This window comes from Nocardioides soli (assembly GCF_014191495.1).
Lineage (GTDB): Bacteria > Actinomycetota > Actinomycetes > Propionibacteriales > Nocardioidaceae > Nocardioides > Nocardioides soli.
The window spans coordinates 1,454,531-1,908,689 of sequence record NZ_JACHWR010000001.1; the positions used below are offsets into that span (position 1 = coordinate 1,454,531).

At 72.0% G+C, this 454,159-nt stretch carries 424 protein-coding genes, 2 tRNA genes and 2 pseudogenes (2 of these 428 cut by a window edge); 177 read left to right on the top strand and 251 right to left on the bottom strand.

What is annotated here, in order from left to right; translation table 11 throughout:
• The 5 genes from FHU40_RS07330 to FHU40_RS07350 all read right to left on the bottom strand — a co-directional run.
• Positions 1-785, bottom strand: the 5' portion of a protein-coding gene (locus FHU40_RS07330; RefSeq protein ID WP_183591568.1) for an aminotransferase-like domain-containing protein. Its footprint begins 433 nt before the window's first position; 785 of the gene's 1,218 nt are visible here — the first part of the coding sequence; its start codon is at positions 783-785; its stop codon lies beyond the left edge, outside the window.
• Between the two features lie 9 nt (positions 786-794).
• Positions 795-1,172 (bottom strand): RidA family protein, encoded by a 378-nt coding sequence (locus FHU40_RS07335; protein WP_183591569.1) that lies wholly within the window; start codon positions 1,170-1,172, stop codon positions 795-797.
• A gap of 61 nt (positions 1,173-1,233) precedes the next feature.
• A complete protein-coding gene (locus tag FHU40_RS07340; protein WP_183591570.1) occupies positions 1,234-2,067 on the bottom strand; it encodes a mycofactocin-coupled SDR family oxidoreductase in 834 nt (277 codons plus the stop codon).
• A 30-nt stretch (positions 2,068-2,097) separates the two neighbouring features.
• Positions 2,098-2,931, bottom strand: coding sequence for an SDR family NAD(P)-dependent oxidoreductase (locus tag FHU40_RS07345; RefSeq protein WP_183591571.1), 834 nt, complete (start codon positions 2,929-2,931; stop codon positions 2,098-2,100).
• 28 nt (positions 2,932-2,959) lie between these two features.
• Positions 2,960-3,841, bottom strand: a complete 882-nt coding sequence (locus FHU40_RS07350) for an SDR family oxidoreductase (RefSeq protein WP_183591572.1) — start codon at positions 3,839-3,841, stop codon at positions 2,960-2,962.
• Between the two features lie 165 nt (positions 3,842-4,006).
• On the opposite strand from FHU40_RS07350, the gene FHU40_RS07355 reads away from it, so the two are divergent.
• The 16 genes from FHU40_RS07355 (at position 4,007) to FHU40_RS07430 (ending at position 21,210) form a co-directional block, all read left to right on the top strand.
• The gene (locus FHU40_RS07355; RefSeq protein ID WP_183591573.1) at positions 4,007-4,714 is read left to right on the top strand and encodes a TetR/AcrR family transcriptional regulator; all 708 of its coding nucleotides are present in this window, start codon (positions 4,007-4,009) and stop codon (positions 4,712-4,714) included.
• Between the two features lie 47 nt (positions 4,715-4,761).
• Positions 4,762-5,799 (top strand): LLM class F420-dependent oxidoreductase, encoded by a 1,038-nt coding sequence (locus tag FHU40_RS07360; RefSeq protein WP_183591574.1) that lies wholly within the window; start codon positions 4,762-4,764, stop codon positions 5,797-5,799.
• On the top strand, positions 5,799-6,947 hold the full coding sequence (locus FHU40_RS07365; protein WP_183591575.1) for an acyl-CoA dehydrogenase family protein: 1,149 nt from the start codon (positions 5,799-5,801) through the stop codon (positions 6,945-6,947). The genes FHU40_RS07360 and FHU40_RS07365 overlap by 1 nt, the downstream gene beginning before the upstream one ends.
• A 78-nt stretch (positions 6,948-7,025) precedes the next feature.
• A complete protein-coding gene (locus FHU40_RS07370; protein ID WP_183591576.1) occupies positions 7,026-8,852 on the top strand; it encodes an AMP-dependent synthetase/ligase in 1,827 nt (608 codons plus the stop codon).
• A 30-nt stretch (positions 8,853-8,882) separates the two neighbouring features.
• Positions 8,883-10,385, top strand: a complete 1,503-nt coding sequence (locus tag FHU40_RS07375; RefSeq protein ID WP_183591577.1) for an AtzH-like domain-containing protein — start codon at positions 8,883-8,885, stop codon at positions 10,383-10,385.
• Positions 10,386-10,490: 105 nt separating this feature from the next.
• Entirely contained in the window at positions 10,491-10,985 is a 495-nt protein-coding gene (gene uraD / locus FHU40_RS07380) for a 2-oxo-4-hydroxy-4-carboxy-5-ureidoimidazoline decarboxylase (RefSeq protein ID WP_183591578.1), read from the top strand.
• Positions 10,982-11,302: a hydroxyisourate hydrolase gene (gene uraH / locus FHU40_RS07385; protein WP_183591579.1), complete on the top strand. Its 321-nt coding sequence runs from the start codon at positions 10,982-10,984 to the stop codon at positions 11,300-11,302. Before uraD ends, uraH begins: the two co-directional genes overlap by 4 nt.
• 1 nt (position 11,303) lies before the next feature.
• Positions 11,304-12,182: a factor-independent urate hydroxylase gene (gene pucL, locus FHU40_RS07390; protein WP_183591580.1), complete on the top strand. Its 879-nt coding sequence runs from the start codon at positions 11,304-11,306 to the stop codon at positions 12,180-12,182.
• A complete protein-coding gene (allB, locus tag FHU40_RS07395) occupies positions 12,182-13,519 on the top strand; it encodes an allantoinase AllB (protein WP_183591581.1) in 1,338 nt (445 codons plus the stop codon). The genes pucL and allB overlap by 1 nt, the downstream gene beginning before the upstream one ends.
• Positions 13,516-14,736, top strand: a complete 1,221-nt coding sequence (locus FHU40_RS07400) for a pyridoxal-phosphate-dependent aminotransferase family protein (RefSeq protein WP_343057771.1) — start codon at positions 13,516-13,518, stop codon at positions 14,734-14,736. The genes allB and FHU40_RS07400 overlap by 4 nt, the downstream gene beginning before the upstream one ends.
• Positions 14,733-15,971 carry an allantoate amidohydrolase gene (locus tag FHU40_RS07405; protein ID WP_183591582.1) on the top strand — a complete coding sequence of 413 codons (1,239 nt, stop codon included), beginning with the start codon at positions 14,733-14,735 and terminating at the stop codon, positions 15,969-15,971. Before FHU40_RS07400 ends, FHU40_RS07405 begins: the two co-directional genes overlap by 4 nt.
• Positions 15,968-16,780 carry a MurR/RpiR family transcriptional regulator gene (locus FHU40_RS07410; RefSeq protein WP_183591583.1) on the top strand — a complete coding sequence of 271 codons (813 nt, stop codon included), beginning with the start codon at positions 15,968-15,970 and terminating at the stop codon, positions 16,778-16,780. The genes FHU40_RS07405 and FHU40_RS07410 overlap by 4 nt, the downstream gene beginning before the upstream one ends.
• Positions 16,780-17,556 carry an FAD binding domain-containing protein gene (locus tag FHU40_RS07415; RefSeq protein ID WP_183591584.1) on the top strand — a complete coding sequence of 259 codons (777 nt, stop codon included), beginning with the start codon at positions 16,780-16,782 and terminating at the stop codon, positions 17,554-17,556. Before FHU40_RS07410 ends, FHU40_RS07415 begins: the two co-directional genes overlap by 1 nt.
• A 190-nt stretch (positions 17,557-17,746) precedes the next feature.
• Complete coding sequence (locus FHU40_RS07420; protein ID WP_183591585.1) at positions 17,747-20,380, top strand: molybdopterin-dependent oxidoreductase; 2,634 nt, start codon at positions 17,747-17,749, stop codon at positions 20,378-20,380.
• On the top strand, positions 20,377-20,847 hold the full coding sequence (locus FHU40_RS07425; RefSeq protein ID WP_183591586.1) for a nucleoside deaminase: 471 nt from the start codon (positions 20,377-20,379) through the stop codon (positions 20,845-20,847). Before FHU40_RS07420 ends, FHU40_RS07425 begins: the two co-directional genes overlap by 4 nt.
• Before the next feature lie 39 nt (positions 20,848-20,886).
• Complete coding sequence (locus FHU40_RS07430; protein ID WP_183591587.1) at positions 20,887-21,210, top strand: DMT family transporter; 324 nt, start codon at positions 20,887-20,889, stop codon at positions 21,208-21,210.
• Positions 21,211-21,220: 10 nt separating this feature from the next.
• Here the strand turns inward: FHU40_RS07430 and FHU40_RS07435 are convergent, their stop codons facing one another.
• Both FHU40_RS07435 and FHU40_RS07440 read right to left on the bottom strand, forming a co-directional pair.
• Positions 21,221-22,873 carry an FAD-binding dehydrogenase gene (locus FHU40_RS07435; protein WP_183591588.1) on the bottom strand — a complete coding sequence of 551 codons (1,653 nt, stop codon included), beginning with the start codon at positions 22,871-22,873 and terminating at the stop codon, positions 21,221-21,223.
• A 49-nt stretch (positions 22,874-22,922) separates the two neighbouring features.
• A complete protein-coding gene (locus tag FHU40_RS07440) occupies positions 22,923-23,903 on the bottom strand; it encodes an alpha/beta hydrolase fold domain-containing protein (protein WP_183591589.1) in 981 nt (326 codons plus the stop codon).
• Positions 23,904-24,020: 117 nt separating this feature from the next.
• On the opposite strand from FHU40_RS07440, the gene FHU40_RS07445 reads away from it, so the two are divergent.
• The gene (locus tag FHU40_RS07445; RefSeq protein WP_183591590.1) at positions 24,021-24,821 is read left to right on the top strand and encodes a thioesterase family protein; all 801 of its coding nucleotides are present in this window, start codon (positions 24,021-24,023) and stop codon (positions 24,819-24,821) included.
• A gap of 12 nt (positions 24,822-24,833) precedes the next feature.
• Entirely contained in the window at positions 24,834-25,571 is a 738-nt protein-coding gene (locus FHU40_RS07450; protein WP_183591591.1) for an LLM class flavin-dependent oxidoreductase, read from the top strand.
• A gap of 67 nt (positions 25,572-25,638) precedes the next feature.
• On the opposite strand, the gene FHU40_RS07455 is transcribed toward FHU40_RS07450, so the two are convergent.
• The 7 genes from FHU40_RS07455 to FHU40_RS07485 all read right to left on the bottom strand — a co-directional run bounded on the left by FHU40_RS07455 (position 25,639) and on the right by FHU40_RS07485 (position 31,779).
• Positions 25,639-26,052 carry a hypothetical protein gene (locus FHU40_RS07455; RefSeq protein WP_183591592.1) on the bottom strand — a complete coding sequence of 138 codons (414 nt, stop codon included), beginning with the start codon at positions 26,050-26,052 and terminating at the stop codon, positions 25,639-25,641.
• Complete coding sequence (locus FHU40_RS07460) at positions 26,052-27,047, bottom strand: LLM class flavin-dependent oxidoreductase (RefSeq protein WP_183591593.1); 996 nt, start codon at positions 27,045-27,047, stop codon at positions 26,052-26,054. Before FHU40_RS07460 ends, FHU40_RS07455 begins: the two co-directional genes overlap by 1 nt.
• Positions 27,044-27,814 (bottom strand): ABC transporter ATP-binding protein, encoded by a 771-nt coding sequence (locus FHU40_RS07465; protein WP_183591594.1) that lies wholly within the window; start codon positions 27,812-27,814, stop codon positions 27,044-27,046. The genes FHU40_RS07460 and FHU40_RS07465 overlap by 4 nt, the downstream gene beginning before the upstream one ends.
• A gap of 23 nt (positions 27,815-27,837) precedes the next feature.
• Positions 27,838-28,683, bottom strand: a complete 846-nt coding sequence (locus FHU40_RS07470; RefSeq protein ID WP_183591595.1) for an ABC transporter permease — start codon at positions 28,681-28,683, stop codon at positions 27,838-27,840.
• A gap of 41 nt (positions 28,684-28,724) precedes the next feature.
• A complete protein-coding gene (locus tag FHU40_RS07475) occupies positions 28,725-29,765 on the bottom strand; it encodes an ABC transporter substrate-binding protein (protein ID WP_183591596.1) in 1,041 nt (346 codons plus the stop codon).
• A 68-nt stretch (positions 29,766-29,833) separates the two neighbouring features.
• Positions 29,834-31,015 carry an amidohydrolase family protein gene (locus FHU40_RS07480; protein ID WP_183591597.1) on the bottom strand — a complete coding sequence of 394 codons (1,182 nt, stop codon included), beginning with the start codon at positions 31,013-31,015 and terminating at the stop codon, positions 29,834-29,836.
• Positions 31,012-31,779, bottom strand: a complete 768-nt coding sequence (locus FHU40_RS07485; protein WP_183591598.1) for an IclR family transcriptional regulator — start codon at positions 31,777-31,779, stop codon at positions 31,012-31,014. The genes FHU40_RS07480 and FHU40_RS07485 overlap by 4 nt, the downstream gene beginning before the upstream one ends.
• Positions 31,780-32,006: 227 nt before the next feature.
• Between FHU40_RS07485 and FHU40_RS07490 the strand changes: the two genes are divergently transcribed.
• Entirely contained in the window at positions 32,007-32,459 is a 453-nt protein-coding gene (locus FHU40_RS07490) for a cupin domain-containing protein (protein WP_183591599.1), read from the top strand.
• A gap of 85 nt (positions 32,460-32,544) precedes the next feature.
• On the opposite strand, the gene ychF is transcribed toward FHU40_RS07490, so the two are convergent.
• Both ychF and FHU40_RS07500 read right to left on the bottom strand, forming a co-directional pair.
• Positions 32,545-33,621 carry a redox-regulated ATPase YchF gene (gene ychF / locus FHU40_RS07495; RefSeq protein WP_183591600.1) on the bottom strand — a complete coding sequence of 359 codons (1,077 nt, stop codon included), beginning with the start codon at positions 33,619-33,621 and terminating at the stop codon, positions 32,545-32,547.
• 53 nt (positions 33,622-33,674) lie between these two features.
• Positions 33,675-34,529, bottom strand: a complete 855-nt coding sequence (locus FHU40_RS07500) for an MOSC N-terminal beta barrel domain-containing protein (RefSeq protein WP_183591601.1) — start codon at positions 34,527-34,529, stop codon at positions 33,675-33,677.
• Between the two features lie 54 nt (positions 34,530-34,583).
• On the opposite strand from FHU40_RS07500, the gene FHU40_RS07505 reads away from it, so the two are divergent.
• From FHU40_RS07505 to FHU40_RS07515, 3 genes are read left to right on the top strand one after another with little or no spacing between them, the layout of a single operon-like run.
• Complete coding sequence (locus tag FHU40_RS07505; RefSeq protein WP_183591602.1) at positions 34,584-35,360, top strand: exodeoxyribonuclease III; 777 nt, start codon at positions 34,584-34,586, stop codon at positions 35,358-35,360.
• 49 nt (positions 35,361-35,409) lie between these two features.
• Positions 35,410-36,471, top strand: a complete 1,062-nt coding sequence (locus tag FHU40_RS07510; protein ID WP_183591603.1) for a DNA recombination protein RmuC — start codon at positions 35,410-35,412, stop codon at positions 36,469-36,471.
• On the top strand, positions 36,468-36,923 hold the full coding sequence (locus FHU40_RS07515) for a DUF6542 domain-containing protein (protein ID WP_183591604.1): 456 nt from the start codon (positions 36,468-36,470) through the stop codon (positions 36,921-36,923). The genes FHU40_RS07510 and FHU40_RS07515 overlap by 4 nt, the downstream gene beginning before the upstream one ends.
• Here the strand turns inward: FHU40_RS07515 and FHU40_RS07520 are convergent.
• Both FHU40_RS07520 and FHU40_RS07525 read right to left on the bottom strand, forming a co-directional pair.
• On the bottom strand, positions 36,869-37,492 hold the full coding sequence (locus tag FHU40_RS07520; protein ID WP_183591605.1) for an L-threonylcarbamoyladenylate synthase: 624 nt from the start codon (positions 37,490-37,492) through the stop codon (positions 36,869-36,871). The two genes, FHU40_RS07515 and FHU40_RS07520, sit on opposite strands and share 55 nt — an antisense overlap.
• Before the next feature lie 10 nt (positions 37,493-37,502).
• Entirely contained in the window at positions 37,503-38,504 is a 1,002-nt protein-coding gene (locus FHU40_RS07525) for a 4-hydroxy-3-methylbut-2-enyl diphosphate reductase (protein ID WP_183591606.1), read from the bottom strand.
• Between the two features lie 46 nt (positions 38,505-38,550).
• Between FHU40_RS07525 and xseA the strand changes: the two genes are divergently transcribed.
• From xseA to FHU40_RS28865, 3 genes are read left to right on the top strand one after another with little or no spacing between them, the layout of a single operon-like run.
• Positions 38,551-39,798: an exodeoxyribonuclease VII large subunit gene (gene xseA / locus FHU40_RS07530; protein WP_183591607.1), complete on the top strand. Its 1,248-nt coding sequence runs from the start codon at positions 38,551-38,553 to the stop codon at positions 39,796-39,798.
• Positions 39,782-40,048 carry an exodeoxyribonuclease VII small subunit gene (locus tag FHU40_RS07535; protein WP_183591608.1) on the top strand — a complete coding sequence of 89 codons (267 nt, stop codon included), beginning with the start codon at positions 39,782-39,784 and terminating at the stop codon, positions 40,046-40,048. The genes xseA and FHU40_RS07535 overlap by 17 nt, the downstream gene beginning before the upstream one ends.
• Positions 40,049-40,103: 55 nt before the next feature.
• Positions 40,104-40,235: a hypothetical protein gene (locus FHU40_RS28865; RefSeq protein WP_281374568.1), complete on the top strand. Its 132-nt coding sequence runs from the start codon at positions 40,104-40,106 to the stop codon at positions 40,233-40,235.
• 119 nt (positions 40,236-40,354) lie between these two features.
• On the opposite strand, the gene FHU40_RS07540 is transcribed toward FHU40_RS28865, so the two are convergent.
• Positions 40,355-40,915 carry a DUF4245 family protein gene (locus FHU40_RS07540; RefSeq protein WP_183591609.1) on the bottom strand — a complete coding sequence of 187 codons (561 nt, stop codon included), beginning with the start codon at positions 40,913-40,915 and terminating at the stop codon, positions 40,355-40,357.
• A 66-nt stretch (positions 40,916-40,981) separates the two neighbouring features.
• Here FHU40_RS07540 and FHU40_RS07545 point away from each other — a divergent pair, with 66 nt between their 5' ends.
• From FHU40_RS07545 to glpX, 6 genes are read left to right on the top strand one after another with little or no spacing between them, the layout of a single operon-like run.
• Positions 40,982-42,217: an SLC13 family permease gene (locus tag FHU40_RS07545; RefSeq protein WP_183591610.1), complete on the top strand. Its 1,236-nt coding sequence runs from the start codon at positions 40,982-40,984 to the stop codon at positions 42,215-42,217.
• 54 nt (positions 42,218-42,271) lie between these two features.
• Positions 42,272-42,667 carry a TOBE domain-containing protein gene (locus FHU40_RS07550; RefSeq protein ID WP_183591611.1) on the top strand — a complete coding sequence of 132 codons (396 nt, stop codon included), beginning with the start codon at positions 42,272-42,274 and terminating at the stop codon, positions 42,665-42,667.
• A complete protein-coding gene (modA, locus tag FHU40_RS07555) occupies positions 42,664-43,446 on the top strand; it encodes a molybdate ABC transporter substrate-binding protein (protein WP_343057772.1) in 783 nt (260 codons plus the stop codon). The genes FHU40_RS07550 and modA overlap by 4 nt, the downstream gene beginning before the upstream one ends.
• A 3-nt stretch (positions 43,447-43,449) precedes the next feature.
• Positions 43,450-44,244, top strand: coding sequence for an ABC transporter permease (locus FHU40_RS07560; protein ID WP_343057773.1), 795 nt, complete (start codon positions 43,450-43,452; stop codon positions 44,242-44,244).
• On the top strand, positions 44,241-45,326 hold the full coding sequence (locus tag FHU40_RS07565) for a sulfate/molybdate ABC transporter ATP-binding protein (RefSeq protein WP_183591612.1): 1,086 nt from the start codon (positions 44,241-44,243) through the stop codon (positions 45,324-45,326). Before FHU40_RS07560 ends, FHU40_RS07565 begins: the two co-directional genes overlap by 4 nt.
• Positions 45,327-45,346: 20 nt before the next feature.
• Entirely contained in the window at positions 45,347-46,387 is a 1,041-nt protein-coding gene (gene glpX / locus FHU40_RS07570) for a class II fructose-bisphosphatase (RefSeq protein ID WP_183591613.1), read from the top strand.
• Here the strand turns inward: glpX and FHU40_RS07575 are convergent.
• Positions 46,352-47,188 carry an esterase/lipase family protein gene (locus FHU40_RS07575; RefSeq protein WP_183591614.1) on the bottom strand — a complete coding sequence of 279 codons (837 nt, stop codon included), beginning with the start codon at positions 47,186-47,188 and terminating at the stop codon, positions 46,352-46,354. The genes glpX and FHU40_RS07575 overlap by 36 nt on opposite strands.
• Before the next feature lie 88 nt (positions 47,189-47,276).
• On the opposite strand from FHU40_RS07575, the gene FHU40_RS07580 reads away from it, so the two are divergent.
• Entirely contained in the window at positions 47,277-48,209 is a 933-nt protein-coding gene (locus FHU40_RS07580) for an alpha/beta hydrolase family protein (protein ID WP_183591615.1), read from the top strand.
• Between the two features lie 191 nt (positions 48,210-48,400).
• Here the strand turns inward: FHU40_RS07580 and FHU40_RS07585 are convergent, their stop codons facing one another.
• The gene (locus tag FHU40_RS07585; RefSeq protein ID WP_183591616.1) at positions 48,401-49,483 is read right to left on the bottom strand and encodes an ABC transporter ATP-binding protein; all 1,083 of its coding nucleotides are present in this window, start codon (positions 49,481-49,483) and stop codon (positions 48,401-48,403) included.
• Positions 49,484-49,644: 161 nt separating this feature from the next.
• On the opposite strand from FHU40_RS07585, the gene FHU40_RS07590 reads away from it, so the two are divergent.
• From FHU40_RS07590 to FHU40_RS07605, 4 genes are read left to right on the top strand one after another with little or no spacing between them, the layout of a single operon-like run.
• Positions 49,645-50,919 carry an extracellular solute-binding protein gene (locus FHU40_RS07590; protein ID WP_183591617.1) on the top strand — a complete coding sequence of 425 codons (1,275 nt, stop codon included), beginning with the start codon at positions 49,645-49,647 and terminating at the stop codon, positions 50,917-50,919.
• A complete protein-coding gene (locus tag FHU40_RS07595; protein ID WP_215525108.1) occupies positions 50,916-51,866 on the top strand; it encodes a carbohydrate ABC transporter permease in 951 nt (316 codons plus the stop codon). Before FHU40_RS07590 ends, FHU40_RS07595 begins: the two co-directional genes overlap by 4 nt.
• Positions 51,866-52,744, top strand: a complete 879-nt coding sequence (locus FHU40_RS07600; protein WP_183591618.1) for a carbohydrate ABC transporter permease — start codon at positions 51,866-51,868, stop codon at positions 52,742-52,744. The genes FHU40_RS07595 and FHU40_RS07600 overlap by 1 nt, the downstream gene beginning before the upstream one ends.
• A gap of 4 nt (positions 52,745-52,748) precedes the next feature.
• Positions 52,749-53,972, top strand: a complete 1,224-nt coding sequence (locus tag FHU40_RS07605) for a sn-glycerol-3-phosphate ABC transporter ATP-binding protein UgpC (protein ID WP_183591619.1) — start codon at positions 52,749-52,751, stop codon at positions 53,970-53,972.
• Between the two features lie 12 nt (positions 53,973-53,984).
• On the opposite strand, the gene FHU40_RS07610 is transcribed toward FHU40_RS07605, so the two are convergent.
• Entirely contained in the window at positions 53,985-54,629 is a 645-nt protein-coding gene (locus FHU40_RS07610; protein ID WP_221199525.1) for a DUF1707 SHOCT-like domain-containing protein, read from the bottom strand.
• Between the two features lie 238 nt (positions 54,630-54,867).
• Here FHU40_RS07610 and FHU40_RS07615 point away from each other — a divergent pair, with 238 nt between their 5' ends.
• Positions 54,868-56,571, top strand: a complete 1,704-nt coding sequence (locus tag FHU40_RS07615; protein ID WP_343057774.1) for a fumarate hydratase — start codon at positions 54,868-54,870, stop codon at positions 56,569-56,571.
• 26 nt (positions 56,572-56,597) lie between these two features.
• Positions 56,598-57,317: an IclR family transcriptional regulator domain-containing protein gene (locus FHU40_RS07620; RefSeq protein ID WP_183591620.1), complete on the top strand. Its 720-nt coding sequence runs from the start codon at positions 56,598-56,600 to the stop codon at positions 57,315-57,317.
• A gap of 10 nt (positions 57,318-57,327) precedes the next feature.
• On the opposite strand, the gene FHU40_RS07625 is transcribed toward FHU40_RS07620, so the two are convergent.
• Positions 57,328-57,531: a DUF2783 domain-containing protein gene (locus tag FHU40_RS07625; protein WP_183591621.1), complete on the bottom strand. Its 204-nt coding sequence runs from the start codon at positions 57,529-57,531 to the stop codon at positions 57,328-57,330.
• Complete coding sequence (locus FHU40_RS07630) at positions 57,528-59,219, bottom strand: FAD-dependent monooxygenase (RefSeq protein ID WP_183591622.1); 1,692 nt, start codon at positions 59,217-59,219, stop codon at positions 57,528-57,530. The genes FHU40_RS07625 and FHU40_RS07630 overlap by 4 nt, the downstream gene beginning before the upstream one ends.
• 190 nt (positions 59,220-59,409) lie before the next feature.
• Here FHU40_RS07630 and FHU40_RS07635 point away from each other — a divergent pair, with 190 nt between their 5' ends.
• Genes FHU40_RS07635 through FHU40_RS07645 form a run of 3 tightly spaced genes read left to right on the top strand, consistent with a single transcriptional unit; the run spans position 59,410 to position 63,230 of the window.
• Entirely contained in the window at positions 59,410-60,597 is a 1,188-nt protein-coding gene (locus FHU40_RS07635) for a homogentisate 1,2-dioxygenase (RefSeq protein ID WP_183591623.1), read from the top strand.
• Between the two features lies 1 nt (position 60,598).
• The gene (locus FHU40_RS07640; RefSeq protein WP_221199526.1) at positions 60,599-61,735 is read left to right on the top strand and encodes a lysophospholipase; all 1,137 of its coding nucleotides are present in this window, start codon (positions 60,599-60,601) and stop codon (positions 61,733-61,735) included.
• 37 nt (positions 61,736-61,772) lie between these two features.
• Entirely contained in the window at positions 61,773-63,230 is a 1,458-nt protein-coding gene (locus tag FHU40_RS07645; RefSeq protein ID WP_183591624.1) for an NAD(P)/FAD-dependent oxidoreductase, read from the top strand.
• 566 nt (positions 63,231-63,796) lie between these two features.
• On the opposite strand, the gene FHU40_RS07650 is transcribed toward FHU40_RS07645, so the two are convergent.
• From FHU40_RS07650 to FHU40_RS07740, 19 genes are all read right to left on the bottom strand, one after another.
• Positions 63,797-64,582 (bottom strand): SDR family oxidoreductase, encoded by a 786-nt coding sequence (locus FHU40_RS07650; RefSeq protein ID WP_183591625.1) that lies wholly within the window; start codon positions 64,580-64,582, stop codon positions 63,797-63,799.
• Positions 64,579-65,463: an SDR family NAD(P)-dependent oxidoreductase gene (locus FHU40_RS07655; RefSeq protein WP_183591626.1), complete on the bottom strand. Its 885-nt coding sequence runs from the start codon at positions 65,461-65,463 to the stop codon at positions 64,579-64,581. Before FHU40_RS07655 ends, FHU40_RS07650 begins: the two co-directional genes overlap by 4 nt.
• Positions 65,463-66,824, bottom strand: coding sequence for a transaminase (locus FHU40_RS07660; protein ID WP_343057775.1), 1,362 nt, complete (start codon positions 66,822-66,824; stop codon positions 65,463-65,465). Before FHU40_RS07660 ends, FHU40_RS07655 begins: the two co-directional genes overlap by 1 nt.
• Positions 66,821-68,470 (bottom strand): amidohydrolase, encoded by a 1,650-nt coding sequence (locus FHU40_RS07665; protein WP_183591627.1) that lies wholly within the window; start codon positions 68,468-68,470, stop codon positions 66,821-66,823. Before FHU40_RS07665 ends, FHU40_RS07660 begins: the two co-directional genes overlap by 4 nt.
• On the bottom strand, positions 68,460-69,533 hold the full coding sequence (locus tag FHU40_RS07670) for an ABC transporter ATP-binding protein (RefSeq protein WP_183591628.1): 1,074 nt from the start codon (positions 69,531-69,533) through the stop codon (positions 68,460-68,462). Before FHU40_RS07670 ends, FHU40_RS07665 begins: the two co-directional genes overlap by 11 nt.
• A complete protein-coding gene (locus FHU40_RS07675) occupies positions 69,530-71,473 on the bottom strand; it encodes a dipeptide/oligopeptide/nickel ABC transporter permease/ATP-binding protein (protein ID WP_183591629.1) in 1,944 nt (647 codons plus the stop codon). Before FHU40_RS07675 ends, FHU40_RS07670 begins: the two co-directional genes overlap by 4 nt.
• Before the next feature lies 1 nt (position 71,474).
• The gene (locus tag FHU40_RS07680; RefSeq protein ID WP_183591630.1) at positions 71,475-72,416 is read right to left on the bottom strand and encodes an ABC transporter permease subunit; all 942 of its coding nucleotides are present in this window, start codon (positions 72,414-72,416) and stop codon (positions 71,475-71,477) included.
• A 73-nt stretch (positions 72,417-72,489) separates the two neighbouring features.
• A complete protein-coding gene (locus FHU40_RS07685; protein WP_183591631.1) occupies positions 72,490-74,019 on the bottom strand; it encodes an ABC transporter substrate-binding protein in 1,530 nt (509 codons plus the stop codon).
• 116 nt (positions 74,020-74,135) lie between these two features.
• Positions 74,136-75,620, bottom strand: a complete 1,485-nt coding sequence (locus FHU40_RS07690; protein WP_183591632.1) for an aldehyde dehydrogenase family protein — start codon at positions 75,618-75,620, stop codon at positions 74,136-74,138.
• Positions 75,617-76,492 (bottom strand): FAD binding domain-containing protein, encoded by an 876-nt coding sequence (locus tag FHU40_RS07695; protein WP_183591633.1) that lies wholly within the window; start codon positions 76,490-76,492, stop codon positions 75,617-75,619. The genes FHU40_RS07690 and FHU40_RS07695 overlap by 4 nt, the downstream gene beginning before the upstream one ends.
• A complete protein-coding gene (locus tag FHU40_RS07700) occupies positions 76,489-78,843 on the bottom strand; it encodes a xanthine dehydrogenase family protein molybdopterin-binding subunit (protein WP_183591634.1) in 2,355 nt (784 codons plus the stop codon). The genes FHU40_RS07695 and FHU40_RS07700 overlap by 4 nt, the downstream gene beginning before the upstream one ends.
• Positions 78,840-79,355, bottom strand: coding sequence for a (2Fe-2S)-binding protein (locus tag FHU40_RS29370; protein WP_252274709.1), 516 nt, complete (start codon positions 79,353-79,355; stop codon positions 78,840-78,842). Before FHU40_RS29370 ends, FHU40_RS07700 begins: the two co-directional genes overlap by 4 nt.
• Positions 79,356-79,385: 30 nt before the next feature.
• Complete coding sequence (locus FHU40_RS07710; protein ID WP_221199527.1) at positions 79,386-80,390, bottom strand: ABC transporter substrate-binding protein; 1,005 nt, start codon at positions 80,388-80,390, stop codon at positions 79,386-79,388.
• The gene (locus FHU40_RS07715) at positions 80,378-81,808 is read right to left on the bottom strand and encodes a UbiD family decarboxylase (protein ID WP_183591635.1); all 1,431 of its coding nucleotides are present in this window, start codon (positions 81,806-81,808) and stop codon (positions 80,378-80,380) included. Before FHU40_RS07715 ends, FHU40_RS07710 begins: the two co-directional genes overlap by 13 nt.
• A 60-nt stretch (positions 81,809-81,868) precedes the next feature.
• The gene (locus FHU40_RS07720; RefSeq protein ID WP_183591636.1) at positions 81,869-82,648 is read right to left on the bottom strand and encodes a GntR family transcriptional regulator; all 780 of its coding nucleotides are present in this window, start codon (positions 82,646-82,648) and stop codon (positions 81,869-81,871) included.
• Between the two features lie 23 nt (positions 82,649-82,671).
• On the bottom strand, positions 82,672-83,295 hold the full coding sequence (locus tag FHU40_RS07725) for a UbiX family flavin prenyltransferase (protein ID WP_183591637.1): 624 nt from the start codon (positions 83,293-83,295) through the stop codon (positions 82,672-82,674).
• A 17-nt stretch (positions 83,296-83,312) separates the two neighbouring features.
• Positions 83,313-83,609, bottom strand: a complete 297-nt coding sequence (locus tag FHU40_RS07730; RefSeq protein WP_183591638.1) for a 2Fe-2S iron-sulfur cluster-binding protein — start codon at positions 83,607-83,609, stop codon at positions 83,313-83,315.
• Positions 83,606-85,354, bottom strand: coding sequence for an FAD-binding protein (locus FHU40_RS07735; protein ID WP_183591639.1), 1,749 nt, complete (start codon positions 85,352-85,354; stop codon positions 83,606-83,608). The genes FHU40_RS07730 and FHU40_RS07735 overlap by 4 nt, the downstream gene beginning before the upstream one ends.
• The gene (locus FHU40_RS07740) at positions 85,351-86,172 is read right to left on the bottom strand and encodes a creatininase family protein (protein ID WP_183591640.1); all 822 of its coding nucleotides are present in this window, start codon (positions 86,170-86,172) and stop codon (positions 85,351-85,353) included. The genes FHU40_RS07735 and FHU40_RS07740 overlap by 4 nt, the downstream gene beginning before the upstream one ends.
• Before the next feature lie 201 nt (positions 86,173-86,373).
• Between FHU40_RS07740 and FHU40_RS07745 the strand changes: the two genes are divergently transcribed.
• The 9 genes and pseudogenes from FHU40_RS07745 to FHU40_RS07785 all read left to right on the top strand — a co-directional run bounded on the left by FHU40_RS07745 (position 86,374) and on the right by FHU40_RS07785 (position 94,652).
• Positions 86,374-86,529: a hypothetical protein gene (locus FHU40_RS07745; RefSeq protein ID WP_183592292.1), complete on the top strand. Its 156-nt coding sequence runs from the start codon at positions 86,374-86,376 to the stop codon at positions 86,527-86,529.
• Between the two features lie 92 nt (positions 86,530-86,621).
• Positions 86,622-87,869 (top strand): IS256 family transposase, encoded by a 1,248-nt coding sequence (locus FHU40_RS07750; RefSeq protein WP_183591284.1) that lies wholly within the window; start codon positions 86,622-86,624, stop codon positions 87,867-87,869.
• 47 nt (positions 87,870-87,916) lie between these two features.
• Positions 87,917-89,707 (top strand): annotated as a pseudogene (locus FHU40_RS07755) (2-oxoacid:acceptor oxidoreductase subunit alpha); the annotation flags it as partial.
• Positions 89,707-90,024 carry a ferredoxin gene (gene fdxA, locus FHU40_RS07760; RefSeq protein WP_183591642.1) on the top strand — a complete coding sequence of 106 codons (318 nt, stop codon included), beginning with the start codon at positions 89,707-89,709 and terminating at the stop codon, positions 90,022-90,024. The pseudogene FHU40_RS07755 and the gene fdxA, both read left to right, overlap by 1 nt.
• The gene (locus FHU40_RS07765; protein ID WP_183591643.1) at positions 90,021-91,022 is read left to right on the top strand and encodes a 2-oxoacid:ferredoxin oxidoreductase subunit beta; all 1,002 of its coding nucleotides are present in this window, start codon (positions 90,021-90,023) and stop codon (positions 91,020-91,022) included. The genes fdxA and FHU40_RS07765 overlap by 4 nt, the downstream gene beginning before the upstream one ends.
• A 53-nt stretch (positions 91,023-91,075) precedes the next feature.
• On the top strand, positions 91,076-92,173 hold the full coding sequence (locus FHU40_RS07770) for a PLP-dependent cysteine synthase family protein (RefSeq protein ID WP_252274711.1): 1,098 nt from the start codon (positions 91,076-91,078) through the stop codon (positions 92,171-92,173).
• Between the two features lie 68 nt (positions 92,174-92,241).
• Entirely contained in the window at positions 92,242-92,520 is a 279-nt protein-coding gene (locus tag FHU40_RS07775; RefSeq protein ID WP_183591644.1) for a TFIIB-type zinc ribbon-containing protein, read from the top strand.
• 48 nt (positions 92,521-92,568) lie between these two features.
• Entirely contained in the window at positions 92,569-93,252 is a 684-nt protein-coding gene (locus FHU40_RS07780; protein ID WP_183591645.1) for a spermine/spermidine synthase domain-containing protein, read from the top strand.
• Complete coding sequence (locus FHU40_RS07785; RefSeq protein ID WP_183591646.1) at positions 93,249-94,652, top strand: class II fumarate hydratase; 1,404 nt, start codon at positions 93,249-93,251, stop codon at positions 94,650-94,652. The genes FHU40_RS07780 and FHU40_RS07785 overlap by 4 nt, the downstream gene beginning before the upstream one ends.
• 90 nt (positions 94,653-94,742) lie before the next feature.
• Here FHU40_RS07785 and FHU40_RS07790 read toward each other — a convergent pair whose 3' ends face one another.
• The 3 genes from FHU40_RS07790 to FHU40_RS07800 form a co-directional block, all read right to left on the bottom strand.
• Positions 94,743-95,417: an aggregation-promoting factor C-terminal-like domain-containing protein gene (locus FHU40_RS07790; protein ID WP_183591647.1), complete on the bottom strand. Its 675-nt coding sequence runs from the start codon at positions 95,415-95,417 to the stop codon at positions 94,743-94,745.
• Positions 95,418-95,653: 236 nt separating this feature from the next.
• A complete protein-coding gene (phoH2, locus tag FHU40_RS07795) occupies positions 95,654-97,012 on the bottom strand; it encodes an RNA 5'-3' helicase PhoH2 (protein ID WP_183591648.1) in 1,359 nt (452 codons plus the stop codon).
• Between the two features lie 268 nt (positions 97,013-97,280).
• Complete coding sequence (locus FHU40_RS07800) at positions 97,281-98,051, bottom strand: isoprenyl transferase (RefSeq protein ID WP_183591649.1); 771 nt, start codon at positions 98,049-98,051, stop codon at positions 97,281-97,283.
• A gap of 105 nt (positions 98,052-98,156) precedes the next feature.
• On the opposite strand from FHU40_RS07800, the gene trhA reads away from it, so the two are divergent.
• Positions 98,157-98,900, top strand: coding sequence for a PAQR family membrane homeostasis protein TrhA (gene trhA, locus FHU40_RS07805; protein WP_183591650.1), 744 nt, complete (start codon positions 98,157-98,159; stop codon positions 98,898-98,900).
• A gap of 366 nt (positions 98,901-99,266) precedes the next feature.
• Here trhA and FHU40_RS07810 read toward each other — a convergent pair whose 3' ends face one another.
• The 3 genes from FHU40_RS07810 to FHU40_RS07820 are packed head-to-tail and all read right to left on the bottom strand — an operon-like array spanning position 99,267 to position 110,344.
• Entirely contained in the window at positions 99,267-105,368 is a 6,102-nt protein-coding gene (locus FHU40_RS07810; RefSeq protein ID WP_183591651.1) for a carboxypeptidase regulatory-like domain-containing protein, read from the bottom strand.
• Complete coding sequence (locus tag FHU40_RS07815; protein WP_183591652.1) at positions 105,365-107,995, bottom strand: carboxypeptidase regulatory-like domain-containing protein; 2,631 nt, start codon at positions 107,993-107,995, stop codon at positions 105,365-105,367. Before FHU40_RS07815 ends, FHU40_RS07810 begins: the two co-directional genes overlap by 4 nt.
• Before the next feature lie 3 nt (positions 107,996-107,998).
• A complete protein-coding gene (locus FHU40_RS07820; RefSeq protein ID WP_183591653.1) occupies positions 107,999-110,344 on the bottom strand; it encodes a carboxypeptidase-like regulatory domain-containing protein in 2,346 nt (781 codons plus the stop codon).
• A 179-nt stretch (positions 110,345-110,523) separates the two neighbouring features.
• On the opposite strand from FHU40_RS07820, the gene FHU40_RS07825 reads away from it, so the two are divergent.
• From FHU40_RS07825 to FHU40_RS07835, 3 genes are read left to right on the top strand one after another with little or no spacing between them, the layout of a single operon-like run.
• Positions 110,524-111,090: a Pvc16 family protein gene (locus tag FHU40_RS07825; RefSeq protein ID WP_183591654.1), complete on the top strand. Its 567-nt coding sequence runs from the start codon at positions 110,524-110,526 to the stop codon at positions 111,088-111,090.
• Positions 111,083-111,577 carry a septum formation family protein gene (locus tag FHU40_RS07830; protein ID WP_183591655.1) on the top strand — a complete coding sequence of 165 codons (495 nt, stop codon included), beginning with the start codon at positions 111,083-111,085 and terminating at the stop codon, positions 111,575-111,577. Before FHU40_RS07825 ends, FHU40_RS07830 begins: the two co-directional genes overlap by 8 nt.
• A gap of 36 nt (positions 111,578-111,613) precedes the next feature.
• Complete coding sequence (locus tag FHU40_RS07835; RefSeq protein ID WP_183591656.1) at positions 111,614-112,003, top strand: DUF4280 domain-containing protein; 390 nt, start codon at positions 111,614-111,616, stop codon at positions 112,001-112,003.
• A 36-nt stretch (positions 112,004-112,039) separates the two neighbouring features.
• Here the strand turns inward: FHU40_RS07835 and FHU40_RS07840 are convergent, their stop codons facing one another.
• Positions 112,040-113,038 (bottom strand): helix-turn-helix domain-containing protein, encoded by a 999-nt coding sequence (locus FHU40_RS07840; protein WP_183591657.1) that lies wholly within the window; start codon positions 113,036-113,038, stop codon positions 112,040-112,042.
• Positions 113,039-113,197: 159 nt separating this feature from the next.
• On the opposite strand from FHU40_RS07840, the gene FHU40_RS07845 reads away from it, so the two are divergent.
• The 5 genes from FHU40_RS07845 to FHU40_RS07865 are packed head-to-tail and all read left to right on the top strand — an operon-like array spanning position 113,198 to position 116,473.
• Positions 113,198-114,772 (top strand): phage tail sheath family protein, encoded by a 1,575-nt coding sequence (locus FHU40_RS07845; RefSeq protein WP_183591658.1) that lies wholly within the window; start codon positions 113,198-113,200, stop codon positions 114,770-114,772.
• Positions 114,773-114,825: 53 nt separating this feature from the next.
• Positions 114,826-115,299 (top strand): phage tail protein, encoded by a 474-nt coding sequence (locus FHU40_RS07850; RefSeq protein WP_183591659.1) that lies wholly within the window; start codon positions 114,826-114,828, stop codon positions 115,297-115,299.
• Complete coding sequence (locus tag FHU40_RS07855; RefSeq protein ID WP_183591660.1) at positions 115,296-115,793, top strand: hypothetical protein; 498 nt, start codon at positions 115,296-115,298, stop codon at positions 115,791-115,793. The genes FHU40_RS07850 and FHU40_RS07855 overlap by 4 nt, the downstream gene beginning before the upstream one ends.
• A 31-nt stretch (positions 115,794-115,824) precedes the next feature.
• Positions 115,825-116,004: a DUF6760 family protein gene (locus FHU40_RS07860; RefSeq protein ID WP_183591661.1), complete on the top strand. Its 180-nt coding sequence runs from the start codon at positions 115,825-115,827 to the stop codon at positions 116,002-116,004.
• Positions 115,991-116,473, top strand: coding sequence for a phage tail protein (locus FHU40_RS07865; protein ID WP_183591662.1), 483 nt, complete (start codon positions 115,991-115,993; stop codon positions 116,471-116,473). Before FHU40_RS07860 ends, FHU40_RS07865 begins: the two co-directional genes overlap by 14 nt.
• Here FHU40_RS07865 and FHU40_RS07870 read toward each other — a convergent pair.
• Positions 116,457-117,110, bottom strand: a complete 654-nt coding sequence (locus FHU40_RS07870; RefSeq protein ID WP_183591663.1) for a hypothetical protein — start codon at positions 117,108-117,110, stop codon at positions 116,457-116,459. The genes FHU40_RS07865 and FHU40_RS07870 overlap by 17 nt on opposite strands.
• Before the next feature lie 973 nt (positions 117,111-118,083).
• On the opposite strand from FHU40_RS07870, the gene FHU40_RS07875 reads away from it, so the two are divergent.
• The 7 genes from FHU40_RS07875 to FHU40_RS07905 are packed head-to-tail and all read left to right on the top strand — an operon-like array spanning position 118,084 to position 125,500.
• Complete coding sequence (locus FHU40_RS07875; RefSeq protein WP_183591664.1) at positions 118,084-119,526, top strand: hypothetical protein; 1,443 nt, start codon at positions 118,084-118,086, stop codon at positions 119,524-119,526.
• A complete protein-coding gene (locus FHU40_RS07880; protein ID WP_183591665.1) occupies positions 119,526-120,185 on the top strand; it encodes a CIS tube protein in 660 nt (219 codons plus the stop codon). Before FHU40_RS07875 ends, FHU40_RS07880 begins: the two co-directional genes overlap by 1 nt.
• Entirely contained in the window at positions 120,185-121,939 is a 1,755-nt protein-coding gene (locus FHU40_RS07885) for a phage baseplate assembly protein V (RefSeq protein WP_183591666.1), read from the top strand. The genes FHU40_RS07880 and FHU40_RS07885 overlap by 1 nt, the downstream gene beginning before the upstream one ends.
• Positions 121,939-122,382: a GPW/gp25 family protein gene (locus FHU40_RS07890; protein ID WP_183591667.1), complete on the top strand. Its 444-nt coding sequence runs from the start codon at positions 121,939-121,941 to the stop codon at positions 122,380-122,382. Before FHU40_RS07885 ends, FHU40_RS07890 begins: the two co-directional genes overlap by 1 nt.
• Before the next feature lie 18 nt (positions 122,383-122,400).
• Positions 122,401-124,350 (top strand): putative baseplate assembly protein, encoded by a 1,950-nt coding sequence (locus FHU40_RS07895; RefSeq protein WP_183591668.1) that lies wholly within the window; start codon positions 122,401-122,403, stop codon positions 124,348-124,350.
• Positions 124,347-124,934 carry a phage tail protein gene (locus FHU40_RS07900; RefSeq protein ID WP_343057778.1) on the top strand — a complete coding sequence of 196 codons (588 nt, stop codon included), beginning with the start codon at positions 124,347-124,349 and terminating at the stop codon, positions 124,932-124,934. Before FHU40_RS07895 ends, FHU40_RS07900 begins: the two co-directional genes overlap by 4 nt.
• Positions 124,931-125,500, top strand: a complete 570-nt coding sequence (locus FHU40_RS07905) for a hypothetical protein (protein ID WP_183591669.1) — start codon at positions 124,931-124,933, stop codon at positions 125,498-125,500. The genes FHU40_RS07900 and FHU40_RS07905 overlap by 4 nt, the downstream gene beginning before the upstream one ends.
• Positions 125,501-125,522: 22 nt before the next feature.
• Here the strand turns inward: FHU40_RS07905 and FHU40_RS07910 are convergent, their stop codons facing one another.
• Complete coding sequence (locus FHU40_RS07910) at positions 125,523-126,779, bottom strand: MFS transporter (protein WP_221199529.1); 1,257 nt, start codon at positions 126,777-126,779, stop codon at positions 125,523-125,525.
• A gap of 55 nt (positions 126,780-126,834) precedes the next feature.
• On the opposite strand from FHU40_RS07910, the gene FHU40_RS07915 reads away from it, so the two are divergent.
• Complete coding sequence (locus tag FHU40_RS07915) at positions 126,835-127,818, top strand: ArsR/SmtB family transcription factor (protein ID WP_183591670.1); 984 nt, start codon at positions 126,835-126,837, stop codon at positions 127,816-127,818.
• Here FHU40_RS07915 and FHU40_RS07920 read toward each other — a convergent pair.
• On the bottom strand, positions 127,796-129,787 hold the full coding sequence (locus tag FHU40_RS07920; protein ID WP_183591671.1) for a DUF255 domain-containing protein: 1,992 nt from the start codon (positions 129,785-129,787) through the stop codon (positions 127,796-127,798). The genes FHU40_RS07915 and FHU40_RS07920 overlap by 23 nt on opposite strands.
• Before the next feature lie 95 nt (positions 129,788-129,882).
• On the bottom strand, positions 129,883-131,163 hold the full coding sequence (locus tag FHU40_RS07925; RefSeq protein WP_183591672.1) for an IS30 family transposase: 1,281 nt from the start codon (positions 131,161-131,163) through the stop codon (positions 129,883-129,885).
• Between the two features lie 175 nt (positions 131,164-131,338).
• On the opposite strand from FHU40_RS07925, the gene FHU40_RS07930 reads away from it, so the two are divergent.
• On the top strand, positions 131,339-132,112 hold the full coding sequence (locus FHU40_RS07930; RefSeq protein WP_183591673.1) for an IclR family transcriptional regulator: 774 nt from the start codon (positions 131,339-131,341) through the stop codon (positions 132,110-132,112).
• Here the strand turns inward: FHU40_RS07930 and FHU40_RS07935 are convergent.
• Positions 132,105-133,472, bottom strand: a complete 1,368-nt coding sequence (locus tag FHU40_RS07935; protein WP_183591674.1) for an amidase — start codon at positions 133,470-133,472, stop codon at positions 132,105-132,107. The genes FHU40_RS07930 and FHU40_RS07935 overlap by 8 nt on opposite strands.
• Before the next feature lie 293 nt (positions 133,473-133,765).
• Between FHU40_RS07935 and FHU40_RS07940 the strand changes: the two genes are divergently transcribed.
• The 9 genes from FHU40_RS07940 to FHU40_RS07980 all read left to right on the top strand — a co-directional run bounded on the left by FHU40_RS07940 (position 133,766) and on the right by FHU40_RS07980 (position 143,490).
• Complete coding sequence (locus FHU40_RS07940; protein ID WP_183591675.1) at positions 133,766-134,650, top strand: branched-chain amino acid ABC transporter permease; 885 nt, start codon at positions 133,766-133,768, stop codon at positions 134,648-134,650.
• Positions 134,647-135,666: a branched-chain amino acid ABC transporter permease gene (locus FHU40_RS07945; RefSeq protein WP_183591676.1), complete on the top strand. Its 1,020-nt coding sequence runs from the start codon at positions 134,647-134,649 to the stop codon at positions 135,664-135,666. The genes FHU40_RS07940 and FHU40_RS07945 overlap by 4 nt, the downstream gene beginning before the upstream one ends.
• Complete coding sequence (locus tag FHU40_RS07950; protein ID WP_183591677.1) at positions 135,663-136,412, top strand: ABC transporter ATP-binding protein; 750 nt, start codon at positions 135,663-135,665, stop codon at positions 136,410-136,412. Before FHU40_RS07945 ends, FHU40_RS07950 begins: the two co-directional genes overlap by 4 nt.
• On the top strand, positions 136,409-137,131 hold the full coding sequence (locus tag FHU40_RS07955) for an ABC transporter ATP-binding protein (RefSeq protein WP_183591678.1): 723 nt from the start codon (positions 136,409-136,411) through the stop codon (positions 137,129-137,131). Before FHU40_RS07950 ends, FHU40_RS07955 begins: the two co-directional genes overlap by 4 nt.
• Positions 137,132-137,200: 69 nt before the next feature.
• Entirely contained in the window at positions 137,201-138,424 is a 1,224-nt protein-coding gene (locus tag FHU40_RS07960; RefSeq protein ID WP_183591679.1) for an ABC transporter substrate-binding protein, read from the top strand.
• 83 nt (positions 138,425-138,507) lie between these two features.
• Entirely contained in the window at positions 138,508-139,707 is a 1,200-nt protein-coding gene (locus FHU40_RS07965) for a CaiB/BaiF CoA transferase family protein (RefSeq protein WP_183591680.1), read from the top strand.
• Entirely contained in the window at positions 139,704-140,516 is an 813-nt protein-coding gene (locus FHU40_RS07970) for a cyclase family protein (protein ID WP_183591681.1), read from the top strand. Before FHU40_RS07965 ends, FHU40_RS07970 begins: the two co-directional genes overlap by 4 nt.
• A complete protein-coding gene (locus FHU40_RS07975) occupies positions 140,513-142,006 on the top strand; it encodes an MmgE/PrpD family protein (RefSeq protein WP_183591682.1) in 1,494 nt (497 codons plus the stop codon). Before FHU40_RS07970 ends, FHU40_RS07975 begins: the two co-directional genes overlap by 4 nt.
• 11 nt (positions 142,007-142,017) lie before the next feature.
• Positions 142,018-143,490 (top strand): dihydroorotase, encoded by a 1,473-nt coding sequence (locus tag FHU40_RS07980; protein WP_183591683.1) that lies wholly within the window; start codon positions 142,018-142,020, stop codon positions 143,488-143,490.
• A 157-nt stretch (positions 143,491-143,647) separates the two neighbouring features.
• Here FHU40_RS07980 and FHU40_RS07985 read toward each other — a convergent pair whose 3' ends face one another.
• Positions 143,648-144,493, bottom strand: a complete 846-nt coding sequence (locus FHU40_RS07985) for an HpcH/HpaI aldolase/citrate lyase family protein (protein WP_183591684.1) — start codon at positions 144,491-144,493, stop codon at positions 143,648-143,650.
• Between the two features lie 106 nt (positions 144,494-144,599).
• On the opposite strand from FHU40_RS07985, the gene FHU40_RS07990 reads away from it, so the two are divergent.
• Entirely contained in the window at positions 144,600-146,006 is a 1,407-nt protein-coding gene (locus tag FHU40_RS07990; protein ID WP_183591685.1) for an FAD-dependent oxidoreductase, read from the top strand.
• 10 nt (positions 146,007-146,016) lie between these two features.
• Here FHU40_RS07990 and FHU40_RS07995 read toward each other — a convergent pair whose 3' ends face one another.
• Entirely contained in the window at positions 146,017-146,484 is a 468-nt protein-coding gene (locus FHU40_RS07995; protein ID WP_183591686.1) for a deaminase, read from the bottom strand.
• Positions 146,485-146,753: 269 nt separating this feature from the next.
• On the opposite strand from FHU40_RS07995, the gene FHU40_RS08000 reads away from it, so the two are divergent.
• The 6 genes from FHU40_RS08000 (at position 146,754) to FHU40_RS29375 (ending at position 150,887) form a co-directional block, all read left to right on the top strand.
• A protein-coding gene (locus FHU40_RS08000) for an IS5 family transposase (RefSeq protein WP_425490146.1) occupies positions 146,754-147,666 on the top strand; the annotation gives its coding sequence in 2 pieces (ribosomal slippage) (positions 146,754-147,094 and positions 147,093-147,666; 915 coding nt in all).
• A gap of 386 nt (positions 147,667-148,052) precedes the next feature.
• Positions 148,053-149,399 carry an NADP-specific glutamate dehydrogenase gene (gene gdhA, locus FHU40_RS08005; RefSeq protein ID WP_183591687.1) on the top strand — a complete coding sequence of 449 codons (1,347 nt, stop codon included), beginning with the start codon at positions 148,053-148,055 and terminating at the stop codon, positions 149,397-149,399.
• Between the two features lie 103 nt (positions 149,400-149,502).
• The gene (locus tag FHU40_RS08010; protein WP_183591688.1) at positions 149,503-149,658 is read left to right on the top strand and encodes a hypothetical protein; all 156 of its coding nucleotides are present in this window, start codon (positions 149,503-149,505) and stop codon (positions 149,656-149,658) included.
• Between the two features lie 84 nt (positions 149,659-149,742).
• Positions 149,743-150,060, top strand: coding sequence for a TraR/DksA C4-type zinc finger protein (locus tag FHU40_RS08015; protein WP_183591689.1), 318 nt, complete (start codon positions 149,743-149,745; stop codon positions 150,058-150,060).
• Between the two features lie 65 nt (positions 150,061-150,125).
• Positions 150,126-150,551: a TraR/DksA C4-type zinc finger protein gene (locus tag FHU40_RS08020; RefSeq protein ID WP_183591690.1), complete on the top strand. Its 426-nt coding sequence runs from the start codon at positions 150,126-150,128 to the stop codon at positions 150,549-150,551.
• 21 nt (positions 150,552-150,572) lie between these two features.
• Positions 150,573-150,887: a TraR/DksA family transcriptional regulator gene (locus FHU40_RS29375; RefSeq protein ID WP_183591691.1), complete on the top strand. Its 315-nt coding sequence runs from the start codon at positions 150,573-150,575 to the stop codon at positions 150,885-150,887.
• Here FHU40_RS29375 and FHU40_RS29380 read toward each other — a convergent pair.
• Positions 150,825-151,367, bottom strand: coding sequence for a MarR family transcriptional regulator (locus FHU40_RS29380; protein WP_183591692.1), 543 nt, complete (start codon positions 151,365-151,367; stop codon positions 150,825-150,827). The genes FHU40_RS29375 and FHU40_RS29380 overlap by 63 nt on opposite strands.
• Positions 151,368-151,491: 124 nt before the next feature.
• Here FHU40_RS29380 and FHU40_RS08035 point away from each other — a divergent pair, with 124 nt between their 5' ends.
• From FHU40_RS08035 to FHU40_RS08055, 5 genes are read left to right on the top strand one after another with little or no spacing between them, the layout of a single operon-like run.
• Complete coding sequence (locus tag FHU40_RS08035) at positions 151,492-153,246, top strand: glycoside hydrolase family 15 protein (RefSeq protein ID WP_221199530.1); 1,755 nt, start codon at positions 151,492-151,494, stop codon at positions 153,244-153,246.
• Positions 153,243-154,256 carry an SDR family oxidoreductase gene (locus FHU40_RS08040; RefSeq protein WP_183591694.1) on the top strand — a complete coding sequence of 338 codons (1,014 nt, stop codon included), beginning with the start codon at positions 153,243-153,245 and terminating at the stop codon, positions 154,254-154,256. Before FHU40_RS08035 ends, FHU40_RS08040 begins: the two co-directional genes overlap by 4 nt.
• Positions 154,253-157,204, top strand: coding sequence for an FAD-binding and (Fe-S)-binding domain-containing protein (locus FHU40_RS08045; RefSeq protein ID WP_183591695.1), 2,952 nt, complete (start codon positions 154,253-154,255; stop codon positions 157,202-157,204). Before FHU40_RS08040 ends, FHU40_RS08045 begins: the two co-directional genes overlap by 4 nt.
• Positions 157,205-157,229: 25 nt before the next feature.
• Positions 157,230-159,008: a thiamine pyrophosphate-requiring protein gene (locus FHU40_RS08050; protein WP_183591696.1), complete on the top strand. Its 1,779-nt coding sequence runs from the start codon at positions 157,230-157,232 to the stop codon at positions 159,006-159,008.
• A complete protein-coding gene (locus tag FHU40_RS08055) occupies positions 159,005-160,105 on the top strand; it encodes an enolase C-terminal domain-like protein (protein ID WP_343057781.1) in 1,101 nt (366 codons plus the stop codon). The genes FHU40_RS08050 and FHU40_RS08055 overlap by 4 nt, the downstream gene beginning before the upstream one ends.
• A gap of 17 nt (positions 160,106-160,122) precedes the next feature.
• Here FHU40_RS08055 and FHU40_RS08060 read toward each other — a convergent pair whose 3' ends face one another.
• Genes FHU40_RS08060 through FHU40_RS08070 form a run of 3 tightly spaced genes read right to left on the bottom strand, consistent with a single transcriptional unit; the run spans position 160,123 to position 164,578 of the window.
• Positions 160,123-162,774: a multicopper oxidase domain-containing protein gene (locus FHU40_RS08060; protein ID WP_183591697.1), complete on the bottom strand. Its 2,652-nt coding sequence runs from the start codon at positions 162,772-162,774 to the stop codon at positions 160,123-160,125.
• The gene (locus FHU40_RS08065) at positions 162,771-163,877 is read right to left on the bottom strand and encodes a hypothetical protein (protein ID WP_183591698.1); all 1,107 of its coding nucleotides are present in this window, start codon (positions 163,875-163,877) and stop codon (positions 162,771-162,773) included. Before FHU40_RS08065 ends, FHU40_RS08060 begins: the two co-directional genes overlap by 4 nt.
• A complete protein-coding gene (locus FHU40_RS08070; protein WP_183591699.1) occupies positions 163,874-164,578 on the bottom strand; it encodes a helix-turn-helix transcriptional regulator in 705 nt (234 codons plus the stop codon). The genes FHU40_RS08065 and FHU40_RS08070 overlap by 4 nt, the downstream gene beginning before the upstream one ends.
• Before the next feature lie 65 nt (positions 164,579-164,643).
• Between FHU40_RS08070 and FHU40_RS08075 the strand changes: the two genes are divergently transcribed.
• Positions 164,644-164,937, top strand: coding sequence for a DUF2249 domain-containing protein (locus tag FHU40_RS08075; RefSeq protein WP_183591700.1), 294 nt, complete (start codon positions 164,644-164,646; stop codon positions 164,935-164,937).
• A gap of 48 nt (positions 164,938-164,985) precedes the next feature.
• Here FHU40_RS08075 and FHU40_RS29385 read toward each other — a convergent pair whose 3' ends face one another.
• The 4 genes from FHU40_RS29385 to mca all read right to left on the bottom strand — a co-directional run bounded on the left by FHU40_RS29385 (position 164,986) and on the right by mca (position 168,375).
• Positions 164,986-166,296 carry a PAS domain S-box protein gene (locus FHU40_RS29385; RefSeq protein ID WP_183591701.1) on the bottom strand — a complete coding sequence of 437 codons (1,311 nt, stop codon included), beginning with the start codon at positions 166,294-166,296 and terminating at the stop codon, positions 164,986-164,988.
• 52 nt (positions 166,297-166,348) lie between these two features.
• Positions 166,349-167,155, bottom strand: coding sequence for a sigma-70 family RNA polymerase sigma factor (locus tag FHU40_RS08085; protein WP_183591702.1), 807 nt, complete (start codon positions 167,153-167,155; stop codon positions 166,349-166,351).
• Positions 167,156-167,229: 74 nt separating this feature from the next.
• Positions 167,230-167,511 carry a hypothetical protein gene (locus FHU40_RS08090; RefSeq protein WP_183591703.1) on the bottom strand — a complete coding sequence of 94 codons (282 nt, stop codon included), beginning with the start codon at positions 167,509-167,511 and terminating at the stop codon, positions 167,230-167,232.
• Positions 167,512-167,523: 12 nt separating this feature from the next.
• On the bottom strand, positions 167,524-168,375 hold the full coding sequence (mca, locus tag FHU40_RS08095; protein WP_183592246.1) for a mycothiol conjugate amidase Mca: 852 nt from the start codon (positions 168,373-168,375) through the stop codon (positions 167,524-167,526).
• Between the two features lie 144 nt (positions 168,376-168,519).
• Here mca and FHU40_RS08100 point away from each other — a divergent pair, with 144 nt between their 5' ends.
• From FHU40_RS08100 to FHU40_RS08110, 3 genes are all read left to right on the top strand, one after another.
• Complete coding sequence (locus FHU40_RS08100) at positions 168,520-168,918, top strand: DUF4307 domain-containing protein (protein WP_183591704.1); 399 nt, start codon at positions 168,520-168,522, stop codon at positions 168,916-168,918.
• Between the two features lie 224 nt (positions 168,919-169,142).
• The gene (greA, locus tag FHU40_RS08105; RefSeq protein WP_183591705.1) at positions 169,143-169,652 is read left to right on the top strand and encodes a transcription elongation factor GreA; all 510 of its coding nucleotides are present in this window, start codon (positions 169,143-169,145) and stop codon (positions 169,650-169,652) included.
• 174 nt (positions 169,653-169,826) lie between these two features.
• On the top strand, positions 169,827-171,068 hold the full coding sequence (locus tag FHU40_RS08110; RefSeq protein WP_183591706.1) for a serine protease: 1,242 nt from the start codon (positions 169,827-169,829) through the stop codon (positions 171,066-171,068).
• Between the two features lie 57 nt (positions 171,069-171,125).
• Here FHU40_RS08110 and ilvA (FHU40_RS08115) read toward each other — a convergent pair whose 3' ends face one another.
• Genes ilvA (FHU40_RS08115) through FHU40_RS08135 form a run of 5 tightly spaced genes read right to left on the bottom strand, consistent with a single transcriptional unit; the run spans position 171,126 to position 175,507 of the window.
• Entirely contained in the window at positions 171,126-172,340 is a 1,215-nt protein-coding gene (gene ilvA / locus FHU40_RS08115) for a threonine ammonia-lyase (protein ID WP_183591707.1), read from the bottom strand.
• Positions 172,333-173,703 (bottom strand): AI-2E family transporter, encoded by a 1,371-nt coding sequence (locus FHU40_RS08120; RefSeq protein WP_183591708.1) that lies wholly within the window; start codon positions 173,701-173,703, stop codon positions 172,333-172,335. Before FHU40_RS08120 ends, ilvA (FHU40_RS08115) begins: the two co-directional genes overlap by 8 nt.
• Before the next feature lie 47 nt (positions 173,704-173,750).
• On the bottom strand, positions 173,751-174,914 hold the full coding sequence (locus FHU40_RS08125) for a cystathionine gamma-synthase (RefSeq protein ID WP_183591709.1): 1,164 nt from the start codon (positions 174,912-174,914) through the stop codon (positions 173,751-173,753).
• Between the two features lie 14 nt (positions 174,915-174,928).
• Positions 174,929-175,297: a type II toxin-antitoxin system death-on-curing family toxin gene (locus tag FHU40_RS08130; RefSeq protein WP_183591710.1), complete on the bottom strand. Its 369-nt coding sequence runs from the start codon at positions 175,295-175,297 to the stop codon at positions 174,929-174,931.
• A 3-nt stretch (positions 175,298-175,300) separates the two neighbouring features.
• A complete protein-coding gene (locus FHU40_RS08135) occupies positions 175,301-175,507 on the bottom strand; it encodes a ribbon-helix-helix domain-containing protein (RefSeq protein WP_183591711.1) in 207 nt (68 codons plus the stop codon).
• 109 nt (positions 175,508-175,616) lie between these two features.
• On the opposite strand from FHU40_RS08135, the gene msrA reads away from it, so the two are divergent.
• Entirely contained in the window at positions 175,617-176,291 is a 675-nt protein-coding gene (msrA, locus tag FHU40_RS08140; protein WP_183591712.1) for a peptide-methionine (S)-S-oxide reductase MsrA, read from the top strand.
• Positions 176,292-176,381: 90 nt separating this feature from the next.
• Here the strand turns inward: msrA and FHU40_RS08145 are convergent, their stop codons facing one another.
• Positions 176,382-177,554, bottom strand: a complete 1,173-nt coding sequence (locus FHU40_RS08145; RefSeq protein WP_183591713.1) for a cytochrome P450 — start codon at positions 177,552-177,554, stop codon at positions 176,382-176,384.
• Between the two features lie 81 nt (positions 177,555-177,635).
• Here FHU40_RS08145 and FHU40_RS08150 point away from each other — a divergent pair, with 81 nt between their 5' ends.
• Together FHU40_RS08150 and FHU40_RS08155 are read left to right on the top strand one after the other, a co-directional pair.
• Positions 177,636-178,286 carry a TetR/AcrR family transcriptional regulator gene (locus FHU40_RS08150; protein ID WP_183591714.1) on the top strand — a complete coding sequence of 217 codons (651 nt, stop codon included), beginning with the start codon at positions 177,636-177,638 and terminating at the stop codon, positions 178,284-178,286.
• A gap of 31 nt (positions 178,287-178,317) precedes the next feature.
• Positions 178,318-178,680, top strand: coding sequence for a VOC family protein (locus FHU40_RS08155; protein WP_183591715.1), 363 nt, complete (start codon positions 178,318-178,320; stop codon positions 178,678-178,680).
• 2 nt (positions 178,681-178,682) lie between these two features.
• Here the strand turns inward: FHU40_RS08155 and FHU40_RS08160 are convergent, their stop codons facing one another.
• Positions 178,683-180,053 carry a TolB-like translocation protein gene (locus FHU40_RS08160; RefSeq protein ID WP_183591716.1) on the bottom strand — a complete coding sequence of 457 codons (1,371 nt, stop codon included), beginning with the start codon at positions 180,051-180,053 and terminating at the stop codon, positions 178,683-178,685.
• A 138-nt stretch (positions 180,054-180,191) separates the two neighbouring features.
• Between FHU40_RS08160 and FHU40_RS08165 the strand changes: the two genes are divergently transcribed.
• On the top strand, positions 180,192-181,526 hold the full coding sequence (locus FHU40_RS08165) for an ABC1 kinase family protein (protein WP_183591717.1): 1,335 nt from the start codon (positions 180,192-180,194) through the stop codon (positions 181,524-181,526).
• Between the two features lie 65 nt (positions 181,527-181,591).
• On the top strand, positions 181,592-181,975 hold the full coding sequence (locus tag FHU40_RS08170; RefSeq protein ID WP_183591718.1) for a VOC family protein: 384 nt from the start codon (positions 181,592-181,594) through the stop codon (positions 181,973-181,975).
• Positions 181,976-182,065: 90 nt separating this feature from the next.
• Here the strand turns inward: FHU40_RS08170 and FHU40_RS08175 are convergent, their stop codons facing one another.
• From FHU40_RS08175 to FHU40_RS08190, 4 genes are read right to left on the bottom strand one after another with little or no spacing between them, the layout of a single operon-like run.
• A complete protein-coding gene (locus tag FHU40_RS08175; RefSeq protein ID WP_183591719.1) occupies positions 182,066-182,800 on the bottom strand; it encodes a VOC family protein in 735 nt (244 codons plus the stop codon).
• Positions 182,797-183,111: a pyridoxamine 5'-phosphate oxidase gene (locus FHU40_RS08180; protein ID WP_183591720.1), complete on the bottom strand. Its 315-nt coding sequence runs from the start codon at positions 183,109-183,111 to the stop codon at positions 182,797-182,799. Before FHU40_RS08180 ends, FHU40_RS08175 begins: the two co-directional genes overlap by 4 nt.
• A complete protein-coding gene (locus FHU40_RS08185; RefSeq protein WP_252274722.1) occupies positions 183,108-183,755 on the bottom strand; it encodes an IMPACT family protein in 648 nt (215 codons plus the stop codon). Before FHU40_RS08185 ends, FHU40_RS08180 begins: the two co-directional genes overlap by 4 nt.
• Before the next feature lie 29 nt (positions 183,756-183,784).
• The gene (locus FHU40_RS08190) at positions 183,785-184,564 is read right to left on the bottom strand and encodes a TSUP family transporter (protein ID WP_183591722.1); all 780 of its coding nucleotides are present in this window, start codon (positions 184,562-184,564) and stop codon (positions 183,785-183,787) included.
• A gap of 142 nt (positions 184,565-184,706) precedes the next feature.
• Here FHU40_RS08190 and FHU40_RS08195 point away from each other — a divergent pair, with 142 nt between their 5' ends.
• Positions 184,707-185,387, top strand: coding sequence for a hypothetical protein (locus FHU40_RS08195; protein ID WP_183591723.1), 681 nt, complete (start codon positions 184,707-184,709; stop codon positions 185,385-185,387).
• Positions 185,388-185,438: 51 nt separating this feature from the next.
• On the opposite strand, the gene FHU40_RS08200 is transcribed toward FHU40_RS08195, so the two are convergent.
• From FHU40_RS08200 to FHU40_RS08210, 3 genes are all read right to left on the bottom strand, one after another.
• Positions 185,439-185,717 carry a CBU_0592 family membrane protein gene (locus tag FHU40_RS08200; protein ID WP_215525178.1) on the bottom strand — a complete coding sequence of 93 codons (279 nt, stop codon included), beginning with the start codon at positions 185,715-185,717 and terminating at the stop codon, positions 185,439-185,441.
• 136 nt (positions 185,718-185,853) lie between these two features.
• The gene (locus FHU40_RS08205) at positions 185,854-187,905 is read right to left on the bottom strand and encodes a vWA domain-containing protein (RefSeq protein ID WP_183591724.1); all 2,052 of its coding nucleotides are present in this window, start codon (positions 187,903-187,905) and stop codon (positions 185,854-185,856) included.
• 4 nt (positions 187,906-187,909) lie between these two features.
• Positions 187,910-189,307, bottom strand: coding sequence for a MoxR family ATPase (locus tag FHU40_RS08210; protein WP_183591725.1), 1,398 nt, complete (start codon positions 189,305-189,307; stop codon positions 187,910-187,912).
• 85 nt (positions 189,308-189,392) lie between these two features.
• Between FHU40_RS08210 and FHU40_RS08215 the strand changes: the two genes are divergently transcribed.
• On the top strand, positions 189,393-189,758 hold the full coding sequence (locus FHU40_RS08215; RefSeq protein WP_343057784.1) for a YchJ family protein: 366 nt from the start codon (positions 189,393-189,395) through the stop codon (positions 189,756-189,758).
• A 13-nt stretch (positions 189,759-189,771) separates the two neighbouring features.
• Here the strand turns inward: FHU40_RS08215 and FHU40_RS08220 are convergent, their stop codons facing one another.
• Complete coding sequence (locus FHU40_RS08220) at positions 189,772-190,632, bottom strand: universal stress protein (RefSeq protein ID WP_183591727.1); 861 nt, start codon at positions 190,630-190,632, stop codon at positions 189,772-189,774.
• 162 nt (positions 190,633-190,794) lie between these two features.
• Between FHU40_RS08220 and FHU40_RS08225 the strand changes: the two genes are divergently transcribed.
• Positions 190,795-191,235, top strand: coding sequence for a pyridoxamine 5'-phosphate oxidase family protein (locus FHU40_RS08225; protein WP_183591728.1), 441 nt, complete (start codon positions 190,795-190,797; stop codon positions 191,233-191,235).
• Positions 191,236-191,266: 31 nt separating this feature from the next.
• The gene (locus FHU40_RS08230; protein ID WP_183591729.1) at positions 191,267-192,853 is read left to right on the top strand and encodes a GAF domain-containing sensor histidine kinase; all 1,587 of its coding nucleotides are present in this window, start codon (positions 191,267-191,269) and stop codon (positions 192,851-192,853) included.
• Positions 192,854-193,013: 160 nt separating this feature from the next.
• On the opposite strand, the gene FHU40_RS08235 is transcribed toward FHU40_RS08230, so the two are convergent.
• The 9 genes from FHU40_RS08235 to FHU40_RS08275 all read right to left on the bottom strand — a co-directional run bounded on the left by FHU40_RS08235 (position 193,014) and on the right by FHU40_RS08275 (position 204,216).
• Entirely contained in the window at positions 193,014-193,673 is a 660-nt protein-coding gene (locus tag FHU40_RS08235; protein WP_183591730.1) for a response regulator, read from the bottom strand.
• 92 nt (positions 193,674-193,765) lie between these two features.
• A complete protein-coding gene (gene cydD, locus FHU40_RS08240) occupies positions 193,766-196,960 on the bottom strand; it encodes a thiol reductant ABC exporter subunit CydD (RefSeq protein WP_183591731.1) in 3,195 nt (1,064 codons plus the stop codon).
• Entirely contained in the window at positions 196,957-197,973 is a 1,017-nt protein-coding gene (gene cydB, locus FHU40_RS08245) for a cytochrome d ubiquinol oxidase subunit II (protein ID WP_183591732.1), read from the bottom strand. Before cydB ends, cydD begins: the two co-directional genes overlap by 4 nt.
• A gap of 27 nt (positions 197,974-198,000) precedes the next feature.
• Positions 198,001-199,470, bottom strand: a complete 1,470-nt coding sequence (locus FHU40_RS08250) for a cytochrome ubiquinol oxidase subunit I (RefSeq protein WP_183591733.1) — start codon at positions 199,468-199,470, stop codon at positions 198,001-198,003.
• A 263-nt stretch (positions 199,471-199,733) separates the two neighbouring features.
• Positions 199,734-200,048: a GIY-YIG nuclease family protein gene (locus tag FHU40_RS08255; protein ID WP_183591734.1), complete on the bottom strand. Its 315-nt coding sequence runs from the start codon at positions 200,046-200,048 to the stop codon at positions 199,734-199,736.
• 216 nt (positions 200,049-200,264) lie between these two features.
• Entirely contained in the window at positions 200,265-201,071 is an 807-nt protein-coding gene (locus FHU40_RS08260) for an enoyl-CoA hydratase (RefSeq protein WP_183591735.1), read from the bottom strand.
• 5 nt (positions 201,072-201,076) lie between these two features.
• Positions 201,077-202,282, bottom strand: coding sequence for a lipid-transfer protein (locus FHU40_RS08265; RefSeq protein ID WP_183591736.1), 1,206 nt, complete (start codon positions 202,280-202,282; stop codon positions 201,077-201,079).
• A complete protein-coding gene (locus tag FHU40_RS08270) occupies positions 202,279-202,719 on the bottom strand; it encodes a Zn-ribbon domain-containing OB-fold protein (RefSeq protein ID WP_183591737.1) in 441 nt (146 codons plus the stop codon). Before FHU40_RS08270 ends, FHU40_RS08265 begins: the two co-directional genes overlap by 4 nt.
• Positions 202,720-202,815: 96 nt before the next feature.
• Positions 202,816-204,216 carry a cystathionine beta-synthase gene (locus tag FHU40_RS08275; protein WP_183591738.1) on the bottom strand — a complete coding sequence of 467 codons (1,401 nt, stop codon included), beginning with the start codon at positions 204,214-204,216 and terminating at the stop codon, positions 202,816-202,818.
• A gap of 77 nt (positions 204,217-204,293) precedes the next feature.
• On the opposite strand from FHU40_RS08275, the gene FHU40_RS08280 reads away from it, so the two are divergent.
• The 5 genes from FHU40_RS08280 to FHU40_RS08300 all read left to right on the top strand — a co-directional run bounded on the left by FHU40_RS08280 (position 204,294) and on the right by FHU40_RS08300 (position 209,382).
• Entirely contained in the window at positions 204,294-205,337 is a 1,044-nt protein-coding gene (locus FHU40_RS08280) for an SGNH/GDSL hydrolase family protein (RefSeq protein ID WP_183591739.1), read from the top strand.
• A gap of 70 nt (positions 205,338-205,407) precedes the next feature.
• A complete protein-coding gene (locus tag FHU40_RS08285; protein WP_183591740.1) occupies positions 205,408-206,166 on the top strand; it encodes an ABC transporter ATP-binding protein in 759 nt (252 codons plus the stop codon).
• Positions 206,163-207,509 (top strand): FtsX-like permease family protein, encoded by a 1,347-nt coding sequence (locus tag FHU40_RS08290; protein ID WP_183591741.1) that lies wholly within the window; start codon positions 206,163-206,165, stop codon positions 207,507-207,509. Before FHU40_RS08285 ends, FHU40_RS08290 begins: the two co-directional genes overlap by 4 nt.
• Positions 207,506-208,747 carry a sensor histidine kinase gene (locus FHU40_RS28075; protein ID WP_183591742.1) on the top strand — a complete coding sequence of 414 codons (1,242 nt, stop codon included), beginning with the start codon at positions 207,506-207,508 and terminating at the stop codon, positions 208,745-208,747. The genes FHU40_RS08290 and FHU40_RS28075 overlap by 4 nt, the downstream gene beginning before the upstream one ends.
• Positions 208,735-209,382 carry a response regulator gene (locus tag FHU40_RS08300; RefSeq protein WP_183591743.1) on the top strand — a complete coding sequence of 216 codons (648 nt, stop codon included), beginning with the start codon at positions 208,735-208,737 and terminating at the stop codon, positions 209,380-209,382. The genes FHU40_RS28075 and FHU40_RS08300 overlap by 13 nt, the downstream gene beginning before the upstream one ends.
• 185 nt (positions 209,383-209,567) lie before the next feature.
• Here FHU40_RS08300 and FHU40_RS08305 read toward each other — a convergent pair whose 3' ends face one another.
• Positions 209,568-210,455: a Bax inhibitor-1/YccA family protein gene (locus FHU40_RS08305; RefSeq protein WP_183591744.1), complete on the bottom strand. Its 888-nt coding sequence runs from the start codon at positions 210,453-210,455 to the stop codon at positions 209,568-209,570.
• 120 nt (positions 210,456-210,575) lie between these two features.
• A complete protein-coding gene (locus FHU40_RS08310; RefSeq protein WP_183591745.1) occupies positions 210,576-212,582 on the bottom strand; it encodes a glycosyl hydrolase family 18 protein in 2,007 nt (668 codons plus the stop codon).
• A 91-nt stretch (positions 212,583-212,673) separates the two neighbouring features.
• Between FHU40_RS08310 and FHU40_RS08315 the strand changes: the two genes are divergently transcribed.
• Entirely contained in the window at positions 212,674-213,756 is a 1,083-nt protein-coding gene (locus tag FHU40_RS08315; RefSeq protein ID WP_183591746.1) for a hypothetical protein, read from the top strand.
• A gap of 23 nt (positions 213,757-213,779) precedes the next feature.
• On the opposite strand, the gene FHU40_RS08320 is transcribed toward FHU40_RS08315, so the two are convergent.
• From FHU40_RS08320 to eno, 18 genes are all read right to left on the bottom strand, one after another.
• Entirely contained in the window at positions 213,780-214,412 is a 633-nt protein-coding gene (locus FHU40_RS08320) for an eCIS core domain-containing protein (protein WP_183591747.1), read from the bottom strand.
• Positions 214,413-214,438: 26 nt separating this feature from the next.
• Positions 214,439-216,379: an ATP-binding protein gene (locus tag FHU40_RS08325; RefSeq protein ID WP_183591748.1), complete on the bottom strand. Its 1,941-nt coding sequence runs from the start codon at positions 216,377-216,379 to the stop codon at positions 214,439-214,441.
• Positions 216,376-218,190 (bottom strand): hypothetical protein, encoded by a 1,815-nt coding sequence (locus tag FHU40_RS08330; protein WP_183591749.1) that lies wholly within the window; start codon positions 218,188-218,190, stop codon positions 216,376-216,378. Before FHU40_RS08330 ends, FHU40_RS08325 begins: the two co-directional genes overlap by 4 nt.
• Positions 218,191-218,344: 154 nt before the next feature.
• Positions 218,345-218,806: a type III secretion system chaperone family protein gene (locus FHU40_RS08335; RefSeq protein WP_183591750.1), complete on the bottom strand. Its 462-nt coding sequence runs from the start codon at positions 218,804-218,806 to the stop codon at positions 218,345-218,347.
• A gap of 5 nt (positions 218,807-218,811) precedes the next feature.
• Positions 218,812-219,567, bottom strand: a complete 756-nt coding sequence (locus FHU40_RS08340; RefSeq protein WP_183591751.1) for a phosphorylase family protein — start codon at positions 219,565-219,567, stop codon at positions 218,812-218,814.
• Between the two features lie 133 nt (positions 219,568-219,700).
• Positions 219,701-220,528 (bottom strand): AIR synthase related protein, encoded by an 828-nt coding sequence (locus FHU40_RS08345; protein ID WP_183591752.1) that lies wholly within the window; start codon positions 220,526-220,528, stop codon positions 219,701-219,703.
• A 14-nt stretch (positions 220,529-220,542) separates the two neighbouring features.
• Complete coding sequence (locus tag FHU40_RS08350) at positions 220,543-221,367, bottom strand: carbohydrate ABC transporter permease (RefSeq protein ID WP_183591753.1); 825 nt, start codon at positions 221,365-221,367, stop codon at positions 220,543-220,545.
• Positions 221,367-222,311 (bottom strand): carbohydrate ABC transporter permease, encoded by a 945-nt coding sequence (locus FHU40_RS08355; RefSeq protein ID WP_215525201.1) that lies wholly within the window; start codon positions 222,309-222,311, stop codon positions 221,367-221,369. Before FHU40_RS08355 ends, FHU40_RS08350 begins: the two co-directional genes overlap by 1 nt.
• A 1-nt stretch (position 222,312) precedes the next feature.
• Positions 222,313-223,710, bottom strand: a complete 1,398-nt coding sequence (locus FHU40_RS08360; RefSeq protein WP_183591754.1) for an extracellular solute-binding protein — start codon at positions 223,708-223,710, stop codon at positions 222,313-222,315.
• Between the two features lie 36 nt (positions 223,711-223,746).
• Positions 223,747-224,619, bottom strand: coding sequence for an eIF2B alpha/beta/delta subunit family protein (locus FHU40_RS08365; RefSeq protein WP_183591755.1), 873 nt, complete (start codon positions 224,617-224,619; stop codon positions 223,747-223,749).
• Complete coding sequence (locus tag FHU40_RS08370; RefSeq protein WP_183591756.1) at positions 224,619-225,386, bottom strand: GntR family transcriptional regulator; 768 nt, start codon at positions 225,384-225,386, stop codon at positions 224,619-224,621. Before FHU40_RS08370 ends, FHU40_RS08365 begins: the two co-directional genes overlap by 1 nt.
• Positions 225,387-225,506: 120 nt before the next feature.
• A tRNA-Leu gene (locus tag FHU40_RS08375) sits at positions 225,507-225,580 on the bottom strand.
• A 75-nt stretch (positions 225,581-225,655) separates the two neighbouring features.
• Entirely contained in the window at positions 225,656-226,462 is an 807-nt protein-coding gene (locus FHU40_RS08380; RefSeq protein ID WP_183591757.1) for a uracil-DNA glycosylase family protein, read from the bottom strand.
• Between the two features lie 19 nt (positions 226,463-226,481).
• Positions 226,482-226,697: a hypothetical protein gene (locus FHU40_RS08385; protein ID WP_183592293.1), complete on the bottom strand. Its 216-nt coding sequence runs from the start codon at positions 226,695-226,697 to the stop codon at positions 226,482-226,484.
• Positions 226,698-226,821: 124 nt separating this feature from the next.
• On the bottom strand, positions 226,822-227,730 hold the full coding sequence (locus FHU40_RS08390) for a Ppx/GppA phosphatase family protein (protein ID WP_343057786.1): 909 nt from the start codon (positions 227,728-227,730) through the stop codon (positions 226,822-226,824).
• Between the two features lie 31 nt (positions 227,731-227,761).
• A complete protein-coding gene (locus FHU40_RS08395; RefSeq protein ID WP_183592250.1) occupies positions 227,762-228,265 on the bottom strand; it encodes a DUF501 domain-containing protein in 504 nt (167 codons plus the stop codon).
• A gap of 141 nt (positions 228,266-228,406) precedes the next feature.
• On the bottom strand, positions 228,407-229,000 hold the full coding sequence (locus tag FHU40_RS08400) for an FtsB family cell division protein (RefSeq protein WP_183591758.1): 594 nt from the start codon (positions 228,998-229,000) through the stop codon (positions 228,407-228,409).
• A gap of 15 nt (positions 229,001-229,015) precedes the next feature.
• Entirely contained in the window at positions 229,016-230,293 is a 1,278-nt protein-coding gene (eno, locus tag FHU40_RS08405; RefSeq protein WP_183591759.1) for a phosphopyruvate hydratase, read from the bottom strand.
• Positions 230,294-230,468: 175 nt separating this feature from the next.
• Between eno and FHU40_RS08410 the strand changes: the two genes are divergently transcribed.
• Entirely contained in the window at positions 230,469-231,500 is a 1,032-nt protein-coding gene (locus FHU40_RS08410) for a collagen-like protein (RefSeq protein WP_221199531.1), read from the top strand.
• 842 nt (positions 231,501-232,342) lie between these two features.
• On the opposite strand, the gene FHU40_RS08415 is transcribed toward FHU40_RS08410, so the two are convergent.
• From FHU40_RS08415 to FHU40_RS08425, 3 genes are all read right to left on the bottom strand, one after another.
• Entirely contained in the window at positions 232,343-234,514 is a 2,172-nt protein-coding gene (locus FHU40_RS08415; RefSeq protein ID WP_183591760.1) for an ATP-binding protein, read from the bottom strand.
• Positions 234,511-234,891, bottom strand: coding sequence for a response regulator (locus FHU40_RS08420; RefSeq protein WP_183591761.1), 381 nt, complete (start codon positions 234,889-234,891; stop codon positions 234,511-234,513). The genes FHU40_RS08415 and FHU40_RS08420 overlap by 4 nt, the downstream gene beginning before the upstream one ends.
• Positions 234,892-235,065: 174 nt before the next feature.
• Positions 235,066-236,154 carry a glycosyltransferase gene (locus tag FHU40_RS08425; protein ID WP_183591762.1) on the bottom strand — a complete coding sequence of 363 codons (1,089 nt, stop codon included), beginning with the start codon at positions 236,152-236,154 and terminating at the stop codon, positions 235,066-235,068.
• A gap of 41 nt (positions 236,155-236,195) precedes the next feature.
• Here FHU40_RS08425 and FHU40_RS08430 point away from each other — a divergent pair, with 41 nt between their 5' ends.
• Positions 236,196-236,759, top strand: coding sequence for a tetratricopeptide repeat protein (locus tag FHU40_RS08430; RefSeq protein WP_183591763.1), 564 nt, complete (start codon positions 236,196-236,198; stop codon positions 236,757-236,759).
• Positions 236,760-236,769: 10 nt separating this feature from the next.
• Here FHU40_RS08430 and FHU40_RS08435 read toward each other — a convergent pair whose 3' ends face one another.
• Entirely contained in the window at positions 236,770-238,347 is a 1,578-nt protein-coding gene (locus FHU40_RS08435) for a hypothetical protein (protein WP_183591764.1), read from the bottom strand.
• An 88-nt stretch (positions 238,348-238,435) separates the two neighbouring features.
• Here FHU40_RS08435 and FHU40_RS08440 point away from each other — a divergent pair, with 88 nt between their 5' ends.
• Positions 238,436-239,533 carry a hypothetical protein gene (locus tag FHU40_RS08440; protein WP_183591765.1) on the top strand — a complete coding sequence of 366 codons (1,098 nt, stop codon included), beginning with the start codon at positions 238,436-238,438 and terminating at the stop codon, positions 239,531-239,533.
• A gap of 96 nt (positions 239,534-239,629) precedes the next feature.
• Here the strand turns inward: FHU40_RS08440 and FHU40_RS08445 are convergent, their stop codons facing one another.
• From FHU40_RS08445 to FHU40_RS08505, 13 genes are all read right to left on the bottom strand, one after another.
• Positions 239,630-240,241 (bottom strand): nucleoside triphosphate pyrophosphohydrolase, encoded by a 612-nt coding sequence (locus FHU40_RS08445; RefSeq protein ID WP_343057787.1) that lies wholly within the window; start codon positions 240,239-240,241, stop codon positions 239,630-239,632.
• Positions 240,242-240,253: 12 nt separating this feature from the next.
• Entirely contained in the window at positions 240,254-240,919 is a 666-nt protein-coding gene (locus tag FHU40_RS08450) for a hypothetical protein (protein WP_183591766.1), read from the bottom strand.
• The gene (gene mfd / locus FHU40_RS08455) at positions 240,916-244,437 is read right to left on the bottom strand and encodes a transcription-repair coupling factor (protein WP_221199769.1); all 3,522 of its coding nucleotides are present in this window, start codon (positions 244,435-244,437) and stop codon (positions 240,916-240,918) included. Before mfd ends, FHU40_RS08450 begins: the two co-directional genes overlap by 4 nt.
• Before the next feature lie 144 nt (positions 244,438-244,581).
• Positions 244,582-245,322, bottom strand: a complete 741-nt coding sequence (locus tag FHU40_RS08460; RefSeq protein ID WP_183591767.1) for a lytic transglycosylase domain-containing protein — start codon at positions 245,320-245,322, stop codon at positions 244,582-244,584.
• Between the two features lie 19 nt (positions 245,323-245,341).
• Entirely contained in the window at positions 245,342-246,205 is an 864-nt protein-coding gene (locus FHU40_RS08465; protein ID WP_183591768.1) for a phosphate ABC transporter ATP-binding protein, read from the bottom strand.
• Between the two features lie 99 nt (positions 246,206-246,304).
• Positions 246,305-247,891 (bottom strand): Ig-like domain repeat protein, encoded by a 1,587-nt coding sequence (locus tag FHU40_RS08470; protein ID WP_183591769.1) that lies wholly within the window; start codon positions 247,889-247,891, stop codon positions 246,305-246,307.
• Positions 247,892-247,962: 71 nt separating this feature from the next.
• Positions 247,963-248,946, bottom strand: a complete 984-nt coding sequence (locus tag FHU40_RS08475) for a sortase domain-containing protein (RefSeq protein ID WP_183591770.1) — start codon at positions 248,944-248,946, stop codon at positions 247,963-247,965.
• Positions 248,943-251,564 (bottom strand): hypothetical protein, encoded by a 2,622-nt coding sequence (locus FHU40_RS08480; protein ID WP_183591771.1) that lies wholly within the window; start codon positions 251,562-251,564, stop codon positions 248,943-248,945. Before FHU40_RS08480 ends, FHU40_RS08475 begins: the two co-directional genes overlap by 4 nt.
• Positions 251,561-253,216, bottom strand: coding sequence for a substrate-binding domain-containing protein (locus tag FHU40_RS08485; protein WP_183591772.1), 1,656 nt, complete (start codon positions 253,214-253,216; stop codon positions 251,561-251,563). The genes FHU40_RS08480 and FHU40_RS08485 overlap by 4 nt, the downstream gene beginning before the upstream one ends.
• Entirely contained in the window at positions 253,213-254,457 is a 1,245-nt protein-coding gene (pstA, locus tag FHU40_RS08490; RefSeq protein WP_183591773.1) for a phosphate ABC transporter permease PstA, read from the bottom strand. Before pstA ends, FHU40_RS08485 begins: the two co-directional genes overlap by 4 nt.
• A 3-nt stretch (positions 254,458-254,460) precedes the next feature.
• Positions 254,461-255,477, bottom strand: a complete 1,017-nt coding sequence (gene pstC, locus FHU40_RS08495) for a phosphate ABC transporter permease subunit PstC (protein WP_183591774.1) — start codon at positions 255,475-255,477, stop codon at positions 254,461-254,463.
• A 368-nt stretch (positions 255,478-255,845) separates the two neighbouring features.
• On the bottom strand, positions 255,846-257,090 hold the full coding sequence (locus FHU40_RS08500) for an HNH endonuclease signature motif containing protein (protein ID WP_183591775.1): 1,245 nt from the start codon (positions 257,088-257,090) through the stop codon (positions 255,846-255,848).
• A gap of 572 nt (positions 257,091-257,662) precedes the next feature.
• Positions 257,663-258,064: a VOC family protein gene (locus FHU40_RS08505; protein ID WP_183591776.1), complete on the bottom strand. Its 402-nt coding sequence runs from the start codon at positions 258,062-258,064 to the stop codon at positions 257,663-257,665.
• Positions 258,065-258,248: 184 nt separating this feature from the next.
• Between FHU40_RS08505 and FHU40_RS08510 the strand changes: the two genes are divergently transcribed.
• From FHU40_RS08510 to wecB, 7 genes are read left to right on the top strand one after another with little or no spacing between them, the layout of a single operon-like run.
• A complete protein-coding gene (locus tag FHU40_RS08510; RefSeq protein WP_183591777.1) occupies positions 258,249-258,980 on the top strand; it encodes a hypothetical protein in 732 nt (243 codons plus the stop codon).
• Positions 258,981-258,985: 5 nt separating this feature from the next.
• Positions 258,986-260,230, top strand: coding sequence for an MFS transporter (locus tag FHU40_RS08515; protein ID WP_183591778.1), 1,245 nt, complete (start codon positions 258,986-258,988; stop codon positions 260,228-260,230).
• Complete coding sequence (locus FHU40_RS08520; RefSeq protein WP_183591779.1) at positions 260,227-261,252, top strand: TolB-like translocation protein; 1,026 nt, start codon at positions 260,227-260,229, stop codon at positions 261,250-261,252. Before FHU40_RS08515 ends, FHU40_RS08520 begins: the two co-directional genes overlap by 4 nt.
• 20 nt (positions 261,253-261,272) lie before the next feature.
• Entirely contained in the window at positions 261,273-262,499 is a 1,227-nt protein-coding gene (locus FHU40_RS08525; RefSeq protein ID WP_183591780.1) for a hypothetical protein, read from the top strand.
• Positions 262,492-263,316 (top strand): WecB/TagA/CpsF family glycosyltransferase, encoded by an 825-nt coding sequence (locus FHU40_RS08530; protein WP_183591781.1) that lies wholly within the window; start codon positions 262,492-262,494, stop codon positions 263,314-263,316. Before FHU40_RS08525 ends, FHU40_RS08530 begins: the two co-directional genes overlap by 8 nt.
• The gene (gene wecC / locus FHU40_RS08535) at positions 263,313-264,569 is read left to right on the top strand and encodes a UDP-N-acetyl-D-mannosamine dehydrogenase (RefSeq protein WP_183591782.1); all 1,257 of its coding nucleotides are present in this window, start codon (positions 263,313-263,315) and stop codon (positions 264,567-264,569) included. The genes FHU40_RS08530 and wecC overlap by 4 nt, the downstream gene beginning before the upstream one ends.
• A 26-nt stretch (positions 264,570-264,595) precedes the next feature.
• Entirely contained in the window at positions 264,596-265,738 is a 1,143-nt protein-coding gene (gene wecB / locus FHU40_RS08540; RefSeq protein ID WP_183591783.1) for a non-hydrolyzing UDP-N-acetylglucosamine 2-epimerase, read from the top strand.
• Positions 265,739-265,822: 84 nt separating this feature from the next.
• Here the strand turns inward: wecB and FHU40_RS08545 are convergent, their stop codons facing one another.
• The 5 genes from FHU40_RS08545 to FHU40_RS08565 all read right to left on the bottom strand — a co-directional run bounded on the left by FHU40_RS08545 (position 265,823) and on the right by FHU40_RS08565 (position 271,811).
• Positions 265,823-267,514 (bottom strand): DUF4082 domain-containing protein, encoded by a 1,692-nt coding sequence (locus FHU40_RS08545; RefSeq protein WP_183591784.1) that lies wholly within the window; start codon positions 267,512-267,514, stop codon positions 265,823-265,825.
• 275 nt (positions 267,515-267,789) lie between these two features.
• Positions 267,790-268,443 (bottom strand): hypothetical protein, encoded by a 654-nt coding sequence (locus tag FHU40_RS08550; protein WP_183591785.1) that lies wholly within the window; start codon positions 268,441-268,443, stop codon positions 267,790-267,792.
• Complete coding sequence (locus FHU40_RS29390) at positions 268,443-269,765, bottom strand: O-antigen ligase family protein (RefSeq protein ID WP_183591786.1); 1,323 nt, start codon at positions 269,763-269,765, stop codon at positions 268,443-268,445. The genes FHU40_RS08550 and FHU40_RS29390 overlap by 1 nt, the downstream gene beginning before the upstream one ends.
• Position 269,766: 1 nt before the next feature.
• Positions 269,767-270,552 (bottom strand): hypothetical protein, encoded by a 786-nt coding sequence (locus FHU40_RS08560; protein ID WP_183591787.1) that lies wholly within the window; start codon positions 270,550-270,552, stop codon positions 269,767-269,769.
• Positions 270,543-271,811: a glycosyltransferase family 4 protein gene (locus FHU40_RS08565; RefSeq protein WP_183591788.1), complete on the bottom strand. Its 1,269-nt coding sequence runs from the start codon at positions 271,809-271,811 to the stop codon at positions 270,543-270,545. Before FHU40_RS08565 ends, FHU40_RS08560 begins: the two co-directional genes overlap by 10 nt.
• 59 nt (positions 271,812-271,870) lie before the next feature.
• Between FHU40_RS08565 and FHU40_RS08570 the strand changes: the two genes are divergently transcribed.
• A complete protein-coding gene (locus FHU40_RS08570) occupies positions 271,871-272,770 on the top strand; it encodes a glycosyltransferase family 2 protein (protein ID WP_183591789.1) in 900 nt (299 codons plus the stop codon).
• On the opposite strand, the gene FHU40_RS08575 is transcribed toward FHU40_RS08570, so the two are convergent.
• From FHU40_RS08575 to FHU40_RS08620, 10 genes are all read right to left on the bottom strand, one after another.
• On the bottom strand, positions 272,683-274,563 hold the full coding sequence (locus tag FHU40_RS08575) for a hypothetical protein (RefSeq protein ID WP_183591790.1): 1,881 nt from the start codon (positions 274,561-274,563) through the stop codon (positions 272,683-272,685). The genes FHU40_RS08570 and FHU40_RS08575 overlap by 88 nt on opposite strands.
• Positions 274,560-276,995, bottom strand: a complete 2,436-nt coding sequence (locus FHU40_RS08580) for a glycosyltransferase (protein WP_183591791.1) — start codon at positions 276,993-276,995, stop codon at positions 274,560-274,562. Before FHU40_RS08580 ends, FHU40_RS08575 begins: the two co-directional genes overlap by 4 nt.
• Positions 276,992-278,497 (bottom strand): lipopolysaccharide biosynthesis protein, encoded by a 1,506-nt coding sequence (locus tag FHU40_RS08585; protein ID WP_183591792.1) that lies wholly within the window; start codon positions 278,495-278,497, stop codon positions 276,992-276,994. The genes FHU40_RS08580 and FHU40_RS08585 overlap by 4 nt, the downstream gene beginning before the upstream one ends.
• A 1-nt stretch (position 278,498) precedes the next feature.
• Positions 278,499-279,608, bottom strand: a complete 1,110-nt coding sequence (locus FHU40_RS08590) for a DegT/DnrJ/EryC1/StrS family aminotransferase (protein WP_183591793.1) — start codon at positions 279,606-279,608, stop codon at positions 278,499-278,501.
• Positions 279,605-280,255 carry a NeuD/PglB/VioB family sugar acetyltransferase gene (locus FHU40_RS08595; protein ID WP_183591794.1) on the bottom strand — a complete coding sequence of 217 codons (651 nt, stop codon included), beginning with the start codon at positions 280,253-280,255 and terminating at the stop codon, positions 279,605-279,607. The genes FHU40_RS08590 and FHU40_RS08595 overlap by 4 nt, the downstream gene beginning before the upstream one ends.
• Positions 280,252-281,394 (bottom strand): DegT/DnrJ/EryC1/StrS family aminotransferase, encoded by a 1,143-nt coding sequence (locus tag FHU40_RS08600; protein WP_343057789.1) that lies wholly within the window; start codon positions 281,392-281,394, stop codon positions 280,252-280,254. The genes FHU40_RS08595 and FHU40_RS08600 overlap by 4 nt, the downstream gene beginning before the upstream one ends.
• Complete coding sequence (locus tag FHU40_RS08605; RefSeq protein ID WP_183591795.1) at positions 281,391-282,389, bottom strand: NAD-dependent epimerase/dehydratase family protein; 999 nt, start codon at positions 282,387-282,389, stop codon at positions 281,391-281,393. Before FHU40_RS08605 ends, FHU40_RS08600 begins: the two co-directional genes overlap by 4 nt.
• Positions 282,386-283,456, bottom strand: coding sequence for a Gfo/Idh/MocA family protein (locus FHU40_RS08610; RefSeq protein ID WP_215525233.1), 1,071 nt, complete (start codon positions 283,454-283,456; stop codon positions 282,386-282,388). Before FHU40_RS08610 ends, FHU40_RS08605 begins: the two co-directional genes overlap by 4 nt.
• A gap of 147 nt (positions 283,457-283,603) precedes the next feature.
• Complete coding sequence (locus FHU40_RS08615) at positions 283,604-288,367, bottom strand: DUF4082 domain-containing protein (protein ID WP_183591797.1); 4,764 nt, start codon at positions 288,365-288,367, stop codon at positions 283,604-283,606.
• A 38-nt stretch (positions 288,368-288,405) separates the two neighbouring features.
• Positions 288,406-289,281 (bottom strand): glycosyltransferase, encoded by an 876-nt coding sequence (locus FHU40_RS08620; protein WP_183591798.1) that lies wholly within the window; start codon positions 289,279-289,281, stop codon positions 288,406-288,408.
• 197 nt (positions 289,282-289,478) lie between these two features.
• Here FHU40_RS08620 and FHU40_RS08625 point away from each other — a divergent pair, with 197 nt between their 5' ends.
• Positions 289,479-290,555, top strand: coding sequence for an LCP family protein (locus tag FHU40_RS08625; RefSeq protein WP_183591799.1), 1,077 nt, complete (start codon positions 289,479-289,481; stop codon positions 290,553-290,555).
• Positions 290,556-291,101: 546 nt separating this feature from the next.
• On the opposite strand, the gene FHU40_RS29395 is transcribed toward FHU40_RS08625, so the two are convergent.
• From FHU40_RS29395 to FHU40_RS08645, 4 genes are all read right to left on the bottom strand, one after another.
• A complete protein-coding gene (locus tag FHU40_RS29395; RefSeq protein ID WP_183591800.1) occupies positions 291,102-291,707 on the bottom strand; it encodes an HAD family hydrolase in 606 nt (201 codons plus the stop codon).
• 10 nt (positions 291,708-291,717) lie between these two features.
• Entirely contained in the window at positions 291,718-292,506 is a 789-nt protein-coding gene (locus FHU40_RS08635; protein WP_183591801.1) for a 3'(2'),5'-bisphosphate nucleotidase CysQ, read from the bottom strand.
• A gap of 73 nt (positions 292,507-292,579) precedes the next feature.
• Complete coding sequence (gene pth, locus FHU40_RS08640) at positions 292,580-293,176, bottom strand: aminoacyl-tRNA hydrolase (RefSeq protein WP_183591802.1); 597 nt, start codon at positions 293,174-293,176, stop codon at positions 292,580-292,582.
• 50 nt (positions 293,177-293,226) lie between these two features.
• Positions 293,227-293,880 (bottom strand): 50S ribosomal protein L25/general stress protein Ctc, encoded by a 654-nt coding sequence (locus FHU40_RS08645; protein WP_183591803.1) that lies wholly within the window; start codon positions 293,878-293,880, stop codon positions 293,227-293,229.
• Positions 293,881-294,305: 425 nt separating this feature from the next.
• Between FHU40_RS08645 and FHU40_RS08650 the strand changes: the two genes are divergently transcribed.
• Positions 294,306-294,938: an acyltransferase gene (locus FHU40_RS08650; RefSeq protein WP_183591804.1), complete on the top strand. Its 633-nt coding sequence runs from the start codon at positions 294,306-294,308 to the stop codon at positions 294,936-294,938.
• A gap of 286 nt (positions 294,939-295,224) precedes the next feature.
• The gene (locus FHU40_RS08655; protein WP_252274733.1) at positions 295,225-295,995 is read left to right on the top strand and encodes a response regulator; all 771 of its coding nucleotides are present in this window, start codon (positions 295,225-295,227) and stop codon (positions 295,993-295,995) included.
• On the opposite strand, the gene FHU40_RS29400 is transcribed toward FHU40_RS08655, so the two are convergent.
• Positions 295,981-296,646 (bottom strand): LuxR C-terminal-related transcriptional regulator, encoded by a 666-nt coding sequence (locus FHU40_RS29400; protein WP_183591805.1) that lies wholly within the window; start codon positions 296,644-296,646, stop codon positions 295,981-295,983. The two genes, FHU40_RS08655 and FHU40_RS29400, sit on opposite strands and share 15 nt — an antisense overlap.
• 438 nt (positions 296,647-297,084) lie before the next feature.
• On the opposite strand from FHU40_RS29400, the gene FHU40_RS29405 reads away from it, so the two are divergent.
• From FHU40_RS29405 to FHU40_RS28885, 4 genes are all read left to right on the top strand, one after another.
• Positions 297,085-298,506 carry an ATP-binding protein gene (locus FHU40_RS29405; RefSeq protein ID WP_183591806.1) on the top strand — a complete coding sequence of 474 codons (1,422 nt, stop codon included), beginning with the start codon at positions 297,085-297,087 and terminating at the stop codon, positions 298,504-298,506.
• Entirely contained in the window at positions 298,503-299,189 is a 687-nt protein-coding gene (locus tag FHU40_RS29410) for a response regulator transcription factor (protein WP_183591807.1), read from the top strand. The genes FHU40_RS29405 and FHU40_RS29410 overlap by 4 nt, the downstream gene beginning before the upstream one ends.
• A gap of 380 nt (positions 299,190-299,569) precedes the next feature.
• The gene (locus tag FHU40_RS08675) at positions 299,570-300,904 is read left to right on the top strand and encodes an exopolysaccharide biosynthesis polyprenyl glycosylphosphotransferase (RefSeq protein WP_183591808.1); all 1,335 of its coding nucleotides are present in this window, start codon (positions 299,570-299,572) and stop codon (positions 300,902-300,904) included.
• Positions 300,905-301,146: 242 nt separating this feature from the next.
• Positions 301,147-301,770 (top strand): LuxR C-terminal-related transcriptional regulator, encoded by a 624-nt coding sequence (locus tag FHU40_RS28885; RefSeq protein WP_183591809.1) that lies wholly within the window; start codon positions 301,147-301,149, stop codon positions 301,768-301,770.
• Positions 301,771-301,788: 18 nt separating this feature from the next.
• On the opposite strand, the gene FHU40_RS08685 is transcribed toward FHU40_RS28885, so the two are convergent.
• The 4 genes from FHU40_RS08685 to istA form a co-directional block, all read right to left on the bottom strand.
• Positions 301,789-302,760 (bottom strand): ribose-phosphate diphosphokinase, encoded by a 972-nt coding sequence (locus FHU40_RS08685; protein WP_183591810.1) that lies wholly within the window; start codon positions 302,758-302,760, stop codon positions 301,789-301,791.
• 44 nt (positions 302,761-302,804) lie between these two features.
• Entirely contained in the window at positions 302,805-304,283 is a 1,479-nt protein-coding gene (gene glmU, locus FHU40_RS08690; RefSeq protein WP_343057790.1) for a bifunctional UDP-N-acetylglucosamine diphosphorylase/glucosamine-1-phosphate N-acetyltransferase GlmU, read from the bottom strand.
• A 660-nt stretch (positions 304,284-304,943) separates the two neighbouring features.
• Positions 304,944-305,738 carry an IS21-like element helper ATPase IstB gene (gene istB, locus FHU40_RS08695; RefSeq protein WP_183591811.1) on the bottom strand — a complete coding sequence of 265 codons (795 nt, stop codon included), beginning with the start codon at positions 305,736-305,738 and terminating at the stop codon, positions 304,944-304,946.
• Positions 305,735-307,279 carry an IS21 family transposase gene (gene istA, locus FHU40_RS08700; RefSeq protein ID WP_064075337.1) on the bottom strand — a complete coding sequence of 515 codons (1,545 nt, stop codon included), beginning with the start codon at positions 307,277-307,279 and terminating at the stop codon, positions 305,735-305,737. Before istA ends, istB begins: the two co-directional genes overlap by 4 nt.
• Positions 307,280-307,411: 132 nt before the next feature.
• On the opposite strand from istA, the gene FHU40_RS29840 reads away from it, so the two are divergent.
• Positions 307,412-307,897, top strand: a complete 486-nt coding sequence (locus tag FHU40_RS29840; protein WP_425490163.1) for a DUF4365 domain-containing protein — start codon at positions 307,412-307,414, stop codon at positions 307,895-307,897.
• Positions 307,894-308,973, top strand: coding sequence for a hypothetical protein (locus FHU40_RS08710; RefSeq protein WP_183591813.1), 1,080 nt, complete (start codon positions 307,894-307,896; stop codon positions 308,971-308,973). The genes FHU40_RS29840 and FHU40_RS08710 overlap by 4 nt, the downstream gene beginning before the upstream one ends.
• A gap of 287 nt (positions 308,974-309,260) precedes the next feature.
• Here FHU40_RS08710 and FHU40_RS28115 read toward each other — a convergent pair whose 3' ends face one another.
• The gene (locus tag FHU40_RS28115; protein WP_221199532.1) at positions 309,261-309,497 is read right to left on the bottom strand and encodes a helix-turn-helix domain-containing protein; all 237 of its coding nucleotides are present in this window, start codon (positions 309,495-309,497) and stop codon (positions 309,261-309,263) included.
• Between the two features lie 304 nt (positions 309,498-309,801).
• Between FHU40_RS28115 and FHU40_RS08720 the strand changes: the two are divergent.
• Positions 309,802-310,991 (top strand): annotated as a pseudogene (locus tag FHU40_RS08720) (IS3 family transposase).
• A 342-nt stretch (positions 310,992-311,333) separates the two neighbouring features.
• Positions 311,334-311,762: a hypothetical protein gene (locus FHU40_RS08725; RefSeq protein ID WP_183591814.1), complete on the top strand. Its 429-nt coding sequence runs from the start codon at positions 311,334-311,336 to the stop codon at positions 311,760-311,762.
• On the opposite strand, the gene FHU40_RS29415 is transcribed toward FHU40_RS08725, so the two are convergent.
• The 3 genes from FHU40_RS29415 to FHU40_RS08740 form a co-directional block, all read right to left on the bottom strand.
• The gene (locus FHU40_RS29415; RefSeq protein WP_183591815.1) at positions 311,756-313,798 is read right to left on the bottom strand and encodes a bifunctional DNA primase/polymerase; all 2,043 of its coding nucleotides are present in this window, start codon (positions 313,796-313,798) and stop codon (positions 311,756-311,758) included. The genes FHU40_RS08725 and FHU40_RS29415 overlap by 7 nt on opposite strands.
• Positions 313,795-314,130 (bottom strand): hypothetical protein, encoded by a 336-nt coding sequence (locus tag FHU40_RS08735; protein ID WP_183591816.1) that lies wholly within the window; start codon positions 314,128-314,130, stop codon positions 313,795-313,797. The genes FHU40_RS29415 and FHU40_RS08735 overlap by 4 nt, the downstream gene beginning before the upstream one ends.
• Positions 314,131-314,448: 318 nt before the next feature.
• Positions 314,449-314,637, bottom strand: coding sequence for a helix-turn-helix domain-containing protein (locus FHU40_RS08740; protein ID WP_183591817.1), 189 nt, complete (start codon positions 314,635-314,637; stop codon positions 314,449-314,451).
• 53 nt (positions 314,638-314,690) lie between these two features.
• On the opposite strand from FHU40_RS08740, the gene FHU40_RS08745 reads away from it, so the two are divergent.
• The gene (locus tag FHU40_RS08745; protein ID WP_183591818.1) at positions 314,691-315,284 is read left to right on the top strand and encodes a hypothetical protein; all 594 of its coding nucleotides are present in this window, start codon (positions 314,691-314,693) and stop codon (positions 315,282-315,284) included.
• Between the two features lie 68 nt (positions 315,285-315,352).
• Positions 315,353-316,468, top strand: a complete 1,116-nt coding sequence (locus FHU40_RS08750; RefSeq protein ID WP_183591819.1) for a tyrosine-type recombinase/integrase — start codon at positions 315,353-315,355, stop codon at positions 316,466-316,468.
• A 118-nt stretch (positions 316,469-316,586) separates the two neighbouring features.
• Here FHU40_RS08750 and FHU40_RS08755 read toward each other — a convergent pair.
• From FHU40_RS08755 to FHU40_RS08765, 3 genes are all read right to left on the bottom strand, one after another.
• Positions 316,587-316,665, bottom strand: a tRNA-Gln gene (locus FHU40_RS08755).
• Positions 316,666-316,891: 226 nt separating this feature from the next.
• The gene (locus FHU40_RS08760; protein WP_183591820.1) at positions 316,892-317,404 is read right to left on the bottom strand and encodes an N-acetyltransferase; all 513 of its coding nucleotides are present in this window, start codon (positions 317,402-317,404) and stop codon (positions 316,892-316,894) included.
• Positions 317,401-317,685: a type II toxin-antitoxin system TacA family antitoxin gene (locus FHU40_RS08765; protein ID WP_183591821.1), complete on the bottom strand. Its 285-nt coding sequence runs from the start codon at positions 317,683-317,685 to the stop codon at positions 317,401-317,403. Before FHU40_RS08765 ends, FHU40_RS08760 begins: the two co-directional genes overlap by 4 nt.
• Before the next feature lie 233 nt (positions 317,686-317,918).
• On the opposite strand from FHU40_RS08765, the gene FHU40_RS08770 reads away from it, so the two are divergent.
• Entirely contained in the window at positions 317,919-319,019 is a 1,101-nt protein-coding gene (locus tag FHU40_RS08770) for an ATP-dependent DNA ligase (protein ID WP_183591822.1), read from the top strand.
• A gap of 11 nt (positions 319,020-319,030) precedes the next feature.
• Positions 319,031-319,600, top strand: a complete 570-nt coding sequence (locus tag FHU40_RS08775; RefSeq protein WP_183591823.1) for a hypothetical protein — start codon at positions 319,031-319,033, stop codon at positions 319,598-319,600.
• Here the strand turns inward: FHU40_RS08775 and tsaE are convergent.
• The 6 genes from tsaE to glmS all read right to left on the bottom strand — a co-directional run bounded on the left by tsaE (position 319,597) and on the right by glmS (position 326,419).
• Entirely contained in the window at positions 319,597-320,517 is a 921-nt protein-coding gene (gene tsaE / locus FHU40_RS08780; RefSeq protein WP_183591824.1) for a tRNA (adenosine(37)-N6)-threonylcarbamoyltransferase complex ATPase subunit type 1 TsaE, read from the bottom strand. The genes FHU40_RS08775 and tsaE overlap by 4 nt on opposite strands.
• Complete coding sequence (locus FHU40_RS08785) at positions 320,514-321,581, bottom strand: alpha/beta fold hydrolase (RefSeq protein WP_183591825.1); 1,068 nt, start codon at positions 321,579-321,581, stop codon at positions 320,514-320,516. Before FHU40_RS08785 ends, tsaE begins: the two co-directional genes overlap by 4 nt.
• Positions 321,578-322,741 carry an alanine racemase gene (gene alr, locus FHU40_RS08790; RefSeq protein ID WP_183591826.1) on the bottom strand — a complete coding sequence of 388 codons (1,164 nt, stop codon included), beginning with the start codon at positions 322,739-322,741 and terminating at the stop codon, positions 321,578-321,580. Before alr ends, FHU40_RS08785 begins: the two co-directional genes overlap by 4 nt.
• 17 nt (positions 322,742-322,758) lie before the next feature.
• Positions 322,759-324,138, bottom strand: coding sequence for an NAD(P)H-hydrate dehydratase (locus tag FHU40_RS08795; protein WP_183591827.1), 1,380 nt, complete (start codon positions 324,136-324,138; stop codon positions 322,759-322,761).
• 78 nt (positions 324,139-324,216) lie between these two features.
• On the bottom strand, positions 324,217-324,567 hold the full coding sequence (locus FHU40_RS08800; RefSeq protein ID WP_183591828.1) for a holo-ACP synthase: 351 nt from the start codon (positions 324,565-324,567) through the stop codon (positions 324,217-324,219).
• A gap of 7 nt (positions 324,568-324,574) precedes the next feature.
• A complete protein-coding gene (gene glmS / locus FHU40_RS08805) occupies positions 324,575-326,419 on the bottom strand; it encodes a glutamine--fructose-6-phosphate transaminase (isomerizing) (protein ID WP_183591829.1) in 1,845 nt (614 codons plus the stop codon).
• Between the two features lie 66 nt (positions 326,420-326,485).
• Between glmS and coaA the strand changes: the two genes are divergently transcribed.
• Positions 326,486-327,469: a type I pantothenate kinase gene (coaA, locus tag FHU40_RS08810; protein ID WP_183591830.1), complete on the top strand. Its 984-nt coding sequence runs from the start codon at positions 326,486-326,488 to the stop codon at positions 327,467-327,469.
• On the opposite strand, the gene FHU40_RS08815 is transcribed toward coaA, so the two are convergent.
• The 6 genes from FHU40_RS08815 to rplM form a co-directional block, all read right to left on the bottom strand.
• A complete protein-coding gene (locus FHU40_RS08815; RefSeq protein WP_183591831.1) occupies positions 327,456-328,067 on the bottom strand; it encodes a DUF8017 domain-containing protein in 612 nt (203 codons plus the stop codon). The two genes, coaA and FHU40_RS08815, sit on opposite strands and share 14 nt — an antisense overlap.
• A gap of 10 nt (positions 328,068-328,077) precedes the next feature.
• A complete protein-coding gene (locus FHU40_RS08820) occupies positions 328,078-328,878 on the bottom strand; it encodes an ABC transporter permease (RefSeq protein ID WP_183591832.1) in 801 nt (266 codons plus the stop codon).
• On the bottom strand, positions 328,875-329,774 hold the full coding sequence (locus FHU40_RS08825) for an ABC transporter ATP-binding protein (RefSeq protein WP_183591833.1): 900 nt from the start codon (positions 329,772-329,774) through the stop codon (positions 328,875-328,877). The genes FHU40_RS08820 and FHU40_RS08825 overlap by 4 nt, the downstream gene beginning before the upstream one ends.
• Before the next feature lie 75 nt (positions 329,775-329,849).
• On the bottom strand, positions 329,850-331,211 hold the full coding sequence (glmM, locus tag FHU40_RS08830; RefSeq protein ID WP_183591834.1) for a phosphoglucosamine mutase: 1,362 nt from the start codon (positions 331,209-331,211) through the stop codon (positions 329,850-329,852).
• A gap of 23 nt (positions 331,212-331,234) precedes the next feature.
• A complete protein-coding gene (gene rpsI / locus FHU40_RS08835) occupies positions 331,235-331,732 on the bottom strand; it encodes a 30S ribosomal protein S9 (RefSeq protein ID WP_343057791.1) in 498 nt (165 codons plus the stop codon).
• 37 nt (positions 331,733-331,769) lie between these two features.
• Positions 331,770-332,213 carry a 50S ribosomal protein L13 gene (gene rplM / locus FHU40_RS08840; protein WP_183591835.1) on the bottom strand — a complete coding sequence of 148 codons (444 nt, stop codon included), beginning with the start codon at positions 332,211-332,213 and terminating at the stop codon, positions 331,770-331,772.
• A gap of 305 nt (positions 332,214-332,518) precedes the next feature.
• Between rplM and FHU40_RS08845 the strand changes: the two genes are divergently transcribed.
• Both FHU40_RS08845 and FHU40_RS08850 read left to right on the top strand, forming a co-directional pair.
• Positions 332,519-333,808 carry a citrate synthase gene (locus FHU40_RS08845; protein WP_183591836.1) on the top strand — a complete coding sequence of 430 codons (1,290 nt, stop codon included), beginning with the start codon at positions 332,519-332,521 and terminating at the stop codon, positions 333,806-333,808.
• A 136-nt stretch (positions 333,809-333,944) separates the two neighbouring features.
• Entirely contained in the window at positions 333,945-334,571 is a 627-nt protein-coding gene (locus tag FHU40_RS08850; RefSeq protein WP_183591837.1) for an HAD family hydrolase, read from the top strand.
• A gap of 9 nt (positions 334,572-334,580) precedes the next feature.
• Here FHU40_RS08850 and FHU40_RS08855 read toward each other — a convergent pair whose 3' ends face one another.
• Entirely contained in the window at positions 334,581-337,067 is a 2,487-nt protein-coding gene (locus tag FHU40_RS08855) for a choice-of-anchor A family protein (protein ID WP_183591838.1), read from the bottom strand.
• 37 nt (positions 337,068-337,104) lie between these two features.
• On the bottom strand, positions 337,105-338,367 hold the full coding sequence (locus FHU40_RS08860; RefSeq protein ID WP_343057792.1) for an MFS transporter: 1,263 nt from the start codon (positions 338,365-338,367) through the stop codon (positions 337,105-337,107).
• A gap of 58 nt (positions 338,368-338,425) precedes the next feature.
• Between FHU40_RS08860 and FHU40_RS28890 the strand changes: the two genes are divergently transcribed.
• A complete protein-coding gene (locus FHU40_RS28890; protein ID WP_183591839.1) occupies positions 338,426-338,956 on the top strand; it encodes a MarR family winged helix-turn-helix transcriptional regulator in 531 nt (176 codons plus the stop codon).
• 75 nt (positions 338,957-339,031) lie between these two features.
• Positions 339,032-340,363 (top strand): S1C family serine protease, encoded by a 1,332-nt coding sequence (locus FHU40_RS08870; RefSeq protein ID WP_183591840.1) that lies wholly within the window; start codon positions 339,032-339,034, stop codon positions 340,361-340,363.
• Between the two features lie 100 nt (positions 340,364-340,463).
• On the opposite strand, the gene FHU40_RS08875 is transcribed toward FHU40_RS08870, so the two are convergent.
• The gene (locus FHU40_RS08875) at positions 340,464-341,477 is read right to left on the bottom strand and encodes a GNAT family N-acetyltransferase (RefSeq protein ID WP_343057816.1); all 1,014 of its coding nucleotides are present in this window, start codon (positions 341,475-341,477) and stop codon (positions 340,464-340,466) included.
• A 5-nt stretch (positions 341,478-341,482) separates the two neighbouring features.
• Positions 341,483-343,168: an ATP-binding cassette domain-containing protein gene (locus FHU40_RS08880; RefSeq protein WP_183591842.1), complete on the bottom strand. Its 1,686-nt coding sequence runs from the start codon at positions 343,166-343,168 to the stop codon at positions 341,483-341,485.
• A 91-nt stretch (positions 343,169-343,259) separates the two neighbouring features.
• On the opposite strand from FHU40_RS08880, the gene FHU40_RS08885 reads away from it, so the two are divergent.
• Positions 343,260-344,249 carry a phosphatase PAP2 family protein gene (locus FHU40_RS08885; RefSeq protein ID WP_183591843.1) on the top strand — a complete coding sequence of 330 codons (990 nt, stop codon included), beginning with the start codon at positions 343,260-343,262 and terminating at the stop codon, positions 344,247-344,249.
• A 93-nt stretch (positions 344,250-344,342) separates the two neighbouring features.
• Positions 344,343-346,262, top strand: coding sequence for an FG-GAP-like repeat-containing protein (locus tag FHU40_RS08890; RefSeq protein ID WP_183591844.1), 1,920 nt, complete (start codon positions 344,343-344,345; stop codon positions 346,260-346,262).
• A gap of 18 nt (positions 346,263-346,280) precedes the next feature.
• Here FHU40_RS08890 and mgrA read toward each other — a convergent pair whose 3' ends face one another.
• The 4 genes from mgrA to FHU40_RS08910 form a co-directional block, all read right to left on the bottom strand.
• Positions 346,281-347,324 (bottom strand): L-glyceraldehyde 3-phosphate reductase, encoded by a 1,044-nt coding sequence (mgrA, locus tag FHU40_RS08895; RefSeq protein ID WP_183591845.1) that lies wholly within the window; start codon positions 347,322-347,324, stop codon positions 346,281-346,283.
• A gap of 137 nt (positions 347,325-347,461) precedes the next feature.
• Entirely contained in the window at positions 347,462-349,513 is a 2,052-nt protein-coding gene (locus FHU40_RS08900; protein ID WP_183591846.1) for an acyltransferase family protein, read from the bottom strand.
• A gap of 82 nt (positions 349,514-349,595) precedes the next feature.
• Positions 349,596-351,653, bottom strand: a complete 2,058-nt coding sequence (locus FHU40_RS08905; RefSeq protein WP_183591847.1) for an acyltransferase family protein — start codon at positions 351,651-351,653, stop codon at positions 349,596-349,598.
• A 77-nt stretch (positions 351,654-351,730) separates the two neighbouring features.
• Complete coding sequence (locus tag FHU40_RS08910; protein ID WP_183591848.1) at positions 351,731-352,345, bottom strand: TetR/AcrR family transcriptional regulator; 615 nt, start codon at positions 352,343-352,345, stop codon at positions 351,731-351,733.
• Between the two features lie 79 nt (positions 352,346-352,424).
• On the opposite strand from FHU40_RS08910, the gene FHU40_RS08915 reads away from it, so the two are divergent.
• Positions 352,425-353,219: an SDR family oxidoreductase gene (locus FHU40_RS08915; RefSeq protein WP_183591849.1), complete on the top strand. Its 795-nt coding sequence runs from the start codon at positions 352,425-352,427 to the stop codon at positions 353,217-353,219.
• On the opposite strand, the gene FHU40_RS08920 is transcribed toward FHU40_RS08915, so the two are convergent.
• On the bottom strand, positions 353,216-353,812 hold the full coding sequence (locus FHU40_RS08920; RefSeq protein ID WP_183591850.1) for a class I SAM-dependent methyltransferase: 597 nt from the start codon (positions 353,810-353,812) through the stop codon (positions 353,216-353,218). The two genes, FHU40_RS08915 and FHU40_RS08920, sit on opposite strands and share 4 nt — an antisense overlap.
• Positions 353,809-354,615: a tRNA pseudouridine(38-40) synthase TruA gene (gene truA / locus FHU40_RS08925; protein ID WP_183591851.1), complete on the bottom strand. Its 807-nt coding sequence runs from the start codon at positions 354,613-354,615 to the stop codon at positions 353,809-353,811. Before truA ends, FHU40_RS08920 begins: the two co-directional genes overlap by 4 nt.
• Positions 354,616-354,653: 38 nt before the next feature.
• On the opposite strand from truA, the gene FHU40_RS08930 reads away from it, so the two are divergent.
• A complete protein-coding gene (locus FHU40_RS08930; protein WP_343057793.1) occupies positions 354,654-356,315 on the top strand; it encodes an NAD(P)/FAD-dependent oxidoreductase in 1,662 nt (553 codons plus the stop codon).
• Here the strand turns inward: FHU40_RS08930 and FHU40_RS08935 are convergent.
• Positions 356,312-357,190 (bottom strand): carbohydrate kinase family protein, encoded by an 879-nt coding sequence (locus tag FHU40_RS08935; RefSeq protein ID WP_183591852.1) that lies wholly within the window; start codon positions 357,188-357,190, stop codon positions 356,312-356,314. The two genes, FHU40_RS08930 and FHU40_RS08935, sit on opposite strands and share 4 nt — an antisense overlap.
• Positions 357,191-357,212: 22 nt before the next feature.
• Between FHU40_RS08935 and FHU40_RS08940 the strand changes: the two genes are divergently transcribed.
• On the top strand, positions 357,213-357,575 hold the full coding sequence (locus FHU40_RS08940; protein ID WP_183591853.1) for a GntR family transcriptional regulator: 363 nt from the start codon (positions 357,213-357,215) through the stop codon (positions 357,573-357,575).
• A 6-nt stretch (positions 357,576-357,581) separates the two neighbouring features.
• Complete coding sequence (locus tag FHU40_RS08945; protein WP_183591854.1) at positions 357,582-358,472, top strand: ketopantoate reductase family protein; 891 nt, start codon at positions 357,582-357,584, stop codon at positions 358,470-358,472.
• 55 nt (positions 358,473-358,527) lie between these two features.
• On the opposite strand, the gene rplQ is transcribed toward FHU40_RS08945, so the two are convergent.
• From rplQ to infA, 7 genes are all read right to left on the bottom strand, one after another.
• Positions 358,528-359,127, bottom strand: a complete 600-nt coding sequence (gene rplQ, locus FHU40_RS08950) for a 50S ribosomal protein L17 (RefSeq protein ID WP_183591855.1) — start codon at positions 359,125-359,127, stop codon at positions 358,528-358,530.
• A 201-nt stretch (positions 359,128-359,328) separates the two neighbouring features.
• Entirely contained in the window at positions 359,329-360,345 is a 1,017-nt protein-coding gene (locus tag FHU40_RS08955) for a DNA-directed RNA polymerase subunit alpha (protein ID WP_183591856.1), read from the bottom strand.
• 113 nt (positions 360,346-360,458) lie between these two features.
• On the bottom strand, positions 360,459-361,067 hold the full coding sequence (rpsD, locus tag FHU40_RS08960; protein WP_183591857.1) for a 30S ribosomal protein S4: 609 nt from the start codon (positions 361,065-361,067) through the stop codon (positions 360,459-360,461).
• 64 nt (positions 361,068-361,131) lie between these two features.
• On the bottom strand, positions 361,132-361,539 hold the full coding sequence (gene rpsK / locus FHU40_RS08965) for a 30S ribosomal protein S11 (protein WP_028644819.1): 408 nt from the start codon (positions 361,537-361,539) through the stop codon (positions 361,132-361,134).
• 68 nt (positions 361,540-361,607) lie between these two features.
• Entirely contained in the window at positions 361,608-361,982 is a 375-nt protein-coding gene (gene rpsM / locus FHU40_RS08970) for a 30S ribosomal protein S13 (RefSeq protein WP_183591858.1), read from the bottom strand.
• Positions 361,983-362,255: 273 nt separating this feature from the next.
• Positions 362,256-362,369 carry a 50S ribosomal protein L36 gene (rpmJ, locus tag FHU40_RS08975; RefSeq protein WP_011757308.1) on the bottom strand — a complete coding sequence of 38 codons (114 nt, stop codon included), beginning with the start codon at positions 362,367-362,369 and terminating at the stop codon, positions 362,256-362,258.
• Positions 362,370-362,425: 56 nt separating this feature from the next.
• Positions 362,426-362,647, bottom strand: coding sequence for a translation initiation factor IF-1 (gene infA, locus FHU40_RS08980; protein WP_011757309.1), 222 nt, complete (start codon positions 362,645-362,647; stop codon positions 362,426-362,428).
• 417 nt (positions 362,648-363,064) lie between these two features.
• Between infA and FHU40_RS08985 the strand changes: the two genes are divergently transcribed.
• A complete protein-coding gene (locus FHU40_RS08985; protein WP_221199535.1) occupies positions 363,065-363,226 on the top strand; it encodes a sigma factor in 162 nt (53 codons plus the stop codon).
• Between the two features lie 74 nt (positions 363,227-363,300).
• On the opposite strand, the gene FHU40_RS08990 is transcribed toward FHU40_RS08985, so the two are convergent.
• The 26 genes from FHU40_RS08990 to rpsJ all read right to left on the bottom strand — a co-directional run bounded on the left by FHU40_RS08990 (position 363,301) and on the right by rpsJ (position 378,060).
• Positions 363,301-364,347: an LLM class flavin-dependent oxidoreductase gene (locus FHU40_RS08990; protein ID WP_343057795.1), complete on the bottom strand. Its 1,047-nt coding sequence runs from the start codon at positions 364,345-364,347 to the stop codon at positions 363,301-363,303.
• A gap of 28 nt (positions 364,348-364,375) precedes the next feature.
• On the bottom strand, positions 364,376-365,407 hold the full coding sequence (locus FHU40_RS08995) for a TerC family protein (protein WP_183591859.1): 1,032 nt from the start codon (positions 365,405-365,407) through the stop codon (positions 364,376-364,378).
• Between the two features lie 168 nt (positions 365,408-365,575).
• Positions 365,576-366,394, bottom strand: a complete 819-nt coding sequence (gene map, locus FHU40_RS09000; RefSeq protein ID WP_183591860.1) for a type I methionyl aminopeptidase — start codon at positions 366,392-366,394, stop codon at positions 365,576-365,578.
• A 14-nt stretch (positions 366,395-366,408) separates the two neighbouring features.
• A complete protein-coding gene (locus FHU40_RS09005) occupies positions 366,409-366,984 on the bottom strand; it encodes an adenylate kinase (protein WP_183591861.1) in 576 nt (191 codons plus the stop codon).
• Entirely contained in the window at positions 366,985-368,298 is a 1,314-nt protein-coding gene (gene secY / locus FHU40_RS09010; RefSeq protein WP_183592263.1) for a preprotein translocase subunit SecY, read from the bottom strand.
• 184 nt (positions 368,299-368,482) lie between these two features.
• The gene (rplO, locus tag FHU40_RS09015) at positions 368,483-368,923 is read right to left on the bottom strand and encodes a 50S ribosomal protein L15 (RefSeq protein WP_183591862.1); all 441 of its coding nucleotides are present in this window, start codon (positions 368,921-368,923) and stop codon (positions 368,483-368,485) included.
• Between the two features lies 1 nt (position 368,924).
• Entirely contained in the window at positions 368,925-369,107 is a 183-nt protein-coding gene (gene rpmD / locus FHU40_RS09020) for a 50S ribosomal protein L30 (RefSeq protein ID WP_165228353.1), read from the bottom strand.
• Positions 369,107-369,724 carry a 30S ribosomal protein S5 gene (rpsE, locus tag FHU40_RS09025; protein WP_183591863.1) on the bottom strand — a complete coding sequence of 206 codons (618 nt, stop codon included), beginning with the start codon at positions 369,722-369,724 and terminating at the stop codon, positions 369,107-369,109. The genes rpmD and rpsE overlap by 1 nt, the downstream gene beginning before the upstream one ends.
• A gap of 33 nt (positions 369,725-369,757) precedes the next feature.
• On the bottom strand, positions 369,758-370,141 hold the full coding sequence (gene rplR, locus FHU40_RS09030; protein ID WP_183591864.1) for a 50S ribosomal protein L18: 384 nt from the start codon (positions 370,139-370,141) through the stop codon (positions 369,758-369,760).
• Between the two features lie 2 nt (positions 370,142-370,143).
• Complete coding sequence (gene rplF / locus FHU40_RS09035) at positions 370,144-370,683, bottom strand: 50S ribosomal protein L6 (protein WP_183591865.1); 540 nt, start codon at positions 370,681-370,683, stop codon at positions 370,144-370,146.
• Between the two features lie 29 nt (positions 370,684-370,712).
• Positions 370,713-371,120 carry a 30S ribosomal protein S8 gene (rpsH, locus tag FHU40_RS09040; protein ID WP_183591866.1) on the bottom strand — a complete coding sequence of 136 codons (408 nt, stop codon included), beginning with the start codon at positions 371,118-371,120 and terminating at the stop codon, positions 370,713-370,715.
• Between the two features lie 82 nt (positions 371,121-371,202).
• Positions 371,203-371,388, bottom strand: coding sequence for a type Z 30S ribosomal protein S14 (locus FHU40_RS09045; protein ID WP_183591867.1), 186 nt, complete (start codon positions 371,386-371,388; stop codon positions 371,203-371,205).
• A gap of 1 nt (position 371,389) precedes the next feature.
• Positions 371,390-371,980 carry a 50S ribosomal protein L5 gene (gene rplE, locus FHU40_RS09050; RefSeq protein WP_183591868.1) on the bottom strand — a complete coding sequence of 197 codons (591 nt, stop codon included), beginning with the start codon at positions 371,978-371,980 and terminating at the stop codon, positions 371,390-371,392.
• Positions 371,980-372,345 (bottom strand): 50S ribosomal protein L24, encoded by a 366-nt coding sequence (rplX, locus tag FHU40_RS09055; RefSeq protein WP_215525270.1) that lies wholly within the window; start codon positions 372,343-372,345, stop codon positions 371,980-371,982. The genes rplE and rplX overlap by 1 nt, the downstream gene beginning before the upstream one ends.
• 3 nt (positions 372,346-372,348) lie before the next feature.
• Positions 372,349-372,717 (bottom strand): 50S ribosomal protein L14, encoded by a 369-nt coding sequence (gene rplN, locus FHU40_RS09060; RefSeq protein WP_157341741.1) that lies wholly within the window; start codon positions 372,715-372,717, stop codon positions 372,349-372,351.
• Positions 372,718-372,785: 68 nt separating this feature from the next.
• The gene (rpsQ, locus tag FHU40_RS09065) at positions 372,786-373,067 is read right to left on the bottom strand and encodes a 30S ribosomal protein S17 (RefSeq protein WP_183591869.1); all 282 of its coding nucleotides are present in this window, start codon (positions 373,065-373,067) and stop codon (positions 372,786-372,788) included.
• Complete coding sequence (gene rpmC / locus FHU40_RS09070) at positions 373,064-373,303, bottom strand: 50S ribosomal protein L29 (protein WP_183591870.1); 240 nt, start codon at positions 373,301-373,303, stop codon at positions 373,064-373,066. Before rpmC ends, rpsQ begins: the two co-directional genes overlap by 4 nt.
• Positions 373,303-373,722 (bottom strand): 50S ribosomal protein L16, encoded by a 420-nt coding sequence (gene rplP / locus FHU40_RS09075; protein WP_183591871.1) that lies wholly within the window; start codon positions 373,720-373,722, stop codon positions 373,303-373,305. Before rplP ends, rpmC begins: the two co-directional genes overlap by 1 nt.
• Before the next feature lie 3 nt (positions 373,723-373,725).
• Positions 373,726-374,562 carry a 30S ribosomal protein S3 gene (rpsC, locus tag FHU40_RS09080; RefSeq protein WP_183591872.1) on the bottom strand — a complete coding sequence of 279 codons (837 nt, stop codon included), beginning with the start codon at positions 374,560-374,562 and terminating at the stop codon, positions 373,726-373,728.
• Positions 374,562-374,999: a 50S ribosomal protein L22 gene (rplV, locus tag FHU40_RS09085; RefSeq protein WP_183591873.1), complete on the bottom strand. Its 438-nt coding sequence runs from the start codon at positions 374,997-374,999 to the stop codon at positions 374,562-374,564. Before rplV ends, rpsC begins: the two co-directional genes overlap by 1 nt.
• Positions 374,996-375,277 (bottom strand): 30S ribosomal protein S19, encoded by a 282-nt coding sequence (gene rpsS, locus FHU40_RS09090; protein ID WP_183591874.1) that lies wholly within the window; start codon positions 375,275-375,277, stop codon positions 374,996-374,998. Before rpsS ends, rplV begins: the two co-directional genes overlap by 4 nt.
• Before the next feature lie 5 nt (positions 375,278-375,282).
• Positions 375,283-376,119 carry a 50S ribosomal protein L2 gene (gene rplB, locus FHU40_RS09095; protein WP_183591875.1) on the bottom strand — a complete coding sequence of 279 codons (837 nt, stop codon included), beginning with the start codon at positions 376,117-376,119 and terminating at the stop codon, positions 375,283-375,285.
• A 28-nt stretch (positions 376,120-376,147) separates the two neighbouring features.
• Positions 376,148-376,453, bottom strand: a complete 306-nt coding sequence (gene rplW, locus FHU40_RS09100) for a 50S ribosomal protein L23 (RefSeq protein WP_183591876.1) — start codon at positions 376,451-376,453, stop codon at positions 376,148-376,150.
• Positions 376,450-377,064 carry a 50S ribosomal protein L4 gene (gene rplD, locus FHU40_RS09105; protein WP_183591877.1) on the bottom strand — a complete coding sequence of 205 codons (615 nt, stop codon included), beginning with the start codon at positions 377,062-377,064 and terminating at the stop codon, positions 376,450-376,452. The genes rplW and rplD overlap by 4 nt, the downstream gene beginning before the upstream one ends.
• A 2-nt stretch (positions 377,065-377,066) precedes the next feature.
• Positions 377,067-377,741, bottom strand: a complete 675-nt coding sequence (gene rplC, locus FHU40_RS09110; RefSeq protein ID WP_183591878.1) for a 50S ribosomal protein L3 — start codon at positions 377,739-377,741, stop codon at positions 377,067-377,069.
• A gap of 10 nt (positions 377,742-377,751) precedes the next feature.
• On the bottom strand, positions 377,752-378,060 hold the full coding sequence (gene rpsJ / locus FHU40_RS09115; protein WP_008360994.1) for a 30S ribosomal protein S10: 309 nt from the start codon (positions 378,058-378,060) through the stop codon (positions 377,752-377,754).
• 481 nt (positions 378,061-378,541) lie between these two features.
• Here rpsJ and FHU40_RS09120 point away from each other — a divergent pair, with 481 nt between their 5' ends.
• The 7 genes from FHU40_RS09120 to FHU40_RS09150 are packed head-to-tail and all read left to right on the top strand — an operon-like array spanning position 378,542 to position 385,294.
• Entirely contained in the window at positions 378,542-379,684 is a 1,143-nt protein-coding gene (locus tag FHU40_RS09120) for an NAD(P)H-dependent amine dehydrogenase family protein (RefSeq protein WP_183591879.1), read from the top strand.
• Positions 379,681-380,184, top strand: a complete 504-nt coding sequence (locus FHU40_RS09125; RefSeq protein WP_183591880.1) for a carboxymuconolactone decarboxylase family protein — start codon at positions 379,681-379,683, stop codon at positions 380,182-380,184. Before FHU40_RS09120 ends, FHU40_RS09125 begins: the two co-directional genes overlap by 4 nt.
• 12 nt (positions 380,185-380,196) lie before the next feature.
• A complete protein-coding gene (locus tag FHU40_RS09130; RefSeq protein ID WP_183591881.1) occupies positions 380,197-381,309 on the top strand; it encodes a hypothetical protein in 1,113 nt (370 codons plus the stop codon).
• Positions 381,306-381,929, top strand: a complete 624-nt coding sequence (locus tag FHU40_RS29420; protein WP_183591882.1) for a DUF4129 domain-containing protein — start codon at positions 381,306-381,308, stop codon at positions 381,927-381,929. The genes FHU40_RS09130 and FHU40_RS29420 overlap by 4 nt, the downstream gene beginning before the upstream one ends.
• Positions 381,926-383,023, top strand: coding sequence for a DUF4350 domain-containing protein (locus FHU40_RS09140; RefSeq protein ID WP_183591883.1), 1,098 nt, complete (start codon positions 381,926-381,928; stop codon positions 383,021-383,023). Before FHU40_RS29420 ends, FHU40_RS09140 begins: the two co-directional genes overlap by 4 nt.
• Positions 383,020-383,997 carry an AAA family ATPase gene (locus FHU40_RS09145; protein WP_183591884.1) on the top strand — a complete coding sequence of 326 codons (978 nt, stop codon included), beginning with the start codon at positions 383,020-383,022 and terminating at the stop codon, positions 383,995-383,997. Before FHU40_RS09140 ends, FHU40_RS09145 begins: the two co-directional genes overlap by 4 nt.
• A gap of 10 nt (positions 383,998-384,007) precedes the next feature.
• Positions 384,008-385,294, top strand: coding sequence for a DUF58 domain-containing protein (locus FHU40_RS09150; protein ID WP_183591885.1), 1,287 nt, complete (start codon positions 384,008-384,010; stop codon positions 385,292-385,294).
• Between the two features lie 9 nt (positions 385,295-385,303).
• Here the strand turns inward: FHU40_RS09150 and FHU40_RS09155 are convergent, their stop codons facing one another.
• Positions 385,304-386,299, bottom strand: a complete 996-nt coding sequence (locus FHU40_RS09155) for a stage II sporulation protein M (RefSeq protein ID WP_183591886.1) — start codon at positions 386,297-386,299, stop codon at positions 385,304-385,306.
• 24 nt (positions 386,300-386,323) lie between these two features.
• On the opposite strand from FHU40_RS09155, the gene FHU40_RS09160 reads away from it, so the two are divergent.
• The 4 genes from FHU40_RS09160 (at position 386,324) to FHU40_RS09175 (ending at position 390,775) form a co-directional block, all read left to right on the top strand.
• Positions 386,324-387,133 carry an RDD family protein gene (locus FHU40_RS09160; RefSeq protein ID WP_183591887.1) on the top strand — a complete coding sequence of 270 codons (810 nt, stop codon included), beginning with the start codon at positions 386,324-386,326 and terminating at the stop codon, positions 387,131-387,133.
• Positions 387,134-387,358: 225 nt separating this feature from the next.
• Complete coding sequence (locus FHU40_RS09165; RefSeq protein WP_183591888.1) at positions 387,359-388,747, top strand: ABC transporter substrate-binding protein; 1,389 nt, start codon at positions 387,359-387,361, stop codon at positions 388,745-388,747.
• Positions 388,748-388,853: 106 nt separating this feature from the next.
• On the top strand, positions 388,854-389,822 hold the full coding sequence (locus FHU40_RS09170) for a carbohydrate ABC transporter permease (RefSeq protein WP_215525278.1): 969 nt from the start codon (positions 388,854-388,856) through the stop codon (positions 389,820-389,822).
• Positions 389,819-390,775 (top strand): carbohydrate ABC transporter permease, encoded by a 957-nt coding sequence (locus tag FHU40_RS09175; RefSeq protein WP_183591889.1) that lies wholly within the window; start codon positions 389,819-389,821, stop codon positions 390,773-390,775. Before FHU40_RS09170 ends, FHU40_RS09175 begins: the two co-directional genes overlap by 4 nt.
• On the opposite strand, the gene FHU40_RS09180 is transcribed toward FHU40_RS09175, so the two are convergent.
• Entirely contained in the window at positions 390,765-392,168 is a 1,404-nt protein-coding gene (locus FHU40_RS09180; RefSeq protein ID WP_183591890.1) for a GH1 family beta-glucosidase, read from the bottom strand. The two genes, FHU40_RS09175 and FHU40_RS09180, sit on opposite strands and share 11 nt — an antisense overlap.
• 47 nt (positions 392,169-392,215) lie before the next feature.
• On the opposite strand from FHU40_RS09180, the gene FHU40_RS09185 reads away from it, so the two are divergent.
• Positions 392,216-393,232 (top strand): LacI family DNA-binding transcriptional regulator, encoded by a 1,017-nt coding sequence (locus FHU40_RS09185; RefSeq protein ID WP_183591891.1) that lies wholly within the window; start codon positions 392,216-392,218, stop codon positions 393,230-393,232.
• On the opposite strand, the gene trmB is transcribed toward FHU40_RS09185, so the two are convergent.
• The 9 genes from trmB to FHU40_RS09230 form a co-directional block, all read right to left on the bottom strand.
• A complete protein-coding gene (gene trmB, locus FHU40_RS09190; protein ID WP_183591892.1) occupies positions 393,217-393,951 on the bottom strand; it encodes a tRNA (guanosine(46)-N7)-methyltransferase TrmB in 735 nt (244 codons plus the stop codon). The two genes, FHU40_RS09185 and trmB, sit on opposite strands and share 16 nt — an antisense overlap.
• Positions 393,952-393,967: 16 nt before the next feature.
• Positions 393,968-395,224 carry a threonine ammonia-lyase IlvA gene (gene ilvA, locus FHU40_RS09195; RefSeq protein ID WP_183591893.1) on the bottom strand — a complete coding sequence of 419 codons (1,257 nt, stop codon included), beginning with the start codon at positions 395,222-395,224 and terminating at the stop codon, positions 393,968-393,970.
• A 191-nt stretch (positions 395,225-395,415) separates the two neighbouring features.
• The gene (gene tuf, locus FHU40_RS09200; protein WP_183591894.1) at positions 395,416-396,609 is read right to left on the bottom strand and encodes an elongation factor Tu; all 1,194 of its coding nucleotides are present in this window, start codon (positions 396,607-396,609) and stop codon (positions 395,416-395,418) included.
• A 72-nt stretch (positions 396,610-396,681) separates the two neighbouring features.
• A complete protein-coding gene (gene fusA / locus FHU40_RS09205; protein ID WP_183591895.1) occupies positions 396,682-398,793 on the bottom strand; it encodes an elongation factor G in 2,112 nt (703 codons plus the stop codon).
• Between the two features lie 84 nt (positions 398,794-398,877).
• Entirely contained in the window at positions 398,878-399,348 is a 471-nt protein-coding gene (rpsG, locus tag FHU40_RS09210) for a 30S ribosomal protein S7 (protein WP_183591896.1), read from the bottom strand.
• Position 399,349: 1 nt separating this feature from the next.
• Positions 399,350-399,724 (bottom strand): 30S ribosomal protein S12, encoded by a 375-nt coding sequence (gene rpsL / locus FHU40_RS09215; RefSeq protein WP_011757353.1) that lies wholly within the window; start codon positions 399,722-399,724, stop codon positions 399,350-399,352.
• Positions 399,725-400,057: 333 nt separating this feature from the next.
• Positions 400,058-401,380, bottom strand: a complete 1,323-nt coding sequence (locus FHU40_RS09220) for an MFS transporter (protein WP_183591897.1) — start codon at positions 401,378-401,380, stop codon at positions 400,058-400,060.
• 12 nt (positions 401,381-401,392) lie between these two features.
• Positions 401,393-401,842: a MarR family winged helix-turn-helix transcriptional regulator gene (locus FHU40_RS09225; protein WP_246389997.1), complete on the bottom strand. Its 450-nt coding sequence runs from the start codon at positions 401,840-401,842 to the stop codon at positions 401,393-401,395.
• Between the two features lie 268 nt (positions 401,843-402,110).
• Positions 402,111-403,568 carry a solute carrier family 23 protein gene (locus FHU40_RS09230; RefSeq protein WP_183591899.1) on the bottom strand — a complete coding sequence of 486 codons (1,458 nt, stop codon included), beginning with the start codon at positions 403,566-403,568 and terminating at the stop codon, positions 402,111-402,113.
• 49 nt (positions 403,569-403,617) lie between these two features.
• On the opposite strand from FHU40_RS09230, the gene FHU40_RS09235 reads away from it, so the two are divergent.
• Entirely contained in the window at positions 403,618-403,887 is a 270-nt protein-coding gene (locus FHU40_RS09235) for a DUF2530 domain-containing protein (RefSeq protein WP_252274749.1), read from the top strand.
• Between the two features lie 4 nt (positions 403,888-403,891).
• On the opposite strand, the gene FHU40_RS09240 is transcribed toward FHU40_RS09235, so the two are convergent.
• Positions 403,892-404,668 carry a DUF3027 domain-containing protein gene (locus tag FHU40_RS09240; protein WP_252274752.1) on the bottom strand — a complete coding sequence of 259 codons (777 nt, stop codon included), beginning with the start codon at positions 404,666-404,668 and terminating at the stop codon, positions 403,892-403,894.
• 69 nt (positions 404,669-404,737) lie between these two features.
• Between FHU40_RS09240 and FHU40_RS09245 the strand changes: the two genes are divergently transcribed.
• Positions 404,738-406,099 (top strand): MFS transporter, encoded by a 1,362-nt coding sequence (locus tag FHU40_RS09245; RefSeq protein ID WP_183591901.1) that lies wholly within the window; start codon positions 404,738-404,740, stop codon positions 406,097-406,099.
• An 8-nt stretch (positions 406,100-406,107) separates the two neighbouring features.
• Here the strand turns inward: FHU40_RS09245 and FHU40_RS09250 are convergent, their stop codons facing one another.
• From FHU40_RS09250 to FHU40_RS09275, 6 genes are all read right to left on the bottom strand, one after another.
• Positions 406,108-406,503, bottom strand: coding sequence for a cold-shock protein (locus FHU40_RS09250; protein WP_183591902.1), 396 nt, complete (start codon positions 406,501-406,503; stop codon positions 406,108-406,110).
• A gap of 55 nt (positions 406,504-406,558) precedes the next feature.
• A complete protein-coding gene (gene larE / locus FHU40_RS09255; RefSeq protein WP_221199538.1) occupies positions 406,559-407,974 on the bottom strand; it encodes an ATP-dependent sacrificial sulfur transferase LarE in 1,416 nt (471 codons plus the stop codon).
• A 154-nt stretch (positions 407,975-408,128) separates the two neighbouring features.
• Positions 408,129-409,745, bottom strand: a complete 1,617-nt coding sequence (locus FHU40_RS09260) for an AMP-binding protein (protein WP_183591903.1) — start codon at positions 409,743-409,745, stop codon at positions 408,129-408,131.
• 56 nt (positions 409,746-409,801) lie between these two features.
• Positions 409,802-410,215 carry an SRPBCC family protein gene (locus tag FHU40_RS09265; RefSeq protein ID WP_183591904.1) on the bottom strand — a complete coding sequence of 138 codons (414 nt, stop codon included), beginning with the start codon at positions 410,213-410,215 and terminating at the stop codon, positions 409,802-409,804.
• Positions 410,216-410,261: 46 nt separating this feature from the next.
• Entirely contained in the window at positions 410,262-411,167 is a 906-nt protein-coding gene (locus FHU40_RS09270; protein WP_183591905.1) for an RDD family protein, read from the bottom strand.
• Positions 411,164-412,126 carry an FHA domain-containing protein gene (locus FHU40_RS09275; protein WP_183591906.1) on the bottom strand — a complete coding sequence of 321 codons (963 nt, stop codon included), beginning with the start codon at positions 412,124-412,126 and terminating at the stop codon, positions 411,164-411,166. The genes FHU40_RS09270 and FHU40_RS09275 overlap by 4 nt, the downstream gene beginning before the upstream one ends.
• 39 nt (positions 412,127-412,165) lie before the next feature.
• Here FHU40_RS09275 and FHU40_RS09280 point away from each other — a divergent pair, with 39 nt between their 5' ends.
• From FHU40_RS09280 to cas6e, 9 genes are all read left to right on the top strand, one after another.
• The gene (locus FHU40_RS09280) at positions 412,166-414,439 is read left to right on the top strand and encodes a helicase C-terminal domain-containing protein (RefSeq protein ID WP_183591907.1); all 2,274 of its coding nucleotides are present in this window, start codon (positions 412,166-412,168) and stop codon (positions 414,437-414,439) included.
• A 7-nt stretch (positions 414,440-414,446) separates the two neighbouring features.
• Complete coding sequence (locus tag FHU40_RS29425; protein WP_183591908.1) at positions 414,447-414,971, top strand: CGNR zinc finger domain-containing protein; 525 nt, start codon at positions 414,447-414,449, stop codon at positions 414,969-414,971.
• Between the two features lie 22 nt (positions 414,972-414,993).
• Entirely contained in the window at positions 414,994-415,398 is a 405-nt protein-coding gene (locus FHU40_RS09290; RefSeq protein ID WP_183591909.1) for a VOC family protein, read from the top strand.
• 30 nt (positions 415,399-415,428) lie between these two features.
• Positions 415,429-417,069, top strand: a complete 1,641-nt coding sequence (locus tag FHU40_RS09295; protein ID WP_183591910.1) for a DNA repair helicase XPB — start codon at positions 415,429-415,431, stop codon at positions 417,067-417,069.
• A gap of 232 nt (positions 417,070-417,301) precedes the next feature.
• Entirely contained in the window at positions 417,302-418,912 is a 1,611-nt protein-coding gene (gene casA / locus FHU40_RS09300) for a type I-E CRISPR-associated protein Cse1/CasA (protein WP_183591911.1), read from the top strand.
• Positions 418,909-419,523, top strand: a complete 615-nt coding sequence (casB, locus tag FHU40_RS09305; protein ID WP_183591912.1) for a type I-E CRISPR-associated protein Cse2/CasB — start codon at positions 418,909-418,911, stop codon at positions 419,521-419,523. Before casA ends, casB begins: the two co-directional genes overlap by 4 nt.
• Positions 419,520-420,650 carry a type I-E CRISPR-associated protein Cas7/Cse4/CasC gene (gene cas7e / locus FHU40_RS09310; RefSeq protein WP_183591913.1) on the top strand — a complete coding sequence of 377 codons (1,131 nt, stop codon included), beginning with the start codon at positions 419,520-419,522 and terminating at the stop codon, positions 420,648-420,650. Before casB ends, cas7e begins: the two co-directional genes overlap by 4 nt.
• Positions 420,647-421,351, top strand: a complete 705-nt coding sequence (gene cas5e / locus FHU40_RS09315; protein ID WP_183591914.1) for a type I-E CRISPR-associated protein Cas5/CasD — start codon at positions 420,647-420,649, stop codon at positions 421,349-421,351. Before cas7e ends, cas5e begins: the two co-directional genes overlap by 4 nt.
• Entirely contained in the window at positions 421,351-422,001 is a 651-nt protein-coding gene (cas6e, locus tag FHU40_RS09320; protein ID WP_183591915.1) for a type I-E CRISPR-associated protein Cas6/Cse3/CasE, read from the top strand. Before cas5e ends, cas6e begins: the two co-directional genes overlap by 1 nt.
• A 388-nt stretch (positions 422,002-422,389) precedes the next feature.
• On the opposite strand, the gene FHU40_RS09325 is transcribed toward cas6e, so the two are convergent.
• The 3 genes from FHU40_RS09325 to FHU40_RS09335 form a co-directional block, all read right to left on the bottom strand.
• Positions 422,390-423,118, bottom strand: coding sequence for a hypothetical protein (locus tag FHU40_RS09325; protein ID WP_183591916.1), 729 nt, complete (start codon positions 423,116-423,118; stop codon positions 422,390-422,392).
• 9 nt (positions 423,119-423,127) lie between these two features.
• The gene (locus FHU40_RS09330) at positions 423,128-424,180 is read right to left on the bottom strand and encodes an HNH endonuclease (protein WP_183592268.1); all 1,053 of its coding nucleotides are present in this window, start codon (positions 424,178-424,180) and stop codon (positions 423,128-423,130) included.
• A gap of 321 nt (positions 424,181-424,501) precedes the next feature.
• On the bottom strand, positions 424,502-425,155 hold the full coding sequence (locus FHU40_RS09335) for an aspartate/glutamate racemase family protein (protein WP_183591917.1): 654 nt from the start codon (positions 425,153-425,155) through the stop codon (positions 424,502-424,504).
• 42 nt (positions 425,156-425,197) lie between these two features.
• On the opposite strand from FHU40_RS09335, the gene FHU40_RS09340 reads away from it, so the two are divergent.
• Positions 425,198-426,553 (top strand): TrpB-like pyridoxal phosphate-dependent enzyme, encoded by a 1,356-nt coding sequence (locus tag FHU40_RS09340; RefSeq protein WP_183591918.1) that lies wholly within the window; start codon positions 425,198-425,200, stop codon positions 426,551-426,553.
• A gap of 1 nt (position 426,554) precedes the next feature.
• On the opposite strand, the gene FHU40_RS09345 is transcribed toward FHU40_RS09340, so the two are convergent.
• Complete coding sequence (locus FHU40_RS09345; RefSeq protein WP_183591919.1) at positions 426,555-429,266, bottom strand: alpha/beta hydrolase; 2,712 nt, start codon at positions 429,264-429,266, stop codon at positions 426,555-426,557.
• A gap of 153 nt (positions 429,267-429,419) precedes the next feature.
• Here FHU40_RS09345 and serA point away from each other — a divergent pair, with 153 nt between their 5' ends.
• Positions 429,420-430,619 (top strand): phosphoglycerate dehydrogenase, encoded by a 1,200-nt coding sequence (serA, locus tag FHU40_RS09350; protein WP_183591920.1) that lies wholly within the window; start codon positions 429,420-429,422, stop codon positions 430,617-430,619.
• Positions 430,620-430,622: 3 nt separating this feature from the next.
• Here the strand turns inward: serA and FHU40_RS09355 are convergent, their stop codons facing one another.
• Positions 430,623-432,215, bottom strand: a complete 1,593-nt coding sequence (locus FHU40_RS09355) for an alpha/beta fold hydrolase (protein ID WP_183591921.1) — start codon at positions 432,213-432,215, stop codon at positions 430,623-430,625.
• A gap of 30 nt (positions 432,216-432,245) precedes the next feature.
• On the opposite strand from FHU40_RS09355, the gene FHU40_RS09360 reads away from it, so the two are divergent.
• Together FHU40_RS09360 and FHU40_RS09365 are read left to right on the top strand one after the other, a co-directional pair.
• On the top strand, positions 432,246-433,115 hold the full coding sequence (locus FHU40_RS09360) for an oxygenase MpaB family protein (RefSeq protein WP_183591922.1): 870 nt from the start codon (positions 432,246-432,248) through the stop codon (positions 433,113-433,115).
• A gap of 1 nt (position 433,116) precedes the next feature.
• Positions 433,117-434,373 (top strand): MSCRAMM family protein, encoded by a 1,257-nt coding sequence (locus FHU40_RS09365; RefSeq protein ID WP_183591923.1) that lies wholly within the window; start codon positions 433,117-433,119, stop codon positions 434,371-434,373.
• Between the two features lie 3 nt (positions 434,374-434,376).
• Here FHU40_RS09365 and FHU40_RS09370 read toward each other — a convergent pair whose 3' ends face one another.
• The gene (locus FHU40_RS09370) at positions 434,377-434,748 is read right to left on the bottom strand and encodes a nuclear transport factor 2 family protein (protein WP_183591924.1); all 372 of its coding nucleotides are present in this window, start codon (positions 434,746-434,748) and stop codon (positions 434,377-434,379) included.
• Between the two features lie 81 nt (positions 434,749-434,829).
• On the opposite strand from FHU40_RS09370, the gene FHU40_RS09375 reads away from it, so the two are divergent.
• Positions 434,830-435,438 (top strand): hypothetical protein, encoded by a 609-nt coding sequence (locus tag FHU40_RS09375; protein WP_183591925.1) that lies wholly within the window; start codon positions 434,830-434,832, stop codon positions 435,436-435,438.
• 46 nt (positions 435,439-435,484) lie between these two features.
• Here FHU40_RS09375 and FHU40_RS09380 read toward each other — a convergent pair whose 3' ends face one another.
• Positions 435,485-435,751, bottom strand: a complete 267-nt coding sequence (locus tag FHU40_RS09380) for a DUF4031 domain-containing protein (RefSeq protein ID WP_183591926.1) — start codon at positions 435,749-435,751, stop codon at positions 435,485-435,487.
• Entirely contained in the window at positions 435,748-436,467 is a 720-nt protein-coding gene (locus FHU40_RS09385; RefSeq protein ID WP_183591927.1) for a copper homeostasis protein CutC, read from the bottom strand. The genes FHU40_RS09380 and FHU40_RS09385 overlap by 4 nt, the downstream gene beginning before the upstream one ends.
• Positions 436,468-436,551: 84 nt before the next feature.
• Here FHU40_RS09385 and FHU40_RS09390 point away from each other — a divergent pair, with 84 nt between their 5' ends.
• The gene (locus FHU40_RS09390) at positions 436,552-436,896 is read left to right on the top strand and encodes a hypothetical protein (RefSeq protein ID WP_183591928.1); all 345 of its coding nucleotides are present in this window, start codon (positions 436,552-436,554) and stop codon (positions 436,894-436,896) included.
• Positions 436,897-436,906: 10 nt separating this feature from the next.
• On the opposite strand, the gene FHU40_RS09395 is transcribed toward FHU40_RS09390, so the two are convergent.
• The 3 genes from FHU40_RS09395 to FHU40_RS09405 form a co-directional block, all read right to left on the bottom strand.
• Positions 436,907-437,626, bottom strand: coding sequence for a GntR family transcriptional regulator (locus tag FHU40_RS09395; RefSeq protein WP_252274754.1), 720 nt, complete (start codon positions 437,624-437,626; stop codon positions 436,907-436,909).
• A gap of 77 nt (positions 437,627-437,703) precedes the next feature.
• A complete protein-coding gene (locus FHU40_RS09400; protein WP_183591929.1) occupies positions 437,704-440,268 on the bottom strand; it encodes an ABC transporter permease in 2,565 nt (854 codons plus the stop codon).
• Positions 440,265-441,038 (bottom strand): ABC transporter ATP-binding protein, encoded by a 774-nt coding sequence (locus FHU40_RS09405; protein ID WP_183591930.1) that lies wholly within the window; start codon positions 441,036-441,038, stop codon positions 440,265-440,267. The genes FHU40_RS09400 and FHU40_RS09405 overlap by 4 nt, the downstream gene beginning before the upstream one ends.
• 105 nt (positions 441,039-441,143) lie before the next feature.
• Here FHU40_RS09405 and FHU40_RS09410 point away from each other — a divergent pair, with 105 nt between their 5' ends.
• Positions 441,144-441,758, top strand: coding sequence for an alpha-ketoglutarate-dependent dioxygenase AlkB (locus FHU40_RS09410; RefSeq protein ID WP_183591931.1), 615 nt, complete (start codon positions 441,144-441,146; stop codon positions 441,756-441,758).
• A 65-nt stretch (positions 441,759-441,823) separates the two neighbouring features.
• Here FHU40_RS09410 and FHU40_RS09415 read toward each other — a convergent pair whose 3' ends face one another.
• Positions 441,824-442,384 (bottom strand): LemA family protein, encoded by a 561-nt coding sequence (locus FHU40_RS09415; protein WP_183591932.1) that lies wholly within the window; start codon positions 442,382-442,384, stop codon positions 441,824-441,826.
• Positions 442,385-442,422: 38 nt separating this feature from the next.
• Entirely contained in the window at positions 442,423-444,174 is a 1,752-nt protein-coding gene (locus FHU40_RS09420) for a DUF2207 domain-containing protein (protein ID WP_183591933.1), read from the bottom strand.
• A 78-nt stretch (positions 444,175-444,252) separates the two neighbouring features.
• On the opposite strand from FHU40_RS09420, the gene FHU40_RS09425 reads away from it, so the two are divergent.
• Entirely contained in the window at positions 444,253-445,593 is a 1,341-nt protein-coding gene (locus FHU40_RS09425; RefSeq protein WP_183591934.1) for an MFS transporter, read from the top strand.
• A 13-nt stretch (positions 445,594-445,606) separates the two neighbouring features.
• Here the strand turns inward: FHU40_RS09425 and FHU40_RS09430 are convergent, their stop codons facing one another.
• The 7 genes from FHU40_RS09430 to FHU40_RS09460 all read right to left on the bottom strand — a co-directional run.
• Positions 445,607-446,383, bottom strand: a complete 777-nt coding sequence (locus FHU40_RS09430; protein ID WP_183591935.1) for an SRPBCC family protein — start codon at positions 446,381-446,383, stop codon at positions 445,607-445,609.
• A gap of 7 nt (positions 446,384-446,390) precedes the next feature.
• Complete coding sequence (locus tag FHU40_RS09435; RefSeq protein ID WP_183591936.1) at positions 446,391-447,245, bottom strand: FAD binding domain-containing protein; 855 nt, start codon at positions 447,243-447,245, stop codon at positions 446,391-446,393.
• On the bottom strand, positions 447,242-449,698 hold the full coding sequence (locus tag FHU40_RS09440) for a molybdopterin cofactor-binding domain-containing protein (RefSeq protein WP_183591937.1): 2,457 nt from the start codon (positions 449,696-449,698) through the stop codon (positions 447,242-447,244). The genes FHU40_RS09435 and FHU40_RS09440 overlap by 4 nt, the downstream gene beginning before the upstream one ends.
• A complete protein-coding gene (locus tag FHU40_RS09445; protein WP_221199540.1) occupies positions 449,695-450,180 on the bottom strand; it encodes a (2Fe-2S)-binding protein in 486 nt (161 codons plus the stop codon). The genes FHU40_RS09440 and FHU40_RS09445 overlap by 4 nt, the downstream gene beginning before the upstream one ends.
• Positions 450,181-450,297: 117 nt before the next feature.
• Entirely contained in the window at positions 450,298-451,638 is a 1,341-nt protein-coding gene (locus FHU40_RS09450; protein ID WP_183591939.1) for an FAD/NAD(P)-binding protein, read from the bottom strand.
• 115 nt (positions 451,639-451,753) lie between these two features.
• The gene (locus tag FHU40_RS09455) at positions 451,754-452,980 is read right to left on the bottom strand and encodes a transcriptional regulator (protein WP_183591940.1); all 1,227 of its coding nucleotides are present in this window, start codon (positions 452,978-452,980) and stop codon (positions 451,754-451,756) included.
• A 235-nt stretch (positions 452,981-453,215) separates the two neighbouring features.
• Positions 453,216-454,159, bottom strand: partial view of an alpha/beta hydrolase family protein gene (locus tag FHU40_RS09460; RefSeq protein WP_183591941.1) — the 3' portion only. Its footprint extends 112 nt past the window's final position; only the last 944 of its 1,056 coding nucleotides appear in the window; its start codon lies off the right edge, out of view; its stop codon occupies positions 453,216-453,218.

A 454,159-nucleotide genomic window follows, 5' to 3' on the forward strand; every position in this document is an offset into this window, starting at 1 on the left:
CCCAGCACCCAGCCGAGCCGGAGCGCCGGGGCCACGGTCTTGCTGAAGCTGTCGGACTGGACGACCAGTCCCCCCTGGTCGAGGCTGAACAGGGTCGGCAGCGGATCCCCGTCGTAGCGCAGCTCCGCGTAGACGTTGTCCTCGTGCACCATGACGCGGTGGCGGTTCGCGATCTCGACCAGCCGGCGCCGGCGCTCGAGGCTCAGGCAGGTGCCGGTCGGCAGCTGGAAGGTCGGGATCGTGTAGATGAGCTTGGACCGGCGCCCGCTGCGCAGCAGCTCCTCGATCGTCGCGTCCAGCGCCTCGACGTCCATCCCGTCGGAGTCGACCGGGACGGGCACGATCTCGGCCCCCGCCGCCTCGAAGAAGCGCACGGCGTACGGGAACGTCGCCGCCTCGACCAGCACCACGTCACCCGGGTCGACGAACGCCTTGGCCACCAGGGCGATGCCCTGCACCGACCCCGAGGTGAGGATCAGGTTCATCGGGTCGAGCTGCCGGCCGTCGCGGGCCGCGAACCGGTCGGCGAGGACCCCTCGGAGGCCGCGCCAGCCGAGTACCAGCTCCTCGTAGCCGGTCGCGGCGTCGAAGTAGTCGTAGGACGGCCCGCCGACCTCGCGGCGTACGTCGTCCTCGAGAGCGGCCAGTGCCGCCAGCGGGAAGGTCTCCGTGGCCGGGTTGCCCTGGTCGAAGTTGTAGTGGATCTCCCCCTCGGGCTGGGGGAAGAACAGGGGCGGTCCGCCGGCGACGGCGGTGGAGACGAGATCGTCGATCTTGCTCGACATGGGCACCTCTCAGCCGATTCGGGTAGGGAGCGGGGGGAGGACGGCCGTCACGTCGACCTCCAGGAGGGCGTCCTCGTGCAGCAGTGCCTTCACGACGACGGCGGTCGACGCCGGGACGGTCGGGAGGAACCGGCGTCGTGCCTCGGCGTAGGCGGCCAGGTCGGCGGCGTCGGTCAGGTAGCAGACCACCTTCACGACATCGCTCATCCGGCCGCCGACCGCGGCGAGGATGCCCTCGATGTTGCGGAAGCACCGGGTCGCCTGGCGGCCGCAGTCCCCGGGGGCGTCGATGCGGCCGTCGGGGTCGAGGGCGAGCTGTCCGGACAGGTAGACGTGCTCGCCGACCCGCGTGACCTGGGCGAGTCCGGTGTCGATGACGCCGTCCACCTTCGAGACGGTGGTCCGGTCCGCCTCGACCAGGGGGAGCGCGACACGGCCGTCGCCTCCCTCAGGCGCTGTGGTAGGCATTCCACCCGCCCGCGATGTCGAGGGAGGCGCCCGTGACGTAGCGGCCGGACTCCGACGCGAGGTAGTGCAGACCGGCCGTCACGTCCTCCAGCTCCAGCCAGGGGACCCGCATCGGGTTGAGGCTGGCGAACGTGTCGCGCACGTCGTCCTCGGTGGGGTCGGCGAGGTCCGGCCGGAAGAGCCGGTAGGTCTTGTCGTTGTGGCACATGTCGGTCGAGACCGACATCGGCGCCAGGGCGTTGACCGTCACGCCGAGCGGTGCCAGCTCGATCGCCAGCGACTTCACGAAGCCGATCACGCCCCACTTGGACGCGGCGTAGTTGGCGTTGTTGGGCCCACCCTCGCGCGCGACCGACGAGGAGGTCGCGATGATCCGCCCCGAGCGCTGCTCCTTCATGACCGGCACCACCGCGCGGATCGACGTCGCGACCCCGGTGAGGTTGGCGCCGACGACGTCGTCCCACATGTCGTCGGTCATCTCCGCCACCGGGCCGAACGCCGCGACGCCGGCGTTGGCGACGAAGACGTCGACCGAGCCCCAGCGCTCCCGTGCGGTGTCGACGAACCGGCGCATGTCGCTCGAGCTCCGGGTGTCGCCGACCATCGCGAAGCACTCCGCGCCCCGCTCCTTCAGCATCGCCTCGGTGGTCCGCAGGTCCTCCTCGGTGCCCATCGGCGCGCAGCTGTCGAACTGCCGGCAGACGTCGACGATCCCGACGCGCGCGCCCGCCTCGGCCAGCGCCAGGGCATGGTTGCGCCCCTGGCCCTTGGCTCCTCCGGTCACCAGGGCGACCTTGCCGCTGAACTCACTCATCCTTGTCTCCTCCTCGCATCGGTCGCCTCGTCAGGCGGAGTTGAGGGCGCTCAGCCCCGCGGACACGTCGAGCACCGAGCCCGTGGCCGAGGTGCCGCTGGCGGCCAGGAACCTCGCCGCGCGCACCACGTCGGTCATCGACACCCAGGCGGCGCCGTTCGGGTGCCGCGCGCCCAGCGCGGCCAGGGCCTCCTCGCCCCGGAGCACCTCGCGCCGGTCGGCCGCGGCCGACCGGAACGCGTCCGACTCCGTCAGGGCGGTCTCGACCGGTCCGACGCACAGCACGTGGACGGCGACGCCGGCCCCGGCCGACTCGAGCGCGACCGACTTGGCGAACCCGATCGCGGCCCAGCCGGCGGCACTGACGTGCGACAGCCGCGCCGCGCCGCGGCGGGCCTCGTCGCCGACGACCTGGAGGATGGCGCCGCCACCTCGCTCGGTCATCGGGCCGATCACCGCGCGCACCAGGTTGTAGGCGCCGTGCAGGTTCGTGTCGACGACCTCCGCCCAGTGCTCGTCCGACATCTCGTCGGCGTCGACGACCGAGCACACCCCGGCGCAGTTGACGACGACGTCGGGGCACCCGACGTCGCGCACGATCTCGTCGACCGCGGCCGCGACGGCGCGACGGTCGCGCACGTCCACGGCATACGTCGTGCACCGGGCGCCGCTCGCGCGCACGGACTCCGCCGCGCGCGCCAGGTCGTCCGGTCCGGCCGCGTCGTACCCGAGGGTCGACATCGCCCCGGGTGCGTCCAGCAGGACCAGCACCGCACCGTCCGCGGCCATGGACCGGGCGACCTCGAGGCCGATGCCCCGTGCCCCGCCCGTGACCACGACCACCTTGTCCCTGAAGCTCTCCATCGAGCTCACTCCTCTCCCGGCGCCGCGATCAGTAGCCCGCGAAGCCGGCGCCGTCGGAGGACAGGACGACGTCCTCGAAGAACGGCCCGGTCTTGACGCTCTTCTCCCACGCGTCGTCGGAGGAGAGCGTGCGTGCCATCGCGAGCTTGTAGGCGTCGTCGCCGATCGGCAGCCGCACCGGCGGGGTCTGCTGGAGCTCGACCATGTCGGCCATCACGATGCCGACGGCCTCGGGCCCCGGTCGGGTCTCGGCCATCACGCGGAAGGCCTCCAGCGCCTTCTCCGCCGACTTCTGGTACGGGCTGCGACCCTCGCTGAGGGCGTCGCAGACCGCCAGCGACGTGGTCGCCCAGTCGCTGCGGTACATGCCCGGCTCGAGCATGGTCACCTTGATCCCGAACCGGTCGACCTCGTAGCGGAGTGCCTCGGTCATCGCCTCGATCGCCGCCTTGGTCGCCGAGTACATCCCGGTCAGCGGGGCGACCAGCTTCGCGCCGAGCGAGCTGACGTTGACGATCGTGCCGCCACCGGCCGCGCGCATGTGCGGGACGACGGCCTTGCAGACCCGCCACTCCCCCATGAAGTTGGTGTTGAACTGCCGGAAGAGCTCCTCCTCCGTGAGGTCCTCGACCGCGCCGTAGAGGCCGTACCCGGCGTTGTTGACGACCGCGTCGATGCGTCCGTGCCGGGCGACGATCCCCTCGACCACGGCGACCACCTGGTCGGACTCCGTCACGTCCAGCCGGACGGTCTCGATGAGCTCCTCGTAGCCCGCCCGCACCCGGTCGCCGTCGCGCTCCGGGCTCCGCATCGATGCCACGACGCGGTGGCCGCGGCGCGCCAGCTCGCGCGCCGCCACCTCCCCGAAGCCCCTCGACGCACCGGTGATGAGTACAACCCGCTGCTCCACCCCTGCTCCTTCCACCTTGTGACTGCCGTCACCTCGTTCGTGGCGCATAGTTGAGCACAGGTTCAGAAGTTGAGCAAGCATTCGGATGTTGAAGGTTCGTTCGGGTTAGGCTTGAATGGCGCAGCCCGCAGTGCCGACCTCCCGAGAAAGCGGTTCCACGACGACATGACAGATGGCCCCGGTCGATCGCGACCCGTCCCCGGCGACCCGTCGCCGCCGGCGACGGGTCCGAGCGCGTCGCTGCGCTCCACCATCGAGAAGGCGGCCGAGTCGGAGCGGACCCTGACCAGACAGGGGCGCCGCACCCGCAACCAGCTGATCGTCGGCGCCCGGAAGGTCTTCGAGGAGAAGGGCTACCACCACACCCGGATCGCCGACATCACCGCCGCCGCGGACACCGCGATCGGGTCGTTCTACACCTACTTCGAGTCGAAGGAGGAGATCTTCCGGATCCTCCTGATCGAACTCGAGAACGAGGTGTACGAGGAGCCGACCCGGCTGCCGCGCGACGCGGCACCGCAGGAGCGGCTGCGCGAGACGAACCGGCTCTACTTCCAGTCCTTCCGGCGCAACGCCGCGCTCTGGGCCGTCATCGAGGAGGCGGCCATGAACAACGACGAGGCCCGCGAGGTCCTGAGCGGCCGGCACCACCAGAGCCGGGCCCGCACCGAGGCGGCCCTGCGCGCCTGGCAGCAGGCGGACCTGATCCCGGCCGACATCGACGTCGCCTTCTTCGCCACGGCGCTGGGTGCGATGACCGAGCGCTGCGCGTTCCTGTGGTTCGTGCTCGGGGAGCCGATCGACTTCGACGAGGCGGTCGACCGGATCACCGAGATCTGGGTGCACGCACTGCGCCTGGGTCCGCGCACCTGACGCTCACCCCTTGCGGCAACCACGACCGTGACAGTTAGGCTGTCACGATGAAGCTCTCGACGCCGTTGATGTACGCCGGCAACCCCCGCGAGGCCGCCGACCAGGTGGCCGGACTCGAGAAGGCCGGACTGGACACGGTCTGGGTCGCCGAGGCCTACGGGTTCGACTCCCCCACGCTGATGGGCTACCTCGCCGCGAAGACCGAGACCATCGAGATCGGCGCCGGCATCCTCAACGTCTTCTCGCGTACGCCGGGCGCGCTGCTGCAGACCGCGGCCGGCCTCGACAACGTGTCCGGCGGCCGGGCGGTGATCGGCCTCGGCGCGTCCGGGCCCCAGGTGATCGAGGGGTTCCACGGGCTGCCGTACGACCGGCCGCTGGGCCGCACCCGCGAGGTCATCTCGATCATCCGCCGGGGCCTGCGCCGCGAGACGCTCGTCCACGACGGCCGGACCGTCACGCTGCCGCTGCCGGCCGACCAGGGCCTCGGCCTCGGCAAGCCGCTCAAGCTGCTCACCCGGCCCGAGCGCAGCGCCGTGCCGATCTGGGTCGCGGCCCTCGGCGACGCCAACGTCGCGATGACCGCCGAGGTCGCCGACGGGTGGCTGCCGTTCCTGTTCCTGCCCGAGAAGGCCCCGCAGGTGTGGGGCGAGGCGCTCGCGAAGGGCGCCGCGAAGCGCTCCCCCGACCTCGCGCCCCTGGAGATCTCCGCCGGCGGCATGCTCGCGATCGGCGAGGGCGAGGACACCAAGAAGCTGCTCGACCTGATGCGCCCGATGTACGCGCTCTACGTCGGCGGCATGGGCGCCCGCGGCAAGAACTTCTACCACGACCTCGCCTGCCAGTACGGCTACGAGAAGGAGGCCAACCAGATCCAGGACCTCTACCTCGGCGGCAACAAGCGCGACGCCGAGGCGATCGTGCCCACCGAGTGGCTCGAGGCCGGCAACCTGGTCGGCCCCGCGTCGTACGTCCGGGAGCGGATCGCCGCCTTCCGCGAGGCCGGAGTCACCAACCTGCAGATCTCGCCGGTCTCCGACGACCCGGCGGCCGCCGTCGCCCAGGTCAAGGAGTGGGTGTCCTGATGCCCGCCCGCCCCTCCATCTACGAGCAGGAGCACGAGGACTTCCGCGCGAGCGTGCGCGCCTTCGTCGAGAAGGAGGTCGTCCCCCACCACGACCAGTGGGAGGCCGACGGCCAGGTCAGCCGCGAGGTGTGGCGCCGGGCCGGCGCGGCGGGGCTGCTCTGCTTCGACGTCGAGGAGGAGTACGGCGGCGCCGGGGTCGACGACTTCCGCTACCACGCCATCGTCGCCGAGGAGCTGGCCCGGGTCGGCGCGAGCGGCCCCGGCCTCCCCGTGCACAGCGACATCATCGTCCCCTACATCTCCGCGCTGGGGACGCCGGAGCAGAAGCGGCGCTGGCTGCCCGGCCTGGTCAGCGGCGAGATCATCTCCGCGATCGCGATGACCGAGCCCGGCGCCGGCAGCGACCTCCAGGGGATCCGCACCTCGGCCGTCGACCGGGGCGACCACTACCTGCTCAACGGGTCCAAGACCTTCATCAGCAACGGCATCCTCTCCGACCTGGTGATCGTCGTGTGCCGCACCGACCCCGACGCGGGCCACCAGGGCATCAGCCTGCTGGTCGTCGAGCGGGGCATGACGGGCTTCGGCCGCGGCCGCAACCTCGACAAGGTCGGCATGAAGGCGCAGGACACCGCCGAGCTCTTCTTCGACGACGTCGAGGTGCCCAAGGCGAACCTGCTCGGCGAGGAGGGCTCGGGCTTCGTCTCGCTGATGACGAACCTCCCGCGGGAGCGCGTCTCGATCGCGGCGATGGCGGTCGCCGCGATCGAGCACGTCCTCGACCTGTCGCTGGCCTACGCCAAGGAGCGGCAGGCCTTCGGCAGGCCGATCGGCTCCTTCCAGCACAACCGCTTCGTGCTGGCCGAGATGGCCACCCACGCCCACGTCGCGCGGGTCTTCGTCAACGACTGCATCCTCAAGCTGAACGCCGGCGAGGTCGACACCGCGCTCGCGTCGATGGCGAAGTGGTGGACCACCGAGCTGCAGAAGCAGGTCGTCGACGCGGGCGTGCAGCTGCACGGCGGCTACGGCTACATGACGGAGTACCCGATCGCGAAGGCGTTCACCGACAGCCGGATCCAGACGATCTACGGCGGCACCACCGAGATCCAGAAGGAGATCATCGGCCGCAGCCTGGGTATCTGAGGGCGCCGCTCTGGCCCTGCGGCCCGCGATCGGCGAGGCTGTGATCCTCGTCACTGCGATGCCATCGAGGAGCAGCCGATGTCCGACGACGTTCTGACCGAGCGGGCCCGCGTCCAGTCCGGGATCGAGGGGCGCACCCTCGTCGACATCCTGGCCGACACCGTGCGCGAGCACGGCGACCGGCCGGCGTACTCCGACAAGCACCACGTGCCCGAGGGCGAGTCGTGGCGCACCCTCACCTGGGCCCAGACCCGCGAGCTCGCCCTCGACGTCGCCGCCGGCCTGGTCGAGCTCGGCGTCGCTCCGGGCGACACGGTCGCGATCATGGCCACGAACCGGATCGAGCACTACGTCGCCGACATCGCCGCCGTGCACGCCGGGGCCACGCCGATGTCGATCTACAACACGCTCGCCCCCGAGCAGGTGGCCTACGTCGCCGGGCACGCCCGACCGGCCGTCGTGTTCGTGGAGGACGCGGCCTACCGGGACCGCTGGGCCACCGCGCTCGACGAGGTCGACAGCGTCCGCAGGGTCGTCCGGCTCGACGCGGACTGGGACGAGCTCGTGGCTGCGGGGACGGCGTACCGCGCCGCGCACCCGGGCGAGGTCGAGGCCCGAGCCGCGGCGCTCGCGCCGGACTCGCCCGCCACGATCCTCTACACCTCGGGGACCACCGGGCACCCGAAGGGCGTGGTGATGACCCATCACAACGTCCTCTACGAGACGATGAGCACCCAGGAGGCCGCCGGACTCACCGGAGCCCAGACCGGGGTGAGCTACCTGCCCCTGGCCCACATCGCCGAGCGGGTGCTCGGCCTCTACGGGCCGCAGGCGCAGGGCAGCCACATGCACGCCATCGGCGACCCGACCCAGCTGCTGGCTGCGCTCGGCGAGGTGCACCCCACGGCGTTCTTCGGCGTCCCGCGGGTGTGGGAGAAGATCCGCACCGGCCTGACGGCCAAGCTCGCCGCCGACCCCGACCCGGCCAACCGCGCGATGGTCGAGGAGTCGATGGCGGCGGCGCTCGCGTGGGTCGAGGCCCAGGAGGTCGGCGGCACCATGACGCCGGAGATCGAGGCGGCCTACCGCGCGGCCGACGAGCGGATCCTCGGGTTCCTCAAGCTGCTGCTCGGCCTCGACCAGGTCACCTGGGCCGGCTCGGCGGCGGCGCCGATGCCCGTCGACGTCGCGAGGTTCATGGCCGGCCTCGGCCTCAAGGTCTACGACGTCTACGGCATGACCGAGACCTGCGGTGCCGTCACCGCCAACGGCCCGGGCGGCTTCCGGCTCGGCACCGTCGGCCGCGCCAACCCGGGCATGGAGGTGCGGCTCGGCGAGGACGGCGAGATCCTGGTCCGCGGCCCGGTGAACACCCCCGGCTACTACCGCCAGGACGACGCCACCCGCGCCCTGATCGACGACGACGGCTGGCTGCACACCGGCGACATCGGCACGCTCGACGACGACGGATTCTTCGCGGTCGTCGACCGCAAGAAGGAGCTGATCATCACCTCGGCCGGCAAGAACGTCGCGCCGTCCAACATCGAGAGCTACCTCAAGGAGTCGCCGCTCATCGGGCACGCGATGGCGATCGGCGACAACCGGCCGTACGTCGTCGCGATCCTCACCCTCGACGGCGAGATCGCGCCGCTGATGGCGCAGCAGCTCGGCATCGAGTTCACCGACCTCGCCGACCTGGCGGCCAAGCCGGAGATCCGGGCGATGGTGCAGCAGTCGGTCGACGCCGCCAACGCCCGCCTCTCCCGGCCCGAGCAGGTCAAGTCGTTCGAGCTGCTGCCCGTCGAGTGGACGGCCGAGTCCGAGGAGCTCACCCCCACGCTGAAGCTCAAGCGGCGGGTCGTGAACGCCAAGTACTCCGACGTCGTGGACCGCCTCTACGGGTGAGGCGAGCGCCGGTCCGTCAGACTGCCCTGCATGACCACACGGCAACGGCCCGTGCCCGACGGGCTCGTCGAGGCGTTCTGGGAGTACGAGCGCGCGCTGATGGCCGATGACGTCGCGACGCTGGACCGGCTCTTCGCACCCGGCCCGACGACACTGCGCGGCGACGCGGACGGGCTGCTCGTCGGCCACGACCAGATCAGCGCGTTCCGCAGCAGCCGCGGCGGCACGCCGCAGCGGCGCATCGTGCAGACCCACGTGCAGACCGTGGACGACGACCACGCCCTCGTCGTCGCGGTCACCGAACTCGCCCGTGGCGGCCGCGGGCAGCAGACCCAGCTGTGGGTGCGCACCGCCGACGGCTGGCGGGTCACCGCCGCCCACGTCTCGGCGCCCGGCCCGGCCCTCGACACCCGGATCTGGCGGCTGGTGGGCGATCCGCTGGTGCCCGCCATCGGGCCGGGACCGCTCGACGGGGAGACCGTGGCCGTCAAGGACGTGTACGCCGTGCGCGGCGAACGCATCGGGGCCGGCAACCCCGCCTGGCTGGCCGAGGCGCGTGAGGAGCCGGTCCACGCCCGCGCGGTCGAACTGCTGCTGGAGGCCGGCGCGAGCCTGCGCGGCATCGCCCGGACCGAGGAGTTCGCGTGGTCGCTCGCCGGGGTCAACGCCCACTACGGCGCGCCGCCCAACCCGCGGGCGCCCCGGCGGGCGGCCGGCGGCTCCTCCTCCGGCTCCGCGAGCGCCGTCTCCCTGGGACAGGCCAGCATCGGCCTCGGCACCGACACCGCCGGCTCGATCCGGGTGCCGGCGGCGTACCAGGGCCTCTACGGGATCCGGACCACCCATGGCGCGGCGTCGACGTACGCCGTGCTGCCGCTGGCGCGCTCCTTCGACGCGGTCGGCTGGCTGACCCGCGACGCCGGGCTGCTGCGGCGGGTCGGCGAGGTGCTGCTGCCGCCCGGCCCACGCAACCCGGCCAGCGACCTGGTCAGCGTGCCGGGCCTTACCGGGCTGGCCGAGCCCGAGGTCGCCGCCGTGGTCGACGCGTTCGCCGCGGAGCACGGTGCGATGCGCGAGTCGTGGGACCTCACCGAGCTGCCGGCGTGGCTGGCGGCGTTCCAGACGGTGCAGGCCTGGGAGGCGTGGCACGACCTCGGCGCCTGGGTGGCGCCGAGGCTCGACGAGATCGGGCCCGAGGTGCGCGCCCGGTTCGAGGCGGCGGCGCTGGTCGACGACGAGCAGGCCGCCGCCGCGCGGCAGGTGGTCGGGCGGGCGAGCGCGCGGATCCGGGAGCTGGTCGGCGAGCGCGTCGTCGTGCTGCCCTCCGCGCCCTCGGTCGCGCCGCTCCTCGGCGCCGACCGGTCGGCGGGCCGCCAGGCGACGCTGCTGCTCACCGGACTCGCCGCCCTGGCCGGGCTGCCGGCGGTCGGCCTGCCGGGCCGGACCCGGTCCGGACTGCCCACCGGCGTCTGCCTGCTCGCCGCTCCCGGCCGCGACCGCGACCTCCTCGAATTGGCTATTGACCTGACGTGACGGGCGGCGAGGCCGTACCGTCACTGAAACGACGGTTTCGGTCCCGCGACGCGCGGATCCTTGGTATCCAACCGGTTCGGGCCGGCGGCCTGGAGAGGAGGGTCGGTGCAGCTCGCCGACTTCAACGCGATGACCCCGGAGCAGGCGAGCGCCGCGGTGCGCCCCTGCGCCGACATCGACTCGTGGGTCGCGGCGCTCGTCGCCGGTCGCCCGTACGACGACGTCGACCGCCTGCTCGCGCTGGCCGACGTTCGGGCCCGGGCGTGGACGCCGGCCGAGGTCGAGGGGGCCCTGGCCGACCACCCGCGGATCGGCGAGCGCCACGGCGGCAGCGGGGCGAGCGCCACGCTGTCGACGCGCGAGCAGGCCGGTGTCGACCCCCACGACGCCGACGTGCAGCGGCGGCTGGCCGCGGGCAACGCGGCGTACGAGGAGAGGTTCGACCGGATCTACCTGGTGCGCGCCGCGGGGCGCAGTGCCGAGGAGATCCTCGCCCTGCTGGAGGAGCGGCTCACCCACGACCCCGAGACCGAGCTCGCGGTGACCGCCGGCCAGCTGCGCGAGATCGCGCTGCTCCGCCTGGAAGGACTCCTCCGATGAGCACGCTGTCCACGCACGTCCTCGACACCACCGCCGGGGTGCCGGCCGCCGGTGTCCGGGTGCACCTCGGCGACGCCACGGACCGGGTGATCGGGAGCGGCACCACCGACGACGACGGCCGCCTGCGCTTCGACGCCGACCTGGCCGGCGGCGTCTACGTGCTGACGTTCGAGACCGGCGCGTGGTTCGGCGACCAGGGCCGCGCGACGTTCTTCCCGGTCGTCGGCATCGCCGTCGAGATCGACCCCGACCGGCCGCACCACCACGTGCCGCTGCTGCTGAGCCCCTTCGCCTACTCCACCTACCGAGGGAGCTGACGTGACCTCCTCGAACCGGTCCCGGATCGTGCTCGGACCCAACCAGTACGGCAAGGCCGAGTGCCGCCTGGTGCGCATCGACCGCGCCACCGACCGCCACGAGATCACCGACCTCAACGTCACCACCCAGCTGCGCGGCGACTTCACCGCCTGCCACACCGAGGGCGACAACGGCCACGTGGTCGCGACCGACACCCAGAAGAACACCGTCTACGCCTTCGCCCGTGACGGCGTCGGCGCGCCCGAGGCCTTCCTGCTCCGGCTGGCCCGTCACTTCACCACCGCGCACGAGTGGGTCACCGCCGCCGACCTCGCGGCCGAGCAGTACGCCTGGGAGCGGATCGCCGTCGACGGCGCGGGCCACGACCACGCCTTCCGGCGCACCGGCCGCGGCACCCGCACCGCCCGCGTCGAGCACGACGGCGAGAGCACCGTCGTCACCGCGGGCCTGACCGACTGCACGGTGCTGAAGTCGACCGGCTCGGAGTTCCACGGCTTCCCGCGCGACCGCTACACGACGCTGGAGGACACCACCGACCGGATCCTGGCCACCGACCTCACCGCGACCTGGCGCTACGCCGCATCCGCCGTCGAGCGCGGCCTCGACTACGACGCAACGTACGCCGGCGTCTCGGACCTGCTGCTCGCGACCTTCGCCGGTCGGCACTCCCTCGCCCTCCAGCAGACGATCTTCGAGATGGGCAGGGCGGTGCTGGAGCGGTACGCCGAGATCGACGAGATCAGCCTCTCCTGCCCGAACAAGCACCACTTCCTGGTCGACCTCGAGCCCTTCGGGCTCGACAACCCCGGCGAGATCTTCTTCGCCGCCGACCGGCCCTACGGGCTGATCCAGGCGACCGTGCTGCGCGAGGAGGCCTGATGCCCCTGGCCGCGGTGCGCGGGCGGCACGTCCTGGCCGGCGACGGGTTCGTCCCTGCGACCGTCGTGATCGAGGACGGCCGGATCCGCGCTATTGAACGGTCGGCGCACCCCGTCGACGGCCAGGTGCTCGACGTGCCCGACTCGGCGTACGTCCTGCCCGGCGTGGTCGACAGCCACGTGCACGTCAACGAGCCCGGTCGCACCGCGTGGGAGGGCTTCGCGTCGGCCACCCTCGCCGCGGCGCTCGGCGGCGCCACCACGATCGTCGACATGCCGCTGAACTCCCTGCCGCCCACCACGACGGTCGACCACCTCGAGCGCAAACGGCGGGCCGCGGCCGGCCGGCTGGCCGTCGACGTGGGGTTCTGGGGCGGGGCGGTGCCGGACAACGAGCGCGAGCTCGAGCCGCTGTGGGAGGCGGGCGTCCTCGGCTTCAAGTGCTTCCTCTCGCCCAGCGGCGTCGAGGAGTTCCCGCCGCTCGACCCCGGCCAGCTCTACGCCGCGCTGGCGACGCTCGCGCGTCTCGGCGCGCCGATGCTGGTGCACGCCGAGGACCCCGCCGTCCTCGACGTGGCGCCCACGGTGCCGAGCCGGGCGTACGCCGACTTCCTGCACTCCCGGCCGGACGCCGCCGAGACGACCGCCGTGCACCGCGTACTCGACGGGGCCCGCGACACCGGGGCCCGCGTGCACGTCGTCCACCTCTCCAGCGCGCGGGCCCTCGACCTGATCGCCGACGCGAAGGCCGAGGGCCTGCCGGTGACCGTCGAGACCTGCCCCCACTACCTGTGCTTCGAGGCCGGGACCATCCCCGACGCCGCGCCGGAGTTCAAGTGCTGCCCACCGATCCGCGACGCGGGCAACCGCGACGAGCTGTGGCGCGGGCTCGGGGACGGCGTGATCGACCTGGTCGTCAGCGACCACTCCCCCACGACGGCCGAGGAGAAGGGCCGCGGCGACGGTGAGCTCCAGCAGGCGTGGGGCGGGATCTCCGGACTCCAGGTCGGCTTCACCGCGGTCGCCCACGAGGCGCGCCGACGCGGCGTCGGACTCGAGCAGGTCAGCCGCTGGATGTCGCGCGGCCCCGCCGACCTGGTCGGCCTCACCGCCAAGGGCCGGATCGCGGCCGGCGCCGACGCCGACCTCGTCGTCTACGACCCCACCGTGCCGCTCGAGGTCGATGCCGCCCGGCTCGCCCACCGCAACCCGATCACGGCGTACGACGGGCTGCGGTTCGACGGCAGCGTGACCCACACCGTCGTGCGCGGCCGCGCCGTCGATCCCGACCACCCCGACCACGCGTGGGGCCGGCAGCTGAGGAGGCCAGCATCGTGACCCAGGTGAACCCACCGCCCCGACTGCTGATGGGCCCCGGCCCGGTCACCGCCGACCCCCGGGTGCTGCGCGCGATGTCGGCGCAGCTGGTCGGGCAGTTCGACCCGTGGATGACCGACACCATGAACGAGACGATGGCGCTCTACCGCCAGGTCTTCCGCACGGCCAACCGGCAGACCTTCCTGGTCGACGGCACCTCGCGCGCCGGCATCGAGGCGGCGCTCGTCAGCCTGCTCGAGCCGGGTGACCGGGTGCTGGTGCCGGTCTTCGGACGGTTCGGTCACCTGCTCACCGAGATCGCGGAGCGGTGCCGGGCCGAGGTGCACACGATCGAGGTGCCGTGGGGTGCGGTCTTCGACCCCGAGGCGATCGAGGACGCCGTACGTCGGGTCCGGCCGAAGCTGGTCGCGGTGGTCCAGGGCGACACCAGCACCACCATGTGCCAGCCGCTGGCCGACCTCGGCGAGATCTGCCGTCGCCACGACGCGCTGCTCTACTGCGACGCGACCGCCTCGCTGGGCGGCAACGAGTTCGAGATGGACGCGTGGGGGCTCGACGTCGCGACCGCGGGACTGCAGAAGTGCCTCGGCGGCCCCTCCGGAAGCGCGCCGATCTCGATCTCCGACCGGGCGGTCGGCGTGATCGACGCCCGCAAGCACGTCGAGGCGGGGCTGCGCGTCGACGACGACGTCGACCGCGGCGAGCGGATCGCCAGCAACTACCTCGACCTCGCCCAGCTGATGGACTACTGGGGGCCGCGCCGGCTCAACCACCACACCGAGGCGACCACGATGCTCTACGGCGCGCGCGAGTGCGCCCGGCTGCTGGTCGAGGAGGGTGTCGACGCGGCCGTCGCCCGGCACGCCGGCCACGGTCGGGCGATGCTCGAGGGCGTGCGCGGGCTCGGCCTCGAGGTGTTCGGCGACGTCGCCCACAAGATGCACAACGTCGTGGCGGTGGAGATCCCGGCGGCGCTCGGCGCCTCGGGTGGCGACAAGGTCCGCGCGGCACTGCTCGACGACTTCGGCATCGAGATCGGCACGTCGTTCGGCCCGCTCCACGGCCGGGTCTGGAGGATCGGCACGATGGGCCACAACGCGCGCCGCGACGCCGTGCTGCTCACCCTGGCCGCGCTCGAACAGGTGCTGCGCGGGCACGGCGTCCCCGTGACCGCCGGAGGCGGCGTCGGCGCCGCCCGGGAGGTCTACGCCTCATGAGCACCGCCCGGCAGGTCCTCGAGCGCTGCGTCGAGCTCGACCGGCTCACCGCCACGCCGCCTGCCCTGCAGCGCGTCTACCTCTCCCCCGAGCACGCCGGCGCCAACGCGCTGGCCGGCCGGTGGATGGAGGCGGCCGGGATGCGCACCTGGCAGGACGCCGCCGGCAACCAGTGCGGCCGCCACGAGGGCCGCGAGCCCGGGCTGCCGGCGCTGCTGCTCGGCTCCCACCTCGACACCGTGCCCGACGCCGGCTCCTACGACGGCATGCTCGGCGTCGTGATGGCGATCGCCGTCGCCGAGCGGCTGCGCGAGACCGCGCTGCCCTTCGCGCTCGAGGTGATCGGCTTCAGCGACGAGGAGGGCACCCGCTTCGGCAAGGCGTTGCTGGGCAGCCAGGCGGTGGCCGGCACCTGGGACGAGGCCTGGTGGGACCTGCGCGACGCCGCCGGCATCACGCTGCGCCAGGCATACGCCGACTTCCACCTCGACCCGCAGCGCGTCGGCGAGGCGGCCCGCCGGCCCGAGGATCTCGTGGGCTATCTCGAGGCACACATCGAGCAGGGCCCGCACCTCGAGGCCGCGGACCGGTCGCTGGGCTACGTGACGAGCATCGCCGGCGCCCGGCGCTTCCGGCTCAACGTCATCGGCGAGGCCCGGCACGCCGGCGGCACGCCGTACGACCGGCGGCGCGACGCGCTGGTCGGCGCCAGCGAGGCGGTGCTGCTGGTCGAGCGGATGTCCAAGGAGGCGGGCTGCATCGCCACCGTGGGCCGGATCGAGGTGCAGCCGGGGGCGGTCAACGTGATCCCCGGCCGGGCCGACCTGAGCCTCGACCTGCGGGCGGCCACCGACGCCCAGCGCGACGGGCTCTGGACCGCACTGCGGGCCGAGATCGAGCGGGTCTGCACCGCACGCGGGCTGCGGCTGGAGGTGCACGAGACCCACACGGCGCCGGCCATGCCGTGCGCTCCCCGGTTGCAGGAGGCGGTCATCGCCGGCATCCGCAGCACCGGCGACGACGACCCGATCGGGCTGTGGAGCCCGGCCGGGCACGACGCGATGGCGATCGGGCTCACCACGGACGTCGGCATGCTCTTCGTCCGCTGCCACGACGGCATCAGCCATCACCCCGACGAGGACGTCCGCGAGCGCGACGTCGCCGCCGGCCTGGACGCGCTGGAGGCGGCGGTGCTGCATCTGGCCCGACGAGTGGAATCGGAGACGCACGCATGAGCCAGCGCATCGACGAGCGGATCGCGGATCGGTACGCCGACCTGTCGCCCCAGGAGCGCCGGGCGGCCGAGACGCTGCTCGAGCACCTCGACGACCTCGCGACGTACCGCTCGGCCGAGCTGGCCGGCCTCGCCGGGGTCTCGAAGGCCACGATGAGCCGGCTCTTCAAGCACCTCGGCTTCACCGACTTCGACGAGGTCCGCGACCACCTGCGCGGCCTGCGCTCGGCCGGCGAGCCGCGCCGTGTCGACGGGGAGCCGACGCTGGTCAAGCACCTGGCGCACGAGGAGGAGTCGCTCCGGCAGGCCCTGGAGAGCTGCGAGCTCGCCGAGGTCACCCGCGTGCTGGCCTCGGCCCGGCGGGTGCTCGTGCTCGGGTGGCGCAACAGCCACCCGGTTGCCCTGCACGTGCGCCAGCAGCTGGCCCACGCCCGCCCCGACGTCCGCCTCGCGCCGCTGCCCGGCCAGGTGCTCGGCGAGGAGCTCGCCGACCTCGGCGCCGGCGACGCGGTCGTGCTGGTCGGCTTCCGCCGCCGCCCGGCCGGCTTCGGCGCGATCCTCGACGAGGCCGTGCGCACCGGTGCCACCGTGGTGCTCCTCGCCGACCCGACCGCCCGCGCGCACGCCGCCCGCGCGACGTACTGGCTGGCCTGCCCGGTCTCCAGCACCCTCGCCTTCGACAGCTACGCCGCCGCGATGAGCCTGGTCAGCCTGCTGGCCGACGGCGTGCTCTCGGCCCGCGGCCGCAAGGGACGCGACCGGGTCAGCGAGATCACCGCCACCTACGGGCGGCTCGGCGAGGTGGAGTGATGGACCTGGCCACGGTGACCAGCCTGCGACCGGCGCGTGGCCGCGACGACCTCGCGCTCGCGCCCGGCGAGGCGCTGCTCGCCGGCGGCACCTGGCTCTTCTCCGAGCCGCAGCCCGCGGTGACCGGGCTCGTCGACCTGACCGCGCTCGGGTGGCCGGACTGGGAGGAGCTGCCGGGCGTGCTGCGCCTCGGCGCCACCTGCACGATCGAGCGGGCGCTGGCCGCTCCGTGGGGACCCGCCACCGAGCTGGTCCGCCAGTGTGCGGACGCGTTCCTGATGTCGTGGAAGGTGCAGCACGTCGCCACGATCGGCGGCAACCTGTGCCTCGCGCTGCCGGCCGGCGCGATGATCTCGCTGATGGCGACGCTGGGCGCCGTCGCCGTGATCTGGACCCCCGACGGCGGCGCGCGGCGCGTCCCGGTCGTCGACTTCGTGATCGGTGCCGGCCGGAGTGCGCTCGAGGCGGGAGAGGTGCTGCGCGCCGTCGACGTGCCGCTCGGCGGTGAGCAGGCAACCGACTACGCGTTCCGGAAGGTTGCCCTCACACCGCTGGGCAGGTCCTCCGCGCTGGTCACCGGACGGCGCGCCGGGGCGACGGTCACGATCACGGTGACGGCGAGCACCGCCCGCCCCGTCGTGCTCGACGGCCACGACCTCGACGCCGGGCTCGCGGCGATCGACTGCTGGTACGACGACCCGCACGGCGCCGCCGACTGGCGCGCCCACGTCACCGGCGTCCTGGCCCGCGAGGTGCGCGAGGAGCTGCTGGCATGAGGCCGGCAGCCGCGCCGATGCCGACGGCGACGCCGACGCCGACGGGCGGCGGTGCGTCAGCAACCGTTCCGTCACCCGATTCGGTTGCCTGCTCACCGCTCCCCCGCGCGCACGCCGGGCAGCGGTGCGTCAGCAACCGTTCCGTCACCCGATTCGGTTGCCTGCTCACCGCCGCACGGAGGCGAGCGCGATGAGGGTCAACGGCGCGCCCCCCGGGGCCGACCCGGACCCGGGCCAGTGCCTGCGCACGTTCCTGCGCGACACCGGACACCTCGAGGTGAAGAAGGGCTGCGACTCCGGTGACTGCGGTGCCTGCACGGTGCTCGTCGACGGCGCACCCGTGCACTCCTGCCTCTACCCGGCGGTCCGCGGCATCGACCGCGAGGTCACGACGGTGGCGGGCCTGGGCCGGCCGGGCGACCTGCATCCGGTGCAGCGGGCGTTCGCCGACGCCGCCGGCTTCCAGTGCGGCTTCTGCACCGCCGGCTTCATCGTGACCGCGACCGGCGTCGCCCCCGACGTCGAGGAGGCGGTCGTCGACAAGGCGTTCAAGGGCAACCTGTGCCGCTGCACCGGCTACCGCTCGATCCGCGACGCGCTGGCCGGTCGCACCAACGTCGGGCCGGGCACCGCCGACGGCGCGGCGTTCGGCGCGTCGCTGGGGGCGCCGGCGGCCGAGCGCATCGTGACCGGCACCGAGCCCTACACACTCGACCTGCCCACGACCGGCGTGCTGCACATGGCACTCGTGCAGAGCCCCCACGCCCACGCCCGCATCACGAGCATCGACACGACCCGAGCGGCCGCCGCGCCCGGCGTACGCCTGGTGCTCACCCACCACGACGTGCCCGACGTCCGCTACTCGACCGGGCGGCACGACGACCGGCGCGACGACCCCGACGACACCCGGATGCTCGACGACGTGGTGCGCTTCCGCGGCCAGCGGGTCGCGGCCGTCGTCGCGGAGTCGCCGATCCTGGCCGAGCGCGCGGCCGCGCTCGTCGAGGTCGAGTACGCCGTGCTGCCCGCCGTCCACGACCCCGAGGCCGCCCGCTCCCCCGGCGCGCCGCTGCTGCACGGCGACAAGTCCCCCGAGGTCGCGCGGATCGCCGAGCCCTCGCGCAACGTCGTCGCCCGGACGCACGGCGAGGTCGGCGACGTCGCCGCCGGACTGGCCGCCGCGACGGCGACCGTCAACGGCACCTGGACGACCGCCCGGGTCACCCACGCCTCGCTGGAGACCCACGGTGCCCGCGGCTGGATCGACGACGACGGCCGGCTGGTGATCCGCACCAGCACCCAGGTGCCGTTCCTGGTGCGCGCCGAGCTCGCGCACATCCTGGGCCTCGACCCCGACCGGGTCCGCGTGGTCGCCGCCCGGGTCGGCGGCGGGTTCGGCGGCAAGCAGGAGATGCTCGTCGAGGACCTGGTCGCGCTCGCGGTGCTGCGCACCGCCCGACAAGGTGAGCCGAGACCCGTGCAGCTCGAGCTGACCCGCGAGCAGCAGTTCACGCTGGCGCCCTGCCGGCACCCGATGCGGGTCTCGGTGACCGCCGGCGCGGACGCCGACGGGGTGCTGACCGCGCTGGCGGTCGACGTCCTGAGCGACACCGGCGCCTACGGCAACCACGCGCCGGGGGTGATGTTCCACGGCTGCCACGAGTCGGTCGCGCTCTACCGCTGCGCCAACAAGCGCGTCGACGCCGAGGCCGTCTACACCAACAACGTGCCCTCGGGCGCCTTCCGCGGCTACGGGCTCGGCCAGGTGATCTTCGGGATCGAGTGCGCGCTCGACGAGCTCGCCCGCGAGCTCGGGATGTCCCCGGTCGAGCTGCGCCGCCGCAACGTCGTCGCGCCGGGCGACGAGTTCGTCGTCAACGGCCCGCCCGACCCCGACCTGACCTTCGGCAGCTACGGCCTCGACCAGTGCCTCGACCTCGTCGAGACCGCACTCGCGGCCGGCGACGACGTACCGGCCCCCGACGGCGACCGCTGGGCCGTCGGCGAGGGCGTGGCCGCCGCGATGATCGCGACGATCCCGCCGCGCGGCCACCACAGCGAGGCGACCGTGGAGCTGGCCGCGGACGGTACGGCGACGGTCGGCGTCGGCACCGCCGAGTTCGGCAACGGCAGCGCGACCGTGCACGTCCAGCTGGTCGCCGAGGAGCTCGGCATCGACCCCGCGCTGGTGCGGCTGCGCTCGTCGGACACCGACGCGGCGGCGTACGACACCGGCGCCTACGGCTCGACCGGCTCCGTCGTCGCGGGCATGGCGGTGGCGCAGGCCGCGCGCCGGGTACGCGCGGCGCTCGACGCGGGCCAGGCGCCGCCGCTGCACGGCACCGGCCGGCACAGCGGCACCCCGCGGTCGGTCGCGTTCAACGTGCACGGCGCACGGGTCGCGGTCGATCGGGTCACCGGCGAACTGCGGGTGCTGCGGTCGGTGCAGGCCGTCGACGCGGGCCGCATCATCAACCCCGAGCAGCTGCGCGGCCAGGTCGAGGGCGGGGTCGCCCAGGCGCTCGGCAGCGCGCTGCAGGAGGAGCTGCTGCTGGCCGACGGCGAGGTCGTGACGCGGTCGTTCCGGCACTACCGGGTGCCGCAGATCGCCGACGTACCCGTGACCGAGGTGCTCTTCGCCGACACCTACGACACACTCGGGCCACGAGGCGCCAAGTCGATGAGCGAGGCGCCGTACAACCCGGTCGCGCCCGCGATCGCCAACGCCGTGCGCGACGCGCTCGGCGTCCGTCCCCACGAGCTGCCGATGAGCCGCGACCGCCTGTGGCGGCTCGCCTCCACCACGTCCGAGGAGTCCCCATGAACCCCGACCACCGCTGGCTCTCCCGGGCCGTCGACCTCGCGATCGAGAACGTCAAGGCCGGCGGCGGGCCGTTCGGCGCGGTCATCGTGCGCGACGACGTGCTGCTCTCGACGGGGCAGAACCGGGTCACCCGCGACCTCGACCCGACCGCCCACGCCGAGGTCGAGGCGATCCGGGCCGCGTGTGCCGAGATCGGTGACTTCTCGCTGGCCGGCTGCGTGCTCTACACGTCGTGCGAGCCGTGCCCGCTCTGCGTCGCCGCGTGCCTCTGGGCGCGCCTCGACCGCGTCGTGTACGCCGCCGACCGCCACGACGCGGCCCGCGGCGGCTTCGACGACCGGGAATTCTACGAGCTCTTCGCGCGCGACCGGTCGACCTGGCCGACGCTGGTGCAGCCCGGGTCCCACCCGGCCGCCTTCACGCCGTTCGAGGCCTGGCTCGGCAAGGACGACCGGGTCGACTACTGACGCCACCGCGGCGCCTGTAGCGATTGCTACACTCGACCCATGCTCGCCGGGATCCTGCTGGTGCTCGCGATCGCCGTGGAGGTCGGGGCGAGCGCCCTGCTCCCGAAGGCCGACGGCTTCACGAACATCCCGTGGACGATCGTCGTGATGTCCGGCTACGCCGTCGCGATCGGGCTGCTCGCGATCATCGTGAAGACCGTCCCGGTGTCGGTCGCCTACGCCATCTGGTCGGGCGCCGGCACCGCCCTGGTGGCGGTCGTCGGCTACCTCTTCCTCGGCGAGTCCATGGACTGGCTCAAGTTCGCGTCACTGGCGATGATCGTCGCCGGCGTCGTCGGCCTGAACCTCACCGGCGCCCACTGACGCCCGGCCCTCAGACCGCGCGGGCGGCGGCCCGGCCCGCCGTACGCCCCGAGAAGAGGCAGCCGCCGAGGAAGGTGCCCTCCAGGGCGTTGTAGCCCATCATCCCGCCGCCGCCGAAGCCGTTGACCTCGCCCGCGGCGTACAGGCCCGTGAGCGGCTCGCCCGCCGCCGTCAGGCAGCGACCGTCGAGATCGGTCTCCAACCCGCCCAGGGTCTTGCGGGTCAGGATGTTGAGCCGCACGGCGATCAGCGGGCCGGCCTTGGGGTCCAGCAGCTTGTGCGGCGCCGCGACCCGGATCAGCCGGTCGCCGCGGTACTGGCGGGCGCCGCGGATCGCCGTCACCTGCGCGTCCTTGGTGAACGCGTTGTCGATCTCGCGGTCGCGCTGCTCGATGAGCTCGCGCAGCTCGGCCTCCACGATCAGGGGTCGGTCGCCGACCTCGTTCATGCCTCGCACCAGGCCGGCGAGGTCGTCGGCGACGACGAAGTCCTCGCCGTGCTGCTTGAACGCCTCGATCGGGCCGGGCGCCCCCTTGCGCACCCGCGACAGCAGCAGCTTGAGGTCCTTGCCGGTGAGGTCGGGGTTCTGCTCCGAGCCGGAGAGCGCGAACTCCTTCTCGATGATCTTCTGGGTGAGCACGAACCACGAGTAGTCGTGGCCGGTCCGCCGCAGGTGCGCGAGCGTGCCGAGGGTGTCGAAGCCGGGGAAGTACGGCGCGGGCAGCCGCTTGCCGGTTGCGTCGAGCCACAGGGACGAGGGGCCGGGGAGGATCCGGATCCCGTGGTTCTCCCAGATCGGGTCCCAGTTGCGCAGGCCCTCGACGTAGTGCCACATCCGGTCGGGGTTGATCACGTTCGCGCCGGCGTCCTGGGTGATGGCGAGCATCCGCCCGTCGACGTGTGCCGGCACGCCCGCAACCATCGTCGCCGGCGGCGTGCCGAGCCGGGCGGGCCAGGTCCGGCGCACGAGGTCGTGGTTGCCCCCGATGCCCCCGCTGGTGACGATCACCGCCTGCGCGCGCAGCTCGAACTCGCCGACGCCGCGCCGGCTCGAGGCCTTGCCGCGCTCGACGTCGCTCGGCTCCAGCACGGTGCCGCGCACGCCGACGACGGCGCCGTCCTCGACGATCAGGTCGTCGACCTGGTGCCGGAAGGCGAAGCGCAGCCGCCCGGTGGCGGCGTGCTCGCGGCAGCGGCGCTCGAACGGCTCGACGATGCCCGGCCCGGTGCCCCAGGTGATGTGGAAGCGCGGCACCGAGTTGCCGTGCCCGTCGGCGCGTCCGTCGCCGCGCTCGGCCCAGCCCACGACCGGGAACACGCGATGCCCCATCGCGCGCAGCCACGCCCTCTTCTCGCCGGCCGCGAAGTCGACGTACGCCTGGGCCCACCGGCGCGGCCAGCGGTCCTCGTCGCGGTCGAACTGGGCGCTGCCGAGCCAGTCCTGCATCGCGAGGGCCCGCGAGTCCTTGATGCCCATCCGGCGCTGCTCGGGGCTGTCGACGAGGAAGAGTCCGCCGAGGCTCCAGAACGCCTGCCCGCCCAGCGACTGCTCCGGCTCCTGGTCGAGCAGCACGGCGCGCTTGCCCGCGTCGGCGACCTCGGCGGCCGCGGTCAGGCCGGCGAGGCCGGCGCCGACGACGATGACGTCAGCGATCTCCTTCACGGCCGTGATCCTCGCACGTCGGCACCCGCCGGCACGACGGATCAGCGTCTCAGCCGAGGGCGGCCCGCTGGGACTCGACGATCGCGGCCATGGCGGGCCGGGCGGCGTGCGCGAAGTACGGGAAGCTCAGGAATCCGTGCGGCATCTGGTGGAAGTCCTCGACGGTCACCGCGTTCCCGGCGTCCGCGAGCGCCTGCGCGTAGCGGACGCCGCTGTCGTGCAGCGGGTCGAGGCCGGCCACCACGACAACGGCCGGCGGCAGCCCGGACAGGTCGGTGGCCCGCACCGGCGACAGGCGGTGGTCGGTCCGGTCGGCGGTGGGGTCGAGGTAGTGGTCGCGGAAGATCTGGATGTCGTCGTTGCTGAGCACGATGCCGCGGGTGTTCGCGACGACCGACGCGTCCTCGAGCGCCGCGTCGGTCATGTCGGTCGCCGGGTAGATCAACGTCTGGTGGCCGATGGCCGGGCCCTGCTCGTCGCGGGCGACGATCGAGATGACGGCCGCCAGGTTGCCGCCCGCGCTGTCGCCCATCACCCCGATGCGGGCGGGGTCGCCGCCCAGGTCCGCCGCGTGCGCGGCGGTCCAGAGCAGGGCGTCGTAGCAGTCCTCGACCGCGGCGGGGTACTTGTGCGCCGGCGCGAGCCGGTAGTCGACCGAGACCACCACCGCGTCGAGGTCCGCGGCGACGGTGCTGCAGATCCAGTCGCCCTGACGGGCGCTGCCGAGCACGAACCCGCCGCCGTGGAAGTTCAGCACCAGCGGCCGCGACGTCCGCGACCACGCCTCCGGGGTGTAGATCCGCAGCGGCAGGTCGCCGTGTCGGCCCACGAAAGTGGTCGTGCGGATGTCCACGCCCTTGCGAGGACGGCCGAGGACGAGCGCGGCCGGGCCGCCGTCGGGGATGACCGACGCCTGCACCTTCGCGAGCTGGTTGGGCGTCATCCGGGCCACCGAGAGCGACGGCGCGGCCTTGAACAACCGGTCGAGGGCGCGGATGCCGGGCCGCAGCCTGGTCTCGGAGTGGGTCACGTCCATCGAGTCTAGGGTCGGATGAAAGCGTGGCGGCATGAGCGAGCGCAGCGAGCGAATCATCCAGGGCAGCGCGTCAGGTGCCTCGTGCGCGCACGGAGCGAAGCGAGTACGCGCATGAGCGCAGCGACGTCGTACTTCGTCCGCCTCGGCGAGGGGCGCTTCCGCGCCACCGACCTGACGAGCGGGGCCTGGTCGACGACCGAGCAGCACATCAGCCCGCTCCACGGCCTCGTCGCCCACGAGCTGGAGCGGTACGCCGCGGCGCGCGGCGACGACGGCCTCGTGCTGGGCCGCATCTCCTTCGACATCCTCGGCGTGGTCGGGGTCGAGGAGTTCGAGACGGACGTCGCCGTGGTGCGGGCGGGTCGCACCATCGAGCTGCTCGAGGCCACGGCGGCCTGGCGCGGCCGGACCGTGCTCCGCGCCCGCGCCTGGCGGCTCGCCGCGACCGACACCTCCGTGGTCGCCGGCGGGCTGCCCGAGCCGCTGGCGGGTCCAGACACCGCGGCACCCTGGGCGATGGCCGAGCTCTGGCCCGGCGGCTACATCGCCTCGCTCGACGTACGCACGCTGGCGCCGCCGCTGCCCGGCCGCACCACGGCCTGGGTGTCGACGCCCCACCCGTTGCTCCCCGACGAGGAGGTCAGCGAGCTGGCGGCGTACGTCGGGCTCGTCGACACCGCCAACGGGATCGCGGTCCGGCGCTCGCCCGAGGAGTGGCTCTTCCCCAACCTCGACCTGACGATCCACCTCTTCCGGTCACCGTCGGGGTCGTGGGTCGGGCTGGACACGACCGTGACGTGGGGGCCGAGCGGGCACGGACTCACCGCGACGGTGCTGCACGACGAGTCGGGTCCGGTCGGCCGGGCCGAGCAGCTGCTCACGCTGCGTCCGCGGACCGTCGGCGGTAGATGAGACCGTGACGACATGACCGCGACCGGCGTCGTCTTCCGTCCCCAGTCCCCGCCCGAGGAGCTGCGCGCCGTCGTCGAGGCGGTGGACGCCTCCGACGTCGACGAGCTGTGGCTCTGGGAGGACTGCTTCCTCGAGGGCGGCCTGACGACGGCCGCTGCGGCGCTGGCCTGGTCGTCGCGGGTGCGGGTCGGCATCGGGCTGCTGCCGGTCCCGCTGCGCAACCCCGCGCTCGCCGCGATGGAGATCGCGACGCTGGCTCGCCTCTTCCCCGGCCGACTCGTCGTGGCGCTCGGCCACGGCGTGCAGGCGTGGATGGGTCAGGTCGGCGCCCGCGCGGAATCGCCCGTGACGCTGTTGCACGAGCACACGCTGGCCGTCCGCGACCTGCTGCGGGGCGAGACGGTGTCGGTGTCCGGGCGCTACGTGCAGCTCGACGCCGTCGCCCTCGACTGGCCGCCCGCACCACCGCCGCGGCTGCTGGTCGGCGCTCGCGGCCCGCGCACCGTCTCGCTCGCCGGCGAGGTCTCCGACGGCGTACTGCTCGACAGCGTCACCGACCCCGACGTCGTCCGCCGCGCGCGGGCCGCGGTCGGCCCGCGCGCCCATGTCGCGGCGTACACCGAGGTGGCGCCGGACGCCGGCGACGTCCGCGGCTGGATCGGCGAGCTGGCCGCGGCCGGAGCCGACACGGTGGTGCTGCAGGCGCCCGGCGACGCGCCCGATCCACGGCCCCTGCTCACGCTGCTCTGACCGTCTTGGTGTCGGTGGCCCATCGGGGTCGGCTCAGACCGGGCAGGAGGCAGGACAGGCAGCGTTCCTAGTCGGCCCCGCCGGACAGTCGGAACAGCACGGTCCCATGGACGCCCTGCACGAGCGAGGTCATCGCTTGCGCGAGTCCGCTGGGTCGCGGCCGGACACCGCGGGCGGTCTCCACGAACGCCCTTCCCGAGATGCCCGAGCGGCTCACCGTCAGTTGAACAGAGACCACCCTTCCTCCGGCATCGTGGTCCTCGTCCGGAGCGGCTCGACTCACGACAGTGATGTCGAGATCGTGCCTCGACGGGTCGAAGGGGCACTGCAGACCGAGACGGTAGAGATCCGGTCCCAGGCGTTCCGCGCTGATCACCCGTTCGGTGTGGGAGTGCGCGACGAGGTCGTTGCCCCGGAAACAGGGCCACGGCAGCTGCCGGTGCGGACGACGCGGGTTCGGAGCCACCGGCGTGGTGGGCATCAGAGGCCCGAGAAGTCGCGGATCACCTGATCGATGGAGTCGTTCGACTCCCCGAAGGGGATGATCCCCACCTGGGTGACGCCGAGCCCCTCGAGGTGCTTCAACCGGTCCCCGACCTCCGCTCGGCTCCCTGCGAGAGCGAACCGGTCCACCAGCTCGTCGATGACCAGGCGGGAGTGGTCCGAGCCCGGCACCATGTGGTCGTAGTAGTCATAGTGCTTCCGGATGGCCTCGATGGCTGCCAGCTCGCGTTCCGACAGGTCCACCCGGATCGGCCGGAGGACGGTTCGGGAGACGTGCGCGCGCACGCGGTCGCGCGCCCGGTCCGGGTCGTCGTCGATGGCGGTCGGTGCCCACAGCACGATGTCGATGTCGGACAGGCTTCGTCCCGCCTCCGCCGCCGCCTCGCCGAGGACGGCCAGGGCCGAGCTCACGGCATCGGAGTCCGTGCCGACGAGCAGGATGACCCCGTCCGCGACACGACCGGCCAGCTCGAGGAGTCGCGGCCCCGAGGCGGCGATGTAGACGGGCACCTCGACCGGTTCGGGGAGGTACGCGAGCCGGTAGCCGCTCTCGCCGCCAGGCGCCCGCACCTCCCGTCCCTGCCAGAGCGTGCGCAGGTCGCCGACGAGGTGCTCCAGCTCGGCCACCTTCATGGGGGTCGCACCCATGGTGTGCAGGGCCGAGTCGCCCACTCCGAACCCGGCCGCGACCCGCCCTCCGGCCAGCTCGTGCAGGGTCGACCAGCTGGAGGCGACGACGGACCTGTGCCGAGTGACGCCGTTGGTGACAGCGGTGCCGATGGTGATGCGCGAGGTGTCGACGGCGCTCGCCGCCATGGAGGTGTAGGCCTCTCTCCAGATGTTCTGGGAGTCACCGAACCACAGGTGGCTGTAGCCCAGTTCTTCGGCGAGACAGGCGAGTCGCCGCGTCTCCTGGACCGGTCGGGACGGATACAGGGACAGGCCCTTCGCCAGCGGACGGGGCGAGCTCACGACGCCACCGACCGCGTGCAGTCGTTGATGACCTGCCGGATCTCCCTCTTGTACTCGTTGAACGGATGCGACGTGTCGTCCCGGGGCCGGTCGAGGTCGATCCGGAACTGAGTGACGATCCGGCCGGGATTGGGGGCCATGACCACGACCCGATCGGCGAGCGCGACCGCCTCGTCGATCGAGTGCGTGATGAGGACCATGGTCGTGCGCATGGTCTCCCAGATGCGGAGGAGCTCGCCGTGCATCTGCGCCTTGGTCTGGGCGTCGAGGGCCGCGAAGGGCTCGTCGAGCAGCAGCACGGTGGCGCCGTTGGCCAGCGAGCGGGCGAGTGCGACGCGCTGACGCATGCCACCCGAGAGCGCGGCGGGGAGCCGGTCCGCCGCTGCCTCGAGGCCCACGAGTCTCAGGTACTCGAGGGACGTGCTGTGACGCTCGGCCTTCGGCATCCGCTTCTCCACCAGGCCGAACTCCACGTTGCGGCGGGCCGACAGCCACGGGAAGAGGGCGGCCTCCTGGAACACCACCCCTCGGTCGGGACTGGGCCCTTGGATGGGTGCGCCCTTGAAGAGCGCCGCCCCGCTCGTGGCGTCCTCGAACCCGGCCAGGATGTTCAGCAGCGAGGTCTTGCCACATCCGGAGGGTCCGACGATGCAGACGATCTCGCCTTCCTCGACGGACAGCTCCACGCCGTCGAGTGCGAGCACCGGTCCGTGACCGGCGCGAGCGGGGTAGCGCTTGCTGAGCTGTCGGACATCGACGATCGACATCGCTCATGCCTTCTTTCTGTCGCTCAGGCGACGGTCCAGGCGCACAGGCGGCGCTCGATCATGACGACAAGCCGGTCGAACAGGTAGCCCATGAGACCGACGGAGAGCATGGCCGCGACGATGACGTCGAGCCGCACGAAGTAGTACGCGTCCCACATCACGTAGCCGAACCCCGACTTCACCGCCACCATCTCGGCGACGATCACCAGGACCCACGACAGCCCGATCCCGAGTCGCAGGCCGGTGAAGATCGCGGGCAACGCGGCCGGCAGTCCCACTCGCATCAGCAGGCGCAGCCGGCCGGTGCAGCCGAGCATCTGGGCGGCTCGGAGCTGCAGCGGCGCTACGTGGTGCAGACCATGGACGGTGTTGAGCATGACCGGGAAGAAGGCACCCACAGCGATGAGCCCGATCGCGGAGATGGCCTTGGTTCCGAAGAAGACCACCATGAAGGGCAGCCAGGCCGTGATCGGGATCGGACGGAGGATCTGGAAGAAGGGGTCGAGGAGCCTGCTCCCGATCCTCGACCAACCGATGATGCATCCGATCGCCGCGCCGCTGAGCCCCCCGAGCGCGAACCCGTAGATCACCCGCTGGCTGCTGGCGAGCGCATGCTCGAGCCAGGTGCCGTTGTAGAGCGGTTGCGCGTCGACCGAGCCGAACACCCAGCCCCAGGTGGCGTCGGCGACCTCCAACGGCGTGGGCAGGTACTCGGTGTCGACCAGGTCGAAGGACACGACCGCCTGCCAGACCAGGACGACGACGATCGGCGTGACGAAGGCCAGCGGGTCCACCCGCCGCACAGAGCCCGCGACGAGTCGCGTCAGCCTCGATCCCCGGGGCTCGGCACCGGCTTCGGAACTCGGCATCGGTGGTCCTGCCATGACCTCGGGCGACCTCGTCGCGGCACTCACTGGCCGACCTCGGTCTTCGACAGGCCGGTCGCGTTCATCAGGTAGGTGTAGTCGAGGCTGTCCTCGACGACGTCGGACATGTCGCGCTTGGAGACGCCGAGCTCGTTGTACGCGCGAGCGGTGGCCAGGGCCCGATCACGGTAGAGCTGCCACTCCAGGGTGATGGAGTTGAGCGACTCCTCGACGACCTCGGCGGGCGCTCCGGTCTCCTGCATCATCAGGGCGACCAGCTCGTCGGGATACTCGTTGAAGTAGTCCACGGCGTCGACGTAGGCACGGACCAGCAAGGTGGCGGCGTTCGGGTAGTCGGCCAGCCAGTCGTCGTTCGCCAGCGCCAGCGTGTTCGCGTTCTGGGTGTCGTTGGCGCCGATGTCGAGCGACGAGTAGACGGCGCTCCCGTTCTCGACGGCCTGCGCGCAGATGACCTCCCAGCACAGGATGCCGTCGATCTCCTCGTTGCGAAGACCGGTCAGCGTGGCCGGCCCGAGGGTGGTGAAGTTGACCCGCTCGATCGAGTTGGGGTCGAAGCCGGCTTCGCGTGCCGAGAGCTGGAACTGGATGTCCGGTCCGCTGTTCGGAGCCACCCCGATCTTGAGTCCGGCGAGATCGTTCCAGTCGTCGACCTCGGCGTCCGGCCTCAGCACGAGTGCCTGGGCACCGGAGTTGCCACCGGCGACGATCGACACCCCGGTCGGCGCGGTGTCGAGAGCGACGGTGTGATAGCCGGCAGCGGCCACGGCGACGTCACCCTTGGCGACCGCCAGCTGCGTGTCGGAGTATCGCTGGAAGGACTGCCACTCGACGTCCAGGCCGTACTTCTTCGCGAACTCGGGAAGGGCGATGAACTGAGCGTTGTGCGGGATGGGGAGCGAGGCGATCTTGATCGTGCCGACGCCGTCCTCTGCTTCGGGAAGGTCCGTGGCGGCCGGGGACTCGGCGGCCTCGTGCTTGAGCTCGAAGCCGACGCTGCCCTCCGAATCGCCTCCGCAGGCTGCTAGGAGTGCGGCCGCGGCGAGGACGGCGACGCTCAGCTGCAAGCGTCGGCGCACTGAGTGTCTCGGGTGATGGTTCCGGGTCATGGGTTCGTCCTTCTGGTCGTTGCTTCCTAGTACGCGGTGAGGACGCCGCTGCCGAGCTGGCTCGTCCTCTTGGGCGGTGCGGTGTTGCGACTCCTGGTGACGACGAGCTCGCCGCCGATGACGACCGCCGCCACCGCCGGGGTGTCGCCGGTCTCGAGGGCGGAGCTGAAGTCCGGTGCGTGCGACCCGTCGGGGGTGTCTGCGACGAGCAGGTCGGCCGGGGCGCCCACGGCGAGACGACCGGTGTCGAGGCGTCTGGCACGAGCGGTGTTGCCGGTCGCGCAGGCCACGGCGAGAGGTGCGGGCAGTCCGCCCATGGCGCACAGGAGGGACATCGTGCGCAAGATTCCGGCCGGGGCGATTCCGGCGCCTGCGGGCGAGTCGGTGCCGAGGACCAGCCGCTCGACCGCGTTGCGCGCGATCGCCAGACGCGTCACGTCGACGGCGGCGCGCGGGTTGCCGTTGAAGACGACCTCGATGCTCGCCTCGGTGGTGTCGAGGATGCGTTCGACATCCGCCAGCGCGGGTGCGGTCGGTCCACCGTTCACGTGGGCGGCGATGTCCGGCCGCACCGCGGCGCAGAAGGCGGCGTCGACGGTGCGGCTGGTCGGCACCGACTTGCCGCCGACGTGCACCATGACGGTCATGCCGACCGCTTGGGCCCACCTCGTCATCTGAGCCGCCTCCTCCGGGTCCTGTACTCCGGAGATGCCGATCTCACCGACGAGGTTGACGCCGGCGGCCGCGAGCTCCTCGAAGTCGGACTCCTGGAGGCCCGGCTCGAGCATCAGCGCTCCGCCATGAACGCGGAGCCCCGACGGACGGAAGTTGCGGAAGCTGCTCGACGCCAGGAGCGCCAGCGCCTTGGTCGAGGCGACGTCCTTGGGACGCCCGGGGAGATGCACCTCCCCGGCGGACACCGCCGAGGTCACGCCGCCGTGCACGAAGCCCTCGAGGTAGTTCGACTGCGACTGTCGTGGGGTGTAGTCGCCGAAGACCGGGTGCACGTGGTTGTCGATCAGGCCGGGTAGCACCGTCGCGCCCCCGCAGTCGAGCACCGGGACACCGAGCGGCGCTCGGAGGCCCGTGCCGACCGCGGCGATCCGACCGTCCTCGACGAGGATCGAGTCGGCAGGCTCGATGGGGCTCTCGATCGATCCGGTCAGCACCGTTCCGATCGAGGCGAGCAGGAGGTTCGAGGTCGTCATGCCGAGGCGCCCTCGTCATCGTCGGCGTCGAGCGCGGGATCGTTGACGAGTCGCCGGAGCTCGTTGGTCCACAGGTTCGCCCGGAACCTGGTGGTGGGACCGGCGATGCTGACCGCGGCTACGACTCGGCCACCGATGACGACCGGCGCCGCGGCGGCGGAGACGCCGTCGACGAACTCGTCGTGGCTGGTCGCGTAGCCCAGGCGGCGCGCTTCCCGGACCTCGGCGAGCAGGTCGGCACGGGTCGTCTCCGTTCCGCGGGCGTGATACGGGATCCGCTCGTCCGGGAAGAGCCGGACGATCTCGTCATCGGTCAGGCCGGTCAGCAGGGCCTTGCCGCAAGCGGAGGCGTGCAGGGGCATGCTGGTGCCCTCCCGGATACCGGTCCTCAGCACGTGTGCGGTCTCGACCCGCTTGACGAAGGTGACCTCTCCCCCGGTCCGGACGCCGAGCGAGACCGCCTCCGCCGACAAGGTCGCCAGGTCGTGCATCGGCCCGCTCAGCGCCTCGACGAGGCGCGAGCTGTCCGTGGCGGCGGCGCCGAGCTGCGCGGCCGCCAGGCCGAGGACGTAGTAGCCGCTCGCCGGGTCCTGCTCGACGAACTTCATGGCGCGCATCGTCTGGAGGCTCAGGTGCACGGTGCTCTTCGAGCATCCGGTGCGGCGCGCGAGCTCACTGATGCCGAGCGGACCTCCTTCCTGCGCCAGGGTGCGGAGGATGGTGAGTGCACGTTCGACCGAACGCGACGTCTTAACGTTCTCCATAGTTGAACACCGTTCTGTTGATGGACGAAACCGTGGCATGACGGTGTGACGCACGTCAAGCACGCAAGCTTGAAGTCGCCCCGAATCCCTCGCGAATCACCGGTTGACAAGGCGTGGGACGACGGGCTTCACTCGGGTCAACTTTATCGAACATCGTTCGACAGAGTTGAACAATAGTCAATCCGGACGCGAGCAGATGTCCGGTCACCCGCGAGAGGAAGACTCTGATGACGACTACGCAGGCACCGACGGTCGACGAGGCGCGCAAGACGCACAACGCCCCGATCATCCGTCGGCCCGATGACGTCGAACCGAAGATGGGGCGCTTCAAGAACACCACGCAGATGGTGTTCCACCCCAGCGACGAGGACCCGACCCAGCCCAACGCGGGCATCATCAACTACCTGCCGGGCTCCGGCTTCCCGCTCCACAAGCACGACTTCGCGCAGATGTGGTTCGTGGTCGAGGGCGAGTGCACCTACGGCGACACCGTCCTGCACCAGGGTGACCTCGTGTACATGCAGGACCCGCACTTCGAGTACGAGATGCACACGGAGAACGGCTGCCGGATCCTCTTCCTGCAGTACCAGGGCCCGACGACCGGCGAGGGCCCGATCTACGAGGGCCGCTTCAACGTCAAGCAGGTCGCCGAGGTCAAGCCCGGGGACCTCGAGCGCTGACGACACCCACCGTCAGAAGCCGCCGCGTGGCTGCCGCATCCCTGCCGCAGCCGCGCGGCGGCGGGACCCGCGCGACCGCGCCGGGTCACACGTTGAAGCGGAACTCCACGACGTCGCCGTCCTGCATGACGTAGTCCTTGCCCTCCATGCGGACCTTGCCGGCCTCCTTGGCCCTGGCCATCGAGCCGAGCCCGACCAGGTCGTCGAAGGAGACGATCTCAGCCTTGATGAAGCCGCGCTGGAAGTCGGTGTGGATGACGCCGGCGGCCTCGGGGGCGGTCGCGCCCTTCGGGATCGTCCAGGCGCGGGTCTCCTTGGGACCGGCGGTGAGGTAGGTCTGCAGGCCGAGGGTGTCGAAGCCGACCCGGGCGAGCACCTCGAGCCCGGGTTCGTCGACGCCCATCTCGGCGAGCATCTCGCGGGCCTCCTCGTCGTCGTCGAGCTCGACCAGCTCGGCCTCGAACTTCGCGTCGAGGAAGATCGCCTCGGCCGGGGCGACGATCTCCTGCATGCGCGCCTTGAGCGCCTCGTCGGCCAGCTCGTCGGCGTCGCAGTTGAAGACGTAGATGAAGGGCTTGGCCGTGAGCAGGGACAGCTCCCGGATCAGGGCGCGGTCGATGGACGTCGCGATGATGGGAGTGCCGGCCTCGAGCGCGGCCAGCGCCTCCCGGGCGGCGGCGAGGTTGGCGGCCAGCTCCTTCTTGCCGCGGGCCTCCTTCTCCAGCCGCGGGATCGCCTTCTCGACCGTCTGCAGGTCGGCGAGGATCAGCTCGGTCTGGATGGTGGAGATGTCGTTGGCGGGGTTCACCTCGCCGTCGACGTGGGTGACGTCCTCGTCGCGGAAGACCCGGGTCACCTGGCAGATCGCGGCCGACTCGCGGATGTGGGCGAGGAACTTGTTGCCCAGCCCCTCCCCCTCGGACGCGCCGCGGACGATGCCCGCGATGTCGACGAACTCGACGGTCGCGGGCAGCAGCCGGGAGGATCCGAAGATCTCGGCCAGCCTCGGCAGCCGGTCGTCCGGCACCCCGACGACGCCGACGTTCGGCTCGATCGTGGCGAACGGGTAGTTCGCCGCCAGGACGTCGTTCTTGGTCAGCGCGTTGAAGAGGGTGGACTTGCCCGCGTTGGGGAGCCCGACGATGCCGATGGTGAGTGCCACGGGCGGCGAGTCTACGGGCGGCGTACGACGGTGCCCCAATCCGCCGACGGCGCTCAGCGGGCCGGTCGGATCGGTCCCGCTCCCGGGGGCACCGCCTCGAGCACCTCGATCTCGTCGCCGACCCGGATCGTCGCTCCCGGCGTGTCCGGCACCAGGTTGATCGCGAACCAGGTCGCGCCGTCCCAGCGGCGGATCCGGGCCAGGGAGGCGATCGGCTCCTTCTCGCGCACGGCGGTGTCCGGGTCGACCGTCGTCATCACGCAGCGGGCACAGCCCTTGACCGCCCGGAAGGTCGCCTCGCCGATCCGGACCCGGCGCCAGTCGTCCTCCGCCCAGGCCGCAACCCCGGACACGACGACGCTGGGCCGGAACCGGGTCATCGGCAGCGGCGCGTGGCCGCCACCGGACGACTCGAGGACGACGTCGTTGAGCGCCGCCAGGGACTCCTCGGTGGCCAGCAGGAGCGGATAGCCGTCGGCGAACGACACGCGGTCGTCGGGTCCGCTGAAGCGCGGGTCGGTCGGGCGACGGGTCGGGTCGTCGAGGTGGACCAGCCGGGCCGGGCACCCCAACGCCTTGCTGAACCACGCGTCGGCCTCCGGCCCGGCCGGCGCGGCGGTCAGCCGCGAGGCCCAGATCTCGACCGCGACCTGGGCCGCGGGGTCGGGTGTCGGCACCGACAGCGGCGGCAGGTCCGGCGCGGTCACCAGCAGACCGTCGCCGGTGAGGACCGGGTCGATCAGCAGCATCCGGTTCACCTCGCGGGCGGTGATCACGGTGCCCGCCTCGTCGACGACCATCCAGCGCCGGTCACCCGACAGCCCCCACGGCTCGACCAGGGCCGAGTCGACCGACTCCCCGCGGCAGGACTTGACCGGGAAGCGGTGGATCGAGGTCAGCTGGGCCACGGCAGCAGGATACGGACGGACACCCGCTCCGGCCTGGTCACTAGGGTGGCGGCCGTGCGCATCGCCAGCTGGAACGTCAACTCCCTCCGCTCCCGCATCGACCGCGTCGAGGCGTTCCTCGACCGGCACCAGGTCGACGTGCTGGCCCTCCAGGAGACCAAGGCCCGCGAGGACCAGCTGCCGCTGATGGGCCTCGAGGCGCGGGGGTACGACGTGGCCGCGGCGGGGGTGGACCAGTGGAACGGCGTGGCGATCCTGAGCCGGGTCGGCCTCGATGACGTGATGACCGGCTTCCCGGGCCAACCGGGATGGGGCGAGGTCGCGGAGGTCGAGTCGCGGGCGATCGGCGCGACCTGCGCCGGCGTCCGCATCTGGTCGCTGTACGTGCCCAACGGTCGCAAGCCCGACGACCCGCACTACGTCTACAAGCTCGACTGGCTGGCCCGGCTGCGCGAGGCCGCGGTCGACTGGCGCGACCAGCCCACGGCGCTCGTCGGCGACTGGAACATCGCACCCACCGACGACGACGTCTTCGACATCAAGCAGTTCGCGAAGTCGACGCACGTGACGCCGCCCGAGCGCGCGGCGTTCCAGGCGTTCCTCGACGACGGGTACGTCGACGTCGTCCGGCCGCACGCCCCCGAGCCGGACACCTACACCTACTGGGACTACTACCGGCAGCGCTACGAGCGCAACCGCGGCATGCGCATCGACTTCGTGCTCGGCTCACCGTCACTGGCCGCGCGGGTGACCGGCGCGTTCGTCGACCGGGAGGAGCGGGCCGGCCAGGGCGCCTCCGACCACGCGCCCGTGGTCGTCGACCTCGATTGACCTCCGTCGTCGAGACACCACTGTCGGTGGCCAGGTCCATGCTGGCCCCATGGACATCCTGACGCTCTTCCTCACGCTGCTGGTCGGTCTGGCGATCGGCGCGGTCGTCGGGCTGCTGTGGGCGCGCTCGCGCCCCGTCGCCGTGCAGCGGTACGCCGCCGGCCTCGTCGACCAGGCCGAGGTGATGCAGGGCCTGGACCGGCTCAGCGACCAGATGCACCACCTCGACCGGGCGCGGGCGACCTGGCAGGGGCAGTTCGACACCCAGGTCGAGCAGCTCCAGCGGGAGACCAGGTCGCTGGCGACCGCGCTCCGCAAGCCGCAGGTGCGCGGCCGCTGGGGCGAGCTGCACCTACGCCGGGCGGTCGAGCTGGCCGGGCTCGTCGACCGGTGCGACTTCGCCGAGCAGGTCCGGCTCGACGACGGCGCCCGGCGGCCCGACCTGGTGGTCCGGCTGGTCGGCGGCCGGAGTGTGGTGGTCGACGCCAAGGTGCCGCTCGACGCCTACCTCGACGCGACGTCGACCGACGACCCCGACGAGCACCGCCACCACCTGCGCCGCCATGCCGGGCAGCTGCGTACCCACGTCGACGCGCTCGGCGGCAAGCAGTACTGGCGGTCGCTGCCCGAGAGCCCCGAGTTCGTGGTGCTGTTCGTGCCCGCCGAGTCGTTCCTCGCGGCCGCGCTCGACGCCGACCCGGCGCTGATCGAGTACGCCGCGACACGGCAGGTCGTGCTCGCCACGCCGACGACCCTGATCGCGCTGCTGCGCACCGTCGCGCACGGCTGGAGCCACGAGGCGCTGGCCGACCAGGCGCGGGAGATCCACCGGGTCGGACGCGAGCTCCACGAGCGGCTGACCAGCATGACCGGCCACCTCGACCAGCTCGGACGCTCCCTCAACGCGGCGGTCGGCCACTACAACCAGGCCGTGGGATCGCTGGAGTCGCGGGTGCTGGTCTCGGCCCGCCGCTTCGGCGACCTGCCCACGCCCCGTCAGGTGGAGGCCGCGGCCAGGTCCGCCGGTGGCGCCACCGCGGTCGGACTGCACGCGGTCGACCGGCGCGCCGCCGATGACGGCGACGCGAGGGACCCTAGCGTGGCCCTGTGAGCCAGCGGACCCTCTGGGAGGAGGGGCACGAGCCCGGCCGTCAGGTGGCCGTCCTGGGAGTGGCGGTCACGTTGACCGCCGCTGTCCTCGACCTGTTCGTGTTCGGCTCGGTGGGGGTGCTCTTCGACCTCTGCTTCGTGCTGCTCTGCGTGGCGCTGGCGCTGCTGGTCCGGCCCCGCGACTTCTTCACCGTCGGCGTGCTGCCCCCGCTGCTGATGGTCGGCACCTTCACGTTCCTGGGCGTGATCCGGCCCGATGCCGTCGCCGACGCGGGGGACGGCGTGGTGCAGTCGGTCGTCACCGGCCTCGGCCACCACGCGGGCGCGCTGATCGTCGGCTACGGGCTGAGCCTGGGCGTGCTCGCCGTACGCCACCGGGTGCTGCACCGGCACGGCACTCAGGCCGCGAACCGCTCCGGGTCACCGGCGCCGACCCGCACCACCTCGGGGTAGCCCTCCGACCAGTCGACGACGGTCGTCGGCTCGGCCAGCGTCTCGCCGGCCTCGATGACGAGGTCGACCTGGTGGTCGAGCTCCTCCTTGATCTCCCAGCCGAGGCTGCGCGGCTCGTCCTCGCCGGGGAGGATCAGCGTGCTCGTGAGCAACGGCTCGCCGAGCTCGCCGAGCAGCGCCTGCACGAAGACGTGATCGGGGATCCGGACGCCGACGGTGCGCTTCTTCGGGTGCATCAGCCGCCGCGGGACCTCCTGGGTGGCCGGGAGGATGAACGTGTACGGGCCGGGCGTGGCGGACTTGATCGCCCGGAACGCCGAGTTGTCGATCTGCACGAACTGGCCGAGCTGGGCGAAGTCCTTGCACATCAGCGTGAAGTGGTGCCGGTCGTCGAGGCCGCGGATGCGCAGGATCCGGTCGCGACCGTCACGGTTGCCGAGCTGGCAGCCGAGCGCGTAGCCCGAGTCGGTCGGGTAGGCGATCAGCTGGTCGCCGCGCAGCGCGTCGGCGATCTGGCCGAGCAGCCGCGGCTGAGGGTTGTCCGGGTGGACGTCGACGTACCGCGCCATCGTCAGCGACTCACGCTCGTCCCGCGGCCTTGAGGTCGCGACGCAGCTCCTTGGGCAGGGCGAAGATCAGCGACTCCTCGGCGCTGTGCACCGCCTGGGCGTCCGGATAGCCGCGCTCGGCCAGGAGCGCCAGCACACCCTGCACCAGCGCCTCGGGCACGCTCGCGCCGGAGGTGACGCTGACGGTGCTCACGCCGTCGAGCCACGACTCGTCGATCTCGGAGGCGTCGTCGACGCGGTGGGCCGCCTTCGCCCCGGCCTCGAGCGCGACCTCGACCAGGCGCACGGAGTTGGACGAGTTGCCCGAGCCCACCACGATCACCAGGTCGGACTCGCTGGCGATCTCCTTGACCGCGAGCTGGCGGTTCTGGGTGGCGTAGCAGATGTCGTCGCTGGGCGGGTCGAGCAGCTCGGGGAACCGGGCCCGGATCGCCGCCACCGTCTCGAGGGTCTCGTCGACCGACAGCGTGGTCTGCGAGAGCCAGGCGACCCGCTTCGGGTCGCGCACGACGATCCCGGGCACGTCGGCGGGGCTCTGCACGAGCTGGATGTGGTCCGGCGCCTCCCCGGCGGTGCCCTCGACCTCCTCGTGGCCGGCGTGGCCGATCAGCAGGATGTCGTAGTCCTCGCCGGCGAACCGCTTGGCCTCGTGGTGGACCTTGGTCACCAGCGGGCAGGTCGCGTCGATGGTCTTCAGCGACCGCTCCTCCGCCTGGCGGTGCACCTCGGGCGAGACGCCGTGGGCGGAGAAGACGACGGTCGCGCCGGTCGGCACCTCGTCGAGCTCCTCGACGAAGATCGCGCCGCGCGACTCGAGGTCGGAGACGACGTGCTTGTTGTGGACGATCTGCTTGCGCACGTAGACGGGGGCGCCGTACAGGTCCAGCGCCTTCTCCACCGTGATGACCGCGCGGTCGACGCCGGCGCAGTAGCCCCGTGGCGCCGCCAGCAGGACGGCCTTGTCGGCCGCCTCCGGTGACAGGATCGGCGGCATGCCCATGTCGGTCGTCATGGCGTCCAGTCTAGGGAGGTCGGTGCCATCCCCTAATCTCCCGGGCATGGCCCTCGACACCTCCCCCGAGTCGCCGGCACCGGTCCGCCAGATCGCGAACGCGATCGCGGGCTGGGTGGACCGGCTCGGCGCGGTGTGGGTCGAGGGCCAGGTGGCCCAGGTCAACCGCCGGCCCGGCATGAGCACCGTCTTCATGACCCTGCGCGACGCGGTCGCCGACATCTCGCTCACCGTCACCTGCTCGCGCACCCTCTTCGACGGAATGAACCCGCCGCTGGTCGAGGGCGCCAGCATCGTGGTGCACGCCAAGCCCTCCTACTACGCCAACCGCGGCACGATCTCGCTCTACGCCCGCGACATCCGGATGGTCGGCCTCGGCGAGCTGCTCGCCCGGCTCGAGCGCCGCCGCCAGCTGCTCGCCGCCGAGGGTCTCTTCGCCGTCGAGCTCAAGCGTCCGCTGCCGTTCCTGCCCGGCACGGTCGGCCTGGTCACCGCACCCAACAGCGCCGCCGAACGAGACGTGCTCGAGAACGCCCGGCGGCGCTGGCCGGCGGTCCGGTTCGAGGTGGCGTACGCCGCCATGCAGGGGCCGCGCTCGGCGGCGGAGGTGATCGAGGCGGTCGAGCGCCTCGACCGCAACGCCGCCGTCGAGGTCATCGTGGTCGCCCGGGGCGGCGGGTCCGTCGAGGACCTGCTGCCGTTCTCCGACGAGGGCCTGATCCGGGCCGTCGCGCGGGTGCGCACCCCGCTCGTGTCCGCGATCGGCCACGAGCCCGACCAGCCGCTGCTCGACCTGGTCGCCGACGTGCGCGCCTCCACTCCGACCGACGCCGCCAAGCTCGTGGTGCCCGACGTCGCCGACGAGGTCCGCAACGTCGTGCGGGCCCGCGAGCGGATCCGCGGCGCCCTGGCGGGCTGGATCTCCCGCGAGCAGGCCGGCCTCGACGCGCTGCGCTCCAGGCCGGCCCTCGCCGACCCGCGCACCCTGCTCGACGCACGGCTCGACGAGGTGCACCAGCTCCGCGACCGGGCACGCCGCTGCCTGCGCCACTCGCTCGAGCGGGCCGCCGACGACGTCGGCCACCAGCGCGCCCGGGCGCGGGCGCTCTCCCCGCTCGCGACGCTGCAGCGCGGGTACGCCGTGGTCCAGGACGCCGACGGACACGTGCTCACCTCGGTCGGCGACGTCGCCGCCAAGCAGCGGATCAGCGTCCGGGTCGCCGACGGCCGGATCCGCGCCACCACCACGAGCACCGAGAGGATCGACGGGGAGACCGATGGCCAAGAAGACTGACCGGGAGCGCGCCGAGACGCCCTCCTACGAGGAAGCGCGCCAGGAGCTGGTCGAGGTGGTCCGCGCCCTCGAGACCGGCGGCACCACGCTCGAGGAGTCCCTCGCCCTCTGGGAGCGCGGCGAGCAGCTCGCCACGATCTGCCAGGACTGGCTCGACGGCGCCCGGCAGCGCCTCGACGCCGCGATCGAGGCCGACGACGGCGACGGCGACGGCGACGGCGACGGCGCTGAGGACGCCGACCAGGACTGATCGCCGCCAGGCTGCAACAGTTCGGCCGCACGGCGGTGCGCATCGCGACCATCCGGTGCTCGACCTCGAGCAGGCCACGAAGATCGCCACCCTGCCGTGGTGGGGCCGCACCGACCTCCCGGTCGAGTACGTCGAGGCCGGGAAGCGACTCGAGGGCTACAGCGATGTCACCGGCGGCGCGGGCTGACGAGCCGCTTCGTTCGCGCTGGCCCAGCCCGGCGGTGAGCCAGCAACCATTGCCGGCTCCGGAAAGGTTGCCTGCTCACCGCTGACCGGCGCCGCCGACCGACCGAACGCCGACCAGGGCTACGGCTGCAACGGCTCCGTCGTCAGCGACTCGACGAACGCACGCAGCGCCTCGGGATCGCCCGAGCTGTAGACGAGCACGGTGTCGTCGCCGACCTCGGTGGTCCAGGCGTGGTCGGTGTCGGTGTCGTCCCAACCGGTCCAGGTGCCGACCGGGGTGGTGAGGGTGTCGCCGTTCTCACGGACGCCGTCGCCGACGTACGTGCCGAGCAGGGCGCGCTCGGACTCGTCCTCCTGGTGTACGCCGGCGGTGCGCTCGTCGTCGGTGGTGAACACCATGTCGACGGCCGGGCGGTTCCCGGAGTCGAACGACGCGTCCTTGACCGACCAGCCGTCGGGGAGCCGCGGCGGGTAGACCGGCTCGAGGCCGAGCTGCTGGATGCTGACGACCATCTCGCGGTAGTCGATGTCCGGCGGCTGGTACTCCGGGGTGTCACGGAAGGTCCCGCGGAAGGCGACGATGCCCAGGACGACCAGCACCAGCACGATCATCGACCCGATCAGGCCACCGAACGACCGCTGGTAGCGACCGGGCTTCCCGGTCTGCGTCTCCTCGCTCACGCAGGACCTCCTCTTCCGGAAACATCCTCACAGGTCGGCCCAGGGCCGGTGACCTAGGGTCGCTCCGTGCCGGTCGTCGACGTGATCCCCGTCGCGGCGCTCGTCGCCCTGCTGGTGACGGCATACGCCCATCCGTCGGGCCGGGTCGAGGCACTGGTCGGGCTGCTCGCGGCGGCCGCCACCCTCGCGACCGGCGTGCTGGCGTGGCCGGATATCGAGGACACGCTCCGCCACCTCGGCCCGGTCGTGCTCTTCCTGGTCACGATCCTGGTCGTCGCCGACGTCTGCGGACGCTCCGGACTGTTCACGGCGGCGGCGGGCCTGATCCGCGACGCCGGTCGCGGCCGGCCGCTGCCGATCTTCACCGGCGTCTTCCTGCTCGCCGCGGCGGTGACCGCCGTGCTGAGCCTCGATGCCACGGTCGTGCTGCTCACCCCGGTCGTCGTCACCGCCGCGGTCGGCGCGGGCACGTCGTACCGCCCCGGCGCACACGCCTGCCTGCGGATGGCCAACTCCGCCTCGCTGCTCCTGCCGGTCTCCAACCTCACCAACCTGCTGGCGATGCCGCACCTCGACCTCACCTTCGGGCAGTTCGCGGTCCGGATGGCTCCGGTGCTCGCGGTCGTGCTCGTCGTCGAGTACGCCGGGCTGCGGCTGCTCTTCCGCCGGGAGCTCGCCGAGTCGCCGGCGCCGGGCGGTCCGACCGGGACCACCGCGCTGCCGCTGGTGCCGCTGGTCGTGGTGGGCCTGATGCTGGTCGGCTTCGCGGTGGCCTCACCGTTCGGCATCGCGCCGTGCTGGGTGTCCGGGGTCGCCGCGGCGGCGCTGGTCTGGTGGGCGCGGCGCCGCGGCCTGCTGGCGGTCCGCGACGCCGTCGACGCCGCCCACCCCGCCTTCGCGCTGTTCGTGCTGTGCCTGGGCGTCGTGGTCGCCGGCATCGCGACCGGCGTCCTCGGCGACCGCGTCGCCGAGGTGCTGCCCTCCGGCTCCGGCTTCGGCGCCCTGCTGGCGATCGCGCTGCTCGCCACCCTGCTCGCCAACCTGTTCACGAACCTCTCGGCGACCCTGCTCCTCGTGCCGCTGCTGGCGCCCCGCGGCGACAGCGCCGTCCTCGCCGCGTTGCTCGGGCTGAACATCGGCTCGGGGCTCAGCTACACCGGCTCGCTGGCCAACCTGCTCTGGCGCCGCGGCCTGATCCGGCTCGGGCACCCGCCCTCGCTGCGGGCGTTCCACCGGGTCTCGCTGCTCCTCACGCCGGTCAGCCTGATCGTCGCGGTGCTCGCGCTGAGCCTGACGAGTTAGCGCATCTGCGGGCGAAATTGACACAAACGCCCGCATCTACGGCATGATCACCGCGTGACGACATACCGGATCGCGGAAGCGGCCGAGCTGCTCGGCGTCAGCGACGACACCATGCGACGTTGGGTCGAGGCCGGCCGCGTGGCCAGCACCAAGGAGGACGGCCGCACGGTCGTGCCCGGCGCCGACCTGGCGGCCTTCGCCGAGTCGCTGGCCGAGCATCCCGACCGGGAGGCCACCCGCGCGGCCGCGGTGAGCGCGCGCAACCGGCTGTCCGGCATCGTCACGAAGGTGGTCAAGGACCGGGTGATGGCCCAGGTCGAGCTGGTCTGCGGCCCCTACCGGATGGTCTCGCTGATGAGCACCGAGGCGGCCGAGGAGCTCGGCCTCGAGCCCGGTGTGCGAGCCATCGCGTCCGTCAAGTCCACCAACGTGATCGTGGAGCGCCCGTGAACAAGCCCCTGCGCAAGCTGGTCCTGCTGCCCGCCGTCCTCGCCCTGGTCCTCCCCCTGGCCGCCTGCGGGGGTGACGACGACGGGGAGGCCGGGAACGGCGGGACGACGACGCTGACGGTGTACGCCGCGGCGTCGCTCACCTCGACCTTCGAGCAGATCGGCGACGAGTTCGAGAAGGCGCACGACGGCGTCGAGGTCGAGTTCAGCTTCGGCGGCTCCTCCGACCTGGTCACCCAGATCCAGGAAGGCGCCGAGGCCGACGTGTTCGCCTCCGCCGACACCGCCAACATGGACAAGCTGGTGGACGCCGACCTGGCCGGCGAGGACCCCCGGGACTTCGCGACCAACACCCTCGAGATCGCCACGCCCCCGGACAACCCGGCCGAGGTCGCGAGCTTCCAGGACCTGGCCTCGAAGGGCCTCCAGCTGGTCGTCTGCGCACCCGAGGTGCCGTGCGGGGCCGCCACCCAGACGATGGCCGACAACCTCGGCGTCACCCTGAAGCCGGTGAGCGAGGAGCAGTCGGTCACCGACGTGCTCGCCAAGGTCACCTCCGGCGAGGCCGACGCGGGCGTCGTCTACCGGACCGACGTGACCGCCGCCGGCGACGCGGTCCACGGCGTGACGTTCCCGGAGTCCGGCGACGTCGTCAACACCTACCCGATCGCCCCCGTCGACGGCAGCGACGAGTCCGACCTGGCCGCGCAGTTCGTCGAGTTCGTGCTCGGCGACACGGGCCAGCAGATCCTCCAGGATGCCGGCTTCGGGCAGCCTTAGCCCGTGGCCCCAGGAAGACAACGGCACGTCGGACTCCCCGGCTGGATCTTCGTCCCCGCCGTCCTCGGCGCGGCGCTGGTCATGCTCCCGCTCGCCGGGATGGTCTCGCGCGTCGACTGGAACAGCTTCCTCTCGCTGGTCACCTCCGACTCGGCGCTGACCGCGCTCTGGCTCAGCCTGCGGACGTCGGTCGCCTCGACCCTGCTGTGCCTGGCGTTCGGGGTGCCGATGGCGCTGGTGCTGGCCCGCACCAGCTTCCGCGGGCAGGGCGTGATCCGGTCGCTCGTGCTGCTCCCGCTCGTGCTGCCACCGGTCGTGGGCGGCATCGCGCTGCTCTACACGTTCGGCCGCCGCGGACTGCTGGGCGAGCAGCTGGACGCGATCGGTGTCCAGATCGCGTTCTCGACGATCGCGGTGGTGCTCGCCCAGACGTTCGTGTCGCTCCCCTTCCTCGTGGTCAGCCTCGAGGGCTCGCTGCGCACGGCGGGTGAGCGGTACGAGGTGGTCGCCGCATCGCTCGGCGCCCGGCCGACGACGGTCTTCCGCCGGGTGACGCTGCCGCTGGTGCTGCCCGGGCTGGTGTCCGGCGCGGTGCTGTCCTTCGCCCGGGCGCTCGGGGAGTTCGGCGCCACGATCACCTTCGCCGGCAGCCTGGAGGGCACCACCCGCACGCTGCCGCTCTACATCTACAACCTGCGGGTGACCGACCCCGACGCCGCGGTCGCGATGTCGCTGGTGCTGGTGCTGGTCGCGGTGCTGGTGATCACCTTCGCCCGGCCCGGCCGGGGGGCGCTATGAACGCCCCGACGGTGAGCGACCTCCAGCTCACCGCCCGGGTCGACGACCGTGGCGTCGACGTCGCGCTGGACGCCGCCGCCGGCGAGACCGTCGCCGTGCTCGGCCCGAACGGCGCCGGCAAGTCGACGCTGCTGTCCGTGGCCGCCGGCCTGCTGCGCCCCGACGCGGGCCGGGTGGTCCTCGACGGCACCGAGCTGACCGGCCCGGACGCCTGGGTGCCGCCGCACGCGCGCCGGATCGCCCTGCTCGCCCAGGACGCGCTGCTCTTCCCGCACCTGAGCGCGCTCGAGAACGTCGCGTTCGGGCCGCGCAGCAGGGGCGTGTCGCGGCACGTCGCTCGCGAGCGCGCCCGCGCGTGGCTCGACGAGGTCGGCGTCGGCGAGCTGGCCGGCCGCCGGCCGGACCAGCTCTCCGGCGGCCAGGCCCAGCGGGTCGCGGTCGCCCGGGCGCTCGCCGCCGACCCCCGGCTGCTGCTGCTCGACGAGCCGATGGCCGCCCTCGACGTCGCCGTGCGCCCGGCCCTGCGGCAGACCCTGCGCCGGGTGCTGACCGACCGGACCGTCGTGCTGGTCACCCACGACGTGCTGGACGCGCTGCTGCTCGCCGACCGGGTCGTGGTCGTCGACGACGGCCGGGTCGTCGAGGAGGGGCCGACCCAGACGGTCCTCGCCCGGCCGCGGAGCGCGTTCGCCGCCCGGATCGCCGGCCTCAACGCCGTACGAGGGACCTGGCGCGACGGTGCCGTCGCCGGCCCGGACGGGATCGAGGTCAGGGGCCTGTCCGATGGCGAGCAGCCGACCGCCGGAGCCCCCGCCGTGGCGGTGTTCCGGCCCAGCGCGGTCTCGGTGTACGGCGACGGCGACCACGAGCCCCCGGCCGGCAGTCCGCGCAACGTGATCGCGGTGACGGTCACCGACCTGGAGCCGCTCGGCGACCGGGTGCGGGTGCACGCGGCCCCACCGAGCGGGCCGAGCCTCGCCGCCGACGTCACCCCGCTCGCCGCCGCCGAGCTCGACCTGGTGCCGGGGCTTCACGTGGTGTTCAGCGTCAAGGCCACGGAGGTCTCGGTCTACCCGGTCTGAGGACCGATAGAGTCGCGGCCATGAGCGAGCCCTCCTCCCCCCGTCAGGCGGATGCCCTCTCCGTCGCACCGCAGTCGCCCGATCGCAACCTCGCTCTGGAGCTGGTCCGGGTGACCGAGGCCGCGGCGATGGCCGCCGGCCGGTGGGTCGGGCGCGGGGACAAGAACGGCGCCGACGGCGTCGCGGTCAACGCGATGCGGGTGATGATCTCGACGATCGGCATGGACGGCATCGTCGTGATCGGCGAGGGCGAGAAGGACAACGCCCCGATGCTCTACAACGGCGAGCGGGTCGGCGACGGCTCCGGTCCCGAGTGCGACGTCGCGGTCGACCCGATCGACGGCACCACGCTGACCGCGAAGGGCATGACCAATGCGGTCTCGGTGCTCGCGGTGTCGCCGCGCGGCTCGATGTACGACCCCTCCGCCGTCTTCTACATGGAGAAGCTGGTCACCGGCCCCGAGGCGGCCGACGTCGTCGACATCCGCCTGCCCGTCGCGGAGAACATCCACCAGGTCGCCAAGGCCAAGGGCAAGACGCCGAGCGACGTGACCGTCGTACTGCTGGACCGGCCCCGGCACGCCGCCCTGGTCGACGAGATCCGGGCCACCGGCGCGATGATCAAGTTCATCACCGACGGCGACGTCGCCGGCGCGATCATGGCCGCCCGCGCCGAGACCGGCATCGACCTGCTGCTCGGCATCGGCGGCACCCCGGAGGGCATCATCACCGCCTGCGCGATGAAGGCCCTCGGCGGCACCATCCAGGGCCGGCTGTGGCCGCAGGACGACGACGAGCGCCAGAAGGCGATCGACGCCGGGCACGACCTCGACCCCGACCACGTGCTGACCACCGACCTGCTGGTCACCGGCGACGACTGCTTCTTCGTGGCGACCGGCATCACCGACGGCGAGCTGCTGCGCGGGGTGCGCTACGGCGCCGGCGGGGTGACCACCCACTCGCTGGTGATGCGCTCGCGCAGCGGCACGATCCGCTCGATCACCTCGGAGCACCAGCTCCAGAAGCTACGCGCTTTCGCCGCGATCGACTTCGACAGCTGAGCAGGGCGAGGTACGCCCGAGGCGGTCGACCACCAGGTCGATGACGCGGGGGTCGAAGGCCATGCCGAGGTGGGACGCGCTCACCTCGACCGCCTCGGCGAGCGGGTCGACGCAGGCGCGCCAGTCGACGATGCCGTCGCGCCGGGAGTAGATCGAGGTGTTGCCGGTCCCGCTCGGCAGCGGGAGCCGGCTCTCCTCGAAGCTCTGCCGAGCACACGCCCCCGCGACGCAGTCCTCGGCCATCAGCCCGGGTACGCCGGCCCGGCTGAGCCGCACCAGCAGCTCGACGCTCGCGCCCAGCGAGCGGTGGTGGGCGCCGGGCGCGAGCATCGGGCTGCCCATCGTGACCACGCCCGAGACCAGGTCGGGCCGGCGGGCCGCGATCCCGCGGGCCAGCATGCCGCCGAGGCTGTGCCCGACCAGCTGCACCCGCGCCTCGCGCCGCATCGCGATCGCCTCCAGCCGCGCCTCGAGCTGCGCGGCGGCGGCCCGCGTGCAGCCGACGTTGGCATGGATGTGCGAGCGGTAGGTGCGGAACCCGCGCGCCCGCAGGGCCCGGGCCATCAGCCCGAGCGTGCCGTCGCCGGCGAGGAAGCCGGGCACGAGCAGCACCGGATCGCCGTGGCGCACCCCGGCCCGCGCGGCGTACGGCGTGTCGCGCCGCGCCCGCCGGTCGCCGGCCGCGCGCAGCGCGAACCTGCCGATCTCGAGCACCGCGCTGCCCTCGCGGAGCACCGCCGCCGGCCCGGGGGCCGTGAAGCCCTCGGGCAGGAGGAAGTCCGCAAGCGCGGTGGGACGCATGTGAGCCACGTTACGTCCGGTGACCACCCCTCCGGGTGAGATTCCGGGGCGGCATGTCGGTTTCACCTTCAACTGGTTGACTGGGTCCATGCCGTCGTCTCCCGCCGAGGTCGTCGTGTCCGAGGAGCTCTTCGCTCCGGTCGGGCGGGGCATCGAGCTGTGCTACCAGACCTTCGGCGACCCCGACGGCGACCCGCTGGTGCTCGTGATGGGCCTCGGCGGACCGATGACCTGGTGGGACCCCGACCTGTGCGCGGGCCTGGCCCGGGCCGGCTTCTACGTCGTGCGCTTCGACAACCGCGACTCCGGGCGCTCCACCGTGCTCGAGACCCAGGTCTCCCGAGCCTCGGTGGTGCGCGCGTTCGCCGGGCGGAGGGTGCGCCCACCGTACGGCCTCGCGGACCTGTCCGACGACGTCTTCGGGCTGCTCGACCACCTCGGGCTCGACGGCGCCCACGTCGTGGGCGTGTCGATGGGCGGCATGGTCGCCCAGACGATGGCGATCGCCCGGCCCGACCGGGTCCGTTCGCTGACCAGCGTCATGTCGACCACCGGCAAGCGCAGCGTCGGCTGGCAGCACCCGGCCCTGCTCCCGCGGCTGATCGCGCCGCGCCGGGCCGGCCGCGAGGCGTACGTCGCGGGCGGAATGGCGTTCGCCCGGCTGACCGGCTCCCCGGCCTACCCGGAGCCGGAGGACGCGATGCGCCGGCGCTTCGAGGAGACCTTCGACCGCGGCGTGCACCCCGACGGGGTGGTGCGCCAGATGCTCGCCGTGCTCACCCAGCCGAACCGCAGCAGCCGGCTGCGCGGCGTACGCCTGCCCACGTTGGTGGTCCACGGGCTCGCCGACCGGATGGTCCACGTGTCGGGCGGCCGGGCCACGGCCGCCGCCGTCCCCGGCGCCGAGCTGCTGCTCATCGACGGCATGGGCCACGACCTCCCCGTGCCCCTCCACGAGACGTTCGTCAACGCGATCCGCGGCAATGCCGAGCGGACCGGTGGTTTCGAGGCTCGTCGCTAGCGCTCCTCGCACCTCAACCACCGTGACGGTGGTTGAGGTGCGAAGGCGCCCTGGCGCCTGAGCCTCGAAACCACCGGAATGTGCACAGGGCGGTGACCACACCACGGTCACCGCCCTGCATCAGTTCCGGGGTTTCGAGACGGTTGCTGGCGCAACCTCCTCAACCACCGGGGCGTCAGCCCTCCTCGCCGTCAGTCCGAGAGCCGCTCGCCGGACTCGGTGTCGAAGACGTGCACGTTCTGGGGGTCGGTCGTGACGTACATCGTCTCGCCCTTCTGCGGGTGACTGCGCCCGCTGACCCGGATGATGATGTTGTGCGGGGTGCCCTCGACGCCGCTGGTGCCGTAGACGAACGCGTCGGCGCCGAGGTCCTCGACCACGGTGACCTGGACCGGCATGCCGGCCTCGCTGTTGCCGACCACGCGCCACGCCTCGGGGCGGACGCCGACGGTGATGTTGCCCTGCATCTTCTGCGCGGCTGCCGGGTCGACCGGCACGAGGTAGTCGCCGATCTTCGCCTGGCCGTTGTCGGCCTTGGCCTCGATCAGGTTCATCTGCGGGGAGCCGATGAAGCCGGCCACGAAGAGGTTGACGGGCTTGTCGTAGAGCGCCAGCGGGGTGTCGACCTGCTGGAGGTAGCCGTCCTTCATCACCGCGACCCGGTCGCCCATCGTCATCGCCTCGACCTGGTCGTGAGTGACGTAGACGGTGGTGACGCCGAGGTCGGACTGGAGCTTGGCGATGTCGGTGCGGGTCTGCACGCGCATCTTGGCGTCGAGGTTCGACAGCGGCTCGTCCATGCAGAAGACCTGCGGCTGGCGCACGATCGCCCGGCCCATCGCGACCCGCTGCCGCTGGCCGCCGGAGAGCGCCTTGGGCTTGCGGTCGAGGTACTCGGTCAGGCCGAGGATCTTCGCGGCCTCCTCGACCCGCCGGGCGCGCTCCTCGTTGGGCACCTTCGCCATCTTGAGCGCGAACGCCATGTTGTCGGCGACGGACATGTGGGGGTAGAGCGCGTAGTTCTGGAACACCATCGCGATGTCCCGGTCCTTCGGCGGGGTGTGGGTGATCTCGCGGTCACCGATGAAGATCTTCCCCTGGTTGACCTCCTCGAGCCCGGCGAGCATCCGCAGGGTCGTCGACTTGCCGCAACCGGAGGGGCCGACGAGGACCATGAACTCCCCGTCGCCGATCTCGAGACTGATGCCCGGCACCGCGGGCCGGTCAGCGCCGGGATACCAGCGCTGCGCCTCCTCGAAACGCACAGTGGCCATGCTGGAACAACTCCTTCACCGGCAGGTACGTGCCGGACGATCCGTAGTAAAGGTGAGCGGGCTCACAGTAACCGGTTCTGGGGGCCGGAGGGCCGGGTGGGTTTACAACCGCGCCCCGGAGGGCTAGATGTGAACTAGGACACTCCGGAGGGGAGAGCCGTATGACTCGGGTACGCCGCGCGCTCGCCGCCGTCGCGGCCCTGACGACCGCGGCGGGGTTCCTCGCCGCGTGCTCGGCCAGCGCGAGCGGGAAGACCGAGCTGACCTGGTACATCAACCCGGACTCCGGGGGGCAGGCGAAGGTCGCCGCGAACTGCAGCACCGACAGCTACACGATCAGCACCCAGGTGCTGCCCCAGGACGCCAACGAGCAGCGGATCCAGCTGGCCCGCCGGCTGGCCGCCCACGACTCGGGCATCGACATCATGAGCATCGACCCGCCGTTCTCCGCGGAGTTCTCGAACGCCGGGTTCCTGGCGCCGCTGCCGCAGGACCTGCAGACCAAGCTGAAGGACCAGTCGTTCCAGGGCGCCACCGACGCGGCCACCTGGGACGGCCAGATGGTGGTCGCGCCGTTCTGGTCGAACACCCAGGTGCTCTGGTACCGCAAGTCGTTCGTCGAGAAGGCCGGCATCGACATGAGCCAGCCGGTGACGTGGGACCAGATCATCGACGTCGCGGCGAAGAACGGCGGCAAGGTCGCCGTCCAGGCGAACAAGTACGAGGGCTACGTCGTCTGGATCAACGCCCTGATCTCCGGCGCCGGCGGCGAGATCGCGACCGACACCGACAAGGGCCTCGACATGAAGCTCGAGATCGACTCCCCGGCCGGCGAGCAGGCCGCGGGGGTCATCGAGAAGCTGGCACACTCCCCCGCCGCGCCCGCGGACCTGTCGGTCGCCCAGGAGGGCCAGGCCGGCAGCACCTTCGGCGGGCCGCAGGGCGCGTTCATGGTCAACTGGACCTACATCTACAACAGCTACGAAGCGACCAACAAGGGCTTCAACAAGGACATCGGCTACACCCGCTACCCGCAGACGGTCCAGGGCGAGGCGTCGCGCCCGCCGTACGGCGGCATCGGGCTCGGCGTGAGCGCCTACTCCGACCACGTCGACGACGCGATGAAGGCCATCGAGTGCCTCACCAGCCCCGACAACCAGGAGGTCAACGCCGAGATCACCGGCAACATGCCGGCGAGCAAGGCGGGCTACGAGGCCAACGACAACGCGCTGGAGAAGACCTACCCCGCCGACCTGCTGGCACTCTTCCAGGAGAGCCTGGACGCCGCGGCACCCCGCACCGTGACGCCGTACTGGAGCGACATCTCCGGCGGCCTCCAGTCGACGTGGCACCCACCGTCGAGCGTCAACTCCTCGACGCCCGCGAAGTCGCAGACGTTCATCGACAACGTCCTCCACGGAAGGAGCCTGCTGTGAGCACCACGATCGCCACGGCGGCGGCCCCGGCGGGCAAGAAGCGGGCGAAGATGACCGACCGCTCGAGAGCCGAGAACCGTCTCGGTCAGCGGCTCGTGCTGCCCGCGGTCATCGTGATGCTGGTCGTCACGGCGTGGCCGATGATCCAGGCGCTCTACCTGTCGCTGTTCCGCTATCGGCTGACCACACCGGACGACAAGGAGTTCGTGGGACTGTCCAACTACGGGACCGTCCTGACCGACTCGCTCTTCTGGCAGGACACCCTCAACACCGTCATCATCATGGTGGTGACCGTGGCCGTCGAGCTCGTCATCGGGTTCGCGTTCGCGATGGTGATGCACCGGATCGTCTTCGCCCGCGGGGCGATCCGGACCTCGATCCTGATCCCGTACGGCATCATCACGGTGGTCTCGGCGTACGCCTGGCAGTTCGCGTTCAGCCTGAACAACGGGTGGGTGAACAGCTGGTTCGAGTGGCTGCCGTGGATCACCGCGGACACCAACTGGTTCGGCAGCCACTGGCCGGCGATGTTCGCGATCATGGTGTCGGAGATCTGGAAGACCACGCCCTTCATGGCGCTGCTCCTGCTCGCCGGCCTGTCGCAGGTCTCGGAGGACATGATCGAGGCCGCGAAGGTCGACGGCGCCACGTGGTGGCAGCGGCTGTGGAAGGTGATCATCCCCAACATGCGGGCGGCGATCATGGTCGCCGTGCTGTTCCGGGCGCTCGACGCCTTCCGCATCTTCGACAACATCTACGTGATGACCCGCGGCGCGCAGGACACCGAGTCCTCGTCGTTCCTGACCTATCGCCAGGTCATCCAGCAGTTCCAGCTGGGCCTCGGCTCCGCACTCTCGGTCCTGCTGTTCCTCACCGTGCTGCTGCTGGCGTGGCTGATCGTCAAGACGTTCCGGGTCGACCTGGCGCAGGCGAGGGGTGAGGCGTGATGGCCGCGACGGCAGGGGCGACCCGTACCAAGGTCGGCACCTGGATCGGCTTCATCGTCATCCTGGTCTGGTGCCTGCTCCCGGTGGTGTGGATCCTGTCGCTGTCCTTCAAGGGCCCCGGCGAGACCGCGGCCGGCAGCCCCCAGTTCCTGCCCAAGGACTGGACGCTCCAGAACTACCGCGACATCCTCGGCTTCGGCACCGTCACGCCGGGCCAGGAGAGCACCCACAAGGACTTCCTCGACGCCCTGCGCAACTCCTTCGGGATCGCGGCCATCGCCACGGTGCTGTCGGTGATCTTCGCGACCCTGGCGGCGTACGCCATCGCCCGCCTCGACTTCAAGGGCAAGCGGCTGGTGCTCTCCCTCGCGCTGGCGATCGCGATGTTCCCGGTGGTCGCGCTGGTCGGTCCGCTCTTCGACCTCTGGCGCACGCTCGGGCTGTTCAACACCTGGCCCGGGCTGATCATCCCCTACATGTCGTTCACCCTGCCGCTGGCGATCTGGACGCTCTCGGCGTTCTTCCGCGAGATCCCGTGGGAGATGGAGCAGGCGGCCCAGGTCGACGGCGCCACCTCGTGGCAGGCCTTCCGCAAGGTGATCGTGCCGCTGGCCGCGCCGGGGGTCTTCACCGCGGCGATCCTGACCTTCTTCTTCGCCTGGAACGAGTTCGTGCTCGCGATCTCGCTGACGTCGACGACGTCGTCACGCACGGTGCCGGCGCAGCTGTCCTTCTTCGTCGGACCCGATCCGTTCAACCCGCCGTACGGGCTGCTGGCCACCGCCTCCGTCGTGGTCACGGTCCCGATCATCATCATCGTCCTGCTGTTCCAGCGAAAGATCGTCGCCGGGCTGACGTCCGGCGCGGTGAAGGGGTGACCCCGTGGCTTCCATCGACATGGTGAACATCGTCAAGAGGTACGGCGACGGGTTCCCCGCCGTGAACGACGTGAGCATCGACGTCCAGGACGGCGAGTTCATGATCCTGGTCGGCCCGTCCGGCTGCGGGAAGTCCACGCTGCTGCGGATGATCGTCGGGCTCGAGGACATCACCTCCGGCGACATGGTGATCGGCGACCGGTTGGTCAACGACCTGGCGCCGCGGGACCGCAACCTCGCCATGGTGTTCCAGAACTACGCGCTCTATCCGCACTTGTCGGTCTACGAGAACATCGCCTTCCCCCTGCGGCTGGCCAAGGCGCCGGACGCCGAGGTCGACGAGAAGGTGCGGGCGGCCGCGAAGACGCTGGAGCTCGAGGAGCACCTCGAGCGCAAGCCCGGCAACCTCTCCGGCGGCCAACGGCAGCGGGTGGCGATGGGCCGCGCGATCGTCCGCGAGGCCGACGCCTTCCTCTTCGACGAGCCGCTCTCGAACCTGGACGCGAAGCTGCGCGGGCAGATGCGCACCGAGATCGCGCGGCTGCAGAAGCGGCTCGGCATCACCACCGTCTACGTCACCCACGACCAGACCGAGGCGATGACGCTCGGGCATCGCGTCGCCGTGCTCAAGCGCGGCGTGCTCCAGCAGCTCGCGACGCCCCGCGAGCTCTACGAGCAGCCCGGCAACCTCTTCGTCGCCGGCTTCATCGGCTCGCCCCCGATGAACTTCCTGCCGGCGACCGTGGAGGGCAACTCGGTGAAGCTGCCCTTCGGCACCGTGCAGCTGCCGCCGGAGAAGGCCCAGAAGGCCGCCGGCAAGGGGCTGCTGATGGCCGGCATCCGGCCGGAGCACTTCGAGGACGCGTCGGTGAAGACCGACCGCGCCTCGGGCTCGACGTTCCGCGCCCAGGTCGACGTCGTGGAGTGGCTGGGCAACGAGACCTACGCCTACATCCCGTTCGAGGCGCCGCCGGAGGTGGAGGAGCAGCTGCGCCAGCTCGAGCGCGATCTGGACGGCGAGTCCCTGCACACCCAGCTGGTGATCTCGCTCGACGGCGCCAGCCGGATCGAGGAGGGCGAGGAGGCCGAGATCTGGGTCGACGGCTCCCAGATCCACCTCTTCGACCCGGCGACGGGCGAGAACCTCACCGTCGACCACGAGCGCGCCGGGCGGATCCCCACGCTCGCGATGGCGGAGGCGGCCGAGCAGCCGAGCGCGGCGGGCTGACCGCGCCGCCGGTCAGTGCGGGGCGTGCCGGCTCCGGGACCGGCGCGGGCGGCGGGGACCCTTGCGAACCACGGTGACCGCGGCCATCAGTGCGACCCCGCGGACCCGGACGACCGGCGAGTCCGGGGTGATCTCCGGCTCCACCTTGTCGACCTGGTCGAACGCGCCCATCACCCCGATGCCCTCGACGACGACGACCGTGTGCGCGTTGACGATGATGTCGATGCCGGCCCAGAAGGCGTTCGCGGTGATCACGGTCTCGGCGCCGGTGAAGACCGCCTCCCGCAGGTCGATGTCGATCCCGGCCATCAGCGCGAGCGCGTTGTGGGTCGGGCCGACCTCCCACACGCCCTTGCGGTCGACCCCGCCCAGGATCGCGATCGAGGTGTCGTGGCGCCGGGCCGGGACGGCGGCCGCCGGCTGTGCCGGCACCGCGCCGGAGCGCTGCGCCGGTGCCTGCTCGGGCAGGTCGTGGGTGATCGGCACCAGATCGGCGTACGTGCGGGCGGCGTAGGTCGCCTCGAGCCGCTCGTCGAGCTCGTCGATGTCCAGGCGCCCCTCGCCGGCGGCCTGACGGAGGATCTCGGCGACCTGATGTCGGTCCGCGTCGGAGATCCGCATCAGCGCGGGGTCGGGACGCGGCTCCATCTCTCCCATGGAGGCAGCCTAGTGCCGCGTGTCGAAAGTTCTTGTGCGCTTCGCGCACCCATGGCACGCACTCTGCGGCGTTGCCGAAGCTCGCTAGACGAGCGGGTATGGCGTCGCTCCGGCGCCTTGCAGCGCACGCACCCTGAGCACGCCAAGCGTTCAACAACTTCCGACGCGCGACACTAGACGGCCGCCCGGCCCGCCCTGGTGGGCCGTGGAGCCGAACCGCGGGCTACGCTCGACGCTCGTGGCGACGACTCCCCAGAATCACGCAGAGTTCCTGTACTCCGACCTGCTCCCGACCGGCCAGGACGACACGCCCTACCGGCTGGTCACGACCGAGGGCGTCACGACCTTCGAGGCCGACGGACAGACCTTCCTGCGGGTGTCGCCGGAGGCGATCCAGCGGCTGACCGCCGAGGCGATGCACGACATCAGCCACTACCTGCGGCCCGCGCACCTCGCGCAGCTGCGGAAGATCATCGACGACCCCGAGGCGTCGGGCAACGACCGCTTCGTCGCGCTCGACCTGCTCAAGAACGTCAACATCTCCGCGGGCGGCGTGCTGCCGATGTGCCAGGACACCGGCACCGCGATCGTGATGGGCAAGAAGTCCGAGGGCGTGCTCACCGGCAGCGACGACGGCGAGGCGATCTCGCGCGGGGTGTACGACGCCTACACCAAGCTCAACCTGCGCTACAGCCAGCTCGCGCCGCTCACGACGTACGACGAGAAGAACACCGGCACCAACCTGCCGGCGCAGATCGAGATCTACTCGACGCCGCAGAGCTCGGGCACGCCGGAGTACAAGTTCCTCTTCATGGCCAAGGGCGGCGGCTCGGCGAACAAGTCGTTCCTCTTCCAGGAGACCAAGGCGATCCTCAACCCGAAGCGGATGCTGGAGTTCCTCGACGAGAAGATCCGCTCCCTCGGCACGGCCGCCTGCCCGCCGTACCACCTCGCGGTCGTCATCGGCGGCACATCCGCGGAGTTCGCACTCAAGACCGCGAAGTACGCCTCGGCGCACTACCTCGACCACCTGCCGACCGAGGGCTCGATGAGCGCCCACGGTTTCCGCGACCTCGAGCTGGAGCAGCAGGTCTTCGAGCTCACCCAGTCCTTCGGCATCGGTGCGCAGTTCGGTGGCAAGTACTTCTGCCACGACGTGCGCGTGGTGCGACTCCCCCGCCACGGCGCCTCCTGCCCGGTCGCGATCGCGGTGTCGTGCTCGGCCGACCGGCAGGCGCTCGGCAAGATCACGCCGGACGGCGTCTTCCTCGAGCAGCTGGAGACCGACCCGGCGCAGTACATGCCCGACGCCGGGGTGGCCGAGGACATCTCCGGAGGCGAGGTCGTCGCGGTCGACCTCAACCGGCCGATGCCGGAGATCCTCGCCCAGCTCTCGCAGTACCCGGTCAAGACCCGGCTCTCGCTGACCGGGCCGCTCGTCGTCGCGCGCGACATCGCGCACGCCAAGATCAAGGAGCGGCTCGACGCCGGCGAGGAGATGCCCGACTACCTGAAGAACCACCCGGTCTACTACGCCGGCCCGGCCAAGACCCCCGAGGGCATGGCGTCGGGGTCGTTCGGCCCGACGACCGCGGGCCGGATGGACTCCTACGTCGAGCAGTTCCAGGCCGCGGGCGGATCGATGGTGATGCTCGCGAAGGGCAACCGCTCCAAGGTCGTCACCGAGGCCTGCGGCAGCCACGGCGGCTTCTACCTCGGCTCGATCGGCGGCCCGGCCGCGCGGCTGGCGCAGGACTGCATCAAGAGCCAGGAGGTCATCGAGTACCCCGAGCTCGGCATGGAGGCGGTCTGGAAGATCGAGGTCGAGGACTTCCCGGCGTTCATCGTCGTCGACGACAAGGGCAACGACTTCTTCACCGACCCCTCCGGCGAGGTCACCGTCCCGCTGTCGGGCATCCGGATGCGCTCGGCCGAGCGCTAGGTCGGAAGAGCAAGGGGGACGCCGCCGTGGCGGAGATCTCGAAGACGGCCGACCAGGCCCTGCAGGTGCTCGGCGCCGTCATCGACGACGGGCCGGTCACCGCCCAGCAGGTCGCCAGCACCCTCGGCCTGAACCGCACCGTCACGCACCGGCTGCTCACCACGCTGCAGGCGCGCGGCTTCGTGCGCAAGCACGGCAGCGACTACAGCGCCGGGCCGTTCTTCCTCAAGGCGGCCCAGCGCGCCTGGCCCGCGGCGTTCTCGCAGGCCCGCTCGGTGGTCCGCGAGCTGGCCGAGGTCCACGGCGAGACGGTGCTGCTCACCGTCGCCGACGGTGACCAGGCGGTCGCCATCGACCAGGTCGTCGCCGAGAAGCACCCGGTGCGGGTCGGCTACCCGATCGGCGAACGGCACCCGCTGACCGTCGGCGCGAGCGGGCGGGCGATCCTCGGCTACCTGGAGCCGCGGCAGCTGGAGCGGGTGCTGGACTCGATCGTCGACGTCGACGAGCTGGCCCGGGTCCGCCGGGGGCTCGACGACCTCCACCGCCAGGGCTTCGCGGAGAGCCACAACGAGCTCCACCCCGGCATCTACGGCGTCGCCGTGCCGCTCCTGGACGCCGACGGCTACGCGCTGGCCAGCATCGCGCTGCTGGCACCGGTCGAGCGCGCGGACCAGGTCCGCGCGCTCGTCCCGGTGCTGAAGGAGACCGCCGAGTCCGTGTCGGCAGCGCTCACCTCGGGTTGACCACCGGCACTCACCAGGGAGCGAGGGCGTCCTGGATGGCGGCGTGCACCCGCTCCTTGTCGCCGACCTCGTGCATCAGCAGCAGCGCCAACCGGGCCAGGACCATCGAGGTCTGCTCGTCCCCGGCGGCCGTCAGCCCCGCGCTCAACAGCGAGTAGAGCTCGTCGAGCTCGGCGCTGCTCAGGCCCCGCGAGGTCTCGGTGGTGGTGTTCATGCGCGTCCTCCCGTCGTGATCAGGTCGGCCGCGCGCGTGATCGCGGCGGCCAGGTCGGCGGCGTCCAGGCCCTTCCAGCGCCCCTGGACGTGGCCGTCGGGCCGCACGAGGTACGCCGCCGGCCCGGGACCGACCAGGTCGTACGCCGGCAGCAGCCGACCGGTGTGGTCCTCGGCCGGCGTGAGGGTCCGGACCCGGATCGGCATCCGCTCGGCGATCGCCGCGACCGCGGCCGCGACCGGCTCCGGCACCGCGCCGTCCTCGGTCGCCAGCAGCACGGTGGCGTGGGCACCGATCAGCTCGGTGAGGTGGCCGGCCCGCTCGCCGTCCGCGTCGCGGATCGTCACCGGGAACTCCGTCAGGATGTGCCCCGGCCGCGGCCCGGCGGACCAGCCGTCCGCGTCGGGCACGTTGAGCGGCGAGGCGACGAGCGGGATCGAGGAGTGCTGACGCGGGTCGAGCAGCGTGGCGATCCACGGGTGCCGCTCCGAGAGCGAGAGCACCGCGTCGCGCAGCACGGTCGCCGGCCGGGAGGGCGGCGCCATGAACTCCGCGCCCTTGGAGGCGAGCCGCAGGTTCTCGCGGGCCGCGAAGACCCGCTCGGCCGAGTAGCTGTCCAGCAGCTCCCGCGGCGCCCGCCCCTGCGCGACCAGCGCCAGCTTCCAGGCCAGGTTGTGGGCATCGTCGAGGCTGGAGTTCATCCCCCGCACGCCGAAGATCGGCACCAGGTGTGCGGCGTCCCCGGCGAAAAGCACCCGGCCGTGCACGTAGTCGTCGAGGGTGAGCGCGTTGGCCTGGTAGAGGCTCATCCAGACCGGCTCCCACGGCCGGTCGACGCCCATCATCTTCAGGTGCTGCTCGACCCGCGGCAGCACGGACTCGGGCCGCATCGCCTCCTCGACGTCCTCGCCGGGCAGCAGTTGGTAGTCGAACCGCACCATGTCGTCGGGCTTGGTGTACATCAGCAGCGTCGAGCCCGGGTTCGAGGGCGGGTCGAACCAGCAGCGCCGGCCGATCGGGAAGCCCTCGGTGTCGATCCGGATGTCGATGATGACGAACTTGCCTTCGTACGCCGTGCCGCCGAGCTGCAGCCCGAGCCGGCGCCGGATCTCGCTGCGGCCGCCGTCACAGGCGACGACCCAGTCCGCGGCGAGGGTGTACCGCTCCGTCGGCGTGCGCACGTCCAGCTCGACGCCACCCTCGGTCTGGCGGACGCCCTCGACCTCGGACTGCCAGCGGACCTCGATCAGGTCGGCGTGCCGCTCCACCTCGTCGATGAGGTACTGCTCGACGTAGTTCTGCTGCAGGCTCATGCCCGGCGGGAACCGCTGGTCGTCGTCGTGCGGCATCGAGAAGCTGTAGACCTCCTGGTCGCGGTAGAAGGTCCGCCCCTCCGACCAGGTGAAGCCGGTGCGCAGCGCCGGCTCGATGATGCCGAGCTGGGCGAAGATGTCGAGCGTGCGCCGGGTGATCGCGCCGGCCCGGCTGCCGCTGCACACGGTGTCGTCCACCTCGAGGACCACGCTCGGCACGCCGTACCGGGCCAGGCCGAGAGCGGTGGCGAGGCCGGTCGGGCCCCCGCCCGCGACGACGACCCGGTGGCGTACCGGGTCCCTGCCGTCGACCAGCTCGGGCACCACGGCGTCGTGGTGCACGTAGGGGAAGTACTCACGGAAGGTCAGCTCCACTCCAGCAACCTCTCATTCCTGCCTCGTCGTTCGGGTCCGGCGGGACGCCCTCGGAATCGAGCGCGGGCGTGCGCCCGAACCGGCCCGGGAGACCTTGACCGCACCCGGCGCCGCACCTATCGTAAATCCACGCGTTCGCCTTACGTTCGATTATCGAACATGCCACCGAGAGACACAGGACGGAAGCCAGATGCCTTACTTCAACCGGGTCGGGGACGTCCCCGCCAAGAGGTTCTCCCAGTTCCGGCAGGAGGACGGCTCCCTCTACTGCACCGAGGTGATGGGCGAGGAGGGCTTCTCCTCCGACATGTCGCTGCTGTTCCACCGGCTCCCTCCCACGGGCATCTCCGCGGTCCGCGCCGTCGAACGCGAGCCGATCACGCTGACCGCGAACCAGCCGCTGCTGCCCCGGCTGTTCAACACCTCCCAGCTCAAGGTCGGTGGCGACGCCGTCACCGGCCGGCAGCCGCTGGTCGGCAACGACGACGTGCTGGTCTCGTTCGTCATCGCCGACTCCGACTCCCCGCTCTACCGCAACGCGGTCGGCGACGAGCTGGTCTTCGTGCACGAAGGCACCGCCACCGTGGAGACCGTCTTCGGCGTCCTCGAGGTCGGCCCGGGCGACTACCTGGTCATGCCCACCGGCACCACGCACCGCTGGCTGCCGACCAGTGAGGGGCCGCTGCGCGCGCTGGTCTTCGAGACCTACAGCCACATCCACCCGCCGAAGCGCTACCTGTCGCGGTACGGGCAGCACCACCAGGAGTCGCCGTACTTCGAGCTCGACCTGCGCCGGCCCACCGAGCCGCTGGTCGCGCCCGCGGAGAGCGACGTCGACGTGCTGGTGCGCAACCGCGACGGGATCACCTGCTACACGATGCAGAACCACCCCTTCGACGTCGTCGGCTGGTTCGGCTGCAACTACCCCTACGTGCTCAACGTCGCGGACTTCTCCCCGATCACCGGCAGCTTCCACCGGCCGCCGCCGGTGCACCAGGTCTTCGAGGCGCACAACCTGGTCTTCTGCAACTTCGTGCCGCGGATGCTCGACTACGACCCGCGGGCGGTGCCGATCCCGTCGTACCACTCCAACGTGGACAGCGACGAGTTCCTCTTCTACGCCGAGGGCAACTTCTTCAGCCGGTCCGGCTCCGGCGTGGAGCGCGGCTCGATCTCGCTGCACCCGGCCGGCCACATCCACGGCCCGCAGCCGGGCAGCGTCGAGAAGGCGCTCTCCCGGATCGGCCAGCGCACCGAGGAGCTGGCGATCATGCTCGACACCTTCCGGCCGCTGCGCCTGGCCAACCCGGCCCTCGACGTGGAGGACCCGAAGTACATCACCACGTGGAGCCGGCGCCCCGAGGCCGAGGGGAGCTGAGTTGGCCGTCATCCGGGAGCTGCTCGCGGTTCCCATGCAGACCGGCGCGACCTCGGACATCCAGTCCGGCATCGCCCGCAAGGCCGGGGTGCTGTGGTGCACCCGCCATCGTGACGAGAGCGCCCGCTCGCGTGCGGTGATGGTCTTCGTGCACCCGTCGTCGAACTTCATGGCGCACTACGCGCTCGACCCGCTGGCCCACCTGGGCATCGACGCGGTCGGGATGACCACCCGCTACCTCGGCAACGAGTCGGCGCTCCAGCTGGAGAACTGCGTGGTCGACATCGGCTCGGTGCTCCACCACCTGCGCGAGGAGGGCTACGAGCAGATCGTGCTCGCCGGCAACTCCGGCGGTGGCGGCCTGGTCGCGCTCTATCAGGACCAGGCCCGCAAGGCCACGATCACCTCACCACCCGCCGGTGGGGCGCCCGACCTGACCCAGGCCGTGCTGCCGCCCGCCGACGCGCTGGTGATGCTGATGGCCCACCCCGGCCGCAGCAGCGTGCTGACCGAGAAGATCGACCCGGCGATCGTCGACGAGGCCGACCCGTTCCGGCGGGACCCCGAGCTCGACCTGTTCGACCCGAACCACGGCCCGCCGTACTCCGAGGAGTTCCTGGAGCGCTACCGGGCCGCGCAGCTCGAGCGCAACCGCCGGATCACCGCCTGGACCCAGGCGCGGCTGGCCGAGCTGCCCGAGCTCTCCGACGGCCGGGTCGACGACCTGCCCTTCGTGGTGCACGGCACCATGGCCGACCCGCGCAATCTGGACCTGTCGCTGGACCCGTCGGACCGGAAGGCGACGACCCAGTGGGGCCCGCCGTACCGGGCCAACCTGACTCCGGCGACGCTGGCGCACTTCACCACGCTGCGTTCGTGGCAGAGCCAGTGGAGCTACGACCTGTCCAACGGTCACGGTCCCACGCGGCTGCGCGAGGTCGACGTTCCCGTGCACGTCGTGTACGGGACGGCCGACCCCGGCTGCTACCCCGGCCACGCCCGGTCGCTGTACGACGCCGTCCCGCACGACCGCAAGCTGCTGACCCCCGTGGTCGGCGGCGGGCACTATCTCTACGGCCAGCCCGAGCAGCTCGACTTCACCGTCCGGCTGCTCGCCGACTGGACCCGCTCCCTCTAACCTTTCCTCCCTTCTTTCGATCAGACGAGGTGCCCCGATGCCCGAGCCCACCGCTGACCTGACCACCCGATCCGGCGCGTCCGCCGGCGTGGTCTCTCACTGGCTGGCACAGGAGGAGAAGATCGACCCGTCGGTGCTGCGGCGGCGCCCGCGCCTGGACGGCGACCGCGAGGCGGACGTCTGCATCGTCGGCGCCGGCTACACCGGCCTGTGGACGGCGTACTCGCTGCTCCGCAAGGACCCCGGGCTCGACATCGTGGTGCTGGACGCCGAGTTCGCCGGGTACGGCGCCTCGGGCCGCAACGGCGGCGCGGTGATCGCCCAGCTCAACGGGTCGCGGGAGTACTGGGACTCGATCGGCGGCCCCGGCGCCGGCGTCCGGATGGAGCGCGCGGTCCAGGCGACCGTCGACGAGGTCGGCAAGACCATGGCGGCCGAGGACCTCGGCGCCTTCGTCAAGGGCGGCGTGGTGATCTCGGCGCGCAACCAGCTCGAGGCGAAGCGGCTCAGGGGTTCGGTCGAGGAGGACCGCGCCCACGGCTTCACCGAGGAGGACTGCGTCTGGCTCGAGGCCGGCGCCGCCGCCGAGCGGATCGGGGTGGCCAACCAGCTGGGCGCCCGGTTCAGCCCGCACTCGGCGACCATCAACCCCGGCCGGCTGGTCCGCCGCCTCGCCGACCGGGTCGAGGCTGCCGGAGCCCGGATCTACGAGGGCACCCCGGTCACCTCGATCACCCCGCGCTCCGGAGGCCAGGCGGCCGCCGCACACACGCCGTACGGCACGGTGCGGGCGAAATGGGTCGTGCGCGCGACCGAGGCCTACACCGAGAGCATGAGCAGCCATCGCCGCCGGCTGATCCCGGTGCGCACCTCGATGATCGTCACCGAGCCGCTCGACGACGCGACGTGGGCCGAGCTGGGCTGGGAGCGCCACGAGACGCTGCTGGCGCTGCACCCCTTCCTGCACCTGCAGCACACCGAGGACCGCCGGATCACCATCGGCGGCGCCGACAACCGGCTGCCGTACCGCTACGGCTCCAAGCCCTCCCCCGACGGGAACGCCCTCCCGGTGGTCGAGGAGTACTTCCGCCAGCAGCTGGTCAAGCTCTTCCCGTCGCTGGCGGGTGCGCGCGTGGACCGCTCGTGGGCCGGGGTCTTCGGGGTCACCCGCAGGTGGGCACCGTGCGTCAACGTCGACCGCGCCGCCGGCACCGCGTGGGCCGGCGGGTATGTCGGCGAGGGCGTGGCCGCCTCCAACCTGGCCGGCCGGACGCTGACCGACCTGATCCTCGGGGAGGACACCGACCTGACCCGGCTGCCCTGGGTCGGCGAGCCGCCGCGGGGCTGGGAGCCCGAGCCGCTGCGCGCCGTCGGCGCCCTCGGCATCTGGGCGATCCGCGCCGTCGGCGACCAGGCCGAGGACCGCACCAACAAGCGCTCCCGCCTGGTGGCCTTCGCCAACAAGGTCTCCGGCTTCAGCGGCCACCTGGGCTGAGCCGGGCGGCCTGCGGTTGGGCCTGGCGGGGCCGGGCCGCTGGGCGGCGGTGAGCTGGCAACCGAATCCTCGACGACTTCGGTTGCTGACCCACCGCCCCACGGTCAACCCACGCCCCGGCGGTGAGCAGGCAACCGAATCCTCAGCGACTTCGGTTGCTGACCCACCGCCCCACGGTCAACCCACGCCCCGGCGGTGAGCAGGCAACCGAATCCTCGACGACTTCGGTTGCTGACCCACCGCCCCACCGTCAACCCACGCCCCGGCGGTGAGCAGGCAACCCATTCCTCAGCGACTTCGGTTGCTCACCCACCGCCCCACCGTCAACCCACGCCCCGGCGGTGAGCAGGCAACCGCATCCTCAGCGACTTCGGTTGCTCACCCACCGCCCCACCGTCAACCCACGCCCCGGCGGTGAGCAGGCAACCCATTCCTCAGCGACTTCGGTTGCTCACCCACCGCCCCACCGTCAACCCACGCCCCGGCGGTGAGCAGGCAACCGCATCCTCGACGACTTCGGTTGCTCACCCACCGCCGCACCGCACCGGCGACGGGTGGACCGGCGCCTACTGCGGCGCGCGCACCTTCCGGCCGACCGTCACGCCGCCGTCGCTGTAGATGGTCTGGCCGACGACGAAGGACGACCGGCGCGAGCAGAGCCAGACGACGACGTCGGCGATCTCCTGGGGGCGGGCGCCGCGGCCGAGCGGGATCGCGTCGAGCGCCGACGTCGCCCACACCGGGTTCTTCGCCATCTCCTGCTCGATCATCGGCGTGCGGGTGAAGCCGGGGGCGACGGCGTTGATCCGGATGCCCTGCCCGGCGTGCTCCATCGCGGCGGCCTTGGTCAGGCCGGAGACGCCGTGCTTCGCCGCGCCGTACGCCGCGAGGGTGGCCTGGCCGGTCCGGGAGGAGACCGAGGCGGTGTTGACGATCACGCCGCTGCCCTGGGCGGACATGATCCGCAGCTCCTCGCGCAGGCAGAGGAAGACGCTGGTCAGGTTCGCGCCGATGATCAGGTTCCAGTTGTCCAGGTCGGTCTCGGTGATCCGAGTGGACCGCCCGGACGCGCCGGCATTGTTGTGCGCGATGTCGAGCCCGCCGAACCGGTCGACGGTGGCCGCCACCATCGCGGCCACGGCCCGCTCGTCGGTGACGTCGGCCTCGACGGAGTCGGCGAGGCCGCCGGCGGCCTCGATCAGCGCCACCGTCTCGGCCGCGCCGGCCGCGTTGAGGTCGGCGACCATCACCGAGGCGCCCTCGGCGGCCAGGGCGAGCGCGCTCGCCCGGCCGATCCCCGACGCGGCGCCGGTCACCAGCGCGACCCGGCCCGCGAACTCCTGCTCGGTCACAGATCCGTCCCTTCGCCGGGCGGGGCGAGCCCCGCGTCGCGCCACCAGTCGGCGGCCTGCTCCTGCTCGCTGCGGCCCCGCGCCGCGGCGGTCGCGGCGAGGGCGTCGGCGCCCACCAGCCGGCGGATCGGGTGCACGTCGCGGTCCTCGATCGCGGCGACCACCGCGCGGGCCACGTCGGCCGGATCGGCGGCGGCTCCCCCGCCGGCGCGCATCGCCCGGTCGACGGCCGCGCCGAGGTCGGCGTACGCCGCCTCGACCTCGGCCCCGACCTGGCCGGGCGAGGTTGCTCGCGCGATCCGGTTGTCGCGGATGCGGGTGGCGTGGAAGCCGGGGTCGAGCTGGCGGACCCGGATCCCGAACGACGCGACCTCCAGCGCGAGGGCCTCGGAGAACGTGCCGAGCGCGTGCTTGCTGGCGGCGTACGCCCAGCGCAGCGGTCGGCCCGGCAGCCAGCCGTCGACCGACCCGATGTTGACGACGGTGCCGCCGCGGCGGGCGCGCATGCCCGGCAGCACCAGCCGGGTCATCGCCACCGCCGCCAGGAAGTTGGTGTCCATCACCAGCTCGAGCTCGGCGTCGGTGCTGGTCTCCACGGCGCCGAAGGAGCCGACGCCGGCGTTGTTGACCAGCACGTCGATCGCGAGCCCGTCGGCGGTCAGCGACCCGACCAGCGCGGCGGCCGCAGCCCGATCGCGTACGTCGAGCCGGGCCATCGAGATCAGCCCACCCGACGCCGCACTCGCGGCAGCCAGCTCCGTCGTACGCGAGCCCTCACGCACCGTCGCGACCACGCGCCGCCCGGTGCCGGCGAGCCCCACCGCGGTCGCCAGGCCGAGCCCGCTGCTGGCCCCGGTGACCATCGCGACAGGCGAGACCATCAGGCCAGGACCGTGCCGACGAACTCGTCGAGGGCCGCGGTGTGCCGGTCGACGTCCGCCGCCGTCGTGGCGGGGCACATCAGCACCATCGAGTGGAACGGCGTGAGCAGGACGCCGCGGTTGAGCAGGAAGAGGTGCAGTGTGGCGTTCAGCAGCGGGTTGCGGGCCGCCTTGGCCTCGCCGCCGTTGCGCGGGACCGACGGCGCGAAGAGGTACTCGCACCGCGCGCCGAGCCGGGTCACGTGCCAGCCGAGGTCGTGCCGCGCGATGACCTCCTGCACCCCGGCCTCGCACCGCGAGGCGAGCCCGATCATGTGGTCGTACGCCGCGGGGGTCATCACCTCCTCCAGCACGGTCCGCATCACGTGCAGCGTGAGGGCGTTGCCGACCAGGGTGCCGCCGAAACCACCGTGGCTGCTGCCGTGGTTCTCCTTGCGCGTGTAGTCGGTCAGCGTCCCGGCCATCTCCTCGGTCATCCCGTAGACCGCGGCCGGGATGCCGCCGGCGATCGCCTTCCCGAGCACGAAGACGTCCGGGTCGAGGTCGTGGGCGCGGGTGTAGCCGCCCGGTCCGGTGGAGATCGTGTGCGTCTCGTCGATGATCAGCTTGGTGCCGGCCGCACGGGTGAGCTCGCGCAGCGCGTCGTGGTAGCCGTCGACGGCGGGCACGATGCCGATGTTGGTCATCGCGGGCTCGGCCAGCACGCAGGCGACGTCGCCGCCGGCGAGTGCCTTCTCCAGGGCATCGACGTCGTTGAACTCGACCACGGCCGAGACCCGGTCGAAGTCGACCGCGTTGCGCGAGACCCCCGGCTGCGGCTCGAGCCGGCCGTTCACGTCGACGACGTGGGTCTCGTCGACCGAGCCGTGGTACTTGCCGGCGAACACCAGCACCTTGTCGCGCCCGGTGGCCAGGCGGCACATCCGGATCGCGAACCGGTTGGCGTCGGTCGCGGACGTCGCGAGCTGCCACAGCGGCAGGCCGAAGCGCTCCTGGAGCAGCCGCCCGACGGCGTTGCCGTCGGCGGTGGGCAGCATCGCGGTGGCGCCGCGCCTGGCGTGCCGGATCATCGCCTCGCGCACCGCCGGGTGGGCGTGACCGAACATCGCGCCGGTGTCGCCCAGGCAGAGGTCGACGTACTCGTGACCGTCGACGTCGGTGACCTGCGCGCCGGCGGCGCCGCCCATGAAGAGCGGGTACGGCGTGGGCCAGTTGCCCATCCAGTGGAGCGGGACTCCCCCGGCCAGCGAGCGGCGACCCTCGACGGCCAGCTCGGCCGAGCGCGGCGTTCGGCGCCGGTAGCGCTCCTCCTCCTCGGCGAGCACCTGCTCCAGGCGGGCGGGGTCCATCGTTGCCGTCACAGTCCGGGTCCTCCTCGGTGGACGCCGCCGACGTAGGTCGCGGCGACCGTCAGGGCGTGCAGCTGGTGCTCGTCGATGGTGAGCGGGTCCTCCTCCAGGACCACCAGGTCGGCCAGCTTGCCCGGCTCGACGGTGCCCTTGAGGTGGTCGGTGTGCTCCTGGTACGCCGCCTCGACGGTCCAGGCGCGCAGCGCCTCCTCGCGGCTGACCCGCTCGTCGGGACCGCTGACCGTGCCGCTCGCCCGCGACTCGCGCAGCACCAGGCACTCCACGCCCTGGCGCCAGTCCGGGTCCGAGACGGGTGCGTCCGAGGTGTCGGCCACGTGCAGCCCGGCGTCGATGAGACTGCGCATCGGCGAGCTGTAGCCGGCGCGCTCGTCGCCGTACGTCGCGACCAGCGCGTCGGCGACGCTCCACTTGATCAGCGCGTTGGTGTTGGCGCAGTAGCCGTGCTCGGCCATCCGTCGGGCCGTCTGTGGGCTGAGCAGGTTGGCGTGGATCAGCGCGTGCCGCGCGTCGGCCCACGGGTCGGTCTGGTGTGCGGCGACGAACGCGTCGACCGCGGCGTCGCAGGCCCGGTCGCCGGTCGCGTGGACCTGCACCTGGAGCCGGGCCCGGTGCAGGTGCTCGATCATCCCGCCGAGCTCGGTCAGGCGCGCCTCGTCGGTCTCGCCGTCGGTGAGCAGCGAGCCGTGGCAGCCCTCGCCGTACGGCCGCGAGGTCCAGGATGTGCGCAGCGGCGGGATGCCGTCGGCGAACAGCTTGGCGCCGGCGATCCGGAGCACGTCGTCCCCGAGGCCGGTCGCCATCCCGCTGAAGCCCAGGGCGCGCTCGATCTCGCCGGCGTTGTTGGGCAGTCCGAGCCCGGCCCAGTGCAGCAGCACGGCGACCCGCATCGGGAGCCCGCCGGCGTTGTGCATCCGAACGTACTGCCGGAGCAGCTCCGGCCCGACCATCGGGTCGGTCACGCTGGTGACGCCGAGGTCGAGCAGCTGCCGCATCGCGGCGTCGACCGCCGCGTCGGCCTCCGCCGGGCTGGGCTGCGGCAGCGCGGTCATCATCAGGTCGCCGGCCGACTCGATCAGGTAGCCGGTGGGCTCACCGTCGGCGTCGCGCAGGATCGTGCCGCCCTCGGGATCCGGCGTGGCGGCAGTGATGCCGGCCGCGGCGAGGGCCAGGCTGTTGGCCCAGACGGCGTGCTCGGAGAAGTGCACCAGGACGACCGGATGCTCCGGGCTGACCGCGTCCAGCTCCTGGCGGGTGGGCCAGCGGCCACCGAGGTCGCTCATCCGGGCCTCGTACCAGCCGTGGCCCTTGACCCAGCTGCCGACCGGCCGCTCGGCGACCCGCCGGGCGACGGCGTCGACCGCCTCCCCGACCGAGGTCGCGAGGCTCAGGTCGATCGAGTACTCCGGCCGGTTGGCCGCCCACATCGCCAGATGCAGATGCCCGTCGTGGACGCCGGGGATCACGGTACGGCCGTCGAGCTCGACGACCTGCGTCGCCGGACCGCGCAGGCCGGCGACGTCCGCCGCCGAGCCCACCGCCGCGATCCGACCGTCCCGCACCGCCACCGCCTGGGCCACCGACGAGGCCGGATCCAAGGTTCGGATCGTGCCGCCGGTCAGGATCAGGTCAGCGGTCATCGAGAGGGACTCCGTTCGTCATCGGCTCGTGGGCGTGGCAGGCGACGTGGCCACCGCCCGCGGTCGGACGCATCGGCGGCATCACCGTCCGGCAGACCGGCATCACCAGCGGGCACCGGCTCTGGAAGGGGCAGCCGGCCTCGGCACGCGGGTCGGCCGCGGGCGCGGCCGGCTCCTGCGCGTCCGGCCGCACGTCCTGCTGGGCCGCGTTCTGGACCGTCTTCTGGGCGGTCCGCAGCTCCCGGCGCAGCCGGCGGCGCTCCCGCTGAGCGTCGGGGTCCGGGATGGGGATCGCGGCCAGCAGCATCCGTGTGTACGGGTGGGCGGGTGCGGTGTAGACCTCCTCGGCCGGACCGGTCTCCAGGAGCCGGCCGGAGTACATGACGCCGACCTCGTCGCTGATGTGCCGGACCACGGCGAGATCGTGGGCGATGAAGAGGTAGGCGACCCCGAGCTCCTCCTGAAGGTCCTCCAGCAGGTTGATCACCTGACTCTGGGTGGACACGTCCAGGGCGCTGACCGGCTCGTCGCAGACGATCAGCCGCGGCTGCGAGGCGAGCGCGCGAGCGATCGCGATGCGCTGGCACTGACCGCCGGAGAGCTCCCAGGGGTAGCGCTTGCGGTGGTAGCCCGACATGCCGACCTGGTCGAGCAGCTGGTCGACCAGCCGGGACTCCTCCGCGGAGCTCGGCAGCTTGCGGTGCATCCGGATCGGCTCGAGCAGGATGTCCTCGATGCTCCAGCTCGCGTTGAGCGCGGTGGTCGGGTTCTGGAAGACCACCTGCACGGCGCGTCGGTACGACAGCGGGCTGCGCCGGCCGAAGTCGGCGATGTCCTGGCCGTCGAAGACGATCGCGCCCTCGCTGGTGTCGACCAGCCGCAGGATCGCCCGCCCGATCGTCGACTTGCCGGAGCCGGACTCGCCGACCAGGCCGAAGGTCCGTCCGGGCTCGATGCGCAGGCTCACCCCGTCGACCGCCGGCCGCGGTGCGCCGCCACCGAGCAGCGAGCGCCGCGCGGCGTAGCGCACCGAGAGGTCCTGCAGGTCCAGCAACGCGGTCACGGCGTCCTCACCTTCTCGGCCAGGTCCAGCTCGCCGGTGCGCACGCAGCGCACCGCACGGGAGTCGCCGACCAGGGCGATGCCCCCGGTGCCGCACCGGTCCACGGCGTGGGAGCAGCGCTCCTGGAACCGGCAGGCCGACGACCACTCCCACGGCGGGGGCACCCGGCCGGGGATCGTCGCCAGCCGCTGTCCCGTCGGCGCGTCGTTGACCGGGCTGGAGGCCAGCAGCGCCGCGGTGTAGGGGTGCTCCGGGTGCTTCAGCACGTCGGCGCAGTCGCCCCGCTCGACGATCTGGCCGGCGTACATCACCGAGACCGTGTCGCACATGTCCGCGACCACGCCGAGGTCGTGGGTCACCAGGACGATGCCCATGCCGAACTCGTCCTGCAGGTCGATCAGCAGGTCGAGGACCTGGGCCTGCACCGTGACGTCGAGCGCGGTGGTGGGCTCGTCGGCGAGCAGCAGCTTGGGGTTGCAGGCCAGCGCCCGCGCGATCACGACGCGCTGGGCCATGCCGCCCGAGAACTGGTGGGGGTAGTCGCCCATGCGGCCGGCCGGGTCGGGTACGCCGACCAGACCGAGCAGGTCCTGGGCGCGCGCCTTGGCCTGGGCGCGGGTCATGCCGAGGTGGCGACGCAGCGGCTCCATCACCTGGCGGCCGACCGTCATCGCCGGGTCCAGGGCGGTCGCCGGGTCCTGGAAGACCATGCCGACGTCGCGGCCGCGGATGTCGCTGAGCTCGCGGTCGGACCGACCGATCAGCTGCTGGCCGGCCACCTTGACCGAGCCGCGCACGATCCGTCCCGGCTCGGGCACCAGGCCCATCACGGCCCAGGCGGTCAGGCTCTTGCCCGATCCGGACTCGCCGGCCAGGCCGAGCGTCTCGCCCGGCGCCACCCGCAGGTCCACGCCGTCGACGACCACGGTCTCGCCGCCGTCGGCGGCCGGGAAGGCGACCACCAGGTCCTCGACCTCGAGCACCGGGGCGGGGCCGTCGGCGACCGGACGGTCGGCCCGCTCGGACACCAGGACCGGCGGCCGCTTGCGGCGCTTGCCGGTGGTGACGGCGCCCGAGTCGGGCCGCTTGATGATGGCGTCGGCGACGCCGTCACCGGCAAGGTTGACCGCGATCACCAGCAGGGTGATCGCCAGGCCGGCCGGGAAGGGCAGGAACGGCTGCCGGGCGAAGTACGCCTGGGAGTCGTGGAGCATCCGGCCCCAGCTGGGGTCCGAAGCGCTGGCGGCCAGGCCCAGGTAGCTGAGCTCGGCCTCGATGAGGATGATCGCGCCCAGCAGGACGGTGGTCTGCACGACCAGCGGGCGCAGGATGTTCGGCGTGATGTGCCGGGCGATGACCCCCCAGGATCGGACGCCGAGCACCTGCGCCGCCTCGACGTACGGCTCGTGCCGAGCGGCCTTGACCATCGCCCGGCCCAACGCGATGTAGCGGGTGCTGAAGACCAGGCCCAGGCCGATCATCGCGTGGGAGAGGCTGACACCGGTCACCGCGACGATGCCGAAGACCACGAGGATGGCCGGCAGCGCGAAGGCGACGTCGTTGGCGCGGCTGATGAACCGCTCCCACCGACCGCCGATGTAGCCGGCCGACATGCCGAGCGGGACGCCGATCACGATCGAGATCGAGATCGCCTGCAGCATCGCGACCATCGACAGGCGGGTGCCGGCGATCACCCGGCTGAGGTTGTCCCTGCCGACCTGGTCGGTGCCGAGCCAGTGCTCGCCGTTCGGACCCTGGAACGCGTTGGCCAGGTCCTGGGCGTTGGGGTCGTAGGGGCTGATGAGCGGGGCGAAGATCGCCACCAGCACCATCATCAGGACGAAGAGCAGCGCGACGAACGGCACCTTCTGCCGCACCAGCCGGGCCAGGAAGCCCGGGCGTCGTGGAGCCTGTCGGGTCTCGCTCACTGTGTCACCCATCTCAGAGGCGCACCTTCGGGTTCGCCCAGCCGAACACGATGTCGGTCATCAGGTTGGACAGCAGGACGAAGACGGCGACCACGATCACCGTGCCCTGCACGAGGGAGAGGTCGCGGTCGAAGATCGCCTGCACCGCCATCGAGCCGACGCCGGGGATGTTGAAGGCCTGCTCGACGACGAAGGAGGCGCCCAGGATGACGACCAGCTGGAAGCCGATCACCGGGATCACCGGGGTGAGCGCGTTCTTCAGCGCGTGCCGCCACACGACCTGTCGGCGGGTCAGGCCGCCGGCCACCGCGGCGCGGACGTAGCCGCTGCGCAGGACGTCGACCATCGCGCTCCGCATCTGGCGGGCGATGACGGCGGCCGAGGGCAGCGCCAGCGCCAGCCACGGAAGGATCAGCCCCTTCAGCCAGTCGACGGGGCTGTAGGCGAACTCGGTGTAGCCGCCGGCCGGCAGCACCCCCCACTTCACGCCGACGTAGACGCTGAGCAGGATGCCGACCCAGAACGACGGAACCGCCAGGGCGGCCGAGCTCAGGATCGTGATCGTGCGGTCGAAGATGCCGCCGGGCCGGAGGCTGGCCCGGACGCCGAGCCCGATCCCGACCACGACCGCCAGCACCAGCGCGCCGAGGGTGAGCGACAGCGTCGCGCCCATCCGGGAGCCGATGGTGCCGGCGACCGGCTCCGCGGTCTTGGCCGAGACGCCCAGGTCGCCCTGGAGGGCGTTGCCCACCCAGATGCCGTACTGCGTGATCAGCGGCCGGTCCAGCCCCAGGCGGTGGTTGAGGTCAGCCACCGCCTGGGGCGTGGCGCCGCTGCCCAGGATCGAGTCGGCCACGGTGCCCGGTGCGAGCTGCACCAGGAGGAAGGCGAGGATCGAGATCACCACGAGCAGCGGCACCATGGCCGCCACCCGAAGCGCGATGAACTTCGTCACCGTTCCTGCCGTCCCACCCGCATCAGCGCGGGAAATCCGTTCCGATCCGACCCGGTTCGCGACATCACGTTCCTCAGCGCACCTTCATGCCCTGGAACCGCACATTGCCACAGGTCCACTCCCACTTGGTGACCCCGGTGATCCGCTGCGGGTCCCAGGCCTGCAGGCAGCTGACGACACCCAGCGGGACCACGACCGCGTCCTCGGAGGCCAGCTTGGCCATCTCCTGGTAGGCCGCCTCGTCCGCGGCCGGGTCGGCACCCGTGACCTGCTGCATCACCTTGTCGATGTCGGGCGAGGGCACCTTGAACGGGTTGGCCGGGCCGAACACCGAGATGCGGGTGTTGTAGAAGTCCTGCGGGTGGACCTCGTGCGCCGGCACGATCGCGGCGGCGTAGTTGCCGCTCGCGGCCTCACCGGAGATGTTGCCGGTCTCGGAGGGCACCAGCTTCATGGTGACCCCGATCTTCGCCAGGAAGCCGGCGATCGCCGTGTTGTACCCGTCGAACGGACCGTACGAGGGGATGTCGAACTCCAGGCTGCTGACGCCCGCCTCGTCCATCAGCGACTGCGCCTTGTCCAGGTCGAAGCCGAGGCCCGTGTAGTCGCTGTTGAAGCCGTACTGACCGGGGATGGTCCACTGGTTGGTCTCGACCCCGAAGCCGGACATGGTCACGTCGAAGAAGGACTTCTGGTCGATGGCATACGCCATGGCCAGCCGGACCCGCTTGTCCTTGAACTCCGGCACGATGGTGCCGTTGCGGTCCATGATCTGCAGGTAGTACGGGAACGACGGGACGTCCTGGACCTCCATGCCGGCGGCCTCGACCTGGTCGGCGAACTGGAAGTCCAGTGCGGCGTAGTCGACCTTGTGGGTCAGCAGCGCGTTCGCCCGCGCCTGCTGGTCGGGGATGAAGTGGATCTCGATGTTCTGTACGCCCTGGACCGACTTGTCCCAGTAGTTCGGGTTCAGCTTGAAGACGTACTTCGAGTTCGCCACCGTGGCGGCGGTGTCCAGCAGCCAGGGCCCGGTGCCCACCGGCTCGGTGGCCAGCTTCTTCGGGTCCTTCAGCGCCTCGGGGCTCGCCATGATGCCCTGCTGCCGCGCCAGGTTGTAGATCAGCTGCGGGGTCGGCCGGGACAGGTTGATCTTCAGCTCCGTGGGGCTGACGACGTCCATGGACTCCACGTTGAGGAACTTCGCCTGGTTCGGCGGGATGCCGTTCTTCTGCTGGTGCTCGATGTTCGCCTTGACGGCGGCGGCGTCGAACGTCGTGCCGTCGGAGAACGTCACGCCCTCACGCAGCTCCAGGGTCAGGCTGTCCGGCGTGGACTCCCAGCTGGTGGCCAGGCCTGGCACGAGCTGGCCGTCGTCGTCGGTGTTGACCAGGAACTCGTAGGGACCCTGGTAGTAGAGGAGGTTGGGGTCCGCGGGCGTCGCCAGCGCGGGGTCCCACGGGTCGGGCGGGGTGTCGGTGGCGACTCTGAGCGTGCCGGACGGACCGCTGGTGCCGTCATCGTCGTCCTGGGCGTTTCCCGAGCAAGCGGCGAGAACCATTGCGCTGACAACGACGGCGACCATGCCTAGCCGGATGCGTGCCATGGGTGTCCCTTTCGGTGTTGACGAGATCCGTTGCATCCCGTCTGTCGTATGACCTCTGACGATAGACAAATGTGGTGCAGAGCACAAGAGCGCCGACGGCATTCGGAACGCCGGCGTCAGTAGACGATGCGGACCGCCTTCTCCTCGGTGAAGGCGTCGATCGCGGCGGCACCGAGCTCGCGCCCGATGCCGCTCTGCCGCATGCCGCCCCAGGGCAGCCGCGGATCGATCGCGCCCCACGCGTTCACCCAGACCGAGCCCGCCCGCAGCCGTGCGGTCAGCTCGTGGGCCGCGGCCAGGTCGCGGGTCCACACCGACGCGGCCAGGCCGTACGTCGAGTCGTTGGCGATGGCGACCGCGGAGTCGAGGTCGTCGAACTCCAGGACCGTGCCCACCGGGCCGAAGATCTCCTCGCGGGCGATCGCCATCTGCGGCGTCGCCGAGGCGAACACGGTCGGCTCCATGAAGTAGCCGGTCGAGCCGACCGGCTCACCCCCGGTGACCAGGCGGGCGCCGTCGTCGAGCCCACGGCGTACGTAGCCCAGGACCCGGTCGCGGTGGGCTCCGGTGATCAGCGAGCCCATCGTGGTGTCCGGGGCGAACGGGTCCCCCACCTGCACCGCGCGGGCGGCCTCGGCCAGCGCCTCGACGACGTCCCCGGCGATCGAGCGATGCACCAGCACCCGGGTGCCGGCCGCGCAGACCTGGCCCTGGTTGGCGAAGAGGCCACGAGCGGTGCCGCGCACCGCGGCGGTCAGGTCGGCGTCCGGCAGGATGATCTGCGGCGACTTGCCGCCCAGCTCGAGGGTGACCCGCTTGAACGTCCCGGCGGCCGCCTGCTGGACCAGCCGGCCCACCTCCGGGCTGCCGGTGAAGGTCACCTTGTCGATGCCGGGGTGCGCGGTGATCGCCGCGCCCGCCTCGGCGTCGCCGGCGAGGACGCTGACGACCCCGTCGGGGAGGCCGGCCTCGGCCAGCAGCTCGGCGAGCGCGAGCACGCTCAGCGGCGCTTCGAGCGCCGGCTTGAGCACGACCGTGCAGCCGGCCGCCAGCGCCGGGGCGAGCTTCCACGCGGTGATCATCAGCGGGGCGTTCCAGGGCACGATCGCCCCGACCACGCCGATCGGCTGGCGCACCGTGTAGGAGTGCGTCGGCCGGCCGCGCAGCAGCGGCGTCGGGACGACGCGTCCCTCCAGGCAGCCGTCGGCGAGGCCCGCGTAGTAGCGGAAGGTCTCGATCGCGCCGGGCAGGTCGACCATGACCGAGTCGGCCAGCGGCTTGCCCACGTCGAGGGTCTCGATCCGGGCGAGCCGGTCGGCGTCGCGCTCCAGGAGCTCGGCCACCCGGGCGAGGATCCGGCCCCGGTCGGTCCCGGAGGTGCGCGACCAGGCGCCGCCGTCGATCTCCCGCCGGGCCGCGGCCACAGCCGCGTCGACCTCGGCGGCACCGCCGACCGCGACGGTGGCGATGACCCGCTCGGTGGCCGGGTTGATCACCTCGGCGGTGGCTCCATCCACGGCGGCCTGCCAGCGGCCGTCGATGAAGGCCTCGGTGCGCAGCCGCAGCTGCGCGACGTCCACGCTCGTCGACTCGGTGCTCATCGTCCCTCCTCCACGGCGGCCCGGACCGCCCGCTCGACCACGACGCCCACCATGGCGCGCCGGTACTCCGCGCCCGCGCGCACGTCGGTGATCGGCGAGCTCGCCGATCGGGCCGCCTCGGCCGCCCGGCCCGTCGCGGCGGCCAGGGCCGCCTCGTCGCCGACCGCCACACCCTCGAGCGCCGCCGCGGCCTCGGGCACCAGGAACGGCACCGGACGGGCCGCGCCGACCGCCACCCGGGCGGACCGGACGACGCCGGCGTCGATGTCCAGCGCCGCGCTGGCGCTGACGATCGCGATGTCCACGGAGCGGCGCAGGTCGATCCGCCGGTAGGCCGAGCTCCATCCGGCGTCGGCGACTCCGACGCGGATGGCGACCAGGATCTCCTCGGGCGCCAGCGTGGTGCGCCGCGGGCCGGCGAAGAGCTCCGCGACCGGCATGGTGCGCCGGCCCCGGGGCCCGGCGACGTCGACCAGAGCACCGTGGGCGAGCAGCGCGGTCGCCACCTCGGCTGCCGGTGATCCCTGGCAGAGGTTGCCACCCACCGTGGCGGCGGCCTGGATCTGCCGGCCGCCGAGCAGGTCGGCCGCCTCGCGCAGGGCGCGCAGCCGATCGCCCAGCGGCGCCGCGAGCAGCTCCCGCATGGTCACCGTGGCCCCGATCCGGACGCCGTCCGGCGCCTCGTCGAGCCCGCCCAGCTCGGCGACGCCGGCCAGGTCGACCACGTCGCCCGGCTCGATCAAGCCGTGACGCAGGTCGTTGAGGAGATCGGTGCCGCCGGCCAGCAGGTGCGCGTGCGGGCGCTCGCTGAGCACCCGCAGCGCGTCGTCGACCGAGCCGGGTGCGAAGTACTCACGGGTCTGGGTGGTCATCGGATCGCTCCTGCCGACGAGGACTCCACGGGCTCGCCGAGGTGCAGGTAGCGCCACATCCGCTCCGGCGAGATCGGCAGGTCCTTGCAGCGCAGGCCGGTGGCGTTGTAGATCGCGTTGGCGATCGCCGCGACGACCGGGTTGAGCGCGACCTCACCGAGGCTCTTGGCGCCACGCGGGCCGTTGGGCTCGTAGGCGTCGACGAACTCGACCTCGACGCCGGCCGGCATGTCGCCCGCACCGGGGATCCGGTAGTCGAGGAAGTTGGGGTTGCGCACGACGCCCTCGCTCATGATGACGTCCTCCATCAGCGCCCAGCCGAGACCCTGGGCGATGCCGCCGAGGACCTGACCGCGGGCGGTCTGCGGGTTCAGGACGGTGCCGGAGTCGTGGGCGGCCCAGTAGCCGACCACCGAGATCTGGCCGGTGTCGCAGTCGACCTCGACCTCGGCGACGTGTGCGGCGAAGGGGTACGCCGCGGAGGCGTTGCCGTACTTGGTCGCGTCGGGCATCACCGTCTTGGGATGGTGGACGCCCGTGGCCAGCAGCGGCAGCCCGCAGTTGACGACGCCGTACCGGTGCAGCGCCTGGCGCAGCGTGAACGGCTCGTTGGCGCCGGTCGTGTCGGTGAGGGTGCCGGCCTGCCACGACACGGCGGCCTCGGGGACGCCCCACTGCTCGGTGGCGAACGCGATCAGCTTGCGGCGTGCGTCGGCGCCCGCCGCCACCGTGGCCATGCCGGCCATGGTCGCCGCCCGCGAGGCGAGGGTGCCGACCGCGGCGGGACTGAACGCGGAGTCGATCCCCTGCACCTTCACCTCGGCCGGGGCGACGCCGAGCTCGTCGGCGGCCAGCTGGGCCATGACGGTCACGTGGCCCTGGCCGACGTCCGGCTCACCCACGTAGAGCTGGATCGAGCCGTCGGGGCCGAGCCTCAGGATCGCCGAGGATCCGTCGTAGTCGGGCAGGATCGGCCGGTAGCCGGACACGTGGTGGCCGAGCGCGATGCCGGTGCCGCGCAGCTTGCCGACGCGCTCCCCCGCCGTCGCGGGCGGTCGGGCCCGCCGACGGTCGGCGAAGCCCGACATCTCGCTGACCCGCTCGATGCAGGCGGGCAGCTGGGAGGAGCTGATGTACCAGCCGTGCAGGGAGGTCTCACCCTCCTGGACGATGTTGCGGCGCCGCATCTCGACCGGGTCGATGTCCAGCCGCTCGGCGATCTCGTCGATCATCTGCTCGATGCCGAAGAGCGCCTCGGCGTTGCCGAAGCCGCGCATGGCGGTGGTCGGCGACTCGTTCGTGTAGACGAGCCGGCCGCGGCCGGTCATCGCGTTGAAGTTGTAGAGAGAGTCCGGGCGGTGGACCGCGGTGGCCACCGTCGCCGGCGACCAGTAGGTGCGGGCGCCGGCGATGCCGACCACGTCGGTCTCGCGGCCCAGGAAGGTGCCGTCGGCGCGCACCGCGATCCGGTTGCGGAAGACGAACGGCGGCCGCGGCCGGTGGTAGGCGGCGTCCTCGTCGCGACCGAAGAGGATCCGCACGGGCACCCCGGCCTTGCGGGACAGCAGCGCCGCGATCAGCGGGGTGTTCATCTCGTACTTGGCGCCGAAGCTGCCGCCGATCGGTGGCACGACCAGGCGGACCTTGTCCAGGGGCAGCCCCAGCGCGGCGGAGTACGTCTGCCGGGCCCGGTAGGGGATGTGCGAGGGCACGTGCAGGACGTGGACGCCGTCGACGTAGTGGGCGATGACCCCGATCGGCTCCAGGTAGGCGTGGTACATCCGGCTGGTCGCGTAGACGTCGTCGACCACCAGGTCGGCGGCGTCGAAGGCCGCCCGGGTGTCACCGCGCTCGATGGTGAACAGCGTGGAGACGTTGTCGGCGTACTCGTCCCAGATCACCGGGCCGCCCTCGGCCAGCGCCGCGAACGGGTCGAAGACCGCCGGCAGCTCCTCGACGTCCACCTCGACCAGGCTCGCGGCGTACCGCGCCGTCGGCTCGTCGATGGCGGCGACCGCGGCGACCTCGTCGCCGATGAAGCGCACCTTGTGCCGCGCCAGGATCTCCCAGTCCGGGGTGTAGGGGCCGAACTTCACCTCGGGGGCGTCGGCCGCGGTGGCGACCGCCAGCACCCCGGGCACCCGCTCGGCGCGGCTGGTGTCGATGCCGCGGATCCGCCCGTGCGCCACGGTGCTGCGCACGATCGCGGCGTGCGCCATGTTCGGCAGGCGCAGGTCGCCGATGTACTCCGTCTGGCCGCGCAGCTTGGCCTCGATGTCGACCTGCGGGATGCCCCGGCCGACCCAGCCCTGAGCCGCCGTCTCGTGGATCGTGTCCTGGGTCGTGGTCATGCCGCGCCTCCCGTCCGACCCGACCGCACCTGCTGGTGCGCGTCCAGGACCGCGTCGACGATCGACTCGTAGCCGGTGCACCGGCACAGGTTCCCGGTGAGCTCGCTGACGACGTCGTCGCGGGTGAGCTCGTCGCGGTCGACCAGCGGGCTGGCCGCCACCAGGATGCCCGGGATGCAGTAGCCGCACTGGCTGGCGTTGTGCCGCATGAACGCCGCCTGCAGCGGGCTCAGCTCGGTGGCCGTGCCCAGCCCCTCGACGGTGGTGACCCGCCGACCGCCGGCCCGCACGGCGGGCAGCAGGCAGGACGCCATCGGCACGCCGTCGACCAGGACCGCGCAGGCGCCGCAGTCGCCGGTCTCGCATCCGAGCTTGGTGCCGGTCAGGCCCTCGGCGCGCACGGCCGAGGCCAGCGACTGGACGGGGTCGACGATCATCGTCCGCGGGCTGCCGTTGAGGTCGAGCTCGATGCCGACCTCGGGGGCTCCGGACGGCTCCTGGTGGTGGCTCACCGCACTCCTTGTCTGTAGGTCCGCGGGTCTCTAGATCCGCGAGTCGATCAGGGTGCTCGCGGCGAAGAGGTCTTCGACCGGCGCGCTCTGCTCGACGATGCCCTGCTCGGTCAGGTAGCGGGAGAAGGTCTCCAGCTGGGCCCGGTTGGCGTCGACGCCGTACGGCCACGGGTCCGCACCGAAGACCTCGATCTGGCGCTCCCAGGCCTCGAGCAGGAAGGGCATGGTGTAGCGCAGGGCCGGTGCCTCGTGGATGCCCTCGATGGCGACCGCCTTGGCCTGACGCAGCGCCTTGTAGAGGCTCTGCGCCACCCACGGGTGTGTACGTGCGACGTCGGCGCGGACCACCACGAGGTGCATGATCGGGAAGTTCCCGGTGCGCCGGTAGTAGTCCGTCTCGCGCTCGGCGTAGTCGGGGAAGAGCCGGCGGACCCGGCCCTCGCCCCGGCTGAAGGCCGACGGGATCCGCGGCGCCATCAGCGCGTCGATCTCGCCGTCCAGCAGGGCACCGGAGAGCGTGGACTCGGGCCCGATCGGCTCGATGCGGACCCGGTCGGGAACGACCAGCTTCTGCCGCTCGACCCGGCCCGGCTGCTCCATGCCGCCGGTGCGCCAGGTGATCGAGTCCAGGTCGACGCCGTGGTCGTCGGCGAGCATGCCGCGGGTCCACACCGAGGCGGTCATCTGGTATTCCGGGACGCCGACCCGGCGACCCTCCAGGTCCTTCGGCCCCTCGATGCCGGACCCCTCCCGCACGTAGATGCTGGAGTGCCGGAAGCTGCGGGAGAGGAACGCCGGGATCCCGACGAACCGCTCGTCGCCGCGAGCGCGGAGCATGCAGTAGCTGGAGAGCGACATCTCCGCGGCGTCGAACTCCTCGAAGCGCAGCATCCGCCAGAAGCACTCCTCCGGCTCCAGCGGCACCACGTTGAGGTCGATGCCCTCGACCCCCACGCGGCCGTCGACCAGCGGGCCGACGCGGTCGTAGCGCCCGCAGGCCAGGGTGAGGCCCAGGCCAGAACTCAGCCGAGCCACGGCAGACCCGCCGAGTCGGTCACCGACACCGCGGAGTCGAGGTCGACCGCGTCCACGACCTCGGGCGGCACCTGGGCGCGCACCGGGAACTGCACCGGCGGCGCCGGCTTGGTGGCGTCCATGATCACCGCCGAGGAGCGACGCGCCGTACGACCGCCCTCCTTGTCGTAGCCCCAGTTGGTGGGCAGCAGGCCGCCCGGGCCGTTCCAGGCGGGGATCACCAGCAGGTCCTGCGCGGCGTCCATCCGAGTGCCGATGGCCCAGGCCATCTCCTCCTCGTTGTAGATATCGATGTCGTCGTCGACGACCACGACCATCCGGAGGTTCTCGGGCTCGGTGTTCAGCGCCGTCGTGGCCGCGCGGATCGGGTCGTTGTCCTGCTCCTTGTCGATCGACAGGTAGCAGTGCATCCGGGCGTAGACCGGGACGTTGACGGCCTTGAGGCCGGGGATCACCTGGCTGACGTTGCGGTGGATGCTCGAGATGCGGGGCAGCGCACCCATCAGCCGGTGCTCGCGGCCGGAGGCCTGGATGTCCTGGAAGATCGCGTCGCGGCGCATGGTGATCGCGTCGATCCGGATCACCGGCTTGGGGCCGCCGCCGACGTAGTGGCCGGGCCACTCGGCGAACGGGCCCTCCTCGCGCTCCTCGGCCGGCATGATGACGCCCTCGAGCACGATCTCGGCGCGGGCCGGCACCATCAGGTCGCTGGTCTCCGCCCGCACCACCTCGAGGGACTCGCCCAGGAAGCTGCCCGCGGCGTCGTACTCGCCGCCGATGCCCGGCACCCGGGAGACCGCACCCATGAGGAACGCCGGGTGGTGGCCGATGACGATGGCGACCGGGGTCGGCTCGCCCTTGGCCTCGTAGCGACGGTGGATGGTCCCGCCGTGGTGGGACCCGAAGAACCACACGCCCATGTGCCGGTCGTCGTAGACGTGGTGGCGGTAGATGCCCGCGTTGATCTTGCCCGACTCCGGGTCGCGCATCACCGCGACCGCGGCGGTCAGGAACGGCCCGCCGTCCAGCGCGTTGTGCACCGGGATCGGCAGCTTGCCGAGGTCGACGTCGTCGCCGCGCCAGACGATCTGCTTGACCGGGGCGTCGGCGGCCGCGACCTCCACCGGCGGATGCGCCTCCGGGCTCTCGATGCGGTCCGAGGACTGCGTCAACTCCTCCACCGTCCGGCCGAGAGCCAGCGCCATCCGCTCCGGGGTCGCCAGCAGGTTGGCGACACAGCTGACCTCGGAGTCGACGACGTTGGTGAACAGCAGCGCGGGGTACTCACGCTCCCGCTCGGCGCGGGCGCCGTAGGCGTTGATGCCGAACCGGCGGTCGACGGGCACGTCGACCCGGCGCAGCCCTCCCGGTTGCTGTTCGACGACCTCAGCCATGAAGCTGCGCAGGTCCTTCGGCACGGGGTCTCCTTTCGGCCGGCCCAGACATCGGAGCTGGGTCGGTCGGTCGAGGGGTGGGGGTCAGTCCAGGTAGGTGCGGACGATCGAGAACCGGAGGATCTCGTCGTCGACGAGGGCGTCGGTGACGGCGACCGGCTCCTGCTTCTCGTCGAGGTGCAGGTGCCGGATCAGCAGCATCGGCCGTCCGGCGGGTACGCCGAGGTGCTCGCTGGTGCGCTCGTCGGCGGCGGCCGGGACGAGGTCGGCGATGGAGTACTGGATCCGGCCGGGCACGTTGCGCTCGACGAACGCGAAGGTCGAGTCCTCGGCGGTGACCTGCTCCACGGGGCGCAGCAGCCTGGAGACCGGCACGTAGTCACGGCTGAGCACGGCGGGCCGGCCGTCGGCCTCGAAGATCCGGTCCACCGTGCAGGTCGTCCCGCCCTCCTCGAGGTCCAGCTTCGCGGCGATCTCCGCCTCGGGCGTCACCTCGCCGATGGCCAGCGTCCGGAGCGTGGCGGTGTAGCCGAGGTTGGCGATGAGGTCGACGAAGGGCAGGTCCTCGGCGAGGTTGGCGCCCATCGTCAGGGCATACTTGTTGATGAAGGTGCCGCGGCCGTGGAACCGCGAGACCTTGCCCTCCTTCTGCAGGGACAGCAGGGCGGAGCGGACCGTCGGCCGGCTCACCCCGAGGGTCGAGCTGAGCTGGTCCTCGGCCGGGAGGCGGTACTCCCCCTCGGCGGCCAGGCGCTCGACCAGGTCGTTGAGCCGGGCCTTCACCTGGTGGTAGGCGTCGACCATGATCGGCTGCTGGTCGTTCAGCGCCTGCCGGCGGCGCGACTGGGTACGTGGTTGCGTCATGTCCGTCTCCTTCCGATCCCGGCTCAGCCGTTGACCGGCTCGCCGAGAGCCGCCTGGTGGTCCGGCTGCTGGTCCTGCCGCTCCCGGAGCGGTCGCATGCCCTCCCAGCGGGCGACCGCGGCGTCCAGGCCGAACTGGTCGAGCACGCGCCCGGCCGTCTGGTCGACCAGATCGTCGATGACCTTGGGCTCGTGGTAGAACGCCGGCACCGGCGGGAAGACGGTGGCGCCCATCTCCGCGGCCTGGGTGAGCAGGCGCAGGTGTCCCAGGTGCAGCGGGGTCTCGCGGAAGACCAGCACCAGCCGGCGACCCTCCTTGAGGGTGACGTCGGCGGCCCGGGTGACCAGGTTGTCGGCGTAGCAGTTGGCCACGCCCGACAGGGTCTTGACCGAGCACGGCGCGATGATCATGCCGTCGTGCTGGAAGGAGCCGCTGGCGATCACCGACCCGACGTCCCCGACCGGGTGCACGTGGGTGGCCAGGGACCGCAGTCCCTCGGGGGTCCAGTCGGTCTCGGTGGTCAAGGTGAGCATCGCGTGCCTGCTGGTGACCAGATGGCTCTCGACGCCCAGCGCGGAGAGCATCTGCAGGATCCGGACGCCGTAGATGGCCCCCGAAGCTCCGGTGATGGCAACGACCAATCGCATGTTCTTACTCCTGTCCGTCACAAACGGGTGGCCAGGTCGCGGACCAGGGGCTTGTGCGAGAGCGGCTCGACCAGCACCTCACCGGTCGCCGGAACGATGCAAGTGTAGGTGCGCTGGCCGTTCACGACGGCGAGGCACTCCTTGCAGGCGTTGGCCCGTCGACAGGAGAATCTGACGCCGACCGTGGGGTCCTCGAACTCCCGCACCCACAGGAGCGCGTCGAGGACCGTCATGCCCTCCGACTCCGGGACCTCGAACGAGTCGACCCGGTCGACGCCGCCGTCCTGACTCTTGCGCTGAACGCTCAGCTTCATGCGCCGAGCACCTCCTCCTGTGTGGCCGGCGAGCGGCGCGGGATGTCCTCCCAGCGGTGCACGAGACCGCTGCCGTCATCGGTGATCACGCTGCTGCGGACGTACGCCGCGTCGGTGGCGACGAAGTCCTCGCGCTGGTGTGCGCCCCGGCTCTCGCGACGCTCCAGCGCCCCGAGCCGGATCACCGCGGCGTTGCGCAGCATCGTGCGCATCTCGAACAGCTCGACCCACTCCTGGTTGTGTGCCCGGTCGGGAGCGACATGGGCCTGCTCGACGGCGTCGGCGAGCTCGGCGAGCTCGGCCTCCGCGGCCATCAGGCCGGCCTCGTCGCGCAGCGGCCCGACCCGGTGCCACATGACCTCCTGGAGCCGGCGGCGCAGCGCGGGGAGGAAGATGCCGCTCTCCCGGTTGCGATCGCGGCCCTCGTCGATGCGGCCGAGCGCGTCCTTCATCGCCGCGGCGGCCGAGCCGTTCGGGTCGGGCCGGCCCAGCTCCACCGCGTCCGCGGCGGCGCTGACGCCGGCCCGAGCGCCGAAGACGAAGGCCTCGCTGATGGCGTTCCCCGAGAGCCGGTTGGCTCCGTGGGCGCCACCGACGGCCTCCCCCGCAGCGAGCAGACCGGGGATGTTGGTCCGCATCTGCGGGTCGACGCGCAGTCCGCCGATCGTGTAGTGCGCGGTCGGACCGACCTCGACGCGACGCTGGGTCAGGTCGATGCCCTGCTCCAGCAGCTTGTCCACCACGGGCGGGAACGCCGCGTGGATGTCCTCGGCGGGGATGCCCCGGAAGTCCAGCCAGGCGCCGCCGTGCGGTGAGCCGCGGCCGGCCTCGACCTCCTTGAGGATCGCGTAGCTCACCACGTCGCGGGTGGCGGTGTACTTGCCCTCGTCGGCCACGCCGGCGTACCGCTCCAGGAAGTCCTCGTCCAGACCGTTGGTGAGCCGGCCGCCGAGCTTGTAGCGGAACGGGTCCCACATGATCGGGTCGAGCCCGATGGTGCGGGGCGCGAGGTTGCCGATCGGGAAGAACTGCACCATCTCGGGGTCGAGGATCTCGGCGCCCACGCCGAGCGCGAGGGCGTAGGCGTCACCGGTCATGTTCACCGATGCCGAGTTGCGGCTGTACATCTCGGTGAGGCCGCCACAGGCGAGCACGACGCTCCCCGCCCAGATCGCGACCGGGCGGCCGTCCGTGATGTCGAGTGCGGCCGCACCGCAGACGCGGCCGCACTCGTCACGGATCAGCTCGGTGACGTAGAGGTTCTGGGTGCGCTCGACGTCGCGCCGGCGCAGCTCGAGCTTCATCCCCTTGATGACGCCGGTACCGGTCGCCAGGACGTCGACGTAGCAGCACCGCTGACGGCTGTGCCCCGGAGCGATCACCTGACGCAGCCGGTCGCCGTCGGACGCCCAGCGCACACCCATGTCGCGGGTCTCGAGGATGCGGCGCGGCGCGTCCTCGCACATCAGCTCGGCCAGCGGCTCGCTGACCAGCTCCTTGCCGCTCGCGATGGTGTCGGCGAAGTGGAGCTCGGCGCTGTCGTCCTCACGGTGTCCGAGGGCCGCGGCGACGGTCATCTGGGCCATGATCGTGGCGCCGCCGACTCCGACCATGCTCTTGTCCAGCAGGCACACCTCCGCTCCCGCGGCACGGGCCTCGAGGGCGGCGTAGATCCCGGCGGCGCCACCGCCGATGACCAGGACGTCGGTGGTGACCAGGCCGGGCTCGACCGTCGACGCGCTCATCCGCGGTCCTTGCGGCCGATCGGCCCGTCGTAGCCGCGCATCCAGTCGATCAGCTCGCACAGCCGGCCGACGATGTGGTCGTGGTAGCGCCGACCCTTCTCCTCGGTGACACCCAGCGAGGAGCTGAACTGACCGCTCGGCGTGAACGCCCGCTGCTCCGCGCCGGACCACATGATCTCCACGCCGTCGGGCGCGGGACCGAAGAGGTCGTTGCCGACGAAGCCGCCGAAGACGTCCTCGAAGTCGACCTCGGCGTCGGTCAGCTTGTCCATCCGGACCATGCCCGGGAACCGGTAGTGGACGTGGGAGAGCTCCAGCTCCCCGCAGTGGTGCTCGTTGGTCTCCTTGATCTCACCGGCAGCGGAGCGCGCCAGGTGCAGCGGGTCCGCGACCGCGAACATCACGCCGCCCAGCTCGCGCTCGTGCAGTCCGCGGACCGCCGTGACCAGCCCGGGGAGGTTGGACCCCTTGTGCCCGTTGATCAGGATGATCCGGTCGAAGCCATGGCGCGCCAGGCTCCGGCAGACGTCGGCCACCAGGGCGGTCAACGTCTCCGTCCGGAGCGTGATGGTGCCCGGGAACGCGCTGTGGTGCGCGGAGTCCCCGAACCAGATCGGCGGCGCGACCAGCACACCGGAGCGCTGCGCGGCGTCCTCGGCGAGCGTGATCGCCACCAGGGCGTCGACACCCAGGACTCCGGCCGGTCCGTGCTGCTCGGTAGCACCGATGGGCACGATCGCCACCCGGTCGCCGCCGAGGTACTCCTCGACCTCGGGCCAGGTCAACTCATGCATCCACACCGAATCACGCGCTGTCATCTTGCTCCTTGTGAGAGGTCAGAGGTCATACTATTCTACGACCCGTCGAGTGACAAGGTCTGACCTCTTAGGAGGCTGAGTACGGCGCCGGGCGCCGCAGCGGCGCCCGGGCACCCGACCGGCAGGCGAGGAGCAACTGTCGCCGATCCCGCGGGGACGCGACCGGCCGCCCGCGGAGACGAGCAACGGATGAGGACGCGCATGATCAGGCAGGACAAGCAGGTCAAGCAGCTCGATCGGGTGATCATCCGGTTTGCTGGTGATTCCGGTGATGGGATGCAGCTGACGGGTGATCGGTTCACTCAGGAGTCGGCGGTGTTCGGCAATGATCTAGTTGAGTCCCCGATGATGGTGTAACGCGGTTGCCGGCCTCGTCGTAGTAGACGTGGAGCGGCCACCGCGTGATCTTCGAGTGAACCCTTCACAGCACTCTCGAACGGAGCATCACGGTGACCGCACCTCACATTGTCGACCCTGCCGGCCTGCTTGGCGAGGCCCTGGCGGAAGCCTCCCCGGACCTCATGCGCAACCTGCTGCAGACGGTGATCAACGCGCTGCTGTCCGCCGACGCCGACGCGGTGGTCGGTGCCGAGTGGGGCCAACGCAGCCCGGACCGGACCGCGCAGCGCAACGGCTACCGGCACCGCGACCTGGACACCCGGGTCGGCACGATCGACGTCGCGATCCCCAAGCTGCGCACCGGGACGTACTTCCCCGAGTGGCTGCTCGAGCGGCGCAAGCGGGCCGAGTCGGCGCTGATCACGGTGGTGGCGGACTGTTATCTGGCCGGGGTGAGCACCCGCCGGATGGACAAGCTCGTCAAGCAGCTGGGCATCAACAGCCTGTCGAAGTCGCAGGTGTCCCGGATGGCCGCCGACCTGGACGAGCAGGTCGAGGCCTTCCGCCACCGGCCCCTCGACGAGGCCGGACCCTTCACGTTCGTCGCCGCCGACGCCCTGACCATGAAGGTGCGCGAGGGCGGGCGGGTCATCAACGCCGTGGTCCTGATCGCGACCGGTGTCAACGGTGACGGGCACCGCGAGGTCCTGGGCATGCGGGTGGCCACGGCCGAGACCGGGGCGGCGTGGAACGAGTTCTTCGCCGACCTCGTGGCCCGCGGCCTGGCTGGGGTCCGGCTCGTGACCTCAGACGCGCACGCCGGCCTCGTCGAGGCCATCGCGGCCAACCTTCCCGGCGCCACCTGGCAGCGCTGCCGCACCCACTACGCCGCCAACCTCATGAGCGTGACCCCGAAGTCGATGTGGCCGGCGGTCAAGGCGATGCTGCACTCGGTCTACGACCAGCCCGACGCCGCCGCGGTGCACGCCCAGTTCGACCGGCTGCTGGACTACGTGGCCGCCAAGCTGCCGGCGGTGGCCGAGCACCTCGACGCCGCCCGCGCCGACATCCTGGCCTTCACCGCCTTCCCCAAGGACGTCTGGACCCAGATCTGGTCCAACAACCCCTCCGAGCGGCTGAACAAGGAGATCCGGCGCCGCACCGACGCCGTGGGCATCTTCCCCAACCGGCAGGCCATCGTTCGCCTCGTCGGGGCCGTGCTGGCCGAACAGACCGACGAATGGGCCGAAGGCCGCCGCTACCTCGGCCTCGAAGTCCTCGCCCGCTGCCGACTCGCTCCAGTGACCGACACGACGACGGAGGTGAGCACCGACCCCGTCCTCGAACTCAGCGCCTAACCCCTACGAAGGATCACAGGCGATACACCACTACCTGGGACTTGACCAATGATCTGGTGACGTTGCCGAACTTCCCGGCCGAGATCCGGGCCCCGCAGGGCACGTTGCCGGGCGTGTCGTCGTTCCAGGTGCACTTCGCCGATCACGACATCCTGACCGCGGGGGATGCGCCGGATGTGTTGGTGGCGATGAATCCGGCGGCGTTGCGGGCGAACCTGGGTGATCTGCCCCAGGGCGCGACGATCATCGTGGACACCCACGACTTCACCGCCCGGAACCTGACCAAGGCCGGGTATGAGTCGAACCCGCTGGACCTGCTGGGTGATGCGAACGACCCGCTGGGGGCGTTCGCGGTGCAGCCGGTGGACCTGACCGGGATGACGGTCGAGGCGGTCAAGGAGTTCGGCCTGTCCCGCAAGGACGCCGCCCGGGCGAAGAACATGTTCGCCCTCGGGCTGCTCTCGTGGATGTACGGCCGCCCGACCGAGCCCACCATCGCGTTCCTGGAGAAGCGGTTCGCGAAGGTCGAGGCGATCCGCGACGCGAACATCACCGCGTTCAAGGCCGGCTGGAACTTCGGGGAGACCACCGAGGCGTTCGTGGTCTCCTACGAGATCAAGCCCGCCCCGATGGCCCCGGGGGTCTACCGCAACATCACCGGCAACCTCGCCCTGGCCTACGGCCTGGTCGCCGGCGGCGTCCAGTCCGGGCTCCCGGTGTTCCTGGGCTCCTACCCGATCACCCCGGCCTCCGACATCCTCCACGAGCTGTCCAAGCACAAGGCCTTCGGCGTCACCACCTTGCAGGCCGAGGACGAGATCGCCGGCATCGGCTCCGCGATCGGCGCCTCCTTCGCCGGCTCCCTGGGCGTGACCACCACCTCCGGACCCGGGATCGCGCTGAAGTCCGAGGCCATCGGCCTGGCCGTGATGACCGAGCTCCCCCTAGTCGTCATCGACGTCCAACGCGGCGGCCCCTCCACGGGCCTGCCCACCAAGACCGAACAGGCCGACCTCCTCCAGGCCATGTACGGCCGCAACGGCGAGGCGCCGGTCCCGATCGTCGCGCCGCAGTCACCGGGCGACTGCTTCGACGCCGCCCTCGAGGCCGCCCGCATCGCCATCACCTACCGCACGCCCGTGATGCTGCTCTCCGACGGCTACCTCGCCAACGGCTCCGAACCCTGGCGGATCCCCGAGATCGTCGACCTGCCGAAGATCGACCCGGCGTTCGCGACTGCCGAGGACCTGACCGAGGACGGGAAGTTCCAGCCGTACGCCCGCGACGCCGAGACGCTGGCGCGTCCCTGGGCGCCCCCGGGCATCGCCGGCCTCGAGCACCGCATCGGCGGCATCGAGAAGGCCGACATCACCGGCAACATCTCCTACGACCCCGCCAACCACGACCTCATGGTCCGCACCCGCCAGGCCAAGATCGACCGGATCGCCGACTCCCTCCCCCCACTCGAGGTCGACGACCCCTCCGGCCCCCCAGGACACGGCAAGGCCAAGGTCCTCGTGATCGGCTGGGGCTCCACCTACGGCCCCATCGGCGCCGGCGTACGCCGCGTCCGCAAGGCCGGCCACCACGTCGCGCAGGTCCACCTGCGCCACCTCAACCCCTTCCCCCACGACCTCGGCGACATCCTCCACCGCTACGACAAGGTCCTCGTCCCCGAGATGAACCTCGGCCAACTCTCCCTCCTACTCCGCGGCAGATACCTCATCGACGCCATCGGCTACAACCAGATCAACGGCATGCCCCTCAAGGCCGCGGACCTGGAGCACCACATCCTCACCCACCTCACCCACCTCAGCGAAGAACTGCGAGCCAACTGATGACCTACGTGATCTCCCAAGGGTGCATCGATCTCAAGGACCGTGCCTGCGTGGACGAGTGCCCCGTCGACTGCATCTACGAAGGCCCGCGGATGCTCTACATCCACCCCGACGAGTGCGTCGACTGCGGCGCCTGCGAGCCCGTCTGCCCCGTCGAGGCGATCGCGTACGAGGACGACCTGCCCAGCGAGTCGGCGGGCTACCTCGCGATCAACGCGGAGGTGTTCGCCGACCTCGGCTCGCCGGGCGGAGCCGCGGGCGCCGGCATGATGCCCGCCGACCACCCGCTCGTGGCGGCCGCGCAGGCATCGGCATGACCGCCACCGGGCTTCCGTTCCCCGGACTCCGATCGGGTGTCGAGCTGGTCCCCACCACCGACCAGCCCCAGACCGGCAAGGACTTCACCTCCGACCAAGAGGTCCGCTGGTGCCCGGGCTGCGGCGACTACGCCGTCCTCAAGGCCGTCCAGGGCTTCCTGCCCGACCTCGGCCTGCGCCGCGAGAACATCGTCTTCGTCTCCGGCATCGGCTGCTCCAGCCGGTTCCCCTACTACCTCGACACCTACGGCATGCACTCGATCCACGGACGCGCACCCTCGATCGCCACCGGCATCGCGACCGCCCGCGAAGACCTCTCCGTCTGGGTCGTCACCGGCGACGGCGACGCCCTCTCCATCGGCGGCAACCACCTCATCCACGCGCTGCGCCGCAACGTCAACATGACGATCCTGCTGTTCAACAACCGGATCTACGGCCTGACCAAGGGCCAGTACTCCCCCACGTCCGAGGCCGGCAAGATCACCAAGTCCACCCCCATGGGCTCCCTCGACCACCCCTTCAACCCCGTCTCCCTCGCGCTGGGCGCCGAAGCCACCTTCGTCGCCCGCACCATCGACTCCGACCGCAAACACCTCACCACCGTCCTCTCCGCGGCCGCCGCCCACCGCGGCACGTCGCTGGTGGAGATCTACCAGAACTGCCCCATCTTCAACGACGGCGCCTTCGACACCCTCAAGGGCGCCGACGCCACCGAGCAACTGCTCCGCCTCGAACCCGGTGTCCAGGTCACCGCCCACGGCCACACCTGGGCCCACGACCCCACCGAGCCCGACCCCACCTGGCAGTTCGCCCTCTCCCGGCTCGACACCGATCCCCACACACCCACCCCCATCGGCATCTTCCGCCAGGTCGAGCGCCCCACCTACGACGACCAGGCCCGCGCCCAGCTCGCCACCGCCCGGCAGGCCGCACCCGGTGAGCCGACCGACCGTCTCGCCGCCCTCATCGGCAGTGGCGACACGTGGATGGTCAACTGAGGCACCGAAGACGCAACGCGCAGGGTGCATCGCAGGTCGAGTAAGGAGTAGAAGTGTCTGTTGTCCCGATCCGAGCCGTTCAACCGTCGACGAGCATCGACCGGTCGTGGGTGGAGCACGCCATCCACTGCCTGCGCGCCGACGAGGCGCGCAGCGCGGACACTCACATGGTCAAGCTGCCCACCGGCGACGACGCGTCCGCGCTGATCTACCTCAAGGACGAGTCGACCCATCCGACGGGCAGCCTCAAGCACCGGCTGGCGCGGTCGCTGTTCCTGTACGCGATCTGCACCGGCGACATCGGCCCCACCACCACGGTCGTCGAGGCCTCCAGCGGCTCCACGGCCATCAGCGAGGCGTACTTCGCCCGGCTGATCGGGGTGCCGTTCGTGGCCGTCATCGCACGCTCCACGAGCCCGGCCAAGGTGGCCCTGATCGAGCGGGAGGGCGGCCGGTGCGAGTTCGTCGATCGCGCCGACGAGGTGTACGACGCCGCCAGGCTCCTCGCGGAGAGCGTCGGGGGCCACTACATGGACCAGTTCACGAACGCGGAGCGGGCCACCGACTGGCGCGGCAACAACAACATCGCGGAGTCGATCTTCGAGCAGCTGACCGAGGAGCCGTTCCCGATCCCCGACTGGGTCGTGGTCGGCGCCGGCACGGGCGGGACCAGCTCCACCATCGGGCGCTACCTGCGCTACCGCGGCCACGAGACCCGCCTCGCGGTCGTGGACCCGGACGGGTCGGCGTTCCTCCCGTCGTACGCCGGCGAGGGGACCACCGCTCCCGGATCACGGATCGAGGGGATCGGCCGGCCTCGCGTGGAGCCGTCGTTCCTGCCCCACGTGATCGACCGGATGATGCGGATCCCGGACGCCGCGTCCGTCGCCGCCATGCGCTTCCTCGGCGATCGCGTCGGCCTGCGTGCCGGGCCGTCCACCGGGACCAATCTCTACGGCGCGCTCCGGCTGGCCTGCGAGATGCACGAGCGCGGGCAGCGCGGCAGCATCGTGACGCTGATGTGCGATCGATCCGATCGCTACGACGCGACGTTCGACGACGACGACTGGCTCCGGCAGCAGGGGCTGGACTTCGAGCCCTACCTCGAGGTCGTCGAGACGGCGTGGACCACGCAGACCTGGATCGGCTGACCGCCTCGAAGCGGAACCCCGCGGCCGACTCGTGCGTTCGACCGGGTGAACGACGAGAGGACACGACCATGCAGTGCCCCACCGACGGCACCATCCTGGTGATGAGCGAACGCAGCGGCATCGAGATCGACTACTGCCCGAGCTGTCGGGGCGTGTGGCTCGACCGCGGCGAGCTCGACAAGCTCATCGAGCGCTCGCTGACCCAGCCGGCACCCCAGCCCGCGCCGCCGCAGGCCCAGCAGTCCTACCAGCAGCCGCACCAGCAGTCCTATCAGCAGCCCTACCAGCAGGGCGGCTACTACAAGAAGAAGCGCAAGGAGAGCTGGCTCAGCGAGCTCTTCGACTGACGGTCCCTGGCGCCGGGTCCGTCGCGTCGGGTCCGTAGGGTCGGGCGGGTGGAGTACGTCGAGATCGCCCGAGCCGAGTCCGAGCGCGGCGAGCTGGTGCTGCGCGAGCGCCGGTCCGAGGCCGGTTCGAGCGCGCTCGAGCTGCGCGCCAACGGCGTGTTCGTCATGGACACGCTCGAGGTGAGCACCGAGCAGGCCCTGGCGAGCGGCGCGCTGGCGACCGTCGACGACCCCCGCGCGGTGTTCGTGGGCGGCCTCGGCCTCGGGTTCACCATGCACGAGGTGCTCGCCGACAGCCGCGTCGAGAAGGTCGCGGTCGTGGAGATCGAGCAGGCCTTGGTCGACTGGATGCGCGACGGCACGATCCCCCACGGGCCCGCGATGCTGGCCGACGAGCGGGTGACGATCGTGGTGGCCGACGTCGCGGTCGCGCTCGCCGAGGCCGCGCCCGCGTCGTACGACCTGGTGCTGCTCGACGTCGACAACGGGCCCGGCTACCTGGTGCACGAGGTCAACGCGGCGCTCTACGAGGAGCCGTTCCTCCGGGCCGCGCGGCGGGCGCTGCGCCCCGGCGGCGTCCTCGCGGTCTGGTCCGCCGCGGACTCCCCCGAGCTGGCCGAGCAGCTGCGCGCGGCGTTCGGCAACGTCCAGGGCCAGGCGCACGACGTGCTGCTCCAGGATCGCGACGAGCAGTACTGGCTGTTCGTGTCGCGGGTAACGTCCGAGGCATGAGCGACTCCGTGATCAGCGACGCAGCCTTCCGGGTCGAGCACGACAGCATGGGCGAGGTCCGGGTGCCGGCGGCGGCGCTGTGGCGGGCGCAGACCCAGCGCGCGGTGGAGAACTTCCCGATCAGCGGCACGCCGATCGAGCCGGCGCTGATCCACGCGATCGGCCGGGTCAAGTCCGCCGCGGCGCGGGTCAACGGCGAGCTGGGCATCCTCGACCCCGCGCAGACGGACGCGATCGTCGGTGCGGCCGAGTCGGTGGTGGCCGGCGAGCACGACGACCAGTTCCCGATCGACGTCTTCCAGACCGGGTCGGGCACCAGCTCCAACATGAACGCCAACGAGGTCGTCGCCACGCTGGCGCAGCGATCCGGCACCGACGTACACCCCAACGACCACGTGAACGCGAGCCAGTCGAGCAACGACACGTTCCCGACCGCGATCCACGTGGCCGCCGCCCTCGCGGTCGTCGACGACCTGCTGCCGGCCCTCGACGTCCTGGCCGGCAGCCTGGAGCGCAAGGCCGACGAGTTCGCGGGCCTCGTGAAGTCCGGCCGCACGCACCTGATGGACGCGACGCCGGTGCTGCTCGGTCAGGAGTTCGGCGGGTACGCCGCGACCGTGCGGTACGCCGCCGAGCGACTCGAGTCCGTGCTGCCCCGGGTCCGTGAGTTGCCGCTGGGCGGCACCGCGGTCGGCACCGGGATCAACACCCCGCCGGGCTTCGCCGAGCGCGTGATCGCGGTGCTCGGCGAGGCGAGCGGCCAGCCGTTCACCGAGGCGCGCAACCACTTCGAGGCCCAGGGCACCCGCGACTCGCTCGTGGAGCTGAGCGGCGTGCTGCGCACCTACGCCGTCGGGCTCACCAAGATCTGCAACGACCTGCGCTGGATGGCCTCGGGCCCGACGACCGGGCTCGCCGAGATCCACCTGCCCGACCTGCAGCCCGGGTCGAGCATCATGCCGGGCAAGGTCAATCCGGTGCTGCCCGAGGCGACGCTGATGGTCTGCTTCCAGGTCGTCGGCAACGACGCCGCGGTGGCCGCCGCCGGCGCCAGCGGCAGCTTCGAGCTCAACGTCGCGATGCCGGTGATCGCCCGCAACGTGCTGGAGTCGGTGCGCCTGCTCGCGGCGTCCTCACGGCTGCTCGCCGAGCGCTGCGTCGACGGCATCACCGCGAACGCCGACCGGATGCGGCAGTACGCCGAGTCCTCGCCCTCGGTCGTCACCCCGCTGAACCGCTACCTCGGCTACGAGGCCGCCGCCATGATCGCGAAGCGGGCGCTGGCCGACGGCGCCACGATCCGGGAGACCGTGATCGCGATGGGTTACGTCGAGCGCGGCGAGCTCACCGAGGCCCAGCTCGACGCGGCGCTCGACGTGGAGTCCATGACGCACCCGTAGGACTTCTCGGGCAATCCCTGACGTTCTGGGGTGTTGCACCGCCCGAGAAGTGCGGGGATACCCGGTGGACCGGGTATCCCTGCAGGACGGTCAGTACCAGCCGTGCGACTGCGAGTGTCCCCAGGCACCGCACGGGCTGCCGTACCGGTCCTGGATGTAGCCGAGGCCCCAGGTGATCTGGGTGACCGGGTTGGACGCCCAGTCGGGGCCGGCGGAGGCCATCTTGGAGCCGGGCAGCGACTGCGGGATGCCGTGCGCGCCGGAGGAGGGGTTGTGAGCGGCGGGGTTCCAGTTGCTCTCGCGCGTCCACAATGAGTCCAGGCAGCCGAACTGGTCGCCGGAGAAGCCGAACTGCGGCAGCAGCGCCCGGGCGATGTCGCGCGGGTCGCCGTCGGTCACGTCCACGGACGCGGTGCGCGCCGGCCCGCTGTCGACGGAGAGCGCGCTGACCTTGTCCGGGTCGGCCTCGCGCCGGCGATCGGCCGCGCGGGAGACGACCTCGCGGTCCGCGAGCGCGGCCGCCGCGGCCCGCTCGTCGCTCGACGTGCCGGCGAGGCCGCCGGTGATGTCGCTGCCGAGGTCCTGGGCCGTGGTCGTCATCTGCGCGGGCGTGCCGAGGAGGCCGCCGGCGACGGAGATACCGGTGACGGCGGCGGCGACCGAGGTCATCACCAGTCCGGTGCGCAGCGCCTTCGTGGGCGCGCTGCGCAGGGTCGGCTCGGGGACGCTCCGGTGCTTCGGGACGTACTTCGTGCGCTTCGACAAGGCTCGCTGACTCGGGGTAGACGACTCGGGGCAGGCGATCCGGCTGGACCGGCGACGACGCTGTCGAAGGTCACGAAGAGATCACGAGCCACCCTGCCGGACGGAGCAGGTGGTTGCAAACCGAACTGCCTAACCAGTCGGGAGAAAGTCGCCGGCGGCCACCTCCCCTGTCACAGCAGCCACAGATGCCTCAGCAGCACCGGGGCGGCCCGGCGGTCCGGGGTACCGATCGGCACTCAGACCGTCATGTTCTCCAACATCTCGGTCACCAGGGCGGCGATCGGCGACCGCTCGGAGCGGGTCAGCGTGACGTGGGCGAACAGCGGGTGTCCCTTGAGCTTCTCGACCACGGCGACCACACCGTCGTGCCGCCCGACCCGCAGGTTGTCCCGCTGCGCGACGTCGTGGGTGAGCACCACCTTGGAGTTGGCACCGATCCGGGACAGCACGGTCAGCAGCACGTTGCGCTCCAGCGACTGCGCCTCGTCGACGATGACGAAGGCGTCGTGCAGCGACCGGCCCCGGATGTGGGTCAGCGGGAGCACCTCGAGCATGCCGCGGTCGAGCACCTCGTCGATGACCTCACGGGTCGTGATCGCCCCGAGGGTGTCGAAGACCGCCTGCGCCCAGGGCGACATCTTCTCCGACTCCGAGCCGGGCAGGTAGCCGAGCTCCTGGCCGCCGACGGCGAACAGCGGCCGGAACACCACGACCCGCTGGTGCTGACGCCGCTCCATCACCGCCTCGAGGCCGGCGCACAGCGCGAGCGCGGACTTGCCGGTGCCGGCGCGGCCGCCGAGCGAGACGATCCCGACCTCCGGGTCGAGCAGCATCTCCAGCGCGACCCGCTGCTCGGCGGAGCGGCCGTGGATGCCGAACGCCTCCCGGTCGCCGCGCACCAGGTGCACGTGCTTGTCGGGGCCGACCCGGCCCAACGCCGTACCGCGCTCGGAGAGCAGCACCAGCCCGTGGTGGCACGGCAGGTCCCGCGCGGCCTCGAGGTCGAGGACGCCGTCGTCGTACAGCTCGTCGAGATCGGCGGCCGCGACCTCGAGCTCGGCCATGCCGGAGTAGCCGGTGTCGGAGTCACTGACGGCCTCGGCGCGGTACTCCTCGGCGTCGAGTCCGACCGCGGACGCCTTGATCCGCAGCGGCAGGTCCTTGGAGACGAGCGTGACCGCGTGGCCCTCGTTGGCGAGGTTGCGGGCGACCGCGAGGATGCGCGTGTCGTTGTCACCGAGGCGGAAGCCCGACGGCAGCGACTCGGGGTCGGTGTGGTTGAGCTCGACCCGGATCGTGCCGCCCTCGTCGCCGACCGGCACCGGCTCGTCGAGCCGGCCGTGGGTGATCCGCAGCTCGTCGAGCATCCGCAGCGCCGTACGGGCGAAGAAGCCCAGCTCGGGGTGGTGCCGCTTGCCCTCGAGCTCGGTGATCACCACGACCGGGAGCACGACCTCGTGCTCGGCGAAGCGCCGCAGGGCGCCCGGGTCGGCCAGCAGCACGCTGGTGTCCAGGACGAAGGTGCGGACGGCGGGCGGTGTCGCTCGATCGGCAGTGGTGGCGGAGCGCTGTGACTTCTGAGCCTGGGTCGGCACGATGACACCCCTTCAGCAGGCCGGCGGGCACTCCGCGTCCGGCCATCTGCTCACTCTGATGGACCGGAACGAGCCCGAGGGCCGGAGTGCCGGCTCCCGGTCGCGCACCCGCGAGGGGGATCCCCCCGATGGTGTGCTGTGCAGTCGTGAATGCTCACGAACGGGCCTCCCGATACGGGGAGCTTCCCCACTCCCCGATACCCGCGAACGTACGCCGCGGCCCCACGGGTTCCGGGACGACACGCCCGAACGGACGGTGAAGGCTCGGTTACGAGCCGAAGCGCCGCTCGCGCTGCGCGTAGGCACGGATCGCGCGCAGGAAGTCGACCCGCCGGAAGTCGGGCCAGTAGGCCTCGCAGAAGTAGAACTCCGACTTCGCCGACTGCCACAGCAGGAAGCCGCCGAGGCGCTGCTCCCCCGACGTACGGATCACCAGGTCGGGATCGGGCTGGCCCTTGGTGTAGAGGTGCTCGGCGATGTGCTCGACGTCGATCGTGGTGGCGAGCTCCTCGAGCGACATGCCCTTGGCCGCGGACTCGTGGAGCAGCGAGCGTACGGCGTCGGCGATCTCGCGACGGCCGCCGTACCCGACCGCGACGTTGACCAGCATCCCGTCGACGTCGCGGGTCGCCTCCTCGGCCGCCTTCAGCTTCTCCGCGACCTCCGCGGGCAGCAGGTCGAGGGCGCCGACGGGATGGATCCGCCACTTCTGCTGGTCGGCGAGCGAGGCGACGGCCTCGCCGATGATCTCCAGCAGCGGCAGCAGCTCGTGCTCGGGCCGGTTGAGGTTGTCGGTGGACAGCAGCCACAGCGTGACGACCTCGATGCCGACCTCGTCGCACCAGCCGAGCAGCGGCTCGATGTTCGCGGCGCCGGCCCGATGGCCGTGCGCGGTGTCGTGGCCGACGGCACGCGCCCACCGGCGGTTGCCGTCGAGCATCACGCCGACGTGCTGCGGGACGTTCTCGGGCATCCGCCGCAGAACGCGGGCCTCGTACGCCGGATAGAGCACCCGTCGCACTCCCCGCTTCCAGTCCACCTGTCGATGGTAGCGAGCGAACCGCCCATTTCGTGGTCGCAACGTTGACGTGACGTTCGCCGCCTGTGCGGTTTCCGTCACCGGGCGCCGGGTAGGTTCTGCGTCATGAACCAGGCCATGAACCACGCGGTGCGAGCGGGGCTCGACCAGGCCCGCGAAGCCGTCGCGGAGTTCCGGGCCGAGTTCAAGGCCGAGATCAAGCCGAAGCTGCGCGGCTGGTTGCACCTCGCGATCGCCCCGCTCACGCTCGCGGCCGGGATCGTGCTCATCGCCCTGTCGCCCACGCCGGCGACCCGGATCGGCTCGGCGCTCTTCACCGGATCGGCCCTCGTACTGTTCACGGTGTCCGCGATCTACCACACCGGCACCTGGTCACCTCGGGTCTGGGCGTTCCTGCGGCGCTTCGACCACTCCAACATCTTCTTGCTGATCGCCGGCTCCTACACGCCGTTCAGCCTCCTCCTCCTCGACGGCACGCCGCGCGTGGTGCTGCTGGCGACCGTCTGGAGCGGCGCCGTGCTCGGCGTCGGCTTCCGGATCTTCTGGACCGACGCGCCGCGCTGGCTCTACGTGCCGATCTACATCGCGCTCGGCTGGGCGGCGGTCTTCTTCATCCCGTCGTTCCTCGACGGCGCGACCCGGCTCGGGGTCGGCGTCGGCATCGCGACGTTCGTGATGATCGTGGTCGGCGGTGCGCTCTACACCTTCGGCGGCGTCGTCTACGGCTTCAAGCGACCCAACCCGTGGCCGCGCTTCTTCGGCTTCCACGAGGTGTTCCACAGCTTCACGATCCTCGCGTTCGTCTCCCACTACGTGGGCGTATCGCTCGCGACGTACTCCCTGCGCTGACCGGTCGGATCGCCGGCGTCGGTCCGTCCGTGCGAGGGACGCTCGACGAGGCGGACTCCGACGATCACAACCGCGAGACTGGTGGTTTCGAGACAGGCGCTAGCGCGCCTTCCTCAACCACCGTGGACGCGCCTTCCTCAACCACCGCAAGACAGGCGCCAGCGCGCCTTCCTCAACCACCGTGACTCCCTGACGACGGTGGTTGAGGAGGTTGCGCTAGCAACCGTCTCGAAACCACCCCCAACCCGACCCAGTCCCGACCACAGGTCGACGTCCCGACGGGTGGTTTCGAGACAGGCGCTAGCGCGCCTTCCTCAACCACCGCAAGACAGGCGCTAGCGCGCCTTCCTCAACCACCGTGGCATCTCAACCACCGCTACCACCGCTACCACCGCTGCCGCCCTCTTCCTCCTCCTCACCGGTGGAGGGCGGGGGCGGGACGACGATCGTCAGGGCGTACTTGCCGTTCGGCGCCGTCGACTCGGGGGCGGTGATCTCGATCTGCTCGGTCTTCGTGCGCGTCCCGATGTCCGCCTTGACCGTCCAGGTGCCGGCCGGCAGGTAGTAGGTCCGCTTGTAGCCGCTGGTGAGGAGCGGAGCGACGTACGACGGTGGCACGGTCGAGGTGCCGGTGAGGGTCAGCGTCGCCTGCGGATCGGTGCCGCTGCCGCCGGTCACGGTGACGTCGAGGGTGGCCGCCTGCTCCTCGATGTCGAGGTCGGCCTCTGCGGCGGCCGACGACGGCGGCTTGGTCGCGGGCACGGTCACGCTGTCGGAGTCGTCCGGCCAGAACGGCGTGGGCGTCGCCAGGTCGGCGCTGACGGTGTAGGCGCTCCCGGTCGGCACCCAGAACGTCGTCGGCGAGCTGCTCACGGCGAACTCGTCGTCGGTGTACACGACCGTGTTGCCGCGCTTGATGGTCAGCACGACCTTCGTCGGCGGAGTGGTGCCCAGCGGGACGTCGGTGAACGGCGTCGCGGTGACCGCCACGTCGAGCCGGCCCTCGTTGAGCATGCTGGTCGCGGTCACCGGGCTGGCGGCGTACGTGCTCGGGACCGTCAGCGCGAAGTCGCCCGTGCACGTGATCGACTCATCGGTCGGCCCGCCGGTCAGTGCGCTCGGCGTTCCGAGGTGGTTGCCCGAGACCGGTGGCGTGATCGTGACCGTCCAGCAGCCCCACTTCACCTGGTTGAACGACGCGGTGAACGTCCCGGGGGTGCTGGTGGCGACCAGGTTGACCGCGGAGAGCGAGGTCGATCCGCCCACCTCGTCGAGAGCGACGGTGCCCGCGCTGAGGTCGTTGTTGGTCCACGGCGTCTGCACCGTGATCGTGACGTTGCGCTTGACCAGCTCGAGGGTCTGGTTCACCGGAGGCGGTGCGCCGAGCGTGTGGTCGACGTGGATGGCTGCCGGCGAGGTGTACGGCCGGTAGCCGTACTTCGTGACCAGCACGTAGAAGTCACCGTCGGGCACGTTGCGGATCTCGAAGCCGCCGTTGGCCGCCGTCTTCGCGGACATCCGGTTGTTGTCCGGCCCCTTGTCCGCCTCGTCGCAGGTGGACGCCGCGCACACCCACACGTCGGCGTCCTTGAGCCCGGTCGAGGCATCGGAGCCCAGGATCGTGCCGTAGATGGTGTTCATCGCGCGGTCGAGGCTGACCGTGAAGACCTGGTTGTTCGCACTGATGGTCTGCGTCCAGGTGTTGGTGACCAGGCCCGGTCCGCTGACCTCGAGGATGTACGAGCCGGGGACGATCCCGACCAGCGGGTAGCGACCGGTGGCGGGGTCGAACGCCGGCTCCTGGACCACCTCGGTGCCGCTCGAGGTCAGGCGCTTGAGCGTGACGGTCGCGTCCGACGCCGTCACGCCGCCGACGAGCACCGCGACCGAGACGTCGACCGGGTCGAGGTCCAACCGCACGTCGGCCTCGGCCACGTTGTCGGTGAACGACCGGACCAGGGTGCCGGGCAGCGCGGTGGCCGGTACGTCGGTGGGGCGGTCCTCGTCCGGGGAGTAGCCCGGCGCCTCGGCCGTGACCAGCCAGGCCACGTCGGTGGCGAGCCCGTCGACGTCGTACGTGCCGGTGATCGAGAAGCCGCCGCCGGCGTTGGTGGTGCCGGTGAAGGTGGGACCGCCCGTCGCGGCGCAGTACGGCGTGCCGGTGGCCGGTGCGGCCGGCAGCACCGACGTGCACCGCTGCACGGTGACGGTCGCGCCGGCCACGTTGCTGGTGGCGCCGGTCGACGGCGGCGGCGCGGGCGAGCCGATCACCGTGCCCTGGATCGTGCCGAGCTTGGTCATCGACGCGACGCACGACGTCGACCCACCCGGCTCCAGCGTGATGCTGCTCCCGCCCGGCGTGCAGGTCAGCGGCAGCGGGCTGGTCGAGCTCGCGGTCGAGCCGTGGGCGTAGCCCGGCGCCCGCACCTCGACGTCGTAGAGGTCGTCGTCGCGCGGGTCGAGGCCGGTGAAGGTGACCGAGCCGGCGCCGGCGCCGGCAGTCACGGTCGAGATCGCGACGCCGTCACGCGAGAGCGTGTACCGGGCTCCGGTGACCGGGGCGGCCCCGGCGGACTGCGGGCGCACCTCCAGGCGCGCAAGCTTCTGCAGCTTCAGCGGTGCCCCGTCCCAGGCGCAGGTCACCGTGGAGCTCACCGCGACCGGGCACTCCAGGGTGGCGGTCCCGGCGATGTAGCCGTTCAGGCTGGCGCTGATCTCGTAGGTCCCCGGGATCGCCTGATTCGGCGCACCGGGCACCCGGGTGTCCTGCCAGGTCAGCTGTCCGGTGCCGCCCGTGCCGGTGGCGCGCACCGTGATCGCGGGCGTCGCGCCCGCCTCGGGGATCGCCGTGAAGCTGACCTGGGTCCAGTCGAAGCCCGGGTCGGGCGGGTCGATCTCGGGCACGACCGTGCCGAGGGGGACCGGCTTGGCGGACAGCGGGAAGTCGTTGATGTCGGTGGTGCTGAGCGTCACGTCGTTGAACGTGCCGTCGGTGTAGCCCGGCGCGATCACCTTCACCGACACGACCGGAGACAGGTACGTCACCCTGCCGATGGCCGACGGCGGCGGGGCGGTGGTCGCCCAGCCCGGGTTGCAGTCCGTGCCGAGGTCGGCGATCGTCTGGCCCGCACCGAGGATGCCGAAGCAGCCCTGGGCCTCGGTGACCATACCGACGGGGGTCTGCCGGGGATTGTCGGTGTCGTCGTACCCGGTCACGCCGACGACCTGCACCGAGGCGTTCGGCACCGGCTTGAGCTGGCCGTTGACCGAGCCCGCGACCTTGGCGACGGCGGCACCGATCGGACGGGTCAGGTTGATCCGGACGGCGACCACCTGGTTGAGGCCGACCGGGATGTCCTTGGACGCGGTGAGGCCGGCGTCGTCGGCCGGCACGCCCGGAGGCGCCGGGTCGGGCACCGTCGCGGTGACCCGGTAGCTCTGCGCCGCGACCCGGGTGAACGACGCGACTCCGTCGTCGTCGGTCGTGGCCGAGTTCACGGTCTGCAGCCCGGGCAGGCTGCGCACGACGACGGAGGTCTGGTCGGAGGGCACCAGGCGCGCCAGCGCCCCCGCCTTCCGGACGGTGATGTTCAGCCGCCCGAGGCGGTTGAGGACGTACGACTGGTTGCGAGTGACGCCGTTCTCCAGGAGCACCGGTGTCGGCGCGGGCGCGAGGTACTCGGGGTCCTGCGGCTGCACGTAGAGCGTGTACGTGCCGTCGGTGGGCACCTCGAGCGAGTAGCCACCCGTGCCCGGCACGTAGGCGCAGACCGCGTCGGTGCTGCCGAGATCGAAGGTCGCCGAGCCCGAGGTGCACACGGGGTCGTCGCCGCCCGTGACGGCCGACGTGCAACCCGCCGGCGGCTCGTCGCCGCCCGGCGGCACCGCCCAGATGCAGGTGTTCGCCGCCGGCACGTCGGTGACGGTCGTGATCGAGCCGACGATCTTGGGCGCGGGCAGCAGCTCGAGCGTGCCGAGGTCGACGAGCTGGTTGTCGCCGACCTGGACCCTGGCGATCGCCGACGAGTAGTGCGGCGCCGAGACGACCACGGTGTGCAGGCCCGGGAGCAGGCCGCCCTCCGGGTCCGTCTGCGGGTCGGGCAGCGTGAACTCGTCGGCGGCCAGGAACGTCGTCCGGTAGGTGTGGTCGTCGTCGCTGTCGTCGTCGACGCCCGGCTCGACGACGCTCGCGGTCAGGCACTCGCTGTCGACGGTCGGGCACTCGATCGGTACGCCGCTGCTGCCGTCGATGGCCCGTCCGCGCACCGACGAGCGGGCGGCCAGGACGCCACCCTCGATCTGGTTGATCGTCCGGTCCACCTGCGTGATGCGGCCGGCGCGGACGGTGATGGTCACGTGGTCGGTGACGTAGCCGAAGAACTGGGTCTGGAGCGCGTAGGTGCCCGGCGCGACACCGTTGAACAGGAAGCTGCCCGCCGGGTCGGAGGTCGACATCGTCTTGTAGGTGTTGTCGGGGTTGGAGAGCGTCAGGCCGGAGCCGACGACGCCGGAGCCCTTGCCGTTGGTGTCCAGCCCGGTGATCGTGCCCGCGACGGAGCCCGAGGCGGCCACCAGGTCGGCGTCGACCGTGGCCTGCGACTGGCCGCGCCGCAGGGTCAGCTTCGTGGTCTGCGTCTGCAGGTCCGGCCCGCTGAGCGTGACCACGTAGCTGCCCGGCACGGTCAGGCCGGGCAGCTTGTACGTGCCGACGAAGTCGGCCGAGGCTCGGGCCGAGCCGCGTCCGGCCCGGGCACCCTGGGTCAGCGTCGTCGCCGAGCGCACCACGCCGTCCTCGCTCGCCACCCTGACCGAGACGCCGCCGGCGCCGGTCAGCTTCCCGGCCTGGTTCACCGCGCGCACCTTGCCGATCAGGCTGGCGACGCCGTTGCGCAGCCGCAGGTCGGCGGTAGCGGTGCCGCCCGCGGCGAGCTCGACCATCCGGGACTCGCTGGAGAGCCCCGGCCTGGCGGCCTGCACGACGTAGGTGCCCGGCGTCGACAGGCCGCTCACCGACCAGTGCCCCACCCGACCCCGAGAGTTGCTGCTCGTGGTGATCGTGTTGGTGCCGTCGGAGATCGTCACGGTCGCGGCCCCGACCGGGCCGCCCGGTCCGGTCACGGTGCCGGAGAGCTTGCCCTGGCCGGCGCTCAGCTCGACCTCGAGCGGCTCGGCGGCGTTCTCGCTCGACGAGTCCACGACGTACGACCGCGACTGGTAGCCGGGCTTGCTGAAGGTCAGCAGGTAGTAGCCGGGCGACCTCACGTCCGCGAACGACCAGGAGCCGTCCTTCGTGGTGGTCGCGGTCCGGTCCGCCGGCGTCTGGTCGAGCGCCTGGTTGAGGAACGACGACGCGAGGCTCATGCCGGTGTTCCCGAGCTGGGAGCTCGGGACGCCGACGCCGACGCCACCCTGGGCGCCCTCGTCGACGAGGGACGTCGGCTCCAGACGCACCCGGACGCCGCCCGGGTCGTCGCCGGCGACCGTGCCGGTCAGCGACAGCGGCTGGTCGTCGGTCGCCACGGCCGGCTGCGCACCGCCGCCCTTGCCGCCGGCACCGGCCCCGGCCTGGTCGCCCTGGTCTCCCGATCCGTCGGAGCCTCCACCGCCGTCGGAGCCGCCGGAGTCCGAGGACCCCGAGCCGTCGCCGCTCTCCTCGACCGCGGTGGTGGTCGTCTCGCTCTGCCGGTCGCCGAGCCGGTCGGCCAACCCCGGGATGAAGATGACGGCGGCCGCGATCCACACCGACACCACCGCGAGCAGGGCCACGGCCTTGAGCACGAAGGTGTTGACGAACGGACGCTGGGTCACCGACCCCTCGACGTGCCGCACCGACTCGGTGCCGCGGGCCGTCACGGTGTAGGCGTGGTGGGCGATGGTGCCGAAGAAGCGCGGTCGCGGCACCGACACCCGGCCCTTCACCTGCTCCGTGGCGCCGGGGAGGACCTCGACGTCCTCGCGCTTGAACCGCACCCGCAGCCGCGGCGACGCCTGGACGCCGACCTTCACCCGCGCCACGTCGTCGCCGGTGTTGCGCATCGTCATCCGCACCCGGCGCGAGGACACCAGCGACACCCGCCGCGGCACCAGTTCGATCTCGAGCTGGTTGCGCGGGTTGACCACCAGGACGCTGTCGACCATCGCGGGCGGGGCACCGCCCGGACGACCGCTGATCGGGTCGAGGGACTGGGCGGTGAACGCCAGGGGGTACTGGGCGGGGACCGTGCCGATCGCCGGCGAGAGCGTGAGCGTGACGACCACGCTCTGACCGGGCTCGAGCAGCTCGGTCCGCGTCATCGGGGGCAGCCACGAGGAGTCGACGCCGATCGCGCCGACGGCGATGACCCGAGCGGTCGAGGCCGTATTGGTCAGCGTCACCTCGACGGGGAGGGGCGAGCCGGCGGCGGTGCGCAGTCGCGACGACACCACCACGCCGGGGGCGGGCTCGTGGCCCGGGAAGCTCGAGGTCATTGGTCTGCTCTCACCGTGATGTCCCGCTGCTCACTGGCAGCGAGCTGGACGGTCCGCGAGCCCAGCGGAGCGCTGCCGCGGGTGGGGCGGGCCTCGACGACGTAGACCTCCGGAGCGTCGACGTCCTCGAACAGGAAGGTGCCGTTCGCCGAGGTACGCACGGTCCGGTAGGGATTCTCGGGGTAGGTGGACGACCGGTAGAGGTCGACGTACCAGCCGGCCGGCACCGGTGCGCCGTTCTGGGTGACGGTGCCGGAGATCGCCGCGGCCGCCGCGAGCACCGGGCTGTAGTCGCGCACCTGGCCGGCGGTCAGCTGGATGATGGTCGAGGTCGGGCTCACGCCGTTGCGGCTGACGCTGACGGTGTACGTGCCCGGTGGCACGTTCTCGATGCGGTAGCGGCCGGTGTCCGCGCTGGGCACCGACGCGGTGATCACCGAGTAGCTCGCCGGACCGGAGCTCAGCTGCACGGTGACCTCGCCGACCGCGGAGCTGCCCGATCCCGCCAGCGGCTGGGTGATGATGCCCTTCACCACCGCGGTCGAGGGCTGCATCGCGACCTCGATGCCGGCGGAGGTGACCGTGGCGCCCTGGGAGCCGGGGGTGATCTGTCCCGAGGCGTCCAGCGACACCGACAGCGTCTGGGCGGCGAGGTCGGCCCGGGAGAACGTCACGGTGTAGGTGCCGGGCAGGGTCAGCCCGCCGACGCGCCAGGCACCGATGTCACCGGAGCTCTGGGTCGCGGTGACGACCGTGTGCTCGCCGTCGGTCAGCGTCACCGCGACGCCGCCGGCCGGGGCCCGGTCGGGCAGCAGCGTCACCTCGCCCTTGAGCGAGCCCGACGACTTGCCGAGCGTCAGGCCGACGCCGGTCAGCGCCTGGCCCTTCGCCAGGGTCAGCGTCAGCGTCTGCGTCGCGTAGCCACCCTTGCTGGCGACGACGGTGTAGCTCGCCGGCGTGGGCAGCTTGCGGAGCGTGAAGCTGCCGACGTCGCCGTCGGTCAACGAGATCGTCGACACCTCGGTCTGCCCGGACGTCGCCGTGATCGTGACGCCGCCGAGCGGGCCGCTCGCCGAGCTGACCTGTCCGGTGATGACGCCGTCGCCCTTGCGCAGCGTGATCTCGACACCGGTGCGCTCCTCGCCCGCGCTGACGTCGATGCGCTGCGTCGACGTCGCGTATCCGGTCTTGGTGACGACCAGGTCGTAGACGCTCGGCGAGGGCACGTTGGTCAGCTCGAAGGAGCCGTCGGAGCCGATCGGGACGGTCTGCACCACCGCTCCGGTGGCGGCCTCCCCCGCCTCCGCGCCGGGGGTGCCGGCCATCGGCATGGTGAGCGCGAGCGTCGCAGCGGACACGTCGTCGCCGAGGACCGTCCCGGTGATCGAGGCGGGTACGCCGCCGAGCGAGACGTCCAGGCCCGCCTGTTTGCCGTTGGCGTCCAGCGTCACGGTCTCGGCGTTATCGGCGCTCAGCGCCTGCGGGTACCAGAGCTGGACGAAGCCGGCGCCGCGGAAGGTGAGCTTGTAGTCGCCGGACGGCAGGTTGGCGACCGACCAGGCGCCGCTCTTGTCGGTCGCCGTCGTCGCCACCGGCTCGGAGGTGTCGTCGGCCGGGAAGACGTCGACGGCCACTCCGGGCACGGGCGCTCCCGACGTCAGCAGCAGGACGGTGCCCGACATCCCACTGCTGCCGGAGGTGGCGGCGGCGTTGCGTGCCTGGGCGATCTCGAGCGCGAGGTTGCGGTCGGCGGCGGACTGGCCGACGATCCGCGAGAGGGCCAGCGTGATCACGACGGCGAAGACCGTCAGCGCGAACAGCAGGCCGGCCAGCGACAGCGGCCCCCGGGTGATCCGCGCCTTCTGCACGAACGACGCGTTGACCATCGGCGGCGCGTCGTTGCCCGGAGACGGCGCGGCGGGGTTCCTCACCTTCTTCTTGCGGCGCTTGACCGACAGCTTCCGGGCCGCCGACTCCCCCTCCGGCTCCTCCGGCGCCTGGGGATCGAGCTCGTCCCGCGCCGCGGCCGCTCCGGCGGGCGGCGGGTCCTCGAGCCCGATGTCGAGGATCCGGACCAGCGGACTGCCCAGGAACGGGCGCTTCGCCTTGGCCCGCAGCTCCACGACGGCGTGCTCGCCCGGCGGCAGGTCGAGCACCGCCGGCACGAACTCGAACTGCACCTGACCCTCCGGGTCGGTGCCGGTGAGCCGACTGTTGATCTGGGAGTTGCCGGTGTTACCGACCAGCAGGCCGAACCGGGCCTTGCTGCCGGCGGTCTGCGAGATCGGGTCGACGCGCATCTCGACCGACCGCGCCTCCGGCACGACCAGCACGACCTCCTCGATGCTGGTCGACTCGGGCGGGGTGAGCTCGCGGACCTGGATGGCGATGCGGCGGTCGCCCGCCACCATCCCGACCGGGACGGTGACGCGTGCGGTGATCGTGCGGGTCTCGTCGGGGAACAGCGAGATCTCGGACTCCGGCAGCTCGACCCAGCTCGGGTCGGCGCCGAGGAAGCGCAGCGTGTAGCCGCCGATGACCTCGCCGGTGTTGCTGATCGTGATCTGCAACTCCTGCGCGTGGCCCGGGACGGCCACGATGCGACGCTCGCTCAGCTCGACGTACATGTCCTAGTTCGCCGCCCGGAGCGTGAAGCCCTGCACCGCGGTGGCACCGGAGGTCACCGTGACGAGCCCGGTCTGCTGGCGGATGCCGTCGGCGGTGACCGTGACGCTGTAGGTCCCCGGCTCGAGCTCGCTGAACAGGTAGCCGCCGTTGCTGAGCGTGCCGCCCGGCGAGCTGCTCGTCGTCGACCACGACTTCGCACCGTTGGTCGCGACGACGGTGGCGCCGACGTACGGCGCGCCGCTGGGCCCGGTCACGGTCCCGCGGATGCCGCCGAGCTTGGTGCCGAGCGTCGCGGTCACCTTCGGCGGCGCGCCGTTGCCGCTCAGGCTGATCGGCACGGTCTCCGAGGCGTACCCGTCGAGCAGGAACATCAGGGTGTAGTCGCCGGGCGCGGCCAGGCCGCTGATCGAGAACGTCCCCACGGCGCCCTCGGTCAGCGTGGTCGTCGTCGGGAGCGAGCTGGTGTCCACCGCGCCGCCGGCCTGGACCGAGCCGCCGACGATGACGGTGGCACCGCCGAGGCCCTTGCCGTCGGCGCCGAGCAGGATGCCCGTGACGCTCCCGGTGCCGGCGACCAGCTTGACGTCGATGGCGCTCCTGCTCTGGCCGGCCTCCAGGTCGACGATCTCCGCGCGCGACCCGTGGTCGGGGCTGGAGAAGGTGAGCATGTAGGTGCCGGGCGTCGGCAGCTTGTCGAGCGTGAACGACCCGACCTGCCCGGTCGTCGGCGTGATGACCGAGACCTCCTGGCCCGCGACCGTCGTCGTCACGGTGACGTTGCCCAGGGGTGCCTTCCCGTCGGTGACCATCCCGCTGATGCTGCCGGTGCCGGCGTTCAGCACGACGTCCGGCTGGATCCGGGCCTCGCCGCCCGCGACCGCCGTCGTCACCTTGGTGGCCTGGTAGCCCCCGGCCGTGAAGCTCAGCTCGTACGTCGCGGGCGCGGGCAGGTTCGGGAGCGTGTAGGTGTTGCCCGTGGCGACCGTGCGGGCGATCGGCGAGGTGTCGGAGGTCGCGCCGCTCATCCGCGCCACCACGGTCGTGGTCACCGGACCGAGCGCGTCGCCCGGGTCGATCTCGCCCGTGATGCTGGCGGGCTTGCCCTGGATGACGACGTTGTAGCCCTCGGCCTCGCCCTGGGCGGTCACCTGGACCTTGGTGGCGCCGCTCTTCGAGGGGGCGTTCGGGTACCACACCGGGCGGTAGCCGTCGGCGCTGAACTTCAACAGGTAGCCCGTCGGGAACAGGCCCGCGACGCTGTACGTGCCGTCGGTCTGGCTGGCGGCCGAGCTGACCTGCTTGAGCCCGTCGCGGCTCTGGCGGTAGGCCTGCACGGTGATCCGGCCGGCCGGCTGCTGGTTGCTCGCGGCCAGGACCGTTCCCGAGATCTCGCCGCCGACGCCCGCCGGCAGCAGGCCCGTCTTGGGCATCGCACCCGCCGGCGCGGCGGTCGCTCCCGCACCGCCGGCCGCGTCGCCCTCGCCGCTGCTCCCCTCGCCCGACTCGGCGGAGGCCGGGAAGAACGACGCCGGCGCCGTCTTGGTCATCGGGTCGCCGGCGAGCACCTGGGTGAGCCCGAGCAGGAAGATCGCGGCCCACATCAGGACGATGCCCATCAGGATGAGCGCGGTCAGCAGGCCCCGGCTGACCATCGGCTTCTGCTTGAGCCGGACGATCGCCTCGCGCTCGAGCTCGGGGCCCGTCTCGGTCTCGTCCATCGCCGGGATCGTGTGCGCGCGCCTGGCGACCAGGCCGACGGTGACCATCCGGTCGGTCTCGGCGCCGGTGAACATCCGCGGTCCCTTGACCGCGAGGATCGTCGGCACCGACGTGCCCGGCTCGACCCGGACCTTCTCCGGGGTGAACCTCGCCCGGGTCCGCTTGTCCTCCTGCGTCGCCGTCAGCGTCGCGTCGAGGGCCACGTTGCCGGCGTTCTCGATCGTCACGACGAAGCGTCCGGTGCGCCGGGACCTGATCGACTGCGGGTCGGTGGCCAGCCGCACGTCGGGCCGCGCCGAGACCGACAGGTCGATGTCGACGTGCTGGGTCGGCGATCCGGAGCCGTGCGACACGACGGCGATCGTGAGTGGGTGCATGCCGGCGGGCTGGTGGCTCGGCACGCCGATCGAGAGCGTGATCTGACCCTGCGCGTCGGGGAAGAGCGGCAGCAGCTGCGGCTCGACGCTGATCTGCCCGTCGGGCAGGCCGATCAGGTGGGCGGTGACTCCCTCGATGAGCTCGCCGGTGTTGACGACGTCGACCCGGACGTCCACGGTGTCGCCGGGGTAGGCGGTAACCAACCGATGCTCGGTGGCTACCCACACGACGACCTCCGCACCTGGCCCCATGTCTGACCGTCCGATCCTAGGAATCGGACGAACCCTGCGTGGCCGAATCACGAAACTCGTCCGACCGGCCCCGTGGCCCGTTCGGGTGGTCTGGACCGGCCCGATCCGACGGTCCGGACCCGAGGGGCGATCTGTCGGATTTGCTGTGGGCCTCCCGGCGCCCGTGCCAAACTCGGCGCGTGTTCATCAGCCACGTCGACTCGGGCCTGGAGAAGCTGCTCCGGACGCGGCTCCCGCTTCCCGAGGAGATGGGCGACGTCTCGTTCGACCCGCCCAACGGCACCTGGTCGGCGCAGCTGTCCCGGATCACCGTGAACCTGTTCCTGTACGACATCCAGCGCAGCAGCCAACCGTCGGCGCCGTCCGTGCGCACGCCGGAGACCGGGCCCGCCCAGCGCCGCCGTCCGCAGCCGATGGTGCAGCTCGGCTACCTGGTCAGCGCCTGGGCCGGCAGCCCGCGCGACGAGCACCAGCTGCTCGGCGACGTCGTCAGCATCTTCGCCGCGGTCGAGGTGCTCCCGGAGCCGCTGCTGGCCGACGGCCTGTCGTCCTCGGTTCGGCTCTCGCTCGGCGACACCGACAACCGGGTCCGCGAGGTCTGGAGCGCGGCGGGCGGATCGCTCAAGGCGTCGTTCAGCGTGATGGCCACCGTCGCCGCCGACTCCTTCGACTGGGAGATCCAGCCGCCGGCGGTCGACCGGATCAGCGCCATGGCCTCGCGGATGGACGACGAGCGGCATGCCTGAGCCCGAGCGCGCCCGTCCGGGACGTCGCCTGGCCGCGGCCCTGGTCGCACTCGTCGCGCTCCCCCTGCTGGCGGGGTGCAGCTTCTTCGGCGGCGACGACGGCGAGGGCGTCTCGGTGTTCTCGATCGAGCCGGCCCAGTGCTTCGAGGGCCCCGGCGAGGTCAAGGCGCAGCTGAGCGAGCTCACCGAGGTCGCCTGTGACGAGCCGCATGCGCACGAGTCCTACGCGGTGATCGAGTACCAGCCCACCGAGGGCGAGGCACCGGACATCTACCCGGGCGACGACGCCCTGACCAAGTTCGCCGACGGTGCGTGCGCGGGCGCCTTCGGCGACTACGTCGGGGTGGACTACCTCGACTCCAGCCTCTTCTACACCTTCCTGCTGCCCTCGGCCCGGAGCTGGGAGGACGACGACCGCAACGTCATCTGCTTCGTCACGACGGCGGGCGAGCCGCTCCAGGGGTCGGTGAAGGGGTCGAAGCGATGACCGCCGCAGCGGCGGACTGAAGGAGGACGAGACGTCATGGGCGGACCCAACGCAGTCGCCGGAGCGATGCTGAGCTGTTCCTTCGGGGCCGCGCCCGCAGCGCTCGTCCCCAAGGGGACCGCTCGGGTGCTGGTCGAGGGGCGGCCCGCCGCCACGATCACCGACATGGCGCCGGGCGCCAACATCCCGCCGTTCGGGATGTGCACCAGCCTGAGCAACCCCACGGTCGCCGCGGCGACCTCGGCGGCGCTCGGGGTGCTGACCCCGATGCCCTGCGTGCCGGTGCCGACCCCCTGGATACCCACCGCGCCGAAGACCCAGATCGGCGGGCAGCCCGCCCTGACCGCCGGCTCCACCTGCACCTGCGCCTGGGGTGGGGTCATCCAGATCACCAACCCAGGGGCCATGCGGACCCAGTCCAACTGACCCGCTTGGCCGGGCCCCAGCGCCCTGGCCCGGAAGTCACTTGACGCTTGAGTACGCCGCGGCCGCGGCGCTCCAGCCGGCTCCGCCGCGGCGTACCTGGTGGCACCAGGCGAAGGCGTCGGCGGGTCCGAGCCGGCGCCGCAGGTCCTCGAAGGACGCGACGGCGGACGGGCCGTCCTGCCGGTGCGCCGCCATCGCGAGGAACGCCGCCGCCAGGCCCGGCCAGCGGCCCGGCTCACGGACCGTGTGCACGCTGATCCGCGACCGGACGGCCAACGCCTCGCGCAGCGCCGGCAGGCTCACCGGCCCGGTACCGTCGGCGACCAGGTGCAGGCGGGACGCCGTGGGCCAGGAGGCCCGGGCCCGGTTGACGTCGTCGAGCAGCTCCAGCAGCGCGCCACCCGGGTCGTCGGACTCGGGCGGCACGGGCTGCTGCAGCGCGGTCCGCAGGTCCGGCAGCGCCGCCGCGACGGCCGAGTCGTCGGACCGGTCACCCACCCGCGACGGCTCGCGCACGTCGAGGAGGACGAAGCTCTCCGGAGGCCCCACCCGGAGCGCCAGGACCGCGACGACCCGCCCCGCCAGGGTCGGCGTCACGGCGAAGCGGAACCCACCGCGCACCGGCTGCACCCCGTAGGAGTGCCAGGCCCGGACCACGGTCCCGCGGCCCACGCCGAGGTCCTCGCCCAGCAGGCGGGAGGACCAGTGGGTCACGCCGAGCAGGCGCGGCGGTGGACGCAGCGTCGCGGTCAGCACGTCCGCGGCCGAGACCTGGGGGCTCCGGCCCGGGCGCGACCGGTCGGCGAGCCCGTCGAGGCCCGCCTCGACGTACCGCTGCCGCCACACCAGCACGGTGGGCCGGGAGACCCCGACCTTGTCGGCGATCGCGGTGTTGGACTGTCCCTCGGCGGCGAGCAGCAGGATCCGCGCGCGCTGGGCGAGGCCGGCCTGCACGGTGGGGCTGCGGGTCATCGCCAGGAGCAGCTGGTGGTCGCCCTCGCGGAGCTCCAACGACGCGGCGGGGCGGTTGGCCATGGCGAGATCATCCCGGAGACCGCCCGGCAACCGTCAAGACATCAACGCGCCATCGGCATAGTCATTTCGGGCCATGTGTCGGCGTTCCCGTCACATGCGCTGCCCGGCCGGAGCAGTCTGCGGCTGTCCTGCCACCTGTCGCGAGAGCGGATGAAGAAGATGCCCACATACACCGCACCCGGCGTCTACGTCGAGGAAGTTCCGTCCTCCCAGAAGGTCCTGTCTGCCGCGCCGACCGCGGTGGCCGCCTTCGTCGGATTCACGGCGACCTTCCCGACCGACGACCCCAACGACCCTCAGGGCCTGTCGCCCCGGCTCGTCACGAGCTGGTCGCAGTTCGAGAGCCTCTACGGCGGCTTCGCCGAGGGCTGCATCCTCCCGCTCTCCGTCTACGGGTACTTCGCCAACGGCGGCTCGATCGCCTACATCTGCCGCGTCCCGAACACCGAGCCCGCCGGCGAGCCGGCCCGCCTGGCCCTCCCGGCGGCGGACCGCGCGCTCGGACTCCCCGTCGCCGTCGAGAGCCTCGAGGCCGACGCGAGCATCACGCTCCAGGTGTCGACCGACGACGCCGGTGACGACGACACCGACGGCCCCGCGACGTTCTCCATCGACGTCCTCGAGGGAGGCGCGGTCGTCGAGTCCTTCTCCGGCCTCGACTTCGGCAAGGGCGACTCCAACGTGGCGACCAAGGTGAACGCCACCTCGACCCGGATCAAGATCGCCCTCGAGCTCGACGACAGCGTCGACCTCGGCGCCCAGCTCGAGCTGGTCAAGCCGGGCAGCTATGCACTCGAGAAGGCGGCCCCGGTGCCGGTCCCGGTCACCGGTTCGAAGTTCGCCGGCTCCGAGTCGGCGCGCAAGGGCATCAACGGCCTGACCGTCGCCGAGGACGTCACCATGGTGATCGTGCCCGATCTGGTCACCGCCGCCACCAAGGACGACGGCACCGTCGACCTCAACCTGTGGAAGGCCGTCCAGACCGCGCTGATCTCGCACTGCGAGCAGAACGGCAACCGGATGGCGGTGCTGGACTCTCCGCCGGGCATGAGCCCGCAGCAGATCAAGGAGTGGCGCAGCGACGTCGCGATGTACGACTCGGCGTACGCCGCGCTGTACTACCCCTGGGTCAAGGTCGACAACCCGACCGGCAGCAACGGCAACAGCGAGATCCTGATCCCGCCGTCCGGCCACGTCGCCGGCGTCTGGGCACGCACCGACGACACGCGTGGCGTCTGGAAGGCCCCGGCCAACGACACCATGCGCGGCGTGCTCGACATCGAGCGCACGGTCAGCCAGAACGAGCAGTCGCTGCTGAACCCGATCGGCATCAACTGCATCCGCCCGTTCGGCACCCGCGGCATCCGGATCTGGGGCGCGCGCACGCTGTCCTCGGACACCGACTGGAACTACATCAACGTCCGCCGCCTGTTCAACATGGTGGAGACCACGATCCTGACCGGCACCCAGTGGGCGGTCTTCGAGCCCAACGACATGGCGCTGTGGGAGGGCGTGAAGCGCACCGTCGGTGCGTTCCTGCGCGGTCTCTGGTCGGCCGGCGCCCTGTTCGGCACGTCCGCCGACGAGGCGTTCTACGTCAAGTGCGACGCCGAGACCAACCCGCCGGAGTCGATCGACCAGGGTCTGCTGGTGGTCGAGGTCGGCATCGCGCCGGTGAAGCCCGCCGAGTTCGTGGTCTTCCGGATCAGCCAGAAGAAGCAGGTCGCCGGCTGACGCCGGGGCCCCCGACACCCACTCGTCCTAACTAGAGACCGGAGACCACAGTCATGGGCAACGACCTCATCGCGACCGACCCGATCGTCGCGCAGAACTTCTACCTGGAGATCGACGGCGAGAACATCATCCTGTCCGGCGTCTCGGGCCTGGACGTCGAGCACGACGTCGTGACCATCCAGCAGAACGGCCCGACGGGCAAGATGCAGGTGGTCAAGACGCGCGGCAACACGCAGAAGGCGCCCGACCTGACCATCACCCGGATGGCGCCGGCCGACGCCATGTCGGACCCGATCTGGAAGTGGTTCATCGCGATCCGCGACAAGGGTCTGACCATGAACCGCGCCAGCGCTCGCAAGAACGGCTCGATCGTCCTCTACGACACCTCGTTCGCCGAGGTGGGCCGCTTCAACTTCATCAAGGGCTGGCCGTCCAAGATCGCCACCGACGCCGTCAGCACGGAGTCGAACGAAGCGGTCAAGGAGACCATCACCCTCGTCATCGAGCGCCTCGACAGGGTCAAGTGAACTCTCTCCGCACGTCGTACGAGTTCACCCTTCCGCGTGGCTACGTGGACGGTCAGGGCGGCCTGCACAAGACCGGCCGGATGCGGCTGGCGACGGCTCGGGACGAGCTGGAGCCGCTGCGCGACCCGACCGTGCAGGGTCCCGACGACCCGCGTCTCACCATCCTGGTGCTGACCCGGGTCGTGGAGCAGCTGGGCACCCTCGACCTGGTCACCTCGCACGACATCGAGGGACTGTTCGCGGTGGACCTGGCCTTCCTCCAGGACTTCTACGGGGTGATCAACTTCGGCAGCCAGGAGGAGTACGAGGCACTGGTCAACGCCCAGGCCTCGTCCTCCCTCCTGGGAGTCGACTCGCCGTCCGCACCCGCTCCCGCCGCCGAGGCGGAGCCGGGTGCGGACGGGGAGCCGTCCGCACCCACGGGAGCGCCGGATCCGGGTCCGCGGCCGAACCTGCGTCGAGCGGTCGAGGAGATCCCGCGCAAGGTCCAGTGATGGACGCACGGATGCGCGAGGTGACGGCGCGATGATGCGTTACCCCACCGAGGCGCTGTGGCAGGAGATAGCGTTCCTCGCCTACCACCTGCACTGGCGTCTCGACGACCTGCTCGACCTCGAGCACATGGATCGGGTGCGGATGGTGCGGGCCGTGGTCTCACTGAACGATCGAGCATGGCAGGCGGTGCGTGAATATGGCCAGCAGTGACATCACGACCCCCCTCGGGGGCGATCTGCCCATCGCCAACCGGTTCCTCTTCGAGCTGGACGGCGTGGAGCTCGGCGTCTTCAAGGAGGTGACCGGGCTCAACGTCAGCGTCCAGACCGAGGAGATCCGCGAGGGCGGGCAGAACGGCTACGCCCACCAGGTCCCGAGCCGGATGACCTGGCCGAACCTGGTGTTCCGGCGTGGCGTGACCGACAGCAACGCGCTCTTCGACTGGTTCAGCAAGACCTCCGGCGAGGGCTTCGCCGCCAACCAGAACAAGCTCACCAAGTCGACCGGTGCCGTCACGGTCATCGACGCCGGCGGCAACCGGCTACGGTCGTGGGAGTTCATCGACGTCTTCCCGGTCCGGTGGCGCGGTCCCGACTTCTCCGTGGAGAGCGCGGACCCGCTCGAGGAGGAGCTCGAGGTCGCGCACCACGGGTTCCGGGCGGTCACGCAGGCGTCATGACCACGACCCCCTCCGAGGACATCGCGCCGGGCTCGGCCGGCTCCGAGCTCCGGCTGGGCCGCGACGTCGTACGCCGGATGCGGCTGCCGGGCCCGCCCGTCGGCCGGCCGCTGCCGAGCCGGATCGGCAGCCTCGCGTCGTCGGTGTCGCGCTTCGCGGCGGCCACCTCGCGGCCCGTCGAGATCCGCCGCGCCCTGGTCGGCCCGGACCCGCGCGGCCTGGATGCGAGCTCGGCCCCGCCGCGCTGGTGGACGCCGTCGCATCGTGACGCTCCCGCCTCGTCCGCCGCCTCGTCCGCTGCCTCGGCCTCATCTCCTGCCTCGGCCTCATCTCCTGCCTCGGCCTCGCCCTCGTGGCTCGCCCCGGCCCGGCCGGTCGCGATCCGCCGGCTGCCCGAGCGCGGCCTGCCCCGCGCGGCCCGTGCGGTCCAGGACGAGTCGACGTACACGCCCGGAGGCATCCTCGGCAACCTGCGCGGTGAGGCGATCCGCGTCCGGCGGATCGAGGAGGTCACCGCGGTCGGCCCGATGCTGATGAACTCCGACCGGACGAAGCTCAACGCCGGTCTGGCCGCCCGCGCCCGCCAGTCGGCACCGGCGACCTCCACGACGTCCACCCCCATGGCGTCCACCCCCATGGCGTCCACCCCCGGGACGTCCACGCCCGTCGTGCGTCGCTCAGCGACTCGCGCGCCCCGCCAGCCCGCCACCCCCACTGCACCCGGCCCGACATCGGAGCCTCCCACAGCGACGGACCCCGCCCCGCCTGCCCCGCGCGGTCCGTCCAGCGGTGAGCAGGCAACCGTTCGGCGCACGCAATCGGTTGGTGGCTCACCGCCGACCGGCGTCACCGCGCCGCCGTCACCCACCGGCGGTGCATCAGCAACCATCGCCGGCACCGATTCGGTTGCTGGCTCACCGCCCACCGGCATCACCGCGGCACCGTCACCCACCGGCGGTGCATCAGCAACCATCGCCGGCACCGATTCGGTTGCTGGCTCACCGCCCACCGGCATCACCGCGGCACCGTCACCCACCGGCGGTGCATCAGCAACCATCGCCGGCACCGATTCGGTTGCTGGCTCACCGCCCACCGGCATCACCGCGCCGACCCTGCGCAGGGCGACGCGGCCGTCGTGGCAGCTGCGGTCGCCGGGGTCCCGGTTCGACGGGCTGGTCCGGCGGGCACCGATCGGGCACGCTCCGGCTCCGTCCGCCGCCGCGGCGCCGGGCCTGTCGACGATCGTGTCGTCGCTCGCCTCCGCCGACCGCGCGCCGCTCTCGTCCGGGCTCCGCCACACCGAGGACGTGGCCGCGGCGGGTCCGAGGCTGATCTCGGCCGGCGCGGACGCACCGGCGACGGTACGCCGGCATGCCTGGTCGGCCGGCAGCATCGTGATGCGCCAGGCGGCCGGGGCGCGTGCCCAGGTGGCCGCGGCCCAGTCGGCCCAGCCAGCCCAGTCAGCCCAGTCAGCCCAGTCAGCCCAGTCAGCCCAGTCAGCCCAGTCAGCTCCATCGACCCAGCCGAGCCAGTCGACCCAGCCGACCCCGTCTGCAGCAGCGCCGTCCTCGACGCTCGCCGCGCCTGCGACTCGCGCGGCCGATCCGGTCGTGCGCCGGCTGCCCGCCGCGACCGCGGCGGCGCCACTGGCGAGCGCCTCGCCGGCGCCGGCCTCCGCGACCGAGACGACCGAGACGACCGACACCGGCTCGACGCCCACGACGAGGGTCCCCGCTGACGTGCCGGGGGCCCCGGACGGTGCGGTGGTACGCCGGCTCCCCCGGCTCTGGCGCCGGGCGACCGACATCCGGCCCGCGACCGATGTCCGCGGCTCCACGCCGGCGCCCGCCGTCCACGTCGCTCCGGCCACCGGCATCCCGGCGGCCACGACCACGACCGCTACGACGACGGCGATCCCCACGCCCGCCACGGTTCGACGCTCGGCCGCCACCACCGTCGCCCCCACTCCCACCGCCTCAGCCTCGACGTCAGCCCCGACGTCGGCCCCGACGTCAGCCCCGACCGTGTCAGCACCGGTCACCCCGACCCCGATCACCCGGGTCGGCGCGCACGTCGCCTCCCCCGGGGTCGCCCGCGCCGAGGTCGCGATGCCGGAGCTGATGACGATCCGCCGGGCCACCGCCCACGGCACCGACTCGACCCGGGCGCTCGCGACCGGCTTCGGCGCACCGGAGACGATCCGGCCCGCGAGCGCAGTCGCCACCGCCCTGGGCGGTGCACCGGGCCGCACGCCCGGCGGCTTCGGCGAGACCCGGCTCTGGCGTCGCCCCGCCCCGGCAGGCGGCGCGAGCAACACGAGCGGCACGACCGCACCAGCGGCATCGGCGGTGCGTCGCTCGTTCGGCGCCCCCGCGCCCGCACGCGCCCATGCCGCCGGCCGAGCAGGGTCACCGTCGCTGCCCGGCTCGCCCGCACGACCGGCCTGGCAGCCCTGGACCGAGACCCCGGCGGCGACCCCGGCACCCGCGACCGCCGCGTTCCCGGCCGGGCCTCCCGGCGCGGCGTCCGCCCCGTCGGGGCACCGCCCGGCCGCCGACGTCCGCCGACTCACCGTCGCCCCGCCCCGGATCAGCATCGCCCCCCAGCAGCCGCCCGCCCCGCCGGTGCCCGACGTCGCCCGTGGCCCGGCGAGCAGCGACGCCGCGTCGACGACCGTGCGGCGCAGCACCGGGCAGTCCCTGGTCGACGCCACCGCCCACCTGTTCGCCACACCGGGGTCGGCACCACTGGGGTCGGCACCTCTGGGCTCCGCCACACCGGAGCGCCCGCTGATCCGCCGTTCGCTCGAGGGAGACACCGCCATGGCCATTCCGCCACCGCCGCCCGCGCCGAGCAGCCTGCCGGTGCCCGCCTCCGCCTACGAGGTGGCCTACAACGACGGCGACCTGGGCGACGTCGCGGGCCCGGCGGACCAGGTGCTGCCTGGGGTCGGGTTCAACCAGGTCGTCGACGCCGTCGTCGAGCGCATCGAACGCCGGGTGATCGACGAGCTCGAGCGCCGCGGGCGCTGGAACGGATGGAGGACTCCCTGATGGCCGAGCTCGAGAAGGCGTTCCTGGAGATCGAGGGCGGCGAGCGCGTCCCCTGCCTCTACAACCCCGAGACGATCGTCGTGGGCCGCCGCAACAACTGGGTCTCCAACCCGATGCCGGGCCAGGGCGTGCCGACGCTGCGGTACGCCGGGGCCAACTCCGGCTGGCTCAAGGTCGACCTGGTCTTCGACACCACGACCGTCGGCACCGCGGTCACCGAGCACACCGGCAAGATCGTCGGGCTGATGGACGTCGACCCGGGGCTGCCCGGCGCCGACGAGACGACCGCGAACGTCCGGCCGCCGACGGTCACCTTCCACTGGGGCGACCTGCACTCGTTCAAGGCCGTGATCCAGGGCCTGCGGCTGTCGTTCACCTACTTCTCCTCCACCGGGACGCCGCTGCGCGCCAACATGGAGCTCGAGCTGCGGCAGTACGAGCCGTCCCAGGCCTTCGGCCCGCAGAACCCCACGTCCGGCACCCCGAAGCCGCACCGCGTGCACCGGGTGCAGCCCGGGGAGACCCTGGACCGGATCAGCGCCCGCTACTACGGCGACTCGACCCGCTGGCGGCTGCTCGCGCAGGCCAACGGCCTCGAGGACCCCCTCGCCGTCCGCCCCGGCACGATGCTGACCGTGCCCCGGCTCGAGGGCTCCTGATGCCGGACTTCCTGGAGGCGCCCGTCGTCAAGATCAACGGGCAGAAGCTCACCGCGGCCCAGCTCGACGCGCTGGTGTCGGTCGAGGTCGACCGCGGCGTCAACCTGGTCGGCCGGGCGACGCTGCGCTTCGTCGAGACCGGCTTCGACCTCGTGGTCCAGCCGAAGCTCACCCTCGGCACCGAGGTCGCGATCGGCGTCCACAACGGCCCGACCGTCTTCTCCGGCGAGGTCACCGGGGTCAGCCTGGACCAGTCCGACTTCGGCGCGGCCACCACCGAGCTGTCCGTCACCGTCGACGACAAGGCGCACAAGCTCGGCGGCCAGACCCAGAACCGCGCCTTCCTCAACCAGACGTACTCCGACGTGCTCTCGTCGTTCGCGGGCGAGGCCGGCCTGTCCGCCGACGTCACGGCGTTCGGCGACGTCCAGGAGTACCTGCTCCAGTCCGGCACCAACCTCGCCTACCTGGACTGGGTCACCGCGCGGTTCGGCATGCTGTGGTGGGTCGCCGACGGCAAGCTCACGGTGAAGCCGGCGGGTGCCTCCAGCGCCAGGGTCGACCTGCAGATGGGCACCACCCTGCAACGGCTCTCGACCCGGGCCTCGAGCCGGCACTCCGGCAAGGTCACCGTCACCGGCTGGGACGTCAAGCAGCAGCGGGCGATCACGAACACCGCCACCGACACGGTCCCGCAGGAGGCCCAGCTCTTCGCGAAGGTCCCGGGACGTACGGCGGGAGCCGGCACGACCGCGACGGTGGCGTCGTCGCCGCTCACCACCGACGAGGCCCAGGCGGTGAGCAAGGGCATGCTCGCGCAGTCGTCCGCGGCCGCGGTGACGGCCCGCGGGACGTGCGTGGTCCACGGCGGCCTGGCACCCGGGGTCAAGGTCTCCATCTCCGACGCGGGGGCCGCGAGCGGCACCTACTTCGTCACCCGGGTCCAGCACGTCTACACGCGCTCCGGCTTCGACACCCACTTCACGGCCGGGCCGCTGCAGCCCGACACCCTGGTGGATCTCCTGGGCCCGCCGCCGGCGGCGCCCGGCGGCGCGATCGACGGCCTGGTCACGGCGGTGGTGACCGACAACAAGGACAAGGAGAACTGGGGCCGGGTCAAGGTGAAGTTCCCGAGCCTCGGCAGCGCCGGCGGCGTCGAGTCGGCCTGGGCGCGCGTCCTCACACTGGGCGGCGGCAAGGAGCGCGGCGTCGTCTTCCATCCCGAGGTCAACGACGAGGTGCTGGTGGGGTTCGAGGGCGGCGACACCCGACGGCCGGTCGTGCTCGGCGGCCTGTACAGCGCGGCGAACAAGCTGCCCAACACCGACAACGTGGGCTCGGACGGCAAGACCGAGTTCCGCCGGATCACCTCCCGGGTCGGGCACCTCATCGAGCTCGCCGACGGCACGTCGCCGGACAAGAAGCACGTGCTGCTCAAGACCAAGAACGGGCACCAGATCCGGGTCGGCGAGGACGCCGTGCTCGTCGAGACCGCCAACAAGCCGATCACGATCAAGAACGGTCAGGCGGAGATCTCCTTCACCGACCAGGGCGACATCACCATCAAGGGCATGAACATCACGATCACGGCGAACGGGTCGCTCAAGCTCGAGGGCAAGACCGGCCTGGAGATCAAGACGGCGGCGAGCGGCAAGCTGGAGGCCGGCATGCTCAGCGTGAAGGCGCAGGGCATGGGCACGGTCGAGGCGGGCGGCGTGCTCGCCGTCAAGGGCGCATCGGTGGCGATCAACTGATGGCCGACTCCACGGTGCGCAGGCACGACGACCCGGGCCAGCCCGACTCGTCGTTCATCGGACGCGGCTTCGCGTGGCCCATGGGCGTCGACCACACCGGCACGATCGCGCTCTCGGACGGCGTACCCGACCTCGACCGCTCCATCGAGCTGGTGCTGATGACCGCGCCCGGCGAGCGGCTGATGCGGCCGCAGTTCGGCTGCCGGATCTGGGAGCTGCTCTTCGAGCCCGTCACCGGCAACCTGCTGGGGCTGATCGCCGAGGCGGTCCGCGACGCGCTCGCACAGTGGGAGCCCCGAATCGTCGTCGAGGAGGTCACTCCCGAGGCCGATCCCGCCAATCACGCGTTGGTCCGCATCCAGATCGGATATCGCGTACGCGCGACCAACGACCGTCGTAACCTCGTCTATCCCTTCTACGTCATCCCCCACGACGCCGAGTAGCCACCAGTAGGACGACCGATGCCGCTGCCCACGCCCGCCCTCGACGATCGGACCTTCCAGGACATCGTCGACGAGGCCAAGCGCCTGATCCCGCGCTACTGCCCCGAGTGGACCAACCACAACGTCTCGGACCCCGGCGTCGCGCTGATCGAGCTGTTCGCGTGGATGAGCGAGATGGTGCTCTACCGCGTCAACCAGGTGCCCGACCGGCTCTTCGTGCACTTCCTCAACATGGTGGGCATCGAGCCGTTCCCGCCCTCGGTGGCCCGGACCGACCTGACGTTCTGGCTCTCCGCCGTCCTCGAGCAGCCGGTGCTGGTGCCCGAGAACACCCCCGTGATGACGCAGACCAGCGTCGCCGAGACCGACAGCGTCGTGTTCACGACCACCCAGGACCTGCTGATCGCTCCCCCGGAGCTGGTGGCCGCCAAGTCGTCCTCGGTGGCCAGCGAACAGGTCACCGACGTCTGGGAGGACCTCCGCTTCGGCACCGACGGCGCCCGCTGCTTCTCGTCGGACCCGCTGACGCCGGGCGACGCCTTCTACCTCGGCTTCAGCGGCACGCTGGCGGGCATGGTGGTGAGCCTGCGCGTCGAGGCCCAGGCCGAGGGCATCGGCGTCGACCCGCGCAACCCTCCGCTGCTGTGGGAGGTCTGGAACGGCGAGGGCTGGCTGCCGGCCCGGGTCCACGAGGACACCACCGGCGGGCTCAACCGGCCGGGCGAGGTCATCTTGATGGTGCCGGTCGAGCACGAGCCGCTGACGGTCGCGAACGAGTCGGCGTACTGGCTGCGAGCGCGGCTGCTCGCACCCCGCGCCGGCCAGCCGACGTACCGCAACTCACCGCGGGTCCGCGGCCTCGAGGTGTCCGCGCTCGGCGGCACCGTGGCGGCCGAGCACGCCGAGGTGATCGGCAGCGAGACCCTCGGGCGCAGCAACGGCGCACCCGCGCAGACCTTCCAGGTCGGTCGTCATCCCGTGCTGCCACGGCGCTCGGACGAGACCGTCCGGATCGTCGACGGCACCCGCACCCATGTCTGGCAGGAGGTCGAGGACTTCTCCGCGTCGGGGCCCGACGACCGCCACTACGTGTGGGACAGCGGCACCGGCGTGATCCACTTCGGTCCCCGGATCCGCTACCCCGACGGGTCGGTGCGCCAGCACGGCGCGATCCCTCGCGACGGCGCGTTCGTCGAGGTCAGCGGCTACCGCCACGGCGGTGGGTCGCGGGGCAACGTCGGCGCCCGCACGCTCAGCCTGCTGCGCAACGCGGTCCCGTTCGTGAACGGCGTGATCAACCTCGCGCCCGCCTCGGGCGGCGTCGACGCCGAGACCGTCGCCGAGGCCAAGGCCCGCGGCCCGCTGACCCTGCGCACCGGCCAGCGTGCGGTGACCGCACGCGACTTCGAGCGGCTGACGCTGGAGTCCTCGATCGAGGTCGCCCGGGCCCGCTGCCGACCCGCGGGCCGCGGCAACGGCGCGGTGCAGCTGCTCGTCGTACCGCACGTGCGCTCCGACCCGACGACCCACCAGCTCGACGACTTCGCGATCTCCCAGCAGCTGATGGGCACGATCACCGACGCGCTCGACGAGCACCGCCTCGTCGGCACCGCCGTCGAGGTGAGTACGCCGTACTACCAGGGCGTCTCGGTGGTCGCGCTGGTCCACGGCGCGCCGGGCCGGCCCGCCGCGCTGGTGCGGCAGCGGGCGATGGACACGCTGGCGCGGTTCCTCAACCCGCTGGTCGGCGGCTCCGACGGCACCGGCTGGCCCTTCGACGCCGACGTGAACCTCGCCGTGGTCACCCAGCTCCTCGAGAGCGTCGACGGCGTGGAGCGGGTCGACGAGGTGCTGCTCTACGAGTACGACCTGCGCACCGGTCGGCGCCTCGGCGGCGGCAAGGACGTCGTACGCCTGGACAAGCAGTCGCTGTTCCTCTCCGCCGGCCACCAGGTGGTGGTCCGGTGACCGTCGAGAGGCTGAGCAGCACGGTGGTGCCCGGCGGCCAGACCCGGCCGCAGCGGTCCCCGTCGTGGATGCTCGACCAGCTCCCGGTCTCGATGCTCGACCAGGACTTCTTCGTCCGGTTCGTGTCGATCTTCCAGGACCTGGGCGGCGCGCTGCTCGAGGACGCCGACAGCATCGAGCACATCCCCGACAGCACGGTCACGCCCGCGCCGATGCTGCCCTACCTCGCGTCCTGGATCGGTGTCGAGACCATCGACGATTCCCAGCCGGAGGCGCTGCAACGCCGTATCGTGTCCGGTGCGGCGAAGACGCTGACCTGGCGGGGCACGGCCCGCGGACTCAGCTCCTACCTGGAGCTGATCACCGAGGGACCGGCCAGCGTCGAGGAGGGCGGCGGCATCTGGCGTGCCGGCGACGCACCCGAGGACACCGCCTGGGTGGTGATGCGGGTGGAGTCGACGGGACTGCTGGAGCTCGACGACTTCATCGACGTGGTCCGCGACGAGGTCCCGGCCCACGTCCGCGCGGAGCTGTACGTCGGGCCCGACCGGGTGTGGACGAGCGAGGAGGAGTGGCCGGGGTGAGCGAGACGCTGACCGGCAGGCACGTGCTCTCCGGCGACGAGCCGGAGCAGCCGGAAGCGGCCGCCGACATCGACGACCAGCCCACCGAGGCGCTGGCGCCGCCGCTCGCCATCCCGGTGCCGACCAACGCCCCGCCGGAGCAGGTCACCTGCCCCGAGTGCGGCACCGTCGCGATGGTCGCGCTCACCCGCCGCGAGTCCACGGACTTCTGCGCCACCTGCGACTTCCCGCTCTTCTGGACGCCGTCGAAGGTCATGCTCGACACCGGCGACACCGCCGGCGAGTCGCTGCGGCGACTGCCGGGCACGTCGGGCCGCGCGACCGTCGGCTCGGCCACCTGCCCGCACTGCGCCGAGGGCAACCTGATCACCGCCGAGATCTGCATCCGCTGCGGCGGGCTGATGAACCCGCCCGCCCCGGTGCCGGTCGTCGCGGCCCCGCCCCCGCCGCCACCCCCGCCCGCCCCCGAGCCGAAGGCGAAGACGCCGCTGTGGGTCTGGATCGTCGGCGGCGTCACTCTCCTGCTCCTGGTCGCGCTGGTCGTCTACTTCTTCGTCACCAACTGACCACCGCGTCGGCGCGCCGGGCTCAGGCCACCAGCTCGACCTGCGGCGTACGACGGGCGGCGGCCGCGCGGGACACCGCGGCCACGCCCACCCCAGCGAGTGCGAACAGCGCCGCGAGGAACGCCCAGCCCGGCAGCCCGTGGTCGACCGCGGTCGCCGTGACCAACGCGGGCGCGACCATGCCCGCGACGGAGTAGCCGGTCTGGGAGAGCCCCTGGTAGCGCCCCGCGCTGGCGGGATCGGCGAGCTCGAAGGCCAGACCCCAGGCGCCGGCCTCGCACCAGACCTCGGCCCACGAGCCGAGCGCCTCGGCGAGCAGGAGGAGCACCACGGCCAGCACGGCCCCGGTGCTGCCGGCCGCGGCGTAGAGCAGGCAGCCCCCGGCGAGCAGCAGGCTGCCGCGGCGTACCGTGCGACCGGCCACCGCCACGTCGTGGGTGCCCCGCGCCGCGCGGACCTGGAAGAGCGCGACGATGACGGTGTTGAGCACCAGCAGCACCGACACGACCACGGCGGGCGCCTCGGTGCGCGTCACGATCCACAGTGGGACGCCGACGGAGGTCATGCCGAACTGCATCGCGACGATCGAGTTGAGCCCGACCACGGTCAGGTACGTGCGGTCGCGCAGCGGTGACGGGCCGACGACGCGGTCGACCGCGAGGTGCGCGTCCATCTGCGCGCCGAAGCCCTCGGCCCGGCCGCGCAGGCCGGTCAGCGGCACCGTCGCGGCGAGCGCGATGACGCCGACGGCGACCATCGTCAGCTGGTACGCCGCGGCGGTGTCGACGAGCAGGGCGGCGCCCGCGAGCACGGTCCCGATGCCGATGAACACGTTGGTGATCACGCGCAGCCGGGCCCGGATCTCGACCCGCTCCGCACCCGTGAACCAGCGCGCCTGGACCGTCGCCTTGGCCGTTCCCTGCAGGCTGCGGCTGCCGACGGCGACACAGGCGACGAGCACGAAGGTCAGCGCGCTGTCGGCGGCCACGTAGGCCAGCAACGCCAGGCCCTGCACGGCGTTCGCCCCGAGCTGGAGCCGGTCGGCGCCGATCCGGTCGGCGGCGTACCCACCCAGGAAGGACATCAGCACGCCGACCGCGCCCGCGATCGTCAGGCCGACGCCGACCGTGGTCGCGGCCAGCCCGATCACCCGGGTGAAGTAGAGGGCGCTGACGCTGTAGAACAGGCCGGTCGCAAGCGAGGCGGCGATGGTGGCGGAGGTCAGGGCCCGTTCGACGGGATCGGTCGGGAGCAACAGGCGGCGGAGACGGTCGAGCACGGCAGAGTTCTCTCACGCAATGCGCGGCGCCACCATTGATGTAGCGTTGTGCTTCATGGTCGGGCGGATCGAGTACGAGCTGGCCGGTGCCGACCTCGGCGAGGTGCGGTTCGCCCTCTCCCCGATGAACGAGCTCACGCTCTCGCTGCGCACCTGGCGCGAGCCGGGCCGCTACCCCCTCCAGCTGCCTTGGCTCCACCTCACCCAGGCCGCCCGGGCCGAGCTCGACGGCGAGATGCTGCTCGCGCTCACCAACGACAGCCTCTGGACCCCGGACTTCCTGACCCCGCGGCCGTGGACGCCGCTCACCCGCTTCGACGACGAGCTGGCCGCGCTCGCGCAGACGCCGCTCGACGTGGTCCGTGACGACATCGCCGAGGTGCACCCCGACCCGGCGACCCGGCCGGCCGTGCTCACCGGCCGCCGCGACCGGGTGCTGCGGCGCATCACGACCGCGCTCGCGGCGTACTGGACCGCCTGCTTCGAGCCCTGGTGGCCGCGGATGCGGGCGGTGCTCGAGGCGGACATCGTCTTCCGCGGCCGCACCATCGCTCGCGAGGGGCTGGCGGCGATGTTCGCCGGCCTCTCGCCTCGGATCCGGCTGGTCGACGACGTGCTGCACGTCCACTTGAGCTCGAAGGTCGGCTTCCGGCGCAGCACCGCCGGAGAGGGGCTGACCCTCGCGCCGTCGCTGTTCACCCGCAACGCCACGGCGCCGATCTCGGCCGAGGAGCCACCGCTGATCCTGTACGGCGCCCGCGGCGCCGGCACCCTCTGGGAGAGCGAGCGCCCCGCGGCGCCGCGGGCCCTGGCCGGGCTGGTCGGCGAGGTCCGCGCGCGGCTGCTCGCGGTGCTCGACTCCCCCGCGTCGTCGACCGAGCTCGCGATCCGGCTCGGCGTGACCACGAGCGCGGTCAACCAGCACCTGCGCGCGATGCGCGACGCCGGGCTGCTCAGCTCGGCGCGGCACGGGCGCTCGGTGCTCTACCTGCGCTCCGGGCTCGGCGACGAGCTGGTCAGCGCCGCAGCGCCGCGCTGAGGTCGCCGGGCGCGGTCACCGGTCGCTCGCACACGAAGTTGCGGCAGACGTACGCCGCGGGTCGTCCGTCGACCGGGCCCCGGCCGGCCAGCAGCGGGATCTCGTCGCTCGCCGCACCGGCGACGACCACGACCGCCCCGGCGTGCCTGCGGGCCAGCCGCTCCAGCTCGTCGCGCTCGTCGGACTCCGCTCCGACGATCGCGACCTCCAGCGGCCCGCCCGTCATCGCGACCGCCGCGGCCAGGGACCAGCCGGCGAACCGGGGTGCCTTCTCGGCGATCACCGCCACGGTCGCCAGCGCCGCCTCGGCGGCGTCGCGATGCCGGCCCGAGCCGGTGACCGCGGCGTACGTCGACAGCGCGTCGACCATCGCCGACAGCCCCGAGGGCGAGGCGTTGTCGGAGGGGTCGCGCGGGCGCGCCACCAGGGCCTCGGCGTCGTCCGCGGTGTCGAAGAAGCCGCCGTCGTCGGCGCGGAAGTGCTCGAGGGCGACGTCGAGCACGGCCCCGGCACGCTCCAGCCAGACCGCGTCGCCGGTCACCTGGAGCAGGTCGAGGAAGCCGGCCGCCACGCAGCCGTGGTCCTCCAGCACCCCGGCCGGCGCGCCGACGACGCCGTCGCGGGAGACCCGGCGGAGCCGTCCGTCGACGACGTGCACCCGCCACAGCAGCTCGCCCGCCTGCCGGGCGGCCTCGACGTACTCCGGCAGCCCGATCAGCCGGCCGGCTCGGCAGAGCCCGCTGATCGCGAGCGCGTTCCACGCCGCGACCACCTTGTCGTCGCGCGCGGGCCGCTCCCGCAGGTCGCGCGCCTCGCGCAGCCGGCGCTGCACGTCGAACCACCGGGGCAGCTCCTCGACCGGAGGGTCCGTCCGCAGCTGAAGGACCGAGGTGCCGCGCTCGAAGGTGCCGGCCTCCGTCACCTCCAGCAGGTCCGCCGCCCACGGGCCGTCGTCCGGCCCGAGCACCGCGGTGAGCTCGCCCGGCGTCCAGACGTAGTAGGTGCCCTCCTCCCCCTCGGAGTCCGCGTCGAGCGCCGACGCGAAGCCGCCTTCGGCGGTGCGGAGCTCGCGGAGCAGGAAGGCGCCGATCCCCTCGGCGGCCCAGACGCCCTCGGCGGTGCCCCACTCGGCGTACACCCGCAGCAGCAGGGCGTTGTCGTAGAGCATCTTCTCGAAGTGCGGCACCACCCAGTCGCGGTCGACGGAGTAGCGCGCGAAGCCGCCGCCGAGCTGGTCGTGGATGCCCCCGCGCGCCATCGCCTCGAGCGTCGCGTCGAGCATCCGCCGGGCCTCGGTCTGCGCACCGTCGCCGCCGGAGATCCGCAGCAGGTACTCCAGCACCATCGACGGCGGGAACTTGGGCGCGTTGCCGAACCCCGCCGACTGCTGGTCGAACTCACGGGCCAGCGTGATCACCGCGCGCTCCAGCAGCTCCGGCCACTCCTGCTCCGCCCCACCCGTCACGAGGCTCTGCGAGGCCAAGTGCTCGCGCAGCGTCCCGGCGACCCGCGCGACCTCGTCACCCCTGTTGACCCAGGCGTCGGCCAGCGCCTCCAGCACCTGCCGGAACGACGGCTGCCCGTGCCGCGGCCGGTCCGGGAAGTAGGTGCCCGCGAAGAACGGGTTGCCGTCGTGGTCGAGCACGCACGTCATCGGCCAGCCACCCTGACCGGTCATCGACGTGGTCGCCTGCATGTACACCGCGTCGACGTCCGGCCGCTCCTCGCGGTCGACCTTGATGCTCACGAAGTGCTCGTTGAGGTATGCCGCCGTCGCCTCGTCCTCGAACGACTCGTGGGCCATCACGTGGCACCAGTGGCACGCGGCGTACCCGACGCTCAGCAGCACCGGCACGTTGCGGCGCCGCGCCTCCTCGAACGCATCGGGTCCCCACTCCCACCAGTCGACGGGGTTGTCCGCGTGCTGGAGCAGGTAGGGGCTGGTCGCGGACGCCAAGCGGTTGGACACACACGCCACGCTAGCCGCTCCGTCGTGGGCGACTCACGCACCTGACGTATCTGCTCCGAATCCGCGGTGAGGTCAATCGGTCGTAGCAACGTGGTTCATGCTGCTGTCGGTTCGGTGAGCAGCTGGTTCAGCATCTCAGCTGGGGTCTTGAGGTCCAGGGTGGGACGGGGGCGGGCGTTGAGGGTGGCGGCGATCTGGCGCAGGTCGTTGGCGGTGAATCGGGACAGGTCGGTGCCCTTGGTCAACCAGTGCCGCAGCAGCCGGTTGGTGTTCTCGTTCGTGCCGCGTTGCCAGGGCGAGTGTGGGTCGCAGAAGTAGATCGGCATCGCGAGGTCGAGCTGGATCTTGTCGTAGCGGGCTAGCTCGGTGCCGCGGTCCCAGGTCAGCGATCGGCGCAGGTGCTCGGGCAGTTGGCGCATCTCCCGGATCATGGCCTGCGCGACGGCTTCGGCGTCGTGGCGCCCGGGCAGGTGCAGCAGGATCGTGAACCGGGTCTGGCGCTCGACCAGGGTGCCGACCGCGACGCCGCCGGCGGTCCCCATCACCAGGTCGCCTTCCCAGTGGCCGGGCACGGCCCGGTCAGCGACCTCGGGTGGGCGCTGGCTGATCTTGAACGCCTCCTTGTAGGGGCTGTTGGCCCGCCTCGCGCCGGTGCGGGGGTGACGGCGGGACCGGCTGGTCGACAGCCGGCGGTAGAGGTCCTTGCGCAGCGATCCGCGGGTCTGGACGTAGAGCGCCTGGTAGATCGTCTCGTGGGACACGCGCTCCATGATCATGTGTGGGTAGTCCCGCCTGAGGATCATCGCGATCAGCTTCGGCGACCAGCCATCGTCCATCCACGCCTCGATCTGCCGACACAGCCGGAGATTGGCCACCAGCCGGAACTCCTTGGGCCGTCGTCGCCGCTGGTGCGCGGCAGCATGTGCCAAGCCACCGTGGTAGCTGCCGTCGGGACCACTGTTGCGGGCAATCTCGCGGCTGATCACCGACTTGTCCCGATCGATCAGATCCCCGATCTGAGCCAGCGTGATCTGCTCGCCCGCAGCCCGCCGCCGCAGACACACCGCGATCACCGCCCGGTCCTCACTGGTCAACGGCCGCCGCCCGGGCCGATCACCCACAACGACCGACCCCGCAGACCCCGCAGACCCCGTGGGCGGCGCAGACCCCGTGGGCGGCGCGTCGGATCGAGCCACGGGCAACCCGCCACGTCTGGTCTGAACCAATCTCAACATCACCGGAGCAGACTGCCGCCACCACTCCCACGCCGACTGCTTCGCCACGCCCGCCTCCACGGCAGCAGCCGAGAGCGACCAACCCTCGGCCACCCGATCAAAGAACCTGACCCGCACCTCGCCCGGCACACCTCGGCCCATCTCACAACACCCTCCAGATCGGTGTTGCTTCGACCGATTGAATCCACCCGCGGATCCGCGACACTGAGGTCAGGTACGACAGAGCCTGGCGAAGGCGTCAAGCTCACCCGCAAGCACCCGGTTTCTCCTGTAACCTTGTTCCGATCACTGGAACAATTGCCTGAAGGGGATGCGAGTGGCCGCGATCGAGAGTCAAACCCAGGCCGGTGCGGTTCGTCGCGCCGCGGGCGTCCTGGCCCTGTTCACTGACTCCCCGTCGCCCACGCTCGGCATCACCGAGATCGCGCAGGCGATGGGGCTGTCCAAGGCGGTGGTCCACCGACTGGTGACCTCGCTTCGGGAGTCTGGCCTGATCGAGGCCGACCCCGCCTCCCGGCGCTACCGGCTCGGGCCGATGGCGCTCGCCCTGGGCCTGGCCTACCTGGCCCACGTCGACCTGCGCGAGCGGGCCCATCCGGTGCTCGAGCGCCTGAGCGCGCTGACGCACGAGACCGCCACGCTCTCACTTCGCCAGCACTGGCACCGGGTCTACATCGACCAGGTCAACCCGCCCAGCGAGGTGCGGATGACGGTTCCGATCGGACGGCCGTTCCCCCTCCATGCCGGCGCCTCGTCCAAGGCGTTCCTGGCCTTTCTCAACAAGGAGGACCAGGATGCCTTCTTCGCGACCCAGCCACGTGAGGCACTGACGGCGAACACGACCACCGACGAGGCGACGCTGCGCAAGGATCTCGATCGGATCGTCCGTCGCGGGTACGCCCGCTCCAGCGGCGAGCGTCTGGCCGACGCCCACTCCGTCGCCGCCCCCGTCCTGGATCATCGCGGCGAGGTCGTCGGCGTCATCTCCGTGTGCGGCCCGACCGAGCGGTTCGCCTCGTCGTGGGAGCAGGCGGCCGAGCACTTGCTGACCGGCACTCGAGACCTGTCCCGCCAACTCGGCTTCAGGTAGTCACCGAGGCCGAACCCGGCCATGGCACCGGCGTGAGACGGGTCTCGATCCTCGACCCGACGGCGATGAGCTCGGCTTCGCGGTGCGCGCCACCGATCAGCTGAACACCGACCGGGAGGCCCCCGGCCAACCCCGTAGGCACGCTCATGGCTGGAAGTCCGGTCAGGCTCGCGGCTGCCGTGTACCGGCACATCGAGGTCTCCATCGGCTCCACCGTTCCATCGGGCCATCTGATACCGGGATCGGCGGCGACCGGCGCGCGGTACGGCGTGCCCGGCGTCAGCAGCACGTCCACGTCCGTCAGCAGGCGGGCCAGCTCGGCTTGAAGCGCACGTCGCGCTTCGCCGGCCGCCAGGTATCGCACGGCGGGGAAGTCCAAGCCGGAGCGGAGGATGTCCCGCAGCGCGGGGTCATAGGCGGGTTCACCACCCTCCGCGCGGAGGAACCGCTCGTGCCAGTGGCTGCCTTCGGGCAGCATGAAGTCGAAGCCCAGTCGAACATGGGCGTCGAGGTCCCCGAGCGCGACCTCCCGCACCTCGTGGTCGGCCGCCAGCAGGTCGGCGCTGGCGCGCATGGCCGCGGCCTGCTCGGGCTCGACGGCACCCAACGAGCTCTCCACGAGCACGCCGATCCTCAGCCGTTCGCGCACGGGGACGGGCGGAGGCAGGTCGGGGCGTCGGACGGCCGCGAACGCCGCCCCCGCGTCCGGCACGGTCCGAGTGAGAACGCCCACGCAGTCGAGGGTCGTGGCCAGCGGCAGGACCCCGACCGTCGACACGGCACCGAGGGTGGGCTTCAGCCCGACGACCCCGCACATGGTCGCAGGCATGCGCACCGATCCGAGGGTGTCAGTGCCCAGGGCCCACATCGCAGTGCCCGCCGCTACCGCCGCCGCGGAGCCGCCACTGGAGCCACCCGCCGTTCGCGCGGGATCCCAGGGGTTGTTGGTCTGCGGCGTGCGGACGCCGAAGGCGAACTCGTGCGTGTGCGCCTTCCCGAGCATCAGCCCGCCGCACGCCTGCACCTGCCGCACGCACTCCGCGTCTCGCTCCGGGCGACGGCCGGCAAGCACCCGCGAGCCCGCTTCGGTCGGCAGGGCGGACGTGTCGATCATGTCCTTCACCCCGAACGGGATGCCGTGGAGCGGGCTCGCGGCGGAGGCCAGGCTCGACTGCAGCTCCCGCGCCCGGAGCGCCAGATCGGCAGGATCAGCCAGGCTTGCCCAGGCGTGTACGGCGGGCTCCGTGTGCTCCAGCCGGGACCACGTGGCATCCAACAGGTCTTGGATCGACATCTCGCCGGAGCGCAGCGAGTCAGCGGTCTCAAGCAGGGAGAGGTCAAGGGGCGTGGCGCCGGGCATTCGCACTCCTCACATCGAGGTCTTCAAGGCAACCCTCCCGGTCGCCAGGCCCACGGCCCCGGGGCGGTCCATCTCGGAGTCGGGACAGGCATCCGAGGCGGACAGATGCTAGCCGAGCGGACTCAAGATCCGGCAACAGGTTCACGGCAACGTCGTTCCGCTCCGACAAACACTCCGCGGCGCTCGAACTCCAGAACAGCGCATTTCCGGTCAATTGCTTGACAGCGACTGTTCCTCTCGGTGAGTGTTGAGAGGAACCATGTACCGCTAACCGGAACACTGTCGGAGGCAACTTGATCACCACCTTGCTGACCGGGCTCGCCGCCGGCTCACTGATCTTCGTGGTCTCGAGTGGCCTCACCCTGGTGCTGGGTGTGCTCCGGATCGTGAACTTCGCCCACGGCGGGCTGTTCCTGATCGGTGCCTACTTCGCCTACCAGTTCCAGGGCGGCGCCGCGCACAACCCGGCCTCCTTCGCCCTGCTGGTGGTGGCCGCCGGTCTCGCCACCGCGGTGATCGGTGTGCTGGTGGAGCGGTTCCTGCTCCGGCCCTTCTACGACCACTCCGCCGAGTCCATGCTGCTCGCGACGTACGCCGTGCTGCTCACCATGCAAGGCGCCGTGCAGATGATCTGGGGAAGCAGTCAGCACACCCAGCCGCGACCCGAGGGCCTGGGCGGAGCTCTCACCCTGGGCGACACGGTGATTCCCCGCTATGACCTGATGCTCATCGTGGTCGGGCTGCTCATCTTCGGCGGGCTGCAGTGGCTGATCTACGGCACCGGGTTCGGTCGCCAGGTGATCGCCGTCGCGGAGGACCGATACATGGCCTCACTCCTCGGCATCGACATCTCCCGGATCTTCATGGCCACCTTCGCCGTCGCGATCTTCCTCGCCGGCGTCGGCGGCGCGCTGGCGGCGCCGACCCTGAGCATGACGCCCAACCTCGCGACGACGTTCATCCTCTACTCCTTCGCCGTGGTGATCATCGGTGGCTTCGGCAGCATCAGCGGCTCGCTGATCGCCAGCCTGCTGCTCGGCGTACTCGCCAGCTTCCTGGGCACGCACGCGCCGGAGCTCGCCGACTTCGCCCTGTACCTCCCGATGCTGCTGATCCTGTTCTTCCGTCCCGAGGGCCTGCGCGGTCGTGGCGCCGGCCGTGAGGTGGTCATCGCATGAGAGCCCTATTGGGGAAGGCCGTCGCAGCGAGGCGCGCGCTGGCCCTGGCCGCGCTGGGCGTGCTGTTCGTGGTCGTGTACCCGCAGCTCGCCACCGCCGGCCAGCTCTCCTTCGCCAACACCGTGGTGATCGCGGTGGTCTTCGCCACCAGCACGAACCTGCTGTTCGGCCAGGCGGGCATTCCCTCGTTCGGCCAGGCCGGGTTCTTCGGCGCCGGCGCGTACGCCGCCGCGCTGGCCGCGCACGAAGGTCTTCCCGTGATCCTGTGCCTGCTGATCGGGATCCTGGCCGGCGCACTGGTGGGGGTGGTGGCCGCCGCGGTCGCGTGGCGCAGCGCTGGGCTCGCGTTCTCGATGCTCACCCTGGCTTTCGCCCAGTCGCTCTACACCATCGCGATCCGCACGGACGCCCTCGGCGGCTACAACGGGCTCGCCGGGTTCCCCTTCAGCCGGGTGCTGGGCATCGAGCTGTCCGACCCGGGATACGTCTGGTACTTCGTGGCCGTCTTCGCCGCTGTGATCGTCGCAGGCTTCTGGCAGGTGTCCCGCTCCCCCTTCGGTCAGATCCTGCGCGCACTGCGCGACGACCCCGTCCGCACGCTGTTCCTGGGCATCAACGTCCGGGCCTACCGGACCCTGGCGTTCGTCCTCGCCGCGGCCGGCGCCGGAGCCGCCGGCGCCCTCTCCGCCTACGTCAACCAGGTGGTCACCCCGGACTCGCTGTACTGGACCGCCTCAGCGGTACCGGTGATGATGCTCGTCCTCGGCGGCATGGGCCACTTCGCCGGCCCGGCCATCGGCGCCCTGCTCTACGCCGTGCTCGAGCACTACCTCTCGGCGTGGACCACGTCCTACATCTTCTTCCTCGGCATCCTCGTCTACCTGGTGCTGGCCCTGCTGCCCGACGGGGTCGTCTCCCTGCCGCGCACGGTCCGCTACTGGATCAGGCGGGGCGGGGGCGACCCGCCGAAACCCGACGAGGTCGAACTGCGCGAGACGGAAGGTGCGGCCCGATGAGCCTGGAGATCGAACTGCGCTCGGTCACCAAGCGGTTCGGCGGCAACGCGGCGCTCGACGGCGTGGACCTGCACGTCCCGGCGGGTCAGATCCACGCCGTGATCGGACCCAACGGCGCGGGCAAGAGCACCCTCTTCGGCGCGGTCGCCGGCGAGCTCCCGCTCGACACCGGCACTGTGCTCCTCGACGGTCGGGACGTGACCGGCGCCAGCCCCCAGCGCCGCGTGCGGCTCGGGATCGGGCGGGCCTTCCAGGTCGCCCGGCTGTTCCCGACCCTCAGCGTGCGCGACAACATCGTCGCCGCCGTGCTGTCCCGACAGGGCAAGTCGCTCGTGTTCTGGTCCGCCCGTGCGGTCCGAGCCGCGCGGGTCGAGGCGGAGCACCTGCTCGACGAGCTGCGCCTCGGCGACCTGACCACTCGACTGGCCGGTTCGCTCTCCCAGGGTGACCGGAAGCGCTTGGAGATCGCCATGGTCCTGGCGTTGTCGTCGCGGGTGCTGCTGCTGGACGAGCCGACCGCCGGGATGTCGCCCGAGGAGACCGAGGCGACGGTCCACCTGGTCCGGCAGCTCTGGGCGGAGCGCGAGCTCACCGTGCTGATCACCGAGCACGACATGGACGTCGTCTTCGGTCTCGCGCAGGCGGTGACCGTCATGTACCGCGGCAGTGTGCTCTGCACCGGTGACCCGGAGACGGTCCGTGCCCGGCCGGACGTGGCCGACGTCTACCTCGGAGGAGTCGAATGAGCGAGCCGGTTTCCGACCGACTGACGGTGTCCGGGCTCGATGCCTGGTACGGCACCGCCCATGTCCTCTTCGGACTGGATCTCACCGTCGAAGGCGGACGCACCCTGGCCGTGCTCGGCCGCAACGGCGCGGGCAAGACCACGCTGCTGCGCAGCATCGCCCGGGGGATGGTGACCACCACCGGAGAGGTGCGGCACGGGTCACACCGTCTGGATCGGATGCGCCCGGACCAGGCCGCGCGCTCCGGCGTGCAGCTGGTCCCGGAGGACCGGCGGATCCTGACGTCGCTGAGTGTCGAGGAGAATCTGCTGCTGGGCCATCGAGCGTGCGGCGGGCGAGAGAAGCGCAGCGTCGCCGAGATGGTCGAGATGTTCCCGTTGCTCGAGAATCTGCTGAGCCGGCGAGGCTTCGCGCTCAGTGGCGGGGAGCAGCAGCTCGTCGCGATCGCCCGCGCGATGATGGCCAGTCCGACGCTTCTGTTGCTGGACGAGCCGTCCGAGGGCCTCGCGCCCCGGATCGTCCAGGAGGTCGGCGAGGGGCTGCGCGCCATCAAGGAGCGGTACGCCGTGACGGTCGTCCTGGCCGAGCAGAACGTCAACTTCGCGATGCAGAACGTCGATGACGTGTGCGTGATCGACGACGGGCGAATCGCCTTCCAGGGAGGAGGTGCGGAGTTCCAGGCGCGACCGGAGATCCGTGATCGCTACCTCAAGGTCTAGCGCGAGCCGGTCGGCCCGGCGAAGCGAACCAGTCCCTGTCACACCACTCTCGGCAGAGGAAGTAGAACAATGCTGAAATCAACGAAGATGCTGTCGCTCGTGGCGGTCGCAGCACTCATGACCACCGCCGGATGCAGCAGCAAGGCCTCGCGAGACGCGGAGAAGGCCGAGAGCTCCGGGCCCATCAAGGTCGGTCTGGTCGCTGTCATGTCCGGACCGTTGGCGGAGATCGGGGAGTCGCACAAACGCGGCGCCGAGCTCGCCGTGCAGCAGATCAACGCCGAGGGCGGCATCGACGGTCGGGAGATCGAGCTCGTCATCAAGGACGAGAAGGGCGACCCGAACACCTCGGTCCAGATGGCGCGTGAGCTGCTCAGTGACGGCGTCAAGCTGATCGCCGGCTACACGCTCGATCCCGACTGCCTCGCCGCCTCACCGATCATCTCCGACGGCGGCGGAGTGCTGGTGGGCCTGAGCTGCCAGGGCGACGCACTGACACAGGACAGCCTGACCGACAACTACTTCCAGCTGGCGCCGAGCAACACCATGCTCGCCAATGCGACCGCTGACGTCGCCGAGGCCACGGGTCTGGAGACCTGGCAGGGAATCGGGCCGGACTACGACTTCGGCCGCGAGGTCTGGACCCGGTTCGCGGACGCGCTGGGCGAGGACAAGACCGGGAAGGACGTCTACGTCCCGCTGGACGCCACCCAGGTCGCGCCGTACATCAACTCGCTGCTCTCCGCGCTCCCCGACGACAGTGCGAAGAACACCGGCCTGTTCATGTCGACCTTCTCGGCGACCACGATCGGCCTCGTCAAGCAGGGTGAGCCCTACGACTTCTTCGGTCGCTACGGCGAGGTCATCAACCTCGGCGGCTCGACGCCGACCGCCGAGGCGCTCGGCGCCGACACCCCGCCGATGACCTTCGTCTACGACTACTTCGACGAGGCGTACGACAACGACGTCAACACCGCCTTCGTCGACGGCTACCGCGAGGCCCACTCGAAGCGGCCCAACGCCTGGTCGTACGAGGGCTACGCCGCGATCCTCGCGATCAAGGCGGGAATCGAGGCGGCCGGCAGCGCCGACGCCGACAAGGTCGCCGACGCGCTTCCCGGGATGAGCTTCAGCGGCCCCAAGGGCACCTTCGAGTTCCGCGCCGAGGACCACCTCCTGATGTCGCCGGTCACCGCCTGGAAGGTCAAGGGGGACGCCTCGCAGGACGAGGGCTTCGCCGTGCTGAACAGCCGCGCCATCCCGGCCGAGGACGTCGCGCCGGCCGTGGAGTGATCGTCGAGGGGTCCGGCCTCCCGGCGGCCGGACCCCTCCACTCTCCCGCTTCACCCGTCCCAGGACTTCAGAAAGGCTGTCTCATGGTCACCGAGCGCATGCCGCTCGATGGGCTCCGTGTCGTCGACGTCTCCACCATCCTCGCCGGCCCCCTCTGCTGCCAGATCCTCGGCGACTTCGGCGCCGACGTGATCAAGGTGGAGCACCCCAAGCGGGCCGACGGCATGCGCGGACACGGCCCGAGCAAGGACGGCGTTCCGCTGTGGTGGAAGGAGATCGGCCGCAACAAGCGCACCGTCGCCGTCGACCTCAAGTCCGAGGCAGGGACGGAGGTCCTCAAGCGCCTGGCTGCCACCGCCGACGTCCTGGTGGAGAACTTCCGGCCCGGTGTGCTCGAGCGCTGGGGCCTGGGCCCGGAGGTGCTGCACGAGATCAACCCGGGCCTGGTCCTGGTGCGCGTCACGGGGTTCGGACAGTCCGGCCCCTACGCACACCGGGCCGGCTTCGGCACCCTGGCCGAGGCGATGAGCGGGTTCGCCGACCTCACGGGACAGCCCGACGGCCCGCCCACACTGCCCGCGTTCGGCCTGGCCGACAGCATCTGCGGCATCGCGGCCTCGTCCGCCGTCCTGATGGCCCTGCGGCACCGCGACGCCACCGGCGAGGGCCAGGTCGTCGACCTGAGCATCCTGGAGCCGATCATGGCCGCGGTCGGGCCGGGGCCCACCGTCTACCAGCAGCTGGGCCACCTGGAGCAGCGACGTGGCAACCGGTCGGCCAACAACGCGCCCCGCAACACCTACCGGACCCGGGACGGCTCCTGGGTCGCGGTGTCCACCAGCGCCCAGAGCATCGCCGAGCGGGTGCTCACCCTGGTGGGCCACCCCGAGGTCATCGCCGAGCCCTGGTTCGCCACCGGGCACGGCCGGGCGGCGCACGTCGACCTCCTCGACGGCTACGTCGGCGACTGGATCGCCGAGCGCGACCGGAGCGAGGTGCTGGCCGCCTTCGAGGAGGCCGGCGCCGCGATCGCCGCGGTCTACAACGCCCGCGACCTCGTTGAGGACCCGCACGTGCGTGAGACGCAGATGCTCACGGAGGTCCCGGACGACGATCTGGGCGACGTGCTGCAGCACAACGTGATGTGGCGGATGCAGAAGTCGCCCGGTCGGATCCGATTCACCGGCCGAGCCCACGGCGCCGACACCGACGAGGTACTGGCCGAGCTCGGCTTCGACGATCAGCAGATACGTGAGATGAGAGAGAGCGAGGCCGTCAAGTGAGTGACCCGCTGCTGCACCTGGTGCAGGCAGGAGTCAGGTATGTCGATCTGGGGCGCCAGCTACGCACCGGGATGCCGCAGTCGCCGAACCACCCGGCGTTCCACCACTCGCTCCCTCGCCGACACGGCGACATGGAGCGGGCCGACGGCGGCAGCGCCGCCAACGACATGATCAGCACCGGCACCCACGTCGGCACCCACATCGACGCCCTCGCCCACGTCTCGCAGGACGGGCGACTCCACGGCGGCGCCGACGCGCGCGAGGCGGGCCTGGGCGGACGGTTCGACGAGCTGGGCGTGCACACGATCGCCCCCATGCTCCGGCGCGGCGTGCTCCTGGACATCCCCGGTCTCCTGGGGATCGAGCGCTGTGCGGACGGCTACGAGATCACGGTTGCGGACTTGGAGGCGGCGGCCGCGCGCCGCGGCCTCGAGGTCGGCGCGGGCGACGTGGTGCTCGTCCGCAGCGGCTGGGGTCAGCGCTTCGCTGAGGGTGCACCGTACGTCGGATTGGACAGCGGCGTCCCCGGCATCGGCGAGGCGGGCGCACACTGGCTGGCCGACCGCGGGGTGCACGCCGCCGGCGCCGACACCATCGCCTTCGAGCGCCTGGCCCCTGGGGGCGGACACGCGACGCTGCCCGCACACCGGGTGCTGCTCGTCGAGCACGGCGTCTACATCATCGAGGCGCTCGACCTGGAGGAGCTGGCCCGGGAGGACCGGCACGAGTTCACGCTGGTGCTGATCCCGCTCAACATCTACGGCGCCACCGGCTCCCCCGTCCGTCCGCTGGCGGTGTTCGCACAGTGAGCGACGACCGGACCCTCGTGGAGCAGCTGGCCGAGTTCGCGGCCGGTGTCGAGACCGCCACGCTCCCGGCCGGCGTGGTCGACAGCGTCAAGGCACGCGTGATGGACACGCTCGGCATCGCGGTGGCCGCCGCCAACCTCGACACCAGCGTCGCGGCCCGCCGCTGGGCGGTCGCCCAGCGCGCGGCCGGGCCCGCCGACGCGGTCGGCGTACCGACCCCACTGCCGGCCAACCTGGCCGCGTTCGTCAACGGCGTGCTCGCGCACTCCCTCGACTTCGACGACACCCACCTCCCCTCCGTCCTGCACCCGAGCGCCACGGTGGTGCCCGCTGCCCTGGCGGCGGCCCAGCGGGTCGGCGCGGACGGAGCGGCCTTGATCCGCGCGATCGCGGTGGGGCTGGAGGTGTGCGTCCGGCTCGGAATGGCCGGGTACGACGAGGAGGCGGGCAACTCCACCTTCTTCGAGCACGGCCAGCACGCCACCTCGATCTGCGGCGCGATGGGCGGCGCGGCGGCCGCGGCCATGCTCACGGGGGGAGCCGCCGAGGTCCGGCACGCGCTGGGCATCGCCGGCTCCATGGCGTCGGGCATCATCGAGGCCAACCGCACCGGCGGCACGGTGAAGCGGCTGCACTGCGGCTGGGCCGCGCACGCCGCGGTCTCCGCGGCCGAGCTCGCCGAGCTCGGCGTCACCGGTCCCCCGACCGTGCTGGAGGGCCGCTTCGGGTTCTTCCAGGCCTGGCTGCACGGCCGCTTCGATCCCGACGCGGTCACCCGCGGGCTGGGCGAGGAGTGGGCGGTCCCCGACATCTTCTTCAAGCCCTACCCGGCGAACCACTTCACGCACGCGGCCGTGGACGCCGGGCGGGCGCTGAAGGCACGGGGCGTGACCCCCGAGCTCGTGCGACGCCTGGTCCTCGGCGTACCGGCCCCCAACCTGCGCACGATCGGCGACCCGATCGAGGTCAAGCGTGCGCCCGAGACCGGCTACATGGCCCAGTTCAGCGGGCCGTACGCCGTCGCGGTGGGCCTGCTCGGCGGCGGTGGCCTGGGCGCCGCGTTGGAGGACTACACCGACGACCTGGCACGCGACCCGCAGCGCCGGGCGCTGATGGCCAAGGTCGACGTGGTGGCCGACGAGCGCTGCACGGCGATCTTCCCCCGCCAGTTCCCGGCCGTGCTCACCGCCGAGCTGACCGACGGGAGCGTCGTGGTGGAGGAGGTGCTCAGCAACCGCGGCGGTCCGCAGCGACCGCTGTCGTTCGCGGAGCTGACGACCAAGTTCGAGGCCAACACCCGCCGCGGGCTGTCACCCGACCAGGTCCGCGACCTCGCCGGGCTCTGCCAGCGCCTCGAGACCTGCACAGACCTGCACGATCTGACCGGGCCGCTTGCCGGAGTCGACGCCGAGCGGACGCTCGGTCCGTCCGACCCCGCACGGCGCGCAGCCACCGATGACCCCGGGGACGCCGCGGCGTCCCGCAGCTGAGGAGAACCTCCATGACCGACTTCGATCTCGTCATCTCGAACGCCACCGTCGTCCGCGCGGGCCAGAGCTCCCCGGAGCGGCTCGACATCGCCGTCAAGGACGGACGGTTCGCGCTCGTCGAGCCGGACATCGATCCGGCGCGGGCGGCCCGCACGCTCGACGCGCGCGGCCGGCACCTGTTCCCCGGCGTGGTGGACGTCCACCAGCACTGGGGCATCTACAACCCGCTGAGCACCGACGCGGACACCGAGAGCCAGGCCGCCGCCCAGGGTGGCGTGACCTCGGGCATCACCTACATCCGCACCGGCGCCTACTACCTGAACCGCACCGGCCCGTACCGCAAGGTCTTCCCGGAGATCCTGGACGCAGTGGAGGGACGGTCCTACGTGGACTACGCCTTCCACGTCGCGCCGATCCTGCGCGAGCACATCGACGAGATCCCGATGCTCATCGAGGACTTCGGCGTGGCCTCGTTCAAGGTCTTCATGTTCTACGGCAGCCACGGGCTGCACGGACGCTCCAGCGACCAGGGCTCATTCCTGATGCTGCCGGAGGGCGAGGCCTACGACCTGGCCCACTTCGAGTTCGTGATGCGCGGGATCGAGGCGGCCCGGCAGGACCCGCGCTTCGCCGCCGACCGCGACCACATCTCGCTGTCCCTGCACTGCGAGACGGCCGAGATCATGCGCGCCTACACCCGGCTGGTCGAGGAGGACGGCACCCTGACCGGGCTCGAGGCCTACTCCGCGTCCCGTCCGCCGCACTCGGAGGGGCTGGCGATCGCCATCGCCTCCTACCTCGCCCATGAGACCGAACTGCCCAACATCAACCTGCTCCACCTCACCAGCCGCAAGGCGATGGAGTCGGCGATGCTGATGCAGCAGACCTTCCCCCACATCGCCTTCCGCCGCGAGGTCACCGTCGGGCACCTGCTCGCCGACTTCCACACCGCCGCGCCCGGAGGCAAGGTCAACCCACCGCTGCGCTCGCGCGAGGACGTCGAGGCGCTGTGGGAGCACGTGCTCGCCGGCGACGTGGACTGGGTCTGCTCCGACCACGCCTGCTGCCGCGACGAGGCGAAGTTCGGCGACCCCCGCGAGGACGTCTTCCTGGCCAAGTCGGGCTTCGGCGGCGCGGAGTACCTGCTGCCCGGAATGATCAGCGAGGGCCGCAAGCGCGGCCTGTCCTACAACCGGATCGCCGAGCTGGTCGCGCGCAACCCGGCGCAGCGCTACGGCCTGTCGCACAAGGGAGACGTGGCGGTCGGATACGACGCCGACTTCTGCCTGGTCGACGACGACGTCGAGTACGTCGTGCGTGCCGAGGACTCGCTCTCCACCCAGGAGTACACGCCCTTCGAGGGCTTCACCCTGACCGCCCGCGTGACCGACACCTACCTGCGCGGCGAGGCCGTGCTCACCGACGGCGCGATGACCGGGGCGCCGCGCGGGCGGTACCAGCGCCGCGCGGGCCGCGCCGACTAGATGAGTAATTCCAAGGGATCGTGCAAGCGAGCGGCGCTCAGCGCCGCGCTGGCCAGGCGCCGGCGCGACGACAGACTGGATGTCTCTCGAGCGCTGGCAACGCAGCCAGCGTGGATGCTGAGCGTCGCGTAACGTGCGAGACCTTGGAATTAGTTATCTAGTGCGACGGCTGCCGGGAGAGGGTGCGCCGGGCCTGGCGGACGACGGCGGCGTCGATCAGCCGGCCCTCGCCGTCGACGGCCACCCCCTGCCCGGCCTCCTCGAAGCGGGCGACGACCTCGGCGGCCGAGGCCAGCTCCTCGGCCGTCGGGGTCAGCACCCGGTGGATCACCGCGACCTGTCCGGGGTGGATCGCGGTGCGGGATCCGAACCCGAGCTCGTGCAGCAGCCTGGTGGTGTCCGCGAACTCGTCCAGCTCGCGGAACCGGGTCGAGGTCGGGGCGATCGGGGCTCTCAGCCCCGCGGCCGCGCACTGCACCACTACCTGGGTGCGCAGGGCGTCGATCGCCTCGGCGGTCCGCTCGGAGGCGACGATCCCGAGGTCGGCCAGCAGGTCCACCTCCCCGATGCCCAGGGTGAGCAGGCGCGGGTGCCGGACCAGCTGCGCCAGGGCGGCGTAGGTCGCTGCGGACTCGACCAGGCCCACGACGCTCGTCCCGGAGGCCGCGGCCCCGATGCCGCGCAGGATCGCGTCGGCCTGGTCGAGCGCCGCGAGCGAGACCTTCGCCAGCACCACCCCGGCGGCGCCGGACTCCGCGACCGGGCGCAGGTCCTCGGCGAGACTCGTCGGGTCCAGACGCACCCACCAGCGGTCCGGCTCCTCGACCGTGGGCAGCCAGGCCGTCACCTCGGCGCGCGCCGCGGCCCGGCCGGCGACCGGCACCGCGTCCTCGAGGTCCAGGATGACGGCGTCGGCGTCGCCCGCCTGGGCCTTGGCGAACAGGTCCGGTCGGTCGCCGGGAACGTACAGGAACGACCGAGGGAAGGCGGGGACGTGTCGCATCGGGACTCCTCGGCGGGAACGCGTGTTCCGGTCAGCGGTATGCAGGTCCGCTCAGCGTACCTTTCGGCGAGGCCGACCGCCCACCTCGCTCCCGAAGGGGGACGTCATGGATGAGCCTCGGGTCGAGGACGCCGACGACGAGCGGGTCGACCTCGTGGTGGCCGGCGCGGGAGGCGGCCTGGTCGCCGCGCTGCGGGCGGCCGAGCTGGGGCTCTCGGTCCTGGTCGTGGACCGGAGCGAGCACTTCGCGCTCGGCAACAACACGTCGATGTCGACGGCGATGATCCCCGGCGCCGGCAGCCGCTGGCAGCGGGCGGCCGGCGTCGCGGACGACGCCGGCCGGTTCCTGGACGACGTCCGCCGCAAGACCGGCGGCTCCGCCGACCCGAGGGTCGCCGCGACGCTGGCCGGGGTGAGCGCGCGGCTGGTGGAGTGGCTGGCCGACCACGCGGGCCTGGACCTGGACCTGGTCACCGACTTCGACTACCCCGGCCACTCGGTGTGGCGCTGCCACACGGTCCCCGACCGCAGCGGGCGCACGATGCTGGCCGCGCTCCTCGCCGCGGTCCGACGCCGCCCGGAGATCGACCTGATGGCGCCCGCCGAGCTCGTGGACGTCGAGCACGACGGGCGGCTGCGCGGCGTGACGCTGCGCACCCCCCACGGCACGGAGTCCGTGCCCGCCCGGGCGCTGCTGCTGGCCACGAACGGCTTCGCCGGCGACCCGGACCTGGTGCGCCGGCACCTGCCGGAGATGGCCGGCGCGCTCTACCACGGCAGCGAGGGGTCCACGGGCGACGCCCTGCGGCTGGGCGGCGCGCTCGGGGCGGCGGTGGCGCAGCTCGACGCCTACCAGGGCCATGCCGCCGTCGCGATGCCCGGCGCGACGCTCGCCGGCTGGGCCACGGTGATGCACGGCGGCTTCCTCGTCGACCGGGCGGGCGCCAGGTTCGGCGACGAGACGACGGGCTACTCCGAGTACGCCAGCGTGGTGCTGGACCGGGCCGGCGGCGAGGCCTGGATCGTCGTGGATCGGCGGATCCACGAGGCCTGCCTGGCATTCCGCGACTACCAGGAGACCGTCGCGACCGGCGCGGTCCGGTGGGGCGACTCTCCCGCCGAGCTCGCCGAGCGGACCGGGATCGACCCGCAGGGGCTGGCCGCCACGGTCGCCGAGACCGGCCTGGTCGCGCGCGGCGAGCGCCCCGACCGCTTCGGCCGCACCCACTGGGAGGCGCCACTCGCCGGCGCGCTGGCCGCGATCTCGGTCCGGCCCGCCCTCTTCCACACCCAGGGCGGCCTCTCGATCGACGAGCATGCGCGGGTGCTGCGGCCCGACGGCGGCCCGGTGGCCGGCGTGTACGCCGCCGGCGGAGCGGCGGTCGGCATGTCCGGCGCCGGGGCCGGGGGCTACCTCGCCGGCAACGGGCTGCTCGCCGCCCTGGGCCTCTCGCTGCTGGCCGCAGAGCATGCCGCCGGCACGGCCGGCGAGGGCGGCGCCGACCCGGACTGAGGGGCGCCGGTCAGGGCTGGGCGGTCGCCCACGAGGAAATCGGCTGCGCCGCCTCGGGCACGTCGCCCTGCCGGGCGTACCCGCCGGCGGCGGCGGTCCAGGCCGCGTGCAGCCGCAAGGACTCCTCGGAGAAGGGCCAGCCGGCGACGGCCGCCTCGGCGGACGAGACCGCGAACACCATCGCCGCGACGCCGACGGCCTTGGCGAGCGCCTGGCACATCACGCAGGGCTCACCGCTGGCGTAGACCACGGCATCGTCGAGTCGCAGCGTGCCGCGCTCCCGGCATGCCGCGCGGATCGCCTCGGCCTCGGCGTGTGCGACCGGGTCACCGCTCGACGTCGTGGTGTTCACGCCCTCGGCGAGGACCTGGCCGTCGAGCACGACCAGCGCGCCGAAGGGCCGGCCGCCGCCGCGTACGTTCGCCGCGGCGAGCTCGACCGCGCGGCGCAGGAGGAGGTGCTCGGTGTCGGTGTTCACGGGGCCGCAGCCTAGATGACTAACTCCAAGGGATCGTGCAAGCGAGCGGCGCTCAGCGCCGCGCCGGCAAGGCGCCGATGCGTCGGCAGACTGGACGTCTTTCAAGCGTCGGCAACGCCGCCGGAGCGGATGATGAGCGTCGCGCAGCGTGCGAGGCCTTGGAATTAGTCATCTAGTGGTCGTCGCTGGAAGTTCCTCGGGGGTGGCCGGTGATGGCCGCTAGGGCGTGTCTGCTAATTCGGGGCGGTTGGGTGGGTGATTGTTGACCCATGTCGCGTGTCGAGGTGTTGAGCGATGCTCAGTGGTCCCGTATCGAGCCGATGATGCCCTCCTCCGAGGGTCGTCGTGGTCGACCGTGGCGCGATCACCGGCAGGTGGTCGAAGGGATCATCTACCGCTACCGGACCGGGGTCGCGTGGCGTGACTTGCCGGGCTCGTTCGGGCCGTGGCAGACGGTGTGGGAGCGGCATCAGGCGTTCTCCCGGGACGGCACCTGGGACCGGATCCATGCCCAGCTGATCGCCGAGGCGGACGCGGCGGGCGAGGTCGACTGGACCGTGTCGGTGGACGCCACGATCAACCGGGCCCACCAGCACGCCACCACGCTGTCGCGCGAGGAGCGGCCTGCCGGCCTCACAGGGGGCTGAGTCGAACTACAAGAACTCCGCCGCGGCCCCGGCTCACGAGCCTCCCGATCATGCGATCGGCCGTTCCCGGGGCGGGTTGTCGACCAAGGTCCACCAGCTCGTCGACGGCCGCAAGCGACCGCTGGTGATCGGTCTGACCGCGGGCCAGGCCGGCGATGCCCCGATGCTCAAGTTCTTGCTGGCCGACCTCGCGGTCAAACGAATCGGACCCGGCCGGCCGCGCACCCGACCCGACCGTCTGCTCGGAGACAAGGCCTACTCCTCGCGCGCCAACCGCGCCCTGCTGCGCAGCAAGCGGGTCCGAACAGTCATCCCGCAGCGAGACGACGAGATCGGCAACCGCATCCGTCGTGGCTCAGCAGGAGGACGACCACCCTCGTTCGACCCCGTCATCTACAAACGGCGCAACGTGGTCGAGCGGTCCTTCAACGACCACAAGCAATGGCGCGGGATCGCGACCCGCTACGACAAGCACGCCACGACCTACCGCGGCGGCGTCGTCCTCAGCGCCATCCTCATCTGGCTTCGCGAATAACCAGACACTCCCTAGTGCCGTGCGGTCGTTGCCGGGCCCTCCGGTCGCGGTCGCAGACGTCCCGGCAGCTCCTTGTGCAGAAGCCCATCGTGACACTGTCGTGCTCCTCGATCGGTACCGCTCGGCCGGCGCCGCCACGACGTGATCAGCGGCGGCGGGCCGTGCCGTCGAGACCGAGTGCTGCGAGACCTTCTTCCCGGCCGACCCGGCCGACAGCGGCTGTGATCGGGGCCCTGTCTCTCGCCGGGCCGCGCGCCGCGCCGCACACATCACACCGCTGACCGTGAGACCCGGCAGGTCTGACGCCCGGTGACCGCCTAGGATTCGCGAGGTCAAGGGCCTTCGGCGTTGCAGGCTCCGGAACGAACCGATCGCAAGGAGCACCCGTGTCCGTCCTCGACGAGAAGCTGCAAGACGTCTACGACGAGCTGCTGCGCCGCAACCCCGGCGAGCGCGAGTTCCACCAGGCGGCACACGAGGTGCTCGACTCGCTCGGCCCGGTCATCGCCAAGCACCCCCAGTACGTCGACGCCGCGATCATCCCGCGGCTGTGCGAGCCCGAGCGGCAGATCATCTTCCGCGTGCCGTGGGTCGACGACCGCGGCGACGTGCAGATCAACCGCGGCTTCCGCGTGGAGTTCAACTCCGCCCTCGGGCCGTACAAGGGCGGGCTGCGCTTCCACCCCTCGGTCAACCTCGGCATCGTGAAGTTCCTCGGCTTCGAGCAGATCTTCAAGAACTCCCTGACCGGGCTGCCGATCGGCGGCGGCAAGGGCGGCTCCGACTTCGACCCGAAGGGTCGCTCGGACCACGAGATCATGCGGTTCTGCCAGTCGTTCATGACCGAGCTCTACCGGCACATCGGCGAGTACACCGACGTGCCGGCCGGCGACATCGGCGTCGGCGGACGCGAGATCGGCTACCTGTTCGGCCAGTACAAGCGGATCACGAACCGCTACGAGTCCGGCGTGCTGACCGGCAAGGGCCTGACCTGGGGCGGCTCGCAGGTCCGCACCGAGGCCACCGGTTACGGCACCGTCTTCTTCGTCGACGAGATCCTCAAGACCCGCGGCGAGAGCCTGGACGGGAAGACCGCCGTGGTCTCCGGGTCCGGCAACGTCGCGATCTACGCCATCGAGAAGCTGCAGCGGCTGGGCGCGGTCGTCGTCGCCTGCTCCGACTCCACCGGCTACGTCCACGACGAGAAGGGCATCGACCTCGACCTCCTGAAGGAGATCAAGGAGGGGCGCCGGGCCCGCATCTCCGCCTACGCGGAGGAGCGCGCGGGCGCCGACTACGTCGAGGGCCGGTCGATCTGGAACGTCCCCTGCGACATCGCGCTGCCGTGCGCGACGCAGAACGAACTGAACGGCACCGACGCCACCGCCCTGGTGCGCAACGGCTGCTCGGTGGTCGCCGAGGGCGCGAACATGCCCTGCACCCCCGAGGCGGTGCGCCGCTTCAGCGAGGCCGGCATCGCGTTCGCGCCGGGCAAGGCGGCGAACGCCGGCGGCGTGGCCACCAGCGCCCTGGAGATGCAGCAGAACGCCTCGCGCGACTCGTGGTCCTTCGACTACACCGAGCGTCGTCTCGCCGACATCATGCGCAAGATCCACGACCGCTGCCTGGCGACCGCCGACGAGTACGGCCAGCCCGGCAACTACCTCGCCGGCGCCAACATCGCCGGCTTCACCCAGGTCGCCGACGCGATGCTCGCGCTCGGCGTCATCTGATCACCGGCCGGTCGACTCCGACCAGCCGGGCCGAGCACCGGGGGTCCCCAGGGGTGCCGCCTTCCGCGGCGCATTCCTCGACCCCCGGTGCTATGGTCCGAACATGGCACCCATCCGCAAGGCGCACACGACGACGGCCGGTCCGTCGCACGTGCCCTCCGGTGCCGCCCTGCTCGCTCTCGAGCTGAGTGAGATCGCCCGCGGCATGCGCGGTCTCGACATCCTCCGCCGGAGCGTCGATCGCGCTCCGCCCGCCTGACCTGTCGCTCATCCCACCCCCGGCACGCGGACTCGTCCCGACGAGTTCGCGGCTTTTGCTTATCCGGACGACAGGACAGGACCAATGCGTGCTTCCACTCGGCTCGCCGCACACCCGAACGACCAGCTCAGCCAGCAGAGCATCGAGCACCTCACCGCCCTCCTCACCGAGGCGGCGCGGGCCCGTCGGGCCCAGCTGAAGGACCTCCCCCAGGACTCCAGCCCGGTCGCCACGATGCACCGGACCAGCGTCACGCGGATCCTCGACTCGATCATCGCCGCCCAGGAACGGCTCGAGGCCGGCACCTACGGCCTCTGCTCCCGCTGTGAGCAGTACATCGACGACCGGTCGCTGGAGCTGCGGCCGTGGACGACGATCTGCGACCGCTGCATCCGCCGCTGAGCCCGGCTCGACGGCACCATCCACACCACCCCACCGGGATCGACGTTCGACCCCTGGAGGCCTTCATGACCCAGCAACTCGCCGCCCCCGCTCCCGCCGGGCGGTTCGCCGCACGGACCACTCGTACCGCCGACGCCACGCGTGAGCAGGCGGCCGCCTTCGCGGTGCTCCAGCCACCGAGGGGCTCCTCGCTGACCCGCTTCGACGACACCGTCGCCCTGCCGACCGACACCCCGCGACGACTGGAGGAGATCCTCCGCGCGCTCGGCCGCGCGTTGCGCCGGATGCCTCCGCTGGCCGAGCTCAGCCACCGCTCGCTGGCCCGCCAGGCCCAGCTGCAGCGCGTTGCACGCGAGGCCGCGCAGGCCCGCGCGCGTCTGGCGGCGGGCACCTACGGCACCTGCACCGACTGCTCCGGACCGATCTCGCTCTCGGCCCTGCGCGAGAAGCCCTGGACGCCACGGTGCGTCTACTGCGCGCTCGACATCTAGCCACCTCATCAGGAGGACCACGTGAACACGCCCACTCCCACCGCCACCACGGACTCGCTCACCACCGCGACCCTGGCCCAGCTCGGCCAGGCCCTCGGCGAGGCCGCCGCCAACCGGCTCGACCAGATCGAGCGGCTCCCCCTCGCGGAGGACGACCAGGTCGCCGCCGTCCAGCGCTCCGCGCTCCGACAGACGCTGGGCGAGATCACCGCCGCCCAGCAGCGGATCGCTGACGGCACCTTCGGACGCTGTACGTCGTGCGGTGAGCCGATCTCACTGGAGCGCCTCGAGTTCCGGCCGTGGTCGGCCACCTGCGTCGCCTGCGCCGGTCGCTGAGCGGCCGAGTGACGGCCACTCGTCCTGGCCGGTCTCCTGCGCCGCCTCGTTGAACCCACGGAGCGCGGCGACCACGACGGCGGTGTCCTCCGGAGACATCCGGTCGACGACGCGGCGGACGTCGGCGCGCCGCCGCTCGGTGACCGCGTCCAGCAGCTGACGCCCGGGGCCGGAGACCTCGACGCGCACCACCCGACCGTCGTCGGGCGAGCGCCGCCGCGACAGCAGGCCGAGACGCTGCAGGCGGTCGCAGTGCCGGCTCGCGTTGGACGGGTTCACCCCCAGGCGTTCGGCGATCTCGCCGACGCTCTGGGGACCGTGCGCCGCCAGGAGCACCAGCAGGCGGTGCTGGGCGACGGTGACATCGGTGGGCGCGGCCCCGATCGAGTGCACGGCGATGCCGACCAGCGCCCGACTGGCTGTCAGGAGCTCCTCGACGAGCTCCTCGACCGGCTCGCCGGCCGCCGTTCCGTCCCGCACCCCACCGCCCTCGTCCCGTGGCCCACCGAAACCTCGTCGCGTCAGGACATATTTGCGCTGGCGCATGGATACCGGCCAGCGTACCGCCACCGCGCGTGGAGACGCCTCGACCGGAGAGGGAGCCGTGAGCCGCTGGACGCCACCGGAGACCTTGCGGCAGTACGCGCTGCTCGCCGACGGCGAACGCGGCGCGCTGGTCGGGCCGCGCGGCGACGTCGCGTTCATGTGCGCCCCGGCCTGGGCCGACGGCGCGGTGTTCGCCTCCCTCCTCGGCGGCCTGGGGTCCTACGCCGTCACCCCGGCCGATCCCCGGTACGTCTGGGGCGGTCACTACGAGCCGGACACGCTGATCTGGCGCGCCCGCTGGGTGACCACGGGCTCCGTCGTCGAGTCGCGCGAGGCCCTGGCCTTCCCCGGCGAGCGCGACCGGGTCGTCCTGCTGCGCCGGGTCGAGGCCGGCCGGGAGGACGCACGGGTGCGGGTGCTGCTGGAGTGCCGAGCGGCCTTCGGCGACTCTCCGATGGCCGTGGCTCGCCGGGCGGGCGGCTGCTGGGAGGGCCGCACCGGCGGACTCGCCTTCCGCTGGTCCGGGGCCACCGACGGCGCCCGGGTCGACGACGGGCGGCTCGCCCTCGACCTGGTCGTGCCGGCCGGGCAGTCCCGGGACCTCGTCCTCGAGCTCGGCGCACGCCTTCCGGCGGAGCCGCCGGACCCGACGACCACCTGGCGGCGCACCGAGGAGGCGTGGCGGGATGCCGCTCCGGACCTGACCGGCTCGGCGGCCCCGGGGGACGCCCGGCACTCCTGGGCGGTGCTGCGCGGCCTGACCTCCCGACAGGGCGGCATGGTCGCGGCGGCGACCACGTCACTGCCCGAGCGCGCCGACCGGGGCCGCAACTACGACTACCGCTACGCCTGGATCCGCGACCAGTGCTACGCCGGCCAGGCCGCGGCGGCCGTCGGCGCGCACGACCTGCTCGACGCCGGGGTCCGGTTCGTCGCGGACCGGCTGCTCGCGGACGGACCCGACCTGCGGCCGGCGTACACCGTGGCGGGCGGACCGGTGCCCGGCGAGCGGGAGCTCGACCTGCCCGGCTATCCCGGCGCGCCCGTGCGGGTCGGCAACCACGTCAACGACCAGTTCCAGCTGGACGTGTTCGGCGAGGCACTGCTGCTGCTCGCGGCCGCCGACCGGGCCGGTCGCCTCGATCGCGACGCGCGGGAGGCGATCACCGTGGCCGTGCAGGCGATCGAGAAGCGGCACGCCGAGTCCGATGCCGGCATCTGGGAGCTCGGCGAACGGCGCTGGGCCCATTCGCGGCTGATGTGCGCGGCGGGACTGCGCGCCGTGGGGCGCGCCGAGCCGGCCGACCGGCTGGTGTCGTCGGTCGACCGCGACTGCCGCCATCCGAGCGGGCGGTGGCAGCGCTCCCCCGACGACCCGCTGGTCGACACAGCCCTGCTGCTGCCGGGCATCCGAGGCGCGGTGCCCGGCGATGACCCACGCCAGGTCGCGACGTTCCGGGCGGTCGTCGAGGACCTGGCCGACGACGGCTACGTCTACCGCTTCCGGCACGATCCGGACGCACCGCTCCACCAGGCCGAGGGGGCGTTCGTGCTCTCCGGCTTCCACCTCGCCCTCGCCAGCCTGCGGCTGGGCCGGGTCACCGACGCGGTGCGGTGGTTCGAGCGCAACCGCGGCGCGCTGGGCCCGCCCGGCCTCTTCGCCGAGGAGTACGACGTGGTGCAGCGCCAGCTGCGCGGCAACCTCCCCCAGGCGTTCGTGCACGCCGCGCTGCTGGAGACGGCCCAGGAGCTGGGCCAGGAGCTGGGCCGCGCCGGCGTCAGCACCGACGGGTTCGAGGCGAGCGACCGATGACCTTGCGCCCATCGAGGACCGTCGTCGTCACCGGTGCGTCCGCAGGCGTCGGACGAGCCGTCGCACGCGCGTTCGCCTCCCGGGGCGACGACGTCGCACTGCTCGCTCGCGGTCGCACCGGCCTCGAGGCCGCCGCCGCCGAGGCTCGGGCGACCGGCGTGCGCGCGCTACCCCTCGAGGTCGACGTCGCCGACGCCGCCGCCGTCGAGGCGGCCGGCGACCGGGTCGAGGCCGAGCTCGGCCGGATCGACGTCTGGGTGAACGTCGCGTTCACCTCGGTCTTCGCGCGGTTCGTGGACATCGACCCCGAGGAGTTCCAGCGGGTCACCGAGGTCAGCTACCTCGGCTACGTGCACGGCACCCGGACGGCGCTGCGCCGGATGCTGCCTCGCGACCGGGGCACGATCGTCCAGGTCGGCTCGACCCTCGCCTACCGGGGCATCCCGCTGCAGTCGGCGTACTGCGGCGCCAAGCACGCCATCCAGGGCTTCCACGAGGCCCTGCGGACCGAGCTCCTCCACGAGCGCAGCAACGTGCGGGTCACGATGGTGCAGCTGCCCGCGGTGAACACGCCGCAGTTCGGCTGGGTACTGTCGCGGCTGCCCCGAGAGCCGCGGCCCGTGCCGCCGATCTACCAGCCCGAGGTCGCCGCCCGCGCCGTCGTGTACGCCGCGGACCACCCGGGGCGCCGGGAGTACTGGGTCGGCGAGACGACCGCCGCGACCCTGCTCGCGAACGCCGTCGCGCCCGGGCTCCTCGACCGCTACCTCGCGCGCACCGGCTTCGACTCCCAGCAGACCGACCAGCCGCGGGATCCCGACCGGCCGGAGAACCTGTGGCGGCCCGCCGACGGCCCGGAGGGCACCGACCACGGCGCGCACGGATCCTTCGACGCCCGGTCCCACCGGGTCTCCCCCCAGGTCTGGGCATCCCAGCACCACGGGCTGCTCGCCGCCGGAGGGGTCGGACTCCTCGCCGTGGCGCTCGCCTGGAGGGAACGGCGCCGATGACCGATCTGCGACGGGCAGCACGGCTGCTGCGCGAGCGGGTCGACGGCGAGGTGCGCTTCGACGCCGGCAGCCGCGCGGCGTACTCGACGGACGCCTCGAACTTCCGGCAGGTGCCGCTCGGCGTGGTGATCCCGCGCACCATCGACGCGGCGGTCGACACCGTCGCGGTCTGCCACGAGCTGGGGTTGCCGATCGTCCCGCGCGGAGGCGGGACGAGCCTGGCCGGCCAGTGCACCAACGAGGCCGTCGTCATCGACTTCACCAAGCACTGCCACCGACTCCTCTCCGTCGACGCCGACAGGCGGCGCTGCGTCGTGGAGCCCGGCATCGTGCTCGACGACCTCAACCGGCAACTGGCGCCGACCGGCCTGCGCTTCGGGCCCGAGCCGGCCACCCACCCCAACTGCACGCTCGGCGGCATGATCGGCAACAACTCCTGCGGAGCGACGGCCCAGCGCACCGGCAAGGTGGTCGACAACGTCGTCTCCCTCGACGTGCTGCTGCACGACGGCACCCGGTTCCGCGCCGCCAGGCTCTCCGAGCACGAGTACGACGCGGTCGCCGGGCGGACCGACCGGGTCGGCGAGATCCACCGGGCGCTGCGGCGGCTGCGCGACCAGCACGGCGACCTGATCCGGACGCGCTACCCGCGGATCCCGCGTCGCGTGAGCGGCTACAACCTCGACTCGCTGCTGCCCGAGCACGGCTTCGACGTCGCGGGCCTGCTGGTCGGCAGCGAGGCGACCCTCGTGACCGTGCTGGCCGCCGAGCTCGACCTGGTGCCGGTCGTGCGGGCCCGCACCCTCGTGGTGCTGGGTTTCGGCAGCATCGGCGAGGCCGCGGACGCCGTGCCGCACATCGTCGAGCACGAGCCGATCGCCCTCGAGGGCGTCGACCAGTACCTGATCCGCGATCAGCAGGTGAAGGGCATGAACCCCGACGCGCTCGCCGAGCTACCCGAGGGCACCGGCTACCTCCTGGTGCAGATGGGCGGCGAGGACGCCGACGAGGCGGACCGCCGCGCGGAGCAGATGCTCCGAGCGCTCGGCACGACCGACCACGCGCCCGACGTCGCGTTCTACGACGACCCGGCCCGCGAGCACGAGCTCTGGCAGGTCCGCGAGTCCGGCCTCGGCGCCACCGCGCACGTGCCCGGCAAACCGGACACGTTCGAGGGATGGGAGGACTCCGCCGTGCCGGTCGACCGGCTCGGCGACTACCTGCGGGACCTGCGCGTGCTCTACGAGGAGTTCGGCTACGCCGGCGACACCGGCCCCAGCCTCTACGGCCACTTCGGCCAGGGCTGCGTGCACACCCGGGTCCCGTTCGACCTCTACTCGACCGAGGGCGTGGCGGCATACCGCCGATTCCTGGAGCGCGCCGCCGATCTCGTCGTGTCGTACGGCGGCTCGCTGTCGGGCGAGCACGGCGACGGGCAGACCCGCGGCGAGCTGCTGCCGAGGATGTTCGGCGACGAGGTGGTCGGGCTCTTCGAGGTCGTCAAGGGCCTCTTCGACCCCGACGACCTGATGAATCCGGGCAAGGTCGTCCACCCGGCCGGCCTGGACGAGCACCTCCGACTGGGCGGCCGCTGGGCGCCGAAGCGCCTGCGGCCACTGGCCTTCGGGTTCCCCGACGACGGTCACTCGTTCACCCAGGCCGCCAACCGGTGCGTCGGCGTCGGCAAGTGCCGTCAGCTCACCCACGACGGCGGGTCGGTGATGTGCCCGTCGTACCAGGTCACCCGGGAGGAGGAGCACTCCACGCGCGGCCGCGCCCGGCTGCTCTTCGAGATGCTCGACGGGCACGGCGACGGGCCGATCACCGACGGCTGGCGCTCCACCGAGGTTCGGGACGCCCTCGACCTGTGCCTGGCCTGCAAGGGGTGCAAGTCGGACTGCCCGGCCGACGTCGACATGGCGACCTACAAGGCGGAGTTCCTCCACCACCACTACCGCCATCGGCTGCGGCCCCGCGCCGACTACGCCACCGGCTTCCTGCCCTCCGCCGCCATGGTGATCGACCGCCTGCGGCTCGCGCCGGCGGTCAACCGGCTCACCTCGGTGCCGGCGCTGCGCAGAATCGGCACCCGGGCGGCCGGCCTGGAGGACCGCGAGGTGCCGCGCTTCGCCCCGCAGACCCTGCAGCGCTGGCTGCGCACGCACCGCCCGGCGCGCGAGGCCGGCCGCCGCGGAACCGTGCTGCTGTGGCCGGACACCTTCACCAACCACTTCCATCCCGAGGTCGGCGTCGCGGCGGTGGGGGTGCTGGAGTCGGCAGGGTGGGGCGTGACGATGCCGAGTCGCCCCGTGTGCTGCGGGTTGACGTGGCTCTCCACGGGACAGCTCGACGTCGCCCGGGCCCGGGTGCGCCACACGCTGCGCGAGCTCGCCGCGCACGTGCGCGACGGAGGTCTCGTCGTGGGTCTGGAGCCGAGCTGCACCACCGTGCTGCGCTCGGACGCGGTCGAGCTGATGCCCGACGACCTCGACGCGCGCCGGGTCCGCGATCACACGGTCACCCTCGCCGAGCTGCTCACCGGGCACACCGAGGGCTGGACGCCGCCGGTCGCGCCGGCCGGGGTGAGTGCCCTCGCGCAGGTGCACTGCCACCAGCACGCCGTACTCGGCTGGGACGCCGACCGCGACCTCCTCGAACGCACCGGGATCGAGGTCGAGCGGCTGGAGTCGGGCTGCTGCGGGCTGGCCGGGAACTTCGGGTTCACCGCCGGTCACGGCGCGGTGAGTGAGGCCTGCGCCGAGCAGGTGCTGTTGCCGCGACTGCGGGCGGCCGGGCCGGGGACGGTCGTGCTGGCCGACGGCTTCTCGTGCCGCACCCAGATCCACGAGCTGGACAGCGGTGGTCGCGAGGCGATCCACCTGGCCCAGCTGCTCGACAACCTGAGCGCCGAACGCCCGCCCGGGTACCGGACGACCACCGACCCGTGACGCCGACCCTCGAAGGGAGCACCACATGACCACCACCGTGGCCGACCAGTTGCTGACCCGCCTGCGCGAATGGGGCGTCGAGCAGGTCTTCGGCTATCCCGGCGACGGCATCAACGGCATCCTCGGTGCGTTCTCCCGCGCCGACGACCAACCGCGGTTCATCCAGTCGCGGCACGAGGAGATGAGCGCCTTCGAGGCCGTCGGGTACGCCAAGTTCGGCGACCGGCCAGGCGTGTGCATGGCGACCTCCGGCCCGGGTGCGATCCATCTGCTCAACGGCCTCTACGACGCCAAGCTCGACCACGTGCCCGTCGTCGCGATCGTCGGCCAGACCAACCGCACCGCGATGGGCGGCAGCTACCAGCAGGAGGTGGACCTGATCAGCCTGTTCAAGGACGTCGCCAGCGACTACGTGCAGATGGTGACCGTGCCCGAGCAACTGCCCAACGTGCTCGACCGCGCCTTCCGCGTCGCCCTGAGCCGCCGGGCGCCGACCGCGCTGATCATCCCCAACGACGTGCAGGAGCTCGAGTACGCCGCACCGCAGCACGCCTTCAAGATGGTGCCCTCCAGCCTCGGGCTCACCTGGCCGACCGTCGCCGCCGACGACGACGGCCTGCGGCGCGCAGCCGAGGTGCTCAACTCCGGCACCAAGGTCGCCATGCTCGTCGGCCAGGGTGCCCGGGGCGCCCGCGCCGAGGTCGAGCAGGTCGCCGAGCTGCTGGGCGCCGGGGTGGCCAAGGCCCTGCTCGGCAAGGACGTGCTCAGCGACGAGCTGCCGTACGTCACCGGCTCGATCGGGCTGCTCGGCACCCGGCCCAGCTACGAGATGATGCGCGACTGCGACACCCTGCTCACCGTCGGGTCGAGCTTCCCCTACACCCAGTTCCTGCCCGGCCTCGACCAGGCCCGCGGCGTCCAGATCGACCTCGACGGCTCGATGATCGGCATGCGCTACCCCTTCGAGGTCAACCTGGTCGGCGACGCCGCCGCCACACTGCGCGCGCTGGTCCCGCTCCTGGAGCGCAAGGAGGACCGCGGCTGGCACGACGACATCTGCTCGCAGGTCGCCGAGTGGTGGGAGACGATGGAGCGCGAGGCGCAGGTCGAGGCCGACCCCGTCAACCCGATGCGGATCTTCCACGACTTCTCGAAGGTCGCGCCGGCCGACGCGATCATCACCTCCGACAGCGGCTCGGCCGCCAACTGGTACGCCCGCCAGGTCCGGATGCGCGGCTCCATGCGCGGCTCGCTCTCCGGCACCCTCGCCACGATGGGGCCGGCGGTCCCCTACGCGATCGGCGCCAAGTTCGCCCATCCCGGCCGACCGGCGATCGCCTTCGAGGGCGACGGCGCGATGCAGATGAACGGGCTCGCGGAGCTGCTCACGATCTCGCGCTACTGGCGCGAGTGGGACGACCCGCGCCTGGTGGTGGTCGTGCTGCACAACAACGACCTCAACCAGGTCACCTGGGAGCTGCGTGCCATGGGCGGCACGCCGACGTTCGTCGAGTCCCAGGCGCTGCCGGACGTCTCGTACGCCGACTTCGCCCGCTCCGCGGGCCTCGGCGCCACCACCGTCACCGCTCCGGACCAGCTCGCGGAGGCGTGGGCGGCGGCGCTGGCCGCGGACCGGCCGCACGTCCTCGACGTGCACTGCGACCCCGACGTGCCACCGATCCCGCCGCACGCGACGCTCGAGCAGGTGTCCGACCTGGCCCGAGCGCTGATCAAGGGCGACACCAGCCGGTGGGGGGTGCTCAAGGAGGGGCTGAAGACCAAGGCGCAGGAGCTCCTCTCGTGACCGATCGGGAGCCGTCCATCTCATCGGTCGAGGCGCGCGCCTACACGGTGCCGACCGACCGGCCCGAGGCCGACGGCACCCTCGTCTGGGACGCGACGACGATGGTCGCCGTCGAGGTGCGCGCCGCCGGCGAGGTCGGCACCGGCTGGACCTACGCCCCCGCCGCGGCCGCGCGCGTGGTGGCCGACCTGCTCGCGCCGGTGCTGGTCGGCCACCACTCGCCGCTCGCCCCCGCCGACGCTCAGGCGGCGCTGGTGCGGGCGGTGCGCAACGCGGGCCGCGGCGGTCTGGTCGGCATGGCGATCTCCGCCGTTGACATCGCCGTGTGGGACCTCGGGGCTCGGCTGCTCGGAGTCCCGCTGACCCGGTGGTTCGGCTCGGCCGCCCGGCCGGTGCCGGTCTACGGCAGCGGCGGGTTCACGACATACGACGATGACCAGCTCGCCATGGAGCTCGAGGGGTGGGTGACCCGTGGGCTGCGGGCGGTAAAGATCAAGATCGGCGAGTCCTGGGGCACCCGAGGCGACCGCGACCTGCACCGCGTCGAGCTCGCCAGGTCGGTCGTCGGCGACGACGTCGGGCTCTTCGTCGACGCCAACGGCGCGTACGACCTCGGCCGGGCCAGGCGGGTCGGGCGCCGGCTGGACGAACTGGGAGTGCGCTGGTTCGAGGAGCCCGTCAGCTCGGAGGACCTGCGCGGGCTCGCCCTGCTCCGAGACACCCTCGACCTCGACGTCGCCGCGGGCGAGTACACGCACGATCTCGCCTACGCCCAGCGGATGGCACCGGTGGTCGACTGCCTCCAGGTCGACGTCACCCGCTGCGGGGGCTACACCGAGTGGCGGCGCATCGCCGCCGCGGCGGCCGCGCTCGGCGTCGACGTCTCCGCGCACTGCGCGCCGTACCTCACCGCACCGGTCGCCGCCGCCACGCCCGGGCTGCGGCACCTGGAGTGGTTCCACGACCAGGTGCGGATCGTGCGCGAGCTCGTCGACGGCTACGCCGCGCCGATCGACGGCGCGCTGCGCCCGGCCGACGTTCCCGGCCACGGCCTGCGGCTGCGCGGCGAGCGGGCGGCCGAGTACCGCGTCGGCTGACGACCTCACTCGACCGGCTACCGCTCCCCGGTCACCTCGATGATCCCGTGCGCGCCGCGCTCGGCGTCGACCATCACGTGGGAGACGAACGGGTAGTGGCCGGGCTCGGGGAGCTCGAGCTCGACGAACCCGCCCTGGGCCGGGGCCAGCGCCAGCGCCTGCGCGCCACCGACGCCGGTCGGTCCGCCGTCGCGCAGCAGGTAGGCGCCCTCGGCCCAGGTGGTCGAGAACTGGCCTCCGACGACGTGGAACGACGTCGCGCGGTTCGGCCCGGCGTCCAGGACCCAGATCCGCACCCGGTCGCCGGCCGCGACCCGCAGCGGGTCGTGGTCGTACTGGTTGGCGTACCCGTTGAACACGACGGCGTCCGGCTCCTCGGCCAGCACCTTGTCGGCGTCGACGGTGCCACCCTGCGGCCCGTAGTAGTTCTCGCCCTGCACGAGCAGGAAGCTGCGGTCGACCGGCCCCAGGTCGCGCGGCTCGATCACCACGGCGCCGTACATGCCGTTGGCGATGTGCACCGACATCGGCATCGTCGAGCAGTGGTACATCCAGATGCCGGCCCGCTCGGCGGTGAACCGGTAGGTCAGCGACTCCCCCGGCGCGATCGTGCGCATCGGCCGGTCCGGCGCGAGGGCGCCGGCGTGGAAGTCGATGGAGTGGCCGATGGTCCCGTCGTTGACCAGCGTCACGACGAAGCGGTCGCCGACCCGTCCGTGGAGCACCGGGCCGGGCGCGCTGCCGTCGTAGGTCCACAGCCGTTGGGTGACCCCGGGCGCCACCTCCCGCTCGACCTCGCTGACCGTGAGGGTCAGCCGGTGGGTCTGCGGTCTCGTGCCGTGCAGCGGCGGCAGCTCGGGATCGCGGGCCCGGAAGCCCGGCTCCGGCTCCGCCATCGGGTCGTACGCCGCGTCGTCGCCCTGGTCGCCGGACATGTCATGCCCGGACATGTCGTGCCCGGACATGTCGTGCCCGGACATGTCGTGCCCGGACATGTCGTCGCCGGACGAGCCGGCCCGGTCGGCCGCGGCACCCGTGACCCGCACGGTCAGGGTCATCCCCATCTGCCGGTGGCCGACCACCGAACACCAGCCGTCGAGGTCCCGGCCGACGACGCCGACGTCGACCCGCGCGGTCTCCCCGCCCGCGAGCCGGCCGGAGTCGGCCCCGGTCTCGAGGACGAGGTCGTGCACGTCGGTGTCGGTGTTCACGACCTCGATCACCAGCCGATCCCCCGCGGGCACCTCGATCTCGTCGGGCGTGAAGCGCATGTCGGCCGCCTCGACGCGCACGGTCGTCGTGTGCCCGGTGGGGACGACGCCGTTGGCCGCGGAAGCGACCCGGCCGGTGCTGAGCGCGACCGGGTCGACGGCGACACCGGCGGCGACCGCGAGCACCACCACCGCCGTGCCGGCCACCGCGGAGCCCAGCGCCCGGCGCCGCCGCATCGGGGCCTCCGCCGGCTCCGGCACCGGCGGCCCGTCGCCGTCGCGGCGGGCCCGGTGCGAGGCCCGGATCGCCAGCACCAGCAGCGGCAGCTCGGCGGCGAGAGCGAGCAGCACCACGAGCGAGCAGGCCACCCGGACCGCGCTCGGGGCGGGGAGCAGGCAGACGACGAGGCCGAGGTTCACCGCGGCGATCCGGAACGCGCCGCCGCGGTCCAGGACGGCCCCCGCGGCGCGCACCGCCTGGCCGCCGCCACCGAGCGCCATCGGCACCAGGTGGCCGAGCGCGCCGAGCAGCACCTGCGCGACGAAGCCGGCCGCGAGGTACGGCACCAGCGCCGTGAAGCGCTCGTGCACCAGGTCGGCGTCGCCGCCGAGCGCGAGGATCGCCGTCCACGCGACCAGACAGCCGAGCAGCCAGAGCAGGCCGGCGCCGAGCGACCACGTGGGATGACTCGCCGGTGGCTTGCGGCGAGCGGCTTCGAGCAGCGGCAGGCCGACGAGCACCGCGCCCGCGACGTACCCCGCCAGGCCCACGGCGGCGAGCTGCCACCGCCCCAGGAGGCAGCCCACGACGACGACAGCGACGCCGACGAGCAGCACCGGGAGCGCCCGGCGCAGCGCGGCGTCCGAGCCGGTGCCGAGCCGGGTGCGCAGCATCGTCGGCCAGAGCGTGACGACGGTGCCGGTGACGGTGAGGCCGACCCACCCGAGCAGATTCACCGCGACGTGCGCGAGCAGGACCCTGCCGTGCCACGGGTCCGCGAGCCCGCGGGCGAGCAGCACGCCGAGGGTCGCCCCGACGGGCAGCAGCGCGGCGGCCGCGACGTAGTAGCGGACGACGCCCGCGAACCGGGCCGGCAGCGCCCGCCGCAGCTGCCGGACGAGGCGCCCGGCGTGCCAGACGACCGCACCGGCGACCGCGCTCGCGCCCACCAGCGTGATCGGCCAGTGCGCGGCCTGGGTGCCGACCATGACGGCGAGCGCGCCGAGGTTGAGCAGCACCAGCAGCCGCGACTGCCGCGCCGAGGGCACGTGCAGCAGCGTGTCGGTGAAGTGCTGGCTCCACACGACGATCGAGTGGGTGACCGCGCCGAGCAGCAGCAGGTGCAGCAGCAACCACCGCGGCTCGGGAATCACCGGGTGGGCGAACGCCACGACCGGGATCGCCAGCAGCCAGAGCAGCGCGGGCAGGTCACGCCAGGGCGAGAACCCGCGGCTCATCGCCGGGCTCCGAGCACCCGCGAGGCGGCGACGACCACGAAGCCGAGCAGCGCCACGATGTTGAGGACGGCCCCGGCCCGCCAGGCGTACGGCGCGCCGAGCCCGTCGCCGAGCCAGATCCGTACGACCAGTGAGGCGTGCAGCAGCGCCACCGGCCCGTAGAGCACCGGGTGGTAGGCCAGGGGACGGCCGACCACCACCGGCAGGATCACCGGCGCGTGCGCCATCACCATCGAGATCGTGAAGCCCAGGAAGATCGCGTGCACCACCGTGTCGTAGCCGGCTCCGTCGACGACGCTGCCGGACGTCAGCCACACGGCCGCCGCGACGGCCGCCCACGCGTAGCCGGCCAGCATGCAGACCGCCATGTAGCGGGTCAGCCCGTCCGACCGGACGGTACGACGGGCGACGTCGTGGCTCGCGAGCCACACGACGAGCCCGGCCAGCGCCGCGCCCAGGGCGATCGGCCCGGTGCGCGGCAGCAGCAGCGCGGCGACGACACCCGCGGCCAGGCCGGCCGCCAGCAGCACCAGCACGACGCCGGCGTTCGGCCCCATCGCGAGCCGGGCGAGCTCGAGGCGCTCCCCGGCGATGGTGAGCACCGCGAACCCGACCAGCCACGGCAGCAGCACCGGCATGTCGACGCCGCCGGCCCACAGCGCCGCGGCGCCGACCGCGAGCGCGGCGCCGAGCGCCTGCACGAGCACGGCCTCGTCGGCCTGCCGTCGCCACAGCGGCACGTAGACCGCGACCAGCGCGACCGCCCCCGCGAGCAGCAGCAGCTGACCGACCCGCAGCGGCGCGGCGGTCAGGGTGAGGACGGCGCCCGCGCCGAGCAGGGCCGGGGCGGCGATCCCCCAGCGCGACCCCAGCGCGACCGCCCGCTCCAGGGCGATCAGGGTGCCCACGAAGCCCAGGACCAACAGCATGCCGTGCACGTCGGGGAGCCGGTCGGCGGTCACCGGGGCCGGGAGGTCGAGCAGCAGCAGCGCGGCATCCAGGCCCGCGAGCAACGACAGCCCGGCCGGCACGAGCAGGACCAGCCGCCAGGGGGTCGGCCGGAGCCCGGTCCGCGACCCGGCCGGCGCCGCCAGGGCGGTCATCGTCGGGCCCCGAGCCGCAGCACGCAGGCGCCCGGCTCCGCGAACGGGAGCAGCTCGACGCCGTCGGTGGCGGCGCCGTAGGTCTCCAGCGCCCCCTCGGTGATGCCGAGGTGGACCGAGCAGACCACCTCGGGATGCTGGTGCGCTGCCTCCAGCAGCGGGCAGCGCGTCAGCCTCAGCTCCGTCGCGTCGCGGTCGGCCTCCGGTGCGAAGCCCATGTCGTCGAAGATCCCCGCGACGGTACGCCGGGCCGCCTCCTCGCCCTCCTGCTCGGGTGCGCCGGCGTCGTGCGCCAGCCGCCTGCCCCAGTCGACGCCGGCCCGGCGGGCCTCCTCGGCCGGCGTCGTGCTGGTGCGCACGATCACCGCCGCGAGGGCGGCCGCCAGGCCGGCGTACTCGGGACGTGGGTCGTCCTCGCTGTGCGGCGTGGCCTGGTAGAGCCAGCCGGGGCGGCCCCGGCCGGAGGGCGGGGCGCTCCGACGGCTGACCAGCCCGCTGCGCAGCAGCCCGTCGAGATGCTCGCGCACGGTGTTGGCGTGCAGCCCGGTCACCGCGACCAGGGCCGGGAGGCTGGTCGGCTCGGGCTGGGCCTGGAGGGTCTCGAGGAGCGCGGTCCGGGTCGGCGACAGCCGCCGTCCGCTCGGCGTCCGCGCGGGACGTGGGCCACGTCTCGCGACCGGATTATTTTCCACGGAGTTCATTGTGCCAAAATGTCCGCGACCGGTCACCTCGACCGGCTGTGACCTTCGAGACGACGGGAGTCGACATGACGCTGGGAGAGGACCTCGGGCTGACCGAGGCCACGGGCGGGTGCGGCTGCGGCGAGCACTCCACCGACCTGCCGGAGCTGGACGCGCGGGTGATCCCGCACGCGATCCGGCACGCATCGATCAAGGGCGCCCTCGGCTCCCTGCAGCCGGGCGCCGGCATGGTGCTCGTGGCCTCGCACGACCCGGTGCCGCTGCTGCGGCAGGTGGAGGACGAGGCGCCCGGAGCGTTCGCCGTCGAGTACGTCGAGCGCGGACCCGTCGACTGGCGGCTGAGGTTCACCCGCCGCTGAGCGTGGTTCCCAGCTGAGCCCGGTCCCTCCTGACCGACGTACCCCCGGTCAGGAGGGGTCGCGCAGGGTCGCGACGAACACCCGGCGGCCGTCGGCGACCGAGAGCACCTCGACGAGCATCTCGAGGGTGATCTCGGTGCCGTCGGCGCGCACGAACGGCACCACGACCGGGGTGCCGATGAGCGGGTCGCGTCCGTGGGTCAGGTAGCGGGTGAACCCGGCCAGGTGGCCCTGGTGGAAGCGGACCGGGATCAGCGCCAGCAGTCGCCGGCCGACCAGGTCGTCGGGGCCGGCGTACCCGAGCAGTCCCAGCGCCGCGTCGCTGACGGCGATCACCCGGTCGGTGTCGTCGACCGCGACGACCGCGCGGACGGCCCGGTCGATCGGCGCGTGGTCCCAGTCGGCGGTGTCGACGCCCGAGCCCGGGGCGGGCAGCGACGCGGGCGAGGACCAGGGAACCGGTGCGGCGCCGGCGGTCTGGGACTCGACCTGCCCGCACAGCCAGCGACGCAGCGCGCGCAGCTCCGGCTGCATCGGGGCGGCCAGCAGCCGGTCGGTCTCGGCCATCGCGACCGCCGCGTCCAGCACCTGGTCCATGATCGCGAAGCTCGCCGCGGCGCCGGAGGGGAGGCGGAGCAGGCCCTCGGCGAGGGTCGCCGCCGGCTCGGCCACCGAGGTGAGCAGCCCCGCGACGTCGTCGAGCGTGTCCACCCCGCCCGGGAGCACCGGCGCCGGCACCTGCTCGTGCAGCAGCGCCAGCGCGGCACTGACGACCGCGTGCTCGGCGAGCGCCGCCGCCTCGTCGTCCTCGAGTCGGCTGAGCAGGTAGTCCCGCAGCAGCGTCTCGGCATGCTCGTGCCAGGCCAGGTGCATCAGGAGCGGCAGGTTGCGCAGCTCCACCGCCACGGACCCATCGACCTCGCGGTCCGCCTCCGGCCCGGGCGGGTCGGGGGCCCGGGCGGGTGCCGGCGGCACCGGATCGGCGGTGACGCGGGCCCACACGACCTTGCCGTCCGGCACCGGGCGCACGCCCCACGTCGCCGTGAGCTCGTGCACGAGACCGAGCCCACGTCCGGTGCCGGAGAGCGAGGCGAAGTCGCGCTCGGCCGGCATCGTCGAGGACCCGTCGGCGACCTCGATCAGCAGGCCGGTCTCGTCGACGTCCGCCGAGACCTCGATGACGGTGGCGGTGTGCAGCAGCGCGTTGGTGACGAGCTCGCTGACCACCAGCTCGGCGGCGTCGACGAGGTCGTCGGAGTCGGTGCGGAGCAGCAGCTCACGGACCAGCCGCCGCGCGGCGCCCGCACACTCGGGAACAGGGTCGAAACGCTGTCGCGCCACCGCCACGTGCCCACCCACGACCGCACCTTACCCAGGGTTCGGGTCACCTATCCCGCTTCGCACCGGAACCTCAGGCGACACCCGTCGACGCGGCTCCGCCCAGGCGCTCGCGCATCTCGGAGAGGATGCGGGAGAGCAGCCGCGAGACCTGCATCTGCGTGACGCCGAGCTCGGCGCCGATCTCGGCCTGCGTGCGGTCCTCCACGAAGCGCAGGTAGAGGATCAGCCGGTCCCGCGGCTTCAGGTCCTTGGTCAGGGTCCGCAGGATGGTCCGGGCCTCGGCGGCGTCCCACTCGTTGAACTGGTCCTCGTCGACGAGGAGCTCGCCCCGGGCCTCGGCATGGTCGGCCTGGCCGACCGGGGCGTCGAGGGACACCGGCGCGAAGCAGCCCTGCGCCTCCTCCGCCCGGGTGACGTCCTCGACGGAGATGCCGAGGCGGTCGGCGATCTGCTCCGGGGTCTCGCGCACCCCGCCGCTGCGCTTCGCGTCCTGGGCCAGCAGCGCCTGCACCTCCTGGACCCGGCGCGGTGGCCGCACCGCCCAGCCGTGGTCGCGGAAGTAGCGCTTGACCTCACCCGAGATCGTCGGCACGGCGTAGGTCAGGAAGTCCTCGGCCTTGTCGGGTTCGAAGCGGTTCGCGGCGCGCACCAGCGCGAGACACGCGACCTGCTCAAGGTCTTCGAGGGGGATGCCGCGGTTGCGGTAGCGCCGCGCGATCGAGCGCGCGACCTCGACGTTCGCGACGACCACCTCGTCGAGGAGCCGCTGCCGTTCGGCGCGGTCGGCGGTCTGTGCCTGCCCGAGCAACTGATTGGTCTGGTTCGATCGCGCCGTACGGTCGGGCGCCCGACGCGAGCCCTGCAGTGGAGCGCTCATGAAGAGGTGATGCCCGCAAGGACGGGCCCACCAAACACCGCACCCCTCACCCGGACGGGTGGTTTTCGCGCAGGTCAGGCGCCGTTCTGGGCGGTGTCGTCCTTGCGGTCGGGCTCCACCGTCGGCATCGGGGTCGGCTTCTTGTCCGACGGGTCGTAGAGTCCGGCCTCCTCGGCGGCCTCGGCCTTGCGCAGCTGCTTGACCAGGCTGAAGCCCAGGAAGGCGACCGCGAGGATCAGCCCGATGAAGATGGCGAAGGCCAGCCACCCGGCCTTGACGTCCTTGGCCTCCGGCACCTCGTCGACCAGAGCCACGACGTACGAGAGCACCTGCGGGACGGCGGTCAGCACCTGCATGGGTCCAGTCTCTCAGGAGGGGGTATCGATGCCGGCGAAGAGGTCGTCCTCGGGGGTCCGAGTGGTGACCCGGCTCTCCACCAGCTCGAAGTCCTCGGTCGGCCAGACCTCGACCTGGAGCTCGCGCGGGATCGCGAACCAGAAGCCGTCGGGGTCGATCTGCGTCGCGTGCGCGAGCAGCGCCTGGTCACGCACCCCGAAGTAGTCGGAGCAGGGCACCCGCGTGGTGATCCGCGCGTCCCACTCGGGCTCGGGCTTCCACTCCTGGAGGCGCTCGGCGTAGGGCGACTCGAGGCCGTGGGCACGCATCGCCTCGTCGATCGCCAGCATCCGCGGCCGGTTGAAGGAGTGGTGGTAGTAGAGCTTGAGCACCTGCCAGGGCTCGCCGAGTTCGGGGTAGCGCTCCGGATCGGCGGCCGCGGCGAACGCCTCGACGCTGATCTGGTGGCACTTGATGTGGTCGGGGTGCGGGTAGCCGCCGCGCTCGTCGTACGTCGTCATCACGTGCGGGCGGAACTCGCGGATCAGCCTCACCAGCGGCGCGGTCGCCTCCTCGAGCGGCACCAGCCCGAAGCAGCCCTCGGGCAGCGGCGGCTTGGGGTCGCCGTCGGGCCAACCGGAGTCGACGAAACCCAGCCAGTCCTGGCGGATCCCGAGGATGTCGCGGGCCCGCTCCATCTCCTGGCGCCGGATCTCGGTGATGTTCTCGAGGATGTCGGGCCGGTCCATCTTCGGGTTGAGGATCGACCCGCGCTCGCCGCCGGTGCAGGTGGCCACGTGCACGTCGACGCCCTGCGCGACGTACATGGCCGTGCTGGCCGCGCCCTTGCTCGACTCGTCGTCGGGGTGGGCGTGAACGTGCATGAGCCGATACCCCTCGCGGGGTCGGCTGGCGGGCGCGGAGGGGTGCTGGCTCACCGGGCAATGGTAGGGGGTGCCCCTCCGGCACCGGTCGTCGCGCAGCGGGCCGGTGCCGGAGCGTCACCCCCAGGATGGGACGATCTGGGGGTGAGCCAGACGACCGATCTCGCCGAACGCTACGGCGCGCCGTCGCCCCGGCGCCGCCAGGCGCTGATCGGCGTCTGCGTGGTCGTCGTCGCGGCGTTCGCGGGCTGGCTCGGCTGGGCCATCTGGGACCAGTCCACGCCGGAGGCGCGCTCGGATCTCGTGGGCTACCGCGTGGTCAACGAGCACCACGCGGTCGCGACCATCGAGGTGCGGCTCTCCGACGACGACGTCGAGGCCTCGTGCACGCTGCGCGCGTTCGCCGAGGACCACAACGTGGTCGGGGAGCTGGTGTTCACCCCCCAGCACGGGCGCAACGAGCAGGACGTCCGCACGGAGCGACGCGCGACCTCGGTCGAGCTGCTCGGCTGCACGACGGCGGAGCAGCGGCGACCGCGCTGACCGGTCGTCACCCCGACCGGGGACCGTCGGTTTCGACCTGCGTTCCCCGCGGCCGGTTGTTAGACTTGTCGTTCTGACGCTCCCGCAGGGCCGTCGACGAGCGGCCCGAGCGCAAATCGCACACGATCAGATCAGTGCGGCGCCGTTCGACGGCACTCAGGGCGGGACACCACCACCGGCGGAACCGATTTCCGCCGTACCTCGATGTAAGCAGGAGTTACCCGATGACGCAGGCAGCAGAGCAGGGCAAGGTCTGGCTGACCCAGGACGCCTTCGACAAGCTCAAGCAGGAGCTGGAGGACCTCAAGGGCCCCCGGCGCCAGGAGGTCATCGCCCGCATCAGTGCTGCCCGCGACGAGGGCGACCTCAAGGAGAACGGCGGTTACCACGCCGCCCGCGAGGAGCAGGGCAAGCTCGAGGGTCGGATCCGTCAGCTCGAGGACATGCTGCGCCGCGCCGAGGTCGGCGAGACCCCGCCCGACGACGGCGTCGTCGAGCCCGGCATGAAGGTCACCTACAAGTTCGTCGGCGATGACGACGACGAGACCGAGACGTTCCTGCTCGGCGCCCGCGAGATGGAGGACGTCTCGGACGGGCTCAAGGTCTACTCGCCGCAGTCCCCGCTCGGCACCGCGATCATCGGCGCCAACAAGGGCGACACCGTCTCCTACGAGGCACCCAACGGCAAGATGCTCCAGGTCGTCATCGTCGACGCGGTGCCGTTCACGAACTGAGCCCGCGCGGCCCAAACCCCTGGCCCAGGCCGGGCTCCGGCGCACGCTCGTGTGCCTGAGCTCGGTCTGGACCAGTTGCGCCCCAAATAGGGCATTTGCCCCGGAACCAGGGGCATCCGCGGTCGTCCCATCGTCTAGTGGTCTCGTCATGCCCCTGGGAAAGGACCACCGACGATGTCGTTGTCGTTGACGAGACCGCTGCGCCGCCTGCTGGCACCGATCCTGGCACTCGCCGTTGCCGGATCCCTGGTGGCCGCCGCTGCCCCCACGAGCGCCGCCGACGGCGGCACCAAGAGACCGGACATCGTCGGCGGCGGCACCTCGAGCACCGCCAAGTTCCCCTGGCAGGTGCGGCTGGAGATCCAGACCAACGAAGGAGTCGGGCTCTGCGGAGGTGCCATCGTCCACCCCCGGATCGTGCTCACCGCCGCGCACTGCCTGGTCAATAGTCAAGGTCAGCCGGCAGTTCAGGCGGCGCGCGCCTACTTCGGCCGGGACCAGGCGACGGCCGGCGGCGTCACCGCTGATGCGAGCTTCTATGACGTCGCGTCCGGCTACAACCACAACGCCACCGACAACGACTTCGGCCTGCTGTACTTCAGCAGCGCCATTCCAGCCGCTTATGCACCCATCAAGATCGCCGGGCCCACCGAAGGAGCCCTCTGGCGCGCTGGCCGTACTGCGACGGTGGCTGGATTCGGCAACGTCTCCGAAGGCGGCCAGACCAGCCCCACCCTGCAGGAGGTCGCGATGCCGATCCATGCAGACGCAACCTGTACGAGCGCCTATGGTTCACGCTTCTTCGCCTTCAGTATGTTGTGCGCTGGTGCAGTCGAGGGTGGCAAGAGCACGTGCCAGGGCGACAGCGGGGGGCCACTGGTCGTGCCCGGCGACAACGGCGTCTGGCGCATCGCCGGGATCGTGAGCTGGGCCGAGGGCTGCGCGCGCCCCAACCGACCTACCGTCTTCACCCGGATCGCCGACCCGGCGATGAGCGCTCGCGTGATGTCCCAGGTGCAGCAGTTCAAGACCGCTCAGCCGTCGCTCTTCCCCGGCCTGGAGTCCACCATCGACATCATCGGCTCCGGCGCGGTCCCGCTCGGGTGCAGCGCGGCGAACGGCGCGGCGGCGAGCGCCGCGAGCGCGGTCGCGTCCGCGCAGGCCGCGGCCACCCAGGCCGCCACGAAGCTGACGAAGGCCAAGAAGAAGCAGAAGAAGGCGACCGCCACGCTGAAGAAGCTGAAGAAGAAGCACGCCGCCAAGAACAAGATCAAGAAGGCCACCGAGGCGAAGAAGAAGGCCAAGAAGAAGGCCAAGAAGGCGCAGGGCGCGGCGACCAGCGCCCAGAGCAACCTGTCCTCGGCCCAGGCGGCCAGCGCCAACGCGGCGGCGGCCGCGACCGGCGCCTGCTCCTAGCACGACGAGTCGGCGCAAAGTGACCCACCTCAGCGGGCGACTTTGCGCCGACTCGGCCTACTCGTAGACCCGGTAGCCGTGCTCGCGCAGGCGGCTGAGCAGCTGCTCGGTGTGCGGGGTGCCGCGGGTCTCGAGCTGGAGGTGCACCTCGACCTCGTCGACGTGGAGCGTGGGCGAGATCCGCTCGTGGGCGACCTCGAGCACGTTCGCACCGACCGCGCTGACCTCGCCCAGGAGCTGCGCCAGGCCGCCGGGCACGTCGGGGATGAGCACCCGCAGGTTCAGGTAGCGCCCGGCGGCGGCCATGCCGTGCCGGATCACCTTGCCGAGCAGCAGCGGGTCGATGTTGCCGCCGGAGAGGACCGCCACGGCGGGCGTCGCGAACGCGGTCGGGTGCTCCAGCAGGGCCGCCACGGCGGCGGCTCCGGCCGGCTCGACGACCAGCTTCGCCCGCTCGAGCGTGGCCAGGACGGCGCGCGCCAGCGCGTCCTCGCTCACCGTGAGGATCTCGTCGACGTGGTCGCGCACTGCCGCGAACGTGATGTCCCCCGGCCGGCCGACCGCGATGCCGTCGGCCATCGTCTTCATCGACTCCAGCGCCACCGGCGCGCCGTGGGCCAGCGAGCCGGGGTACGCCGCGGCGCCCTCCGCCTGCACGCCCACGACCCGCACCTCGGGCCTGAGCGCCTTCACCGCGAGCGCGATGCCGGCCAGCAGTCCCCCGCCACCGGTGGGCACCAGCACCGTCTCGACGTCCGGCGTCTGCTCGAGGATCTCCAGGCCGGCGGTGCCCTGGCCGGCGACGATGTCGACGTGGTCGAAGGGGTGGATCAGCACCGCCCCGGTGCGCTGGGCGAAGGCCTGCGCCTCGACCAGCGCGTCCTCCAGGTAGCGGCCGTGGAAGACGACCTCCGCGCCGTACCCCCGGGTCGCCTTCTCCTTGGGGATCGGCGCCCCCTCGGGCATGAAGACCGTGGCCTTGATGCCCAGCAGCTGCGCGGCGAGCGCGACGCCCTGGGCGTGGTTGCCGGCTGACGCGGCGACGACGCCGTGCGCCCGCTCCTCGGCCGAGAGCCGCGAGATGCGCAGGTAGGCGCCGCGGGTCTTGAACGAGCCGGTGCGCTGGAGGTTCTCGCACTTCAGTGAGACCGGGCCGCCCGCCAGCGCCGAGAGCCAGCGGGACTCCTCCATCGGCGTCTCGATCGCGACGCCGCGCAGCACCTCGCGGGCCGCGCGGATGTCGGCCAGGCCGACGGTCGGCACCTCAGTCATCGTGCGTCTCCTCGCCGGGCGCCGCGGACGTCGCCCCCATCTCCTCGTAGTCCTCCGCCAGCTCCTCGACCGGATCGTCGCCGACCGAGGTGTTGGAGGCCAGGTGCTGGATCACGGCGTTGAGCGCCGCGGCCAGGGGTACGGCGACCAGCGCGCCCGCGATCCCGGCGACCAGCACACCACAGGCGATCGCGACGATCACGCCAAGGGGGTGCAGCGACACCCAGCGGCCCATCAGGAAGGGCTGCAGGACGTGGCCCTCGAGCTGCTGGACCCCGATCACGACCCCGAGCATGATCAGCGCGGTGATCGGGCCCTGGTCGACCAGCGCCACCAGCACCGCGACCGTGCCGGCGATCGTGGCACCGATCATCGGCACGAAGGCGCCGAGGAAGACGAGCACGCCGATGGCCAGCACGAACGGCACCTGCAGGATCGCCGCGCCGATCATGATGCCGATGGAGTCGACCGCGGCGACGATCACGGTCGCGCGCACGAACTGGGTCAGCGAGATCCAGGCGACCCGGCCGGAGCCGTCGGTGTGCTCCCGGGCCGCGCGCGGGGCGAGCCGGACCACCCAGCTCCAGATCCGCGCGCCGTCGGCGAGGAAGAAGTACGTCGAGAACAGCACGATGAAGAAGCCCGCGACCACGTGGCCCAGCGCGGCGCCGACCTCCGTCACCTGCCCGACGACGTCCTCGCCCTGGGCGTAGCCGCGCAGCCCGTCCTGCGCCCGGTCGATGTACTCGTTGATCTGGGAGTCGCTGGCCTGGAGCGGACCGGTCTTGAGCCAGCTCTTGATCTCGTCGAGGCCCTTGACCGCCTGCCCGGCGAGGTCGGTGGCGCCGTTGGCCACCTGCTGCCCGGCGAACGTGAGCAGCGCGACCACGAAGCCGATGCCCGCGATCACCACGAGCAGCGCCGCCAACCCCCGCGGGAAGCCGATCCGATCGAGACCGTCGACGACCGGGATCGCCAGTGCCGTGATCAGCAGGGCGATCGCGAGCGGCACCGTCACGACGGCGAAGAACGCGACCAGCCAGAGCAGCAGGTAGCCCGCGCCCGCGATGACCAGGAACCGCCAGGCCCAGGCGGCCGTGAGGTCGAGGCCCCAGGGCACCTGCGCGCGGCTGAAGTTCGACCTGCCGCCGGTCACGGTGACGGGGACGGGCTGGGCCCGGCGCTCGTCGCGCAGCTGCGCCCACTGGTGGGCCAGGCGCGCGGCGATCCCCTCCTCGCCCTCCTGCTGATCGTCGTCGGGCCGCTGCCGCAGATGGATGAGCGGCAGGCGACGCCGACCCGGGTCCCCCTCCTCCGGTCCGGGGGTGGGGACGTCGTCGGGCCCGTCAGCGTCATTGCTCACGGCGACAACTTATCCCCGAGCCCTCCGCGGTCGGCGTCTCTCGACGGTCAGCCGAGGGCGCGTTCCAGGTCGGCCACCAGGTCGTCGGCGGTCTCGATGCCGACGCTGAGCCGCACCAGGTCGGCCGGCACCTCGAGCTCGGTGCCCGCCACGCTGGCATGGGTCATCCGGCCGGGGTGCTCGATGAGCGACTCGACGCCGCCCAGCGACTCCCCGAGCGTGAACACCTCGGTGCGCTCGCAGACCTGGAGGGCGTGCTGCTCGCCGCCGGTGACGCGGAAGGACACCATTCCGCCGTACCGCCGCATCTGCCGCTGGGCGACCTCGTGCCCGGGGTGGGTCTCGAGTCCGGGGTAGATCACGTCGCCGACCTTCGGGTGGCTGGTCAGGAAGTCGACCACCCGCTCGGCGTTGTCGCAGTGGCGCTCCATCCGCAGCGCGAGCGTCTTGAGGCCGCGCAGGGTGAGCCAGGAGTCGAACGGGCCGGCGACGGCGCCGATGGCGTTCTGGTGGAACTCGACCTGCTCGGCGAGGTCGAGGTCCCTCACGACGAGCGCGCCGCCGACCACGTCGGAGTGGCCGCCGCAGTACTTGGTCGTCGAGTGCACGACGACGTCGGCGCCGAGCGTGAGCGGCTGCTGGAGGTACGGCGAGGCGAAGGTGTTGTCGACGACCAGCAGCGCCCCGGCGTCGTGGGCGACGGCGGCGAGCGCCGCGATGTCGCCGATGTTGAGCAGCGGGTTGGTCGGCGTCTCGATCCAGACCAGCTTGGTCTCGCCGGGCTGGATCGCCCGCGCGACCGCGTCGGGGTCGGAGACCGGCGCCGGGCTGTGGTCGAGACCCCAGGCCTTCTCGACCTTGTCGAAGAGCCGGAAGGTGCCGCCGTAGGCGTCGTCGGGGATCACGACGTGGTCGCCGGGACGGCAGGTGGCCCGCACCAGGGTGTCCTCGGCGGCCAAGCCGGACGCGAACGCGAACCCGCGCTCCCCCTCCTCCAGCGCCGCGATGTTGCCCTCCAGGGCGGTGCGGGTCGGGTTGGCGGAGCGGCTGTACTCGTAGCCCCCGCGCAGGCCGCCGACGCCGTCCTGCTTGTAGGTGCTGGTCGCGTAGATCGGCGGGATCACCGCGCCGGTGGTCGGGTCGGGCTCGTAGCCCGCGTGGATCGCCCGTGTCTCGAAGCCGGCCTTGTGTCGGTGCTGCTGCTCACTCATGACTGGGAGGCTACTCAGCGCTCGACCAGCGCCGCAGCCAGCACCCGAGCGATGTCCTCGACGTCGGCGGAGCCTTCGGCGACGCTCATCACCAGATCGAAGGCCTCGTCGTCGGTGAGGTCGACGCGGTAGCCGTTGACGTCGAGCAGAGTCGCGGTGCCGAACCAGGCCAGTCTCTTGTTGCCGTCGACGAGCGCATGATTGCGGCAGATCGAGTGCAGGAGCGAGGCCGCCTTGAGCTCGATCGACGGATACGCGTCGTCACCGAACAGGCTGGTCCGCGGTCGCGCCACTGCCGACTCCAGGAGGCCCACGTCGCGCACCGGCCCGGCACCGAGCTCCCTGGTCAACCACAGCAGATCCTCCAAGTCGAGGTACTCCACGACCTAGGCCTTGCCGAGTCGGTCCAGCACCGGCCCCCACTCCTCCATCACCCGCTTGGCGCTCTCACTCACCCGCTCGCGGTGAGCACTCCGGTCACGCCGCTCCAGCACCGCGCGCCGAATCACCTCCTGCTTCGAGACCCCCTCCTGCTGCGCGAGCTCGGTCAGCGCCCGATCGAGCTCCTCGTCAGTGCGTACCGTCATGGCCATACCCCGATGGTATCGATCTGGTACCACGCAGCCAATCAGGTCGGGAACGGACCCGCCACCTCGATTGTTGGACACTGTGGACGAATCCCCCGACCGAGAAGGAGTGCCTGTGTTCCTCACACGCAAGGCCGAGATGGTCGCCCCCGAGCAGACGCTCGCGGGCCGCACCGAGCGGACGTTCCCGATCGCCGAGCGGCACCGGGTCCTGGACGCGCCGGTGGTCACCGACCCCGAGACCGGCGGGATCCCGGACGGCTACCAGGTGGCGCTCTTCGGCCTCGGCTGCTTCTGGGGCGCCGAGGAGATCTACTGGCAGATCCCCGGGGTCTGGTCGACCTCGGTCGGGTACGCCGGCGGCACGACGCCGCACCCGACGTACGACGAGGTCTGCACCGGGCGCACCAACCACACCGAGGCCGTGCGGATCGTGTTCGACCCGGCCACGGTCTCGTACGCCGACCTGGTCAAGACCTTCTTCGAGATCCACGACCCGACCCAGGGCTACCGCCAGGGCAACGACGTCGGCACCCAGTACCGCTCGGCGATCTACTGGACGACACCCGAACAGGAGCGGATCGCCCGCGAGCTGACCGCCGCGTACGGCGCCGAGCTCGCCCGCCGGCGCCTCGGCGACATCACCACCGAGATCCGGCCCGCCGCTCCCCTCGACGACGGAGCGCCGTACTACTACGCCGAGGACGTGCACCAGCAGTACCTCGCCAAGAACCCCCACGGCTACCGGTGCCACGCCAACACCGGCGTGAAGTTCCCCGAGACCGCCTGAGCCTCGAGGCTGAGCGCGCGACTGGCGCCATCCCGCCCCCTGACAGGATGACGCCAGCCCCCGCACGACTCCCGAGCGTCGCCTCGCGCGTCACCGAACCGGCAGTGACGCGAACCCCCTGACGGGTCCCGAGCTGAGTCGTTCGGCACCGGCCAGGTCCGCCTCCCAGCGGAAGCTCCGGTCGCCGAGGAGCGTCTGTAGCGCGATCCGGGTCTCCAGGCGGGCCAGGGCCGCCCCGAGACAGAAGTGGATGCCGCGGCCGAACGCGATGTGCTCGGGGCGACGGTCGATGTCGAAGACCTCCGCGTCGGCGAAGACCCGCTCGTCGCGGTTCGCCGCGCCGAACAGCAGCAGCACCGTGTCGCCGGGCCGCATCCACTGCCCGTGCAGCTCGACCGGCCTGGTCACCGTGCGCGAGAGGCCCTGGACCGGCGAGTCGTAGCGGAGCAGCTCCTCGACCGCGCCCGGCACGAGGCCCGGGTCGTCCGCGAGCCGCTCGCGGCTCTCGGGGTGTGCGGCGAGCAGCACGACGCCGTTGGAGAGCAGGTTGGTGGTCGTCTCGTGCCCGGCCACGAGCAGCAGCAGGCAGAAGCCGAGGAGCTCCTCCTCGCTCAGGTACTGGCCCTCGACCTCCGCCTGGACGAGCGCCGTCATGAGGTCGTCCTCCGGGTAGGCCCGGCGTTCGGCGAGGAAGGAGGCGAAGTAGTCGTAGAGCGCGGTGGCCACCTCCACGCCCAGCTGGCCTCGACTGGGATTGGACTGGACGAAGGTGGTGGACCAGGCTCGGAACCGGTCCCGGTCCTCCCGCGGGACGCCGAGCAGGTCGGCGATGACGATCGCCGGGAGCGGCCCGGAGAACGCCGAGACGAAGTCCCAGTCATCCTCCAGGGGGACCTGGAAGAGAAGGTCGGCGGCGATGCCCTCGATCGTCGTCTCGAGCGCCGCGATGCGACGCGGCGTGAAGGCCCGGCTGACGATCTGCCGCAGCTGGGTGTGCCGGGGCGGGTCGCTCATCACCAGCATGGGCAGGAGTATCGCGGTCATGTCCACGTCGGCCGGGGTCGGGAAGATGCCCGACGCGGAGGAGTACGTGATCGGGTCGGTGAGCACCGCGGCCACGTCGTGGTAGCGACTGAGTACCCAGCAGCCCGCCGCCGGGGACCAGTACAGGGGCGCACGATCGCGAAGCTCGCGGTAGGTGGCGTACGGGTCCGCGATCACCTCCGGATCGAACGGGTCGTACCTCAGCTCGTGGTCGGACATCGGCGGCTCCCTTCGGGCCGGAGGTCGTACCGAGCATTTGGAGTGCTCGTTTGTACTAGCAGTACAACATACGATGTGGCCATGCGGAAGCTTCCGGCCAAACTGGCCAGCCAGCTGTACGACGCGGCCGAGCTGATCGCCGAACGGGGCCTGGACGGCACCAAGATCGATGACATCGCCGAGGTCACGGGCATCCCCAAGGCGACGATCTACTACCACCTGGACGGCAAGAACGGCGTCCTGGAGTTCCTCCTGGGCGACCTGCTCGACCTGATCGCCGGCGCCGTCGGGGTGGCCGTGAGCGGACCCGAGGACGCCCGGACCCGGCTCGAGGCCGCGATCGTGGCGCAGCTCGGCGTGATGCTCGAGCACCCGTTCCTGTGCCGCGCCCTGGTGGGCGACCTGGGCCGCGCGACCCGGCTGCCCGAGCTCGCGGTCGCGATCCACAGCACCTTCTACGAGCCGATCGAGCGGCTGCTCGCCGAGGGGGTGGCCGACGGGTCCCTGCGCCGGGTCGCCGATCCGGCCACCGTCGCCATGAGCGTCTTCGGCGCCATCACCATCGCCGGCCTCAGCGTCGCCGTCGAGGGGCCGTGCGAGAGGCCGGTCGAGGAGGCCACGCGCCTGGCCGCCGCGATCGGCGAGCTGATCCTCAGCGGCCTCGCGACCCACCCCGCCGCCCCCGCCGCCCCCGACGGCCCCGACGGCCCCGACGGCCCCGAGAACGGCTGAGGTCCGCGCGGGCGGGGTCTACCGTCGACGGATGGCCATCGCTCGCTTCCCGACCTTCGTCTACGACTGCCCCGACGCCGGCCGACTGGCCCGCTTCTACGCCACACTGCTCAGCTGGGACGTGCAGGAGGACCCCGGCGGCTGGATCGACATCAGGCCCGCCGACGGCGGCTCGTGCATCTCCTTCCAACAGGTCGAGGGCTACCGGGCGCCCGAGTGGCCCGGCCAGGAGCGGCCCCAGCAGCTCCATCTCGACGTGGTGGTGCCCGACCTCGACGCGGCCGAGGCCGAGGTGCTGGAGCTCGGGGCGACCCGGGCCGCGCACCAGCCGGGCACGACGTTCCGGGTCTTCCTCGACCCCGCCGGGCACCCGTTCTGCCTGTGCACCCAGTGACGTCAGCGGCGCACCTTCGCGGTGGCCTTGCTGGTCACGACCTTCGTCGGCAGCTGCGGTGCCGTCGCCGTCACCCGCACCGAGATCCGGCGCCCACGGTCGGCGGCCTTGAGCCGATACCGCTTCGCGGCCCCCGCTCCGCCGGCGACCGGCTTGCCGTTGCGCATCCACCGGAACGAGACCTTCGCCGGCTGCGGGGCGAGCCGCGGCGCCACGGCACGGAGCACCCTGCCCACCTTCGCGACCCCGCGGACCTGCGGTCCCTTCACCACCGAGAACGCCGCCGGACCGGGCTGCGGCCCCGGGGTGGGGTTCGGACCCGGCTGCGGGCCCGGCTGGGGACCCGGCTGCGGCCCCGGCTGCGGACCCGGGAGGGGCGCGGGCCCCCGCGCCGGGTCGAACGGCGTGGCGGACCAGTCCGGCGCCTGGGCGTTCGGGATCAGCAGGCTCGGCGCGGGGCAGCCGGTGCTCACGTCCGCACCGGCCGCCCAGACGCCACCACCCTGCTGCCAGGCGACGGTCGTGCTGTCCGGGGAGAACGTCGGGCTCGCCTGGCCCGCGGCCGCGGCGGTCTGGCAGGCCAGCACCGGCGCGAGCGGCGCCGGCCCGGAGCGGGCGTTGCCGCGAACGCCGTACCGCGCGATCCGGGTCGACGTCCCGGATCCGCGCACGCCGGCGAGCCAGCGGCCGTCCGGCGAGAGCTCCACGTCGTCGAGGTCGGTGGCCTCGCTCCAGTGCACGGTCTCGATGTCCATGAACCACGAGCGCGGCGCCAGGTGGAGGTCCTTGAACATCGCCAGGTCGTCGTCCAGGTTCATCTGGATCGTCCGGCTGTCGCCCACCCACGACGGCGACCAGAGGTAGGTCTGGCCGTAGGTCATCGGCAGGTCCATCGTGTCGGTGCCGGTGATCGCGGTGACGGCGTGGTCGCGGCACTGCTCGCCGGGAACACAGCCCCAGACGCTGATCGTGTAGGCCACCAGCAGGCCGTCCGGCGAGATCGCGGCCTGCCGGATCGGCCCGTCGATCTCCCGGTTGAGAGCGGGGCTCATCAGGCCCGGCGGGTCCAGCCGGTTGCGCACGCTGCCGTTCTGGCCCAGGAAGACGATCTCGCTCCCGTGGCCCGCGGCGATCGTGCCGTCGTCGGACTGCGTGGGCGAGACGTACGGCGAGGCCGCCGTCCCGTCCTGGGTCACCTGGTGCACCGACGTGCCGTCGCCGCTCGCCACCCAGACGTTGTGGCCCCGGACGAAGACGATCGATCCGGCCGCCGCGAGTGTCTCCGTCGGCTCGGCGACGGCACCGGCGGTCGGCACCAGCAGGGCCGTGGCGGTCAGGACGGCCGGGACGACCCGGCGGATGTGGCGGCGCATGCTCCCCCTCGAGACGGACGACCTCCCACCGAACCCCGGCCACGGCCCGGCCCGGCAGGGGCACGTGTCCCGACTTGTCGGGCGGGCGCACCGCCGGGGCCCGCCCGGTCCCACCACCGGTTTGGAACAATCGAGGCCATGACCGAGCTGCCCCGCAAGGCCGTGGCGCGGACGGCGAGGCTCGCCGCCCTGCCGATCGGGTACGCCGGGCGCAGCGCGCTCGGGCTCGGCAAGCGGATCGGCGGGAAGCCGGCGGACGCCGTGCTGTCCGAGATCCAGCAGCGCACCGCCGAGCAGCTCTTCCGCACGCTGGGCGAGCTCAAGGGCGGCGCGATGAAGTTCGGCCAGATGCTGTCGGTGCTGGAGTCGGCCTTCCCGGAGGAGCTGGCCGAGCCCTACCGCGACCAGCTCACCAAGCTCCAGGACGCCGCTCCCCCGATGCCGACCGCGACCGTGCGGGAGATCCTGGCCGCCGACCTCGGCGCGGACTGGCGGGACCGGCTCGTCTGGCTCGACGGCGGGCCGACGGCCGCGGCGTCCATCGGCCAGGTGCACCGCGGTCGGTGGGCCGACGGGCGCGACGTCGCGGTCAAGGTGCAGTACCCCGGCGCCGGCGACGCGCTCCGCTCCGACCTGCGCGCGATCTCCCGGGTGGCCCGGACGGCGGCCCCGCTCGTGCCCGGGCTCGACCTCAAGCCGCTCGTCGAGGAGCTCCAGGCCCGCGCGGCCGACGAGCTCGACTACGACCTGGAGGCCGAGGCACAGCGCACCTTCGCGGCGGCGTTCCGCGACGACCCGGAGATCGTGGTGCCCGACGTCGTCGACGTCGGTGCCACGACGCTGGTCACCGAGTGGCTGGAGAGCCCCGCGTCGCTCGCCTCGATCATCGCGAGCGGCACGCCGGAGGAGCGCGACCACTACGGCGAGCTCTTCGTGCGCTTCCTCTTCAGCGGCCCGGTGCGCACCGGCATGCTGCACGCCGACCCGCACCCGGGCAACTACCGCATCCTCCCCGGCCCCGACGGCGAGCCGGGCCGGCTGGGCGTGCTCGACTTCGGCGCCGTCGCCCGACTGCCCGAGCGGGGCCTGCCCGAGGCGATGGGCCGGCTGCTGCGGATCGCCGCCGACGAGGACGAGGACGGGCTGGTCGCGGGGCTGCGCCGCGAGGGTTTCATCAAGGAGCGCATCTCGGTCGACGCCGACCAGGTGCTCGACTACCTGGCGCCGTTCGTCGAGCCGACGAGGACCGAGCGGTTCCGGTTCAGCCGTGCCTGGATGCGCACCCAGTTCACCCGGATCAACGACCCGCGCAGCCCGGCGTACACCGTCGGCATGAAGCTCAACCTGCCGCCGTCGTACCTGCTGATCCACCGCACCTGGCTCGCCGGTCTCGGCGTGCTGTGCCAACTGGAGTGCGAGGCGCCGTTCCGGCAGATCCTCACCGACTCGCTGCCCGGCTTCGCCGGCGAGTGACCCGAACTGACGATTGTCGGCACCCACCGCCGGGCGCACGCTGGAAGGTGGCCCAGGAGGTTGCCATGACACTGACCGACAGTGCCGTCGCGGTCATGCTCCCCGTCGGGGACGCCGCGCGGGCGCAGGACTTCTACGAGAAACGCCTCGGACTCGCCTTCGACGGCGCCGGCCCCGGTGGCGAGCTGATGTTCCGCCTCACCGGGGGCTCCCACCTCGCGCTCCGCCCGCTCCCCGACGTGCGGCCCTCCCCGAACACGGCGATGAGCTTCGAGGTCGGCGACATCACCAGCGAGATCTCCGACCTCGAGTCGCGCGGGGTGCAGTTCGAGGACTACGACCTGCCGGACCTCAAGACCGTCGACCACGTCTTCGACGACGGCGCGATGAAGGCCGCGTGGTTCCTCGACCCCGACGGGAACATCCTCTGCCTCCACCAGCCCGCGTAGGCCGCCTCGGTCGCCCGGGACGTCATACGTTGCGAGGAAGCGGATCCTCGCAACGTATGACGTCCCGGCGCCTCCCGGCTCGGCTCCGGCTCAGCGTGGCGATCGCCGCGTGACGCAGTAGGCCAGCCCGGTGGGGTCGGTCAGCACCGTCCACCAGTCGTGCCGGGCGGCGAGCGACGCGCCGAGGCCGAGGTGCCGCTCGACCTCGCGGTCGCGGTCGTCGGCGGACAGGTCGAGGTGGGCGGTGACGGCCGGCTGCTCGCCGTCGAGCCGCTGGATCAGCCAGCGCAGCGGCTGGTCGTCGGGCGGCTGCAGGCGAGCGAACTCGGGCGACACCGACGCGTCGAGCTCCCAGCCGGTGAGCACGCGCCAGAACTCCACCTCGACGTCGTACGCCGAGGGCGGGATGTCGAGGCAGACCTGGTCGACCTGGGAGCGGCCGTCGGGCCAGATCGCGGGGCGCGGCCGGGTGCGCGCTGGATGGTCGACGAAGCAGAACACGAAGCCGCCGGGCGACCGCAGCACGACGTACCCCTGCTCGTGCCGGACCAGCACGTGCCCGCCGAGCTCCACCGCGGCCTCGGCCGCGATCGTGGGCGCGGGGACGTGCAGGTCGAGGTGGATCCGGCTGGGCCCGTCGCCGAGATGCTGGACCCGGAGGTAGCCGTCACCGTCGGGCGGCACGAGCGTCGCGAAGTGGTCGCGCTCGCCGCGCGGCGCGGAGACGTCGTAGCCGGTCACACCGCGCCAGAAGGCGATGCCGCTGTCGAACGTGCCCGGCGCGAAGTCCAGGAACGCGCTCACCCAGGAGGGGGTGGTCGTCATGACACCGGCTTGTGGAGCACCGCGCCGGTGGGGGTGATCACCACGTCGTCGCCGTCGGCGACGGCGGTGCCGTCGACGAGCAGCGTCATGCCGGGGTTCGCCAGCGGTGGGAAGAGCAGCGTCACCGGGGGATGGGCGCCGACGTTGGCGACCGAGCCGCGGCCGGGCGTGGGCACGCGCAGCACGCCGTCGGCGGGCACGGCGCGCACGGAGACGGCCTTCACCAGGCCGTCGCGCGAGGTGAGGAGGTAGCCCCGGTCGTACTCGGCGAGCCGGTCCGGGAGGTCGGCAAGGTCGACGACAACACTCATGAAGTGAGGCTATCGACCCAGCGCTCACCCGCCACCGTGGTCGTCGCGGCTCCGGCCGTGAGTTCGGCGAGCAGCGCGGCGAGCCGCGGCTCCTCGCCGGGGAGTACGCCGAGCGTCAGGGCGACGCGGGCGTCGTACTGCCGGTCGAGCACGGCGATCCCGCGGGCGCGCAGGTCGCTCTCGACGCGGCCGGCGTCCGCGTGGTCGAGCTCGAGGAGGTGCTCGCGCACGAGGGTGCGGCGCAGGGTCCCGGCCTCGGCGAGCGCGGCCCGGACGGCGTCGCCGTACGCCCGCACCAGGCCGCCCGCGCCGAGCAGGGTGCCGCCGAACCAGCGGGTCACGACCGCGACCGCGTCGCTCACCTCGTGGCCACGGAGCACGTCGAGCATCGGCGCACCGGCGGTGCCGGCCGGCTCGCCGTCGTCGGAGGAGCGCTCGACGGGCACCAGCGACGCACCGGGGGCGTGCTGCTGGATCCGGAACGCCGAGCAGTGGTGCCGAGCGTCCCAGTGCTCGCGCCGCAGTCCGTCGACGACGGCCCGGGCCGCGTCCTCGGTCTCGACCCGGCGCAGGGTGCACCGGAAGCGCGAGCGCTTCACCTCGATCTCGGCCTCCGCGTCGCGGGCGAGGGTCAGGTAGCTCACCACGTCGTCACCACGTCGTCACCACGTCGTCACCACAGCCCCACCACGTCGCCGCCGATCCGGACGATGAACGCCGAGACCACCACGATGAAGAAGATCCGCACGAAGCGGGCGCCCCGGGCGACGGCGGTGCGCGCGCCGACGTACCCGCCCACGATGTTGGCCGCGCCCATGACGAGCGCGACCTTCCACACGATCGCGCCCTGCGGCGCGAAGACGAGGATCGCCGCGAGGTTCGTCGCCCAGTTGGCGAGCCGCGCCTTGGCCGACGCCTCGAGGAAGCTGTAGCCCAGCAGGCCGACCAGCGCGAACACGAAGAAGCTGCCGGTGCCCGGGCCGAGCGCGCCGTCGTAGAAGCCGATCGCGAGGCCGGTGGCCATCGCGGCGGCCAGGTGCCGGTGCCCCGCGAACCGCAGCGCGGTCTGCTCGCCGAGCTGCGGCGTGAACAACACGTACCCGCCGACCACGATCAGGGCGACCAGCACGATCGGCTCGAACGCCGAGCGCGGGATCTGGCTGGCCACCAGTGCGCCGAGCGCCGACCCGACGAAGGCGAGCGCCATCAACGGCAGGAACGTCCGCGGGTCCGGCCTGATCCGGCGGTAGTACGTCGCCGCGCTGACGCTGGTCCCGCAGAACGAGGCCACCTTGTTCGTGGCCAGCACCTGCACCGGCGCGGCGTGCGGCATCCCGAGCAGGAGCGCCGGGAGCTGGATCAGGCCACCCCCGCCGACGACGGCGTCGACGAAGCCCGCCGCGAGCGCGGCCAGGCCCAGCAGGGCGAGCACGGTCGCGGAGATGTCGTCCATCCCGGCTATTCTCCGACCTGGTCGGATCGGCTCCCAGTCAGGTCCCAGTGATTCCCAAGTTGGACTCGCCAGGCTGCTCGGCGCCGGGTGATCCCGGCCCCGATTCCTCCGGACCACACCGGACAAACGAGAGAGAGAAAACATGTCCCGCCGCTGGCTGAGCCGCGCACTGATCGCGCTCGTCGTCCCCGCCGTCACCGTGCCCGTCCTCGCGACGTCCGCCACCGCTGCCGGTGCCGCGAAGGTCCCCTCCGTCGAGGCCACCGCCAAGATCTACCCGCACGTCGGCACCAGCTCGGAGTCGACCTCCAAGGTCTACGGCCCCGGCAAGAAGTGCGGTCAGCAGAAGGTGGTCAAGGGCGCGAGCCAGACGACCGCGGCGTACTCCCCCGACTACACCGCCCCCGAGTACGCCTCCGGCGACCCGTCGCTCTACGAGACGACCGGTGAGCGGCCGAGCGTCTACGCGACCGCGATCAAGTTCAAGAACGCCAAGGCCGCGATCGCGTACCTGCACGGCTACCAGAAGTCCGCGAAGAAGTGCCCGGTCACGGTCCCCGGCGGCGGCGCCGGTGGCGGCAAGGTCGACTGCAAGAGCTCGATGAAGAAGATCGGCTTCAAGCTGGGCAACGAGCGGTGGGGCTACCAGATGAAGGCCACCTGCACCATCGCCGGCCAGGCCACGACCATGGTCACCAACTCGCTCTTCGTCCGCTCCGGCAAGCACGTCGTCTACACGGGCGCCACCTCGATGGACCAGACCGCGCCGTCGATCCCGAAGTCGGTGCAGTTCACGAAGCTCGCCCTGAAGACCGTGGCCTGAGCACCACCTGAACACCACAGTCTCCGACGGGGTCGGGTGCCGGACAGCGCGCTATGCGGCGTGCTCCGGCACCCGGCCCCGTTTTCCGCGTGCGGCCCGCAGCAGGCCCACGATGCCGATCCCGACCCAGACCACGTTGAGAGCCGCGGACGGCCAGGCGCCGTAGTAGGCGGAGTTGACCATCAGGAACGCACCGCCGAAGAGGTTCATCAGCTGGAACATCAGGCTCGTCCCGTGCAGGCGGCCGGCCGTCACCAGCGCGTAGGCGCCGATGAGGAGCGCCATGCCGAGCCAGCCGACGACGTTGACGACGATGACGGTCAGGTCCACGCGGTCATCCTGCCCCTTCGGGGCCGATCCCGGGACCTGCGGGGTTTCGGCTGCTGGCAGCCGAAACCCTCACGGCGCGCCGTGTCGCACCGGCGTGTCCCGCGGGTTCTGGCTGCCGACAGCCGAAACCCGCACGCTACTGGTCCCCGACCCAGAAGCCGCGGCCGCCGAACCAGTCGCCGTAGCCGCCCCCGCCCCACGGGCCCCCGCGGCCGCGGGCGCCCAGGTAGGAGCCGACCACCGCGGCGCCGAGGTCGTCCAGCTCGGGTGCCACCACCCGGCCGTCGACCCGGTGCGCCATCTGGTCGATGAACCGGGCCAGCCCGGGGTCGTCGCCGAGCCGGAAGAACGTCGTCTGTGCTCCCAGCCGCCCGGCGTTGTCCAGCTCGCGGATGGCGTACGCCACCGTGAGCGGGTGCGGCGGGTAGGAGAAGTAGACCTCGCCGCTCGGCTCGAGGTGCGAGGTCGGCTCGCCGTCGGTGACGATGAGCAGCACCGGCTGCGCGTTCGGGTGCTTGCGGAAGTGCCGGTTGGCGAGCAGCAGCGCGTGGTGCAGGTTGGTGCCCTTGTCCCACATCGCGTCCAGCGCGGTGAGCTGCTCGATCTCCATCACCTCGGCGTGCCGGCCGAAGCCGATCAGCTGGAGCGCGTCGCCGCGGAATCGGGAGCGGATCAGCGTGTGCAGCGCGAGCGCGGTGCGCTTCATCGGCACCCAGCGGCCGTCCATCGCCATCGAGAACGACGTGTCGACCAGCAGCGCGACCGCGGCCTGGGTGCGGGCCTCGGTCTCCTGCACCTCGATGTCCTCGACACTGAGCATCGGCACAGGGGCGGTTCCTGAGGAGCCGAGGGACGAGGCGTCTCGAAGGGCGGCACGCCTGAGCACGCCGTTGAGCATCGTGCGCGGCACGTGCCACGGCTCGGTGTCGCCGAACTCCCAGGCCCGGGTGGCGCCGGAGAGGTCGCCGGCGGCGCCGGCCCGTTGGAGCTCGCGGTTGCCCTGGCGTCCGGACATCCGCTCGGCGACGTCGCGCAGCAGCGCCTTGCCGAGCTGGCGCATCGCCTTCGGCGAGAGGCGGTACTGCCCGTCGGAGCCGCGCTTGAGGTAGCCAGAGTCGCGCAGTGCCTTCTCGAGCCGCTGCAGGGTGCGCGCGTCGACCGCGGCCTCGTCGCCGAGCTGGCGCGCGAGCTGGTCGAGGTCGAGGTCGTCCATCCGCGCGCCGTCGTAGGACTGCGAGAGCTGCTCGGCGAGCTGGTCGAGGTCGGCGAGGTCCTGGAAGACACCGGTGCCGTCGCCCAGCCCGAGGCCCTGCTCGCCGCTCAGCTGCTCGGAGCCGCCCCAGTCGAGGTCGGGGCGCAGCGACTGCAGGTTGTCGTCGAGCCGGCCGAGCTGGTCCATCAGCTGCGGGGAGCCGAAGGCCTGCGCGGAGAGCTCCATCAGCTCCTGGCGCTGCTCGGGCGACATGGAGTTGAGCATCCGTTGCGCGGCGGCCGAGCGCTGGGCGAGCGACTCGAGGAGCTCGTCGATGTCCTGCGGATTCTCGGGGAAGAAGTCCCCGTGCTTGGCCATGAAGTCGTCGAAGTCCTGCTGGGTGTCCTCGCCCCTGCCGTGCTTCTCGAGCAGCTCGTTGAGGTCGCCGAGCATCTCGCTGACGGCCGCGCGGTCCTCGTCGGTGGCGCCCTCGAGAGCCTGCTTCATGCCGGCGAAGCGCTGGTCGAGCAGCTCGCGGCCGAGCAGGTCCTTGATCTTCTCGTAGTCCTCGCGGGCCTCGCGGCTCTGCCAGTCGTACGACGAGAGCTCGCCGACCGCGGCCGCGGTGTTGGGCGGCAGGCTGTCGAGCTGCATCTCGCGGAGCGCCCGGTCGCCGTCGTCCATCATCGCGTCGCGGGCGAGCTGCTTGCGCTCCTCGAGGACGGCGCGGTCGAGCAACTCCTTGATCTCCTGGAGCGTGCCGTCGAGGTTGTGTCGCTGGGTCAGCTCCCGCCGCCGCTCGGCGACCCGGCGTGCCAGGTCGTCGAGGCCGCTCTGGTCGCGGCCGCCACGGCGCAGGAACTCGCGCATCGCGCGCTCGGGCGAGTAGCCCGCCATCACGTCCTCGCCGATCGCGTCCAGCGCCTCGGCGAGGTCGACCGGCGGGGCCAGCGGGTCGCCGCCCTCGTAGCGCTTGAAGCGGGTGCGGTCCTTCATCGGGTCACCCGTAGACCGTCTCCGCGCCGTCGACGTCCTTGCCGATCCGGCGGGCCAGGTAGAGCCCCTCGAGCGCGAGCTCGATGGCACCGGCACGCTGGCCATCGTTGGTCGCGCCGATGCGCTCGCAGACGTCGTCGTACAGCTCCGACTCCCCGAGCACCGGCAGCCCGGTGAGGAAGTCGCGGGCGGTGACCTGCTCGCCGGTCGCGACCATCGCGCCGTCCTCGATCGCCTGCACCAGCAGGCCGAGGTCGAGGCCGCGGAAGCGCTGGCGCACGGTCTCGGCGGTGGCGGTGCGGAGCAGGTGGGTCAGCACCTCGGCCTCGCGGCCCTCCTCGCCGCTCTCGAACTCGATCTTGCCGCCGAGCACGTCGACCGCGGTCTCGAGGTCGACGACCCGGGCGACCGGCTCGTCCTCGCCCTGGCTGGTGGCGCGGTGCAGCGCGGCCGCCGCGACCGTCTCGGCGCCGGCGATCGAGAAGCGCGCCGAGACGCCCGACCGCTGGTCGACCGAGCTGGACTGGCGCAGCGCCCGCGAGAAGCGGGCCAGGATCTCGACCAGGTAGTCGGGCACGTCGGCGACCAGGTCGGCCTCCTGCCGGATCACCGCCACCTCGTCGTCGAGCTCGACCGGGTAGTGGGTGCGGATCTCGGCGCCGAAACGGTCCTTGAGCGGGGTGATGATCCGGCCGCGGTTGGTGTAGTCCTCGGGGTTGGCGCTGGCGACCACGAGCACGTCGAGCGGCAGGCGCAGCACGTAGCCGCGGATCTGGATGTCGCGCTCCTCCATCACGTTGAGCATCGCGACCTGGATCCGCTCGGCGAGGTCGGGCAGCTCGTTGATCGCGACGATGCCGCGGTGGCTGCGCGGGATCAGGCCGAAGTGGATGGTCTCCGGGTCGCCCAGCGACCGGCCCTCGGCGACCTTCATCGGGTCGACGTCGCCGATCAGGTCGGCGACCGAGGTGTCGGGGGTCGCCAGCTTCTCGGCGTACCGCTCGTCGCGGTGCCGCCAGGAGACGCGCAGGTCGTCGCCGTACGTCGCGGCCGCCTGCTGCGAGGTCACCGTGATGGGCTCGTAGGGGTGCTCGCCGAGCTCGGAGCCGGAGATCACCGGCGTCCACTCGTCGAGCAGCCCGACCATGGTGCGCAGCAGCCGGGTCTTGCCCTGCCCGCGCTCGCCGAGCAGCACGACGTCGTGGCCGGCGATCAGCGCGCGCTCGAGCTGCGGGATCACGGTGTCGGCGAAGCCGTGCAGGCCGGGCCACGGGTCGCGGCCCTCACGGAGCATGGCGAGCAGGTTGTCGCGGATCTCCTGGCGCAGGCGCTTCTGGACATGGCCGGAGGCGCGGAGCTCGCCGACCCTGCTGATCTGCGGAGGGGTGGAGGGAGCGGTCACGTCCTCACGCTACGCCGGACCCGCAAGAACCGGGACCCGTCTCCGGTTACGGTCGCGCCCGGGCGCGCCGCGTAGGGTTTCGCCCGTGCTCCTCCAGCAGCCCTGCCCGTGCGGCTCCGGTGCGACGTACGACGCCTGCTGCGGGCGGATGCACCGGGGCGCGGTGGCGGCGGCGACCGCGGAGGAGCTGATGCGGTCGCGCTACGCGGCGTACGCCGTCGGCGACCTCGACTACGTCTTCCGCACCTGGCATCCGCGCACCCGCCCCGACGACCTCGCCCCCGATCCCGGCCTGACCTGGACGGGCCTACGGGTCACCGACGCCGGGGCGGACTGGGTCGAGTTCGTCGCGTCCTTCACCCGCGCCGGCGCGCCCGGCGAGCTGCGCGAGCACAGCCGCTTCGAGCGGCGCGCCGGGCGCTGGATGTACGTCGACGGCGACGTCGACTGATCGCCCGCCGGCACTACGAAACGATCGCGACCGGGCACTCCGCGTGCTCGACCACCGACAGCGCCACCGATCCGGTCAGCAGCGTCGAGAGCCGGCCGCCGTGGTGGGCGCCGAGCACGACGAGGTCCATCCGCCGCGACTGCTCGACGAGCGCTCCGGCGGCGTCCTCGCGCACCAGCTCGAGCCGGGTCGTGACGTCCGGGTACTTCTCGGCCAGCCCGGTGAGCGGCTCGGTGACCGAGATCCGCAGGTCGTCGTCGGTCGCGTTGGGCGGCCACACCTCCTCGATGCCGTGCAGGATCGTCAGCGGCAGCTGGCGCAGCGACGCCTGGCGGTAGGCGAACTCCACGGTCGCCCGCGACGACGGGCCGCCGTCGACCCCGACCACGACGCCGTTGCGCACCCGACCCGGGTTGCCGGGCCGCACCACGACCACGGGGCAGGTGGCGTGGCGGACGACGGCCAGCCCCACGGAGCCCAGCAGCAGGCTGGCGACCGGGCCGCGACCACGCGACCCGACGACCAGCACGCTGGCCTTCTCGGCGAGCTTGAGCAGCGTGACGCGGGGGTCGGCCATCCACGCGGTCTGGTTGACGCCGAGGTCCGGCTGGCGGATCTCGACGTACGCCCGGGCGTCGGCCAGGAGCCGCCGTCCGTCGTCGGCCATCGCGTCGACCACGGCCCGGTGGCTGCCGCCCATCGGGTCGGTCCAGGCGACGCCGGCGGGGTCGATGCCGTGGGCGAGGGTGAGCTGCCGGCGCTCGCGCACCGCCTGGTCGATCGCCCAGTCGAGGGCCCGGTCGGAGGAGGGCGAGCCGTCGATCCCCACCACCACCGTGCCTGGCGGGATGAGCGTGTTCTCCGTGTTACCCATGGCTGCCTCCCTGGCGTCGTCTACGGCTCCAGATTCCCCCGGTGAGACCCGGACCAGTAGCGGCGAAGGCCCGGCATTCTCGGGACCATCGGCCCTCGGCTGCACGTGTGATCGGGAGCACCATGGAACGAGCGGACGGACCCGACCCCGAAGGAGGCAGTCGTGCAGGAATCCGTCGACCTCGGCCCGGAGCAGTGCACCCTGCTCCTGGGCGCCGGCATCACCGGCCGGGTGGCGCTCTCCTCCCCGGACGGCCCGCACATCGTGCCGGTCAACTACTCGGTCGTGGGCGAGGCGGTGATCATGCGCACCTCGCCGTACAGCGTGCTCGGCACCTACGGGCGCGGCAGCATGCTCGCCTTCGAGGTCGACTGGTTCGACCACGAGCGCTGGCGTGGCTGGAGCGTCGTTGTCCGCGGCCGCGCGAACGTGGTCACCGACCCGCTGGAGCTGGACCGGATCCGCACGACGTGGGACCCACAGCCGTGGGCCGCCGGCGCGCGCAACCTCTACCTGCGGCTGCACTGGTCGGAGATCAGTGGCCGCCAGATCGGCGTCGGCTGGGACCCGGTCGAGACGCTGCCCGTGCGTCGCGCGGTCTGAGAGAGCGGGGCCGCTGGGGCAGACTGACGCCGTGCACCCCAGCGACGGCGCCAGCGGCGTCCTTCCCGACTCGACGCGCGCCCTGCTGGACGCCGTCGCGGCGATCTCCTCCGACCTCGACCTGCGCAGCGTGCTGTCCCGGATCGTCGAGGCGGCGACCCGGCTGACCGACGCGCGGTACGGCGCGCTGGGCGTGATCGGCGACGGACCGGTGCTCATCGAGTTCGTGACGACCGGGGTCAGCGACGAGGAGCGGGCCCGGATCGGCGACCCGCCGCACGGCCGCGGCATCCTCGGCCTGCTGATCCGGCGCCCGCAGCCGATCCGGCTCGACGACCTCACCCAGCACCCCGACGCCACCGGCTTCCCGCCCAACCACCCACCGATGGGCACCTTCCTGGGCGTCCCGGTGCGGATCCGCGGCACCGTCTTCGGCAACCTGTACCTGACCGAGAAGTCCGGTGGCCGGTCGTTCACCGAGCAGGACCAGCTGCTCGTCGAGGCGCTGGCCAACACCGCCGGCTTCGTCATCGACAACGCGCGCGCCTACGGCCTCAGCGAGCGCCGGCGCCAGTGGCTGGAGGCGGCCGCCGACCTCGACGAGGCGGTGCAGCCGCCGGTCGACTTCGACGGCGCGCTGCGCGAGGTGGTCCGCGCCGCCCGCAACGTGGCCCGGGCCCGCGCGGTCGCCGCGACGACCAGCCGGCCGGGGAGCCAGCCGCAGCTCTCGACCGGGCGGCCGGAGCTGCGCGCCGGCGTCGCCGCCGCGCTGCGCAGCATCGTCGACGACCCGGACATCGCCCAGCTGACCGAGCCGACCGAGACCAGCGTCGACGAGTACGACGCGTTCGTCGTACCGCTGCGCACCCACCTGGCCGGCAGCGGGCAGCTCGTGGCGTTCTTCGACCCCGGCACCCGCCCGCTACCGGTGGAGGACCGCGAGCTGTTCGTCTCGTTCGCCGAGCACGCCGCGCTGTCGCTCGACCGGGCGCAGGGCCTCGACGACCGCGCCGAGCTCGCCGTGACCTCCGACCGCGAGCGGATCGCCCGCGACCTCCACGACCTGGTCATCCAGCGGCTGTTCGCGACCGGTCTCCAGCTCCAGCGTGCGGAGTCGATGATGCAGACGCCGGAGGGCGCCGACATCGTGCAGCGGGCGGTGGACTCGCTCGACACGACGATCAAGGACATCCGGGGCACGATCTTCGAGCTCCAGCAGCACGGCACCGGCCCGTCACTGCGCGCGGACCTGCGGGCGCTGGCGCGCGAGTACGCCCCGCTGCTCAAGTTCGACCCGGTGGTGCGCACCACCGGCCCGGTCGACTCCGCCGTGCCATCCCAGGTGCGGGACCAGCTGCTGCCCGTCGTCCGCGAGGCGCTGTCGAACCTGGCGCGGCACGCCGGCGCCGACCACGGCGAGATCACCGTCGAGGTCGGCGACGGCGAGCTGCGGCTGAGCGTGCTCGACGACGGTGTCGGGATCGGCGAGGTCTCCTCCGAGAGCGGGCTGCGCAACGCCCGGCGGCGTGCCGGCGCGCTCGGCGGCCGGCTCGAGGTGACGCCGCGGTCACCGCACGGCACGTCGTTCGTGTGGCGGGTGCCCCTGTCGGGTGGGTGAGCGTGGGTCGGTGGTGGCGGGTGCCGACGGGGCGACGCTTCATCAAGGGATCCAGGCCAACCCGCGCCTCCCCGGGCGAACCCACCCAGGGGAGCGCGACTTCACCCTCATCCCTTGATGAAACCGCGCGCCCGCACCCGCGCACCCGAGCAATGCACCCTCAGCGCTGCTGGTCGCCGAGCAGGCGGCTGGCGAGCACCGCGGCCTGGGTGCGGCGCTCGAGCCCGAGCTTGGAGAGGATGCTCGAGACGTAGTTCTTCACGGTCTTCTCCGCGAGGAACATCCGCTCGCCGATCTGCCGGTTGGTCAGGCCCTCGGCGATCAGCGCGAGCAGCTTGCGCTCCTGCTCGGTCAGCTCGGCGAGCTCGGGGGCGACCGTCTGCGGGTGGCGCACCCGCTCGAGCACCTTCGCGGTCATGCTCGGGTCGATCAGCGACTTGCCCTCGGCCACCTGCCGGACCGCGTCGACCAGGTCCGCGCCGCGGATCTGCTTGAGCACGTAGCCCGACGCGCCGGCCATGATCGCCGCGAACAGCGCCTCGTCGTCGTCGTACGACGTGAGGATCAGCCCCCGGATCGACGGGTCCACCGCGCGCACGGTGCGGCACACCTCGATGCCCGAGCCGTCGGGCAGCCGGGCGTCGAGCACGGCCACGTCGGGACGCAGCGCCGGGATCCGGTTGGCGGCGTCGACCGCCGAGCCCGACTCCCCCACGACCTCGATGTCGTCGTTGCTCTCCAGCAGTGCGCGCAGGCCCTCGCGGACGACCTCGTGGTCGTCGAGCAGGTAGACGCGGACCTTGCGGGACTCCTCGGTCATGGGCCATGTCTATCAGCCCGCCGTCCGCGTCGAGACACCCGAACTGGCTCTCGGGGGCATCGATCTGGAGCCATTCCAGGTGTCTCGACGACTCACCCCAGGCTGAGCACCCGGTCGACCCGGTCCAGGCCGGCCTCGGCGTGGGTGATCCAGACGACCGTGCGCCCGTCGCCGCGCGACAGCACCTCGGCGGCCAGGTCCTCCGCGATCGCCCCGTCGAGGTGGGCGGCCGGCTCGTCGAGCACCAGCACCGGCTGGTCGGCGAGCAGCGACCGCGCGATGGCGATCCGGGCCCGCTCGCCGCCGGAGACCTGCGCATGGCCGTCGCCGAGCCAGCTGTCGAGGCCGTCGGGCAGCGAGTCGAGCCAGTCGCCGAGCCGCGCCTGCCGCAGCGCGGCCTCGACGTCGCCGTCGGTGGCGGTGGGCCGGGCCAGCCGGACGTTCTCGGCGAGCGTGGTGGCGAAGATGTGCGGGTCGTCGTCGACCAGCCCGACGGTGCGGCGTACGTCGTCGAGCGACACGTCCGGCAGGGGCTGACCGCCGAGGCGGACCGTGCCGTCGATCGGATCCACGAACCTCATCAGCAGCGCCGCGAGCGTGCTCTTGCCGCACCCGGTCGGTCCGACCACCCCGAGCCGGTCGCCGGGCCGCAGCACCAGATCGAGATCGCGGAGCACCGGGCGACCGTCCCAGCCGGCCGCGACCGCCTCGAGCGCCACGGTGGCACCGGCGGGCGGGACCGGCGTGGCGGGCGACGCGACCGCGGGGGCGCGAGCGGCCAGCGCCGCGAGCCGCTCCTCGGCGGCCCGGGTGCGTGCGGCCAGGGCACCGGCGTCGGCCAGCGACGCCGCGACCTCGCCGAGCGCGAGCGGCAGCAGCACCAGCAGGGCGAGCATCGGGCCCGACACGGTGCCGGTCAGCAGCGGGGCCGAGACGGCGACGCCGAGTCCCGAGCAGACCAGCACCAGCGCCCGGCCGCCGGCGAGCCAGGTCGCGGCCGCGACGGTACGCCGACCGAGGTCGGCGCCCAGCGCGGAGACGGCACCGACCGCGCGCTCCTCGGCCTGCCACATCGCGAGCTCGCTCGCGGTCTGGGTCGCCTCGACGACCGCGTCGGAGAGCCGGGCGCGGATCGCGACCGCGTCGCGCTCGGCCCGCCCGGCCCCGGTGCGCGCCAGCACGTAGCCCGCGGCACCGGCCGCGCAGACGCCCAGCAGCACCGGCAGCACGACCGGAGCCAGGAAGGCCACGAACACCACCGCGATCGCCGCCGTGAGCGCGAAGCCGCGCACCGGCATCCGCACCCGCAGCTCCCGGTCGAGCACGGCGTCGACGTCGTCGACCACGGCCGCCAGCACGTCGCCGCGCCGCCGGCCGAGCGCGCCCGGCGTCAACGGCACGACCGCGTCGTACACCGCGACCCGCCGGTCGGCGAGCAGCCGCAGCACGACGTCGTGGGAGCGCAGGCGCTCGGCGTAGCGCAGCACCGGCCGCGCGATGCCGAAGGCCCGCACGCCGACGATCGCGACCATCAGGGTCAGGATGGCGGGCTGGTACGACGCCTGGACGATCAGCCATCCGGCGGTGGCGGTCAGCGCCACCCCTGACGCCGAGGCCAGGCCGCCGAGCACGGTCGGCAGAAGAAGGCCACGACGGGGCCGCTCGGCCGGCGGCTCCGGCGCCGCGGGGCGGGCGGCCACCGACGCACCCCGCACCGGCAGCACGGGCTGGGGCGCCGGCAGGGTCACGACCCGATCGGCGAGGGCGACGAGCGCGGGCCGGTGGGCGACGACCACGACCGCGCTCCGCCGGCCCAGCTCCTGGACCACCTCGGCGATCACCCGCTCGGTCTCCGCGTCGAGGTGGGCGGTCGGCTCGTCGAGCAGCACGTAGGGTCGCTCGGCGAGCACCACCCGGGCGAGCGCCAGGCGGGCCCGCTCCCCGGCCGACAGCGTCGTGCCGTCCTCGCCGAGCCGGGTGTCGGGATCCATCGGCAGCGCGACCGTCTCGAGCGCGGCGAGCAGCTGCTCGCGGCTCGCCGACGGCACCGCGAGCCGCAGGTTGTCGGCAATCGTCCCGGCGACGAAGACCGGGCGCTGCGGCAGCCACGCGATCCGGTCGCGGGTCGGCCCGTGCACGACGCCCGACGTCGGCTCGAGGAGCCCGGCCAGCACCGCGAGCAGCGTGGACTTCCCGCAGCCCGACGCGCCGGTCACGGCCAGCACGCCCCGGTCGGGGACGGCGAGGCTGACGTCGTCGAGCGCGGGTACGGCGCGGCCGGGCCGCAGCACGGAGACGTGATCGAGCCGCAGCGCGCCGGGACGGCGGTGCGGGGTCGGATCGTCGGCGTCGACCAGGTCGCTGGCCGCCTCGAACGTCGCGACGCCCTCGGCCGCGGCGTGGAACTCCGCGCCGACCCGGCGCAGCGGCCAGTAGGCCTCCGGCGCCAGCAGCAGCACGACCAGCGCGGTCTCCAGGTCCAGCGAGCCGTTGGCGAGCCGGATGCCGACGGTCACCGCGACCAGCGCGACCGACAGCGTCGCGACCAGCTCGAGCACCGCCGAGGAGGCGAACGCGATCTGCAGCGTCTCCACGGTCCGGCGCCGGTAGCGGTCGGTGATCGCCCGGATCGTCGCCGACTGCGCCTCGGCCCGGCGGAAGGCGACCAGCGTGGGCAGGCCGCGCATGACGTCGAGGAAGTGTCCCGACAGCGACGCGAGGGCCCGCCACTGCGAGCGCGCGCGGTCCTGGGTGGCGAGCCCGACCAGGATGCCGAACACGGGGATCAGCGGCAGCGTCGCCAGCACGATCAGCGCGCTCATCGGGTCCTGGGTCGCGATCGCGACCAGGGTGACCACCGGCAGCACGCCGGCCAGCACCAGCGCGGGCACGTAGCGGGTCAGGTACGGCTCGGCCGCGGTCACGCCGCGGGTGGCGAGGCCCGCGAGCTCGCCCGTCGACCGGCCCGCTCCTCCGTCGTCCCCGCCACGCCCCAGGATCGCGCGCACGACCCGGCGACGTACGTCGGCGCCGACGACCGCGGCCGCCCGGGCCGCCATGGTGTCGGTCGTCCAGCCCACCGCCGCCCGGGCCGCGAACACCGCCGCCACCACGATCGCCCAGGTCGTCACGCCGACCCCGTCGAGGGCGGCCAGGATCAGCTCGGTCACCGCCCAGGCCTGGCCGACCAGCAGACCGCTGGCGACCACGCCCGCGACCAGCACGACGACGAGCTGGCGCCGGGCGGGCGCCAGCTGTCGTCGTACCCGGGGGTCGGTGGGCCTCATGTCGCGGTCTCGAGCTCCGCGTCGGCGATGTGATGCATGGAGATCCGCTTGCGGAAGATCCAGTAGCTCCAGGCCTGATAGCCGAGCACGATCGGCAGGAAGATCGCGGCGACGATCGTCATCACCTTGAGCGTGTAGTCGGTCGCGGAGGCGTTGCTGGTCGTCAGCGAGTACAGCGCGTCCGTCGTCGACGGCATGACGTCGGGGAAGAGCCCGACGAAGAGGCCCGCCACCGCGAGCGCGATGCACGCGAAGGTGCCGATGAAGGCCCAGCCCTCACGGGCGACGTACGCCGTGGCGATGCCGCCGACCAGCGCCAGCGCGGCGAGCACGAACAGCACGGCGGAGCCGGCGTTGCCGGTCAGCGTCTGCGCCCAGATCAGGAAGACGACCGCCGCGACCGCCGCCGCCAGGCCGCTGCGCACCGCGACCGTGCGGGCCCGGTGCCGGATGTCGCCGTCGGTCTTGAGCGCCAGGAACATCGCGCCGTGGGTCAGGAACAGCAGCAGCGTCACGACGCCGCCGAGCAGCCCGAACGGGTTGAGCAGCGTGAAGATGGTGCCGGTGAACTCCTTGTCGGCGTCGATCGGCACGCCGCGCACGATGTTCGCGAACGCCACGCCCCACAGGAACGCCGGGACGTAGGAGCCGACGATGATCGCCCGGTCCCACCACGAGTGCCAGGCGGCCTCGGGCCGCTGGTGGCGGTACTCGAACGCGAGCCCGCGCACGATCAGGGCCACCAGGATCAGCAGCAGCGGTAGGTAGAACCCGCTGAACAGCGTGGCGTACCACTCAGGGAAGGCCGCGAACGTCGCGCCGCCCGCGGTGAGCACCCACACCTCGTTGCCGTCCCAGACCGGACCGATCGTGTTGATCATGATGCGCCGCTCGCGGTCGTCGCGCGCCAGCCAGGGCAGCAGCATCCCGACGCCGAAGTCGAAGCCCTCCAGGCAGAAGTAGCCGATCCAGAGGACGGCGATCAGGGTGAACCAGACAGTGGTGAGCTCCATGACTCGGTCTCCTCGTCCCTCTCGTCCTCAGTAGGCGAACGCCAGCGGGCGGTCTTCGTCGTCGTCGCTGCCGCGCAGCGCCGGGTTCGGTGGCTCCTCGAAGTCGTCGGGGCCCTTCTTGATCACCCGGAGCAGCAGGCCGACCTCGATGATCGCGAGCACGCCGTACAGGCCGGTGAGGGTGATGATCGAGATCCAGGCCTCGGTCGTGCTGACGCCCGGGGAGACGCCGCGGCCGACGTTCATCATCCCGAAGACCACCCACGGCTGCCGGCCCATCTCGGTGAAGATCCAGCCGGCGGAGTTGCCGAGCAGCATCAGGATCGGGGTGGCGATGGCCATCCGCCCGAACCACTTCGACGTCGGCACCCGGCCCTTGCGGGTCAGGAAGAGGATCAGCCCGGCGAAGAAGGCCGCGACCACGCCGAAGCCGATCATGTAGCGGAAGGTCCAGTAGGTGACGGGGATGATCGGCGTGTACTCACCCGACGGGTCGTAGTACGCGGCCCCCGGGTCCTGGCCGTAGGTCTCGCGGTACTCCTCGCGCAGGTCGTTGATGCCGTGCACCTCGCCGTCGAAGCTGCCGGTGCCGAGGAAGGACAGCAGGCACGGCACGGTGATCGAGAACTTCTCCTCCTTGCCGTCCGGCGTCCCGATCGTGAAGATCGAGAACGGCGCGCAGGACTCCTCGGTGTCGTAGAGCGCCTCCGCGGCCGCCATCTTCATCGGCTGGACCTCGGTCATGATCTTGCCCTGGAAGTCGCCGCTGACCGCGACGCCGATGCCGGCCACGAGCACCACCCACGCCCCGAGGCGGATGCCCATCCGGTACATCGGCCGGTCCTCGATCTTGATCCGCTCCCGCTTGCCGGCCCGGAGGTAGAGCCACGCGCTGACGCCCAGGATGAAGGCGGCGGCGGTCATGTACGCCGCGAAGATCACGTGCGGGAAGGTGACGAGCTGGACCTTGTTGAACATCACGGCGGCGAAGTCCGTCAGCTCGGCGCGCCCGGTCTCGGGGTTGTAGGTGTGGCCGACCGGGTGCTGCATCCAGGAGTTCGCGGCGAGGATGAACCAGCTGCTCGCGAGGGTGCCGAAGTGCACGATCCACATGCAGCCGGCGTGCAGCGCCCGCGGCAGCTTGTCCCACCCGAAGATCCACAGCCCGAGGAACGTCGACTCCAGGAAGAACGCCAGCAGCGCCTCGATGGCGAGCGGCGCGCCGAAGACGTCGCCGACGAAGCGGGAGTAGTCCGACCAGTTCATGCCGAACTGGAACTCCTGCACGATGCCGGTCACCACGCCGATCGCGAAGTTGATCAGCATCAGCTTGCCGAAGAACTTCGTCAGTCGCAGCCACTCGGGCTTCCTCGTGCGCAGCCAGAGCGTCTCCATCACCGCGACCAGGGCCGTCAGCCCGATGGTCAGCGGGACGAACAGGAAGTGGTAGACGGTCGTGATGCCGAACTGCCACCGGGCGATGTCGAGGATGTCCACCGTGCTGTCTCCGCTCCCAGGTCGTCGTGCGCGCCACAGCGCGCACCCACGCTAGGGACGACGGTCGCCCGCCCACCTGTGCCGGAAGATCTGCCAGACCGGGTCTAAGGTCCCGCCGTCCATCCTTGTGAAACTTTTCTCAAAGTCTGCGCCCGCCCCCCGACCCTTGACAAGAGGGGGTGCTCCGCCCCCTCCAGAACGTGACCCGGGTCTCGTCCGCACGGGGGTTTCGAGACAGGCGCACGGTGGTTGAGGAGGTTGCGCTAGCAACCGTCTCGAAACCATCGATCCGTCGACGAGGTCCGTCGCTTCGCCAGCGCGGGAAGCCCGTCGAAGTCGCCTCGGATCAGCGCCTCCCGCTTCCTGCGGCTCCAGCCCTGGATCTGTTTCTCGAAGGCGAACGCTTCCGTGACCGAGTCGTACTCGACGGCCCAGACGAGGTGTACGGGCCGGCGGCGCCGGGTGTACGCCGCACCGGCGGGATCGTTGTTGTGCTCCCAGATCCGCCGCTCGAGGTCGAACGTGCTGCCGACGTAGTAGGAACCGTCAGCACATTCGACGATGTACGTCCAAGGCATGGCGCGAGCCTGCGCCGCCCCAGGTGTACGCCGCAACCGCGCCGCTCGGACCTGTGGACGGAGGTTTCGAGACAGGCGCTAGCGCGCCTTCCTCAACCACCGACGGCTTGGTGGTTTCGAGACAGGCGCTAGCGCGCCTTCCTCAACCACCGACGGCCCACGGTGGTTGAGGAGGTTGCGCTAGCAACCGTCTCGAAACCACCGAGCCATCGGACCTCAGCGGTCGTCGGTGAACTCCGCCGGACGGCGCTCCTTGCGGGCCCGGGTGGCCTCCTCGAAGTTGCCGGTCAGCAGCCGCAGGTAGAGCTGCCCCAGCCCCTCGGTCGGCAGGTAGGACTCCAGACCGCCCGCGGCGATGCCGGCGTGCAGCGTCTTCTTGGTGAGCTCGATGCCCGGCTGCGAGAAGCCCGCGATCCGCCGTCCCGTCTCGACGGCGGCGGCGACCACGTCGTCGTGCACGCCCGACACCAGGCCGATCCGCTCGGCCTCCTCGGCCGTGACGTCGCGACCGGTGAGCATGATGTCCGCCGCGCGGGTCGAGCCGACGGCGCGCGGCAGCAGGTAGCTGAGGCCGAGCTCGCTGGCGGTGAGGCCGTTGTTGATGCCGGCCGCGCGGAAGTACGCCGAGGGCGCGGCCAGACGGAGGTCGCAGGCGAGCGCGAGGCACAGCCCGCCGCCGATCGCGGCGCCGTTGACCGCCGCGATGACGGGCTGGCGCAGCTGGCGGATCGCGAGGATCACGCCCTCCAGCGCCTCCATCGCCCGCAGCGCGTACGTCGGTCGCGTCACCCCCGCTACACCCGGAGGGACGCCCGCCGACTCCTGGTCCGCGCCCGAGCAGAAGCCCGCGCCGGCGCCGGTGACGACCACGGCGCGGACGACGTTGTCGTGGCGGAGCTCGGCGAGCGTCTCGCCGAGGGGCACCATCACCTCGAAGGCCATCGCGTTCATCCGCTCGGGCCGGTTGAGCGTGACGACGGCGACCTCGGGCACCGGCCGGTCGAGCAGGATGAAGCCGGCCATCGCGCTCAGACGCTCAGGATGACCGAGGAGCCGTGGCCGAAGAGGCCCTGGTTGGCGGTGATGCCGACGCGGGCGCCCTCCACCTGGCGGCCGGTGGCCTGACCGCGCAGCTGCCAGGTGATCTCGCAGACCTGGGCCAGCGCCTGGGCGGGCACCGCCTCGCCGAAGCAGGCCAGGCCGCCGGACGGGTTGACCGGGATCCGGCCGCCGATCGTGGTCTCGCCGGCGCGCAGCAGCGCCTCGGCGTCGCCGCGCCCGCAGAGCTGGAGGTCCTCGATCCAGTCCAGCTCGAGCGCCGTCGACAGGTCGTAGACCTCCGCGACGGACACGTCGGCCGGGTCGATGCCTGCCTCGTCGTACGCCGCCTGGCCGATCGACTCCTTGAAGGTGCGCTCGGGCGCGGCGACCGCGGTGGTCGCGTCGGTCGAGAGCAGCGGCATGTCGATGACGGTCTGCGGGAAGGTGGGCGTCACCGTGGAGATCGCGTTGATCCGGACCGGTCCCCGCCCGCCTGTGGAGAGCCCGTGCCGCTTGGCGTACTCCGTCGACGTGAGCACCACCGCGGCCGCGCCGTCGGAGGTGGCGCAGATGTCCAGCAGGTGCAGGGGATCCGAGACCACGGCGGACGACAGCACGTCGGCGACCGAGACCTCCTTGCGGTAGCGCGCGTGGGGGTTCGCCAGGCCGTGCCGGGCGTTCTTGACCTTGACCTGCGCGAAGTCCTCCACGGTCGCGCCGTAGAGGTCCATCCGCCGGCGCGCGTAGAGCGCGAAGTACGCCGGGTTGGTCATGCCGAGCAGCCGGAAGCGCAGCCAGTCGGGGTCGTCCCAGCGCTCACCGGCGTTGGGAGCGAGGAACCCCTTCGGCGTGGTGTCGGCGCCGACGACCAGCGCGACCTCGGACAGACCGGCCAGGATCCGCGCCCGGGCCGTGTCGAGCGCCTGGGCGCCGGTCGCACAGGCGGCGTACGACGTCGCGACCTTCGCGCCGTTCCAGCCGAGCGCCTGGGCGAACGTCGCACCGGCGACGTAGCCGCCGTAGCCGTTGCGCACGGTCTCGCCGCCGACGATCAGGTCGACGTCGGGCCAGGCGACGCCCGCGTCGGCGAGCGCGGCCCGGGCGGCGTGCACGCCGTACTCGACGAAGTTGCGACCCCACTTGCCCCACGGGTGCATGCCGACGCCCGCGACGGCGACATCGTGCGTACTCACTGGTCCGCCTCCTCACCCAGCTCGGTGACCGGCTTCCAGCGCCAGGTCAGCTGCTCGGAGGCGTACTCGGTCTCGACGACGAGCTCGACCTCCCCACCGACGTGCAGGTCGGCGACGCCGTACCCCTCGGCCACCTGCCCGAGCACCACGAGGCCCTCGGGCAGCTCGACCGCGGCGAGCGCGAACGGCACGAACGGGTCGGGAGCCTGGTACGGCGGGGGCGGCTGGTACTGCGCGTCCGTGTACGACCAGACGGTCCCGCGGCGTGAGAGCGTGTTCTCCTCGAACTCCTCGCCCGCGCACGCCGGGTTGCGACAGAAGCCGGACGTGGGCGGGAAGAAGACCGTCCCGCACGCCGTGCACCGAGACCCGAGGAGCGTCGGCTCCGGTCCGGTCGTGAACCAGCCCTCGATCGCGGGCGTCGCCGTGTCGGTCATGCGCCACACCGTACCAAGCAACTGCTTGGTTGGGTACGCCGAAGCGGGTCGTCCGCCTCACACGGGTCTCTACACCCTCCTGAGGCGGACGACCCCTCAGCCGCGGGCCAGGTACCCCAGCAGGTCGTGCCGGGTGACGACGCCGACCGGCTTGCCGTCCTCGTGCACCAGCAGCGCGTCGGCGCCCTCGAGCGCGGCGACCGCGTCCGAGGCGGCCTCCGTGGAGCCGATCGTCGGCAGCGGGCCGGACATGTGCTGGCTCACGCTGTCGGTGAGCCGGGCGGTGCCGGTGAAGAGCAGGTCGAGCAGGGTGCGCTCGGAGACCGCGCCGACGACCTCGGCGGCCACCACCGGGGGCTCGGCGCGGACGACGGGCATCTGCGAGACGTTGTACTCCTGCAGGATCGCGACGGCCTCGGCGATGGTCTCGTTGGGGTGGGTGTGCACGAGGTCGGGCAGCCGCCCGTCCTTGCCGCGCAGCACCTCGCCGACGGTCTGCACCGGCACGTCGGCGGCGCCGTCGACCGGGAAGCCGTACTGCCCCAGCCACTCGTCGTTGAAGACCTTGGTCAGATAGCCGCGGCCGGAGTCGGGCAGCAGCACGACGATCACGGCGTCCTCACCCTCGGGCGTCCCCTCGAGCTCGTGGGCCAGCTGGATCGCGGCGTGCACGGCCATGCCCGACGAGCCGCCGACCAGCAGCGCCTCCTCGCGGGCCAGCCGCCGGGTCATCGCGAAGGAGTCGGCGTCGGAGACCTCGATGATCCGGTCGGCGACGTCGCGGTCGTAGGCGTCGGGCCAGAAGTCCTCACCGACGCCCTCGACCAAGTACGGCCGCCCGGTGCCACCGGAGTAGACCGAGCCGGCCGGGTCGGCGCCGACGACCTGCACGGACGGATTCTGCTCCTTGAGGTAGCGGCCGGTGCCGCTGATCGTGCCGCCGGTGCCGACGCCCGCGACGAAGTGGGTGATCCTCCCCTCCGTCTGCGCCCAGAGCTCCGGGCCGGTCGTCTCGTAGTGGGAGCGGGGGTTGTGCGGGTTGGAGTACTGGTCCGGCTTCCACGCGCCCGGCTGCGACGCCAGGCGGTCGGAGACGTTGTAGTAGGAGTCGGGGTGCTCCGGCTCCACCGCGGTCGGGCAGACGACCACCTCGGCGCCGTACGCCTTGAGCACGTTGCGCTTGTCCTCGCTGACCTTGTCGGGGCAGACGAAGACGCACTTGTAGCCCTTCGCCTGGGCGACCATCGCCAGCCCGACGCCGGTGTTGCCCGACGTCGGCTCGACGATCGTGCCGCCCGGCTGGAGCTCGCCGGAGGCCTCGGCGGCCTCGATCATGCGGGTCGCGATGCGGTCCTTCACGGAGCCGCCGGGGTTGAGGTACTCCACCTTCGCGAGGACGATCGGTCCCTTCGCTCCTTCGAGGGAGCCGGTGGACTTCGACAGCCGGAGCAGCGGAGTGTTGCCGATCAGGTCGAGGAGCGAGTTCACGTACTGCATTGCCTCAATCTAGGGGGTTCTCGGCACCGGAGGGGAAACGTCGACGACCGGCTGGCGCGCCTCCGTAGGGTGGGGGCGTGGGGAAAGCCAGTGCCGCTCGGAAGCTGGCCTCTGCCGCCGCGTACGGCGGTGGGGGCTTGTCCGTCGTGGGCGCGTCCCTCTACGGCGTGCTCGTGCTCGAGGCGCGCTGGGCCCGGCGCATCATCGGCGAGACCAGCAACACCCCGCCGCCGGACCCCAGCGGCTGGTACGGCCGCGGGCGACCCGGACCCGCGGTCAAGGTGGCGCTGCTGGGCGACTCCAGCATGGCGGGGTACGGCGTGGACCGGGTCGAGGAGACGCCGGGCGCGCTGCTCGCCAGCGGCCTGGCCGAGCGCGCCCACCGTCGCGTGCACCTGCGGTCGTACGCCGTGGTGGGCGCGATGTCCTCCGACCTCGGCCCCCAGGTCGACCGCGCGCTGCCGACCGAGCCCGACGTCGCGGTGATCCTGGTCGGCGCCAACGACGTCAAGAACCTGGTGCGGCCCTCCGCCTCGGTGCGCCACCTCTCGGAGGCGGTGCGGCGGTTGCACGAGTCCGGCACCGCGGTGCTGGTCGGGACCTGCCCCGACCTCGGGACGGTGAAGCCGATCGCTCCCCCGCTCAAGCAGCTCGCGCGGTCCTGGTCGCGGCGGATCGCGGCGGCGCAGACGATCGCGGTCGTCGAGGAGGGCGGCCGCACCGTGTCGCTGGCCTCGATCCTCGGCCCCGAGTTCGCGGCCGCACCGGCGCTGCTGTTCGGCCCCGACCAGTTCCATCCGTCGGTGAGCGGCTACCGGTCGCTGGCGCAGGTGCTGCTGCCCTCGACCCTGGCCGCCCTCGGGCTGATCCCCGACGACGAGACCGAGCCCGAGGCGTTCCGCGGCGAGGGCGTGCTGCCGATCACCACGGCCGCGATCCAGGCGGTCAACATCCCCGGCACGGAGCTCGACGGCACCCAGGTCGGCGGCGCGCGCCGCGGCGTACGCGGCCTCTGGGTCGAGCTGCGGCACCGTCGGCGGCACCCGGGCACCGAGGGCGAGGCGCCCGGCGAGCAGGAGGAGGACGACCTCCAGCAGATCCAGGGCGAGGCGAACGGGTAGGGAAAACCCCACCCCCGCCGGCGGTCCAGGCCCATCGAGACGGCGCCCGAGGATCGGAAGAGTCGGGGACATGAACTCCAACGCCACCTCTGCGGCCCTCGAGGTCCGCGGCCTGACCATGACGTACGGCGCGGGCGCCGGCGCGGTCCGGGCGCTCACCGACGTCGACCTGGCCTTCGCGCGCGGCTCGTTCACCGCGGTCATGGGGCCCTCCGGCTCCGGCAAGTCCACGTTCCTCAACTGCGTCGCCGGTCTGGACCGGCCCACCTCCGGGCGGGTCCTCGTCGACGGCCGCGACGTCACCGACCTCGGCGAGGACGACCGCACCCGGCTGCGGCGGGAGCGGATCGGCTTCGTCTTCCAGGGCTTCCATCTGCTGCCCTACCTCACCGCCGAGCAGAACGTCGGCCTCCCGCTGCGGCTCGCGGGGCGTCGCCAGGACCGGGCCCGGATCCGGGACCTGCTCGCGCGCGTGGGCCTCGGGGAGCGCGCGCGGCACCTGCCCGGGGCGCTCTCCGGTGGCCAGCAGCAGCGGGTCGCGATCGCCCGGGCGCTGGTCACCGAGCCGGCCGTCGTGCTGGCCGACGAGCCCACCGGCGCGCTCGACTCGACCACGGCCCACGACGTGCTCGCGCTGGTGCGCGACAGCGTCGACACCCTCGGCCAGACCGTCGTGATGGTCACCCACGACCCGGTCGCGGCGTCGTACGCCGACACGGTGGTGTTCCTCGTCGACGGCCGGGTCGCGGGTCGGATGGACCGGCCCACCGCCGACGCGGTCGCCGGCCAGCTGGCGCACCTCGACGAGCTGGTGGGAGCGGCGTCATGAGCATGCTCGCGCTGGCCTCACTCCGGCACCGCCGGACCGCCTTCACCGCGACCTTCCTCTCCGCGCTGCTCGGCGCGGCGCTGATCGGGGCGTTCGCGACGCTCGCGCAGACCGCCACCGGTGCCGGCGTCTCCGACGCGGACGCCGAGACGCTCACCATCATGGGCATCGTGGTCGGTGGCTGGGGCAGCCTGATCGTGCTCTTCTCGGTCGCGTCGACGCTCGGCATCACCGTGCGCCAGCGCGCCGAGGAGATCGGGCTGCTCCGGGTCGTCGGCGCGACACCTCGCCAGGCCGGGCGCCTGGTGCTCGCCGAGGCCTCGGTCGTCACCGTGGTGGCCGCGGTCCTCGGCGCCGCGCTCGCCTGGCCCGCCGGATTCGCGCTGCTCGCGCTGCTGCGCAACGGCGGGATGGTCGGTGACGACGTCGCGTACGGCGGCGGCGTCGCGGCTCTCGGATCGGCCGCCCTGCTGGTCGTGCTCACCAGCCTCGTCGCGGCCGCGGTGACCGCGCGCCGGACGACGAACGGCCCGGCCACGCTCGCGATCGCCGACGCCCGCGCCGGCGGCTCGGGCCGGATGCCGTGGTGGCGCACCGCGATCGGCCTGGTGCTGGTCGCCTACGGCCTCGGCATGGCCGTCGTCACGATCACCGTGACGGCCGACCAGGACGACCCGTACGCCGCGATGAGCACCAGCGGATCGAGCTCGATCCTGGTGGGCGTCGGGCTGGCGGTGCTCTCCCCCGTGCTGCTGCGCTGGCTGGCGCGGCTCTGCGCACCCGCCGTGGGTCGGGCCGGCGTGGTCGGCTGGCTGGCGGCGTACAACACCTCGCGCCGCTCGCAGCTGCTCGGCAACGTGCTCGCGCCGGTCATCGTGCTGACCTCGGCCGCGGTGGGCGTGCTGATGCTCGTCGGCATCGACCACCGCACGATCGGCGCCCAGGCGACCGACGAGGGCGACACGATCAACCTGCTCAACAACGTGGTGACGGGCATGATCGCGCTCTTCGCCGCCGTCATGGTCGTCAACGCCTTCGCCGCCGTCGTGGCGGGCCGTCGCCAGGAGCTGCGGCGGCTGCGGCTGCTGGGTGCGACCACCACGCAGGTCGAGCGGTCGGTGCTCGCCGAGGCCGGCATCGTGGCCGGGATCGGCGTGCTGCTCGGCCTGGTCGCCTCGCTCGCCACGGTGGTGCCGTTCGCGGTCGCCCGCGACGAGGGCGTGGTGCCGGACGGCCAGCTCTGGCTGCCGCCGCTGCTGGTCGCGGCGACCGTCGCGCTCACGCTGCTCGCCGCCCGCTCGGCCGTGCACCGACTGGGCCCGCTGACGGGGGCCGCTCGATGACAGACTGGACCGTCATGTGGGTGCGGAGGATCGGGTCGCTGCGGCCCACGCCGGTCGACGAGGACGGCCTCGTCGACCGGCTCCGCCTGACCGCGGTCTCGCTGGGCTACGCGCTGGCGATGGCCCCCGCCCTGGCGCTGGCGATCCTCTCGATCCTCTGCATCCCGCTCGGCCTGGTGACGGTGGGCTTCGCCCTGGCCTTCGCGGTGGTGCCCGCGACGGCGGCGCTGACGGCGGTGCACCGCCGGGTCAGCGGCGCCCTGCTGGGCGAGGAGCTCCGCGCGGCGTACGCCGACACCACCGGCACCAACCTCTTCACGCGGCCGGCGCGCTGGGTCACCGACCGGGTTCGCTGGCGCGACGTCGGCTTCCTGTGGTTCTCGGCCACCGGTGGGTTCGTGCTCTCGCTGCTGCCGGTCGCGATGCTCACCTTCCCCTTCTCGTCCCTGGTGCAGGCGATCGTCTTCGGCGGCTGGGTGCAGTGGCTGCTGGCGCTGCTGGGTGGGCCGGTGCTGGTCGGCTGGTGGTGCGCCGCTCCGGCCCTGGTCCGCGCCCGGGCCCTCGCCGAGCGCGGCATCCTCGGCCACTCCCGGGTCGAGGAGCTCGAGCAGCGGGTCACGGAGGTCACCGAGTCACGCGCCGAGACCCTCGACCACAGCGCCGCCGAGGTACGCCGGATCGAGCGCGACCTGCACGACGGCGCCCAGGCCCGGATCGCGGCGGTCGGCATGAACGTCGGCCTCGCCGAGAAGCTCCTCGAGTCCGACCCGGCCGCCGCCGCGGAGCTGCTCCGCGAGGCCCGCGAGAGCACCATCACCGCGCTCGAGGACCTGCGCTCGGTGGTCCGCGGCATCCATCCGCCCGCGCTCGCCGACCGCGGCCTGGCCGGCGGGATCGAGGCGCTCGCGCTGCCGTTGCCGCTGCCGGTCACCGTGGCGCTCGACGTGCCCGCCGGGCTGCCGGACCCGGTCGAGTCCGCGGCGTACTTCGCCGTCGCGGAGTGCCTGGCCAACACCGCCAAGCATGCGGCCGCGACGCGCGCCTGGGTCACCGGGGCCTACGCCGACGGCGTGCTCCGCCTGGTGGTCGGCGACGACGGCCGCGGCGGGGCCGACCCGGCCGGCAGCGGGCTGTCCGGGGTGGCGCGGCGGCTGGCCGCCTTCGACGGTCGGCTGGACGTGCTCAGTCCGGCCGGCGGGCCGACGGTCGTGACGATGGAGGTGCCGTGCGGGCGGTGATCGCGGAGGACCAGGCGCTGCTGCGGGTCGGGCTGACCCGGATCCTCGAGGCGAGCGGGTTCACGGTCGTCGACGCCGTCGACAACGCGCCCTCGCTGACCCGCGCGCTCGCCTCCCCCGACGTCGATGTGGCGGTGGTCGACGTGCGGATGCCGCCGACGTACTCCACCGAGGGCCTGGTCGCCGCGATCGAGGCGCGGCGCGCCCGCCCGGGCTTCCCGGTGCTGGTGCTCTCGCAGTACGTCGAGCCGCTCTACGCCCGCGAGCTGCTCGCCAGCGGCGAGGGCGCGGTCGGCTATCTGCTCAAGGACCGGGTCGCCGACGTCGACGGCTTCGTGGCCTCGGTCCGCCAGGTCGCGGGCGGTGGCACCGTGCTCGACCCCGAGGTGGTCGCCGGCCTGGTCGCCGGGGCCGGCCGCGGGCAGCCCCTGGAGCGCCTGACCCCGCGCGAGCGGGAGGTGCTGACGCTGATGGCCGAGGGCCGCTCGAACGCCGCCATCGCCGCGCGGCTCTTCGTCACCGAGAAGGCCATCGGCAAGCACACCAACGCGATCTTCACCAAGCTCGACCTGCCGCCGGCCTCCGACGACAACCGCCGGGTGCTCGCCGTCCTCGCCTGGCTGGACGGTGCTTAGGCGGTCGCCGGGTTTCGGCTGCTGACAGCCGAAACCCGCACGACACGCCGAGTCCGCACCGCGTGTCTCGCGGGCTCTGGCTGCTGACAGCCGAAACCCGCACGACACGCCGACACGACCAGCGACCCGTCCGACATGACGAACGGGCCCCGGATCGATCCGGGGCCCGTTCGTACGTGCGGACGTCAGTCCTGGCTGAAGAACGCCAGGATGCGCAGCAGGTTGGTGTAGATCCAGACCAGGCTGACGGTGAGCGCGAAGGCGGCCCGCCACGACTCCCGCTCCGGGATGCCGTTGGCGACGCCCTGCTCCACGAAGTCGAAGTCGAGGATCAGCATGAAGATACCGAGCGCGAGGCCGGCGAAGGCGGTGAGCATGCCGAAGCCGCTGACGCCGAAGAGGCCGAGCTCGGCGCTGAACATGCTCAGCACCAGCTCCATCAGGCTCAGGCCGATCATGCCGAACACCGCGGCGATCACGAACATGCGGAACTTCGCGCCGACCTTGATCTCGAAGAACTTGTACGCCGCGAGGGTGCCCGCGAAGGCCGCGAAGGTGCCGAGCACGGCGCCCATCACGACGCCGTCGCCGAACTGCGCGTCGAAGAACTTCGAGAGCGCACCGAGGGCGATGCCCTCGAGCGCGGCGAAGGCCAGCACCAGGGCCGGGCTGATCACGCGCTTGAAGGAGTTGACCATCGACAGCACGAACGCGCCGAGAGAGCCGATCGTCATCAGCGCGATCAGGCCGCCGAGCTGGCCGTTCTCCACGGTCGCGCTGGTGATCGGGGGCGTGAGAGCCCAGGTGGCGAACGCCGTCACGATGACCACGGCCAGCGAGATCGCGGTCTTCTGGACCACCGAGTCGACGGTCATCGGGCCGCCGGTGGCGACCGGGGCGGGCGCGTGGCCCGGCTGGCCGGGCTCGCCCGTGCTCCAGGAGGCCGGATCGGTGTAGCCGGTCTGGCCGTAGCCCTGGTGACCGGCGCCGTTGCCGGCGTAGGTCTGGTTGCCATAGGCGTTGGAGGCGTTGAACTCCTCCGAACGGCGGAACACCGGGTTGTTGCTCTGCATTGGTCTCTCCTCGAGGCCGGGGGCGTCGTCGCTCTGACGGGTCACCTCAACAAGCCCATTCTAGGTGGACTCACCGGGTTGAACGCCCGCGCCTGCGAGATCGTTCCCGACGACGAGCACTCAGTCGACCCGGAGATCTCCGAGGAACGAGCTCTTGACCGCATCCAGCAGCGGGTTGGTCCCGGTGCGCGGCAGCCACCCGTAGTTGAGCGTCCAGATGATCGTGCCGCCGACGCCGGTCTCGCGCACCCAGTCGCCCTTGGCGGCGATCGACCGCTCGTCCTCGTAGCTGAGGAAGCCGGCGGGGTTGCGCGCCGGCAGGCCGCCCTCGGGCTCCGGAACGAAGCCGCCGTCGCCGTACACCCGGTAGGTCGACTGCGCCTCCTCGTCCCAGCGTTGCTCGCCGTGGGAGAGGTAGCCCATCCGGTCCAGCTCGGAGTACGCGAGCGCGGCGTCCTGGATCTCGTAGATGTCGTTGCCGTCGGTGGGCTGGCGCGGCCCGGTGATCGACGGGCCGAAGTAGACGCCGTAGAAGCCGATGCCGATGCCGATCCGGTCGCGGGGGACGCCGGTGCGCACGTACGCGTCGACGCTGGAGGAGATGTCGACCGGATTCTGCCCGCCGGCCCCGAAGAGCGCGCCGGAGAACCACGACAGCCAGCCGCCGCCGTTGTACGTCGTGCCGATGCCGTAGGACATCAGGTTGTACTGGTCGACGGCGTTGGCCACGTCGGCCTGCCACTGCTCGACCTTGTCGCCCTCCTGGAGCTCGTTGATCTTCACGGCGTAGCCGGGGAAGGTGATCAGCCCCGGGGCGTCGGCGTACCGGCCGCGGGTGGCCATCTCCGCGCGCAGGTCCGCGATCAGCGCCATCAGCCGCCGGCGTGCCTCGGCCGCGGGCACCGGCTCCTCCCCCTCCTCCTCGCCGCAGCCGGCCTCGCCGGAGAGGCAGTTCTCCCAGTCCAGGTCGACGCCGTCGTAGTCGTGCTCGACCAGGTAGTCGACGATGTTCTCCACGAACTCCGTGCGCCGGTCGTCGGTGGTCGAGAGCATGAAGCCCCGGCCGTCGAAGCCGTCACCGCCCAACATCAGGAGGGCCGAGGTGCCGGCGGCGTGCGCCTTGTCGATCAGGTAGTCCTCGATGCTGCGGCCGCTGCCGTCGGGGGCGCCGCCGGGCTCCTGCGCCGACCACGCGCCCTGCTCGAGCTCGGTCGGCTCGCCGCCGAGCGAGCCGCCGCCCGGGGCCACCCGGCCGAAGACGAAGTGCGTCATCGCCGTCATGTCGACGTCCTCGGGCGGGTAGAGCCAGTTCCAGAACCACGCCGCGTAGTAGCCGGTCACCCACGGCCGGCGCTGGGTGCCGGGATCGGTGCCCGGATCGGTGCCGGGGTCCGTGCCCGGATCGGTGCCCGGGCCGGGCTTCGGCTCCGGGGCGGGCTTCGGCTCCGGGGCGGACGGGGCGCGGGTCACCGTGACCGGTGCCGTCGCGACGGCGCGCGCACCGCGCCAGGCCGCGGCGACCAGCCGGTACGACGCGGTGCCGGTCGGCCGGGCCGTGAGGGCGACCGCGCCGCCGGCGTCCTGGGTGCCGCGCGCGACCGTCGTCCAGCGGTCGCCCTCGCGGATCTCGAGCCGGACCGGTCGTCCGGCGCGGGCCGGGGTGAACGTGGCCCGGACCGCCACGGCCGCACCGGTCGCGGCGGTCATCGGCGCGGACGCCGCGCCGCGCTGGCCGACCAGCCGCACGGGGACGCGGCGTGAAGTCCAGGCCGGGAGCCGCTCTCTCCCGGCCTGGACGCTGGGGGCGACGACTCGGAACCTCGCCGCACGGGCGCGCGCCGCGAAGGCGTAGCGACCCAACCGGTCGGTGCGCGACCGCTCGACCACTCGCCAGCGACTCCCGTCGCGACGCTGCAGCACGACCGGTCGGCGTACCTTCCGCGGCGTCGTGCCGCCGATCCGCACGGTCTCGCCCGCGATCGCCTCGACCCCGCGGCCGGCGGCGGACGGCGGCGCCGTCTGCGGTGAGGCGGCCGACGCGCGGGTCGCGAGCACGCCCGCGGCGAGGAGGACGAGCGCGAGGACGAGCAGCGCCACGACGATGTGGCGGCTGGCGGAGCGGGACATCGGGTTCCTTTCGTCGCCGGTCAGTCTCGCCGTCGGCGTGTCCCGGACATCAGGTCGCCGGGTCCCGGATATTCAGGACAGAATCAGGCCCATGGAAGAGGTCGTCTTTGCCCTCGTGGTCGCGGGGCGGTTCCTGCTGCCGCTGCTGATCCCGTACTTCCCGCTGCCGGCGATCATCGCGTGCCTGGTGCTCGACGCGGCGGATCAGACGATCTTCCAGGCGTTCGGGTACGACCCGCCGGGCTACCAGAACTACGACAAGGCGATGGACATCTTCTACCTGTCCATCGCCTACCTCGCGGCGATGCGCAACTGGGACAACCTCGGCGCGTTCGCGGTCGCCCGGTTCCTCTACTACTACCGGCTGGCGGGCGCCTTCCTCTTCGAGGTCAGTCATGAGCGCTGGGTGCTGCTGGCCTTCCCCAACACGTTCGAGTACTTCTTCATCGCCTACGAGCTGTGGCGCACCCGCTGGCGCACCCGGCCGATCGCGGAGCGCACCTGGATCCTGGTCGCGGCGTTCATCTGGATCTTCATCAAGCTGCCGCAGGAGTACTGGCTGCACATCGCCGAGCTCGACGTGACCGACACGCTGCAGGACTACTGGTGGGCCTGGCCGCTGCTGATCCTGCTGCTGGTGCTGCTGGCGGCGATCCTGTGGTTCGTCGTCCGTCCGCGGCTGCCTCGCCCCGACCACCGCTTCCGCGTGGTGGCCGATCCGGTGCCCGACGCCGTCGACACCAGCGCGAAGCTCTCCGCGATCCACATCGCAGGCGGCTGGGTGGTCTCCTGGATGACCCTCGAGAAGGTCGTGCTGGTCGGCGTGGTCTCGGTGATCTACGGCCTGTTCCTGCCGACGGTGCGGATGTCGACGCTGGAGCTCTTCTTCGCGATCGGCACGCTGGTCGCGCTCAACGCCGTGATCACGCTGCTCTTCTCCCGGCGTCGCTGGACGATCGAGTCCGCGGCCCTGGCCGTGGTCGTGCGCATCTTCGTGAACGTCGTGCTCGTCACCGTCGGCGAGGCGATCCTCAACCGCACGTCGAACGGCTGGACGACGTTCTTCTTCCTCTGCCTGATCAGCCTGATCACGACGCTGCACGACCGCTACCAGCCCGTCTACGCCTACCGGCGCAGCCGCGAGCTGGACCTGCGCGAGTCCTCGTCGGTCTAGACCGCGAGGTCGTCGGGCCGGGCTCAGCTCTGCTGGATGGTGTGGGTGAGCTCGTGGGCCATCAGCGAGCGGTCGTCGGTGCTCTGGCCCTGGCCGAGGAAGATGTGCGAGCCGACGGTGAAGGCGCGAGCCGACATCGAGCTGGCGAGGGCGGCGGCCGTGCCGTCGGTGTGCACCTTGACCCCACCGAAGTCGGCGCCGAACGCCCCCTCCATCTCGGTCCTGGTCCGTTCGGGCAGCGCGCTCCCACCGCTGCGGGTCGCGGCCGTGAGGTCCCGCTCGTCGGCCTCGTCGAGGGCGCCGCCCTCCGCACCGACCTTGCGGCGTACGGCGTCGGTGCCGCCGGTGCCGCCGCCGGTGCCGCTGTCATGGGCGCAGGCCGAGCCGCACGCCGACGAGTGGCCGCCGCCGAGCGCGGAGACCACGCGGGCCGCGACCCGGTCGGCCTCGAGCTCGGCGGGGTCGGCGGAGTGGCCGACCGTCAGCTTCGGCTGGGCCCGGGCCAGCAGGTGGCCCAGGCCACGGTTGCCGATGCCCTGCTGGAGACTCAGCAGCGGGTTGGCCTCCTCCCGCTCCGGCTCGGCGGCCTCCGGCTGCTCCCGGACCTGCGCCGCACTCTCGCGCTCCTCGCGTGCCGCCCGATCGCTCTCTCGCATGACTCTCTCCCTCCGTCCGCGGGCCGTCAGCTCGCGTGGAACTCGCTGAACTCGTCGTCGCGCAGGTAGCGCCCGCCCTTGTGCAGCTCGCGGCGCACCGCCTCGACGAGGACCTTCGGGGTCATCGGCGTGTCCGCGTCGGCGGCGAGGAACGCCGCCGTCAGCGCGGCGTTGCGGATCGAGCCGCCCGACATCTCGAAGCGGGCGGCGAACCGCCCGAGGTCGAGCCCGTCGGTGGGCATCGCCGGCGGGATGCACCGCTGCCAGATGCGCAGCCGCTCGGACTCGTCGGGCATCGGGAAGTCCACGAAGACGTGGATGCGGCGCAGAAACGCCGGGTCGAGGTTCTTGGCCATGTTGGTGGCGAGCACCACGACGCCCCGGTGTCGCTCGATGCGCTGGAGCAGGTAGGCGACCTCGACGTTCGCGTAGCGGTCGTGCGAGCTGGACACCTCCGACCGCTTGCCGAGCACGGCGTCGGCCTCGTCGAAGAAGAGCACGACGGGGCTGGACTCCGCGGCGGTGAAGACCCCCTCGAGGTTCTTCTCGGTCTCGCCGATGTATTTGCTGATCAGCTGGGAGAGGTCGACGGTGCACAGGTCCTGACCCAGCTCGCCGGCGATGATCTCGGCCGACAGGGTCTTGCCGGTGCCCGACTCCCCGGCGAAGAGGGCGAGGACGCCGGCGGAGGACTTGTCCACGAACCCCCACTCGTCGAAGACCCGGTGCCGGTGCTGGTGGCGGACCGCGATCTCGCGGACCAGGCCCAGCTTGTCCTCGCGCAGCACCAGGTCGTCCCAGCCGCGCCGGGGCGTGGTCCGCCGGGCGACCCGGTCGATCTCCCCGGCGGCCAAGAGGCGCACCGCGGCGGCCACGTCTCCGCCGACCGCGTCGGCCGCGGCGCCCGCATGGGCGAGCTGCTCGGCCGTCAGCGAGCCCGCGTGGTGGATCGCGTGGGGCCCGAGCGCCGCCTCGATCTCGGCGATCGTCGCCTGGGGCGACCGGGGGCGCACCGAGACCCAGCGCTGCCGGGGCAGCGTGTCGAGGGCCGGCTCGACCTCGCTGCTGATCGCCCAGCGCAGGTGGCCCGCACGGGTGATCCGCTGCCGGGTCGCCGGCGTCAGGCCGGTCTCGTCCGGCTCGAGGACGATCGGGTCCCCGTCGAGGGTCGCCTGGCGCACCAGGGCGCTCCACTGCTGGTCGTCGGTCGGCAGCGGCGTGACGAGCAGCCGCTCCGCGGCGTACCGCTCGGCCACGGCCTGGCGGCGCCGGATCCGGTCGGGCCCGGAGACGATCACCAGGCCCGCCACGGCCTCCGGGGTTCGCGCGTCGCCCGGGACGGCCCATTCCCATCGGTCGGCCCCCGTGGGCAGCGCGGGGTCGTCGCTCGGATGGCCGGCCAGTCGCCAGCACACCAGCGGAGCCAGCTGCACCGGCGTCCGGGCCCACGGCTGGCCGCCCTCGCAGGTGACCAGCTCCGAGCGGCGCAGCGCGCCGTCGGGGCGCAGCACCGCCCAGGCCTCGCCGTCCATGAAGAGCTGGCTGAGGGAGTACGGCGTGAGGAACCGCTGCGTGACGTCGTCGTTGAGGAACGACACCAGCCGCTGGCGCCGCGGGTCGAGCTCCACGGCGGCGAGGACGGCGAGCACCTCCGCCTCCTCGCGGCTGAGCATCGCGCCGCGGACCAGGCCGGCGAAGACGGCGTCCCGGTGGAACGACTCCCGGACCGCCTCGATCGAGGTGCTGGTCCGCGCCAGGATCGCCTCGACGGCGCCGTCGTCACCGAACGACCGGCCCGGCAGGTCGGCGACCGCGCGCAGCAGGTCGTCGTCGTCGATGTGCAGCCCCGCCAGCGGCGAGGGCAGGCGGTCGAAGGCGATCCGCGCCACGAGTGCGGCCCGGTGCAGCAGTGCGTCGGCGAAGACCGCCCAGGCGGGCGCGGTCGTCGGGGGCTTGAGGGCGGTCATGTCCGGTTCCCGCCTTCCTTGGCCTTGTCGATCTCGGCTCGCTTGTACATCGCCTGGATGTTGTCGTACTTCTCGTCCTTCACGTTGGCGGACTCGGTGCCGCGCAGGTAGGCCTTGAGCTTGCCCTGGAGCTCCGAGGTGAAGTCGAGCCACTCGCCCCGCTCGATGCCCTCGTCGAGGCCCGGCCACTTGCCCTCGTCCTTGTTGAGGTTGATCTCCGTGACGCAGCTGATCGGGATCTTGTCCATCAGCACCTCGCGGTTCTTGCGCGCGCTGTAGATGTACTCATCCAGCTCCTGGGGGGCCGAGCGCTTGACGTGCGACCTCTTGAGGACCTCACCAGAGTTCCCGTCGAGGATGAGCTTCCTGTCGGCTTCCTCGAAGGAACTCAGTTCTTCCTCCGCGGGCAGGAGCTCGTCGGCGTACTGAGCGAGTTTCTTGTCCTTCCTCCACTCGATCGCCATGCTGGCTCGCTTGCAGAGCTTCTCGATGTCCTTCGGTTGGTAGACCCGGTCCCACGCGATCTTGTGCTGGTTCGACTCGTCGGCGTGCTGGTTGACGATCTTGATGCCCAGCTTCTGCGCCTTGGCGAGGTCGACCTTCACGATGCCCTGGTTCTCGGCGCCCGTGTCGAACCGCTCGCCCTTGTTGGCCCGGATCACCTTCTTCCGCTTGCCGGTGGGGTCGATCTGGGCGCTGGCGGTGGAGAGGAAAGGCTGGTTCGGCCCGGAGCCGTTCCGCACCTGCATGCTGGCCCGCTCGTTCAGGCCCATCCGCGACTTCGGGCCGCGCGCTTCGGCGTATCCGAGGGCGAACTGGTATCCGGTCCGCTTTCCCGGAGAGGATCGAACCTCGGGAGCGCCGGACCGAACCGTGCGATGTGGCTTGGGGACACCCTGCAGGTGACGCCAGTACCTCGTCGTGAACTCTGAGTCGTCGACCTCACCGGGCGGGACGTGGGCGGCCGCCTCGCGGAGGTCGAAAGTCTCGCTGTGGCCATCGAATGTGTCCCCGGTGTAGCGGGGCAGCTGCGCATCGAGCCGCGTCGTCTTCGCCTCATCCACGTAGGCCGGCTCGACGTCGGTCTCGCCGCCACTCTGCTTGGGCTTCAGGTTGAGGCCGAACATCGCGGCCACGTGCCAGATGGTGATCGCGCGGGTGACGAAGCGGCGGGTGTGCACGCCGTTGTCGTCCTTGACGAACTGCTTGGGCTTCACCGTGGGGCTGTAGCCGCGCTTGGTGAAGACGTTATCCGCCTGGTCCTGCCGATCTGCGTCGGGCTCCGCGTTGAAGCGCTCGTTGTCGAAGTAGACCGTGTAGATCGTCCTCTTCGAGTCGCTGACGATCTCGACCTTGCCGCTGGCCGGTTCGCCGACCAGGCTGATGCCCGGAAAGCCCGACAACGTGCCCTTCAACCGGTCCCAGCGCCAGCCGGCGTCTGCCTCCACCCTGTCGTGGTAGTCCGCCAACGTCTTCTTGTGCTCTCCAACGGTGGCCTCTTCGTTCCGCTCCTGACGGAGTTTGACGATCTCCGGCGGGACACCCGTGCGGCTGCCTTCTGCGCGAATTCGGAGGCTTCGTGACTTGGAGATCGTGTCGTCGGTCTCGATACGAGCCTCCTTGATGAATTCGAGGCTGTCTTTGCGACCTTGCTTGATCCGCCGATGGCTCTCGATCAGCTCGGACACCTCGTCCGCCAAGCTCTCGTCCTCCCCCAACTCCTTCCCACGCTCGAACGCCAGCTTGTCGCCGGCGCGCCGGATCACGGCCGGGGACCGCTGCACGATCTGGCCGGTGATGCTGTTGCCCACGCCCTGCTGGAGGTTCAGGACCTGCTGCTGACCCGACGTGGCCTCGCTGCGCGGCTCGGGCTGGACTCGGCGGTGCCCGTCGTCCCCGCCGGGGGTACGTGCGGCGCTGTGTCTGTGCATGAGATCTCCCGAACCTCGTGGTCAGCTGGTGGGGTCAGTCGGCGCCTTCGGCGTCGGCGATGCAGGACTCGAACGGTCGTCCCTGTGCGGCCTCGAGCAGGCCGGACAGGTAGGCGTCGACGGTGGCGACGTTGGCGTCGACGAGGTTGCGGACGATGGCAGTGCTGGGCGGTACGTCGCGCAGCTCGACGCTGGTGCGGTAGCGCACCTCGCCGTACCGCGGGCCAGCGGCGAGGTCGACCTCGAAGCTTCCGATCGAGAGCCCGAAGTTGGCGGCGGTCAGGTAGGAGCTCACGTTGCGCGCCCACTCGGGCGAGACCTCGACGGGGAGGATCGAGTAGACGATCAGCACCTCGGTGTCCGGTGGCATGAAGAAGACCACCGGCCACTCCCCCGTCTGCCCGGCGAGGTTGAGGCCGATGAACGTGTCGTGCTCGTCGTAGTCCCACGACTGCCCGTCGAGGTAGTCGAGCACGGCCTGGCGGACCGGGTCCACGATCGTCACCTCCCGATCAGCTCGGTCATCGCCGAGACGGCGGTGTCGATGAGTACGTCGAGCGGCGGCTCGAGCGGCGCGACCTCGGGCCGGCCGTCGTGCAGCGGATGGATGGTGACGATCGCGCCGGCGCGCACCCCGAGGACGGAGGCGACGATGAACAGCGCGGCCGCCTCCATCTCCGAGCAGATCGCACCGCCGCGGGTCCACGCCTCCCAGCGCTCGGCCAGCCGCGCGGCGACCGGCATCCGGTCCCGCTCGTGCTGGCCGAAGTAGGAGTCCTTCGACTGGGCGACGCCCACCCGCACCGGCAGACCGGAGCGCTCTGCGGCCCAGCGGAGGGCGGCGACGACGTCGGGATGCGCGACCGCGGGGAACTCGACGGGCAGGTAGTGCAGCGTCGTGCCCTCGTCGCGGATGGCGGCCTGCACCACGCCGAGTGTCTCGGTGGCGATGTCGGGCTGGATCGCACCCGACGTCCCGACCCGGATGAACGTGTGGGCGCCCACCTTGGCCAGCTCCTCCATCGCGATCGCGGCCGAGGGGCCGCCGATGCCCGTGGAGGTCACCGAGACCGACTCGCCGGCCAGGCACCCGGTCCAGGTCACGAACTCCCGGTTGCTCGCGACCAGGCGGGCGTCGTCGAACCGGCTCGCGATCAGCTCGGTGCGCGCCGGGTCGCCGGGCAGGAACACGAAGCCGCCGACGTCACCGGGGGCGACGTGGAGATGCGGCTGCCGGCCCGGGCCGCCGGCCGTCACGTCGACACCCCCATGCTGCCGACGAGACGGTCGACCACCCCGCCCGTGACGCAGGCGGTCGCCGCCACCGTCGTCCCCCCGGGACGGTGATGCGTGGCGGCGACCGCCGGGTCTGGTACGAGTGGCGGCTGCATCACACCACTCCCATCGGGTCGTCGGGGCCGGCCCTGAGGTGCGCGACCACCTCGACCGGGAGCGACGTCGCCGTCCGCACCCGCTCGATCGCCTCCTCCGGGAGGCTGGCCAGCACGCAGGTGCTCGCACCCGCCGAGGCGTCCAGGTCGATCGACGCCTCCGTCCGCAGCGTGACGGACAGGCCGACCGTCGCGGCGAGCTCGCCGACCTCGTACGCGACGCCCTTGCTGCCGACCGGCAGCAGCTCGTGGACCTCGGTCTCGAGCAGGGCGAGTACGTCGCGCGGGGCGGCGACGTCGGCGTCACCCTCGCGGTAGGGCACCCGGACGCCGTCCCGCGGCCGGCCGATGCACACGACGGCGTCGCCCGGACGGCTCGAGCCGAGCCGCATCTGCGCCACCGGCGCCCGCCCCACGACCGTCACCCCCACCCCGGTCTGCGAGGTCTCCATGTTGGTCTCGTCGCTCCCCCCGATCGGCGCGTCGCTGCCGATCTCCTCGAGCGCCCGCACGATGCCGGCGAGCACCCGCGACCCGTAGTCGTCGAGCGGCCCGCACAGGGTGTTCGTGACCAGGAACGGCCGGGCTCCGGTGGCGAGCACCTCCATCAGCGCCACCTTCGACGCGTTGTAGCCCGCCTCCTCGGGCGGGCGCTGGAGGAAGTCGTGCGGCAGCTCGCCGACGGACGCGTTGGAGTCGCACGCGACGACGTACAGCAGGCCGCCGTCGCCCCAGATCGTGAGGTCGCGGACCTGGCGGAGCCCGATGGGGTCCGGGCCCAGCACCAGACGCCCCGGGACGGGCGGCACGCGGCGGGGGTTGCGCACAGGCTGACCATGACTCATTTGACGGCTCCGTCGAGAAGGCCGCGGAAGAAGGTCCGCTGGGTGAGGACGTAGAGGAGGACGGCCGGGACCGCCACGATGAGCGAGGCCGCGGCGAGCGACGGCACGTCGGTGAGGTGCTGGCCCTGGAAGGACGCCAGCCCGAGCGCGACCGTCGGCGTGCTGCTGGCGCCACCCAGGATCAGGGGGACGAGGTACTCGTTCCAGGACGACAGGAAGGTCAGCATCATCAACGTGATCACGGCCGGCCGCGAGACCGGCAGGTAGATCGACCACAGGATGCGCAGCGAGCTCGCTCCGTCGAGCCGGGCGGCCTCGAGCAGCGTCGACGGGATCGACCGGAAGAACGACGTCATCCAGAAGACGCCGAAGCCCAGGTAGAGGCCGGCCTCGGCCAGGATCAGGCTGCGATAGCCGCCCAGCAGTCCCAGCTCCTGGAACTGGAAGTACATCGGGATCACGAGGGCGACGTACGGCGTGACGATGCCGGCCATGAAGACGTAGAGCAGCACCCGGTGACCGCGGAAGGGCAGCACGGCGAGCGCGAAGCCGGCGAGCACCGAGCAGGCCGTCACGATCGCCACCACCGCCGCCCCGACGATCAGCGTGGTGCGGAAGGCCGCGGAGAAGCCGCCGTTCTCCCAGGCCGTGGTGAACGTGCCCCAGTGCAGCTCGTCGGGCACCGAGAAGCCGTCGACCGGCGTGCCGGGCGGGAAGAACGCCGTCAGGCCGACCACGACCAGCGGCGCCAGCGTGATGAACGACCCGAGCAGCAGCACGCCGTACGTGAGGCCGTTCCGGGTCAGCCTGGCAGGGGTCATCATGCGTCCTCCGATCGGCGGGCGAGGACGGCGGCCAGCCCCACCATCACGAAGAACACCACGATCGCGAGCGCGGAGGCCATGCCGAGCTGGCTGCGCACGAACGCCCGGGTGTAGATCGCCGTCGAGATGACCTGGGTGGAGTCGCCCGGCCCGCCCTGGGTGGTGACCCAGATCAGGCCGAAGTTGTTGAGCGAGACCGCGGCGGAGAGCACCAGGCAGACCACGATCACGTTGCGCAGGCCCGGGACGGTCACGTGGAAGAACTGCCGGATCGGCCCAGCGCCGTCGACCGCGGCCGCGTCGTACAGCTGCGGGTCGAGCGTCTGCGCGCCGGCGAGCAGCAGCACCATGCACAGCCCCGACATCAGCCAGGTGCCGATCGCGCCCTCGGACGGCAGCGCCCAGGTGAAGTCGCCCAGCCACGAGCGGGTCACGCCGCCGAGACCGACACCGCGCAGGGCGACGTTGAGCGGGCCGTCGGCGGCCAGGATCCACTGCCAGGCGACGCCGACGACGACGATCGACAGCACCTGCGGGAGGAACAGCAGGGTGCGCCACATCGGCGCCATCCAGAGCCGCTGTCGCGCGATCACCGCGGCGAACACGAGGCCGATCGAGATCGGGAAGACCGAGTAGAAGACCAGCAGGAAGAGCGAGTGCCCGAGGGCGGCGCGGATGCCCGGGTCGGTGAACACCGACGCGTAGTTGTCCAGGCCGACGGGCTTGGCCGCGGTGATGCCGTCCCACTCGAAGAACGACACCCAGACGCCGTACACCATCGGCCCGATGATCGCGATCGCGAAGACGGCCAGCGCGGGCGCGACGTACGCCCAGCCGACCAGGTTGCGGCGCCACCGCGCCGGCCGGACGACCGCGCGTGCCGGCGCTGCTCCACGTACCGAGCCCCCCTCGGTCCGGTACGTGGAGCGCACCATGCTCATGTCAGCTGCCCGACCGCTCGTCCGCGAAGTCCGACGTGATCCCCTCGATCTGGGCCGTGAACTCCGCCGGGCTCAGCTTGCCCGCCGCGAGCTGCTGCAGGGCGGCCGGGAGCTGCTCGGTGAGCGTCGGCGCCGCCCAGTCGAGGAACGGCGTCGTACCGGCTCCGCCGTCCGACTCGATCGGCATGAGGATGGACAGCACCTGGCTGGTGAGGTCCGTGCCGTTGGCCACGCTGTCGGAGGTGAGCGCACCCGGGATGCCCCAGCCGCCGGTGTAGAGCTGGTCGGAGACCTCCTCGCTGGTGAAGTAGTCCAGGAACGCCGCGGCCACGTCGGGGTGCTCGGTCTTGGAGCTGATCGTCAGCGGGGTGGTCAGCCCGCCGCCGGCAGGCGCCGTGCCGCTGTCGCCGGTCAGCTGGAACCCTCCACCGTCGGCACCGAAGGTGCCGTCGACCGCCCCGGTCATCCAGGAGCCCGCGACGTAGTAGAGCGCCTTGCCGTTGAGGAACAGGCCCGCCGCATCGGAGGCGGTGGCGCCGGAGACGCCGTTCTGGAAGTACCCGGCCTGCTGCCAGTCCTGGATCGTCGCCGCGGCCTGCTGGCTCTCCGCGCTCTCGAACGACCCGCCTCGTCCGTAGATCCAGTCGTTGATCGGCTCCCCGTCGCCCGAGATCGCGTTCCAGATCGCCATGTAGAGGTGGGTGTAGATGTTGTCCTGCGCGATCGGCGTGATGCCTGCGGCCTTGGCCTTCTGGAGCGAGTCCTCGAAGGCCTCGAGGGTGGCCGGCGGCTCGGAGATGCCGGCCTGCTTCATCAGCTTGGCGTTGTAGAAGACCGTTATCATCGCGTTCTGCTCCGGCAGGCCGTAGAGCGGGCCGGCGCCCCACTGGTCGCCGTTGTCGGCGTCGAACCGGAACACGTCGAGGTTGCTGTCTGCACCGAAACGACCGGACCAGCCGTAGGCGTCAGCATAGTCATCGAGCGGCAGCAGCAGGCCCGATCGGGCGAACTGGTAGAACCCCTGCCCGTAGCCCGCGGTCTGGAGCATCATCACGTCCGGCGGGTTCGGCGAGGAGCCCTTGAGGTTGATCGACTGGCTGTAGCTGTCGTAGTCCGTGGTGTCCCGCTTGATCGTGACGTTCGGGTACTTGTCCTCGAAGCCGTCGAGGATCTTCCCGAACAGCTCGCCCGTGCCCGTCGTACCCCAACCGTCGGAGATCGTGAGCGTGACCTCTTCGCTGGTGTCGAAGCCCGTCGACGCCGGTGGCGTGGTGGGCTTCGCCGAGTTCTCGGCCCCCTCCCCTGGCGAACAGGCCGCCAGCAGCAGGGCCGCCAGCGAGGTCGCGGCGAGCGCGAAGGACGCCCGCGGCAGGCGGGACGCGCGGTGTGGGTGTCGCATTGCTACTCCTAGCGGGATGAGTCCGAGATGGGTGAATCAGTGGGTGCGGGCGCCGACCTCCTGCGGACGGAGGACGCCGCGGTCGGTGAGGTAGGCGGTCACGAGATCGGCCGGGACACGCTCGAAGAACTGGTTGCGCACCTCGACCCGGCCGGAGGCCCACAGGTCCCAGTCGGCGGCCATCTCCGACGACGGCCGCTGCTCCATCGCCACGTCGTCCGGATCGCCGGGGTAGAGCTTCGAGACCTCGGTGGCGACGTAGTACGGCGTACCGGCGTGCCGGCAGGCCAGAGCCAGCGGCAGCGAGCCGATCTTGTTGGCGAACGAGCCGTCGACGAAGAGCGCGTCGCAGCCGACGATGACGAGGTCGGCGTCGGCCGCGGCCAGCGACATGGACGCGTCGCTGTAGGCGACGAACGACGCGTCGGTGTGCGCGAGCGCCGACGCGATCCGGCGCGACTCGCGGTAGGGCCGCGACTCGGTGAGCATCAGCGTGAGGTCGGGGGTGGTCTCCGCGGCCCGGCCGAGCAGGTGCAGCAGCGAGCCGCTGAAGGAGTGGTAGAGCACCTTGCTGCCGGGCTTGATGAACGCCTCGGCGTGGTCGGCGATCCGCGCGATCGCCTGCTCCGACTCCACGATGAAGTCGCGCATCTGCCGCACCACGGACGCCCGCGGGTCGGGATCGGTCGCCGCCGCGAGCGCCATGGCGGCGACGGTCCGCATGCTCGTCATCGACGGCTTCGTCTCGACCAGCCAGGTCGCGGCGTCGGTGACCACGGTCGGCACGTCGGCGCCGGGCTGGGTCTCGAGGCTGAGCAGGATCACCTCGGCGGCGGCACGCCCGTAGGCACTGCCGCCGGGCACGGTGTTCTCGGCGATCGCCGTGCGGAGCTCGGTCAGACGATCCATCACTTCTCCGTGTCCGGTCCGATGGCCTGGTCCATCTCGAGCGAGAACCGGCCGGGGTCGTAGAGACCGCGCGAGCTGTCGATCGGGTGGCCCTCGGGGTCGTAGGTGATCGAGCTGAGGCCCAGCAGCGGCGTACCGAAGGGCATCGCGAGCAGGTCGGCCTCCCCCTCGGAGGCGTAGCGGATGCTCACCTGCCCGGACGCGTGCTGCTGCACGACGCCGTTCTTGGCCAGCACGCCGTAGAGCGACTCGCCCCGGTCGAAGATCTCGTCGTCGACCACCTCGCCGAGGTACTGCTGCGAGACCCAGGACTCCAGCAGGATGGCCGGCCGCGAGCGCACCGCGACCACGCGGAGCAGGTGGAAGGCGGTCTCGTCCGGCCCGAGCCCCAGGTCGGCGGCCACCGCCGCCGGCGGGGTGCCAATCGACTGGTCGACGACCTCGACGGAGAAGGGCACACCGGCCCGGCGCAGGCTGTCGGTGGAGCTGCTCATCAGCCGCAGCTCGTACTGCACCGGCCGCTCGATCACGAACGTGCCGCGCCCCTGGGTCCGCTCGACGTGCCCGGACAGCTCCAGCTGCTTCATCGCCACCCGCACCGGCGCGAGGCTCACCCCCATCGCCTCGGCGATCTGGCGCTCCGTGGGGAGTCGCGCCCCGGGCCCGTAGGTGCCGTCGTCGATCTTCTGGAGGAGCGCCCGGAGGATCTGATCCTGGAGGGAGACCCGCGAACCGCGGGTCACCTTGAGGTGCGACAGGTCTGACATGATTCGGACCTTATAAGATTATGTTCTTTCTGTCAGCCGAAACGTCGCGAGGATGTCATCGAACCGTGGGGGTGGACTGGACCGCGGCGTGCCGGGCGTCGAGTGCCGGACGCGGATGGGTGCCCCCGGTGAGAGTCGAACTCACAACTAGCCGCTTTTAAGGCGGCTTCCTCTGCCGGTTGGGATACGGGGGCCGCGCGGGACGTCATACGGACGGAGCAAGCGGATGCTCCGACCGTATGACGTCAGCCTGGCGTCACGGGGCGAGGCTAGCGGGCTCGGGCGAGGTCGGCGGCTCGGCCGAGGACGCCGTCGAGCATCGCCTCGGTGAGCTTCCCGGTGAACGTGTTCTGCTGGCTCGGGTGGTAGCAGCCGAGCAGCGTGATCTCGCGGCCGTCGCCGGCCAGGCGCGCCTCGGCGCCGTGGCCGAAGTGCGGCTTGGGGCGCACCACGTCCCAGCCGAGCGCGGCGTACGACCGCAGCGCGGCGTCCCACCCGAAACCGCCGAGCGCCACCACCACCTCGACGTGCTCGGCGAGCAGCCCGAGCTCTGCGACGATCCAGGGTGCGCAGGTGTCGCGCTCGGCGACGGTCGGCTTGTTCTGCGGGGGCGCGCAGCGGACGGTGGCGACCATCCGGGTGTCGATCAGCTCCTGGCCGTCGTCGGCATGGGTGCTGGTGGGCAGGCGGGCCAGGCCCACCCGGTGCAGGCTCGCGAACAGCCAGTCGCCGCTGCGGTCGCCGGTGAAGATCCGGCCGGTGCGGTTGGCGCCGTTCGCGGCGGGCGCGAGGCCGACGATCAGGATCCGTGCGGTGGGCGGTCCCCAGCCCGGGATCGGCCGGCCCCAGTAGGTCTCGTGGGCGTACGACGCGCGCTTGACGTCGGCGACCTGCTCGCGCCAGCGCACCAGCCGCGGGCAGGCACGACAGACCGAGACGCGGGCATCGAGCTCGGCCAGCCCGTCGGGGCCAGCGGTGCTCGCCAGCCGGCGCACCCGGGCCGGGGTCCGCGCCACCGGCGTCTCGGCCGTCGCGGGGTCGCCGGGCCAGCCGGTGCCGGGCGGGACGTAGCTCACCCGGCCATCCTGCCGCACCTCAGAGGTGGGAGTTGACCCTCTCGCGTGCGGCCCCGGCGACGGCGCTGGCCTGGTGGCCGACGGCGTCCTGCGCCTTGCCGACGGCGTCCTGCACCCTCGGGTCGTGCGCGACCTTGCTGGCCCCGGACTTGATCTGCTCGTAGCGCTCCCGCCCGGCCCGCGAGCCGAGCACGTAGCCGATGGCCACTCCGATCAACAGGCTCGTCTTCTTCATACCCACCCCGTGCCCGCAGCGGGCCCGGCCAAACTCCCACGGATCGATACCCAGTGACGGAACGGTCGTTCCCGGTGGCCCGGAACAACCAGAACGTCACTGGGTATCCCGCCGGCCGGGGCACTCAGACCAGCGACCAGGCGATCCCGTCGAGGATGTCGGACTCGGAGACGACCAGCGAGGTGACGTCGGAGCGGCGCAGCACCCGGTCGAGGATCAGTACGCCGGCGGCGATGACGTCGGCGCGGCCGGGGTGCATCGAGGCGATGGCCAGGCGCTCGGCGACGGTCATCGCGAGCAGCCGGTCGGTGGTGGCGTGGACGTCGGCGACCGGCAGCACCTGCTGGTCGACGAGCTCCCGGTCGTACGCCGCGAGGTCGAGCACCACGGCGGCGAGCTGGGTGACGGTGCCGGCGACGCCGACCACCGTGGCGGCGTCGGCGGGGTCGACCGGGCAGGCGTCCAGGTGGGCGTCGATGTCGGCGACGCACGCGGCGATCTCGGCGGCGGTCGGCGGGTCGGAGCGCAGGTGCCGCTCGGTGAGCCGCACCGACCCGATGTCCATCGAGTCCGCGGCCTCCGGGCCGGTCGCGCCCAGGATCAGCTCGGTCGAGCCGCCGCCGATGTCCACGACCAGGACCGGCGTGTCCGGCCGGTCGCGCAGGTTGCGCACGGCACCGCCGAAGGACAGCGCGGCCTCGACCGCGCCGCTGACGACCTCGGGCTCGACGCCCAGGCGCTCGCGCACGCCGGCGACGAACACGTCGGCGTTGGCCGCGTCGCGGCTGGCCGAGGTGGCCACGAAGCGCACCCGCTCGGGCGGTACGCCGTGCGCGCGGATCAGCTCGGCGTACTCGTCGATCGCGGCGAACGCCCGCGCCAGCGCCTCGTCGGCGATCCGGCCGGTGCGGTCGAGGTCCTGGCCGAGCCGCACCATCCGCATCTCGCGGACGTCGACGCTCAGCCCATCCGATGGGAGCATCGAGCCGACCAGCAACTTGATGGTGTTGGTGCCGCAGTCGATGGCGGCCACCTGGTTTCGAGACGGGCGCAGAACGCCCTCCTCAACCACCGTCGACCACCACGCACGGCCCGGACTCCCACCAGTCGCCGAGCAGGTCGAGCACCTCGTCGCCGAGCGGGTTCACGCCCCTCCCCTGCGCCAGCGACTGGCCGGCGAGCACGTGCAGGCACTTCACCCGGTCGGGCATGCCGCCGGCGGAGATGCCCTCGATCTCGTCGACCTGCCCAAGCGTGGCGCGGTACTCCAGGTAGCGCTCGTGCGCGGCTCGGTACGCCGCGGCCAGCTCCGGGTCGCTTCCGAGCCGGTCCTGCATCTCCTTCATCAGGCCCGAGCCCTCGAGGGTGCCGATGCGCGAGGCGGCCCGCGGGCAGGTGAGGTAGAAGGTCGTCGGGAACGGCGTGCCGTTCGGCAGCCGCGGCTCCGTGGTCACCACGTCGGGGTTGCCGCACGGGCACCGGTGCCCGACCTCGTGGATGGCGCGGGGCTCGCGGCCGAGCTGGGCGGCGATCGCGGACTCGTCGGCGGGGTCGATCACGGGTCCTATCGTGCCAGCGGGGTTTCGAGACGGTTGCAGCGCAACCTCCTCAACCACCGTGGGGCCGGTGCGGCGCAACCTCCTCAACCACCGTGGGGCCGGTGCAGCGCAACCTCCTCAACCACCGTGGCGCGGTGAGGCGCGACCGGCTCAGCCGCCGCCGTCGGTGATCTTGCCGATCCTCTTGGCCGGCGGCTTCTCCGGCGCGGGCGGGTTGCCGGCGAGCTCGACGGATCGCCACGCGGTCGACCACCAGGCCTTCGGCGCCTTCGGGGTCGCCGCGGCGGGGTCGCTGAGCGTCGCGTCGCTCTGCACCGGCTCGCCGTCCTCGTCGAGCACGACGTACGCCGTCTCGCCGGGCATCACGTAGTTGAGGTCACGGGCCTGCTGGCGGACGTACGCCGGGTCCTTCCAGCGGCGCTGCTCCCGCTCCAGGTCGCCGATCTGCGCCTCGCGCAGCGCGATCTTGCCCTTGAGGTCGTCGATGTGCGCGCGCTGGTCGAGGTAGGCGCGCAGCGACGAGGCGTAGGAGATCGTCAGCAGTGACAGCACCAGCACGAGCACCGCCGCCCGGCCCGTGAGCCGCGGTCGGCGCCGGCCGGGCAGCCCACCGGCCACGGCGGCCCCGGGCGCGTCCGACCCCGGACGCGCGCCGGACCGTGCGGGCGCACTCACCCGGCCGGGTCCGGTGCGACCTCGGGGCCGCACGCCGCGCGCGGGCGTACGACGAGACTCGGAGGGCATGTCTCCTAGGGTCGCTCAGCGGGCGTACCGCGGGAACGCCGACGCGCCGGAGTAGCGCGCCGCATCTGCGAGCTCGTCCTCGATCCGCAGCAGCTGGTTGTACTTCGCGACCCGCTCGGAGCGCGCCGGGGCACCGGTCTTGATCTGGCCGCAGTTGGTGGCGACGGCGAGGTCGGCGATGGTGGTGTCCTCGGTCTCGCCGGAGCGGTGGCTCATCATGCAGCGGTAGCCGTTGCGGTGGGCCAGCTCGACCGAGTCGAGGGTCTCGGTCAGCGAGCCGATCTGGTTGACCTTCACCAGCAGCGCGTTGGCCTGACCGCCGGTGATGCCCCGCTGGAGCCGCTCGACGTTGGTGACGAAGAGGTCGTCGCCGACGAGCTGGGTCTGGGCGCCGAGCCGGTCGGTGATGGCCTTCCAGCCGGCCCAGTCCTCCTCGTCGAGCGGGTCCTCGATGGAGACGATCGGGTACGACGCGACCAGGTCGGCGTAGTAGGCGATCATCTCGTCGCTCGACTTCGCGGCACCCTCGAAGGTGTAGGCGCCGTCGGAGTGGAACTCGGTCGCGGCCACGTCGAGCGCGAGCGTGATGTCCTTGCCGAGCTCGTAGCCGGCGACCCCGATCGCCTCGGCGATCAGGTCGAGGGCGGCGCGGTTGGACTCGAGGTCGGGCGCGAAGCCGCCCTCGTCGCCGACGCCGGTGGCCAGGCCGCGCTTCTTCAGCACCGACTTCAGGGCGTGGTAGACCTCGGCGCCGGAGCGCAGCGCGTCGCGGAACGACGGCGCGCCGATCGGCGCGATCATGAACTCCTGGATGTCGACGTTGGTGTCGGCGTGGGCGCCACCGTTGAGGATGTTCATCATCGGCACCGGCAGCACGTGGGCGTTGGGGCCGCCGACGTAGCGGTAGAGCGGCAGGCCGGCGGAGTCGGCCGCGGCGCGGGCGACGGCGAGCGAGACGCCGAGGATGGCGTTGGCGCCGAGCTGGGCCTTGTTGGGGGTGCCGTCGGCCTCGAGCATCGCCTGGTCGACGAGGCGCTGGTCATCGGCGTCGAGGCCCTCGACCGCCGGGCCCAGGGTCTGGATGACGGCGTCCACCGCCTGGCGCACGCCCTTGCCGGCGTAGCGATCGCCGCCGTCGCGCAGCTCCACGGCCTCGAAGGCACCGGTCGACGCTCCGCTCGGCACCGCCGCCCGCGCGAACGCGCCGTCGTCGAGCAGCACCTCGACCTCCACGGTGGGGTTGCCGCGCGAGTCGAGGATCTCGCGGGCGCCGACAGCTTCGATGGATGCCACGTCATGCTCCTGGCTGGGTCCGGGGACGGTTCGATCGTGCGCGAGCCAGCCTAGTGGGCCGCGGGCCCGCGCCTCGCAGAGCCCGGACCGCGTGACGGCCCGGCACGTGTCGACGATCGTCCCGAATCCGGGGTGTTCCGTCACGCCGCGCCCGCGGGGCTCTACCCTCGTCGCCGTGACCTCGACCCGGCGCCGCATCGTCCCCGCCCTCTCGCTCGCCTCGCTGGCCCTGACCACCGTGATCGGCACGGCCGGCGCGGCCGAGGCCGCCCCGAAGCGCATCATCAGCGCCTGCTACAACGTCGACACCGGCAGGATCCGGGTCGTCGAGAGCATCGCCGACTGCCGCCCGGCCGAGAGCCACATCCGCTGGAAGCGCGGCGGCAAGAACGCCCAGCAGGGCGCCCGCGGACCACGCGGCCTGACCGGACCGGCCGGCCCCCAGGGGGCAACCGGCGCCACCGGCGCTCCGGGTCCGGCCGGTGCTCCCGGTGTCGCCGGGGCGCCGGGCGCCACCGGGGGCATCGGACCCGTCGGTGCCACCGGCCCGGCCGGGCCCACGGGCGCGACGGGAGCCGCCGGGTCGATCGGCGCCACCGGCGCAGCCGGGCCCACGGGGGCCTCCGGAGCGACCGGGCCGACCGGGGTCACCGGCCCCACGGGCGTCACCGGACCGACTGGGGTCACCGGCCCCACCGGGGTCACCGGGCCGACCGGCGCCACCGGAGCGACCGGCCAGGCCGCCACTCCCCCACTCTTCTCCGTGACCACCGTGTCCGACGTCATCACCGCCAGCGGCACGGACGTGGCGGGGTGGAGCGGCGCGGCGCCGTACTTCACCGGCCCGGCGTTCCACCCGGCCTCGGGGACCTTCACCGTGCCGACGACCGGCGCCTACCGCCTGGCCGCGAGCTGCAACGTCGGCCTCAGCGCCGCCCAGACCGTCTCCCTCGGGTCCAACGTCGACCCGTCGCTGGACCTCAAGGTCAACGGGACCACCGTCGCCACCAGCCGGGTGGGGATCCTGGACGTCAACATCGCGCTCGTCCTCACGATGCGCGCCGTGGCGCAGGGACCGGTCGCACTCGACACCGTGGTCGATCTCACGGCGGGCGACATCGTGACCCTCGCCTACGTGCCCGACGGCATGACCCTGAACGTCGCGCTCCGGGACTGCCAGTTCTCGGCCACCCCCATGGAGGCCTGACCGGGGACCTGACCGGATTCCTGTCGATCGTCGTCCGATAATTCGGAAAGTCCCATGCGTCACGTGCGACACACCCTACGCTCGTCCGCGTGACCTCGACCCGGCGCCGCATCGTCCCCGCCCTCTCCCTCGCCTCGCTGGCCCTGACCACCGTGATCGGCACGGCCGGCGCGGCCGAGGCCGCCCCGAAGCGCATCATCAGCGCCTGCTACAACGTCGACACCGGCAGGATCCGGGTCGTCGAGAGCATCGCCGACTGCCGCCCGGCCGAGAGCCACATCCGCTGGAAGCGCGGCGGCAAGAACGCCCAGCAGGGCGCGCGCGGCCCGAAGGGCGTCGCCGGGCCGATGGGGCCGATGGGGCCGGCGGGTCCCCAGGGGGCAACCGGCGCCACCGGCACTCCCGGGGCGGCGGGAGCACCCGGCGCGCCGGGTGCGATCGGCCCCGTCGGGGCGACCGGACCGGCGGGTGCGACGGGAGCGACCGGGCCCGCAGGAGACACCGGAGCCGCCGGCGCGACGGGAGCGACCGGGCCCGCAGGAGACACCGGAGCCACCGGAGCGACCGGCCCCGCCGGCACCGCTCAGCCGTCGTACGGGTACGCGCGCGCCGCCAACGGGACCAACCTGAGCCCGGGCGGCGCCAACACGGTGAGCTTCGGCATGTACACCAACGCCGGCGACGTGAGCGTGGAGAGCGACCACATCGCCGTCACGTCGGGCGTCTACCAGGTCACGCTGTCGCTGCGCAGCGAGTCGACGAACACCGCGATCTGGTGGGTCGACACCTCGTCCGACTACACGGCCTGGATGGGCAGCCAGCTCTCGTTCCCCGCCGCCGCGTCACCGTCGGCCGCGGTGACCAGCTCGGTCACCTTCGTCGCCAACGTCGTCACCGAGGGGATCTTCCGGCCGAGGTACGTCAGCGGCTCCCAGGCGAACTTCCGCGACATCCAGCTCACCGTCGTCAAGCTCGGCGACATCCCGACGCCCGGCTGACGGGAAGGTGACGCTCATCGTGGTCCCCCCGGTCGCCGGGTTGCCGGTCGCCCAGGCGGTGCCGTCGTGCCGCTCGGCGATGCGCTTGACGATCGAGAGCCCCAGGCCGGTGCCCCGGTAGCCGCCGTCCGCGTGCGCCCGGTGGAAGCTGTCGAAGACCCGTGACTGCTGGTCCTCGGGGATGCCGATCCCGTTGTCGCTGACCTCGACCAGCACCATCGGGTGGGCGTCGCCGTCGGCCAGCACCCGGGCGGCGACCCGCACCTCGGGCACGACACCCGGTGCGACGTACTTGACCGCGTTGCCGACCAGGTTGTCGACGACCTGGCGCAGCAGCACGGGCTCGGCGAGCACCGGCGGCAGATCCGGATCGACCGTGATCAGGGGCGACTCCCCGCCCTTGACCCGGACGGCGTCGACGCGCGCCCGCGCCACGTCGGTGGCGACCGCGTGGAGGTCGACCCGCACGGGGTTGATCTTGAGGTCGCGCGCCGTCGTGTAGGCGAGCAGGTCGCTGATCAGGTGCTGCATGCGCTGGGCCGCCCGCAGGATCCGGCCGAGCTGGTCGGCCTGGCGGTCCAGGGGCACGACCGTGCCGGCCTGCGCGGCCTCGAGCAGCGCCTCGGACCAGCCCTCGACGACCGTGAGCGGGTTGAGCAGGTCGTGGGCGACCACACCGGCGAACGACGCCAGCTCGTCACGCTCGCGCCGGTCGGCCGTGACGTCGTGGAAGACCGCCACGGTCAGCAGCGGGTCGGTGTTCGGCAGCGGGCGCACCGTCACCTCGATCAGCCGGCCGTCGGGCGCGGCCGGGTTGCGCACGAAGACGTCGACCCCGTCGATCTGCTCGCCCGCGAGCGCCCGGGTGAACGGGCCACTCTCGCGTGTCAGCCGGGTGCCGTCCGCGTAGAACATGCCGTAGTCCCCGCTCTCCACCCGCCCCTCGGCATCGAGCTGGACGCCGCCGATGAGATGGGTCGCGGCGGGGTTGCGGAGCACGAGGTGGCCGGTGTCGTCGAGGACGCTGACGCCGTCGGCCATCGTGTCGAGGATGGTGCGGAGCATGGTCGCCTGCTCCTGCGATGCGGCCTCCGACCGGGCGATGCGCCGGTTGAGGAGCAGCAGCTCGCGGCGGGCCACGGAGAGGGCGAGGTTCAGGACGACGATCATCGCGACGTAGGACTGGAACACCAGCTCGCGGGCGGTCACGTCGTCGATGCTCGTGAACGGTCCTTGGTTCAGGACGGTGGCGACCGTGACCCCCGCCGTCAGCAGGATCGCGTGGATGTCGGCGACCCACGACGTGAACCGGGTCCCCGCCCACACGCACGTCGTCAGCACCAGGAACGGCACCGGCAGGTCGTCGTTGGTCCAGAACACCAGCCAGGTGGCGAGACCGGTCGCCACGACGAGGCCGACCGCCTCCACGATGGTTCCGCGCCCCACCCCGGCGAGCCCGCCGTGCGGGGCCCGCGCGACGTTGCGGGCCAGCATCGACAGCGGGAAGATCGCGAGCACCCCGACCGTGGTGCGCAGGACCCAGGTCGCCAGCGAGGCCCAGCTGCCGTCGGTCAGCAGCACGATCGTGGTGGGTCCGGCCAGCGACGCCACGGCGGCGGAGAGGAACGCCGCACCGGCCAGGACACCCAGGTCACGCACGCCCGGCACCCCGGGTGGCGGCCGGTCGCCGAAGCCCCACATCGCGGGACACCAGCGGCTCAGCAGCATCCCGAACACCAGCACCTGCGCGACCGTGCCCGCCGCCAGTCCGACGGACAGCCAGGTGTCGGCGCCGGTCAGGTCGTTGACCGCCCAGGAGCAGACGAACAGCACGACCGCGTCGAGGACCAGGCCGCGCCGCCAGCCGGTGACGGCGAACCACGCGGCCGCGACACCCGCCGCCGGCCACACCAGCGCAAGCTCCGCGCCCTCCAGCACCGTCAGCCGTCCGAGCAGGGCCGCCACGACGAAGTACGCGGCGAAGGACCCCAGGTCGAGCAGCCGGGCCCGGCTCACCCCCGGCTCCCCCCGGCCGCGAGCGCCCGTCGGGCGGCCGCTCGCAGGTCGTCGGGGTCGAAGGGCTTGGCGATCCGCTCGCGGCCCGAGCGCTCGATCCGCTCGATGATCTCGCCGGTCCACTGCACGGTGACGAAGACGGCGGGCAGGCCCGGCCAGTGCTGCTCGGCCTCGGCCAGCAGCGCGACCCCGTCGGTGTCGGCGAGGGCGTAGTCCATCAGCACGAGGTCGGGCCGGTAGGCCGGCTCCTCCTCACGCAGCCGGCGCAGCGCGGCCGCGGACGACAGTCCGCGCACCTCGTGGCCGTCCGTCACCATGCAGTGCGCGATCCAGTCGCGCACGTCGACATCGTCCTCGACGATCAGCACCCGAGACACGGCGCCGACCCTAGCGCCCCGCGCGGGAGATTCCATGACGTTTCGCACAGCCATGGCAGGCACCTCGCTGCGTTGGCGACGCTCGGAAGACGAGTGGGTATGCCGTCGCGCCGCCGCCTTGCGACGCACATACCCTGACCACGCCAACCGTCACGCTATCTCCCACCCGCGGCGCTAGCGTTCGCCGGTCCGCGCGTCGAAGAACCCCAGGTTCGCGCGCAGCCGCTCGTCGTCGGGGCGTACGCCGAGCGCGTGCTCGGCGGCGCGCCGCCCCTCGTCGAAGCGCCCGGTCCAGTAGCAGCTCACCGCGAGCTCGTCGTGCGCCCGCCACAGGTACGCGTCGTGGTCGACGAAGAGGTCGTCGGGACCCGGCGCGGGGGCCGCGACGGCGGCCCGGGCATAGAGCACCGCGACCTCGAACCGCTCCCGCGAGCGCTCCAGTCGCGCCAGCTCGACCAGCGGCTCGATCCGCGTCGGGCGGGCGGCATAGGCGTCGAGATAGGCCTCGGCCACCTCGGCGTGCGGCCGGCCGAGCCGTTCGAGGCAGCAGCCGACCTGGAAGCCGGCGTACCACCGCTCCTGGTCCCAGCCCTGCTGGTTCGCCGCCCGCTCCCGATAGGCCGCGAGCGCCCGCTCGTGCTCGCCGGCGTCGCGCCACGACTGCGCCAGGTAGAACTGCGTGCGCGGGTCCCCCGGCCGACGCCGGAGCTCGGCGGCCAGCAGTTCGGCGTCGCGGCGGTAGGTCTCCGGGTCTCGGGATCGGGCGCCATCGTGGTGCTGGAGGATGCGCGGCGCCGCGAGGGTGCCGACCTCCGCGCCCGGGAGCTCCAGGTGCTCGTGCACCACGCCGCGCCAGCGCCACGGCCGGTCGAGGCGCACGAGGTGGATCCGGCCGAAGCGGTTGCCCGCGTAGTCGACCGCCAGCTGGTAGCCGTCCGCGGTCAGGTCCGGCCAACGCTCGGGCGCGTCGACGAGCTCGTCGTCGGCGTCGATCCAGAGCGCGTAGTCGCCACGGCGCGCGTGCTCGAGCGAGCGAGCCGCCTCCAGCGCCTCGTGCCGGTTGTGGCCGAAGGAGACCCAGGGTCGCTCGATCAACCGCCCGGGCACGCCGGCGAGGCTGCGGCGGACCAGTTCCTGGGTGCCGTCGGTCGAGCCGGTATCGCTGACGACCCACCAGTCGACGTACGGACGGACGCTGCGCAGGCAGCGCTCGATGACCGGCGCCTCGTCCTTGACGATCATGTGCAGTCCGACGCCGGGCATGGCCCGCATCGTAGAGCCCCGGCATCCGTACACTGACCGCCGTGTCGTGGTCTCCCCGTATCGCTGCCGCCTCCGTGACGCTCGCGCTCCTCGCCGCCCTCGCCGGATGCGGCGGCGACGACGAGTCGACGTCCGACGCCGACGCCAGGACGGCCACCGCCGACTCGGCGAGCGCCACGCTCGTCCAGAAGGGGCTCGCCGAGCTCGCCGCCGGCGACACGAAGGCCGCGAAGGTCACCTTCGAGAACGTCGTCGACATCGATCCCGGCAACGTCTACGGCCACTACAACCTCGGCGTGATCGCGCAGGAGGCCGGCGACGAGAAGGCCGCGATGAAGGAGTACGACGCCGCGCTGGCCACCGACGGCGACTTCGCGTCGGCGCTCTACAACAAGGCGATCCTCACCGAGTCCGCCGACCTGGCGGCGGCGGTCGAGCTCTACCAGAAGACGGTCGAGGTCGAGCCGACGATGGCGGCGGCGTTCATGCGCCTGGGATTCGCGCTCGTCGAACTCGGCCGCACCGACGCGGGCGAGGAGGCGCTCGGCAAGGGCATCGCGCTCGACCCGTCGATGAAGGACGTCCAGGCGCCGACGTACGACTGAGTCCCGGCCCTCAGGCCGGCAACCGGACGTAGACGAAGGTGCGCGGCCCGCTGCCGACCAGGACGTAGTGGTCCTCGAACCACGCGATCAGGTCGGGCGTCCACGGCACGAAGTCGCTGAGCTCCACCGAGAGCACCACGTAGTCGGCACGCTCGAACCACTCCCGCCACCGGTCGACGAAGGCCGGCCGGTACGGCGGCGGCGTGTGCGCGGGCACGTAGTCGTTCTCCGCGAACCAGACGCCGTAGGGGTCGAGCGGCACGTCGCACGACCGCGGCGCGCCCATCCGGTCGGCGACCAGCACGACCGTGGGCAGGTCGGTCGCCACGCACGAGCCGCTCGGGACGTAGCGGCGGATCAGCGGCCCGGGGTCGGCGCTCTCGGCGGTGTAGTCGGCCGACCGCGCGAGGGCGCCCGGGACGAGCAGGACGGCCGCGACCACCAGGGCAGCGACCACCGCGAGAGCCGGCCGGGCACGGCGTACGACGACCGCGAGCGCGTCGACCACGGCGGCGACCCCGAGGGCGACGGGCAGCACGAGGAGCGCGACCAGGAAGTAGGCGTAGTGGTCGAAGAACTGGCGCGGCTGCAGCATGCCGGCGAACGCCACGACGGCGACGACCACGGTCGCCGTGTGCAGTCGGGTCAGCCGCCCCCGGCGGAGCTCCACGACGACGCCGGCCGCGACGACCAGGACGACCGCGATCAGCACGACCACGGCCCGGGCGCTCGCCGCCGGGTCCGGGAGCGCCGACAACCCGAGCACGACGGGCAGCCGGTCCGCCAGGCCCACCCCTCGGTCGAGGTCGTCGCGGAACAGGTTGACGAGCACGATGTCGCGGACCGCCCGGCCGGGTGCGGCGAGCACCAACGGGAGCGTCAGCAGGGCTCCTCCCGCGAGCACGCCGATCGACCAGTCGCGCATCGCCCGCCCGCGCGGGAGCAGCGCGAGCAGCACCCCGAGCGCGACCAGCACCCCGAACACCTTGACCGACGTGGCCGCGCCGACCAGCGCGCCGGCGGCCACGAGCCGAGCGCCGGACGCCGGCCGGCCATCCGCCCGGGCGAGCAGGACCAGCCCGGCGAGCGAGAGGAGCACCAGGTAGGGCTCGAGGAGCAGCGTCTGGGTGGCGCCGTACGACGTGGGCATCAGCGCGAGCAGCGTGGCGGCGACGAACACCGCCAGCGGGCCGCGGCTGCGCACGACGTACCCCGCCAGCACGGTGTTCAGCCCGGCGACGACCACCGTCGCGATCCGGGCCGCGGCCAGTCCGGTCGAGGCTTCGGTCAGTTCGCCGAGCGCGGCGAACGGGAGCCCCAGCCAGACCGCACCGGGCGGGTGCAGGAGGTCGAAGTCGAGCCACGGCAGCGAGCCGTGCAGCAGGCGCACCGCCGCGCCGAGGTAGACGCCGTCGTCGTACCCCGTGCCGGCGTAGGAGTGCACGCCGGTCAGCGCGTGGTCGGGACGCAGGGCCGAGGCGGCCACCACCCAGGCGATCAGGGCGGCCGGCAGGGCCGGCGCGATGGTGACGGCGACGGCCCGGAGTCGGGGGCCGGCGTGGACGACGCGGTCCCGGATGACTGGCACCCGCGCATCATGCCGGTCGTGCCGGACTCCCAGCGACCAGTGTCCCGATTCGGCCATGGAAGGGTCGGTACGCCGCTAGGGTTCTGGCGTGCTCGGATCCCGCTCTCGTGCCACCGCGTCCCTGTCCCTGGCCACCCTGGCCCTGACCGCCGTTCTCGGCACCGCGGGCGCCGCCCAGGCCGCGCCCGGCACCCCAGCCGCGAAGCAGGACCGCCGGGTGATCCGCGCCTGCTTCGACGTCGACACCGGGAAGATCCGGGTCGTGCGCACCTTCGCCGACTGCCGGCGCGGCGAGGACCACATCGGCTGGGTCCGCGGCGGGAAGAACAAGCTCAAGGGCGACCCCGGCAAGCGCGGTCCGCGCGGCGCTACCGGAGCCACCGGAGCCGCAGGACCGGCCGGTCCTGCGGGTGCCGCAGGCGGAATCGGCCCGGCCGGCCCCGCCGGCGCGACCGGTGCCACGGGCGCTGACGGTGCCGCCGGCGCCGCCGGCGCTACGGGTGCTGACGGTGCCGCCGGTGCTGACGGTGCCACGGGCTCGGCCGGAGACATCGGCCCGACCGGCCCGACCGGGCCGACCGGCGCCACGGGACCGACCGGCGCCACCGGCGCCACCGGTGCGGCGGGCCTCGTCGGTCCGACGGGCCCCGCGGGCTCAGCCGGTTCGGGAGCCATGCTGTCGAGCAGCAGCGGCCAGGCCGCGACCACCACGACCGTCCTGGGCGGATTGACCGGCACCGTGGCGGTGCTGCCCATCAGCGGCGCCGGCTCGGTCAGCGGTGTCTCCGTCGTCGGCAACACGATCGACGCGACCAACAGCGCCGTCGCCGGGCTGGCCCAGCCGATCTCGGGTGACCGCACCCTGACCGGCATCGACGCCTACTTCACCAACACGAACGCGATGTCCCTGGTCGGCTCCACGATCGCCCTCACGGCCGAGCTGTGGACGTCGTCGACCCCGGACAACGTCTTCACCCCGGTCCCCGGGGCCGTGTGCACCCTGTCTCCCCAGCTCACTGCCCTCGTGGCGACCGGGACCGTCACGAACTGCACGACCACCGGCCTGTCGATCCCGATCACCAACCAGACCCAGGCCATCATCGTCGTGCGCTCGACCGTGGTCGCGGGGATCGACGTGGCGACGAACCTCCAGGGCTACTGGTCGACCGGGCTGAGCCTGGGCTGACGGTCTGGGCTGACGGTCTGGGCTGACGGTCTGGGCTGACGGTCTGGGCTGACGGTCTGGGCTGACGGTCTGGGCCGACGGTCTGGGCCGACGGCGCTACAGCCGCCGGACCGCGTCGCGGAGCGCCTGCTCGGGATCGACCCCGGCGCGCCGGGCGTCGGCCACCACCGCGAGCAGGCGGTCACCGATGGCCTCGTCGACACCTGAGCGGTCCGCCGTCCCGGCCGACCGGCCGGGGCCGCCGGCCCGCTCGATCCGGTCGAGCACCTTGTCGGCGTACAGCAGCGCAGGAAGCCCCGGCGGCAGGCCGTCGGTGACCGACGTCCGCTGCTTCTCCTCGGCCTTGATGCGCTGCCAGGCGGCATCGATCTCGGCGGCCTCGGTCGGCGAGTCGGCGTCGGGCCGGAAGACGTGCGGGTTGCGGCGGTGCATCTTCGCGATGATGTCGCCGGCGACGTCGTCGATCGTGAACTCGCCGGACTCCTCGGCGATCACGGCATGGAAGTACACCTGGAGCAGCAGGTCGCCGAGCTCCTCCCGGAGCAGTTCGACGTCGCCGGTGTCGATCGCCTCAAGGGCCTCGTGGGTCTCCTCGAGCAGGTAGCGCGCGAGCGAGCGGTGGGTCTGGCCCGCCTTCCACGCGCACTCCGCGCGCAGCCGGCGCATCACCTCGAGGAACTCGAGGAGGGGCGCGCCGGAGGCGGACACCGCGACCACCGACTAGCCGCAGCGCTGGGTCTGCGGCAGCCCCTTGGCGTACGTCGGGTCCGGCTCGCTCGCCGCGCCGCTGAGCGCGGTCTTGCTGACCGAGTAGGACACGCTGGTGTTGGCCGGCGCGACCGCACCCTCGTCGATCGACACCGAGAAGCGAGGGTCGATCCGCACGTCCTGCTCGTCGAGCCAGCCCACGAAGGCGTCCCGTCCGGCGCTGAGCGCGGCCTGATCGTCCGCGGCACCGCCGGCCTTGCCGACGGAGATCTGCACGGCCTCGACGTAGGGCCGGGCCAGGTTGACCTGGCGGACGGCGTCCTGCTGGGCGGGCGTCAGGTCGCCGATCGCCGACTCCAGCTGCTGCTCGGTCTGACGGTACGACGCGTCGGGCTCGACGCCCGTCTCGTCGGCGAACTGCTCGGCGGCCGCCCGCAGCGCGAGCGACCCGACGACCTGCCCGCTGATGATCGAGCTCGCCACGAGCTCGCCCTCCTGGAGCTGGGTCTCCACCGCCTCGCAGTACGACGTGGACAGGTCGTCGACCTCGCCCAGCGAGTACGTGGTGTCGTCGACGCGCACGCCGATGCCCGGGTTGAAGTCGGGCACGGAGCCGCAGCCGGTCAGCAGCACGGTGCCGGCCACGGCGAGGCCGGCCAGAGAGGACAGACGCGTCACTTGGTCTCCTGGGTTTTGACGACTGGATCGGTGACCGGATCGATGACGGAGTCGATCACCTGCCGAGCCCATTCAAGCAGGGCGATCCCGGACAGCGGCTGCCCCCCGATGCCTGCGGTCATCGGACGAGGCACCAGGATCGTGCTGACCGGCGCCTTGACGATCGACTTCGGGTAGAGCCGGTTGAGCCGGACCACCCGCGAGTCGGGCAGGTCGACGGGGGCGAACCGGACGTTGCGGCCGGCGATCGTGACCTCCCCGACGCCCGCCTGTCGGGCCCGGGCCCGGAACCGGGCGACCAGCAGCAGCGAGACGACCTCGACCGGCGGCTCGCCGTACCGGTCGAGCAGCTCCTCGTTGATCAGGTCGACATCCTCGTCGGAGCGCACCTCGGCGAGCCGCTTGTACATCTCCAGCCGCAGCCGCTCGCTGGGGATGTAGCCGTGCGGCAGGTGGGCGTCGACCGGCAGCTCGATGCGGACCTCGTCGAGCTCGGCCTCCTTGTCGCCGCGGAACTCCTGCACCGCCTCCCCGACCAGCCGCACGTAGAGGTCGAAGCCGACGTCGGCGATGTGGCCGGACTGCTCGCCGCCGAGCAGGTTGCCGGCGCCGCGGATCTCGAGGTCCTTCATCGCGATCGCCATGCCACCGCCGAGGTCGGAATGCTGGGCCAGCGTCGCGAGCCGCTCGTGCGCGGTCTCGGTGAGCGGCTTCTCGGACGGGTAGAGGAAGTAGGCGTACGCCCGCTCCCGCGAGCGGCCGACCCGGCCCCGCAGCTGATGCAGCTGGGAGAGGCCGAGGGCGTCCGAGCGCTCGATGATCATCGTGTTGGCGTTGGAGACGTCGAGACCGGACTCGACGAGCGTCGTGCAGACGAGCACGTCGAAGCGCTTCTCCCAGAAGTCCAGCATCACCTGCTCGAGCTGGCGCTCGTTCATCTGCCCGTGCGCGGTCGCGACCCGGGCCTCCGGCACCAGCTCGCGGATCCGCGCGGCGGCCTTCTCGATCGAGTTGACCCGGTTGTGGATGTAGAAGACCTGACCCTCGCGGAGCAGCTCACGGCGTACGGCGGCGATCACCTGCCGGTCCTCGTAGCCGCCGACGTAGGTGAGCACGGGGTGCCGCTCCTCGGGCGGCGTGGTGATCGTGGACATCTCGCGGATGCCGGTGATCGCCATCTCCAGCGTGCGGGGGATCGGCGTCGCGCTCATCGACAGCACGTCGACCGAGGTGCGCAGCCGCTTCATCTGCTCCTTGTGCTCGACACCGAAGCGCTGCTCCTCGTCGACGATGATCAACCCGAGGTCCTTGAAGCGGACGTCGGGGTTGAGCAGCCGGTGGGTGCCGACGACGATGTCGATCGAGCCGTCGGCCATGCCGGCCATCACCTCGCGCGCCTCGGCGTCGGTCTGGAACCGGCTGAGTCCCTTGAGCACGACGGGGAATCCGCTCATCCGCTCCGAGAACGTGCTGAGGTGTTGGGTGACCAGCAGCGTCGTCGGCACCAGCACCGCGACCTGCTTGCCGTCCTGGACCGCCTTGAACGCCGCGCGTACGGCGATCTCGGTCTTGCCGTAGCCGACGTCGCCGCAGACCAACCGGTCCATCGGGACCGTGCGCATCATGTCGCCCTTGACCTCGTCGACCGTGCTGAGCTGGTCGGGCGTCTCGTGGAACGGGAACGCGTCCTCGAGCTCACGCTGCCACGGCGTGTCCGCCCCGAAGGCGTAGCCCTTCGTCGCCTGTCGCGCGGCGTAGAGCTTGATCAGCTCCGCGGCGATCTCGCGGACCGCCCGGCGGGCCTTGTTCTTGCGCTTGGTCCAGTCGGCGCCACCCAGCCGGTCGAGCGACGGTGCCTCGCCGCCGACGTACCGGGTCACCTGGTCGAGCGCGTCGGCGGGCACGTAGAGCCGGTCGGGCGGACCGCCCCGCTTGCTCGCGCCGTACTCGAGCACGAGGTACTCGCGCACCGCTCCCCCGACCTCGCGCTGCTTCATCTCCACGAAGCGGCCGACGCCGTGCTGCTCGTGCACGACGTGGTCGCCGGCCCGCAGCTCGAGCGGGTCGATCTGGCGCTTGCGGCGCGCCGGCATCTTGCGCATGTCGCGGGTCGAGGCCCGCTGCCCCGAGAGGTCCTCGCCGGTGAGCACGACGAGCCGGTTGGCCTCGTCGACGAAGCCCTGCGCGGCGGCCCCGCAGGTGATCGTGACGACGTCGGTGGACAGGTCACCGGCCTCCTGGAGGTCGTCGGCGACGCGGGCCGGTACGTCGTGCTCGGCGAGCACCTCGCGCATCCGCTCGGCCGGGCCGTGGCCGGCGTGCAGCACGACGACCCGGTAGCCGGCGCGGCGCCAGCCGGCGATGTCGGCGATCGCGCGCTCCATCTCGCCGCGGTAGGCCTCGGCCGGCTTCGCCGAGAGCGCGTGGCTCGGCACGGCGCCGGCGAGCACGTCGACGTCGACCTCGGCGGGGATCTCGATGCCGAACGGGCTCACCGTCCACCAGGGCTTGCCCTGGCCGAGCGCCTGCGCGCGCACGTCGGCGATTTCGCGGTAGGACGCCGCGCCGAGGTCGATCGGCGCCGTGCCGCCGCCCGCCGCGGCCGCCCAGCTCGCGCCGAGGAACTCCTCGCTGGTCGCCACCAGGTCGTGCGCCCGCCGGCGGGCCCGCTCGGGGTCGAGCACGAGCACGTGGGTGTCGTCGGGCATCAGGTCGACGAGCAGCTCCATCTCGTCGACCAGGACCGGGGCGAGGGACTCCATGCCCTCGACGGCGATGCCGGCCGCGATCTTGTCGGTCAGCTCGAGCAGCTGCGGGTGCTGCCGGCCGAGCTCGACCGCGCGGGCGCGCACGTCGTCGGTGAGCAGCAGCTCACGGCACGGCGGTGCCCACAGCCGGTCGACCTTCTCGAGCGTGCGCTGGTCGGCGACCGAGAACGTGCGGATCTCCTCGACGTCGTCGCCCCAGAGCTCCACCCGCAGCGGATGCTCCTCGGTCGGGGGGAAGACGTCGATGATGCCGCCCCGCACCGCGAACTCGCCGCGCTTCTCCACCAGGTCCACCCGGGAGTACGCCGCACCGGCCAGCCGCCGTACGACGTCGTCGAGCGGCGCGGTGTCGCCCGGGCTGAGCTCGACCGGCTCGAGGTCGGCCAGGCCCTGCACCTGCGGCTGCAGCACCGACCGCACCGGCGCGACGACCACCCGGAGCGGGCCGTTGGCGGCGTCGGACCCCGGGTGCTTGAGGCGGCGCAGGACGGCGAGCCGGCGACCGACCGTGTCGCTGCGCGGGCTGAGCCGCTCGTGCGGGAGCGTCTCCCAGCTCGGGTAGTGGGCGACCAGGGCCGGGTCGACCAGGTCGCCCAGCGCCGCGACCAGGTCCTCGGCCTCGCGCGAGGTGGCGGTCACCGCCAGCACCGACCGGCCCGCCTGGACCAGCCCCGCCACGACGTACGGTCGCAGCGCCTCGGGGCCGGTGAGGTCGAGGGCCGGCACGGCCCCGCCGCGGGCGTCGGCCATCGCCTGATCGAGCGTGGGGTCGGCGAGGACGGCGGCGGCGAGGCCGGAGAGCTGCACGGGAGTCCCTTCGGGGAAGCGCTGGAGCAACACGCAAGCCCCCGGTCAGGCCTGACAGGGGGTGTGCCGCCGAGTCTACGAGAACCTTCAGTCGGTCCGCTCGGCGTACGCCGTGGCCGCGGCGTAGACGTCGTCGATGTAGCTCTGCGAGTGGTTGTAGGAGAACACCGCGTCGGCCCAGCCGGCGCCCGAGGCGAGGTCGTGCCCGTCGGCGCACAGGTAGCGCGCGGCGCTCATCGCCGCGTCGTCGATGTCGTTGGGGTCGGCGACGCCGTCGCCGTCACCGTCGGTGCCCCAGGTGTCCCAGGTGGAGGGGATGAACTGCAGCGGGCCGACCGCGTGGTCCCAGACCGGGTCGCCGTGCCAGGCCGAGCTCTCGGGGGTCGCCGGGATGGCGGCGAACCGCTTCCCGTCCAGCGCCGGGCCGATCACCGGCGTCGACGCGTGGCCGTCGGCCCCGAGGGTGCGGCCGCCGATGGTGCCGTGCTGCGACTCGACCCAGCCGATGCCGGCCAGGGTCGTCCAGCCGACCCGGCAGCCGCGGGGCTCGGCGAGCTGCGCGTTGGCGTAGGCGCGGACCGCCGGGGCCGGGATGCCGGCCCGGGCCGCGGTGCGCTCGACCCAGGCCGGGTCGACCCGGGTGGGCGCGGCCGGCGCGTTCGGCTGCGGGGCCAGCGTGGCGGCCGGGCGCGGCGCCTCGACGTACGCCGGCCGGTCGGCGACGGCCAGCGGCTGCCGGGCCAGGACGGTCTGGGACAGCGCGTAGCCGAGCCCCGCGACTACCAGCAGTGCGGTGGCGAACGCGGCGATCAGGCGACCGGGGCTCATCCGCAGGACTCGTGGCGGCTCATCCGAAGCGGCCGTGCACGTAGTCGCTGGTGCGCGGGTCGCGCGGGCGCTGGAACATGGCATCAGTATCCCCGTGCTCCACGATCACCCCGGGGGTGCCCTGGGCGGCGAGGAAGAACGCGCACTGGTCGGAGACTCGCGCCGCCTGCTGCATGTTGTGGGTGACGATCACGATCGTCACCTCCCGGGCCAGCTCCTTCATCGTCTCCTCGATGACCCGGGTCGAGGTCGGGTCGAGCGCCGAGCACGGCTCGTCCATGAGCAGCACGCGCGGCTTGATCGCCAGCGAGCGGGCGATGCAGAGCCGCTGCTGCTGGCCGCCGGAGAGGCCGCCGCCGGGTGCGTCGAGGCGGTCCTTGACCTCCGCCCACAGTCCGCCCTTGCGCAGGCAGGACTCGACCAGCTCGTCCTTGACGGATCGCGAGGCCTTCGTGCCGGTGAGCTTGAGGCCGGCGAGCACGTTCTCGCGGATCGACATCGCCGGGAACGGGTTCGGCTTCTGGAACACCATGCCGATCGCCCGGCGGGCGTCGATCAGCCGCTTGTCGGGGTCGTAGACGTCCTCGCCGTCGAGCAGCACCTCGCCGCCGAGGCGCGCCGACGGCACCAGCTCGTGCATCCGGTTCAGGATCCGCAGGAACGTCGACTTGCCGCACCCGGACGGGCCGATCAGCGCCGTGATCTGGCCGGCGGGCATCCGCAGCGAGACCCGGTCCAGCACCTGGTGCTGGCCGAACCAGGCGGTGATCCCCCGGGCCTCGAGCTCGGCCGGCGTCGGGCCCGATGCCGCGGCGGACGTGGCTCCGGGCCCCGGGACCGCGGGCGTCGCCGGGAGGACGGTGGTCTGGTCTGAGACGGTCATGCGTGGGTCCTGTACGTCGTACGTGCGCGGCCGAGGGTCGCCGGATGGCGGTGTCGGTGCCGGCCCACCCCGAGGACGGGCCGGCACCGACCTGTGTCGCTACTTCTTGGCCTTGGCCTTGGCCTTCACGACCTTGATCGTGAAGGTCTTCTTGCCGGCCAGGTGGGTGGCGTCGCCCGCGTAGGCGATCGTCAGCTTGTGGGTGCCCTTCGAGAGCTTGGCCAGCTTGACGGAGGCCTTGCCGTTCTTGAGGGTCGCCGACTTCAGGGTCTTCTTGCCCTTCTTCACCGTCACCTTGCCGCTGGCGCCCTTGACGGTCACGACGCCCTTGACGGTGGCCGCCTTGGCCTTCTTCTTGAGCTTCACCTTGGCCGGGAAGCTCTCCGAGATCGCCGGCTTGGCCTTCGCGACCGCGTCGGAGACCGTGACGGTGGTGGTGCCCTCGGAGCCCAGGAAGATCGAGTCGTTGGGCACGTAGACCGCGCGGTAGGTGTGCGCCCCGGCGGGGACGCCCGACTTGCTCAGCGTCGCCTGGCCGGAGACCAGCGGGACGGCGCCCTGCACGAGGGTCGCGCCCTCGTAGAAGGACACCGAGCCGGACGGAGCGGTGGAGCCGGACACCTTGGCGACCACCTTGACGGCGTTCGTCGTGCTGGTCGCGCTGACGCCGGTGGTGGTCGCAACCGTCTGGTTCACCGTGAAGTTGCTGGTCGAGTCGACCAGCGTGCCGCAGGCGCCGGAGTGCGCCGGCGTGGCGAGCTGCTCGAAGCCCGCCTGCTTGATCAGCGCGGCCGCGGCGGCCGAGCAGACGAAGCCGTTCTCACCGAAGACGGCCTGGAGGGACGCGTCGGTCGCCTGGGCACTGCGGACCACGTTGTAGAGGGCGCGCTTCTCGGCGAAGCCGCCGACGACGCGGACGGTGCCGCCCTTGAGCTCGGCGCGACCCTTCGAGATCGGGACGATCGCGTTGGCGTTGCCCTTGATCAGGGTGTCGTCGTGCTCCTGGACGGTGTCGTCCTGGGTCACGCACACGCCGTAGTTGAAGTCGGTGCCGCCGTTCGCCGCGACCAGCGTGGTCTTGAAGAACTTCGCGGTGCCCGAGCCCGACTGCGGCGCGTAGGGCTTGATCGTCGCGCCCGAGGCGCCGCCGACCTGGTTCCAGGTGGTGGACTCGCACTTGTAGATCGAGACCAGCTGGGCCGCCGACAGCGTCGCCGGGGCGTTCGACGGCGTCTGGTTCGAGACCGCCGTGACGACCGTGTCGAGGGCGAACGGGATCGCCTTGAGGCCGGCGTTGCTCTCCGTGGCGCTGAGCTTGTCCGACGAGCGGGCGAAGTCGATCTGCGGGTTGCTGGGGTTGTAGAGCGTGCCCTTGCCGGCGCCCGAGCCGTTCGGCCGGGTGATCTCCGGGCTGCCCGGCAGCGGGATGGTGCCACCGCTGGTCGCGGCGTACGACGCGATCTTGAAGCCGTGCGACGCGTCGGCGTTCCAGACGTCCGCGATCAGCTTCATCGCGTGCTGGGTGGTGTCGGAGCCGGCGCCGATCAGGTCGGCGGCCACCGGGGTGAAGCCGGGGTCGTCGGGGTCGGGGGTGTACGCCGCGGAGGCGGGGCTCGCGGTCATGACGAGGGCGGATCCGGCGACCACTGCCGCCAGGGCGCCCGCGAAGGACTTGCGTGCGGACATCTGTTTCGCTTCCTGTGAAGGTGGTTCTTCGTTGGGGTTGGAACGTGGCCGTCCGGGGACGGCCCGGACGGTCAGATCAGGTTCGGCAACAGACGCATCACCACATCGGTGGTCGCCCAGGACAGCGCGATGACCAGGGGGCTCGCGACCACCCAGACCAACGCGGCCGACCATCGCTGACGGGCGGCGATGACCCCGAGCGTCACCGCCAGGAGCAGCGCCAGGCACAACGCCAGCAGCGGCAGTGCGCCGGTGTCGTTGCTCATGGCCTGCTCGCTCTCGGGCACCGCGGCCGCGCGGCCGGACGGTGCGGGGAACCCCTTCTTCGCATCGGCGTCGACGTAGACGACCGACCTCGGCGCTAGGGCTCCCAGGCGCCCCTCCCCCTCGGCGGTGACGAGGGTGAGGCGCGCGGCGCCGTCGGCCGGCGGCTGCGGCAGCGGATCACCCGCGCGCCGCACCCCGACGACCCGGAACGTCTTCTCCCCCTGACCGCCGACGACCGTGATCTCGGCGCCCCGGCCCAGCGACGGGAGGTCGCCGAACGGACCGCCGTACGTCGCGGCGCGCCCGTAGACCACCGAGGTCCCGACCTGGCCGGGGAGGGCGGTGTCGCGTCGGTGGCCGGGTCCGGCGAGCAGGTCTCCGGACGCCGTGCCCTCGACGACGACCTGCTGCAGCCCGATGTCGGGGATGGTCAGGAGGGCCACGGGAGCGCCGGCGGGGACCACCGGTCCGACCGGCGCCGTCGCACCGGCCAGCTGCTGCCGGAGCTGGTCGTAGAGCAGGTCCTGCGAGCGGCTCTGCGAGGCCGACGAGAGGAACAGCAGCTGCACGGCGATCCAGAGGCAGACGATCCCGATCATCGTGAACGACGTGGACAGGACCGAGGCGGTCTCCTCGGCCGCGCTCGCCGGGCGGTCCGGGACGCTCCGCGCGGGCGGCCGCGGCCGCCGCGGCGCCCCTCGCTTCGGCGTACGCCGCGGGCGACGGGCGCGCCGGGTGGGCACCTCCGGCGCGCCGACGGTCTCGGGCCGGTCCATGGTCGCGGTCACCGGCGGCCTCGCAGCAGCGGGACGGCGACCCGGATGACGGCGGTCGCGACGCACCCGATCGCGCCGAGCAGGATCAGCAGCGGTAGCACGCCGCCGGCCACGTCGGAGCCCACCGCCTGGGTGGCGGGCATGTCGACCGGCCCCGGCGCCACGGACGCCGGCGCGGTGGGCGAGGCCGCCGCCGACGGCTCGTCGCCCTCGGGAGCACCGTCCGGGGGCGTGACGCCGCCGGCTCCGCCGACCGGTCCGATCCCCCCGTCGCCGGCGTCGGCGGAGGGCTTCCCCGTCGGCGGGTCCGTCGACTCCTGCGCCTCCACGGCGTCGGCCACGGCCTGCGCCGAGGCGTAGAGACCGGCGGTCGTGCCGCTCCTGCGGATCGGGAGGTAACCGTCCGGCAGCTCGCCGTTGCCGCTGCCGCGCCGCTGGCCCTCCGTGGTCGACACCCGGATGAACTGGGCGACCTTGGCCGCCGTCTCGGCCTCGAGGTTCTGCAGCCGGGCGGCCGTGTAGACCACCATCGTGCCGGGGTAGGCGGACGCCGACCTCCGCACCCGGGCCTGGTCGAGCACGAACGGGCCGAGCTCCTCCTCCTGCTCCGCCAGCTTCAGGGCGGCCGACATCGAGGAGTCCGACGGGGCCACGAAGTGCTTCGGCTTCGTCTGCAGGGCCGCGGTCCGCAGGCCGTAGCGGGCGGCGTCGCCGAGGCTCACCACACCGAGCATGAAGCGCGCGCCGTACGACTGCCGGTCGATCCGGCCGGTCTTGTAGGTGTGCGGCGTCGTGGTGACGTCGGTGTCGCACCTGGTCTGGGTGTTCGGCCAGGCGTCCAGCAGCGCCGTCGAGATCTTGGCGATGGTGGTCACCGGGGCGGCCAGCAGGCTGTAGTAGCTGCCCGGGTTCGCCTGCCAGCACTCGATCGCGGTCTGCGGGACGTAGTTGTCGAGCAGCGGCCACTCGGAGGTGGGGATCTCGAACTTCCGGTACGACGGGTTGACCACCATCCCCCACGGGTCCGGCTTCCCGGCGATGAACTCCCGGGCGTCGCGGTCCTGGGCGATCCACTCCGTGAGCTGCTCGATGATGTCCGAGGAGTTCGACAGCGACAGCAGCGCGGCGCCCGCCTCGCTGGCGTTCCGGCTCAGGCCGGGGTTGAGCGCCGCGAACTCCGGATCGGCCATGATCGCCCACGGGTTCTTCGACATCCCGGGGTGGCCGGTGCCGAGGCCGGAGCCGACGTACGACTGGGTGAGCAGCTTGGCCACCAGCCGTGGGGTGAGCCGCAGATTGGTGTACTCACCGGCGTTGTCGGGCCGGTCGATGACGTAGCCGATCGCGAACCCGGTGACGGCGGTCGGCGCATAGCCGACCGGGTCGGCGCCGGCCTCGTGGGCCGACGAGACCTCGGCCGCGGCGCCCTCGCCGCTGGTCATCAGGTTCCAGCCCGCCTCGTCCGACATCTGGTTGAGCTGGAACTTGAAGCGCGACTTGTCCAGGCAGTACGCCGGGGTCCACTGGAGCGAGGCCTGGGCGAGCAGCTCGGACCCGTAGAACGCGGTCGGGGCCCGCTTGTCCAGGACGTCGCAGACGTCCGGCGGCAGCCCCATGGTGATCGGAATGACGAAGCGGTTGCGCCAGTTGGACTCCGTCCACCAGAGCGCGGGCGAGACCGCCTGGTCGACCGCGAGGCCGGCGAAGTTGCTGGACCCGGGCGCCCACTGGCCGGTCTTGCGGCAGGCCTTCTCGATGGTCGCCAGGTCGTTCTCGACGGGGGTCGACGCCTGGTCGCAGCTGACCCCGGAGATGGGGACGACGACGATCGAGCAGTCGGTCCGGTCGTTGCAGCCGAGCGACTCGTTCTCGACGTCGGAACGGACCTCGAACTGCACCGAGCCGTCGCCGTCGGCGTCGGTGAACGCGGCGACCTCGGCCGCCGGGAAGGCCGAGTCGGCGGCGGCCTCGGGCGGCATGTGCGTGGCGTTGCAGGCGGAGTAGACGGTGCCGCCGGCGGCGACGAACGGCGTCAGCCGCGTGGCGTACAGGCCGGTCCGGTCGATCTCCGGGCACTCCTCCGCCGACGGCAGCGCCCCGAGCGAGGTGCTGACCCGTTCCTTGGCCGCCGGAGCGGCGTGGACGTCTCGGAGCCAGGTCGCCTCGACGTCGGACCGCGAGACCTGCGAGCGCTGGGAGAACGACGAGGTCCAGCACGTCTCCGGCGTGACCTCGGCTCCGGTGCCGCGACACTGGAGGACGACGACCGGGTACTCCTGCGCCAACCCGCCCGGACCGTAGGGGTTGCCCGACCGTCCGGCGCTCGGCTGGGCGCCGGACCAGCTGATCAGGACGCGCTCCCGACCGCGCAGGTTCTGGGTGTGGTCGGCACGCACGGTCATCTTGAAGGCGTCGCTGAAGGGGTAGGCCCGGGTGCTGCCGTCGGCGTCGACGACGGATCGCTGGACGTCCTTCGTCTCCTCCCAGCCCTCATCCGCCGCCGGCTTCTGGGTCGATTTCTGGGCGCCCCGCTCCGCCGTCGTCGGTGCGGGCTGCGCCGCCGCCGGGAGCGGCGCGATCAGCGCGGCCAGCAGCAGGGCGACGAGCACCAGGCGGCGCCGGGCGGTCACAGCCGGCCTCCGGCCCGGGAGGTCCGCCGGCGGCGCATCCCCACGACGTACAGGCCGGGCAGCAGCACCAGCGCCAGCAGCTCGAGGACCGCGAGCCAGCCGAACGTCCGCTGGTCGGTGGTGCGGCCGGCGACCAGCTCGGTCGGGTCGGCGTAGATCACCTCGCCGGTGGTGCCCGTGGTGGTGGCCGATCCCGCGGCGCCGACGGCCAGGCCGGTCTCCGGATCGATCGCCGCCGGCGCGTCGCCCGGCGCCGCGGGCCCCTCACCACCGGAGGCGGCGGCGCCCCGCTCACCGTCGGTGCCGGCGGCCCCCTCGCCGCCGTTCCGACCGGCGCCGCCGGCCCCGCCGCCGTCGTCGGTGCTGGGCTGGTTGGTGCCCGTCTCGGTGCCGCAGGGGCCTTGGCCCGCCTGGTCGCACGCCGCGGGCTGCGGCGCCTTGTCGGCGAGCACGTTGTGGCTGAGATTCTTGCCGTCGAACGTCGGGTTGTTGCACGAGCGCACGTCGCGGTCGGTGAGGTCGACGGCCGGATCGGCGCCCTTGAGCTTGGCGAGCTGGTCGAAGCCGGCCTGCACGAGGTTGAGCGGCAGCGGTGAGTAGCCGTAGGGCCCGGCCTTCGTCTGCCCCGCGCACAGCGAGTAGTACATGAAGTCGGCGAGGGTCTGGCGCTTCGCCGACGACATCCGCGGGTCGTCGGACCCGGTCGGGATGATCATGTAGGAGTACGACGAGATCGGGTAGGCCCGCGGGTCGGGGTTGGCGTAGACGCCGTCGAGGACCTGCGTGAGGTACAGCTGGCTCGACTTGTCCTGGTTGATCTTCGCCTTCGTCAGCGCGACCGCGGTGTTGTACTGCGTCGGCTCGACGAAGTAGCCCGCCTGGTTCTGCACCTTCACGACCGGGTAGTCGGCGTTGACGGGGTACGAGTACTCGACGTACCCGATCATCCCGTTGCCCGCGAAGCCCTTGATCGTGTTCATCACCTGGTCGGAGCCCGCCTGGCTGACCATCTGGCTGCCGGCCTTCTTCGGGTAGTACGACGTCAGCCCGGCTTGGCCGAAGTAGGGCCGCCAGATGTTCGGGTACTGCTTGTCCATCCAGGTGGTGAACTGCGCCGTGGTGCCGGAGCCGTCGGAGCGGACCACCGGCTTGATCGGCAGCGAGGGGAACGTGCGGCCGTTGTTGTCCTTGGTGATCGCCGGGTCGTTCCAATTGGTGATCTGCAGCGTGAAGATCTTCGCGATCGTCTCGCCGGAGAGCCGCAGGTTGCGGACCAGCTCGTTGCCGATCTTCAGCTGGTAGGTGAACGCCGTGCCGCCGGCGACGATCGGGAGGTAGGCGAACGGGCGGCCGTTGCTGGTGTCGGACTGGCCGCGCTCGTCGGTGCCCTGATAGGGGATCTCGGAGATCGCGAAGTCGGTGCTCGCCTGCGAGAAGTCCTTGCGGCCCTTGGTCGAGCCGCCGCCGGTGTAGACGACCTTCATGCCGTTGGAGTCGACGTCGGCGATCCACTGCTGGAGGATCAGCTCCGACCAGGTGGAGCCGGTGCCCTCGATCTGCGCGTACGTCGTGGCGTGCGCCGGCCCCGGCAGGGACGCGAGGCCGGCGAGCGACAGCGCGAGGGCCACGATCAGGCGGATGGGGCGGTTCACGAGGTCTCCTGGTCGATGCGGTGGCTGGTGTACGTGGTGTCGATCGCGGGCGCGACGGGGCCCATCTCGACGAGCGGATCGGAGTGCACGAAGTCGACGGCGGGGCGTGAGCGGCCGCGGCGCGCCTTGGTCCTCTTCGGGCGGGCGATCAGCCGCGCGAGCACGAAGAGGGCGAGCACGACGGCCAGCAGCACGGTGGCCGCGGCGAACGCACGGGCGATGGCGTTCGGCTCGCCGGAGCGGACCGTCGAGTAGATGAAGAGCGGCAGCGAGTTCATCACCCCGTCGGTCGGATCGACCACGAAGAACTGCGCGTTGCCGGAGGTGAGCAGCACCGGGCTGGTCTCGCCGATGCCCCGGGCGATGCCGAGGATGCAGGCGGTCGCGAGGCCCGGACGCGCGGTGGGCAGCACGACGTACCAGACCGTCCGCCAGCGGCTCGCGCCGAGCGCGAGGCTTGCCTCACGCAGGCCGCCGGGGACGACGCGCAGCACCACGTCGGCCGCGCGGGCGATGATCGGGAGCATCATCACGCCGATCGCCAGCGCGGCGGCCAGCCCCGAGCGCGGAAGGCCGAGCGCGACGATGAAGACCGAGTAGATGAACAGGCCGGCGACGATCGAGGGCAGCGCGGTCATCGCCTCCACGACCGTGCGCACGACCCGGGAGAAGCGGCCGCCGACCTCGCTCATGAAGACCGCGGTGCCGATGCCGAGCGGCAGCGTGATGGCGATGGCGATCCCGATCTGGATCAGCGAGCCGAGGACGGCGTGCGCGATCCCGCCCTTGTCGAAGGGGTCCTTCGGGCCGACGCCGGCCATGTCGTCGACGTAGAAGTTCAGGTGCAGCAGCGGCTCGACGCCCTTGACCACCACGAAGACGACCGCGCTGAGCACCACCGCGCCGACGACCGTCGCCCCGGCGGTGATGACGGTGGCCGCGGCCCGGTCCCGCACCTCGACCAGGCCGCCGGTCATGCCGGACGTGACGGCGCCGACCAGCAGGAGGGCGAGGAAGGCCACGACGAGGAACCACGGCAGCCCCGGCAGCGGGAGCAGGCGCTGGGTGATCAGCCAGGCCAGGCCCAGGGCCGAGGCGATGCTGCCGATCCGCAGGAACTTCTCGTCGGCGGGCAACCGGCCGAGCGAGGCGCGCGGAACCGGCGGTGGCGCGTCGTCGTCGTACCGCGGCAGGAACGTGGTCCCCGCGGCTTCGGTATCGGGGGCGAGGGCGGTGGTCATCGGCTACGCGTCCGTCCCGGCGCCCGAGCGGCTTCGGTTGACGATCATGGCGGCGATCGTGTTGACGACGAGGGTGATCAGGAAGAGCACGAAGCCCGCGGCGAGCAGTGCGGAGAGCTGGCTCTTGCTCGCGTCGCCGAACCGGCCGGCGATCAGCGCGGAGACGGTGTTGCCGCCGATCTCGAGGATGCGCCACTTGGACTCGAACGACGGCGACAGGATCAGCAGCACCGCGATCGTCTCGCCGAGCGCCCGGCCCAGGCCGAGCATGGTGCCGCCGATGATGCCGCCGCGCCCGAAGGGCAGGACGACCGCGCGGATCATGCCCCACTTGGTGGCCCCGAGCGCGAGTGCGGCCTCCTTCTCGCCGGGCGGCGTCTGCGAGAAGACCTGACGCATCACCGCGCACGACATCGGCAGCACCATCATCGCGACGGCGATGCCCGCGCAGAACATGCTGAAGCTGTAGTTGGAGATGGCGGCGTCGATCAGCGCGGCGTCCGGGTCGGCGTTGTGCACGTCGAAGAGCGGCACCCAGCCGAGGTTGCGGTCCAGCCAGACCGCGAACTCCGCGGCGTACGGCATGATCAGGAAGTAGCCCCACAGGCCCCAGATGATCGACGGAACCGCGGCCATCAGATCGACCAGCGACACCAGCGTGCTGCGCAGGAACGCCGGCGCGTACTCGCTGATGTAGAGCGCGGTCAGCAGGGCCAGCGGGAACGCGATCGCCATCGCCACCAGCGCGACCATGACCGTGCCGGTCAGCACCGCCCGGATCCCGAGGATGTCGGCCTCCGGCTGCCAGCTGGCCTCGGTGAAGAAGCTCAGCCCGTAGTGGGTCAGCGTGGGCCAGGCCTGCCAGCCGAGGAAGAGGCCGACGCCGCCGGTGATCACCAGCACGGTCGCGCCGACGGCACGGATCGAGTGGACGAACACCCGATCCGCCCCGGTGGCCTTCCGGGAGATGGTGCGGGGCTCCACCTCGACGGTGGCGTCCTGGACGGGGAGGGTGGTCACCTGGTTCTTCCTGGCTGAGCACGGGCCGCGCGTCCGGTGGAGCACGCGGTCGAAACGCCTGAAGTCTCAGGAGACCGCCGAAACAGATGGCCCTTCCACGATGAACGGCGGGCGAACAGCGACGGCCGGCTTGCCCAACTTCGCCGTCCACCGATCCGCCGATGGCCCGAACGGGCCATGCCACCTCACCCCGAATGCCCATCTAGGCCAGGGGATCACGGCTCCCCTACGAAGATCCGACCGTGGTGTTGAGGCCCGAGGAACGCCAGCGACGAGCCACAAGCCGACCGTGCCCGACGACGGTGGTTGAGGAGATTGCGCTAGCAACCGTCTCGAAACCATCGTGCCCAGCCCGGCTGACTTGATCGTCACGTGCGTCGATAGAAGCGGATCTTCCCGGTGGGCAGGTACGTGGTCTGGTACGTGGGGTCGTGGATGAGGGTGTGGTGCCAGGCGCAGAGGGAGGCGCCGTCGGTGAGGTTGGTGTGGCCGCCGTCGGCCCAGTGCTGTTGGTGGTGGGCGTGGAGTCCGGTGGTGCGGTCGCAGCCCTCGGCACGGCAGCCGTGGTCGCGCAGGAACATGGCGATCCGCTGGCGCTCGCTGTGATACCGACTCCGCCTACCCAGGTCCAGCGGGACCGAGGCGCCGCCGAGGACGGCGGGGATGATGCCCGCCTCGCACGCGAGCCGGCGGGCCATCGCGGGTGAGATTTGGTCGCCGGTGTCGAGGACGCCGGCCTTCTCCAGCCGGTCGGTGAGGGTGTCTTCGTCGATGACGACCACGATGGTGGCGTTGACCCCGCCGGTGGTCGGGAGTCGGTCGACCGGGTAGCGCTCGATCAGCTCGCACAGCGCCCGGCCGAGTGCCTCGGGTCCGGGCCTGCGTTCGATGCCGGGGCCCTGGGTGGCCGCCACGTGCTTCGGAGCGGCCAGCGCCATCAGCATCTTCCGTAGGGCGGCGGCGTGGTAGGTCGGCAGCGTGAACCGGCCACGGGTGGTGCCGTCCCCGTCGTCGACCATCGTGACCGAGCAGGCCCGCAGCGCGGCCGCCTCCTGCCGTTGCAGGATCTCGGCTTCGTGGGCGTCGGCCTCGGCTGGGGCGATGACCTCCCACAGCCGCCGCCCCAGCCGGCTCAGTGCCTTCGCGTCGTGATGACGCGCCTCCGCGAGCAGATGCGCCTCCGCCTTCTCCCGGGTCTCCGCCCCGAGGTCGGCCGGGAGCTGGTCGACCCACCGAATGACGACCCGCGCCTGCTCGACGTCGATGTCCCCGGCCGCCAGCGCCTCCCGGGTGGACTGGTGTTGCTCGAGGTCGTGGCCGAGCCGCACCGCGCCGTACGCGGCCGCCCGGGTGGTCTTGGTGGTGTGGGCCAGCCAGTTCGCCGCCGACGAGGCACCCACGTCCTGGCCCACATGCATGGTGTCGGCGTGCGCGGCCACCCGGGCCTGCAGCTCGGCGACCTGCGCCGCCAGCCGGGTCAGCTCGACCAGCGTCGCGCCGGCCTCGGCGGGGTCCATGGACCACACCGACGCATCGGCCACCGAGTCGGCGAGATCGCGCATCCGCGCGGTCGTCGTCGACACCCGGTGCCGCGGCGTGGCCTGTGCTGTCATGACCCCTACTCAAGCACCCGCCACCGACACTCAATGCCCTGAATCCCCTTATTTCACAGGGCTTTGGGTCACGAACAGGTCACGATCCAGCGTGCTCGTCCACACCCGAGTCGATGTCTGTGGAGGGGTGGTTTCGAGACAGGCGCTAGCGCGCCTTCCTCAACCACCGTGGGCGCGCCTTCCTCAACCACCGTGACCCCGGCGACGGTGGTTGAGGAGGTTGCGCTAGCAACCGTCTCGAAACCACCACCCCCGCGGTAGAGCCGACCGCAGGTCGGCGTCCTCCCGATAGGCGCCAACGGGGTGCGCGGGAGGAGCCGTCAAGGACGGCGAAGCCGCCGCAGGGAATCCTTGACGGCGGAGGACGCGCGCCCATACTGGCGCCGCCGGGAGGACGCCAACACTCCCCGACGCGGGACCGGTGGTTTCGAGACAGGCGCTAGCGCGCCTTCCTCAACCACCGTGGGCGCGCCTTCCTCAACCACCGTGACCAGGACGGGTGGTTTCGAGACAGGCGCTAGCGCGCCTTCCTCAACCACCGGGCGCGCGCCTTCCTCAACCACCGTGGCTACTCAGGCCTGCTGGGCGGCGAGCTCGGCTTCGGAGCGCAGGATGCAGAACTCGTTGCCCTCGGGGTCGGCGAGGACGACCCAGCCGGTGCCGGGGCCGTACTTGCCGCGCAGGTCGGCGACCACGGTGGCGCCGTGGGCGACCAGGGTCGTCAGCTCCTCGTCGCGGGTGGCGGCGCGCGGGCGCAGATCGAGGTGCAGCCGGTTCTTGCCGGACTTGGTGTCCGGGGTCTCGATGAACAGCAGCCGGTGGCCGGTCTCGGGGTCGCGGATCATGCACTCCTCGTGGCCGGGCAGGTTGGGGTCGCCCTCGATGTCGACGTACCCGAGCACGGGCTTCCACCACTCGGAGAGCTCGTAGGCGTTCTGGGCGTCGATGGTCGTGTGGGAGATGAACGCAGTCATGCACCCACGATCCCGACCCGCAGCGCCGGGCTCAACGGGGTTTCTCCCGAGCGTGCCGCGGGTGCTCCCCAGTCTTGGGTAACTGCCCGCCGGGAAGCTCAGCCGGGTGCGGCCGATCGCCCACGCTCGACAGCGGAGTGGGGGACTCGCCAAGGGGTCCTTCCCTGGCGCCTGGAGACCGTCGATGCCGAACCGCCGCAGCATGCTGATCGCGCTCGCGGCCGCAGTGCTGGCGGCGATCGTCGTGGGTGGCGCCTTCGGCGTGCGACTCGGCGACGATCCGGACGGGACCTCCGCCCCGACCGCGGACGCATCCGCGGACCACGACGCCCCGACCGGCTCGCTGTCTGGCAGGACGGAGCCCCGGTCGGGGACCAAGCAACGAGGCTCGGAGTCCCTGCCGGAGCCGACCTCGTCCACCTCGCCGCAGACACCGCAGGCGCCGACGACGCCGACGACGGCCAAGGGCGGCGTAGCGGTGGTGCCCGAGCAGGCCGGGCCCGCCGGGGAGTACCGGCTCCCCGGCCTCGGCCGACCCGCGACCGACCCGTCGGGCCCCGCCTACGAGCCGCCCGAGAAGCCGGCGGCCGCGCGCGGCCGACTCGTCGCCGGGTATCCCGCGCGGCTGCTGCCGCGCGCACCGCGCAGCACGGTCGTGAGCAGCAGCGTCGCGCCGACCACCGGTCGGGTGCAGGTCGCCCTGGTCGGCCATCGGTCGACGAGCCCATCCTCGGTGCTGCTGTTCTACCGCGCCACACTCGGCCGGTCGGGCTTCCGGGAGGTGCCGACCCAGGCCGTCGGCGGCGCCGACGCGGCGGCGTTCCGGCGCGGCGACGAGCGCGTGGTCGTCACGATCGACCCCGCGCCCGCCCGCACCTACTCGGTCTACGCGACGCTGGTCGCCGGCGAGGCCTGAGCCGGATGTACATCACGCTCAGCGACCGGCCCCAGGCTCCGGTCGGCACGCCCCGGGGACGCCGGCGGCGGGTCGCGCCCGTCGTCGTCACGCTCGGCATCGTCAGCCTGGTCACCGACATCTCCTCGGAGTCCGTCGCGGCGATCCTGCCGCTCTACCTGACCGGCGTCCTCGGCCTCTCGACGATCTCCTACGGCTTCGTCGACGCCCTCTACCAAGGCGTGAGCGCGCTGGTCCGGATCGGCGGCGGCTGGGCCGCCGACCGGGGCGGCCACCCGAAGTGGGTGGCCTTCCTCGGCTACGGCCTGTCCGCGGTCGCCCGCTTCTTCCTGCTGTTCAGCGCCGGCCTGGCGACGGTCTCGGCGGTGATCTCCGCCGACCGGGTCGGCAAGGGGCTGCGCACCGCACCACGCGACGCCATGATCTCCGCGGCCACCCCGCCGAGCCAGCTCGGCGCCGCGTTCGGCGTGCACCGCACGCTCGACACCATCGGCGCGGCCGTCGGTCCGCTGCTCGCCTTCGCGATCCTCTGGTGGATCCCCGACGGCTACGTCACGGTGATGGTGGTCTCCCTGGGCTTCGCCGTCCTCGGCGTCGCCCTCCTCGGGCTGCTGGTCCCCGACCGCCCGGCCGCCCAGCCGCGGCCGGCGCGCACGCCGGTGCGCTGGCGCGAGGTGGCGCAGCCGGGCCTGGTCCGCCTGCTGGTGGTGGCCGGCGCGCTCGGCCTGCTGACCGTCGGCGACGGGTTCATCTACCTCGCGCTGCTCGATCGTGGCGGCTTCGCCGCGCACTGGTTCCCGCTGCTCTACGTCGGCACGAACATCGCCTACCTCTCGCTGGCGATCCCGATCGGGCGCCTCGCCGACCGGGTCGGCAAGGCGCGGGTGCTGGTCTGCGGCCACGCGGCGCTGCTCGCGTCGTTCGTCGTGGCGGCGGTCTCGTGGGACGCGACCGCGTCGACGCTGCTCGCCCTGCTCTTGCTCGGCACCTTCTACGCCGCGACAGACGGCGTCACCGCGGCGCTCGCCGGTCGGCTGGTGCCGACGACCGTGCGGGCCAGCGGCATCGCCTCCGCGCAGACCGTCGTCGCCGTCGCGCGGATGGCGTCGTCGGCGATCTTCGGCGTGCTGTGGTTCGTGCTCGGTCCCCAGCTGGCACTGGTCGTGGTCGGGACCGGGCTGCTGGTCGCGCTGCCCCTGGCACTCGGCGCCGTCCGCCGGCTGGATCTCGAGGCGGGAGCGGCCCGATGAGCCAGCGTGCCCGGATCACCGCCTTCGTGGCCATCGTCTTCGTCGTCGTCTCGGTGATGACGGCCTACGCCGTCGGCGCCGCGTCGAGCTACCGGCGCTCGCACGACCGGCCGCCGACCGTCGCCATCGTCTCCGACGCGGCGGCCGTGACCGCCGCGAGCAGGCCCCGGATCGTGTTCCGGCACACCGGCATCGACTCCCAGTACGGCGTGGTCGCGTCCGTGCCGCTGGACGACCCGGGCGGCGCCCGGACGTTCGCCGACATCGCCTGCGACCGGGTCGACGCGACCACGGACGTGACGTCCTGCCTGCGCACCGAGCGCGGGGTCGTCACGAGGTACTCGCTCACCGAGTACGACGCCGACGGCCGGGAGATCCAGCAGGTGTCGGTGCCCGGCATCCCGAGCCGCACCCGCCTCTCCCCCGACGGGTCGCTGGTGTCGACAACGACGTTCGTCAGCGGCCACTCCTACATGCAGGTCGGCTTCTCGACCGCGACCGAGATCCGCGACGTCGGCGGCGAGGGCCACGGCAACCTCGAGCGGTTCACGCTGATCCTGAACGGCGAGCGGGTCGCGCCGCGCGACCGGAACGTCTGGGGCGTCACGTTCGCCGACGACGACACCTTCTACGCCACGGTCGGGACCGGCGGCGCCACCTACCTGGTCCGGGGCGACCTCGGCGCGCGGACGCTCACCTCGATCGCCGACCACGTCGAGTGCCCGTCCCTCTCCCCCGACGGCACCCGCATCGCCTTCAAGCAGGCCACCGAGCGGGACGGCACGACCTGGTGGACCCCGGCGGTGCTCGACCTCGCGACCGGCAAGCGGACCGTGCTGACGGCGGAGCAGCGGAACATCGACGACCAGATCGAGTGGCTCGACCGCCGCACCCTGCTCTACGGGATCCCCCGCGACGACGAGGCCGGAGTGACCGACGTCTGGGCACTCCGGACCGACGGCACCAGCCGTCCCGAGCTCTTCATCCAGCAGGCCTGGTCACCGTCGGTGGTGAGGCCATGACCACGACGGAGGAACCGACGGTGCCGACGCAGCTACTGCCCGACACGAACCCCGACACGAAGCCCGGCGCCAACGCCGAGGAGGTGCTCGGGTCGCCGCGCCCGGCCGGCGTACGCCACCTCGACCCCACCGCGCCCGAGCGCGTCGCCCGACTCACCGACCTCGCCCTGCGCGGGTTGGCCGCGGGGTACGACCCGGCCACCGGGTCGTTCGCCCAGACCGTGCGCGGGCTGTCCGGCGGCCGGGGCGTCACCGTGGCCGCCCAGGGCACCAGCCTGCGCTACACCGCGATGGCGGCCCTCGGGCTGTCCCGGGTCCCGGAGCCCGCCCAGCGTGCGGTCCTCGGCGGCCGCAGCGCCGTGGACGTCGCGCTCCACGCCGCCGACCTGGCGGCCGGCTCGGACGACCCCGGCGCCGTGGCGCTGGCCCTCTGGTGCGCCGTCGAGGTCGCCGACCTCGCCCCGGAAGCGCTGCTGGACCGGCTGCCCGGCCTCCTCGACGGCCGGCCGCTGCCGACCGTCGACGCCGCGTGGCTGCTGACCGCGGCGGTTGCGGCCGCCGACCTCGCCGACACGGCCGAGACCGTGGACCGGGCCGCCGCGTTGCTGCGCCGCTACCACGGCCCGGGTGGCACCTACCCGCACGTGCTGCCGCCGCGCACACAGTCCCGCTGGCGGGCACACGTCGGGAGCTTCGCCGACCAGGTCTATCCGCTGCAGGCGCTGGCCCGGGCCTCCCGGCTCACCGGCGCCGACTGGATGCTCGACCACGCCGACCGCACCGCGGCCGCCATCTGCACCGCGCAGGGAGCGGCCGGCCAGTGGTGGTGGCACTACGACTCCCGCGACGGCCGGGTCGTCGAGCCGTTCCCGGTCTACAGCGTGCACCAGCACGCGATGGCCCCGATGGTGCTCTTCGACCTCTGGGAGGCCGGCGGCGCCGACCACCGCGCCGAGATCGTGGCCGGGCTCGGCTGGGTCGACGACCACCCGGAGGTGGTCGAGGAGCTGGTGACCGAGCGCTTCGGCCTGGTGTGGCGCAAGGTCGGGCGCCGCGAGCCGCGCAAGGCGGCGCGCGCGATCGCCGCGGCCGCGACCTCGGTGTGGCAGGGCGCCAGGGTGCCCGGCCTCGACCGGGTGCTGCCGCCCGTGGTCGTCGACCACGAGTGCCGCCCCTACGAGCTCGGCTGGCTCCTCTACGCCTGGCTCACACCCGCCACCGACCGGACGGAGGACCACGATGCGTGACACCACGACGCCGACCCGCCACCTCTTCGGGCTCGAGGTCGATGCCCTGACGATGGACCAGACCGTGGCCCTGGCCGAGCGGGCGATCCGCCAGCACGAGCGGCTGCTGATCGGGGTCGTGAACGCCGCCAAGATCGCCAAGCTCAACGCGGACCCCGTGCTCCGCGACTCGCTGCTGGAGGCCGACGTCCTGCTCGCCGACGGGCAGTCGGTGGTCTGGGCGAGCCGGCTGCTGCGGCAGCCGCTCCCCGAGCGGGTCGCGGGCATCGACCTCTTCGAGGAGCTGCTCGGCGTCGCCGACCGCGGGCACCTGCGGGTGTTCCTGCTCGGCGCCAAGCCGGACGTGCTGGCGCGGGTGGAGCAGGAGATCGCCGTCCGCTGGCCCGGCGTCGTGATCGCCGGCAGCCGCGACGGCTACTTCACCGAGGCCGAGGCCGACGAGGTCGCCGAGCAGATCGCCGGCAGCGCACCGGACCTGCTCTTCCTCGGCATGACCACGCCGAAGAAGGAGAACTTCATCGGGCGGTACGGCGAGCGGCTCGGCGTGCCGGTGCAGCACGGCGTCGGCGGCTCCTTCGACGTGCTCGCCGGCGTCACCGCACGCGCACCCCGGGCCTGGCAGCGCTGCGGCATGGAGTGGGCCTACCGGGTCGCCCAGGAGCCGCGCCGGCTGTGGCGCCGCTACCTGGTCACCAACCTCGCGTTCCTCGGCCTGGTCGGGATCGAGCTCGTCCACCCGCACCCGGCGTACCGCCACAGCCCGAACGGCATGCCCGTCACGAACCAGCTGGACCAACCACGGAGGGAAGCACGATGAACGAGGTCTTCAACGGACGGCTCGCGATCCTCGGGCTCGGGTACATCGGACTCCCGACGGCCGCGGCGCTCGCGACCCGGGGAGTCGAGGTCGTCGGGGTCGACGTCAACGAGGCGACGGTCAAGGCGGTGGCCAACGGCGAGGTGCCGTTCGTCGAGCCCGACCTGTCGGCCGCCGTCAGCGGCGCGGTCGCGATGGGCCGGCTCACCGCGACGACCGAGACCCCCGAGGCCGACGCCTTCATCATCGCGGTGCCGACGCCGTTCCAGGACGACCACCAGGTCGACCTGTGCTACATCCGGGCCGCCACCGAGCAGATCGCGCCGCAGCTGCGCGGCGGCGAGACCGTGATCCTCGAGTCGACGTCGCCGCCCGGCACCACGGAGTCGGTGAGCCGCTGGCTGGCCGAGATGCGACCGGACCTGACCTTCCCGCACAGCTCCGAGGGCGTCCCGGACGTCTACGTCGCGCACTGCCCCGAGCGGGTGCTGCCCGGCCGGATCATGATCGAGATGGTCACCAACGACCGGGTCGTCGGCGGCATCACCCCGCGCTGCGCCGAGAAGGCCGCGTCGATCTACCGGGTCTTCGTCCAGGGCGACATCGTGCTCTCGGACGCCGCGAGCGCCGAGATGGCCAAGCTGGTCGAGAACGCCTACCGCGACGTGAACATCGCCTTCGCCAACGAGCTCTCGCTGATCAGCGAGCACCTCGAGCTCGACGTGTGGGAGGTGATCCGGCTCGCCAACCACCACCCGCGCGTCAACGTGCTCACCCCGGGACCCGGCGTCGGCGGCCACTGCATCGCGGTCGACCCGTGGTTCATCGTCGGCGCCGCGCCCGAGGAGTCGCGGCTGATCCGCACCGCACGCGACGTCAACGACGGCAAGCCGCATCACGTCGCCGAGCAGGTCGTCGCCAAGTGCGAGCGGTTCGTGGAGCCGACGGTCGCCTGCCTGGGCCTGGCCTACAAGGCGAACGTCGACGACCTGCGCGAGAGCCCGGCCATCGACATCGTGGCCGCGATCGCGGAGGCCCAGCCCGGCCTCGACATCCGGGTCGCCGAGCCGCTCACGCACGTGCTGCCGCAGCAGCTCGCGGCGCATCCGAACGTCCGCCTCGAGCCGGCGTGCGACGCGATCGCCGCCGCCGACATCGTGGTGCTGCTGGTGGACCACGACCACTTCAAGTCGCTGAGCCGGTCGCGGCTGGCCGGCAAGGTCGTCTACGACACCCGCGGACTGTGGCGGTAGTCATGGGCACGGTCAGGAGCAGGGACATGCGCACGGTCATGGTGGTCTACGGGACCCGTCCGGAGGCGATCAAGCTCGCACCGGTCGTCACCGACCTCGCCGCGGCCCCGGGCCTGCGGGTCGTCACGGTGGTGACCGGACAGCACCGCACGATGCTCGACCAGGTCAACGGGCTCTTCGGGATCCGGCCCGACCTCGACCTCGACGTCATCCAGCCGCGCCAGCAGCTGCACGACCTCACGGCCCGGGTGATGTCCGGGGTCACCGAGGCGATCCGCGAGCACCGGCCCGACGCGGTCGTGGTGCAGGGCGACACGACCACGGCGTTCGTCGCCGGGCTGGCCGCCTTCTACGAGAAGGTGCCGGTCCTGCACGTCGAGGCCGGGCTGCGCACCGACGACCGCTACAACCCGTTCCCCGAGGAGATGAACCGGCGGCTCACCACCCAGCTCGCGTCGCTGCACTTCGCACCGACGCCGCTGTCGCGGGCCAACCTGCTCGCCGACGGCACCGACCCCGCGGACATCGTCGTCACCGGCAACACCGTCATCGACGCGCTCCTGGCCGTGCTGGCCCGGGGCGTCCCGGTCGAGGACCCGGCGCTCCGCGTGCTGGACGGCGGTCCGGCGGTCCTGGTGACCAGCCACCGCCGCGAGTCGTGGGGCGAGCCGATGTCGCGCACCGCGGCGGCGATCGCGCGGCTCGCCAAGGAGTTCCCCGACGTCCGGTTCCTGCTGCCGGCCCACCTCAACCCGGTGGTCCGCGAGGTGCTGCTGCCGCCACTGCACGGCTTCGACAACGTCACGATCACCGAGCCGCTGTCCTACGGCGACTTCGCACACGCCATGAACGCTTCCTCGATCATGCTCACCGACAGCGGCGGCGTGCAGGAGGAGGCACCCAGCCTCGGCAAGCCGGTGCTGGTGCTGCGCGACAACACCGAGCGGCCCGAGGCCGTCGACGCGGGCACCGTGCGGCTCGTCGGGACCGACGAGGACCGCATCGTGCGCGAGGTGTCGACGCTGCTGACCGACCCCACGGCGTACGCCGCCATGGCCCACGCCGTGAACCCGTACGGCGACGGGCTCGCCTCGGGGCGCATCGTCGCCGCGGTCGAGCACTTCTTCGGGCTCGGCCCGCGTCGCGCCGACTGGGCGGCCACGACGTAGGCCGTGCGGGGTGCAACGAGCGGTGGGTCGGGAGCCGCCAGGGCTGGCTCCCGACCCACCGTCTCGACTATCGGTCGTTCCCTGTCAGCGGACGGCGCGACCGTCCTGGTCGCAGTAGTTGTCGGCGAGCTCGTTGCCCGCACCGCCGCGCTCGAAGGCCATGTACGCGCCGTAGAGCCAGTCACCGCAGACGAACCGGTTGGACAGGATCTTGATGTTCGTCGGGGTCGGCCACTGCGCCGACTGGTCCCCGCTGGCACCGCCGTAGACGACGTAGGACCCACCGGAGATCAGGTTGTCCTGCAGCGTGACGTTCTGGGCGTGGCCGAAGTCGCTGTAGACCGTCAGCGCACCCGAGACGCCGCCGCCACCGGCGAACTTCTGCCCGTGCAGCAGCACGGTGTTGTGCCGCACGACCACGCCGGCGGCGCCGCCGTGGTTGGAGATCCCGGAGTGGTGGTCACCGGCGACGTGGCCGAGGTCGTGGATCCAGTTGTCCTCGACGACGCCCTCGTGCTCGATGGTGATGCCGTTGCCGGTGCCCGAGATGTCGTTGCCCTTCACCAGGACGTTGGGCGCAGCGCCGTAGATGTCGCGCACGCCCGACCGCGCACGGCGGTCACAGCCGGCGGGGGTGCCGATGATCTCGTTGTTCACGACGCGGGCGCCGGAGCCCTGGTACGACGCGTCCGAGGACTTGTAGCGGATCGCCACGACGTCGCTGTCGTCGCTGCCGCCGCAGCTGGCGATGCGCGAGTTCGAGACCGTGACGTTCGGCGCGTCGATGACGACGGCGCCGTGCACGTCGAGGCGGTCGAGCACCGCGCCCGTGCCGCTCACGAAGATCGACTTGTAGGTAGGGTTCCACTTCCAGCCGGCGCCGGAGGTCGCGGCCTCGGGCACCTGGGTGAGCCCGTTGACCGACGCGGGTCCGGTGTTCGTCGCGTCGGGGTAGCCGCAGGCGCTCGGCACCGGCGCGCACCCGTCGGGGCGGGGGCCGGCCGGCGTCGGCGGCGTCGTCGTCCCGCCGGTGCCGCCTCCGCCCCCGGCCGTGGCGCCGGGACGGAAGACCACGTCGACCCAGTAGTTCGGGTGGCCGGCGCCGCGTCGGGCCGGGGCACCGAGGGCGTGGTTGAAGACGCCGTTCATCTTCGCCGGTGCGGCGAGGTAGCGGGTGGCGACCCCGCTCCGGAAGCCGCTGTCGGTCCGCGCGTAGGTGCCGCTCGGGGAGAAGGCCGAGACCGTGTAGAAGGCGCCGGCGCGCAGCCGCACCGGCTTGGCGAAGCGGACCGTCTTCCAGCCCTCGCCGGCCGAGCCCTTGATCCGGGCCGCGGCCAGCCGCTTGCCCGTGGGCGACCACAGTTGCGCCGAGCGCGGCGTCGCGGACTTCCGCTTGACCGGCTGGTACACGCGGACGCCGAGCGCGGCGCCGCGGACCTTCGCCTTGAAGCGCATCCCGACCCGGACCGGGCGCGGGGCGTCGACGGACCGCACCCGGGCGAGCTGGGCGGGCTTCGCCGATCGCAGCAGCCCGACCGGCGCGGCCGCCCGGGCGGAGCCTGAGGAGGCTGGAGAGGAGGCTGGGGACGAGGCTGAGGAGGGGGCGCTCTCCCGGGGAGCCGTCACCCCGCTGGCGCTCTGGGCGTTGGCCAGCGTGACGGCACCTCCGAGGACGACCACGCCCGACAGCCCCACGGCCGCGAGCTTCCGCCGCCGTGGGGCGGTCGGTGCGCGTCGACGATCGGGGCTGCCCGGATTCAGCATCTGGCGTTCCATGGGGGATTCCTTCGTGGTGGGGGATGGGGGCCGACTCAGGCCCGCCCATTTCCGCAGGGCAGTGACCCACACGGGCGTCGCCCGAGGCAAGCCGGCCCGGACCACCGCCGAGGGCGGTGTCCGACCGGTCCGGGCGGTCCCGGAGACCCCGGAAACAGGCTCTGACCTTGGTGTTCAGGTCGTCGCAGACGATCCCCGCGACGCGTCGGGAGTAATCCCGATCAACGCGCTGACCTGCAAATTCCCCAATATTGATGGTGCGTCGGACGACGCCGTCACACTCGCCGGGCCCGCCGGACGGCGCGCCACCCGGGGAGCCTGTCGACGGCCCACACCGCCAGCCCCGTCAGCACCAGTCCGAGCAGGGCGGTCACCGCGAGAGCCATCGGCCGGTGCCCCTGGTGGTAGCCGATCCCAGGGTCCTCGGGAGACACCTGGGTGGTGATCAGCATGCCCTGCCCGACCCCGGCCTCGACCTGGATCTCCCGGGCGACCGCCCGGATCTGCTCGACCAGGCGCCGGAGCTCGCTGCGGACCCGCTCCGCGCTGGGGCCGGTGACCTGGACCTGGAGGACGGGCCGGTTGAAGTTCGAGGCCCACTGGCCGCCGGCGTTGGGGAGCTCGACCGAGTAACCGTCGTCGACACCCTGCCCGGCCAACGCGACCGAGCCGCTCGTGGGCGACTTCTCGACGCCCTTGTTGACGATCCGCTCCACCAGTCCTGCCGTGGAGATGACGCCGGAGGTCGGCGAGCTGATCGTGTTCGGGCTGTTCGGCGTCACGGGTGCCAGGAAGAGCACGTTGGTCTGCGTCGCGTAGACGCCCGGGGTCTGGTGCACCAGCAGCAGGACGCCCGCAGTCAGGGCCAGCCCCGCCAGCACGACGTACCAGCGACGTGCCGACGCGACCAGCAGGTCCCAGACGGTCATCACGGTCGTGGCCTCTCCTCGGCGAGCACGAGGCGCCGCGCCGCGCCGGCGATGCCGAGCAGGAGGAAGAAGGTGCCGGCGGACATCGGGAAGCTCAGGGCGTCGAACAGCGCGAGCGTGACCGCGCCGGCGGCGACCGCGCCGAGCAGCCCCTGCCCGAGCTGGCTCAGGGTCGGCGACCCGCCGCGGACCCGGGTCACGCGGGCGGCGCGCAGCCCGGTGACGACGAGCAGGAGGAAGGCCGTCAGACCGACGACACCGACCTCGATGAGCAGGCCGAGGTACTGGTTGTCGAGGATCCGGTACGACGGCAGGAAGGTCTGGAACCCGCGACCGAAGAGCGGTGCCCGGGAGACGAAGTCGGCGGCGATCGCGTACGAGCCGGTGCGCGACTGCGCACTGCTGTCGCCGCCGATGCCGGTGAACAGGCCGAGCAGGCTGCCGAGCATGCCGGGGATCAGGAGATACACCGCCACGGAGCCGACGATGCTGACCCCGAACGCGGCCCGACGGGCCCGCGGCGGCCAGGACACCAGGACGACGATGGTCCCCACGGCACAGGCCAGCAGCGCGGAGCGGGAGATGGAGAGCGGCACGCAGATCGCGATCAGGGCCACCGGCGTCCAGCGACGCACGGCCGAACGCCCGTGGTCGCCCATCGCCAGGGCGAGTGCCAGCGGCAGCAGCATCGTCACGACGGCGCCGTACTCGATCGGGTGGGTGGCGGTGCCGGCCGGCCGGGTGAAGCCCTCACGCATCGTCAGGCCGAACCCGGCATGGTTCGCGACCAGCCCGGGGATCGAGATCCGGTCGACGAGCGGCTGGTGGGTCAGGAACTGGGTGATGCCGAGCGCCGCCATCGCCGCACCCAGCGCCACGAGCCGGCGCACGAGCACGAGCAGCCGATCGAGGTCGGGGATCCCGTCGTTCGCGACGAGCAGCACGCCGGCCCAGCCGCCGAGCAGCACCAGCGCGAGCGTCGCCGAGCTGAACTCGATCGGGTCGATGGGCCTGACGCAGGCGGCGACGAAGGCGGCCAGCACCGTCAGGACGAAGCCGATCAGGCAGGCGCGCACCGGCTGCCGGCCGGCGGTGTTCGGCGTCGGCCGGGCGAGCTGCGCGAAGAGCCACCACAGGGCGCAGCCCAGGCCGACGACGGTCGCCGGCGAGCCGGCCCCGCCGAGCGGGCCGATCACGAGGCGCGACGGGATCGCGATCAGGGCGACCGCGTAGATCGTCAGCACGGTGACGGCGTCACCGCGCCCCGGAAGCAGGCCGATCCGGACCCGACCGGCGTCGCCGACAGTGACGGTCGAGGTCACCTCAGCCGTCCGTTCCCGTCTTCCGGCGCTTGTCGAGCGAGGCCGGCTCCGGGGCGTCGGCCTCGGTCGAGGGCGGCTCCGGGGGGTCGGTCGGACCGGCGCCGCGCTGGCGCGGCCAGAACGTCGGTAGTCGCCCCTCCCCCGTCGGAGCCTCGTCCTCGCCGTCTGCGGCGGCTTCGGCGCGCAGCCGGCGTCGGCGCAGCAGCCCGTCGACCATGGCGACGAAGAGCACGCCGGCGACCATGAGGGCGCCGCCGACCATGACCATGGCCCGGTAGCGGCCCGACATGACGGTCTCCGGCTTCTCGCTCCGCGCGATCAGCTGGGTGGTGATCTGGGCCGACCCGCTGACCGCGAGGGCGGTCTGGAGCCGGGCCAGGCTGACCGGCACCTGGTCGACGACGGCGTCGAGCATCGCGTCGGCGGCGGCCGCCGAGCTCGCCTCGGTGGTGACCAGGACGATCGGGGCGCTCGTGGTGTAGTCCGGCGTCACCGTGTACGACGCCGCGGAGCCTCCCTGCTGGGCCATCTGCTCACGCACCTGCTCGGAGCCGAGGTCCCGGCTCAGCACGTCGACGCTCTGCTCGAGGCCGCCGAGGAAGAGGTAGGGGTTGCCGGTGTCGCCGAGTGTCGTCTCCGGCGGCACCAGCACGATGCTGGCGTTCGCGCGGTAGGTGGCCGGGAGCCGCGAGACGATGAACGTCGTCGCGATCACGGCCAGCACCGTCACCGCCAACAGCAGGTACCAGCGCCTCTTCAGGCTCTGCGCCAGCTCCGTCAGGTACATGGCTCTCCCTCGATCCGATCGGCAGGTGACACGTCAGGTGGCACAGCACGCGCCGTGCGCAGGTGGTCGGCGACGACCTCGTCGTAGATCCGGTCCGCGGCGTCGACCTTCGCCGACCAGAGCCCGACGGCGGCCAGCCGGACCCGCGCGGCCGCACCCATGCGGCGGCGCAGCGCCGGGTCGGCGTCGAGCCGCCGGACCGCCGCGGCGAGGTCGGCCGCATAGCGCTCCGGTTCGGTGGGCGGCACCCGGATGCCGCACGTGTCGTCCACCGCGCTCCCCGGCCCGCCGCGGTCGCTCACGACGAGCGGCAGCCCGTGGCCCATCGCCTCGAACACGACGTTCCCGCCGGGCTCGCGGAAGCTCGGGAAGACGAACACGTCGGCGGCGCCGTAGAGCGCGTCGACCCGCTCGCGTGGCTGGGCGCCGTGGAACACCACGCGGTCCGCCACGCCGAGCACCCCGGCGAGCCGCTCACACTCGGCCCGGTCGAACCCGTCGCCGACCACGTCGAGGACCACGTCGAGGTCACGCAGGTGCCCCATCGCCGCGATCGCGTCGCGGGCGCCCTTGGTGCGGATCAGCCGGCCCACGAAGATCAGCCGCAGCGGCCCCGCCCGGTGGGCCGGGCGCGAGGCCCGCGGCAGCTCCTCGAGCCCGGTCTCGGAGAGGATCTCCAGGCGGCGGACCCGCAGCCCGCTCAGCGCGTCGCCGACGTACGACGCGATGCCCAGCACGCACGCCGCCTCCTCGTACGTCGCGCGCAGCAGCGGGTCGTGCCGCAGCCGCCACGGGTCGAGGCGACGCAGCGCCAGGTACCACGGCGCGGTGTCCTCCGACTCGAAGGCGGGCGGCGACTGGAGTCCGCCGCCGACCGGCCCGAGCACGTACGGGATGCCGGAGCCGCGCAGCGGCGACGGGTAGCGCATCGCGACCGGCAACGGCTGGTGACCGACGTCGAAGCGCTCGCCGCGGGCCGTCGCCCGGTGGATCCAGCGCCGCGCGCGGACGTGGAACGGGACGTAGCCGGGCTTCATCAGGCTGTTGAGCCGCTCGGCCGAGCCGAGCACCGGCGGCTCGACCCACTCGACGACCCGCGCCGCCGGCAGCCGGTCCACGACGCTCGCATGCCCGCGCTTGCGGTAGGTCAGCAGCGTCACCTCGTGTCGAGAGCTCAGGTGCTGCGCCCACTGCCAGGCGACCCACGACTCGCCGACGTCGTCGGGGTCGACGGTCGGCGCGACGAGCAGCAGCCTCATGACCGCCACCTCCGCGCAACGCCCGGCGCACCGGCCCCTCGGGCACCTATCCTCATGGCATGCAGCCCGACGTGGCCGTCATCGTGGTGACCTACAACAGCGCCGGCGTGGTGCTCGACCTCCTCGACAGCCTGCCCGCCGGCCTCGACGGGCTGAGCGCCGACGTCGTCGTGGTGGACAACTCCTCCACCGACGCGACGGCCGAGCTCCTCGACGCCCGCGACGACTGCCGGGTCGTGCGGGCGCCCAACCACGGCTACGCCGCCGGCATCAACGCCGGCGTGCGCCACGCGGCCCCCGCGCCGGCGGTCCTGGTGCTGAACCCCGACGTGCGCCTCGACCCGGGATCGGTACGCCGGCTGCTCGAGCCGCTGCAGCGACCCGGCGTCGGGATCACCGCCCCGCGGGTCCACTCCGAGGACGGCAGCCTGCACCTGTCGCTGCGCCGCACCCCCACGCTGGCTCGCGCGCTCGGGCTCAGCCGCACCCGGGTGCCGGCGCTCTCGGAGTACGTCCACGAGCCGCGCGCCTACGAGCGGCCCGGTCCGGTCGACTGGGCGCTCGGCGCCATCCTCGCGATCCGCCGCGACTGCCTCGACGACGTGGGCGAGTGGGACGAGTCGTTCTTCCTCTACTCCGAGGAGACGGACTACTGCCTGCGGGCCCGCGACCGCGGCTGGCTCACGTGGTACGAGCCGTCCGCGACCGCGATGCACATCGGCGGGGCGTCCGGGCAGAACGACTTCACCCACACGCTCCAGATCCTCAACCGGGTGCGGCTCTACCGACGTCGATCCGGCGCGGCGGCGGGTCTCTGCTACTACCTGCTGACGATCCTGTCGGAGGCGAGCTGGGCGGTCCGCGGTCATCATCAGTCCCGCACCGCCATCCGTGCGCTGCTGCGGCCGAGCACGCGGCCCGCCGAGGCCCACTGCGGGGACACGCTGGTGCCCGCCTGATCCATGGCTCCGCGCGCGGCCTGGCTGAGGTTGACCATCAGGGCCACCGTGGACGGGGCCGGGCTGCGCTCGCCCGCGACGACCCGGTCGAGCCAGTCCGGGCGGAGGATCCCGGCCAGCAGCGAGAGGTCCGCCGGGTCGGCGCGCCAGTGCGCGAGCACCTTCGCCGCCATGATCTCCCCACCGGCCGGCGGCCGGGTCGTCCGCGACGTACGCTGCCGCGCCTTCCCGACCACCTTCTGGGCCTGCACCCGGCCCAGCCGCCAGGAGTTCGCCCACGTGGGCTCGGCATAGGTGCGCGGCGTCGGGCGGCCGTCGAGCTCGATGTCGGCCAGCGCGGGGTCGGTCTCCAGGAGGATCCGGCCGAGGTAGCGCATGGAGCGCTTCTCCCCCGGCCCGAGACACCGGGCCAGGTCGATGAAGCGCCGGCTCAGCATCGGGTTGACCGTGCTCCGGTCGTACGCCGTCGCCGAGGCGAGCGTCCCCGCCCAGCGCTGCATCCGCTGCCACAGGTAGAACTCGTCGGTCGCGGGCCACCACGACCGGTGCGCGGCCGCGAGCTCGTGGTGCACCTCGGCGGCGGCGACCTCCGGAGCGACCGAGCCGAGCTCGGGCAGCAGCGCGTCCGCCTCGACGGACTCGTTCGGGAACATCCGCCAGCGCGCGAGCCCGGTCGACAGCAGCGGGCGGACCCGCAGGCGGACGGCCGGCCCGAAGTAGTAGAAGCCACGGGCGACCTCACCGCCCAGCCCGGCCAGCCGCGGGCGCCCGCCGATCCCCCGCTCGGCCCAGAGCAGGGAGGCGAGGGCGAGCGGGTCGGCCATGCCCTCGACCCGCCTCGACGCGGCCGCGGTCAGCGCGTGGGCCTCTCCCGGGTCGAGGTCGGCCAGCCCGTCGAGGTCGATCACGCGGTGCCGCATGCCCTCGGCCCGGGACAGCCGGCCAGCGATCTCGGCGTCGGGCGAGCCGGGCACGGCGAGCGTCAGGGCCTCGACCCGCGGCCGCCGCGACCGCGGGATCGCACCGAGCAGGATCCGGGAGTCCAGGCCGCCGGTGAGCTGGAGCAGGGCGTCGTCGTGGTCGTCGAGGAACCGGGCCACCACCTCCGCGACCGTGTCCGCGGCGGCGCGCTCGGGCGGGCCGTCCGTCGGCGCGGCCCGGGCCGCCGACGGCACGACCACCGTCTCGCGGACCCCGCCCGCACGCAGCGCCACGCGGGAGCCGGCGCCGACCTTGCGCACGCCGGAGTGCAGGCTGCGCCCTCCGGTCTGCCAGCCCAGCTGCGACTGCACCAGCACGGCGGTGCGGTCCAGCCCGTCGCCCACGCAGCCGCCGAGCACCGCGGCCGAGGACGAGACCCCCGACCAGCCGGGTCCGGTGGCAAGGTAGACGTGTCGGAAGCCGAGCCAGTCCACGACGGCCGTGACGCAGCCGTCGTCGGGGCGCCAGCCCGCGGCGGCGAACGGCGGGATCACCTCGGCCAGCAGCGAGCCGGCGTCGCCGGCGCCGAGCAGGCGGCGTACGTCGGCTCGCGTCAGGGCGCGCTCGTCGGTGCGCGCGGTGGCGCCGAGCACGACCTGCCAGGTCTCGGTCGGGCTCGAGTCCGGGCCGGGCTCCGGGCTGCGCTCCGGACCGCCCCAGACCACGGCCGTCGAGCGGTCGTCGAGGTCGACGAGCCACCCGCCGCGCGCCGCCCGCACCCGCTCGGCGAGCAGGTGTGCGGCGCCGGGCCCGGCCGTGGTGAAGGCGGCGAACCCCGGCACGTCGCCGGCGAGCGTGGCCAGGTGCGTCATCGGTCTCCCTCTCGATCGGTGCCGGGACCGGAGCCGGCGAGCGCCACGATCTGCTCCAGGCGCCGGGCCCGCTCCGCCCAGCTGTGCTGCCGGGCGAACGCCTGCCGGCGGGCCACGAGCGCCTCGTCGGGCGGTGCCGACAGCAGGGCGAGCGTGCGGCTGGCGAACTCCTGCGGGGTGGTGACCAGCTCGACGAGGTCGGTCTCGAGCGCCCGGGCGGCCGGCAGGTCGGTCGACACCGCGGGCCGGCCGGCGGCGAGGTACTCCAGCGTCTTGAGCGGGAAGCTGGCGCGGTTGAAGTCGGTGACGGCGTACGGCGTGAGCCCGACGGCGAGCGCCGCCATGAACTCCGGCAGCCGCTCGAACGGCTGCCGGTCGATCCACTGCACGTTGGGCCGGGCGATCAGCGCGTCCAGGCGCGCCCGTGTCTCCGGGCACTCCTCGTAGCGCGGGCCGACGAGGAGCAGGCTGGCACCGGTGGCCGCGACGGCGTCGAGGCTCCCCAGGTCGAGCCGCTCGTTGAGCTGCCCGACGACACCGGCGATCGGCCCGGCCAGCAACACCTCGGGAGCAGCCACGATCCGCGCCACGTCGCCGTAGTGCTCGGCGTCGGTGCCGTTGGGCAGCACCAGCCCGGGCCGCCGGCCGGCGGCGAGCACGTCGACGAGGTCCTGGGTGACGGCGACGACGACGTCGCAGTCGGCGACGTTGCGCCGGCGGCAGGCACGTGCGTAGCCGGCGCTCCGGCCCAGCAGCTCGGCGCCCGCGACGAAGTCATCGGTCTCGAAGTAGACCCGCGGGGCGTCGACCCATCGCGGGAAGCGCTGCTCGGGGTCGCTCACGACGACGCCCGCGATCGCGACCCCGCGGTCGCGGACCACCCGCCGGGCGTCGAGGTCGGCGTGCAGCCGCGTCAGCCGGCGCAGGACCGGTCGGCTGACTCCCGGGACGCACGAGGTGCTGACCCGCACCAGCCCCGGGATCGGCTCGGTCACGAGCGGGACCTGGAGGCCGCGGCGCCGGCGGGCCCGCCAGGACATCGGCGGGTCGATCCAGATCACGTCCCGGGTGCGGGCCAGCTCGCCGGCCAGGTGCTTGTCGGTGCCGGTCACCGCGCTCCACGGTGCACCCGCGAAGTAGAGGAGCGCGGCGCCGTCTCGACCGGGCTCGGGCCGCCGCTCGCCGGACCCGTCGACGCGCCGCGCGAGCGGCTGGGCGTTGAAGTCGTCGGCGGCCCGGCGGCCGCGGAGGCGGGCCAGGCACCGGCGCAGGTGGTAGTCGGCGAACCGGCCGGCCGCGGCGCCGTCGGCGGCGAGCGTCGTCCAGGCCCGGTCGGCGCCCCGGCGCCGCTCGCGGAGGGCGGCGTCGTAGATCGCCTCCTGCCGGGCCGCCGCCTCGGTCAGCGCGAACCGCTGCTCGACCACCGCGCGGCTGAACCGCCCCAGGTCGCGGCGCCGGGACTCGTCGACGGCGAGCCCCGCGAGGAGGTCCGCGAGCAGGTCGACCGGCGGCCGGTCGGCGCCGCCGTAGCCGTACCAACCGGTCCACAGGAAGTCGGGGAGCGACTCCGGGGTGAGGAGGCGGAAGAAGCCGCCCTCGCCCTGCACCACCAGCGGCTTGCCGAACGCTGCCGCCCGCAGCGCGGACCCGCCCATGCCGAGCACGACGTCGGCGGCGGCGTACGCCGGGCGCGGGTCGTCGATCGCTCCGGGCAGCACCACCACCGGCCGGCCGGTGCGCACGTTCACCAGGTCGGCCCGTCGCTCCACCTCCGCCCGGGCCGGGCCGTCGCCGACCACGACCAGCCGGACCGGTGCCGCGGCGGCGAGCCGGCCCACGGCGTCGATCGCGGTGAGGATGCCCTCGAGCTTCAGCTGGTGGGCGAGCCGACTGACGCACACGACGGTGAAGTCGTCGCCGATCCCCTGCCGGACCCGGAAGTCCCGCCCGAGCGCGTCGTCGGGCTGGTTCGCGACGACGTCGACCGGGGGCTCCAGGACGCGGACGCGGTGCCGGCCGGCGCGGCGCTCGGCGTCCGCGATCTGCTCGGTGCCGACCACGACCGGCATCGAGCGGGGCAGGAACGGCGCCACCGACATCGACATGACCGTGGTCATGGAGAGGGCGCCGGACAGCCGGCCCGCGAGGTTGCACTCGAGGCCCGGCGGCCACTCGTAGCCGTGCAGCACGTCGATCCGGCGTTCGCGGACCAGCCCGGCCAGGTCGCGGGCGACCCGCGGCGAGGGCCGGCGCCCCGGGTCGGGCGCCGTCAGGAACTCGAGTCCGAGGGACCGCACCGTGTCCACCAGCGCGCCCGGCCGCCCGTAGACCACCACCTCGTGGCCGCGGTCGCGCAGCGCCGCGGAGAGCTCGATCGCGTTGAGCTGGCTGCCGCCGAGGGCCAGGTCGTGGGGGTAGGTGAGGATCCTCACGACGTCGCCCCCGCAACGGCACCGGCGGTGCCGGCCTGGGCGGCAGCGGGCGGTGCGGTCCGGAACACCCGCAGGGCCGAGCGGTTGAGCCAGAGCAGCCCGGCGGTGACCCCGAGCAGGCACAGCCCCGAGAGCACGAGTACGACGAGCGCCGGCCCGACGAGCCAGTCGATCGCGGCCGCCGCGAGACCGACGACGAGGGCTCCGAGGAGGCCCGGGCCCGCGGCGACCGCCATCCCGCGGCCGGCGATGCCGGCCCGACCGAGCTCGCGGACGTACAGCGGCAGGCTGACCACCGCTGCCACGCCCACGAGCGCCGCACCCGCCCCTGCGATCCCCCACTCCCGGACCGCGAGAACGACCGTCGGCGCCAGCACGATCACCCAGACGACCTGGAGCATCAGGATCTGGCGCGACCGGCCGAGCACGACGAGGTAGTCGTAGGCGAGCTCGAAGAAGATCCGCGCGGCGGCGGCCACCGCGAGCCAGCGCAGCGGCTCGGCCGCCGGCGCCCACTGCGCGCCGTACACCAGCGAGACGACGTCCGGCGCGGTGACGGCGAGCACCACGCACATGGGCAGCGCGACCACGCACAGCGGCCGGAGGACCGCCTGGAAGTCCCGGTGCATCCGCGCCGGGTCGTCCTGCAGGCGGGCGAACATCGCAGGCGCGACGCTGCGCAGCGGCTGGGAGAGCACGGTCACCGGCCAGCTGGCGAGGTTGACCGCGAGCACGTAGAAGCCAAGCTGCACCGGCCCGAGCACCCGACCGACCGCGAGCTGGTCGACGAAGCCGACCAGGAAGACGATCACGCTCGCCCCGGCGAGCGGCAGGCCGAAGCGGAGCAGCGGCCGGACGTACCGGCGCTCGACGCCGAACCGCAGGGGCAGCGGCGAGTAGTGCCAGAAGAGCAGCGCCGACGTGCCGGCGCCGGCCAGGCGCCCGAGCGCGAGCGCCATCGCGCCGCCGCCGAGCAGCGCGAGGCCGACCGACACGAACGCCCCGACCCAGACGTTGACCTGGTCCGCGACCAGCCGCTGGTCCTGCCGGAAGGTGCGCTGGAGCAGGGCCGCCGGCGTGGCCACCAGCCCGTTGATCAGCACGCAGAAGCCGAGCGCGCGCACCACGCCGGTCGCCCCGGGGTCGCCCATGGCGGTCGTGAACGCCGGGGCGGCGAACCAGACGGCCGCGGTCAGCACCGCGCTGGACAGCACCGAGATCGTCGCGACGGTCGGCGCGATCGCGGCCGGGTCGTCGCGCCAGCGCACGATCGCCAGGCTCACGCCCAGCTCGTTGAAGCTCAGGATCGCGACCAGGGCCACGAACGCCACGGCGAACGTGCCGAACTCCTCCGGCCCGAGGATGCGCGCGAGCACGATCCCGATGGCCACCGTGCCGAGCCGGCCCGCCAGCGTGTTCGCCACACTCCAGGTGAGCGCGCGACCCGCCGAGGGGCTGGCCCGCTCGGGCCCCGGGGGCTGGTGGGCGACGGCGTCGGTCATCTCAGGCGACCGCCACGGCTCGGGCGAGCGCGTCGGCGACCCGCTCCTGCTGGTCCATGCTCAGGTGGGGGAACATCGGCAGCGAGAGGATCCGGCGCGCGGCCGCCTCGGCGACCGGGAAGCTGCCCGGCCCGAGGCCGAGGTGGGAGTAGGCACGCGTCAGGTGCACCGGGGTCGGGTAGTGGATGCCGACCCCGATCCCGTCCGCGGCCAGGGTGTCGAGGACCCGGTCGCGCTCGTCGACGCGGACGACGTAGAGATGCCAGACGTCCTCGTTGCCGGCGGCCGGCCGCGGCCGCCGGATCCCGTCGAACGGCGCGAGGAGCTCGTCGTACCGCGTCGCGGCCTCGCGCCGGAGCTGGTTCCACTTCTCCAGGCGGGCGAGCTTGGCGCGCAGGTAGACGGCCTGCACGGCGTCCAGCCGCGAGTTGCGGCCGACGACGTCGTGGACGTACTTGCTCGGCGACCCGTGCGCGGCCGTGATCCGCACCCGCTCCGCGAGCTCCGGGTCGTCGGTCGTCACGGCCCCGGCGTCGCCGGCCGCGCCGAGGTTCTTGCCGGGGTAGAAGCTGGTGGCCGCGAGACGGCCGAGCGACCCGGCCGGGCGGCCCCAGCGGCGCGCGCCCTGGGCCTGGGCGGCGTCCTCGATGAGGACGACACCGGCCGCGTCGGCGAGCCGCTGCAGCTCCTCCACGAACGCCGTCTGCCCGAAGAGGTGCACCGGGAGGATCGCCTTCGTGCGGTCGGTGATCGCCCCCTCCACCCGCGCCGGGTCGATGAGCAGGTGCTCCTCGTCGACGTCGACGAGCACCGGGGTGGCGCCGACGTGGGAGACCGCCTCCGCGGTCGCGATGAACGTGTTGGCGGGCAGCAGCACCTCGTCCCCGGGCCCGACTCCGACGGCGCGCAGGGCGAGCTCGATCGCGTCGGTGCCGTTGGCGACACCGACGCAGTGCGCGACGCCGACGTACTCGGCGTACTCGCGCTCGAAGGCGGCCACCTCCGGCCCGCCGACGAAGGCGGTCGTGGCGAACACCCGCTCCAGCGCGGGACGGATCTCATCGGCGATCTCGGCGTGCTGCGACGCGAGGTCCACCAGGGGGATGGTCATGAAGCCTGCCTCATGGTTGCGGTGGCGTTGCGGGCGGGGACACCGGTCCAGGTCTCGCCCGCGGGAAGGTCCTTGATCAGGGCGGCGGCCATGCCGAGCGTCGCGCCGGCGCCGATGCGGAGGCCCTGGCGGACGGCGGCGTTCATGCCCAGGTAGGCGGCGGGGCCGACCCGGACCCCGCCACCGAGGCTGACGCCGGCGCACAGCGTCGCGTAGTCGTCGACGACGACGTCGTGGGTCAGCGTCACGTTCGGCATCACCACCACGTGCTCGCCGACGACGACGTCGGAGGTGAGCACGACGCCTGCCAACAGCACGCTCCCGGCGCCGATTCGGCAGTTGACCGGGACGGACACGGCCGGGTGGACGATCGTCGCGAACTGCCGGCGGTCGACACCGGACGCCAGCAGCCGGTCGACGAGGCGGCGGCGGACGGCACCGTGTCCGGCGCAGACGACGACCTCGACATCGCCGAGCGCCGCGACCGTCTCGGTGCCGCCGACGACCGGCGCGCCGTGCAGCGCGTCACCGCGCCGGGCGGGGTCGTCGTCGACGACCCGCAGGTCGCGGCCGGGCTGGGCGGCGCGCACGGCCTCGACGACCTCGCGGGCGAGGCCGCCGGCCGCCGCCAGCACGAGCGGCCTCATGGTCGGCGCCCGGCGTCGACCAGGACGTCGAGCACGCGCGCCTGCTCGGAGTCGGACAGCTGATGGAAGACCGGCAGGATCACCGTGTGGTCGGTCAGCCGCTCCGTCATCGGGAGCGGCACGCCGTCGAAGTGGCGGCCGGCGTACGCCGGCTGCCGGTGCGCGGCCATGATCCCGCGGCGGGCCGAGATCTCCGCCGCCGCGAGGCGCTCCATCAGGCCCTCGCGGTCGACCGGGTAGCCCGGCTCGACCTCGACCCAGAACGACTGGAAGTTGCTGGTCCCCCACGGCGGGTCGTCGACGGCGCGCAGGCCGTCGATCTCCGCGATCACCTTGCGGTACGCCGCAGCGATCTCGCGGCGCCGGGCCACGACCGCGGGCAGCCGGCCGAGCTGCACCAGCCCGAGGGCCGCCTGGAGGTCGGTCATCCGGAAGTTGAAGCCGACCTCGGTGTAGACCTCCGGCGGGGCGAGGACCGTCGCGTGCCGGGCGGCCGCGGACGCGCTCATGGCGTGCTCCCGCAGGTGCCGGGCGCGGGCGGCCCAGTCGGGCCGGTCGGTCGTGATCATCCCGCCCTCGCCGGTGGTGAGCAGCTTGCGCGGGTGGAACGACCAGGTGGCGATGTCGGCCGTGGCGCCCACCGGACGACCCCGGTAGGTCGATCCGGCCGCGCACGCGGCGTCCTCGACGACCACGATCCCGCGCGGCGCGCAGAGTCGGTGGATCGGCGCGAGGTCGGCCGGGACGCCGCCCTGGTGGACGACGATGACGGCCCGGGTGGTGGGCGTGAGCGCCGCGGCCAGCGTCTCGGCCGTCACGTTGCCCGTGCTCGGGTCGACGTCGGCGAACACCGGCCGTGCGCCGACGTACGTCGGTGCGTTGGCGGTGGCGATGAAGGAGAAGGACGGCACCACGACGTCGTCGCCGCGGCCGATCCCGGCCACGACCAGGGCCAGGTGCAGCGCGGTCGTGCAGCTCGACGTCGCGACGGCGAACTCGACCTCCTGGAACTGCGCGAACGCGCGCTCGAACTCGGCCACCCGCGGCCCCTGCGCCACCCAGCCCGACTCGATGACCTCGGTCACCGCGTCGACCTCCTCGTCGCCGAGCCACGGCTGCATCACGTTGATCCGGGTCACCAGGTCACGACCTTCGGACGGCCGCCACCGACCTGCGAGCGCAGCGGACGCCACCACTCGACCAGCTCCCGCAGGCCCTCCTCGAGACTCACCGAGGCCACGAAGCCGAGGTCGCGCCGGGCCGCCCGGGTGTCGGCGAGGCGGCGTACGACGCCGTTGACCGCCCGCTCGGGGCCGTGCTCCACCGAGAGGTCGGAGCCCATCACCCGCAGCAGCGTGGTCGCCAGCTCGAGCAGGCTGGTCTCGGTGCCGCTCGCGACGTTGTAGTGCCCCTCGGTCACCTCGCTCGTCGCGGCCAGCACGTTGGCGCGCGCGATGTCGCGGGTGAAGACGAAGTCCATCGTCTGCCGGCCGTCACCGAAGATCAGCGGCGGCTGCCCGTCGGCGATCCGCTCCATCCAGCGCACCAGGACCTCGGTGTAGAGCCCGAAGACGTCCATCCGCGGGCCGTAGACGTTGAAGTAGCGCAGTGCGACGTAGTCGAGCCCGCGCATCGCCCGGAAGCTGCGGAGCATGCCCTCGTTGAAGGACTTGGCCGCCCCGTAGAACGTGTCGTTGTTGTGGTGGTGGTGCCGCTCCCCCGTCGGGAACTTCTCCGCCATCCCGTAGACCGAGGCGGAGGACGCCGCGACGACCTTCGCGACCCGTGCGTCGGCGGCGGCCTCGATCACGTTGAACGTGCCGTCGACGAGCACCTGGAGCGCGAGCCGCGGCTCCTCGGCGCACTGGGTGATCCGCAGCGCGGCCTGGTGGAAGACCACGTCCTTGCGGCGCGTCAGGTCGTAGACCAGGTCCCGGTTGCGGATGTCGCCCTCGACCAGGCTCACCCGGCCGGTCGCCAGGGCCGGCTCGAGGTTGGTGGCCGAGCCGCGGACAAGGTTGTCGAGCACGTCGATGCGGGCGGCGCCGGCGTCGACGAGCTGGTCGACGAGGGTGGACCCGATCGTCCCAGCACCTCCGGTGACGAGGACGTGGGCTCCGTTGAGGTCGGTCATCGGATGATCTCCAGTTCGGGCTGGTCGGTGGACATGACGTCGACGAGGGCACCGCGGGCCCGCAGGCTGGTCGCCGCCGCCTCGAGCACGGAGAGCACGCGCAGGCCGGCGCCTCCGTCGGTCTGGGGTGCGCGTCGCTCGCGAATGCTCCGGGCGAGCTCGGCGACCATCTCGGAGAGCGCCTCGCGCTCCGGCAGCGCCGGCGCCCAGGTGTCGCCCAGGCGGTACGCGATCGACGCCGTACGCCGGTCGGCGCTGTCGACGCTCTGCTGGACCAGGTCCACGCCGCGGTCGAAGACGCTCAGGCGCTGCTGGGGGTTCAGGTCGTCCCAGACCAGCGTCCGCTCGCTGCCGCCGATGACCATCTGCCGGATCTTCGTGGGGCTGAGCCAGTTGACGTGCACGTGCGCCAGCGCGCCACCCGGGAGCGGGAGCGAGAGGTAGCCGACGCAGGCCTTGCCGGCGCCGACCGGGTCCGCGCCCTGCGCCGCGACGCCGAGCGGGCGCAGCCCGTCGGGCAGGATCCGGTCGAGCACCGACAGGTCGTGGGGCGCCAGGTCCCAGAAGACGTCGACGTCGGGCTGCACCAGGCCGAGGTTGATCCGCACCGAGTCGACGAAGAGGATCTCGCCCAGCGCGCCCTCGGCGACCAGCTCGGCGATCCGCTGGACCACCGGCGTGTAGCAGTAGGTGTGGTCGGCCATCAGCACCAAGCCCTGGCTGCGGGCCAGGTCGACCATCTCGCGGCCCGCCGCGACGCTGTCGGCCAGCGGCTTCTCGACCAACACGTGCTTGCCGGCCTGGAGCGCCGCCGTGGCGATGGCGCGGTGGGTGCGGGCCGGGGTCGCGATCGCGACCGCGTCGACGTCGTCGCGGGCCAGCACCTCGTCGAGCGAGGCGGTGATCTCCACACCGCTGCGCTCTCCGACCACGCCGCGGGCCCGATCGGTGTCGAGATCGCACACCGCGACCAGGTCCCAGTCCACGCTGCCGCGGAAGTTCCGGATCAGGTTCGGCCCCCAGTAGCCGGCACCCACCACTGCGACGCCGAGGCGCTCTGAACTCATGGATCCCCCATCCATCGTGAGCCGGCTCACCGCCGGCGACGGCGCCCCCGAATCGGTCGCCCTTCCACCGTCATTCCATGGGCTGGCGCTCGGCCCGACGTCCGAGACCGAGCGCCTTTACCCCAACTTGGGGAGGGTCCGCGTGGGTCAGCTCTGGGCGCTGCGGAACACCACGTCCACGAAGTAGTTCGTGGAGTTCCACCAGCCCGTCGGGAACCCGCCGCTCGCCCCGTAGACGTAGCGTCCGTTGCTGCCCGCCGGGGCGCTCAGGACCCCGGCGCTGTAAGGGCTGTTGAAGAACGCCGGGGTCGCCGAGTAGTGGCCGTTGGGCGCGAAGTAGGACACGACGTACGTCGTCCCCGCGGTCAGTGCGACCGGCGTCGAGAGCGCGGCCGTCTGCCAGCCCGAGCTCGTCTCGCCCGTGAAGGTCACGGTGGCCAGACGGGTGCCCGAGGCCGACCACAGCGAGCCCGTGTGGGTCCCGGTGTTGCCGGCGCCCTTGTAGAACCTGATCGCGGTGACCGACCCGGCCACCGACGGCACGAACGCGACGCCGAGCTCGACCGGGCCGTTGTCGTCGATCGACGCGATCGACGGCGTCGTCCCGGAGAACAACGAGCTGAGCGCACTCGCTCCCGCCTCGGTGTGGAACGTCCACGACTGGTCGGCGAGCGTCGCCCCGCCGGTCCCCGCCAGCCCCGTGACGCCGACGGTCAGATCCGCGTCCGCGGGCAGCTGCGCGGCCGGCGCGAACGTGATGGTCTGGCCGTCGCCCGAGAGCGAGGTCGTCCCGGCGATCGGCGTCGTGCCCTGCTTGACGGTCATCGCCCAGCCCGGCGCCAGCGGCGCCGAGACCCGGATCGACGGCTGGGCGCTGCGCGGCACGTCGGTCGCCGCCGGTGCCGGCGAGCGGTCCACGATCGCGAGCGGCGCGACGGTGCGCTGGAAGACCACGTCGACGAAGTAGTTCGACGCACCCCAGCTGAACGTCGGGAAGCCGCCGGCCGCCCCGTAGAGGTAGCGCCCGTTCGACGTCGCCGGCGCCGTCAGGTCGCCCGCGGTGTACGGCGACCCGAAGAACCCGCTGGTGTAGGAGTAGTGGCCCTGCGGCGCCAGGTAGGACACGACGTACGTCGTCCCCGCTGACACGGCGACCGGCGTCGAGAGCGTGGCCTGCTGCCATCCGCTGGCGGTCTCGTTGCCGAACGTGACCGAGGCGAGCTTGGTGCCGCTCGACGTCCACAGCGAGCCGACGTGCGTGCCGCCGTTGCCGGTGCCCTTGTAGAAGCGCACCGCCGTCACGGTGCCGTCCTTCGACGGCGTGAACGCGGTCCCGAGCTCGACGGCCGAGCCCTCGCTGGCCGAGAGGACACCGGGCACCACGTCGCCGAAGAGCGTCTGGTTCGAGATGGAGTCGGCGTCACGGGTGCGGAACGTCCACGACTGCGTCGCCAGGGCGGCGCCCTCGATCGACGTCACGCCGCTCACGGTGACCGTGATGTCCGCGCTCGCCGGCAGCGCCGCGGCCGGGGTAAACGTGAGCGTCTTGCCGTCCGAGCTCAGGGCCGTCGACCCGGCGATCGCGGTGCTGCCCTGCTTGACGGTCATCGTGTAGCCGGCGCCGATCGCCGACGAGAAGGAGACCGTGATCGGCGTCTGCCGGGGCACCGACAGGGCGCCGGGGGCCGGGTCCTGGCCGGTGACCGTCAGCGTCGGGGCACCCTTCTCGAACACGACGTCGACCAGGTAGCTCGACGGGGACGTCGACGACGGGAAGCCCGAGCCGTAGGTGTAGGCGCCGGCGGACGACGTCACGATCAACGGCGAGCGCGACAGGTTCGCGGCCGCGAACGCGTTGGGCGTCGCCGAGTAGCGACCCACCTCTGTGCGGTACGACGCGACGTACTCGGTGTTCTTGGTGACCGCGACCGGCTGGGCGAACGTCAGCGTCTGCCAGCCTGTGGTCGACTCGCCGGAGAACGTCCCCTGCGCCAGCAGGGTGCCGCTCGCGGACCAGAGCGACCCGGTGTGCGTGCCGGTGTTGTTCACGCCCTTGTAGAACCGCACGCCCGTGACGGTGCCGGTGACGTCGGGGCTGAACCGCACGCCGAGGGTGACCGGCACGGTGTCGGCGTCCTGCAGCAGGGTCGGCACCGTGTCCTCGTCGAAGAGCGAGCACGGGCACACACCTGGCGTCGCCGGCGGCTTGGCGGTCCGGAACGACCAGGTCTTTCCGCTGCTCACCGCGTTGCCCTGGGTGTCGGTGCCCGAGAGGGTCGCCGTGTAGGTCACGAATCCGGCGAGCGCCGCCGTCGGAGTGAACGTGATGGTCCTCGTGGTCGCGTCGTACGCCGAGCTGCCGGCGACCGTCGCCCCGTTGGCGTCCTTGAGGACCAGGCCGGCCGACCCCTGGGTCAGCGGCTTCGAGAACTGCGCGCTGACGGCCGTCGACCGCGGCACCGAGGACGAACCCGGCAGCGGCCACTGGTTGGTGGCCGTGAGCGGGGACTCGTCGGAGGCGGTGTACAGGACGTCGACGAAGTAGTTGGAGTTCTGGTAGCTGCTGTTCGGGAACGTGCCCGCGTTGCCGAAGACCCCGGCCGGGGTGGCGCCGTACCCGCCCGCGACCATCAGCGGCGAGGCGTCGACCCCCGTGGACGCGAAGTCCCAGGGCTGCACGGCGTAGCGGCCGTTGGGCACGGTGTAGGACACGACGTAGGTCTGACCCGCGGTGACGGGCACGGCCGAGGAGAAGGTGGCCGACTGCCAGCCGGTCGCCGACTCGTTCTGGAAGGTCACGCTCGCGAGCTTCTGGCCGCTGCTCGACCACAAGGAGCCCACGTGGGTGCCGGTGTTGCCCGTGCCCTTGTAGAACCGCACGCCGGTGACGAAGCCGTCGTTGGTCGGCGAGAACCGCAGGCCGAGCTCGGCCGCGGACGCGTCACTCGACGCCGGCGTGTTCGGCACCCGGTTGCCGAACACGCTGCAGGGGCAGGTGACGTTCACCGTGCGCGAGAGCGTCGCACCGATGTTGGCGCTGTCGTCCATGGCCCGGACCCGGACGCTCTCTGCGCCCCGGCCGTGCTGGGTGTAGGTGTAGGTGAAGCTGGTCCGGCCGGTCGCCGCGTGCCAGGTGGCGCCGGCGTCGGTCGAGACCTCGACCCCGGCCACCACGCCGCCGCCGGCGTCGGTGGCGGTGCCCGTGACCGTCACGGACGTGCCGTTGCCCTGGGTCGAGTTCGCGGCCGGGGCGTTGACGGTCACGGTCGGACCCGTGGTGTCGGTGGACTTCGTGGCCGACACCAGCCCCGACTGCAGGGTCGTCGGCTGGGCCGACATGTCGGCCAGCAGGTTCACCTGAGCCTGCTGCATCCGCGGGTCGGCCGGCTCGGGGGCGAACGGCGAGTCGTGCTCGGCGTCCAGGCCCCACGTCCACTGGACGGTGCCGGCGCCGAACACCAGTGCGCCGCTCGCCGCGCGGTACATCGTCATGTTGTGGGTCGTCGTCCCCGGCGCCACGGTGTTGCCGAAGTCCTGCAGGTACTCGTCCGTGGGGCCGGTCGTCGTCGACAGCCGGATCAGGCCCGGTGGCCGGGCCCCGTTGTCGAGGTCCTCGTCGGACTCGTAGCCGACCGTGTGCGGGGCCAGAGCGGCGCTGCCGCTCGACATCGACGCGAGGCTCGTGCCGCGCCACAGTCGGTTCTTGCCTTCCTGCGCGCTCACCGTGATCGGCAGGTCGGTGTAGTTCGACGTGTAGATCGTGCCGGTGAGGCTATTCTCCGGCACGCCCCCGCCCGCCGACTTCGGGGCGAACCGCGGGTCGCGCCAGGTGCCGGTCCACTCGGTCGACGGGTCGATCTTCGCGTTGGACCAGGTCTCCTTGTAGCTGACCAGGGTGCGGTACGCCGTGTGCGAGGCGTCGGCCGACGGCTCGTACCTGGTCTTCCAGTAGACCTCGTTCCCACTGAGGAACTGGAGGTTCACGCCGGCGTCCCGGGCGGCCTCGACGTTCGCGCGCTGCGCCTTGCTCCAGTACTCGTCGTGCCCGACCGACAGGAACACCTTGTGGTTCCTGATCAGCGAGCCGTAGCGGTCGGTGTCGACGCCGGCCAGGTAGCTCACGTCGTAGCCGTTGCGCTCGAGGAACCGGACGAGCGGGTACTCGTTGGCGAAGAAGAAGTCGCGGCCGCCGATCCCGTCGCGGGTCATGACCGGCCGGTTGTAGCTGACCTTGTAGGAGCGACCGTTGGCGGCGCCGCGGTAGAAGTCCGAGCCGCCGTACAGGTTGTAGGCCTGCCAGGTCGGGTCGGAGGTCTGGAAGACCACGTCGGAGTGGCTGGAGTCGTCGCGGACGATGAACGTGATGTGACTGGAGTCGTTGCGGTCGGCCCGGTGCAGACGGGCGATGTAGACACCCGACACGGCGGTCGACGGCACGTTCCAGGAGGCGGAGACCGCCCAGTTGCCGCAGTCGTAGAGCTCGGTGGAGACGTCGGTGATGCACTGCGGCTGGTGCTGCGGCAGCGTCGCGGTGACCGGCACCGTGGTGATCTCGCGGGCACCGTCGCCGCCGTAGTAGCCGAGGCGGTAGATCGTGATCGTGTATGCCGAGGCGTCGGTGTCGACCTTGAAGTCGATGCGCTGGCCGACGTTGACGCTGATGTCGGTCGCGAATCCCTGGATCGACTCGTCGCCGGCACCTTCGACGTCCCACACCGACGGGTCGGTGCCCGGCTTGCTGTTCTCGCAGGAGATCTTGTTCCCGCTGGGCCCGCACGGGTCGATCGCCGCACTGGCGTTGGTGGTCGTGACCGCGGTCAGGCCCGCCAGGCCCAGCACCAGCACGACCAGCGCGGCGACACGCCGCGGCACCCGGCCGCGGATGGGGGGACGGGTCGACCTCTTCGCCATGGCGTTCTCCGCTTTCGTCTTCTGTGGGGCTCGACGGGCTAGGCCCGCGAGCTCTCGTCGCGCAACCAGGTGGTGAAGTCGCCCGCGCGCACGGCGCGGCGCGACCTCCAGCGGGCCACGAGCCCGATTCCGAGGAACAGGGGGACCCGCACGCCGACCCGCGGGTCGCGGACCGCCATCCGGATCAGCACCGACGGCGTCGTCACCGACGACCGGTGCCGGATCCCGAGATCGGTCGCCTGCGCGTTGCCGGTCACGACGCGCACGCGTCGCCGCAGCAGGTCGGCCGTGGTCCGCGGTGGGTGGACCACCGCGAACGCGTCGTCGACGACGCGGCGTTCGGAGTCGGCGAACGCCTCGGAGGCCGCCAGGTCGTCGCTCAGCACCCGCGGCAGGGCGTCCACCCGACGCTGGCCCTCCTCCGAAAGGGCGATGACGCCGCGGCCGAAGAGGCCGTCGCGCACCTGGGGCAGCTGCTCCCAGACGCGGTAGTAGCCGCGGACGATCCACGACGACTGCCGCAGCGGCAGCACCCGGGTCGGCGCGGCCGCGTGCACGCCGCCGCTCACCGCACGCGCCAGGATCAGCAGGTCGGCCCCGGAGATCGTCACGTCGGCGTCGAGGTGCACGCGCGGGTAGGCCGTGGCCGCCTGGTTGCCGACCTCCATCGCACGCTGCTTCGACGGCTCCGGCACCTCGATCACCCGGACGCCGTCGAAGCGGCGGGCCACGTCGGCGGTGTCGTCGGTGCATCCGTTGCAGACCACGACGACGTCGAGGCGACCGGCGGCCGTCCGGTCGAGCAGGCCGCGCAGCGTGCGCTCGATCACCTGCGCCTCGTCGTGCGCGGGGATGACGACGCTGGCCGCCGGGTGCCCCGCTCGGCATCCCGGCTCGCGCACCGCCTCACCCATTCGACCGCCCGCCTTCGCCCGAGGTCGTCACCGAGGTCGTCGGCAGACCCCGGTCCAGGCACCGAGCATCCAGCCGTCGGGAGACCCGTCCGGCAGAGCGGCGCCATCTTCCCGCCTATTGGGTATCGGCCCTCCCAGGTTGGGTAAGTCGGCGTCTCGACGGCTTCTCACGGGGCTCGCGATGCGTCGATGGGCCCATGAGCCTCCTGCAGGATCTCGGTGGCGAGCCGGAGGAGACGCCGCCGCGCCGCCGGCGGCGGCTCACCCGGGCCCTGGTCGGCGTGATCGCCTGCCTGGCCGTGCTCGCGATGGTCCCCCTCGGTGCCGCGCTCTACCTGGAGCACCGGCTGTCGGGCAACGTCACCCGGATCCCGGGGGTCTTCGACGGCCTGGCCGATCGACCGGACCGCGCGCCGGGTCCGGCCGGGGACGCCGTCAACATCCTCGTCATCGGCACCGACCGTCGCTCCGACGTACCCACGACGGGCACCAACGCCCGGGCCGCGGAGTGGATCCCGGGCGCCCAGCGCAGCGACGCGCTGATGATCCTGCACATCGACGCCGACCGGCGCGGCGCCTCGATCATCTCCATCCCCCGGGACACCTGGGTGAACGTGCCGGGCTACGGCATGAACAAGATCAACGCCGCCTTCTCGTTCTCCGGGCCGTCGCTGGCGATCCAGACCGTCGAGTACCTGACCGACGTCCGGATCGACCACCTCGCCGTCGTCGACTGGGCCGGCTTCGAGGCGCTGATCGACACGGTCGGCGGCATCGACGTGACGGTGCCCGAGACCGTCGTCGACTCCGCGCGCGACGTCACCTGGACCGCCGGCGTCCATCACCTCGACGGCGCGCAGGCGCTCGACTACGTCGGGCAGCGCTACGGCCTGCCGAAGGGCGACCTGGACCGGGTCGCCCGGCAGCAGGTGGTGCTGCGCACGCTGATGCAGGAGAGCATGCAGCAGGAGATGCGGAGCGACCCGCGGATGCTCTACGACTTCCTCGACACCGTCACCCGGCACCTGTCCGTCGACGACGGCTGGTCCACCCGGGACATGCTCCGGCTGGTCGTCTCGATGCGGGACTTCCGGTCCGCCGGCCTCACCTACCTGACGATGCCGGTCGCGGGCTTCGGCACCGAGCGCGGCCAGAGCGTCGTGTACGCCGACCGGCGCGCCGCCCGCGCCCTGTGGGGCGCCGTGATCGCCGACGAGGTCGACGACTGGGCATCCCGCCACCGCCAGCGCCTCACCCCCTCGGTCGTGAGTTGACCCACCACGGTGGTTGAGGAAGGCGCGCTAGCGCCTGTCTCGAACCCACCACCCGCGCGGGGATCACGGTGGTTGAGGAAGGCGCGCTAGCGCCTGTCTCGAAACCACCTGCCTCCCGGGCGCGATCGTCGGAACCAGGCCGCGTCGGGTGCGTGGGTTTCGAGACGGTTGCTAGCGCAACCTCCTCAACCACCGTCCTCGTCGGGGTCACGGTGGTTGAGGAAGGCGCGCTAGCGCCTGTCTCGAAACCACCTGGCCCCCGGGCGCGATCGTCGGAACCAGGCCGCGTCGGGTGCATGGGCTTCGAGACGGTTGCTAGCGCAACCTCCTCAACCACCGTCCTCGTCGGGGTCACGGTGGTTGAGGAAGGCGCGCTAGCGCCTGTCTCGAAACCACCTGCCCCCCGGGCGCGATCATCGGAACCAAGCCGCGTCGGGTGCATGGGCTTCGAGACGGTTGCTAGCGCAACCTCCTCAACCACCGTCCTCGTCGGGGTCACGGTGGTTGAGGAAGGCGCGCTAGCGCCTGTCTCGAAACCACCCGCGACTAGACCTCCACGCCGTGGCGGCCCAACAGCTCCAGCAACAGCGGTAGACCGTCGTCGAGCCTCCACTGCTCGGCGGCGAGACCGACCACGCGGGCACCCTCGACGTTCGCGCCGTTGTCGTCCACGAACAGCACCTCCGCAGCGGGCGCGTCGATCAACGCCAGGGCGCGCTCGAAGTACGCCGCCTCGGGCTTCACCGCACCGAGCTCGCAGGAGTAGCAGCTGACGTCGAAGATCTCGTCGTACCCCAGCTCGGTGCGCAGGTACGCCGCCCGCTGTCGGTGCTGGTTGGTGCCGAGGTGCACGCCGTAGCCCGTGCCGCGCAGCCGGCCCACCAGGTCGACCATCTCGGTGGAGACCTCGATGCGGTTCCACAGGGCGGCGTACAGCTCGTCGGGGTCGCCCTCGACGCCGTGCCGCTCGAACGCGCGCCGCAGCTCGGGCAGGAAGTCACCCTCGCCCCGCAGCGCTGGGAGCTCCCCGACGAGGAGACCCTCGAGGATCTCGGGTGAGCGGTCGCCGAGGATCCGGCGCGCGGGCTCCTCCCAGCCTCCGGGGATGGTCTGCACGACGCCGTCGGCGTCGAGCAGCAGGTGGCGGATCACCGGCGCTCGGTCAGCCCGCGGAGGTGACGCCGTGCTCCTTGACGAACGCGACGATCCGCTCGGCCAGCTCGGGGCGGCACACGATGAGGTCGGGCAGGTAGACGTCGTCCTGGTTGTACTCCAGCGGCGAGCCGTCGATGCGCGAGGTGAACAGGCCGGCGGCCCGGGCGACGGCCACCGGAGCGGCGGAGTCCCACTCGTACTGGCCACCGGCGTGCACGTAGGCGTCGGTGAGGTCGCGGGCCACCGAGATCACCTTGACGCCGGCCGAGCCCATCGGCACCAGCTCGGCGTCGATCTCCTTCGCCAGCGCGTGCACGAACTCCGGCGGCCGGCTGCGCGAGACCGCGATCCGGGGACGCTCGGCGGTCGAGGGCGGCACGACCGGCGGCGTACCGGTGTTGAAGGTCTCGCCGAGGGCGGGCTGCGCGACGGCGCCGGCGACCAGGTCGCCGTCCTGCCACAGCGCGACGTGCACCGCCCAGTCGTCGCGCGGCACCTCGGAGAACTCGCGGGTGCCGTCGAGCGGGTCGACGATCCAGACCCGCTCGCTGCTCAGCCGGGCCTTGTCGTCCTTGCCCTCCTCGGACAGCACCGAGTCGCCGGGCCGGTGCTCGGCCAGCAGCTGCATCAGCAGCTCGTGGGCCGCCCGGTCGCCGGCGTCCTTCAGCTCCCGGCCCTCGAGCCCCTCGCCGCGGACTTGGAGCAGTCGCTCCCCCGCAGTCGTGGCGAGCCAGGTCGCGAGGACGTGGTCGTCGGTGGCGGCTGCGGCGGGCGGGGTACCGGGTTCGAACGTCACGCCGCCACCCTACTGAACGGGTCGTCCACCTCTGGCGGGTGCTGACACCCTCCTGAGGCGGACCACCCGGGGGTCAGGAGTTGAAGCGCTGCTGGGTCCGCTCGAGCCCCTCGGTCACGAGCGACTCGACGGCGTCGGCGGCCTTGTCGACCTGGAAGGGCAGGACCTTCCGCTCGGTGGAGGAGTAGTTGGACAGCACGAAGTCGGCGACGTCCTGGCGACCCGGAGGGCGTCCGATGCCCACCCGGACCCGGTGGAAGTCACCGGTGCCCAGCGAGGAGCGCATCGAGCGCAGCCCGTTGTGGCCGTTGTCGCCACCGCCGAGCTTGGTCCGCATCGTGTCGAACGGGATGTCGAGCTCGTCGTGGATCGCGACGATCCGCTCCGGCGGGACCTTGTAGAAGCCGGCGAGCTGCTTGACCGGCCCACCCGACTCGTTCATGTAGCAGCGCGCCTTCATCAGCACGACCCGCGGCCCCGGCGTACCGGGGGCGCCGAGGCGACCCTCGACGACCTCGGCGCGGCCGGACTTGTGGGCGCGGAACGGCGCACCCATGCGCTGGGCGAGCTCGTCGACGACGAGGTAGCCCACGTTGTGCCGGTGACCGGCATAGGAAGGGCCGGGATTCCCCAGCCCGACGACCAGCCACACAGGCGTGGAGTCGGACATGGGGTCCCGGCCCTTTCCGTGGAACAGGTGGTTCAGCAGCGAGCGGAGGGTCACCCCTCCGACGCGGCCTCGCCCTCAGCACCGGCGGCGGGAGCCTCGGCCTCCTCGCGCTCGATGCCGGCCTCGGCCTCGGCGGCCTCCAGGTCGGCCTCGAGGGCCTCGGCGGAGACCTGCTGGGTCACGTTGACGATGAGCGTCTCCGGGTCGGTCAGCAGCGCGCTGCCCGCCGGGAGGGTGAGGTCGGAGGCGTGGATCTGGGTGCCGACCTGGGCGCCCTCGATGTCGACCTCGATGTACTCGGGGATGTGGGTGGCCTCGGCCTCGAGCTGGACGGTGGCGTTCTCGGTGACGACCAGCGTCTCCCGCACCGCCTCGCCGACCAGGTGCACGGGCACGTCGACGGTCACCTTCTCGCCCTTCTTCACGGCGATGAAGTCGACGTGCTCGAGGTGGCGCTTGATCGGGTCGATCTGCACCTGCTTGGTCAGGGCCAGCTGGGTCTTGCCGTCGATGTCGAGCTCGAGCAGCGCGTTCGCGCCGCCGTTCTTGAGCGCCATCATGGTCTCGTGGCCCGGCAGGGTCACGTGGATCGGCACGTTGCCGTGCTCGTAGATGACGGCGGGCACCTTGTCCTCGCGGCGGATGCGCCGGGCGGCGCCCTTGCCGAACTCGGTGCGGGCCTCGGCCTTGATCTTCTCGCTCATCGCGACTGCTACTCCTCGTACGTCCGGCTGTGCTGGTGCTTGCGTCTCGGGGCCTCGGCACGACAGTGGTCGGAGGCGAACCCGGAGGCCCAGCCAGCCCTGTCGATCACGGTGCCCGCGTTCACGGACTCCCTCGCCGAGGCAACCTGAGCAGCCTAGCCGCGACCCGCTGCGGATCGGAAATCCGGCCCTGGCACGCGTCGCCGGGGGGTGGTTTCGAGGCTCGGGCCTGGCGGCCCTCACACCTCAACCACCGTCGCCCGACACCGGTGGTTGAGGTGCGACGAGCGCCAGCGAGGAGCCTCGAAACCACCACCGCGGACTACCCGATCGTGGGGACGGGGCCGGAGGTCGTCGGTCCCGACTATTGGGGAGCGGGACGGCCCCCGTCCACAACTGACTCGATCGTGCCGTCTCATGGCGACATGACGACGTCCCCAGTCACCCGGGTCCAGGACACCGCCGACATCGACCCCGACGCCACCATCGGCGCCGGCACGATCGTGTGGCATCTGGCCCAGGTGCGCGAGCACGCGACCGTGGGCAGGGACTGCATCGTGGGCCGCGGGGCCTACATCGGCCCGGGAGTGGTGATCGGGGATCGGTGCAAGATCCAGAACCACGCGCTGGTCTACGAGCCTGCGTTCGTCGAGAGCGGCGCCTTCATCGGGCCGGCGGCCGTGCTCACCAACGACTCCTTCCCGCGGGCGGTCACGCCCGAGGGCGTGCTCAAGACGGCGGCCGACTGGCAGCCCGTCGGCGTCCACGTCGGCGCGGGCGCGTCGATCGGGGCCGGCGCGATCTGCGTCGCTCCGGTGAGCATCGGCCGGTGGGCCATGGTCGCCGCCGGGGCGGTGGTCACCAACGACGTGCCCGACTTCGCGCTGGTGGTCGGCGTGCCCGCGCGCCGGATCCGTTGGGTCGGACATGCCGGAGTGCCGCTCGAGAACGTCGGTCGCAACACCTACTGCTGCCCGGTGACCCAGCGCCGCTACGTCGAATGGCGCGGCCGGCTGGAGGAGCAGGTCATCGACGAATCCCACCGCGCCGAGTATTGATGATGACCCGCGCACCCGGCGGCGCTGATACTCGACGAAGGACTACCCCGAGCTGGTTCGCCAGCCGGTCGGCCCATCCACCCACCTGCGCGGAGCTCGCCCCCACCCCCGATGATGCGGGCGCCCGGCAGTCGACGCCGTCACCCCATGGGCGACGTCGGATGGCGACCGGCTGGCGAACCTTGGGGCCCCGGCTGCCCCTCCCGAGGAGGCCGCGTCCCGAAGATGGGGTATCCGCAGGTGGCTTCGGCTCCACCGGCCCTCGCCGGTCCGCAGCGTTGCCTTCGTGACAGCGCACGAGACCGACATCCGGCCACCGACCGACACCATCGTCCGGGGCTCCGCCGCCTGCACGAACGGCGCGGCGACACCCAGCGGCCGCGGCCTGCGCCGCCAGCGCGTGCTGCTGATCGACGACCACCCGCTCTTCGCCGAGTCACTGGAGCTCGCGCTCTCGCGCGCCGGCTACGACGTACGCCGGGCCGAGGTGCCGACCAGCCCGGGCCGCTCGGCGAACCTGCTGGCGCAGGTCTCCCGGAGCCAGCCCGGCATCGTGCTGCTCGACCTCGACCTCGGTCAGTTCGGCGACGGCGCCCGCCTGATCCCGCCCCTGGTCCAGAGCGGCTGCTCGGTGATCGTCGTGACCGCCGACCCCGACCGGGCCCGCTGGGGACAGTGCCTCGCTCAGGGCGCACGCAAGACGATCAGCAAGACGGCCCAGCTGAACGAGATCCTCGCGGTCCTGCGCCGCATCGACGCGGGCCTGCAGGTGCTCGCACCCGGCGAGCGGGACGAGCTGCTCCGGGTGTGGCACGAGCGCCGGGCCCAGCACCAGCACATCCGCGCGCGGTTGGACCGGCTGACCGTCCGCGAGGCCGAGGTGCTCGGCAACCTCACCCACGGCCGCACCGTGCGCGAGATCGCGGCCCGCTCGTTCGTCTCCGAGGCGACCGTCCGCACCCAGGTGAAATCGATCCTCGCCAAGCTCGGCGTCTCCTCGCAGCTGGCCGCCGTCGGGCTGGCCCACCAGGTGGGCTGGCAGTCACCCGTCGACTGACGCCGGATCGTCGACCGACCTGGCGATCGCGTGCAGCATCGCCACGGCCCGGAGCTGGGACCGGACGCCGAGCTTGCGCAGCACCGCTCGCACCTGACTGCGCACCGTCGTCTCGGAGAGCCCGAGCCGACGAGCGATCCCCTGGACCCGCACCCCCTCCTGCAGCAGCATCAGGACCTGCAGCTCGCGGGGCGCCAGGCTGTCGAGCCGCCGCTGCAGCTCCCCGTGCCGCGCCTGCACGGCGCGCCACGATGCGACATGGTCGGCGAGCGCCGTCGCCTCCGGGTCCGGCTCGCCCGCGGCCAGTCGACGGATCAGCATCTCGACCTCCGCCAGGGGCATGTTGCTCGGTCGGACCGCCGCGGCGCCGGCGATTTTAAGGCCACCCCACGCCGGACCGGGGGACGATCCGGTGAGTACCAGCCACGGTCCAGACCAGCTCCGGATCAAGGCGCTCGCCTCCGTCATCCTGAGCGACATGTCGACGTCGTACAAGAGGACCGCCACGTCCGCCACGGCGGCTTCGAGCTGCCGTTGTACGGGCTCGACCCGAGGTCCCCGCGGCCAGGTCAGGACGGCGACCCGGAGGCCCCGGCTCGACAGCGCCGCGGCGACCGCCTCGACGACCAGACGCAGGTCGGAGGCGAGCACGACTGCGACGGGCGGATCCGGCTCCGCGGGCGGAGGCGACCCGGCCGACTCGCTCAGGGGGGCGGAAGTGGTCGGCAGCATCGCCGGCCATCGTGACCGGAGCGACGGGCGCTCGCCGCCGCTGGGCGACAAAGTCCCCTGCATTCGGCATGCGGTGAGCCCGCTCGTGGGGACACAGTGGAACGGCAGGGCGCCCTCCCCGGCGTACTCGGGCACGAGGGGCGGTCGAACGCGGCCCATTCCCATCCCCAATCTGGGGGATACATCGCGAAGCCGGTCGAGATCCTCACCCGCCGCACGCGATATTGACGCAGTCTGGAACCACGCAGTCCGGACATGGCACAGCGGGGATCCGCTGTGGGGGGACGCCGGCCGGGGGGCCGGCAGGATTTCCGGGGGACCCGCCTCGTCGCAGGCCCACGGGTTGGGGAGGGCACGGTGACACACGACGGAGCCGTCCGCTCTGCCGCCGCGGCCTGCGGGGCAGTCCTGATCGTGGCCGCGCTGACGGTCGGGGACGCACGAGCGGGAGCCGACGCGATCGAGGCGACGGCCAACCTGTTCATGTTCGCGTCCTCGGTGGCCGTGCTCTGCGCGGCCGTCTTCTTCTACATCCACTGGCACATAGCCCAGGACCAGGCGATGGCCTGGCTGGTGACGGCGACCGCCACGTTCGCTCTCCAGGAGCTCAGCTGGCTGATGCGCATCTCCGGCGACGACGTCACCGGGCCCGCGCAGTCGACCTGGGCCGCCCTGTTCCAGATCGCCGTCACCGTCGCGCTCGTGACCATGGTGGTCTCCGGAGACCGGCTGCCCGTGCGCTACGACCCGCTCGCCGTCGGCATGCCCTTCGGGCTCGCGCTGATCCTCACCCGGATGGCCCTGCTCGAGCTGCCCTTGCCGGCGCCCTCGGCCATCGTCTCCGTCGCCGCGTTCGCGGGGCTCGGCGCCGTCGGGATCTGGACCGCCGTGCGGATCCTGCGCGCCCGCGTCCTCGCACCCGACCTGCGGCACCGGATCGCGATCGCCGCCGTGTTCCTGGCGATCGGTCAGGGCTCCGCGATGGCGGCCGGGACACCGCCGTCGCTCCTGTTCGTCGGCGCCCTGTCCAACGCGGTCGGTGCCGCCATGCTGCTCGCCACCGCGGCCGGCCGGGCCAGGTTCGCGATCCTCGACGAGGCGTCGGCGCTGCGCATCCTGCGCGGACAGCTCGAGGTCGCGGAGCAGGGTCTGCACACCGACCAGGCCCGGCTGCACGAGATCCGCAGCACGCTGGCCGGGATCGCTACCGCCACCGAGCTGCTCCATCGCGCGGAGATCAGCGTGGCCCGGCGCGAGCAGCTCCACGACATGCTCGCCGCCGAGCTGCGCCGGCTCGACCGACTCGTCGACGATCGGTCACTGATCGCTCCCGGACCCACCGAGCTCGACCTCGCGCTGCGACCCGTGGTGGTCCGGCACGAGGCCGACGGGCTGCCGATCCGATGGCGCCCGAGCGGCCACGTCGTCATCGCCCGCCCCGACGACGTCGCCGAGATCGTCAACGTCCTGCTCTCGAACGCCCGCCGGCACGCCGGCGGGCCTGTTCGACTGGAGGCCAGCATGGTCGGCGACGACGTCGAGGTATCGGTCGCCGACAGCGGTCCCGGCGTCGACCCCGAGGTGCGGCCACGGCTCTTCACCTGGGGCACCCGCAGCTCCAGCTCGCCCGGGGAGGGTGTCGGCCTGGCCACCGCCCGACTGCTGGCCGAGCAGCTCGGCGGTCACCTCGACCTCGACCCGGCACCCGACGCCGGTGCCCGGTTCGTCCTCTCGCTCAAGGCCGCTCCCCTCTCCGCAGCTCAGGACTCCCACCGGTGACCGGCCCCGCACCGCGCAGCCAGCTCAAGCTCCTCATCATCGAGGACCACACGCTCTTCGCCGAGTCGCTCGAGCTCGCGCTCAACCTCGAGGGGTACGACGTCCAGCGCTTCCCGATCCCCGAGGAGGGCGGCGCCCAGGCCGTGCTCGCATCCGTCGTCCGGATGCGACCGCGCATCGTCCTGCTCGACCTCGACCTCGGCGGTGTCGGCGACGGCGTCCGCCTGATCACGCCGATGGTCAAGGCCGGCGTCAACGTCGTCGTCGTGACCGCCTCCAACGACCGGGCCCGGTGGGGCGAGTGCCTCCGGCACGGGGCTCGCAAGGTGCTGAGCAAGTCGCAGCCGCTCAACGAGATCCTGTCGACCGTCCGCCGCATCAACCAGGGCCTCCCCGTCATCGACCGGGAGGAGCGGGAGGCGCTGATCAGCCACTGGCACGAGCAGGGCCTCGAACGGGTCGCCCTGCAGCGCCGACTCGCGCTGCTGACCCCGCGCGAGGAGGCCGTGCTGGGCGAGCTCATGCAGGGCCGCACCGTGCGCGACATCGCGAGCAGCAGCTTCGTCTCCGAGGCCACCGTGCGCACCCAGGTCAAGGCGATCCTGTCGAAGCTGGAGGTCTCCTCCCAGCTCGCCGCCGTCGGCATCGCCAACACCGCCGGCTGGCAGCCACCGCGCCGCTGACCGCGCCGCTGCTCGCCGCCTGCCGACCGCCCTGCTCAGGGGCGGCCTCGCCGGCCGGTTCATTCGGTCCGGTTCGGTCCGGTTCGGACCAGTGACGGCCGACGACCGCTCAGGTTGCCTCATTTCGGGCATGTCACGGGAGCGCCCAGTTCCTAGGTTCTCTGGCACAAGGCCTGCACCACCGTTCAACGCTCGGGGAGAGGGTGCCCGGCAGGTCGGACCGCAGGCCGTGGGGGGAGACGACGGTGACATCACTGACGACGGCGGTGCCCGATGCGCACCGCGCGGAGCCAGGGGCTTGGGTCGGGATCCGGGGTGACGCGACCACCGACGCGACGGGTGCCGCGACCGGCAGGACCGGGCGCAGCCTGCGACCTCTGGTGCCCCTCCTCGACCTGGCCACCGGCGCCCTGGTCCTCTCGGTCCTCCTGGTGCTCGCCGAGGTCACCGCGACGGCCGCCGAGCCGCGGCTCGCCGTCGAGATCCTGCTCGCCTGGTGCCTCGCCCTCGCCGGGTCGGGCGCCTGGACCGCGGCCGACCGGCCCGCGGGTCTCAAGGCGGTGCTCCGGGCCGGGGTCGTCCTCGGCCTGGCCTTCTGGGTCGCGGGCGACGTGCTCGCCCCGCAGCTGCCCGCGGCCGGCCAGGTCGGCCTGACCGCGGCGCTGGCGCTGGCCGCAGCGGTGCCGCGCCTCGTCGCCGGCACCCGGCCGCTTGCCGTGGCGGTCGCGGGCGACCTCGCCGACATCGGCGCCCTGATGACCGAGCTGCGCCGCGAGCGGCGCAGCCGGTGGCATGTGACCTCCCTGTGCGTCGCCCCCGACGACCCGGTCGCTCTCTCCGACGCGATGGACCTCGAGCTCTGCTCGGTCCCGCTGTGGCTGGGCGCAGACGCCGTCGTCGACGCCGCGCGAGCGACCGCGGCGCGCGCGGTCATCGTGCTGCCCGGCCGGTCGCTGGACCCGGCCGCCGTACGCCGTACCTGCTGGAGCGCCCAAGAGGCCGGCCTGGAGGTGTTCGTCGGCACCGGGCTGCTCGACGTGGCCCCGCACCGGGTCCAGCACGTGCCCGCCGGCGTCCTGGGCCTGGCCCGGGTGCGGCCCGCCACGGGCCCCAGCACGGCTCGGGCCGTCAAGCACGCGGTGGACCGGGCGCTGGCCGGCGCCGCGCTGCTCGTGCTGCTCCCGGTGCTGCTCGGCATCGCGCTGGCGATCCGCTGGGACTCCCCCGGCGGCGCGCTGTACACGCAGCGCCGCACCGGGCACCGCGGAACGCCGTTCACCATGTACAAGTTCCGCACCATGCGCACCGACGCCGACCGGCTGCTCGAGACGCTGGAGCAGCACAACGAGTGCGACGGCGTGCTGTTCAAGATGCGAGAGGACCCCCGGATCACCCGCATCGGCAGGATCCTGCGGAAGTACTCGCTCGACGAGCTGCCGCAGCTGATCAACGTGCTGCGCGGCGAGATGTCCCTGGTGGGCCCCCGTCCAGCGCTCCCCGCCGAGGTGGCGCGGTACGAGCTGGACCCGCGGCGGCGGCTGGCGGTGCTGCCCGGGCTGACCGGGCTGTGGCAGGTGTCGGGCCGCTCCGACCTCAGCTGGGAGGAGTCGGTCCGCCTCGATCTCCACTACGTCGACAACTGGTCGTGGACCCTCGACCTCCGGATCCTGGCCCGCACGGCGGGAGCCGTGCTCGGCCATCGCGGGGCATACTGATCCGGACCGGACCTGTCTAGACCGCACCGAGAACGTCCGGCCAACCGGCCGGCACGCCCTTGACACCCGTGCTAGCCAAGGACTAGTCCGGGTAGGACGACTGGGCGATGTCCGGCCTGGGGGTCTCGCCCCGGGGTCGGGCACTCATCCTCAGCCGATCGGGGGATCACATGACAGCGACGGGACAACATAGGAGCCATCACGGTCGACCACGGGTGGTGGTGACGGGCCGGTTCAGGCTGGTGGTGGAGACCATCGGTCGCTCCCTGGCGCCGGCGGCACGGATCGTGCCCATCCCGCTGGAGACCTGCGCATCGATGAGCGGCGCCCGCGACGCGGTGCTGCGCGCGAAGGCCGAGCTGGTGGTGATCGTCGCCGCCGATGCCGTCGACGCGCACGACCTGGTCGCCGACCTCGCCGGCCGGGGCCAGCGTGTGGTCGTCGTCAGCCAGCCGGGTGACCGGGCGGAGTCGGCGGAGCTGGTCGGGGCGGGCGCGGTCGCAGTGCTGGGGTCCGGCGGGGTCGCCGAGGTCCGCGAGCTCGTCGACCGGGTCGCACGTACGCCGGGGGCGGCGCCGCGCCCGGCGACCCACGCGCCGGTCCCGGACCGCGCGCTCACGGCCGAACGGCGCGCGCGACGCAACCTCGGCCGGCTCACCCCTGCGGAGGCCCGCATCCTGTGGCGCCTCATGCACGGCAGCTCGGTCGCCGAGATCGCCCAGGCCCACGTGGTGTCCGTGGAGACGGTGCGCAGCCAGATCCGCGCCCTGCTCGCCAAGCTGGAGGCCGGCTCGCAGCTGGCCGCCGTCGCCCTGGCCTGGCGGGTCGGATGGACCCCGGCCACCACGGCGGTGCCGGCGGCCTAGACGGCAGGAAGTGACCGCTCAGGCGTGCCCGTCGAACATCGAGGTGACCGAGCCGTCCTCGAACACCTCGCGGATCGCGCGCGCCACCAGGGGGGCGATCGAGAGGATCGTCAGCTTGTCGAACTCGCGCTCGGGCGGGATCGGCAGCGTGTTGGTCACGATCACCTCGACGGCCGGGCAGTTCTTCAGTCGGTCGACGGCCGGGTCGGAGAGGATCGCGTGGGTCGCCGCGATGATCACGCCCGCGGCGCCGTCGTTCATCAGCGCCTCGGCGGCCTTCACGATCGTGCCGCCGGTGTCGATCATGTCGTCGGTCAGGACGCACATCTTGCCGGCGACCTCGCCGACGACCCGGTTGGCCACCGTCTCGTTGGGGCGATCGGTACGGCGAGTCTTGTGGATGAACGCCAGCGGGGCCCCGCCGAGCTTAGCCGACCAGCGCTCGGCCACCTTGATCCGGCCCGCATCGGGCGAGACCACGGCGAGCGACTGGTCGCCGTACTTCTCCTTGACGTAGTCGGTCAGGATCGGCAGCGCCATCAGGTGGTCGACCGGCCCGTCGAAGTATCCCTGGATCTGGTCGGCGTGCAGGTCGACGGCGATCAGCCGGTCCGCACCGGCGGTCTTGAAGAGGTCGGCCATCAGCCGCGCCGAGATCGGCTCGCGGCCGCGGTGCTTCTTGTCCTGCCGGGCGTACCCGTAGAACGGCATGACCACCGTGATCCGCTTGGCGCTCGCCCGCTTGAGGGCGTCGACCATGATCAGGTGCTCCATGATCCACTCGTTGATCGGCGCCGTGTGGCTCTGGAGCACGAAGGCGTCGCAGCCCCGGACCGACTCCTCGTAGCGCACGTAGATCTCCGAGTTCGCGAACTCGTACGCCGCGGTCGGCACCAGCTCGGTGCCCAGCAGCCTCGCGACCTCCTCCGAGAGCTCCGGGTGGGCCCGGCCGCTGAAGACCATCAGGTTCTTCTCGGTGGTCTTCTTCATTCCGGTCACGGTGTGCCGCTCCTCGGTCGCCGGAGAGTGTTCACTCAGGATTCTGCCACGCCGCCGTCGTCGTCTCGTCGGGCACCCAGCGCGTCCTCCGCGGCCCGGGCCTGGGCCGTGCCCGCCCGCTTGTGCAGCGCCCACTTCTCGATGTTGCGCTGCGGACCGGCGGAGACCGCCAGGGCGCCCGGCGGGACGTCCTGACGCACGACGGTGCCGGCCCCGGTCGCCGCACCGTCGCCGATCTCGACGGGCGCGACGAAGGTGTTGTTGGACGACGTCCGAGCGTGCCGGCCGACCTTCGTGCGGTGCTTGTTCACCCCGTCGTAGTTGGCGAAGATCGTGCCCGCGCCGATGTTGGTGCCCTCGCCGATCTCGGCGTCCCCGACGTACGACAGGTGCGGCACCTTCGCGCCGTCGCCGATCACGGCGTTCTTGGTCTCGACGAAGCCGCCGATCTTGCCGCCCGTGCCCAGCGTGGTGCCCGGGCGCAGGTAGGAGAACGGCCCGACGTTGGCCTCGGCACCGATCACGGCGAGCTCTCCGTGGGTGCGCACGACCCGCGCGCGAGGGCCGATCTCGCAGTCCTTGAGCGTCGTGTCGGGGCCGACGACGGCATCCTCACCGACGACGGTCGCGCCGAGCAGCTGGGTGCCGGGCAGGATCGTCACGTCGCCCGCGAGCACGACGTCGGCGTCGATCCACGTGGTCGCGGGGTCCATCACGGTCACGCCCTCGCGCATCCACCGCTCGACGATGCGCCGGTTGAGCTCCGCGCCCATCCGGGCCAGCTGGACCCGGTCGTTGACGCCCTCGGTCTGCATCACGTCGTCGACGGGATACGCGCCGACGGTCAGGCCGTCCTCGCGCGCGATCGCGATCGTGTCGGTGAGGTAGTACTCGCCCTTGGCGTTGTCGTTGCCGATGCGCGGGAGCGCGGTGGTCAGGAAGCCCGCGTCGAAGGCCAGGATGCCGGAGTTGATCTCGCGGACCTCGCGCTGCTCCGCGCTGGCGTCCTTCTCCTCGACGATCGCCTCGACGTCGCCCTCGGCGTTGCGCAGCACGCGGCCGTAGCCGAACGGGTCGTCGACGATGCCGCTGAGGATGCTCACCGCGCGCTCGGCCGCCTCGTGCTCGGCCGCGAACGCCCGCAGCGACTCCCCGCTGAGCAGGGGCGTGTCGCCGTACGCCACCAGCACGGTGCCGGCGCTCGCGCCGGCCGCCTCCACGGCCATGCGGACGGCGTGGCCGGTGCCGAGCTGCTCCTCCTGCACGGCCAGCACCACGTCGGGGAAGCTCGCGCTGATGTGCGCGCTCACGGCCTCGCGCTGGTGCCCGACCACCGCCACCACCCGCCGGGGGTCCAGCGCCTGGGCCGCCGTCAGGACGTGACCGATCATGGTGCGCCCCGCGATGGGGTGCAGCACCTTCATGGTCTTGGACTTCATCCGGGTGCCGCCACCCGCGGCCAGCACGATGACCGTCAGTCCCGTCCCCTGCCCAGCCTGCTGCTCTGCACTCACGCTCCCCGGGTAGGAGTCGAACCTACGTCGCTAATCCTGATTCAAAGACCTGAGACACCGGTCCGGGGACGTCCGGGAGGGTTCGCACCGCCCGGCATAGGAAGGATAGGCCGCTCAGCAGGTCCACGACCGTCCGGCATCGTCCGGGCCATCCGTGACACATCTGTGTCAGGCGCACTACACCCCCGTCCCCCTTCGCACCACCGACTCTGACAACCAACCCCCAACGAACGCCGCGCCCGTCCGATGCCAGATCGGCGGCGTACATGTTGTGACACAACATGCGCCACAGTCGTGCAGTTCGGCGGGCGACCCGAGAGCAGACGCCCTGTCAGCGGCGCGCGGTCTTCCAGTCAGCGCGAACGACCCGCACCCTTGGGCTAGATGAGCGGATCTTCCTGATTTGGCCTCCGTGTATCCCCTATCGTCCGGGCATGACCTCGGTGGGCATGTGGACGCGTCCCGAGGGATTAGACCGACGGCAAGCGTGGTGGGGCGTCCAGTATGTGAGCGCGATCTGCGCGCAGGCCGGTTTGTCAAGGGACAGTAGGAACTGCCCAGGGGCGGTCGTGAGACCTGCCCGCTGACGGTCACGAGAACTGCCCGGTGGTGGCCATGGGATCTGCCCAGTGGGCTTGCGGCCACCACCGACCAGAGCACTCAGCTCAAGGGACTCACCCCTCGGCCGGCGAGTGCCTGGGTAAGTCGCACGGAGTCTCCGCTGGTCTGGCACACGTGGGCGTGGTGCAGTAGCCGGTCGACGGTGGCGGTCGCCAGCGTCTTGGGCATCAGCTCGTCGAACCCGGACGGGTGCAGGTTCGAGCTGATCGCGACCGACCGCTTCTCGTAGGCGGCGTCGACGAGCCGGTAGAGCCCCTCGGCGGCATCCTGGGCGACCGGCAACAGGCCGATGTCGTCGACGACAACGAGATCGGCGCGCAGCACACGGGCGATGGCCTTGGACACCGTGTCGTCGGCACGATGGCGGCGCAGCAGGACCCCGAGGTCTTCCAGGGTGAACCAGGCGACCTTCAACCCGGCCTCGACGGCTTGGTGACCGAGTGCCTCCAGTAGGAACGTCTTCCCGGTCCCCGACGGCCCGCACACGACGAGGTTTTCCCGACGGTGGACCCATTCCAGGGTGCGGAGTGCCTGCTGGGTCGGTGCCGGGATCGAGGATGCCTCGGGCTGCCACGCATCGAACGTCTTCCCGGTCGGGAACCCCGCAGCCGCCCTGCGGGTGGCCAGTGCGGAGCGTTCCCTTCCGGCGACCTCCTCGGCGAACAGAGCCTTGAGCACCTCGGCGGGCTCCCAGCGTTGGGCCTTCGCGGTCGCGACGACCTCCGGTGCGTGGCGACGGATGTGGGGCAGCCGAAGCCGCCGCAAGAGGTCCTCCAACTCGGCCGGCAACGGCGGCGCGGACGCCATCGATGGTGTGGTGGTCTTGGTCGTCATCGGGTCACCTCGTTCCCCTCGCGGCTGTCGTGCTGGCTGTCGTGCTGGCCGAGACGTGCCCATCCGGCGGTGCCCTGGGTCAGCGACCGTTCTTCGCCGGCACGGTGCTCGCCAACAGCGGGTTGCCGGGCGTGGTGGTCGAGGATCGAGGACAGATCGGCCTCGGCGAACCGGCCGTGGACGGCGGCGTGGCCGAGTGCCCAGTCGACCTCGACGGGGTCGAACAGCTTGGCCAGGCTGAGGGCTTCGGCCATCTTGACCCTCATCCGCGGCGTGCCCGCCGCAGCGGCCTCGACCAGCCACAGGCGGGCGCCCTCGCCCAGGTCGAGGAACTCGGCTTCCGCTGGGTTCTTCGCTCGCGGCTGCCGGTTCAACGGACCTTCCGGCTGCGGTGGGAAGTGCTCGTCGTTGATCCTCGGCGTGCCCGGCGTCGCGCGCGCGTGGCGGGCGACCTCGGCGGGTCCGTCCTCGCCGACGTGAACGATGACGACCTCCTCGCCGTCGCCGAGTCCTTGGGCACGAACCCACACCGTGGCGCCGAGCAGGGTGTGTGGCACCGAGTACTGGCCGGACTCGAACATCACCATCGGCGTGTTGCCCGGCACTACCCGGGTGGTGCCGAACGCGACTGTGTGCGGCTGTGTCGGGACCGGGTGTAGCCGTGTCCGCTCTTCGGCCAACATCTCGACCGGTGGCCGCTTCGTGGTCCGGTGAGCCCGGGTGTTGACCTTCTGACAGAACGCCTCACACGCCTCCTCGAGCTCGCTAAACGACGCGTACTCCTCACGCAGGTTGGTGTCCTTGGGCACCAGGTCGGCCTTGCTGATCTTCACCGACGACTCGGTGCCGCCCTTGGACGCCGGATCCGCCGGCACACAGGTGTGGACCACGACCGAGTAGTGCTCGGCGAAGGTGACGAGCTGTCCGTTGCGGACCGGGATCCCGGCGATGTGCTCGGTCGTGACGGTCTTCTCGTTGTCGGTCAGCACGTAGGTCGGCACCCCACCCAACCGGCGGAAGGTCTGGTCCAGCGCGGCGAACACGGACGGCATGGTCTTATCGCGCAGCGCGATCACGACCCGGAACCGCGACCACGCCAGCCACGCCACGAACAGAACCGTCTTGACGCCGTCGACGACAGGTCCGTCGCCGTAGTCGTACTGCAGCCACATCCCCGGCTCGGTGACCCAGGGCCGGTGGACCCGCACATGTCCTGACCGGTATGACTTCTTCACCGATGCGACCGCACGACGGGTGGTGCGCTCCGAACCCTTGTAGCCCATCGCGAGCAGCTTCTCGTGCGCTCTGTCGGCACGGACCTTGCCCTTGGACCGCTCGACCCACTCCTCGACCTTGGGCAGGTACTCATCGATCAACTGCGGCCGAGTCACGGCCTTGTCCAGCTCACCCCCGGCAGCACGGCGGTCCACGTAGTGCTTGACCGTGTGGTGCGAGCATCCGGCCAGCTCGCCGGCATCACGCAACGACCCTGTCAGGTCGTAGGCATCCAGGATTTCCATGATCTCCTCGGCAGACTTCAAGTTGTCCCTCCTCAGGGCGACGGGCGCTTCAGCACCGCCGATCGCACCTGAGGAGGGGCCTCAACCGTCGGAGCCGGTGAGGCAGACGACGTCGTGTCGGGCAGATCCCATGACCGCCACCGGGCAGGTTTCATGTCCGCCAGCGGGCAGTTTCGTGGCCGTCTCCGGGCAGAATTTCATGGCCGCCGACACGGTTACCTTTTCGCTCCAACCCCGGGCGAGGGCGACGTGCACTCGCTTGATGGGCAGGTCGTCATGCGGCCAGGGATCGGCGTCTCCGTGCAAGTGAAGTGCACACACAAGCCGATCACTCGCCAACGGGCTTGGCTGATCAAGTCGGCTTGGCGGAAGAACTGGGAGGAACTCGATCTTCCGGGCTACTTCGTTCAGGTGTCGGTGCCACCAGATACAAAGGACTGGGTGGAGCACCCGGCACAGCCTCGATGGACGACGCTGATGAGGTGCGCGGCGTTCTGGACGAGGATCGACCCGCTCCCGCCCACTCAGAAGACGATCACAGTCACTACGGCCCAGAGGCTGACTGTGGATACGCTCGACATCTGGGCTGCTGATCTTGAGACCGCAGTAACGGGCTTCTCTGGAGGGGGTGCGCCGTGACCGACGCTGCACGATCGGTCGTGCTGGACTATCTCCAGACGCGCGGCTGGCATCGAGAAGACTCCGGTCCCTCCGGTGATCTGTGGACTAGGGGCGAGGCCGTGACCGTGGTCCCGCGCAATCTTGAGGTCGGCACCTCGCCATGGACTCGGCTCGCTGTCGTTCTTGCACAGGCTGACAACGAGTCGGCTGACGACTTGCTCATCTCGTGGCGGAACAGATTGATGCACTCGCTTGAGGTGCGATCCTCGGCAACTCCGCGGACTCGGTCTCTCCCGGGTCGGGTGGAGTTGGAGACACACCTCGATGGGGTAACGGTGTCTGACCACCAGACAGGTGCTTACGACTTTGGGCGCTTCGTGATGCGTACTGCCGATTCGGTGAAGGAACTCGTTAAGGCGTCACTGGGCCTGCGGCATCACTCGCGAAACCTCCTGATTGCAGGCGGAGCGTTGGAAGGCTCTGTGCAGGTGACGTTTCGCGAGCCCGACTGGTCAGACAGTGCCGCCCTCATTCCCGAGGCTCCTGAGACTGCTGAGGGACAGGCGCTCGTATACCTGGCTGGCGTGTTCACGGCAGCCTCTGCGTCTGCCGACGAGCCAGATGCCGACGGATTGCGTTCGCACTTGGTGTCCCTCGATGCGCGAGCGCGCCAGGGCGTCGCGCGCGTCGCAGAGGCGCTATTGGATGGGGGTTGGGTGCTGACCGGAACAATCCGACGCGGGAGCGAGGAGGCAGCCGTTGAACTCGGTCCTCACGCTGCACACATCCTGAGTCTCGTGTCTCGTGAGGGATACGAAGAGGAGAAGACCGAGGCAGTTGCTGGAACGCTTGACGGCTGGGTCTGGTCTGCGTCGGAACTGACTCTAATCACCGATGACAGAGGAACGATCCGGGTCTCCGTACCCATGGAACTGCAGGCAAATGTGGGAGAACTTCACGCGGAGGCACAGACGCGGGTAGCGACTCGACTACGCGTGCTGACCCGTCTCGCAAGCGGAACCCGCGACACGGTTCGCACGACCTACTCCCTCGCGGCTATTGAGCGCGAGTCCCAGCCGACACTCACGGACTGACAACACACGCCCTTCGGTCGAAGCGGTCGAGCCCACCCCGATTGGCGCGGTGACTTTCCGGAGGCCGAGCCACTGCTCTTTGAGCTAATCACCCCCGTCGATCGGTCGACAGACGGGCGAAGGCGTCCACTCAGTGAGGTTCACGTCGCGAGCGCGCAGGCAACCCCCGCCCATTCTTCCCAGTGGCGACGACGGAAGCGCGAGAACCTTGACATCGAGATATGCTCGGGGCGAAGCGAGCCGCAGCGCGAACGGCGAGCGAGCCCCGACGTTTCCAGAAACGCGGATCAGTCAATGCCTGCAAGCAGTCGATCCGCCGAGATACCGAGCGCTTCAGCAATCGCGAAGAGCCGATCGACGGCAAGCGAGTGGTGACCGTTCTCGACATCGACATAGAACGACCGGTCAAGGCCAGCGTCTAGCGCCAATCGCTCCTGCGTGAGCCCGGCCGCGTGTCGTTCAGCCCGAAGGTTCTGTCCCAGTTCGCGCCGCCGTCGGGCGGTTCGTTCAGGCTCTTCGGTCACTTCCCGAACGTAGGAACAGTCCTACGCCTAGTCTGTAGGACTGTTCCTACAAGTTGACATCCCTCATCGAGGGTCGATCAGGAGTAACCGATGTCGTTCGACACCCCGCCCCCACCTCCCGCATCGTCGGGACCTCAGCCACTTGATGATGCGACGCGCCGTGCCTACCTAGCTCAGGCCGTGGCGAACCAGGTACGTCAGGGATCGCGAGTCGAAAGCCAGATGGACTTTCAGGCGGGGCTGATGAACGGATCTGTGACATCTGAGATCGCTTGACGAGTTGTCAGGCTGGAAGGATGTTGCTGTGCCCAAGCCCTACCCCCGCGAGTTCCGTGAGGACGTCGTCCGGGTCGCCCGTAATCGTGGTCCTGGGGTGACGCTGGCCCAGGTCGCGACCGACTTCGGAGTCCACGAGATGACGATCTCGAAGTGGCTTCGTCAGGCTGATGTCGAGGACGGCGTGAAGCCCGGCGTCACCACCGACGAGTCCCGCGAATTGCGTGAGTTGAAGCGTCGCAACCGGCTCCTGGAGCAGGAGAACGAGGTACTGCGTCGGGCTGCGGCTTACCTGTCGCAGGCCCAGCTACCGGGAAAAGGCTCTACCCGCTCGTGAGAGAGCTCGCCGCGGCCGGTGCCCCGCTCCGGGTACCGGTCGCGGTGGCGTGCCGGGTGCTCAAGCTCCACCGCCAGCACTACTACGCCTGGCTCGCCTGCCCGGTCACCGACAGCGAACTCGAGGAGGCCTACCTCGCGAACGCGATCTTCGACGCCCACCGCGAGGACCCCGAGTTCGGCTACCGGCTGCTCTTCGACGAGATCACCGACGCTGGCCACCAGGTGTCCGAGCGGACGGTGTGGAAGATCTGCTCGAGCAACGAGTGGTGGTGCGTCTTCGGCAAGAAGCGCCGCGGGAAGAAGGACCTGCCCGGTGCGCCCGCCCACGACGACCTGGTTCGCCGCGAGTTCACCGCACCCGGTCCGAACCAGCTCTGGCTCACCGACATCTCTGAGCACCCGACCGCGGTCGGGAAGCTCTACATCTGCGCGGTCAAGGACGTGTGGTCCAACCGGATCGTGGGCTACTCCATCGACTCCCGGATGACCTCCCAGCTCGCGGTTGACGCACTCGAGTCCGCCGTCGCCAGGCGCACTGCTGGGGGTGGATCGGTGGCCGGCTGCAAGCTGCACTCAGACAGGGGCGGCCAGTTTCGGAGTCGGAAGCTGCAGCAGTCGTTGTGGCGCCACCAGATGCTCGGCTCCATGGGCCAGGTCGGCTCAGCCGGCGACAACGCGGCCATGGAGAGCTTCTTCAGCCTGCTCCAACACAACGTCCTCGACCGGCAGAAGTGGACCAACCGCGAGGAGCTCCGCATCGCGATCGTGACCTGAATCGAGCGGACCTACCACCGCCGACGACGCCAAGCCCGACTCGGCCGATTGACCCCCATCGAGTACGAAGCCATCATGACCACGCTGGCCGAACAGGCCGCCTAACCGACTGTCACAGATCGGTGCAGCAGCCCCGGCTGTGCTAGTGGATGGCAAGCCGGTCAACCACGTTCTCCACCTGATCCTGACCCTCGTCACCTGCTTCGCATGGGCGATCGTCTGGCTGATCTTGGTCGGAGTTGGCGGAGAGAAGCGCTACAGCCTCAGCGTGGACGCCTACGGAAACGTTCTCCGGTCGTGACGGATCCAGCGCAGGAGGGCCAGTGGCCCATTGGAAGTGTGGCGAACGATCATCTCCGCACGTCGGACGGATGGATTCAACTCGCACGGAAGTCGCGCGCTGACGGCCCGCCTTGGTCGCCGGGCGACGTCGTGGACGGACACGTCATGACCGAGACAGGCACGTGGGTCAGCACCGACGCCACGCACCCGGAGGCCGCCGGTCCGCCACTCCATCCCCTTGCCGCCCCTCCGGCCACCCTGCAGCAACGCTGGCAGCGTCTTTCGCTCGCGGCCAAGATGGAGCGCCTCGGATGGGCGCAGGTGACCAACGGCCTGTGGGCTCGGTGGGACAGCCCGGACGGCGAAGGCAACATCATGGGCGTTACGTGGAAGATGCGAGTGGTCAGTCCGGAGGGTTGTCCCAACGGCGTCTACGTTGAGGCGAATGTTCTGGACACATCGGGCACGGTGGTCGGCTTCACCAACGCAATGCTGCCCTCGCTGGGCGCGAACTCGCAGGCTCTGATGGAACTCTCCACGGCGACAGGCGAGCAGCGAGTCTCCTTGGAACCGACCAAGGCGTCCTGCTACTGAATGGACGACTCCTCGGGGAACATCTCGTCCGGAGTCTTCGGGAGTGCGTAGCGCTTCGCGTGCGACCGGCCCGGGTCTCTGGTCTCCACAACCTCGCCCGAAGCCACCAACGCGGCTAGAACTGATCTGGCATTGTTCTTGTCGAGCCCAGTCACGTTCGCGATCAGGTCCTGTCGGCTCGTCGTTCCGTTGTCGGTTAGGTAGTCAACAACGGCGTGACGCTTGACGATCACGAGTCCGGCGGCCTTGGTCGTGTAGGTCTGACGGCCAGTGGCGGCGTCGAGCAGAAGCGCCCCCTTGTCGATGGACACGCCACGCCCGAGTGCGGAGAACTGACGCGCGGACCGTGCGTCAGTCGGGTCATCCATCGCAGAGAACCACAGAGCGTCGGCGGTACCTTCCAACGACGAATCGCCTCGGGCGCGAACCCTTCCGCCTTCCAATCCGTGCCCCGCGTGGTGGGAGACGTGGACGTGACGAATGCCCGCCTCGTGGGCGCACGCCTTGATGGCATTGAACAGTTCTCCGGTCTGCCTCCACTCGTCCAGACCGAAGGCGTCAACCAGTGGCTTGAGCGGGTCCACGATCAGCACTGTGATGCCATTGTCGGCAAGTGCCGCCGCCCATCGCGCCCGGCCCTGGTCGGTCATCACGTCGAACGCCCGGGCGTTGCCATTCAGTGAGACCGGCAGCACCGCTCCGAGGTCTGCGATGCCCTGACATTCCAGCAGATCAGCCAACGCGTTCTCTGGGTCTTCGAGGTTGACCAGGGCGACCCGCTCACCTCCCGCGCAGTCGAACACCCCGAGGAAAGGCTCCCCGTCCACGAGCGAGCGCGTGAGGTTCAGCGTCAGCGCGGTCTTGCCGGTCTTCCGTTGCGCGACGTGAAGCGTTGTCCCGTCGTAAGGCCACACCCCGTCGATCAGAAACTTGGGCGCGATCCGGGGGCGGGCCAGCACGTTGTCGAGCGTGAGCAATGTTGGCATCGGAGCTGCGTTGGCGGCGTACCGCTCCTGACGCACGCGATCGCCAGCGGCCTCGCGGACAGCAATCCTCCGGACCTCCCGCGCGACCTCACGGTCGAACTTTGCGGCCTCGACATGGGAGCCGCATTCAGGGGCGTCCGTCTCAGAGCCCTCATCGTGTTCCGGCTCCACGTCGAACCACACAATCGGCCCGTCCGGCCGGGCAGCCTCGGCGGCCGAGCGCAGAGTTTTCCTCGCCTCATCCTCCGACAGTCCGCACGCATCGGCAGCCGCCAGCAAGACGGCCTCGGCCTCCGTAGGCTCAATCAGTCCGCCCTTGACCTCTGCGGCGACGAAGAACGCCTGCCTGTTGAGGGTGTCGTTGCGGGTGCCTTCCTGTGCGGCTTCGATATCGGCGCGCGCCTCGTCCAGCGTCACCCGGCCACGGGGCATGGTCTCGGCGGCGTACGACGTTCCGGCAGCCGCGCCTCCGTCGCCACCGGCACCGGCACTGCTGCCCCCGACCTCATCTCCGGTGCTCGGCCGCGTGCCGAACCTGTCCACGAACCACTCGGGGAGTGGAACCGGCTCGCGCCCGTCCTCCTCGGCATAGACGGCACCCGACGCATGCAACGAACCGGGGCCGACGACGTAGCCGCCTACGCCCCGGATATCGACCTCGGCACCCTCTGCCTTCACATGGTTGCGAATCTCGCAGCCACCGGTCGGGGCAAGGTAGTAGAAGTGCCTTCCCCGGCCAGTGGTCACGGTGTAGGTGGGCGGCATCGGGTCCCACCCGTTCGCCTCGCACAGCGCAGCCAGAGCCGCAGCGGCATCCTCGTCAAGCACAACCAGCCTCGCGCGGGCGCAGTCGATCCCGTAGCCGGTCACACGATGCTTGTCCTGCCAGACGGCGAACAGTTCCTCAGCACGCGCGAACGGAACGGTCCACTCGCGCCACTTCACCAAGGGCAACTTGTTCTCCCGTGTCTTAGGATCGCGCCCGACCGGGAACACGAACCACCCGCGCGCGTGTGCCTGCGCCGCTCCGGCGGCAAGCCCGGCGCTCACCGATCACCGCCATTCACAAAGCGCTCGAATGACTCGGTCATCTCGTCGTACTGGGCGCTTGTCTCTAGAGACTCGATATAGGCGTCGCGCACGCCCTCAGTCGTGTTCACCCACGTTTCTCGGTGCAGATCCTCGACCAGCGCCAACAGCATGTCGCGGTGATCCAGCGACAGCGGCTGATCCGGTGAGAACGTGTCTCGCAAGTGGTCGGCAACCTGCGCGATTCGCAGGTCGGCCTCCTGCACGGTCGTGTTAAGACCACGCCGGTGCGCCACCCGAAGACGGCCGGTGGCAGTCTGGACGGACAGGATGAATCGGGTCGCGTTGGTCATTGGTCGCTCCATCTGTAACGGAGCGGCGCGGGCAGCAGAGGCCCGCGCGGAGCAGCGACCAAACCGGACGCGCAGGCTTCTCTATCTGCCTGCGCCGCCCCGGCTCTTGGTGGTCGTGCTCTTGCCGGATCGGTCGCTGCTGAGCCGATTAGAGCATGTGGATGCCGTGTCACAGCAAGCCCCAATTGGCGATAGTCGGTGTCCCTCACTGTCCGATTCGGCTTCCGGGATCACGGACAGCGGCTTGGCTGTCGCTGTCCTCCCGCCTAATGGCGGGACAGCCGACAGCGGACGGGAGGACTCTGCTCGTGAACGTCGTCACTGGTCTGTCTCGCTTCCCGAGAGGAGGCGGGCAATCTCGTCCGATGGCACGACGCGACGCCTGCCGAACCGGACCGTCCGAACATCCCCGCGCCTCACCAAGTCGAACATCAGCGAGCGCCCGATCCCAAGCCGCTGCGCGGCTTCCTCAATGCGATAGCCGTATGGCTGCTCTGTCTTCTCCATGTCACCAGCATGCAGGCTTGTGCGCCAAAGTTCTAGGAGGTATGTTTGTAAACATGAGACGGCGAGAGCGAAACTGGACCCTCGGCCCCTTCACCATGTGGCGTCACGACTTCGGGGATCATCTCGGCGGACCCGCGCCCAGGAACTACTCCGGCCCTAAGCGCAAGATCGACGGCGCAACGATCACGGATGAGACCAGCGGCCTTATTTATCAGGCCATGATCGAACGCGCGGACGGCAGGGCTCGCCTCATTGGCATCACAATCCTGACCACCCGGCCCGAACAGCGCATCGACCAAGACACGATCCGCCGCGTGCCCGTCCAACGTATCGCCGAACAGGCGTCCCTCCACCTCGCGGAGCAGGAAGCGGCAGGCATGCCCGTTTTCGCCTCCGGACCTCATCTCCCCAAGCACGACGGCCCAACCCTCGAAGAGGTCGCTCAGGACCACAAGGACGGGCTCAACCGAGCAGCCATCGCGGCCAAGCGGCACACGTCCGTATACACCATCGACAAGCGGCTCAGAGAGGCCCGCGACCGGGGCCTCATCGGTCCTCCAACGACCGGCAGGCCGCGCGCTCCCAAGACCTCCGGCAGCAGCCCGGACGAACCCAGCACCACCAAGAGGAGGCGAGACAGGAAGTGAGAATCACCCAACCCCGGCCGGACGAGCCCATCCGGCTCGTCCTGGTCAAGAACGGCCACCGATACCGAGTGGTCATCGACACCGCACCGAAGGGTGCGCCCAAGAGAAAACAGGTCTCCCGGAACTTCCGGACGTTGCAGGAAGCCCGAGAGTTCGTCACCGAGACGCGGCAGAACGTCGCTCAGGGGCGCTACACCGCGCCGAGCAAGGTCACCTTCCGCACGCTCGCGGAGGACTGGTTGAAGAGTCGTCGGGACATCCGCGAGGTCACGAGGTCCGGCTATGCCGACGCCCTCGGTAACCCGCTCGACTTCTTCGGGGACCACATTGCCCAGAGCCTCAGCCGGACCGACGTTGAGAACCTGATGGACCACCTCGGGACTTTCGGCGGCAAGCGCGGCAAGCCTCTCTCCCAACGCTCACAGGTGTACGCGCTCCAAGCGGTCCGCGCGGTGTTCGCGTACGGGGTCTCGGTTGGCGTCCTTAGCGCCAACCCGGCCACCGACGTGAAGCCGCGACGCAGGACCAAGGACGACGCCCTCGCGGTCAACATCTGGGCGCCCGCGCAACTGGTCCAGTTCGTCGCGCACGTGGACACCCACGAGGAGGAATGGACCCGAGCGGCGTTCCGGCTCTCGGCGTGCGGCCTGCGCCGCTCCGAAGTCCTCGGGCTCGCGTGGTCAGAGGTCGATCTGGACTCGGGCACCGTGAAGGTCGAGGCCAGCCGAGTGAAGGTTGGCAGAGGCTCGACCACCAACCGGGATGCCACCAAGAGCAAGGCGAGCAGCAGGGCAGTTCCGGTCGAGGAGATGTGGCCCGGTACCGTCGCCGCTCTGAGAGCGCTCAAAGCCCGTCAGGCGGCCGACCGGTTGGCCATGGGCACAGCATGGCCGGACAGCGGCCTCGTGGTCGTTGACGAGTCGGGTAGTCCCATCCAGCCCGACGCCTACTCGGGCCGCTGGCGCGTTCTCCGTGCCGACGCGGGATTGCCGCGCATCCGTTTGCACGAGTTAAGGCACAGCATTGCCACCACCCTGCATCGGAGCGGCGTCGCACCGGCCGATGCGGCGGGGCTCCTCGGGCACGAGGTCGCCACTCACATGTCGTTCTACGTCCAGAGCACCAAGACGGGGGCGGAAGAGGCGGCGCGCACCCTCGGCAGCGTCCTGCGAACGGTCCAGTAAGGCACTCGCGGGTGCAGGTCGTGACACTTCGGTGACACATACGGCTCGGGCTCCGTCCCTGTCCTTAGCAGGGGCGGAGCCCGAGGTCGCTCTGACCAGCACGTTTGTGCCGATCTCGCTCCCCGGGTAGGAGTCGAACCTACGTCGCTAATCCTGATTCAAAGTCAGGCGGGCCCTGCCGGCAGACCAACCGGGGATTGCAAACCCTGCGGACCCGCCTGGCGGGGCTGGCAGCTCCGCCCGGCAGACCAACCGGGGATTGACTGCCCTAGGTTACGGGTCACCATGGTGGGGCAGCGACACGGCGGTGGCCACGTGACGCCGGGTTTTCGTCGTACCTGACCTGAGTGTCGCGGATCCGCGGATCGGGAACACCGTCGTCAGGTGCGTGCGTCCTGCTTCGAATGCGCCATGTCCACCGCATCAGAGCCCGAGCGTGCGCTTGATGTCCTTCAGCATCGATACCAAGTGCAACTCATCCGTCGGGCTCTGCTCGAACTCCGGAACCAGATGGAGGTAGAAGTCGTGGGCGGTCTGCGACTCGGCGTGGACCAGGAGGCCGCGACAGCCGATCCCGTCCGAGAGCGCGGCGACTCGAGCGACGACATCCGTCAGGAGCCCAGCACCCAGCCCCTTGCGTTCGTGCGTGAGATCCACTCCCAACCGGGCGAGCAGGGCGACCGGCTGGGGGTACCGTCCGGCGCCCTTTCGCAGTCGCGCCGGAGCATCGCCGATCGCGAGCTGTGCCATGCACCAGGCGTAGTACGCGACCACCCGATCGGAGCCGGTCTCCGTGACGGCGAAGATCTTCGTCGTTCCCACTGAGGCCGACTGCCGAGCGAACCGCCTCAGCCACTCGGTCTGTTCCGAGGAGCCACACTCGAACTCGTCGAGAAGGTGCGCCGAGCCAAGCGGCTCGGGCGCGCGGTAGCTCACTCGGCGAACGGCGAAGGTCGGCGGAACAGCGCGGCCAGCCCGGGCAGCTCACGGGCGGGACGGGAGTTGAGCTCCTCCCATGCCTGCAACGCATCCGCATCGAGCTCGAAGGACTGTCGGTCGGCCAGCACCCGCCGCGCGGCCTCCGAGGCGTGGGTGACCACGAACTCGGTCAGATCGGTGCCCTCCACCGCCACGGCACGGTCGATCAGCGCACGCTCCTCGTCCGTGGTGCGCAACTCCATCCGTCGGCTGCGGCGGCGTGCGATCGTGTCAGCCATGCTCCCCTCCTGTACGTCCAATGTACGGCCAAGCACCGCAGGTCGCAACGGCTTCGACACCCGCTCACGGGGTGACGCCAGGTTTTCGTCGTACCTGACCTGAGTGTCGCGGATCCGCCTGAGGGGAGCAGCCTCGTCAGGTGCGTGAGTCGCCCTCCGGCGCGGGAGACGACGGTAGGTCAGTGCGTCAGTTGCTCGTCAGACGGTCGCCCCGGGGAACTAGAGTCCTGAGCGTGGACCTCCCCGTGATGCCGCCCGTGCAGCCGATGCTCGCGAAGTCGGTCAAGCGCATCCCCGACCTCGCCAAGAAGTTCCAGGGAGAGGTCGGCGCGCTGAGCTTCGAGCCGAAGTGGGACGGCTTCCGCTGCATCGTCTTCAAGGACGGCGACGAGGTCGAGCTGGCCAGCCGCAACACCAAGCCGCTGACCCGCTACTTCCCCGAGGTCGTGACCGCGATGCGCGAGCAGCTGCCGCAGCGGTGCGTGCTCGACGGGGAGATCTTCGTCTCCGTGGGCGAGCGGCTGGAGTTCGAGGTGCTCCAGGAGCGCATCCACCCCGCCAAGTCCCGGATCGACCTGCTGGCCGAGCAGACGCCCGCGTCGTACGTCGCCTTCGACCTGCTCGCACTCGGCGACGAGTCGTACGCCGAGCGGCCGTTCGCGGAGCGCCGGGCGGCGCTCGAGGAGGCGCTGGCCGGGCTCGACGGCCCCTGCTACCTCACCCGGACGACGACCGACCCGGCCGAGGCCCAGGAGTGGTTCGAGCAGTTCGAGGGGGCGGGCCTCGACGGCGTGGTCGCCAAGCCGCTGGACGCGGCGTACCAGCAGAACGCCCGCACGATGCTCAAGATCAAGCACGAGCGCACCGCCGACGTGGTCGTCGCCGGCTACCGCGAGCACAAGACCAGTACTTCCGAGAAGCCGCTGCTCGGGAGCCTGCTGCTCGGGCTCTACCGCGACGGCCAGCTGCAGCACGTCGGGGTGAGCGCGAGCTTCACCGCGGCCCGGCGCGCCGAGCTGATCGAGGAGCTCCAGCCGCTGGTCGTGCCGATCGAGGAGCACCCGTGGGGCCACTGGCAGGAGTTCCTGACCGCCAATCCCGACCGGGTCCCCGGCACGCAGAGCCGCTGGAGCCAGGGCAAGGACCTCTCGTTCACGCCGCTGCGGCCCGAGCGGGTGCTGGAGGTGGCCTACGACCACATGGAGGGCCGCCGGTTCCGGCACACGGCCCAGTTCCGGCGCTGGCGCACCGACCGCGACCCCGAGTCGTGCGGCTACGAGCAGTTGGAGGAGCCGGTCAGCTACGACCTGGCTAGGATTCTCGGTATCGACTGAGGAAGGCCGAGATGTCTGAGAACGCAGCGGAGACGACCCGCGGGGACTACGACGTCGTCCTCCTGATCGAGCAGGCACTGAGCGACCAGGATGCCGCCCAGGTGCACTCGCTCCACGAGGGTCTCGACGAGCCGGTGACCTACCACGTGCTGTTGCCCCTGGAGGACGCCGCGGCGCGCATCGAGTCGGCGATGGGCTCCCTCACCGCGGGCGACATGCTCGCGTCGCCGACGATGCCGATGAGCGAGGTCGACCTCGACGCGGTCCGCAAGGACTGCGAGGACCGGTCGCACACCGAGCTCGAGCAGACGCTCCAGGCGCTGCGCCGCAGCGGCGCCGTCGCCCGGGGCGAGGTCGTCGGCAACCCGCCGATCGACGCGCTCGCCGCCAAGGTCGCCGCCGTCGACGGCCGCGAGGCGATCATCCTGACCCGGCCGCACGTCGTGGCCGAGTTCTTCCACCTCGACTGGACGTCGAAGGCCCGGCGCAAGCTCGGCGTACCGATCCTGCACCTGCTCGAGCACGAGAACTTCGACGAGCAGGCGGAGGGCTACGGCCAAGAGGGCATCACCGGCTTCTAGGTCGAACCCAGCGCGGGCGAGGACAGCGCGTGCCAGCGTGGGCCGACCGGGGTGAGTTCGACGCGCCGCGGGTCGAGCCCGTCGTGCGGCGCGTCGCCCCGCACGATCGCGACCTCCAGCCGTGACTCCGAGAGGCCCTCGGCGAGACCCTCACCCCACTCGACGACGGTGACGGCGTCGTCGAGGGAGGTGTCGAGGTCGAGGTCGTCGAGCTCGTCGAGCCCGCCGAGCCGGTAGGCGTCGACGTGCACCAGGTCGGGGCCGCCGACCAGCGACGGGTGGACCCGCGCGATCACGAACGTCGGCGACGTGACGTCGCCGCGCACCCCCAGCCCGGCTCCCAGCCCCTGGGTGAACGTCGTCTTGCCCGCGCCCAGCTCGCCGGAGAGCACGACCAGGTCGCCAGGGCCGAGCTGCGCCGCGAGGGCCCGCCCGAGGGCGCGCATGGAGTCGGCGTCCGGCACCTGGAAGACGTGGGTGCGCAGCGGCCGCCGCAGCTCGACGTTCGGGGACTCGCGCCGGATCTCGCGGAAGCCCTGCCGCTCCCAGAACCGCACGGTCTGCGGCAACTCCTCGCGCGCGACCACGGTCAGGTCCGCGGAGCCCTCGGCGGCCTCGACCGCCGCCTCGATCAGCGCGGCGGCGATGCCGTGGCGCTGGGCGTCGGGGACCACCCCGAAGCGGCGCAGGTACGTCGTGCTGCCGACCGGGTCGAGCACCAGGGCGCCCACGGGCCGGCCGTCGAGGGTGGCGAGCAGGCCACCGCCGCCGGCGAGCCGCTTGGCGATGGTCTCCTCGGTCTCCGCCAGCGCCGCCGCGGGCGGGTCGAGCGGCGGGCGCACCGCGAAGGCCGCACGGACCACGGCGAGCACGTGCTCCGCCGACTCCGGGCCGACGCGGGTGATCTCGACCGTCACCGCGCGTCCTCGGCTCCGGTCGCGGCGAGCAGCCGGTCGAGCTCGCCGTTCACCTCGTCGTGGCGCTCCATGATCACCATGTGCCCGGCGCCGTGGCACTCGAGCAGGGTCGAGCCGTCGATCCGGGAGTGGAGCTTGCGGCTGTGTCCGATCGAGGTGAGCTTGTCCTGGGTGCCGCAGATCACGGCGGTCGGCACCTTCGCGAGTACCTCGACGCAGTCGAACTTGTCCAGCGCCGAGAAGCCGGGGAAGAACTCCGCCACGACCTCGAACGGCGTCGCCGACAGCATCTTGTCGACGAAGGCGACGTAGCTGCCGGGCACCTCGTCGCCGAACGCGAGCCCGGCGGTGGCGACCAGCGCGACGTCCTTGCCGGCCCGGCGGGCGCCGTCGACCACCTTGTGGGAGCGGCCCAGCGCGGAGACGGTGCGGCCGACCGCGGTGGCGCTCCCCCACGCCGGCACCATCGGGAACAGGATCCGGCTGGGCTCGAGCCCCCCGGCCGTGGTCGAGATCAGCGCGGCGCCGACCACCCGGTCGCCGAACAGCTCCGGGTGCTGCTCCGCGAGCGCGACGATCGTCATGCCGCCCATCGAGTGACCGACGAGCACCACCGGGCCCTCCGGAGCGACGGCGTCCATGACGGTGAGCAGGTCGCGGCCGAGCTGCTCGATCGTGGCGTTGCCGACGGGCGAGCGACCGGAGCGGCCGTGCGAGCGCTGGTCGTAGAAGACCGCGCGGACCCGCCCGCGGTAGTGCTCGCGCTGGAAGTGCCAGCAGTCCATCTCGAGCGCGTAGCCGTGAGCGAAGATCACGGTCAACGGCGGACCGCCCCGCCCGGAGGGCGCCGCGTCGGGCTCGTCGACCTCGACGTGCAGCGGCGTGCCGTCGTCGGCGACGACCGTCACGGGCTCCGCCCGCAGCGACCCGAAGGCCGGCGCGTCGGACGGCGACCTGCCGACGATCCGGCGGCGCTGCCGGTTCACGCCGATGCCGGCGCCGGCGGCGGCCAGGCCGACGGCACCGACCGTGACCGCTCCGATCACGCGTCCGCGCATGCTCATGACTCGTGGTCCTCCCGGAACCGCGGGCTGGAGTCGACGTACCTCCGGGTCATCCGGCCCCCGATCCGGGAGACGATCTCGTAGGAGATGGTGTCGGCCGCCTCGGCCCAGTCCTGGGCGGTCGGCTCGCCGTGGCCGCCGTCGCCGAAGAGCACCACGTCCGCGCCGGGTGCGGGCAGCTCGCCGTCGAGGTCCACGACGAACTGGTCCATGCAGATCCGGCCCCGGATCGGGCGCCGCCGGCCGGCGACCTGAACCTCGGCGACGTTGCTCGCGTGGCGCGGTACGCCGTCGGCGTACCCGACCGGCACCAGGCCGACGGTGGTCGCCCGGTCGGCGGTCCAGATGTGGCCGTAGGAGACCGAGGCGCCGGCCGCGAGCGGCTTGCTCAGCGCCAGCGTGGCGCGTGCGGTCATCGCGGGGCGCAGGCCGAGATCGGGGGTGTGCCCGGGGGCGGGGTCGAGTCCGTACGACGCGATGCCGACCCGCACCAGGTCGAACCGGGAGGACGGCCGCAGGATCGCCGCCGCCGAGTTGGCGAGATGGCGGACCTCGGGCCGCAGGCCGGCAGTCGCGGCGATGGCCAGCGCCTCGTGGAAGACCGCCTCCTGGGCGTCGTTGGCCGGGTGGTCGGGCTCGTCGCTGGCCGCGAGATGGGACCAGATCCCGGTGACCGTCCAGGCGCCGTCCTGCTCGCCGCGCCGCGCGGCCGCGACGAGGTCGGGCCAGGCGTCCATCGGGGCGCCGCCGCGCGACAGGCCGGTGTCGATCTTGAGCTGGAGCCGCGCCGGGCGGCCGGCGTCGGCGACCGCGGCCCGGATCGCGTCGAGCTCGGCGAGCGTGTAGGCGGTGACGTCGATGTCGGCCGCGACCACGGGCGCGAGGTCCTCGCTCGGCACCGTCAGCCAGCACAGGATCCGACCGGTGTCGCCGGCCGCGCGCAGCGCGAGCGCCTCGTCGATGGTGGCGACCCCGAGCCACTCGGCGCCCGCCTCGCGGGCCGCACCGGCGGCCTCGGCCAGGCCGTGACCGTAGCCGTCGGCCTTGACGACGGTCATCATCGCGACGCCCGCGAGCTCGCGCAGCCGGCGGACGTTGTGCCGGATCGCGCCGAGATCGACGACGATCTCGGCTCGGGCGGGGGCCGGCAGCGGAGTCATGGCCTGCCATTCTCCCATCACGCCCTCGGCAGGCTCCGCACGGCCGCGGGGATCGCCGCCGCGACGTCGCTCGCGACCAGCGGTCCGTCGCGCCCGGCGAGTGTCGCGGCGGCGCCGTGCAGCCAGGATCCGACGGACGCGGCGTCGTACGCCGTGAGTCGGGCGGCCAGCAGCGCGCCCACCAGCCCGCCGAGCACGTCGCCCGCCCCGGCGGTCGCCAGCCAGGGCGTGCCGGTGGTGGTGACGCGGACCCGGCCGTCGGGCTCGGCGATCAGCGTGCGGCGGCCCTTGAGCAGCACCGTGCAGCCGTACGCCGCGGCCGCGCCGCGCGCGTGGTGGAGCGGCCGGGCCTCGACGTCCGCGCGCTCGGCGCCGGTCATCGCCGCGAGCTCGCCGGCGTGCGGGGTGAGCACGGTGTCGGCCGGCTGTGGCCCGTCGACATGGGCGAGCGCGTCGGCGTCGACCACGGTCGGGACCCGGTCGGACCGGGCCGCCCGGAGCTCATCGCCGGCACTCTCGCCGCCGCCGGAGCCGACCACCCAGGCCTGGACCCGGCCCTCGCCGACGACCTCGGGATGCCACTGGCGCACCCGGTCGGCGACCTCGGCCGGGCCGACGTACCGCACCATCCCCGCCAGCCCGCTCGCGGCGCCGGCGACGGACAGCAGCGCGGCGCCGGGGTAGAGCGCACTGCCGGCGCGGACGCCGACCACGCCGCGCGTGTACTTCTGCGCGTCGGCCGCCGGCCGCGGCAGCAGCGCCGCGACGTCCTCCGGCTGCAGCGCCTCGACGGCCGGCTCGGCCAGGTCGAGCCCGAGGTCGACGAGATGCACCGCCCCGCAATACCGGCTCGCCGGGTCGACGAGGTGCGCCACCTTGTGGGTGCCGAAGGTGACCGTCACGTCCGCGGTCACGTGCGCCCCGTCGAGCTCGCCGGTGTCGACGTCGACGCCGCTCGGGGTGTCGACCGCGACCACCGGCACGCCCCGTACCGCCTCGAGCGCCGCCGCGGCCTCGGGCCGCAGCCCCGGTCGCCCCCCGATCCCGACGATCCCGTCGACCACCACCTCGGGTCGTGCCGGGCTCCCGTCGACCACGCGCCCGCCGGCCTCCCTCAGCGCCGCCACCCCGCCCTCGTGCGCGTGGTCGGACAGCAGCCAGGCCTGGACCGCCGCGCCCCGCCGGGCGAGCAGCGCCCCGGCGTACAGCGCGTCTCCCCCGTTGTCTCCCGACCCGACCAGCAGCAGCACCCGCCGCCCGTACGCCGAGCCGAGCAGGTCGACCACGGCGTACGCCAGCCCGGTCGCGGCCCGCTGCATCAGTGCCCCCTCGGGCAGTCGGGCCATCAGCTCCCGCTCGGCCGCTCGCACCTGCTCGACCGTGTGCGCCCGCCTCATGCCCTCACGCTAGCGGCCATCACCGGACGTCATACGGAGGGAGCAAGTGGACACACCGACCGTATGACGTCCCGGGCCTCAGCCCTCCAGCACCACCACGGCCGAGGCGATGCCGGCGTCGTGGGACAGCGAGACGTGCACGGATCCGACCCCGAGCTCGTCGGCGCGGGCACGGACCGAGCCGCGCAGCTCCATCAGCGGGCGACCCGACGACTCCGAGACGACCTCGGCGTCGTGCCAGTGCAGCCCGACCGGGGCGCCGAGGGCCTTCGCGAGCGCCTCCTTGGCGGCGAACCGGGCCGCCAGCGAGGCGAGCGGCCGGGTCGCCTCGCTGGGCGTGAAGAGCCGCGCCGACAGGCCGGGCGTCCGGGTCAGCGACTCCCCGAAGCGCTCGACGTCGACGACGTCGATCCCGACCCCGATGATCATGGGCGCGTCACTCGACCGTCACCGACTTCGCGAGGTTGCGCGGCTGGTCGACGTCGTGGCCCATCCGCGTCGCGAGCTCGCAGGCGAAGAGCTGGAGCGGTACGACGGCCACGAGCGGCTGCAGCAGCACCGGCACCTTCGGCAGCCGGATCACCGTGTCGGCGTACGGCGTGATCGCGTCGTCGCCGTCCTCGACCAGGCAGATCGTGCGCGCCCCGCGGGCCCGGACCTCCTGGATGCCGCTCACCATCTTGTCCCGCAGCTGGTCGCGGCCGGCCGGCGGCACCACGCAGAGCACCGGGAGTCCGGACTCGACCAGCGCGATCGGGCCGTGCTTCAGCTCACCGGCCGCGAAGCCCTCCGCGTGGATGTAGGCGAGCTCCTTGAGCTTCAGCGCCCCCTCGAGCGCAACCGGGTAGCCGGCGTGCCGGCCGAGGAAGAGCACCGACCTGGTGTCGACGTGCTCGGCCGCCATCGCGTAGATCGCGTCGGCCGACGCGAGCACCGTCGCGATGTGGTCGGGCATCGCCTCGAGCTGGCGCATCACCTCGTCGATCTCGTCGCCGTAGCGGGTGCCCTTGACCTGCGCGAGGTAGAGCGCGAGCAGGTAGCAGGCGACCAGCTGGGTCAGGAAGCCCTTGGTCGACGCGACGCCGATCTCCGGGCCCGCGTGGGTGTAGATCACCGCGTCGGACTCGCGCGGGATCGTCGAGCCGTTGGTGTTGCAGATCGCCAGCACCTTCGAGCGCTGGGTGCGCGCGTGGCGGATCGCCTGCAGGGTGTCGGCGGTCTCCCCCGACTGGCTGATCGCCACGACGAGCGTCGAGTAGTCGAGGATCGGGTCGCGGTAGCGGAACTCCGAGGCCAGCTCGACCTCGACCGGCACCCGGGTCCAGTGCTCGATGGCGTACTTCGCGACCATGCCGGCGTAGAACGACGTGCCGCACGCGATGATGATGACCTTGTCGACGTCGCGCAGCTCCTGGTCGGAGAGCCGCATCTCGTCGAGGTGCAGCCGGCCCTCCGGCGTACGCCGTCCGAGCAGCGAGTCGGCCACGGCCCGCGGCTGCTCGTGGATCTCCTTGCGCATGAACCAGTCGTGACCGTCCTTCTCCGCGGCCGACAGGTCCCAGTCGACGTGGTAGCGCCGCCCCTCCGCGGAGCTGCCGTCGAAGTTGCGCACCGAGACGCCGGACCGCGTGATCGTGACGACCTGGTCCTGGCTGAGCTCCATCGCCTCCCGGGTGTGCTCGATGAACGCCGCGACGTCCGAGCCGAGGAAGTTCTCCCCGTCGCCGATCCCGACGACGAGCGGCGAGTTGCGGCGGGCGGCCACCACCCGCGACGGGTCGAGCGCGTCGACGGCGACCAGGGTGAAGGCGCCCTCGAGCCGGTTGACCAACCGCAGCATCGCGGTGGTCAGGTCGGCACCGGTCAGCACCTCGGCCTCCAGCAGCTGGGCGGCGACCTCGGTGTCGGTCTCGGAGAGCAGCGCGACGTCGTCGGCCTCGATGCCGACCCGCAGCTCCGCGAAGTTCTCGATGATGCCGTTGTGCACCAGCGCGACCCGCCGCTGCGCCCCGCTGTGCGGGTGGGCGTTCACGTCGTTGGGCGCACCGTGCGTGGCCCACCGGGTGTGCCCGATGCCCACGGTGGCCGGCGGGAGCGGCCGGTCGGCGATCGCCTTCTCGAGGTTCGCCAGCTTGCCCGCCCGCTTGTCCGACGCGATCGTGCCGGTGGCCACGAGGGCGATCCCGGCCGAGTCGTAGCCGCGGTACTCGAGCCGGCGCAGCCCCTCGATGACGACATCCTGGGCGCGCTTCTCCCCGACGTACCCGACGATGCCGCACATGACCGCCATCGTATCCAGCGGGCACCCCGGCTCCGCGTCAGTGGGCCGGCTGCAACAATCTCCGGCATGTCTTCCCACGGCGGGCAGCACGGCACCTCCGACGAGACCACCCGGGAGTCGTCGCCGTACATCGAGCTCGACCGGTCCGCGTGGGCCGCGCTGGCCGGCGAGGTCGAGAACCCGCTCACCGCCGAGGAGATCCGTCGGCTGCGGGGGTTGGGCGACCAGCTCGACCTCGACGAGGTGCAGCAGATCTACCTGCCGCTGTCCAAGCTGCTCAGCCTGTACGTCGAGGCCGCGGGCCGGCTCTACCGCCGCCAGGAGGAGTTCCTGCGGCAGGGTCAGCCGCCGCGCACGCCGTTCGTCATCGGGCTGGCCGGCTCGGTCGCGGTCGGCAAGTCGACCACTGCCCGCGTGCTCCAGCAGATGCTCGCGCACTGGCCCGAGCACCCGAACGTCGCGCTGGTCACCACCGACGGCTTCCTCTACCCCAACGCCGAGCTCCGGCGCCGCGGCCTGCTCGAGCGCAAAGGCTTCCCGGAGTCCTACGACCGCCGGGCGCTGCTGCGCTTCGTCGTCGACATCAAGTCCGGCCGCGACGAGGTCGAGGCGCCGGTCTACTCCCACCTCACCTACGACGTGCTGCCCGGTGAGAAGGTCGTCGTCAAGCGCCCCGACATCGTCATCATCGAGGGGCTCAACGTCCTCCAACCCGCACGGGTGCGCGAGGACGGCCGCGCGGGCCTGACCCTGAGCGACTTCTTCGACTTCTCCGTCTACGTCGACGCCGGCACCGGCCACATCCGCGACTGGTACAGCGAGCGCTTCCTGCGGCTGCGCGAGACCGCCTTCCGCGACCCCGAGTCCTACTTCTCCAAGTACGCCGCGCTCTCCCATGACGAGGCGGTCGCCGAGTCGCAGCGGATCTGGGACACGATCAACGGCCCCAACCTGTCGCAGAACATCCTGCCGACCCGCTCCCGGGCCACGCTCGTGCTGCGCAAGGACCGCGACCACTCGGTCCGCTACGTACGGCTCAGGAAGCTCTGAGGGTCGCCAGGATCCGGACCACCTCGTCCGGCTCCAGCGAGTCCGCCTCCGGCGCGTCCGCGACCACCACCGCCCGCACCTCGCCCACCCGGACCATCGCGAGCACGATCCCGGACGCCGGGCACCGCCCGCGGGCCGCCGCCAGCAACCCGGTCCGGCGCACCCGGGCCCGGGTGCCGTCGGCGAGCGTCACGTCCTCGCGGGTGGTCCCGGTCGACCAGGCGCCGCCTCCGCCGGTCAGCCCGTCGAGCCACGCGCCCCAGGACTGCCGGGTGAAGCCGGCGAAGGCCCGGTAGGAGCCCCTGGGCTCCGCCTCGCAGTAGCCCTCGCGGAAGACCGCCGGTCCGCGGACCTCGGCGACCGTCCGCCCCTCGCCGTCCTCGTAGTAGATGCGCCGGTCCGCCGGTCGCACGCGCCAGCCGGCGGCCGGCACCTCGAGCCACGCGCCGCTGCCCGGGTCCTCGACCCGCAGCGGCGCGGCCGGGACCGCCCTGCCGCCCTCGCCGGCGCGCAGGTACGTCGCCACCGCGCCCGTCGTCGTCAGCACGGCGAGCGTCGCGACCACGCCGAGGACGACGGCGAGCCGGGTGCGGGTCATGCGGAGGGTTCTACCCGATGTCGCGGCGCAGGGTCGTCATCCTCCCCACCAGCGCCAGCACGGCGGCGTACCCGAGCAGCACGAGCAGCGCCGCCCAGCGCGGCAGCAGCTCCGAGGAACCGCCGCTCATCTCGCCGATCAGGCTCGCCCCGATCAGCCCGTCGGCGGCGGCGCCCGGCAGGAACCTCGCGACCGACGAGGTCGCGTCGAAGGCGCCCAGGGCGACCCGGGCGATCGGCTCCACGAACTGGGTGAACGCGAGGAGCACCACCACCGCCGCCACCTGGTTGGGCAGCACCGAGCCGAAGCCGACGCCGATCACGGTCCACAGCGCCGTGACCACGACGCCGAGCAGGATGACCGCCAGCACGTCGGGGTCGGTGAGGAACGCCCCGTCGCCCTTCAGGGCCAGCAGCGGCGCGCTCACCGCGACCAGCGCCGTCATGCCGACCGCGCCGTACAGCAGGCCGAGCGGGACGGCGACGGCGAGCTTGCCGCCGAGCAGGACGGTACGACGCGGCTCGACCAGCAGCGACTGCGTGATCGTCTGGTAGCGGAACTCCGTGGTGATCATCAGGCTGCCGATCACCAGCGGGAAGACGTAGCCGATGGCGTTCACGAGGCCGTAGACGCCCGCGGCCGCCTCGGCGCCGCTCGGCATCGCGGTGTCCGGATCGTCGGGCGAGAACACGATCGAGAAGGTCAGGACCCCACCCACGAAGGCGAGGTAGCCCACCAGCGCGATCAGCAGCACCCACCACAGGCGGGTGCTGACCAGCTTGCGGTACTCCGCGACGACGGCGGCCCTCATCGGGCACCACCCTCCGTCAGCTGCAGGAAGACGTCCTCGAGGCCGACCCCGCGGCTCGCCAGCTGGTGCAGCTCGATGCCCCCGGCGTACGCCGCGGCGCCGATCTCGGCCGCGGGCACGTCGGCGACCACCAGGCCGGCGCCGTCCGGCCGGGCGGTCCAGCCCCGGTCGCCGCAGAGCCGGGCCAGCGCATCGGCCGTCGGCGACTCGACGTAGGCCTGCGGCGCGGCGAGCGCGCTCAGCTCGGCCAACGAGGAGGCGTGCACGAGCCGGCCGCGGGCGATGATCACCACGTCGTCGACGGTGTGCTGCACCTCCGAGAGCACGTGGCTGGAGACCAGCACCGTGCGGCCCTCCGCCGCGAAGGCGCGCAGCAGGCCGCGCATCCAGCGGATGCCCTCGGGGTCGAGCCCGTTCGCCGGCTCGTCGAGCACGATCGCGGGCGGGTCGGCGAGCAGCGCGGTCGCGAGCCCGAGCCGTTGCCGCATGCCCATCGAGTAGCCGCCGACCCGGCGCTGGGCGGCGTGGCCGAGCCCGACGAACTCGATCAGCTCGCGGCACCGCGCCCGATCGGCGCCGGCCTGGCCGGCGAACACCTCGAGGTGACCGATGCCCGAACGGCCCGGGTGGAAGCTCGACGCCTCGAGGGCGGCGCCGACGAGCGACGCGGGCACCGGCTGCTCGGCGTACGTCCGGTCGCCGACGAGCGCGCGCCCCTGCGAGGGGCGGGTCAGCCCGAGCAGCATCCGCAGCGTCGTGGTCTTGCCGGCGCCGTTGGGGCCGAGGAAGCCGGTCACGGCCCCCGGTCGCACCGAGAAGGTCAGGTCGTCGACGGCGCGCACGGCGCCGAAGGTCTTGCCGAGGCCTTCGACGGCCAGCGTAGGAGCGTCCCTCATGGGACCCATTCCTATCTGGTCGGCCTCGAGCGGCCGGCAGCGCCTGGGGTGCGTCTCCCGATCCGGCGCCGCGCCCTACAGGCTGAGCTCGCGCTTCACCACGTCGGCCAGCCGCTGCGCCACGCCCTCGGCCTCCTCGACCGTCGGGGCCTCGACCATCACGCGCACCAACGGCTCGGTGCCGGAGGGGCGCAGCAGGATCCGGCCGCCGTCGCCGAGCACGGCCTCCTCCTCGGCGACCGCGGCGGCCACCACCGGGTCGTCGTCGGCGCGCGCCTTGTCGACGTCCGGGACGTTGACCAGCACCTGCGGCAGCCGGGTCACGACGCCGGCGAGGTCGCGGAGGGTCTGGCCGGTGGCGGCCATCCGCTCCAGCACGTGCAGCGCGGTGAGGATGCCGTCACCCGTCGTGGCGTATTCGCTCATGATCACGTGCCCCGACTGCTCGCCGCCGAGTCCGTAGCCGGAGACCCGCATCGCCTCGAGCACGTACCGGTCGCCGACCTTGGTCTGGCGCACGCCGATGCCGGCCGCGCGCATCGCCTGCACGAAGCCCAGGTTGCTCATCACCGTGGCCACGACGGTGTTCTTCGGCAGGTGACCGGTCTCGGCCATGCCCAGCGCGAGGATCGCGAGGATCTGGTCGCCGTCGACGTCGTTGCCCTCGTGGTCGACGGCCAGGCAACGGTCGGCGTCCCCGTCGAGCGCGAAGCCGGCGTCGGCGCCGTGCTCGAGCACCGCGGCCCGCAGCGGCTCGAGGTGGGTGGAGCCGCAGCCGTCGTTGATGTTGAGGCCGTCGGGCTCGGCGTTGATCGCGATCACCTCGGCGCCGGCGGCGCGCAGCGCGAGCGGACCCGCCTCGTGGGCCGCTCCGTGGGCGCAGTCGAGCACGACCTTGAGCCCGTCGAGCGGCTTCGCGAGCGTGCCGACGAGGTGGGCGACGTACTCCTCGACGGGGGTGGCGTACGGCGTGACCCGCCCGACCGCTCCGCCGAGGGGGCGCTCCCACGGGTCGTCGAGGTGCTGCTCGATCTCCCGCTCCACGGCGTCGTCGAGCTTGACGCCCCCGTGGGCGAGGAACTTGATGCCGTTGTCGGGCATCGGGTTGTGCGAGGCGCTGATGACGACGCCGAGGTCGGCGCCCAGCGCCTGGGTCAGGTAGGCGACCGCCGGCGTCGGGAGCACCCGCAGCCGCAGTACGTCGACACCGGCGGAGGCGAGCCCGGCCACCACCGAGTGCTCGAGGAACTGGCCGGAGATGCGCGTGTCCCGGCCCACCACGGCGAGCGGGCGGCCCCGGGACCTCAGGGAGTCCGCGAACTCGCCCCGGGTGGCCAGGACACGGGCGGCGGCGACGGACAGGTCCAGGGCCAGCTCCGCGGTCAGTTGACCGTTGGCCAGACCCCGGACCCCGTCCGTGCCGAAGATGCGCGGCATCTGCTGAAGGATCCCGGCAGACGTCAGCGCTTGGAGTACTGGGGTGCCTTACGGGCCTTCTTCAGACCGGCCTTCTTGCGCTCGATGACGCGGGCGTCACGGGTGAGCAGGCCGGCCTTCTTCAGCGTCGGGCGGTTCGCGTCGACGTCGACGGCGTTCAGGGCCCGGGCCACGCCCAGGCGGAGCGCACCGGCCTGACCGGTGATGCCGCCGCCGTGGATGCGGGCGATGACGTCGAACCGGCCCTCGAGCTGCAGCGCCGCGAACGGCTCGTTGACGACCTGCTGGTGCAGCTTGTTGGGGAAGTAGGAGTCGAGCGTCCGGCCGTTGATCGTCCACTCGCCGGTGCCGGGGACGATGCGGACCCGGGCCACGGCCTCCTTGCGGCGACCGGTGGCCCCGGCGGGGGCGATGGTTGCGGGACGCTGCGGCGCGTCTGCGGACGGGGCGCTCTCGGAGCTGTAGGCGATGCCCTGCTCGTTGACCTCGTAGGTCTCCTCGACCTCGGTGGTGTCAGCCACGATGTTCCTCACTCAGACTTTCTCGACAGACAGACGATTACTGGGAGATCTGCTTGATCTCGAACGGAACGGCCTTCTGGGCCTGGTGCGGGTGGTTGGGCCCGGAGTAGACCTTCAGCTTCTTCAGCATCTGCCGGCCGAGCTTGTTCTTCGGGAGCATGCCCCACACGGCCTTCTCGATGGCCTTGCGGGCGTCCTTCTCGAGGACCTCGCCGATCGGGGTGGCCGAGAGACCGCCCGGGTAGCCGGAGTGGCGGTAGGCCATCTTCGTGGTCGCCTTGTTGCCAGAGAGGGCAACCTTCTCGGCGTTCACGATGATGACGAAGTCGCCGGTGTCGGCGTTCGGAGCGAAGATCGGCTTGTGCTTGCCGCGCAGGAGGTTGGCGGTCTGGGCGGCGAGCTTGCCGAGGACCACGTCGGTGGCGTCGATGACGAGCCACTCACGCGTGATGTCGCCTGGCTTCGGGCTGTACGTGCGCACGGAGGAACTTCCTTCGTTCGTAGGTCCCCCGGGACCCTGTCGCCCCGTGGGTGGTGCTGCGACGCCCTCTGACGAACACTGCCCGGCTCGGACCCGCGGCTCGCGATGAGGAGCGGGTTGCCGTCCGGATCTGCACTCGGACTCCGTGGCTGGTGTCCGGGCGCGGCAGGAGGCGCGACTGGCAAGTTTACGGGCGTCGCTCGCGGCGGGTCAAAACGCGGCCGGGACGTGGCCGGAACAATGTCACAGTCTGTAGTGCGGACTCCGGGTTCGCACCCCGCCACACCGCCGACTAAGTTGAGCGGGTGACTGATTCTCTCACCGTCCGTGACAACCGCACCGGGCAGGAGTACGAGGTCCCGATCACCGACGGCGCCATCAAGGCCGCGGATCTGGGCCAGATCAAGGCCGGGGAGGACGCACCCGGCCTCGCCGTGTACGACCCCGGCTTCGTGAACACCGCGTCTTGCCGCAGCTCCGTCACCTATATCGACGGAGAGAAGGGGATCCTGGAGTACCGGGGCTATCCGATCGAGCAGCTGGCGGAGAAGTCCAGCTTCCTCGAGGTGGCCTATCTCCTCATCCACGGCTCGCTGCCGACGAAGGCAGAGTACGAGGCGTGGGCGCATGAGATCACGTACCACACGTTCGTACACGAGAACGTCAGGACGTTCATGCAGGGCTTCCGCTACGACGCGCACCCGATGGGGATGCTGATGGCGTCGGTGGGGGCCCTGTCCACGTTCTACCCCGACGCGCGCAACATCAGCGACGCCGAGAACCGCCATATCCAGATGGTGCGGATGATCGCGAAGATGCCGACCCTGGGCGCCTGGTCGTTCCGCCACGCGCAGGGCAAGCCGTACGTCTACCCCGACAACGACCTCGGCTACACCGCCAACTTCCTCTCGATGCTCTTCAAGATGAGTGAGTCGAAGTTCGGCGCCGACGAGCGCCTGGTCAAGGCCCTCGACGTCCTCTTCATCCTGCACGCCGACCACGAGCAGAACTGCTCCACCAACGCGGTCCGCTCGGTCGGCTCCTCGCAGGTCGACCCCTACTCCGCGGTGGCGGCCGGCATCGGTGCGCTCTACGGCCCGCTGCACGGCGGCGCCAACGAGGCCGTGCTCCGGATGCTCAAGCGCATCGGCACCAAGGAGAACATCCCCGACTTCATCAAGGGCGTGAAGGAGGGCAACGAGCGGCTGATGGGCTTCGGCCACCGGGTCTACAAGAACTACGACCCGCGCGCCACGATCATCAAGAAGGCCTGCGACGACGTCTTCGAGGTCACCGGGGTCAACCCCCTCCTCGAGATCGCCCAGGAGCTCGAGAAGATCGCGCTCGAGGACGAGTACTTCGTCAAGCGCAAGCTCTACCCCAACGTGGACTTCTACTCCGGCCTGATCTACGAGGCCTTCCAGTTCCCGCCGGAGATGTTCACCGTCCTGTTCGCGATCGGCCGGACGCCGGGCTGGCTGGCCCAGTGGTCCGAGCTCGTGCAGGACAAGGAGCAGAAGATCGCCCGCCCCAAGCAGATCTACACCGGCGACCGCACGCTGGACTTTGTGCCCGCGTCGGAGCGCTGGAGCTGAGCGGAGCGAAGCCCAGCTCTCCGACGAGTCCGGGCCAGGTCGAGCGAGCGCACGGCTGAGCTTGCGAAGCCGTGACCGCGATTCGAGACCGACCAGCATGACCAGAGACAGCAGTCCCGGCCGGGAGCCAGGTCACATGACCGGGCTCCCGGCCGCTGTCGTCTTCGACCTCGGCAACGTCCTCATCGACTGGGATCCGGCCGCGGCGGTCGCGCAGGGGCTCGGCGTCGCCGAGGCCCGCCGGTTCATCGAGGCCGACGACTTCGACTTCATGGCCTGGAACCACCACCAGGACGCGGGCCGGTCGCTGGCCGACGGCATCGCCGAGGTCCGCCGTACCCACCCGCACTGGGCGTCCCACGCCGAGGCCTACCTGGCCCACTTCCCGACCTCGCTCGCCGAGCTGCCCGACACGGTCGCGATCGTGCGCGAGCTGCACGACGCGGGCGTCCCGCTCTACGGCCTGACCAACTGGTCCGCCGAGCTCTTCCCGCACGCGCGGGAGCGCTTCGGGGTGCTGCGGCTGCTCGACGACGTCGTGGTGTCGGGCGCGATCAGGGCCGCCAAGCCCGACCCGCGCGCCTACGCGGCCGTCGCCGAGGTCAGCGGACTCCCGCTCGGCCGGCTCGTCTTCGTCGACGACAAGCGGTCGAACGTCGACGCGGCGGACGCGCTCGGCATGGACGGCGTGCTGTTCACCGGCGCCGACGACCTCCGGGCGGCGCTGCGCGAGCGCGGCCTGCCGGTCCGACCCACGGCCTGATCAAACGGCCTAGCGCCGGACCTTCACGACCTTCTGCACCCGCTTGCCGCGCGCGGGGTCGACCACGACCCGCACCTTCCCGGCCCGCACGATCGTGCGCTTGGCTGCCTTGGTGAGCTTCAGCCTGGCGACCACCGACAGGCCCGGGCGCAGCTTCACCTTGCCCTGGGCGACCACGGCTCCCCGCGCCTTGACCCTGACCTTGGCCTTGCCCGGCAGCGCCGACACGACGCTCACCTTCGCCTTGCCGCGGCCGACGCGCAGGAAGCCGCTGGCGCCCGCCGTGGCGGACCCGGGCCGCACGGTGACGGTGGCGGCCGCGGCGTTGTTGGCCGGGTTGGCGTCGACCGACGCCGACGACACGGTGGCGGTGTTGACCACCTCGACCGGGTCGGGCGACCCGCTCTGCCCGCTGCCCGTGCGGTCGTGCAGGCAGACCAGGTCGATCGTGGCCTGCTGCGCCGTGCCGGTGTCGTTGAAGAGCCGGAAGGCACGGGCCTTCAGCCGCGGATCGTTGCCGACGTGACGGACCCCCGGCGGCAGGTCGAACGTCGCGACCACGCCCTTGGCGTCGTCGGGGCAGATCACCTGGTACTCGGTGCCCTCGGGCGCGGTGTGGCCGGGGACCGACACGGTCTGCACCACGTGGGTGAAGCGCAGCTCGTGGGTGTGCCCGTTGACCGGGTCCACCGTGGTGCGCAGGCAGCGGGCCGTGTACGTCGCGGTGACGGGCGCGGTCACGTCGAGGGTGAAGGTCCACTTCCGCGGTGCGGCCGTGGAGTACTCCGAGCCGACCAGCTCGGCGCTCGCCGAGGAGAGGTCGAAGCCGGGGGCGATCGGCACCGTGCCGGTGGGGCAGGTCAGCGTGGCCGAGTGCCGGCCCGCGGCGTACGACTGCGTGAGCGACGGCACCGCGGCGTCCTCCGACAGCCCGTGCCGGTGTCCGTTCGCCTCGGTCCGCTGCGGCAGGCAGACGATGAAGGCCTTCGCCTGGGCGCGGCCGGTCGCGTCGTTGCGGATCACGCCCTTCCACGTCGACGCGCTGTCGCTCCGGGAGGCCAGGACCCGCACGTCGCGGATCGTGCCGGTGCCCTGGTCGACGTGGTCCACGCGGAACTGGCCGTCGCTGAGGTAGTCGCCGGGCGCGCAGCCGAGGGTCACCGTGCGCTGCTGACCGGCTTCGAGGTCGACCTGCGCCTCCGCCTTGTACGGCGTGAGCCAGTGGGTCGCCTGCGAGTGCGGGCCCGGGCCCGCACCGGCGATCGGGGTGGCCGTCACCGTGATCTTCTTCGTCACCGAGGCTCCGGGAGCGAGGCTGCCCACCTGGCAGGTGACGACGCCGGCGGCCTGGGCGCACGGCGCCGAGGCCGACACGAACGTGACGCCCGCCGGGAGCTCGTCGCGGATCACGACGCCGGTCGCGACCGCGTTGCCGACGTTGGTCGCGGTCAGCGTGTAGACGACCGTGTCGCCGCCGTGCGGGTTCGTCGTCGACGCCGACTTCGTGATCGTCACGTCGGAGGTGCCCGGCGTGTCGGGCGGCGTCGGCACGCACGCCTGGCTCGGGAACAGGTTGAGGTGCGTCTCGCGGCTGGAGGCGAACGACCTCGCGATCACCTGGCCGATGTTGTGGCCGCCGCCGACGACCTGCACCGCCGCCCGCGGCGCCAGCAGGTGCCCGACCCACGCCGAGCCGTAGTCGAGGGTCACGGAGGTCGCGTCCGGGAAGTTCCAGACGATGCCGTTGTAGACGCCCTTCACGTTGCCGTCACTGGCCTGGCTCCAGCTCGACCCGCTGCCGATCCAGGCCTGGCCGGCGACGCCGACCGACGTGCCCGGCACGTTGACGATCGTGACCGCGCCGCTCGGTACGTCGTAACCGACGTGGGCGCCGCCCGCGAGCTGGGCCGCCTGGGCCGGGCTGAGCGTGAAGACGTTGAGCGAGCCGCTGGTGCCGGTGAGGACCAGGGCGCCGCTGTTGCCGCCGACGGTGCCGGTGGTGACGGTGCCGGTGGCGGGCGCCGCTCCCCACGACGTCGAGAGCGCGCGCAGCTCGGTGAACGCCGCGCCGAAGTCGACCGGGTTGCCGGGCAGGTAGTGGCCGCCGCCGTTGAAGTTGACCCCGCTCTGGGGCGAGACGTAGGCGCTGCCGCGGGACAGGTTGAACCACTGCCCGTGCGTGCCGGCGACGACCAGCGCCGGGGCACTCGCGGCGTACCCCGTCAGGTGCGTGCCGACGGTCATCGCGGTCGGCAGGTTGCCGCCGTACGCGATCGCACCCTCCGACTCGGCGCCGCGGGAGCCGTCGGTCTCGACGAACTCGGTCCAGCCGGTCGCCGGCCCGAGCGCGTTGGACGTCGCAACGTCCGAGGTGCAGGTGATCCCGGTCGCGGCGGCCGTTCCGGGCGTCACGGCGGCCAGGCCGCCGGACATCAGGACGGCGAGAGCGAGAACAGGTGCGCGCAGGGCGCGCGGACGCAGCGTGCTGCCGAACACGATTTACCCCCCAGCAAGTTCGTGTGCCGGCAGCGTCTCACACGGCGGCGGGGCTCGCCTCCGGGTCACCGGATCCGGACTCCGCGGACTGGACCAGGTCCTGTCGCACGAGATGGCGCACGTCACGCGAGGCCAGCGACAGCAGCGCGGAGCCGCCCATCACGCAGCCCACGACCACCAGCCACTCCTGGAATCCGACCACGGTCGCGATCGGCCCGGTGAGCGCCATCCCCGCCGGGCGGGCCACGAACGAACCCACCACGTCGAAGGAGTAGACGCGGGCGAGCTTGTCGGGGTCGACGTTCTGCTGGATCGAGAGGTCCCAGGAGACGTCGAAGATCTGGAGCCCGAAGCCGTGCAGGAAGGCGCCGAGCAGCACCACCCAGAGCTGGTCGGAGAGCGCCATCGCGAGCGGGAAGAGCGCGGTGAGGCTCAGCAGCGCCGTCCCGACGAACAGGCCGCGGCGGGGCCGCCAGCGCAGGCAGACCACGCCGCCGACGACGAAGCCGGCCATCAGGGTGCCCATGGCCAGGCCCCACGCCGAGCGGCCGAACTCGCCGCCGACGACGATCGGCCCGAGCACGCTCTGGGCGCCGCCGTAGAACAGGTGGTAGAGCAGTGCCTGACCGATCAGCAGCCACAGCCAGGTGTGCGCGAAGACCTCGCGCGCGCCCTCACCGAGGTCGGCGAGCATCGAGCTCCGCTCCCCCTCGGGCGCCGCCTGCTCGACCCGCAGCCGGGAGAAGCAGATCGCCGCGATGGTGTAGGTCACCGCGTCGACACCGATCGCCCAGCCCGACCCGACGACGGCCACGAGGACGCCGCCCAGGGCGAACCCGACCGTGCTGGCCGAGGTCTGGAGCAGCGCCCGGACGGCGACCGCGGAGCCGAGGTCGGCCTCCGGCACCGTGAGCCGGGTCATCGCCCGCGACGAGGGCTGGCTGAGCGCGGCCAGGCACCCGTTGAGCGCACCGATCACCCCGATCATCGGGATCGTGGCGAAGCCCGCGATCAGCGAGGCGGCGATGAGCAGCTGGGTGAGCGCGCTGCCGGCGGCGGAGCCCTCCATCATCACCTTGCGGGGCAGCCGGTCGCCCAGCACGCCACCGAACAGCGTCGTGACGACCTCGGCCAGCGCGAAGGCCGCGACCACGAGGCCGAGCTCGGACGCCGAGCCGCCGAGGTCGAGCACGGCGAACGCCAGGGCGATCGGGGTGATCGCGTTGCCCAGCGCGCTGGTCGTCGTGCCCGCCACGAGCATCCGGAAGTCGCGATGGCGCAGGGCGGTCAGCGTGGTCACCGGCGCAGATTACTTCGCCAGCGAACTATTCGCCAACGAAATAGATAGCATCTACCCCGTGAGCGACACGGGGCAGGACCGCGAGGACTGGGCCGACCGCCACGTCGCCCGGTGGCGGGACCACTGGATCGACGTGACGTTCGAGGACGACGTCGAGGCGATCGTGGTGCGCATCGAGCGACTGAAGCGGCACTTCAAGATCACCAGCCAGCAGGCGCTCGCCGAGGTCGGCCTCCAGGACTTCGAGTACGACACCCTGCACCAGCTGATGATCCGCGACACCCCGGGTCATGCCAGCCCGTCGGCGCTGGCCGCGGACCTGGGCATCAGCAACGCCGGCATGACCGGACGGCTGGATGCGCTCGAGAGGGCCGGCTGGGTCCAGCGCCGTGCCGACGCCGACGACCGTCGCCGGGTCTCGATCGAGATCACCCGCAGCGGCGCGGCGATCTGGCGCCGCGCCATGAACCTGCGCGGCCGCGCCGAGGACGAGGTCGTGCACGCCCTGACCGCCGACGAGCGCAGCATCCTGGCGGCGCTGCTGAAGAAGATGACCCTGGCCACCGAGCCACCCGACGACAACGGCTGACCCACCCCCGGAGTTCTTCGAGGCCGCCCAGCGCCGTCTCAGGTTGGTCACAGGCGAGACCCACACAGTGGACGCATGACCGACGAGCAGCCCACCACCCCGCAGCCGGGCCAGCAGGGCCAGCCCCAGGGCCCGCAGCAGCAGAACCCGTACTTCTCGTACCCGGTTCCGCAGGGACCGCCCCCGGAGGCGCCGCCGACCAACCCGTACGCCGCGGACCCGTACGCCGCCGACTCCTACGCCGCCGACCCGGCCGCGCAGCAGACGGCCACGCTCCCGGTCCAGCGTCGCCCGCGACGGGCCGGCCTGGCCGCCGCGGTCGTCGCGACCGCGCTCGTGGTGGGCGCCGGCGCCGGCCTCGGCGGGGCGGCCGCGTGGAGTGCCCTCGACGACGGCAACGGCTCGACCGGCGGCGGCCAGCACACGACCACCTCCCAGGTCGTCGACACCCCCGACACCTCGGCCGCCTCCGGGTCCGTCGAGCAGGTGGCCGCGAAGGTCCTCCCCTCCGTCGTCAAGATCGACGTGAGCGGCAGCCAGGGCTCCGGCTCCGGATCGGGCATCATCCTCAGCTCCGACGGCGAGATCCTCACCAACAACCACGTGGCGTCGATCGCGGGCAACGGCGGCGCGATGACCGTCTTCTTCAACGACGGCTCGTCGGCCAAGGCCACCATCGTCGGCACCGACCCGCTCACCGACACCGCGGTGATCAAGGCCGAGGGCGTCTCGGGCCTCACGCCCGCGACCATCGGCAAGTCCAGCGACCTCAAGGTCGGCGAGAGCGTGGTCGCGATCGGCTCGCCGTTCGGCCTCGACTCGACGGTCACCAGCGGCATCGTGAGTGCGCTGAACCGGCCGGTCGACGTCGGCAGCGACGGCGAGGGCACCAGCACGACGTACCCCGCGATCCAGACCGACGCCGCGATCAACCCCGGCAACAGCGGCGGCGCGCTGGTCGACATGAACGGCAACGTCGTCGGCATCAACTCCTCGATCCGCACCGCCAGCTCCGGTGGCGAGTCCGGCTCGATCGGTCTCGGCTTCGCGATCCCGATCGACGAGGTCCTCCCGATCGTCGACCAGATGCGCAACGGCGAGACCCCGACCCATGCCCGGCTCGGCATCTCGGTGAGCGACGTCGCGAACCAGAACGGCGCCGAGGTCGTGCAGGGTGCCGAGGTCCAGACCGTCAGCAACGGCTCCACCGCGGCCGACGCGGGCATCGCCAAGGGCGACGTGATCACGAAGGTCGACGACCACCTGATCACCGGCGCCGACTCCCTGGTCGCCACCATCCGGTCCTACCGACCCGGTGACAAGGTCACGGTCACCTTCACCCACGACGGCGACCAGAAGACCGCGACGCTCACGCTCGACTCGGACGCCAACACGTCCGACTCCTGACCCCCCGACTCCCTCCCGCGCCCGAGACCCGGGAGGGTGCAGGGCCCCACCGGCCAGCAGGTCCGTCTCCCGTCGGCCGGTGGGGCCCCTTCTCGTCGGTTCAGAGCCGCTTCTGGAACTCTCCCAGTCGGGCCACCGGCGTGAACCCGAGCCGCTCGTTGACCTCGATCATCTGCCGGTTCACCTCGGCGTTGTACGTCGTGAGCAGCGTGATGTCCCGCGCCTGGGCCTGGAGCAGCCGCAGGTTCGCGACCTTCACGGCGATGCCCAGCCGGTGCCCGCGAGCATCGCGGCGGACCAGCGTGCCCCACTGGTAGGCGCGGCCCGGCTCGTGGACGGTCGTCACGACGTCGGTGTAGGCGACCACGTCGCCGTCGGGTGCGACGGCGACGGTGTTGTACTTCGTGCGGCCCTGCTTCGCGAGCAGCGCCTCGTCCTCGCGGACGACGGCCGGGTCCGCGGACTCCGCCTCGACCGACAGCTCGCCGGTCGGCGCCTCGATCGCCAGGGACGCCACCAGGCGCGCCCAGCCCACGAGCAGGTCGTCGGGGACCGGACCGACCCAGGAGCGCAGGACGTAGCCGACATGGTGTGGCGCGGCCGCCGCGGCCAGGCCATCGAGCAGCTCCTCGCCGACGGGCAGCCGGAGGAGCCGCTTCACGTCCCCGAGGGCCAGGTCGTAGCCGCGGGCGTACGCGAACGCCGGCCCCGGCTCGCCGTCCCCCTCGGCACCGACGGCGTACGGCCAGGACGCCTCTGCGCCGAGAGTGCTGCGGCCGCGCTCCCGCGCCACCGCCTCGAGGTGCTCGAGCATCGCCGTCGCATGCCCGCGCCGACGCGCGTCCGGCACGGTGTGCACCATCAGCTCGGCCCGATCGGTGTTGTCGAGCAGCGGCGTGCGCAGCCAGCCCGAGCAGACGACCCGGCCGTCGACGAGGCCGCTCCATCCCGCGGTCCAGGCTCGGCTGCCCTGGTGCAGCATCATCGCCCGCACCTCCTCGAGCTGCCACGGCGAGGCCACGTCGGGGCCGATCGCGAGCTCCGCGGCGGCGTACGCCCGGTGCCACGGGTCGAAGCTGGCCGGATCACCGGCGTCGACCTCGACGATCCGCATCCGGCTCACCGGGCGCGCTCCACCCGGGTCTCGTCCCACACCGGCTCGTCGGACTCGTAGACGCCGCCGTCGGCGCCGTACACGAGGAACCGGTCGAAGCCGCGGGCGAACCACCGGTCGTGGGTCACCGCGAGCACGGTGCCCTCGAACGCCTCCAGGCCGTCCTCGAGCGCCTCCGCGGACTGCACGTCGAGGTTGTCGGTCGGCTCGTCGAGGAGCAGCAGCGTCGCCCCGGACAGCTCAAGCAGCAGGATCTGGAAGCGCGCCTGCTGCCCGCCGCTGAGCGACTCGAAACGCTGGTCCGCCGCATGCGCGAGCTCGTAGCGGTCCAGCACCCGGCTGGCCTGCTCACGGCCCATGCCGTCCCGGTGCTCGTTGCCGCGGTGCAGGATCTCCAGCAGCGTCCGGCCGATCAGCTCGGGGTGCTCGTGGGTCTGCACGAACCAGCCGGGCCGCACCCGCGCGCCGAGCCGCGCCATGCCGCGGTGCTGCACGGGCGTGATCTCGACATCGCCGACGGGCTCGTGCTCCTTGTCGGGCCGAGTGCCGCCGGCGGCGAGCAACCGGAGGAAGTGGGACTTGCCCGACCCGTTGGACCCGAGCACCGCCACCCGCTCGCCGTACCAGACCTCGAGGTCGAAGGGCCGCATCAGTCCGGTCAGCTCGAGCCGCTCGCAGACGACCGCGCGCTTGCCGGTGCGGCCGCCCTTGAGCCGCATCGTCACCTGCTGCTCGCGCGGCTGCTCGGTCGGCGGACCGGCCTCCTCGAACCGGCGCAGCCGGGTCTGCGCGGCCTGGTAGCGGCTGGCCATGTCGGCGTTGTACGCCGCCTTCTGCTTGTACATCAGCATCTGCGCGCGCAGCTTGGCGTGCTCCTCGTCCCAGCGCTTGCGCAGCTCCTCGAAGCGCTCGAACCGGGCGCGGCGGGCCTCGTGGTACGACGCGAAGCCGCCCGGGTGCGTCCAGACCAGGTTGCCCGCGCTGCCGAGCTCGACGGTCACGACGCGGGTGGCCGTGTTGTTCAGCAGCTCGCGGTCGTGGCTGATCATCAGGATCGTCTTGTCCGACTCGCGGATCCGCCCCTCGAGCCAGATCTTGCCGGGCACGTCGAGGTAGTTGTCCGGCTCGTCGAGCAGCAGCACCTCGTCGGGACCGCGGAGGAGGTACTCCAGCACCAGGCGCTTCTGCTCACCGCCGGAGAGCGTGCTCAGCTCGCGGTACTTCGCCCGCTCGTAGGGGACGCCGAGCCCGGCCATCGTGCACACGTCCCAGGTGACCTCGAGGTCGTAGCCGCCCGCGTCGGCGTACTCCGCGAGGGCGCCGGCGTAGCGCATCTGGGTCTTCTCGTCGTCGACGTCCATCAGCGCCCGCTCGCAGGCGTCGACCTCCTCGGCGGCCGCCCGGATCCGCGGCGGGGCGACGCTGCGCAGCAGGTCGGCGACCGTGGGATCGGCGCCGAGCCCGGCGCCGACCATCTGCCGCATCACGCCGAGGCCGCCGGAGCGGGTCACCACGCCCGCGTGCGGCGCGAGCTCGCCGGTGATGATGCGCAACAGCGTCGTCTTGCCCGCGCCGTTCGCCCCGACCAGCGCCACCTTGGCGCCCTCGCCGACCCGGAAGGAGACGTCGTCGAGCAGCACCCGCCCGTCCGGCAGCTCGTACCTCACGCCCGCCACGTCCACGTGTCCCACGACCCAGGATTGTCCGTGATCCGCCCGACCGTGGCACCTGGTTTTGCCGGTGCTCGGCATGGCCGTCGGTCGGGCTCTCTAGAATCCCCGCATGGGCCAGGGCGTGGAGATCGACGAGACCCGCGTCGCCACCACCCTCCGGCCGGTCCCCCACCCCCGCACCCGACGCAAGGTCCGCGCCCTGGCGATGACGGCGTACGCCGCGGCGCTGACGACCTGGTCGCTGACCCTGGGCATCCCCAACGACACCGTCCAGGTCTTCCTCTGGCTGTGGCTCGGCACCGTGGCGTGGAACATCGAGGCGCGCCCGCGCTACCACCTCAACTTCCTCAAGGACTGGTGGCTGCCGGTCGTCGGACTGGTCATCTACTTCTTCAGCCGCGGCCTGACCGACGAGCTCGGCCTGCCCGTCCACGTGATGATGCCCATCCACGTCGACGAGTGGCTCGGTGGCGGGCAGACGCCGACGCAGCGGCTCCAGGAGGCGTGGTGCGGGGACCCGTGCCTGCGCGACAGCGAGCCGCGCTGGTACGACCTCTTCTTCACGACGGTCTACGCGACCCACTTCGTCACCGGCCTGACGATCGCGGCGGTGCTCTGGGTGCGCAACCGCCCGGCCTGGGTCCGCTGGATGCGGCGCTACCTGGCGATCAACTTCGGCGCCCTCGCCGTCTACATCCTCTACCCGATGGCGCCGCCGTGGATGGCCTCGGAGGAGGGCCGGCTCGGCGCCCAGGTCACCCGCATCACCGGGCGCGGCTGGTCCGACATCGGCCTGGACCGGGTCGACCTGATCCTGCACGGCGTCGGCAACCCGGTCGCGGCGATGCCGTCGCTGCACGCCGGCATCACCTTCCTGATCGCCGGCTACGGCATCCAGCGCCTGCGGTCGCACTGGCGCTGGCTGCTCGCGCTCTACCCCCTCGCGATGTGCACGGCCCTCGTCTACTACGCCGAGCACTACGTCATCGACGTGGTCGCGGGCGCGCTGCTCGCGGCCGCGGTGCTGATCGGATGCCAGCTCTGGGAGAGCAGTCGCCAGCGGTCCGCGGAGGCGCCGGCCCCGAGCGACGGCGAGTAGCCGGGATCCGAGAAACTTCGTAGAATATATTTCATATTGTTCGAGAAAGTGTCACGGTGAGCACCCTCCCGCCCTGAGCCGAAGGACCTCGCCGTGACCGACAGCCACCACCGGCCGCACCCCCGACCCCGTCGCCGCCCGCTCGTGGCGGCCCTCTCCGTCGCGTGCGTCGCGGCCGTGCCGGCGGTGGTCGCCGTCCTGCCGGCGAACGCCGAGGAGAGCGCCGGCGGGCCTCCGGCCTTCCGACGGGTGGACGTCGACAGCACCGTCAGCGGGGCCAGCTTCACCTCGGTCGGCCAGGTCTACGCCGGCGAACAGGACATCGTGACCAGCGGCTACGGCGCCCTCGACGGCGGCGGCCGCCCCGTCGGCGGCGGGACCCTCCAGATCTACCGGCCCGGGGCGAGCCTCGACACCTGGACCAAGGTCACGGTCTTCGACGCGGACGCCGGCATCGTCTTCCCCAACGCCACCACCATCGACGACGTCGACGGGGACGGCGACAACGACATCATCGTGCCGTCCGGCTACTTCTTCGGCACCGATCCGGCGGCGCCGGCCTGGCTGGGCTCGACCGGCGCCATCACCTGGTGGGAGAACCGGGGACCCGGCGTCCCCTTCGCCGAGCACACCATCGTGTCGGGCCGGGCCGCGTCGTACCACGGCGTGCAGTACGTCGACCTCGACGGGGACGGCGTCAGGGACATCCTCAGCGTCGCCGAGGAGGGTCGGATCGCCGGCGAGCTGACCGACGACGCCGTCGAGACGCACTTCTTCAAGGGCAACGAGGACCTGACCTTCGACGACCCGGTCGTGCTCGCCACCGACCTCGGGGGCAGCCAGCCCGTGGTCCACGACGTCGACGGCGACGACGACCTCGACATCATCACCTCGCAGTACTTCCGCACCTTCAACTCGGCGACCGGCTCGACCTTCCTGTGGCTGGAGAACCAGGACGACGACGGCGTGCTGACCGAGAGCGACTTCACCCTCCACACCATCGCGACCCTGGCCGACAGCCCAGCCGGCCGCGGCGTCGGCATGGGCTTCCAGATCCGCCCGGTGCCGGACTTCCGCGGCCCCGGCACGCTGTCGTGGATCGGCACCAACCACGTCAACCGCTGCACGTTCGGGTCGATCCTGCCGGTGCCCGAGCAGGTCATCGAGTTCGACCCGGGCACCGACCCGACCGGCACCTGGGGCCTCACCACGCTGTCCGACCCCGCCACCCCGGGGCCGGCGTGCCCGTCGCCGTACCACGCCACCTACCAGACCTTCAGCGACCAGATCACCGCGCGCTACGGCTACGGCCAGGGCGCCCCCGGCGTCTTCGGGTACGGCGACATCGACGGCGACCGCGACGTGGACCTGCTGGTCTCCGGCGACGGCGACCGCCGGCTCTGGTGGGTCGAGAACGACGAGGGCGACACCACGCTCCATCGGCTGACCGGGCCCGACGAGCACTTCGGGCAGGCCGGCGGCGCCGTGGTGGTCGACCTGAACGGCAACGGCACCAACGAGCTGGTGTTCAGCTCCTTCGACCAGAGCACGCTGGCGATCTGGACCCGGGACCCGGCGCCGACACCCACGGCGCCACCCACGGCGCCACCCACGGCGCCGCCCACGACGCCGCCCGCCTCGAGCACGCCGCCGAGCCCGGTCCCCACCGCGCCCGGCCCGACCGTCCGGACTGTCGCGAGCTCGCTGCGGGTCACCCCGGGCAGGCGCGTCGTGCCGGCCGGCACGCGGGCCACGTGGAAGGTCCGGCTCGCCGCGGCGCCCGGCGGGCCGCGGCGTACCGTCACCGTCGTCTTCGACCCCGCCCGCGGCAGGACCGTCAAGATCGGCAAGCTCCGGCTCGGGCCCACGGCGAAGAAGGGCGTGCAGCAGGCCCGGCTCTCGTTCCGCGCGAAGAAGCGGGGCCGGCTGGTCGTGACCTACGCCGGGACCACGGTGACCAGCACGCTGCGGGACACCCGGGCCAGGGGCACGGCCCGCGTCACCGTCCGCTGAGGTCGGTGCCCGGCCGGCTCACTCGTCGGACTCGGTGACCCACAGGTTGATCCCCGCCTCGACGGCGTCCTCGTCGATCAGCCGCAGCTCCTCCTCGGTCAGCGGCGGGCCGGAGAGCGCGTCGAGGTTGGTGTCGAGCTGCGCGACGGAGCTCGCCCCGATCACCGCCGAGGTGACCCGGGCGTCGCGCAGCGCCCACTGGAGGGCGAGCTGGGCGAGCTTCTGGCCACGCGCCTGCGCGATCTCGTTGAGCCGGCGCACGTGCTGCAGCGTCGACTCGTCGAGGTGGGTCTCGCCGATCGAGGACCCGTCGCGGGCGGCGCGCGAGTCGGCGGGCACGCCGTCGAGGTACCGGTCGGTGAGCAGGCCCTGGGCGAGCGCGGTGAACACGATGCACCCCATCCCCTGCGCCTCGAGCTCGTCGAGCAGGTCGCGCTCGATCCAGCGGTTGAGCATGGAGTACGACGGCTGGTGGATCAGCAGCGGCGTCCCGAGCTCGCGCGCGATCGACGCGGCCTCGCGGGTCTGGGCGGCCGAGTACGACGAGATGCCGACGTACAGCGCCTTGCCCTGCCGCACGGCGTGGTCGAGGGCACCGATCGTCTCCTCCAACGGCGTCTCGGGGTCGAAGCGGTGGCTGTAGAAGATGTCGACGTAGTCGAGGCCCATCCGGCTCAGCGACTGGTCGAGCGAGGCGAGCAGGTACTTGCGGGAGCCGCCGCCCTGGCCGTACGGACCCGGCCACATGTCGTAGCCCGCCTTCGTCGAGATCACCAGCTCGTCGCGGTAGGGCCTGAGGTCGTCTGCGAGGTAGCGACCGAAGTTCTCCTCAGCGCGGCCGTACGGCGGTCCGTAGTTGTTCGCGAGGTCGAAGTGCGTCACCCCGCGGTCGAACGCCCGGCGCACGATCGCCCGCTGGGTCTCCTCCGGCCGGTCGGTCCCGAAGTTCTGCCACAGCCCGAGTGAGATCGCCGGGAGCCGGAGTCCGCTCCGCCCCGTGTAGCGGTACTCCATCCCGGTCGCATCGGTCTCGTAGCGGTTGTCGGCGGCCTGGTAGCTCATGGCCCCGATCCTGCCAGCCCACCGCTCGCCCGGTGATCGAGGTGCGACCCGCGCGAGTCACCGTCGTACCTGACCTGAGTGTCGTGAAATCTGCGGATCCACAGCACTCTGGTCAGGTACGACGCGGCGGCGGGGGCTCAGTCCGACAGGAGCCCGGTGTCCTCGATCGCGGCCCAGATCTCCTCGCTCCGTGCGACGCCGATGTCGCCGGTGAGGTGGTCGACGTTGCGCCAGACGACCACGTCGTCGAGCACGGGCAGGCAGACCGGAGCGTCGGGGCACACGATCGGGTTCACGTCGATGGCCGCGGCGTCGTCGCGGCTGGTGGCGACCGTGTCGTAGAAGCTGTCGACGGTCGGTCGCTCCAGCGGGGGCACGACCACACAGTCGCCGAGCGTCGACGCGCGGGCCAGGCAGTCGAGCGGGTCGGGACCTTCGCTGTCGAAGCCACCGGTGCCCATGATGCTGTGCACCATCACCAGGGGTGCACCGGCGTCGCGCACCAGGTCGGCGGTGCGCTCGGTCGCCTCCAGCTGCATCTGGTGCAGGTCGCCGGCCTCGCCGTCGCGGTCGACCACGTGGCCCTGCCAGCGGTCGGCACTGCGCGCGAGCGACGCCACGACGACCAGGTCGGGCGCCAGTCGCGGCAGCGTCTCGCGATAGAAGTCGTCGCGGGCCTCGTGGCACTGGGCCTGGTTCTGCGCCGAGGCCCACGCGTTGTAGAGGCCGTCCTGCCACGGACACGACGACACGATGTCGACGTACAGCCGGAAGCCGTGCTCCTCGGCCATCCGCTCGAAGGCCGGGGCGAGCATCCGCGCCTGGCTGTCGCCGACGAGCACCACGGTCCGTCCGTCGCCGGGGGTCATCAGGCAGTCCTCGACGGCGTCGGGGGTGCACCACTGGTCGTCGGGACCGCGGTCGTCGGATACGGCTCGGAAGTCGATGTCGGGCACCGGCTCCTCCAGCTCGGCCGAGACCGAGGCCGGCACCGCCGTGCCGGCCTGCGCGCCGGCCTGCACGGCGGGCGCGCGGTCGCTCTCGAGCACCGGCGGGACGACGACCAGCGCGACCAGCACCGACAGCGCCAGGCCGCCGACCACGCTGGCCCAACGGCGCGGGGCCAACCGCGGCGACCGCCGGATCGGCGCCTCGTAGACCTGGAACGAGAGCGCGGCCAGTCCGGTCGCGATGGCACCGGCCAGGAGCGCGAGCACCCAGGCGTCGACGTCGAAGAGCTGGCCGAGCACCAGGATCACGGGCCAGTGCCACAGGTAGGTGCCGTAGGAGATCTTGCCGAGGTACGCCGGGGTCGGTCGGCCCAACAGCCGCGCGAGCGGCGAGCCCGGAACGGCGTACACACCGGCGATCGCGGCGACCGACGCCGCGGCGGCGGCGATGCCGCGTGCGGAGATCGACAGGTCGAGGAGGCCGCTGGAGAGGAGCAGCAGCCCCGCCACGCCGAGTCCGCCGACGACGGTGCCGAGCGCGGGCGACCAGCGCCGGTCGTCGGAGCCCGGCCCGGCGCGGCCGAACTCGCGGAACGCGACGGCCAGCGCCGCGCCCGCGAGCAGCTGGTACAGGCGGGTGTCGGTGCCGTAGTAGGCCCGGTTGACGTCGACCTGGGCGTAGGCGATCTGGGCCACCAGGGACGCCGCACCGAGGGTGAGCAGCACCGCGAGGAAGAGCCGGCCGCGGTGCTTGCCGAGCTTGACCATCAGCGCGACCAGCAGCGGGAACACGAAGTAGAACTGCTCCTCGATCGACAGCGACCAGAAGTGCAGGAAGGGACTCTTGTCGGTGTCGGTCGCGAAGTAGTCGCTGGCGGCGGAGATGAAGTGCCAGTTCGACACGTAGAGGAGCGCGGACTGCGCGTCGCGCACCAGCGGCAGCCGCTCGGGCAGCGACGCCGTCAGCACGAAGACCAGGCTGGTCACCACGATCACCAGCACCGCGGCAGGCAGCAGCCGGCGGATCCGGCGGGCATAGAAGCCGCCGAGGCTCAACCGGCCGTGCTCGTCGACCTCGGCCAGCATCACGTTCAGCACGAGGAAGCCCGAGAGCACGAAGAAGAGGTCGACGCCGATGAAGCCGCCGGCCGCCCAGCCCGCGCCGGAGTGGTAGAGGAGGACGAGGTACACCGCGACCGTGCGCAGGCCGTCGATCTCGGGGCGGTATCTCCAGGTCATCGCTGCGCCACAGTAGCCGCCGGCTGCTCACGGTCACGACTTCGCGCGGGCCGACGCAACCGACGTCACACCGGGCCGGGGCCTACTCCTCGAGCAGCCCGGTGTCCTCGATCGCTCGCCAGATCTGGCCTCGGACGCGGGTCGTCAGCGTGCCCGTGAGGTGGTTCTGGTCGCGCCAGACCACGGCGCCGCCGAGCATCGGCAGGCAGCTCGGCGCATCCGGGCAGACGACCGGGTTGAGATCGATCGTCGCGACGTCGGCGCGCGGCGCGGCGACCGTGTCGTAGAAGCTGTCCACCGTCGGCCGCTCGACCGGGTGCGGCACCACGCAGTCGCCGAGCGTCGTCGCGCGGGCCAGGCAGTCGAGCGGGTGCCGGCCCTCGCCGTCGTAGCCGCCCGCGCCGATGATGCTGTGCACCATCACCAGGGGTGCACCGGCGTCGCGCACCAGGTCGGCGGTGCGCTCGGTCGCCTCCAGCTGCATCTGGTGCAGGTCGCCGGCCTCGCCGTCGCGGTCGACGACATGGCCCTGCCAGCGGTCGGCACTGCGCGCGAGCGACGCCACGACGACCAGGTCGGGCTCCATCTGGGGCAGCGTCTCGCGATAGAAGTCGTCGCGGGCCTCGTGGCACTGCTCCTGGTTCTGGTCCGAGGCCCACGCGTTGTAGAGGCCGTCCTGCCACGGACACGACGACACGATGTCGATGGAGAGCCGGAAGCCGCGCTTCTCGGCGAGCCGCCGGAACGCCGGGGCGAGCATCCGCGCCTGGCTGTCGCCCACCAGCACCACGTGCCGGCCCTCGCCCGGGACCAGCAGGCACCCGTCCAGGTCGTCGGGCGTGCACCAGGTGTCGGCCGGGCCGCGGTCCGCCGCCACCTTCTCGTAGTCGAGGTCCGGCACCCGTCGCTCCAGCGCGGACCGCAGCTCCGGGGACGAGTCGACGGCGAGCGGGCCGCCGACGGCCTGCACCGCGGGGGTCCGCTCGCTGCGGAGCACCGGAGGCACGACCACCACGGCGATCGCCACCGAGACGGCGAGACCGCTGACCACCGTGGTCCGGCGGCGGGGCGAGAGCCATCTCGATCGCCGGATCGGCGACTCGAACACCTGGAACGACAGCGCCGCGAGGCCGCTCGCGATGCCGGCGGTGAGCAGGGCGAGCACGGACGGGCGGACGTCGAGGAACTGGCGGAGCACCAGGATGACCGGCCAGTGGTAGAGGTAGGTGCCGTAGGAGATCTGGCCGAGGTACGCCGGCACCTGCCCGCCCAGCAGCCGCGCCGGCCACGAGAGCGGCGCGGCGTACAGCCCGAGGATCGCGGCCACCGAGGCGACCGTGGCCAGGATGCCGCGGGTCGAGACCGACACGTCGGGAACGCCGATGACGAGCACGAGCAGCGAGCCGATGCCGGCCAGCCCGAGCAGGCTCCAGCGTCGCGACGACCCGGGCCCGCTCTCCGAGCCGGCGGGCGGCGGGCGCCAGTAGTGGCGCACGGCCAGGGCCAGGACCGCGCCGGCGAGCAGCTGGTAGAGGCGCGTGTCGGTGCCGTAGTAGGCCCGGTTGACGTCGACCCGCGCGAAGGCGATCTGCGCCGCGAGCGACGCCAGCATCAGCGCGACCAGCACGGCGAGGAAGCGCTTCCGGTGCTGCCAGCCCAGCCGCACCATGAGCACGACCAGCAGCGGGAACACGAAGTAGAACTGCTCCTCGAGCGAGAGCGACCAGAAGTGCAGGAAGGGGCTCTTGTCGGTGCCGGTCGCGAAGTAGTCGTTGGCGGCCGCGATGAAGTGCCAGTTCGCGACGTAGAGGAGCGCGGACTGGGCGTCGCGCACCAGCGGCAGCCGCTCGGGCAGCGATGCGGTCAGCACGAAGACCAGGCTGATCAGCACGATCGCGAGCACGGCCGCGGGCAGCAGCCGCCGGACCCGGCGCGCGTAGAAGCCGAGCAGGCTCAGCCGTCCGCGTTCGTCGATCTCGGCGAGCACGACGTTCAGCACGAGGAAGCCCGACAGCACGAAGAACAGGTCCAGCGACACGAAGCCGCCCGGGACCCAGCCGGACTGGGCGTGGTAGAGGATGATCGTGTAGACGGCCAGGAAGCGAAGGCCGTCGAGCTCGGGGCGGTATCTCCAGGTCATCGCTGCCCCACCGTAGCCAGCCGTCCCAGAAACCCCAGCCGACCCAACCGCACCAGACGGGCCCGGGCGGCCTCGGCTCAGGCCGGTCCGGGCGCGTTCGCCCCCGCCATCCGCAAGGCCAACAGCCGGTAGTGCGCCGCCACCTCCTCGGGGGACCACCGGCCCTCGTCGCGGTACCACCGGGCGACGTCGATGCCGAGGGAGAGCACGGCCGAGGCGGTCATCCGCGGGTCGGGCGTCGCGAAGGCGCCGCTGGCGACGCCGCGGTCGATGACCTCGCGGACCACCAGGTCGATCTGGTGCCGGATCTCGAGGATCTGGGCGCGATGCTCCTCGCTGAGCGCCGCCAGCTCGTAGTTGACGACCCGGGCGCCGGTGTGCGCGACGGCGTGGTCGCGCACGAAGTCCTCGACCAGATCGCCCAGCTGCCGCACCGGGTCGACGGAGCGCGCGACCGAGGCGCGCACCAGCTCCAGCACCCGCTCGTGCCCGTCGCGGGAGAGCCCGAAGAGCAGCTCCTCCTTGGAGCGGTGGTGCACGTAGAGCGCCGCCGGACTCATGCCCGCCGCCGTCGAGATGTCGCGGGTCGTCGTGCCGTGGAAGCCGCGCGCCGCGAACGCGTCGAGCGCCGCCCGGGCCAGCCGGGTGCGGGCGTCACCGTCCGGCGCCGGGATGGGGGTGGACGCGCTCATGGAGGAGATGGTAAGCAAGCGCTTAGTCAAGGACAAGCAGGACCCGACCGGGTGGAGGCGGCGTGACGGGAGGACCGGGATGCACCCGCTGATCGAGGGCCGCGGGGTCGTCGTGACCGGGGCCGGGCGCGGCATCGGCCGCGCGCTCGCCGTGCGGATGGCCGCCGAGGGGGCGCGGGTCGTGGTCAACGACCTGGACGCCGACACCGCGCGCGCGGTCGCCGGCGAGGTCGGCGGCACCGCCCTGCCCGGCGACGTCGCCACGGCCGAGGGCGTGCGCGCGCTGGTCGACGGCGCCACCGACGCGCTCGGCCGGATCGACGTCTTCTTCGCCAACGCCGGCATCGACGGAGCGGTCGGGCCCGACAGCCTCCAGACGCCGGACGACGCGTGGGACAAGATCGTCGACGTGAACGTGCTGGCCCACGTCCGCGCCGCCCGCGAGCTCGTGCCGCGCTGGCTCGGGGACGGGCGGGGCGGCCGCTTCGTGGTCACTGCGTCGGCCGCCGGGCTGCTGACGATGATCGGCAGCGCGCCGTACGCCGTGACCAAGCACGCCGCGGTCGGCTTCGCCGAGTGGCTCTCGGTCACCTACGGTGCCCGCGGCGTCGACGTGCACGCGATCTGCCCGCAGGGCGTGAGGACCCAGATGCTCGAGGACGCCGGCCCGCTCCAGGACCTGCTCTCGCGCGACAGCGCGCTCGAGCCCGAGCAGGTCGCCGACGCCGCCGTGGCCGCCATCGGGGAGGGCCGGTTCCTGGTGCTCCCCCACCCCGAGGTGGCGGCCTACTACGCCGCGCGGGCGACCGACACCGACCGCTGGCTGGCCGGGATGCGCCGGCTGCAGCAGAAGGTCGACCAAGCCACGAGCTAGGCCCGCCGCGTCTCCAGGATCCGGAACCCCTTGGCGCTGGCGAGCCGGGCGGTCGGCCAGCCCTGGTCGCCGAGCCAGCGCTGCAGCGAGTCGGCGCCGAGGTTCTTGCCGACCACCATCACCGCACGGCCACCCGGCGCCAGGCGAGGCAGCCAGGTGAGCAGCAGGTCGTGCAGGGCCTCCTTGCCGATCCGGATCGGCGGGTTCGACCAGATCTCGTCGTACTCGTCCCCCGTCGGCACCTGCTCGGGGCGGCACGCGACGAAGCGGCCGGCGACGCCCATCGCCCGGGCGTTCTCGTTGGCGAGCGCGATCGCGCGGTCGTTGACGTCGATCGCCGTGACCGAGGCGAGCGGTACGGCGGCGGCGATCGCCAGCCCGATCACGCCGTACCCGCAGCCCAGGTCGAGGAACCGGCCCTGCACCGGCGGCTCGGTCTCGCGGAAGAGCACCCCGGTCGCGTGGTCGAGGTGGCCGCGGCTGAAGACGCCGGAGCCGCTCACCAGCGTGAGCTCGTGGCCCCAGACCGAGCAGGTGAAGGTCTCGCGCTCGAACGGCACCGAGGGGTCGGCGCTGAAGTAGTGGTCGGTCATCCGTCGATCTCCTCGGGGCGGCGGCGGGCCATCGTCTGGTGCACCCGCGACTCGAGCTCGTCGTCGGGCGGGTAGCCGACCTCCTCGAGCGTGAGGCCGTGGGCGTGCACGACCGCGACCGACGAGCTGCGCACCGCCGCGCGCAGGATCTCGTCGGCCCAGTCGACGGGCCGGCGTCCCTCGCCGATCGCGATCAGGCAGCCGACCAGCGACCGGACCATGCTGTGGCAGAAGGCGTCCGCGCGCACGGTGCCGACCAGGACGCCGTCGTCACGCCGCCACGACAGCTCCTCCAGGGTCCGGATCGTCGTCGCGCCCTCGCGCTGCTTGCAGAACGAGGCGAAGTCGTGCCGCCCGACGAGCAGCAGCGACGCGGCGTTCATCGCGGCCTCGTCGAGCGGTCGCGGCCAGGCCAGCACGTGCGACCGGGTGAGCGGGTCGACGGCGGCCGGGGTGTCGGCGATCCGGTAGGCGTAGCGCCGCCACAGCGCGCCGAAGCGGGCGTCGAACGCCGGCGCGGCCTCGGCCGCGCGACGCACCCGCACGTCGGCGGGCAGGATGCCGTTCAGCCGCCGCACCAGGGACCCGAGCTCCGGCGGCTCCGCGACGTCCAGGTGCACGACCTGCCCCCGGGCGTGCACGCCGGCGTCGGTGCGGCCGGCGCAGACCACGTCGACCGCCGGCAGCCGCAGCGCGGTCGCCAGCGCGGCGGTCAGCTCGCCTTGCACGGTCCGCAGTCGCGGCTGGGCGGCCCAGCCGTGGAAGTCGGTGCCGTCGTAGGCGAGGTCGAGGCGGAGGCGCACGACAGACAATCCTATGAGCCGGGCCTACGCTCGTTGTCGTGAGCGCCGTCCCCGCCATCGTGCTCATCTCGGAGGACCACCCCGACGAGATGCGCGCCGGCTTCGCACGCTACGTCGCGGAGTACGACGTCCGCGTCGCGCGGTCGTGCCGCGAGGCGCTCCTGGTCACCCACGACGTGCTCGCCGAGGGCGGCACGGTCGCGATGTTCGCGAGCGAGTCGGTGCTGCCCGACGCCGACGTGCTGCACTGCTTCCACAAGCTCCGCGAGAAGGTGCCGACCGCGCGCCGGGTCATCGCCGCCCACTGGGACCGCTTCGTCCGGGACGCGCCCGGCCTGCGCGCCGGCATGGCCAAGGGCAAGTACGACGCGTTCCTGCTGATGCCGCGCGGCACCCGCGACGAGGAGTTCCACCACGCGATCACCGACCTGCTCTCCGACTGGGGCTCGACGGTGCCCGACCCGGAGGTCGTGGCGGTCAAGATCATCTCCCCGGTCCGCGACGGGCTGACCCTGGCGATCCGCGACTTCCTCGACCGGATGGGCATGCCGAGCCGGGTCTGGCCGCCCGACAGCGACGCCGGCCGCTACGTGCTCGCGCAGTGGGACGGCGAGCCGGCGTACCCGCTGGTCTGCTCGGTCAACCGCCAGGTCATCCACGCGACGAGCGTCCGCGACGTCGCGATCAACATCTACGGCACGCCCACCGAGATCGACCTCGACCACGTCGTCGACGTCGCGGTGGTCGGCGGTGGCCCGGCCGGCCTGGCCGCCGCCGTGTACGCCGCGTCGGAGGGCCTGTCGACGGTGATCCTGGAGGCCGAGGCGATCGGCGGCCAGGCCGGCACCAGCTCCATGATCCGCAACTACCTGGGCTTCCCGCGCGGCATCTCCGGCATGCGCCTGGCCCAGCGGGCCCGCAACCAGGCGCTCCGCTTCGGGGCCCGGTTCTACACCGGGCAGGTGGTCGACGAGCTGCGCCCGGGCCTCGACGGCGACCCCCACGTGCTGTGCACCGACAGCGGCGAGGTGCGGGCCCGCGCGGTGGTGATCTCCAGCGGGGTGGCCTACCGCAAGCTGCGGGTCGACCCGGTCGAGGAGCTGGTCGGCTCCGGCGTCTACTACGGCGCGGCGATGACGGCCGCGCGGGAGATGGAGGGCCAGGACGTGTACGTCGTGGGCGGCGGCAACTCCGCCGGCCAGGCCGCGGTGCACCTCGCCCGGTTCGCCCGCTCCGTGACGATCCTGGTACGCCGGCCGGACCTGGCCGAGACGATGTCGTCGTACCTGATCGGGGAGATCCGGTACAACCCGCGGATCACGGTGCGCACCTGCAGCCGGGTCGTCGACGGCGGCGGCGACGGCCGCCTGGAGTGGCTGGGCCTGGAGGACGTACGCACCGGCGAGCGGGAGCGGGTGCCGACGTACGGCCTCTTCCTGCTGCTCGGTGCGGAGCCGCACTGCGACTGGATCCCGCAGCAGATCGCCCGCGACGACCACGGCTTCGTGCTCACCGGGCGCGACGTGCCCCGCGACCGATGGGTCGACGACCTGCCGCCGGAGAACCTCGCCACCACCGTCCCCGGCATCTTCGCCGCGGGCGACGTCCGCTCGGGCTCGATGAAGCGGGTCGCGTCCGCCAGCGGCGAGGGCGCCTCCGTCGTGCCGCTGGTCCACGCGTTCCTGGCGCCGGCGCCCTAGAGCTCCGAGCGGTACGGCGGGTCCGCGCCGGGTCGCGAGACCGTGACCGCCGCCGCGCGGGCGGCGTGCGCGAGCACCTCCTCGACCTCCGAGGTGGACAGGCCGTCGAGCGGACGACCCCACAGGGCGTCGACCACCGCGGCACCGAACGTGTCGCCCGCCCCGATCGTGTCGGCGACCTCGACCGGCAGCGACGCGACCTCGACGGCCCGCGTCGCGTCGACCCAGGTCGCGCCCTCGCCGCCCCGGGTCACCACGACCGCGGTCGGGCCGAGGGCGAGGAGGTGGCGCGCGGCGGCGTCGACGTCGAGGGCCGGGTAGAGCGTCGCGAGATCCTCGTCGGAGGCCTTCACCAGGTCGGCGGCCGCCGCCATCCGCTCGACCTGCGCCACCACGTCGGGACCGGTGCCGGTGATGGCGGGTCGCGCGTTGACGTCGTAGCTGATCGTCGTGGTGCCGCGCAGGCCGCCGAGCAGCTCGAGCACCTGGCCGGCGCCGGGCTCGAGCACGACCCCGATCGAGCACACGTGCACCGCGACGGGTTGCCCCGGTTCGACCGGGCCGAGCCGCCACTCCAGGTCGAAGTCGTACGACGCGGCCCCGTCCGCGCCGATGGTCGCCGACGCGGTGGCCGTGCGCTCCAGGACGACCGGGTCGGTGGCCAGCTCCACGCCGGCCCGGGCCAGGTGCTCGGCCAGCATCCGGCCCCGAGCATCGTCGGACCAGGCGGTCGCGAACCGGACCGGCCGGCCCAGGCGGGCCAGCGCCACCGCGACGTTCGCCGCGCTGCCCCCGGCGTGCTCGACGGTCGTGCCGTCGGCGGCGTGCACGATGTCGACGAGCGCTTCACCGATCACGAGGGCGTCCCTGCACATGGGACGTCTCTACCATGCGGTCATGACCGAGATGGTGGTCCACCCGCTCGACGCCGACTCGCCGGTGCCGCCCTTCGAGCAGCTCCGCGCCCAGATCGCGACGCGCGCCGCCTCCGGCGACCTGCCCGCCGGCACCCGCCTCCCGACCGTGCGCGCGCTGGCGGCCGACATCGGGCTCGCGGTCAACACCGTCGCCAAGGCCTACCGGGCGCTGGAGGCCGACGGCGTGATCGCCACCGAGGGCCGGCGGGGCACGTTCGTCGCGGCCAGCGCCGCCGGCTCCGGGGCCGATGCCCGCGACGCCGCGGCGGCGTACGTCGCCGCCGCCCGGCGGCTCGGCCTCACCCTCCCCGAGGCGGTCCGTCTCGTCGAGCGGGCCTGGTGACGCGACATGCGGTACGTGGTCTACGGCGCGGGCGCGGTCGGCGGCGTCATCGGCGGCCGCCTCCACCTCGCCGGGGTGCCGGTCACCCTGGTCGCGCGCGGTGAGCACTTCGTCCGCCTTCGCGAGCACGGCCTGGTGCTCGACGCGCCCGAGGGACGTCATCGCATCGAGGCACCCGTCGTCTCCTCCGTCGCCCAGGTCCACTGGAGCGCGGAGACGGTGGTGCTGCTGACCGTGAAGTCGCACCAGACCGCGGCCGCCCTGGACGACCTCGTGCGTCACGCCCCGCCGAGCACGGTGGTCGCGTGTGCCCAGAACGGCGTCGCCAACGAGCCGGAGGTCCTGCGCCGGTTCGCCGCGACGTACGCCGTGTGCGTGATGCTGCCCGCCCTGCACCTCGACCCGGGCGTGGTGGTGCAGAAGTGCGGGCCGACGCCGGGGATCCTCGACCTGGGCCGGTACCCGCAGGGCGTGGACGCGACCGCCGAGGCGATCGCGGCCGACCTCGGCCTGGCCGGCTTCGAGTCGCGGCCGCGACCGGACATCATGGCGTGGAAGTACCGGAAGCTGCTCACCAACGCCGCCGGCGACGCGGCGACGCTCTTCGCTGGCGACGAGGCGCCAGGGCTCGCCGAGCAGGTCGCCGCGGAGGGAGAGGCCGTCCTGGCCGCCGCCGGGATCAGCGCGGTCACGGCGGCCACGGACGACGAGCGCCGCGGCGACCTCCTGCAGCCCCGGCCGGACATCGGCTTCGGCGGCAACTCGCTCGCGCAGAGCCTGGCCCGGGGGCTCCCCACCGAGATCCACCACCGGGTCGGCGAGCTCGTGCTGCTCGGGCGGCTGCACGGGGTGCCGACCCCCGCATGCGACCGGGTGCTCCGCGAGTGCCTGAAATGACGACGACCCGCCAGCAGTCGCTGGCGGGTCGTCGTGCCGACGTGCGAGACCTGGGTCAGGCCTTGTCCTCGTCCTCGGCGGTCTCCTCGGTGGCCGGAGCCTCCTCGGCGGCCTCCTCGGCCACGACCTCCTCCGCGACGTTCTCGACGAGAGCGTCCTCGGCGACGACGTCCTCGGCGACGGCCTCCTCGACCGGGGCCTCCTCGACCGGGGCCTCCTCGACCGGGGCCTCCTCGACCGGGGCGGGGGCAGCAGCGGCCGGAGCGGCCTTCTTCGCCTTGGGGGCCGACGGCTGGTAGGCCTCGGTCACCAGCTCGATGACCGCCAGCGGGGCGTTGTCGCCCTTGCGCGGCCCGATCTTGGTGATCCGGGTGTAGCCGCCGGGCCGCTCGGCGAAGGTCGGCGCGATCTCGGTGAACAGCGCGTGCACGACCGACTTGTCGCGGATGGTCTTGAGGACCTCGCGACGGTTGTGCAGGTCACCCTTCTTGGCCTTGGTGATCAGCTTCTCGGCGTACGGCCGCAGCGCGCGGGCCCGCGACTCGGTCGTCGTGATCCGGCCGTGCTCGAACAGCTGGGTGGCCAGGTTCGACAGGATCAGGCGCTGGTGGGCCGGGCTGCCGCCGAGGCGGGGACCCTTGGTGGGCTTGGGCATTGCTCTCTCTTTTCTCTCCGGCCGTACGAGGTACCGGGGTAGACGACCGCCCAGGATGGCGATCGATTTTCACTTGTCCAGCAATCCGTGTCCCGGTCACCCGAAGCACGACCCTCAGGCCGCCAGGCGACCGGAACCACAGACTGCGTCAACTGCGGCGCGGCAGCGTGGCGCCGAAGGCGACACGCTCGCGCAATTCCATCAGTACTGCTCGTCCTCGACGAAGGCATCGTCGTCGTCATCGCCGTACGCCGCGAGGGCGGCGTGCGGGTCGAAGCCGGGCGCGCTGTCCTTGAGGGACAGGCCCATCTCGACCAGCTTGGCCTTGACCTCGTCGATCGACTTCGCGCCGAAGTTGCGGATGTCGAGCAGGTCCTGCTCCGAGCGGCTGATGAGCTCACCCACGGTGTGGATGCCCTCGCGCTTGAGGCAGTTGTACGAGCGGACGGTCAGCTGCAGGTCCTCGACCGGGAGGGCGAGGTCGGCGGCCAGCTGCTCGTCGACCGGCGACGGGCCGATGTCGATGCCCTCGGCCTCGACGTTCAGCTCGCGGGCCAGGCCGAAGAGCTCGACCAGCGTCTTGCCGGCCGAGGCGATCGCGTCACGGGGACGGATCGACGGCTTGGTCTCGACGTCGATGACGAGCTTGTCGAAGTCGGTGCGCTGCTCGACACGGGTGGCCTCGACCTTGTAGGTCACCTTGAGGACCGGGCTGTAGATCGAGTCGACCGGCATCCGGCCGATCTCGTTGTCCGCGCCCTTGTTCTGGACGGCGGAGACGTAGCCGCGGCCGCGCTCGACGACCAGCTCCATCTCGAGCTTGCCCTTGTCGGACAGCGTGGCGATCTTCAGGTCCGGGTTGTGCACCTCGACGCCGGCCGGCGGCGCGATGTCCGCGGCCGTGACGTCACCGGCACCCGACTTGCGCAGGTACATGGTGACGGGCTCGTCGTGCTCCGAGGAGACGACCAGGCCCTTGAGGTTGAGGATGATCTCGGTGACGTCTTCCTTGACACCCTCGATGGTCGAGAACTCGTGGAGGACGCTGTCGATCTTGATGCTCGTGACCGAGGCACCGGGGATCGAGCTGAGCAGGGTACGACGCAGCGAGTTGCCGAGCGTGTAGCCGAAGCCCGGCTCCAGGGGCTCGATGACGAACCGCGAACGGAACTCGTCGACGGTCTCTTCCGACAGAGTGGGGCGCTGTGCGATGAGCACTTGTTTCTTTCCTTTCCGGGCCCACCCGCTATTTGACGGGCCCGAACTTCAGGGTCGACGGAAGGTGAGGACGGCGCCGCGACTCCTCGCGGTCTCCACGGCGCCGACCATGGTCACTTCTTCGAGTAGAACTCGACGATGAGCTGCTCCTGGACCGGGATGTCGATCTGGGCCCGGACCGGGAGCTGGTGGACGAGGATCCGCATCCGCGACGGGATCGCCTCGAGCCACGCCGGGACGACGCGCTCGCCGTGGGTCTCACGAGCCACGATGAACGGGGTCATCTCGAGCGACTTCTCACGGACGTCGATGACGTCGTGCGCGGCGACCTGGTAGGACGGGATGTCGACCTTCTTGCCGTTCACCTTGAAGTGACCGTGCACGACCAGCTGACGGGCGTGCCGGCGGGTGCGAGCGAACCCGGCCCGGTAGACGACGTTGTCCAGGCGGCACTCGAGCAGCTGGAGCAGGTTGTCACCGGTCTTGCCGGCACGGCGGGACGCCTCGGAGTAGTAGTTGTGGAACTGCTTCTCCATCACGCCGTAGGTGAAGCGAGCCTTCTGCTTCTCACGAAGCTGGAGGAGGTACTCGCTCTCCTTGATGCGGCCACGGCCGTGCTGGCCGGGCGGGTAGGGACGGCGCTCGAAGGACGAGTCGCCACCGACGAGGTCGACGCCGAGGCGGCGCGACTTCCGGGTCATGGGGCCGGTGTAACGGGCCATCTTCTACAAGTCTCCTGTTCGAAATCCGGTGGTTGAGCAGGCGCGCTGGCGCCGTCTCGAAACCTCAGACGCGGCGGCGCTTCGGCGGCCGGCAGCCGTTGTGGGGCGTGGGCGTGACGTCCTGGATGGTGCCGACCTCGAGGCCGATCGCACCCAGCGAACGGATCGCCGTCTCGCGGCCCGAGCCCGGGCCCTTCACGAAGACGTCGATCTTCTTCATGCCGTGCTCCATCGCGCGGCGACCGGCGGCCTCGGCGGCCATCTGCGCGGCGAACGGGGTGGACTTGCGCGAGCCCTTGAAGCCGACGGTGCCGGCCGAGGCCCACGAGATCACCGCACCGGTCGGGTCGGTGATCGTGACGATCGTGTTGTTGAACGTGCTCTTGATGTGGGCCTCGCCCACGGCGACGTTCTTCTTCTCCTTGCGGCGCACCTTCTTGGCGCCGGCCGCGGTGCGGCTCTTGGGAGGCATGCAGTAACTCCTGAGGTTTCTGGTCTGGAAGCTCTGTGAACGACGAGGATCAGCGCGTCAGCGCCGGATCACTTCGCCTTCTTCTTGCCGGCAACCGTGCGCTTCGGACCCTTGCGGGTGCGGGCGTTGGTCTTGGTGCGCTGACCGCGGACCGGGAGGCCCTGACGGTGACGGCGACCCTGGTAGCTGCCGATCTCGATCTTGCGACGGATATCGGCCTGGACCTCGCGACGGAGGTCACCCTCGATCTTGAAGTTGGCTTCGATCTCGTCACGGAGCTTGACCAGCTCCTCATCGCCGAGCTCGTGGACGCGCAGGTCGGGGTTGACCCCGGTGGCGGCCAGGAGCTGCTGGGCGCGGGTACGGCCGATGCCGTAGATGTAGGTGAGTGCGACCTCGATGCGCTTGTCGCGCGGGAGGTCCACACCAACGAGGCGTGCCATGTGGTGGCCTTTCGGGTTGCGCGGTGGTGTCAGTCGTGACGCGCCGGCGTCCGCCTCGGACGACGCTCCGGCCACTGCTCCGGAGGTGGTTCGCGATCTCGGTGGTCGAGCCTGTCGAGACCGCTAAGCGATCACGTTTGGTTTTCAGTTGTGGTCGGGCCCGTCTTCCGTCTTGCGGGACTTCGACGCGCCCGTTCCGGCCTCGCAAGCTCGGCCGGAGGGCTTGCTCAATCTGCGGCTGAGACGCCTCGCGCTCCTTCGTCGCGCGTGGCTTCAGCCTTGACGCTGCTTGTGACGCGGGTTCTCGCAGATGACCATGACGCGTCCGTGGCGACGGATCACCTTGCACTTGTCACAGATCGGCTTGACGCTCGGCTTGACCTTCACTGTCAGGCCCTTTCCGGTATCGGCTGACTATTTCGACGGCGAGCTCGCGAGCTCGCTCACTTGTACCGGTAGACGATCCGACCCCGCGTGAGGTCGTACGGCGAGAGCTCCACCACGACCCGGTCCTCGGGGAGGATCCGGATGTAGTGCTGGCGCATCTTGCCGCTGATGTGGGCGAGAACCTTGTGACCGTTGCTCAGCTCCACGCGGAACATCGCGTTCGGAAGGGCCTCCACGACGGTGCCCTCGATCTCGATCACGCCTTCTTTCTTCGGCATGTCCTCCACAATCTGTTGATCTGGTGTCTACCGTGACCCGGGAACCGCCCGCCCTCCCCCCGTGATGCAAAGGGTGGGCGGTGGACCTCGTAGAGCCGCTCGGGGGACCTCATCCCGGGCACAGGGGTGAGCCACTCGAGGAGTGATCCACCCAGGTGATCCGGGCAGCCGCGAGGCACCACGAAACAGACCCACGTTGGGCCGACGCACCAGTCTAGTCGGAACCGGCGCGGAAACACGAATTTCACCGGCCGCTCCGTCTCGAGCTTGCTCGAGACGGAGCGATCAGCCGGGGAGGTTGAGGAGTGTCGGTTGGGACACGAGCGCCAGCGAGTGGCCCAACGACACGTCTCGAAACCCAATGCCGATGTGGCACCGTTGCTCCCCCCGGGCATTACCTGTCATGAGGATGCTGCGGTGAGGGAGACCGAGGCCCGGGACCGCCTGGCGGCCGTGTACGACGAGTGCGCACCGCGGGTCTACGCCTACGCCGTGCGCCACTGCGGGCCCACGGAGGCCGACGACGTGGTGGCCGAGACGTTCGCGATCGCCTGGCGCCGCCTCGAGGCGCTGATCTGACCCTGCCGGTCGAACTCCTCGACGCCGCCGGCACCGTCCTCCGCACCGTCGACGACCTCTACTCCTGACCCGCGTCAGCCGGCCAGCAGCTCCAGCGTGCGCTCGCGCGCGGGGCTGCGGCCGGCCTCGGTACCGGTGAAGGCACCCGCGACCGGGTGCACCATCACCTCGTCGACGGCGTACGTCGTGGCGAGCTCCTCGATCCGGGCCCGCGCGGCGTCGGGGGTCCCGATGATCCAGCGCCGCGCCATCGCGTCCATCAGGTCCAGGTGCGCGGGCGGCAGCTCGACCTTCTCGGCCTCCTCGACCAGCCGCTGCGGCCGGAGCTCGCCGCCGGTGCGCAGCGCCAGCATCGCCTGGAGCTGCGGCAGCGCCAGCCGGCGGGCCTCCTCGTCGGTCTCGGCCACGACCGCGTTGACGGTCAGGAAGGTCCTCGGCTCGGCGAGCTCGGGCGAGGGCCGGAACCCGTCGCGGTAGAGCGCGAGCGCCTCGGCGGTGCCGCTGCCGGAGAAGTGGTGCGCGAAGACGTAGGGCATCCCCTTCTCGGCCGCCAGCCGGGCCGAGTAGTCCGAGGAGCCGAGCAGCCAGATCGTCGGCACGCTGCGCGCCAGCGGGGTGGCCTTCAGCGGGTAGGTGCGGCCCTGGATGCCGAGGCCGACGCCGGCGGGCTCCATCATCGCGAGCACGTTGTCGACGTACTCGGGGAACCGGGAGACCGCCTCGTCACTGACTCCTCCACCCCCATGCCGCAGGGCGTACGACGTGACCGGGTCGCTGCCCGGCGCCCGTCCGATGCCGAGGTCGATGCGACCGGGGAAGGCGGCCTCGAGGAGGGCGAACTGCTCGGCGACGACGAGCGGTGCGTGGTTGGGCAGCATCACCCCGCCCGAGCCCACCCGGATCCGCTCCGTGGCCCCGGCGACCAGACCGATCAGCACCGGCGGGTTGGTCGCCGCCACCGCGGACATGTTGTGGTGCTCGGCCAGCCAGTAGCGCTCGTAGCCGCGCGCGTCGGCGACCCGCGCGAGCGCCAGCGAGGCCGCGACCGCGTCCGGCGTCGCCTGGTCGGTGCGCACCGGCACCAGGTCGAGGACCGACAGGGACAGGTCACGGGTGCTCACCTCGGGGCAACCCGCGCGCCGGGGCCGGCTATTCCGTGCCGTCTGCGCCGGGCGCCCGCAGGTTGCCCGTGTGCTCCTCGATCTCCGGCTCCGACATCCGCCGCGAGGCCATGATGCTGGCGACGCCGGTGACCACCAGGGTCACCACGATCACGCCCAGGCTGAAGAGCGAGGAGATGTCCGGCACCGAGACGTGCTCGCCGTCGTTGATGAACGGCAGCTCGTTCTCGTGCAGCGCGTGCAGGACGAGCTTGATCCCGATGAAGGCCAGGATGAACGCCAGGCCCAGCGAGAGGTAGACCAGCTTCTTGAGCAGGCCACCGAGCAGGAAGTAGAGCTGGCGCAGCCCCATCAGGGCGAAGACGTTCGCGGTGAAGACCAGGTACGGCTCCTGGGTGATGCCGAAGATCGCCGGGATCGAGTCGAGCGCGAAGAGCAGGTCGGTGGTGCCCAGCGCGATGATCACGATCAGCATCGGCGAGACCAGGCGCGCGCCGTTCTTGCGGTACCAGAGCTTGAGGCCGTGGTACTCGTCGCCCACGTTGAGGTGGGTCTGGGCGAACTGGACGATCCGGTTCTCCTCCGGGTGCTCGTCCTCGTGGCTCCGATAGCTCTTGACCAGGCCGTACGCCGTGTAGACCAGGAACGCGCCGAAGATGTAGAAGACCCAGCTGAAGTTGTTGATCAGCTGGTAGCCGAGCGCGATGAAGATGCCGCGGAAGACCAGCGCCAGGATGATGCCGACCATCAGCGCTTCCTGCTGGTATTCGCGTGGCACCCGCAGCGCCGCCATCAGGATGATGAAGACGAAGAGGTTGTCGATCGACAGCGAGTACTCCGTCAGCCAGCCGGTGTAGAACTCGATGCCCATGTCGTGGCCATGGGAGATCCAGATCCAGGCGCCGAAGGCGACCGCCGCGCCGATGTAGACGCTCAGTGCGATCGCGCACTCACGGAAGGACGGCTCGTGCGGGTTGCGCGCGATGACGATGACGTCGAACAACAGCACCGCGCACGTGGCGATGATGGTGATGGCCCACTCGAGGGTCGTGATCTCCAACGAAGGCTCCTGCAGGTCGGGGGACGGGAAACCGTCAGAGGTCTCTCCCACCACCGCGGCGGCCCACGGGCCCGGAGGCGGTCACCGCCTCGTGCTGACGAACCCGCAGCGAAGGGATACTCCCCACTGCGCGGCCAATCCTGTCACATGGAGGGCGAGTACCCGGACTCAGCGTCCGCCGAACCTGACCCCGAGCGCGGTCAGCGCGGCCTCGCCGCCGTCGAGGGCGGTGAGCACCCACGTGCCCGTGGCGGTCAGCGTGAACGTGTGCTCGACGTGCGCCGCCCGGCTGCCGTCGGCCGTGACGGCGGTCCAGTCGTCGGCGAGCAGGTCGGTCTCGGCGGTGCCGAGGGTGACCATCGGCTCGACGGCCAGCGCGAGGCCCTCGACCAGACGGGGGCCCTTGCCCGCGCGACCGTAGTTGGGCACGTCGGGCGGCTGGTGCATCGCGGACCCGATGCCATGGCCGGTGTAGTCCTCGACGATGCCGTAGCGGCCCTGCGAGCGCACGTGCCGCTCGATGGCGTGCGAGATGTCGGTGACGCGGCCGCCCAGGTGGGCGGCCGCGATCCCCCGCCACATCGACTCCTCGGTGACCCGCAGCAGCTCGGTCAGCTCGGGGGTCACCTCGCCGACCGGCACCGTGATCGCGGCGTCGCCGTGCCACCCGTCGACGATGGCGCCGCAGTCGATCGAGATGACGTCACCGTCAGCGAGCACCCGCTCGCCGGGGATGCCGTGCACGATCTCGTCGTTGACCGACGCGCAGATCGAGGCCGGGAAGCCGTGGTAGCCGAGGAACGACGGGCTCGCGCCCGCCGAACGGATGCTGTCCTCGGCGATGCCGTCGAGCTCCCCGGTGGACACGCCCGCCCGCACGTGGCCGCGCAGCAGCTCGAGCGTGCGGCCGACCACGAGGCCGGCCCGGCGCATGCCGTCGATCTGCTCCGGCGTCTTGATCTCGACGCCGCGGTCCCGCAGGCCCATCAGATGCCCCGGAGTCAGCTTTCGGGGACGACGTCGAGTGCGGTGAAGATCCGCTGCGTGACCTCGTCGACCTCGCCGAGGCCGTCGATCTCGTGCACGATGCCGCGGGCCTTGTAGACCTCGATCAGCGGGGCGGTCTGCTCGAGGTAGACCTGCTGACGACGCCGGATGACGTCCTCGGTGTCGTCGGCACGGCCCTCGACCTGGGCGCGCTGGAGCAGGCGGGAGACGATCTCGTCCTGGTCCACCGTCAGGCACACGACCGCGTCGAGGCGGTGCCCGGTGAACTTGATCATCCCGTCGAGCTCCTCGACCTGGGCGAGCGTGCGCGGGTAGCCGTCGAGCAGGAACCCGGAGACGGCGTCGGCGTCGTCGATCCGGTTGCGGACCATCAGGTTGGTCACCTCGTCGGGGACGTACTCCCCGGCGTCCATGTACCGCTTCGCCTCGATGCCGAGCTCGGTGCCCTCGGAGACGTTGGCGCGGAAGATGTCTCCGGTCGAGATCGCGGGGATCTTGAAGTGCTCGGCGATGAATCGGGCCTGGGTGCCCTTCCCAGCGCCCGGGGGCCCCATGATGATCAGCCTCATTTAGCGGAGGAACCCTTCGTAGTTGCGCTGCTGGAGCTGGCTCTCGATCTGCTTCACGGTGTCGAGGGCGACGCCGACCATGATCAGGATGCTGGTGCCACCGAACGGGAAGTTCTGGTTGGCCTCGATCATGGCGAACGCGATCAGCGGGATCAGGGAGATCAGGCCCAGGTAGAGCGCTCCGGGCAGCGTGATGCGGGACAGGACGTAGGAGAGGTACTCCTCGGTCGGCTTGCCCGCCCGGATCCCGGGGATGAAGCCGCCGTACTTCTTCATGTTGTCTGCGACCTCCTGCGGGTTGAAGGTGATCGAGACGTAGAAGTAGGTGAAGAACACGATGAGCAGGAAGAACACGATCATGTAGATCGGGTGGTCGCCGCGGACCAGGTGGGCGTTGACCCAGTCCAGGACCGCCGAACTGGAGTTCTGGTTGAACTGCACGATCATCGCCGGCAGGTAGAGCAGCGACGAGGCGAAGATGACCGGGATGACGCCGGCCTGGTTCACCTTGAGGGGGATGTACGTCGAGCTGCCGCCGAACATCTTCCGGCCGACCATCCGGCGGGCGTACTGCACCGGGATCCGGCGCTGCGCCTGCTCGACGAAGGTGACCGCCGCGACGACGATGAGGCCGATGATCATCACGACGCCGAAGACCCACCAGCCCTTGGACTGCTGGACCGCCCACATCGACGACGGGAACCCGGCGATGATCTGGGTGAAGATCAGCAGCGACATGCCGTTGCCGACGCCGCGCTCGGTGATCAGCTCGCCGAGCCACATGATGATGGCGGTGCCGGCGGTCATGGTCACGACCATCACCAGGAAGGTGGCGGTGCCGTCGTCGTGCAGCAGCGGGTAGACCGTCGGGTCACAGCCCTGCAGCAGGTTGCCCGACCGGGCCAGCGCGACGATGCCGGTGGCCTGCAGGACCGCGAGGCCGAGCGTGAGGTACCGGGTGTACTGCGTGATCTTGGTCTGGCCGGACTGACCCTCCTTCTTGAGGGCCTCGAGCCGCGGGATCACCACGACGAGCAGCTGCAGGATGATGCTCGCGGTGATGTAGGGCATGATGCCCAGCGCGAAGACCGTCAGCTGGAGCAGCGCCCCGCCGGAGAACAGGTTCACCAGGTTGTAGAGCCCGGCACTGTCGCCCTCTTGAGCGATGTCCACACAGGCCTGGACGTTGCCGACGTCCACACCCGGCGTCGGGATCTGGGAACCCAACCGGAAGACCGCGATGATCATCAGGACGAACAGCAGCTTGCGCCGCAGGTCCGGGGTCCGGAAAGCGTTCGCGAACGCGATCAGCACGACATCCTCTTTCTCCAAGCACGAAGCGGCCCAGGCGATCGCACCGCGAGGACCCGGGGCAGCCTAACAGGCGGCTGGACACCGCTCGGCCGTACGTCTGAATACACCTCGGCAGACACATCGGGCGCGGACGGTCCTGCGAGGTGCAGGACCGCCGCGCCCATGATGCTGGTGGTCAAACCGATCAGACGACGGTCGCCGAGCCGCCGGCCGCCTCGATCTTCTCCTTGGCCGACCCGGAGAACGCGTTGGCGCTCACCTGGACGGCGACGGACAGCTTGCCCTGGCCGAGGACCTTGACGGGGTGACCGTCGCGGACCGCACCCTTGGCCACGAGGTCGTCGACACCGATGGCGCCGCCCTCGGGGAAGAGCTCGTTGATCCGGCCGAGGTTGACGACCTGGAACTCCACCTTGAAGGGGTTCTTGAAGCCCTTGAGCTTCGGCAGCCGCATGTGGATCGGCATCTGGCCACCCTCGAAGGCGACCGGGACCTGGTAGCGAGCCTTGGTGCCCTTGGTACCGCGGCCCGCGGTCTTGCCCTTGGAGGCCTCACCGCGACCCACCCGGGTCTTGGCGGTCTTGGCACCCGGGGCAGGACGCAGGTGGTGCAGCTTGAGCGTCATGTCAGTCGACCTCCTCGACCGTCACCAGATGACGGACGGTGTGGACCATGCCACGGATCTCCGGGCGGTCCTCCTTGACGACCACGTCGCCGATCCGCTTGAGACCGAGCGTGCGCAGGGTCTCGCGCTGGTTGGCCTTGCAGCCGATCGTGGACTTCTTCTGCTGGACCTTCAGCTGCGCCATCAGGAGGTCACCTCCTCCGAGACCCCCGCCGGAACCTCGACCCGGGCCTTCAGCAGCGCCGCCGGGGTGACCTGCTCGACCGGCAGGCCGCGACGAGCGGCCACGGCCTCCGGCTGCTCGAGCATCCGCAGGGCCTCGACCGTCGCGTGCACGATGTTGATCTGGTTCGACGAGCCGAGCGACTTGCTCAGCACGTCGTGGATGCCGGCGCACTCCAGCACCGCACGCACCGGGCCACCGGCGATGACGCCGGTACCGGGCGCGGCCGGACGCAGGAGGACGACGCCGGCGGCCTTCTCACCCTGCACCGGGTGCGGGATGGTGCCCTGGATGCGGGGGACGCGGAAGAAGTGCTTCTTCGCCTCCTCGACACCCTTGGCGATCGCGGCCGGGACCTCCTTGGCCTTGCCGTAGCCGACACCGACCAGGCCGTCGCCGTCGCCGACGACCACGAGGGCGGTGAAGCTGAAGCGACGACCACCCTTCACGACCTTGGCGACACGGTTGATCGCGACGACGCGCTCGATGTAGGCGGTCTTGTCAGCGCCCTGGCCGCGACGGTCGTCCCGCCCGCCCCGGCGCTCGCCACCGCGCTGTCCGCGCTGGGCTCCGCTCATGAGACTGTTCCTCTTCTCTCTAAGTCTTCGCGATCAGAAGGTCAGGCCGCCGCTGCGGGCGCCGTCGGCCAGGGCCGCGATGCGGCCGTGGTACTTGTTGCCGGCCCGGTCGAACACGACGTCCGAGACGCCGGCCGAGGTGGCCCGCTCGGCGACGAGCTCGCCGACCTTCTTGGCCTTCGCGGTCTTGTCGCCGTCGAAGCCGCGCAGGTCCGCCTCCATGGTGGACGCCGACGCGAGGGTCTTGCCCACCAGGTCGTCGACGACCTGGACGGTGATGTGCTTCGACGAGCGGGTGACCACCAGCCGCGGCCGGTCGGCGGTGCCGTTGACCTTCTTGCGGCCCCGGACCTGGCGACGCAGGCGCGACTTGGTGCGCGCCGCGGTGTGCTTGTTGTTCGAAAGCGAGATCGCCATGGTCACTTACCAGCCTTTCCGACCTTGCGGCGGATGTGCTCACCCGCGTAGCGAACGCCCTTGCCCTTGTACGGCTCGGGCTTGCGCAGCTTGCGGATGTTGGCGGCGACCTCACCGACGAGCTGCTTGTCGATGCCCTGGACGCCGAGCTTGGTCGGGCCCTCCACCGTGAAGGTGATGCCCTCGGGGGCGTTGAAGGTGATCGAGTGCGAGTAGCCGAGCTGGAACTCCAGCTGGGTCGGACCCTTCGACAGGACGCGGTAGCCCACGCCCACGATCTCGAGCTTCTTCTCGTAGCCCTCGGTCACGCCGACGACCATGTTGTTGACCAGGGTCCGGGTCAGGCCGTGCAGGGCCTTGCTGTCCCGGTGGTCGTCAGGCCGCCTGACGTCGAGGACGCCGTCGTTCTTCTCGATGGTGATCGGCGCGGCCACGGTGTGGGTCAGGGTGCCCTTGGGGCCCTTGACGGTCACCAGCGCGCCGTCGATCGCGACGTCCACGCTCGACGGGACCGCGATCGGAAGCTTGCCAATGCGCGACATGCTCTTCTACTCCTTCGCAGTTCTCGTCGTCACCAGACGTAGGCGAGGACTTCCCCACCCACGCCCTTCTGGTTGGCCTGGCGGTCGGTCAGCAGGCCCTGGCTCGTCGAGATGATCGCGACACCCAGGCCGCCGAGCACCTTCGGGAGGCCCGTGTGCTTGGCGTAGACCCGCAGGCCCGGCTTGCTGATCCGGCGGACGCCCGCGATGGAGCGCTCCCGGTTGCGGCCGTACTTGAGGGTGATGGTCAGCGTCTTGCCGACCTCGCCCTCGGCCGGGTCCTTCACGTCGAAGGAGGTGATGTAGCCCTCCTGCCGAAGGATCTCCGCGACGCCGGCCTTCAGCTTGCTGTAGGGCATCGACACCGCGTCGTGGTACGCCTGGTTGGCGTTGCGCAGACGGGTCAGCATGTCTGCGATCGGGTCAGTCATCGTCATGATGGGTTCTTTCTCGCCGTGGTTTCGACCGTGCTCCGCGACTGCAGGGCGGGACGGCCGACCTTCAACGTGCTAGAGGTGATTACCAGGAGGACTTGGTGACGCCGGGCAGCTCGCCGCGGTGCGCCATCTCCCGCAGGCAGATGCGGCACAGGCCGAACTTGCGGTAGACGGCCTTCGGACGGCCGCAGCGCTGGCACCGGGTGTAGCCGCGCACCACGAACTTCGGCTTGCGAGCGGCCTTGACCTTCAGAGCGGTCTTCGCCATGTCAGTTGCTCTCCTTGAACGGGAATCCGAGCTGCTTGAGCAGCGCGCGACCCTGCTCGTCGTTGGTGGCAGTGGTGACGATCGTGATGTCCATGCCGCGGGACCGGTCGACCTTGTCCTGGTTGATCTCGTGGAACATGACCTGCTCGGTGAGACCGAAGGTGTAGTTGCCACGCCCGTCGAACTGGTTCGGGTTCAGGCCTCGGAAGTCGCGGATCCGGGGCAGCGCCAACGACAGCAGGCGGTCCAGGAACTCCCACATCCGGTCGCCGCGCAGCGTCGCGTGCGCACCGATCGGCATGCCCTCACGCAACTTGAACTGCGCGATGGACTTGCGGGCCTTGGTCACGAGCGGCTTCTGACCGGTGATCGCGGTGAGGTCGCGCACCGCGCCCTCGATCAGCTTCGAGTCACGGGCCGCCTCGCCGACGCCCATGTTGACCACGATCTTGGTCAGGCCGGGCACCTGCATGACGTTCTGGATCTCGAACTCCGCCTTGAGCGCGGGGAGGATCTCCTCGCGGTAGCGGGTCTTCAGGCGCGGAGGGACCGCAGCCGAGGCCGACGTGGTCTCGTTCAGTGTCTCGGTCATCAGATTTCCTTGCCGGTCTTGCGCGAGATGCGGACGCTGCGCTCGGCCTGGTAGGTCGAGCCGTCCGGCCGACGCTTGGTGACCTCGTCGCGGCGGAAGCCGATCCGGGTGACGCCGTCGCCCTCGACCAGCATCACGTTGGAGACGTGGATCGGGGCCTCGGTGGTGATGATGCCGCCGGTGTTGCCGGCCCGGCCGCCCTGGTTGACGGCCTTGGTGTGCCGCTTGACGCGGTTGACACCCTCGACGATCACCCGCTGCTCCTCACGGAGCACCTGGATGACCTTGCCCTCGGCACCCTTGTCCTTGCCGGCGATCACCTTCACGGTGTCGCCCTTCTTGATGTTCACACTGTTCTTGCCCATGAGTCAGAGCACCTCCGGTGCCAGCGAGATGATCTTCATGAACTTCTTCTCGCGCAGCTCGCGGCCCACGGGGCCGAAGATGCGGGTGCCTCGCGGCTCGCCGTCCGACTTGAGGATGACGGCGGCGTTCTCGTCGAAGCGGATGTAGGAACCGTCGGGGCGGCGACGCTCCTTGACGGTGCGCACGATCACGGCCTTGACCACGTCACCCTTCTTCACGTTGCCACCGGGGATCGCGTCCTTCACGGTGGCGACGATGACGTCGCCGATGCCGGCGTAGCGGCGACCCGAGCCACCGAGAACACGGATGCAGAGGATCTCCTTCGCACCGGTGTTGTCGGCGACCTTGAGTCGCGACTCCTGCTGAATCATTTCTTCTCCTGGTTGTCGTGCCGGTTCTCATCGCCTCAGCGGGCAGTGAGCCTGGCCGAACGGGTGGATTACTTGGCGCGCTCGAGGATCTCGACGACGCGCCAACGCTTGGTGGCCGACAGCGGGCGGGTCTCCATGAGGAGCACGCGGTCGCCGATGCCGCACTCGTTCTTCTCGTCGTGCGCCTTCAGCTTGCTGGTGCGCCGCATGACCTTGCCGTACAGCGCGTGCTTGACGCGGTCCTCGACGGACACGACCACGGTCTTGTCCATCTTGTCGCTGACGACCAGGCCCTCCCGGACCTTGCGGGCATTCCGCTCACCAGCGTTCGCCGGAGCCTGCTCGCTCATGCGTCACCATCCTCGTTGTCCTGACCCGGCGTCGGCCGGATGCCGAGCTCGCGCTCGCGCACCACGGTGTAGATCCGGGCGATGTCCTTCTTGACCGTGCGGAGCCGGCCGTGGCTCTCCAGCTGGCCGGTGGCCGCCTGGAAGCGGAGGTTGAACAGCTCCTCCTTGGCCTCGCGCAGCTTCGACTCGAGGTCCACGGCGTTCAGCTCGTCGAGCTCGTGAGCCTTGGTCGCCATCAGAATTCACCTGCCTCACGGGAGACGAAGCGGCACTTCATCGGGAGCTTGTGCATCGCGCGGCGCATCGCCTCGCGAGCGGTTCCCTCATCCACACCGGAGAGTTCGAACATGACCCGACCCGGCTTCACGTTCGCGACCCACCACTCGGGCGAGCCCTTGCCGGAGCCCATCCGAGTCTCGGCGGGCTTCTTGGTGAGCGGGCGGTCCGGGTAGATGTTGATCCAGACCTTGCCGCCACGCTTGATGTGACGGGTCATCGCGATACGAGCCGACTCGATCTGGCGGTTGGTCACGTAGTGACCCTCGACCGCCTGGATGCCGAAGTCGCCGAAGGCGAGACGGGTGCCGCCCTTGGCCGCACCGGTCCGCTTCGGGTGGTGCTGCTTGCGGTGCTTGACACGACGGGGCATCAACATGGGTCAGCCCTCCTGCGGTGCTGCGTCGTTCGAGGCGGGAGCCGGGGCGGCAGCCTCGGCGGGGGCCTCGGCGGGTGCGCCGCCGGCGCGGTCCGCGCGCGACGGACGGTCGCCGCGCGAGCCCCGGTTCGGACGGTCGCCGCCCCGCGAGGGGCGACCGCTGCGACCGGGGACGCCCGCGCGGGCGGCGGCCTGGGCCTGACGCTCGGCACGGGTGCCGGCGACCTCGCCCTTGTAGATCCAGACCTTGACGCCGATCCGGCCGAAGGTCGTGCGGGCCTCGTAGAAGCCGTAGTCGATGTCGGCGCGGAGGGTGTGCAGCGGTACCCGGCCCTCGCGGTAGAACTCGGTGCGCGACATCTCGGCGCCGTTGAGGCGGCCGGAGCACTGGATCCGGATGCCCTTGGCACCGGAGCGCATCGAGGTCTGCATCGCCTTGCGCATGGCGCGCCGGAACTGCACGCGGCCCGACAGCTGCTCGGCCACGCCCTGGGCGACCAGCTGCGCGTCGATCTCGGGGTTCTTGACCTCGAGGATGTTCAGCTGGACCTGCTTGCCGGTGAGCTTCTCGAGCTCGCCGCGGATCCGGTCGGCCTCGGCGCCACGGCGACCGATGACGATGCCCGGACGCGCGGTGTGGATGTCCACCCGGACGCGGTCACGGGTTCGCTCGATCTCGACCTTCGCGATGCCGGCCCGCTCCATGCCCTTGGAGAGCAGCTTGCGGATGGCGACGTCCTCGCCGACGTACGACTTGTACAGCTTGTCGGCGTACCAACGGCTCTTGTGGTCCGTCGAGATGCCCAGACGGAAGCCGTTCGGGTTGATCTTCTGGCCCATCAGGCACTCTTCCTCTTCTTGGCGGTCGCCTTCTGCTCCACCACGTCGGCCGGCTGGACGACCAGGGTGATGTGGCTGGTGCGCTTGTTGATGCGGGTCGCACGACCCTGCGCACGCGGACGCCACCGCTTCATGGTCGGACCCTCGTCGACCTGCGCGATGGAGATGACCAGGTCGTTCGCGTCGAGGCCCTCGGTGGTCTCGGCGTTCGCGACGGCGCTCTCCAGCACCTTCAGGACGGTCTCGGAGGCGGCCTGCGGCGCGAACTGCAGCAGCGACTGCGCGTCCTCGACGGGCAGACCGCGGACCATGTCGACGACACGGCGGGCCTTCATCGGGGTGATCCGCGTGTAGCGGGCGCTGGCGAACGCACCCGGCTGGTCGCCGAGCAGCGACTCGCGGCGCGCGCTGACGCGCTGGCGGTCTCCTGCGCTCATCGCCGGCGTCCCTTCCTGTCTTCCTTGACGTGCCCGCGGTAGGTGCGGGTGGGAGCGAACTCCCCGAGCTTGTGGCCGACCATCGAGTCGGTCACGAAGACCGGCACGTGCTTGCGACCGTCGTGGACGGCGATCGTGTGGCCGATCATGTCCGGCACGATCATCGAGCGGCGCGACCAGGTCTTGATGACGTTGTGGGTGCCCTTCTCGTTCTCCGCGTCCACCTTCTTCTGCAGGTGGTCGTCGACGAAGGGGCCCTTCTTCAGGCTGCGAGGCATGTCAGTTACTTCCTACCCTTGCCGGACTTGCGACGGCGGATGATCTGGGAGTCGGAGGCCTTGCGCTTGCGCGTACGACCCTCGGGCTTGCCCCAGGGCGAGACCGGGTGGCGACCACCGGAGGTCTTGCCCTCACCACCACCGTGCGGGTGGTCGACCGGGTTCATGACGACACCACGGACGGTCGGGCGCTTGCCCTTCCACCGCATCCGGCCGGCCTTGCCCCAGTTGATGTTCGACTGCTCGGCGTTGCCGACCTCGCCGACCGTGGCGCGGCAGCGCACGTCGACGAAGCGCATCTCGCCGGACGGCATGCGCAGCGTCGCGCGACTTCCCTCACGGGCGACCAGCTGGGCGGAGATGCCGGCCGAACGGGCGATCTTCGCGCCGCCACCCGGCCGCAGCTCCACGCAGTGGATGGTCGTGCCGACCGGGATGTTGCGCAGCGGCAGGTTGTTGCCGGGCTTGATGTCGGCGTTCGGCCCCGACTCCACGCGCGTGCCCTGCGTCAGGTCCTTCGGCGCGATGATGTAGCGCTTCTCGCCGTCGGCGTAGTGCAGCAGCGCGATGCGCGCGGTGCGGTTGGGGTCGTACTCGATGTGCGCGACCTTGGCCGGGACGCCGTCCTTGTCGTAGCGACGGAAGTCGATGATGCGGTAGGCGCGCTTGTGACCGCCACCCTGGTGCCGGGTGGTGATCCGGCCCTGGTTGTTGCGGCCGCCCTTCTTGGGCAGCGGACGCGTCAGCGACTTCTCCGGAGTGGTCCGGGTGATCTCGACGAAGTCGGCGACCGACGCGCCCCGGCGACCCGGGGTGGTCGGCTTGTACTTGCGGATTGCCATGTCTCTTCAGTCCTCTAGTCCGCGCCGGTCAGGAGACCGGGCCTCCGAAGATGTCGATCCGGTGGCCCTCGGCGAGGCTGACGATCGCGCGCTTGGTGTCCTTGCGCTTGCCCAGGCCGTTGCGGGTCCGCCGGGTCTTGCCCGGCCGGTTGAGCGTGTTGACCGACGTCACCTTGACGTTGAACACCTTCTCGACCGCGATCTTGATCTCGGTCTTGTTCGCGTCGGGGTGCACCAGGAAGGTGTACTTGTTCGCGTCGAGCAGGCCGTAGCTCTTCTCGGACACGACCGGTGCGAGCAGGATGTCGCGGTGGTCCTTGTGCAGGGTGCTCACTTCGCAGCCTCCTCGGTCTTGTTCACGAAGGCGTCGAACGCACCCTGGGTGAAGACGACGTCGTCGGCGGCCAGCACGTCGTAGGTGTTGAGCTGGTCGACGGCCACGATGTGCACCTCGGGCGCGTTGCGCAGCGAGAGCCAGGTGACCGAGTCGGTGCGCTCCAGCACCACGAGGAAGTTGCTGCGCTCCGAGACGGTCGACAGCGCGGCCAGCGCGGCCTTGGTCGACGGCACCTCGGCGGCGATCAGCGACTCGACGACGTGGATCCGGTCGTTGCGGGCCCGGTCGGAGAGGGCACCGCGCAGGGCGGCCGCCTTCATCTTCTTGGGCGTGCGCTGGTCGTACTTGCGCGGCTGCGGGCCGTGGACGGTGCCACCGCCGGCGAACTGCGGGGCGCGGGTCGAGCCCTGGCGGGCGCGGCCGGTGCCCTTCTGCTTGTAGGGCTTGCGGCCACCGCCGCGGACCTCGCCGCGGGTCTTGGTGGCGTGGGTGCCCTGGCGGGCGGCGGCCTGCTGGGCCACGACGACCTGGTGGATCAGCGGGACGTTGACCTCGACGTCGAAGATCTCGGCGGGCAGGTCGACCTTCGCCTTCTTCACGCTAGCCATGCTCAGACCTCCTTGCCAGAAGTGAGGGAGTTCTTGGCGGCCGAGCGGAGGACCACGAGGCTGCCCTTGGGGCCGGGGACGGCGCCCTTGAGCAGGACCAGGCCCTTCTCGACGTCGACCGCGTGGACGGTGACGTTCTGGGTGGTGACCGTGTCGGAGCCCATCCGGCCCGCCATCCGCACACCCTTGAACACACGGCCGGGGGTGGCGCAGGCGCCGATCGAGCCCGGCTTGCGGTGGTTGCGGTGCGCACCGTGCGACGCGGAGACACCGGCGAAGCCGTGCCGCTTCATCGTGCCGGCGAAGCCCTTGCCCTTGCTGGTGCCGGTCACGTCGATCTCCTCGCCGGCGGCGAAGGTGTCGACGGGCAGCTCCTGGCCGACCGTGAACTCGGTCGCGAGGGCGGTGCGGATCTCGACCAGGTGGCGACGCGGCGTGGTGCCCGCCTTGGCGAACTGGCCGGCCTGCGGCTTGGTCACCTTGCGACCGTCGATCTCGCCGTAGCCGACCTGGATGGCGTTGTAGCCGTCGGTGTCGGGCGTGCGGACCAGCGTGACGACGTTCGCGCCGGCGTCGATCACGGTCACGGGGACGACGCGGTTGTTCTCGTCCCAGACCTGGGTCATGCCGAGCTTGGTGCCCAGCAGGCCCTTCACATTGCGTTCGAAAGTACTCATGTTCTCGACCTCAGAGCTTGATCTCGATGTCGACGCCGGCGGGCAGGTCGAGCCGCATGAGCGAGTCGACGGTCTTCGGCGTGGGGTCGATGATGTCGATGAGGCGCTTGTGGGTGCGCATCTCGAAGTGCTCGCGGGAGTCCTTGTACTTGTGGGGCGAGCGGATGACGCAGTACACGTTCTTCTCGGTCGGCAGCGGCACCGGGCCGGCGACCTTGGCACCCGTACGGGTGACGGTGTCCACGATCTTGCGCGCCGAGGTGTCGATCACCTCGTGGTCATAGGCCTTGAGCCTGATGCGGATCTTCTGTCCCGCCATAGGTCTCTCTCGTCCTCACTGGTTCTGTGCCGCGTGCGTGTTCCGGAACGTCCTCGGGCTTGAGTAGGTCCCGCCCGTGCTCCCCACCGCTCCTGCTCCGACCCCCGCGGTCGGGCGTGTCGCGCTGTTGAGGCACAACACGAGACCGGGTCTCGCATTCGTTTTGTTGGTGGCGCCCGACGGTTTCGTCGAGCAGATCGGGTCTCCAGGTTCGGTGCGGCCACACACGCAGACCACTGAGCTATCCCTGAGGAGACGCGATTCAGAAGTCAAGATGTGCAGTGCACCCCGGCAACCCGCCGAAGCAACCGGACTATCTTGGCAGAAGATCCCGCACCAAGCCAATTCGCCGGCCCCTCGCTCCGAGCCTGCGAGGAGGGAGGGCCCAGCCGGCGAGGTTGAGGAGCGTCGACGGGGGCCGCGCGCCAGCGCGGGACCCGTGACGCGTCTCGAAACCCGGCGACTCGGCTATCGTCCAGCCATGGGCGACGAGAACACGTTCTACTTCCCGCCTCCGGGCCAGGTCCCCACCGTACCGGTGGTCGTGTGGGGCACCGGGAACATGGGCCGCGCGGCGATCCGCGCCGTGGCCGCCCACCCGGGCCTGGGGCTGGCCGGCGTGGTGACCTCCTCCCCCGCCAAGGCCGGCCACGACGCCGGGGAGCTGGCCGGCCTCGACCGGGCGCTCGGCGTACTCGCCACCACGGAGGCGGGTGCCGCGCTGGGCGCGCTCGACGGTGCCGGCGCCGTCGCCTACATGGCCTCGGGCGATCTGCGGCCCGAGGCCGCGCTCGCCGACGTCGCCCGCTGCCTGAGCGGCGGCGCGGTCGTGGTGACCCCGGCGCTCTACGCCCTCTACGACCCGCGGCACGCGCCCGCCGAGCTCACCGCGCCCCTGCTGGCCGCGGCCCGGTCGGGGTCGAGCGCGCTCTTCGCCAGCGGAGTCGACCCGGGCTGGGGCAACGACGTGCTGCCGGTCCTGCTCAGCGCCGTGGCGGGGACCCTCGACAAGGTCCGCTGCCAGGAGATCTTCGACTACTCGACCTACGACCAGCCCGACTCGGTGCGGCACCTCGTCGGCATGGGCGAGCCGATGGACCAGGTGCCGCCGATGGTGGCGGCCGGCGTCCCGACGATGGTCTGGGGCGGTCAGGTGCGGATGATCGCGCGGGCGCTCGGGGTGCCGCTCGACGAGATCCGCGAGACCGTCGACCGGCGGGCGCTCGACGCCGACGCGACCAACGCGATGGGGCTCTTCGAGGCCGGGACCCAGGGCGCGCTGCGCTTCGAGGTGCAGGGCGTCGTTGCGGGGGTGCCGCGGATCGTCGTCGAGCACGTCACCCGGATCGACCCCGGCTGCGCCCCGGACTGGCCGGTGCCGCCCGACGGCGGCGCGGGCGCGCACCGCGTGGTCATCGAGGGCCGACCTCGCATCGAGCTGAGCCTGGAGGCCACCGACGAGGGCGGCAACCGGGCCGCCGGGGGCAATGCGACGGCCGCGAACCGACTCGTCAACGCGATCCCGTGGTTGACCAGCGCCGCGCCCGGTCTGTACGACGGGCTCGACGTACCCCTCACGCCGGCGAGCGGCCGCATCGCCGGAACCGGAAGGAGCACAGCATGATCGTCGACCTGCCCGAGGACAAGGACCCGATCCTCTACGTGTGGGGCGAGATGGTGCCGGGGATCGGCATCCCCGCCTCGGCGTTCGCCACCAGCGTCTACGAGCACACGACACTCGGGCTGCGGGAGTTCGAGGCCGCGCGGCTGCGGATCGCGCAGATCAACGGCTGCCTCTTCTGCCAGGACTGGCGCACCGAGCGCGACGGCGTCCGCGTCGAGGACACCTTCGCCGACGCCGTCACCCACTGGCGGACCACCGGCGACTTCGACGACCGGACCCGGCTGGCGGCGGAGTACGCCGAGCGGTACGCCGTCGACCACCACGGGCTGGACGACGGGTTCTGGACCCGGATGAAGGCCCACTACAGCGACCGCGAGATCGTCGAGCTCTCGATGTGCCTCGGCTCGTGGCTGGCCTTCGGCCGCCTCAACCACGTGCTCGGACTAGACGCGGCCTGCGTGCTGCCCAGCAACGCGGTCCCGCAGCAGGGCGGCCACTGACAGGATGGGCCCATGTCGGGCAGCCCGTGGTACCCGTCGCCGGGCGGCCCCGGCGACCCACCCCCGCCGGGGTGGCAGCCGCCATCGGAGTCCCCTCCGCCGCTCTGGGGCCCCGCTCCCGGCGGTCCCCCGCCGGCCGGGCCGCCCGGTGGCTCCCCCGGCTGGGCGCCGGGGATGCTCGGTGCCGCGCACAAGCCCGGCGCGATGCCGCTGCGACCGCTCGGACTCGGTGACCTGTACGACGCGGCGTTCCGGATCATCCGCTTCAACCCGCGGGCGACCGTCGGCTCCTCGGTGCTGGTCGCCGCGGTCGCGATGGCGCTGCCGGTGCTGGTCACCGCCGTGGTCACGCTGGCCGTCGGCCTGTCCGCCGAGTCGTCGGGCGGCGACACCGCCGACGAGCTCGGCAGCCTGACCGCGCTCGGGGCGCTCGGGCTCGGATCGGCGCTCCAGTACGTCGGGCTGATCTTCGTGACCGGGATGATCGCCCACGTCACCGCGGCCGCGGCGATCGGCCGGCGGCTCACGCTCGGCGAGGCCTGGGCGGCCACCCGGGGCAGCCGCTGGCGGCTGGTCGGGATCACCGTGCTGATCGGGCTGCTCTGGCTGGTCCTCCTGCTCGGGTACGTCCTGATGTCGGTCGTCGTCCTGGTGGCCACGTCGTCCTGGGAGCTCCCGCTCGCCTGGTTCGTCGTGACCGGGCCGGCGGTGGTCGCGCTCGGCTGCTGGCTGTGGATCCGGCTCACCTACCTCGCCGTACCGGCGCTGATGGTCGAGCGGACCGGCGTGTTCGCCGGCCTCGGCCGCGCCTACGCGCTGACCCGGCGCCAGTTCTGGCGCACGTTCGGCATCGGCCTGCTGACGCTGGTGGTCACCTCGGTCGCCGCACAGATCCTGACCGTGCCGTTCGCGATCGTCGGCTCGGTGCTCAGCGTCGCGATCAGCGATCCCGAGGTCGCCCTCCTGCTCATGGTGGTGGTCAACGCACTCGGCACGGTCGTCTCGACCGCCTTCGTCGCACCGTTAACGGCCGCGGTGGCCTCGCTGCAGTACCTCGACCAGCGGATCCGCAAGGAGGCCTACGACATCGAGCTGATGACGCAGGCGGGGATCACCGCACCGTGAGCCGCGCGCTGGCCCTGCTCGCGGAGCCGCCGCTCGACCCGTCCGGGGACGAGGCGCGGTCGCTGCTCGGACGCGAGCTGCTGCATCCGGAGTACCACGAGCGCAACGTGCTCGAGCGGCTCCTGGACTGGCTCGACCGGCTGCTCGGCGGCACGATCGACGCCGCGGCCGACGCGCCGCCGCTGTCGACGTTCCTGGCGATCGCGGCGTTCCTGGCGCTCGGCCTCGCGCTCGCCTGGCTGGTCTCGCGTGCCCGTCGGGCACCGCGGGCGGCGATCGGGCCGGGCCCCGTCGTCGCGGACCGGACGCTCACGGCCGCCCAACTGCGCGCCGCGGCCCAGCACGCGCTCGCCGCGGGGCGCCCGGCCGACGCGCTGGTCGACGGCTTCCGCGCGCTGACCGTGCGACAGGTCGAGCGCGGCCGGCTCGACGACCGGCCCGGGGCGACCGCGCACGAGGTGGCGGTGGCCCTCGCCGCGGCGTACCCCGACCTGGGCGCCCGGGTCGAGGGCAGCGCGACCCGGTTCGACGCCGTGCTCTACGGCGGGCGTCCCGCCACCCCGGAGCAGGCCGTCGAGGTGCTCGCGCTCGACGACGCCCTCTCGGGGGTACGCCGATGAGCAGGCACCGGGCGACACTCGCGATCGGCGTCGGACTGGTCGCCGCCGTCGTGGTCGTGCTGCTGATCGGAGGCGGCGGACACCGGTCCGGCTTCCTCGACCCGGACAACCCCGACCCCGCCGGCGGGCGCGCGCTGGCGCGGGTGCTCGAGGATCAGGGGGTCGACGTCACCGTCGCCCGCGACGCGGACCACCTGGAGCGCACCGAGACCGGGCCGGACACCACCGTCGTCGTCACCTCGACCGACCGACTCGGGACGAGCACCGCCGAACGGCTGCTCGACCACGCGGGCGGGGCCCGCGTGGTGCTCGTCGAGGCCGAGCCCGGCCTGGCCGACGTGCTCGGTGTGCCGGCGCCGACCCGGATCGCGCCCGACCGCGCGATCGTTGCCGACTGCGCCGACCCGGCGTACGCCGACCTCGCCGTCGCCGTCGACCTGGCGCTCGCCTACCCCGGCCCGGGCTGCTTCCCGACCGGCGACGGCGCCGCGCTGCTGGCGGAGCCGCGGCCGGGCCTGGTGCTGCTCGGTGCGGGCCACGCGCTGAGCAACGACCAGGTGCTGCGCGCCGACAACGCCGCCCTCGCCCTGCGGCTGCTCGGCGGGTCGGACCGGCTGGTCTGGTACGTGCCCTCGCTCGAGGACCTCCGCGCCGGCGACGGCGTCAGCCTCTCGTCGCTGCTGCCCGACTGGCTGCGCCCGGGGCTGCTGCTGGTCGCCGTCGCGACCCTCGCCCTGCTGCTGTGGCGGTCGCGCCGGCTCGGCCCGCTCGCGGTCGAGCCGCTGCCGGTGACGGTCAAGGCGATCGAGACCACCCGCAGCCGGGGCCGGCTCTACCGCAGGGCCGGCGACCGGGCGCACGCCGCCGAGGTGCTGCGGGCCGCGGCCCGGGTGCGCACCGCCGAGCGGCTGCGCCTCGGCTCGGGGCCCGATCCGGTCGCGCTCGTGCGCGACCTCGCGCGGCACACCGGCCGCCCCCAGGCGGAGATCGACGCCCTCCTCGGACCGCACGCCCCGCCACCCGCCACCGACCACGACCTGATCACGCTGGCCGACCGGCTGGCCGAGCTCGACAGAGAGGTACGCCGCCCATGAGCGAGTCCCCCACCCCCGCGAGCGGTGCCGAGGCGCGCGATCGGCTGGCCGCCGTCCGCACCGAGGTCGCCAAGGCCGTCGTCGGCCAGGACGCCGCCGTCTCGGGCCTGCTGGTCGCGCTGCTCTGCGGCGGTCACGTGCTGATGGAGGGAGTGCCCGGGGTCGCGAAGACGCTGCTGGTGCGCACCCTGGCCGGTGCCCTGTCCGTCGACACCCGGCGGGTGCAGTTCACCCCCGACCTGATGCCCGGCGACATCACCGGGTCGATGGTCATCGACAGTCGGCAGGGTGAGCTGTCCTTCCGCGAGGGGCCGATCTTCACCAACCTGCTGCTCGCCGACGAGATCAACCGGACCCCGCCGAAGACCCAGTCCGCGCTCCTCGAGGCGATGGAGGAGGGCCAGGTGTCCGTCGACGGCGTCTCGCGGCCGCTGCCGCGGCCCTTCCTGGTCGCGGCGACCCAGAACCCGGTCGAGTACGAAGGGACCTACCCGCTGCCCGAGGCCCAGCTCGACCGGTTCCTGCTCAAGGTGGTGCTGCCGGTGCCCGACCGGGCCGCCGAGCTGGAGATCCTGCGCCGGCACGCGAACGGCTTCGACCCGCGCGACGTGGCCGGCGCCGGCGTACGGCCGGTGGCGGACGCCGCCGACATCACGGCCGGCCGGGCCGCGGTCGACCGGGTGCAGGTCAGCCCCGACGTGGCCGGCTACATCGTCGACATCGCCCGGGCGACCCGCGAGTCGCCGTCGCTCAGCCTGGGCGTCAGCCCCCGCGGCGCGACCGCGCTGCTGCGGTCGGCGCGCGCGTGGGCCTGGCTGACCGGACGCGACTTCGTGACCCCGGACGACGTGAAAGCGCTCGCCCACGCCACGCTCGTGCACCGGCTCGGGCTGCGTCCCGAGGCCGAGCTCGAGGGTGTCCAGGTCGCCCAGGTGCTCGCGTCGGCGCTCGCCTCCGTCCCGGTGCCGCGGTAGGACCCGAGCCATGGCGATCTCCGGACGCGTCCCGCTGCTGCTCCTGCTGGGGGTGGTGGCGGTGCTGCTGCGACCGGAGACCAGCACCACCTGGCTGTGGACGCTCGCCGTCGGCCTGCTGGTGGGGCTCGACGTGCTGCTCGCACCCGCCCCGTCGTCGCTGTCGCTGGAGCGCCGGCCGGTCGGCTCGGTGCGGCTCGGCGACCCGGCCACCAGCGTGCTGGTCGCCACCAACGACTCGCGTCGCCGGCTGCGCGGCGTCGTCCGCGACTCCTGGCAGCCGACCGCCGGCGCGCGCGCCAACCGGCACCGCATCGCGCTCGGCCCCGGCGACCGGGTGCCGCTGCCGACGCCGCTGCTGCCCCGCCGCCGGGGCGACCTGCGCGCGCTCGGTGTCACCGTCCGGCTCCAGGGTCCGCTCGGCCTCGCGTCGCGGCAGGCCACCCGGCCGCTCGACGGCACGGTGCGGGCCCTGCCGCCCTTCGAGTCGCGCAAGCACCTGCCGAGCCGGCTGGCCCGGCTGCGCGATCTCGACGGCCGGGCCGCGGTGCGGGTGCGCGGCCAGGGCACGGAGTTCGACTCGCTGCGGGAGTACGTGCGCGGCGACGACGTCCGTGCCATCGACTGGCGGGCCAGCGCCCGCAGCCGCAACGTGGTGGTGCGGACCTGGCAGCCCGAGCGCGACCGCCGCGTCGTACTGGTGCTCGACACCTCGCGTACGTCGGCCGGCCGGATCGGCGACGTACCCCGGCTCGACTCCGCGATGGACGCCGCGCTGCTGCTGGCGTCGCTCGCCTCGCGCGCCGGCGACCGGGTCGACGTCGTGGCCGGCGACCGGCGGGTGCGCAGCCGGCTCCGCTTCGCCGGGGCGCGCGACATCGCCGCGCGGCTCCAGGAGGCGATGGCCGACGTCGAGCCGGTGATCGCCGAGGCCGACTGGGACGCCCTGGCCGGCGCCGTGACCGGCCTCGGCCGGCAGCGGGCACTGCTGGTGCTGCTCACGCCCCTCGAGCCGGCGGCCGTCGAGGAAGGCCTGCTGCCCGTGCTGCCCACCCTGACCCGCCACCACCGGGTGGTGCTCGCGTCGGTGCGCGACCCCGAGCTCGAGCGCCTCGCGGCGGACCGCGCCGGCCTCGACGAGGTCTACGACGCCGCGGCCGCCGAGCGGGCCATCGGCCGCCGCCGGCACACCGCCGGCCTCCTCCGTGCCCTCGGCGTCGACGTCCTCGACGCCGACGACCTACCGCCCGTGCTCGCCGACCACTACCTGTCGCTCAAGGCGCGCGGCCTCCTCTGAACGGTTGAGTCAGGCCTGGGTGGCGACCCGGTCCTCGAGCAGTACGGCGTCGAGGTCTCCGGTCTCACCGCGCCAGGTGGCCTGTCGACCGAGCACGAAGACGTAGGCGAAGAAGACCGCCTCGGCCAGGATCCCGATGCCGACCCGGGCCCAGGTGGGCAGTCCGGACGGGGTCACGAAGGCCTCGATGACCCCGCTGACCAGGAGCACCGCGACCAGGCCGAGGGCGACGGTGCCGGCGGTGCGGCCCTCGCGGGCCAGCGACTGCGTGCGGGTGAGCTCACCCGGCTCCACCCACGACCAGAACAGCTTCAGGCCCATGCCGCCGGCCACGAAGACGGCGGTGAGCTCCAGCAGGCCGTGCGGAAGGATCAGTCCCCAGAAGTGCCCGGCGTGGTCGTGGCGGATCATGATCGAGCCGATGATCGCCAGGTTGGCGATGTTCTGGAAGAGCAGCCAGACCACCGGCAGCCCGAGTACGCCGAGCGCGATGCAGAGCGCCGAGACCCACGCGTTGTTGACCCAGACCTGCGCGGCGAAGTGACTCGCGGCGTACTCGCTGTAGTAGTCCTCGAAGTCGTGGCTGACCAGCTGCTCGACGTCCTCGGGCGAGAGCAGGCTCTGCTCGACGTCGGGGTGCCCGAGCAGCCAGAGGATCATCACGCCGGTGACCACGACGTTGGCCGCGAGCGTGCCGAGCCACCACCAGCGCAGCCGGTAGAGCGCGCCGGGGAAGCGGCCGACGAAGAACCGCCGGACCCCGGCCCAGGTGCCGGTGCGGGTGCCGGCCGCCCGGTTGCGCGCCCGCGACAGCAGCGAGGATAGGTAGGCGATCAGCGTCGCGTCCGGCGCGGAGGTGCGCACCACCGAGAGATGGGTGGCCACCTGCTGGTAGCGCTCGACCAGCTCGTCGGCCTCGGGACCCGACAGCCGGCGCCGCCGGGTGAGCTCCTCCAGCCGACGCCACTCGGCGAGGTGCGCCGCGACGTACGCGTCGAGGTCCATGCCCGGAGCCTAGACTCACCGGCGATGGCCGCCCCCGAGTTCGCGACGCTCACGACCGACGACCTCGTCACCGGCGAGGCGGTCGCGCTCGACCTGCCTCCGGCGAGCATCGGCGCCCGGATCGTCTCGGGGCTCATCGACGTCGTGGCCGCCTCGGTGCTGTTGGTGGCGCTGGTGCTCGGCCTGGCGATCGCGGCGCTGCGCGCCGACGAGGCACTGGCACAGGTGGCGATGCTCGCGTCGATCATCGTGGCCTGGATCGTCTTCCCGACCACGATCGAGACGCTGACCCGGGGCAGGTCCCTGGGCAAGCTCGCGATGGGGCTGCGCGCGGTGCGCGACGACGCGGGACCCATCTCCTTCCACCACGCGTTCGTGCGCGCGCTGGTCGGCGTGGTCGAGATCTACCTCTTCTTCGGCAGCCCCGCCTTCTTCTGCGCCCTGCTCAGCCCGCGCGGCAAGCGCCTGGGCGACTACGCCGCCGGGACGTACGTCGTCCGCGACCGGATCCGCCTCACCCTCCCCCAGCCGGTACCGATGCCGCCCCCGCTCGCGGCGTGGGCGGCACAGGCCGACATGGCCGCGCTGCCGACCGGGCTCGCGATCGCGGTGCGGCAGTACCTCGGCCGCTCCCAGGAGATCGACCCGCGCTCGCGCGCCGCCCTCGGCGAACGGCTCGCCTCCGCCGTCAGCCGGCACGTCTCGCCGCCCCCGCCGCCCGGGACCCCGCCCGAGGCCTACCTCGCGGCGGTGGTCGCCGCGCGGCGCGAGCGCGACACCCGGCGGCTGGCCCGTGAGGCCGAGCTGCGACGCCGGTTGGCCGCCCGCGGCTGACCCGGGGTCAGTACGAGGTGGAGATCGTCCGGCACGAACACCGGCGGTGGGGCTATCATCCGGCAGTGGGAGCGTTCCCATTGAAATGTGACCTGCGTTACAGAATCGTGACCGGGGTCCCTTGACGGGGCACGCGCGTAAACGTTTGCATCGTTGCCCACGGAGCGGGTTACAAGGCGCGCGGACCTGGACGGACCTGCTGACAATCCAGAGAGGAATGCACGAATGCGATCACGCAACATGCGCCGTGGCCTGGCAGCTGCCGCCGCCCTGGCGAGTGCGGGACTCGTCCTCGCGAGCTGCGCGAGTGACGACGACGGCGGCAGCAGTGAAGCCAGCGGCACCTGGCCGGGTGACGGCAAGTCCGAGTGCTCGGGACTCGAGCAGCTCGCCGACTTCGGCGACCTGAGCGGCAAGTCGGTCTCGGTCTACACCTCGATCCTCCCGCCCGAGCAGGAGGCCCAGGAGAACTCCTACAAGCTGTTCACGACCTGCACCGGCGCCTCGGTCAAGTACGAAGGCTCCGACCAGTTCGAGACCCAGCTCGTCGTCCGGGTGAAGGCCAACAACGCCCCCGACATCGCCTACATCCCCCAGCCCGGCCTGCTCAAGACCGTGGTCGACTCGGGTCAGGTCGTCGAGGCCCCGTCGCAGGTCGCCGACAACGTCGACGAGTTCTTCGGCGAGGACTGGAAGGGCTACGGCACCGTCGACGACACCTTCTACGCCGCTCCGCTGGGCGCCAGCGTGAAGTCCTTCGTGTGGTACTCCCCCTCGATGTTCCAGAAGAACGGCTGGGAGGTCCCGGAGACCTGGGACGACCTGATGTCGCTGACCGGTGACATCGCCGCGACCGGCATCAAGCCCTGGTGCGCCGGCATCGAGTCCGGCGACGCCACCGGCTGGCCGGCCACCGACTGGCTCGAGGACGTGCTCCTGCGCGACGCCGGACCCGACGTCTACGACCAGTGGGTCAACCACGACATCGCGTTCAACGACGACGCCGTGGCCGAGGCGCTCGACAAGGTCGGCGCCATTCTCAAGGACCCCAAGTATGTCAACGGCGGCTTCGGCGACGTGGACTCGATCGCGACGACGGCGTTCCAGGACGCCGGCCAGCCGATCCTCAAGGACCAGTGCGCCCTGCACCGGATGGCGAGCTTCTACGCCGCCCAGTGGCCCGAGGGCACCAAGGTGACCGAGGACGGCGACGTGTTCGCCTTCTACCTCCCGGTGACCAACGAGGACTTCGGCAAGCCGGTGCTCGGCGCGGGCGAGTTCGTCGCCGCGTTCGACGACCGGCCCGAGGTCGCGGCGTTCCAGACCTACCTGTCGACCGACGTGTGGGCCAACGAGAAGGCCAAGAGCACGCCGGGTGGCGGCTGGGTCAGCGCCAACACGGGTCTGGACGAGGCCAACCTGAGCAGCCCGATCGACAAGCTCTCCGCGGAGATCTTCCAGGACCCCGACGCGACCTTCCGCTTCGACGGATCCGACCAGATGCCCAGCGCCGTCGGCGCCGGCTCCTTCTGGAAGGAGATGACCGCCTGGGTCACCGGTGAGAGCACGAAGGACGCCCTCACCAACATCGAGAACTCCTGGCCGAGCTCCTGATCGACCACGCGGCGCTGGGACGGGCGGGCTCGCTCGTCCCAGCGCTTCGTCGCACGAGACGGCCGCAGAGACAGCCGCAGAGACAGCCGCAGAGACAGGAGGCAGGGTGAGCACGTCCGACAAGTTCGTCCAGATGGTGATCGCCGTCGCCATCTTCTACGTGGTGATCGGCGCGATCCTGCTGCTCACCCAGCGGCTGCGGTCGCGGGCGGGTGAGCGCGTCCAGACGGCCGCCTTCCTCGGCCCCTCGGTGCTGCTGATCTGCATCGGGCTGCTCTACCCGGCGATCGTGACCGTCTGGCAGTCCCTGCACGGCGCCTCCAGCTTCGATCCGCCCTGGGTCGGCCTCGACAACTACAAGAAGCTCTTCACCGACAAGCAGCAGCTGACGGTGCTGCGGAACACGCTGCTGTGGGTGATCCTGACCCCGATCGTCTCCACCGGGATCGGCCTGGTCTACGCGGTGCTGGTCGACCGGATCCGGTTCGAGCGGATCGCCAAGGCCCTGATGTTCCTGCCGATCGCGATCTCCATGGTCGCCGCCTCGATCATCTGGAAGTTCGTCTACGCCTACCGCTCCGGCGAGGCGGACCAGATCGGGCTGCTGAACCAGATCCTCGTCTGGCTGCACGTCGACCCGTACAACTTCCTGCTCAACGACCCCTGGAACACCTTCTTCCTCATCGTGATCCTGATCTGGATCCAGGCGGGCTTCGCGATGACGATCCTGTCGGCCTCGATCAAGGCGATCCCCGACGACATCGTCGAGGCCGCCCGGCTCGACGGCGTCGGCGGCTGGAAGATGTTCCGCTTCATCACGGTGCCGAGCATCCGGCCCTCACTCATCGTCGTCCTGACCACGATCACCATCGCGACGCTCAAGGTCTTCGACATCGTGCAGACCGCGACCGGGGGCAACTTCAACACCAGCGTGCTGGCCTACGAGTTCTACCGCCAGAACTTCATCGCAGGGAACCAGGGGATCGCCACCGCGATCGCGGTGGTCATCTTCGCCCTGGTGATCCCGGTCGTCATCTACAACATCCGACAGATGCGGAAGCTGGAGGCACGATGACCGCGACCGAGCTCGACACGATCGCACCCCAGGCCACCGGCAGCCCGGGCGGCCGGCCGCGCTCCGCCGCCGCGGCCGCCAAGGAGGGTCTGTCCGGGCGGCTCGCGTCCGTGATCGCCCTGGTCATCGCGGTCCTGTGGACCGTGCCGACCTTCGGCCTGCTGGTCTCGTCGTTCCGCCCCGAGGAGGACGTCAAGTCCAACGGCTGGTGGAACATCTTCACCGACCCGGCGTTCACGCTGAAGAACTACAGCGACGCCCTCAACGGCGGGGCCAGCGGCGAGGGCCTGAGCACGAACCTGATCAACTCCATCGTGATCACGATCCCGGCGGTGCTGATCCCGATCAGCCTCGCCACCCTCGCGGCGTACGCGTTCGCGTGGATGGACTTCCGCGGCCGTGACGTGCTCTTCGTGGCGATCTTCGCGCTGCAGATCGTGCCGATCCAGGTCACCCTCGTGCCGCTGCTCAGCCTCTACGTCGACCCGCCGTTCAACCTGATGCCGCTGGCCGGCCGGGACGCACCGGCCGGTGGGCTGTACGAGCTGTGGCTCTCCCACACGATCTTCGCGCTGCCGCTGGCGATCTACCTGTTGCACAACTTCATGCGCCAGATCCCCGGGGAGCTCATCGAGTCCGCGCGCGTCGACGGGGCCGCCCACGTGCAGATCTTCAGCCGCATCATGCTCCCGCTGATGATGCCCGCGATCGCGGCCTTCGCGATCTTCCAGTTCCTGTGGGTCTGGAACGACCTGCTGGTCGCGCTGGTGTTCAGTTCGCCGGAGGTCACTCCGCTCACGGTGCAGCTGGTCAGCCTGGTCGGCGAGAAGGGGCAGGACTGGCAGCTGCTGGCGTCCGGCGCCTTCATCTCCCTGGCCATCCCCCTCGTCGTGTTCCTGACCCTCCAGCGATACTTCGTGCGTGGCCTGCTTGCCGGGAGCGTCAAGGGCTGACGGGTCGGCGGCCGGTCTCGGACGGAGCGGAAGCGATGTGCTCGGCGAGCCAGTGGTAGGACGCCTTGGGCGTCCTGGTCAGGGTGGAGGGGGCGAGGTGCACGATGCCGAAGGTCTTCGTGTAGCCCTCTGCCCACTCGAAGTTGTCGAGCAGTGTCCACACGAAGTAGCCGCGCACGTCGGCCCCGGCCCCGCGCGCCGCCTCGGTGGCGGCGAGATGCTCGCGCAGGTAGTCGATGCGATCACCGTCGTCGACCATCGGCCGGCCGTCCGGGCCGGCCACCACCGCGTCGTCGGCACAGGCAGCGCCGTTCTCGGTCACGACGATCGGCAGTCCGGTGCGCTCGTGGGTCTGCACGAGGACCGCCTCGAGCCCCGCCGCATCGACCTCCCACCCGATGTCGGTGCGGGGCTCGCGCACCACGAACGAGACCGGCGTGACCCCGGGGTAGGCCTCGATCTCGGGGTGTACGTCGAGGCCCGGGTCGGCGAGCGCCGGCCGGAACGGCGTGTAGTAGTTGACGCCGATCCAGTCGGCGGAGCCGCGCACCAGCGCGAGGTCGCCGTCGCGGACCAGCGCCGGGTCGGCGAGCTCGGGCGCGACCCGGAGCAGCCCCTCGTCGTACGCGCCCTCGGCGAGCGGCCCGGTCCAGATCCGGTTGCGAACGGCGTCGAGCTCGTCGGCGGCACCCGCGGCCGCGGGCGACTCGGGCCAGAACGGCGCCAGGTTGTGCACGATGCCGAGGTCGGTCACACCCGCGTCGTGCAGGCGGGCCGCGGCCAGGCCGTGGCCGAGGTTGAGGTGGTGGGCCGCCCGGTGGCCGGCGCCGCCCTCCCGGCGGCCGGGCGCGTGGATGCCGGCGGCGTAGCCGAGGTAGGCCGCGCACCACGGCTCGTTGTGGGTCGCCCAGACCCGCACCCGGTCGCCGAGCCGGTCGTGCACGACCATCGCGTAGTCGGCGAACGCCTCGGCCGTGCTCCGCTCGAGCCAGCCGCCGCGGTCCTCGAGAGGCTGCGGCAGGTCCCAGTGGTAGAGCGTGGCGGTCGGCCGGACGCCCCGGGCCAGCGCGGCGTCGACGAGCCGGTCGTAGTAGTCGAGCCCGCGCGGCTCGACGGCCCCGGTGCCCGCCGGCACGATGCGGGGCCAGGCCACCGAGAAGCGGTACCAGCCCGCGCCGAGGCCCGCGACCAGGTCGAGGTCCTCCTCGAAGCGATGGTAGGAGTCACAGGCCACCGAGCCGTCCCGCCCGTCGCGGATCGCGCCCGGACGGGCCGCGAAGGTGTCCCAGATCGAGGTGCCGCGGCCGTCCTCGCGCGCGGCGCCCTCGATCTGGTACGCCGCGGTCGCGGCGCCGAAGGCCAGGGTCGGCCCGGCGGGCAGGTGCTGGGTCATGGGCCCCACGGTAGTGCCTGGATCGGGAAAGTGGGAGCGTTCCCACAATGACCGGCATCCGGGACGTGGCGCGCGACGTGGAGATGTCCACGGCGACCGTCTCGCGCGCGTTGCGCGGGCTGCGGGGCGTGTCCGAGACGACCCGCGGCCGGGTGCTGGAGTCGGCGCAGCGGCTGGGCTACGTGCCCTCCCCCAGCGCCGCCGGACTGGCCAGCGGCCAGACCCGCACGGTCGCCGTCATCGTGCCCCGGGTCACCCAGTGGTTCTTCGCCGCCGTGGTCCAGGGCGCCGAGGAGGTGCTGCGCGAGCGCGGCTACGACCTGCTCCTCTACAACCTCGCCGGCGACCCCTCCGCCCGGCACCGGGTGTTCGAGACCAGCCTGCTGATGAAGCGGGTCGACGCGGTACTGGTGCTCAGCCTCAAGCCGAGCCCCGGCGAGCGCGACCGGCTCAGCCGGCTCGGCCGGCCGGTGACGATCGTCGGGGCCGACCTCCCCGGCTGGGCGACCGTGCGCATCGACGACGAGGAGGCCGCCACGACGGCGACCCGGCACCTGGTCGACCTCGGCCACGAGCGGATCGCCTACATCGGCGGCGCCACCTCGGGCGTCCTCGACTTCACCGCGCCCTCGGCCCGGCTCGCCGGCTACCGCCGCACCCTCGATCGCGCGGGGCTCGAGCAGCCGCCCGGACTCGAGGAGGACGGCGAGTTCACCGCGGCCGGCGGCCAGGCGGCCGCCCTGCGGCTGCTCGCCCGGCCGGACCGGCCGACCGCGATCTTCGCGGCCTCCGACGAGATGGCGATCGGCGCGCTCCGGGCCGCCCGCGAGCTCGGGCTGCGGGTCCCCGAGGACGTCTCGGTCGTCGGGGTCGACGACCACGAGATGGCCAGGTACTTCGACCTCACCACGGTCGCCCAGCCCGTCCACGAGCAGGGCCGGGTGGCGGCGACCCAGGTGCTCGCGGCGCTGACCGACGACGACTGGACGCCGGAGCAGGTGATCCTCCCGACCGAGCTCGTCGTGCGTCGTACGACGTCGCGGCCCGGTCAGACCCGCACGTAGCGCAGATCCGTGATCGCGCGGCCGGCGGCGAGCCCCTTGCGCTCGAACTTCGTGACCGGCCGCTCGGCCCACCGCTCGACGACGCCGCCGCGCAGCAGCGGCTCGGCGTCGAGCACCTCGACCATCTGCTCGGCGTAGTCGGCCCAGTCGGTGGCCAGCCGCCACTCGGCGCCCGACCCGAGCCGGCTCGCGGCGAGCCGACCGAAGGTCGGGGTGACCAGCCTGCGCTTGTGGTGCCGCGTCTTGTGCCAGGGGTCCGGGAAGAAGACCCACAGCCCGGCGAGGCTGTCCCGCGCGACCAGGTGCTCCATCGACCACACGGCGTCGACGCTGAGCAGGCGCACGTTGGTGAGCCCGGCCTCGCCGATCCGCCCGAGGGTGTCGGCGACGCCGGGGAGCCACACCTCGAACGCGACGACGTCGTGGTCCGGGCGGGTCCGCGCGAGCTCGACCGTGGACTCCCCGATGCCGGAGCCGATCTCGACGATCAGCGGCGCGCGCCGTCCGAAGAGGCCCGCGAGCGAGAAGCCGGGCGCGTCGACCGCCTCGTCGGGCACCCACCACCGGTCGGCGTACGCCTCCCAGGCCTGCGCCTGGCGGGGGGTGAAACGGCTGCCGCGGCGCGCGTAGGTCAGCACCTCGCGCAGCCGCCGGCCGTCCTCGGTCAGCTTGTGGTGCGGGCGCGCCGGCCGCACTCCGTCGTCAGGCGTCTGGCTCATCTCTCGGTCGCGGCCCTCACATCAGGAACGTGAACAGCGGCGAGCCGGGCGGCACCCGCTCGATGGTCAGCGGGCTGGCCGCCATCCGGTCCAGCAGCCCGGCCAGCCCGGCGGCGGCCTCGAGCTCGATGCCGACCAGCGCCGGGCCGGTCTCGCGGTTGTTCTTCTTCACGTAGTCGAAGACCACGATGTCCTCGCTCTCGCCGAGTACGTCGTCGAGGAAGTGCCGCAGCGCACCCGGCTCCTGCGGGAACGACACCAGGAAGTAGTGGCGCAGTCCCTGGTGCAGCAGCGACCGCTCCAGGATCTCGCCGTAGCGGCTGACGTCGTTGTTGCCGCCGGAGACGATGCAGGCGACCACGGCGTCCGCCGGGAACGAGCCCGCCAGCTCGCGGGCGGCGGTGCTGGCCAGCGCCCCCGCGGGCTCGGCGATGATGCCCTCGACCTGGTAGAGGTCGAGCATCTCGGTGCAGACCGCGCCGGCGTCGACCGTGATCACCTCGTCGACGAGGTCGCGCACCAGCGGGTACGTCAGGTCACCGACCCGGCCGACGGCCGCGCCGTCGACGAAGGTGTCGACCTGCTCCAGCGCCACCGGACCGCCGGCCGCGAGCGCCGCGGTCATGCTCGCCGCGCCCTGCGGCTCGACGCCGACGATGCGGACCTCCGGGCACCGCTCGCGCAGCCACACGGCCAGTCCGGCGATCAGCCCGCCGCCACCGACCGGGACCACGACGGTGTGCAGGGGCCGCGGTGCCTGCTCGACCAGCTCCGGCGCGATCGTGCCCTGGCCGGCGATCGTGCGCGGGTCGTCGAACGGCGGCACGTAGACCGCGCCCGTGCGCTCGGAGTCGGCGTGGGCGGCCGCGCCGGCCGCGTCGTACGTGCTGCCCTCCACGACCAGCTCGACCCGCCCCTGGCCGAGCGCGAGGATGCGCTGCCGCTTCTGTCGGGGCGTGTTGCCCGGCACATAGACCCGCCCCTGCACGCCGAGCCGGGCGCAGCTCCACGCCAGCCCCTGGCCGTGGTTGCCCGCGCTCGCGCAGACGACCCCGCGGGCGCGCTCGGCGCCGGTCAGCCCGCTGATCAGGTGGTAGGCGCCGCGCACCTTGTAGGACCGGGTGAGCTGGCGGTTCTCGCGCTTGAGCAGCACGGTCGCGCCGACCTCCTCGCTCAGCCGGTCGCTGTGCTCGAGCTCGGTGCGGCGTACGACGGACCGCAGCACCTCGGCCGCGGCCTCGACCGCGGCGGCGTCAAGTCGCTCGTTGCTCACGGGACACGACCCTAGGGGGTAGGGCCGGCACGTCGACTCGCGGTCCGCTGTGGGGTCGCCGAGTCGGCGCTACTTTCCGCTGCGGGCGCTTCGCGCGGGGGCAAACTGGCGCCGCCTCGGCTCCTCTCCGGCACAGACAGAAGGGCCCCGACAGCCTGGCGGCTGTCGGGGCCCTTCGTGTCAGTGCTGGATCACTGGGTGATCTTGGTGACCCGGCCGGCGCCGACGGTGCGGCCACCCTCGCGGATCGCGAAGCGCAGACCCTCGTCCATCGCGATGGGCTGGATGAGCTCGACCGACATCTCGGTGTTGTCACCCGGCATGACCATCTCGGTGCCCTCGGGCAGCGTCACGACGCCCGTCACGTCCGTGGTCCGGAAGTAGAACTGCGGACGGTAGTTGTTGAAGAACGGCGTGTGGCGGCCGCCCTCCTCCTTCGAGAGGATGTAGACCGAGGCCTCGAAGTTGGTGTGCGGGGTGGTCGTGCCCGGCTTGATCACGACCATGCCGCGCTCGACGTCCTCGCGCTTGGTGCCACGGAGGAGCAGGCCGACGTTCTCGCCCGCCTGGCCCTCGTCGAGCAGCTTGCGGAACATCTCGACACCGGTGACGGTGGTCTTCTGCGCGTCGGGACGGATGCCGACGATCTCGACCTCCTCGCCGACCTTGACGATGCCGCGCTCGATCCGGCCGGTGATGACGGTGCCACGACCGGTGATCGTGAAGACGTCCTCGACGGGCATCAGGAACGGCTTGTCGGTCTCGCGCTCCGGGGTCGGGATGTACTCGTCGACCGCGTTCATGAGCTCGAGGATCGACTCGCCCCACTTGGCGTCGCCGTTGAGGGCCGGGAAGGCCGCCACGCGCACGACCGGGATGTCGTCGCCCGGGAACTCGTACTCGGAGAGGAGCTCGCGCACCTCCATCTCGACGAGCTCGATGAGCTCCTCGTCGTCGACCATGTCGCACTTGTTGAGCGCGACGACCAGGGCGGGCACGCCGACCTGGCGGGCGAGCAGCACGTGCTCACGGGTCTGCGGCATCGGGCCGTCGGTCGCCGCGACCACGAGGATCGCGCCGTCCATCTGAGCGGCGCCGGTGATCATGTTCTTGATGTAGTCGGCGTGACCCGGGCAGTCGACGTGCGCGTAGTGGCGCGCCTCGGTCTGGTACTCGACGTGCGAGATCGAGATCGTGATACCGCGCTGGCGCTCCTCGGGAGCCTTGTCGACGTCCTCGAAGGCCGAGGCCTCGTTGAGGTCCGGGTACTTGTCGTGCAGCACCTTGGTGATCGCCGCCGTGAGCGTCGTCTTGCCGTGGTCGATGTGACCAATGGTGCCGATGTTGACGTGCGGCTTGGTCCGCTCGAACTTCGCCTTAGCCACTGTGGGCTCCTCCTGGTTGGTGTGTTACTTGACTCGTACTTGCTGGGTGTTACTGCCGAGGGTCCGACGCGATTACTCGCCGCGAACCTTCTTGATGATCTCGTCGGCGATGTTCGTGGGAACCTCGGCGTACGAGTCGAACTCCATCGAGTACGAAGCCTGGCCGGAGGTCTTGGACCTCAGGTCGCCAACGTACCCGAACATCTCGGACAGCGGCACGAGGGCGTTGATGACCATGTCACCGTGCCGCTCCTCCTGCGATTGGATCTGCCCGCGGCGGCTGTTGATGTCGCCGATGACGGTGCCGAGGAAGGTCTCCGGCGTGGTCACCTCGACGGCGAACATCGGCTCGAGCAGCACGGGCTTCGCCTGACGCGCGGCCTCCTTGAAGGCCTGGTTGCCGGCGATCTTGAAGGCCAGCTCGGACGAGTCGACGTCGTGGTAGGCGCCGTCCTCGAGGCTGAACTTCACGTCCACCATCGGGTAGCCGGCGAGCACGCCGAACTCCATGGCGTCCTGGCCACCCTGGTCGACCGACGGGATGTACTCGCGCGGCACGCGGCCACCCGTCACGTTGTTCACGAACTCGTAGCCCGCGCCGGTCCCGGTCTCGGGGTCGATGCTGGGCTCGATCGAGATGACGACCTTCGCGAACTGACCCGAACCACCGGTCTGCTTCTTGTGCGTGTAGGTGTGGTTCTCCACCTTGCGGCGGATGGTCTCGCGGTAGGCGACCTGCGGCTTGCCGACGGTGGCCTCGACCCGGAACTCGCGCTTCATCCGGTCGACCAGGATCTCCAGGTGGAGCTCGCCCATGCCGGCGATGATGGTCTGGCCGGTCTCCTCGTCGGTCTTGACCGTGAAGGTCGGGTCCTCGTCGGAGAGACGCTGGATCGCGGTGCCCAGCTTCTCCTGGTCGCTCTTGGTCTTGGGCTCGATCGCGACCTCGATCACCGGTGCCGGGAAGGTCATCGACTCCAGCACGACGGGGTTCTGCTGGTCGCAGAGCGTGTGACCGGTCTTGGTGTCCTTCAGACCCATGACCGCGACGATCTGGCCGGCGCCGACCGACGCGATCTCCTCACGCTTGTTGGCGTGCATCTGGTAGACCTTGCCGATCCGCTCCTTCTTGCCGCTGACCGAGTTCAGCACGGTCGCGCCGGCCTCGAGTTTGCCGGAGTAGACGCGGACGTAGATCAGCTTGCCGAGGTGCGGGTCGGAGGCGATCTTGTAGGCCAGACCCGAGAACGGCTCGTCGTCGGCAGGCTTGCGGGAGATCTCCGTCTCCTCGTCACCCACCTTGTGGCCGATGATCGCGTCGATGTCCAGCGGCGACGGCAGGAACTTGACGACCGCGTCGAGCAGCGGCTGCACGCCCTTGTTCTTGAACGCCGTGCCGCACAGGACCGGGTTCAGCTTGTCGGCCAGCGTGGCGCGACGGATCGCCGCCTCGAGCTCCTCGACCGAGAGCTCCTCGCCCTCGAGGTACTTCTCCATGACGGCGTCGTCGGCCTCGGCGAGGGTCTCGAGCAGCTTCTCGCGGTACTCCGCGGCCTGCTCGGCCAGCTCGGCCGGGATCTCCTCGACCTCGTAGTCCTCGCCCATCTTGGTCTCGCCGCGCCAGGTCAGCGCGCGCATGCCGACCAGGTCGACGACGCCGAGGAAGTCGGCCTCCGCGCCGATCGGGAGCTGGAGGACCAGCGGGGTGGAGTTCAGGCGCTCGACCATCATGTCGACGCAGCGCAGGAAGTCCGCGCCGGTGCGGTCGAGCTTGTTGACGAAGCACATCCGCGGCACGGCGTACTTGTTCGCCTGACGCCAGACGGTCATGGTCTGCGGCTCGACACCGGCGACCCCGTCGAACACCGCGACCGCACCGTCGAGGACGCGCAGCGAGCGCTCGACCTCGGCGGTGAAGTCCACGTGACCCGGGGTGTCGATGATGTTGATCTGGTGGTCCTTCCACCAGCAGGTGGTGGCAGCGGAGGTGATCGTGATGCCACGCTCCTGCTCCTGCTCCATCCAGTCCATGGTCGCCGAACCCTCGTGGGTGTCGCCGATCTTGTAGTTGATACCGGTGTAGAACAGGATGCGCTCGGTGGTGGTGGTCTTACCGGCATCGATGTGCGCCATGATGCCGATGTTGCGGACCTTGGTGAGGTCCGTGGTGATGTCGACAGCCACTGTGTCAGCGTTCCTTAGAGAGTAGGAATAGCGGTGTGGAGCGCGGGCGGCCCTGCTCGGAGCGGAGCCGGCCCGCGCCCGTGGTCACCAGCGGTAGTGAGCGAAGGCCTTGTTGGACTCGGCCATCTTGTGGGTGTCCTCGCGCTTCTTCACCGCGGCACCGAGGCCGTTGGAGGCGTCGAGGATCTCGTTCATGAGGCGCTCGTGCATCGTCTTCTCACGACGGTCGGCGGCGTAGCCGACGAGCCAGCGCAGCGCGAGCGTGGTGCCGCGCGTGCCCTTGACCTCGATCGGGACCTGGTAGGTCGCACCACCGACACGGCGGGACTTGACCTCGATGGTCGGCTTCACGTTGTCGAGCGCACGCTTGAGCGTGACGACCGGGTCGGTGCCGGTCTTCTCGCGGCAGCCCTCGAGGGCGGTGTAGACGATGCGCTGCGCGACCTGCTTCTTGCCGTCCTGCAGCACCTTGGAGACGAGCTGGGTGACCAGCTGCGACCCGTAGACCGGGTCGACGTCGATCGGCCGCTTCGGTGCGGGACCCTTGCGCGGCATGTCAGCTCTTCTCCTTCTTGGCGCCGTAGCGGCTGCGAGCCTGCTTGCGGTTCTTCACGCCCTGGGTGTCCAGCGTGCCGCGGATGATCTTGTAGCGGACACCGGGAAGGTCCTTCACCCGGCCGCCGCGGACGAGCACGATCGAGTGCTCCTGGAGGTTGTGGCCCACGCCCGGGATGTACGCCGTGACCTCGACGCCGCTCGACAGGCGCACACGGGCGACCTTGCGGAGGGCGGAGTTCGGCTTCTTCGGGGTGGTGGTGTAGACACGGGTGCAGACGCCACGGCGCTGCGGAGACCCCTTCAGGGCAGGCGTCTTGTTCTTCGACACCTTGTCCTGGCGGCCCTTGCGGACCAGCTGCTGAATGGTGGGCACCGGGTGGTTCCCCTTCTTGTTCGCTCCCACACGCGGGCGCCTTGCCCACGCGGATCGTTCTCGGCCGGTCTCACGACCCGCCCGTGACCTGGGATGGTGCAAGCTCAACCCGCCGCACTCACCCCCGAGGTCGGGCGTGTCGCCCTTCCCCGCTCCTCAGCGGGACCTGGAGAGGGTCTCGCCGAGGGGGCTTTCCGTACCCGCGTCGGGGGCCTGTCCCCCGGACTGGGTCAGCTCGCGCTGATTCCGGGCACGCGCAACGGCCTGGTTGTCCCAGACACGAGGAAAAAGGTTACTCGGGTGCCCAACCCCGGTCAAAATGCCCGAGGCAGTTCAGCCCGAGCGCAGCGAGGGGTGAGCGTCAGCCGAGGGGGTTGAGGAGGCTCGGCTCCGGGCCGCGCGCCAGCGTGGGACGGCGCGAGCCGTCACGAAACCACGCAGGCCACCCGACATGCGGGCGTAGACCGCCACGGCCAGGAGCACGCCGGCCATGGTGAGCACGCCGCCGAGGATGAAGGTCCAGCGGGCGCCGAGGTGCTGGCCGATCCAGCCGATGATCGGCGCGCCGATCGGCGTACCGCCCATCACGATCGTGAAGTAGAAGGCCATCACCCGGCCCCGGATCTCCGGCGGCGACTCCAGCTGCATGGTCGCGTTCGCGGAGTTGAGCATGGTCAGGGTGAAGAACCCGATCAGGGGGCAGAAGAGCGCGAACGCGAGGTACGTCGGCAGCAGCCCGGCGACGATCTCGGCCACGCCGAAGGCGAGCGCCGCACCGACCAGCAGCCGCAGCGGGATCCGCACCCGGCGCGCGGCCATCAGTGCGCCGGTCAGCGAGCCGACCGCGAGGGCCGAGCCGAGGATGCCGTACTCCCCCGCACCCTTGTCGAACACGTCGGTGGCCATCAGCGCCGAGGTGATCTGGAAGTTCATGCCGAAGGTGCCCGCGAAGAACACGATGATCAGGATCATCACCATTTTCGGCTGGCTGCGGACGTAGCGCACGCCCTCGATCAGCATGCCGGGCGAGCGCCCCCGCAGCTCGGGCGAGGTCAGCCGTGCGGTGTTCATCCGCTGGAGCTGGCCGATCACCGCCAGGTAGGACACCGCGTTGACGAGGATGACCCAGCCGGTGGCCTCCGCACCGCCACCGAGCGCGCCGATCATCAGGCCGGCCAGCGCCGGGCCGAGCACCCGGGCGGCGTTGAAGGCGGCCGAGTTCAGGCCGACCGCGTTGGTGAGGTCGTCGGGCCCGACCATCTCGGAGACGAAGGACTGGCGGGCGGGCGCGTCGAAGGCCGCGCCGATGCCGAAGACGAACGCGATGACGTAGACCATCCAGGTCTGCGCCACCCCGAGGACGGCGACCAGGCCGAGCAGCAGGGAGGCGAGGGCCATCGTCGCCTGGGTCACCTGGAGCAGCCGGCGCTTCGGGACCCGGTCGGCGACGACCCCGGCGTACGGGCTCAGCAGCAGCACCGGGAGGAACTGGAGCCCGGTGGTGATGCCGAGCTCGGTACCGCTGTTGCCGGGGAGGTGGAGCACCAGCCAGTCCTGGGCCACTCGCTGCATCCAGGTGCCGACGTTCGAGACGACGCTGCCGGCGAAGTACAGCCGGTAGTTCGGGATGCGGAGGGCGCGGAAGGTGGGGCTCATTCGGTGTCGGTGTCAGTCCTTCAGGGCGAGCTTGTCGAGGATCGGGGCGGCCTGGCGGAGCACGGCTCTCTCGTCGGGGCTGAGCTCCCGGAGACGCTGGGCGAGCCAGGCGTCACGGCGGTCACGGTCGGCGAGGACCCGGCCGCGGCCCTGCTCGGAGAGCTCGACCACGATCTGGCGGCGGTCGGTCTCGTGGGGCCGCTTGACGACGTCCCCGCTCTCCTCGAGACAGTTGACGGTGCGGGTCATCGACGGCGGCTGCACCCGCTCCGCGACGGCGAGCTCGCCGACGGTCAGCGCGCCCCGGCGGGCGAGCACGCCGAGCACCCCCATCTGGTTGATGCTCAGCTCGTTGTCGGGGTGTCGCTCGCCGGCGAGCCGGCGACGCAGCCGCATCACCGACAGCCGGAGCTCTGCTGCGAGCCCGGCGTCGCTGCGCGCGACCTTCTCCACGGTAGGCATATCGTTAGCGTAACTCATTACCCTTGCTAACTATTCCGGCCGTGTGGTGGCCCGATCACGGTGGTTGAGGTGCGAAGGCGGGGTGGTGCCAGCCAGCCCGGTGGTTGAGGCGCGAAGGCGCGCTAGCGCCAGCCAGCCCGGTGGTTGAGGCGCGAAGGCGCGCTAGCGCCTGAGCCTCGAAACCACCACCGCGTCCGCCCCTGCCTCCCCGGACCGTCAGTGGTTACCGACCACTCCGAGCTCACCGGGTTTCGAGGCTCCTCGACCACTAGCTGAGCCAGTTGGTGATCGGGTCGATGCAGAAGTAGACGAGGAAGAGGGCGGAGATCACCCACAGGAGCGGGTGGATCCCGGACACCTTGCCGCGGGCGATCTTGATCAGCACGTAGGCGAGGAAGCCGGCGCCGATGCCGACGGTGATGGAGTACGTGAACGGCATCAGCACGATCGTGAGGAAGGCCGGGATCGCGATCTCGAGGTCGTCCCAGTCGATGCCCTTGACCTGCTGCATCATCAGGAAGCCGACCAGGACCAGGGCCGGGACGGCCGCCTCGGACGGGATGATGTTCACCAGCGGCGCGGCGAAGATCGAGATCAGGAACAGCACGCCGGTCACCACCGACGCCAGGCCGGTCCGAGCACCTTCGCCGACGCCTGAGGCCGACTCGATGTACGACGTGTTCGACGAGACGCCCGCGGCACCACCGGCGGCCGCGGCGATCGAGTCGACCACGAGGATCCGGCGGGTGTTCGGCGGGGTGCCGTCCTCCTGGAGGAGGCCGCCCTCGGCGCCGATCGCGGTCATCGTGCCCATGGTGTCGAAGAAGTCGGCGAGCAGCAGCGTGAAGACCAGCAGCAGCGCGGTCACGACGCCGACGCTCTCGAACGAGCCGAGCAGGCTGAACTCGCCGAGCGTGCCGAAGTCGGGGGTGTCGAAGACCTTGTCGGGCCACGCGGGCACGTTGAGGCTCCAGCCCTTCGGGTTGTCCTGCGAGGAGCCGAGGTCGGCGATCGCCTCGACCACGATCGCGAGGATCGTGGTCGCCACGATCGAGATCAGGATCGCGCCCCGGACGCGGGTCACCCACAGCACGATGACGAGGGCGAGGCCGATCGCGAACACCAGCACCGGCCAGCCGGCGAGCTGCCCGGTGGCACCGAGCTGGACCGGGACGGTCGTGTTGGCGGCGTCGGGGATGCGGTGCACGAAGCCGGCGTCGACGAAGCCGATCAGCGCGATGAAGAGGCCGATGCCGACCGAGATCGCGATCTTCAGCTGCGCCGGTACGGCGTGGAAGACCGCCTCCCGGAAGCCGGTGAGCACCAGCACGAGGATCACCAGGCCCTCGATCACCACCAGGCCCATCGCGTCGGCCCAGGTCATCTGGCTGGCGATGGAGAACGCCACGAACGCGTTCAGCCCGAGGCCGGTGGCCAGCGCCATCGGATAGTTGGCGACGACGCCCATCAGGATCGTCATCAGCCCGGCGACCAGCGACGTGCCGGCCGCGATCATCGCCAGGTTGGGGACGGTCCCGCCGCCGAGCACCTCACCGTCGGAGTCCAGGGCGAACCCGAGGATCAGTGGGTTGAGCACGATGATGTAGGCCATCGTGAAGAACGTGACGATGCCGCCGCGGACCTCGCGGCCGACGGTCGAGCCACGCTCGGAGATCTTGAAGAAGCGGTCGACGCCACCCGAGGCAGTCGTGGTCTGGTTGCTCACGGAGGGCAAGCATCGCAGACCCTGCGGACGGTCGACTACCGTGTCCGCCGTGGAGCCGCAGGACGACCAGCCGATGCAGCACGAGATCGGCAACCGCACCTACTTCATCGCCGACGTCGAGCCGATGGACGTCGACGGGGTGCGGACGGTCGAGGTGGGCTCGGCGCTGTGGCTGGTCGCGTTCGTGGCCCTGCTGCCGTTCTACGGACGGCTGGAGGAGTCCGGCCGGCTGTGGTGGCTGTGGACCTGCATGGCCGGTCTCGGCCTCGGCCTGATCGGGCTGGAGTACTGCCGCCGCCGGCGCAAGCGACGGGACTAGTGGCCTAGAAGCTCTCGATCTCGGTCGGGGTCAGCGTGTCGAACACCGGCTCGGGCAGCGGCTTCGGCTCGTGCTTCTTGGCGAGCCGCACCTCGGAGTGGGCGCCGCAGCCGTGGTCGAAGGTGACGATCCGGCCGTCGTCGTTGGCGTCGCCGTTGGCGCACACGCCGAAGGTCTCCGACAGCGGCCCGGCGATGCGGAGCAGGAACCCGCACGTCGTGCAGTGGTCCGGGGCGGACCGGGCCAGCGGCGCGTCGGGGCCGCTGTCGCCGTCGTACCACCGCTGCGCGGCCAGCTCGCGACCCTCCGGGGAGAGCGTGCGGACCCGGCCGAGGCCGAGGTCCTGGGCGACCTGGCGGATCTGCGCCTTGTCGTCGGCGTCGAGCGGGTCGTCGCCGTAGGAGTACGTCGGGACCAGCCGCGGGTCGTCGTCGTCGACCGGGAGCAGGTCGCCGGGCGATAGGTCGCCCGGCTTGATCCGCTCGCGGTAGGGCACCCAGGACGGCGCGACGATCGCGCCCTCGCCGGGCACCAGGACGACCTCGTCGACCGTGACGTCCTTCTGCCGGCTGGCCCGGACGAGCGTGACCGACCACTGCCAGCCGACGTACCCGGACCGCTCGCAGGCGAACAGGTGGGTGACCACGCGGTCACCCTCGACCACGTGGCCGAGGTGCGCGCCCACGTCGGCGGCGCCGACCTCCGCCTCGAGGGCGGCCCTGGCCGCGTCGACGGCCGCCACGGTGGCGGAGTCGGGCTTGGGGCGAGCGACGGTGATCACAACGAAATCATGGCCCATGGGCGATGTCGATGTCAGGTCGGGGCTGGTAGCACCGGGCAGGATGGGGGCATGAACGCCCCGCACCCCGACTCGTCGACCGACGAGCAGCGCGGCTCCCGGGTCGCTCGTGGACTCGGCGCCACCGCACGGGGCGCCGGCCGGGCCGGCCGCGCCACGATGCGCACGGCGAAGCGGGCGGCCGACGCACAGGGCGCGGGCGAGTCGGGGCTGTCCCGGCTCATCCAGATGCACTTCTTCAACACCGCCGGCGACGCGGCGGTCGCGATCGCCCTGGCCGGCACGCTGTTCTTCACCGTGCCGTCGGGCGAGGCGCGCGGGCAGGTCGCGCTCTTCCTCGGGCTCACGATGCTGCCGTTCGCGATCGTGGCGCCGCTGATCGGGCCGTTCCTCGACCGGTTCGCCCACGGCCGGCGCTGGGCGGTCGGCGCGACGATGGCGATCCGGGCGTTCCTGTGCTGGGTGCTCGCGGGCGCGGTCGTGACCGAGTCGGCGTGGCTGTTCCCCGCCGCCCTCGGGGTGCTGGTCGCGTCCAAGGCGTACGGCGTGACGCGGGCCGCCGCCGTGCCTCGACTGCTCCCGCAGGACTTCACGCTGGTCAAGGCCAACGGGCGCGTGTCGATGTCCGGCATCGTCGGCGTGGCCGTCTCGGCGCCGATCGCGGGCCTGGCCTCGCTCGCGGGCCCGGAGTGGGTGCTGCGCTACGCCTTCCTGCTCTTCGTGGCCGCCACCATCGGCGCGATCCGGCTGCCGAAGCGGGTCGACTCCAGCGAGGGTGAGGGCGACCTGCTGCTGCGCGGCGACGCGGACAAGGCCCGCACCGGCAGCGTGCGGATCCCGCCGGCGGTGGCCTACGCGCTGCGCGCCAACTGCGGGCCGCGGTGGATGTCGGGCTTCCTGATCATGTTCATGGCCTTCCAGCTGCGGCAGAACCCGATCGACGGGTGGAGCGTCGAGCTCCTCACCGCGCTCGTCGTCGGCGGCGCCGCGACCGGCAACTTCCTGGGCGTCGTCGCCGCGTCCGTGCTGAAGAAGATCAACCCGGCGATCACCGTCTCGGCCGTGCTGGTCGCCGACATCGCGGTCGTGGTGTTCGGCTTCCTCTTCTACGGCGTGCTCGCGCTGGCGCTGCTCGGCCTGGTGGCCGGACTCGGCCAGGCGCTGGCGAAGTTCTCCCTCGACGCGACCATCCAGCGCGACGTGCCCCACCGGGTGCAGGCCAGCGCGTTCGCGCGCAGCGACACCACCCTGCAGCTGGCGTGGGTGATCGGGGGCTTCGTCGGCATCGCGATGCCGATCGACCCGCCCCGGCTGGGCCTGGGGGTGGCGATCGCCGTGCTCGCCGCGTGGGGGGTCTTCGTGTTCACGCGACACCCGAAGCGGTCGTCGCGCGTGGTGCGCACCGGGAACTGACCGGCGTCCTAGGCCTCGAGCTCGTCGGCCAGGCCGCGGAGCAGCTTGGCGACCGGCCGCGCCGTACGCGGGTCGGGGTGCCGGCCGTGGCGGTAGGCCTCGCCGACGCCGTCGAGCAGCCGGATCAGGTCCTCGACGATCGGGACCATCTCCTCGGGCTTCTTGCGCTTGGCCTCGCGCTGGCCGCGGGCGACCGACTGCTGGCGGTCGAGGATCCGGACCTGGAGCGCCTGGTCGCCGCGGCGGCCCTGGGCGATGCCGAACTCGACCCGGGTGCCGGCCTTCAGCGAGGTGATGCCCTCGGGCAGCGCCTCGGCACGCACGTAGACATCGGGCCCGTCCTCCTGCGACAGGAAGCCGAAGCCCTTCTCGGCGTCGAACCACTTCACCTTGCCAGTGGGCACGGATCTGACCTCTTCTTGCTCGTACCGATACGCCGGCTGTGCCGGACGGCACAGCCTATAGGGCCTCGTTCATCGAACCCGAACGGAATCCGCGGCGGTCGACCACCGCCTCGCCGAACCCCGATCCGCGGACGGCGTCGAGGACTCCCGCCCGGGTCGCCGGGTCGAGCGGCAGCAGCGCGGCGTCGATCTCGACGGAGGCGCGGTCGCCGAGGTCGCGGACCCGGAGATTGACCAGCCCGCGATCGGCGAGCGCCGCACGGACGGCCACCTCGGCCCGCTCCACGCGGCCGAGCCGGTGCGGGGTGACCTCCACGCCGTAGGCGATCCGGGAGGAGAGGCAGGCGGCGGCGGGCTTGTCCCAGGTGGGCAGCCCCCAGGCGCGCGAGGCGGCCCGGATCTGGGCCTTGGTCAGCCCCGCGTCGCGCAGCGGAGCGATCGCGCCGCGCTCGTCGGCGGCGCGGATGCCGGGGCGGAAGCCGGCGACCGCGTCGTCGGCGTTGGTGCCGGTGGCCACGTGGGCGAAATGGTGCTCGGCCGCGATCGGCGTCAGCACGTCGAGCAGCTCGGCCTTGCAGAAGTAGCAGCGGTCGGCGCCGTTGGCGCGGTAGCCCTCGCGCTCGATCTCGCGGGTGCGCGGGGTGAGCACCTCGACGCCCAGGCCGGCCGCGAACTCGCGCGCGGGGTCGCGCTCGGACATCGGCAGCGAGTGGGAGTAGCCGGTCGCGGCGGCGACGTTGTCGGCGCCCAGGGCCCGGACCGCGGCGGCCAGCAGGAAGGCGCTGTCGGCTCCCCCGCTGTAGGCCACCAGCACCGAGCCGCGCGCGCGGAGGTCGGCCTCGAGCGCCGCCAGCCGGAGACCGAGCAGGTGCTCGTCGAGCCAGGCCGGGAAGTCGGCGAGGCTGTCCAGCACCGCGTGGGTGCCGGCGGCCTCCAGCTCCGCGCGGGTGCAGCCGCCGGTGAGCACCGAGACGCTGAGCACGCCGGCGGCCAGCGCGCCCTCGACGTCGTGCACGTGGTCGCCGACGTAGACCATCGCGCCCTCGCGGCGCAGCACGTCGGCCTTGCCGACGCCCCACACCCAGCCCTCCAGCAGGTCGTGGTCGAGCGCGAGGTGGTCGAGGTGCAGCTGGGCGTTGGGGGCGTACTTGCCGGTGACCACCACGACCCGGCCACCGTGGCGGCGTACCGCGGCGAGCGCCTCGTGCGCACCACCGAGCGCCGGCGTGCCCGTGATCGCGTGGTCGGGGTAGAGCGCCCGGAACCGGTCCCCGGCGGCGGCGATCGCGTCGGCCTCGAGGTAGGGCTCGAACAGCAGGTCGAGCGGCGGACCGAGCTTGCTGGTCATCTCCGCCACCGGGAAGTCGACACCGAGCTCGGCGCCCAGCACGGCGAGCACGTCGCGGAAGCCCGGCGCGGTGTCGATCAGCGTCATGTCGAGGTCGAATCCCACGACGATCTGATCGGGCATGAGTCCAGCCTAGGAGGTGGTTTCGAGACAGGCGCTAGCGCGCCTTCCTCAACCACCGTGGGGGCAGCTGAGGAGCTTGCGCAGCGACGGTCTCAAGACCACCGTGGGGGCAGCTGAGGAGATTGCGCGGCGACCGGCTCGAAACCACCCCGGGTCAGCCGAGGCCGAGCTGCTGCGCGGACTCCTCCCGCATCTGCACCTTGCGGATCTTGCCGGTCACCGTCATCGGGAACTCCTCGACGAGCAGCACGTAGCGCGGGATCTTGTAGTGGGCGAGCTTGCCGGTGGCGTAGGCGCGGACGGCGGCAGCGTCGAGCGGGGCGGCGCCGTCCTTGAGCTTGATCCAGGCGCAGAGCTCCTCGCCGTACTTCTCGTCGGGGACGCCGATCACCTGGACGTCCTCGACGTCGGGGTGCTGGTAGAGGAACTCCTCGATCTCGCGCGGGTAGACGTTCTCGCCGCCGCGGATGACCATGTCCTTGATCCGGCCGACGATGTTGCAGTAGCCGTCGTCGCGCATCACCGCCAGGTCGCCGGTGTGCATCCAGCCGTCGGCATCGATCGCCTGATGGGTCCTCTCCTCGTCCTGCCAGTAGCCCAGCATCACGGAGTAGCCGCGGGTGCACAGCTCGCCCGGCTCGCCGCGCTCGAGGGTCGCACCGGAGACCGGGTCCACGACCTTGATCTCGACGTGCGGGTGGACCCGGCCGATGGTGGCGGTACGCCGCTCGAGGTCGTCGTCGACGCGGGTCTGGCAGGACACGGGGCTGGTCTCGGTCATGCCGTAGGCGATCGACACCTCCGCCATGTGCATCTCCTCGACGCAGCGCTTCATCACCTCGACCGGGCAGATCGAGCCGGCCATGATGCCCGTGCGCAGCGACGAGAGGTCGTGGTCGGCGAACGTGGGGTGGTTCTGCATCGCGATGAACATCGTCGGCACGCCGTACACGCCGGTGCAGCGCTCGGCCGCGATCGTGCGCAGCGTGATCTCGGGGTCGAAGCCGGGCGCCGGGATCACCATCGTCGCGCCGTGGCTGGTGCAGCCGAGGTTGCCCATCACCATGCCGAAGCAGTGGTAGAAGGGCACCGGGATGCACAGCCGGTCCTGCTCGGTGAAGCTGATCAGCTCGGTGGTGACGTAGCCGTTGTTGAGGATGTTGCGGTGACTGAGCGTCGCACCCTTGGGATACCCGGTGGTGCCCGACGTGTACTGGATGTTGATCGGGTCGTCGGGCGCGGTCGCGGCCAGCCGCTCGGCCACGACGCCCTCGGGCAGCACCCGGCCGGACTCGACCAGCTGCGCCCAGTCGTCGGTGTCGAGATAGACGACCCGCTGCAGGGTCGGGGTCTGGTCGGCGGTCTCCTCGACCATCGCGCGGTAGTCGCTGGTCTTGAAGCTCGACGCCGCGACCAGCATCCGCAGCCCGGACTGGTTGACGGCGTAGGAGAACTCGTGCGTCCGGTACGCCGGGTTGACGTTGACCAGGATCACGCCGAGCTTGGCCGTGGCGTACTGCACGATTGTCCACTCGGCGCAGTTGGGCGCCCACACGCCGAGCCGGTCGCCCTTCTCGAGCCCGGCCGCGACCAGGCCGCGGGCGACGTCGTCGACATCGCGGTCCAGCTCCGACCAGGTCCAGCGCCGACCGCTCGCGACCTCGACCAGGGCCTCGCCGGCGGGATGGGCGGCGACGGTGCGCTCGAAGTTGGCGCCGATGGTCTCCTCGAGCAGCGGCGGGTGGGGGTCTCCGGCGGCGTAGGACTCCATGACGCGAACCTACGCCGGGCGACGTTGGCTCGGCGTTGCCTGCGGGCCGCGGGTCGTCAGGATCGCTTCTCGGCCAGACCGACCAGGGCCTCGAGCGCCTTCGAGGTGTCGCCGGTGACCATCGGGCCGAGGTCGACGGCGCCGTTCCCCTCGACCGTCGTCCGGACCAGCACCTCGGAGCGCCCGTCGTCGACGGCGCTCACCTGGTGGTCGACGCGGACGACGAGGTCGCCGATGGTGAGCCGGTCGAGATAACGGGCCTGCGGCTCGACGATCTCGAGCATGAACGACGCCTCGACGCCGCCCGAGAGACAGATCGTGCCGGCGGCACCCTCGGCGAAGTGGCCCTCCAGCGCCACCCGCTCGACCGCCGGATCCCAGCGATGCCAACTGCCCACATCGCTCCAGAGCGCCCAGACCTCGGCCGGGCTCGCAGTCGTGGTGACGGAGTGCTCGTACTCGAAGGTCATGACAAGTCAATGTAGAACGTTTCGGGGCTCGCGGGGAGGGGCCGGCTCATCGGTCTCGGGCCACGCTCATCTCCCGGTCGCCGAAGCGGACCCGGTCGCCGTCGACGAGGGTCGCCGCCCGGCCGGACGGCAGCCCGCGCGGCACGCCCTGGCGGATCAGGATCGAGCCGGTGGTCGAGCCGCGGTCCATCACGACGAGGGCGCCGTCGGCGGCGACCTGGAGCTGGGCGTGGGTCTTGGAGAGCGACATGTCGTCCGACGGCAGCGGCACCAGGCGACCGACCTGCTCGCCGGCCCGCGGCTCGGGCCGGCGACCCACGAGCACGAGGCCCTCGACCACGACCGTCTCGCCGGAGTCGAAGCCGATCCGCCAGCGCGGCGGCATCGGCACCTCCGCCTCGGGTGCGGCCTGCCGCGGAGCCGGCGGCCCGACCGGCACCGGCACCAGGCGGAGCGCGGTGAGGTTGACGACGTGCTCGGGCCCGGCCTCGACCCGCGGTGGTTCCGGTGGCTCGGGCCGGACGTCGACGACGACCGAGCCGACCAGGCGGTCGTGCCAGCCGCGCCGTCGCCCGGAGGGGTCCGTCGCCGCCGTCGCGGCGAGCGTGGCGACCCCGAACCCGAGGGTCGGGAGCGCCGCGAGGCCCAGCACCAGCTGGCGGAGCAGGGCGGCAGGTACGCCGATCGGCGTACCGCTGCCCTCGGCGACCACCCGGGTCGCGGCGAGCGCGTTGCCCGGGGTGGACCCGGTCCGGCCGAGGACCACGGCCAGGACGCCGCCGACCAGCAGCGCCACGGCCAGGGCCGCGACCACCGCGAGCCGGACGCGGTCGGGTCCGAGCGCGCGCACGAGGAGGACGGCCGCCGCGGCGGCGACCGCCCACGCGAGCCCGCGGTCGACCGCGAACGCGTAGAGCCGGCGGTCGAGATCGGCCGCGGGCGCCCCGGTCATGTCCCGACGACCCGGATGCTGACCCCGTCGCCCAGATCGACGAGCGCTCCGGGGACGAGCTGGACGGTGACGCCCGGGCGCAGGTCCTCCGGCGGGAGGCCGGGCTGGACGACCACGGTGCCGTTGGTGGAGCCGAGGTCGGTGGCCACCGCCGCGCCGTGGTCGGCCCCGGAGCCGGGGCGGATCTCGAGGTGGGTGGCGGAGACCTCCTGGTGCGGACTGACGACCGAGACCAGCCGCGGCGCGTCGTCGGTCGTCGACCGGGCCGGCTCGGGTGCCCGGCCGATCAGCACCGCGCGGTCGACGTCGACGGTCTCGCCGTCGGGCAGCACCAGCCGGGCCACCGGGCGGGCGGTCACCGGCGGTGCGGGCGGCTGGCCGGGGATGCCCGGCCCGGTCGGCCGGAGCAGCTCGACGGGGTCGGCGACGGGGTGCCGGGTCAGCCCGTCGTGGTCGTCCCCGACCACCGCCACCGGCTGCGTCGCGAGCGGCGGCTCCGGCTGCGCCGGCGGGTGCTCGGCGCCGGCGATCCGGACCAGGCCCGTGTCGATCAGCCCGCCGTCGACCGGCCCGGCCGCGACGTCCGCCGCCGGACCGACCTCGATCCGGATCCGGGCCACGCCCGGCACCCGGCGCTCGACCCAGGTGAGCCCCGGTTCACCCTCGACGTGGACGACCCCGTCGCCACTGGCCAGGTGGGCGCGGACGGCGCCGCGGACCAGCACCCGGGTCGCGCCGTCGTCCTCGCCGATCAGCACGAAGCCGGACAGACCGCGCAGCCCGCCGGAGACCAGCGCGTCGAGCGTCTCGTCGAAGCCCGCGCCCGCGTCGACCAGCTCCCAGAGCGCGGCCGCCCGGGCCCGCTCGGCCGGCGGCAGCGCGACGATCGCACGCGGCCCGAAGACCCCGAACCAGTCGCCCCGGACGAACGACCAGGTCATCGCGTCGGCACCGCTCACCGGCTCGGCCCCTGCGGCCGGCCCGGTAGCGTGGGAGGGATGTCCACGACGGCGTACCGCACCCTCGCCGACCAGCTCCGCGGCTGGCCGGACGAGCGGCTCTCCCGTCTGCTCCACGAACGACCCGATCTCGCCACTCCCGCCCCTCACGACTCCGGCCAGCTCGCGTCGCGTGCGGCCACCCGGTCCTCCGTCCTGCGCGCGCTCGACCAGCTGAACCGGTTCGAGCTCTGTGTGCTTGATGCCCTCGTCGTCCTGGGTCAAACCAGCGTCGAGGAGCTGGTGGACGCCGTCGCGGCGGCGCCGGAGGACGTGCGGACGGCGAGCGCCCGGCTGGTCGATCTGGCGCTGGCCTGGGAGAGTCCGCAGGGCCTGCGCGCGCTCAGCACCGTGGCGGAGGCGCTGACGCCGGGCTCCCCCGGGGTGAGCGGGCTCCGGCCGGTCTCCACCGACCCGCTTCCGGCCGCCGAGATCGAGCGGCGTCTGGACCGGCTCTCGCCCCAGGCCCGACAGCTCCTGGAACACGTCCTCGACTCGGGCGGCACCGCCACCTCCGGCAACGCGCGCCAGACCGTGCTGCCCGAGGAGGCGGCCAACCCCGCCGAGGAGCTGCTCGCCCACCGCCTGCTGGTCCCCCGCAGCGGCGGCTCCGTCGTGCTGCCCGGCGAGGTCGGCCGCGCGCTGCGCGGAGGCTGCACCACGACGTACGACGTCGGCGAGCCGCCCGCGCTCGCGACCTCCGAGCGCGACCCGGCGCTGGTGGACCGGGCCGCCGCGGGCGCGGCGTTCGAGGCCGTGCGGCGCGTGGAGCTGCTGCTCGACCAGTGGGGCTCGCACCCGCCGGCGGCGCTGCGCAGCGGCGGGCTGGGCGTGCGCGACCTGCGGGCGCTGGCGACGGACCTGCACGTCGACGAGCCCGCGGCGGCGTTGCTCGTCGAGGTCGCGCAGGCGGCCGGGCTGCTCTCGACCGCCGCCGGGCCGAACGGCGACCCGCGGTGGATCCCGACCGACGCGTTCGACACCTGGACGGCCAAGCCGACCGCCGAGCGCTGGCTCGCCCTGGTCGTCGCCTGGCTCGAGAGCCCGCGGCTGCCGGGGCTGGTCGGCTCCCGCGACACCGCGGGCAAGGTGTGGAACGCCCTGGCCCCCGAGCTCGCCGGCATCCACCAGGCCGAGACCCGAGGGCTGACGCTCCACGTGCTGGCGGAGCTGCCGCCCGGCACCGTGCTGGCGTCCGGCACCGGCGTGCCGTCGCTCGTGCAGCGGGTGGAGTGGCGGCGCCCTCGGCGTCCCCGCACCCGCGCCGACCAGGTGGTGTGGGCGGTCGACGAGGCGACCGCGCTCGGCCTCGCGGCCCTGGGCGGGCTCGCGTCGTACGCCCGTCCGCTGCTCGCCGGCGACCGGTCCGAGGCCACCGCCGCCCTCGCCGGGCTGCTGCCCGATCCGGTCGACCACGTGCTGCTCCAGGCCGACCTGACCGCGGTCGCGCCCGGACCGCTCGAGTCGCAGCTGGCACGGAGGCTGCAGCTGGTCGCCGACGTGGAGTCGCGCGGCGGCGCCACCGTCTACCGCTTCACACCGGGGTCGGTACGCCGCGCACTCGACACCGGCTGGACGGCCGTCGAGGTGCACGAGTTCGTCGCGTCGGTGTCGCGGACGCCGGTCCCCCAGCCGCTGACCTACCTCGTCGACGACACCGCCCGCACGTTCGGCACGGTGCGGGTGGGGCACGCCGAGGCGTTCCTGCGGACCGACGACGAGGCCGCGCTGACCGAGCTGCTGCACCACCCGAAGGCCGCCTCCCTCGGGCTGCGCCGGCTGGCGCCGACCGTGGTGGTCAGCGACACCCCGATCGACGTGCTGCTGCCGCGCCTGCGCGACCTCGGGATCGCACCCGTCGTCGAGTCGCCCGACGGCACCGTGCACGTCGCCCGCCCCGACCTGCTCCGGGCCCGGACCCCGAAGGAGCACCGCGGCCGGGCGCAGCGCGCCGTCCGCGAGTCCGCGCACGCGGGCCAGGTCGTGAGCGCGATCCGCGCGGGCGACCGCGCCGAGTCGACCCGACCGGCCGCACCGGCCGACCGGCTCTCGCCGAGCGGCTCGATGGCGGCGCTGCGGGAGGCGATCGAGACCCGGGCGGCGGTGGTGATCGGGTACGTCGACAACCAGGGCGCGAGCACCGACCGGCTCGTCGAGCCGGAGTCGCTCGACGGCGGGACGCTCACGGCGTACGACCACCGCAGCGACGACATCCGCACCTTCGCCGTACACCGGATCACGACGGTCCGGGAGGTGCCCCGCAGCGCCGTATGATTGAAACGTGGACTTCATCCGGTACGCCGAGGCCGCGGCCTCGCTGCTCAACGCCGACCTGTCGGAGGTCGGCGGCCTGACGGCGTGCCTCCACGACCGGCCGCGGCTCCAGGAGCGCGCGACCGACCGCGACTGCATGCTGCTGCGCCGCCTCCAGCGCGAGCTGCGGCCCGTCTTCGACGCGGGCACCGCCGGCGATGTCGCCGGGGTCACCGACGGACTGAACGCGCTGCTCGCCCGGCACCCCATCACCCCGCAGCTCTCCGACCACGACGGCCAGGGCCTGCACCTGCACGTCGCGACCGGGGTCGGCGTCGCCGAGCAGCTCGTCGGCGAGTCGATCCTCGGTCTCGCCATGCTCGTGTGCGACCTCGGGGCGGACCGGCTCGGGGTCTGCTCGTCGGCGCCGTGCACCAACGTCTTCGTGGACGCCTCGCCCAACCGGTCGCGACGCTACTGCTCCGACCGGTGCTCGTCGCGGGCCAACGTCGCGGCATACCGCGCCCGCCGGCGGGCCGTCGCGCAGACCTAGCCGTCCGACGTAGCGTCGGTCCATGAGAGGACGGATCACGCACGACACCAACCCGGACCGCGACGCCCGCAAGGACTACTGGGGCGTGGTCCTGGACTCCCCGGCGCCCGGGGCACTGGCCCGGTTCTACGCAACCCTGCTGGAGTGGGAGGTCGCCGACGACGCCCCCGACTGGGTGACGCTGCGGGCACCCGACGGCGTGGCGTACCTCGGGTTCCACCTCAACGAGCAGCACGTCCGGCCGACCTGGCCCTCGACGGCGGAACGGCCGCAGCAGCAGCTGCACCTGGACTTCGAGGTGCAGGATCTCGCGTCCGCCTACCAGCATGCGGTCGAGCTCGGGGCGACGCCGGCCGAGTTCCAGCCCCAGGACAACGTGCGGGTGATGCTCGATCCCGACGGCCACCCGTTCTGCCTGTACAGCTGAATCCTTCGCCGGTTCCGTAGGATCTCCTGAGTGCACGATGGTCCCCTGATCGTCCAGTCCGACAAGACGCTCCTCCTCGAGGTCGACCACGAGCTGGCCGACGACTGCCGCAAGGCGATCGCGCCGTTCGCGGAGCTCGAGCGGTCGCCCGAGCACGTGCACACCTACCGGCTCACGCCGCTCGGCCTCTGGAACGCCCGCGCCGCCGGCCACGACGCCGAGCAGGTCGTCGACACCCTGCTGACCTACAGCCGGTACGCCGTCCCGCACGCGCTGCTCGTCGACGTCGCCGAGACGATGGCCCGCTACGGACGGCTGCGCCTGGAGAAGCACCCCACCCACGGGCTGGTGCTGTCGTCGACCGACCGACCGGTGCTCGAGGAGGTGCTGCGCGCCAAGAAGATCGCGGGCATGCTCGGCGCCCGCATCGACGACGACAGCGTGGTCGTGCACGGCTCCGAGCGCGGCAACCTCAAGCAGGCACTGCTCAAGCTGGGCTGGCCGGCCGAGGACTTCGCGGGCTACGTCGACGGCGAGGCGCACCCGATCGCCCTCTCGGAGGTCGACTGGTCGCTGCGCACCTACCAGCGCGAGGCGGCGGAGTCCTTCTGGCACGGCGGCTCCGGCGTGGTCGTGCTCCCCTGCGGCGCCGGCAAGACCCTGGTCGGCGCTGCGGCGATGGCCGAGGCACAGGCGACCACGCTGATCCTGGTCACCAACACGGTCTCCGCGCGGCAGTGGAAGGACGAGCTGGTGCGGCGTACCTCGCTCACGGCGGACGAGATCGGCGAGTACTCCGGCGCGGTCAAGGAGATCCGGCCGGTCACCATCGCGACGTACCAGGTGCTGACGACCAAGCGGAAGGGCGTCTACCCGCACCTCGAGCTGCTCGACGCGCGCGACTGGGGCCTGATCGTGTACGACGAGGTGCACCTGCTGCCCGCGCCGATCTTCCGGATGACCGCCGACCTGCAGGCGCGGCGCCGGCTCGGCCTGACCGCGACGCTGGTGCGCGAGGACGGCCGCGAGGGCGACGTGTTCTCGCTGATCGGGCCGAAGCGGTACGACGCCCCGTGGAAGGACATCGAGTCGCAGGGCTGGATCGCGCCGGCCGACTGCGTCGAGGTGCGGGTGACCCTGCCGACCAGCGAGCGCCTGGCCTACGCGACCGCCGAGCCCGAGGAGCGCTACCGGCTCGCGTCGTGCACGCACCACAAGATCTCGGTCGTGGAGTCACTGGTGCGCTCCCATCCGGGCCAGCCGACGCTGGTGATCGGGCAGTACATCGACCAGCTCGACGAGCTCGCCGCCGCCCTGGACGCCCCCGTGATCAAGGGCGAGACGACGGTTCGCGAGCGGCAGCGGCTCTTCGACGCCTTCCGGTCCGGCGAGGTCGGGCTGCTGGTGGTCTCCAAGGTCGCGAACTTCTCGATCGACCTGCCCTCCGCCGAGGTCGCGATCCAGGTCTCCGGCTCGTTCGGCTCGCGACAGGAGGAGGCCCAGCGCCTCGGCCGGCTGCTGCGCCCGAAGTCGGAGGGCAAGACCGCGCACTTCTACACGATCGTCTCCCGCGACACCGTCGACGCCGACTTCGCCGCGAACCGGCAGCGCTTCCTCGCCGAGCAGGGGTACGCGTACCGGATCGTCGATGCGGAGGACGTCGGGGCGTGATCGTCGCTCCGCGGGCGACCGGGGGTCCTGAGATGCGCCGATACGCTGTGTCAGCCCCGCGCCAGCGGGGTTGATCCGCGAAACGGGGACAACGTCCGCCGAGCGTGGACATGCTCCCTGCGGACGCGGGGTCGATCGGTTCTTGTTTGCGCGATCACAAGTCTTGAACAGAAAAGGAGACAACCCGCCACAGAACCTTGCCCGCGGACTCACGGTACGTGACGCTCGCCGGGTGACGTCAGCGGGATTCGATCTGGTGACCCGGCCCTGGATCAGGGCGCGGACACTGGACGGCTCCGTCGCCGACCACGCGCTCGCCGACGTGCTCGGCACGGCGCCGGACCTCGCCGGGCTCGCCGGCGAGGTCCCGACCCAGGACGCTGCCATGCAGCGGCTGCTGCTGGCCGTGCTCCGTCGCAGCTATCCGGAGGTCCGCTCACCGCGGGAGTGGGCACGGCTCTGGGACGCCGGTCGTTTCGACATCGATCGCGTGCGGGACTACCTCAACGGCCATCGGGACCGGTTCGACCTGCTCCACCCGACCACGCCGTTCTACCAGGTGGCCGAGCTGCGCACGGCGAAGGGCGAGCTGACCGAGCTCGCACGGCTGATCCCCGACATCCCGGCCGGCCACCAGTACTTCACGACGCGAGCAGGTGACGAGCTGCGGTCGATGTCCTTCGCCGAGGCCGCCCGGTGGATCGTGCACTGCCAGGCGTACGACGCGAGCGGCATCAAGTCCGGCGCCGTCGGCGACGAGCGGGTGAAGAACGGCAAGGGCTACCCGATCGGCATCGCCTGGTGCGGGTGGCTCGGCCTGGTCGTCGCCGAGGGGCGCAGCCTCTTCGAGACGCTGATGCTCAACCTGCAGGCGATGCGCACGCTGCCTCCGGCCGAGGTCGACCTCCCGGTCTGGGAGCGACCACCACAGGGACCGGGCGTCGAGGTCGGCCACGAGCTCCCGGCCGGGCCGGCGGACCTGCTCACCTGGCAGAGCCGCCGGATCCGGCTCGGGCACGACGGCCAGCGCGCGACCGGCGTACTCATCGCGAACGGCGATCCCCTGCACGCGCGCGGCCTGGTCGAGACCGAGCCGATGACGAGCTGGCGCTTCAGCGAGGCGCAGACCAAGGCCACCCAGAGCCCCACTCCGGTGTACATGCCGCGGACACACCGACCCGATCGGGCGGTGTGGCGCGGCCTCTCCGCGCTGCTCGCGCGGGACGACAGCGCGGCTCGCACGCGCGCCGGCGGCTGGCTCGAATGGCTCGCAGAGCTCCGGTCGGCGGGTCATCTGGCAGCCGACCACCCACTCCGGCTGCACACGATCGGCATGGAGTACGGCGTGCAGAGCGCCGTCATCGCCGACATCGCCGACGACGCGCTGAACCTCCGCCTGGCGGTGCTGACCGACGAGGACCTCACCGGCATCGCCGTGGCGGGCGTGGACGACGCCGACGCCGCCGTCCGGGCTCTGGGCCAGCTGGCGGCCGACCTCGTGCGCGCCTCCGGCGGCGGCCGCGAGCTGGCCGGCGTCAGCCGCGACGATGCGCGCGAGCAGGGCTACGCCGCCCTCGACCCGGACTTCCGCCGGTGGATCGCCGGACTGCGGGCCGACACCTCGCGGAACGACGCACGCACGGCCTGGCAGGTCCGCGTCCGTCAGGTGGTCTCCACGCTGGGCCACGAGCTGTTGGACAGGGCCGCCCCGACAGCCTGGGCCGGTCGCACCGACGACAGCGGCCGACCGATCAATGGCGCGACCGCGGCCAGCTGGTTCCACATCGATGTCAAGAAGGCGCTGCCACTCGCCCACCCGTCCCTGGAAGGAGCTGTGTCATGACGACGCAGACCGCTGCGGTCGACGACCCGTTGGAGGAGTTCGTGCACGGCCAGGTGATGCGCCTGTGGCACGACTACTCAGCGGACCGGGCCGACGCCGTCGCCACCCTGGCTCGGCTCCGGCGGACATTCCCGCATGGTGGCGAGGTGGCGCCCGAGTCCTTCGAGCTGTTCGAGCGCGGCTTCCCGACCGAACTGGCCGGCCGCGGGGACGGGCCGTCACCCGCCGAACTGGCGGTCGCGGCGTCGCTGGCGCTCTACGCGTTCCACCAGCAGTCGCGTCGCTCCGCCGCCGCTCATCGGCGTGGCGGGCAGTACACGGTCGGCCGAGCCGCGGGGGTGCTGCGCACGCGCACGAACCCGCAGGGGGTCGAGCGGCGGCTGCAGGTCATGATCCGGGCGACGTCCGTCGTACCGCTCCTCGAGCACCTTCGCGGCTTCGTCTCGTTGCTCCGGACGCACGACGTACCGCTGGACTACGCGTGGCTCGCCCGCGACCTCGCGGCGGCGCACAGCCCCGCCGGACTGCGCGGTGTGCGGATGCGTTGGAGCCGTGACTTCTACCGACCTCGGTCCGCCGAGACCGAGCCGACACCAGGAGACCCCGCATGAGCACGTTCATCGACATCCACGTCCTGCAGACGGTCCCGTCGAGCAACATGAACCGCGACGACACCGGCCGACCCAAGACCGCGATCTTCGGAGGCGTCCCGCGGGCCCGGGTGAGCTCGCAGGCGTGGAAGCGGGCGACCCGCAACGACTTCGGCTGCTACCTGTCGCCGGACGAGCGGGGCGTGCGCACCCGCCGGATCATCGAGGAGCTCGTGGAACGCATCCGCAAGCTCGACGACAGCCTCACCCAGGCCGGCGCCATCGCGCACGCGAAGGGCGTGATGACCGCCGCCGGCGTGAAGTTCAAGGCCGCCCGCACGAAGAAGGACGCGACGGCCAGTCCGTTCGACCTCTCGGAGTACCTGCTGTTCGTCAGCAACCAGCAGCTGGACCGACTCGCCCGGCTCGCGGTCGATGCCGGCGACGACGGGGTGGACAAGGCCGCGGCCAAGACGGCCATCGACAGCGACCATGGCATCGAGGTCGCGCTCTTCGGACGCATGGTCGCCGACGACACGTCGTTGAACGTCGACGCCTCGGTGCAGGTGGCCCACGCGATCAGCACCCACGTCGTCGAGCCGGAGTACGACTACTACACCGCCGTCGACGACAAGACCAGCAAGGACGACGAGGACGCCGGCGCCGGGATGATCGGCGTGATCGAGTTCAACTCCAGCACCCTCTACCGCTACGCCACCATCGATCTCACCCAGTTGATGGAGAACCTCGGCGACGCCCAGGTCGCCGGCCGCGCCGTCGAGGCGTTCGCGAGGTCGTTCGTCGTCAGCCTGCCGACCGGCAAGCAGAACAGCTTCGCGCACAGCACCCTCCCCGACGCGATCGTCGCCCAGGTGCGGGACCGTCGTCCGGTCAACCTCGTCGGGGCGTTCGAACTGCCGATCAGGCCCGACGACACGGCCGCGATCTCGACGCTGTCCGCGCGCGCACTGGCTCGACGAGCGGGCGAGGTCGAGCAGCTCGCCGGCACCCCGGTCGCCGGCTTCGTCGTCGCCGGCACGACCGACGCCGGCGACGCGCTCACCGGCGTGGGCGAGCCCGTCGACCTCGAGACGCTCGGCGCCAGGCTGCGCGACCACGCTGTCGAGGCACTCGGGGGTTCCTCGTGACCGCGCTCCTGATCCGGCTGGACGGACCGCTGCAGGCGTGGGGCGACGCCAGCCGGTTCGTGCGCCGGCACACCCGCCGCGAGCCGACGAAGAGCGGCGTGATCGGGCTGCTCGCGGCCGCGCAGGGCCGCCGACGCACCGACCCGATCGAGGACCTCGCCGCCCTGCGGTTCGGGGTCCGCGTCGACCAGCGCGGCCGGCTCGTGCGCGACTTCCAGACCGCGATCCGGCGTACCGGCCGCAAGCCGGCGCCGATGCCGCTCTCCTATCGCTACTACCTGGCCGACGCGGCGTTCGTCGCGGGCGTCGAGGGCGACGCCGAGCTCCTGCACGGCCTGGATCAAGCGCTCCGGACGCCGACCTTCCCGCTCTATCTCGGCCGACGTGCCTGCCCGCCCGCGGACGCCGAGGTGTCGCTGGGCCTGCGGGACACCACCCTCGACGAGGCGCTTCGCTCCGAGCCCTGGCTGGCCCGCCCGTGGTACCGCAGCCGGCAGGGCAGGACGGTCCACCTGGACCTGCTGGTCGATGCTCCGCCCGGCACTCCCGACGCGGAGACGACGCGCGATGTACCGCTCAGCTTCGATCCGGTACGCCGGGAGTACGGCTGGCGCGACGTACTCCGCCTCGCCCCCGTCGAGATGGCGAACGACCTGGGTCGCGACGAGCCCGACTTCATGGCCGCCCTCGGAGGGGCCTGATGTACCTCACCCGGATGTTCCTCAACCCGGCTCGGCGCGGCACGCGGCAGTTGCTCTCGTCGCCGCAGCGCATGCACGCGGCGGTCCTGGGCTCCTTCCCGCCGGACTCCGAGGTCGAGACCGGCGGCGGACGCGTGCTGTGGCGGGTGGACGCGGACCCCCGGGCACACACGCTCCTCTACATCAGCAGCCCGGCGCGGCCCGACCTGACCGCCGTCGTCGAGCAGGCCGGCTGGCCCGTGTCGGAGTCGACCTGGCAGACCGCCACCCTGGATCGACTGCTCGACCGGCTGGCCGTCGGGCAGCAGTGGCGGTTCCGGCTGACGGCGAACCCCGTCCACAACGTGGCCATCCCCGGCCAGCGTGGCAAGCGCCTCGGTCACGTCACGGTCGACCAGCAGGAGCAGTGGCTGACCGATCGTTCGTCGGGCTGGGGATTCACTACGACCTCCGCCGACGTCACCTCGCGTCGGCGACTCAGCTTCGCACGGCGTACGGACGGCACCGAGCGCACCGTGACCGTCTCGGTCGCCACCTTCGATGGCGCTCTGGAGGTCACGGACGTTGACGCGCTGAAGCACTCGCTCGGCCATGGCCTCGGACGGGCCAAGGCCTACGGCTGCGGGCTGCTGACCCTGGCGCCGCCGTGAGGCCGATCTCAGGCGAGGATGCCCCCTGGCTTCCTGCTGGGATGCCCGGAGACCGGCCTCGCTCCCCGCACGCGCGGGGATGAACCCGTCGGCGCCGCGATCTGTCGTCGACCATGAAGTACTCCCCGCGGCTGCGGGGATGCGCCGGCCTGTTCACTCGTCATGAACAGACTTTCGGCGACGGCAGGCGCTCGCGATGCCGGAGTCCACCGAGCGGAACGGTGGCTGGCCAGCGTTCGTGACCCGCGCGTTGACATGACAAGATTCACCCAACATGTTGGACTATGGACGTGCGCTCCTCGCGCCAGCGGGGATGAGCCGATATTCGGCGGACTCGACGATCGAGACGGCGAATGCTCCCTGCTGAGCGGGGATCGAGCAGGCCGGCCTAGGCGAAGAGGTCGTCGAGGTCGGTGTCGACGTCGACGATGTCGTTCTCGAGCCACGACGCATCGTCGGAGCCGCCGACAGGCAGGCAGCGCACGACGATCCCGGTTTGCACGTCGAGGGCGACGTCGTAGTGGTCGGGATAGGAACGTCCACGCCACTTCTCCGGGACCTCGTCCGGCCCCTCGAAGTCGGACATCAGCCCCGCCTCGCTGTAGAGCAGCTCGCAGCAGTTGCCGCCGCAGCGGGGCTGATAGCCGGGCAGCGCGCGCAGGTCGGCTCGCCAGACGGGACGCCCGGCGACCTCGTCGGCGCGCAGGTTCGCCACGTCGACGTGGTCGCTCAGCTCGACCGGGTCGAGCATCGCCACCCAGCCGTAGTTGCCGTACATCGGGTCGTCGTAGTCCACCTGCCACGAGGGAGGTCGCTCGGCGACCAGCCCGTCCGGCCGCAGCACCGGCGCGGCGAGGTGCGGGAGCACCGGCTCGAGCGGCGCCGGCGGAACAGCCCCGGGCTCGGCGGAGACCGCCACCAGGTCGCCTCGCGTGTACGGCAGGCCGGACACGCGCTGCTCGCGACCATCGGCTTCGCGCACCAGCAGGTCACCGGGACGTCGTACCCATGCCTCACAGGCGCCCGGATAGCCGGAGCGGTGCACGAAGTGCAGCGTCGTCCATCGCCACGGCGAGCTGCGCGCGAGGGCAAGGAAGGAGTCGCGGTCCGGAGTCACCGGAGCAGGCTATGCGGCGTGCCAGTTGAGCTGGTGGTGGATGAGGTGGAGTCCGCTGTGGCCCAGGGGTACGACGCGGCTGGGGGTGGGTGCGCGGGGCGCTGTTGATCGGATCGTGTGGCCGGTAGGCAGCGTGGTCTCGACGACGTGCTGATCGGCCGGGCCGGTGATGGGGGTGGCTCGCCAGCCGGGGGCTTGTTTGGTGTGGTTGCACTGCTCGCACAGGCCTTGGCCGTTGATGGCGGAGGTGGGGCCGCCGTGGGCGTGGTCGGTGATGTGGTCGTGGTGGCGGACCGGGGCGTTGCACCAGGGGGTGCGACACGTCTGGTCGCGCAGGTCAAGGAACAGGCCGAGGGCCTTGGGGAACGCCCGGGCCTTCGATTCCATCGCGACGAGGGTGCCGGTCTCGGGGGCCACGTAGAGCCGCCGCAGCGCCACCCGCGCCGTCTGCGCCGTCTGTGCCTGGGCGAGGGCGGTGGCGGCGAGGTCGCGGGCGTGGTCGGCGGTGATCGGGCCGTAGCCGGTGAGCCAGGCCGGCTGGTGTCCGCCGGCGAGGAGGGTGTGGTCGGAGACGGTCAGGTTGATCGTGACCGGGACCCCCTCCGCCGTGGCCTGTCCGGTGATCAGGGCGACGAGGGTGTCGGTCATCACCTGGCCGCGTGACCGCGGGTCGCCCTGGGCACGGGCGGAGTCGGCGGTCCGGGTCAGGGTGGCGTAGGCCGCGACACCCTGAGCGGCCGGGAGCAGTACCGAGAGCCGGGCCATCGCGTCCGGCGCGGGCCGCAGGCTCACGTGCCGGTCGGCCTCCGCCTTCGCGCGGCGGTCGACGACGGCGGCCGGGTCCAGGCCGGCGACCAGCGCCCGGGTCTGCGCGATCAGGCGTCGGTCGCCCCACCCCTCGAACCGATACGCGCCCTGGTCGTCGGGGGCGCACAGCTCGGCGTCCACCCGGGCCCGGTGCCCGGGTGCCAGGCAGGCGGTCTCCCGGGCGATCAGGATCGCCCGCCACTCCGACACCACCCCGGCCGCCAGCGCGGCCTCCGTCGAGGGGAGCTCGGCCAGGGCGTGCGAACGACTGTTCGATCACACAAGGGATTGGGCGGCGTGTTCCGCCCAGGTTCGGGGTGGTTTCGAGACAGGCGCTAGCGCGCCTTCCTCAACCACCGTGCCCGGCGGGAGGCTCGACGACGGTGGTTGAGGAGGTTGCGCTAGCAACCGTCTCGAAACCACCCCCAACGCGACCCAGTCCCGACCACAGGTCGGCGTCCTCCCGATAGGCGCCGAACGGGTCCGCGGGAGGACGCCGACACTCCCCCGACACCGGCGGGTGGTTTCGAGACAGGCGCTAGCGCGCCTTCCTCAACCACCGTAGGCGCGTCTTCCTCAACCGCCGACGCCGGCCGCCTGCAGGGCTGCGTCGACCGCGAGCCTCGGGCTGGCGAGGACCGGGACGGGCGGGTCGTGGAGCAGGTCGACGGCGCCGGCCATGCTCGCCTGGGCCAACACGACGACGTCGACCGGCGGGGGACCGGAGGCGGCCGAGCGCGCGGCGTCCGCGATCGCCGCCAGGTAGGCACTCGTGTCGCCGGCCTCGAACCGCGCCCAGGCCGCCGGCACCCACACCTCGGTGAGCACCGGGGTGACGCCGGCGCGGGCGGCCTCGTCGACGAGCAGCTCGCGGGTCGGGACCAGCGTCGACTCGACGGCGGCGACCACCGCGATCCGGGGGCCGAGGCCGACGGCATGGCGGGCCATCGGCCGGTCGACGCGGAGCACCGGGACGGGCAGGCCGGCCGCGCCCTCGGCGAGCGGACCCAGGGTCGAGCAGGTGCACACCACCACCGACGCCCCGGCGTCGGCCAGCCCGGCGAGGGCGGCCCGCACGCCCGACTCGACGTCCCGGGTGGGACCGTCGCGGCGGGCCCGCTCGAGCAGCGCGGGCTCGACCACGTGCACCGTCGTCGCGGCGGCGCCGACCAGCGCGTCGAAGGTGCCGACGTGCACCTCGGCGGTGTGCAGGAATCCAACCTTCGACATAGGGACATCCTGACCGGTCGCGGACCGCTAGCGTGACCGAGCATGAGCGACGACCAGGTCATGTTCACCCTCGACGAGTCCGAGCAGGTCACCCACTGGTACAACCTGGTGGCCGACCTCCCGACTCCGCCTCCCCCGCCGCTGCACCCGGGCACCCGCGAGCCGGTCGGGCCCGACGACCTCGCCCCGCTCTTCCCGATCGAGCTGATCATGCAGGAGGTCACGACCGAGCGGTACGTCGAGATCCCCGAGCCGGTCCGCGAGGTCTACCGCCAGTACCGGCCGAGCCCGCTCTTCCGCGCGCGCCGCTGGGAGCAGAAGCTCGGGACGCCGGCCCGGATCTACTACAAGTACGAGGGCGTCTCGCCCGCCGGCTCGCACAAGACCAACACCTCGGTGCCGCAGGTCTACTACAACTCCCTGAACGGCGTGACCCGGCTGACGACCGAGACCGGCGCCGGCCAGTGGGGTACGGCGCTGTCCTACGCGTGCTCGCTCTTCGGGATGGAGTGCGAGGTGTGGCAGGTCGGGGCGTCGTACGACACCAAGCCCCAGCGCCGCACGCTGATCGAGGTCTTCGGCGGCACGGTGCACCGCTCCCCGAGCCGGATGACGGAGTCGGGCAAGGCGTTCCCGGAGGACCACCCGGGCTCACTGGGCATCGCGATCTCCGAGGCCGTCGAGCTGGCGGCCCAGGACGAGAACACCAAGTACGCCCTGGGCTCCGTGCTCAACCACGTGCTGCTGCACCAGACGGTGATCGGCGAGGAGGCGCTGCGCCAGCTGGCCAAGGCCGGCGAGAGCGGGGCCGACGTGGTGATCGGCTGCGCGGGCGGCGGCTCCAACTTCGCGGGGCTGTCCTTCCCCTTCCTGCGCGAGAAGCTCGCGGGCACCCAGAGCCCGCGGATCCTCGCGGTCGAGCCGACCTCGTGCCCGACGCTGACCCGTGGCGAGTACCGCTACGACTTCGGCGACACCGCTGGCCTGACGCCGCTGATGAAGATGTACACGCTCGGCCACGACTTCGTCCCGTCGCCGATCCACGCCGGCGGCCTGCGCTACCACGGCATGGCGCCGCTGGTCTCGCACGCCGTCCACGAGGGCCTGATCGAGGCGACCGCGCTGCACCAGTCGGAGTGCTTCGAGAGCGCGCTGGAGTTCGCCCGAACCCAGGGCATCGTGGCCGCGCCGGAGTCGTCGCACGCGCTGGCGCAGGCCCGGCGCGAGGCGCTCGCCGCCGCGGAGTCGGGCGAGGAGAAGGTCATCGTGATCGGCCTCTCCGGCCACGGGCTCCTCGAGCTCGGCGCCTACGACAGCTTCCTCTCCGGTCGTCTCGAGGACGACCCGCTCTCCCAGGAGGCGCTGGACGCCGCCCTGGCCGAGGTGCCGGTGGTCTGAGCTAGGGCGAGACGAGCCGGACGGTGCTGCGCACCGTCCGGCGCTCGGCCTGGAGCCGCAGCGTCAGCGCCTCGGGCGGCTCCGCCTCGCGGTCGGCCCGGGTCGGGATCGTGACGAGCAGCGTCCGCGCGCCCGGGGCGATCGAGTCGTACGTCGACGCGTGGGCGCGCCACAGCGGCCGCCTCGGGTTGACCGGCCCGACGTACTGGTCGGTCCAGCGCTTGGCGATGTCGCCCACCTGCACCCACGGGCCGGGGCCGCGCACGACCTTGCCGGTGACGGAGACGTCGTAGTCGACCCGGCGCGAGAGCCGGACCTGCCACTGCGCGGGCTCGCCCTCGGCGACCCGGGCCGAGACCCGCTCGATGGTGACCCGCGGCCGCGGGTCGTCGTCGACGATGGTGAGCTTGCCGGCGTAGCGGTCGGTGATCACGTTGCGGCTCCCCCACGCCACCACCTGGGTGACCAGCGTCGGGTAGTCGGCACGCGTGTCGGCGTCGTAGGCGACCGGGATGAAGCCGCCGGTCTGGCCCGGAGCCAGGTCGACGGTGAAGCGCTGCACGTCGCGCACCGACTGGCCCACGGTCGAGACGACCAGGCGGGCGGGCTCGGTGAGCGTGCCGTTGATCCGGAAGGGCACCCGCGCCACCGTGGCGCCACCCGCGCCCTCCTTGATCCGCACCGCGGCGACGTCGACGGTCGGCAGCCGCCGGGCGGGTACGGCGGACAGGCCGGCCGGTGCGGCCGCGAGGTCGGCCACCCACACCCGGCCGCGACCGCTGGCGCCGACCAGGTCGACGCGGGCGATCCGGGTCAGGTCGAGGCCCGCGCCGGCGGGGTCGACGACGACGGTCTGCGCCCACAGCTTGCGGATCTCGGAGGACGTGCCGAGGCCGGGCAGTGCGGGCCCACCGACGGGGTCGAGCACGGCGCTGGCGCCGGCGGCGTCGGTGAGCCGCACCCGCAGGCTCGCGCCGCTGCGGTTGTCGACGATCGTGCGGAGCTCGAGCCGGCGCCCGGAGAGGTCGAGCGGGCTGCGCAGCAGCAGGCCACCGGACTGCCCGGCCGCCGTCCACGCCATCTCGAAGAAGCTCCGGGCCGGCGCCGCCTCGCCCGGCTGCAGCCACATCGGCGCGGCGGCGACCATGCCGATGCCGGAGCCGCACGACGAGACCCGGTTGCCGGCGAGGGTGCCCTGGCAGAAGCGGGTGGTGGCGCCGTCGGGCAGCGCGAGCGCGGTCGAGCCGGCCGGGGTGCGCAGCACCCGGCCGCCGCCGATCGCGTGGCTGAGGGTCTGGGCCCGGCCCTGCGAGGTCACCCGGGCCCGCGATCCGTCGAAGAGCGGCAGCACCCGCTGGTCGTCCTTCGCGAAGAGGTGCACCGCGCCCGCGACGTACGCCGTCGCGGCCGCGCGCTGCCCGGCGCCGCTGAGGCGCTGGGGGTCGCGGCGCCCACAGGTCTGGTCGGCCGCGCCGTACCAGTCGTCGTCGGAGGGTGCCTGCGCGGTCGCGGGGGTCCACTCGGTGTTGAAGTAGTTGTGGTTGGCGCCCATCATCAGCACGCTGCTGCGGAACGCCGTGTCGTCGCTGGCCAGGTCGCGGGCGACGTCGGTGAACCGCTGGCCCTGGAGGTCGCTCACGTCGCCGTCGCAGTAGGGCAGCAGGGTCACGGTCGGCACGTACGGCGCGGTCTGCGACGCGAAGTCCGTCGGCGCGATCAGCACCTGCCCGGCGATGCGGTAGGGGGCGCTCAGCGGGATCCGGATCGCGGCGCGGTTGACGCCCTCCCCACCCCGGCTGTGGCCGACCAGCACGACGCGCCCCAGATCGACCCGGCGGGCGGCCGCCAGTCCGGCCCAGTGGTCGAGGTGGGCCTGCACGATGCGGGCGCGCGCGTCGGCGCCGCCGTCGTCGAGCATGCCGTCCTGCGCGTTGATGCCGTTGACCCGCACCGACACCGTCGCGTAGCCCTGCGAGGCCAGCACCCGCTGGAGGTAGTCGTAGCCCAGCTGGCTCGGGATCTCGCGGAACGGCGCCCGGCACGGCCAGGTGTCCGACCACTGCTGCTCGTCGGACGGGTCGTAGCAGTAGTTGTGCCGGCCGTGCAGGAACAGCACCAGCGGCCGCGGCCCGGTGGCGGCCTCGGCCGACGGCTCGACCACGTGGCCGACCATCTCGATCGGCTCGGCCATGCCCCGCACGGCCACGGGCGCGAGCGTGTAGTCGCTGCTCGTCACGGCGTACGGACCCGGGGTCCCCGGGTCCGTGTCGAGGGTGCGGATGCCCGGCAGGGCGAGCGCGGGGTCGGGCTGGCCGGCGACCTGGCGGGGGCGCTGGGAGTCGCCCTCGTCGAGCCGGGCGCCGGACAGCACGACGTCGAGCCGGGCCGGGTCGGGTCGCATCGTCGCATCGACCCGAGCGCGCACGGTGCGGCCGTCGGCGGCGACCGTCGTGGTCCCGATCGCCCAGCCCTCCGGCCCGACGACGGTCGGGCGATCGGAGGTGACCGGCAGGCTGCCCGGTGAGGTCCACGTCACGACGTACCGCCCCGGAGCGAGCTGGCGCACATCCCAGGCGCCGGTGCCGGCCCCGCCGGCCTCGGCGGCCGGCCGCGCCCCGTCGCGGGGCAGGGAGCCGGCACTGCCGGCGGTCACGACGGTGGCGGCGAGCGCGAGGGCGAGGGCGGCGACGGCCGCCTTGGTACGACGAGGCATGCGGCGAATCATGCCCGGCGCCGCCGACGGGCGCCCGAGAACCGTCGAGACACGCGATCACGGTCGGATCACAGGGGGCGAGCGGCCGGCCGGATCGTCCACCCAGTGGCGCCAGTTCGGCTCGGACGGGACACGCGCCTACGCTGGACAATCGTGAAGGCGCTCCTGCTCGAGAACATCCACCCGGTCGCCGTCGAGATCCTCGAAGGCCGCGGCTTCGAGGTCGAGCTGCGGAGCAGCTCTCTCTCCGAGGAGGATCTCATCAAGACCCTCCCGGGGGTCCACCTGCTCGGCATCCGCTCCAACACCCACCTGACCCCGGCCGTGCTCGACGCCGCGTCCGACCTGGTCGCGGTCGGCTGCTTCTGCATCGGCACCAACCAGGTCGACCTGGCCGCGGCCGCCGAGCGCGGCATCGCGGTGTTCAACGCGCCCTACTCCAACACCCGCAGCGTCGTCGAGCTCGTGATCGGCGAGATCATCGTGCTGGCCCGCCGGCTCGCGGAGAAGACCGAGCGGATGCACGCCGGCGTCTGGGACAAGTCGGCCAAGGGCAGCCACGAGATCCGCGGCCGCACCCTCGGCATCGTCGGCTACGGCAACATCGGCACCCAGCTGTCCAACCTGGCCGAGTCGATGGGCCTGCGGGTGATCTTCTTCGACACCGCCGACCGGCTCGCGCACGGCAACGCCCGGCGGATGAGGACGCTCGACGACCTGCTCGCCGAGGCCGACGTCGTGAGCCTCCACGTCGACGGACGGCCGGGCAACGCGGGCATGTTCGGTGCCGAGCAGTTCGCGAAGATGAAGCCCCGCAGCCTGTTCATCAACGCAGCCCGCGGCATGGTCGTCGACGACGCCGCGCTGCGCGAGAACATCCTCTCGGGCCACATCGCCGGTGCGGCGCTCGACGTCTTCCCGGTCGAGCCGAAGGCCCAGGGCGACCCGTTCGAGTCGGTGCTGCGCGGCCTCGACAACGTGATCCTCACCCCGCACGTCGGCGGCTCCACGCAGGAGGCGCAGGAGGAGATCGGCTACTTCGTCGCGGGCAAGCTCGCGGGCTTCGCCCAGGAGGGCCGCACCGAGCTGTCGGTGAACCTCCCGGCGGTGCAGGCGCCGCAGCTGCAGGTCGGCCACCGGGTCGGCTACCTGCACGTGAACGTGCCGGGCGTGCTCGCCCACGTGAACCGGATCCTCGCCGAGGGCGGCGACAACATCAACGCGCAGTACCTCTCCACCCGCGGCGAGCAGGGCTACGTCGTCACCGACACCCTCGACCCGCTGCCCGCCGAGGCGCTCGCCAAGCTCGCCCAGTCGGAGCACACCATCTGGCTGCGCACCTGGGACGCCTGAGGCTCAGCGGCCCCACCAGGCACGGTGGGGCGGCGGGGCCACCCGGGCGCCCTTCTTCGGCGGCTTCGGAGCGGCCAGCGGCCGGCACTCCTTGTCGGCGCCGTTGCCGGCCTTGCGCCGGGGCAGCGCCCCGCTCGCCAGCACGTCGGCGATCGCGTTGTCGGTGCACGCGACGCCCGACAGCGACACCGCGTGGGAGTAGCCGCCGACGCCGGCGACCAGCGACGCGCCCGGGAAGATCCTGCGGACCGCGAGCGCGCCGGCGTACGGCGTCGCCGCGTCGTGGGTCTCGCTGAGCAGCAGGATCGGCACGCCGTCGAGGCCGGCTCCGGTCACCTGCACGCGCTGGGTGCCCTTGACCGGCCAGGTGCGGCAGGGGGCGTTGAACCAGTTGTTGGCCCAGGTCAGGAACGGCGCCTTCCGGTGCAGGCGCTCGCTGTCCTTGCGCCAGGTCTGCCACGCCGTGGGCCAGACGGCGTCGGTGCACTCGGTGGCGAGGTACATCGCGTAGCCGTTGTCGGCGGCCTTCCCGGTCGGGTTGGAGCTGCGGTAGAGCGCCTTGATGCCGGCCGCCCGGCCCTTGTTGGCCAGCGCCGCGAACGCGTCGGCGACGTACGGGTAGTAGCCGTTGAAGTAGCCCGCGTTGAGCAGGGCGTCGTCGAGCTCGTCGGGCCCGACCTTGCCGCCGGCAGGCTTCCGGGCGAGCTGCTGGCGGAGCTGCCGGTAGCGCTTCTCGACCGCCGTGCGGCTGGCGCCGAGGTGGTAGGTCCTCGGGTACTTCGCGACCCAGGTCAGGAAGGCGTCGAAGGACTTCTGGAACGCCGGGTCCTGGTCGAGGTTCGACCGGTAGAAGACCCGGTCGGGGTCGACCACGCCGTCCATCACCAGCGCCTGCACGTGACCCGGGAAGAGCGTCGCGTAGACCTGCGCGAGGTAGGTGCCGTAGGAGAAGCCGAAGATCGTGACCTTCTCGAGCCCGATCGCCTGGCGCAGCAGGTCGAAGTCGGCCGCCGTGTCGGTGGTGCGGACATGGTCGAGCAGCCGGCGCGCCTTCGCCTTGCCGCAGTCCTGGGCGTACCGCTCGGTCCTCGTCCGCCACTGCTTCATCGCCTTCGCGGTGGCCGGCACGTAGTCGGGCCGGTCCCAGCCGAAGTACGAGCTGTCGCAGGTGAGGATCGGGTCGCTCGCGCCGGTGCCGCGCGGGTCGATGCCGTACCAGTCGTAGGTCAGGCCGACCTGGCGCGGCACGTACTGGCCGTACGACGCGACCCAGGTGCCGTCGCTGCCGGGGCCGCCGGGGTTGGTGAAGACCGCGCCGCGGTAGGGCTGCTTGGTGTGCAGCACCCGCGCGACCGCCAGCCCGATGGTCGGGCCGGCCGGGTCGGCGTGGTCGAGCGGGACCGTGAGCGTGCCGCACTCGGCCCCGGCCGAGCGCAGGCTCTTGTCGGCGCAGCGGCCCCAGGCGACCGGCTGCACCTGGAAGGCGGCCGCAGCGGCGGTCTCGCCCACCGCCGCCGGCACCGTCGCGGGCACGATCGTCGCCAGTGCTGCGGCCAGGGTCCCGGCGACCGCGGCCGCCACCGTCTTCGAGCGCATGGGGTAGATCAGAACCCGTAGGGTCGTCGTATGGCAAGCGTCGTGCCGACGGTGCGGGACCGGATCGGGCAGCAGCTCTTCCTGCGAGTCGCGGGACCCGACGGCGGACGGCACGCCGCGCGCATCCACGGTCGCCCGGGGCCGCGCTGGTTCGAGGCGGACAGCCCGATCGCGCGGGTGCACGGCGACGCGTCGATGTTCGTCGGCGGGCTCCGGGCGCTGCTGCTGCAGACCCTGCACCCGGCGGCGATGCGCGGCGTCGTCGAGCACTCCGACTACCGCGACGACGCCTGGGGCCGGCTCGCCCGCACCAGCCGCTTCATCGCCGTGACGACCTTCGGCACGGCCGACGACGCCGAGCAGGCCGTCGGTGCCGTGCGTCGCATCCACGAGCGGATCACCGGCACGATGCCCGACGGCACGCCGTACGCCGCCTCCGACCCGCACCTGCTCGGCTGGGTGCACGTCGCCGAGATCGACAGCTTCCTGCGGGCGCACACCGTCTACGGCCGCGACCCGCTGACCGGTGCGGAGCGGGACGAGTACGTCGCGCAGACCGCGCTCGTGGCCGCCCGGCTCGGGGTCGTCGACCCACCGAGCACCGAGGCCGAGCTGGCGGCCCGGCTCGCGGCGTACCGCCCCGAGCTGCGCGGCACCCCGGAGGCCCGCGCGACCGTCGGCTACCTGCTGCTCCGGCCGCCGCTGCCGCTGGTCGCGCGGCCGCCGTACGCCGCGATCGCGGCCGCCGCCGTCGGCCTGATGCCGCGCTGGACCCGCCTGCCGCTGCGGCTGCCGTGGCTCCCGATCTCGGAGCGCACGGTCGTGCGCGCCCTCGGCGGTGCCGCGACCGGCACGATCCGGTGGGCGATGGCGCCACGGGCGCACACCTACGATGACTGACATGCTCGCTCACGCCCGCTCGCGGTCCGCCGTGCTGGTCCTGGCCGCACTCCTCGCCTCGGCGCTCGTGCTGGTCGCACCCGCGCGCGTCGGCGCCGCGCCGGCCGACACCCGGCCCGTGGCCGGATTCATCAACTTCCCCGGCCTCGGCAAGCACAAGGCCCCGAACGTGCGCGTGCTCTGGTTCACCAAGGACTGGCAGTACCTCGGGCAGAAGAACGCGAACGGCGGCTCGTACGCGCTGAACCTGGCGCCGGGCACCTACTGGCTCCAGTTCGTCGACCAGCGCCCCTCGTGGCGCACGGACAAGTACGCGCCCACCGACGTGAAGGTCACCGTCAGCGCCCGCAAGCCGACGGTCAAGGACGTCACGATGAAGCACGGCGCCTTCGTCACCGGCCGGGTCACCACCGGGTCCGGACCTGGCGGGAAGGCGCGCGTCGCCGTCGCCCGCACGCTGCCCGACGGCCGGGACCAGTCCTTCGACACCACCGCCAACGGCCGCGGCCAGTTCGCGATCGGCGGGCTGCCCGAGGGCACGTGGTCGGTGTTCGCGTGGGACAAGAAGAAGAACTGGGTGGGCAAGAGCACCTGGGTCGGGAAGGTCCGGACGGGGAGGGGCAAGGACGTCCGGATCCGGCTGCGGCAGCGGTCGGGCTCGCTGCGGGTGCTGCTCTACACACCCGACGGGTCGGCGCTCGGCGGCCGGACCACCGTCACGGTGACCAGCGCGAAGACCGGCCAGTGGTGGACCGCGACCGCCCGCGGCGGCACGGCGGTCTTCAAGGGCGTCTACCCCGGCCGCTACCGGCTCAAGTTCGACGGTGCCGGCAACTGGCTGGCGAGCCAGGGGCGCATCCAGAAGGCCAACGTCCGCTCCCACCGCGCCTCGATCGGCACCTACAAGGTCACCAGGCGCGGCGGCTGGATCACCGGCCGGGCCGTCGACGCGGGCGCGCCGGCGTACCCCCTCCCGGGCGCGCAGGTGCAGCTCTACGACGCCTACGGCACCAAGCTGGACGAGACGAAGGCCTCGGACGCCGGGGCGTTCACCCTCGACGGCCAGCTGGCCACCCAGCGCAACCTGACCGTGGTCATCAACCCGGACCCGCTCACCGGGGGGTGGGCGCAGACCGTGTCCTACTGCCGGTTCGACCCGACCTCGCTGCCGGGCGTCTCCGTGACGCAGGGCAAGGAGACGTCGCTCGGCGCCATCGGCGTCGGCCGGACTCCGGGACAGGCCGGCCCCTGCGCCTGACGCTCAGCCGATCACCATGTCGGCGTCGCCCCAGTAGGCGCGCATGCCGGTGATCCGGCCCTCGTCGTCGAAGGTCATCACGTCGATCGGCGCGAGCGTGTACGTCGCGCCGTCGGCCCGGGTGACGATCTCGAAGTGGAAGACCGCCTCGCCGCCGGCGATCCGCAGCGCCAGCAGCCGCGACTCCTGCTCCAGCCCGTCGAGGGTGGAGTAGAACTCCTTGATCGCGGACCCGGAGCGCACGTCGGTGCCGACCGGGTCCTCGACGGTAGCGTCCTCGGCGTACAGGGCGACGATCTCGTCCGACGTGCCGGAGCCGACGAGCCGCACGTACGTCTCGACGACCTCGCGGATCCGGTCCACACTCGCGGCCACGGGGCCTCCTTGAAACTAGAACACGTTCTTGTTAGCGACCACTGTAGCGGCAGCTCCGCTCCGGGGTCTTGAATGCACGGCGTGGACCTCCTCCTCGACTGGCCGCTGCCCGACGCCCGGCCGCTGGGCGCCGAGATCCTGGCGGCGTACGCCGAGCCCGGCCGGCGCTACCACGACACCCGACACCTGGCGGAGGTGCTGGAGCGGCTCGACGAGCTGGCGGCGCACGGCACGGCGTTCGACCGCACGGCGGTCGCGCTGGCGGCGTGGTTCCACGACGGCGTCTACGACGGGCGGCCCGACGCCGAGCGACGCTCCGCCGACTGGGCCGCGCGGGCGCTGCCCGCGTGGGTCGACCGGGCCGTCGTCGACGAGGTGGTGCGGCTGGTCCTGATGACCGAGCACCACCGGCCCGAGGACGGGGATCGCAACGGGTGCGCGCTCTCCGACGCCGACCTCGCGATCCTCGCCGCACCCCCGGAGCGGTACGCCGAGTACGCCGCGGCGGTCCGCGAGGAGTACGCCCACGTGCCCGACGCCGACTTCGCCGCCGGCCGCTCGGCCGTCCTGCGCGACCTGCTCGCCAAGCCGCACCTCTTCCAGACCCCCCACGCCCGCGCCGCCTGGGAGGACCGCGCCCGGGCCAACGTCGACCGCGAGCTGGTGGCGCTGGGGAGCGATACCCAGTGACAGTGTGGTCGTTCCCGCACGCTCGGAACGACCACAACGTCTGTGGCTATCCCGACGGCCGGCCCTTCCGCCTGCGCAGGCCGGCGGCGGTCAGGCGGGCGACCAGCTCGCGCGAGGTGACCGGGACCGCGCCGGCGGCAACCACGTCGGCGTACCAGTCGGCGGGCACGTCGTAGTGGTCGCGGTCGAAGCCACGGGGCGGGATGCCGAGGGTGGCGGCGAAGATGTGCAGCTCGTCGTAGGAGGTGTCGCTGGCCAGGTGCGACCACAGCCGCCCGTGCCCGGCCGCGTTGGGCGGGTCGATGAGGATCATCCGGCGCTGCGGGCGATCCGCTCGGCGGCGTCGTCGAGGAGCAGCCGCCAGGAGCGGACGTGGCCGGCGTCGACGTACGCCCGCCAGGAGCCGCCGGGCCGGGCCTGGGCGTCGAGGTGGAACTGCCGGACGCCGGCGCGCACCAACCACGGCACCTGCTCGGCGACCAGCCCGCCGCCGGGCAGCAGGGTGCGGGCCACGACCGGATCGCCGGAGGCGAGGGCGAGCAGCTCGTCGTACCCCGCGTCGAGGCCGCGCGGCGAGCCCGCGGACCGCACGCCGACCAGCCCGGAGGGGCCGGACGGGCCCGTCAGCCGGCGCCACGAGCGACGCAGGTCGAGGGTGTCGTCGACGGCACGGCCGAAGGTCCAGGGCAGCCGCGGGAGCTGCGCGACGAGGTAGCCGCAGACCTCCGTGTCGACCTCGAGGTCGGCGTCGAGGAAGCCGAACGAGAAGCCGGCGGCACCCGAGCCGACGTAGTCCTCGCCGAGCCCGACGAGGCGGGTCAGCTCACCGCCGGTGGTGCTCCACGTGTCGTTGAGCCGCAGCACGACGTGGACGGGCAGCTCGGTCTCGCGGCAGACGGCCGAGACGAGGGCGGGCTCGGGGGACATCCCCTCGGCGGTGGCGAGGAGCAGACGGTCGGCGCCACCCTCCTCCGCCCCGCGGACGTCGCGCGGATCGAGGACGGCGACCTCGAGCAGGACCGGTCCCATGTGTCGATGGTAGGAGCGACGGGGACCTCAGCGCGGGAGCCGCGCTGACCGGTCCGCCTTTCCGGTGCGGGGCATGATGGGGGAATGGACAACGCCCTGCTGTTCGACGCGCGGGCCCGGGTCCTGGCCGACCTCCAAGCGCGCGACCATGCCACCGCGACCGCGGTCTCGGCCCTCGAGGAGGCGGTCGCCCAGCGCCGGTGGTGGGCCGAGCAGTGGCCGGAGGGCGAGCAGTACGTCGCCGGGCTGGTCGCCCAGGACGTGCAGGACGCGCTCTTCGAGTCCGTGGGCCGCTGGCCGCTGTGCCACGACTGCGGGAACGGCGCACCACTGCACATGCTCTACATCCAGCCGGACCTGGGCGGTCCCGACCCGGTGTGGGTCTGCGAGGAGAGCGGCGACGTCGTCGCGCCGCTCGGGGGGCTGTGACGGGGGCGGATCAGCCCTCGGCGCCGACCTGGAGCCACATCGTGTAGCGGTCGGCGCGGTAGACGGTGCGCGACACCTCCACTACCTTCTCACCGGCGAGACCACGCCGCGAGTGCCGCAGCACCGGGTCGCCGGGAGACAGCGCCAGGTGCTCCGCCTCCTCCTCCGACACCACGTCGGCGGTGATGGAGTCCTCGGCCCAGGTCGGGCGCAGGCCGCGCGACTCGAGCGCGTCGTACAGGCTGGTGGGCATCCCGCTCTGCAGGAAGCCGGGGATCAGCACCTCGTTGAGGTAGGCGTCCTCGAGGCACATCGGCTGGCCGTCGGCCCGGCGCAGCCGGCGCCAGTGGATCACGGCGTCGCCCTCGGTCAGGTTCAAGGCCCGGGCGACGCCGGGTCCGGCCTGCTCGCGCCGGGCCAGCAGCGTCTGCGACTCCGCGAGCAGCCCCCGCCGGGCCATCTCCTCGGAGAAGCTCGTCAGTGTGCTCGCCGTACGTCGCGGGCGGGCCACGAAGGTGCCCCGCCCGGGAATGCGCTCGAGCAGCCCCTCGACCACGAGGGCGTCCATCGCCTGCCTCACCGTCATCCGGGCGACCCCGAAACGGTGCACCAGCTCGCGCTCCGACGGTGCGGGTGAACCGGGTGCCGCTCCCGCGACGAGGGCGCGCACGTACTCACGCACCTGGACGTGCTTCAGGGCACGCCCCTCGGTCACCAGCAGCTCGTCCACGCTTGCACTGTAGGCAGTGAGAGCTCTCCGCGTCCCCGGATCGGCCGGTTACGTGCGCGGCTGAGGTGAAATCCTCGTCACTCCGTGGCGATCGCGCGGAGCACGTCGAGGCGGGCCGCCCGGCGGGCGGGGAACACCGCGGCCAGCACCCCGATGACCACCGAGAGCACCAGGAACACGGCCAGCTGGCCGAACGGGACGCTGATCACCTCGAGGCCCTGGTCGCGTACGGCGTACATGAGTGCGACCCCGAAGCCGACGCCCAGCAGCACGCCGAGCAGGGCGCCGAGCACCGCGATCACCACGGCCTCCAGCGTGATCATCCGGCGCAGCTGGCTGCGGCTGAGCCCGATCGCGCGCAGCAGGCCGACCTCGCGGGTCCGCTCGATGACCGAGAGGGCGAGGGTGTTGACGATGCCGAGCACCGCGATCACCAGCGCCAGGCCGAGCAGCGCGAAGATGATCCGCACGAACTGGTCGATCGGCGCCCGCTGCTCCTGCGCGAAGCCCGCCTGGTCCTTGACCGTCACCACCGGCAGGTCGGCGACCACCTCGTCGAGGCGGTCCTGGATGCCGGGCGAGTCGTCGGTGAAGACGATCAGCACGTTGTCGGTCTCGGGGAAGCCGGCGTCGACGAAGTCGTCGAGCGTGAGCAGCACCGGCCAGACGATCACCGGGTTGTCCTCGAAGACGCCGCCGACCGTGTAGGTCCGCTCGCCCGCCGGCATCTCGAAGGTCAGCTGGTCGCCGACCCCGAGGTCCTCGTCGTCGGCCCAGCTGCGCTGCACCAGCACCGACCCGGCGGACAGCCCGCTCTGGTCGCCGTCGGTGATGTCGAGCTCCAGCGACCCGACGTCCGCGGGCTCGACCGCCGACACGCCCTGCCGCTCGCCGTCGCGCTCGCCGGCGTCGAAGCGCTCCCGCACCACCCGCTGGACCCCGTCGACCCGCTCCATCCGGTCGCCGATCGCCGGGGTGAAGCCGGTGCCGATCACGTTGCTGACCACGAAGTCGCCGACGAAGTTCTCCTCGACCGACCGGTCGACGCTGGCCTTGGCGGAGTCACCCACGATCGCCATCGTGCAGGCGAGCGCGAGTCCGATCATCAGCGCCGAGGCGGTGGCGGCGGTACGCCGCGGGTTGCGCAGGGAGTTCTGGCCGGCGAGGTTGCCGACGGTCCCGAAGAGCCGCGCGAACGCGGCCTGCGCCACGGCCAGGACCGGCCGCGAGATGACCGGGCTCGCCGCAGCGACGCCGAGGAGGATCGCGAGGATGCCGCCACCGGTCTGCCAGCCACCGTGCGGCAGGTCGCTGAACAGCCCCAGCCACAGCACCGCCAGGCCGACGACGATCAGCGCGAGGCCGATCCAGAGCCGGCGCCGCAGCGACGACTCCGGCAGCGCGACGTCGTCGCGCAGGGCCTGCACCGGGGCGATCCGGCCGGTGCGGCGGGCGGGCAGCCACGCCGCGGCCATCGTCACGACGACGCCCACGACGTACGCCGCGACGAACGTGCGCGGCGCGAAGATCAGCGGCTGGCCGGCGAGGTCGAGGCCGAAGTTCGAGAACAGCGCGCGGATGCCCATCGCGAGCAGCACCCCGAGGCCGAGGCCGAGGGTCGCGCCGATGACGCCGAGCACGAACGCCTCGAGCTGCACCGACCAGATCACCTGGCGCTTCGAGGCCCCGAGCGCACGCAGCAGCGCGAGCTCGCGGCTGCGCTGGGCGACCAGCATCGAGAAGGTGTTGACGATCAGGAACGCGCCGACGACCAGCGAGATGCCCGCGAAGATCAGCAGGAACGTCGTCAGGAACGACACCGCCTCGAGCAGGTCGGAGGCGGACTCGTCGGCGGCGTCGTCGCCGGTGACCGCCTCGACGCCGTCGGGCAGCACCTCGGCGACGGCATCGCGCAGCTGCTCCTGGGACACGCCGTCGGCGGCGGTCACCCAGACGTCGGTGTAGGCGTCCTCGCCGCCGAGGAAGAGGTCCTGGGCGGTCGCGGTGTCGAAGGCGGCGTACGTCGCGCCGTTGAGCGATCCGCCGCTCGGGAAGCCCGCGATGCCGACGAGCGTCGGGGTCAGTCGCAGCGAGTCGAAGTCGGCGCCGGGCTCGGGTTGGACGGCCGTCGACGGGATGATCACGACCCGGTCGCCGACGGCGTACCCCGCCCGCTCGGCGGTGCGCTCGTCGAGCACGACCTCGTCGGGGCCGTGCGGCTCGTGGCCCTCGACGACGGCCAGGCCCTGCAGCCCGTGCCCGGCCGGGGCGTCGGACCAGTTGCCGCCGATCGCCGGCGGCCCGAAGCCGCTCACGACCTTGCCCCGGTCGCTGATCACGAAGACGCCGAACGCGTTGACGTTGCCGTCGACGCGCGCAGCGCCGTCCACGTCGCGGAGCCGGTCGAGCAGGCTCGCCGGCAGCGTCACCGTCGAGGGCGCCCCGTCGGCGGTGGTGCCGCCCACGGGCCGGACCACGACGTCGCCGACCGTGGAGGCGAACAGCGCGGTGAAGCTGCGGTTGAGCGTGTCGCTGAAGATCAGGGAGCCGGCGACGAACGCGACGCCGAGCACGATCGCGAACGTGCTCATCAGGAGGCGCACCTTGCGCCCCAGCAGGCTCTTGAGGGCGGCCCGGATCATGACGGCGTCTGCTCGGCCATCCGGTTCATCACGTCGAGCACCTGCTCGCGGGTCGGGTCCCGCAGCTCGTCGACGACCCGGCCGTCGGCGAGGAAGACGACGCGGTCGGTGTACGCCGCGGCGACCGGGTCGTGGGTGACCATCACGACGGTCTGGCCGTGGTCGTCGACGGCGTGGCGCAGCAGCTCGAGCACCTCCGCCCCCGACCGGGAGTCGAGGTTGCCGGTCGGCTCGTCGGCGAAGACGATCCGCGGCCGGCTGGCCAGGGCCCGCGCGACCGCCACCCGCTGCTGCTGACCGCCGGAGAGCTCGTTGGGCTTGTGGCCCAGCCGGTCGCCGAGGTCGACGGTCGCGACGACGCTGTCGTACCAGGCCTGGTCGAGCCGGCGTCCGGCGATCGCCATCGGGAGCTTGATGTTCTCCTCGGCGGTCAGCGTCGGCACCAGGTTGAACGACTGGAAGACGAAGCCGATCTCGTCGCGGCGCAGCCGGGTCAGCGCCTTGTCCTTGAGCCTGGTGATGTCCTGGTCGCCGATCCACACCTCACCGGAGTCGGCGGTGTCGAGCGCCGCGCAGCAGTGCATCAGCGTCGACTTCCCCGAGCCGCTGGGACCCATCACGGCGGTGAACTCGCCGGCGGCGATGTCGAGCGTCACGTCGTCGAGCGCACGGACCAGGGCCTGGCCGGTGCCGTAGGTCTTGGTGAGGCCCCGGACGCGGGCGGCCGGGACGGTGCCCGCCGGGGGCGAGAAGGTGGAGACCTCGGTCATGGGTCAACCCTCCCGTGCCGGGCGCCCGGGCGCTACCGGTATCACCCCGAACTCACCCCGACGAGCGACTAGAACACCTGTTCGAACGCGACGTATGCTCGGAGCATGGACTTCCAGGGATCGCTGTTCGAGGCGCCGGCCGTCGAGGCGCCGACGTTCGACCGCGTCGAGCGCCGGCCGCTCACCGGCGGCGCCTGGATCGACGTCTGCCGCACCTGGCTCCCCGCGCCCGACGAGGTGTTCACGACCCTGGTGCACGACGTGCCCTGGCGGGCCGAACGGCGGCAGATGTACGACCGTGAGGTCGACGTACCCCGGCTGCTGCACACGTACGCCGCGGGCGAGCCGCTCCCCCACCCGACCCTGGCGCGGGCCCGCGGGGCGCTGTCGGCGCACTACCGGCCCGAGCTCGGCGAGCCGTTCGTGACCGCCGGCTGCTGCTACTACCGCGACGGACGCGACAGCGTCGCCTGGCACGGCGACACGATCGGCCGCGGCCGGACCCACGACACGATGGTGGCGATCGTCTCGCTCGGCGACCCGCGCCGGCTGGCGCTGCGACCCCGGGCCGGCGGATCCTCGATCTCGGTCGAGATGGGCCACGGCGACCTGCTCGTGATGGGCGGCTCCTGCCAGCGCACCTGGGAGCACGCGGTGCCCAAGGTGGCTCACGCCGGGCCCCGGGTCTCCGTGCAGTTCCGGCCACTGAACGTGTTCTGAGCGGTGCGGTGGTTGAGGTGCGAGGGCCGCCAGGCCCGAGCCTCGAAACCCGCCGGGCCGACGGCTCAGAAGCTGACCGTGGGCGCCTGCTCCTGCCCGTCGGGGGCGTCGTAGAACCTGCGCTGGTGCACGTTGGCGATGCCGGTGAGGAACATCCAGGGGATGGTCTGGGTGAGCTTGTTCAGCGTGGCGACCGCGTCGTTGTAGTACTGGCGGGCGAAGGAGATCTGGTTCTCGGTGTCGGCCAGCTGACGCTGGAGCTCGAGGAAGTTCTGGTTCGCCTTGAGGTCGGGGTAGGCCTCGGCGACCGCGTCGACCCGGACCAGCGCCTGGGTCAGCGCGGCGTCGGCGGCTGCCTTGGCCTCCGGGTCGTCGCCCTTCGCGGCTGCCTGGACGCCGGCCCGTGCGGCGGTGACCTCCTCGAGGACGCCCTTCTCGTGCGCGGCGTACCCCTTGACGGTCTCGACCAGGTTGGGGATCAGGTCGGCGCGGCGGGTGAGCTGCACGTCGATGCCGCCCAGCGCCTCCTGGGCGCCGATGTCGGTGGTGCGCAGCTTGTTGAAGCCGACGACGACGAAGCCGATCAGGGCGACGACGATGACGACGACGATGATGGCGATGAGCATTCAGGACTCCTCGGGACGGGTCGGGATCAGGATGGCGGTCACCACGAGCCGCCGCCACCGCCGCCGCCTCCGCCACCGCCGGAGAAGCCGCCGCCGCCCGAGGACGACGACTTCTGGGTGGCCTCGTAGGCGGAGATCGCGGAGCTGACGGTGGTCTCGAAGTCGTCGACCATCGACGACACCGCCGAGCCCACCGAGGCGCCGGCGTAGGCGTGGCCGAGGTAGGACGGGACCGGCGGCTCCGATCCCATCTCGGTGCGGTACTTGGCCGCCCACTCGTCGGCGCAGCCGAAGGCGACGGCCCAGGGGATGTAGGCGGTGTAGAGCTCCTCGCGGCCGGAGAAGTCGAACCGGTCCTGGGCCGAGGGGGTCGACAGGATCCGGCGGAAGCCCCCCGCTCGCGACCACAGGTCGCGGCCGGCGCGGGTGCGCTTGGTGCCGGCGCCGGTGGCGGCCAGCCCGGCGCCGAAGACCGCGAAGAGGCCGGGGACCAGCCCGATCGCGGTCATGTCGAAGGGGTTCCAGATCGCGACGGCGAGCACGGCGATGCCGCAGGCGCCGATGATCAGCCCGCCGATGCCGCCGAGGCCGCTGCCGACCATCAGCCCGGCGCCGCTGGCCCAGGAGCGGGTGCTCTTCTCGAACGACGCGATCTCGGACTTCAGCCGCTTGCCGGCCTGCACGTCGCGGCTGGAGGCGACGAAGGACGTGCCCGGCCCGCTGAGCAGGTGCGCGACACCGGTGGTGACCGGGTCGAGGCCGGCCCAGCCCGCGGAGCCGCCCTTGTCCGTGATCGTCCAGTCGTCGCCGGACCGGTCGAGCTCGATCGCACCCCGCTCGGCGGCGTACATCAAGGTGGCGACGTACTGCTCCTGATCGACGTCCTCGGTGACCAGGTACGCCGCCTGCGCCGGCCCGATCCCCTCGGGCGGCGCGTACATCAGCGGGAGCTGCGGGTCGGTCTCGCGGGTGCCGCGGACCAGGACGTAGCCGAGCGCGCCCGCGCCCCCGGCGAGGAGCAGCACGACGGCCAGCACCGGCACGCTGGTGCCGAGGATCGGGTCGAGCCCGCCGCGCCACGGCAGGGTGGTGCCGGCCGGGGGCGTGGGCAGGTCGAGACCCGCCTTGAGGGTGACGGGGGTGTTGGGTGCGAGCTGCCGGGTGCGGACGACGAGCTCGCGGGTCCCCTCCCCCTTCGCGGTGCAGCCGGTGCCGGCGCCCGCGCCGACCGCGCACCGCACGTCCTGGGCCGGCGCCGGGAGCCGCACGGTCAGCCGGGACCTCTCGATCGGCTGCTGCCAGCCGCCGGGGATCAGGTTCCAGTAGAACTGCGTCGGCTGTCCGGTGGTGCCCTCCTCCAGTACGCCCGCGATCCGGTAGCGGATCTCGAAGACGTGCTCGCCGACCGGCAGCGTGGCGTCCGGGTCGCCGATCCTGGCGTTGACGTAACGGCCGCGGCGCTCGGAGAGGAGCTCGACCGGGACGTCCTCGCCGTCCATGGTCACCTCGATGTCCTCCGGCTCCCGTCGCGCGTGCGGAGCGCTGGCGTCGTGGGTGTCGAAGTAGCGGAAGATGCCGTGGCGGCCGTAGACCGGGACGTCGACCGTGAGGCGCTCCGCGACGCTCAGGTCGCCGTTCTCGGCGACGTCGAAGTCGGCGACGTAGGAGGTGATCGTCGTCGGCTCGTCGACGTCCCCGCTGCCGAGGTCGAGGCCGTAGAACAGCGCCGGCGCGAGCAGGACGAGGACCACGACGACCAGGCCGACGAGGCCACCGACGACGCGCTTCATGACGCGGAGCCTAGGGGGTCCACGCCCTCCTTGATAACGATTCGCTCACGACGGTGCTCCCTTGAAACACTCCCCCCGATGTCCAGCACCGCCGCGCCCAGCCGCCTCACCCTCCGCTCCTTCTGGCACGATCTCCCGCGCGAGGGCAAGCTGCTCCTCTCGGTGGTCGTGTTCGAGTTCATCGGCACCGGCCTGGTGCTGCCGTTCAACATCGTCTACCTGCACGAGGTGCGCGGCTTCGCGCTCAGCGACGCCGGCCTGCTGCTCGCGCTGCCCCCGCTGATCGGCTTCCTCGTCGTGGGTCCGGGCGGGGCGGCGATCGACCGCTGGGGCGCCCGGCGCATCCTGATCGGCGCGCTGTCCCTCCAGGTCGCGGGCAACGTCGTGCTCGCCTTCGCGTCGACCCCGGCGATCGCGGCGATGGCACTGCTGCTGACCGGCCTCGCCTTCGGCGTCTCGTGGCCGGGCTTCCAGGCGTTCATCGCCACGGTGATCCCCTCCGAGCTCCGGCAGCGCTACTTCGGCGTGAACTTCACGCTGCTCAACCTCGGCATCGGGATCGGCGGCCTGGTCGCGGGCGCGTTCGTCCGGATCGACCACCTGCCGACGTTCCAGGCGATCTACCTCGGCGACGCGGCCAGCTACCTGCCCGCGATCTTCCTGATGACGGTGCCGCTGCGCCACGTCGCGGGCCGAGTCGAGCACCACGACGAGACCGCCGCCAAGGTCGGCTACCTCGAGGTGCTGCGCCGGCCCGCGGTCGCCTCGACGATCGTGGTCGGCTTCGTGTCGTCGTACGTCGGCTACTCCCAGCTCAACGCCGGCATGCCGGCCTACGCCCGCGCGGTGGGCGAGGTCTCGACCCGCGGCCTCGGCTTCGCGTTCGCCGCCAACACCCTGGTGATCGTGCTGCTCCAGCTGGTGGTGCTCCGGCGCATCGAGGGCCGACGGCGGACCCGGGTGATCGCGGTGATGGCGGCGATCTGGGCCGTCTCCTGGCTACTGCTCGGTGCGACCGGCACCGTCTCGGGCACCTGGGCAGCGACCATGCTGGTCGCCGCCAGCGCCTCGGTGTTCGCGTTCGGCGAGACGCTGCTGCAGCCGACCGTGCCCGCGCTGGTCAACGACCTCGCGCCCGACCACCTGCGGGGCCGCTACAACGCGGCGAGCTCGGCATCCTTCCAGCTCGCGCAGATCATCGCGCCGCCGATCGCCGGGTTCCTGATCGGCCACCACCTCGACAGCGTCTACATCGGCACGCTCGTGCTGGGCTGCGTGCTGCTCGCGGTGCTCGCCGTCGTCCGGCTCGAGCCGCAGCTGCCGGCCCACGTCAACGGCGTACGAGAGGCCGAGCTGGTGGCCGACCCCGACGTCGTACCCGAGCCCACGCCCAAGACCCGGGCGAGCGCGCTGGAGTGACGCGCTCGCGTCGTCAGTCGCGCCGGGAGATCCACCAGATCACGAGGCCGATGACGGCCAGCAACCCGAGGCCCTGCTTCCAGTAGGTGCGCGCCAGCACCGGCAGCACCGCCGAGCCCAGGTCGAGGGCGTCGTCGGCCTGCGACGGAGCGGGCTGCTGGGACGGTCCGTCACGTTCCGGTTGTCCGTCGGACCGACCGGCAGCCATCTCGTGACGGACTATCTCGGCGGCGTCGTCGGCGGCGGCCGGCTCCGGAGGGGTGGCCGAGGCGGGCGCAGGCGCCGCCTCGGCCACCTGCTCGGACGTGGGAGTCCGCTCCTGCGGGGCCCCCGTGGACTCCGCAGAGAGACGCCGCTCCAGGCACTCCACGAACTGACCGAGCAGCTTGTCCGAGACGTCCTGCATCACCCCGCGCCCGAACTGGGCGGGCTTGCCGGTGATGGCGAGGTCGGTGACGACCTCGACGTCGGTCGAGGTGCCGTCGGCCGCCGACGGGGTCATGGTCAGGGTGACCTTGGCGCCCGCGGTGCCGTTGCCGCGCTTGTCCCGTCCCTTGGCGTCGACGACGAAGCGGTGCGCCGCCTCGTCCTTCTCGACGAAGGTGCCCGAGCCGTTGTAGACCAGCGCGATCGGCCCGAGCTTGACCTTCACCGACCCCGAGAAGGTGTCGCCGTCGACGGAGGTGACCGTCGCGCCCGGGAAGCACTCCGCCACCGACGCGATGTCGTTGAAGTGCGCCCAGGTGTCGACGACCGACGTCGGGACCGTGAACCGGTGAGTGAGATCCATCAGGCCATCATGCTCCTGCGGCGGCGAGCACCGCCCGCCGCGTGATCACGGTGGCGAGGTGCCGGCGGTAGTCGGCGTCGCCGTTCAGGTCGCTCGGCGGGTGGGTGCCCTCGGCGGCGTGGGCGGCCGCCGCGCGTACGGCGGCCTCGGTCGCGGGCTGCCCGGCCAGGGCGGCCTCGACCGCGGCCGCCCGGAGCGGCGTCGACCCCATGTTGGTGAGCCCGATCCGCGCCTCCGCAATCGTGCCACCCTCGACGCGCACCGTCGCGGCGACCGCCACGATCGGCCACTGGTGTGCGACGCGCACGAACTTCTCGTAGTGCGCGCCCCACCCGGTGTGCTTGGGCACCCGGACCTCGGTGAGGATCTCGTCGTCGCCGATCGCGGTCTCGAAGAGGTCGACGAAGAAGTCGTCGGCCGACACCGTCCGGGTGCCGCCCGGGCCCTGGATCACGAACGACGCGCCGAGCGCCCGCACCGGGGCCCCCAGGTCGCCGGCCGGGTCGGCGTGCGCGAGCGCGCCGCCGAACGTGCCGCGGTGCCGCACCTGGGCATCGGCCAGGTGCTCGACCGCCCTGGTGATCAGCGTCGCGTGCTCGGCCACCAGCGGGTCCGAGCCGACCACCGAGTGCGGCGTCATCGCGCCGATGACGATCGAGTCGCCGTCGTCGCGTACGCCGCGCAGCGACTCGATCCGGCCGAGGTCGATGATCCACTCGGGCGCGTTGAGTCGCATCCGCAGCACCGGCAGCAGGCTCTGCCCACCGGCGATGATCTTGGCGTCGTCGCCATGCTCGGCGAGCGCGGCCAGGGCGTCCTCGACCGAGGCCGGGGCGACGTAGTCGAACTGGGCGGGGATCATGCGCCCGCTCCTTCCGTGGAGTCCTGACCCGGTTCTGACGGGTCGAAGTGCGGCATCGCCGCACCCTCGGTCGAGCCTCCAGCACCGCCGCCCTGGATCGCCCTCCAGACTCGCTCGGGGGTGCAGGGCATCTGGATGTCGTGCACGCCGTACTGGCGCAGGGCGTCCACCACCGCGTTGACGACGGCCGGCGTGGAGGCGATCGTGCCCGCCTCGCCGACGCCCTTGACGCCCAGCGAGTGCGTGGTCGCCGGCGACGTGGTGTGGTCGATGTCGAAGCTGATCGTGTCGGCCGCCGTCGGCAGCAGGTAGTCGACGAACGAGCCCGACACGAGCGTGCCGCTGTCGTCGTACACCGCCTCCTCCCACAGCGCCTGCGCGATGCCCTGCACCAGACCGCCGTGCACCTGGCCGCTCACGATCAGCGGGTTGATGATGTTGCCGACGTCGTCGACGCAGACGTACTTGCGCATCTTCAGCGCCCCCGTCTCGGTGTCGACCTCGATCGCGCACAGGTGGGTGCCGTGCGGGAAGGAGAAGTTCACCGGGTCGTACGTCGCATCGGAGTCCAGCGAGGGCTCCACGCCGTCGGGCAGGTTGTGGGCGGCGAAGACCGCGGTCGCGATCTCCCCGATCGCCATGCCCTGGTCGGTGCCGCGCACCGAGAACCGCCCGCCGGCGAAGTCGATGTCCTCGACCGAGGCCTCGAGCAGGTGCGCCGCGATCGGCTTCGCCTTCTCGACGACCTTGTCGGCGGCCCGCACCAGCGCCTCGCCCCCGACCGCGAGCGAGCGCGACCCGTAGGTGTCGAGCCCCTTGTGGGCCACCGCCGTGTCGCCGTGCAGCACCTCGACGTCCTCGAACGCCACGCCGAGCCGGTCGGCGACGATCTGGCTGAACGCCGTCTCGTGGCCCTGCCCGTGCGCGGACGCCCCGGTCGTCACCTCGACCTTGCCGGTCGCGAGCATCCGCACGCTGGCGTACTCCCAGCCGCCGGCACCGTAGTCGAGCTGGCCCAGCACCCGCGACGGCGCGAGGCCGCACATCTCGGTGAACGTCGACACCCCGATGCCGAGCTGCACCGGGTCGCCGCTCGCGCGCCGGGCCATCTGCTCGGCCCGCAGCTCGTCGTACCCGAACATCTGGCGCGCCTTCGCGGTCGCGGCCTCGTAGTTACCGGAGTCGTACTCGAGCCCGGCCACCGTGGTGAAGGGGAACTCCTCGTGCTTGATCCAGTTCTTCTCGCGGACCTCGAGCGGATCGACCCCGACCTCGGCGGCGAGCTCGTCCATCAGCCGCTCGATGGCGTACGTCGCCTCCGGTCGGCCCGCGCCCCGGTAGGCGTCGGTCCAGGTCTTGTTGGTCAGCACCGTCTGGCAGGCGAAGTGGTAGGCCGGGAACTTGTAGATCGCGTTGAACATGAACGCCCCGAGCACCGGCACGCCGCCGCCGACGATCGCGACGTACGCACCGAGGTCGGCGAGCAGCTCGACCTTGAGGCCGGTGACGGTGCCGTCCTTCTCTGCCGCGAGGGTCAGCTTCTGCCACTGGTCGCGACCGTGGTGGCCGCTCATCAGCGACTCCGACCGGGTCTCGGTGTACTTCACCGGCTTGCCGACCCGGCGGCCGACCGCCCAGGCGATCCACTCCTCCGGCGTGACCTGCAGCTTGCCGCCGAACCCGCCGCCGACGTCGGGCGCGATCACCCGGATCTTCGACTCCGGCACGCCGGTGGTCGCGGCCAGCGCGAAGCGCAGGATGTGCGGGATCTGGGTGGCGGAGTACATCACGAGCTGCTCGCCGGTCGGGTCGACCACCACCGAGCGCGGCTCCATGAACGCCGGGATCAGGCGCTGCTGGCGGTACTCCCGCTCGATCACGATGCCGTCGGCGCGGGCCTTGCCGATCGCGTCCTCGACGTTGCCGCCGGTGCCGGCCTCACCGGAGTCGAAGACCCAGAGCGCGGACTTGTTGGTGCCGAGGTCGGGGTGGGCCAGGACACTGTCGGCGGCGGCCTCCTTGAGGTCGAGCGCGGCCGGCAGCTCGTCGTACTCCACCTCGACGAGCTCGGCGGCATCGCGCGCCTCGGCGGCGCTGCGAGCCACCACGACCGCGACGATCTCGCCGGCGAAGGACACCCGGTCGCTCGGCATCGGCGAGTGCACGGGCGTGACCTGGTCGGGCGTGATCGGCCAGGCGTTGATGCAGACGCCGAGCTCGTCGCCGAAGTCGGCGCCGGTGAGCACGGCGATCACGTTGGGGGCCTGCTGGGCCTCGCTGGTGTCGATGCTGGCGATGTTCGCGTGGGCGAACGGGCTGCGCACCATCGCGAGGTGCAGCATGCCGGGCAGCACGATGTTGTCGGTCCAGCGGGTGCGGCCGGTGATGAGGCGCTGGTCCTCCTTGCGGCGGCGGTCGCGGCCGATCTCGTGGTCGACGGCGGTGGCGGTCACGACGTCGCCCCCGCAGTGCTCGAGCCCTGGGCGGCGGCGTGCTGCACCGCGCGCACGATGTTGTGGTAGCCCGTGCAGCGGCACAGGTTGCCCTCGAGGCCGAGCCGGATCTCCTCCTCGGAGGGGCTCGGGTTGTTGTTGAGCAGGTCGACGCTCTGCATGATCATCCCCGGCGTGCAGAAGCCGCACTGCAGGCCGTGGCACTCGCGGAAGGCCTCCTGCACCGGGTGCAGGGTGCCGTTCTGCGCCAGCCCCTCGATGGTGGTGACCGTGGCCCCGTCGGCCTGGACGGCGAGCACGTTGCAGGACTTCACGCTCTGCCCGTCGAGATGGACGGTGCAGGCCCCGCAGTTGCTGGTGTCGCAGCCGATGACCGTGCCGGTCTTGCCGAGCCGCTCGCGGAGGTACTGGACGAGCAGCATGCGTGGTTCGACGTCGTCGGCCACCGTGGCACCGTCGACGGTCAGGCTGATCCGGGTCATGGACACTCCTCGGGGACGTCACCTGCTGTGGTGCAGGTCACGCTAGGAGCGGGTCGGTTGGTCCTTGGTTGGTGGTTGAGGTGTGAGGGCCGCCAGGCCCGAGCCTCGAAACCACCCCTACGCGGAGACGGCGACCCTCGACAGCACCAGCCGGGCGACCTCGGCGGCCTGGGCACGGATCTCGGGGATCGCGGTCGACTCCCAGAGCGTGCCCTTGCGGGGCGGGCCCACGACGTACAGGCCGTCGACCACGACGCCGTCGGCACCCACGACCGCGCCCGCGACCGTGGAGTCCAGGCCGAGGCGCAGCGGGTCGGGCGCGACCAGGCCGCGGGCCTGCAGGGCCCGCAGCAGGGGGTCGTCGCTGCGGCTGACGTCGGCGAGCGGCCCCGTGCAGTTCACGACCGCGTCGGCCACGTCGAGGTCGACGGCCCCGAGGCCGCCCGAGACGAGGGTGAGCCGCCCGTCGCGGCGGTAGCCCCGGATCCGGTCCGCGACCTCGGGCGCCATCCGGTGCCGGCGGATCTCCCAGTCCCGGGCGTGGACGGCGAGGAACCTGCGACGCTCCTCGGCACCGAGCCGCCGCCAGATCGACTGGGTCTGCGGGCGCAGGCCGTCGATGACGTTGCGCCAGTCGACGCCGTGGGCGCGGGCCGCCTCGACCTGACCGCGCACGAACGCCGCGATCGCGTCGGCGGTCAGCGGGCCCTCGGGAACGTCGCTGATCCACGCGGTCGACTGCTGCTCGATGTGCGCCTCCGGCAGCAGGCCGTGGCGGCTGACCGCGACGACGCGACGGCGCGGCTCGTCCTCGAGCAGGGTGATGACGGTGTCGATGGCGGTGAGACCGGTCCCGACGATCACGACGTTCGCGTCGCCGGGCAGGGCGCGGATCGCGGCGAGGTCCCACGGGTCCGCGATCAGGCCCGGCCGGTCGGCGAGTCCGGCGAGCGGCTGCGGCCTCTGGTTGCCGTAGGCCAGGACGACGGCGTCCGAGGCGGCCACCCGGTCGCGGGTGCGCAGCTCGAAGCCGGCGCCGGTGCGCACGATGTCGTCGACGCGGCCGGCGCTGATGGTGAGCCGGTGGTCGGCCGCCGCGGCGAGCGTGTCCTGGAGGTACGCGGCGTACTCCATCCGGGGCAGGAAGCCCTGCGGGTCGGGATCGCGACCGGCGCGGCGCGCCCAGTCCAGCAGGTCGGAGGGCACGTCGGCGAAGGCGCTCATGTGCCGCGCGCGCACGTTGAGCAGGTGGCGCGGATCGGAGGTGCCGTAGGCGATCCCGCGGCCGAGCACCCCGCTGGCCTCGTGGATCGTGACGGACAGCGACGAGTCGTCGGAGCCGGCGAGCAGCTGGAGCGCGGTGAGCACGCCGCTGGCGCCGCCGCCGACGATCGCGACCCGGCTCCGGCGGTCGGCCGAGCCGGCGGGGTCGGGCTGGGCACGGTCCACGACTGTCATGGGGTAAGTCTAGAGAACAACTCTAATTTGGCGGCATCGTCGAGCTCCGGCTGAACGGAGGCCGGCCCGGAGGAGTTTCGCCGCACGACCAACCCCGCCCCGCGGCCAACCCGGCTCATCGAACCGCGGCGGCGAGCCGGCCCTTGAGCAGCGGGATCGCGGGGTGGCCGTCCGGCAGCCGGGCCAGGCAGACCTCGACGACCTCGGTGTCGTAGGGCGCACGCTCGCCGTAGCGCAGGACGGCGTCCGGGTCGGGGTCGGCGAGCAGCGCCTCGCGGACCGCGACCGCGACCAGCTCGGCCAGCTCGGCCAGGGCCGGGGAGTTGGTGCCGGGCAGCAGGTCGCCGCCGTACGCCTCGACGGCCGCGGTGACCCGGCCGCGCCGGAGCAGGGTGAGCACCAGGTCGACGTCGGTCGAGACCGGCATGGTCAGCCGGTAGGGGCGCGAGGCGAGCTGACCGCCCAGGGAGGCGCGTAGATGGGACACCTCGGCCTTGAGCGTGGAGGTCGTCACCGCCTGGTCGCCGTAGACCAGCGCGTGCAGGTGCTCCAGCGACAACCCCTCGGGGTGCATGGCGAGCAGCGCGAGGACCTCGGTCTGCCGGCGGTTGAGCAGCAGCCGCTGGCCGTCGAGCCAGCTCTCGGCGGTGCCGAGCAGCCGCATCACCAGGCCCGGCTCGTCGGCGTCGCCGAGCCGCACGGAGTACTGGTGGGTCAGCGGCATCGCCGCCTCGATCAGGCGGGCCATCACCCGGGCGGTGGCCAGGCCGATCGGGTGCGTGCGGTCCCAGGTGGTCGAGAGGTCGATCACGCCGAGCTGGGTGCCGGTGGCGGGGTCGTGCACCGGCGCGGCCCAGCAGACCCAGTTGTGCACCATGGAGGCGTAGTGCTCGGCGCTGAACACCATCGCCGGCGCCGACAGCCGGTTGGCCAGGTCGAGCGCGTTGGTGCCGGCCGACTCGTCGTCCCAGCGCCCGCCGGGCACGAAGTTCACGGTCTCCGCCTTGCGGCGCATCACCCGGCCGCCGTACGTCCACAGGATCCGGGTCTGCGGGTCGGTCACCGCGATCACGAGGTCGCCGTCCTCAGCGGTACGCCGCAGCTCGGCCTGCACCCGCTCGACGGCGGTCTGGAGCGCCGACCCCTGCCAGTACGCCGCGGTCTCGGACTCGTCGGCCAGCGGCGCCTCGGCGACGTCCGGCCGCACCACCGCGCCCGACCGGGTCCAGCTGCTCAGGATCTCGGGCCGCACCAGCGACGCGGCACCGTCGCCGTGCTCGACGAACGACGTCCAGGCACGGACGGCGTCCAGCCGCCGGGCCTGCAGATCGGTGCGTGCCATCGGACCCTCCGCTGCGCCCTGGTGACGGCCAACGTAGCACCGGGTCGGTGACCCAGGTCACACGGCGAGTGGGGCGGCAGAGGACGCCGTTTCACCGGCTGCCCGGGGAAACGGCGAGACACGCCGGGGCCGGGCGAGGTGGTCAGGGAAAGCGGGGGCGACGCGCCGGGATGTGGCGGCGTGTCGCCTTCGGGTCCCCTGACCGTCCGAACGGCGACGCCCTCCGAGCACACCCTCACCCACTCAGATGGAGCCTCAGGAACCGCGTGGTCCGCGCCATCGAGTCCGCGAAGCGTGCGTAGAACGTGTGGTCCTCGCCGGGGTAGGTGACCAGCCGGCTGGCGACGCCCGCCTCCCGCAGCAGCGCATGGGTGGTGCGCGACCAGCGCGGCGGGCAGGTGGCGTCGGCCTCGCCGTGGTGGATCAGCACGGGCTCGGTGATGCGGTCGAAGTAGGTCCGCGAGGAGAGCCCGCGGTAGAAGTCCGGGGAGCGCTCCGGCGTGCCGTACGCCGCGTGGAGCGCCCGCACCGCCTCGGGCCGGTTGGCGGCCGTGAAGTGGCGCAGGTTGTCGAGGAACCGCGAGCTCACGCTGGCGTAGATGACGGCGGCGTCGACGAGCCCGGGCGCGGCGACCAGCGCGTTGAGGGTGACCCCGCCGCCCATCGACCGGCCGACCATCGCGGTCCGATCGGCGTCGACGTACCGCAGCCGCTCGAGGGCGAGCACGGCGTTGACGCTGTCGCGGGCGTAGGCCAGCCGCAGCTCGCGCTCCCGGTCGGTCGCCGGGTCGCCCGCGGCGTGGCCGCGGTAGTCGGTGTGCAGCACCACGAACCCGGCCCGCGCCAGCCAGTCCTGCTCGCGGGCCATCCCCTGCCCGGTCACGTAGATCGACGGCTCGATGTAGCCGTGGTTGAGGACGACGGCCGGGAACGGGCCGCGGCCGTGCGGCCGGAGGAGTACGCCGGAGACCAGCGTCCCGTTGCTGCGGTAGGCGACCTGCTGGCGCGTGTAGGCGTCGGTGCGGAGCTCGGTGCGCAGCACCCGGAGGCCGCGGCCGTCGAAGTCCGCGCGCATCAGGTTGGCCAGCGACGGGGTGTCGGTGGCCGGCGGCAGGGTCGGGTGCTGCTCGGCGGGGGTGGGGGGCTGGGTGGGGCCCGAAGGGTCAGGTCCCGGGCGAG

Excerpts from the sequence above, each read along its gene's own strand:
- FHU40_RS08170 (WP_183591718.1), top strand. The coding sequence starts at position 181,592 with ATGACACTGACCGACAGTGCCGTCGCGGTCATGCTCCCCGTCGGGGAC.
- FHU40_RS08220 (WP_183591727.1), bottom strand. The coding sequence starts at position 190,632 with ATGGGTAACACGGAGAACACGCTCATCCCGCCAGGCACGGTGGTGGTG.
- rpsG (WP_183591896.1), bottom strand. The coding sequence starts at position 399,348 with ATGCCGCGCAAGGGTCCCGCACCGAAGCGGCCGATCGACGTCGACCCG.
- FHU40_RS08110 (WP_183591706.1), top strand. The coding sequence starts at position 169,827 with ATGTCGTTGTCGTTGACGAGACCGCTGCGCCGCCTGCTGGCACCGATC.
- FHU40_RS08685 (WP_183591810.1), bottom strand. The coding sequence starts at position 302,760 with ATGAAGAAGACCACCGAGAAGAACCTGATGGTCTTCAGCGGCCGGGCC.
- trhA (WP_183591650.1), top strand. The coding sequence starts at position 98,157 with ATGAACCAGGCCATGAACCACGCGGTGCGAGCGGGGCTCGACCAGGCC.
- FHU40_RS08775 (WP_183591823.1), top strand. The coding sequence starts at position 319,031 with ATGTCTGAGAACGCAGCGGAGACGACCCGCGGGGACTACGACGTCGTC.
- FHU40_RS09145 (WP_183591884.1), top strand. The coding sequence starts at position 383,020 with ATGAGCGAGTCCCCCACCCCCGCGAGCGGTGCCGAGGCGCGCGATCGG.
- FHU40_RS07685 (WP_183591631.1), bottom strand. The coding sequence starts at position 74,019 with ATGGCACGCATCCGGCTAGGCATGGTCGCCGTCGTTGTCAGCGCAATG.
- rplQ (WP_183591855.1), bottom strand. The coding sequence starts at position 359,127 with ATGCCCAAGCCCACCAAGGGTCCCCGCCTCGGCGGCAGCCCGGCCCAC.
- FHU40_RS09455 (WP_183591940.1), bottom strand. The coding sequence starts at position 452,980 with ATGGCACGCACCGATCTGCAGGCCCGGCGGCTGGACGCCGTCCGTGCC.
- FHU40_RS08620 (WP_183591798.1), bottom strand. The coding sequence starts at position 289,281 with ATGGGTGAGGCGGTGCGCGAGCCGGGATGCCGAGCGGGGCACCCGGCG.
- FHU40_RS09380 (WP_183591926.1), bottom strand. The coding sequence starts at position 435,751 with ATGATCCTCATCGACCCGCCCAACGCGGCCGGGCACGGGCGGCTGTGG.
- FHU40_RS08355 (WP_215525201.1), bottom strand. The coding sequence starts at position 222,311 with ATGAGCATGGTGCGCTCCACGTACCGGACCGAGGGGGGCTCGGTACGT.
- cas7e (WP_183591913.1), top strand. The coding sequence starts at position 419,520 with ATGAGCACGTTCATCGACATCCACGTCCTGCAGACGGTCCCGTCGAGC.
- FHU40_RS07405 (WP_183591582.1), top strand. The coding sequence starts at position 14,733 with ATGAGCACCGCCCGGCAGGTCCTCGAGCGCTGCGTCGAGCTCGACCGG.
- FHU40_RS08260 (WP_183591735.1), bottom strand. The coding sequence starts at position 201,071 with ATGGCCGGCTTCATCCTGCTCGACCGGCCGGTGCCCGAGGTCGCCGTC.
- FHU40_RS09245 (WP_183591901.1), top strand. The coding sequence starts at position 404,738 with ATGAACGCCCCGCACCCCGACTCGTCGACCGACGAGCAGCGCGGCTCC.
- FHU40_RS07965 (WP_183591680.1), top strand. The coding sequence starts at position 138,508 with ATGGTCACCGAGCGCATGCCGCTCGATGGGCTCCGTGTCGTCGACGTC.
- FHU40_RS08235 (WP_183591730.1), bottom strand. The coding sequence starts at position 193,673 with ATGACCGAGGAGTCCCGCAAGGTCCGCGTCTACCTGCTCGACGACCAC.
- FHU40_RS08125 (WP_183591709.1), bottom strand. The coding sequence starts at position 174,914 with ATGAGTGAGCAGCAGCACCGACACAAGGCCGGCTTCGAGACACGGGCG.
- FHU40_RS07625 (WP_183591621.1), bottom strand. The coding sequence starts at position 57,531 with ATGAACACCACCACCGAGACCTCGCGGGGCCTGAGCAGCGCCGAGCTC.
- FHU40_RS07345 (WP_183591571.1), bottom strand. The coding sequence starts at position 2,931 with ATGGAGAGCTTCAGGGACAAGGTGGTCGTGGTCACGGGCGGGGCACGG.
- FHU40_RS08610 (WP_215525233.1), bottom strand. The coding sequence starts at position 283,456 with ATGAGTTCAGAGCGCCTCGGCGTCGCAGTGGTGGGTGCCGGCTACTGG.
- FHU40_RS08550 (WP_183591785.1), bottom strand. The coding sequence starts at position 268,443 with ATGACCGTCTGGGACCTGCTGGTCGCGTCGGCACGTCGCTGGTACGTC.
- glmS (WP_183591829.1), bottom strand. The coding sequence starts at position 326,419 with ATGTGCGGCATCGTCGGGTACGTCGGGGAGAAGCGCGCCCAGGATGTC.
- FHU40_RS07365 (WP_183591575.1), top strand. The coding sequence starts at position 5,799 with ATGCCCGCCCGCCCCTCCATCTACGAGCAGGAGCACGAGGACTTCCGC.
- FHU40_RS28075 (WP_183591742.1), top strand. The coding sequence starts at position 207,506 with ATGACAGACTGGACCGTCATGTGGGTGCGGAGGATCGGGTCGCTGCGG.
- FHU40_RS08905 (WP_183591847.1), bottom strand. The coding sequence starts at position 351,653 with ATGACCTGGAGATACCGCCCCGAGCTCGACGGCCTTCGCTTCCTGGCC.
- FHU40_RS08400 (WP_183591758.1), bottom strand. The coding sequence starts at position 229,000 with ATGCCCTCCGAGTCTCGTCGTACGCCCGCGCGCGGCGTGCGGCCCCGA.
- FHU40_RS07635 (WP_183591623.1), top strand. The coding sequence starts at position 59,410 with ATGCCTTACTTCAACCGGGTCGGGGACGTCCCCGCCAAGAGGTTCTCC.
- FHU40_RS08820 (WP_183591832.1), bottom strand. The coding sequence starts at position 328,878 with ATGAGGGCCGCCGTCGTCGCGGAGTACCGCAAGCTGGTCAGCACCCGC.
- FHU40_RS07730 (WP_183591638.1), bottom strand. The coding sequence starts at position 83,609 with ATGAAGCTGAGCGTTCAGCGCAAGAGTCAGGACGGCGGCGTCGACCGG.
- FHU40_RS08615 (WP_183591797.1), bottom strand. The coding sequence starts at position 288,367 with ATGGCGAAGAGGTCGACCCGTCCCCCCATCCGCGGCCGGGTGCCGCGG.
- FHU40_RS09120 (WP_183591879.1), top strand. The coding sequence starts at position 378,542 with ATGGGCGACGAGAACACGTTCTACTTCCCGCCTCCGGGCCAGGTCCCC.
- FHU40_RS08060 (WP_183591697.1), bottom strand. The coding sequence starts at position 162,774 with ATGAGCCGCGGGTTCTCGCCCTGGCGTGACCTGCCCGCGCTGCTCTGG.
- FHU40_RS07740 (WP_183591640.1), bottom strand. The coding sequence starts at position 86,172 with ATGACAGCGCGTGATTCGGTGTGGATGCATGAGTTGACCTGGCCCGAG.
- trmB (WP_183591892.1), bottom strand. The coding sequence starts at position 393,951 with ATGAGCCAGACGCCTGACGACGGAGTGCGGCCGGCGCGCCCGCACCAC.
- FHU40_RS09400 (WP_183591929.1), bottom strand. The coding sequence starts at position 440,268 with ATGATCCGGGCCGCCCTCAAGAGCCTGCTGGGGCGCAAGGTGCGCCTC.
- FHU40_RS07765 (WP_183591643.1), top strand. The coding sequence starts at position 90,021 with ATGACCGCCACCGGGCTTCCGTTCCCCGGACTCCGATCGGGTGTCGAG.
- FHU40_RS09290 (WP_183591909.1), top strand. The coding sequence starts at position 414,994 with ATGAGAGGACGGATCACGCACGACACCAACCCGGACCGCGACGCCCGC.
- FHU40_RS07830 (WP_183591655.1), top strand. The coding sequence starts at position 111,083 with ATGCCTGAGCCCGAGCGCGCCCGTCCGGGACGTCGCCTGGCCGCGGCC.
- FHU40_RS08825 (WP_183591833.1), bottom strand. The coding sequence starts at position 329,774 with ATGAGGGACGCTCCTACGCTGGCCGTCGAAGGCCTCGGCAAGACCTTC.
- FHU40_RS08425 (WP_183591762.1), bottom strand. The coding sequence starts at position 236,154 with ATGCCCGGCGTCGGACTGCACATGATCGTCAAGGACGAGGCGCCGGTC.
- FHU40_RS08145 (WP_183591713.1), bottom strand. The coding sequence starts at position 177,554 with ATGTCCGACCACGAGCTGAGGTACGACCCGTTCGATCCGGAGGTGATC.
- FHU40_RS08040 (WP_183591694.1), top strand. The coding sequence starts at position 153,243 with ATGACCTTGCGCCCATCGAGGACCGTCGTCGTCACCGGTGCGTCCGCA.
- alr (WP_183591826.1), bottom strand. The coding sequence starts at position 322,741 with ATGACTCCGCTGCCGGCCCCCGCCCGAGCCGAGATCGTCGTCGATCTC.
- larE (WP_221199538.1), bottom strand. The coding sequence starts at position 407,974 with ATGCCCGATCAGATCGTCGTGGGATTCGACCTCGACATGACGCTGATC.
- FHU40_RS07885 (WP_183591666.1), top strand. The coding sequence starts at position 120,185 with ATGCCGGACTTCCTGGAGGCGCCCGTCGTCAAGATCAACGGGCAGAAG.
- rpsJ (WP_008360994.1), bottom strand. The coding sequence starts at position 378,060 with ATGGCGGGACAGAAGATCCGCATCAGGCTCAAGGCCTATGACCACGAG.
- FHU40_RS07860 (WP_183591661.1), top strand. The coding sequence starts at position 115,825 with ATGATGCGTTACCCCACCGAGGCGCTGTGGCAGGAGATAGCGTTCCTC.
- cydB (WP_183591732.1), bottom strand. The coding sequence starts at position 197,973 with ATGGAGCTCACCACTGTCTGGTTCACCCTGATCGCCGTCCTCTGGATC.
- FHU40_RS09140 (WP_183591883.1), top strand. The coding sequence starts at position 381,926 with ATGAGCAGGCACCGGGCGACACTCGCGATCGGCGTCGGACTGGTCGCC.
- FHU40_RS08545 (WP_183591784.1), bottom strand. The coding sequence starts at position 267,514 with ATGGAACGCCAGATGCTGAATCCGGGCAGCCCCGATCGTCGACGCGCA.
- FHU40_RS08875 (WP_343057816.1), bottom strand. The coding sequence starts at position 341,477 with ATGCGGATCGTCGAGGTCGACGCCGGTGATCCGGCCAGCTTCGACCCG.
- FHU40_RS08645 (WP_183591803.1), bottom strand. The coding sequence starts at position 293,880 with ATGAGCGAGAAGATCAAGGCCGAGGCCCGCACCGAGTTCGGCAAGGGC.
- FHU40_RS08385 (WP_183592293.1), bottom strand. The coding sequence starts at position 226,697 with ATGAAGAAGACGAGCCTGTTGATCGGAGTGGCCATCGGCTACGTGCTC.
- FHU40_RS07465 (WP_183591594.1), bottom strand. The coding sequence starts at position 27,814 with ATGTCGATCGTCGATGTCCGACAGCTCAGCAAGCGCTACCCCGCTCGC.
- FHU40_RS08020 (WP_183591690.1), top strand. The coding sequence starts at position 150,126 with ATGACCCAGCAACTCGCCGCCCCCGCTCCCGCCGGGCGGTTCGCCGCA.
- FHU40_RS08625 (WP_183591799.1), top strand. The coding sequence starts at position 289,479 with ATGAGCCTCCTGCAGGATCTCGGTGGCGAGCCGGAGGAGACGCCGCCG.
- FHU40_RS08320 (WP_183591747.1), bottom strand. The coding sequence starts at position 214,412 with ATGCGAGAGAGCGATCGGGCGGCACGCGAGGAGCGCGAGAGTGCGGCG.
- ilvA (WP_183591707.1), bottom strand. The coding sequence starts at position 172,340 with ATGACTGAGGTGCCGACCGTCGGCCTGGCCGACATCCGCGCGGCCCGC.
- FHU40_RS08940 (WP_183591853.1), top strand. The coding sequence starts at position 357,213 with ATGACCGAGATGGTGGTCCACCCGCTCGACGCCGACTCGCCGGTGCCG.
- FHU40_RS07870 (WP_183591663.1), bottom strand. The coding sequence starts at position 117,110 with ATGGGGGTGGACGCCATGGGGGTGGACGTCGTGGAGGTCGCCGGTGCC.
- FHU40_RS09185 (WP_183591891.1), top strand. The coding sequence starts at position 392,216 with ATGACCGGCATCCGGGACGTGGCGCGCGACGTGGAGATGTCCACGGCG.
- FHU40_RS07915 (WP_183591670.1), top strand. The coding sequence starts at position 126,835 with ATGGTCGGGCGGATCGAGTACGAGCTGGCCGGTGCCGACCTCGGCGAG.
- mgrA (WP_183591845.1), bottom strand. The coding sequence starts at position 347,324 with ATGAGCTACCAGGCCGCCGACAACCGCTACGAGACCGATGCGACCGGG.
- glpX (WP_183591613.1), top strand. The coding sequence starts at position 45,347 with ATGAGCGAGCCCTCCTCCCCCCGTCAGGCGGATGCCCTCTCCGTCGCA.
- FHU40_RS07535 (WP_183591608.1), top strand. The coding sequence starts at position 39,782 with ATGGCCAAGAAGACTGACCGGGAGCGCGCCGAGACGCCCTCCTACGAG.
- FHU40_RS08325 (WP_183591748.1), bottom strand. The coding sequence starts at position 216,379 with ATGACCGCCCTCAAGCCCCCGACGACCGCGCCCGCCTGGGCGGTCTTC.
- FHU40_RS09430 (WP_183591935.1), bottom strand. The coding sequence starts at position 446,383 with ATGGATCTCACTCACCGGTTCACGGTCCCGACGTCGGTCGTCGACACC.
- cas6e (WP_183591915.1), top strand. The coding sequence starts at position 421,351 with ATGTACCTCACCCGGATGTTCCTCAACCCGGCTCGGCGCGGCACGCGG.
- rpsH (WP_183591866.1), bottom strand. The coding sequence starts at position 371,120 with ATGACGATGACTGACCCGATCGCAGACATGCTGACCCGTCTGCGCAAC.
- rpmC (WP_183591870.1), bottom strand. The coding sequence starts at position 373,303 with ATGGCGACCAAGGCTCACGAGCTCGACGAGCTGAACGCCGTGGACCTC.
- FHU40_RS08920 (WP_183591850.1), bottom strand. The coding sequence starts at position 353,812 with ATGACCGACCACTACTTCAGCGCCGACCCCTCGGTGCCGTTCGAGCGC.
- rplD (WP_183591877.1), bottom strand. The coding sequence starts at position 377,064 with ATGGCTAGCGTGAAGAAGGCGAAGGTCGACCTGCCCGCCGAGATCTTC.
- FHU40_RS09155 (WP_183591886.1), bottom strand. The coding sequence starts at position 386,299 with ATGGACCTCGACGCGTACGTCGCGGCGCACCTCGCCGAGTGGCGTCGG.
- FHU40_RS09270 (WP_183591905.1), bottom strand. The coding sequence starts at position 411,167 with ATGACCGGGGCGCCCGCGGCCGATCTCGACCGCCGGCTCTACGCGTTC.
- rpsK (WP_028644819.1), bottom strand. The coding sequence starts at position 361,539 with ATGCCTCCCAAGAGCCGCACCGCGGCCGGCGCCAAGAAGGTGCGCCGC.
- casB (WP_183591912.1), top strand. The coding sequence starts at position 418,909 with ATGACGACGCAGACCGCTGCGGTCGACGACCCGTTGGAGGAGTTCGTG.
- FHU40_RS08365 (WP_183591755.1), bottom strand. The coding sequence starts at position 224,619 with ATGGATCGTCTGACCGAGCTCCGCACGGCGATCGCCGAGAACACCGTG.
- FHU40_RS09225 (WP_246389997.1), bottom strand. The coding sequence starts at position 401,842 with ATGCCTACCGTGGAGAAGGTCGCGCGCAGCGACGCCGGGCTCGCAGCA.
- FHU40_RS09165 (WP_183591888.1), top strand. The coding sequence starts at position 387,359 with ATGCGATCACGCAACATGCGCCGTGGCCTGGCAGCTGCCGCCGCCCTG.
- FHU40_RS09390 (WP_183591928.1), top strand. The coding sequence starts at position 436,552 with ATGGACAACGCCCTGCTGTTCGACGCGCGGGCCCGGGTCCTGGCCGAC.
- FHU40_RS07925 (WP_183591672.1), bottom strand. The coding sequence starts at position 131,163 with ATGGGCCGAGGTGTGCCGGGCGAGGTGCGGGTCAGGTTCTTTGATCGG.
- FHU40_RS08815 (WP_183591831.1), bottom strand. The coding sequence starts at position 328,067 with ATGACCCGCACCCGGCTCGCCGTCGTCCTCGGCGTGGTCGCGACGCTC.
- allB (WP_183591581.1), top strand. The coding sequence starts at position 12,182 with ATGCCCCTGGCCGCGGTGCGCGGGCGGCACGTCCTGGCCGGCGACGGG.
- FHU40_RS07955 (WP_183591678.1), top strand. The coding sequence starts at position 136,409 with ATGAGCGAGCCGGTTTCCGACCGACTGACGGTGTCCGGGCTCGATGCC.
- FHU40_RS08725 (WP_183591814.1), top strand. The coding sequence starts at position 311,334 with ATGACCGAGACAGGCACGTGGGTCAGCACCGACGCCACGCACCCGGAG.
- FHU40_RS09335 (WP_183591917.1), bottom strand. The coding sequence starts at position 425,155 with ATGTCGAAGGTTGGATTCCTGCACACCGCCGAGGTGCACGTCGGCACC.
- istB (WP_183591811.1), bottom strand. The coding sequence starts at position 305,738 with ATGACGACCAAGACCACCACACCATCGATGGCGTCCGCGCCGCCGTTG.
- rplV (WP_183591873.1), bottom strand. The coding sequence starts at position 374,999 with ATGAGCGCAGGAGACCGCCAGCGCGTCAGCGCGCGCCGCGAGTCGCTG.
- pstA (WP_183591773.1), bottom strand. The coding sequence starts at position 254,457 with ATGACCACCGCCCTCGCCCCCGATACCGAAGCCGCGGGGACCACGTTC.
- FHU40_RS09160 (WP_183591887.1), top strand. The coding sequence starts at position 386,324 with ATGGCCGCCCCCGAGTTCGCGACGCTCACGACCGACGACCTCGTCACC.
- FHU40_RS09175 (WP_183591889.1), top strand. The coding sequence starts at position 389,819 with ATGACCGCGACCGAGCTCGACACGATCGCACCCCAGGCCACCGGCAGC.
- mca (WP_183592246.1), bottom strand. The coding sequence starts at position 168,375 with ATGCACGTTCACGCCCACCCCGACGACGAGTCGAGCAAGGGCGCGGCC.
- FHU40_RS07845 (WP_183591658.1), top strand. The coding sequence starts at position 113,198 with ATGCCCACATACACCGCACCCGGCGTCTACGTCGAGGAAGTTCCGTCC.
- FHU40_RS07880 (WP_183591665.1), top strand. The coding sequence starts at position 119,526 with ATGGCCGAGCTCGAGAAGGCGTTCCTGGAGATCGAGGGCGGCGAGCGC.
- FHU40_RS07470 (WP_183591595.1), bottom strand. The coding sequence starts at position 28,683 with ATGCCGAGTTCCGAAGCCGGTGCCGAGCCCCGGGGATCGAGGCTGACG.
- FHU40_RS08370 (WP_183591756.1), bottom strand. The coding sequence starts at position 225,386 with ATGTCAGACCTGTCGCACCTCAAGGTGACCCGCGGTTCGCGGGTCTCC.
- FHU40_RS09220 (WP_183591897.1), bottom strand. The coding sequence starts at position 401,380 with ATGAGCCCCACCTTCCGCGCCCTCCGCATCCCGAACTACCGGCTGTAC.
- FHU40_RS08745 (WP_183591818.1), top strand. The coding sequence starts at position 314,691 with ATGAGACGGCGAGAGCGAAACTGGACCCTCGGCCCCTTCACCATGTGG.
- FHU40_RS07510 (WP_183591603.1), top strand. The coding sequence starts at position 35,410 with ATGGACATCCTGACGCTCTTCCTCACGCTGCTGGTCGGTCTGGCGATC.
- fdxA (WP_183591642.1), top strand. The coding sequence starts at position 89,707 with ATGACCTACGTGATCTCCCAAGGGTGCATCGATCTCAAGGACCGTGCC.
- FHU40_RS07375 (WP_183591577.1), top strand. The coding sequence starts at position 8,883 with ATGACCACACGGCAACGGCCCGTGCCCGACGGGCTCGTCGAGGCGTTC.
- FHU40_RS07485 (WP_183591598.1), bottom strand. The coding sequence starts at position 31,779 with ATGGAGAACGTTAAGACGTCGCGTTCGGTCGAACGTGCACTCACCATC.
- FHU40_RS08175 (WP_183591719.1), bottom strand. The coding sequence starts at position 182,800 with ATGACGACCACCCCCTCCTGGGTGAGCGCGTTCCTGGACTTCGCGCCG.
- FHU40_RS07645 (WP_183591624.1), top strand. The coding sequence starts at position 61,773 with ATGCCCGAGCCCACCGCTGACCTGACCACCCGATCCGGCGCGTCCGCC.
- FHU40_RS07835 (WP_183591656.1), top strand. The coding sequence starts at position 111,614 with ATGGGCGGACCCAACGCAGTCGCCGGAGCGATGCTGAGCTGTTCCTTC.
- FHU40_RS07580 (WP_183591615.1), top strand. The coding sequence starts at position 47,277 with ATGCCGTCGTCTCCCGCCGAGGTCGTCGTGTCCGAGGAGCTCTTCGCT.
- FHU40_RS07410 (WP_183591583.1), top strand. The coding sequence starts at position 15,968 with ATGAGCCAGCGCATCGACGAGCGGATCGCGGATCGGTACGCCGACCTG.
- rpsC (WP_183591872.1), bottom strand. The coding sequence starts at position 374,562 with ATGGGCCAGAAGATCAACCCGAACGGCTTCCGTCTGGGCATCTCGACG.
- FHU40_RS07960 (WP_183591679.1), top strand. The coding sequence starts at position 137,201 with ATGCTGAAATCAACGAAGATGCTGTCGCTCGTGGCGGTCGCAGCACTC.
- FHU40_RS08075 (WP_183591700.1), top strand. The coding sequence starts at position 164,644 with ATGACGCTGGGAGAGGACCTCGGGCTGACCGAGGCCACGGGCGGGTGC.
- FHU40_RS07840 (WP_183591657.1), bottom strand. The coding sequence starts at position 113,038 with ATGGCCAACCGCCCCGCCGCGTCGTTGGAGCTCCGCGAGGGCGACCAC.
- FHU40_RS07775 (WP_183591644.1), top strand. The coding sequence starts at position 92,242 with ATGCAGTGCCCCACCGACGGCACCATCCTGGTGATGAGCGAACGCAGC.
- FHU40_RS08945 (WP_183591854.1), top strand. The coding sequence starts at position 357,582 with ATGCGGTACGTGGTCTACGGCGCGGGCGCGGTCGGCGGCGTCATCGGC.
- FHU40_RS07820 (WP_183591653.1), bottom strand. The coding sequence starts at position 110,344 with ATGGGGCCAGGTGCGGAGGTCGTCGTGTGGGTAGCCACCGAGCATCGG.
- rpsE (WP_183591863.1), bottom strand. The coding sequence starts at position 369,724 with ATGAGCGGAGCCCAGCGCGGACAGCGCGGTGGCGAGCGCCGGGGCGGG.
- map (WP_183591860.1), bottom strand. The coding sequence starts at position 366,394 with ATGGGCCTGCGGGACCGCGGCGTCGAGATCAAGACGCCGGAGCAGATC.
- FHU40_RS08785 (WP_183591825.1), bottom strand. The coding sequence starts at position 321,581 with ATGAGCATGCGCGGACGCGTGATCGGAGCGGTCACGGTCGGTGCCGTC.
- FHU40_RS08275 (WP_183591738.1), bottom strand. The coding sequence starts at position 204,216 with ATGCAGTACGTGAACTCGCTCCTCGACCTGATCGGCAACACTCCGCTG.
- FHU40_RS07525 (WP_183591606.1), bottom strand. The coding sequence starts at position 38,504 with ATGACGACCGACATGGGCATGCCGCCGATCCTGTCACCGGAGGCGGCC.
- FHU40_RS08190 (WP_183591722.1), bottom strand. The coding sequence starts at position 184,564 with ATGGACGACATCTCCGCGACCGTGCTCGCCCTGCTGGGCCTGGCCGCG.
- FHU40_RS08090 (WP_183591703.1), bottom strand. The coding sequence starts at position 167,511 with ATGCAGGTGCTGACCGCCGTCCCGCAGGTGCTCTCGTACGTCGTGGCT.
- FHU40_RS08310 (WP_183591745.1), bottom strand. The coding sequence starts at position 212,582 with ATGTCCCGCTCCGCCAGCCGCCACATCGTCGTGGCGCTGCTCGTCCTC.
- rplE (WP_183591868.1), bottom strand. The coding sequence starts at position 371,980 with ATGACCGAGACACTGAACGAGACCACGTCGGCCTCGGCTGCGGTCCCT.
- FHU40_RS08285 (WP_183591740.1), top strand. The coding sequence starts at position 205,408 with ATGAACTCCAACGCCACCTCTGCGGCCCTCGAGGTCCGCGGCCTGACC.
- FHU40_RS07355 (WP_183591573.1), top strand. The coding sequence starts at position 4,007 with ATGACAGATGGCCCCGGTCGATCGCGACCCGTCCCCGGCGACCCGTCG.
- FHU40_RS09150 (WP_183591885.1), top strand. The coding sequence starts at position 384,008 with ATGGCGATCTCCGGACGCGTCCCGCTGCTGCTCCTGCTGGGGGTGGTG.
- FHU40_RS08605 (WP_183591795.1), bottom strand. The coding sequence starts at position 282,389 with ATGACCGACCTCAACGGAGCCCACGTCCTCGTCACCGGAGGTGCTGGG.
- FHU40_RS08740 (WP_183591817.1), bottom strand. The coding sequence starts at position 314,637 with ATGGAGAAGACAGAGCAGCCATACGGCTATCGCATTGAGGAAGCCGCG.
- FHU40_RS07610 (WP_221199525.1), bottom strand. The coding sequence starts at position 54,629 with ATGGGAGAGATGGAGCCGCGTCCCGACCCCGCGCTGATGCGGATCTCC.
- rplF (WP_183591865.1), bottom strand. The coding sequence starts at position 370,683 with ATGTCGCGCATTGGCAAGCTTCCGATCGCGGTCCCGTCGAGCGTGGAC.
- FHU40_RS09415 (WP_183591932.1), bottom strand. The coding sequence starts at position 442,384 with ATGCTCATCGCCATCATCGTCGTCGTCATCGTCGTCGCCCTGATCGGC.
- rplN (WP_157341741.1), bottom strand. The coding sequence starts at position 372,717 with ATGATTCAGCAGGAGTCGCGACTCAAGGTCGCCGACAACACCGGTGCG.
- FHU40_RS08350 (WP_183591753.1), bottom strand. The coding sequence starts at position 221,367 with ATGACCCCTGCCAGGCTGACCCGGAACGGCCTCACGTACGGCGTGCTG.
- infA (WP_011757309.1), bottom strand. The coding sequence starts at position 362,647 with ATGCCGAAGAAAGAAGGCGTGATCGAGATCGAGGGCACCGTCGTGGAG.
- FHU40_RS08650 (WP_183591804.1), top strand. The coding sequence starts at position 294,306 with ATGACGACGTCCCCAGTCACCCGGGTCCAGGACACCGCCGACATCGAC.
- FHU40_RS08460 (WP_183591767.1), bottom strand. The coding sequence starts at position 245,322 with ATGAGCCCCGGTCGCCTGATCGCCGCGTTCGCCACCGCACTGCTGGTA.
- FHU40_RS07720 (WP_183591636.1), bottom strand. The coding sequence starts at position 82,648 with ATGACGCAACCACGTACCCAGTCGCGCCGCCGGCAGGCGCTGAACGAC.
- FHU40_RS08590 (WP_183591793.1), bottom strand. The coding sequence starts at position 279,608 with ATGACCATCCCCCTGGTGGACCTCGCGTCGCAGCACGCCGAGATCGCC.
- FHU40_RS07980 (WP_183591683.1), top strand. The coding sequence starts at position 142,018 with ATGACCGACTTCGATCTCGTCATCTCGAACGCCACCGTCGTCCGCGCG.
- FHU40_RS08150 (WP_183591714.1), top strand. The coding sequence starts at position 177,636 with ATGCGGAAGCTTCCGGCCAAACTGGCCAGCCAGCTGTACGACGCGGCC.
- FHU40_RS08735 (WP_183591816.1), bottom strand. The coding sequence starts at position 314,130 with ATGACCAACGCGACCCGATTCATCCTGTCCGTCCAGACTGCCACCGGC.
- FHU40_RS09445 (WP_221199540.1), bottom strand. The coding sequence starts at position 450,180 with ATGACCCGGATCAGCCTGACCGTCGACGGTGCCACGGTGGCCGACGAC.
- FHU40_RS07890 (WP_183591667.1), top strand. The coding sequence starts at position 121,939 with ATGGCCGACTCCACGGTGCGCAGGCACGACGACCCGGGCCAGCCCGAC.
- FHU40_RS08205 (WP_183591724.1), bottom strand. The coding sequence starts at position 187,905 with ATGAAGGACCGCACCCGCTTCAAGCGCTACGAGGGCGGCGACCCGCTG.
- FHU40_RS08575 (WP_183591790.1), bottom strand. The coding sequence starts at position 274,563 with ATGACGCACCTGGCCACGCTCGCCGGCGACGTGCCGGGGTTCGCCGCC.
- FHU40_RS09340 (WP_183591918.1), top strand. The coding sequence starts at position 425,198 with ATGAGCGACGACCAGGTCATGTTCACCCTCGACGAGTCCGAGCAGGTC.
- FHU40_RS09355 (WP_183591921.1), bottom strand. The coding sequence starts at position 432,215 with ATGCGCTCGAAGACGGTGGCGGCCGCGGTCGCCGGGACCCTGGCCGCA.
- FHU40_RS08160 (WP_183591716.1), bottom strand. The coding sequence starts at position 180,053 with ATGCGCCGCCACATCCGCCGGGTCGTCCCGGCCGTCCTGACCGCCACG.
- rpmD (WP_165228353.1), bottom strand. The coding sequence starts at position 369,107 with ATGGCGCAGCTGAAGGTCCAGCAGAAGAAGTCCACGATCGGCTGCAAG.
- FHU40_RS07415 (WP_183591584.1), top strand. The coding sequence starts at position 16,780 with ATGGACCTGGCCACGGTGACCAGCCTGCGACCGGCGCGTGGCCGCGAC.
- rplP (WP_183591871.1), bottom strand. The coding sequence starts at position 373,722 with ATGTTGATGCCCCGTCGTGTCAAGCACCGCAAGCAGCACCACCCGAAG.
- rpsD (WP_183591857.1), bottom strand. The coding sequence starts at position 361,067 with ATGGCCCGTTACACCGGCCCCATGACCCGGAAGTCGCGCCGCCTCGGC.
- FHU40_RS09125 (WP_183591880.1), top strand. The coding sequence starts at position 379,681 with ATGATCGTCGACCTGCCCGAGGACAAGGACCCGATCCTCTACGTGTGG.
- FHU40_RS08195 (WP_183591723.1), top strand. The coding sequence starts at position 184,707 with ATGTCCCGCCGCTGGCTGAGCCGCGCACTGATCGCGCTCGTCGTCCCC.
- FHU40_RS08885 (WP_183591843.1), top strand. The coding sequence starts at position 343,260 with ATGGGCCAGGGCGTGGAGATCGACGAGACCCGCGTCGCCACCACCCTC.
- xseA (WP_183591607.1), top strand. The coding sequence starts at position 38,551 with ATGGCCCTCGACACCTCCCCCGAGTCGCCGGCACCGGTCCGCCAGATC.
- FHU40_RS08565 (WP_183591788.1), bottom strand. The coding sequence starts at position 271,811 with ATGAGGCTGCTGCTCGTCGCGCCGACCGTCGACCCCGACGACGTCGGC.
- FHU40_RS07735 (WP_183591639.1), bottom strand. The coding sequence starts at position 85,354 with ATGAGCGCGTCGACGGTCGAGCCCGGCCTGGTCACCACCGACGTCCTG.
- FHU40_RS07815 (WP_183591652.1), bottom strand. The coding sequence starts at position 107,995 with ATGTACGTCGAGCTGAGCGAGCGTCGCATCGTGGCCGTCCCGGGCCAC.
- FHU40_RS08015 (WP_183591689.1), top strand. The coding sequence starts at position 149,743 with ATGCGTGCTTCCACTCGGCTCGCCGCACACCCGAACGACCAGCTCAGC.
- FHU40_RS07950 (WP_183591677.1), top strand. The coding sequence starts at position 135,663 with ATGAGCCTGGAGATCGAACTGCGCTCGGTCACCAAGCGGTTCGGCGGC.
- FHU40_RS09280 (WP_183591907.1), top strand. The coding sequence starts at position 412,166 with ATGTCCACGACGGCGTACCGCACCCTCGCCGACCAGCTCCGCGGCTGG.
- mfd (WP_221199769.1), bottom strand. The coding sequence starts at position 244,437 with ATGGCCGACGCCCGCGGCGGGGCCGTGCCGGCCCTCGACCTCACCGGC.
- FHU40_RS09345 (WP_183591919.1), bottom strand. The coding sequence starts at position 429,266 with ATGCCTCGTCGTACCAAGGCGGCCGTCGCCGCCCTCGCCCTCGCGCTC.
- FHU40_RS08900 (WP_183591846.1), bottom strand. The coding sequence starts at position 349,513 with ATGACCTGGAGATACCGCCCCGAGATCGACGGCCTGCGCACGGTCGCG.
- FHU40_RS07695 (WP_183591633.1), bottom strand. The coding sequence starts at position 76,492 with ATGACCACCCAGACCCGTGAGTACTTCGCACCCGGCTCGGTCGACGAC.
- FHU40_RS07675 (WP_183591629.1), bottom strand. The coding sequence starts at position 71,473 with ATGGGTGACACAGTGAGCGAGACCCGACAGGCTCCACGACGCCCGGGC.
- FHU40_RS09405 (WP_183591930.1), bottom strand. The coding sequence starts at position 441,038 with ATGACCGAGGTCTCCACCTTCTCGCCCCCGGCGGGCACCGTCCCGGCC.
- rplB (WP_183591875.1), bottom strand. The coding sequence starts at position 376,119 with ATGGCAATCCGCAAGTACAAGCCGACCACCCCGGGTCGCCGGGGCGCG.
- FHU40_RS08765 (WP_183591821.1), bottom strand. The coding sequence starts at position 317,685 with ATGGCTGACACGATCGCACGCCGCCGCAGCCGACGGATGGAGTTGCGC.
- rplO (WP_183591862.1), bottom strand. The coding sequence starts at position 368,923 with ATGACGCTCAAGCTGCACCACCTGCGTCCTGCCCCGGGTGCCAAGACC.
- FHU40_RS09265 (WP_183591904.1), bottom strand. The coding sequence starts at position 410,215 with ATGACCTTCGAGTACGAGCACTCCGTCACCACGACTGCGAGCCCGGCC.
- rpsM (WP_183591858.1), bottom strand. The coding sequence starts at position 361,982 with ATGGCACGCCTCGTTGGTGTGGACCTCCCGCGCGACAAGCGCATCGAG.
- FHU40_RS07430 (WP_183591587.1), top strand. The coding sequence starts at position 20,887 with ATGCTCGCCGGGATCCTGCTGGTGCTCGCGATCGCCGTGGAGGTCGGG.
- FHU40_RS07575 (WP_183591614.1), bottom strand. The coding sequence starts at position 47,188 with ATGCGTCCCACCGCGCTTGCGGACTTCCTCCTGCCCGAGGGCTTCACG.
- FHU40_RS09180 (WP_183591890.1), bottom strand. The coding sequence starts at position 392,168 with ATGACCCAGCACCTGCCCGCCGGGCCGACCCTGGCCTTCGGCGCCGCG.
- FHU40_RS08915 (WP_183591849.1), top strand. The coding sequence starts at position 352,425 with ATGCACCCGCTGATCGAGGGCCGCGGGGTCGTCGTGACCGGGGCCGGG.
- FHU40_RS09260 (WP_183591903.1), bottom strand. The coding sequence starts at position 409,745 with ATGGAGTCCTACGCCGCCGGAGACCCCCACCCGCCGCTGCTCGAGGAG.
- FHU40_RS07985 (WP_183591684.1), bottom strand. The coding sequence starts at position 144,493 with ATGCGACACGTCCCCGCCTTCCCTCGGTCGTTCCTGTACGTTCCCGGC.
- FHU40_RS08515 (WP_183591778.1), top strand. The coding sequence starts at position 258,986 with ATGTACATCACGCTCAGCGACCGGCCCCAGGCTCCGGTCGGCACGCCC.
- FHU40_RS07745 (WP_183592292.1), top strand. The coding sequence starts at position 86,374 with ATGATCAGGCAGGACAAGCAGGTCAAGCAGCTCGATCGGGTGATCATC.
- FHU40_RS08795 (WP_183591827.1), bottom strand. The coding sequence starts at position 324,138 with ATGAGGCGGGCGCACACGGTCGAGCAGGTGCGAGCGGCCGAGCGGGAG.
- rpsS (WP_183591874.1), bottom strand. The coding sequence starts at position 375,277 with ATGCCTCGCAGCCTGAAGAAGGGCCCCTTCGTCGACGACCACCTGCAG.
- FHU40_RS08870 (WP_183591840.1), top strand. The coding sequence starts at position 339,032 with ATGACCGACGAGCAGCCCACCACCCCGCAGCCGGGCCAGCAGGGCCAG.
- FHU40_RS08510 (WP_183591777.1), top strand. The coding sequence starts at position 258,249 with ATGCCGAACCGCCGCAGCATGCTGATCGCGCTCGCGGCCGCAGTGCTG.
- FHU40_RS08305 (WP_183591744.1), bottom strand. The coding sequence starts at position 210,455 with ATGCAGAGCAACAACCCGGTGTTCCGCCGTTCGGAGGAGTTCAACGCC.
- FHU40_RS07455 (WP_183591592.1), bottom strand. The coding sequence starts at position 26,052 with ATGCCCACCACGCCGGTGGCTCCGAACCCGCGTCGTCCGCACCGGCAG.
- FHU40_RS07850 (WP_183591659.1), top strand. The coding sequence starts at position 114,826 with ATGGGCAACGACCTCATCGCGACCGACCCGATCGTCGCGCAGAACTTC.
- FHU40_RS07360 (WP_183591574.1), top strand. The coding sequence starts at position 4,762 with ATGAAGCTCTCGACGCCGTTGATGTACGCCGGCAACCCCCGCGAGGCC.
- FHU40_RS08180 (WP_183591720.1), bottom strand. The coding sequence starts at position 183,111 with ATGAGTGTTGTCGTCGACCTTGCCGACCTCCCGGACCGGCTCGCCGAG.
- rplX (WP_215525270.1), bottom strand. The coding sequence starts at position 372,345 with ATGGGCAAGAACAGTGTGAACATCAAGAAGGGCGACACCGTGAAGGTG.
- FHU40_RS07370 (WP_183591576.1), top strand. The coding sequence starts at position 7,026 with ATGTCCGACGACGTTCTGACCGAGCGGGCCCGCGTCCAGTCCGGGATC.
- FHU40_RS08935 (WP_183591852.1), bottom strand. The coding sequence starts at position 357,190 with ATGTGCAGGGACGCCCTCGTGATCGGTGAAGCGCTCGTCGACATCGTG.
- FHU40_RS08850 (WP_183591837.1), top strand. The coding sequence starts at position 333,945 with ATGACCGGGCTCCCGGCCGCTGTCGTCTTCGACCTCGGCAACGTCCTC.
- FHU40_RS08070 (WP_183591699.1), bottom strand. The coding sequence starts at position 164,578 with ATGAACTCCGTGGAAAATAATCCGGTCGCGAGACGTGGCCCACGTCCC.
- coaA (WP_183591830.1), top strand. The coding sequence starts at position 326,486 with ATGTCTTCCCACGGCGGGCAGCACGGCACCTCCGACGAGACCACCCGG.
- wecB (WP_183591783.1), top strand. The coding sequence starts at position 264,596 with ATGCGCACGGTCATGGTGGTCTACGGGACCCGTCCGGAGGCGATCAAG.
- FHU40_RS09385 (WP_183591927.1), bottom strand. The coding sequence starts at position 436,467 with ATGGGACCGGTCCTGCTCGAGGTCGCCGTCCTCGATCCGCGCGACGTC.
- uraH (WP_183591579.1), top strand. The coding sequence starts at position 10,982 with ATGAGCACGCTGTCCACGCACGTCCTCGACACCACCGCCGGGGTGCCG.
- FHU40_RS07600 (WP_183591618.1), top strand. The coding sequence starts at position 51,866 with ATGGCCGCGACGGCAGGGGCGACCCGTACCAAGGTCGGCACCTGGATC.
- FHU40_RS08085 (WP_183591702.1), bottom strand. The coding sequence starts at position 167,155 with ATGAGCGCTCCACTGCAGGGCTCGCGTCGGGCGCCCGACCGTACGGCG.
- FHU40_RS07990 (WP_183591685.1), top strand. The coding sequence starts at position 144,600 with ATGGATGAGCCTCGGGTCGAGGACGCCGACGACGAGCGGGTCGACCTC.
- FHU40_RS08290 (WP_183591741.1), top strand. The coding sequence starts at position 206,163 with ATGAGCATGCTCGCGCTGGCCTCACTCCGGCACCGCCGGACCGCCTTC.
- FHU40_RS08570 (WP_183591789.1), top strand. The coding sequence starts at position 271,871 with ATGCAGCCCGACGTGGCCGTCATCGTGGTGACCTACAACAGCGCCGGC.
- rplC (WP_183591878.1), bottom strand. The coding sequence starts at position 377,741 with ATGAGTACTTTCGAACGCAATGTGAAGGGCCTGCTGGGCACCAAGCTC.
- FHU40_RS07585 (WP_183591616.1), bottom strand. The coding sequence starts at position 49,483 with ATGGCCACTGTGCGTTTCGAGGAGGCGCAGCGCTGGTATCCCGGCGCT.
- FHU40_RS09045 (WP_183591867.1), bottom strand. The coding sequence starts at position 371,388 with ATGGCGAAGACCGCTCTGAAGGTCAAGGCCGCTCGCAAGCCGAAGTTC.
- FHU40_RS07690 (WP_183591632.1), bottom strand. The coding sequence starts at position 75,620 with ATGAGCACCGAGTCGACGAGCGTGGACGTCGCGCAGCTGCGGCTGCGC.
- FHU40_RS07425 (WP_183591586.1), top strand. The coding sequence starts at position 20,377 with ATGAACCCCGACCACCGCTGGCTCTCCCGGGCCGTCGACCTCGCGATC.
- FHU40_RS07945 (WP_183591676.1), top strand. The coding sequence starts at position 134,647 with ATGAGAGCCCTATTGGGGAAGGCCGTCGCAGCGAGGCGCGCGCTGGCC.
- FHU40_RS09130 (WP_183591881.1), top strand. The coding sequence starts at position 380,197 with ATGTCGGGCAGCCCGTGGTACCCGTCGCCGGGCGGCCCCGGCGACCCA.
- FHU40_RS08050 (WP_183591696.1), top strand. The coding sequence starts at position 157,230 with ATGACCACCACCGTGGCCGACCAGTTGCTGACCCGCCTGCGCGAATGG.
- FHU40_RS07490 (WP_183591599.1), top strand. The coding sequence starts at position 32,007 with ATGACGACTACGCAGGCACCGACGGTCGACGAGGCGCGCAAGACGCAC.
- FHU40_RS09425 (WP_183591934.1), top strand. The coding sequence starts at position 444,253 with ATGTCCAGCACCGCCGCGCCCAGCCGCCTCACCCTCCGCTCCTTCTGG.
- FHU40_RS08315 (WP_183591746.1), top strand. The coding sequence starts at position 212,674 with ATGGAAGAGGTCGTCTTTGCCCTCGTGGTCGCGGGGCGGTTCCTGCTG.
- pth (WP_183591802.1), bottom strand. The coding sequence starts at position 293,176 with ATGTCCGACTCCACGCCTGTGTGGCTGGTCGTCGGGCTGGGGAATCCC.
- FHU40_RS07445 (WP_183591590.1), top strand. The coding sequence starts at position 24,021 with ATGAGCGCAGCGACGTCGTACTTCGTCCGCCTCGGCGAGGGGCGCTTC.
- FHU40_RS08470 (WP_183591769.1), bottom strand. The coding sequence starts at position 247,891 with ATGTCCGCACGCAAGTCCTTCGCGGGCGCCCTGGCGGCAGTGGTCGCC.
- FHU40_RS08500 (WP_183591775.1), bottom strand. The coding sequence starts at position 257,090 with ATGACAGCACAGGCCACGCCGCGGCACCGGGTGTCGACGACGACCGCG.
- FHU40_RS07520 (WP_183591605.1), bottom strand. The coding sequence starts at position 37,492 with ATGGCGCGGTACGTCGACGTCCACCCGGACAACCCTCAGCCGCGGCTG.
- greA (WP_183591705.1), top strand. The coding sequence starts at position 169,143 with ATGACGCAGGCAGCAGAGCAGGGCAAGGTCTGGCTGACCCAGGACGCC.
- FHU40_RS08360 (WP_183591754.1), bottom strand. The coding sequence starts at position 223,710 with ATGCGACACCCACACCGCGCGTCCCGCCTGCCGCGGGCGTCCTTCGCG.
- FHU40_RS07725 (WP_183591637.1), bottom strand. The coding sequence starts at position 83,295 with ATGCGATTGGTCGTTGCCATCACCGGAGCTTCGGGGGCCATCTACGGC.
- FHU40_RS08135 (WP_183591711.1), bottom strand. The coding sequence starts at position 175,507 with ATGGCCATGACGGTACGCACTGACGAGGAGCTCGATCGGGCGCTGACC.
- FHU40_RS07655 (WP_183591626.1), bottom strand. The coding sequence starts at position 65,463 with ATGGTCTCGCCTGTCGCGATGGTCACCGGGGCCAGCAGCGGGCTCGGC.
- FHU40_RS08165 (WP_183591717.1), top strand. The coding sequence starts at position 180,192 with ATGACCGAGCTGCCCCGCAAGGCCGTGGCGCGGACGGCGAGGCTCGCC.
- FHU40_RS07785 (WP_183591646.1), top strand. The coding sequence starts at position 93,249 with ATGAGCGACTCCGTGATCAGCGACGCAGCCTTCCGGGTCGAGCACGAC.
- FHU40_RS07665 (WP_183591627.1), bottom strand. The coding sequence starts at position 68,470 with ATGACCGCTGACCTGATCCTGACCGGCGGCACGATCCGAACCTTGGAT.
- FHU40_RS08910 (WP_183591848.1), bottom strand. The coding sequence starts at position 352,345 with ATGAGCGCGTCCACCCCCATCCCGGCGCCGGACGGTGACGCCCGCACC.
- FHU40_RS07340 (WP_183591570.1), bottom strand. The coding sequence starts at position 2,067 with ATGAGTGAGTTCAGCGGCAAGGTCGCCCTGGTGACCGGAGGAGCCAAG.
- FHU40_RS08045 (WP_183591695.1), top strand. The coding sequence starts at position 154,253 with ATGACCGATCTGCGACGGGCAGCACGGCTGCTGCGCGAGCGGGTCGAC.
- FHU40_RS08530 (WP_183591781.1), top strand. The coding sequence starts at position 262,492 with ATGCGTGACACCACGACGCCGACCCGCCACCTCTTCGGGCTCGAGGTC.
- FHU40_RS07700 (WP_183591634.1), bottom strand. The coding sequence starts at position 78,843 with ATGACCACGACCCAGGACACGATCCACGAGACGGCGGCTCAGGGCTGG.
- FHU40_RS08560 (WP_183591787.1), bottom strand. The coding sequence starts at position 270,552 with ATGTACCTGACGGAGCTGGCGCAGAGCCTGAAGAGGCGCTGGTACCTG.
- FHU40_RS09435 (WP_183591936.1), bottom strand. The coding sequence starts at position 447,245 with ATGATCCCCGCCCAGTTCGACTACGTCGCCCCGGCCTCGGTCGAGGAC.
- FHU40_RS08505 (WP_183591776.1), bottom strand. The coding sequence starts at position 258,064 with ATGACTGCGTTCATCTCCCACACGACCATCGACGCCCAGAACGCCTAC.
- FHU40_RS08520 (WP_183591779.1), top strand. The coding sequence starts at position 260,227 with ATGAGCCAGCGTGCCCGGATCACCGCCTTCGTGGCCATCGTCTTCGTC.
- FHU40_RS07565 (WP_183591612.1), top strand. The coding sequence starts at position 44,241 with ATGAACGCCCCGACGGTGAGCGACCTCCAGCTCACCGCCCGGGTCGAC.
- FHU40_RS07935 (WP_183591674.1), bottom strand. The coding sequence starts at position 133,472 with ATGCCCGGCGCCACGCCCCTTGACCTCTCCCTGCTTGAGACCGCTGAC.
- FHU40_RS08270 (WP_183591737.1), bottom strand. The coding sequence starts at position 202,719 with ATGACCGACACGGCGACGCCCGCGATCGAGGGCTGGTTCACGACCGGA.
- FHU40_RS09005 (WP_183591861.1), bottom strand. The coding sequence starts at position 366,984 with ATGAGGCTGATCATCATGGGGCCCCCGGGCGCTGGGAAGGGCACCCAG.
- FHU40_RS08595 (WP_183591794.1), bottom strand. The coding sequence starts at position 280,255 with ATGAGGCCGCTCGTGCTGGCGGCGGCCGGCGGCCTCGCCCGCGAGGTC.
- FHU40_RS09365 (WP_183591923.1), top strand. The coding sequence starts at position 433,117 with ATGCTCGCTCACGCCCGCTCGCGGTCCGCCGTGCTGGTCCTGGCCGCA.
- cydD (WP_183591731.1), bottom strand. The coding sequence starts at position 196,960 with ATGAGGCCCACCGACCCCCGGGTACGACGACAGCTGGCGCCCGCCCGG.
- FHU40_RS09410 (WP_183591931.1), top strand. The coding sequence starts at position 441,144 with ATGGACTTCCAGGGATCGCTGTTCGAGGCGCCGGCCGTCGAGGCGCCG.
- FHU40_RS08155 (WP_183591715.1), top strand. The coding sequence starts at position 178,318 with ATGGCCATCGCTCGCTTCCCGACCTTCGTCTACGACTGCCCCGACGCC.
- FHU40_RS07590 (WP_183591617.1), top strand. The coding sequence starts at position 49,645 with ATGACTCGGGTACGCCGCGCGCTCGCCGCCGTCGCGGCCCTGACGACC.
- FHU40_RS09450 (WP_183591939.1), bottom strand. The coding sequence starts at position 451,638 with ATGACAGTCGTGGACCGTGCCCAGCCCGACCCCGCCGGCTCGGCCGAC.
- FHU40_RS07450 (WP_183591591.1), top strand. The coding sequence starts at position 24,834 with ATGACCGCGACCGGCGTCGTCTTCCGTCCCCAGTCCCCGCCCGAGGAG.
- FHU40_RS08065 (WP_183591698.1), bottom strand. The coding sequence starts at position 163,877 with ATGACCGCCCTGGCGGCGCCGGCCGGGTCGCGGACCGGGCTCCGGCCG.
- FHU40_RS07810 (WP_183591651.1), bottom strand. The coding sequence starts at position 105,368 with ATGACCTCGAGCTTCCCGGGCCACGAGCCCGCCCCCGGCGTGGTGGTG.
- FHU40_RS09420 (WP_183591933.1), bottom strand. The coding sequence starts at position 444,174 with ATGAAGCGCGTCGTCGGTGGCCTCGTCGGCCTGGTCGTCGTGGTCCTC.
- FHU40_RS07865 (WP_183591662.1), top strand. The coding sequence starts at position 115,991 with ATGGCCAGCAGTGACATCACGACCCCCCTCGGGGGCGATCTGCCCATC.
- wecC (WP_183591782.1), top strand. The coding sequence starts at position 263,313 with ATGAACGAGGTCTTCAACGGACGGCTCGCGATCCTCGGGCTCGGGTAC.
- FHU40_RS09360 (WP_183591922.1), top strand. The coding sequence starts at position 432,246 with ATGGCAAGCGTCGTGCCGACGGTGCGGGACCGGATCGGGCAGCAGCTC.
- FHU40_RS08465 (WP_183591768.1), bottom strand. The coding sequence starts at position 246,205 with ATGACCGTCTCAGACCAGACCACCGTCCTCCCGGCGACGCCCGCGGTC.
- FHU40_RS07480 (WP_183591597.1), bottom strand. The coding sequence starts at position 31,015 with ATGACGACCTCGAACCTCCTGCTCGCCTCGATCGGAACGGTGCTGACC.
- rplR (WP_183591864.1), bottom strand. The coding sequence starts at position 370,141 with ATGGCGATCTCGCTTTCGAACAACAAGCACACCGCGGCGCGCACCAAG.
- FHU40_RS08010 (WP_183591688.1), top strand. The coding sequence starts at position 149,503 with ATGGCACCCATCCGCAAGGCGCACACGACGACGGCCGGTCCGTCGCAC.
- FHU40_RS08585 (WP_183591792.1), bottom strand. The coding sequence starts at position 278,497 with ATGACCGACGCCGTCGCCCACCAGCCCCCGGGGCCCGAGCGGGCCAGC.
- FHU40_RS29840 (WP_425490163.1), top strand. The coding sequence starts at position 307,412 with ATGTCCGCCAGCGGGCAGTTTCGTGGCCGTCTCCGGGCAGAATTTCAT.
- rpsQ (WP_183591869.1), bottom strand. The coding sequence starts at position 373,067 with ATGAGCGAGCAGGCTCCGGCGAACGCTGGTGAGCGGAATGCCCGCAAG.
- glmM (WP_183591834.1), bottom strand. The coding sequence starts at position 331,211 with ATGCCGCGCATCTTCGGCACGGACGGGGTCCGGGGTCTGGCCAACGGT.
- FHU40_RS08255 (WP_183591734.1), bottom strand. The coding sequence starts at position 200,048 with ATGCCTTGGACGTACATCGTCGAATGTGCTGACGGTTCCTACTACGTC.
- FHU40_RS08800 (WP_183591828.1), bottom strand. The coding sequence starts at position 324,567 with ATGATCATCGGGGTCGGGATCGACGTCGTCGACGTCGAGCGCTTCGGG.
- FHU40_RS07420 (WP_183591585.1), top strand. The coding sequence starts at position 17,747 with ATGAGGGTCAACGGCGCGCCCCCCGGGGCCGACCCGGACCCGGGCCAG.
- FHU40_RS07895 (WP_183591668.1), top strand. The coding sequence starts at position 122,401 with ATGCCGCTGCCCACGCCCGCCCTCGACGATCGGACCTTCCAGGACATC.